Below are 331731 nucleotides of genomic sequence, written 5' to 3' on the forward strand. Positions count from 1 at the left end.
GGCCCCCAATCGCCGGCCCGGCCCTCCACGCGCGCGTGGAGGGCCGTCCGGCGTATGTGCGTCAGCGGCTCACGGCCTGAGCACGAGGGTGTCGCTCGTGCTCTTGCCGACCGCCCCCTCGGAGAAGGCCCAGGGCAGCAGTTCGCCCTTGGCCCACTTGCCCGTCTGGTCCGTGTAGTGGGCGCTGAAGGCGTGCCCGGAGGCACCGGTCAGGTTGATCCACTTGGACTTGTCGAGGTCGGCGAGGTTGACCACCATCCGCATGGACGGCACCCACACGACGTTGTAGCCGCCGGCGGCGTTCCAGCCGGAGGCGTTGACGGTGGCCTCGCCGCCGCTGAGCTTCCAGGGGCCGCGGTTGAGGACGTACTGCAGGGCCTTGGGGCCCCCGGTGCCGAGCGTCTGGTTCTTCAGGAACAGGCGGTGCAGCCGGCCCCAGCTCCAGGTGTCGATGTCCTTGCCGAGCTTGGAGGTCAGCTCCCAGCGGGCGTCGATCATGGCGCGGGCGAACAGCGAGTCACGGTCGGTCGCCGCGGGGCGCGTGCCCCGCTCGGGCGTCTTCCACCAGTCGCTGTCCGGCTTGTCCATCAGCTTGCGCACGACCTCGAACCAGCGGTCGCCGCCGTCCGGCTGCGCCTGGTCGGCGTCGCGCTCACCGCACTCGCGCACCTTGCCGTCGTCGTCGACCGGCCCGGTGCTGTCGGTCTTGTCGACCCACAGGCACTGGCCCTTGACGCGCAGCTCCTTGGGGAGCTTGTTGCCGAAGGCGAGCTTGAGGACGTTGCGCCAGACCGCGTTGAAGTAGGCGGCGGCCGCGGAGTCGGCGTCCTGGGTGTAGTCCCAGCCCTCCAGCAGCTTCTGGGCGTCACGGACGGACTTGTCGTCCAGGTTGATCTTCAGCAGCTTGGGCACCAGCAGCTTGGCGATCTCGCTGCTGTTGTCCATCTGCATCTGCCGCATGTCGTCGGTGGAGATCTTGCCGCCGTCCTTGATCTTTGACTCGATCAGGTCGGTGATGCGCTGGCTGCGGGTGCCGTAACCCCAGTCGCCGGTCAGCGTGTAGGGGTACTTGTCCTTGTCGACCACGGCCTGGTTGGCGGTGACGATGTAGCCGCGCTCGGGGTCGTACTCGTAGGGCAGCTCGTCGTCCTTGATGAACCCGGTCCAGCGGTACTTGGCGTCCCAGCCGGGCACCGGGACGGAGCCGTCGGCGGCCGAGGAGCGGGTGGGGATCTTCCCGGGCAGCGTGTAGCCGATGTGGTTCTTGGTGTCGGCGTAGACCAGGTTCTGCGAGGGCACGTCGAACAGGGCGGCCGCCGACCGGAAGTCGCTCCAGCCGGCCGCCTTGTCGAGGGCGAACACGGCGTCCATCGAGGTGCCCGGGTCGAGCGCGGTCCACCGCAGGGCGATGCCGTAGCCGTCGCCGCGGTCGGGGGCGGCGGTGTTGACGGTGGCCCGCCGGCCGACCTGGACGAGTTCGTCGTCGCGGTCGGACAGCAGGGGCATGCCGTCGGCGGTCTGGCGGACGACGATCTTCTTGGCGTCCCCGCCGGCGACCTCGATGGTCTCCTCGCGGGTCTTGAAGGGCCGCACCTTGCCGTCGTACAGGTAGCCCTCGCCGGAGAGCTTCTCCAGGTACAGGTCGCTGACGTCGACACCGGAGTTGGTCATGCCCCAGGCGATGTCCGCGTTGTGGCCGATGATCACACCGGGCATCCCGGCGAACGTGTAGCCGCTGACGTCGTACTGGCACCTGGCGGAGACGCTCCGGCAGTGCAGGCCCATCTGGTACCAGACGGACGGCAGCGACGCCGACAGGTGCGGGTCGTTGGCGAGCAGCGGCTTCTTGGTGATCGTGTACTTCCCGGAGACCACCCAGGAGTTGGAGCCGATGCCCTGGCCGTTCACGCCGACGGCGGCGGGGACGTCGTCGAGGACCTTGTAGAGGCCCGCGAGCTGGCTGGTGAGGGCCGAGCCGGTGGCGCTCCGGGTGCCGGTGCCGGTGCCCGTGCCGGTGCCGGTGCCCGTCGTGCCCTGCGAACCGGTCGTGCCCGCCGTGCCCTGCGAGCCGCTCGCGGCGCCGTTCTGCTGGAAGGTCCTGGACAGCTCGCTGTACTGCCCCTCCTGCACGATCGGCTTGTTGCGGCCGTAGGGGTACTCCGGGTAGAGGTCCGCGATCTGCTGCGGGTCCAGGCGGCTGGTCATCAGGGCGCGGTCGATCTCGTCCTGCATGTTGCCGCGCAGGTCCCAGGCCATGGCCTTCAGCCAGGAGACGGAGTCGACCGGGGTCCACTCGACGGGCTTGTAGTCGTTGGTGAAGCCCAGGGCGGCGTACTCGAGGGAGATCTCCGCGCCGTCCTTGCCCTTCAGGTAGGCGTTGACGCCCTTGGCGTAGGCCTGGAGGTACTTCTTCGTGGGGGCCGACAGCTTGGTGTCGTACTCCTGCTTCGCGATCCGGTCCCAGCCGAGCGTGCGCAGGAACTCGTCGTTCTTGACCTGGCTCTTGCCGAACATCTCCGACAGGCGCCCGGAGGTCAGGTGGCGGCGCACATCCATCTCGTAGAACCGGTCCTGCGCCTGGACGTAGCCCTGCGCCATGAACAGGTCCTCGTCTGAGGAGGCGTAGACCTGCGGGATGCCGTTGCCGTCGCGTTCGACGTCGACGGGACCCGACAGGCCGTCGAGCGTGATCGAGCCCTTGGTCTGCGGGAAGGAGGCCCGGACCGTGCTGATCGACCAGTACGACCCGTAGGCGATGCCGCCGATGATGGCCAGGACGAGCACCAGCACGAGGAGCCGGGCTTTGCGCCCCTTCTTCCTCCCGGTCGTGCTGGGCGCGACACCCGTCGTGGCGGTGTCACCCGTTGTGGCGGTGGTGTTGGGGGGCATCGCTGTCCTTGCTGTCCTAACGCGAGCGGCAGGCGGTCCTGGAGTGCTGGAGCAACCATAGGCGCAGGGCCCTGTCGCGCTTGACGCGGAGTCGGGAACCAGCACGCACGGGCGTTCGATCTTGCCTCGGCAAGCGTCAAGAAAGCGTCAAGAGTTAGGTAAGGTAACGAAGTAACCGGAGAACCAAGGGGAGGAACCGCCGCTGAACGTTCACCACCTCAACCAGCTCCTGCTCGTCTGCTCCGTCGTCCTCCTCGTCGCCGTCGCGGCCGTCCGGATCTCCTCCCGCAGCGGGCTCCCCAGCCTGCTCGTCTACCTGGGCATCGGCGTCGTCATGGGCCAGGACGGCCTCGGCCACGTGGGCTTCAACAGCGCCGCGCTGACCCAGGTCATCGGGTATGCGGCCCTGGTCGTGATCCTCGCCGAGGGCGGTCTCGGCACGAAGTGGAAGGAGATCCGGCCGGTTCTGGCGTCGGCCACCGTGCTGGCCCTGGTGGGAGTCGGGATCAGCGTCGGGGTCACGGCGGCGGGCGCGCACTACCTGGTGGGGCTGGACTGGCGGACGGCGCTGATCATCGGCGCGGTGGTGTCGTCGACGGACGCGGCGGCGGTCTTCTCGGTGCTGCGGCGCATCCCGCTGCCCACGCGCGTGACGGGCACGCTGGAGGCGGAGTCCGGCTTCAACGACGCCCCGGTGGTCATCCTGGTCGTCGCCTTCGCCGCGACCGGTCCGGTCGAGCACTGGTACGTCCTGGTGGGCGAGATCGCGCTGGAGCTTGCCATCGGCGCCGCCCTGGGCCTCGCGGTGGGCTGGTTCGGCTCCTGGGGCCTGCGGCACGTCGCGCTGCCCGCCTCCGGCCTCTACCCGATCGCCGTCATGGCCATCGCCGTCACGGCGTACGCGGCCGGGGCGCTCGCCCACGGCAGTGGCTTCCTCGCCGTCTACCTGGCCTCGATGATGCTGGGCAACGCGCGGCTTCCGCACTGGCCCGCCACCCGCGGCTTCGCCGAGGGACTCGGCTGGATCGCCCAGATCGGCATGTTCGTCCTGCTCGGCCTGCTCGTCACCCCGCACGAACTGGGCGACGACGTCTGGCCGGCGCTGATCATCGGGCTGGTGCTGACCATGGTGGCCCGGCCGCTGAGCGTGGTGCTCAGCCTGGCCCCGTTCCGGGTGCCGTGGTCGGAGCAGGCGCTGATGTCGTGGGCGGGGCTGCGCGGCGCCGTTCCCATCATCCTGGCCACCATTCCGATGGTGACGGGTGTCGGGGGCAGCCGCCGCATCTTCAACATCGTCTTCGTACTGGTCGTCGTCTACACCCTCCTCCAGGGCCCGACCCTGCCCTGGCTGGCGCGCAAGCTGCGGCTGGGCGAGCAGGGCGAGGCCTCCGACCTCGGCATCGAGTCGGCGCCCCTGGAGCGGCTGCGCGGCCATCTGCTGTCCCTCACGATCACCGAGGGCTCCCGGATGCACGGCGTCGAGGTCAACGAGCTGCGGATGCCGCCGGGCGCCGCCGTCACGCTCGTCGTCCGCGAGGGAAAATCGTTTGTCCCGCTGCCCACGACGGTGCTGCGGCACGGGGACGAGCTCCTCGTGGTCGCCACCGACCCCGTGCGCGACGCGGCGGAACGGCGCCTGCGCGCGGTCACGCAGGGCGGCAAGCTGGCGGACTGGCTGGGCACGGACGGGGCCGGGGCGGGCAGCTCCCGTTAAGTGGAGGTTTCGTACCGTTCACACCGCCCGTAATCCCAGGTGGCACCCCCTGGTGGTGCTAGTTTTCACAGGTCCGCGATGCGGTGATCCCTGTACGATGAAGGCGCACCCTGATCGAACCAACTCTGCCTGACGCAGAGCTGGCGCGACCGTATGGCGGCCGGGTCGTCCCCACTCACCGTGGGCACCGGTATCTACCGCAGTTCCGCGCAAGAGGACAGCTCTCGGCGCCCGGACCCGTACGGGGCCCGCGCTACCAGGCGGCAGAAAGGCACGGGCCGTGGGATCCACGGTCTCCACCTCCGACCCGGAGAAGACCTCGCCGGCGCCGCCCCGCCCCGGATACGGACAGCTGCTGCGCACCCGCGGCGCCTGGACGTTCCTGCTCCCCGGCTTCGCGGCGCGCCAGCCGTTCGCGATGCTCACCATCTCCATCGTGCTGCTGGTGCAGCACACCACCGGCTCGTACGGTGCCGCCGGCGCCGCCGCGGCCGCCACCGGCGTCTCCATGGCGCTGTTCGCCCCCTACAGCGGCCGCCTCGCCGACCGCTACGGGCAGCGCGCCGTCCTCGTGCCCGGTGTCCTGGTGCACGCACTGTCGGGTCTGACCCTGACGGCGCTCGCGCTGGCGCACGCGCCCCTGTGGGCGCTGTTCGTGGCGGCCGTGCCGACCGGCGCCTCGGTGCCGCAGGTCGGCCCCATGGTGCGGGCGCGCTGGGGCGTGAAGCTCCAGGGCTCGCCCCTGATGACGACCGCGGCGGCGTTCGAGTCCGTCACGGACGAGCTGACCTTCGTCTTCGGGCCGCTGCTCGCGACCGCGCTGTGCACCACCGTGACCCCGTCCGCGGGTCTGGTCACCGAGGCCGCGCTGACCCTTGTCGGCGGCCTGCTGTTCGCCGCGAGCAGGAGCACGCAGCCGGCGGTGAGCGCGGAGACCGGGCACGCGCGTGTGCGGCACGACTCCGCGCTGCGCGTCCCCGGAGTGCGCGTGCTGATCGTGACGTTCCTGGGCATCGGGGCGGTCTTCGGCGGTATGCAGGTGTCGCTGGCCGCGTTCACCGAGTCGATCGGCGAGCCCGGACTGAACGGCGTCCTGTACGGCGTCTTCGCCGCGGGCAACATGCTCTCCGGCATCGTCTGCGGCGCGATCGCCTGGAAGGTCACGCCGCAGCGCCGTCTCATCGTCGGCTACACCGGGCTCGCGCTGACCGCTTCGGCGCTGTGGACGGCGCACTCGGTGCCGCTGCTGGCCGGGCTCGGACTGCTGGTCGGCATGTGCATCGCACCGGCCCTGATCACCGGCTACACGCTGGTCGAGGGCCTGGTCCCGGCCGAGGCCCGGACCGAGGCGTTCACCTGGCTGACCGGCGCCGTCGCGCTCGGCCAGGCGGCGGCGGTCACGGTCGCCGGGCAGCTGGAGGACCGGCTGTGGGACGGTGCCGGGTTCCTGGTGCCGATGGCCGGTACGGTGCTCCCGCTGGTCACCCTGGCGGCCCTGCGTTCACGGCTCACCGTCCGGCCGCAGAGCCGCACGGTCGCACGTGGCGTCGGTCACCGCGTCCCCGTCACGGTGGACTGAACCCCGGGAATACGTCACTATGGATCGTCGTTAGCACTCATCGAGTGAGAGTGCCAGGAGGAAGACAGTGCCGACGTACCAGTACCAGTGCACCGAGTGCGGCGAGGGCCTCGAGGCGGTGCAGAAGTTCACCGACGACGCCCTGACCGAGTGCCCCGCCTGCAGTGGCCGCCTGAAGAAGGTGTTCTCCGCGGTCGGCATCGTCTTCAAGGGCTCCGGCTTCTACCGCAACGATTCCCGCGGCTCCTCGTCGAGCAGCAGCCCGGCGTCGAAGTCGTCCTCGTCGTCGGCCGGCTCCTCGTCCGACACGAAGTCGTCCTCGACCTCGTCCACGTCGTCCTCGACGACGTCGTCGTCCGGCTCCACCAGCACCTCCGCGGCCTGAACCGCCGCTCCCCGGGCCCTGCCGTCCTGCGACGGCGGGGCCTTCGGTGTACCCCGGCACCGGCTCCACCGCCGCGTTCCGGGCAGCTAATCTGCTCGTCATGGCGAACGCAGAGATCGGCGTAATCGGCGGCTCGGGCTTCTACTCGTTCCTCGAGGACGTGACCGAGGTCCGGGTGGACACCCCCTACGGGCAGCCCAGCCACTCCCTCTTCCTCGGTGAGCTGGCCGGCCGGCGGGTCGCCTTCCTGCCCCGGCACGGCCGCGGCCACCATCTGCCGCCGCACCGCATCAACTACCGCGCCAACCTCTGGGCCCTGCGCTCGGTCGGCGTCCGCCAAGTGCTCGGCCCCTGCGCGGTGGGCGGGCTGCGCCCCGAGTACGGACCGGGCACCCTGCTCGTGCCGGACCAGTTCGTCGACCGTACGAAGTCCAGGACGCAGACCTTCTTCGACGGGCTGCCGCTGCCCGACGGCACGGTGCCCAACGTGGTGCACGTGTCCATGGCCGACCCGTACTGCCCCGCCGGGCGGGCCGCCGCGCTCAAGGCGGCGCGCGGCCGGGAGTGGGAGCCGGTCGACGGTGGCACGCTGGTCGTGGTCGAGGGGCCGCGCTTCTCGACCCGCGCCGAGTCGCTGTGGCACCAGGCGCAGGGCTGGTCGGTGGTGGGCATGACCGGCCACCCCGAGGCGGCGCTCGCCCGGGAACTGGAGCTCTGCTACACGTCGCTGACGCTGGTCACCGACCTGGACGCGGGCGCCGAGAGCGGTGAGGGCGTCTCGCACGAGGAGGTGCTCGAGGTGTTCGCGGCCAACGTGGACCGGCTGCGGGACGTGCTGTTCGACGCGGTGGCGGCGCTGCCGGAGACCGGGGCGCGGGACTGCCTGTGCGTGAACGCGCTGGGCGGGATGGACCCGGGGTTCGACCTGCCGTGAGGTGAGAGGTGATCGCCGGCGGGCCGCCGCGCACACCGGCGATCACCCCTTCGAGTGGGCGAGTTGTCCACAATCCCCAGGCCGTCCACCGGCACCGACGGCGTTCGGCCCAAGGCGTCATCGTGGGACCGCAAGCCGATCCCCCTCGTCGCCGGCGGTGATTCCCATGGCTCTGGCCTCCCCCTACCCCACTTCTTCCGCGTACCCCCCTTCCTCCTCACCCTCTCCCCCGCACCCCCGATCGCCCGCCCCGCCGGCCGTCCGGCTGCCCCGCCCGCTGGGCACCGACGCCCCGGCTACCTGTGAGGTGCCGGCCTTCGCCCCGGTACGGGTGCGCGGCGGGCGGTACGGGCTGGAGCGGCTGGTGAGGCGTCGTGGGCGGGCCCTCGCGGCCGGTCTCGTCGTGACCGCGGCCGCGCTGGTGGCGGCGGGACCCCGGACCACGGACGAACCGCACCGGGGCGACCGGGCCCGCGGGCATCCGGTCACCCGTCCCGTGCGGGCCCCTCGGGTGGCGGACCTGGTGACGGCGCCGGTGCGGATCGCCGACGCCGCCACGGTGCGGCTGCTGCGGCCCGGCGACCGGGTCGACGTCATCGCCGCCGAGGACGCGTCGGCAGGCGGCGCCGCCCGGGTGCTCGTGCGCGGCGCGCGGGTGACGAGGGTGCCCGAGCCCCTGGCGGGGGCGGCGGACAGCGGGGCCCTGGTCGTGCTGTCGGTGCCGCGGGCCGCCGCGGCGGGGCTCGTCGGCGCCGGCGCCACGGCACGGCTGGCGGTGACGCTGTGCTGAACCACGCAGGCCATTACGCCTTCAGTCGCCTCTTCCCCTTAAGTCGGTTCTTCCGACGTAGGGACAAGCTGCGGAATTGGACATGGGGACCCCACCGTGCCGTAGGTTGCGGAGCGTTTCGTTCCGCGTCCTGTGCACGTGAGGAGTGCCCCCGAGGTGACCAAGAAGAAGGAACCCACCGTCTGGCAGGGCTTCAAGGCCTTCCTGATGCGCGGGAACGTCATCGACCTGGCCGTCGCGGTGGTGATCGGCGCCGCGTTCACGAACATCGTCAACTCGGTGGTGAAGGGGCTCATCAACCCACTGGTGGGGGCCATCGGCACGAAGAACCTGGATCACTACAGCGTCTGCCTGAAGGACCCCCCGTGCGTGGTGAACGCGGACGGGTCGGTGAAGAGCGGTGTGCCGATCATGTGGGGCTCGGTCGCCGGGGCCACGCTCAGCTTCGTGATCACGGCCGCGGTGGTCTACTTCCTGATGGTGCTGCCGATGGCGAAGTACCTGGCGCGGCAGGAGGCCCGGAAGAAGGCGCGCGAGGGCACGCACGAGGTCATCGAGGTGACCGAGCTGGCGGTCCTCAAGGAGATCCGCGACACGCTGGTCGCGCAGCGCACGGCGGGCCACGACGAGCGCTAGCGGTACCGAGCCGGGCCGCTCACCCGCCTGTGGGACTCCGTCCGGCGCCCCGGGCGGTGGCGCCGCTCCGCTCCGCGGATCAGATGTGGTGGGGCGGCTTCTCGTCGAGGAAGCGCCTCAGGTCGGCGGCGCTGTCGCCGTCCGGGCGCTCGCCCCACCCGCGGTCGGTGTCGTCCGAACTCTGCCTGTTCAGCGGATCGTCGAAGATCAGCGCGGCCTTGGGGTCGCGCTGCTCGGACTGGGGATCGCGCTGCTCGGGTTCGGGGGCGGTGCTCATGCCTCAAGGGTACGGCCCCGGCCCACCGCCCCGTCGGGCTCGTGAATCCGTTCACAAGATTTCGTCCTTGTTTTCTGCTGTCCTGGAAGACATGACGCCGAGTTCCGCTCCGCCGCCCGCCTCGCCGGGCGCACAGCAGTCCCCGGGGCTCCTGCGGCGGCTCACCGCGCGCGGGCGCGGCGAGGCCCACCGGGTCTCCTCACCGCTGGAGCTCTTCTTCGATCTGTGTTTCGTCGTGGCCATCGCCCAGGCGGGCGCCCAGCTCGTGCACACGGGGGCCGCGGGGCACGTGGCCGACGGGATCCTGAACTACGCGATGGTCTTCTTCGCCATCTGGTGGGCGTGGATGAACTTCTCGTGGTTCGCCTCGGCGTACGACAACGACGACGCGCTCTACCGGGTCGTCACCCTGGTGCAGATCGCCGGTGTGCTGGTCCTGGCCGCGGGCGTCGCCCCGGCGTTCGAGCGCCACGACTACCTGGTGGTCTGGCTCGGCTACGTGATCATGCGGCTGGCGATGGCCGCGCAGTGGCTCAGAGCGGCCGGATCGGCCGAGGGCGCGGAGCGCACCACGGCGCTCAGATACGCCGGCGGTGTGTCCCTGTGCCTGGTCGGCTGGCTCGGTCTCGTGCTGCTGCCCGAACCGGCCCGACCCTGGGTGTTCCTGGTGATGGCCGTGGCGGAGCTGTGCGTGCCCGTCTACGCGGAGAAGGACCACGGGACGTCCTGGCACGCGCATCACATCGCCGAGCGGTACGGCCTGTTCACCATCATCGTGCTCGGCGAGACGATCGCGGCGGCCACGGTCGCCGTGAAGTCGGCGGTGGACGAGCACGACGCGCTGGGCGAGCTGCTGCCCATCGCGGCCGGCGGCCTGCTGATCGTCTTCTCCGCCTGGTGGATCTACTTCGTGGTGCCCATCCACGGCCATCTGCGGTCCAACACCCAGGCGTTCCTGTGGGGCTACGGCCACTACCTGATCTTCGCCTCAGCCGCCGCGATCGGCGCCGGTCTGGAGGTGTCGGTGGAGCAGACGGTCGGCAAGACTCGCATCTCCACGCTGTCCGCCTCGGCGGCCGTGACCCTGCCGACCGCGCTGTACCTGCTGACCGTGTGGGCGCTGCACTCGCGGCACTTCAAGTCCGGCATCCGCCAGCAACTGGTGCTTCCGGTCACAGCACTGCTGGTGATCTGCTGCACCTTCCTGGGCGAGTGGGCGGTGCTCGCGACGGGGCTGGTGTCGGCGGCCTCGGTGGCGACCGGGGCGACCCTGACGGCGCGCCGGACCTCCCGCGCGCGGCGCTCGGGCGCGGGCGCCCCGGCCGCCTGACCTCCCGTCACCCGGGCCCCGCCGCGGCCCTCCCGTCCGGGCGGTTGGGCCACACTGGCCCGCATGACAGTCGATGCTCTGACGGATGTCGCCGGGCTGCGGGTGGGGCACGCCTCCCGCACCGGGGACGGCTGGCTCACCGGCACCACGGTCGTGCTCGCGCCCGAGGGGGGTGCCGTCGCCGCCGTGGACGTGCGCGGCGGCGGCCCCGGCACCAAGGAGACCGACGCCCTCGATCCGCGCAACGTGGTGCAGCGGGTGGACGCCGTGGTGCTGACCGGTGGCAGCGCGTACGGGCTCGACGCGGCGTCCGGGGTGATGGCCTGGCTGGAGGAGCGGGGGCGCGGCGTTCCGGTGGGGGCGGATCCGGCGCACGTGGTGCCCGTGGTCCCCGCCGCGTGCGTCTTCGACCTGGGCCGGGGCGGGAACTTCCGCGCCCGCCCGGACGCGGTGACGGGACGCGCGGCGGTGGAGGCCGCGGCGGCGAGCGCCCCGGGCGCCCGGGTGCCGGAGGGGTCCGTCGGGGCCGGTACGGGTGCGGTGGCGGGCGGCCTGAGGGGCGGGGTGGGCACGGCGAGCACGGTCCTGGACTCCGGGGTGACGGTGGCCGCGCTGGTGGTCGTGAACTCCGTGGGGTCCGTCGCGGACCCCGGAACGGGGGCGCTCTACGGTGAGTTGTTCGAGGGGCGGGTGGAGTACCCGGAGGCGCGGGTGCACGAGGCCGCGCGCCGGCGTCTGGAGGAGGTGGCGGCGCGGAACGCTCCCCCGCCGCTCAACACGACGCTCGCGGTGGTCGCGACCGACGCGGACCTCGGCAAGGCGCAGGCGCAGAAGCTGGCGGGCACGGCGCACGACGGCATCGCGCGCGCCGTGCGGCCGGTGCACCTGCTGCACGACGGCGACACGGTGTTCGCGCTGGCGACCGGCGCCCGCCCGCTCGGCGGCGGGCATCCGCTGGAGCTGAACGACGTCCTCGCGGCCGGTGCGGATCTGGTGACGCGCGCGATCGTCCGGGCCGTGCGCGCCGCCGAACCGTTCTCGGGGCCGGGTGGAGTGTGGCCGTCGTACGGGGAGTTGTACGGCGAGCGGCGGGCTCCGGGCGCGTGACGGGCGCGGCCGTACCGGCCGCGGGGCCCCGGGAGCGTGACTCCCGGATGCGGATTGTCGCGGTTCTGTCACCAGACGACGTCAACGGGCACCGGCGGGGAACCTCACCGGCGCCGGGGGCCTCTTTTCCCACGCACTGGAGCGGATCAAGCACATCACATGAACTGGGAGCAGCCCGTGACAACGCCGGACATCGCAACGCGGCGCGTACTGGGGGCCTGTGCCGCCCTGGTGGTCGGCGCCCTCACCCTGACGGCCTGCGGGGGCGACGCCAGCGCCACCGGCGAGGACGGCAAGAACGGCAAGGGCTCGGCCACCACGTCCGCGGCCGACATCGTCATCTCGGCCAAGGACGGCTCGACCGGCGCGTCCATCAACTCCACCGGCGTCAAGGTCAGCGACGGCCGGCTGACCGACGTGAAGATGACCGTGTCGGGGTCCGGCGAGGCGGTGCCGGGGGCGATCTCGGCGGACGGCCACACCTGGAAGCCGAAGCAGCAGCTCGAGCGCGGCACGAAGTACCGCCTGGCGGCTACCGCCAAGGACGGGAACGGGCGCACCGCGGCGGCCAACTCCATCTTCACCACCGTCTCCTCGGCGAACAGCTTCATCGGCACCTACACGCCGGACAACGGCACCACGGTCGGTGCGGGCATGCCGGTGTCCTTCACCTTCGACAAGTCGATCAGCGACCGAAAGGCCGTGCAGTCGCACATCACGGTCGCCTCCAGCAGCGGCCAGCAGGTCGTCGGGCACTGGTTCGGGGACCGCAGGCTGGACTTCCGGCCGCAGGAGTACTGGAAGGCCGGCTCCAAGGTCACGATGAAGATAGACCTGGACGGGGTGCGGGGCGCCGACGGCGTCTACGGCGTGCAGAAGAAGACCGTGACCTTCACCGTCGGGCGCTCGCAGGTCTCCACGGTGGACGTCGGCACCCAGACCATGACGGTGGTGCGGGACGGCCGGACGATCAAGACGCTGCCGATCTCGGCGGGCAGCCCGCAGCACACCACGTACAACGGTCAGATGGTGATCTCCGAGAAGTTCGTGCAGACCCGGATGAACGGCTCCACGGTCGGCTTCGGCGGGGAGTACGACATCTCGGACGTCCCGCACGCGATGCGGCTGACCTCGTCGGGCACGTTCATCCACGGCAACTACTGGTACAACAAGGGCAACCCGCCGTTCGGCCGGGAGGGCACCAGCCACGGCTGCGTGGGCCTCGCGGACGTGCAGGGCGCGCAGGGCGACACCACGGCCAAGTGGTTCTACGACAACTCGCTCGTCGGGGACGTCGTGATAGTGAAGAACTCCCCCGACAAGACGGTGGCGCCGGACAACGGCCTCAACGGCTGGAACCTGTCGTGGAGCGACTGGACCGCGGGAAGTGCCGGATGACCGGCGGGTTTTGACGACACGTGGGGCCGCGCGGGAACTTTTCGCGCGGCTCTCGCGTTTTCCCCATATACGTTTTCTCGGATCGGGGGACATGATGTCCGACCGAGGGGCTACGGTATGCACCCACTAGGTGACATGCAGCAACGCCGGGAGAAACCTTGAGCGTTCCGTACGAGACGGCAGCGTACGAACCAGCCGAGTCGCCCGAGTCTCCGGAGGAGCACCTCGCGCGGCTCCTCGGCCGTGCCCTGAACTCCTTCGAGCTGCCCGACGAGGTGCTCCGGCTGCTCGAGTGCGCCCTGGCGCACGACAGCTCCCTGCACTCCGCCCACCACAGCGCGGGCCTGCACCGGGAGACCTACCGGCACACCTGGCTGCTCGGCGACGGCTCGGCGGTGACCCTGTGGGAGCTGGTGCACAACACGACGCCGGGCGGTGAGGCGCAGCACGAGGTGTACGTCGACGAGGAGGAGCTGCACACCGCCACCGGCCGGCTCGCGCTGCCGCCGGACGCGCCGGACTTCGAACTCCCCGTGGTGACGCAGCTTTCCGCGATACCCGAGCCCCGGCACGTGTACGCCCCGGACGACACGGCGGATCACGCGCGCCGGCTGCTGCGCCGCGCGGAGAACGCCGACCGGCCGGGAGCGGAGGTGGCGGCCCTGCTGGCGACGGCGTCCGCGCACCAGATCACCCAGGCGTTCGGACGGCCCGGGCGGGCCGGACGGGCGGGGCTGAGTTTCGCGCTGTACGAGCACGCGTTCCTGCTGCCGGACGGCGGCGAGGTCTCCCTGTGGGAAGTGGAGCACACGGCGACCCCCGACGGGCGGCACATGTGCGAGGTCTACACGTCCCAGGACGCGGCCCGGGACGCCATGGAGCGACGGGCGGCACGACAGGTCTGAGGCCACCGGCACCGACAGGGCCCGAGGTACGCCGGCCCGACAGGCCCGAGGTCCGGCGGTCCTCGCCTCGCCTCGCCTGCGACCGTCAGCGGCCGCCGAGTTGCCGTACCAGGCCGGCGAAGGCGTCCTGTTCCTCCGGGGTCAGTTCGACGGTCTCCCGCGAGGGTCCGGCCTGCGGCTGTTCCGGAAGGGCGGAGAGAGCCGGGAGGGCCGGGAGCACGGGGAGAGCGGCTGCCCGACGCCGTTCGGCGACGGCCTCGACACGGAAGCGGCGCAGCAGGCGCATCACGATGACGGCCCAGACGACGCCCGCGGCGGTGAGGACGACCGCGCCGGTCAGCTGGAGTGTCGAGACGTGCTCAGGCATGCCCACCAGTAGACACCACGGTCCGGGACTTTGGCCCCGGACCGTGACGTATCTCGCAGGTGCCGTGAACAACTCACAGCGCATCAAAGGGACAAGAGGTGCGGCTCCCCGTCAGGCGGCGACCGCCTGCTTCGTCCCACGCGCCGCCGTGGCGGGACCGGTGGCGGGGTCGTCGGACGTGGTCCCGGGTGCCGGGCGGCGCATGCCCTTGAGGACGACGACCAGGGCCGCGGTGACCAGGACGCCGGCCGCGATGGCGATCAGGTAGAAGAACGGGTTGCCGATCAGCGGAACCACGAAGATGCCGCCGTGCGGGGCGCGCAGGGTGGCGCCGAAGGTCATCGACAGGGCGCCGGTGACTGCGCCGCCCACCATGGCGGACGGGATGACCCGCAGCGGGTCCGCCGCGGCGAACGGGATCGCGCCCTCGGAGATGAAGGAGGCGCCCAGCACCCAGGCCGCCTTGCCGTTCTCACGCTCGGTCCGGGTGAAGAGCCTGCCGCGCACGGTCGTGGCCAGGGCCATCGCCAGCGGCGGGACCATACCGGCGGCCATCACCGCGGCCATGATCTTCATGGCGGAGTCGCTCGGGTCGGCGACCGCGATGCCGGCGGTGGCGAAGGTGTAGGCCACCTTGTTCACCGGACCGCCCAGGTCGAAGCACATCATCAGGCCGAGCAGGCCGCCCAGCAGGACGGCGTTGGTGCCGGTGAGGCCGTTCAGCCAGTCGGTCATGCCCTTCTGCGCGGAGGCGATGGGCTTGCCGATCACGACGAACATCAGGAACCCGACGATCGCCGAGGAGATCAGCGGGATCACCACCACCGGCATGATGCCGCGCAACGCCGCCGGAATGCCGATCCGCTGGATCGCCATCACCACACCACCGGCGATCAGGCCGGCCGCGAGTCCGCCGAGGAAGCCGGCGTTGATCGTCAGCGCGATGGAGCCGCCCACGAAGCCGGGGACGAGACCTGGACGGTCCGCCATGCCGTACGCGATGTAGCCGGCCAGGACCGGGACGAGGAAGGCGAAGGCCACGCCGCCGATCTGGAACAGCAGGGCGCCCCAGCTGTCGGCCTGGGTCCACACGAAGTGGTCCATCACCGAGGGCGCCTTGTTGATCTTGTAGCCGCCGATCGCGAAGCCGAGGGCGATCAGCAGACCGCCCGCGGCGACGAACGGGACCATGTAGCTGACGCCGCTCATCAGCCACTTGCGGAGCTTGGTGCCGTAGCCCTCGCGCGAGTCACCGGCCCGCTCGACCGGTGTGCTCGCGGAGGCGGCCGCGGTGACCTCGCCGCGGGCGGCCTTCTCCCGTACCTCGGTGATGAGTTCGCCGGGCCGGTTGATGCCCGCCTTCACACCGACGTCGACGGTCGGCTTGCCCGCGAAGCGGCCCTTGTCCCGTACGGGGACGTCGTGCGCGAAGATCACGCCGTCCGCCGCCGCGATCACCTCCGGGTCCAGCCGGGCGAAGCCGGCCGAGCCCTGCGTCTCGACGGACACCTCGGCGCCGGCCTCGCGGCCCGCGTTCTCCAGCGACTCGGCCGCCATGTAGGTGTGGGCGATGCCGGTCGGGCAGGAGGTGACGGCGACGATGCGGAAGGGCCGCCCGTCCGGGACGGAACCGGCGTCGGCGGCGGGACCGGAGCCGGGTCCGGCGGTGGCCGCCGGGGCCGGTGCGCCCGTGTCCGACGGCTCCGTCGTACTGCCCGCCGCGGCGTCGGCGGAGGCCGCCCCCGACGCCGCGGCGGTGTCCTCGGGGGCGCCGTCGGCCGGCGGCTCCTCCCCGCGGATGAGCGCCGCCGCCGTGCCCGCGGCGCCCACGGACCGCAGCTCGTCGGTGAACTCGGCGTTCATCAGCTGCCGGGCCAGCGACGACAGGATCGTCAGATGGGCGTCGTCGGCGCCGGCCGGGGCGGCGATCAGGAAGATCAGGTCGGCGGGGCCGTCCGCCGCGCCGAAGTCGATGCCGCCGGCGCTGCGGCCGAAGGCGAGGGTCGGCTCGGTGACGTGGGTGCTGCGGCAGTGCGGGATGCCGATGCCACCGTCGAGGCCGGTGGGCATCTGCGCCTCACGGGCGGCCACGTCGGCGAGGAAGCCGTCGAGGTCGGTCACCCGGCCGAGGGCCACCATGCGCTCGGCGAGTGCGCGCGCCGCCGCTTCCTTGCTGTCGGCGGACAGGTCGAGATCGACCAGGTCCGCGGTGATCATGTCGCTCATCGCGGGCTCCAATGCACGCGTATCGCCCGGGGGACGCAGTGGGCGGGGGTGGGGACGGGGGTGGAGACGGGGGTGCGGTCTGGGCAGGCTCCGGGGTGGGTGGAACCGGGGCCGGGTGGTTCCTGCCTCCCGAAGCCGGTCGCGACGGGCGCCGGGGCGCCGCGCCGTTCGGGCTCGGGGGGTGCGGGGGTGTCCGGGCGGGTGGGCCGTGGGCTGCCGCCGAGGTGCCGCCCGCCGGGGCGGGTACCGGACGTCATGACACCGGCTCCCTGAGTTCGCGGTCGACGGGGATGTCGGCCGTGACGGTGACCGCCGCGGGGTCCAGATCGGCGGGTCCCGGCATCGCGCTGCCCGGGAGCCGCACGGCGGCGGCGCCGTGGGCGACGGCGGAGGCCAGGGCCCGGGGGCCGCTGCCGCCGGCGATCAGGAAACCGGCGAGAGAGGAGTCACCGGCTCCCACGTTGCTGCGGACGGTGCCCACCGGCGCGCTGCCGAACCAGGCACCGGTGCCGTCCACCAGTAGCTGCCCGTCGGCGCCCAGGCTCGCGAGTACGGCGCCCGCGCCCATCCCGCGCAGTTCCTCGGCGGCCTTCAGGGCGTCGCCGACGGTCGCCAGGGGGCGTGCGACGGCTTCCGCGAGCTCCTCGGCGTTGGGCTTCACCACGTCGGGCCGGGCGCGCAGCGCCTCCTGCAGCGCACGCCCCGAGGTGTCCAGTGCGATGCGGGCGCCCCCGGCGTGCGCCCGGCTGACGACATCCGCGTACCAGGAGGGCGCGAGCCCCCGCGGCAGGCTGCCGCAGCACGCGATCCAGTCGGCGTCGCGGGACTGCTCGCGGACGGTGTCCAGGAGCAGTTCCTGCTCGGCGGGCGACAGGTCCGGGCCCGGTGCGTTGATCTTCGTCAGCACCCCGTCCGCCTCCGCCAGCGCGATGTTGGAACGGGTGGCCCCTGCGACCGGGACCGGCGCGACCTCGATGCCCTGGGCGTCGAGCAGCTCGGCGACCAGCGCGCCCGGCGCACCGCCCAGGGGCAGGACGGCGACCGTGCGCCGTCCGGCGGCCGCCACGGCGCGCGAGACGTTCACACCCTTGCCGCCGGGGTCCATGCGCTCACCGGTGGCGCGGATGACCTCGCCGCGCTCCAGGGAGGGGACCTCGTAGGTGCGGTCGAGGGACGGGTTGGGGGTGACGGTGAGGATCATGCGCGCACTACTTCCGTACCGCCGCGCTCGATGACGGCGGCGTCTTCTCGGCTCAGCCCGTTGTCGGTGATCAGCAGGTCCACGTCGCTCAGGCCGCCGAAGCGGGCGAAGTGCTCCTGGCCGTGCTTGGCGGAGTCGGCGAGGAGGACCACGCGGCGCGCGGCGGCGACGGCCGCGCGCTTGACGGCGGCCTCGGCGAGGTCGGGGGTGGTCAGGCCGTGCTCGGCGGAGAAGCCGTTGGCGGCGACGAACAGGACGTCCGCGCGGATCTCGCCGTACGCGCGCAGCGCCCAGGCGTCCACGGCGGCCCGCGTACGGTGCCGTACCCGCCCGCCGATCAGGTGGAGCTGGATGCCGGGGTGGTCGGCAAGGCGGGCGGCGATGGGCAGGCTGTGCGTGACGACGGTGAGGGCGGACTCCAGCGGGATCGCCGCGGCCAGCCGTGCCACCGTCGTGCCGGCGTCGAGGATCAGCGTGCCCCCGGCGGGCAGCTCGGCGAGGGCCGCCTTGGCGATGCGGTCCTTCTCGTCGGCGGCGGTCGACTCGCGCTCGGTCAGGTCCGGCTCGAAGTCGAGGCGGCCGACGGGGATGGCTCCGCCGTGCACCCGGCGGACCAGGCCGGCCCGGTCGAGGGCCTTCAGGTCGCGGCGGATCGTCTCCGCCGTCACCTGGAACTCCTCGGCCAGCGACAGCACGTCCACCCGGCCGCCGTCGCGGGCGAGGCGGAGGATCTCCTGCTGTCGCTCCGGTGCGTACATGCCCGTTTACCTCCACCTCATGCCCGAACGTGTGGTTTCACTGCGAGGCTACGCCCGGAATTCCGGAAAGTAAACAAGTTCGGGCGTCAAGTGGGCACGAACGGACTTCCGGTTCCGTCCGGCCGCGGACGGAGGGCGGGCCGAGGGGCCGGGCACGGCAAAGGGCCCGGCACCTGCTCGGTGCCGGGCCCTCCCCTCGCCGCCCCCGCTCAGGCCACCAGCTCGGGCTCCTTCTCCGCCGCCGGGGCGTCGGCGCCGGCCCCCTCCACATGCTGCGCCGGACGCTTCGGCAGGGCGGACATCAGCAGGAAGATCGCACCCAGGATCCCGGCGACCCACCACAGGGCGTGCTCGAAGCCGTTCACGAAGGCGGGGCCCACCTGGGCGGGGGTGAGCCGGTCGCCGATCACCCCGAAGAAGACGACCGAGACCAGGCCGAGGCCGAGCGCGTTGCCCATCTGCTGCACGGTGTTGATCAGACCGGAGGCCGACCCGGCGTGCTCACGCGGCACCTCCGAGAGCACCGCGTCGGTCAGCGGGGCGACGATCAGGCCCATGCCCGCGCCCATCACGACCAGCGGCAGCGCCATCTGCCAGGAGGCGATGGAGAGGCCGTAGCGGTGCGACTCCCAGATGTAGAGGAGCACGCCCGCCGCCATGACCAGCGCGCCCGCCCGCAGCACCTTCCGGCCGAACCGCGGGACCAGCTTCTGCACCGACATCCCCGCCGCCGTGGACACCGCGAGCGAGAACGGCACCCCGGTCAGGCCCGCCCGCAGCGGGCTCCAGCCCAGGCCCCTCTGCATGTACAGCGTCCAGACCAGGAAGAAGATGCCGAGCGCGACACCGAAGACGGTCTGCACGGCGATGCCGGCGGCGAAGCTCTTCACCCGGAACAGGGACAGCTCGATCAGCGGCGAGCCGTCGCGGGCCGCCTTGCGCCGCTCGTAGGCCACCAGCGCCGCGAAGACACCGAGCGCGCCGGCCATGCACACGTAGCCCCACAGCGGCCAGCCCAGCTCACGGCCGCGGGTCAGCGGGTAGAGCAGCATCAGCAGGCCGAGCGTCACCAGGGAGACACCGACGAGGTCCAGCTTCAGCGCCTTCGGCGCCCGGGACTCGGTGATGAAGCGACGGCCCAGGAAGAGGGCGACGACGCCGACCGGCAGGTTGATCAGGAAGATCGGCCGCCACTGGAGTCCGAACAGGTTCCACTCGGTCAGCAGGGCGCCGAGCAGCGGGCCGGAGACCGCGCCGAGACCGACGATCGCGCCGAACAGGCCGAAGACCTTGCCGCGCTCATGGGCGGGGAAGGTGGCGTGCACGATCGACAGGACCTGCGGCACCATCAGGGCCGCCATGCCGCCCTGGAGGATGCGCGAGGCGACCAGCATCTCCGGGCCGGCGGCGAAGCCGCACAGGGCGGAGGCCAGGGTGAAGCCGCCGATGCCGAGCAGGAACAGCCGCCGGCGGCCGTGGATGTCACCGAGCCGGCCGCCGGTGATCAGGCCCGCCGCGAAGGCCAGCGCGTAGCCCGCCGTTATCCACTGGATCTGGCCGAGCGAGGCGCCCGCGTCCTCCTGGATCGAGGGGATCGCGATGTTGACGATCGTGACGTCGACGAGGTCCATGAAGGCCGCCGTCATCACGATCGCGAGCGCGAACCAGCGGCGGCGGTCGGCCGGTGGGGCCGTGTCCTGCCGGGCACCGAGGGTGTGTTCCGTGGAGGTCATGCGCCCAGGCTAGAACCGCAATAGGTCAGATCATGTCCTAGATCTGCGGCATCCTGATCAGCATGACGACGGACACCCCGGCCCGGCTCCTCCAGCTCCTGTCCCTCCTGCAGACACCGCGCGAGTGGCCGGGCGGCGAACTGTCCGAACGGCTCGGCGTCTCCCGCCGCACCGTGCGGCGCGACATCGACCGGCTGCGGGAGCTGGGCTATCCGGTCCAGGCCACCAAGGGCTCCGACGGCGGGTACCGGCTGGTCGCGGGTAAGGCCATGCCCCCGCTGGTGCTGGACGACGAGGAGGCGGTGGCGATCGCGGTCGGGCTGCGCGCCGGGGCCGGGCACGCGGTGGAGGGGGTGGACGAGGCCTCGGTGCGGGCGCTGGCGAAGCTGGAGCAGGTGCTGCCGGCCCGGCTGCGCCACCGGGTGGCCACGCTGCAGGCCGCGACGACGCCGCTGACCAGCGGGGACGGGGCGAGCATCGCACCCGAGACGCTGACCGTGATGGCGTCGACGGTGGCGGGGCGGGAACGGCTGCGGTTCGCCTACCGGGACAAGGAGGGCGGTGAGTCGCGGCGGCTGACGGAGCCGCACCGGCTGGTCTCGACGGGCCGGCGGTGGTACCTCGTCGCGTACGACCTGGGGCGCGAGGACTGGCGGACGTTCCGGGTGGACCGGGTGCGGGAGCCCTTCGCGACCGGAGTGCGGTTCGCTCCGCGGGAGTTGCCGGAGGGGGATGCGGCGGAGTATCTGCGGCGGTCGATCCGGCGGCGGGGGCAGGACACGTACGCGTTCGAGGTGCGGTTCGCCGGGGCGGTGGAGGAGGTGGCCCCGCGGGTGCCGGAGTGGATCGGGGTGCCGGAGGCGGATGGCGGCGGGGGGTGCGTGCTGCGGGGCACGAGCGGGGAGCCGGTGGAGTGGCTGGCTGTGCGGCTGGCGATGGTGGGGGGCGAGTTCGCGGTTCGGGGACCGGATGAACTTGCCTCGTGCGTACGGGAGTTGGGTGGCCGGTTGAGTCGGGCGGGGGCGGGGGGAGAGTAGGGGGCCTTGGGGCGGGGGGCGTTGCGCTGCCCGCGGTTGCGGGGTCCCGCGGTTGCGGGGTGCCCGCGCTTACGGACGGGATCGTCGGCCGCGGAACCGTCAGGAATCGGAGGGCGAATGGGGCGCCGGCCAGGCGTAGTTCTCCAGGGCAGTCAGGTTCTGGAGGGCCAGGGTCGCGGGGCCGTCCGGGCCGGTGGGCGGGGAGGTGGTGGTGGCCCAGGACTCGACGGCCACGCGGATCGCCGCCCCGGCCACCGCCGCCGTGAGACGGAGGTGCGGCGGGATCGCCGGCGACCGGGCGACGTCGCCCTCGGCGGAATCCGCATGATCCGCGCGATCCGCGGAATCGTCCGCACCCGCGGGACCGTCCGGATCCACCGGACCGTCCGGATCCACGGGCGACAGCCGTTCCGCCAGGGTTGCCGCGAGCGCGCCCTCGGACGTCCGGCACACCTCCGCCCACACCTTCCCGAGGGCGGGGCTCGCGTCGGCCAGGCGGATCAGGGTGCGCACCCATTCCCAGGAGGCCGCCGAGACGCCCACGCCGGGGCTGAGAGTGTGCTCGACCGCGTGCCGGAGGGCCTCCGGTACGGAGAGTCCGGGCGGCGCTTCGCGGACCGCCTGGATGCAGAGTTCCGCGCCCGCCGCGTACAGCGGCGCCACCGCCTCTTCCTTGGAGGCGAAGTAGCGGTAGAAGGTGCGCGGGGCGATCCCCGCCGCCTGGGCGATGTCCTCCGCGCGTGTGGCGCGCAGGCCCCGGCGCACGAAGAGCGCGGCCGCCGCGCGGGCGATCTCCATGCGCGTCTCGGCCTTGCGGCGTTCGGTCAGGGACATCGGGGCGGTGGCGGAAACAGGCTGGTGGGCGGTGTTGCCGGTGGTGCGGGGGGTGCTCACCTCGGCAGGCTATGCCGGTGTGGCAGAATCTGCCATTCGAGCGGGCCACCCCGGGGTTCAGGTACGGGGTGGCCCGCCGTTCCAGCATGAGGCCGGACCCCGGCGCCTGGGGGGGTAGGCGCCGGGGCCCGGCTCGGGAACGTTCCGACGCGGGGGGGGGTGGCGTCGGAACGTGGCTCACTCGGCGAGTACCTGGTCAGTGCTCGCCGTGCGACCTGTGGGGTGGGTGCTACGGCTGGGAGTGCGGCCCCGTGGTGCAAGTCCAACTCCTGGGCCCGCAATGGTTTTTCCCTCGGGCCCGGGAGTTGAAGCGACGGTACCGCGCCATGTTTGCGCCGTCTTTCGCCACCGGATGTGCGCGGTCGCACGCCGGCCGGTCAGGCCGCCGCGTCGAACCCTGTGCCACGGGCGAGCTTCTTCAGTTCGAGCAGCGCGTGCTTCTCGATCTGCCGGATGCGTTCGCGGGTCAGGCCGTGCTCCTTGCCGACCTCGGTCAGCGTGCGCTCGCGGCCGTCCTCGATGCCGTACCGCATCTTGATGATGGAGGCCGTGCGCTGGTCCAGACGGCCGATCAGGTCGTCCAGTTCCTCGCTGCGCAGGAGCGTGAGGACCGACTGCTCGGGGGAGACCGCCGAGGTGTCCTCCAGCAGGTCGCCGAACTGGGTCTCGCCCTCGTCGTCCACCGGCATGTTCAGGGAGACCGGGTCACGGGACCAGTCGAGCACGTCGGTCACACGCTCCGGCGTCGAGCCCAGCTCGGCGGCGATCTCCGCGGGCTCCGGCTCGCGCCCGTGCTCGCGGTTGAACTCGCGCTGGACACGGCGGATACGGCCCAGCTCCTCCACCAGGTGGACGGGGAGCCGGATCGTGCGGGACTGGTCGGCTATCGAGCGGGTGATGGCTTGGCGGATCCACCAGGTGGCGTACGTCGAGAACTTGAAGCCCTTGCGGTAGTCGAACTTCTCGACGGCGCGCACCAGACCGGCGTTGCCCTCCTGGATCAGGTCCAGCAGCGGCAGGCCGCTGCGCGGGTAGCGCCGGGCCACCGCCACGACCAGGCGGAGGTTGGAGCGGATGAAGACGTCCTTGGCCCGCTCACCGGCGTCGACCAGGGCCTGCAGCTCCTCGGAGGTGGCGTCCGACTTCGACTCCTCCTCGCCGTCGAGGACCTGCCGCGCGAACACACCCGCCTCGATGGTCTGGGACAGCTCGACCTCCTTGGCGGCGTCGAGCAGCGGCGTACGCGCGATCTCGTCGAGATACATGCCGACCAGGTCGCGATCGGCGATCTCGCCGGCGTGGGCGCGAACACTGCCTGCCGAGTCGGCCGTCTCGCCAGTGGCGGACTTACGACGGGCGACGGCACGGGTTGCCATGCGTGCTCCCTTGCGATGGTGGGCTGGCGGGTGGTCCTTCGAACGCTCGGCATCGAACGGGTTCGTCTCGCGGATCTGACTCCTTGGGACTCTCCTCGAGTGCCCTGCATCCGTGGGAAACAACGACTGGAATCCGGACAGAATTCCCAACCCGACCCTCGATTTTTCTGATCATGCAGTACCCTGTCGGCCACACGGGGAGGCGCAATGCCGTCGACACACACAGAGGTGCAGGTCAGGCCGGGGGTCGAGGGGGATCTCGATGCCCTCACGGAGATCTACAACCACTATGTGCGTGAGACGGCGATCACATTCGACACGGCCATCTTCAGCGCGGAAGAACGCCGCCCTTGGCTGCTCTCCCACCCGGAAGACGGCCCGTACCGCCTGATGGTTGCCACGGCGGCGGACTCACAGCGGATTCTGGGGTACGCCACATCCAGCCCTTACCGCGCGAAGCCCGCCTACTCCACCTCCGTGGAGACCACCGTGTACGTCGCCCCGGGCGCCGGCCGCCGCGGCGTCGGCGGCCTGCTCTACGGCGCCCTCTTCGAGGCGCTGGCCGGTGAGGACCTGCACCGCGCCTACGCGGGCATCGCGCAGCCGAACGAGGCCTCGCGGCGGCTGCACGCCCGTTTCGGCTTCCGGCACGTCGGCACCTACCGGGAGGTGGGCCGCAAGTTCGGCCGCTACTGGGACGTGGCCTGGTACGAGAAGGACCTCGGGCGGGCCCCCCTCGGATAGGCGCCCCTCGCCCCCGCGCTCACCCGAACTGCAGCGACCGCTTCGCCAGTCCCATCCAGAACCCGTCGATCACCGACTTCTGCGCGTCGAGTTCGCCGCCCGCCTCGGCCGCGCCCATGGTCACGAAGAGCGGGGCGAAGTGCTCGGTGCGCGGGTGGGCGTAGCGCCCGGCCGGGGCCTTCTTGAGGAAGTCCAGCAGGATGTCCCAGTCGCGGGCCTCCAGGGCCCGGCGGCCCCAGTCGTCGAACTCGGCGGACCAGGTCGGCACGCCGGTCCCGGTGTGCCGCAGGGCGGCGAGGTTGTGGGTGAAGAAGCCGGAGCCGACGATCAGCACGCCCTCGTCGCGCAGCGGGGCGAGCCTGCGGCCGATGTCCATCAGCCGGACCGGGTCGAGGGTCGGCATGGAGATCTGCAGGACGGGGATGTCGGCGTCCGGGAACATCTCGACGAGCGGCACGTAGGCGCCGTGGTCGAGGCCGCGGTCGGGCATGTCCTGGACCGGGATGCCGGGGGCGCGCAGCAGCTTGCGGACGGATTCGGCCAGCTCGGGCGCGCCGGGGGCGGCGTACCGGACCCGGTAGTAGTGCTCGGGGAAGCCCCAGAAGTCGTAGACGAGGGGGACGGTCTCGACGGCGCCGAGGGCGAGCGGGGCCTCCTCCCAGTGGGCGGAGACCATGAGGATCGCCCTGGGGCGCGGCAGCCCGGCCGACCAGGCGGCGAGCTGGCCCGGCCAGACGGGGTCGTCGGCGAGCGGCGGGGCGCCGTGGCTGAGATAGAGGGCGGGCATGCGCTCCCGCCCGGCAGTGGACGTCTCCTGCGGTGCGGCGGACATGACGGCGACTCCTGGTACTCGGTCCCTGCGAGACGCACCCTTCAAGGCGCTGAAGGTGCTTTAAGTCTCAAGCTTTCCCCTACAGCGTACGCCCGACTTGTTCAAGTTTCAAGGAGATGCCTCGTACAGTGGGACACATGAACACGGCAACCGACTCCGCCGGCCGGCACCGCTGGCTCACCGACGAGGAGCAGCGCGTCTGGCGCGCCTATCTGCACGCCACCACCCTGCTCGAGGACCACCTCGACCGGCAGCTCCAGCGTGACGCGGGCATGCCGCACATCTACTACGGCCTCCTCGTCGGCCTCGCCGAGGCACCCCGCCGCCGGCTGCGGATGACCGAGCTGGCGATGAAGTCGAAGATCACGCGCTCCCGGCTGTCCCACGCCATCGCCCGGCTGGAGAAGAACGGCTGGGTCCGCCGCGAGGACTGCCCCTCCGACAAGCGAGGTCAGTTCGCGGTGCTCACCGACGAGGGCGCCGAGGTGCTGGGCCGCACCGCGCCGGGCCATGTGGCCGCCGTACGCCAGGCGCTGTTCGAGCGGCTGACCCCGGAGCAGCAGAAGGCCCTCGGCGAGATCATGGAGATCGTCGCCGAGGGCCTCCAGCCCAACGAAGCGGGTGCGGACCTTCCCTGGCTCCGCTAGATCACCGTGCGGGGCGCCCGGTGGGTCACCGTACGGCCGGTCAGTGGGCCACCACCGGCACCGGCACCTCGTCCTCGACGCCCTCGCCGGAGGCGACCGGGGTGGAGCCCGGGCGGCCGGCGTTGACGAAGGTGAAGGCGATCAGCGCGGCGAGGGCCAGGATGCCGACGGCGAAGCCGATCGCCGTGCTGTAGCCGTGCACCATGCCCTGCAGGCCCACGAGCTGCTGCTGCGGCTTGGTGGCCGCACCGGCGATGTGGTCCTTGATGTACGAGGTCTTCGCGGACGCGGCGATGGTGTTCAGCAGAGCGGTGCCGATCGCGCCGCCCACCTGCTGCGAGGTGTTGACCATCGCGGAGGCGACACCGGCGTCCCGGGGCTCGACGCCCGAGGTGGCCAGGGACATGGCCGGCATGAACGCCGTACCCATGCCGAGGCCGAGCAGCACCATCGCGGGCAGCAGCAGCGTCGCGTACGACGAACCGATCTCCATCTGCGTCAGCAGCAGCATGCCGAACCCGGCGACCAGGAAGCCGGGGCCCATCAGCAGCCGGGCCGGGACACGGGTCATCAGCCGGGTGCCGATCTGGGTGGACCCGGTGATCATGCCCGCCACCATCGGCAGGAACGCGAAACCGGTCTTGACCGGCGAGTAGCCCTTCACGACCTGCAGGTAGTAGGTCAGGAAGAGGAACAGGCCGAACATGCCGATGATCGCGAGACCGAGGGAGAGGTAGATGCCACCGCGGTTGCGGTCGGTGACCACGCGCAGCGGCAGCAGCGGGGCCTTGACCCGCGACTCGACCAGCACGAAGGCGCCGAGCAGCACCGCGGACGCGACGAACATCGCGACGGTCACGGTGTCGCCCCAGCCGTCGGACTCGGCGCGGGTGAAGCCGTAGACGAGCGCGAACAGGCCGAGGCTGGAAAGGATCACGCCGGGGATGTCGAGCGGGGAACGGTTGCGGCCGCCCTCCGGCTCACGGATGACGAACCAGGCGCCGAGCGCGGCGACGACAGCGAACGGGACGTTCACGAAGAAGGTCCAGCGCCAGTCCAGGTACTCGGTGAGGAAGCCGCCGAGGATGAGGCCGACGGCGCCGCCGCCACCGGCGATCGCACCGTAGATGCCGAACGCCTTGGCGCGCTCCTTGGCGTCGGTGAACATCACGGCGAGCAGGGACAGCGCGGCCGGGGCGAGCAGCGCGCCGAAGACACCCTGCAGCGCGCGGGCGCCGAACATCATCGTGCCGGTGGTGGCGGCGCCGCCGAGCGCGGAGGCGGCGGCGAAGCCGCCCAGGCCCAGCACGAAGGCGCGCTTGCGGCCCCACAGGTCGGCGACACGGCCGCCGAAGAGCAGCAGACCGCCGAAGGCGAGGGCGTAGGCGGTGACGACCCACTGCCGGTTGCCGTCGGATATGCCGAGGTCGGTCTGGGCGGAGGGCAGCGCGATGTTCACGATGGTGGCGTCGAGGACGACCATCAGCTGGGCGAGCGCGATGAAGACGAGCGCTTTCCAGCGGTTGGCGTCACCGCTCGGTGCGGTGGCGCCGGGAGCCTTGAGGGCTGTTTCGGACATGGAGGTACCCACTTCGGGACTTCGTGACGGAAAAAGACGTAGGTATCTGGCGGCGCGTCGGCGGCGACGGCCGGAAGCTGGGTTTCCGGCGCGGTGCGGCCGGCGGCGCCAGGCGCTCTGGGTGGTGTAAGTGCTCTGAGTGCTCTGGGTGGTGTAAGTGCTCTGAGTGCTGTGGATCAGGACCGGCGCACGGCCCCGAACTGATCGGTCGAACTGCTCGGTCGAACTGCTCGTTCGGGCTGATCGGTCAGGCTTTGCGGAGGTCCTCCATGGTCACGGCCGTACCCGGCAGGACGGAGCGGCCCGGAGCCCGCAGACCGTCCAGGAACAGCTGAAGATGACGGTGTGCGAAGCGGTCGACGCTGCAGCAGTCCGTGCCGGCCGGCGGCCGGCTGAGCTGGGCGACGGCGACCATCAGGTCACCGACACCCACGTCGGTGCGGAGCAGCCCGGCCCCCTTGGCCCGGTCCATGAGGTCCTCCACGATGCGCTCGACGCGCTCCCGGGCGGCCTCCAGATCGGGGTGGTGCTGGTCGAACGTGCTGGTGACCATCGGGCACAGGGCGCTGATCCGCTCGTCCGCGGCGGCGTGCACGAAGCGCTCCAGCGCCTCGAACGCGTCGCCGCCCTCGGACAGCGCCTGTTCGGCCACCCGTACGGTCCGGTCGAGGACCGAGCAGACGACCTCGCGGACGAGGGCGTCGCGGTCCGGGAAGTTGCGGTACACCGTGGCATTGCCGACACCGGCCCGGCGGGCGATCTCGTCCAACGGCACGTCCGGGCCGTGCTCGACGAACATCTCCCGGGCGGCGGTGACGATCCGCTCCCGGTTGCGCAGGGCGTCGGCGCGGGGCCGGGACACCTTGCGCGGCGCGGGGAGGGAGGTCTGCACGGCGTACTCCTGGTCTGGGTGGTTCTGGCGATCCGGGGACTGGGTCCCCGTTTCGCGCGGACACAGGTCTAAACGGGGAACGCGTCCCCGGTTATTTCCCCCTCGCCAAAAACTTCCCCGTGACCTGGCTCACACCTGCGCCCACCCGGATTCCCACGATCGGCTGCCCCAGCGCGCGCCCCCCGGCCCGCCGACCCAGGGTGATCACAAGGGTGCAGTCGTCGGACCCGCCGGCTGCCGTGGAGCGGGAGGTCCATGCATGCAGCCGCCGTCGCCCCGCCGCCGCATACGCCCCCGCCGCGCGGCCGCCCTGGCCTCGGTGACCGTCCTGACCTTCGCGGTCAGCACCTCGGCCGGGACCGGGCAGCTGACGGCGTCCTCCACCGCCGGGCCGACAGGCCTGGTCCGCTCCTCCGCCCTCTCCCCCTGCATGATCCGCGGCGGCATGGACGTGCAGATGACGGAAGGCGTCCCCACCCCGGTCGGCTACTCCCGCTCCACCGGCACGGTCCGCGCCCTGACCCTGATGATCGACTTCTCCGACGCGCCCGGGCAGGGCAGCGCCCAGGACCGCTTCCACGAATTCTTCCCGCAGACCCAGGAATGGTTCCGCACGGCGTCCTACGGCCGGCTCGACTACCGCCCGGAAACCCCGATATCCGGCTGGCTGCGCATGCCGAAACCGTTCAAGGCCTACGGCATAGAGCGCGGCGCGCCCTTCGACCCCGGCTACCGCCAGCTCGTGCAGGACATGGTGGCCGCCGCCGACCCCGACGTGGACTTCCGCTCGTACGACCTGCTGAACGTGCTGGTCACCCCCAACGCCGGCCCCTCCGCCCTGGACACGGTGCTGTCCGTGACCTTCGCCGGCAACTCCGACGCCCCGGTCGCCGACGGCGTCGTCGTCGGCAACGCGTCCTTCGTCTACTCCCGGCAGGACGACGGCTCCGGTTCCTACGGCCGCACCGGCTACCGGGTACTCCCGCACGAGAACGGCCACACCTTCGGCCTGCCCGACCTCTACACCCAGGAGGGCGGCTCGGCGGTGGGCCACTGGGACATCATGAGCGAGGACTGGGGGGTCAACAACGACCTCCTCGGCTGGCACAAGTGGAAACTGGGCTGGCTGGACGGCACCCAGGTCGGCTGCGCGGCCCGCCCCGGCCGCACCGACTACACCCTGACACCGCTGTACCGGCCGGGCGGCGGAAAGCTGGTCCTCATACCGATAGACCGGCGCAGCGCCTACGCCCTGGAGCTGCGCGCGCCGGGGGGCAACGACGAGGCGGTGTGCGAGCCGGGCATCCTCATATACAAGGTGGACGCCACCGTGGACACCGGGCGCGGCCCGATCACTGTCTACGACGCCCACCGCCACAGCGGCGGCTGCACCCGCAGCCCCAACGTCCAGGCAGAACTCTCCGACGCCCCCTTCACCACCGGCGAGTCCTTCAAGGACCCGGGCCATGGGATCACGGTCGAGATGAGCGCGACGGGGAACGACGGGGAGTTCAAGGTACGGATCACTCGACGGTAGCGGGGTGGGCGCCGCGCCGGGCGGTCTACCGTAGGCGTTCCCGCAGCACACCGCCGTACCGGACCGGAGAACCGACCCGATGCCCCCGAGAACCGCCCTGGACCAGGACGCCGTGCCCGGCCCGCCGGCCGAGGCGGTCGCACCGCTGACGCGCGGGATCGCCGTGCTGCGGCAACTGACCGAGGCGGGCGGGACGCTCAGCCCGAGCGCGCTGGAACGGGCCACCGGGCTCGCCCGGTCCACGGTCGACCGGATCACCGCCACCCTGGCCCGCATGGGGTACGTCCGCCACGACGGCCGGGACGTCGTCCTCACCCCCCGGGTGATGGAGCTGGGCAACGCCTACCTGGCCGCGCTGCGCCTGCCCGCCCTGCTCGACGCACGCGCGGACGCCCTCGCCGACGAACTGGACGAGTCGGTGTCGCTCGCGGTCGCCGACCTCGACGGCGTCCGCTTCATCCACCAGGCGACCCGCCGCCGCGCGATGTCGGTGAGCTTCCGCATCGGCGACCTGCTCCCGGCCGAACGCACCGCACCAGGAGCACTGTTCGCGGCGGAGTGGGACCAAGCGGAGTGGGCGCGCTGGCAGATCCGGCTGTCCGGCGACCCGGCGAACGCCTCGTTCCCCGCAGTACCCCCTCAACCCAGCTCCTCCTCCCCCGACTTGGCCGACTTCGAGACGAGGGCGGCACAGGCCCGCCGGAACGGCTGGGCGCTGGACGACCAGTTGATCGAGCCGGGCCTGGTGGCGGTGTCCGTGCCGGTGCGGGACCCGGCGACCGGCCGGGTGGCGTGCGTGGCGAGCGTGGTCAGCCACACCAGCCGGCACACGGCGGACGCCCTGCGCACCACCCTGCTGCCCCGCCTGCGCACGGCGGTGGCGGCCATGGAGGCCGACCTGCGCCAGGCGCCCCCGCCGGAGCCCGGCCCGCCGCCCTCGGGCCTGGCGGCCTGGACCACGGCGTCCAAGCACGAACTGGGCCGCGAGTTCATCGAGTCCCTGGCCCGGGGCCTGTCCGTGCTGACCGCGTTCGGCGAGGGCCGCTCGGCGCTGCCGCTGACCGAGGTGGCCCGGGCGACCGGCCTGGCCCGGGCCACGGCCCGGCGGGCGCTGATCACCTACGAGCACCTGGGCCTGGTGACCACCGGACCCGACCCCCGCACCTTCACCCTCACCCCGCGCGTCCTGGACCTGGGCTTCCCCCCGCTGTCCCGCACGACACTCCCCCGCCTCGCCGCGCCCCACCTCAGGACCCTCGCCGACCGGCTCCACGAGCCGACCGCACTGGCGGTCCTGGCACCCGGCACGGGTACGGGTACGGAGATCCAGTACACGGCCGGCGCGGGCGCGAGCCGGGTACTGACCGTGGACATCGCGGTCGGCGCACGCCTCCCGGCCACCGGAACCTCCCTGGGCCGCGTCCTGCTCGCCGACGCCGAAGGCCCCCTGTCCCCCGCCCTCGCCGAGATCCGCGCCCAGGGCTATGCCCTGGCCGACGAGGAGCTGGAATCAGGGCTGCGCTCCATCGCCGTACCGGTACGCGACCGGACCGGCCGGGCGGTCGCCGCGGTGAACGTGGCCACGCACGCGGCCCGCCGCACCCTCCACAACTGCGTGACGGACCTGCTCCCCGCCCTCCGCGCCACCGCCGACCACATCCAGACAGACCTCCACACCGCCGCCCGCTTCACCCACGTCGCCCCGTCCTGATCCACCGCCCCGCCCTGATCCGGTACCCTGTGGACCGAGTACAGCGCCTTCGTAGCTCAGGGGATAGAGCACCGCTCTCCTAAAGCGGGTGTCGCAGGTTCGAATCCTGCCGGGGGCACCAGCGCAGAGGCCCCGGACCGATCATGGTCCGGGGCCTTTGACATCCACTTCTGACATCGACGGGGGCGGTCACCCACGCTCGGGCCGCCTCTTCCTGAGCAGCCGGTCCATGTGACTCATGGCCTCACGCTGGGTGTCCTGCACGACGTGCGTGTAGACGTCCATGGTGATGCTGATCTGGGAGTGGCCCAGGATCTCCATCACGACGCGGGGCGCGACCCCGGCGGCTGTGAGGAGGGTGGCGGTGCCGTGCCGGGCATCGTGCAGGCGGATCACGCGAAGGCCGGCGGATCGGGCGACCCGGGTGAAGGAGCGGTAGACGTTGCGCGGCTCGACCGGGCGGCCCGTCCGGGTGGTGAAGACGTAGTCCGACTCGTTCCACCCCTCCCCCGCTTTGGCGCGAGCGTCCGCCTGACGCAGGCGGTGCCACCGCAGGGGCGCGATGCAGAGGGCGGGCAGCGGGACGGCCCGGCGACGACGGCTCTTCGGGTCATCGTCATAGAGGACGCCACGGCGACGCTGGGTCTGCTGCCGGACGTACAGGACACGGTTTTCGAGGTCGAGGTCCGACCAGCGGAGCCCGATGATCTCGCCCCGTCGCAGGCCCATGGCGATGGCGAGCACGAAGGCCGCGTAGAGCGGGTCCTTCCGGGAGGCGGCCAGGAAGTCGAGCGTTTCGTCCAGGGTCCAGGGCTTGAGTTCCCGGTTTTCGGTGCGAGGCGGCTCGACGAGCTTGGCGACGTTCCGCGTGATCAGTTCCTCGCGGCAGGCGGAGGACAGCGCCGAGCGCAGCACCCGGTGAGACTCCTTGGCGGTCGCCGCGGTGGCCTCCTGCTCCAGGCGGACGATGAACCGGCGAACGTCGGCGACGCTCAGAGATTCAAGGCGCTTGGCGCCGAGCAGGGGCACCAGGTAGATCCGGACGTGTGCCTCGTACTTCTCGTAGGTGCTGAGCTTGCGCCGGGGCTTGATGACGTTGTCCAGCCAGTAGGGCAGCCACTCGGAGAGCTTGGCGGAGCGAGTGGGCACGGGCACTCCTTGGTCGACCTTGTCGAGCAGTTCACGGCGCTTGGCGTCGCACTCAGCCCACGTCTTGCCGTAGGCGAATTTGCGAGCGCGGGTGCCGTCCGGCTGGAGGACGTAGACCGCGCACTGGTAGCGCCCGTCCTTGCGCTTGGTGATGGTGCCCGCGCCGTTCGGGTTGCGCTTGCGTTGCTGGGCCATCAGGCGGCCGCCTCCAGTTCGTTGGTGATGTACTCGCGGACCGCCCGCGCCGGGATGCGACGGCACCGGCCGATGGTGATCGAGGGCAGACGGCGGGAGCGGATGAGGTCGTAGACCGTGGAGCGGCCGAGCTTCAGCCGCTCCATCACGTCGGGCACCGTCAGCAGTTCGTCGTCATGCATGAGTCGGTTCTCCTTCGGTTCCGGGTGCGGGTTCGAGAGAGGCGGCCAACCAGGCTTCGGTGTCGGACAGGCCGGTGCCGGCGAACACCCAGTGGGCGAGGACGTACGTCGTGTCCGTCGGCCGTTCGTCGGTCGTTGCCTGGGTTCGACGCCATTCGGCGCGGGCGTCGCGGAGGGCGCCGAGGGTGGTGGAGTATCGGCGGGACTTGGTGGAGAAGTGGCCGCGGAATCCGAGCATGTGAGCCCAGGCGCGCAGGCGGAGGTGTTCGAGGTCCTTGCGGGCGCCGAGGGTCCAGGCCGTTCGGATGAGGCGGCGGGCGTGGTCGCTGATGTCGAGCTGGGCGAGTTCGGCTGCGAACTTGAGCGGGCGGTCGAGAGCTCCCGTGGCGGTCTCGGCGCCCTTGGTGGCGTACTTGGCGATGTACGCCGCGACGGCCCGCTCGGTCAGCTCCTGGCCGCCGTCGAAGTCGGCCGAGCGGATGGTGCGGACGTCGAGCTGTCGGCCGAAGGCGAAGGTGTGCGCGCGGCCGTCGATGACCGGGCCGTCGACGCGGACCTTGGCGGCGGCGGCCTCGATGGCGTTCGTGAGCAGTTCGGCGGTCGCCCAGGCCGGGGGCGGAGTATCGCCGCCGCCGGGACCGTCGAGGCGGATCACGGCGTGGAAGTGGACGGCTCCGCGCTTCTGGTACTCGGCGACCTTGGCGAACGAGACGCGGGCGTGCTGGCGGAAGTGGCGCTGTGACAGGCCCGCACGCTTGGCGGCCTCTCGGCGGAGGTAGATGGAGAAGCGCCGCCAGAGCTGTCCGGCGTGCGCGTTCCAGAGCACGGCCGCTTCGTAGTCGTACGTGTCCGGGTCGAGCGGTGTGCCAAGGGCGTCGTCGTCCTGGTCGTGGTGGGAGCCGCAGCGGCAGGGACGACCGTCTGTCCGGCGGTTGTGGACCGCGCCGAAGCCGGGGGCGGTGAAGGTGGCGAAGACGCGCGGGTGGGCGGCGACGTGTTCCGGAGTGCCCTTGCCGCCGCGCAACCCGGCGGTGATCAGGTGGAAGGTGTCGCGGCGGTAGACCTCGGCGCAGGCCGGACAGCGGGTGCTGCGGCGGTTGTTGCAGCGGACGAGGAGTTGGCCGGCCGGGAGGGCGGTCGAGTCGAGATGCTGGAGGACGCGGCCGATCTCGCCGGTCGTGGTGTCGACGTCGTACTCGGTGCGGTGGCCGTCCAGCCGGATGGGGTGTGTGCAGCCGCCGAGCCCGGAGAGCTGACGGAGGATACCCGGCAGGGTGCCGTCGGCGGCGAGGTTGCTGAGTTCTGGGAGCGGTGGCGGGGTGGTGCGGGTGAAGATGGCGGTCTCCTTCTGACGGGCACTGTCGGGAGGGATGGGCCACCGGGGCGGCGGATGCTTGGCCGTGTCTCGCCGCCCCGGAGGTCTGGGCGTCTCAGCGCCGGTTGTGCTCGTGGAGCAGCGAGCGCAGGACCACGGCGGCGATGGCCACGGAAATGGCCGTGACGGCGACGGCGGCCAGGAGCGCGGTGAGGACCACGCCCACGACGACCACGGCCGCGATCGTCTTCTGATCGATGGGGATCGACTGCACGGAGCGTCGGGCGGGAGCCGGGTCGGTCGGGGCGTGCGTGTGCACCGGCGGCGGGGTCGAGTTGTCCGGGTACTTGGGCAGGAACACGGCGGGCTTCTCCTTGCCTACTCGTCTAGTCATGTGAGCCGTTTACGACACCCACGCCGGACCGCGTGCCGGACTCGATGGCGGGCGCGAGGAAGGTGTGCGAGAGCCAGAAGCCGAACAGGGCGATCAGGACGACGATCCAGGTGCGGACGCCGAGGAACTTGATCGCTCCCCAGGCGAAGAAGCCGAGGACGACGACGAGCGGCAGGCTGACGGTCACGGTGGTCCGGGTCCTTTCAGCGGGCGGGACAGCGATGAGTGCGGGCGGCCAGCTCGGCGGCGGCGCGGCTGTCGTAGTCCGCGGAGAAGCCGCAACGCGGTGCGGTGCAGGCGGCGGTGTGCTTCTCGCGGCCACGGTTGTCGTAGGCGGTGCCGACCTGGACGGGGCCGATGCGGGTGACGTTGCGGAAGCTGCGGTTGGCGGCCATGGATCTCCTCTCAAAGGTGGGCGGCGATGGCTTCGGCCATGGGCACCGGGACGCCGAGGCGAGCGCGCAGGGTCGGGGTGTCGATCGGGGCGCCGGTGCGGGCGTGGTGCTCGGCGGCGACCTTGCGGGCGTGGGCGACCAGGGCGGACGGCACGGGTATGGGCGGGGGCTGCGGCGGTTCCTCGATGGCGGGTTGGGCGGGCAGGTCGGGCGCGGTTTCGGGCTCGTCCTCCTGGTCCTCGATGACCTCCGCTACGGGGCCCGTCTTCGGCGCGGTGTGCGCGAGGAGGGTCCCGCCGAGGAAGGCAACAGCGGGCCAGCCCGCGACGAGGATGCGCAGCCAGGCCGGGACGTTGCCGAGGTCGAGGAGGCCGGCAGTGGCGACGTTGGCGCCGAGGGATGCGGTGAGTGCGACGACGAACCAGCACCAGGCCGCCGTCTTGGTCGTACCGGAGCGCAGTCGGCGCCAGGCGGCGACGAGCAGCAGGTCGACGGAGACGGGGTAGGCCCAGGCCTTCCAGCCGTCCTGTCCGGCCGCCACGGCGACGTCGTGCAGGTGGGCGAAGGACAGTGCGGCGGCGATGAGCGCCTGAACGAGCACCGCGTCGACGCGGGCCAAGCGGGCGCGCATGATGCGGCTCCTTCCGGAGTCGAGCAGAGGAGATCAGTCGGTGACCGGGCGGGGCAGGAAGACCGGGGCCGCGGTCTCGACCGGGCGCACGGGTACGTCGGGCCGGAAGGGCTTCAGCGCGGGCAGGTCTGGCACCAGGTGGGCCGACTCGCGGCAGGTCTCGGCAGCGTCCCCGAGGGAGAGGTACGGCGTGCGGATGCGGGACCAGCCGCCGGAGGTGTCGCCCGCTACGGCCAGGCCGGGCCGTTCGGGAGCGATGGAACAGGCTGCCTGGACAGCCTCCGGAGCGATGTCGCCGAGGGCCATCTTCGCGGAGGCCTCGTCGTTGACGCGGTGGCAGACGCGGCCGGTGAGCTGGGCGCGGAGCATGGTGGCGCCCTTGCCGAGTTCAGCGCCGAAGCGCTGCCCGCAGACCTCCAGGTAGATGCCGGCGGCGCGGCCGAGCTGGGCGAGCCGGATGAGCTGGGTGACCATCTCGTCGCGGCGTTCTTCGTCCTTCTTGGTCGCGACGAGGAAGAGCTCAGCGACCTCATCCACGAACAGGACGACGGGCACGGGGCGTTCGTGGTCGGGCAGGCCCCAGATGTCGGAGGTGATCTCCTCGTCCGGAGTGCCAGGGGCGATGCCCTGCCGGGCCTTGATCAGGTCGTACCGGTCCTCCATCTCGTTGACCAGCACGGGTAGCAGCTCGGCCGCCTGCTCCGGGTCGGTGGCCAGTGCGGAGAGCCGGGGTGCGAAGGGGGCCAGTTCAACACCCCGCTTGCAGTCGATGCCGACCAGGGCGACGGGCTGAGGGGCGAGTCCGGCGATCAGGTGCCGCAGGTACATGGACTTCCCGGACAGGGTGGCGCCGAGGGTGAGTTGATGAGGGATGGTGCGGTAGTCGCGGATGAAGGGTGTGGCGTCCTCTCGCAGGGCGACCGGCACTTCGAGGGGGCCGTGCGGGGTCTTACGGGGCATGCGCACCCGCCCTAAGACGTCGTAGCCGACGAGCCGCAGGTCGACGACCCCAGGCTTCACGGTGGTGACGTAGACGGCGTGGACACCCCAGGCGTGCCGCAGTCGCTCGGCGGAGGCCGCGAAGTCGGCGGGCTCCTGGCCCGGCGCCAGGCGAAGACGGATCCGCAGTCCGGTCGTGGTGGGTCGGATGATGCCCCGGCGTGGCGGTACGGGCCGCACTTCGCGCTGGGTCATGGCCTTGCCGGCGACAACCCGCAGCCGGGAGGGAGCCACGGTCAGGCCGCATGCCTCCATGACCGAGCCGTACGAGCTGAGCAGCCGGACCGTGGACACCAGGAGGCCGACCGTGGACCAGTACGCCGCCGGGTGCTTGGCCCGGGCATAGGCAGCCCCGCCGCCGAGCGCGGCGACAGGACCACCCACTTCGAGGAGCGTCGTCAGGTCGGACATCAGGCGGCGGCCCCGGAGACGGCCGGGAAGGCGGCCGGGGTCACGGCGGCGGCCCGGTAGGCGATGCCGTGGCGCTGCTGGCCGTTGAAGACGGACTCCCACGGCCGGGCGATGAGACCGGGCAGCGACACCGGCGAGCCGAGGATCAGGCCCTCGGAGACACCGCCCTCGGGAACGGTGACCTTGATGAGCGAGGACTCACCGTCCTCGATGTAGACGACCCCGATGGTCATCAGCGCCTCGCCGCTGGTCGCGTCCTTGGCGATCTCGCCGGTCTGCCGGTCACGGACCTTCGGCTCCGGAGCCTCCGTGAGAAGGATCGTCGCGGCGGAGGTCTCAACGCGGATGGTGCGCAAGGTACTGCTCCTATCTACTCGTCTATACAAGAGTCGATCTGTGAGCCCGATCTCCGGGTCACGCGGATCACCTTGACATACAACTTGCCCACTCGTCTATACGAGTAAGCGTGTCGGTGTGTACGAGTTCAGAGAAGCGTCCCCGCGCACTACCGCCGCTCCCGGGATCAGGTCGCCGGGAGCTGGTACGACAAGACGTACGCATCCGCTGCCATGACCGTGTCGCAGACCTCGACGGCACGTCCCTCGGTGTCGAACGCGGTCCGGATCAGGTGGATGACAGGCACGCCGGCCGCCAGGTGCAGGAGCTTGACCTCTGCGGGCGAGGGCATGCGGGCGCGGATCTCCTCCTCGAAGTGGTCGAGGTGGTGCCCCAGCTCTTCGAGGCGGGCGTAGATGCCGCCGGGACCCGGGTTGGGCTCGGCGATAGGAGTGCCGCGGGCGATGTCGAGCGGGAGATACGAGGTCGCGAACTCGACCGGCCGCCCGTCGAGGAGATACCGGCGCCGACGAGCGAGGACTCGCCGCACCGACCCGAGCCGGGTGGAGATGTCCTGACTGGCCTTCTCTTCCTTGACCTCAAGGCTGTCGACCGTGGGATGACTGCCTGCGGCGTCGGCCTCCACGATGAAGGCGGACTTGCCCTGCTCGCGGTGGCGCCGGGCGAACCGGTCGGAGGCGAGCCGGCGCACCGGGGGACGCGGCCGGACGAAGACACCCTTGCCGTGCTCGGCGTGCACCAGGCCCTCACCCGTGAGGACGGAGAAGGAGTTCCGGACGGTCATCCGGGAGACGCCGTAGTGCTCGACCAGCTCGGCTTCGGAGGGCAGCTTCTCGCCCTCACGGAATCGCCCACGGTCGATAGCCTCGCGCAGCTGGTCGGCGATCTGCCGGAAGACCGCACGATCGCTCGTGGGGTCGAGATCACCGAGGAGGCCCGAAGGAAGAGGGCTCACGTGAGTACTCCTTTAGGTATCTAGACGAGTGGGCGAGTTCTGTTGCTACGGTGGAGAGCCTAGCCAGCCGAGAGGGCCGAGGAACGTGAGCACTGAACGCCCGCACTCCGTGAGCGTCGCCGGGGTCGTCGTGGACGACCAGGGCCGGGCCCTCCTGATCCAGCGCCGGGACAACGGCCACTGGGAGCCGCCGGGCGGCATCCTCGAACGCGAAGAGACCATCCCGGAAGCCCTTCAGCGCGAAGTCCTCGAAGAGACCGGCATCAAGATCGCGCTTCCCGCGACTCTGACCGGCGTCTACAAGAACATGACGGGCCTGATCGTCTCGCTGGTCTTCCGCTGCGAAGCCGCCGACGGCGTGCCCACCACAGGTGACGAGACCCGCGCGCTGCGCTGGGCCACCCGCGAAGAGGTCACCGAGCTTGCTGACGAGGCGTACTCGATCCGCGTCCTTGACGCACTCGACGCGACAACCCCGCCGGCCATCCGCGCCCACGACGGCGTGAAACTCGTCTAGCCCGAACCCGCTGCACATGGCGGCCTACCAGCGTAAAGGAACTTGTATGCACGAGTATATGAGTAGGGCTCGGGTCTGGGGGCTGAGTTGCCCAGGATTCCCGGAAGAGGTGAGCCGGGCCCGCCGATGGACCCGTGACATCCTGCGCGGCTCCCCTTTAGCCGACGACGCCGAACTGATCGTGAGTGAGCTGAGCGCGAACGCAATCCTCCACACGGCGAGCGGCCGGGAGTACGGCAGATTCCACCTGGCCGTCGCGGTGTCCGCTCAGGTGGTGGCGGTCTCGGTCACGGACGACGGCGGCACAGGGGCGGCCCCGAAGATCGAGCACCAGGACCAGGACGCCGAGCACGGCCGGGGCCTCGGCATGGTCAGCGTCATCGCTCACCGGGTCGTCGTCCACGACAGCGACCAGGGCCACACGGTCACCGCGGAGCTGTACGCGGACGCTCGGCGGGTAGGTCATCCGTGCTGAGTCAGGAAACCCGCCGCGGCTTCTGGTGCGAGTGCTGGACAGAAGATCTCACCGAGCAGCGGGGGCCGGCACTCTTGGCATCCTTCGATGCCTATTCGGCACCGCAGGCCGACCGATGGGTGGCGGTGGCACTCCGCACCATCTCACCAGCCTTGGACCCGGACGCTTCCGACGAGGCGTGGGAGTGGCTGCACGACGGCCGCGCCGAGACCAGACGAGCCCTACTGCGGTCGGAGTCCTGCACGGTGTCAGTCGTACACGCCGGCACCCGCGTCACCTGGACCATCCGACCGGTGACCTACCTACCGCTAGCCCATCGGGGGACAGAGCTCCCGCCCTGCGCCTATGAGTTCAGCTCCAGAACCAAGGTGTCCCGTCTCAACTGACACTGAGGGCCCGGCCTCGTACCTGAAGCCGGGCCTCAGGCATGCTCGGGCATATGAGCGCCTACAGCAGCGACCTGGATCTGACGGTCACCGACGCCACCGGCAGCGGCGTCGAGGTGGACGTGGCAACGAACCTGCTGAACGGCACCGTGCGGCTGTCCGTGCTGTGGACCCAGGAGATCTACCTGCACCCCGACGATGCCGAACAGGTAGCCCAGTCACTGCTACGGGCTGCCGAACACGGCCGCCGCATCGCGGAAGCCCGAGACTCTGGAACTGACCAAACCACCAGCTCCAGCGTGTCTAGTCCCAGCTGATGGCTGACGTTCTGGTCCCAGGTGATGCTTGACGGTGGGCCTAGACAACATCGGAAACTTCACGGGGTTTGTTCGCTTTCACGTTGCGGACCGGGACGTCGGTGGTGCGCCGGATGACCCGGGTCTGACCGTCCAGCTCAACGGTGATCGTCGAGTCCGCGACATGGACGGTCACGGTCTGCCCGGCATAGGTCCGGCCGAGGGAGACGACCTGGCGGCAGACCATGACGGTGCCGGTCCTGCTGATCCTCCGCTGGACCCGCACGGGCTCGATGCCCGGACGCGGCGGCGGGCCGGCCGGACGCAGGCCCCGCAACCGGCGGACTTCCTCGCCGGTCAGCGGGTTGGGCCGCACCCTCAGCAGTTCCCGGGAGGACGGGTCGAAGAACGACAGCGTCTCGTCGTCGATCCGGATGCCGACCTGGCGGCCGCCCAGGATCTCCGCCGCCAGCACCTGGCGCCCGGCCAGGCCGACCAGGCCGCTGTTGTTCACGACCCGGTCCACCTCGAAGGCGGCCGCATCACCGGCAGGCAGCGGGGCCGGTCCGGCCGCGCGTCCGCCCCGGGCCGCCAGCACCGCAAGATCAGGGACGGACAGATGCGAACGCACCGTCTTGATCCGCGTCCCGGCGACCAGTAGATGGATCACCGAGGTGTCGGCCCAGAACGTCACCGTCAGCCCCGAGCGGGCCGGACCGAGCCAGAACTGCTTGCCCGCGACCTGCAGATTCCCACTCGCAGGCACCACCCGCTCGAATTCCACCGGCCCACCGGACTCCACCGGCACCACCGCCGCGACCACCTCAGGCGGCGCAGCAGGAACAGCCGGGGCTTCAGCCGGAGCCGGCTCCGGGTCCGGGTCCGCTGGAGGTGTCCGCTGCTGCGGCACCAGCGCCAGCACTCCGGGGATCTTCAGGCCCAGGACGTCCCGCTCCTGCTCAGCAACCGGGGTGAACCGGTCTCCCGGGGACTGCATGTCCAGCGCCTGATGCGGCCGCGAGGAGTTGTATTCCTCCACCCACGCATCCAGTACCGCCTGAGCCTGCTCGATACTCTCGAACGCGCCGCAGTCGTCGAGGAGTTCACGCCGCAGCGTCTGATGGAACCGCTCGACCTTGCCCGTCGTGGTCGGCGACGCCGGCTGCGTCAGCCGGTGCGCGATCCCGTTCTCCCGGCAGATCCGGTCGAACAACACCTCACCGCCCTGCCCGAACCGGGCGGTGAACTGCTTGCCGTTGTCGGTCAGCACCTCCTCCGGCACCCCGAACCTCTGCAAGGCCCGGGCGAAGGCCGCGCAGACCGCCCGCCCGGTCGCCCGCTCGACCACCGACGCGATCACGCAGTACCGGGAATGGTCATCCACACCGGTCACGATCTTCGCCTCGGTCAGCTCCCCGGTGACCGGGTTGACCAGCATCACGCCGCCGACGATGTCCATCTGCCACAGCTGCATCGGCCGGTCCCGCTGCCAGCGCTTGTAATCCGACCGCTTCCGACGCCGCACCCCCGGCTCCACCAGCCCGTGACGGACCAGGATCCGATACACGGTCATCCGCGACGGCACCGGATCCACCTGACCGGCCCGCTCCAGCACATGAGCGATCCGCCGCGGACCCCACTTCGGGTGCTTGCGCCGCAGCTCGCACACTGCAGCCTCCACCTCGGCAGAGGCCTGATGCGGACACGACGCCGGCCTGCGCGAACGATCCGCCAGCCCCGCCAGGCCGGAGGCCTCATACCGCGACTTCCACCCGCTCACCGTCTGCCGCGAGACGCCCAGTTGGGCGGCGACCTCCGTCACCGTCGCACCCGCCAGCACCGCAAGCACAGCCCGGTACCTCTGCTCGACAACCGACAACTCCACCAGCGCCAATCCCGGCCTCCCCACACACGCCGCAACGACGCGCAAAGGAGAAGAGCCGATCACGGCCACTGTCAACCATCAGCTGGGACCGAAGTGTCAAGCATCTACCGGGACCGGACACCACCAGCTCCAGCGTGTCGAGTCTCAGCTGATGGTTGACAGGTTGGCGTCGGGTGATGCTTGACGTCTTCCCTAGACGATCTTCCGGCGGTTGTGTTCGCCGGACTTGCGGACCACCACCTCCTTCCTGGTGACACGCGGGACGGTGGTGATCAGCTCCTGGCCGTGGAAGACACGGATCACGTCCTCGCTGAGGTGGGCGGTGACGATCTGGTGGGCATAGCCGCGGCCGAGCTGAACGCGTTGTCCGGCGACCGTGAAGCCGCCGACGCTGCTGACCGTCCGCTCGGCGATCTGCTCGGCGGGCGGAGGCAGCTGGGGAGGTGGCCCGGCCGGGCGAGCACCTTGCAGGCGACCGCAGGCCGAGGGCGGTAGCGGGCTGGGCAGGGTGGCCTGCAGGACACGCTGCTCGTTGAGGACCTGCAGGACTTTGCCGTCGAGCCGGAGGGTGACCCGTTGTCCGGCGAACGGCCAGCCGACCAGGACCTTGTCGCCGCCCAGGCCGACGTAGCCGACCGCGTTCACGGTGCGGTCCACCTCCACCGCCCCCTTCGTGTCCTTCGCCGGGCCGGGGTCGGCCGCCCATGGTCCGGCGGGTCGGGCTCCTCCGCCCGCCAGCAGGGCTTTGAGGTCCCGGCCGGACAGCTTCGAGGGCAGCGTCTTGTGCCGACCACCGCCGATGAGGACGTGCAGGCGGTTCACGTCGATCCGCAAGGTCACCGTGGTGCCGGCCAGGGCTGGGCCGAACCAGATCTGCTGCCCGCGCAGGCTCAGGTTGCCCGAGGCGGGAACCACCCGTTCCAGCTCGATGGCGCCGACCTCGCCCTGCGCCATCGGCCAGGCCGCCGCCACCGGCTCTGGTGCAGACACTGGAACCTCCGGACTCGGGACCGGGTCGAGGCGGGCGGGCAGGACCACCGGCAGGGCGTCCTGCTCGGAACGTGGCCGGGGGACGAACCGGCTGGCCGGGACGGCCATGTCCAGGGCCTGATGCGGCCGCGTCCGGTTGTAGTCCTCCAGCCAGGCATCCACCGCCGCCTGCGCCGCCGTCAGGTCGACGAACGGATCACGCTGGTCGAGGAGTTCACGCCGCAGGGTCTGGTGGAAGCGTTCGATCTTCCCCGTGGTCGTCGGGGACTGCGGGCGGGTGAGGCGGTGGGCGATGCCGTTCTCCCGGCAGATCCGGTCGAACATCGTCTCTCCCGGCTTGCCGGGACTGAAGCGGGCGGTGAACTGCTTGCCGTTGTCGGTCAGCACCTCCTCGGGCACTCCGAACCGCACCAGTGCCTCGCCGAAGGCCAGACACACCGCCCGGGCCGTGGCCCGCTGCACCACTTTCGCGATCACCATGAACCGGGAGTGGTCATCGATCCCGGTGACCATCTTGCACTCGCTGCCGTCCGCCAGCAGAAGGCCGCCGACGATGTCCATCTGCCACAGTTCCATCGACGTCGACCGCTCCCACCTGCGGTAATCAGACCGGCGCCGCTTGCGCACTCCCGGCTCGACCAGACCGTTGCGGACCAGGACCCGGTAGACCGTCGCCCGGGACGGCACCGGTGTGAGGCCCCTGCGTTCCAGCTCGTGCACCAGCCTGCGCGGACCCCAGCCGGGATGCCGGCGCCGTAACTCACACACCACCGCCTCCACCTCCCCGGCGATCCGGTGCGGACACGACTCCGGCCGGTGCGACCGGTCCGCCAGACCCGGCAGACCCGACTGCTCGTACTTGCGCACCCACGAGTGCACCGACTGCCTCGACACCCCATACCGGGCCGCGACTTGAGTGACCGGAACCCCCGCGGCGACCTCCATCACCGCGTGATACCGCTGCTCGACCACGCTCAACTCCACCAGCACGGCCCCGGCCCTCCCTGCACGCGGATACGACGCGCACAGCCAAGCCGAGGCAAGCGGTGTCAAGCATCAGGTGAAGCCACAACGTCAAGCATCAACCGAGACAAGACACCACCAGCTCCAGCGACTGAGTTACAACTTTCTCTACTGGTTCAAGGCGGCTCGCTCCGCTCACCGCGCGCGGCCCGGCCCCCGGCCGGGCCTGCGCTCCTGCCTCCGTCCCGCTCCAGCCCGGCCGGCGCCCGTGCCGCGCGCACAGCAATCAACAGCTTTACGCCGAGCGGTAGTGCACCCTGGCTGAGGAAGCCGACCCGACGCCAGCCTCTGCTTCCGCAGGGCACACTCAAACGCTCCATGCCTCGCGAGCGACCCATTACGGAATCACAACTCGGACCCCCGGCCCAAGAGAAGCAGCTGGGGTAACAAGTCGAACAGGCTCGCTAAAGCGAATGTCGATGTCACCGCGTCCAGCGAAGGAAGAAAGATCGACCTCTCGATTCTCGGCTCCCCGCCTTACGCGAATTCTGAGCGACTTCACAGCCTCGATCTTCGCCAACTCTGGAAGGCACGAGTCAGCAACGCTAAAAGCATTGATACGAAGGTCTCGCATACCACTGACAGTGTGTGCATTACTTAGCGATCCGACATGCAGCAGTTGAATGAGGTTGAGCCCATCGGCACCCCTCAGCTTCGAAAAGTCGACATTACCGCAGAATCTGAAAAGAAGGATCTGCAGTTTGGGAAACTGTCTGACATCGCCAAAGTTTTTCACTGATCTCGCCCCACCAGCTTGCAAGCGACGAAGATTCCCCATTTGGGGAATTGCGGCGAAATCAAGATCCAACTTACTGCCCGTATTCAGTGTAAGCGACTCCAAACCTGAAAGGTTTGCAAACCCTCGGAGATATTGCTCGTCGGGATCTACATAACCAATGGCCAGCGCTTTCAGATTAGGCAGCTTGGCAATCGCATCCAGGGCGACAGCGGACCCATTCCAGAGGGCAAGCGATCTGAGCGAGTGGCAATGATCAAGCCATTCAAAGTCCTGCACTGGACAATGACACTGAAGGTGCTGCAAATCAGAAAAGTGTCGAAGCGTAGGTAGCAATTGATCATGATCAATCACCAACTCTCTCCGTGCAACCGGCGATTTACTCATCACACGCTTCGCGTATTCGTCAACATCAAACTGAGTCCAGGCACGAGAAAGCTCTGCATAAACCGACTTCCGGCTGTCTGAACCGAACCCGCTCAGGATGTCCAGAGCAGCCTCTCCACCCACCAAGCTGGCGGTCCTGACGGTAGATGCAGCCTTTTGAGCAAGCAAACGCCGGCCAGAGCGAGGAAGCAGGGGGAGCACAGACTCACCAACTGCAGCCAGCTCCTTAGCTTCTGAGACCTTGCTCGGAGGTATCAACTTCTCCGCATGATGCCGTACAAGGTTAAAGGTCTCTCGATCTAGTTGATCTGCGTTTTCCAGGCAGGCCGCAGCTAGCAAATGCAGGCGGGTTGTATTATTCGGCTCCTCGTTGCCGCGCGCAATGAGTCCATTTAGAATTTCGCTGCACTCTTCAGGGCGTGCATGCCCAACTGCCATGGCCACAACTTCATGCCACTGGTCCAGGTGTGCGTTCTTCACCAAAGACCCAATGTCGTTCATGGAGACAATCGTCGCAGCGGCTAGATACTCTTGAAATGTTCGATGAATAAAGTCAACGCGACCTTCTACGGGCCGACGTAGTAGACCACTGCGCACCATCAGGTACTTGTACACCTTGGGCCCGCCTGCGCTTACAGCCGGCATGGACTCCAGTGCAAGACGCACCTGATCAATCGCTTGCTCCTCCGTAGTGTCGGAAAGCTGGTTGCGAAGAAGCCAGTAGGCGAAAGATCCAAGAATTCTCTGCTTTTGGTTAAGCGTCAGTGACGGCGCATCACCAGCCTTAATGCGTCTTTCCACGTCACGTCGAACTAGCAGCATCTCAAGAGCTGCCGAATACAGTTCCATACGCCCCTGCGGCAGTTGCATTCTCCTGTCCCTGCTAAGGGTGCAGAGAAGTGCGCAAAGCAATGGATTGGACGCCAATTTTCGAAGCTGGCGCTGACTACGAATAGCCTTCACCAGCTCTTTCTCATAGTTCGCCAGATCTTCAAGATCTTCTTCAGACACGTCTGATGACAGGCATGCACGTGCAGCTTCATGCCAGTGATTAACGAAGTTTTCAATGTCCAAACGGCTCATGGGTAGCATATCCACGGATGTGAAACGCTCTTGAGTAAGCCACTTTTCCTCTGCCGCAGCAGGGCGAGAGGTCACAATATATCGAGAATTCGGGTAAGCGTCGAGGAGTTCCTCAAGCCATTCCTTCGCCTCATGCCGCCGGTGCTCCGGCAACTCGTCGACGCCGTCGATCAGGATAAAAGCGTGGCCGCTCCGCAGGACACGGTTTACCCAACCGGTGGGCATTTCACCGACAATGTGTTTACCGATTTCATTCAAGAAATCATGCGCCGCGGGTAGTTCCCGATCAGCGAAGCGGCGAAGTGGCAAGAGAAATGGGATAAGGCCATTGAATTGCCGCAACTCGCCATCCAATGAGCGACGCGCAGCATTCACAGCCAGCCAATGAAGGAGCGTCGTCTTTCCCGATCCCGCGTCCCCGCGAAGCAAAATTCGATCGTAACTGGCGATAGCGCTCTCGGAACGAATCCCCCCACCCGCTTCCCCACCGATGTCTGAGACTGTCGTCGGCCAATCACTCACCTCATCTACATTGATTTCAATTAGCTCTCTGTCGATCTCACTACGTTCCGGACTACTGTGAGAAAATGATTCGGCAACAGACAAGCTGATATAGGCAGCACTAAGCGGATATGCGCGTTGTTCTGGCTGTGACAACGTGACGCCGAAAAGTTCCAGCTGATCTAGCTTCGCAACGACTACCTCGGAGTACGTCTCTTCGAAACGTACCTCCTCGGCGCTCGCGTCTTCGATCACAGCACGACGGATATTGCGCAGATCCTTTGCAAGTCCAGTCAAACGCTTCAGTTGCTCAACGTTCGAGCGAGCCAAGAAAGACGGCCAAGTGGTCACAAAATTCAGCATTTGAGCCGAAACTTCCGTCACGACTCGCACATACAAACCGTCGCCGGCTTCACTAAGACCGATTTCCGCGATCGCCTTTTGAGATTCCGCCAAAACAGCCCTGCTGTACACCTGCGGATCAAAGTCAGATGCAAAGACATCGGCGGAAGTTACCGCAAAAGACTGGCCTACCGCCTCAAGAATGGCGCCGATTTCTGACCTATCGAGATTCCGAAACTCTTGCTCAAGAATAGGTTCGATCACGCGCATTACATGCTTGGAAAACTCCTTGATGTCCTTGTCTGTAATCGCCACAGTCGGAATAAACTTATTTTTTAGGCGACCTGTGGAGCCTTGATCCACAATTAGTGCGCCCATCTTGGGCGCGACTGCAGACCGCGTTGCCGCAGAAGCCGCCGAGCGCAAGGCACTGGTGGCCACTTTGTATACCAATTGCTCCCAGCCGACCATCGCTGCCCCCAGTTGATCGCGTACACAGTTCGGACTCACTTTACGAGACCGCAACCAGGCTCGACTCGACATTGAGCGATGTGGGCACTGGGTCGAAGCGAGTATCTCGCCCGCGCCCAGAACTTAGCCAAGCCTTACCTAGCCGAGAGTTGGCGAACGGGGCTGTCTGTAGCACTCATAGCGAGAGGCCACCCGCTTGGTTGACGACGCATCGGAAGGGTGGCTCAGCTGGTCGGGGTGCGGTGCGTAGAAACTGGCGCACTGCGGCTGGCGCTGCGACCAACGGACGGGCCATCGCTGTCTGACTCTTGTAGACGCAACAAGCCAGTAGCGTGCCTGAGGCTGGTGAGGGTACAGCGAGGCACACGCGCACCTGGTCGGCCGGCGCACCCGCCGCTGTGGCTGGCTGTCATGGGCTGAGGTTCGTGCCCCTCCCGTGCCAGATGCAGGGGTCAGCCACGGTCAACACCAGTGCCCCGCGGTCGAGTAGCCGTCCGCTTCCTCGGCCGGCGAAGTCGCAGCTCAGCCCGCAGATCATCCAGCCTCTCTCCTAAAGCGGTGGTGCACGATGGCTGGTGAGACCATCTGAGAGCGACAGACACTCAACTGCCCGCGAAGTGGACCCTTCGGCGGATCCGCGACGTGTCCAGGGATCAAGGGGCTGTCGTCCTGGACACCGAACGGACGGTGAAATGGGCGGCTGGCCCCGTAGCCCACGAGGCGCTGCGCCCAGAGATCGTTCTTGGGTTCCACGGTCTGTGCCTCGTGAAGCCCGTCGATGACGAGGACTCGTACATAGGCAGCCCGTACGACGACGGCAGCATCGATTGTTGGGCCGCATACGATGAGCTGTACGAGGCACTACGCGGCCTCTAGAGCTTGCGCCACGGCCGGCGCGCGAGGCGCCCTGAGTGTCTAACTGCGTGACAACCACGACGCACAACCGCGAACAACCACGGACGTCAGCGGACCATCAGCGCAGGTGACAGGCAGGGCAGGCCCAGGACAGCGAGCGTCCCAAGTTACTTCGGGACGAAGAAGTCACCGCGCAATGTGTCGTCACCGCGGTTCCGCCGCCGCAGCTTGCTCTGACAGACGCCGATCGAGGAGCGTGGCTGATGCCGGTGGGGGCAGCGCTACACACGCGCGCCTGATCGGTTGACGCACCCGCCATCGTGGCTGACTGTCGTCGGCCGGGGCTCAGACCTGGGTCCGCCGCACGCCAGTGCACGCGATCAGCCTGCTGCCGTCATCGGTGAGGAACAGCATGAACGTCCACGAGTCATCGGCAGTCCTGATCTGCCCCACGCGAACCGGCTGCTGGTGCCGACCGAGCAACTCCACGGCGCGTTCCAAGTTCGTGGTCTCGATGCCCCGACGACGCGTGAGCCGCAACCGGCGTCCATAGACAAGGGCGAGCGACCCGGCGGACGTAGCCCCGTCCCAGACCACGTAGGAGCCGCCGCAGCGGAGCGCAACAAGAGCGGCTACAAACGCCTCATCGCTACCGTCCAGCAGCCGTTCGAGTCGTTCCCGCTCCACACCCGTCACCCCCACCCGGATCCTGCTGTACAGCAGCCGGATACAGCAACCACAGCAACCGGCCCCACCCCGCAGCGCCCTTTTGAGGCCAGAACGCGACCTGTATGGCCGTCTCCGACCCATCTCTCTAGAGCTACGGATCAGAAGGTTGCGAGGAAGGTCTATCAGTTGGCGGACTGGTCGAGATGAAACGCGGAGCCCGGAGCGGTCGGCGTCCAGCCCTCACGCAGCGCAAGCCGAACAGCCGCGGCAACATTGGACGGCCGTACAGGCTCAGCTTCGAGGCCGATCCAGTTGCCCGGATGCGGCTGGTCGGTGGTGACCACGAGCGTCATACCCGGGGAGTCCGCGTGCTCGACCGAGTACGTGCACGGCGACCAGGCCAGCCCCTGGGCGTACGTTGGCCGGCCTCGCAGCCGCCAGCGGTATGCCAAGCCGTCGACAACGATCCGTCGTGAACCCTTGCGGACTAGTGCCATGACTCCCCCTTCAATAGCGAAGATGCTATCGAGCCTGGCGCCGCCGTCCGTCTCAGTTTCCGCCTCATTCAGCGAGGTGCACCGCCGTACAGAAGGTCCATCGGCAGCGATCGCCCCGGCGCTCGTTCATCCATGAATGCAGGTGAACGCCCCCGCACACACCCCGAGCCCCCACCACCACAGTTGGAAAGCGTGTGGGCCAGGTGATGGGGGGGTCTGCGGCCTGCAACATAGTCCCGAAGTGGCTCCCGGGAACCTTTGGACGCTTCGGTTACATCACCCCACGGCCCGCTTGACCAGTCTGCTCAAGTGGTCTTGAGCCGCCTGCTGTTGGTGATAGCCACCCGAAATAGCAGCAGGAACCCACTCGGGCCCTTTCCTCACATCGAGCGTAGGAGCGAAGCCTTCAAGCTCCCCCACCCTCACTGCGACAATCCCAAGATCATCCAGATTCTCCAGGAGACGCACAGCTGCCGCAGCGGCGCTCGGGTTGCCCCTCCAAGCCGATTCACCGTATTGCTTGAGCGCCTTCCATGGACTTTCCTTTGAGCGGACCAGAGTACGAAATTCATCGGCAGTAGCCGAATCGAAAATGTCCCCCTCACGCCCCTTGAAAGCGTCATTCAAGGACTTCAAGATCACGGATATGAGAAACTTATCACGCGGTTGCCTAAATGGCTGGGTGGCCAGATCGTAATCTTTTTCAAAGTCGCCCCACTCGCCACCGTACGACTCAATGAGGCGCCGCAGAAATGTCCGGTCATTTAGTACGTCCAAATCTGGGCTAGCTACGATAGGCACACGGGCAGAGGATAGAACATCGATCAGCACAGGGAGACCTCCCTTCCCGCCGGAAGGAACGAAAAGTATTTCAGATGAGGGCACGGGTAGGTCTTCTCGAGTTGCCAAAAACTCTAGTGCGGCGCTATAAAATGTACAATCTCGGTCACCCTCGGCAAGGACCGTAAGCTTGTGGAACAAGCCTTCAAGTACGTTTGTGTGACGCAGTACGGGATCAGCCCAGATGCGACGTAGATTATCGACGCTCAATTGGTGAGCTGTCGTTATATTGGCTGGCGACCGGTCGAGCCGGACAATAGATATATCCGCTTCTGATTGCAGGAGGCCAGCTAGCAGATTCTTATCATGAGTCGCTAGCACGATTTGCATGGATTTCTCTCTCGCCAGCTCACCGAGCACTTTCCCTAGTTGTGCAGCTTGTGGCGGGTGCAGGAACGCCTCTGGTTCATCGATCAAGACGATCTGATGGGTGGCCGTAATTAGCGGTAGCATCAGACCGATAAAGCTGCGCATGCCATCGCCTTGCTGCTCAAGACGCGGCAAACTTGAGACTGCCCCTCTATATTCAGGCGTAACCTTGTCAACTGGCGGGGTCGTGACAGATGGCCCCCCTACGCGAATGTTCATCATTTTGCTTAGCACGTCAAGCGTTAGTGGGCGGCTAAAAACCCGCATAGATAGAGCGCTTAGCTCCTCAAACAGGTCGCTGCGATCTTGTAGTGTGTGAATCGGGTGACCGGGAGGGTCTTCTGACCTGTCACGCATTTCAACCGGTTGGACGAAGTTGATCCTGTTCCATGGGTCACCATAGAAAAGTACGTGCGACGTCAAGTCATGTAGACCTTGCCCCGTTCCCACACTGTCGAGCATTTGCCCCACCTGGTGCCAATGGACAAATTGAGCCATGTGCCTGTGAAAAGTTGGGTAGGTGGTGTCGTTGTTCATGCGCGAATGCATGCCAAGCCACGCCCGAGCATCATCGGCATCGCCGGATACCTCTACGCGCAGATCGTCAAACAGTTTCGGCATTCCTGGCTGAACGTACGTAGCGGGGCCTTGAGCAATCCTAAGGTGTATCTGCTTAAGGATCGTTGACTTTCCAACATTGTTAGGTCCCACGAAAACGGTGATGCCGGGTTTCGGTAGATTCAGCATTTGTCCGGCAGGTAGATATACCTCAGAAAGGTGCACCGAGAAGTTGTTGGCATTACCGATGAGTTCGCGCGCTTCCAAGGGGTAACCTCGCATCGAGTCGGCCCAACAGTCCCACTCATAATGCCCAGTCTGTCACTGTGACACTGGACTTTTGATCAAATAAGCGTCCTCGGCGGCGTCGCACAGACGCAGCGATGCTGAGGGAGTCCCGACCAACTCACAGCGTGACGTGGGCGCCCGCGACTCGCCAGCGCGGGCTCTCGCCCCGGAGGGACAACGTAGAAGACGCCAGCTCGGAAGCCAGATGGGGCGGCCGACGCAACGTGCGCACCAGGGAGACACGCCGGATGTACTGACCGCGCACGCCTGGACCCTGGTGCCGCCAGCCGTGCGCCCTCCCTTACGTCTGCACGGTCACGCACCCTGGTTGTAGACAGGAGAGCCGGACTACCGGGGGGGCGGACGGTGGGGGAATGGAAGCAAGGGAAGTGCGGTTGGCCAACGGCGGCCGGCGGTCGTTGCCAGAACAAGACAGTCAAGGGCACATCGCGCTGCTACCTCCACCAAGGGGACTGGACGAAGCGCGGTCAAGCCGAGCTGAGGAAGAGGGCGAGCAAACGCCGCAAAAAGTGAGCTGCAGCCGCGGGTGAGTGTCTAACTGCATGACAACGCCGACGAACAACGGGGGGCGAGCGCTGCCTCCAGCGCACCAGCAGCGCAGGTAGAAGCGTGCGAGCCCAAGGCAGAACCCCTACTCAAGGTGCTTCGGGACGAAGCAGTCGCTCCATTAGAGTGCGCCGCGTGACTGACGACGCTCCCGCGTGTCCCGGGTGCAGCCAGCCCATGAAGTCCTGCGGCATCGTCCTCGCCAAGCGGGAGGACGACGGCGGGCGGACGTGTCGGACGCTATGGCGGTGTACTGCTCGGCATGCCTGGTGGCGGTGGACCGATCGGCCGGATGAGCCTTTGGAGGCCTGTCCGGTGCCGGAGCTGTTCCGCTGACATCCAACGCTGACATCAACGACCGTAGATAAGAGCGACACACAACGGCCACGGACGGCGCTGACGTACGAGGCGAGGCCTGACCAGGGCGGGGTTTGATCGAACTCCTTAAAGCGGGTGTCGCAGGTTCGAGTCCTGGGGGGCGCCAGGGAGACGGCCCAGACCGATCACGGTCCGGGCCGTTTTGACGGCATCATTTGACGGCAATCGCGGCTAGTCGACTCAGCGGCCCACCTCGCTCCATGGAGATCCGGTCGGAGCCACCTCGCGCCGGGTGTCGTGCACGAGTGGGGCTACTCGATCGTCAAGAACCGGGCCGTCATCGAAGACCTGCGAACCCACGCTCGCCGAGCCGTGGCCCCGTGCCCCGCCTGGCCCTTCACATCGGCCGATGCCGCTCGTGTCCGGCACGCGCGCGCACCGTCTGTCCGGCCCTGATCCAGGGCCGGTCGTCCCTGTCGCCGGCGCTGGGGGCGCGGTGTGATGGATGCGGACCGAACCGATGGTCGGCGATCGACCGGACGGACCGAGGTACGCCATGGACGACCACCCCACCCGTGCGGCACGGATGCCCCGCCTCTCTGCGGCGCACGGCGCATCACGGCTCGAACCCGTCCTGCTGGCCGTCACCGCGGCGGCGCTGACCGCCGGTGGCCTCGCCTGGCTGGTCGGTGCGACCGGTCTCGCCGACCTCTTCTGGGCACTGGGGACCCTGTCGGCCGTCGTGCCCGCGGTGGGCTGGGTGCTCGTCGCCCTGCGGCACGGCCGCGCGGGGGTGGACCTGATCGCCGTGCTCGCGCTCGGCGGCACCCTGGCCGTCCATGAGTACCTGGCCGGCGCACTGATCGCGCTGATGCTCGCCACCGGCCGCACCCTGGAGTCCGCGGCCCAGCGGCGCGCCTCCCACGATCTGCGTGCCCTGCTGGAGCACGCGCCCCGCTTCGCCCGCCGTCGCACCGACGCCGGTGTGGCCACGGTGCCCCTGGACGAAGTCGCCGTCGGGGACCTGCTCGTCGTCGGAGCGGGCGAGGTGGTCCCGGTCGACGGCCGCGTGGAAACCGTCACCGCCGTCCTCGACGAGTCCGTCCTCACCGGCGAGCCACTGCAGGTCGAGCGCCCGCGGGGCGAGAAGGTGCGCAGCGGTGTGGTGAACGCCGGAGGCGCCTTCGAACTGCGCGCCACCGCCACCGAGCAGGACAGCACCTACGCGGGGATCGTGCGGCTGGCCAGGCAGGCCGGAGCCGAGTCGGCGCCCGTGGTACGGCTGGCCGACCGCTACGCGGCCTGGTTCCTGCCCCTGTCCCTCCTTGTGGCGGGCCTGGCCTGGCTGGTCAGCGGTTCCCCGGTACGTGCGGTCGCCGTCCTGGTGGTCGCCACCCCCTGCCCGTTGCTGCTCGCCGCACCGGTCGCCATCGTCTCCGGCCTGTCCCGGGCCTCCCGTCTCGGCGTGGTCATACGTGACGGCGGCGCACTGGAGAACCTCGGCCGCGCACGCACCCTTCTGCTGGACAAGACCGGCACTCTCACCCGCGGCCGCCCCCGTGTCCTCGACGTGATCGCCGCCCCCGACGTCAGACCCGCCGAAGTACTTCGGCAGGCGGCCTCCCTCGACCAGTACTCGCCGCATGTCCTGGCCCAGGCCATCGTGGACACCGCCCGGGAACGCAAGCTGGAGCTGTCGGTCCCCGCCGGCGTCACGGAGGAGCCCGGCCGGGGTGCGACCGGAACCGTCGACGGGCACCAGGTCTCCATCGGCCGTTTCGGCCCGACGGACGCACGGCCGTCCTGGGCCAGGGCGGTCGACAACCGCGCCCTCCTCGACGGCGCGGCCGTCGCCTGGCTCACCGTCGACGGACAGCCGGCCGGAGCCCTGCTCCTGCGTGACCCTCTGCGCCAGGACGCGCCCAGGACGTTGCGCCACCTGCGCGCTGCGGGCATCGAACGGCTGCTGATGCTCACCGGCGACCGTGCCGCTCCCGCCCACGAGGTGGCCGCCCTGCTCGAACTGGACGACGTACGCGCCGAACTGAGCCCTGCCGGCAAGGTCGCCGCCGTACGCGCCGAACGTGAACGGGCGGTCACCGTGATGGTCGGTGACGGCGTCAACGACGCCCCCGCGCTCGCCGCCGCCGACATCGGCGTCGCCATGGGCGCCCGCGGCTCCACCGCCTCCTCCGAAGCCGCCGACATCGTCCTGACCACCGACCGCGTCGACCGACTCGCCGACGCCGTCGCCATCGCCCAACGCGCCCGCCGCATCGCCGTCCAGAGCGCCCTCGGCGGCATGCTGATGTCCCTGGCCGCCATGGGCGCGGCCGCCTTCGGTCTGCTCCCGCCCGCCGCCGGCGCCCTGCTCCAGGAAGGCATCGACGTCGCCGTCATCCTCAACGCCCTGCGCGCCCTGCGGGTCGACCAGGCCGCACGGCCGGCACTGACCCCGGCCACCGAAACCCTCATCCACCGCTTCGCCGCCGAACACGACGACCTCCAGGACGTCCTCGAATCCGTACGTGACGCAGCCGACCGCCTCTCCGACAACCCCGGCCCACAGGCCCTGGCGGCCGTACGGGACACGCACCGGCTCCTCACCGAACGCCTGCTGCCCCACGAGTACGCCGAGGAGCACCAGCTCTACCCCGCCCTCGCGCCGGCGCTCGGCGGTCCGGAGGCCACCGCCACCATGAGCCGAGCCCACACCGAGATCGAACGGCTCTCCCGCCGCATCGCCACCCATCTGCAACTGGCCCACGACGGCGGCCTGGCCCCCGGACAACTCGACGACCTGCGCTCCTGCCTCTACGGCCTCAACACCGCGCTGCGCCTGCACTTCACCCAGGAAGAGGAGAACTACTTCTCCCTGGCTCCATGACGGCCGGCTCCGGCTGGAACGGGTCCAGGACCGGACAGCGCGCGTGCGCGGCCAGACGGACCGCCGTCGGACCCGGCATCAGCCCCGGAACGGCCGCTGCTCGGAGGCGACTTGGCCTTCGAGCAGCGGCCGTTCCAGAATCTCGCGCTGCGGCTTGCGGCTGCGGCCCGAGCGACTACTTGTGGGCCGCGCCCTTCGCGCCGATGTGGAAGATCCTGTGGCTGTCGCGGGTCATGTCGACGACCAGCTTGGTGGTGGTGCCGCTGCCCCAGGTGAGGGTGACGACGGCCTCCGTGCGGTTGCGGGTGGTGCCGTTGTCGGTGACCTTCCAGGCGAGCGGGACGTTCTGGGCGCGCAGGACGCCGTCGGCGTGCTCGCGGTCCTCCCAGGCCGCCAGCTTCCGCTGGAAGGCGGGAGTGAGGTAGTGGTCGCGCAGGGCCTGACCGAGGTTGCCGCGGTCCTCGTCGATCACCGCGTCGATGTAGGTGCCGTAGAAGTCGGCGATGCGAGTGATGTCGTCGGACGTCCTGCCGCTGACGCTGCGCGGGGCGCCGGCGGAGGCCTGGGCGGTGGCGCCGAGGCCGAGAGCGGCGGCGAGGACGCCTGCGGTCAGTACGGTGCGGGTCTTGCTCATCATGCGTGTTCCTCTTTTTCCGAGTCGTGCCGGATCGCGCCGAAGGGCGCCGTCGGTGGTCGATGGGCCGCCCTCCCCACCCCCGTGACGGAGGGCGGCCCTGCTCAAGTGGCCGGTGGAGCGAGGAGCGGGCCGGCTCGGGTGCGCCTGGGCATGGGTGTCCCCCGTGGATGAGTGCATGGATGTCGTGCGCCGCCCGCCGCCGTCTGGTCGGTCCGGCCCTGGTCGGTGCGACACCAGGAGCATCGGCCGTCACGGCGGCCCGGTGCAACGCTGGACGCCCATCCGGCGGCGGTGGAACCATCCCAGCCCGCCTGACGTGCAGGTATATGGGCCGCCTGGGATGCGGGGATACGCGGTGGGACGGGGGAACGGTGTCGACCGGGGACGACGTCGAGCGGTTCGCGGCGCTGCTGCGTCTGCTGAAGGACCGCACGGACCGGAGCTACGGCTCTCTGGCCCGGCGCCTCAACATGAACACCTCCACGCTGCACCGGTACTGCGCGGGCGACGCCGTCCCGCAGGACTACGCCCCGGTGGAGCGCCTGGCCGCCTTCTGCGGGGCGACACCGGAGGAACGTCTGGAGCTGCACCGCCTGTGGCTGCTCGCGGTGACGGCACGACAGCGGCCGAGGGCGGGCGGGGCCCCAGCGGAGCCGGTGGAGCCGGCGGAACCGGCGGAGGCCGACGGCGTTGGCAGTGCCAGGGGCGGCATCGACACCGACAGCGACAGCGACAGCGACCAGGGCGGCATCGACGGTGACGGGGGCGGCACAAGCGGTCCACCGCCGCCGCGACTCGGCGCGGACGCGCCCGACGCCGGGCCGACCGGTTCCGGCGCGCCCGACGCCGGACCCTCCGCCTCCAACACCCCCGGGCCGGGCAGGCCCGAGTCGGCGGCCCCGCTGGATGCGGCCCGCTCGACCGGGCGGGCCTGGTACCGCCGTCGCCGTACCGTCGTCGGCGCCGCCGCGGCGACCGTGTTGATGGTGACGCTGGGCAGTCTGTCCGCGCTCTCGGCCGACCGGTCCCACGACGACCCGGCCAAGGCCTCCGGTCAGTCCCGTACGCCGGGAACCGGTACGTCACACCGTGCCTCGGCCACCGCGGCCCGCCCCTCCCCCGGCCGTTCGTCGGCCTCGCCCTCCGCGGGAGCACGGGCTTCGGGAGGTCCCGGGGCAAAGGGCGGACCGGCGGCGGGGTCGAAGAGCGACGCCCCCGTCGTGACCGGTGTGCCGCTCGCCGTGACCACCGACTCGCTCGTCTGGGACGGCGGTTGCGGGCACGACTACGTCATCGGCAAGGAGCCGGCCCAGGTGCCGCCGCCACCGGTGCAGCAGGACGCCGGGGTGTGGGCGGCGACGCAGGGAGCGGTGCACGGGCGGCAGACGATGGTACGGATCTCGGCGCAGGGGAAGTCGTCCACGGCCGTGGTCCTGGAGGCCCTCCGGGTCCGTGTCGTCAGCCGCGGCACCCCGGTCACCGGCAACGCGTACGCCATGGGCCAGGGTTGCGGCGCCGACCTGACGCCCCGTGACTTCTCCGTGAACCTGGACGTCAACCGCCCTGTCACCCACGCGCGTTCCGGTTACGACGGCGGGAAACCCGTCCCCGCGGTGCCGCTCCCCTACCGCGTCTCCGCCGAGGAGCCGGAGGTGCTGCTGGTCACCGCGACGACCGAGGCCTACGACTGCGAGTGGTACCTGGAACTCGACTGGTCCTCCCAGGGCCGCACCGGCACGGTCCGCATCGACGACCACGGCCGTCCGTTGCGCACCAGTGGCATCAAGGGCCTGCCCCACTACTGGTACGGCACGAACGGCCAGGGTGTACGTCAGTGGGTGCCCACCGGCTCCTGACGTGCGCCACACGCTTCCGAGCCGACGGGCCACCACGATCGCCCGCGGATCACGCTCAGGCGCGGGAGCGGCCCCGGGGCACGACGCGCGTCGCGGCGGTCACGCTCCGTTCGACGAGAGGGCGCACCGCGCATCGGGTTGCGACGAAGATCGAACCGACTACCGCGAACCCGGACGCAATTGCGCGATTCTACCGCCTTCGACCACTTTTGGGGTGAGGGCGATCCCGGCATGCGAGCCGCGATCGCGTGCCCGGTGGCCAACCGTTTTCCAGGTGCGAAGAGTTGGCGGTCGCGTGGAGCGGGCGGCCGCCGGGTCCCGGGAGCACCCGTGCGGCGGCCTCCGGTCGGTCGTCACGGCTCGGGGCCCTCGGCATCCAATTCCGGGCGCCCGCGCTCGAGATGCGGTCACCGGCATCTGCTGGATACGCTCGCTGAGTGGCCGGATGACGATGGCCCGAGGCAAGGCCGTGGCGCGGCAGCCGCCCCACCCGGCCCGCGGAGACGAGGACGTCCGAAAGTCCGAGCCTCCGCAGTGCTCACGCCTCCATGGGAGGAAGGTCGCGATGAGGTCCACCCGTATGCGTAAAGCAAAGGCCGGCGCGGCGGCGTTGGTCGCCCTGCCGCTCGCGCTCGTCGTTCCGGCGTCGCAGAGTCACGCACAGGACGCGTCTCCCAGCCCGTCGGGGACGTTCGGTTCCGGCTGCTCGGCGCTCGCGCAGAAGGCCGACACGGCCAAGGACAAGGTCGTCGACGCCGCGTCCGCGTATCCACAGCTCAGCCAGCTGGTCTCGGCCGCGGTCAGGGCCAAGCTGACCGACACCCTGAACGGCAAGCCCGACGTCACCATCTTCGCCCCGAACGACCAGGCCTTCAAGAACGTCACCGCGTCGCAGCTCACCTCACTTCTCGGCGACCAGGGGCAGCTGAAGAAGGTGCTGACCTACCACGTCGTGGACAAGCAGATCACCCCGAACGAGCTTCCCAACGGCTCCTTCACCACGGTGGAGGGCGGCAAGCTGACCACGTCGGGCTCCGGTTCCGACTTCAAGGTCAACGGCAAGGCGAACATCGTCTGCGGCAACATCAAGGCCGCGAACGCCACGATCTACGTCATCGACCAGGTTCTCCAGCCCCCGTCCTGATCCCGCCCGCACGCGTGAAGGCCCTCCCGTCCGGTGGACGGCAGGGCCTTCACGCGTGAGCACGGGGTGACGGCCGGTCGAACGATCATTGCGCTTTGTATTGACGGTGCCTCAGGCCGTCCCTAGCCTTCCGTGCTTGAGAGCGCTCTCAAGGCACTGGGTTCCGGGCTCTCCGCCACAACGGCCTGCGAAGTGAAAGGCCGGCCGCGTCACTCGTTTCAACGGCCCACCGCACCTGCCGGCCCGGGCCGTCCGTACGCCCCGCCCCGCCCCGCCCCGTGCTGAAGGGTCCTCCCATGTCAAGAGACAGTGTTCAGCCGCCGAGAGCGGTGCCGTGGTCCCCGCCCTGGCGGCGGGCCGCGGTGTTCGTGGCTCTCGCCGCCCTCCTCGGGGCGGTCCTCACCGTGCTCGACTCCGCGAAGGCCGGCGCCGACCCGGTGGGGGCGGGCAGTTACACCACCACGGCGCCCGGGCCGCTGCCCTCCGGCTGCGCGGACCTGTCCACCGACCCGCGTCACTGGGTGACCGCCAACGCCCCGTCGGGCGCGGTCCCCACCAACGACTGGTGGTCGTCGATCCTCTGGAAGCGCACCAACTGCGCCTACGGCGAGCCCCTGTTCGCCCAGCCGCTCGGCTTCCGGGCCGGGTCGGAGGGGCTGGGCGTCTCCTACAGCACCAGGCCGACGGTCTCCGGCAGCGGCAAGGGCGTGGGCGAGTACCACTTCGAGTACAAGGAGGACTTCGTCGCCGGCGTCTCCGGTCTGGCCGCCCCCGAGGTGAAGGTCGACGGCTGGAGCGACTGGACCGTCAGCCCGTACCTCAGCGACGGCGCGCACACCCTGCGGGCGACGATCGGCTCCGGGCTGCCGTTCGCCTACTTCCGCGCGACGGGCGGTGACGCGCGGATCAAGGCCGCCTCCGGCGCGACGGTGGACGTGTGGTCCCACTCCGGCTCGACGCTCGGCTACTCGGTCGACGGGCACGACTACGTCGCCTTCGCCCCGGCCGGGGCCACCTGGTCGGTCAGCGGGTCCACCTTCACCTCCTCGCTCGCGGGCAAGGACTACTTCTCTGTCGCCGTGCTGCCGACCACGCCGTCCACGTCGGCCGCCGACCGCACCGCGCTCGCGGACGCGTACGCCGAGTACGCCCACGACCCGGTCACCGGAACGGCCGTGTCCTACCGGTACGACGAGGCGAAGAGCACCGTCACCACCACGTACCGCTTCACCACCGACGCGCTCGAAGGATCGGCGACCGGGACGGTGGCGGCCCTGCTGCCGCACCAGTGGCGCCATCTGTCCGACGGCAGCCCGCTGCCGCAGACCTATGTCTCCTCCCGCGGCCCGCTCAAGGTGCTCACCGGCGTCACGTCCTTCACCACGACGATGGACTTCCACGGGGTGCTGCCCGAGATACCGGCGGTCGCCGACAGTTCCGGCGCCGACGCCGCGACCCTGCGGGACTACCTGAACGCCGAGAAGGCCGACCCGACCCGTCAGGTGAGCGACGACACCTACTGGACCGGCAAGGGGCTCGGACGTGCCGCACGCCTGGCGGAGATCGCCGACCAGACCGGCGACACCGAGGTGCGCGACGCCGCTCTGTCCGCCATCAAGTCGAAGCTCACGGACTGGTTCACCGCCTCGCCGGGCAAGACGGGCCGGCTGTTCTACTACGACGGCGAGTGGGGCACGCTGATCGGCTACCCGGCCTCCTACGGGTCCGACCAGGAGCTGAACGACCACCACTTCCACTACGGCTACTACATCGCCGCCGCCGCGACCCTCGCCAGGTTCGACCCGACCTGGGCCGACGCCGATCACTACGGCGGGATGGTCGACCTGCTCATCCGGGACGCCGACAACTACGACCGGACCGACGAACGCTTCCCGTTCCTGCGTGACTTCGACATCTACGCCGGCCACGACTGGGCCTCCGGCCACGGCTCGTTCGCCGCGGGCAACAACCAGGAGTCCTCTTCCGAGGGGATGAACTTCGACAACGCCCTCATCCAGTGGGGCATCGCCACCGGGAACAAGGCCGTCCGGGACGCGGGCATCTACATGTACACCACCCAGGCCGCCGCCATCGAGGACTACTGGTTCGACGTCCACGACCAGGTCTATCCGGAGGGCTTCCAGCACAAGGGGGTCGGCATGGTGTGGAGCAACGGCGGCGCCTACTCGACCTGGTTCTCCAGCGCCCCCGAGCAGATCCAGGGCATCAACCTGCTGCCGGTGACCGGCGGACACCTCTACCTGGGCGACAACCCCGCCCACGTCAGGGCCAACTACCAGGAGATGCTCGACCAGGCCGGCAGGACCCAGCCCGGGATCTGGCCCGACATCTGGTACGAGTACCGGGCCCTGGGCGACGGTGACGCGGCCCTGGCCGACTTCCGCGCCCACAGCTCCCTCACCTCCGAGGAGGGCGAGAGCAAGGCCCACACCTTCCACTGGATCCGCAACCTCGCCGCGCTCGGCACCGTGGACACCGGGGTCGGCGCCGACTCCCCGCTGAGCGCCGTCTTCGTCAAGAGCGGCGAACGCACCTACGTCGCCGCCAACACCACGGCCACGGACAGCACGGTGCACTTCTCCGACGGCACCGCCGTGCGGGTGCCCGCCGGGAAGACGGTCACGGCCGGCGCGTACACATGGAGCGGCGGCAGCGCACCGGGCGGCACGAGCCCCACGCCCACGCCCACCCCCACGGAGACCGCGTCGCCTTCGCCGAGCCCGACGCCCTCGCCCACCGGCGGGACGGGTTCGTCGCCCACGCTCTACCCGGACGAGGACGGGACACTGACTGGCACCGCGGGCCCGGCGGGCTCCGTGACCGTGGCCTCCGCCGACGGCGTCAACCATGACGGCACCCCCTACAAGCCGACCACCTTCACCGCGACCGGACTCGACCTCGGTTACGTCGACGGCCAGACCCGGTTCGACCTCGCCGTCGACGCCCAGAACGCCGTCGCCAACGGACCCCAGGCACAGGTGTCCTACGACTGCACCGGCGACGGCACTTGGGACCGCGTGGAGACCTACCGGTACTTCGCCACCGACCCGGTCACCGGCTGGGAGCACTACACCGACCGAGCCGGAACCAGCTCCACCACCGGCACGGCGTGCGACCTGAGGAACGGGACCGTGCGGGTGAAGGTCTGGAACGCCATCGGCAGCGCGCCCACCGTCCTCGGCACCGGAGAACGGTCGGTACTGCGGCTGCCCTACAGCTGACGCACCACGCGCCGGTGGTGGTGGGGAAACCCGCCGCCACCGGCGTCGCGTCGGCCCGCATTCTTGACGGTTTCATGACGCGGGTGGCCGCACCCTTCGCCGCCGGGCCGGTGTCCTATCCGGTGTCTCTGCCTGAAGTGAGGATTGGAGTGCCATGGAAGGCACCGTCGTCGCAGTGGTCGTGGTGGCCGCTCTGCTGCTGATCGTGCTGAAGAGCGGGATGCGCGTCGTCAACCAGGTGGAGCGCGGTGTGGTGTTCAGGTGGGGCAAGGCCCTGCCGGCGCACCGGCAGCCGGGCGTCACCTTCCTCATCCCGTTCGCCGACCGGATGCGCAAGGTGAACGTGCAGGTCGCGACCATGCCGGTGCCCACCCAGGAGGGCATCACGCGGGACAACGTGTCGGTCAAGGTCGACGCCGTCGTGTACTTCCGGGTGACGGATCCGGTGCGCGCCGCCATCGAGGTGCAGGACTACGTCTTCGCCGTCGGGCAGGTCGCCCAGTCCTCCCTGCGGTCCATCATCGGCAAGAGCGATCTGGACGATCTGCTCAGTGACCGGGAGCGGTTGCACGAGGGCCTGGCGCTGATGATCGACAGCCCGGCCGCCGGGTGGGGCATCCACATCGACCGGGTCGAGATCAAGGACGTGCAGCTTCCCGAGTCGCTGAAGCGGTCCATGTCACGGCAGGCCGAGGCCGAGCGTGAGCGGCGGGCCCGGGTCATCACCGCCGACGGTGAGTTCCAGGCCGCGCAGCAGCTCGCCAACGCCTCGCGGATCATGTCCGACACCCCGGAGGCCATGCAGCTCCGTCTGCTGCAGACGGTCGTCGAGGTGGCCGCCGAGAAGAACTCCACGCTGGTCATGCCGTTCCCGGTGGAGCTGCTGCGGTACTTCGACCGGGCCGTGAAGAAGATCGACACCGAGATCGAGGAGAAGGCGCGGGGGGAAGTGAAGGGGCAGGAGCAAGGGCGGAACGTCGTGCCGGAGCAGCAGGCCCCGGCAGGGGAGCAGCGGGCGCCGGAGGGTGTGGAGCAGGGCTGAGCCTCCGGGTCGGCCGGTGGCGGAGCGGGCTAGCATCCGGGCATGACTGCTACTGAGAACAACGGTTCCGTGCTGGACATCGAGATCGGCGCCCTCCAGGGCGGCTCCGCCCGTCTGCCGGGCTACGCCGGCCAGGCCGTGCTCATCGTGAACGTGGCCTCCAAGTGCGGGCTGACCCCGCAGTACACGGGTCTTGAGCGGCTGCAGGAGCGGTACGCCGAGCAGGGCTTCACCGTGCTCGGCGTGCCCTGCAACCAGTTCCTCGGGCAGGAGCCCGGCACCGCCGAGGAGATCGCCGAGTTCTGCTCGGCCACGTACGGGGTGACCTTCCCGCTGACCGAGAAGGTCGAGGTGAACGGGGAGGGGCGGCACGCGCTGTACGAGCGCCTCGTCGGTTTCGCTGACGGTGAGGGGCACAGCGGGGACATCCGCTGGAACTTCGAGAAGTTCCTGATCGGCCGGGACGGACAGGTCGTCGCCCGGTTCTCGCCGCAGACCGAGCCGGAGGCGGCCGAGGTCGTCGCGGCCATCGAGGGGCAGCTCGGCCGGTAGTACGGGACGAAGGACTCGATGGGCGCGCCGCTCAGGTGCGTAGAGCCCTCTCGGCAAGGACGGCGACTGGTCGAGAGGGCTCTGTGAGTGACGCTTGTGCAGTTGTCGTCGAGCGACGTCTAGGCGCGAGGGGCAGAGAGAGCCCCCTAGGCCTTGACCGAGGCGACGAAGACGTTCCACGCCTGGGCGGGGAAGGCCAGGATCGGGCCGTCGGTGACCTTGGAGTCGCGTACGGCGAGTTCCACGGTGGTGGGCGACTTGACCTCGACGCAGGCGCCGTTGCCCGCGGAATAGGAAGACTTCATCCACGTCTCCGAAGCGCCCTGAACCAGTGCCATGTCCACTCCTGTTGCCAGTTGCTGTAGTGCGGTTCGCGCCAACCCTGTCGTCTGATTGGCGTGATCGACGCTACCGGGCAACTGCCGCCTGCGGAGTAGTCGTTCACTCAAGCGGATGGCATATTCCAGGTGAGCCTTCCGCTGGAGTGGACCAATGGTGTACGATCCCGCGCTTTTGCGGGACACGACTCACTCGGCGTACCCCTTGGCCACCTTCGCGATGAGTTGCCGGGACTGTTCCACATTGAGGGACTGTGCCCGCAGATGTTCGTACATCACGGCGTACTTCTGCACGTCCGGCGCCTTCTCCAGGTACAGGTCGCTGGTGACGCCCTCGAGGTAGACCACGCTCGAGTCGGCGGCGTCGGTGAACTCCAGGATCGCGTACTGGCCGTTGAGCCCCGGATGGGCGCCCACCTCGAAGGGCAGCACCTGCACGGTGACGTGCGGGAGCTGGGACATCTCGACCAGGTGCTCCAGCTGTTCACGCATCACCAGCCGGCTGCCGACGACCCGGAGCAGCGCAGCCTCGTCCAGCACCACCCACAGCCGCAGGGCGTTGCCGTCGGCGGTGATACGTTCCTGTCGCCGCATGCGGACCTGCACGCGCTTCTCGATCTCGGCCGTCGACGTCTCCGGCAACGCGCCCTGCACCAGGGCCTCCGCGTAGGCGCGGGTCTGCAACAGGCCGGTCACGAGCTGGGGTTCGTACACCCGCAGCGACTCGGCGTCGGTCTCCAGGCCGATGTACACGCTGTACGGGATGTCCCCGAACGTGTGCCACCAGCCCTGCTGGCGGGAGTCACGGGCCATCTCCATCAGCGAGTCGACGATCCGCTGGTCCTCGACCTCGTACACCCCGCACAGGTCGCGCACATCGCGCTGGCTGATGCTTCTGCGGCCGTTCTCCAGCCGGCTGATCTTCGACTGCGACACGAGCAGCCGCTCCGCCACCTCTTCGGCCGTCATGCCCTTGAGCTCGCGGAGCCTGCGCAGCTCCTGGCCCAGCCGGCGCCGCCTGACGGTGGGATTCACATTGGACGCCACGGGACGTGCACCTCCGGCTGCCTGCCTGTACTGACCACTTTGCGTATCTGCTGTTGAGCAGACTGCCACCAAGGCGCTTTCCACCGCTGGGAAACGGCGGATATGCAGCGGTTACGCGCCGATGAGGGCGTGGCCCGGCGCTCCGGACACGGCCGAGCGGGGCGATGAGACCACGCGGATCTCACCGCCCCGCTCGAACCAGCGGCTCCCGGAACGGGTTTCGGGGACTGCGTACCGGTGTCGTGGGGACCGGCGGTGCGGCTCAGTGGGTCACGGCACGTGCCATGGACCCGCGGTGCGGCTGCATCGGGACCCCGCGCGCGGGTTCCACCGCGCCCCTGGGTCCGGGCCCCGCCGGACGTCCGGCCGTGGCCGGACCACGCCGTGGCTGGGCCACCGCGCCGTTCTGCACGTCCATCACGGCATGCGCCACCAGCCCGCCCATGGGGTCGTGCCGGATCAGGTCCCGCAGCCGGGAGCGGGAGGATCGTCCCTCGTTCCCCGGATACAGGTGCTTGCCGAGCCCGACCGCGTGCGCCAGCGCGGCGAGCGCCGCGGTCCGCGGGTCCGGCGGTACGCCGGTGCGGATCGCGTTGTCCAGCCGGGCTCGGATCTCCCGGCTGATATCGGTGTCCGTCGCCTGGTAACGCGTCGTGGGCAACACCCCGCACATCTGGCCCGGTACGGCGGCGACCATGCCGCACCGCTCCAGGTGCGAAAGGTAGATCTGGCGGAGCCCCAATCGCGGCCCGCCGATCCAGTGGACGGCACGCACGGGAGCGCCACGCCTTCGCAGCAACTCCAACGCGCAGTCCAAAGTCGGATCTCCAGTCGGCCGTGGCACCACCACGGCGATACGATCCCCGTCTGGGGCTATCCGTCCGGCCAGCGCCAGCTCCACTAGCTGTGCTCCGGCCAGACCGAGGTCGAGCGACTGCGGCTGTGCAGTGGTACCCGTGGCCGGGTCCAGTGCCAGCAGCAGAAGCTCCTCCGGAATTGTTCTGCGGCTCCTGCCCATCCATGCCTCCCCGCGTGGATGAATGACAGGGTGACCCCTCTCACATTGGTCTGTCGAGGGTGCGTGACCGGTTCGTAAGGGAACCGGCAGGTATGTCGTTCTCGTCTACCGCAGGGGCCAAGTCCTCACACAGGACACTGGTACATGGTTCGGACAGGGCGCGCGAGTGTGCGTGCGGCGCATGGAGGAGGCATCGGTGGCGGGCGAGTCCCCCGACAGGTCGAAGCAGCGCGAGTCGTCGGCGGAACCGACGTCGGGGAGCGCGGGTTCGGTTCCCGAGGCACGCGATCCGCGCCTCGCGGTGTCCCGAGAAAAGGATTCCTCGGGTGCCGTCGACACGGCGACGAAGATTCTTTCGGTGCGGGACGGGAAGGCCTCCGACGCCTCGGAGGAGTCCGGGCCCCGGCCGCCCGAGGAGGACCGGGACTCCGACCTCCGCGAGGCGGTCTCGGCGTGGATCCGCTCGGCCAAGGACCCGGAGCCGGAGTCTGGCTCGGACGACACCGCGACCGCGAGCGACGCCTCGCGGGCGGACGAGGGCACGGAGACCGAGCCGAGTCCCGCCGCGGCCACGGAGGCCGGTACGGCCCCGGAAGCGGGCGTGGAGACCGAGACGGGGCCTGAGGCCGGCAAGGACGCCAACGAGGACGAGGCGCGGGCCCCGAAGAGCTCCGACGCGAAGTCCGGCAAGTCCGGCGCCGAAGCCGGCGGCGAGACCGCCACGGGCTCGGACGCGGAGACGGGCACCGACGCGCAGGCGGACGACGACGCCGGCCCGAAGGCGGACCCGGACTCGGAGACCGCCACCGACGCGAAGGCAGCCGAGGGCGCCGCCGCGAAGTCCGCCACAGGCGCGGGCACGAGCGCCGAGGCGGACGCCAACACCCGCGCGAAGACCGCCACAAGCGCCGACACCGACACGGCATCGGCGAACGCCGACGCGGACACAGAGACCGGCACCGACGCGGACCGCGACGCCGACCGGAAGGCCGGCGCGGGCACGGACGCGAAGGCGGACGCCGACGACGGCGCAAAGGCCGTCGAGGGCCCGGACACGGCTCCCACGAAGGCGGACGCCGGCACCGGGGCCAAGGCTGCCGCAGGCGCCGACGCGAAGGCGGCCAAGGTGGCCGGTGCGAAGGCCGCCGCGGCCGCCGCCCGGGCCGCGAAGGCCGCCGCGGAAACGGGTGGCACCACCGGCGCGCCGAAGGACGCCGACGGCGAGGACGCCCCGCAGAGGCCGCCCGCGGCCGACGACGAGAGCCGCACGGGCGGTGCCGGTGCGAAGACCTCGACCGCCGAGGGCGAACCCGCGGCGAAGGGCGTCGACCAGCCCACCACCGCCTTCAAGGCCGTACGCCCGAAGAAGCCCGAGGTCGACCAGCCCACCACCATGCTCAAGCTCGGCACCGCCAAGCCGAAGCCCGAGCCCAAGGCTGAGACCAAGGCCCCCGCCGGGCCCCCCGCCCCCGAAGCGGAGCGCACCAGCAAGTTCGTTCCGCTGCGCAACTCCGACCTCACCGCGCCCACGAGCACCGTCCCGCAGGTCGGCCCCGAGCGCACCACCCAGCAGCCGCTCCCGCCCAAGCCCCCGCTGGACCTGCTGGCGGAGCTGACGAACACGCCCCCGCCGCCGGAGACCCCGGTCCGCACGCTGGTCCGCCGGGTCAAGATCTGGACGCCGCTGGTCATCCTGCTGGCGATCGTCTTCGCGGTCGTACAGGCGATGCGCCCGCTCCCCCAGCCCACCCTGGACCTCACCGCGAAGGACTCCTACACCTTCGAGGGCGCCAGGACGGACATCCCGTGGCCGGCCCAGGGCCAGGCCGCGCTGGACGTCCAGGGCATCGGCACGTTCGGCTCCTCGGGCACCCAGAAGCCCGTGCCGATCGCGAGCGTCGCCAAGGTCATGACGGCGTACATCATCCTGCGCGACCACCCGTTGAAGAGCGGCGCCGACGGCCCGAAGATCAAGATCGACCAGGCGGCCCAGGACCAGTCGAAGGCGGGCCAGGAGTCCACGGTCGACGTGACGGCCGGCGACAGCATCTCCCAGCGGGAGGCCCTGGAGAGCATCCTCATCGCCTCCGCGAACAACGTGGCCCGGCTGCTCGCGCGCTGGGACGTCGGTTCGGAGAAGGAGTTCGTCGCCAAGATGAACTCCACCGCCAAGGGCCTCGGCATGAGCAACACCACGTACACCGACCCCTCGGGTCTGACGAACTCGACGGTGAGTACGGCCGTGGACCAGGTGAAGCTGGCCAAGGCCGCGATGGAGGAGCCCGCGTTCCGCGAGGTCGCGGCGATGATGTCGTACGACGACTACAAGGGCGTCAACCACTCCAACTGGAATCACCTGGTCGGCCACAACAACGTCGTCGGCATCAAGACCGGCACCACCACCTCCGCCCTCGGCAACCTGGTCTTCGCGGCCAAGCAGGAGGTCGGCGGTGAGACGCGGACCGTCGTCGGCGCCGTGGTCCGCCAGCCCGCCGGCGGCTCGGACAACACCATCCTGAGCGGGGCGCTGGACGCGGCCGACAAGCTGATCCGCTCCGCGCAGGGCGCGCTGAAGTCGGCGACGGTGCTGAAGAAGGGCGACGTCGTCGGGTACGTGGACGACGGGCTCGGCGGCCGTACGCCGGTGGTGACCACGAAGGACGTCGCCGCGGCCGGCTGGTCGGGCCTGAAGGTGAAGCTGTCCTTCGCCTCCGACGTCGTGCCGCACACCGCGAAGGCCGGTACCGAGGTCGGCACGCTCACCGTGGGTGACGGCGGTGCCGGTGCGGTGAAGGTGCCGGTGGCCCTGCAGAAGGACCTGTCCGAGCCGGGCCTCACGGACAAGCTGACCCGCATCGGCTGAGCCGGCCCCGGCCCACCTGGCACGCACCCCGTCGACGGAGCCCCTCGGCGGGGTGCGTGCTAGCGTCACGAAACGGGGCAGGTCGGCGGTCGGGGAACGGGACCGCGAACTGAACGGGAAACGGCCGGGAACACGAGGGACACGGCCGAGAACAGAAGACGGGACACGGGGAGTGCCTTCAGGTGGCCACAACCGAGCGGACACGCTCCGACGACGCCGATCCGGACCCGGGATCCGGCCCGCGAATACGTCCGTCCGCGACTGACGCGGACGGTCGTCACACCGGCCACGCGGACAGCCGTCACGAGGACCGCGCGGGCGGTCACCGCGACGACCGCGTGGCGCAGCACCACGGCGACCGCGCGGGCGGCCCTGCCCCGGCGCGGCAGAGCCTGCCGCTCATCCGTCTGCGCCTCGCCGTCGAGCCCCTCCGGCAGCGGTTCCTGCGGCACCCCGTGCTGTCCGTCACCGTCCTGTCCGGCGCCCTGCACATCATCTGGTTCTTCACGTTCGCGAACAGCGGCGGAGACCTCGCGGCCCAGGACGCCTGGGCCGAGTTCGTCGGCCGGCATCCGGACTCGGCGTACAACCTGGCCTGGTACGGCGGCATGCACCCGGTGTCGTACAGCGTGGTGTCGCCGTATCTGATGTCGCTGCTCGGCGTGCGTACCACGATGATGCTCGCCGGGACGGTCTCGGCGGGCCTGCTGACGCTGGTCCTGCTGCGCAGCCGGGTGGTGCGGAACCCGCTGTGGGCCTCGCTCGCCGGAGTCCTCGCGCTGGTCTGCAACGCGGTGTCCGGGCGGGTGACCTTCGGGCTCGGCACCATGTTCGCGCTCGGCTCGGTTGCCGCCGTCTTCTGCTGGCCGCACCGGTGGCGCTTCAAACGCTGGGCGAAGGCGCTGGTGGCCGCCCCGCTGGCCGCGCTCGCCACGATGTCCTCGCCGGTCGCGGGGCTGTTCGTGGGCCTGGTCGCGGTCGCGCTGTTCCTGCAGAAGCGGCGGCCCGGCGCGTGGGCGCTGGGGCTCGCGCCGTCGGCGGTGGTCGCCGTGTCGGCGTGGCTGTTCCCGTTCTCCGGCACCCAGCCGATGACGTTCGGCTCGGTGGTGATGCCGCTGCTGTACGGCCTGCTGTGCCTGTTCCTGGTGCCCAAGGAGTGGATCACCGTCCGGCTGACGGCGGGCGTCTACAGCCTGGGCGTGGTGCTGGTGTGGCTGATCAACTCGCAGATCGGCTCGAACATCTCCCGGCTGCCGATGCTGTTCGCGGGTGTGACGCTGGTGGCCGCGCTGCCCTACACGGTGCCCCGCTCACGCAAGTGGTACGTGACCGTGCTGGCGTTCCTGGGCTTCGCCGGCTGGATCGGCTTCAAGTCGGTCGACGACATCGTGCACACGACCCCGACCGCGTCCTGGGCCCGCGAGCTGGCCCCGCTGGTCAACCAGTTGCAGAACGTCGGCGCCGAGAAGGGCCGCGTCGAGGTGGTCCCGGCGCGCTCGCACCGGGAGGCGTCCGCGCTGGCGCCGTACGTCAACCTGGCGCGCGGCTGGAACCGGCAGGCCGACATGGAGCGCAACCCGCTCTTCTACGACGACACCCTCAACTCGGCGAACTACCACGAGTGGCTCCAGCGGTGGGCCGTGCACTTCGTGGTGCTGCCGAAGGACAACCCGGACGGCAACGGCGGCGGCGAGCGCGAGCGGACACTGCTGCGGCGCGGGATGCCGTACCTGCGGCAGATCTGGGGCGACGCCAACTGGCAGTTGTTCAAGGTGACCGACCCGGCGCCGCTCGCCGAGCCCAACGCCGTGGTGGACCGGGCCGAGCAGGGCGAGATGACCCTCCAGGTGCGCGAGCCCGGGCGGATCCTCATACGGATCCCGTACTCGCCGTGGCTGAGCGTCGTCGACGGCGAGGGCAAGAGCCTGAAGCCGCCGCAGGAGACGGACGCCTCGAAGCACCGGGACGAGGGCACGCCGAGGACGTACGAGAACGTCAACGGGTGTCTGACGGAGACGGCGGAGGACGCGAAGGGCGACCGGTGGACGGTGCTGCTCGCGCCGAAGGCCGGGACGTACCACCTGGCCGCGCCGTACCAGTTGCCGCGCGGCACTCCCTGCCCCGACGAGCTGAAGTAGGCCCCCGTGCCCCCGGCCGGGGGCCTTCCCACACATCTCGTCGTTCATGTAGGTGAACACGGATCACCACATCGAACATTTTTACCTTCTCTTGACGTTCCTCTTCCTTGCCGTGCGTGCACCTCCGAAACCAGAGTTCACATGCCTGACCCTGGCCCGTGAACTCTGGAAGGGGACACATGAACGGTCTCGACTGGGCCGTGCTGATCGGCTACTTCGGAGTGATGGTCGCGATCGGCGTCTGGTCGCACAAGCGTGTGGACAACGTCTCCGACTTCTTCACGGCCGGCGGCAAGATGCCGTGGTGGCTCTCCGGCATCTCGCACCACATGTCGGGCTACAGCGCGGTGATGTTCACCGGGTACGCGGGCATCGCCTACACCTATGGCGTCACCTCCTTCGTCACCTGGTCCTTCCCCATCGCGCTCGGCATCGCCATCGGCGCCAGGCTGTTCGCGCCGCGCATCAACCGGCTGCGGTCCCGGCTCCATGTGGCATCGCCGCTGGAGTACCTGAAGAACCGCTACAACCTCTCCACCCAGCAGGCGCTCGCCTGGTCGGGCATGCTGCTGAAGATCGTGGACGTCGGCGCCAAGTGGGCCGCGATCGCGACCCTGCTGTCGGTGTTCACGGGTGTGTCCCTGAACCAGGGCATCCTCATCACCGGCGCGATCACCGCCGTCTACTGCACGATCGGCGGCCTGTGGGCGGACGCGCTGACCGAACTCGGCCAGTTCGTCATCCAGTTGCTGGCCGGTGTGTCGATGTTCGTCGCGGTCGTGCTGAAGCTGAGCGACAAGAACATCGGTCTCCTCGACGCCTTCGACCAGCCCGCGCTGCACGGCCACGGCAAGCCGCTGGTCGGCCCGTACGGCACGGTGTTCCTGCTCGCCTTCCTGTTCATCAAGCTCTTCGAGTACAACGGCGGCATGCTCAACCAGGCCCAGCGCTACATGGCGACGGGCAGCGCGCGGGAGGCCGCGCGGTCGGCGCGGCTGTCGGCGGCGCTCTGGCTGGTGTGGCCGGTGGTGCTGTTCTTCCCGATGTGGATGTCCCCGCTGCTGGTCCACGCGCAGAAGCCGGACGGCTCCGACTCCTACGCCCTGATGACCGAGCAGCTCCTGCCGCACGGGCTGCTGGGCCTGGTCATCGTCGGCTTCTTCTCGCACACCATGGCCATGTGCTCCTCCGACGCCAACGCGATCGCGGCGGTGTTCACCCGGGACGTGGCGCCGGTGCTGTCGGCGCGGGCCCGGGCGTGGGGCGAGCGGTCGGGGCTGATCGCGGCCCGGGTGACGACCGTCGTCTTCCTCGGCCTGTCCATGGCGGTGGCGACCCAGGTCAACTCCCCCGCCTTCAAGGACATCATCACGGTCGTCATCAAGTGGGTGGCGGGTCTGATGGGACCGATCGCGATCCCGATGATGCTGGGTCTGCTCCGCCCGTTCCGCCGCTCCGGCCCGACCGCGGCGCTCACCAGCTGGGCGGCGGGTCTGCTCGCCTTCTGGCTGGTGAACTACCCGATCAACTGGAAGGTCGACGGCGGAGTCCCGCTGCAGTACCAGGTCTCCATCCCGCTCGCGGTCTCCCTGGTGCTGTACGTCCTGATCGGCTACCTGAAGCCGGAGGACACCCCCGAGCGGCTCGCGGTCATCGAGACGGTCAACACGGACGGGGACGCGGCGGTGGCCGTGCCGGTGCCCGCGAAGGCCGGGGACGACGTGGTGGGAGCACCGTAGGAGCCGCCGCCGGGACGGTTCAGGCCCGGGGGTAGCGGGCCAGCCAGCCCGGCGTGGACCCGGCGGGGCCGTGCAGGGCGGGGCCCTGGGTCATCTCCATCGCGAAGTCGTCGGCCAGTTCCAGCACGGTGGGGCGGCCCTCCAGCTCGGCCAGCCAGGCCGGCGGGAGGGCCGTGTCGCCGTGCAGGGCGCCGAGCAGGCCGCCGGTCAGGGCGCCCGCCGCGGCCGAGGGCCCGCTCTGGTTGACCGCCAGGCACAGGCCGTGGCGTACGTCCTCGCCCACCAGGGCGCAGTACACGGCGGCGGCCAGCAGCCCGTCGGCGGTGCCGTCGCCGGCCAGCTCCTCCACCCGGCCCGGGCCGGGCAGGCCCTGCCGTACCGCGCCGAGCGCGTGCTGGAGGGCGTCGGCGACGGGCTGGTGACCGGGGCGGGCGGCGAGCAGGGCGAGGGCCCGCTGCACGGCGGCGTCCAGGCTCTCGCCGCGGGCGAGGCCGTGCATGATGACGGCGTACGCGCCCGCCGACAGGTAGGCGATGGGGTGCCCGTGGGTCTGGGCCGCGCACTCCACGGCGAGCTGCGCGACGAGCTGGGGCTCCCAGCCGACGAGGAGGCCGAAGGGCGCCGAGCGGGCGACGGCCTCCGGGCCCAGCTCGCCGGGGTTCTTCGGGGTGTCCAGGGTGCCCATGGTCTCGTCGCCGAGGCCCAGGAGCAGGGCCCGGGTCGGGTCCCGGCGGGCGTACAGCCACTCCTCGCGGGCCAGCCAGCCGTCGTCCTTGCGGCGCTCGTCCGGACCCCAGTCGCGCTGGGTGGCCGCCCAGCGCAGATACGCCCGGTGCAGATCGGTCGGCGGGTGCCAGGCGCCGGTGTCGCGGCGCACCTGGGCCCGTATCAGCCCGTCCACCGTGAAGAGGGTGAGCTGGGTGTGGTGGGTGACCGTGCCGCGCCGGCCGTGCCCGAAGGCGAGGTCGAGCAGGCCCTCCCCGCCGTAGGCGGCACGGATCTCGTCCAGGTCGAGCGCGTCGGCGGGCCCGCCGAGCGCGTCGCCGACGGCCACGCCGAGCAGGGCGCCGCGCACCCGGCTGCGGAAGTCCTGTTGCTCGGCGCGGCCCCAGACGGCACCGGACGTCGCCTCCATGCAGGCCTCCTCGGCACCGTCCGTACGTACGACGCCCAGCACTGTAATCGAACGGGGACGGCCGGTTCACTGGGGCGAATCGGTCCGGCCCGGTCATTCCCGTACAGCTGTGAGCGCTTCCGCCCCGACCGGGGCGGCAGCCGGCGGGATCGCGTGGGGCTCGGGCGCACCGACCGGCCCACGGCCTGAACTCGGCCTGAACCAGGCGGGATTCTGGCGCGATGCGCAGGGGAGATCTCGTCGCGTGACGGGGAGAATCCAGCCATGACCACCACCCCCACCACAGCAGCCACCGCCACGCGCACCTCCGGTACCGGTGCCCACCTGGCCGCCGGTGTCCTCACCGGCGTCGTGGCCCTCTACATCGCACTCGTCGCGGTAGGGAACATCACCGACTTCGGGACCAACCAGCAGTTCGTACGGCATGTGCTGGCGATGGACACGACGTTCAAGGACGACAGCCTGATGTGGCGGGCGATCACCAGCACGGCACTCCAGGACACCGCCTATGTGGCGATCATCGCGTGGGAGTCGGTGGCGGCGCTGGTGCTGATAGCGGGCACGTACCTGTGGGCTCGGCGGGATCACGACCGGGCCCGGCGGTTCTCCGCCTACGGGCTGCTGATGCTCGTGCTGCTCTTCGGCGCCGGGTTCATCGCCATCGGCGGCGAGTGGTTCGCCATGTGGCAGTCGAAGACCTGGAACGGGCTGGACGCTGCCACCCGGGTGCTGGTGCTCAGCGGGGTCGCGCTGATCGTGAACCTCCTGCCGGGCGGACGGCGGGGCGACGCTAGCTGACGACGGCCACCTTGGCGCCCGTGTCCCCGAAGGACCACAGGGCGGCGCCGTCCTGCTTGCGCATGCGTATGCCGCCCAGCTTCTGGCCGCCTGCCGGCGGGGGCGAGGAGCCGTCGAGGGCGTTGGAGAAGGCTATGTTCACGCCCTCCGCCTTGGTGAAGTACATCACGTGCTCGATCTCGACGCCGTCCGAGCCCTTGAGGGACTGGGTGCGCAGGGTGACCGAGTAGCGGCCGGGCCGCGGGCTCACCGTGCCCGGCCACACCGTGAACGTACGGACCGCCTGCCCGGTCGCGTCGACCAGCCACACCCGCTTCTCGCCGACGGAGTAGACGATCCGGCGGCCCGACCCGGAGCCGTCGGGCAGGGCGGGCGGAGCCGACGGCTTCGGGTCCGCGGACACGTGCGGGCGCGGCGACGCCGACGCGCTGGGCCTGGCCGCCACGGCCGTGGGATGCGGCCCGCGCTCGGCCTGCACGCCAAGGGTGACGACGGCCGCGGTCGCCGCCACCGTCAGACCGGAGACCCAGGCCCACGAGGGCAGTCGGGCAGCCACGGGTACGCATCTCCTCCGCTATGGATCCCCTTGTCCGAACCGGGGTCGGATCATCGTACTCAGTCCGCTCTCAGTCCAGGACCGGCAGCAGGTCGGGCAGGTGGCCGTCGGAGGCCTCGGCCGCCCGCCGCCGCCCCTCGGGCACCTCGCCGTACAGGGTCGTGCGCGGCTTCGCCGGCCGGCCGGCCGCCTCCGCCACGGCGATCAGGTCGCGGACCGACTTGTACGAGCCGTAGGAGGAGCCCGCCATGCGGGAGATCGTCTCCTCCATGAGCGTGCCGCCCAGGTCGTTCGCCCCGGAGCGGAGCATCTCGGCGGCGCCCTCGGCGCCCAGTTTCACCCAGCTCGTCTGGATGTTGGGGATCCAGGGGTGCAGCAGCAGCCGCGCCATCGCGGTCACCGCCCGGTTGTCCCGGGTGGAGGGGCCGGGCCGAGCGATGCCCGCCAGGTACACGGGCGCGTTGGTGTGGATGAAGGGCAGGGTGACGAACTCGGTGAAGCCGCCCGTCTCGCGCTGGATCCCGGCCAGGGTGCGCAGGTGGCCGAGCCAGTGGCGGGGCTGGTCGACATGGCCGTACATCATCGTGGACGAGGACCGGATACCCAGCTCGTGGGCGGTCGTGATCACCTCGGTCCAGGTGGCCGTCGGCAGCTTGCCCTTGGTGAGCACCCAGCGGACCTCGTCGTCCAGGATCTCCGCCGCCGTGCCGGGGATGGAGTCCAGGCCCGCCTCCTTGGCGGCGGCCAGCCACTCGCGGATCGGCATGCCCGTCCGGGTGGCGCCGTTGACCACCTCCATCGGCGAGAACGCGTGGACGTGCATCCCGGGGACGCGCTCCTTCACCGCCCTCGCGATGTCGAAGTAGGCCGTGCCCGGCAGGTCCGGGTGGATGCCGCCCTGCATGCACACCTCGACCGCGCCCACGTCCCAGGCCTGCTGGGCCCGGTCGGCGACCTGCTCCAGGGAGAGCGTGTAGGCGTCCGCGTCGGTGCGGCGCTGGGCGAAGGCGCAGAAGCGGCAGCCGGTGTAGCAGACGTTGGTGAAGTTGATGTTGCGGGTGACGATGTACGTGACGTCGTCCCCCACCGCCGACCTGCGCACGTCGTCGGCCACCCGGCACAGCGCGTCCAGCGCCGGGCCGTCCGCGTGCAGCAGGGCCAGCGCCTCGGCGTCGGTGAGGCGGGTCGGGTCGTCGGCCGCCGTGCGCAGCGCCTGCCGTACGTCGGTGTCGATGCGCTCCGGAGCCATACCGGGCGCGGCCGCCTCGCGCAGCGCCTCCCAGTCGCCGTACACCTCGTCGAAGTCGGCGCGCCGGTCGGCGGTACGGCCCTCGGTGTCGATCGCGGTGTGCAGGTCCGTGCGGCCGGTGGCGGTGAACGCCTCCTCCGGCTCCTGCCAGGGGCGTCCCTCGACCACCGCGTCCGGCCGCGCGAGTCCGGTCCGCGGGTCGGCGAGCGCGTCCACGTGCGGGCGCAGCCGCGGGTCCAGCCAGGGTTCGCCGCGGCGGACGAACTCCGGGTAGACGCAGAGGCGTTCACGCAACTCGAAGCCGGCGGCCCGGGACCTGGCGGCGAGTTCCTCGATCTGCGGCCAGGGGCGTTCGGGGTTGACGTGGTCGATGGTCAGGGGCGACACCCCGCCCCAGTCGTCGATACCGGCGCCGATCAGCCGCTCATACTCCCTGTCGACGAGGTTGGGCGGGGCCTGCAGACAGGCCGAGGGGCCCATGATGTGCCGGGCCACGGCCACCGTGGCGACCAGGTCGTCGAGTTCGGCGTCCGGCATGCCGCGCATCGCCGTGTCCGGCTTGGCGCGGAAGTTCTGGATGATCAGTTCCTGGACGCCGTGGTAGGCGCGGGAGACCTTGCGCAGCGCGAAGAGGGACTCGGCGCGTTCCTCGTAGGTCTCGCCGATGCCGATCAGCAGGCCGGAGGTGAAGGGCACGGAGGAACGCCCCGCGTCCTCCAGCACCCTGAGCCGTACGGCCGGTTCCTTGTCCGGGGACCCGAAGTGCGGACCGCCGGGCTCGGACCAGAGCCGGGTGGCCGTCGTCTCCAGCATCATGCCCATCGACGGGGCGACGGGCTTCAGGCGCTGGAAGTCCGTCCAGGTCATGACGCCCGGGTTGAGGTGGGGCAGCAGGCCCGTCTCCTCCAGGACGCGGATGGAGACGGCCCGTACGTAGGCGATGGTGTCGTCGTAGCCGTGCGCGTCCAGCCACTCGCGCGCCTCGGGCCAGCGGTCCTCGGGCTTGTCGCCGAGGGTGATGAGGGCTTCCTTGCAGCCGAGGGCGGCGCCCTTGCGGGCGATGTCCAGCACCTCGTCGGGGGACATGAACATCCCGTGGCCCTCCCGGCGCAGCTTGCCGGGGACGGTGACGAAGGTGCAGTAGTGGCACTTGTCGCGGCACAGCCGGGTGAGGGGGATGAAGACGCTCTTCGAATAGGTGATGACGCCGGGCCGGCCGGCCGCCTCAAGGCCCGCGTCACGCACCCGGGCGGCGGACGCGGCGAGACCCGTGAGCGCCTCGCCACGGGCCTGGAGCAGCACCGCCGCCTCGGTGACGTCGAGGGCGACGCCGTCCCGGGCACGTTTGAGGGCGCGACGCATGGAGTTCTCGGTGGGGCCGGTTCCGGAGGTCGCGGAAGTCGTCATCCCTTGAGCATACGTTCGGGGTGATCAACGCACAGGGCTCGCCGGCGCTCACGGAAGTGGTCCGGGTCGTCGTCGGTGCCGTCGGGGCCGCGGACCTGACCGTATGGCCGTCCGCGGACGCGCCCATCGGGCTCCCCCGTTGCGATGCCTCATGACCGCGGGGGAGGCTGACACCCGTCAGTCACAGGGAAGTCCAGGTGTCACGGGGCCCGCACGGGGTCGGCACGGCATCCGTGCGGGGCCCTCGGGGCCGTCACAGAGCGGGAGATCCAGGGACATGCCAGAGCGTGCGGACCTCAAGCAGCGCGTCGTCACCCGGTTCCAGCGGTATCTCGCCAATCCGCTCAACCGGCGCCTGCCCTTCCAGACCCTCCTGGAGACCACCGGCCGCAAGAGCGGTGAGGCCCGGCGGACCCCGGTGGGCGGACGCCGGGCCGGGGAGTCCTTCTGGATCGTCTCGGAGTTCGGCTACAAGTCGCAGTACGTGCGCAACATCCAGGCCGACCCCCGGGTCCGCGTCCGCGTCGCCGGCCGCTGGCACCACGGCACCGCCCATCTGCTGCCCGACGACGACGCCGTGGCCCGCCTGCGCTCCCTGCCCCGCTTCAACAGCGCGGCGGTCAGGGCGTTCGGCACGGATCTGCTGACCGTACGGGTGGACCTGGCGGACTGAGCGCGACCGCCCCGGCCACGCGGTCAACCGAAGGACCGGTCCTCCATCTGGGGAGACGGTGTGCAGACCATGTGGACCCAGGTGTACCGGTCTGTGATCGGGGTCTCCCGCTGCTGACGCAACCGCCCCGAACAAGGCAAACTGACGGGGTTGTTCGGGATGACAGGTCCTAGGGGGTCGAACGCATGGACGGTGGGCCGCGAGTGCCTGAGCAGCGGCGTCCCGGCTCCGCGGCCGTCGCGGAACCGGAGGCGACGCGCTTCGGGGTGCTCGGTCCGGTGCGGGCCTGGCGCGGCACGGAGACGCTGAACACCGGCTCACCGCAGCAGCGCGCCCTGCTGGCCGCCCTGCTGCTGCGCGAGGGCCGTACGGCGACGGCGGCGGAGCTCATCGACGCGCTCTGGAGCACCGAGCCACCGTCCCAGGCGCTGGCGGCGGTGCGCACGTACGCCTCCCGGCTCCGCAAGGTCCTCGGACCCGGTGTCCTGGTCAGCGAGTCGGGCGGTTACGCGGTACGGGGCCTCGGCGAGGGCGCGCTGGACCTGGCGGTGGCGCAGGAGCTGGCCACCGAGGCGGACAAGGCGCGCGGCACCGGGGACCTGAGGAGCGCCCGGGAGGCGCTGGGCCGCGCCCTGGCCCTGTGGGACGGCGAGCCGCTGGCCGGCGTCCCCGGGCCGTACGCGGAGGCGCAGCGGGTACGCCTGGAGGAGTGGCGGCTGCAACTCCTCGAATCCCGGCTGGACATGGATCTGGAGCAGGGCTGCCACGCCGAGGCGGTCTCGGAACTGACCGCTCTGACGGCGGCGCACCCGCTGCGTGAACGCCTGCGCGAGCTGCTGATGCTGGCGCTGTACCGCAGCGGCCGCCAGGCGGAGGCCCTCGCGGTGTACGCGGACACCCGCCGGCTGCTCGACGAGGAGCTGGGCGTCGAGCCGCGCCCGGGCCTGCGGGAACTCCAGCAGCGCATCCTCCAGGCGGACCCGGCCCTGGCCGAGCCGTCCGCTCCGGTCGCCGAGCCCTCCGTGGTGGCGGTCCGCCCCGCCCAACTCCCGGCTTCGGTTCCCGACTTCACCGGCCGTGCGGCCTTCGTGGACGAGCTGAGCGAGGTACTGGCGTCCGCGTCCGAGGCGGAGGGACGGGTGATGGCCGTCTCGGCGCTGGCCGGGATCGGTGGCGTGGGCAAGACGACGCTGGCGGTGCACGTGGCGCACCGGGCGCGTTCCGCCTTCCCGGACGGCCAGTTGTACGTGGACCTGCAGGGCGCCGGTCCGCGCTCCGCCGAGCCGGAGACGGTGCTGGGCTCCTTCCTGCGGGCCCTGGGCACGGCGGACTCCGCGATCCCCGACAGCCTGGAGGAGCGGGCGGCCCTGTACCGCTCGGTGCTCGACGGCCGCCGTGTCCTGGTCCTGCTGGACAACGCCAAGGACGCGGCCCAGGTACGGCCCCTGCTGCCGGGCACGGAGGGCTGCGCGGCACTCGTCACCTCCCGGGTGCGGATGGTGGACCTGGCCGGTGCCCATCTGGTGGACCTGGACGTCATGTCCCCCGACGAGGCCCTGGCCCTCTTCACGAAGATCGTCGGCGAGGAGCGGGTGGCGGCGGAGCGGGAGGCCGCGCTGGACGTGGTCGCGGCGTGCGGCTTCCTGCCCCTGGCGATCCGCATCGCCGCGTCCCGCCTGGCGGCGCGCCGCACCTGGACGGTGTCGGTCCTCGCCGCCAAGCTGGCCGACGAGCGGCGCCGACTGGACGAGCTCCAGGCGGGCGACCTGGCGGTCAAGGCCACGTTCGAGCTGGGCTACGGCCAGCTGGAGCCTACCCAGGCCCGCGCGTTCCGCCTGCTGGGCCTCGCCGACGGTCCCGACATGTCCCTGGCGGCGGCGGCCGCGGTGCTGGACCTTCCGGTGGAGGACACCGAGGACCTGCTGGAGTCCCTGGTGGACACCTCACTGCTCGAATCGGCGGCCCCGGGACGGTACCGGTTCCACGACCTGGTCCGGCTCTACGCCCGAGCCTGCGCGGAGAGGGACGAGCAGCCGCCGAGTGAGCGGGAGGCGGCGATGTCGCGGTTGCTGGACTTCTATCTGGCTACTGCGGCGGGGGTCTACGCGCTCGAGCGGCCGGGGGATCGGACGGTTGCTCATCTTGAGGGGACCCGGTACGACGCTCAGCGGTTCTCCGATGCCTCGCAGGCAACGGACTGGTTGCACGCGGAAGCGGAGCCCCTTCTCGCGTGCGTTCAGCAGTCGCTGAAGCCCGCGACACTGCGTCGCGCCGTCGACCTGTTGCTGACCACCATAGATCTGGCGGAGTCCGGGGCCGGATCCCGGCGGTACGAGACGACAGCCATCGCAGCGTGTGATGCGGCCGCGGCCGCCGGAGACCGGCACGCCGAGACGCGGGCACGCATCACGTTGGCCCAAGTCCTGAGTCAGGCGGGCCGGTTCGAGGAAGCGGAGCAGGAGGCCAAGAGGGCGGACCTGCTCAACCAGGGCGTCAACGACCCGTGGGCCAGCAGCACAGCCCCCAACCAGCTGGGGATCATCGCCATCTGCCGGTCTCTCTACGCCGACGCGGAGGGCTATCTGCTCAGGGCGATCAGGGCCTTCCAGAACGACGAGAACAAGCCCGGCGAGGCCAGCGCGGTCTGCAACCTCTCGCGCTCACTGGCATCGATGGGCCGCGGTGCGCAGGCCATCGAGCTCGCCCAACGCGGGATCGAGATCTACGACGAGCTCGGCATGTCGGTGCGCCTCGCCAACGCGCGTTACGCCTCGGGAATCGTCTTCACGCAGGCCGGCAGGCTCTCGGACGCCCTGGAACAGCTTGGGAAGGCGCTGCACATCTTCCTGGAGAGCCGTCAGCGCCTCTGGGAGGGCACCACTCATTTCCGGATCGCGCAGGTGCACTTGGCAGCGCACCGTCCGGCTCAGGCGGCCCAGCACGCCGAGCAGGCCCTGGCGATCGGTTGCATCGGCGGCGACTGGATGCGGGCCAATGCCCTGACCATTCTGGGCAAGGCACTGGAGGCTCTCGGGCAACCGGACCGGGCGCGTGCTTGCTGGCTCGACGCTCTGAGGATCTACGAAGCGACGGCTTCGTCCGAAGCGGACGAGGTCCGGATCCTGCTCACTCCACTCGCAGCCGCCTAGGCAGCTGCCGGGAGCGTTCATCGAACGTTTATGGGCCGCTGCCACTCTCATCTAAGCGATCCGCCGTGTCGGGGGGCAGACGGATCTCCTGGGCCTCACGGCTACTCTGAGGCCTCCGGAACGCCCGTTCGGCAGCCCTCGGGGGAGTTGCCGAACGGGTGGGCCTGCCAAGAGCGTTATCTGTCTATCGGGGAGTCCCGCCATGAGCGAAGCCAAGAAGGCCGAGGAGATCACCACCCTGGACCAGCACGCTCCCGCACCGCCCAAGGCGGTCGAGGAGATCACCACGCTGGACCAGCACGCTCCCGCACCGCCCAAGGCGACCGAGGAGATCACCACCCTGGACCAGCACGCCCCGGCCCCGCCGGCCCTGGACCTGAACGGCAAGTAGACCTGACTCCCAGCGGGGGGACGGCCGCGGCGGCGCGGAGGGGGAGCCGTCGCGGCCGAGGTGTGTGCGGGCCAGGCTGAGACGCCCGGCCCCACCGTCGTGCCGCGAGCGCCGCCAACTCGCATCAGACCGTCTTGTCGGTACTCCCGTACTCCACTCCCCACCGCAACGCCACCGCGTCCACCAGAGCCAGCCCGCGCCCCTGTTCCTCATCGGCCGCCGCAGTCACGAGAACCGGCAGAACTCCCGTGTCCGGGTCGGTCACCTCGACGCGGACACGGTCACCGCTCGCCCGGGCCACCAGAACGCGGACCAGAGTGCCCGCCCCCACATGCCGGATCACGTTGCCGACAAGCTCGGTGACGCACGAGCGCGACCAGGCCCGCCGGAGGACGGTACGTCGCCGCGAAGCTCGGCAGGTCCACCCGGAGAGAGGGCAGCGTGATGCCGTGAGCGGCGAGGGCGGCACGCAGTTCTTCCACGCAGAGGGTCGAGTCGTCGACGCCGGCGCCAGCGCCGGGGGTGGAGGAGGAAGTGGGGGTGGGGGTGGGGGCTGTTGGGACACGCTCTCGTACACCTTCCCGTGCTTTACGTGATGAACCAGTCACAGAGTGGCGTTGGCCCCCGTACCGTTTGAAGGGTTTTCGACTGCGCAAGCCCCGTGCTCCTCTTCCGTCCGCTCGCCTGGGCCACGTTCCTCGGCTCCCTGAAGGGCTGAACCCACGGTTGTCCACAGGGCGAGCGGTGGGCCGGCCGAGTCTGCGATCTTGGCCGGGTGGAACGGAGGAACCTGCACGCGCTGGCGCAGAGCGGCGTCCTGCTCACCTCGCGAGCCGTCGCCGCCGGCTGGCCCCGACGGAGCCTCACACGGGCGCTGCGAGCCGAGGGCTGGACCCAACTCCGCTACGGCGCCTGGGCTGAACCGGGAAGAGAGCTCAACCTCGTCACCTGGCTGCGCGCAACGCAGCTCTGCGAACCCAGGCTCATCGTGAGCCACCGTTCAGCGGCCGCCCTATGGCGCATCGAAACGCTCACCAGTGTCTCCGGACCGCCCCTGGAATTCATCGACCCACAGCTCACCATCGGTCGCGTCAGCAAGGGCGTACGCGTTTACCGGCTGCCCCTGGACCCGACGGAAGTGGCGGAGCAGCGCGGTCTACGGGTGACCAGTGCGGTCCGTACGGTCACCGACCTGCTCCGGGTCGGCCCGCGAGACGAGGCGGTGGTCGCCGCCGAATCGGCTCTTACGTATCGCAGGGTCGGACACGTCCGCCGAGCCCCGCTCACCGACCTGGGCGCACTCGCCGCCGCGCTGGAGGTGCCCTCTCGGACATCGTCGATCCGGGCCCGGAACTGGCTGGGCCTCGCCGACCCACTTGCCGGGTCCCCTGCCGAGACCATCGCGAGATTACGCATGTACGACGCCGGACTCCGCCCCGAAAGCCAGGCGGAGGTACGCACCCCGGACGGCCGACGCCGCTACGTGGACTTCCTCTTCCGCGGGAAAGGGCTGGCGGTGGAGATCGAGGGCTACGCGTACCACGGCTCCCGAGAGGCCCATCGCGAGGACATCGCTCGCTACAACCAGCTCCTGCAGTCGACGGAGATCCGCAGCCTCCTCCGCTTCAGTGCCGAGGACGTCTTCCACCGGCCCGCCTACATGCTCAAGGAGATCCGGGCCGGGAAAGCAGAGCGACAGGAGGTTCCCCGTCTCCTTCTCACTCCCTCAGCCCACCGGTCGCGCCACCGGGTTCGCCTTGCAGTGGTGGACCTCGAGGATGAGTCCGTCGTCGGGGTCTCCGAGGCTGTTGACGAGTTTCACCTCGGCGCGGGCCGTGCCCCTGGCCGGTACGGTCACCGTCGTGGTGTTGTCGGCGACGGCCGCGCCCCGCTTGTCCTCGAACTCGACCCGCACGGTGAAGTAGCCCTCGACGGCGTTGGGGTTGGTGACCTCGACCGTCGCGTACTGGGCCTTCTCCGTCGCGCAGCGCACCAGCTTCGCCCTCGCCGCCTTCAGGGACGGCGTCGGGCTCGGAGTGCTGTAGGTACCGCCTCCGGATGTGCTTCCGCTGGTGCCGTAGTCGTCGTCCTCGTAGTCGTGATACCCGCCGGAGCCCGTCCTGCCGACGCTCGACGACGAGTCGTGGTCCTGGCTGGAGCTGCTGCAGCCGCCACCACCACCGCCCGAGTGGCTGTGGCTGTGCCCGTGCCGGCCCGTGAATCCGGTCAGGGCGAGCACCACCAGCGCCGACACCGCCGTGAGCCTGAGTGTGTGACCGCTTCGTCGCATACCGTCACCCTATCGGCCCACTGTCACGTCCCTGTCACCGCACGACGGCCGTCCTGTACCCGGCCGCACGGTGATACAGCGATACGGCAATACGACGGCAGCCGTCCGCATCCACTTCGCTCGCGCCCAGCGGCCGTCACGTGGTCCGCGCGGTGCCGGTCCCCTTCTCCGCGTCCAGCGCGTACACGCACCGGTCCTTGCTGCACGCGTACACCACCCCGTCCCTGACGACCGGGGAGCCGGTGATCTCGCCGCCGGTGGCGAGCTTCCAGCGCAGGCGGCCGTCGTCGGACTTGAGGGTGTACAGGAGGTGATCGGTGGAGCCGAAGTGGATGCGGCCCTCGGCGACCACGGGGGTGCCGACGACGTCCCCGCCGGACTGGAAACGCCACTTGGGGGTGCCGGTGACGGCGTCCAGGGTGTACAGGCCCTTGCCGCTGCCCACGTGCACATGGCCGGCCGCCACCAGGACCGGCTCGACGGAGGAGCGGGCCTCGGTCGCGATGCGCCAGCGGTCGCGGCCGTCGGTGGCGTCCAGGGCGTAGACCGTGCCGAGGTAGTCGGCGAGGTAGATGCCGCCGCCGGTGACGGAAGGGCCGGGTGCGAAGGCGGGCGGGCAGAGGAAGACCGCGGGGGCCTCGAAGTGCCAGCGCACCAGACCGCTCGCCACCTCGATCGCGAGGACCCGGGTGCCGGCGGAGACGTACACGTAGCCGTCCGGCGCCGGGGTGATGCGGACCGGTACGCCGCCGCAGGAGGCCGCGTCGCCGATCGGGTACGACCAGCGCTCCTCGCCGGTGCGGGCCTCCAGGGCGCGCAGCCGGGCGTCCTGCCAGACGTAGACGGTGCCGTCGTGGACGGCGGGGCCGGACTCGGGGGACTCGAAGTCGGTCTGGCAGCCGCTGATCTCCCACAGCTTCCGGCCGTTCGCCGCCTCCCAGGCCTGGGCGCCGCCGCCCCGGGTGCCGGTGACGACCGTGCCGTGGTCGGCCTGCAGGGAGTACACCCAGGCGTCCGTGTTCAGCCGCCACAGGTCGCCGCCCTCGCGGGCGTCCAGCGCGAACAGGGTGGGTCCGTCGGAGGCGTGGATCCGGCCGTCCGCGACCGCCATGGACCAGGCCACGTCCCGCGTCTTGAAGCGGCGGCGGCCGGTGGCCACGTCCAGCGCGTGCACCTCGAAGGAGGTGACGTAGACCAGCTCGCCGTCGACCGCCGGGGTGCCCCAGACGTCGTTGGACATGCGGAAGCGCCAGGGGCGCCAGCCGTTCGCCGTCTCCGGGGGCACGGTGGGGACGGGCGGTACGGCCGGGTCGGCGCCCGCGACGCCCTGGCGGGGCCGGGACCAGCCGGCGACGAGGCCGGCCTCCGGCGGGGGCGCCTTGACGGCGGCGGCGCGGGCGTCGGCGACGCGCGGGCCGGGGCCGATGGGCACGGCCGCGCCGGCCAGCCGGACCGGTCCGGTGTCGGGGGCGCCGGTCTGTGCGGTGGCCGGGACCGCGGGGTCGTAGGACGGCGGCGGGGGCACGGCCGCCCGGCCGCCGCTGCGCGGGCCGGGGGCGGTGGGGGCCGGCTTGGCGGCGGGGCGGCCGCCGCGGCGGGTCTCGATGAGGCCGACCGCCTTCTCGGGCAGCCAGGCGGAGGCGGTGCCGCTGTCGTCGGAGCCGGAGCCGAACAGGTGCGGGGCGAGCTGGGCCTGGAGGTCGGCGGGGTTGGGCCGGCCGGTCGCCTCCATCTGCATGCAGGACTCGATCAGCGGGCGCAGCTCGTCCGGCAGGCCGGTGAGGTCCGGGCCCTCGCGGAGCAGCATGAACACCGTCTCGACCGGGTTGGCGCCGTGGAAGGGCGGGTGGCCGGTGGCGGCGAAGACCAGCATCGAGCCGAGCGAGAAGACGTCGCTGGCGCCGGTGACGCTGCGGGAGTCCTTGGCCTGCTCGGGGGACATGTAGGCAGGGGTGCCGACGGCGACGTTCGTCATCGTCAGACGGGTGTTGGAGACACCGGAGGCGATACCGAAGTCGATCACCCGGGGGCCGTCCTCGACCACGAGGACGTTGGACGGCTTCAGGTCGCGGTGGACCAGGCCCGCGCCGTGGATGGACTGCAGGGCCTCGGCCACGCCCGCCGCCAGCCAGCGCACCGCCTGCGCCGGGAGCGGGCCGCACTCGTTCACTATCTCCTCGAGGGAGGGCGCGGGGACGTAGGCGGTCGCGAGCCAGGGCACGGCGGCACGGGGGTCGGCGTCCACCACGGCCGCCGTGTAGAAGCCGGAGACCGCGCGGGCCGCCTCCACCTCGCGGGTGAAGCGGACGCGGAAGAGCTGGTCCTCGGCCAGCTCGGTGCGGACCGTCTTGATCGCCACGCGCCGGCCGGATGCCGAGCGCGCCAGATAGACCAGCCCCATGCCGCCGGCGCCCAGCCGGCCCAGCACCTCGAACGGCCCGATCCGCCGCGGATCGTGCTGCGTCAGCTGATCCACCACTTGCCTGCCACCTCCCCGTACGAGCCGCGCCACCCACATATGTACGCGACCGAAGTGCAGCGTCTCACCACCGCACCGCCATGGCGGCACGCACCCTGATTCTTCCTGGCCGGGCGGCCGGTTGCGAACCCGGTGACGAATCAGGGTGTCTCGTGCCGAATAAGGTCATTTCATCGTCGCGACACCCTGCTTCACCGCTCCAGCAGGGCGAACGACGCCCCCTGATTGTCGGTGACGACGGCCACTCGTCCGTACGACGTGCCGAAGGGCGGCTTCTGCACCCGGCCGCCGAGCCGGCGTACGGCACCGAGGGCGTCGTCGAGGGCGGTGACACGGAAGTGGGCCAGGAAGTGCGGGGGCATCTCGGCCGGGAAGACCTCGGTGACGTCCGCGCGGCCGAAGTCGGGCTCGGTCCCGGTGCCGAACAGGGCCTCGTGGAAGAGGTCGCCGTAGAAGGTGTTGGCGGCGGCCGTGTCCCGGGTGTAGAGCTCGGCCCAGACGAACGTGTTCGGCTCGCGGCGCCGGCCGAAGCCGGGGTGGGTGCCGGGCTGCCACAGGGCGAACACCGCGCCCTCGGGGTCGGTGGCCAGGGCGGCGGTCCCGAGGTCGCCCACCGGGAACGGGGCCATCACCACCTGCCCGCCGGCCTCGATGATCCGCCGGCCGAGGGCCCGGGCGTCCGTGGTCGCGAAGGACACCGTCCACACCGTGGGCATGCGGCCGTCGGTCTTGGGGGCCAGCGAGGCGACGCGGTCGCCGTTCAGCAGGGCCCACACCGAGGAGCCGTACGACTCCTCGAAGTCCCATCCGAAGAGCTCGCCGTAGAACCGCTTGCCCGCCTCGACGTCGGGCAGCTCGGCGTCCACCCAGCAGGGGACGCCCTCGGGGTACGCCTCTTCGTTCGCGGATGCCCTGTTTTCGGCCATGCCGTCAAAGTAGCGGGGTCGCGCGCAGCCCGCAGACCAGCCACACCATGCCCATTTCCCTCGTGCACCCCATTTGCAGTCGGCCGAATCGCGCTCAGATCACCCGTCGGTAAGCTGACGACATGACAGGACAAGTGCGTACCGTCGACGGCCGCGTGGCCGGCAGACGTGGGCAGGCGACCCGGCAGAAGCTGCTCGACTGCCTCAGCGAGATGCTCAGCTCCTCCCCCTACCGGGACGTCAAGGTCATCGATGTCGCCCGGAAGGCGGGCACCTCGCCCGCGACCTTCTACCAGTACTTCCCTGACGTCGAAGGGGCCGTCCTGGAGATCGCCGAGCACATGGCGACCGAGGGCGCGGGGTTGACGGAACTGCTCGAGGGACGCTCCTGGGCCGGCAAGTCCGGCTGGCAGACCGCACAGGAACTCGTCGACGGCTTCCTGGAGTTCTGGCGGCGGAACGACGCCATCCTGCGCGTGATCGACCTCGGCGCGGCCGAGGGGGACAAACGGTTCTACAAGATCCGTATGAAGATCCTGAACTCGGTGAACGGCTCGCTCACGGAGTCGATCACCGAACTGCAGACCAAGGGCCGGGTGGACAAGGACGTGAACCCGGCGGCGATCGCGGGCTCGCTGGTCACGATGCTCGCCTCGGTGGCCGCGCACCAGAAGGGCTTCTCCTCCTGGGGCGTCAAGCAGGCCGAACTCAAGCCCAATCTCGCACTGCTGGTCCACCTCGGTGTGACCGGCAAGAAGCCGAGCAGATAGCGGCGTACCTCTATCCCGATTCCAGGTCCTGTCTGGCAGGCGGTGGCTCACCCGAGTGGGCCACCGCCTGCTTTTTCACCGGGCCGGGGCGGGCCCTTCCCCGGGGCTCCGTTCACGGGCCACCGCGCTGACCCCGTGCCGCCGGCAGCGGCCGGTCCCGGACCACGTGCTTCATCACGAGCGTCGAGGTGAGCCGCTGCACCCCGGGCAGGGTCGCCAGCCGCTCGTCGTACAGCCGCTGGAAGGCGGCGAGGTCGGCGGTGGCCACCCGGAGCAGGTAGTCGGGCTCGCCGAACAGCCGCTGGGCGTCCAGGACATGGTCCAGCTCGCCGACCGCCCGCTCGAACTCGGCGACGGTGTCGCGGTCCTCCTGCCGCATGGAGACGAAGACCAGCGCCTCGAAGTTCAGCCCGAGCGCGCCCGCGTCCACCACCGCCCGGTAGCCCTGGATGGCTCCGGAGCGTTCCAGCTCGCGCAGCCGCCGGTGGCAGGGCGAGACGCTCAGGCGCACCCGGGCGGCCAGCTCGGTCACGGTCAGCCGCCCGTCCTGCTGCAGCTCGGCAAGGATTTTCCGGTCTACGTCGTCCATGGGGAAGATTCTCCCTCTGAAACCCCTGTTCAGAGCAAACAACAGAAACACTTTCGGGCTATTCACGCCTAATGTCGCCGGTATGGAACCGGGCCTGCTCTTCTCCTTCCTCGCCGTCGACCTGCTGCTGGTGTGCGTGCCGGGCGCCGACTGGGCGTACGTGATCGCGACCGCCCTGCGCGGCGGCCGGGTACCGCGCGCGGTGGCGGGTCTGGTCTGCGGGTACGCCCTGCACACGGTCCTGGCGACGGCGGGCCTCGCGGTCCTGGTGGCGGGCTCGCCCCGGCTGCTGACGGCACTGACGGTGGTGGGCGCGGGTTATCTGCTGTGGCTGGGCTGGGGTGTGCTGCGCCGCCCGGCCGTACCGGACGCGGACGCCGGCCCGCCGGCCGACGGGAGGCTCTTCCTGCGGGGTGCCACGATCAGCGGCCTCAACCCCAAGGGCCTGCTGCTCTACCTGTCCGTACTCCCCCAGTTCCTCACCCTCACCGGCGACCGGCTGCCCGTACCCGCGCAGACGGCGGCGCTGGGCCTGCTGCACATGGCGTGCTGCGCGGCCGTCTATCTCACCGTCGGCGCGCTCGCCCGCGTACTCCTGGCCGCCCGTCCGACGGCGGCCCGCGCGGTCACCCGCACCTCGGGCGCGGCGATGCTCGGCGTCGGCGCGCTGCTGCTGGTGGAGCGGCTGGCGACGCTCTGAGAGCCGGCGGCTCCTCGGCGAGCGCGTCCCGGTGACCCGGCGGCGCCACCGGGACCGCGGAGCGTCCGGGGCGAGTACGGACGCCGACGGCGGCCATACTCGCCCCATGGCACAAAAGGATCTCCACGACATGCTTCGGTCCCTGCGGGTCTGGGCCCCCGGGGTGACCGAGCTGCGCCCCTTCGACCCGGAGACGGCTCCCCCGACGCCCCTGCCCCTGTTCACGAGCTGGTTCGCGGAGGCCGTGGAGGCCGGGCAGCCGGAGCCGCACACGATGTCGCTGGCGACGACGGACGAGGAGGGCAGGCCCGACGTGCGGATCGTCATGATGCACGGCGCCGACGCGGACGGCTGGTCCTTCGCGAGCCACTCGACGAGCCGCAAGGGCCGCGCCCTGGACGCCCACCCCTACGCGGCCCTGGCCTTCTACTGGCCGGCGCTGGGCCGCCAGGTGCGGGTGCGCGGAACGGTGGCGTCGGCCCCGTCGCACGAGAGCCTGGCGGACCTGCACGCACGCTCGACGGGCGCGCTGGCGGCGGCCCTGACCGGCCGGCAGAGCGAGGAGCTGCCCTCGCTGGAGGAGCTGCGCCAGGTGTCGGAAGCGGCCTGGGAACGGGCCCGCGAGAACCCGTCCGAGCCCTCCCCCACCTGGACCCTGTACCGACTGCGCCCGGAGGCGGTGGAGTTCTTCCAGGGCGACCCCGACCGCCGGCACGTACGCCTCGAATACCGGCGCACGGAATTCGGCTGGAGCAAGAACCTCCTGTGGCCGTGACCCGCCTCGTTCCGGGGCGTGTTCAGTGGTCAGGTGCCAGTCGTCAGGGCGCGTGCGCCCATGATCCGGCTCGGCCGTCCGGCCGGAACAGCGGTTTTCCCGGCCGCCGCGCACCGGCCGGCGAGGTGGAGACGCAGGGCTGGGCACCGCGCCTGACCACCGGGAAACGGCCCTCGGCCACCGGTCCCACTCACTTTCCCTACACGCGTGATCAATCCGCAACCAATTCCGGTCTTGACCGAGACCCATCAACCGGGTGTGTGATTACGCTCGCGCTCATGGCCGACTCCCGTCCCTCCTCCGCGCACCTCTCCGCGACGCCCGCCGACCGTCCCGTCTACGTCATAGGCGCCGGCCCCGGCGGACTGGCCGCCGCGTACGCGCTGCGGGCCCGGGGGGTACGGGCCGTGGTGCTGGAGAAGTCGGACCGGGTGGGCGCGTCCTGGCGCCGGCACTACGACCGCCTGCACCTGCACACCACCCGGCGCCTGTCCGCCCTGCCCGGCCTCGCGATGCCCCGCAGGTTCGGGCGCTGGGTGTCCCGGGACAACGTGGTCCGGTACCTGGAGCGGTACGCCGAGCACCATGAGCTGGAGATCGTCACCGGCGTGGAGGTGTTCCGCGTCGAGCGCGCCGGGGACGGTGCCGGCTGGGTGCTGCACGCCTCCGGCGGGCGGGAGCTGACCGGCAGCGCGGTGGTCGTCGCCACCGGCCACAACCACACCCCGCGGGTGCCCGGCTGGCCGGGCCTGGACGGCTACGGCGGGGAGTTCCTGCACGCCGGGCTGTACCGCGACGCCCGGCCGTACGCGGGCCGGGACGTACTCGTCGTGGGCATCGGCAACACCGGTGCCGAGATCGCCGTCGATCTGGTGGAGGGCGGCGCCTCGCGGGTGCGCCTGGCCGTGCGCACCGCCCCGCACATCGTGCGCCGCTCGACCGCCGGATGGGCCGCGCAGTACACGGGCGTGCTGGTCCGGCGGCTGCCGGTGCCGCTCGTGGACCGGCTCGCGCGGGTTCTGGGCGGGTTCATCACGCCGGACCTCTCCGCCCACGGGCTGCCGCGTCCCGACAGCGGGCTGTACAGCAGGGTGCGCGAGGGGGCCATCCCGGTGCAGGACGTCGGGATCGTCGACGCCGTGCGCCGGGGGAAGGTGGAGATCGTCGCCGCCGTCGAGGGGTTCGAGGACGGGAAGGTGGTCCTCGCCGACGGCGGCCGTGTCACGCCGGACGCCGTGATCGCGGCCACCGGGTACGAGCGGGCGCTGGACGGGCTGGTCGGCCACCTGGGCGTGCTCGACGGACGCGGCAGGCCCGTGGTGCACGGGCCCCGCACGCCGGACGGGGCCTCCGGCCTGTACTTCACCGGGTTCACCAATCCGATCAGCGGAATGTTCCGGGAGCTGGCGATCGACGCGGAGCGGATCGCCAGGGCGGTGGCCAGGACGCTCACGGCGGGCGCCCGGCGGTGACCTCACCGCGCGGACGTCCCTGACACCGGCTCAGGTCAGCCGGTCCGCTTCAGGATCCACAGCCGCCCCCCGTCCGGATCGCCGAACAGGACGTACAGCTCGGGGTCCTTCTCGGTGCCGCCGAAGGACCAGTCGGTGTCCTCGCCGCAGTCGCCGTCGAGTCTCAGCAGGATGCCGTCACGGCCCAGGTCGTCCTGGTGGTGCGGCTTCCAGGTGCCGCCGCCCGCGCATTCGACGTACTCATGGACGAGCCAGTCGTAGTCCGGGGGCTGGGCCGGCAGCCGGACCGCCGTCGCCCGCCCGTCAGGGCTCAGCCGCAGCTCCGCCCCGCCGTCGCCGTGCCAGCTACCGGCGAGTTGGGCGGTGGTCAGCTCCGGGGGCTCGTACTGCTCGACGAGGCCTGTCTCGGTGAGGAGGAACCCGCCGGCCAGAGCCGCGACGAAGAGGACCGCCGACCCGGCCGCCGCGCGCCACCAGACGCCCCACTGCCGCCAGTCACGTCTGCGCGCGCACCCGACCCAGAGGGTGGGCAGGACGCCCAGGGCCGTCAGGACCGGGACGGACGTGGTGAAGGACCACAGCGGTACGGTCGCACCGCCCCAGAGGACGGCCGGGGCCAGCGGCGCCACCAGGTACCGGAGCCAGGACGGGCCGCCGAGGTGGCGGCCGGCCAGCCGGGCGAGGACCACCGCGGGCAGGGTCAGTACGAAGGTCAGCGCCATGCCGAGCAGCGGCAGCAGCAGCGGCGCGAAGAGGAGCACGCAGAGCGCGCCGAGGGCGTCGACGGAGCCCGCTCCGTAGTCGTCCTGGGCCGTGCTGACGACGATCCACCACAGCAGCCCCGCCGCCGGAAGCTGCGCTCCGCCCATCGCGGCCGCCGCACTCAGATCGGCGGTCGACCAGTACGCGTTGCCGCCGGGTCTCCCCGGCGCCTCTCCCCACCCCATGGGCGCAGCTTACGAAGCCCCCGCGGGGCCCTCACCGGCGCCCTTGCCCTCGACGGGCCCCTAGGCCGGCTGCGCGAGGACGGGTGCCGGGACCGCCGGGCGGCGGCGGATGACCAGGGCCATCAGGGCCGCCACCGCGCACAGGGTGCCGGAGGCGTACCAGACCATGTCGTAGGAGCCGAAGACGTCACGTGCGGCACCGCCGAGGTAGGCGACCAGGGCCGCGCCGACCTGGTGCGAGGCGAGCACCCAGCCGAAGACGATGGCGCTGTCCTCGCCGTACTGCTCCCGGCACAGCGCCAGGGTGGGCGGGACGGTGGCCACCCAGTCGAGGCCGTAGAAGACGATGAAGAAGACCATCGGGGGATGCACCGACGGGCCCAGCAGCATCGGCAGGAACAGCAGTGAGACACCGCGCAGGGCGTAGTAGACGGCGAGCAGGCGGCGCGGTTCGAAGCGGTCGGTGAACCAGCCGGAGGCGATCGTGCCGGCGACGTCGAAGACGCCGATGACCGCCAGCAGCGAGGCCGCCGCCGTGACGGGCATGCCGTGGTCGTGCGCCGCGGGCACGAAGTGCGTCTGGATCAGGCCGTTGGTGGAGGCGCCGCAGATGGCGAAGGTGCCGGCCAGCAGCCAGAACGGGCCCGTCCGGGCGGCGGAGGCGAGGATGCCGAGGGTGCGGCGGGCGGCTCCGGTGACCGGGGGCGGCTTCGGTACGAACTCCTCGGCGCCGTACGGCTTCAGGCCCACGTCGGCCGGGTGGTCGCGCAGCAGTATCCAGACGAACGGGACCACGGCGAGGGCGGCCAGGGCCACGGTGACGGCCGCCGGGTGCCAGCCGTGGTTCTCCACCGTCCAGGACAGCACCGGCAGGAAGATGAGCTGGCCGGAGGCGGAGGCGGCGGTGAGGATGCCGCTGACCAGGCCGCGCCGCTCGGTGAACCAGCGGTTGGTGACGGTGGCGGCGAACGCCAGCGCCATCGATCCGCTGCCGAGGCCGACCAGCAGGCCCCAGCACAGCATGAGCTGCCAGGGCGCCGTCATCCAGACGGTCAGGCCCGCGCCGATCGCGATCACGGTGAGCGCGACGGCCACCACCCGGCGGATGCCGAAGCGGTCCATCAGCGCGGCGGCGAAGGGCGCGGTGAGCCCGTAGAGCGCCAGGTTGACCGAGACGGCCGCACCGATGGTGCCGCGCGACCAGCCGAACTCCTGGTGCAGCGGGTCGATGAGGAGACCGGGCAGGGAACGGAAGGCCGCCGCGCCGATGATCGTGACGAACGTGACGGCGGCGACGTACCAGGCGCGGTGCACCCGGCGGCGCCGGGCGGGCGGGGCCTGGAGGGGAGCGGCGGCTTCGGTTGTCTGAGTCACGTCATAGAGCGTCCTCGAACCGGCCCCGCACAACGAGTGGCCCGGAGGACAGCATTCGCTAGGATCGGGCCATGACCGTAGGCGAGGAGTTCCGCCCGCACCGCATCGTCGTCCTGGCCCTGGACGGCCTGCTCCCCTTCGAGCTCGGCATCCCGCACCGGATCTTCGGCCGCCCCAAGGACGCCGCGGGCCGGCCGCTGTACGAGGTGGTGACCTGCTCGGTCCGGCCGCCCGGCCCGGTCGACACCGACGCCGACTTCGCGGTGCACGTCGCGCACGGCCCCGAGGCGCTGGAGACGGCCGACACGGTGATCGTCCCGGCGTCGTACGAACTCGGCCCGCTCTACGACGAGGGCAGGCTGACCGACGAGCTGGCCGCCGCGCTCGCCCACATCCGCCCCGGCACCCGCCTCGCCTCCATCTGCACCGGCGTGTACGTCCTGGCCGCCGCCGGGCTCCTCGACGGCCGGCCGGCGACCACGCACTGGGCGGACGCCGAGCGGTTCCAGCGGATGTTCCCGAAGATCGACGTCGACGCGGACGTGCTGTTCGTCGACGACGGCGACGTGCTGACCTCGGCCGGGGTGGCCGCCGGGATCGACCTGTGCCTGCACATGGTGCGCCGCGACCACGGCACGGCCGTCGCCAACGAGGTGGCCCGCCGCACGGTCGTACCGCCGCACCGCGACGGCGGCCAGGCCCAGTACATCGAGCGCCCCGTGCCCGATCCGCAGCTCGCCACGACCACCGCGGCCCGCGCCTGGGCGCTCGGCCGGCTGCACGAGCCGATCCAGCTCCGCGACATGGCCGCGCAGGAGTCCATGTCGGTGCGCACCTTCACCCGCCGGTTCCGTGAGGAGGTCGGCGTCAGCCCCGGCCAGTGGCTCACCCGGCAGCGAGTGGAACGCGCCCGGCATCTGCTGGAGTCCAGTGAGCTGTCGGTCGACCAGGTGGCCCAGGACGCCGGATTCGGCACGGCCCAGTCGATGCGCCAGCACCTGCAGCAGGCGCTCGGGGTGACGCCGACGGCGTACCGGCGGACCTTCCGCACCGGGTCGGTGCGATGAGTTGTCCACAGCCTGTGGAGAAGAGTGGCGATACGGACGTCTTCCGCGCGGTGCCGTGAGCCGGGGCTGGCGGCCCCGCTCGCCGGACGGCGGCGCGCTTCCGTATCCGGCCCCGCGCCGCCGTCCGGTGCGATCCGCGCTCGGCGAGGACCCCGGTTCCCCCCCGGGCTCTCGCCGTCCCCTCACGGCGAATCGTCGCCCACCAGCGTGTTCACCTGGCGACGTACCGTCAACTGCATTCGCGAGCCCGGCCGTTCAAGCCTGGTTCGTGGTGACCGCGCACGGATGCGTCCGGGGCGCACCGGGGCGCGGGACGCCTACACCACCTCGAAGGCGAAGTCCTCGTACGCGGACAGACCGCCCCCGTACGCCAGTGCCGCGCCCTCCCGGGACTGTGAGCAGCGGTCCAGTTCGCACCAGATGCTCTTGCCGGAGCCCTCGGGGTGCCAGCCCCAGCGGTCGGCCAGGCAGTCGACGAGCGCCAGGCCCCGGCCGCCGGTGGATTCACCGCCGGCGCAGCGCGGGACGGGCGCGCGGGAGCTGGTGTCGGCCACCTCGAGCCGTACGGTGGCCGATGCGCTCGGGCCTGTCGCGCCTGCCGGGCCGGCGGCGTCCGGCATGTCGGTCCCCGTGGCCACCGTCGTGCCCGCCGCCGTGTCGGCCGCCCGGCCCGGCGCCTTCACCGGCAGGGAGAGTCTCAGCACGGCCGGCCGGCCGGTGTGCACCACCGCGTTGGTCACCAACTCGGAGACCAGCAGGACCAGCGTCTCGGTCAACGGCTCGTCGGCCCCTATCCCGAGCCCGGAGAGCCGCGAGCGGGCCCATCTCCTGGCCCGCCCCACCTCCGCGGGGTCGGGCCGGATCTCCAGCTGCACTTGAAGCACCTGCACCGCTCACACCATCCGAACCGGCGGACACATGGCCCCGCGCCGCACGAACGCCGCGACACAAACCGCGACGCGCACCACGACGAGGGCCACGATCGTAGCCATTTTCTGCATGGCCAGGACAACGGCCAGAGCAAGGGTCACAGAACGTGATTCCCTTACGAGACAGCATGGTTGACGTACAGTCACCCCAACAAGCGCTTCGGGCATATTCCAGCGCGAAGGAGTACGCGTACGGCATACTGTGCGACGCGCTTGCCGGGGAGTCGAACAGGCGGGGAAACGGCCGGACAGTCGGGCCCGTACCGCCCCGCGAGCAGCGGCGCGCACCGCGCGGTCCGGGGACGACCCGGGCGCGCCAACGGTTCGGCTCGTGCTCGCGGCCACTCGCATCCCACACAAGGTACCCGAGGGGACGCGTGACTCCGGGACGTGGCGAGTCATGTCAAGGACACAAGCCGATATCAACGCTCTGTGATGTCGGAACGCCACGATCCGCGACATCGTGGGCCAAGGATCGCCCCGAACTGGATGCGCGCCCCGGCGGGTTGCACGGCGACCGCTACTCGGGGACGGTGAAGTACCGCGCGAAGGCCGGGACGATCTCCGACTCGCCGACCCTGCCGTCGCCGTCGGCGTCGAGGGCGGTGGCGGCGGCCAGGGCGACGTCCTCCGGGACGCGCAGGACGCGCAGCACCCGGACGGTGTCGGGGACGGTGGCGCGGCCGTCCGCGTCCGAGTCCGCGACGGCCAGCGCCGCGTGCAGGAAGGGCCGGGCGATCTCGGCGAAGCGGTCGGGGTTGTCGCGCAGGCGCTTGACCGCGCCGGTGACGAACTCCTCGCGGGTGATGCGCTGGTCGCCGTCCCGGTCGGCGATGCCCGCCATGCCCTGCCAGAACGCCTCCGCTCCGGCGTAGAGCGCCTGTCCACGGTCGGAACGGGCGGGTACGGCGAACTCGGCGAGCAGGGCCTTGGCCGCCGCGCTGAAGTCCTCGCGGTCGATGTAGCCGTTGCCGTCCTGGTCGAAGCCGGCGAACCGGGCGGCGATCCTGCGCTCGTACTCGGTGCTGACCATGTCTGTTCGGGCCGCCTTCATGTCGACGTGGAGGGTGATCCGGCTGGGAGCGTACGTCGCGGGCGGCGGACAGGTGACGGGAAAACGGTGGTTGTGCCAAGACCGGGGGAATTTTGCGACAACCCTGTGGCGGCGGCCGCGTGATGTGCTCCGACCGACGGGAACGGTCCTGGTGGGGGGACTCAGGCGGACAGCGGGTCGGCCTCGTCGGTGACGGCGGACTCGACGTCGGGGCGGACGTCGAAGAGGCGGCGGACGCCGAGCGCGCCGAGGACGCGGTTGACGTGCGAGCCGTCCTCCGCGCCGCGGTCCGGCAGGATCAGGCGCAGCCGGCCCTGGCAGGAACGGATCAGCCGGCGGGCGGCGATGAGCACGCCGACGCCGCTGGAGTCGCAGAAGAAGACCTCCGAGAGGTCCAGCACCAGGCTGTGGTGGCCCTCAGCGACCACGTCGTGCACCCGCTGGCGCAGCACCGGCGAGGTCATCAGGTCCAGCTCCCCGCCGACCCGGAGCACGGCCCACCCGTCCTGTTCGACGCCGGTCACCTTGAATGTCACGGCCACGCCCCTCCGCTCGCCGGTTCGCGGAACCGCCCGGAAACGGAAGCAGTTCCTACGTTTCTATTCGCGCGGCTGCCCAGCGGCCGTTCCCTGAAACTTCGGGTCGCAAACCGCGCACGATCGACAAGGGGCTTTTTTCAGTCACTATCGATCCTGTTCGATCGCACTTGGACACTGATTGAGTGAAGGATGTGTGAAGAGGGCACTATCACCTGCGACGCCTCGGGGGGCGCACATTGACACAAAGGGGCGTGCGTTGTCGGAGGTGCCGACTACATTCGAGATGACGGTGCAGACACGATGGACCTGCCGGACGAGGTCGAGGGGAGGGGCGACATGGCGCAGAAGGACGTACCGCCCCGCTGGGACCGCAAGATGCAGCAGCGGCTCGCACGCGGCGAGGCCGCGGCCCTCGCGGAGCTGTACGACCGCTTCGCCTCCCTCGTGCACAGCCTCGCCCACCGGGTCCTCGGTGACGAGCGGGCCGCCGACGGGGTCACCCGCGAGGTCTTCGCCCACGTCTGGGAACACCCCGACTCCTACGACCCCAAGCAGGGTCCGCTGCGCTCCTGGGTGGCCCAGGTGACCCGGCGGCTGGCCGTGCAGCGGCTGCGCGCCACCGAGTCCGCCGCGCTGCCCCCGGGCGAGAGCGGCTCCCCGGAGGAACTGGAGAGCCTGGAGAGCAAGGTGCGCCGCGCCTCGGCCGCCGCCCGCGCCGACTACATCGTCCACTCCATGCCCGCCCCGCTGCGCGCCGCGCTCGAACTGGCGTACTTCCAGCGGCGCGACTACCGGCAGGCCGCCGCCGACCTCGGCGTCACCGAGGACGAGGCCCGCCGCCGGCTCCGGCTCGGCCTCCAGCTGCTGTCCACCGCCCACGACGCCGGAGCCCCGCGGGGCTACGGAGGTGCGGTGTGAACGGCCCCGGAAACTTCGCGGCGCCCGACGGGCCCGGCGACAACCGCGAGCCCCTCATCCCGCCGCCCCGCGCCTCCGTCGAGGACAGCGGGCTGCCCCTGCCCGATCTCGCCGATCCTGGGGAACCCGCTCCCGTGCCGCTCGACCTGTCGCACGACGTCCTGAAGTCACTGCTCGGCGCCTGGGCCCTGGCGGCCTGCTCGGCGGCCGAGACGGCGGCCGTGGAGGAGCACCTCGGCGACTGCGGGGCCTGCGCGGACGAGGCGCGCCGACTGCGCGAGGCGGTCGGTCTGCTGCACCAGCCGGAGAGCCTCGACCTGGACCCGGCCCTGCGCACCCGCGTCCTGGAGAGCTGCCTGAACCGCCGTCCGCCGCGCATCCCGGTGCCCGAGTGGGCGGCCCCGTACGACGCCGAGAGCGCGCGGCTGGACGCGCTGCTGCAGGACTTCGGGGACGCCGAGTGGCACGCGCCGGTGCGGCTGCGGTGGTTCGAGGCCGACGAGGCGACGAGCCGCCGTACCACGGTGGCCGGGGTGATCGCCCATCTGCTGTCGGTGGACGGGCTGGTCGCGGTGGCGCTCGGTCTGGACGATCCGCTCGCGGAGGCCGTCGGCGCCGAACAGGCCGCGGCGGGACCGGCGGCACGCACCGACGCGTACTGGCGCACCTCGCACTTCCCGCCGACCCGGTCCGTGCGGGCGCCCTGGCGGGAGCAGAGCCACCGGCTGGTGCGGACGGTGTCCTTCACGGGCGGCAGCACCGGCGGACTCGCGGTGCAATACGGCGACTTCGGGCTGCCGCTGCACGACGCGATGCTGGACCGGGCCTTCGAGTGCTGGGTGCACGCGGAGGACATCGCGGAGGCCGTGGACTACCCCTACGAGCCGCCCGCGCCGCGGCATCTGCACCGGATGATCGACCTGGCGGCCCGGATGCTGCCGGTGGCGCTGGCCGAACGTCGGCGGGCGGGGCTGTCCGCGACGGGCAGGCGGCCGCGTCTGGTCACCGCCGGGGAGCCGGGGCGCAGCCTGCGGCTGGAGATCGAGGGTGCGGCCGGCGGGGAGTGGCTGATCCCGCTGGACTCGCCGGGCGCGGTGGGCTCCGCCGAGTTCGAGGTGGCCCATGTCGCCCTGGACGGCGTGGAGTTCTGCCGCCTGGCCGCGGGCCACGTGCCCCCGGAGGAGGCCGCGGCGGGACAGGTGGGCGACCGCGAGGCGATCCGGGACGTCCTGTTCGCCGCGGCGGGGCTGAGCCGGATGTGAGCGTACGGCCCGGCCGGCAGATCCTGTCGCGAAGGCCCCGCGGTTCGTCCGGGGAGCGGGCCGGGCGGCGGGCGGCCGGGGCAGGGACTGTCCCGGCAGGCCCTACGCGAACACCACCGTCCGGCGTCCGTTGAGCAGGATCCGGCGCTCCGCGTGCCACTTCACCGCGCGCGCCAGCGCCTGGCACTCCACGTCGCGGCCGACGGCGACCAGGCCCTCGGGGGTGACGCCGTGGCCCACCCGCTCGACCTCCTGCTCGATGATCGGGCCCTCGTCGAGGTCGGCGGTGACGTAGTGGGCAGTGGCGCCGATCACCTTGACGCCCCGCGCGTGCGCCTGGTGGTACGGCTTCGCACCCTTGAAGCTCGGCAGGAACGAGTGGTGGATGTTGATGATCCGGCCGCTGAGCTGCTTGCACAGGTCGTCGGAGAGGACCTGCATGTAGCGCGCGAGGACGACCAGTTCGACGCGCTCCTCGCGCACGATCTCCAGCAGCCGTGCCTCGCTCTCGGCCTTGGTCTCCTTCGTCACCGGGACGTGGTGGAAGGGGATGTTGTAGGAGCCCACCAGCTCCTCGAAGTCCGTGTGGTTGGAGACCACGGCCGCGATCTCCACCGGCAGCGCCCCGATGCGCGCCCGGAACAGCAGGTCGTTCAGGCAGTGCCCGAACCTGCTGACCATCAGCACGATGCGCATCTTCTCGTCGGCCCGGTTGATCTGCCAGTCCATGTGGAAGGAGTCACCGATCGCCGCGAAGCTCGCCCGCAGCTTCTCCACGGTCACCGGAGCCTCGGCCGAGAAGTGGACGCGCATGAAGAACAGGCCCGTGTCGTGGTCGCCGAACTGCTGGCTGTCCTCGATGTTGCAGCCGGTCATGAACAGGTAGCTCGACACGGCGTGCACGATGCCCTTCTTGTCCGGGCAGGAAAGGGTGAGGACGTACTGGTCGGCCGGGTCGGCGGCGGCGCGGGCGGGCTGCTCGTTCATGCACCACAGGTTCCCACACCGGCCGTCCGCCATGGACGGTCGTCCCGCAGGGCGGGACGGGGCGAGAACGGTCCGCGGCACCGGAAGCGGCCTCCCGCGAAGGCCCCGCTGCCGCCTACGCGGTCCTCGTCATGATCCGCAGGACCTCCAGGCTGCGCGGGGTCGTGTCCGGATCGTCGCCGTCACTGGCCGCGAGACGCAGGTGCGCGTCCCGCGCCGCCCGCACCGCCTCCGGCCACGCGTGGTGGTCGAGATAGGCGGAGACCGGCGCGTCCGGGCCGACCTGGTGCATGATCCGCAGCACCCGCAGCACGGCCGTGTCGACCAGCGCCGCCTCCTGGGAGTCGCGGAATATCGTGCCGACGTACTTCTCCGCCGACCAGTTGTCCAGCCAGGTGTCCTCCACCAGCCGGTACACGGCGTCGGTGACGTCGCCGTATCCGTCCACGCCGGCCAGCCAGACGTCCTGCTGGAACACCGGGTCGGAGAGCATGTGCAGCGCGGAGCGCACATTGCTGCGCCAGCGCCACCACGGCATGTCGTTCAGTGGCATGCCGCCCATGGTGGAGGAGCGACGGCCGCGACGGGAAGAGTTCTCCGAACCTTGCACGGTCATCGATCGTACGTTCCCCATCACACCAGTCACACCGGCCCCCCGAATTCACCTGGGTGTCACCTTTCATTGACCGAGGGTCACTCTCGGGTTAGTGGTGTGAGGGAATCGTGCGTGTGCATGACCGGCAGGCGACGCTTCCGCAGCACCTTCCCCCTCTCCTTCTCCCGGCCCGTCAGAGCGACCCTGCTGTCCGCGGGCGCACTGGCCGCGGTCGCGTCGCTCACCACCGGATGCGGGGTCATCCCCGGGACCACGGGGGGCTCCGGGGACGACCCGATCAAGGTGATGACGTGGGCGCCGCAGAACACGGACGCCACCAACAAGCCGGGCATGCCCGCGATGGCCCGCGCCTACGGCAAGTGGATCAACAGTCACGGCGGCATCAACGGCCACAAGCTCGAGATCCTGACCTGCAACGACCACAACGACAGCGTGGGCGCGGCGAAGTGCGCCCGGCGCGCGGCCGCCGAGGACGTGGTCGCCGTCGTCGGCTCCTACAGCCAGTACGTCGACTCCTACCTCGCCCCGCTGGAGAGCGCGGGCATCCCCTACATCGGCGGCTACGGCATCAGCAGCGACGAGTTCACCGGCCAGATGTCGTATCCGGTCAACGGGGGCCAGCCCGCCCTGCTGGCCGGCCTCGGCAGGGCGCTGGCCGCGGCCTGCGGCCCGGTCTCCCTGGTGCGCCCGGACAGCATCGCCGGCGACCAGCTGCCCACCCTGCTGGACTCGGGCCTGAAGCAGGGCGGGCACGCGGCGACCGGCGACCAGCTCGCCGCCGAGAACGCCACCGAGTACGACTCCCAGGCCGAGCGGGCGCTGCGGTCGGCGACCCGGGACGTGACGAAGACGGGCTGTGTGGTGCCCGCGCTCGGGGACCGCACCGGCACCTTCATGGACTCCTTCCGGCGGGCCCGCGACGCCTTCCCCGAGGTGCGCACGGCGACCGTGATGGGCAGCGTCGACCAGAGCGTGATCAACGCGACGGGCGGTGCGTCGAGCCCGTACGAGGGGGCGTACATCACCGGCTGGTACCCGGTGACGTCCGACCCCCGGTGGGACCCGATGAAGAAGGTCATCAACGAGGAGGCCTTCGGCGACAACCGCATCGACCCCGCGGACGCCGGGGTGCAGACCACCTGGATCGCCTACACCGTGCTGAAGGCGGTGCTGGAGAGGACCGGCGGCGGCGAGGTGAGCGCCGACAGCGTGCGGCACACCCTCAACAAGGGCCTGAAGGTGTACACCGGCGGCCTCACCCCGACCCTGCACTGGCCCTACGAGGGCAAGCTCGCCGGTCTGGGCCTGCCCCGGCTGGTCAACGCCGACGTGACCCTCCAGGTGGTCCGGGACGGCAAGCTGGTCGAGGCGAAGAGGACCGCGGGCTCGGGATTCGACGGAATCACCGACATGACGAGCACGCTCCAGGAAGCGGACCTCGTCTGACCCGGCCCGCGGCCCGGCGCCCCGCCCGTCTCAGAGCTGGGTCGGCTGGCGCTGGGTCAGGCCGTACTTCTGCGCGATGGTGTTCCACAGCGCCGCCGCCCTGACCTTCTGCGCGCTGGCGGTGCCGCTCTCCCGGTTGCCGGCCTGGGTCTGGCCGGTGATCCGGGCGTGGCCCTTGTGGCAGCCCTTCCTGCCGCCGACCTGGTCGGCCCAGGCCGCGTAGTTGTTGTCGGCGGCGGCCGAGGCCTGCCAGGCCTTGGTGAGGGCGGCGGTCAGCTCGGCGTTGGCCGGCAGCTTGTCGACCGAGAGCTTGCCCAGCCGGGTGACCAGGCCGCTGCGCTGCTTGGCCGCGTTGCGCAGGTCGGCGGCGGCCTGCCCGAGGTTGTCGCACTGCTTGACGTTCGCCACCGCCTGGATCACCGAGGCCCGGCTGCTGCCGCTGTCGGCGAGCAGCTTGTCCAGGGCGATGGCCTGCTGCTCGGCCGGGTCGGCGGACTCGGCCGCCGAAGGCGAGTCCTGGGTGGCCGGGGCGGAGGCGGCGACGGTCTTGTTGTCGGTGCCCTCGTCCCCTCCTCCGCCGCTGAGCAGCGCGCCGGCGCCCACGCCGAGCACCACGATGCCGATGCCGACGGCGATCAGGGGCATCCGCGAGCCGCCCCGCCGCCCGCGGTCGTCGTCCAGGGGCGGCTCGTACGAGGGCTGCGCCGGGCCGGGGTAGGGGTTGGGCTGCTGGACGCGCGGCATCTGCTGCGTGGTCCCGGCCGGCCCGGAGCCGCCCGGTTCGCTGCGGAAGAGGTTGTCGAACTCGGCGGGCGGCTGCCGCTCACCGCCGTGCGCCTGGGCGGCGTAGGGCGGGATGTACTGCGTGGCGTCCGCGTCGGAGTGGGCGGCCGCCGCGGGGGGCTGCTGGGCCCGCCCGAGGTACCGGGTCTCCTCCCCGGCCGACTCGGGCGGCAGCGCGCCCGGCGTCACCGGCGGGATGTACTGCGTCGCGCCCTCGTCGGCGGGAGAGCTCTGGACGGGCGGTATGTACTGGGTGGCGCCCTCGTCCGCGGGCGCCGCGTGGACCGGCGGTATGTACTGGGTCGCGCCGTCGGCGGCCGGGGGCAGCGGGGCGCCCTGCGCCGGGTACGCGGGCGGCAGGGGCGCCGAAGGGGCGGGCTGCGCGGGCTGCGCCGGGTACTGCTGGTAGGCGTCGGGCGTGCCGTAGCCGGGCTGCGGGGCCGCGCCGTACGCCTGCGGGCTCTGGCCGTAGGCGGCCGGGTTGCCGTCGTACCGGGGCTGCGCGCCGTCCGAGCCGTAGCCCGGGGCCTGGCCGTACCCCTGGCCGTTGTACGACGGGGCGGGCGCACCCTCGGGGGGCAGCGGGCCGGGGCCGCCGGCGGGCTGCTGCTGCTGTTCCGGGGTGCCCCACTGCTGGGCGGCCGCGGGCGGCCAGCCCTGGTCCTGCTGGTGCTGCGGCTGCTGCCGGTCGGGGCCCCATGCTCCGCCCCAGGCCTGGCCGCCCGCGGGCGCCGCCGGGGCGGGGGTGCCCGTCATGCCCGGCAGCAGGGGCTCGCCTCCGTCGGAGGGCAGCACGATGCCTTCGTGCGCGGGCCGCGCCGAGGGCTCCTCGCCCTGTCCACTCTGCGTCACCGGGACTCCTACGAATGGGGGACCTTCGGAATCGTCGGCTCACGCTACCGGGTCCCCGCAGCCGGGTGCCACGCAGCTCAGGGCGCGATCTTCTTCCCTGTGACAGCGGTAACAAAACCGCCCCGCGGCACGCTGTATACGGCACCCATCGTGCGTCCCGGTGCCGTTCGCCGTGCGTTCACGTGACCGCGGGGCCGCTGTTCAGGCGGCGGGCTGGAGGTCGAGGCGGGCCCCGAACTCCCTGACCACCGCCTCGTCCCGGAAGGGTTCCAGCCGCTGCTGCAGGTCCTCCAGGTACTCGGCGCCCCGGTTGGAGCGGAGCGTCTCCAGCAGTTCCACCGCCTTCATTCCGGTGCCGCAGGCCTGCTCGATCTCGCGCTGCTGCACCTGGGCCGTGGCGAGCAGCACATAGCCGATGGCCCGGCGCCGGGCCCGGGTCCCGGGGTGGCCGGCCAGCGACTGCTCGGCGTACCGGGCCGCCGCCTCGGCCTGGCCGAGGTCCCGGTGGCAGTGCGCCAGCTCGTCGGCCAGATAGGCCTCGTCGAAGTGCGCGATCCACGCCGGGTCGTCCCCGGAGGCCGCGTCCGCCCGCTCCATCGAACCGACCGCCCGGCCCTCCGCCGCCTGCGCCGCCCGCACGTCACCGAGCAGTGCGTGCCCGCGCGCCTCGGCGGCGTGGAACATCGCCTCCGCGCGCGGGGTCACCCGCCCGCGCGCCCCCTCCTGTGCGGCGCGCGCGAGCTGGGAGATCTCGCGCGGGTTGCCGAGCTGCGCGGCGAGGTGGCTCATGGAGGCGGCGAGCACGTATCCGCCGTAGCCGCGGTCGCCGGCCGCCTGGGCCAGCCGCAGGGACTGGATGTAGTAGCGCTGGGCCAGGCCGGGCTGCCCGGTGTCGACCGCCATGTAGCCGGCCAGCTCGGTGAGCCGGGCCACGGTCGCGAAGAGCTCCCGCCCCACCGCCTCCCGGTACGACCCGGCGAGCAGTCCGGAGACGACGCTGTTGAGGTAGTGCACGACCACCGGGCGCACATGCCCGCTGCCGTACTGGTGGTCGAGGTCGGTGAGCGCCTGGGTCATGGACCGTACGGCCGCCACGTCGGACAGGCCCACGCGCGGGCCCGCCTGCCGGGACACCTGGGCGTCGGGCGCCGAGATCAGCCAGTCGCGGCTGGGCTCGACCAGCGCGGACGCGGCGACGGAGGAGCCGGACAGGAAGTCCCGCCGGCCCACGTCGCTGCGCCACAGCTCGCAGACCTGCTCGATGGCCCCCAGTACCGTCGGCGAGAACTGGAGACCGACCCCCGAGGCGAGGTTCTTGCCGTTGGCCATGCCGATCTCGTCGATCGTGACCGTACGGCCGAGCTTGCGCCCGAGCGCCTCGGCGATGATCGCCGGGGCCCGGCCCCGTGGCTGCTGTCCGCGCAGCCAGCGGGCCACGGACGTCTTGTCGTAGCGCAGGTCGAGACCGTGCTCGGCGCCGCACATGTTGACCCGCCGGGCCAGCCCGGCGTTGGAACACCCCGCTTCCTGGATGAGTGCCTGCAGCCGTTCGTTCGGCTGCCTCGCCACGAGAGGCCTTGCGGCCATGCGCTACCCCCTGCGAACCCCTGGAGCGTGAAGATCCGGCCGGAGGGTTCCGGCCGGGAGGATCACTGCCCAGCTGACATACCGTCAATGCGTGACATGTGCGGTTTGCCGGGGTAAAGGCAGATGCCACCCCCCTCCCTGGCTACCCAGCCCCCGCCCCGGTTCCTCCCGCGCGCCCCCACCTGTGCACCCATGCGCCCCAAATGCGAAAAGGATGCTCCTCCCCGGCGCGCGTTCCGGCCGTAACCCGAGGTGAGCGCGGGAGTTGAGTGGAGCGTGGAAGAGACGATCGCGGGCACCAAAGCCGCCCAGATTCCGCAGCAGCGCGGGCAGTCGCTGCTGGAAACCGCCGTACGCTACGCCGAGGAGCGGCACTGGGACGTGTTCCCGGGCACCTGGCTGGAACCCGTCGACGGGGCACAGCGCTGCTCGTGCAGCGATGCCTCCTGCCCCGCGCCGGGTGCGCACCCCGCGCGCCCCGACTGGGCGGCTCAGGCGACCGGCAGCGCGACCGTGGTCCGGCGGATGTGGCAGCGGCAGCCGGCGGCGTCGGTCCTGCTGCCCACGGGGCTCACCTTCGACGCGGTGTCCGTCCCGGAGAGCGCCGGGTTCCTGGCGCTGGCCCGGATGGAGCGGATGGAGCTGACCCTCGGGCCGGTGACGCTGACCCCGGACCGGCGGATGCAGTTCTTCGTGCTGCCGGGGGCGACCGCCAAGGTCCCCGGCCTGGTGCGGAAGCTGGGCTGGTCGCCGGCGTCGCTGGATCTGGTGGCGCTGGGCGAGGGGAACTACGTCGCCGCTCCACCGACCCGGTTCGGCTCCCGGGGTGCCGTGCAGTGGGCCTGCCGGCCGACCCCCGCGAACCGGTGGCTGCCGGACGCCGAGGAGCTGATCCCGCCGCTGGCCTACGCGTGCGGCCGGGACCGCTGACGCCCCGTGCGGCGGGCACGGTCCCGTCGTACCCGGGAGACCGGGAGCGCCGTAGCCTTCCTGCATGACCGAAGCTGCGGTGTGTGTGCGGGGGCTCTGGAAACGATTCGGGCAGCAGGTTGCCGTCGGGGGCATCGATCTCGACCTGCCCGCCGGGAAGTTCATCGGGCTGGTCGGGCCGAACGGCGCGGGGAAGACCACGACCCTGTCCATGGTGACCGGGCTGCTGCGCCCCGATCAGGGCTCCGTCGAGGTCGTCGGGCACGACGTGTGGCGCGACCCGGTGGCCGTCAAGGCGCGGATCGGCGTACTGCCCGAGGGGCTGCGGCTGTTCGAGCGGCTGTCGGGGCGCGAGCTGCTCGGGTACTCGGGGCGGCTGCGGGGGCTGTCCGGCGCCGAGGCCGACAAGCGGGCCGCGCAACTGCTGGACGTGCTCGATCTCGCCGGGGCGCAGCACAAGCTCGTCGTCGACTACTCGACCGGCATGCGCAAGAAGATCGGTCTCGCGGCCGCCCTCCTCCACAATCCCGAGGTCGTCTTCCTGGACGAGCCGTTCGAGGGCGTCGACCCGGTGTCCGCGCAGACGATCCGGGGCGTGCTCGAGCGGTACACGGCCTCCGGCGCCACCGTCGTGTTCTCCTCCCACGTCATGGAGCTGGTCGAGTCGCTGTGCGACTGGGTGGCCGTCATGGCCGCGGGCCGCATCCGCGCCACCGGCCCCCTGGCCGAGGTGCGCGGGGAACACCCCACGCTGCAGGCCGCCTTCCTGGAGCTGGTGGGGGCGCGCGGGCGGGACTCCGGGTCCCGGCTGGACTGGCTGGGCGGTGGGGCGGCCCGATGACGAGCACCACCTCCGTCGTCGTACGGCTGAAGCTGTCACTGCTGCGCAACGGGCTGCGCCGGTCGGCGGGCCGGCGGGCCGCGTTCGTCGCCTCGGCCGTCGTCGCGCTGCTGTTCGCCCTGCTGCAACTGCTGGGCCTGCTCGCGCTGCGCGGGCACGCGCACGCCGAGGCCGTCGCCGTGCCCGGCACCGCCGTGCTGGCGCTGGGCTGGGCCGTGATGCCACTGTTCTTCCCCGGCGGGGACGAGACCCTGGACCCCACCAGGCTGGTGATGCTGCCGCTGCGGCCGGGTCCCCTGGTTCGGGCCCTGCTGGCCGCCTCACTGGTCGGGATCGGGCCGCTGTTCACGCTGCTGGTCCTGACCGGATGCGCGCTGTCGGTGGCGCACGGGGCCGCGGGGTACGCCGCCGCGGTGATCGCCGTCGGTCTCGCGCTGCTGGTCTGCGTGGCGCTCGCCCGGGCCGTCGCCGCCGCCAACGTACGGCTGCTGACCAGCAGGAAGGGCCGCGATCTGGCCGTACTCAGCGGGCTGGTGATCGCCGTCGGCGCACAGCTCGTCAACTTCGGCGCGCAGCGCCTGGGTTCGGCCGGGCTGGGGCCGCTGCGGCCGGTCGCGGAGGTGCTGTCCTGGGTGCCGCCGGCCTCCGCGGTGGGTGCGGTGCGCTCGGCGAGCGAGGGGTCGTACGGCGTCGCGGGCGGTCAACTGCTGCTGTCGCTGGCCGCGTTGATGCTGCTGGTCGCCGTGTGGGCGCGGAGCCTGAACCGGCTGATGACCGCGCCGGACGGGTCCACCCTGCAGGACCCGGGCGCCGGGGCCGGGGACCGCGCCTCCTCGGGCGGGCTCGGCCGGCTGCTGCCCGGCGGGCGCACGGGCCCGGTCATGGAGCGCACCCTGCGCTACGTCTGGCGCGACCCGAAGACCAAGTCGGCTTGGGTGACCTCGCTGGCCATCGGGCTGATCGTGCCCGTCTTCAACGCCGTCCAGGGCACCGGCTCGATCTACTTCGCGTGCTTCGCCGCCGGGATGCTCGGCATCCAGATGTACAACCAGTTCGGCCAGGACACCTCCGCGTTCTGGATGGTGGCCATGACGATCTCCTCGCCGCGCGACGCCTACGCCGAACTGCGCGGGCGGGCACTGGCCCTGCTGGTGATCACCCTGCCGTACGCCGCGCTCGTCACCGTGCTGACCACCGCGCTGCTGGGCGCCTGGGACCGGCTGCCCGAGGTGCTGGGCCTCTCCCTGGCCCTGCTCGGGGCCATGCTGGCGACCGGCGCCTGGACCTCGGCCGGCTTCCCGTACTCCATCCCGCAGGAGGGCCACAAGAACGTGGCGCCCGGACAGGCCGGACTCGCCTGGATCTCCGTCTTCGGCGGCATGGTCGCCTCCGCCCTGCTCTGCTCCCCCGTCATCGCCGTGACGATCTGGCTGAACGTCAGCGCGGGCGGGGACGCGTGGAGCTGGGTGCTGCTGCCGCTGGGGGCGGCTTACGGGGCGGGGATCGCCCTCGGGGGCCTGAGGCTGGCCGCGCCGCGCACGGCTGCCCGTCTGCCGGAGATCCTGGCGGCGGTGAGCAAGGGGTGAGGTGAGGGGTCAGCCCGCCGTGAGGCGCTTCAGGAAGGGTTCGACGGCCGCTCGCCAGGCCACCGGCTGGTCGTAGTGGACGAGGTGGCCGGCCTCGGCGACCTCCGCGTACTCACCGAGCGGCAGCACCCGCACCATCTCCTGCGCCTCGGCCCGGCCCAGTTCCCCGTCGAGACCGCGCACGACGAGCGTGGGGCAGCGCACCTGGGCCAGTTCCTCCCAGTGGGCGTCGTACACCCAGCTCTCCCGGGTGCGGAGCATCTGGTCGGGTTCGAAGACGGGGCGCCAGCCGTCGGCGGACTCGTGCATCACCTCGGCGTAGAACTCGCCGCGCGAGGGGTTGGGCCGCTCCACCCAGGGATCGTCCTCGCCGAACCACTTGCGGACGTCGGCGAGGGTGGCGAAGGGGGCGGGCCAGGAGCGGAACCATTCGGCCCACTCCCGCTGCGAGGCCGCGCCGAGCGCGGACGCCCGCATGTCGCAGACGACCAGGCCGCGCACCAGGTCCGGGCGCCTGGCGGCGAGCTGCCAGGCGGTCAGGGCGCCCATGGCGTGGCCGATGAGGACGGCGGGGCCGAGACCGAGCTGTTCGAGGGCCGCCTCGGCGTCGTCGACGTAGGCCTCCCGGCCGTACGCGGCCTGCGGGTGCTTGTCGCTGCGGCCGTGGCCGCGCTGGTCGAGGGCGACCGCGCGGTGGCGCTCGGCGAGCCAGCGGGCGGTGGACGCCCAGTGCGAGGCGCGGCCCATCAGGCCGTGCAGTAACAGCACGCCCGGGGCGCCCGGCTCCGCCTCCGGTTTCGGAGGGTCGGCATACTCCCAGGCGGCCAGGCGCACCCCGCCCGTTCCCATCACGTCGATACGCCGTGCCATCGGCCTGGTACCCCCCAGCTCCGCCTGCCTCGTACCGGTGTACTGCCGTTCTCGCCGTCCGTCGTTCCTGCCGTCGCAGACTATCGAATGCCTTTTCGAAAATACTGCCTCTGCCAGCAACACCCCTCATTCGAGTGACATCCCCCGAGGAATGATCGCCGCCGCCGAGGGGATCTTTCTGGCGGGAGGCGGACCACTCGGGGAAAAGCGGTCCGAGGGGAATGACCCTGAGAGCTCGGGGCTCCGGGTCAGCAACAGGGGAGGACAGGCCCCGGCGTCGGAAGGCGCCGGGGCCCTCCCGTGTCAGCGCTTGGCGACGAACACGTGCGAGGCGACGTCCGCCTCCAGCTCGGCCGCCTCACCGCCGCTGCCGACGAGCACACCGCCCGCCGACTCCGTCACGCTCACCACCGAACCGGGCTGCACGCCCGCACGGCGCAGCGTGTACATGAGCTGCGCGTCCGTCTGGATCGGCTCCCCGATACGCCGGACCACGACCGTCTTGCCGTCCGTCCCCGCGTCCAGGTCGGCCAGCGACACCATGCCCTCGTCCAGGAACGGGTCGGCCCCGTCCTTCTCGCCCAGCTCCTCCAGGCCCGGGATCGGATTGCCGTACGGCGACTCGGTGGGGTGCCGCAGCAGTTCGAGCACCCGGCGCTCCACCGCCTCGCTCATCACGTGCTCCCAGCGGCACGCCTCCGCGTGCACCTGCTCCCACTCCAGGCCGATCACGTCGACCAGGAGACACTCCGCGAGCCGGTGCTTGCGCATCACGCGCGTGGCCAGCCGGCGCCCCTCGTCCGTGAGCTCCAGATGCCGGTCGCTCGCCACGGACACCAGACCGTCGCGCTCCATGCGGGCCACGGTCTGGCTCACCGTCGGCCCGCTCTGGTCCAGCCGCTCCGCGATGCGGGCGCGCATGGGGACGACGCCTTCCTCTTCGAGCTCGAGGATGGTGCGGAGATACATCTCCGTGGTGTCGATCAGTCCGGACATACGTGCCCCTCGATTACCTCTGCCGGAACCTGCCCGGCGCGTGCGCTGGCCCTGACCTCAATTCTGCCGGATACCACCGACAAGCGTGCCGCACCAACCGAAGGAACCACCCGGGGCCGGCGCCGGCACCCGTCGGACACCAGTGCCCCCACAACCCCCCGCCGTATTGACACCGCACTGGTCCAGACCGCACGGTGATCCGCGACACAGACGCTGCGAAGGGGCACCGCATGAGCGACGGCACACCCGCCGACCTGTTCTTCGACGCCGCCATCGGCCTGCTGCAACGAGTCCGCGAGGAGGAGTCCGGGGCGATCACCGCCGCGGCCACCCTGCTCGCCGACACCGTGGCGTCCGGCGGCCGCCTGTTCGCGTTCGGCGCCGGCCACTCCTCGCTGGCCGCCCAGGACGTCGTCTACCGGGCCGGCGGACTCGCGCTCATGAACCTGCTCACCGTCCCCGGAGTCGTCGGCGTCGACGTCACCCCGGCCACCCTCGGCTCCGCCCTGGAACGCGTCGACGGACTCGCGAGCGCCGTCCTGGACACGTCCCCCCTCCGCGCCGGCGACGCCCTCGTGATCATCTCCCTCTCCGGCCGCAACGCCCTGCCCGTGGAGATGGCCACGGGCGCCCGCGCCCGCGGCGTGAAGGTCGTCGGTGTCACCTCGGTCGCGTACGCCTCGGAGACGACCTCCCGGCACACCTCCGGCACCTTCCTGAAGGACCACTGCGACATCGTCCTGGACTCGAAGATCACGGTCGGCGACGCGGAACTCACCCTCGACACCATTCCGGCGCCCTTCGCCCCGGCCTCGACCGTGGTCACCACCGCCCTGATGCAGGCCGTCGTCGCCACCACCGCGGCCACCCTCGCCGACCGCGGCATCGAACCCCCGCTGCTGCGCTCCGGCAACGTCGACGGCGGCCACGACTGGAACGCCCGCGTCATGACGGAGTACGGCGACCGCATCTTCTACCGGCACTGACACCGGCGCACCGGCGCACCGGCGCACCGGCTCACGGCCAGCCCGTCGGACCGGCGCTACTCCCTCGCCCGCGGTGTCCGCACCGCGTCCGCGAGGTCCAGCGCCGCCCCGACCCGCGCCGCCACGTCCTCCGCGTAGGCCGCGTCCGGCCGCTCGAAGCGGCTCCGGGCGGCCCCGCGCAGGAAGGTGACCACGCCCAGCGTCCGGCCCCGGCTGCGCAGCACCGCGCACAGCGCGTGCACCGCGTCCTCGGGCCACTGCCGGGCCAGCGCCCAGTCCCGCGCCCGCTCGGCCGGCACCGACCCCGCGTCCGCGCGTACGGTGCCGGCCCGCTCGACGCACTGGAGCGCCGGATGCCCCTCCTCGTAGCGCAGCGGCAGCCCGGCCGCGCCCGTGACCAGGCTCGGACCGGGCGCCCCGGCGGGCGACGCGGCGAGCCGCACCAGCCGTACCGGGGCCGAGTCGTCGCACTCCGCGCGCGGAGGGCCCGCCAGACGGTCGAGCAGCGCGTGGTCGGCGAAACCGGCGAGCGCGAAGTCGAGATGGACGGTGGCCGCCTCCGCGGGGTCCTCGCACTCCGCGGCGGCCCGCGCGGCCCGGTGGAGCTGGTTGGTGCGGAAGCGCAGCAGGGACGCCTCCTGCTCGCCCTGCCTGGCCTCGGTGACGTCCAGGAAGAGCCAGCCCACGCCGAGCGGCACCGGTTCCTCCGCGAGCGGCGAGGCCAGCCGCACGAACCCGCTGCGCCAGCAGCGCCGGCGCTCGCCCTCGGGCCCGCGCACCGTCACCCACATCTCGGCGGGCGCGGGCGGCGCGCCCTCGGCCAGCACATGGGTGAGGGCGCTCTCCAGCTCCTCCACCCCCTGCGCGAGCAGCTCGCCCAGCGGCCGCCCGAGCGCCGACGTCCGCCCTATGCCCAGGGCCCGCGCCGCGTGCCCGTTGACGACGGCCGGCCGCAGATCGGCGTCCACGAGGACCACGCCCCAGGAGGCGTCCTCGAACAGCGCTTCGCTCAGCGCGATCGACCGCTCCAAATCTATCTGCGCGTGCACCTCGCTGAAGGCGCAGTACACCCCCGCCGGCTTCCCGTCCGGCCCGCGCACGGCGGCGGACTGGGTCCGCACGAGCACCCGCCCGCCGTCCTTGGTGACCAGCGCGAACTCGTGCACCTGCCGGCCGGGCGCGTGCATGGCCGACATCAGGCGTTCCTGGACCTCCTCGGCGTCCGCGCTGCGCACCGCCCAGCCGGCGAACCCGTGCCGCCCGACCGCCTCGGCCACCGTCCAGCCCAGGATGCGTTCCGCCTCGCGGTTCCAGTGCGTCACCACCCCGTCGGCGTCGAAGGCGCACAGGGCCGCGTCCATGCCGTCCAGCAGCGCGGCGAGCAGGTCGGAGCCGCCGGACTCGTCAGGGCAGTCGGTACCGTCCGACCCGTGCGGGCCGCCCCGCTCGGGCTCGTCGGGCCCCAGCTCGTCGGTGGTCCCACTCCGCCGGGAAGCACTCACCTGGACCCCCTGGACGCTGCGTCCGCGCACGCACGGCGCTCGGTTCGCTCACTGGCCTTCATTCAACTCGAACGTGACGCAGCCCACATCCTGTTCCCGCAAGATTGCCGCAATCATTGTCCGCCCGACACCATGAGCCGCAGGTCGACCCACTCGTCGTCCTCTCCGTCGAGCACGTACCGGTCGACCTCCACGAACCCGCGCCGCCCGGCGAACCGCAGCCCGTCCTCGTTCACCGCCAGCACGCACGTCTCGACGGCCTCGGCACCCAGCCCGCGCGCGTGCGCCAGCCCGTCCTCGTAGATCGCCGCGCCGAAACCGCGCCGCCGGAACCCCGGCAGCACGCGCGCGATGACGGTCGACACCGCCTCGTCCCCGGTCGGCGGCCGGACGGTGGAGCACCCGACCAGTTCCTCACCGAGATAGGCGTTCACCAGCCGATACCGCCCGATCCGCGTCCGCGCGCCCGCGAGCGACATGGCGGCGGGCGGCACCACCACGTTGTGCACGTACCGCCACTGCTCGAGCATGCCGTCGCCGTCCACGGCCCGAATCCGAAGATCACCCATGCCCGGCAAGCTAGGGGCATTCCCTCCGGCCCGTCCAGCGCGTTCGGCCCGCCGGCCGAGGCCCGCGGAAAATCCCTTGAGCATCCTCGGATCGCTTCTTAGGGTGGCTATTACTTCGGAGAGGAGGTGGTTCGGCAGATGTATGGATACCGGACGGAAGAGGTGGCTGCGGGCTAGCGGCCCGTCACCACATTCAGTGCGGTGCCGGACCAGTGTGTGCGAGAAACACGCAGCCGGCCCGAAACCAACGCAGTCACCCGGCCCGCGGGCTGCCGGTACGTCCGGCCGGCTCCTCCTTGAGGACCTCAGCTCGCGGGTCGTCTGCGTTCCCCGCCCCCGCGCGGGCTCAGGGGCTCAGGCGTTCCAGGGCCCAGGAGCCGTCGGGGCGGCAGGTGTAGCGCAGGCGGTCGTGGAGGCGGTTCTCACGGCCCTGCCAGAACTCGACCGTCTCCGGGGCGACGCGGAAGCCGCCCCAGTGCGGCGGGACCGGGATGTCCTCGTCCTCCGGGTGACGCGCGTCCAGCTCGGCGTAGGCCGCTTCCAGTTCGGCGCGGGACGCGATCACGGAGGACTGGGCGCTGGCCCAGGCGCCCAGCCGGGAGCCGCGCGGGCGGGTCCGGAAGTAGGCGTCGGTCTCCTCCTGGCCGGTGCGGCGGGCGACGCCGGTGACGATGACCTGGCGGGCGATCGGGTGCCAGGGGAAGAGCAGCGACACGTAGGGGCTGGCGGCGAGTTCGCGGGCCTTGCGGGAGTCGTAGTTCGTGTAGAAGACGAAGCCGTCGGTGTCGAACTGCTTCATCAGGACCGTGCGGGAGCTGGGGCGGCCCGCCGCGTCCGCGGTGGAGACGACCATGGCGTTGGGTTCGTAGAGCGTGCCGTGCAGGGCCGCCCGTGCGGCGTCCTCGAACCAGCCGGTGAACTGGTCCATCGGGTGCGCCGGGAGGTCCTTCTCGTCGAGGCCCGCGGCCCGGTACTGCTTGCGCATGGCGGCGGGGTCCAGCAGCGGGTCGGGGGAGGGTTCGCGGTCGGTCACGCGGTCATCCTGCCGTATCGAACGCGCGTGGCACTCAGTGTCGCGTGGGCTCCCCAACTGTGGCACTCGGGGTTATGGTGCAGGTTCCGCCGCGGTTTGGGTGACCACCGGCCGATCGGGGCATCACCGGGGTGACCGCCGCCGACATTCACGAGGAGCCGCCTGATGTCCGATTTCGTACCCGGACTCGAAGGGGTCGTCGCGTTCGAGACGGAGATCGCCGAACCCGACAAGGAAGGCGGTGCCCTGCGGTACCGGGGCGTCGACATCGAGGACCTGGTCGGGCACGTGTCCTTCGGGAACGTGTGGGGTCTGCTGGTCGACGGCGCCTTCAATCCCGGCCTGCCGCCGGCCGAGCCGTTCCCGATCCCGGTGCACTCCGGTGACATCCGGGTGGACGTGCAGTCGGCGCTCGCCATGCTGGCCCCGGTCTGGGGTCTGAAACCGCTGCTGGACATCGACGTGGCGCAGGCCCGGGCGGACCTGGCGCGGGCCGCCGTGATGGCGCTGTCGTACGTCGCGCAGTCCGCGCGCGGGCAGGGGCTGCCGATGGTGCCGCAGCGGGAGATCGACAAGGCGGGTTCGGTGGTCGAGCGGTTCATGATCCGCTGGCGGGGTGAGCCGGACCCGAAGCACGTGGCCGCCGTGGACGCCTACTGGACCTCGGCCGCCGAGCACGGCATGAACGCGTCCACCTTCACCGCCCGGGTCATCGCCTCCACGGGTGCGGACGTCGCGGCCGCGCTGTCCGGTGCGGTCGGTGCGATGTCCGGGCCGCTGCACGGCGGTGCGCCCTCGCGGGTGCTCGGGATGATCGAGGAGATCGAGCGCACCGGGGACGCGGAGGCGTACGTCAAGCAGGCCCTGGACCGCGGTGAGCGGCTGATGGGCTTCGGGCACCGGGTGTACCGGGCGGAGGACCCCCGCGCGCGGGTGCTGCGGCGTACCGCGCGGGAGCTGGGGGCGCCGAGGTTCGAGATCGCCGAGGCGCTGGAGAAGGCCGCGCTGGAGGAGCTGCACAACCGGCGGCCGGACCGGGTGCTGGCGACCAACGTGGAGTTCTGGGCGGCGATCATGCTGGACTTCGCCGAGGTACCGGCGCACATGTTCACGTCCATGTTCACGTGTGCGCGGACGGCCGGGTGGTCGGCGCACATCCTGGAGCAGAAGCGGACGGGGCGGCTGGTGCGGCCGTCGGCGAAGTACGTGGGTCCGGGGTCGCGCAGCCCGCGGGACATCGAGGGGTACGCGGACATCGTCCACTGACGGAGCCGCTGAGGGGCGCGGGCGGCCGCACGCCGGTGCGGTCGCCCGCGGTCCTCAGCGGCTCGGTTCACGCCGGGGTGAGCAGGTCCCCGTGGTGCCGCTCCGCCGCCAGCGGGTGCGCCCTGAGCTTGCCCTTGAGTTCGTTGTAGCCGTACTCGGCGTACAGCGGGTTGGCGGGGTCGGTGGTGACGCCTGGGGCGGTGGAGGCGTGCGGGAAGGGCAGCGGCTCGACCCTTGCGTCGAGGCGGGGGTTGTAGAAGAACGGGACGGAGAAGCGTTCCGTCGCTCCGGGCGGGCTCACCACGCGGTGGTTGGTGGCGAGCAGGTAGCCGTTGGTCGCGACCTCGAGGAGTTCGCCCAGGTTGACGACGAAGGCGCCCTCGATCGGCGGTACGTCGTGGAAGCGGCCGTCCGCGCGCTGGACCTGGAGGCCGCCGACGGTGTCCTGGAGGAGCAGGGTGAGGAAGCCGTAGTCCTTGTGGGCGCCGACGCCCTGGTCGGTGCCGTCGCCGGCGCTGCCGGGGTAGCGGACCAGCTTGAGGTGCGGGTGGGCGTGCTCGCCGAAGACGGGGTCGTAGAAGCCGGCGGGGGCGCCGATGGCGGTCAGCAGTTCACGCAGCAGGCGCTGGGCGACGGCGCTCAGCCGGTCGATCCAGGCGAGGGCGGCGGTGCGCAGTCCGGGGAGGGCGGCCGGCCACTGGTTGGGGCCCTGCAGCCACCAGTACGGCGGCTCGCCGGAGCCGGGGACGTGGGCGGGGCGTTCGGCGCCTATGTCGAGCTGGTCGCGCCAGTCGCGGGCGCCGGCGGTGCGTTCGTCGCCGGTGCGGGTGTAGCCGCGGAAGTGCGGGGAGCCCACGTTGTCGAGGGCGAGCCGGTCGGCCTCGGGGAGGTCGAAGAAGGCGCGCATGGCGGTGAGCAGCGCGTCGGTCTCGGCCGGGGTCACGCCGTGTCCGACGAGCTGGAAGAAGCCGACGTCGTGGGCGGCGCTGTGCAGCTGGGCGTGGAGCAGGGCGCGGGCCCGGGGGCCGCGGCCGGCGGCCGAGAGGTCGATGATGGGGAGCTGGGCGTACGACGGGTTCGTCGCGGTGTGCGTCGTCATGGGGTGCGTCCGCTGGGTGTACGGGGCACGGGCGGCCGCCGGGGGTGTGGCGGCCCCCGGGTGCCGGAAAGAGGGAGGAAGCGCAGAGGGGGCTGGGTCAGGCGGAGAAGCGCCGACAGCCCATGCTCGTGACGCGCACGTAGTCCACGTGGCGGCGTCGGACGAGCATCGGAAGCATGGGGGCAAGGGTACTGCGGTTCGCGGGATGCGCCTGTGGCCCGGATCACTCTTCGCGGGCGTGACGGGCGGGCGGGGTCAGAGCTTGCCCCGGACGTGGGCCAGCCGGTGCCCGTCCACTCTCTCCGCCAGCCGGGCGCGGAACTCGTCGGTGAACGGGGGCCAGTTCCAGAATTCGAGGCCGAGGTGGCCGAGGGCGTAGTAGTCGTCGCCCCAGGTCCAGTCGGTGATCGGCACGGTGGCGGCGCAGGCGGCGCAGCGGACGTCGGCGGTGCCGGTCGTGGCCCAGAGGTCGATGGCCGGGCCGAAGGGTTCCCATGCCTCGTCGATCCGGTCCCACTCGTCGGTGTAGAGGCGGGTGGTGGTGGCGCAGCGGGGGCAGCGGACCCACTCGGCGTCTCCCTGGCCGCCGGTGAAGACGGTGCGCCCGGTGTGCACGGCCAGGCCGTCGTACGGCTCGTCGTCCGCGTCGGCCGGCGCGACCGCCCGATGCCAGTCCGGGCCGGGCGGGTGCCCGAGCGGCTGTCCCAGGACACAGTCGGTGCGCTCGGCGCGCACGATGCCCTCGGCGACCAGCCAGTCGGTCAGCAGCCGGGCCAGTCGCGGCGCGTCCTGCGGGGTCGCGTCGAGGTCGACGACGATCTGGAAGTGGTCACCCATGGAGACGCGTAGCCTCGGCCACTGACAACGGCTCAGTCCAGGGCCGTGTCCACGAGTGCCGCCCACTGGGCGACCACACGCTCGCGGCGGGCGGTGTCGTCGGTGAGGAGGTTGGCGAGGCCTAGGCCGCGGGCCATGTCGAGCAGGCCCTGGACGGTTTCCCGGACGCCGGGGCGGGACTCGTCGGCGTCGAGGAGTTCGACGGCGATGCGGTGGGACTCGCGGCCGACGCGGGCCTCCAGTTCGGTGACGCGCGCGCGGAGCTGTTCCTCGTCGCTGGCGGCGACCCACAGGTGCAGGGCGGCGCGGAAGAGGGGGCCGGTGTAGAGGCCCACGACCGCGGAGACGACGGCGCGCCGGTCGGCGGGGCCGTCCGGGAAGAGCTCGCGCAGGGCGGTGGAGCGTTGCTCGGCGACGTACTCGACGGCGGCCGTGAACAGGTCCTCGCGGGTGGGGAAGTGGTGCTGGGCGGCGCCCCGGGACACGCCGGCGCGTTCGGCGACGACGGCGACCGTGGAGCCCGCCCAGCCGTGTTCGGCGAGGCAGGCCACGGCGGCTTCCAGGAGCCGCTGCCGGGTGGCCCGGCTGCGGTCCTGTTTGGGTACGCGGTCGCGTTCCGCCGTACTCACACCACCCATGCCGCATCCCGTCTTTCCAGGAAGGCCGTCATTCCCTCCCGGGCCTCGGGCGAGGAGAACAGCCGGGCCGAGAGCGCGGTCAGGGCGGCCGCGTCCCGGTCGAAGGTCTCCAGCACCCTAGCCGTGAGCAGCCGTTTCGTCTCGGCCAGGGCCTGGGGCGAGGAGCGGCGCAGGCCGTCCAGGACGGGGGCGAGGGCTTCGTCGACGTCGTCGGCGGTCACGGTGAGCAGGCCGAGGCGTACGGCTTCGGCCGGGTCGAAGCGTTCGCCGGTGAGGTAGTAACGGGCCAGGGCGCGCGGGTCGGCGCGTGGCATCACGGGCAGGGAGATCACCGCCGGGGCGACGCCGATGCGGACCTCGGTGAAGGCGAAGGTGGCGGCGGTGGCGGCGGCGGTGATGTCGCAGGCGGCGAGCAGGCCGAGGCCGCCGGCCCGGACGTGCCCGGTGACCCGGGCGACGACGGGTCGGGGCAGCTCCACGATCTGCCGCAGCAGGCCCACCAGGGCGTCCGGGTGCGGAGGGTCGCGCAGGTCGGCCCCGGCGCAGAAGGTGCCGCCGGTGTGGGTGAGGACCACGGCACGTACGCCGGGGTCCTCGGCGCAGTCGGTGAGCGCGCCGGAGAGGGCGTCCACGAGGGCGGCGGAGAGCGCGTTGCGGGTGCCGGTGGCGTCGAGGCTGAGGGTTTCGACGGCACGCGCGCGCGTGCGCGAGACGAGGGTGCTCAAGGCAGCTCCCGGAGCTGTCGGCGGAGGATCTTCCCGGAGGCGGCGCGGGGCACGGTGTCGATGAAGGTGACGCGGCGGACGCGCTTGTAGGGGGCGACGTGTTCGGCGACGTGCAGCATGACCTCGTTCTCGCCGAGGTCTTCGGCGGTCGGCTGGCGCACGACGAACGCGTGCGGGATCTCGTTGCCGTCGTCGTTGTGCACGCCGATGACGGCGGCGTCCGCGATGCCGGGGTGGGTGAGCAGCAGGGCCTCCAGTTCGGCCGGGGCCACCTGGAAGCCCTTGTACTTGATGAGTTCCTTCACCCGGTCGACGACGAAGAGCCAGCCGTCGTCGTCGACGTGCCCGACGTCCCCGGTGTGCAGCCAGCCGTCGGGGTCGATCATGGCGGCGGTGGCGTCCGGGCGGCCGAGGTAGCCCTTCATGACCTGCGGGCCGCGGATCAGGATCTCGCCGGGTTCGCCGGTGCCGAGGTCCTTGCCGGGGTCGTCGAGGGAGACGATGCGCATCTCGGTGCCGGCGATGAGCCGGCCGACGGTGCCTGCGGGCGCGTGGTGCAGGGCGTCGAGCGGGACGACGTGGGTGCCGGGCGACAGTTCGGTCATGCCGTAGGCCTGGCCGATCGGGGGCAGGCCCAGGCGTTCGGCGCAGGCGGCGGCGAGTCGCGCGTCGAGGGGGGCGGCGGCGCTGATGACGTGCTTGAGGGAGGAGAGGTCGTAGCGGGCGACCGCCGGGTGCTTGGCGAGGGCGAGGACGATCGGCGGGGCGACGTAGAGGCCGGTGATGCGGTGTGTCTCGATGGCGGCGAGGAAGGTCTCGAGGTCGAAGCGGGGCAGGACGACGACGGTGGCGCCCTTGCGCAGGGGGGCGTTCATCAGGGCGGTGAGGCCGTAGATGTGGAAGAACGGCAGCACGGCGAGGATGCGGTCGCCGGGCCCGGCCGGGACGGGGGCTTCGAGCTGGGCGAGGTTGGTGGCGATCTGCCGGTGGGTGAGCATCACGCCCTTGGGCACGCCGGTGGTGCCGGAGGAGTACGGCAGGGCGGCGACGTCCTCGGCCGGGTCGAAGCCGATCTCCGGCTCGGGGGCGGTGGTGGCGAGCATGTCGATGAGCGAGCGGTGCCCGGGCGCGCTGTCGCAGACGAATATCTCCCGTACGCCGCCCCCGAGTTCGGCCGCGCGGCGGGCGGTCCCCAGCAGCGGGGAGATGGTGACGATCCAGCGGGCGGCGCAGTCGGCGAGCTGTTTGGCGAACTCCTCGGCGGTGGCGAGCGGGTGCACCGTGGTGACGGACGCGCCCGCGCGCGTGGCCGCGTAGAAGGCGGTCGGGAAGGCGATCGTGTTGGGGCTGTGCAGGGCGAGGACGTCGCCCTTGCGGACGCCGGCGTCTGCGAGGGCGGCGGCGAGCCGCCGGTGGAACCGGTCCACCTGCTCGTACGTGAGGGTGGTGCCGTCCGTGCTGTCGATGAGGGCCGGGTGGTCGCCGAAGCCGGCGGCGGAGCCCAGGACGACGTCGTGGATGGGGAGTTCTACGGGCGGGACGTCTGCGTACTCGCTGCGGAACACGGTTCCTCCAAGCGGCCGCCGCTGCGGCGTGATCCAAACGAGGGGGCCTAGTACGACTTGGGCAGGCCCAGGGTCTGGTGGGAGACGTAGTTGAGAATCATCTCCCGGCTCACCGGTGCGATACGAGACACGCGCGAGGCCGTTATCAGTGAGGCGAGCCCGAACTCGCGCGTGAGGCCGTTGCCGCCGAGGGTGTGCACGGACTGGTCGACGGCCTTCACGCAGGCCTCGGCGGCCGCGTACTTGGCCATGTTGGCGGCCTCGCCCGCGCCGATGTCGTCGCCGGCGTCGTAGAGGTGGGCCGCCTTCTGCATCATGAGCCGGGCCAGTTCCAGGTCGATGTGCGCCTGGGCGAGGGGGTGCGCGATGGCCTGGTGGGCGCCGATGGGGGCCTTCCAGACGGTGCGCTCGCGGGCGTACTCGACCGCCCTGGCGAGCGCGTACCGGCCCATGCCGATCGCGAACGCGGCCGTCATGATCCGCTCGGGGTTGAGCCCGGCGAAGAGCTGGAGCAGACCGGCGTCCTCTCCCCCACTGCCGAAAGCGTGGGAGGGGCCCCCACCGACCAGCGCCTCGGCGGGCAGTCGTACGTCGTCCAGGACGAGTTCGAACTGTTTCTCGGCGGCGTTGAGTTCCATGTCGATGGGGCGCCGCTGGAAGCCCTCGGCGTCCCGCGGGACGATGAACAGGCAGGGCTTGAGGCGTCCGGTGCGGGCGTCCTCGGTGCGGCCGACGATCAGCACGGCGTCGGCCATGTCGACACCGGAGATGAAGACCTTGCGGCCGGTGAGGAGCCAGTCGGCGCCGTCCTTGCGGGCCGTGGTGGTGATGCGGTGGGAGTTGGAGCCGGCGTCGGGCTCGGTGATGCCGAAGGCCATGAGGCGGGTGCCGTCGGCGAGGCCGGGGAGCCAGGTCCGCTTCTGCTCCTCGGTGCCGAAGCGGGCGATCACCGTTCCGCAGATGGCCGGGGAGACGACGAGCATGAGGAGCGGGGAGCCGGCCGCGCCCAGCTCCTCCAGGACGATGGAGAGTTCGGTGATGCCGCCGCCTCCGCCCCCGTACTCCTCGGGGAGATTGACGCCGAGGTAGCCGAGTTTGCCGGCATCCGCCCAGAGTTCGGTGGGGTGGCGGCCCTCGGCGAGGGTCCGGGCTATGTAGTCACGGCCGTAGCGCTTGCCGAGGGCGGCCACCGCGGCGCGCAGGGCCTTGTGCTCCTCGGACTCGATCAGAGTGCTCATGGTGCCTCCTGGAGTTCGTGTACGACCGCCAGCAGCGTTCCTGGCTCCACCTGCCGGCCCGTAGTGGCGTGCAGGGCGGTGAGCGTGCCCGTGACGGGCGCCGAGATCTGGTGCTGCATCTTCATCGCCTCCAGCCAGATCAGCGGCTGGCCGGCCCGCACCGTCGCGCCCTCGGTCAGCCCGTCGGCGACGCGGACGACCGTGCCCGGCATCGGCGCGAGCAGGGAGCCCGGGGCGATCTGGGCCGCCGGGTCGGGGAAGCGGGGCAGGACGGTGAGCGCGGCGGAGTTCACGTACACCCGGTCCGTGCCGTACCGCGCCACCTCGAACCGGCGCTGGACGCCGTCCACGCCGAGCACGACCAGACGTGCGTCGGCGTGCACCACCCGGACCCCGTCGGCGGCGAGGCCCTGCCGGGTGTGCCGGTAGTGGACCTCGTGCTCCTCACCGGCCAGCTCGTACCGCTTGACCTGCGGCTGGGAGGACACGTTGCGCCAGCCGCCGAACCGGGAGCGGCCGTGGGCGTCGGCGAGGGCGGCGGCGAGCGGGGCGTACGGGTCGGGGGCCGGGGCGGTGAGGGCGGCGAGGTGGCGGTCGTAGAAGCCTGTGTCCATGCGGCCGGCGATGAACTCGGGGTGGCGCAGGGAGTTCAGCAGCAGGTCCCGGTTGGTGACCGGGCCGTGCAGCGCGGCGCGCTCCAGGGCGCCGGCGAGCCTGCGGACCGCCTCCGCGCGCGTGGGGGCGTGGGCGACGACCTTGGCGAGCATCGGGTCGTAGTGGACTCCGATGGTGTCGCCGTCGGTGTAGCCGGTGTCGAGGCGGACCCCGGCGGGTACGGCGAGGCGGTGCAGGGTGCCCGTCTGGGGGGCCCAGCCGCGGGCCGGGTCCTCCGCGTACAGGCGTACCTCGACGGCGTGCCCGCGCGCGCGTGGCGGCTCGCTCGCCAGCGGGTGGCCCTCCGCGACGCGGATCTGCTCGGCCACCAGGTCGACGCCGAACACCGCCTCGGTGACGGGGTGTTCCACCTGGAGGCGGGTGTTCATCTCCAGGAAGTGGGCGCGGCCGTCGGCGACCAGGAACTCCACGGTGCCGGCGCCGACGTAGGACACCGCGCGCGCGGCGCGTACGGCGAGCGTGTGCAGCTCCTCCTGGAGTCCCGCGGCCAGTCCGGGCGCCGGGGCCTCCTCGATCACCTTCTGGTGGCGGCGCTGGAGGGAGCAGTCGCGGGTGCCGAGCGTCCACACCGTGCCGTGGGTGTCGGCGAGGATCTGCACCTCGACGTGGCGGCCGCGTTCCAGGTAGGGCTCGGCGAAGACCTCGCCGTCGCCGAAGGCGCTCGCGGCCTCGGCGCGCGCGCCCTCCAGCGCGTCCGGCAGGTCCTCCAGGCGACGCACGATCCGCATCCCGCGCCCGCCGCCGCCCGCGGCGGCCTTCACCAGCACCGGCAGGTCGGCCTCGGTGACCTCGCCCAAGGGCGCGATGCCCATCAGTTCCTTGGCGCGCGTCTTGGACGCCATCGCCTCGATCGCCTCCGGGGGCGGGCCGATCCAGACGAGTCCGGCGTCGAGGACGGCCCGGGCGAACGCGGGGTTCTCGGAGAGGAAGCCGTAGCCGGGGTGGACGGCGTCGGCGCCGGCGGCCAGGGCGGCCTTCACGATCAGGTCGCCGCGCAGATAGGTCTCGGCGGGCGTCGCGCCCGGCAGCCGTACGGCGGTGTCGGCCACGCGCGCGTGGAGCGCGCCGGCGTCCGCGTCCGAGTGCACCGCGACGGTGCGGATGCCCAGTTCCTCGCAGGTGCGGAAGATCCGGCAGGCGATCTCGCCCCGGTTGGCGACCAGCAGAGTCAGAATCATGAGCCTCACATCCGGAAGACGCCGAAGCCGCCGCGCGCGCCCTCGTAGGGGGCGGTGTGGATGGCGGACAGGCACAGGCCGAGAACGGTGCGGGTGTCGCGCGGGTCGATGACGCCGTCGTCGTACAGCCGCCCGGACAGGAACATCGGCAGCGACTCGGACTCGATCTGCTGCTCCACCATGGCGCGCAGCGCGGCGTCCGCGTCGTCGTCGTACGGCCGCCCCTTCGCCGCCGCCGACTGCCGGGCGACGATGGAGAGCACGCCCGCGAGCTGCTGGGGGCCCATGACGGCCGACTTGGCGCTGGGCCAGGCGAACAGGAAGCGCGGGTCGTAGGCGCGGCCGCACATGCCGTAGTGCCCGGCGCCGTACGACGCGCCCATGAGGACGGACAGGTGGGGCACGCGGCTGTTGCTGACCGCGTTGATCATCATGGCGCCGTGCTTGATGATGCCGCCCTGCTCGTACTCCCGGCCGACCATGTAGCCCGTGGTGTTGTGCAGGAACAGCAGCGGGATGTCGCGCTGGTTGGCGAGCTGGATGAACTGGGCGGCCTTCTGCGACTCGGCGCTGAACAGCACGCCCTGGGCGTTGGCCAGGATGCCGACCGGGTAGCCGTGCAGCGCGGCCCAGCCGGTCGTCAGGCTCGTCCCGTACAGCGGCTTGAACTCGTCGAAGTCGGAGCCGTCGACGAGCCGGGCGATGACCTCGCGGGGGTCGAAGGGGGTCTTCAGGTCGCCGGGAACGATGCCCAGCAGCTCCTCGTTGTCGTATTTGGGTGGTTGTGCGAAGGGGGGATCCGGATGGGCCTTGCGGTGGTTGAGGCGGGCGACGACCCGGCGGGCCTGACGGAGCGCGTCCCGCTCGTCGACGGCGAAGTGGTCGGCGAGGCCCGACACGCGTGCGTGCATCTCGGCGCCGCCGAGGGACTCGTCGTCGCTCTCCTCGCCGGTCGCCATCTTGACCAGCGGGGGACCGCCGAGGAACACCTTGGCGCGTTCCTTGACCATGATCACGTGGTCGGACATGCCGGGGACGTAGGCGCCGCCGGCGGTGGAGTTGCCGAAGACGACGGCGACAGTCGGGATGCCGGCCGCCGAGAGCCTGGTGAGGTCCCGGAAGATGGCGCCTCCGGGGATGAAGATCTCCTTCTGGGACGGCAGGTCGGCCCCGCCGGACTCCACCAGGCTGATGCAGGGCAGCCGGTTGGCGAGCGCGATGTCGTTGGCGCGCAGCGCCTTCCTCAGGCTCCAGGGGTTGCTGGCGCCGCCGCGCACGGTCGGGTCGTTGGCCGTGATCAGGCACTCCACGCCCTCGACCACGCCGATGCCGGTGACCAGCGATGCGCCCACCGTGTAGTCGCTGCCCCAGGCGGCGAGCGGGGACAGTTCGAGGAACGGCGTGTCCGGGTCGAGGAGCAGTTCGATGCGCTCGCGGGCGAGCAGTTTGCCGCGCTCGCGGTGCCGCGCGACGTATTTCTCGCCGCCGCCCGCGAGCGCCTTGGTGTGCTCCGTCTCCAGGTCGGCGAGCTTGGTGAGCATGGCCTCGCGGTTGGCCAGGTAGTCGGGGCCGCCGGTGTCGAGGGCGGAGGGCAGGACGGTCACAGCAGGGCCTCCGGGATGTCCAGGTGGCGGGAGCGCAGCCATTCGCCGAGGGCCTTGGCCTGCGGGTCGAAGCGGGCCTGCGCGGCGACGCCGGCGCCGAGGATGCCGGTCACGACGAAGTTGAGGGCGCGCAGGCCGGGCAGCACGTGCCGGGTGACGGGCAGGTCCCGGCTCTCGGGGATCAGCTCCCGGAACCGGTCGGCGGTCAGTTCGTGGGCGAGCCACCGCCAGGCCTCGTCCGAGCGCGCCCACACGCCCACGTTGGCGTTCCCGCCCTTGTCGCCGCTGCGGGCTCCGGCGACCAGACCGAGGGGCGCCCGGCGGACCGGCCCGGGCGGCGGGGGTTCGGGCAGCGGCGGCTCCGGTACGGCGTCCAGTGCCGCCGTGTCCGCAGCCGGTGCCACGGCGATACGACGGCCGTCGTGGAGGACGGCCACATGGTCGACGGCGCCATGGGGCACGTACACATCCTCGAAGACGCCATAGGGCGCGCCCTTCCCCGGTGGGGCGAGCACATGGAAGCCGGGGTAGCTGCCCAGTGCCAGCTCCACGGCGGCCCCGCTCAGCGCCCGTCCCACGAGCCGCTGGTCGGGGTCCCGGACGACCAGGCGCAGCAGTGCGCTCGCGGTCTCCTCGGTGTCCGCGTCGGCGCGGTCGGTGCGCACGAGGTCCCACCGGACCTCCTGCGGCGGCGACTTGGCGAGCGCGTCCGTGAGCTGCCCGCGCACGAGGGCGGCCTTGGCCTCGATGTCGAGTCCGGTGAGGACGAAGACGACCTCGTTGCGGAAGCCGCCGAGCCGGTTGAGCCCGACCTTGAGCGTCGGCGGCGGAGCCTCCCCGCGCACCCCCTCGATCCGCACCCGGTCCGGCCCGTCCTGGCTCAGCCGTACGGTGTCCAGCCGGCTGGTGACGTCCGGCCCGGCGTACCGGCCGCCTGCCGTCTCGTACAGCAGCTGGGCGGTGACCGTGCCGACGTCGACGAGGCCGCCGGTGCCGGGATGCTTGGTGATGACGCTGCTGCCGTCGGCGTGGATCTCGGCGAGCGGGAAGCCGGGACGGCGTACGTCGCCCTCCCCGAAGAACGCGTAGTTGCCGCCGGTGGCCTGCGTCCCGCACTCCAGCACATGCCCGGCGACGACGGCACCGGCGAGCCGGTCGTACTCCCCCGGCCGCCAGCCGAAGTGGGCGGCGGCGGGCCCGGTGACCAGCGCCGCGTCCGTCACCCGCCCGGTGACGACGACGTCCGCGCCCGCCCGCAGGCACTCGGCGATCCCGAAGCCGCCCAGATAGGCGTGGGCGGCGAGGGTGCCGGGGTGGGCGGCGCCGAGGTCGTCGCCCTCGACATGGGCGACCCGCGCCGGTATGCCGAGCCGCTCGCTCAACTCCCGTATCCGCTCCGCGAGCCCGGCCGGGTTCAGGCCACCGGCGTTGGTGACGATCCGCACCCCGCGCTCGTGAGCGAGGCCGAGGCAGTCCTCCAACTGGCGCAGGAAGGTGCGGGCGTAGCCGGCGGAGGGGTCCTTCAGGCGGTCCCGGCCGAGGATGAGCATGGTGAGTTCGGCGAGGTAGTCACCGGTGAGGACGTCGACCTCGCCGCCGGTGAGCATCTCGCGCAGCGCGTCGAGGCGGTCGCCGTAGAAGCCGGAGAAGTTGCCGATGCGCAACGCGTTCACCGGGTGCCCTCCCGCGGCGGGCGGCCGGTGCCGGGCGGGCCCGCGAAGGCCTGGGCGATGCCGAGCCAGCGGTCGGCGGCCGGGCCCTCGGCGCGCAGGGCGAGGTCGGCGCGGTGGGCACGCTGGGTGACGAGCAGGCAGAAGTCCAGCGCGGGCCCGGTGACCCGCTGGGAGGCGTCTTCCGGCCCGTACGCCCACAGATCTCCGGAGGGCGCCCGGAGTTCGACCCGGAACTCCTCGGCGGGCGGGGTGAGTCCGTGGACGATGTGGGCGAAGTCGCGTGTCCGCACCCCGAGCCGTGCCACATGCCTGAGCCGGTCGGTGGGTGGGCGGTCCGCACCGAGGGCGTCGGCGATGTCCAGCCCATGGGCCCAGGTCTCCATGAGGCGGGCGGTGGCCATGGAGGCGGCCGACATGGGCGGCCCGTACCAGGGGAACCGGCTGCCGGCCGGTGCGGCACGCAGGGCGCGCCCCAGGTCGTCCCGCCCGGCACGCCATCCCGCCAGCAGCTCGGCGCACGGCAGCCGCGCGCCTTCCTCCGCGCCCTCGTCCACGAACGAGTCGGGGGCGGCCAGCGCCTTCTCGACCAGGGCCTGAAAGGCCCCGGCGTCGGTGACGGCCAGCAGGGCCGAGCGGTCGGTCCAGGCGAGGTGTGCGATCTGGTGAGCGACGGTCCAGCCGGGCGCGGGAGTGGGCCGGGCCCACTGCTCCGGTCCCAAGTCCGCGACCAGCAGGTCGAGTTCGTCGCTTTCGGCACGCAGATCGTCGATGACGGGCGTCGGGTCGGCCATGAGGGGGAGCATGGCAGTGGGCCCAGAAACAATCAAGCATGCTTGCATTAATTTCCGCAGCGGCTGTGCGCGCCGAAAAGGCCGCGCGGCGCCCGCCGCTCTCCCCCTACCGTCGGGGCATGGTCGATGAGGACGGTTACTTCGGGGAGTCCGTCGCGGCTTCGTACGACGAGTCGGCGGCGGAGATGTTCGAGGACGGGGTCGTCGGGCCCGCGGTCGGGGTGCTGGCGGAGCTGGCCGGTGACGGGCGGGCGCTGGAGCTGGGGGTCGGGACCGGGCGCGTCGCGCTGCCGCTGGCGCGGCGCGGGGTCGAGGTGCACGGCATCGACCTGTCACGGGCGATGGTGGACCGGCTGCGGGCCAAGCCGGGCGGTGACGCGGTCGGGGTCACGATCGGGGACTTCGCGACGACGCGGGTGGACGGCACCTTCCGGGTCGCCTACCTGGTCTTCAACACCATCATGAATCTGACCTCGCAGGACGCCCAGGTGGACTGCTTCCGCAATGTGGCCGGCCATCTCGAGCCCGGCGGCCGCTTCGTCATCGAGGTCGGGGTGCCGGATCTGCGCCGGCTGCCGCCCGGGCAGAGCGCGGTGCCGTTCCGTGTGGAGGAGGGGCGGCTGGGCTTCGATCTGTACGACGTGGCGACGCAGTCGATGAGCTCGCACCATGTGCGGGTCACGGACGGCCGGGCGACGTACTCCTCGATTCCGTTCCGCTATGTGTGGCCCGCGGAGCTGGACCTGATGGCCCGCCTCGCGGGACTGCGGCTGCGCTCGCGGTGGGACGGCTGGACGAGGGAGCCCTTCACGAGTGACAGCCGGCAGCACGTGTCGGTGTGGGAGAAGCCGGCCGGCTGAACTCCGGGCGCGCCCGGCGCGTGACGGTCAGGCCTCGGGGGCCGGGGCCGGGACCTTGCCCCGTCCGGCCTGGGACCGCACCGCGCCGATGGTCGCCGCGATCACCAGGGCGATGGCGGCGGCCTCCGTTACGGAGAGCGCCTGGCCGAGGATCAGGAAGCCCGCCGTGGCCGCGATGGCCGGTTCCAGGCTCATGAGGATGGCGAAGGTATGCGCGGGAAGCCTGCGCAGCGCCAGGAGTTCGAGGGTGTAGGGCAGCACCGAGGAGAGCAGCGCCACCGCCGACCCCAGGGCGACGGTGGTGGGGTTCAGCAGGCGGCTGCCGGCCTCGGCGATGCCGAGCGGGAGGAAGAGCAGGGCTGCCACCGCCATCGCCAGCGCCAGGCCGTCCGCCTGCGGGAAGCGGCGGCCCGTGCGGGCGCTGAAGAGTATGTAGGCCGCCCACATGGCGCCGGCGCCCAGGGCGAAAGCGACACCGGTGGGATCCAGGTCGCCGAAGCCTCCGCCGCCCAGGAGGAAGACCCCCGCCAGGGCGAGCGCCGCCCACAGCGCGTTGATCGCCCTGTGGGACGCCAGTACGGACAGCGCCAGCGGGCCGAGGACCTCCAGGGTGACCGCGGGACCCAGCGGAATGCGGGCGACCGCCTCGTAGAAGAGGCCGTTCATCCCGCCCATGGCGATACCGAAGGCGATCACGGTGCCCCAGTCGGTGCGCGAGTGGCCGCGCAGCCGCGGCCGGCAGACCACCAGCAGGACCACGGCCGCCGCGAGGAGCCGCAGGGTGACGACGCCGAGTGCGCCGGCCCTCGGCATCAGGGTCACCGCGACCGCCGCGCCGAACTGCACCGAGATCCCGCCGGCCAGCACCAGACCGACCGGCCCGAGCGAGCCGAACGAACCGGACCGACCCGGTGCGCCCTCCGGGGATGCCGGTACGTGCTGCGTCGAGGGGGCGGTGTGGCTGGAGGTGCTCACAGGCGGTCCTGGGGCTGGCTGGGATCAGATCATGTTCATCTCGGTGTACTACCGAGTCCAGGGTAATGGACTCGGTCAGGAGTGTGAAGCCGTTATGAGGCTGTCCCGGATGATGGACGCCGAGCACGGGACTCGACGGCGAGACGAGGGGCGAGTCGCCTCCCTCTCCATCGTGCTCCGACCGGCCGGAAAGCGCCCCCGGCGCCTGGCTCATCTTCCGTCCTTCGGCCCCCAGGCCGCCAGCACCTCCGTGTCCGTGGCCCGCGCGTGGAGGAAGTAGTCCGCCCAGCCGGCGATGTCCGGACAGGCGCACTCCCGGGTCAGGCGGGCGATCGCCGCCGGTATGTCGTACGGCGTCGCGCGCAGGTCCGTTCCCGGGCCCAGGAGGCACCAGTGGGCGCCCGGGCGGGCCGTACGGCATGCCCACGCTGCCCGGGTTGACCACCAGCCTGCCGTGGGCCAGGCGGACGTAGGGCATGTGGGTGTGGCCGCAGACGACCGTGCCGATGTCGGGGTGAAGCCCGCCGAGGACCTCCGCCCAGCGTTCGGGGGCGGAGTCGACCAGCACCATCTCCTCGTCGTCGCGCGGGGTGGCGTGGCAGAACAGGACCCTGCCGAGGCCCCGGACGCGCAGGGTGAGGTTGCTGGGCAGCGCGGCGAGGAACTCCACCTGGTCCTCGCGGAGCGCCCGCGCCGCGAACGGGCCGATGGGGTCGGGTATCTCCGTGCGTTCGCCGCGCCGGTACTCCACCAGTTCCCGGTCCGCGTTGCCGCCGACCCACAGCGCCCGGTCGCCCTGCGCGCGCAGCAGGTCCAGCACCTCGGCCGGCTGCGGGCCCGCAGCGATGTCCCCGGTCAGGACGATCCGGTCGGCCGCGGCCACCTCGGGCTCGGCGAGCACGGCCTCGAGGGCCGGGAGCACGCCGTGGATGTCGGAGAGGACCGCCACGCGGCCGTGTTCCGTCTCCGCCGTCATTCCGCGGCCTCCGTCCCGGCGTCCCGCGCGTCCAGCGCGTCCGCCAGCACCTCCGCCAGATGCCGTCCCCGCACCCCGGCCAGCTGCTCCAGTTGGGTACGGCACGAGTAGCCGTCCGCCAGGATCACCGTCCCCTCGGCCGCCGCCCGGACCGACGGCAGAAGCTGTTCCTCCGCGCAGGCCCGGGAGACCTCGAAGTGGCCCCTCTCGAAGCCGAAGTCGCCCGCGAGGCCGCAGCAGCCGCCGCTCAGCTCGCCGGTCAGGCCCGCGGACTCGCGCAGCGCGCGGTCGGCGCCGTCACCGAGGACCGCGTGCTGATGACAGTGGGTCTGCCCGGCGACCGGGCGGCCGACGGCGGGCGGGGTCCAGTCGGGGGCGTGCCGCCGCAGCGTCTCGGCGAAGGTGAGGACCGCCGACGACAGCCGGGCCGCGCGCGGGTCGTCCGGCAGGAGTTCCGGGAGGTCGGCGCGGAGGGCCGCGGCGCAGCTCGGTTCCAGGACGACGACGGGCGTGCCCCTGCGCAGCACCGGTTCCATCAGGTCCAGGGTGCGGCGCAGCACCGTGCGCGCCCAGTCGAGCTGGCCGGTGGAGACGTAGGTCAGTCCGCAGCAGACCCCGCCGGCCGGCCGGGACGGGGGCAGCACCACCCTGAGCCCGGCGGCCTCCAGCACCCGCACGGCCGCCTGTCCGACCGCGGGCGAGAGATGTTCGGTGAAGGTGTCGGGCCACAGCACGACCGGGTCTCCCGTGCTCCGCCGCTCGCGCCGCCGCCACCAGCGGCTGAACGTCCGCGGCGCCAGCCGGGGGATGTCCCGCTCCGGGGCGATCCCGGCGAGCCGCTTGCCGATCCGGGCCGGCAGCCGCAGCGAGGCCAGCCGGTTGAGCAGCCGCGCCGTGCCTGTCCGGGCCGCCCAGCGCAGCCACACCGGCAGCCGGCCCATGCTGTAGTGGGCGGCGGGGCGGCGCCGGCCCCGGTAGTGGTGGTGCAGGAACTCCGCCTTGTAGGTGGCCATGTCGACGCCGACCGGGCAGTCCGAACGGCAGCCCTTGCAGGACAGGCACAGGTCCAGCGCGTCCCGGACCTCCGTGGAGCGCCAGCCGTCGGTGACCAGTTCGCCCGCGAGCATCTCGTGCAGCAGCCGGGCCCGGCCCCGGGTGGAGTGCTGCTCCTCGCCCGTCGCCCGGAACGAGGGGCACATCACGGCGGGCCCGGACGCCGTGGTCGTACGGCACTTGGCGACGCCGACGCAGCGGCGGACGGCGGCCCGGAAGTCGCCGCCGTCGGCCGGGTAGCCGAAGGCGACGTCCACCGGGCGGCGGGGCAGCACGGAGAAGCGGAGGTTCGCGTCCAGCGGGTCCGGGCGGACCAGCATCCCCGGGTTGAGCAGGTCGTCGGGGTCCCAGACCCCCTTGGCCCGCTCGAAGAGCCGCACCGTCTCCTCGCCGTACATCCGCGGCAGCAGCTCCGCGCGGGCCTGGCCGTCGCCGTGCTCCCCGGACAGGGAGCCGCCATGGGCCACCACCAGGTCCGCGAGCTCCCCGGAGAAGCGCCGGAAGCGGCCCACGCCCGCCTCGGTGAGCAGGTCGAAGTCGACGCGGACGTGGATGCAGCCGTCACCGAAGTGGCCGTAGGGCGTGCCGCGCAGGCCGTGGGAGGACATCAGGACGCGGAAGTCCCGCAGGTAGGCGCCGAGCCGGGCGGGCGGCACCGCGCAGTCCTCCCAGCCGGGCCAGGCCTCCGTCCCGTCCGGCATCCTGGTGGCCGTCCCGCTCGCGTCCTCGCGGACGCGCCACAGGGCCCGCTGCGCCGCGGGGTCGGTGACCACGAGGGAGTCGACGACATCGGCCGCGCGCACGATCGCCTCCGCACGCGCGCGTGCCTCGGCCGCCGTCCCGCCGCCGGTCTCCACGAACAGCCAGGCGTCCCCCCTGGGCAGCCCGGCCGGCGAGGGCACCAGGTCGGCCGCCATGCCCTCCACCGTCAGCGGCCCGAACGGGAGCAGACCCGCCGCGGCCTCGGCGGCCGCGCTCTCGTCGCCGTACCCGAGCACCGCCAGCGCACGCGCGCGCGGGGCCCGCACCAGCCGTACGACCGCCTCCGTCAGGATGCCGAGGGTGCCTTCGGAGCCGCAGAAGGAGCGGGCGACGTCGGCGCCGTTCTCGGGCAGCAGGGCGTCGAGCGCGTACCCGGAGATACGGCGGGGCAGCTCGGGGAAGCCGGTGCGCAGCCGGGCCAGGTCGCCCGCCACCAGTTCGCGCAGTCCCTCCGGCGCCCCGGCCCAGTCCCGCCCGAGCCGCAGCCGCTGCCCGCGCGCGGTGATGACGGACAGTTCACGCACGCTGTCCGCCGTGGTGCCCCAGGCGACCGAGTGCGAGCCGCACGAGTTGTTGCCGATCATTCCGCCGAGCGTGCACCGGCTGTGCGTCGAGGGGTCGGGGCCGAACCGCAGGCCGTGCGGGGCGGCGGCCTCCTGGAGGCGGTCGAGGACGAGCCCCGGCTGCACCACGGCCGTGCGCGTGCCCGGGTCCAGCTCCAGCAGCCCGTTCATGTGCCGGGTGAAGTCCAGCACCACGCCCGTGCCCGTCGCCTGCCCCGCGATCGAGGTGCCCCCGCCGCGCGCCACCACCGGCACCCCGCGCGCCCGGCACACCTCCAGCACGGCCGCGACGTCGGCGGTGTCCCGCGGGGCCACCACCCCCGCCGGCACGCGCCGGTAGTTGGACGCGTCCATCGTCACGAGCGCCCGGGAGGTGACGTCGAAGCCGACCTCGCCCCGGACGGCCCGGCTCAGCTCCGCCGCGAGACCCGAGAGACCCGAGAGATCCGTCATGCGTCCAGGATGCATCCGCTCACGCACCGTCACCGAGACTTGTCCACAGCCGCACCCGTTTCGTCGTACAACCGCACAAGTCCATGACCCGGCGGACTCGTCTCATCGGACGGACACGGTTCCGTACCGTTTCGCGTAGCGGATACCCTCCGAAGCGTGGCCGACATCCAGATCCCCGCTGACATCAAGCCCGCCGACGGACGCTTCGGCGCTGGCCCCTCCAAGGTGCGGACCGAGGCGCTGGACGCCCTCGCCGCCACTGGCACGTCCCTCCTGGGTACCTCCCACCGCCAGGCGCCCGTGAAGAACCTGGTCGGCAAGGTCCGCGAAGGCATCTCCGAGCTGTTCTCCCTTCCCGAGGGCTACGAGGTGGTCCTCGGCAACGGCGGCTCCACCGCCTTCTGGGACATCGCCACCCACGGACTGATCGAGAACAAGTCCCAGCACCTCAACTTCGGCGAGTTCTCCTCGAAGTTCGCCAAGGCCGCCAAGCTCGCCCCCTGGCTGGCCGACCCCACCGTCGTCGCCGCCGACCCCGGCACCCACCCCGAGGCGCACGCCGAGGCGGGTGTCGACGTCTACGCGTTCACCCACAACGAGACCTCCACCGGTGTCGCCATGCCGATCAAGCGCGTGGCCGGCGCCGACGAGGGCGCGCTCGTCCTGGTGGACGCCACCTCCGGCGCGGGCGGTCTCCCCGTCGACATCGCCGAGACGGACGTCTACTACTTCGCCCCGCAGAAGTCCTTCGCCTCCGACGGCGGCCTGTGGATCGGCGTCTTCTCCCCGGCCGCGATCGAGCGCGCCGAGCGCGTCCACGCCTCCGGCCGGCACGTCCCGGAGTTCTTCAGCCTTCCGACGGCGATCGACAACTCCCGCAAGAACCAGACGTACAACACCCCGGCCCTCGCCACCCTCTTCCTGCTGAACGAGCAGCTCGAGTGGATCAACGGCCAGGGCGGCCTGGACTGGTCCACGGCCCGCACCAAGGACTCCTCGACCCGCCTGTACGGCTGGGCGGAGGAGTCCAAGTACGCCACCCCGTTCGTCACCGACCCGGCCAAGCGCTCGCAGGTCATCGGCACCATCGACTTCTCCGACGAGATCGACGCGGCGGCCGTCGCCAAGGTGCTGCGCGCCAACGGCATCGTGGACACCGAGCCGTACCGCAAGCTCGGCCGCAACCAGCTCCGTATCGCGATGTTCCCGGCGATCGACCCGGCGGACGTCGAGGCGCTGACGAAGTGCGTGGACTACGTGATCGAGAAGCTCTGACCCTCCGGGTACGAGCGGAAGGGCGTCCGGCGCTTGTCGCACCGGGCGCCCTTTTCTCATGCCGAAGCCGTCCGGACGGCCGCTTCGTGCCGCCGTCCGGGCGGCCGCTCTCAAACCGCCGTACGGGCCGGATCGTTCACGTCGCCGTGCACGTCAGCGACGGCACCGCCCCGCCGCCGGGCGCGCCACCGAAGCCGAAGCCCGTGGAACCGGCGACCGGCAGACTGCCGTTGTGAGCGGCGTTCACAGCCGTGACACCGGCCCCGCTCTGCGTGTAGGTGGCGTTCCACATGGACGTGACCTGCTGTGAACCGCTCCACGTCCACGTCACCTTCCAGGACTTGAGGGCGGCGGTCCCGGTGTTCGTCACCGTCACCTGGGCGTTGAAGCCGCTCCCCCAGTCGCTGCTGACGGCGTAGGAGGCGCCGCAGGCGGCCGAAGCGCCCCCACCGCCACCCCCGCCGTCGTCACCGCTCCCGCCCCCGGTGCCCGGGAACAACGGCGCCTTCACGCTCGCCAGGTACCCGTCCTTCACCGTGTCCACGGTCGACCAGTCGTCCTTCAGGATGCCGCCCGTGTCACCGGAGTCGGGGTTCCACGACCAGAAGGTCCACTGGAAGGCCTCCGCGCCGTACGTCGACGTCGGACGCAGGTAACTCACCAGCGCGGCCAGCCACTTCTGGTCCACCGCCGACTGCAGGGTGGTGCCGAACTCGCCCACCCACACCGGCGCGATGTTCTGCTTGAAGATGTAGCCCCAGTACTTGTCCCACACCCCGGGCATGTTGGCGGGGAAGGACGGATCGCTGAACCAGCTCTGCTGGGCCACGCTGGTGGCGTAGTCGTGGGCGGAGTACACGACGCGGTTCGCCACGTCGAGGCGGACCGGGTACTGCCCGACGCCCATCAGGTTGCCGCCCCACCAGCCGGAGACGCCGTTGTACGTCTGCACGCCCTCGACGAAGACCAGCAGACCGGGGTTGACGGAGAGCACCGCGTCGCCGCCGCGCTCGGCCGCGAGCCGCCAGTCGGTGGCCTGGTCGCCGCAGCCCCAGCAGGCGGGGTCGTGGGGCTCGTTGTGCAGGTCGATGCCGATGACCGTGTCCTGAGCCTTGTAACGGGCGGCCAGCGCCTTCAGGTCGGCGAGCCAGGTCGACTCGGGCACGGACGCGGTGTACCAGAGGGCCGACTGGCCGCCGGAGTCGGGCCGGTGGCGGTCGAGGATGACCTTCAGGCCGTCCTGGCCGGCGTAGGACACGATCCGGTCCATGACCTGGAGCGAGGTCAGGCCCTGCAGATCGGCGTTCTTGCCGCCGGAGAAGTCGATGCTCTCGGGCATGGTGCCGGACTTGAACACGTCGTCGCTGTAAGGCAGCCGGATGGTGTTGTAGCCCAGTGACCTCATCTGGTCGATCATGCTCCTGTAGTCGCGCGACCAGAGGCCGTGCACCACGTGGTTGCCGGTCTCGAACCCGAACCAGTTGATCCCCGCGATGCGCACCGGCTGTCCGGCCGCGTCCAGGATCTGCCGGCCGCTCGTGTGCCAGTAGCCGGCTCCGGGGGCGGCGGCCGCGTGCGCCTGGTGTGCGCCCGCCAGGGGCAGCAGGAGCGCGGCGGCGGCAGCGCACAGCGCTCTTCGCAAGCTGCGGAACATGTGCCTCGGTTCCTCTCGGGAGGCGCGGCCCCGGAACAGAATGGGAGCGCTCCCATACACCGCGCACCACCAGGAAACTGGGACGCCATGGCCACGTCAAGACGTTCGGCGGGCCGGCTCCGTCCGAGCGGCGGCGCTCAGCCGCGCCGGCGCAGCAGCCGCAGCCCGAGCAGGACGACCGCGCCCACACCGACGACGGCGGCCCCGACCTTGAGGCGCCCACCGCTGCCGCCGACCCCGCCGGACGCCGAACCACCGTTCCCCGAAGGGGACGTGGCGGAGTGGTCGCCCGGCGCGTCCTGCGCCTGGACCGAGCTGCCGGCGCCCTCGCTGCCGTACATCAGCCTGGTCCCGTCGGTGGAGTACGTCAGCGACTCGCCCTGACCCTGCAGGGGCACGTCGAGCCGGCCCTCGCGCTTGATCCGCCCGCCGTTCCAGTCGTAGTAGATCCCGCCGAAGTACCCGCGCACCGCGAGCTGCTCGCCGTCCGGGGAGAAGGCGGCGTCGGTGGCCCACAGGTCGACCGGGGCGACGGGCCGGAAGACGTTCGCCCCCGAGGTGGAGAGCGTCGCGGGCCCCTCGAACAGGTGGCCGCCGTCCTCCTTCTTGTCGATGATGTACACGCGCCCGGTCTTCGGGTGGACCAGCAGCGACTCGGCGTCGCGCGGCCCGTCGGAGTACTTCACCACGTACTGCCTGGCCGTGACCGTCTGGTCCTTGAGCACCTTCGGCTCGGGCAGCCGGTAGATCCACACGTACGGCCATCTGCCGTCGAAGTTGTCCCCGATGTCACCGACGTAGATCTCGTTGTGCGGGCCGATGGAGACGGACTCCACATCGCGCGGGGAGCCGATGCCGCGCAGGGTCACGGTCGCGACGGTGTTTCCGGTCGCGCTGTCCACGGCGTAGAGGTAGGGCCCGTCGTCGCTGTCGTTGTGCGTCCAGTAGATGCCGGGGTGCAGCCGGGAGGCGGCCAGGCCGCTGGACTCGGTGATCCTCGGGTCCTTGATGGTGAAACCCTGATCACCGTCGGCGGCGTGGGCGGGCAGCGCGCAGGCACCCGCGAGCAGGGCCCCGGCAAGCAGGGCGAACGGTCGACGCATGCCCCAAGCCTGCCATTCGCTTTGGAGGTCCGGTGGACGTGTCGGGCCTCACATCCCGTCGGCCTCGGTGATCGTCCATCATGAGCGGGTGCTCAGGTTCATGCCCGTGGGGGACTCGATGACCATCGGGAGCGCGGGCGAACACACGTGGCGTTACCGTCTGTGGCAGCACCTGCGCGATTCGTACGGCGGCCCGTTCACCCTGGTGGGCCCGCGCGAGGAGCTGTACGACAAGGTGGCCGAGGCGCCGGTGTCGTCCGCCTACGCGGAACCGGACTTCCCCCGAGCCCATCTGGCCGGCTGGGGCGAGGGCTGGCTGCACATGGCGCCGCTCATCGGTGAGGCGGTGCGCGGCCACCGGGCCGACGTGCTCCTGGTCTCCCTGGGCCTGATCGACCTCGGCTTCTACACCAACGCCGAGCAGACGGCGGAGAACGTCCGGGCGTTCGTCACCGGCGCCCGCGAGGCCCGGCCGGGCATCCGCATGGTGATCCTGCCGGTGATACCGAACATCCGCGCCGAGGCGGACGAGGCCTTCGCGACTCAGGTCGACCGGTTCAACGTGCTGCTCGCCAAGACGGTGGCCGACCTGGACGAGCCCCGCTCCCCGCTGCTGCTGGCCTCGCCGCCCGAGGCGTACGACATCCACGCGGACACCTACGACGGGACGCACCCCAACGCGAGCGGCGAGCACCGGATCGCGGAGGCGTTCGCCGCCGCGATGTGGGAGGCCTGGGGAATCGGACAGGCGTACGCGGCTGGAACAGGTTGACCTGATTCCGTCGTCTCCCCGTCACCGTGCGTATCGTTGAACCGCGCGGCTGCACCTGTCCGTGGGGCAGCCGGGGAGGAGCGCCACGATGACCGTCCTCGAAGACAGGATCGCGATGGCCGACGCCGACGCCAACACCCAGCGTTTGGACGACTGGTTCGAGCGCCTGGAGCGGATGCCCGTCCCCGAAGGATTCAGGGTCGAGATCGTCGGGGGCAACGTCTTCATGACGCCGCAGCGGGGCACTCATTGGCAGATCATCTTCCGTATCGCAGACGCGGTCGCGGAAAAGTACGGGATGGACAGGGTCTTCTCGGACGTACGCATCGACTTTCCCGGGCATGAGAACGGCTTCTGCCCGGACGTCGCCCTGCTCAAGGACTCGGCGAAGCCGGACGACACGGGCCACTGGCGGTACCAGGACGTCGAGTTCGTCGCCGAGGTCGTCTCAAGGGGCACCGCCGCCAACGACTACGGTCCCAAAAGGACCGCCTACGCGACCGCCGAAGTCCCGGTCTATGTCATCGCCGACCCCTACCAAGGACGCTGCTTCGTCCACATCGACCCCAAGGACGGCGACTACGCCGAGGCGACGAAAGTGGACTTCGGCACCGACGTCGACCTGACCGGCACGGTGGTCGACCTCGTCCTGAGGACGGACGCCTTCCCCCGCGACTAGCCGGTCGGCCGCCCTTGCTTCGAGCGCACTCCAAGCCGTTGGCTTGGACACCATGAAGTACACGCAGCTAGGACGCACGGGACTCAAGGTCAGCCGACTCGTCCTCGGCACCATGAACTTCGGCCCGCAGACCGACGAGGCCGACAGCCACGCGATCATGGACGCGGCACTGGACGCGGGCATCAACTTCTTCGACACGGCCAACGTCTACGGCTGGGGCGAGAACAAGGGCCGTACGGAATCGATCATCGGCAACTGGTTCGCCAAGGGCGGCGAGCGCCGGGACAAGGTCGTTCTCGCCACCAAGGTGTACGGCAACATGGGCGCCGACGGCGCGGCCTGGCCCAACCACGACAAGCTCTCCGCGGTCAACATCCGGCGCGCCGTGGACGCCAGCCTGAAGCGGCTGCGGACCGACCACATCGACCTCTACCAGTTCCACCACGTCGACCGGAACACTCCCTTCGAGGAGATCTGGCAGGCGATCGACGTGCTGGTCCAGCAGGGCAAGATCCTCTACGCCGGTTCCTCCAACTTCCCCGGCTACAAGATCGCCCAGGCCAACGAGATCGCCGCCCGGCGCGGTGGCGGCATCGGCCTGGTCAGCGAGCAGTGCCTGTACAACCTCGCCGAGCGCCGCGCCGAGATGGAGGTCATCCCGGCCGCGCAGGAGTACGGCCTCGGGGTCATCCCCTGGTCGCCGCTGCACGGCGGTCTGCTGGGCGGGGTCATCAAGAAGGAGGTGCAGGGCGGGCGCCGTGCCTCCGGGCGGGCCGCCGACACCCTCGCCGACCCCACCGCCCGCGCGCAGATCCAGTCCTACGAGGACCTGCTCGACAAGCACGGCCTGGAGCCCGGCGAGGCCGCGCTGGCCTGGCTGCTGACCCGGCCCGGCGTCACCGGCCCGATCGTCGGACCGCGCACCGCCGAGCAGCTGGAGTCGGCGATCAGGGCCGTGGAGCTGGAGCTGAGCGAGGAGCTGCTGACCGGCCTCGACGAGGTCTTCCCGGGCCCGGGCCCGTCGCCGGAGGCCTTCGCCTGGTGAGCGACGCCCGCCGCTGACCGCCGCCGCGGCCGCGCCCGGCCCTCACCTGCCGAGCGCGGCCGCCAGGGCGACGACGGCGAACATCAGCACGAGCACAAAGGCCATGATCCGGTTACGGGTCTTCGGGTCCACGTATCGAGGTTAACCGGCCGCGCCGAGTGCCCAGCGGGCGACCGGCTCGTAGCGGGGCTGCTCGCCGGGCACGCCGGACTTCGGCAGGTCGCTGCGGACGAGGACCAGCTCGTCCACCGTCCAGGTACGGCTGCCGAAGTCGTGCAGCGCCGTCACGTACGGCCGTACGTCCACCGTCGACCGGCTGCGGGCCACCGTCAGGTGTGCCTGGTAGCGGCGGTGCTCCCCCATCTCGATGCCGCTCCTGCGCGCCGCCGCCTCCGTGCGCCCGGCCAGCAGTCCCAGGGTGCGCAGATCGCCGTCCGCGCCCGTCCACAGCGCCTTCCCGCGCCCGAACTGGCCTCCGCCGCGCAACGCCAGCGGAAAGGGCGGCGTACGGCCCGCCGCGCGCTCCAGGCGGTCCCGCAGCTCCGGTACCAGCTCCTCGTCGACCTCGCCGTAGAAGGCGAGCGTGAAGTGCCAGCCGGGACGCCCGGTCCAGCGCAGCCCGTCGGCACCGGGCAGCTCGCGCAGCGCCGCCACCTCCCGGGCGAGCGCTTCGGCGACGTCGTCCGGGGGCAGCAGGGCGGCGAAGAGTCTCATGCCGCCAGTCTCCCGCGCACGCCCCGGCGTGTCCGGATGACCGTGCGTATCGTTGTACCGCGCGGCTGCACTCGCTCGTGGGGCAGCCGGGGAGGAGCGCCACGATGACCGTCCTCGAAGACAGGATCGCGATGGCCGAGAGCGACAACACGACCACGCTCGACGAGATGTTCGAGCGGCTCGAGAAGATGCCCGTCCCCGAGGGATACAAGGTCGAGATCGTCGAGGGGACCGTCTTCATGTCGCCGCAGCGGGACACCCACTGGGAGATCATCCTGGACTTCGTCGAACAATTGCGCACCAAGTACCCGCGCAAGCGCGTGAAGTCCGATGTGCGCATCGACTACCCGGGGCATCTCAACGGGTTCGCGACCGACGTGACGGTGATGGCGGAGGGCGCCGCGAGGACCGAGGACGGCCGCTGGGACTGCGGGGACGTCGCGTTCGTCGCCGAAATCATCTCCCGGGGCACCGCCGCCAACGACTACGGGCCCAAAAAGGCCGCCTATGCCGAGGCGGGGGTTCCCGTCTACGTCATCGCCGACCCCTACCGAGGTGAGTGCCACGTCCTCACCCACCCCAGGGACGGCAAGTACGCCCTGGAGGTGAAGGCCGACTTCGGGGAGGAGCTGGACCTCACGGGCACCCCCATCGGTCTCGTCCTCAAGACCGACGAGTTTCCCCGCGAGTGACTCCCGCTCCTCCCGCCCGTCAGGCCGCCGGGGCCAGCTGCTCCCTGGGGACGAAGCGGACCTGCGGGTGGCCGCGGTGCCAGCCGACCGAGAGGCGCAGGCCGCCTATGCGGGCCAGGATCAGGCCGATCGTGGCGGCGGCCACGGCCGAGATCACACCGCCCAGGGCGAAGCCGACCCGGGCGCCGTAGGTGTCCGTGATCCAGCCGACGACCGGTGCGCCCAGCGGGGTGCCGCCCATGAAGACCATCATGAACAGGGCCATCACCCGCCCGCGCATGGCCGGGTCGGTGGCCATCTGGACCGCCGTGTTCGCGGTGACGTTGACCGTCAGGCCGAAGACCCCGATCGGGACCATGAGCAGCGCGAACAGCCAGTAGGACGGGGCCAGCGCGGCCACCGTCTCCAGCGTGCCGAAGGCCAGCGCGGCGGCGATCAGCAGCCGCAGCCGGGCCGTGCCGCGGCGGGCGGCCAGCAGGGCGCCGCCGAGGGAGCCCACGGCCATCAGGGTGTTGAAGAGGCTGTAGGCGCCGGCGCCGGAGTGGAAGACGTCGTCGGCGTAGGCCGACAGCCACACCGGGAAGTTGAAGCCGAAGGTGCCGATGAAACCGACGAGGACGATCGGCCAGATCAGCTCAGGGCGCCCGGCGACGTACCGCAGACCCTCGCGGAGCTGGCCCTTGCCGCGTGGCGCGCGCTCGACGACGTGCAGCTCGCGGGAGCGCATCAGCAGCAGACCGGCGATGGGCGCGGCGAAGGACAGGCCATTGGCGAGGAACGCCCAGCCGGTGCCTACGCCGGTGATCATCAGGCCGGCGACGGCGGGGCCGACGAGCCGGGCGGACTGGAAGTTCGCGGAGTTCAGGCTGACCGCGTTCTGGAGCTGGCCGGGGCCGACCATCTCGGAGACGAAGGACTGCCGGGCCGGGTTGTCGACCACCGTGGCGAGTCCGACGGCGAAGGCGGCGACGTAGACGTGCCAGACCTGGACGTGCCCGGAGAGGGTCAGGAAGGCGAGCGCGAGGCCGGTCATGGCCATGGCCGTCTGGGTGACCAGGAGGGCGGGCCGCTTGGGCAGCCGGTCGACCAGGACGCCGCCGTACAGGCCGAACAGCAGCATCGGCAGGAACTGAAGGGCCGTGGTGATGCCGACGGCCGCGGAGGAACCGGTGAGGCTGAGGACCAGCCAGTCCTGGGCGATGCGCTGCATCCAGGTGCCCGTGTTGGAGACGACCTGGCCGGCGAAGAACAGGCGGTAGTTCCGGATCTTCAGCGAGCTGAACATCGAGGACTTGCGGGCGGCGGGGGTAGTAGTGATCGGTGCGGGGGCGGAAGCTGCTCCGGATCCCGTACTCAAACGAGTTCGCCTCCTTGCGATGGCTGCTGCGGCTGCTTCACGGACGCGCGGGCTACAGATGGGCGAGCTTCTCCAGCACCGGGGCGGCGGCGCGGAGCTTGGCCCACTCGTCCTCGTCGAGGGCGTCGACCAGGCCGGCCAGGAACGCGTTGCGCTTGCGGCGGCTCTCCTCGAGCATCGCCTCGGCCTGCTCGGTCCTGGTGACGACCTTCTGGCGACGGTCCTCGGGGTGCGGTTCGAGCCGGACCAGCCCCTTGGCCTCCAGCAGCGCGACGATGCGGGTCATGGACGGCGGCTGCACGTGCTCCTTGCGGGCGAGTTCGCCCGGGGTGGCGGTGCCGCAGCGGGAGAGGGTGCCCAGCACCGACATCTCGGTGGGGCTCAGCGACTCGTCGACCCGCTGGTGCTTGAGCCGACGGGACAGCCGCATCACGGCGGAGCGCAGGGAGTTCACGGCGGCGGCGTCGTCGCCATGGTTGAGGTCCGGCATGGTCATTAGCGTAACTCATTACCCTGGCTAAGGACCACCGGAGAGGGGACGCGGGTCCGTGACGCCCGCCACTCACTCCATTGATCACCCATAAGAGTGAGACGTTTCCGGAATGTGACCCATGGAACGGCCGGATGTGGCGACCCTCGTACTCATGGGGACCACAGTGCTGAGCCTGCGGATAGACGGGGAGCTGCTCGAACGGCTCCGGCACCACGCGGCGAGAAGAGGAATGAGCGTGCAGGACTATGTGGTCCGCACGCTCATTCGGGACGACTTCGACGAGCGGTTCCAGACCGCCGTCGAGGAGACGGAGAAGTTCTACGGCGTCACGTGACGCCCGCGCCTCAGGTGAGACCCAGGGCCGGCATCAGGTAGTAGAAGGCGAACACCGAGGCGACGACGTACATGGCGACCGGCACCTCGCGGGACCGGCCGGCGGCCAGGCGCAGCACCACGAAGGTGATGAAGCCCATGCCGATGCCGTTGGTGATCGAGTAGGTGAACGGCATCATCATCATGGTCACGAAGGCCGGGATGGCGATGGTGTAGTCCGCCCAGTCGATCTCCTTGACGGAGTTCGAGAGGATCAGGAAGCCCACCGCGACCAGGGCCGGCGTGGCCGCCTGGGACGGGACCATGGTGGCGACCGGGGTGAGGAAGAGGGCCACCGCGAAGAGGGCGCCCGTGACCACGTTCGCGAAACCGGTGCGCGCGCCCTCGCCGACACCCGCCGTGGACTCCACGAACGCGGTGGTGGCCGAGGAGGAGCTGGCGCCGCCCGCCGCGACCGCGATGCCGTCGACGAAGAGGACCTTGTTGATGCCCGGCATGTAGCCCTGGGCGTCGGTCAGCTTCGCCTCGTCGCCGATGCCCATGATCGTGCCCATCGCGTCGAAGAAGCACGACAGCAGGACCGTGAAGACGAAGAGGATGCCGGTCAGCACGCCGACCTTGGAGAAGCCGCCGAAGAGGCTGAACTGGCCGACCAGGCCGAAGTCCGGCGTGGCCACCGGGTTGCCGGGCCACTTCGGGACCGTCAGGCCCCAGGTGGAGACATGGGCGACCGAGTTGATGATCAGCGCGAGGACGGTCATCCCGACGATGGAGATCAGGATCGCGCCCGGCACCTTGCGGACGATCAGCGCGAAGGTGAGCAGCGCGCCCAGGACGAAGATCAGCACCGGCCAGCCGTTGAGGTGACCGCCGACGCCGAGCTGGAGCGGGACGGTGGTCTGCGCGGCGTCCGGCATACGGGTGACGAAGCCGGAGTCGACCAGACCGATCAGCATGATGAACAGGCCGATACCGATCGAGATCGCCTTGCGCAGGCCGAACGGCACGGCGTTCATCACGCGCTCGCGCAGTCCGGTGGCGACCAGCAGCATGACCACGAGGCCGGCCAGCACGACCATGCCCATGGCGTCCGGCCAGGACATCCGGGGCGCGAGCTGGAGCGCGACGACGGAGTTCACACCGAGACCGGCGGCGAGCGCGATCGGCACGTTGCCGATGACACCCATCAGCAGCGTGGTGAACGCGGCCGTCAGCGCGGTCGCGGTCACCAGCTGGCCGTTGTCCAGGTGGTGCCCGTACATGTCCTTCGCGCTGCCCAGGATGATCGGGTTCAGCACGATGATGTACGCCATCGCGAAGAAGGTGGCGAGACCGCCCCTGATCTCGCGGCCGAGCGTGCTGCCGCGCTCGGAGATGCGGAAGTAGCGGTCGAGAGCGCCGTAGGCGGGAGTACCGCCCGGCTGCTCGGGGGCGGGGACCTTGGCAGGTGCCGAGGTGGACATGAGGACCTCATCACCAGCGGGGTTCCCCCGAGCCCCGTTGGAGTTTCATACGAACAGAAGCGGCCAAAGACAAACGGTTTCAGTATGAACGTATGAGCGGTAAATCGCCATCTCCGCGCGTAGACCTGATCGCCTCGTAAGCTGTCCCCATGACGAAGTGGACCCCGAAGCACGAGGCGCCGGAGCCCCTGGAGGGGCCCGTGGTCGCCACCATCACCGGCGGCACGATCGTGTGGTTCGTCCTCTTCCTGGTCCAGCTCCCCTTCTACGGCTGGTTCGAGGACCACGGTCACCTGTGGTGGCTGTGGACCTGCCTGGCCGGCGGCGGGCTCGGCCTGATCGGCGTCTGGTACGTCCGCAGGCGGGACGCGGCGATCAAGCGGGACGCGGCGCTGAAGGCGGCCACCGCGGGCAGGTAGCGGCCGGTTTCTCCAACCGGCGCAGGACGTCTCTCCTCCCCAGGTCGGATCTTCCGCCCACTCGGCAGGTGAAGCCGCGGGTCCGCACGTACCGTCGAATGCATGACGCACATCGACGCGGGGGCCGAACTCGACCCGGTGCACCCGGTGGCTCTGCCAGGGGTGCGGTCGGCGGGCCTGACCCGGGCCGAGGTCGCCGAGCGCGTCGCGCGGGGCGACGTCAACGACGTCCCGGTGCGCAGCAGCCGCTCGATGGGCGAGATCGTCCGCGCGAACGTCTTCACCCGCTTCAACGCGATCATCGGTGTGCTGTGGCTGCTCATGCTGTTCGTCGCGCCGATCCAGGACAGCCTCTTCGGCTTCGTGATCCTCGCCAACACCGGTATCGGGATCGTGCAGGAGTGGCGGGCCAAGCAGACCCTGGACTCGCTCGCCGTGATCGGCGAGGCCCGGCCCACCGTCCGCCGCGACGGGGCCGCCGTCGAAGTGGCCACGAACGAGATCGTCCTCGACGACCTCGTGGAGACGGGCCCCGGCGACAAGATCGTCGTGGACGGGGTGTGCGCGGAGGCCGACGGCCTGGAGATCGACGAGTCGCTGCTCACCGGCGAGGCGGACCCGGTGCTCAAACGGCCCGGCGACCAGGTCATGTCCGGCAGCTTCGTCGTGGCCGGCGGTGGCGCGTTCCGGGCGACCAAGGTGGGCCGGGAGGCGTATGCCGCACAGCTCGCCGAGGAGGCGTCCCGGTTCACACTCGTCCACTCCGAGCTGCGCACCGGCATCTCCACGGTCCTGAAGTACGTGACCTGGATGATGGTCCCCGCCGCGATCGGCCTGGTCATCACCCAGTTGGTGGTGAAGAACGACAACCTCAAGGACGCGGTCGCCCGCACGGTCGGCGGCATCGTCCCGATGGTCCCGGAGGGGCTGGTGCTGCTCACCTCCGTGGCCTTCGCCATCGGGGTCATACGGCTCGGGCGCAAGCAGTGCCTGGTGCAGGAGCTGCCCGCCATCGAGGGCCTGGCCCGCGTGGACACCGTCTGCCTGGACAAGACCGGCACGCTGACCGAGGGCGGCATGGACGTCACCGAGCTGCGGGCGCTGAACGGGGCCGACGAACCGTATGTGCGCAAGGTGCTCGGCGCCCTCGGCGAGTCCGACCCGCACCCCAACGCCTCCCTCCAGGCGATCATCGATGCCTGTCCCGACAGCGAGGAGTGGCGCTGCGTCGAGTCGCTGCCCTTCTCCTCCGCCCGCAAGTACAGCGGCGCCGCGTTCAGCGAGGGCGACGGCGAGGCCAGCACCTGGCTGCTGGGCGCCCCCGACGTACTGCTCCCCCAGGACGACCCCGCCCTGGCCGAGACCGAGCGCCTGAACGAACAGGGCCTGCGAGTCCTGCTGCTGGCCCGCACCACCCGCGACCTCGACGACCCCGAACCGGCCCACGGCGCCCACCCCACCGCGCTGGTCGTGCTGGAGCAGCGGCTGCGCCCCGACGCCGGCTACACCCTGCGCTACTTCGCCGACCAGCGGGTCCACGCGAAGGTCATCTCCGGTGACAACGCGGTGTCCGTCGGCGCGGTCGCGGCCAAGCTGGGCCTGTCCGGTACGGCGGTGGACGCGCGCCGGCTGCCGGCCGACCCGCGGGACATGGCGAAGGCACTGGACGAGGGGACCGTCTTCGGCCGGGTCACCCCGCAGCAGAAGCGGGACATGGTCGGCGCGCTCCAGTCGGGCGGGCACACGGTCGCGATGACCGGGGACGGCGTGAACGACGTGCTGGCCCTGAAGGACGCGGACATCGGCGTCTCCATGGGCTCGGGCTCGGAGGCCACCCGGGCGGTGGCTCAGATCGTGCTGCTGAACAACAGCTTCGCCACGCTGCCGTCGGTGGTCGCCGAGGGCCGCCGGGTGATCGGCAACATCACGCGCGTGGCGACGCTGTTCCTGGTCAAGACGGTGTACTCGGTGCTGCTGGCGCTGCTGGTGGTGTGCTGGCAGGTGGAGTACCCGTTCCTGCCGCGTCACCTGACCCTGCTGTCCACCCTCACCATCGGCGTCCCGGCCTTCTTCCTGGCCCTGGCCCCCAACAAGGAGCGGGCCCACCCCCACTTCGTCCGCAGGGTGATGCGGTACGCGGTGCCCGGCGGGGTGGTGGCGGGGGCGGCGACCTTCGCGACGTACCTGCTGGCCCGGCACTACTACACGGGCCCCGGTTCCCTGGAGGCGGAGACCAGCGCGGCCACCCTCACGCTGTTCCTGATCTCCATGTGGGTCCTGGCGATCATCGCCCGCCCGTACACCTGGTGGCGGATCGCCCTGGTGGCCGCGATGGGCGCGGCCTTCCTGCTGATCCTCGTCGTACCGGCGCTGCAGGACTTCTTCGCCCTCAAGCTGGTGGGCGTCACCATGCCGTGGACGGCGGTGGCCATCGCGGCGGTGGCGGCGGCCGCCCTGGAATTCCTGTGGAAATGGGTCGGCCGCCGCTTTCCGGCGTGAGGCCTACTTCACGTCGACGTAGTCACCCGTGGCGCTGACCGCCGGGGTGGTCGAGGTGCCCGCGAAGCTGAAGCGCCAGTAGCCGTCGTAGGAGGCCGTGGTGGTGGTCTTCAGGCTGCCCGTCGAGTCGGAGTAGACCGTCTTGACGGTGGTGTACGTGCTCGTGCCCGCCTTGCGGAACTGGAGCTTGACCGGCTGGCCGGTGTAGCCGTGGTACAGGTGGTCCTCCCAGTTGGCGCGGGAGAGCTTGCCGGTGACCGTGAGGGTCTTGCCCTTGTAGACCGGCTCCGGTGAGGCGTTCACGGTGAGCTTGGAGTAGCGCTGGACCAGGGTGGCGCCGAGGCCGTCCTGGTCCTTGTAACCGACCTTGCTCATGTCCGGGCTGTCCGGGTCCTGCCCGTTGAAGGCGACGGCCTCGGCGGCCACGGTCCAGGTGCCGGCGCCCGCGTTCGTCAGGTCGCCGTCGGCCGGGTGGATGTCGATCGTGCCGGTGCAGGTGGCGGTGGTCGCCGAGGTGGCGGTGCAGGTCGCCCCGTTGTCGCCGTACAGCTCGGCGCTCGGGTCGTCGAAGGAGCCGCGGTAGAGGAACGCGTCGGTGTAGAAGTCCTTCGCGGTGATGTCGACGTCGGCGCCGTGGGTCAGCGTGTAGGTGTACTTGGTGCTGACCGCGTTGGTGGTGCCGACCTTGATCGCCTTGGCGATCGTGACGCTGGAGAAGCTCGCGTCGAGGGTGTACGGCGTGCCGCTCGGCGTGGCCGCGTGCGCGGCCGGAACGACGAGGGCGGAGAGGGCCAGGGCGCCGGAGACGGCGGCCACGGTGGCACGTATGCGCATGTGCGGTTCCCTTGGAGGGAGAAGTGATCACGGAGTCGGCTGACTCACGCGATCAGATCCGCGACACGGGGCGCTGGTTGTAGGGCGAAAGCGCCTTCCGGCCAGTTTTTGGGCTCCGATTACCGTCCCGTTACCCAGGTGGGGCGACTCCTTGGCGCAAGTGAGAGGAAAGCTTCCGGCCCCGGAAACGGCGGGTTTCCGGGGCCGGAGCGGTGAGCGGTGCTGTTTACCGCACGTCGACGTAGTCGCCCGCGGCGTTGACCGCCGGGGTGGTCGAGGTGCCGGCGAACGAGAAGCGGTAGTAACCGTCGGCCGTGGCCGTGGTGGTGGTCTTCAGGTTGCCGGTGGAGTTGGTGGTGATGGTCTTCAGCGTGGTGTAGGTGCTGGAGCTCTTCTTGCGGTACTGGAGCTTCACCGACTGACCGGTGTAGCCGTGGTACAGGTGGTCCTCCCAGTTGGCCCGGGAGAGCTTGCCGGTGACCGTGATGGTCTTGCCCTTGGTGACCGGCTCCGGGGAGGCGTTCACGGTGAGCTTGGAGTAGCGCTGCAGCTTGGTGGTGCCGAGGCCGTCCTGGGCCACGAAGCCGACCTTGCTGGGGTCGAAGTCGTCGGCGCTCGGGTCCTGGCCGTTGAAGGCGTAGGCGTAGCCCTCGGCCTTCCAGGTGGTGGCGTCGGCGTTGATCAGCCCGAAGTCGGGGTCGCGCGGGTAGATGTCGATGGTCCCCTTGCAGGAGGCCACGGTCGCCGACGTGTCGGTGCAGGTCGGCCAGTCGTCGCCGACCTGGAAGCGGGCGTTCGGGTCGTCGAACGATCCGCGGTAGATGTCCACGTCCATGAAGAAGTCAGGGGCGTAGATGTCGACGTCCGCGCCGTGGGTGACCTTGTAGGTGACCGGCACGGAGACGCGGTTGGTGGTGCCGACGACGATCGGCTTGCCGTTGTTGATCTTCACGCCGGAGAAGCTGAGGTCCAGCGTGTAGGGCTCGTCGGTGGCCGCGGCGGAGGAGCTGAACGCCGACTTGCCGGAGGAGGCGTGGAGCGCGCGGGCGTCCTTCACCAGGTCGGCGGGGCTGTAAGAGGAGCCGTCGGCGGCCTGCGCGGCCGGCACGACGAAGGCGGAGAGGGCCAGGGCGCCGGTGACGGCGGCCACGGTGGCACGTATGCGCATGCGTTCCCCTGTGTGGAGAGGGTGGGCACGGAAGTGCCCAAAAGGATCGTGGAGTCAGACGACTCGTTGATCAGACCCGCCACCCAGGGGAACGGTTGTAGGAAAGTTGAAGGTTTTGCGAGTGACTTACGAAATCGGCGGCGAACCTCAGTCGAACCAGCGGTCCCGCGCCAACTCCCCCGTCCTGGACGGGTCCTCCAGCAGGGCCGCCACCTCGAAGCGGCGGGGCCACTGGCGGGCCGCCCAGGCGAGGCCCGCGGCGACGCCCTCCAGGGTGGCCGCGTGCAGCGTGCCGTCGTCGGTGAGGCGCCAGTCGATCTCGACGCCGTCCACGACCAGTTCCTCGTGCTCCACATAGGTGCCGGGCGTGCGCGGCCCGAGCAGCACCCGCACCGCGTCCGGTACGTCGTGCTCGGCGCCGTCGGATTCGACCGACCCGGTGACGGACTCGCTCAGCCGCCGCACCTGGAACAGCTCGGCCAGTTCGGCGGCCCGGGCCGGGCGGACCGGCAGCAGCGGGACGCCGGAGGTGAAGGGGAGCAGGTCCGGGGAGTCCACGACCACCGCGTCGGCCGCGTCCACCACCTCGACCCGGCCGTCCACGACGGCCCGCAGCTCGTCCGGCAGGGTCACCCGCTCCGGGTCCAGCTCGGCCAGCGCGCCGTAGAGGCCGTGCAGCTGGGCCGGGCTCACGGGCCGCTCGGGGTCGGACAGGCGGTCCAGCAGTTCGGCGGCGCCGCCGGGCTCGTCGAGCAGGGCGGCGACGGAGGTCCGTACGCCCAGCGCGCGCAGCACCTGCTCGTCGTCGAAGCCGGTCGCGTCGGCCTCGTCGTACAGGCCGTGCAGGAGCGGGTCGCCGCCGGCCGCGAGCAGGCCCGCCGGGCGGCGGCCGTCGAGCACCGGGTGCCCGCGCAGCCACCACGCGGTGTAGGGCCGTACGACCTCGTGGGTGCCGTCGGGCAGCAGGACGCGCACCGGCTGGGTGAGGGCGTCGCGCAGCGGCGGCTGGGCGAGCAGCGCGAGTGCCTGCGGCCACTTGCCGTCGTCCACCAGGTCGAGGTCGCGGACGGCGACCAGCTCGGTGGCGACCGGCGGCACGGGTGTGTCCGGGAAGCGGTCGAGGACGTCCTCGCTCCACACGTCCACGGCGTCCAGCAGGCCCGCGTCGTCCGGCTCGGCGAAGTCCCCTTCCCGGGGCTCCAGTTCGTCCGGGTCGAGGACGACGTCCGTGGCGCGGACGAGCGCGAAGTTCGCGAGCACCCCGCAGGCGGTGAGCGGCTGCTCGCCCCACTTGTCGGCCAGGTCGCGATCGACCGCCGCCAGTTCGTCCTCGCGGATCACACGCGCGAACGGGCTGCCGGGCAGGACCAGTTCGCCGGCCGGGGCGAGTTCGCCGTCCTCGTCGGGCAGCGCGAGCGCGCCCAGCCAGGGTTCGTCACCGGGTTCGAGGGCGGCGTCGCGGACGAGCGCGAGGACGGTGTCGGCCAGTTCCTCCGCGCCCGGCGCGTCCTCCTCCCACAGCGCCCCGCCCTCGTCGTCCAGCGAGGCCGCCACCGCGGCCCGCACCTGCGGCGTGGTCAGCACCGCGCGCGGGGTCGCGGGCAGCGCGCCCAGCTTCTCCAGCAGCGGGTGGACGGCGTCCTCGTGGGCGACCTTCAGCCCGAGCCGGCCGAGCACGTCGGGGTCCAGGGCGGCGGCGTCGGGGCTGGGCAGCAGCACCTGCCGGGGCCCGATGGTGGTGCGGCCGTCGGCCAAGGGAACCGGCAGCCCGGAGAGGCGGTCGGGGTCGACGCCGGCGAGGCTGTCGTAGAGCCGCCACCACCAGTCGGGGTCCTTCTCCAGACCGGCGAGCCGGTCGACGGCGTCGGCGAGGGGGAGCCGGGCGACCCCGAGGGTGCGCAGCTCCACCCGGCGTTCGAGACCGGCGGGCAGCAGGGTGGGCAGCACCTCGGCGAGGACCCGCACGGTGTCCGCCCCGGCGCCCTCCACGATCTCGGCGTCCCTCGGCCGCAGCGCCTCGGGGAGGTCGTCGTCCTCCTTGTGGTCGGCGGCCGGGGGCAGGAAGGCGGTACGCGGCAGCCGCTCCAGGATCGCCTGGCGCAGCGCGCCGTCCAGCTCGCCCTTGCCCAGCGGTCCGGGCACCAGGTCGATGACCCCGTCGGTCACCGGGCGCCACTCGGCGAGCAGTTCGGCGTACGCGTCCGCCGCCCGCCGCACCAGGAAGTCGGTCAGCGGGCCGGGTGCCGCGTGCCGGCGGGTGGTGTCCAGCGGGAAGGACGCGATGAGCAGCGCGGGGACGCCGAGGGCTTCGTCGCTCGGGGTGGGGGCGTGCACGACCGCCGCCGTGCGCGGCCGGGCCGGTCGGCCCTGGTCGTCCGCCGGTACGGCCCAGGTCACCGACCAGTGCGGGCGCAGGCGCTCCTCCACCGGCCGGTCGGCGAGCAGCTCGGCGGTGAGCGGTCCGTGCGAGGCGGCGGTGCGCCAGCGGGTCACGCCGTCCCGGGAGTCCTCCACGACGGTGACGGCGTCCTCGGTGCGGCGGCGCAGGGTGCGCGGGGCGTCGCCGTCGACCTCGACCACGACCTCCTCGAGCCCGGGCAGGGCGAGGAGCAGGGCGTCGTCCACGGCGTCGAGGAGGCGTTCGGCGAGATCGGCGGCGGCAGCGTCGCGCAGGGGCAGGATGACGGCGGTGTCGTACGGGTCCGGGGCGGAGCCCTCGGCGGCGAACGGGAGCCGCAGCAGCGGCACGTGCCCGTCCCGGCGCCGGACCTCGTCCCCGAGTCCGGGGCTGTGCCGGGCGGTGTCGGCGGCCAGCTCCCGCGCCTCGGCCAGCGACCAGCGGACCCCGCCGTGCCGGCCGACGATCGCCGGTTCGTCGGTGACGGACAGTACGGCGGCGAAGCCCACGCCGAACCGGCCGACGGCGCCGTGGGTGTCGTCGGTGTCCCGCTTGGCGGACGCGCGCAGGGTGGACAGCGACTCGACACCGGTCGCGTCCAGGTTGGCGCCGGTGTTCGCGGCGACCAGGACACCGTCGCGGAGAGTGAGACGCAGCCGCCCCGGCACCCTCGCCCGGGCGGCGGCGTCGGCGGCGTTCTGGGCCAGCTCGATGACGAGCCGGTCCCGGTAGCCGCCGAGGACCAGGTCCTCCTCGGCGTTGGCGTCCTCGCGGAACCGGGCGGGGCTGGTGGCCCAGGCGTCGAGGACACCGCGGCGAAGACGGGCGGTGCCGAAGGGGTCGGCGCCCTCGGTCGCCGGCCGCACGTACTTGCTCACGTTCACTCTCCTCGTCTGCGTGAGGACGAAGGTACAGCCCCGTGAGCGGGTGGCCGTCCGGCCCCGGCGTCAGCGGTGGGAGGCGTAGGCGACGAAGGTCGCCCAGGTGGCGGGGGTGACGGTCAGCAAGGGGCCGGCGTCCTGTTTGGAGTCGCGTATGTGGATGGTGGAGGGCGTGGGAGCCACTTCGAGGCAGGAGTCGCCCTCGCTGCTGCTGCTGTAGCTGCTCTTGAACCAGTCGAGGGCCACTTCGACGCAGGAGTCACCTTCGGGACCGTCGCTGTGGCTGCTCTTGAACCAGACCAACTCGCGGATCATGTCTCTCCCAGCAGTTGCTCGATGAAGGCCACCGACTCTCGTGGGGAGAGAGCCTGCGCCCGAATGGTGCTGTACCGCAGCTCAAGGATGCGGAGCTGTTTCGAGTCGGAGGTCGGGCGGCCGTTGTACGCCCCTTCGGAGCGTCCCAGTGCCGTACCGTCTCCGAACTTCAGCACCTCGATCTTGCCACTCAACCCCGGGTGGGCCCCCGAGTCAGTCGGCATCACCTGCAACGTGACGTTACGGAGCTGAGCGACACCCAGCAGGTGTTCGAGCTGCTGACGCCACACCATTGTGCCTCCCACCTTTCGGCGTAGCGTCACTTCCTCCTGGACGAAGCTGAGCGCCGGCGCCGGGGAGCGCTCGAAGATCGATTTACGTGCCATGCGAGCGGATACCAGGCTTTCCAACTGCTCTTCCGCATAGGCGGACTGAGACACCTCGAACAGCGCCCGCGCATGTTCCGGGATCTGCAACAACCCGTGGACGCTCAGCCCGACGTACACCCCGTACTCGACGGCCTTGGCCTCCATGTCAGCCAAGTCCCGCACCCGCTTCGGATACCGGACCTTGCCCACGTCCTCCTTCATCGCGGCGAGCAGCCCGCCCGCGCTCAGCACCTCGTCCGCCTTGTCCAGGAACTCCGGGCGCGGGATCCTCTTGCCGCTCTCGACCTTGTAGACCATGTCCTCGCCGTAGCCCACGACCCTGCCGAACTCGGCCGCGCGCATGCCCACCGCCTCGCGGCGCAGCCTGAGCTGCCGTCCCACGGTGGTGATGACGGCGACTCCCCAGTCGTCGTCCGGGTCGACCTCCCAGCCCGGTTCCTCTTCCTCGCCCATGGCGCGCCCCCTTCCCGTCCCCGCTGTCCCGACAGACCGGACACCACCGGACAAGCCCCGGACAGTGACTCTACGTACCGACATCGTCACTGTTCACGGTAGGCATACGCCGCCACGCTGAGTGACGTGAATCAGCAAATCTCCACCCGTATCCCGAACTTCAGCGTGCGGCTCTCCCCCACGCCGCGCGGCGCCCGGCTGGCCCGGCTGCTCGCCACGGAGCAACTCAGCTCCTGGGAGCTGCCGGTGGATCCGGCGGCGCTGATCGTGGCCGAGCTGGCGGCGAACGCGGCCACGCACGGGCGGGTGACGGGCCGCGACTTCCGGCTCACGCTCTACGCCGTCGCGGACGTCCTGCGGATCGAGGTGACCGACACCCGCGGCGACCGGCTCCCCCGCATCGGGAACGCGGACCCGGACGGCGAGTCGGGGCGCGGGTTACTGCTGGTCGACGCGCTGGCCGACCGCTGGGGCGTCACGCCGGGCCTCACGCCGCGCAAGACGGTGTGGGCGGAGATCGCTCTGCCACCGCGACCCGGGAATTCGTGCTCCGGTCCGAGTGGCGCTCTTTCCCAAAGGACCACGAGGGAGAAAGAACCCCGCCAAGCCCCACCCCTCCCGCCCGCCACGGCGCACGCTCACTCTCCAGGGTGAACATCGCCAACGCGGCTGGCGTGGCGCCCCGTTGATCGCTCTACGCTCGGCGCAGCAAGCAGGGCAAATTGGCAAACCGGCAAAAAAAACGGCCCCCGGCCGGGAGTAGCGATCCCGATCGAGGGCCTGACCACCTAGGAACAGCACCTTCCCGATGGATACCCAGAACCGTAGCGCGCCCGTGCGCGCCCAGTCCCGAGTTGTCGCCAAGAACCACCCGAACCGGCGGTCCGCGGCCGGCGGGCTGATCCACGACAACACCCGCCACTCCGCCCGCTTCACGGTGGTCGGCAACCACCTGGCCCAGCATCCGGAGCTGTCCGGGCTCGCGATCGGGCTCGGGGTGCACATCCAGTCGCTGCCCGCGGGGTCCCGCGTCGACATCCGGACCCTGACCGCCCGCTTCCCCGAGGGCGCGGTCCGGATCGCTGCCGCGCTGCGGGAGTTGGAGGCCCACGGCTACCTGCGGCGCGAGCGCAAACGCGGCGCCGACGGCCGTATCGTCACGCGTACGGTCTCCTGCAACCAGCCGGGAGGCGGCGGGGACGTCGCCGCGGCGCCGCCGCCCCGGAAGAAGAAGACCGCGAGCAGGGCGCTGCCGGCCGTACCCCGTCCGGCCCGGCCCGCTCCCGCCCTGGTCCAGCAGGCCACGGATCTCCTGGCGGACCTCCGCCGCCACGACTCCCGCCTGCTGCTGTCGGCCCGGGACACCGCCCATCTGGCGCCGGGAGTCGTCGCCTGGCTGGAACGGGATGCGACCCCCTCGGCCGTACGGCACGCGCTGACCACGGGCCTGCCGGACGAGCCCCTGTGCCGCCCGGCGGCCCTGCTGGCCCACCGCCTGGCGGCCCAGTTGCCACCACCGCCCCCGTTCCGCGCCCCGGCATCCCCGCCGGCGGCCCGGCACCCGCTCCAGAACTGCGAGGGCTGCGACCGCGCCTTCCGCTCCCCGGAACCAGGACGCTGCTCCAGCTGCAGCCCCGAGCCCCCGGAGGCCGCCTAGCATGAAAGCGACGATCCTTGCCCCTGGGCACAGACGACGAGGAGCGAGCGCCATGACCATCGCACCGGACAGCGAGCGACGGGGTGCCGACCACGTCTACCGGGCCATGCGGGACCTCATCGAGTCGATGGACGACACGATTCCCGGCAAGTTCGAGATCACCAAGGAAGGGATCGTCCACGACATGATGGCGCCCGTCAGGCCGCACGAACTCACCGTGCTGCGTCTTCGGAAACGCCTGGAGAAGGTGATGCCCGAGGAGATCGTGGCCCACACCGGTGAACCGGATGTGGAGGACGAGCCGGAAGGCGTCATGCGGCGCCCCGACGTCATGGTCATCGCCGAGGCGGACATGGAGGGAGGCGGGTCGTTCGACCCGCGCACGCTGATCGCCGCCATCGAGATCGCATCGCGTTCCAACCCGGACAACGACTGGGTCGGCAAGATGCGCGACTACCCGCTCCTCGGCATCCCCGTCTACGCGATCTTCGACCCCCGCACCGGCACCGGCACCGTCCTCACCGACATCCACTCCACCCCCGACGGGCCGCGCTACGCGACCCGCAAGGACTTCGTCTACGGTGAGGACGTCACCATCGGCGACTGGACCATCTCGTCGGAGAACCTGCCGCTCTACGGCGACTGATCCCCGCGGGCCCGCGGCGGGAACTCAGCGGGAGCGGCGCCGTGTCACCAGGGCGACGGTCGTGCCGACACCCGTGATCACCAGGCCGATGCCGCCGAAGATCAGCGGCAGCAGCCACAGCGAGGCGAAGCCCTTGACCCGCGCGTCGTCCGGGGAGTCGGCGTCGTAGAGGACCTCGACGTGCTCGCCCTTCTCGTAGGACGGCGGGTTGGAGCCGAAGGAGCTCCGGAACGTCCGCCGCTCGCCGTCCGCCGAGGTGAACGCGACCACCGGGTACGCCACGGGGCCGTCGTGCGCCCGCTTCCTGCGGGAGCCGCTGTGGTCCTCGCGCCACTCCAGCGCCACCACCGTGCCCCGGGCGTGCTTCGCGCCGGACAGGAACGAGACCGACACGCCCGTGAGGATCAGCCCGACGATCAGGAACAGCGAACCGAACGCGATCGCCCCGAACGTGATCCACCGGACGGCACGCCCGCGTACCCCCACCCGCACGACGCCCGTCCTCAGGAGTGGCCGAGTTCCGCGGTCTCCGCGTCGCCCGTCTCCGGGACCGAGCCCGAGTCGCGGGCCGGGCGGAGCGGGAAGACGTCGATCCGGGTCTCGTCGACGACCGGCGGGGGCGGCTGCGGGGTCTTCGGCATGACGGCCGCCTCGGAGTGGGCGCCGCAGCCGTAGGACAGGGAGACCACCCGGCCGTCGGCCGGGGAGAACTCGTTCGCGCAGACGCCGAAGGCCTGGCCGAGCAAGCCGCCGATCGGGGTGAGGAACCCGCAGGTCGCGCAGGTGGCGGGGGCCGCCTGGGCCATCGGGGTCTGGGGGCCGAACGACTCCTCCCAGCGGTCGGCCGCCATGTGCAGGCCGTACCGGGAGAGCACCCGCGCGCGCCGCATGCCCAGCTCCTCCGCCACCGAGGCGATCGACCCGCGGACGGGCGTCGTGGGCTGGACGGCCGGGGTGCCGGGAGAGACCTCCGCGTCCTCCGCGTCCGCCAGTTCCGCCATCTGCCCGGAGACGACCGAGTTCGGCGGGGGCTCCTCCTCGCCGGTGTAGCCGGGCTCCAGGCGCAGGTCCTCCTGGTCGGTGGGGAGCAGGTCGCCGGGGCCGAGGTCGCCGGGGCGCAGGCGCTCGCTCCACGGCACCCACTCGGGGGCCAGGAGGGCGTCGGACCCGGGAAGCAGGACCACCTCGTCCAAGGTCACGATTTTGGCACGGGAGGCGCGGGCGACCGTCGCGGCCCAGCGCCAGCCCCGGTAGCCCATCTCCTTGCACTCGAAGAAGTGGGTGACAACACGGTCGCCCTCCGACACCAGCCCGACGTGCTCGCCCACCACTCCGGGTGCGGCGGCCTCCTCCGCGGCGGCGCGGGCGAGGTCGACGGCCTCGGCGCACAGACGGTCGGGGGTGCGGCTTCGCGTTGTCGCTGCGCTCACAGGTATCGCTTCTCTCCTACGCCGTCTGCAATGAGTGCGGCTGCCTCCGGCGGTTGGGGGGACGGAGCGGACCTGGGGGCCGCATCGACGTCCGCATCCGATCGCGCTCGGGCGCACCTCTGCCATCCATTCTGCGTTATGGCTGAGATACGCACGCTACCCGGTCGCCGGTGGTCGGGGACAGTCCGCCGCTGCCCGGCGATGTTTCCCGACCGGCCACACGTGCCGGTTGGCCGAGAACCGGCCCCGGCGAGCGGTCCGGTTGGCCGAAAAACGACCGGTCCGGGAGCCGGTGTCCGTCATGGGGTGATCGGGTGGCGAGCCGGCCGGCCCCGGGCCGTCACCAAGGGGCCGGCCGACTCGCTTGAATTCAAACCGCACTATCGGGCGGGGTCTCGGGGCACTATGAACGACGTGGCAGCCACGGACAGGGGCAGCGGCGTTCGGGGTGGCGGTTCGGGCCGGGTCGGCGGTGCCGTCCGCGCGGTCGGCCGTGCCCTGCACCTCCCCGTGACCGGCACCGCGCGCGGCATCCGCAAGGTCACGCACGCGCACGGCGCGGGCGAGTCGGGTCTCGGCAAGCTGATCGAGCTGCACGCGGTGAACGGCGCCGGGGACGTCATGATCACGGTCGCGCTCGCGTCGACCGTGTTCTTCTCGGTGCCGACCGACGAGGCCCGTGGGCGTGTCGCGCTCTACCTGGCCATCACCATGGCCCCGTTCACCGTGCTGGCGCCCGTCATCGGGCCCTTGCTGGACCGGCTGCCGCACGGGCGGCGGGCCGCGATGGCCGGGGCGATGCTGGCCCGGGCGCTGCTGGCGCTGATCATCTCGGGGGCCGTGGCGAGCGGAAGCCTGGAGCTGTATCCCGCGGCACTGGGCGTGCTCGTGGCGTCCAAGGCCTACGGAGTGGTCCGCAGCGCGGTCGTGCCCCGGCTGCTGCCACCCGCCTTCTCCCTGGTGAAGGCGAACTCCCGGGTCACCCTGGCCGGACTGCTGGCCACCGGGGTGGCCGCGCCGATCGGGGCGGGCCTGCACGCCCTCGGCAACCCCTGGCCGCTGTACGGGGCGTTCGTGATCTTCGTCGCAGGGACGTTTCTGTCGTTCTCGCTGCCGCCCAAGGTCGACTCCGCCAAGGGCGAGGACGTGGCGCTGCTCGCGGCCGACGAACAGCATCTGCACGGGCCTCGGCGCAAGCAGCAGGCCAAACGGCCCGGGCTGCGGACCGTCGGGCCCGCCGTCACGCACGCCCTGGCCGCCAACGCCGCGCTGCGCTGTCTGTCCGGCTTCCTGATCTTCTTCCTCGCCTTCCTGCTGCGCGAGCACCCGCTGACCGGCGAGAGCGCGGCGGTCTCGCTGGGGATAGTCGGGGTCTCGGCCGGGGCGGGCAACGCGCTCGGTACGGCGGTGGGCGCCTGGCTGAAGTCGAAGGCGCCCGAGATCATCATCGTGACGGTCGTCGCGGTGGCGCTCGGCACGGCCGTCGTGGCCGCCCTGTTCTTCGGGGCGTTCCTCGTGGCCTGCCTGGCCGCCGTGGCCGGGTTCGCACAGGCGCTGGCCAAGCTGTCGCTGGACGCGCTGATCCAGCGGGACGTGCCGGAGCAGGTGCGCACCTCGGCGTTCGCCCGGTCCGAGACACTGCTGCAGATGGCGTGGGTGTTCGGCGGCGCGGTCGGCATCGTGATGCCGCTCAACGGCACCCTGGGTCTCGCCGTGGCCGCCGCGTTCGTGGCCGTCGGCTGGCTGAGCACGCTGCGCGGGCTGCTCGCCTCGGCCCGGCACGGCGGCCGGACCAGGGCGCGAGTGGCGTAACGAACCGGGCACGCCGTACCCCACGTGGGCGGACGGCCATGGGCGCCCGATAGCCTTCGGCCATGACCACGCTGCCCCGCGGCGAAGCCGCTGATGTAACACGTGCTGTGCGACGCCGCCGCGCCGTCGCCGCCGCCGGCGCCGTTACCGCCGGACTGCTCGTCCTGTCGGCCTGCGACAAGCCGACGCCCGTCGCGACCGTCACCGTTGGCCAGGACTCGGTCAACTCGGAGGCGCTCTGCTACAACGACGGCAAGGCGCTGGACGCCAAGTCGCTGGCGAAGTGCTCCAAGAAGGCGAAGGACATCAAGTCCATCAAGGTGGGTCAGGACCAGACGGTCCGCTTCGGCGTCGACCCGAAGATCGCGGACGCCGGCTGGACGATTCTGGTGAACGGCAACCCGTTCTCCGAGTCCAGCAAGCTGACCACCCGCACCCTCCCGTACAACGCGTTCTTCAACCAGCAGTACGGCACCCAGGGCGACACCAACACCGTGTCGATCCAGATGGGCAGCAACCCGCCCAAGGGCCTGTGGTCCTTCAAGGTGAAGAAGGCGGGCTGACCACGCCTTCCGCACGCGTCCTCGTCGCCACCGCCGTCCCGGCCGAACGGGACGCGGTGGCGGGCGCGTTCCCCGGCGAGACGGTCGCGGTACGGCTGCCGGGCGCCGGACTCGTCCGGGTCCCGGGCGGCCCCGACCTGCTGGCCGCCGGTGTCGGACCGGCCCTCGCCGCCGCCTCCACCGCCACCGCGCTGACCGCGGCGGCACTCGCCGGGGCGCCCTACGACCTCGTGATGTCCGCCGGGATCGGCGGGGGCTTCCCGCCCCGGGCGCCGCTCGGCTCGCTCGTCGTCGCCGACGCGATCACGGTGGCCGATCTGGGCGCCCAGACCGGCGACGGCTTCCTCCCGGTCACCGAACTCGGCTTCGGAACCGTCACCCACCGGCCGCCGGAATCACTCGTACGAGAAATTTCGCAGGCCACCGGCGCGCGTGTCGGCACCGTCCTCACCGTCTCCACCGTGACCGGCACCGCCGACCGCGCCGCCGAGCTGCGCGCCCGTCACCCCCGGGCCCTCGCCGAGGGCATGGAGGGGTTCGGCGTGGCCGAGGCGGCCGCCGCGCACGGCGTGCCCGTGCTGGAGATCCGCGCGGTGTCCAACCCGGTCGGCCCGCGCGACCGCGCCGCCTGGCGCATCGGCGAAGCCCTCGCCGCCCTCACCGAGGGCTTCGGGAAGCTCACGCCCGTACTGGAGAGTTGGAACCCGCATGACCGCTGAGCACCTGCAGATCGCGTACTCGCCCTGCCCGAACGACACCTTCGTCTTCGACGCCCTCGCGCACGGCCGCGTCCCCGGCGCACCCGCGCTGGACGTGACCTTCGCCGACATCGACATCACCAACGGCATGGCCGAGCGCGGCGAGTTCGACGTGCTGAAGGTGTCGTACGCGGTGCTGCCGTACGTACTGGAGGAGTACGCGCTGCTGCCCTGCGGCGGGGCGCTGGGCCGGGGCTGCGGTCCGCTGGTGCTGACCCGCGAGGAGGGTGCGGACCTGACGGGCCGTACGGTCGCGGTGCCCAGCGAGAAGTCCACCGCCTACCTGCTGTTCCGGCTGTGGGCCGCGGACACCCTGTCCGGCGGTGTCGGCGAGATCGTCGTCATGCCGTTCCACGAGATCATGCCGGCCGTGCGGGACGGCAAGGTCGACGCGGGGCTCGTCATCCACGAGGCGCGCTTCACCTACCAGAACTACGGGCTGCACAAGCTCGCCGACATGGGTGAGCACTGGGAGCGCACGACCGGGCTGCCGATCCCGCTGGGCGCGATCATCGCCAAGCGGTCGCTGGGCGCGGACACGCTGGACCGGCTCGCCGAGTCCGTGCGCGCCTCCGTGCAGGCCGCCTGGGACGACCCGCAGGCGTCCAGGCCGTACGTGATGGAGCACGCCCAGGAGATGGACCCGGCCGTCGCGGACCAGCACATCGGGCTGTACGTGAACGAGTTCACCGCCGCTCTCGGCGAGGACGGCTACGCCGCGATCCGCGGGCTCCTCACCCGTGCGGCCGCCGAGGGGCTGGTACCGCCCCTCGGTCCGGACGCACTCGCCTTCCCCTGAGGCCTCTCCCGCGTCTCCCGCGGGACCAGGGTCTGTTCGGCGGGCCCTGGTCCGCCGGTCAGACGTCGAGCTGGTCGGCGACCGCGCGCAGCAGGCCGGCGATCTTCTTGCCGGAGGTCTTCTCCGGGTAGCGGCCGCGCTCCAGGCCCGGCGTGATGTTCTCCAGGAGGGTCGTCAGGTCCTGCACGATCGAGGCCAGCTCGTCGGGCTTCTTCCGCTGGGCCGCCGCGACCGAGGGCGCCGGGTCGAGCACGGTCACCGAGAGCGCCTGGTCGCCGCGCTGACCGGCGACGACACCGAACTCCACGCGCTGTCCCGGCTTGAGCACATCCACTCCGGCGGGAAGAACCGAGGAATGCACGAAGACGTCACCGCCGTCGTCGCGGGAGAGAAAGCCGAAGCCCTTCTCACTGTTGAACCACTTGACTTTGCCGGTGGGCACGTCTGTCCTCGTCCTCGTACTCGTCGGGAAACTGCTCGGAAATGGTTTCTGACAGCAGAGAGCGGGTCGACCATGACCCGCCGCGACCAAGGCTAGTGGTCTACGGGCGGGTGACAAGACGTCCCCCGGTTGTTCTCTCGCGCTGGGAACTACCCTGGTCGGGTGCGTGACAAAACCCAACCGAATTCCGCCGGACCCGGTGACCGACTGATCCGCGCCGGTGTCATCGTGTTCTTCGTCGGGGCACTGGCCACTCTGGTCACCGTGGCCCCACTGCTCCTCGGTACCGATCCCTTCCCGACGTTCATGTTCGGCTTGAGCATGCTCATGGCCGTCGGATTCGTGATCGCCGGCGCGGGGATACTGCGCTCCGTCGCCGCCGGGCGGCGTCAGGCCGGGGAGACGGCGCCGGGCGCCTCGCGGTAGCCGGCCAGCCACGCCGGGAACGCGGCGAGGTCGTCGAGCACGACGTCCGCCCCGGCGGCGCGCAGTTCGTCCCCGTCGCAGGGGCCGGTGGCCACGGCCACGGACAGCGCGCCCGCCGTACGGGCGCCGCGGACATCACCCACGTGGTCGCCGACGTACACGCGCGCGCCGTGCTCACGCAGGGCGCGCGCCTTCTGCTCGGCCCACAGGTCGCCGACCACCACGTCCGGTTCCAGGCCCAGGTGGGCGAGGTGCAGATTGGCGTTCGGCTCGTACTTCGCCGTGACCACCATCGTCCGGCCCCCGGCCGCCCGCACCGCCTCCATCGCCTGCCGGGCACCGGCCATGGCGGGGGTCGTGCTGATCGCGGTCGTCGGGTACATCTCCCGGTACAGGTCGGCCATCGCGGCGACGTGCTCCGCCGGGAACCAGTTGATCAGCTCCTCCGCGAGGGGCGGGCCCAGCCGGGTCACCGCGAGATCGGCGTCGATGTACGTGCCCGTCCGCTCCGACAGCGCGAGGTAGCAGGCGCGGATGCCGGGGCGGGAGTCGATGAGGGTCATGTCCAGGTCGAAGCCGACGGTGAGAGTCATGGGCTCATTTTGCCTGGGGGTGCGGGGCCTCTTTGGCGCGGGTGGTTGTGCGGGTTTCGTCGTCGGGTGCGGGTGGCCCTTGCGGGGGCCTTCGCCGTCGGCGGGTGCGGGGCGTTCCATGGGGCGTGGGTGCGTGGTTCCTGGTTCAGCGGGAGCGCTGGGAGCGCCAGACCAGGTACAGGGCCGAGGCCACTGCCGCGCCCCGGACCACCCAGGGCCAGGTCTGGGTGAGGGCGTCGTTCATGTGGCCCTGGGCGATCGGGTCGCCCCAGCGGCCGGTGTTCCTGCCCCAGAGCCAGACCAGGCCCGCGACCGCCGCCGAGCCCGGCAGGACCAGTACCGCCCACTTCGTCTCGGCCGGGGTCAGGCGCCGGGAGCCGTAGGCGATGAGCCAGCCGAGGAGCAGCGCGAACCAGTTGCCGAGCACGGCGCCCGCGACCAGTGCGGCGGCGGCCAGCAGCAGGAGCGGGTTGGTCCAGCCGGCGGCCGGGCGGGGAAGCGGGAGGAGGAGGCGGCGGCGCGCGGGGGCCGGGGCCTCGTCGATCGCCTCTTTCGCCTCCTCCGGCTCCTTCAGGGCGGGTCGTTCCGTCCCTTCGGGGTCCTTCGGGGGGCGTTTGAGCAGGTCGGGGATCTCCACACCGCCGACGAACCCCGGGACGGAGTCACCGGCCGCGGTGCCGAACGGGCTGTCGTCCACCCGCCACCAGTCGGGCCGGGCCGCGCTGTCCCCGAGCTCGTGCGCGGCGGCCAGGTGCGGCGGTGAGGCGCCCGTGCGCGGGGCGGGCGGCTCCGGTTCGGCGGGGCGCGGGCGCGGTACGACCCGGCGCAGCCCCTTGGGCCGCTCCTCCGGCTCCGGCTCGCGCTGCACGGGCACGACGGTGACGGGCGGCTGCGGGGCCGCCGCGGTGCCGCCCGCGGCCTCGACCACCTCGTCCGGCGTGCCGAGCCGGTCCAGGATGCGGCGCACGGCGGCCGGGCTGTCCACCGCCGTCCTGGCGCGGTGCCGGTCGATCTCGTCGCGCAGGTGCGACACCAGCCGCATCCGGGTGGACGACGGCAGCTGCCGTTGCTGAGCGACGTCCCCGACGCGGCTCAGATACTCGTAGACGACCTGATCGCTCTCGATCCCCACGGAACCCCTCCGGGGCGACGCCGATGAAACCCCTTGCCGATGAAACCCGTTGAGGAAGGTAGCGCAGACCGGCATCGAACAGCCCACCCGGCGTTCGGCACGGCACCCGCTAACGTGGGTCAGATGAGCCCCGAGGCCAACCCAGCCCCCCGTTCCCTCGCCGAATCGCTCCGCATGAGGGACGACGCCTCGCTGGCCGCGCTGCTGCGCAGCCGCCCCGATCTCATCACCCCCGTCCCCACCGACCTCACCCAGCTCGCCACCCGCGCCGGCACCCGCGCCTCGGTGCTGCGGGCGCTGGAACGGCTGGACCGGTTCACCCTCCAGACGGCGGAGGCGCTGGCCGTGGCCCCGGACCCGGCGTCGCACGGGACGCTGCTCGGCCTGATGGCGGGGGACGCGGGCGACGCGGCCGTGGCCGCCGCGCTGCCCCGCGCCGTCGCCGTCCTGCGCGAACAGGCGCTGGTGTGGGGCGACGACGACCGGCTGCGGCTGGTGCGCACCGCGCAGGAGGTGCTCGCGCCCTCCGCGCAGCACCCCTCCCCCACCGGTCTCGGCCCGAGCGTGCAGGAGGCCACCTCGGGCATGTCGCCGGGGCGGATCCAGGAGATCGTCGCCTGCGCCGGGCTGCCCTCCACGCACGACTCGGTCTCCGCGGTCACCGCGCTGACCGCCCTGTTCGCCGACCGCCGGAAGATGGCCAAGCTGCTCGCCCAGGCGCCGGAGGCCTCCCGGGAGGTGCTGTCCCGGCTGGTGTGGGGGCCGCCGTACGGGCAGGTCACCCCGGAACCGGCGGCGCATCTGCGCTGGCTGCTGGACCGCGGCCTGCTGCTGCCGACCGCGCCCGGCACCGTGGTGCTGCCCCGCGAGGTGGCGCTGCACCTGCGCGAGGGCCGCGCCCACCGCGCGCCCGAGCCGCGGCCGCCCGCCGTGGAGCCCGCCGCCACGCACGGGGCGCAGGTGGTGGACGCCACCGCGGCCGGGCAGGCGTACACCGCGCTGGCCACCGTCGAGGAGCTGCTGAAGGACTGGGACGAGGGCGGCCCCGCCGTGCTGCGGGCCGGCGGTCTGAGCGTGCGGGACCTGAAGCGGACCGCCGTCGCCCTCGACGTGTCCGAGCCGGTCGCCGCGTTCTGGATCGAGCTGGCCTACGCGGCCGGGCTGCTCGCCTCCGACGGCGAGGCCGACGAGCGGTACGCGGCCACGCCCGCCCACGACGAGTGGCTGGAACAGCCCCCCGCCGAACGCTGGGCCCGGCTGGCCCAGACCTGGCTGACCGCCACCCGGACGCCGGGCCTGATCGGCGGACGGGACGCCAAGGACCGCACGTTGTCCGCGCTGGGCCCGGGACTCGACCGGTCCGCCGCGCCCGAGGTACGGCACCGGGTGCTGGCCCTGCTGGCCGGGCTCCCGGCGGGTGCGGCGCCGGCGGCCGAGGCGATCCTGGCCCGGCTGCGCTGGGAGCGGCCGCTGCGCGGTCCCCGGCCGGACGGCGAGGAGGACCTGCGCTCCCGGCTCGCCCGCTGGACCCTGGCGGAGGCGGAACTGCTCGGTATCACCGGGCGCGGCGCGCTGTCCGCGCACGGCCGGGCAATGCTGGGCGCGGCCACGGCCGAGCAGGCGGCGGCCGGGGCGGAGTCCTCCGGTCCCGGTGACAAGCTGCCCGTCCACCACCGCCCGGCCGCCCCGGCCGAGCCGCTGACCGCGGCCGAGCAGGTTGTCGCCACCGGCGCCGCCGCCCGGCTCCTCGCGCCGCTGCTGCCCGAGCCCCTGGACCACGTGCTGCTCCAGGCCGACCTGACGGCGGTGGCCCCGGGCCCGCTGCGGCGTCCGCTCGCCGACACGCTCGGGGTCCTCGCGGACGTCGAGTCCAAGGGCGGGGCGACCGTCTACCGCTTCACCCCGGCCTCGGTCCGCCGCGCGCTCGACGCCGGGCGGACCGCCGCCGACCTGCACGCCTTCCTCACCGCGCACTCCCGTACGCCGGTCCCGCAGCCGCTGGCCTACCTCATCGACGACGTGGCCCGCAGGCACGGCCATCTGCGGGTGGGCGCGGCCTCCGCGTACGTGCGCTGCGACGACGACGCGCTGCTGAACGAGATCCTCGCCGACAAGCGGTCGGCCGCCCTGCGGCTGCGCCGGCTGGCGCCGACCGTCCTCGCCACCCAGGCGGACCCGGCCGCGCTGCTGGAGGGGCTGCGCGCGATGGGATACGCGCCGGCGGCGGAATCAGCCGAGGGCGACGTGCTCATCGCCCGCGCCCATGCCCACCGCACCCCGCAGCGCACCGCGCCCGAGCCGGTGCCGGACGGCCCGCCGCCGCCCGACGCCACGCTGCTCTCGGCGGCGATCCGGGCGATCCGGGCGGGCGACCTCGCCGCCACCGCGCCGCGCAAGACCACCGGTGCCGCTCCCGCGCGGGGCGATCTGCCCCGCACCGGCTCCGCCGAGACCCTGGCCACCGTGCAGGCCGCCGTACTGACCGGCGAGGCCCTGTGGATCGGCTACGTCAACGCCGAGGGCAGCGCCAGCCAGCGGGTGATCGCCCCGATCCGGGTCGAGGGCGGCTTCGTCACGGCGTACGACCACACGGCCGACGAGGTACGCACGTACCCGCTGCACCGCATCACGGGAGTCGCCGAACTGGAGGAGTAGCCGGCAGACCGCGCGGCAGCCCTGAGAAGAAGCCGCCCGTGGGCAGGCCGAAGTGGTCGCGGGCAGCGGCCTCCGGGACGCCGGACGGCACCGGGTCACCGGAGTGGGTGTCGGCGCCGGGTCGCGGGTCGGTCCACGGGTCGGTCAGCGGGGCAGCCGAGTGGTCGCGGGCGGCCGTCTGCGGGAGGCCGGACGGCACCGGGCCGCCGGGACCGGTGCCCGCGCCGGAACCGACGCCGGGTCGCATCGGCCCGCGAGCGGGCCAGAGCGGCAGCCGAAGTGGTCGCGGGCGGCCGTCTGCGGGACGCCGGGCGCCACCAGGTCACCGGAACCGGTGTCGCACCGGGCCGCGCGTCGGTCCGCCGTGGACCGGTCGGCAACCCCGCACCGGAGCGTTCGCGGGCAGGCCGAAGTGGTCGCGGGGGGGCCGCCTCCGGGACGCCGGACGGCACCGGGTCACCGGAACCGGTGCTCGCACCGGAACCGACGCCGAGTCACGCGTCGGCCCGCGGACCGGTCAGCAACCCCGCACGGGAGCGTTCGTGGGCAGGCCGAAGTGGTCGCGGGCGGCGGCCCGCAGGGCGCCGGACGGCATGGAGTCGCCGGTGTCCGCGTCCGCCTGGTGGGCGAAGTGGGCGTCCACCCACTGCCCGTATCCAGCGCCGTCCGGCGGGCGCTGCGCCGACACCACGCGGTAGCCGCCGGGCGCGCCCTCGTCCCGCCGCAGCCGCAGCACCTGGGGGCCCTGGGCGCCGCCGCACTCCAGCAACGCGCCCGCCCGCACCCCGTACTCCAGACACAGCGTGCTCACGCCCGCCCGCACCTGGCCGCCCTGCTCCTCGAGGTCCTGTGCCTGCGCCCGGCAGAACCACCGCGCCCGCAGCCCGGGCACCGCCTCCCCGTATCCGCCGCCCCGGGAATCGGCGACCAGCCGGGCCTCGATCACCGGCCGCACCTCGCTCCACAGGTGCGCGTCGACGTCCGCCCGCCCGTGAGCGCCGTCGGTGCCCGGTCCCATCGCCCACACCCCGGTCGCCACCAGCACTCCGGTGGCCGCCAGACCGGTCCCCCACCTGCCCACGGTCATAGCCCCGCCCTCCTCACCGGGCCGCGCCCCCGCGCCGCACCCGCACGTGAAGACCCGCGGCGGACGCCAGGGGTTGCAGGCGACCCGCCGCGATCATCCGCCGGTAGGGCACACTGGACGTTTGGCCGTGCCGAAGGGAAGTACGTAGGTGAACGGACCGCTTATCGTCCAGTCGGACAAAACCCTGCTCCTGGAAGTCGACCACGAGCGGGCCGACGAGTGCCGTCGGGCCATCGCGCCCTTCGCCGAGCTGGAGCGGGCCCCCGAGCACATCCACACCTACCGGGTCACCCCGCTCGGCCTGTGGAACGCGCGGGCCGCGGGGCACGACGCCGAGCAGGTCGTGGACGCGCTGGTGCAGTACAGCCGCTACCCGGTGCCGCACGCGCTGCTCGTGGACATCGCCGAGACGATGGACCGGTACGGCCGCCTCACCCTCTCCAAGCACCCCGCGCACGGACTCGTGCTCACCACCACCGACCGGCCGGTGCTGGAGGAGGTGCTGAAGTCCAAGCGGATCGCCCCGCTCGTCGGCGCCCGCATCGACCCGGACAGCGTCATCGTGCACCCCTCCGAGCGCGGGCAGATCAAGCAGACGCTGCTGAAGCTGGGCTGGCCGGCCGAGGACCTCGCCGGGTACGTGGACGGCGAGGCGCACCCGATCGAGCTGCTGGAGGACACCTGGGCGCTGCGCCCGTACCAGAAGCAGGCCGTGGAGAACTTCTGGCACGGCGGCAGCGGTGTGGTCGTGCTGCCCTGCGGCGCCGGGAAGACCCTGGTCGGCGCCGGGTCGATGGCGCAGGCGAAGTCCACCACCCTGATCCTGGTCACCAACACCGTCTCGGCCCGGCAGTGGAAGCACGAGCTGGTGAAGCGGACCTCGCTGACCGAGGACGAGATCGGTGAGTACAGCGGGACCAGGAAGGAGATCCGCCCGGTCACCATCGCCACCTACCAGGTGCTGACGACCCGGCGGAAGGGCGTCTACCCGCACCTGGAGCTCTTCGACTCCCGGGACTGGGGACTCATCGTCTACGACGAGGTGCACCTGCTGCCCGCCCCCGTCTTCAAGTTCACCGCCGATCTCCAGGCGCGGCGGCGGCTGGGGCTCACCGCGACCCTGGTGCGCGAGGACGGCCGCGAGTCGGACGTCTTCTCGCTCATCGGGCCCAAGCGGTTCGACGCGCCCTGGAAGGAGATCGAGGCGCAGGGCTACATCGCGCCGGCCGACTGCGTCGAGGTCCGCGTCAACCTGACCGACTCCGAGCGGCTGGCGTACGCGACCGCCGAGACGGAGGAGAAGTACCGCTTCTGCGCCACCACCGCGACCAAGCGGAAGGTCACGGAGGCCATCGTGCGCCGGTTCGCCGGGCAGCAGATCCTCGTCATCGGCCAGTACATCGACCAGCTCGACGAGCTGGGCGAGCATCTGGACGCCCCGGTCATCAAGGGCGAGACCTCCAACGCCCAGCGCGAGAAGCTCTTCGACGCCTTCCGTGAGGGCGAGATCAGCGTGCTGGTCGTCTCCAAGGTCGCCAACTTCTCCATCGACCTGCCCGAGGCCACGGTCGCCATCCAGGTGTCCGGCACCTTCGGCTCCCGCCAGGAGGAGGCCCAGCGCCTCGGCCGCGTCCTGCGTCCCAAGGCCGACGGCCACCAGGCCCACTTCTACTCGGTCGTCGCCCGCGACACCATCGACCAGGACTTCGCCGCCCACCGCCAGCGGTTCCTGGCGGAGCAGGGCTACTCCTACCGGATCGTGGACGCCGACGAGATCCTGGCCGAGGGCACCGGCTGAGCGACGGTGAGCGCCGCGCCCGCCAGTAGCGCGAGCGTCAGCAGTGGGTACGGCGAGGCCAGTGGCTGCTGCCACCAGGGCAGGCGCAGGTCGCCGTATCCCTGGTGGGGGACCAGCCAGAGCGTGCGGGCGGTGAAGACGGCCGCCGTCGCGGCCGCGAGCCGCGGGCGGCCGTCGGCCAGCAGCACCGCCAGCAGCGGCACGCACCACACCCAGTGGTGGGACCAGCTGATCGGGGAGACCAGCAGGGCCGTGAACGCGGTCAGCAGGATGCCGTGGCGGTCCTGCGAGGCACGGGCCGCCAGGTAGAGGCCGGCCACGCCCACGGCCGCCGCCGTGAGGATCCAGCAGATCCCCGGCGCCGGGTCGTGCAGCGCGCGGGCGGTCAGCCCCTGCAGGGACTGGTTGTCCACGATCCACACCTTGCCCACCCGGCCGGTCTCGTACAGCCGCCGTGTCCAATACTCGGCGCTCGCGGCGGGGAGCAGCAGGGTGCCGAGCAGGACGGTGGCGGCGAAGGCCGCCGTCGCCGTGGCCGCCTCACGGGTGCGGCCCCTCAGCAGCAGGTAGGCGATGAAGATCGCCGGGGTGAGTTTGACGCCGGTCGCCAGGCCGAGGGCCAGGCCCTTTCCCCGGGCGCCCGGGGGGCGGGTCAGGTCCCACAGGACCAGGCAGGTGACGGCGAGGTTGATCTGGCCGAAGAGGAGTGTCTGGAAGACCGGTTCGAGCCAGAGGGCCAGGGCGGTGGCCGTGCACAGGAGGGGCGGGGGCAGGGGCGGCCGGTGCGGAGGGGCCGGCGTCAGGGGGCCGGGCGGAGGCAGGGGCGGGCGTGGTGGCGGGGAACGGTGTGGTGGCGGGGAACGGTGTGGTGGCGGGGGTGGAGGGTGTGCCGCGAGCCGGGCGGAGAGGGAGACGAGCCCGGCGAGCAGGAGCGCGTTGCCCGCGAGGAACGCCGCCTTCAGGACCGGTACCGGAATCCAGCTCGCCGGGATGAGCAGGACCGCCGCGAAGGGCGGATAGGTCGCCGGCAGCCGCCAGGGGGTGGCCGTCAAGCCGTACAGGTCGCCGCCGTGGAGGGCGGCGGCACCCTCGGCCCGGTAGACCAGCAGATCGGCCATCGGGGCGTGTCGCAGCAGGCACAGGGTGGCGAAGGAGCAGAGGGAGACCGCCAGGAGGAGCGGGGGCAGCAACGAGGGGAGACGAGGTGGCAGGGCAGGGAGGAGGGGCTTCACCGTCCGTTTCCGCACGAAGGTGACCCTATGTCGTCATTTGCGGCGAACGCCCGCCTCCTCGCCGTACTCGCCGAGGATCACGACCCCGAACGCGGCCTCCACGAACACCTTGACGGCACGCAGGGCGTTGCCGAGGGGGTGGTGATGGGGGCCGTCCATGGCCGTGGCACCGGAGGGGGGCCGGACAGGGGCTGGAGAAATGGTCGCTGCGCTCATGTCTCCATGGTGGAACTTCGAGCGCGTGTCCGGAATCGGTCTCCGGGTCCAATTCCCGGGGAGCGCGCATAGCCCTCCGGGTGGAGCGCTCCCCTACACAGGACGGACCCCGTCCCCTAGGGCCTGCCCGGCCCAGAATGCGCGGGAGACAAAATCCATTGGCCCCGTCGCCCCACTCTCACTTAAAATCTCCGCTCTTGCCCGCCTCCCTCTCGGAGTGCCGCCGCCCGGCCGGAAACCGGACGGCACCGTCGCCGGCCCGAAACCGACGGCATTCGTCGTAGCCACGCAGCAGGCCCATCCGGAGGCACCCCCTTGTCCACGCCCGCCCACGAAAAGCTCGACGGCCCATTCGACGGCTCACCCGGCGACCCGCTGGCCCGAGAGCGCTCCCACCTGGCCTCGTCCCGGTCGGCCCTGCGCGCCATGCGCGAGGACGTCGAGGCGCTGGACATCAGCGACGTCAGCGCGAACTGGGTCAACGCCGCGGTGCTCGCCCGCCAGATCGACGAGCGCATCAAGGCGCTGGCCGACCTCAGCGGCACCCCCCTGTTCTTCGGCCGGCTCGACTATCTGCACGCCCCGGGGGCCGCACGGGCGGAGGGCGCGGAGGGCGAGCAGTTCTACATCGGGCGGCGGCATGTGCACGACGCCGACGGTGATCCGATGGTCATCGACTGGCGTGCCCCGGTCTCGCAGCCGTTCTACCGCGCGTCCAAGAAGGCCCCGATGGACATCGCGCTGCGCCGCCGCTTCGGCTACACCGGCGGCGACCTCACGGCGTACGAGGACGAGCACCTGTCCGACCCGGGCGAGGCGGCCACCACCAGCAAACTGCTCCAGCAGGAGATCGAGCGGCCGCGCGTCGGCCCGATGCGCGACATCGTGGCCACCATCCAGCCCGAGCAGGACGAGATCGTCCGCAGCGGGCTCGGCGGGACCGTCTGCGTGCAGGGCGGCCCCGGCACCGGGAAGACGGCCGTCGGCCTGCACCGGGTCGCCTATCTCCTCTACGCGCACCGGGAGCGGCTCGCACGCACCGGCACGCTGGTCATCGGACCGAACCGGTCCTTCCTGCACTACATCGAGCAGGTCCTGCCGGCGCTCGGCGAGCTGACCGTGCAGCAGGCGACGGTCGACGACCTGGTCGCGCAGGTGGAGGTGCGCGGCACGGACGACGCGGCCGCCGCCGTGGTCAAGGGCGACGCCCGGCTGGCCGAGGTGCTGCGCCGGGCCCTGTACTCCCATGTGAGCATGCCCACCGAGCCGGTCATGGTGGTGCGCGGCTCGCGGCGCTGGCGGGTCCCGGCGTACGAACTGGAGGAGCTGGTCCGCGAGTTGCTGGACCGGGACATCCGCTACGGCGCCGCACGCGAGGCCCTGCCGCAGCGGATCGCGCACGCGGTGCTGGTGCAGATGGAGCGGGCCGGGGAGGCGCCGGACGACCGGGTGCAGGACGCGGTCGCCCGCAACAGCGCGGTCAAAGCCGCCGTGAAGGCGGCCTGGCCGGCCGTGGAGCCGGCGAAGCTCGTCCTGCGGCTGCTGAGCGACGCCGATTTCCTCGCCGAGCACGCCGAGGGGATCCTCGACGAGGACGAGCAGAAGACGATCCTGTGGGCCAAGCCGGTGCGCAGCGTGAAGTCGGCGAAGTGGTCGGCGGCGGACGCGGTGCTGATCGACGAGGCGACCGACCTGATCCAGCGCACGCACTCGCTGGGCCATGTCGTCCTGGACGAGGCGCAGGACCTGTCCCCCATGCAGTACCGGGCCGTCGGGCGCCGCTGCACCACGGGCAGCGCGACCGTCCTCGGCGACCTGGCGCAGGGCACCACTGCGTGGGCGACCCGGAGCTGGGACGAGGCGCTGGCCCATCTCGGCAAGCGTGAGGGGGTCATCGAGGAGCTGACGGCCGGTTTCCGTGTCCCCACGGACGTCATCACGTACGCCTCCCGGCTGCTCCCGCACATCGCTCCGGGTCTGACCCCGGTCGCCTCGGTCCGGGAGAACCCGGGCTTCTTCGAGGTCCGCACCGTTGCCGAACCGGCCGAAGTGGTCAGCGCCTGCGAGGAGTTGCTGCGGCACGAGGGCTCGACGGGCCTGATCGCCGCGGACGCCCGCATCCCGGTCCTCGCCGAGGCGCTGGCCGCGGCCGGGATCGCCCATCTCGCCCCGGGTGAGGAGACCACCCGCGAGACCCGGCTCACCCTGGTACCGGCCTCGCTCGCCAAGGGCCTGGAGTACGACTACGTCGTCCTCGACGAACCGCAGGCGGTGGTGGACGGCGAACCGGACGAGCGGACCGGCCTGCGCCGGCTGTACGTGGCCCTGACCCGTGCGGTGTCCGGCCTGACCGTGACCCACACCGCCCCGCTGCCCGGGCAGCTCGCCGACTAGGCTCCTGTGACGTCCCGCTCCGTCACGTCCCCCCGGAAGGCGCCCAGTTGAGCACCCCACCGCCGTCGCACCCCGCCCACCAGCAGGCACCGGGGCCCTACGCGCCGGGGCCGGGGCCGTACGCGCCGGGGCCGGGGCCGTACGGGCAGCCTTCCGGGCCGTATCAGCAGGCACCCGGGCCGTACGCGCAGCCTCAGCCGGCGGCGCCCGGGCCGTACCCCCCGGCGCCCGGTCCGTACCCGGGCGCCGGGCCGGCGGGCGGGCCGGTGGCGGGGTGCCAGATGTGCGGGGCGGCTCCCGCGGCGCCGGTGACGGTCCGCGGCCACCAGGGCATGCTGGTGATCATGCGGTTCCTGCGCCGCCAGGGCGTGTTCTGCCACACCTGCGCGCTGGCCGTCTTCCGGGACATGCAGGCGGACACCCTGGTCATGGGCTGGTGGGGCCCGCTGTCGGTGTTCATCACGCCGTTCACGCTGCTGGCCAACCTCGGCGCCCTGTCCGGCATCCGGCGGATCCCGGCACCGGTCACTCCCGGTTGGCGGCCACCGCTGGACCCGGGCCGGCCGGTGTTCCGGCGCCCGGCCGGCATCCTCGCCCTCGTCCCGCTCGCCGTGCTGGGCCTGCTGGTCCTCGCCGTCACGGCCCTCGTCGTCATCGGCCTCGTGGCAGGGCCGGGCGACAGCGGCAGCGACGACGGCACGGGCACCGGGAGCGCCGGCGTGACCCTGAAGGCCGATTCGTGCGCGCGCAACGACGCCTCCTGGCCGGCGCAGGAACTGAAGCCCGTGGACTGCGGCTCACCGGACGCCCAGTACCGCGTCATCGACCCGAAGAGCGGCTCCTGCGCGTCCGGGGACTACGCCGCCTACGCGCGGTACAGCGACGACGGCACGTCCTTCTGTCTGCGCCCCCTGAAGGGCCGGGCTTCTTAGGGCCTGTCCGAGCGGGCCAGGGCCACGTCCTCGTCGAGCACGGACCGCCACTGCTCGACCGCCGCCGCCGAGACGGGTCCGAGCCAGCCGCCGGGGCGGGCCGCCCCGCCGATGTGGAACGCCTCGATGCCGGCGGCGCGGAGCCGCGGCACATGGTCGAGACGCAGACCGCCGCCCACCATGATCTGCTGCTCGTAGCCGGGCTTGCCGCCGAGCGCCGCCTCGGACACCAGCGTCGGCAGCCCCGCGTCCACGCCGGCCGCGGCTCCGGCCGTCAGATACGTGTCCAGGCCGGGCAGACCGGCGATCCGGCGGCGCAGGGTGTCGCGGTCGGCGGTGCGGTCGATCGCCCGGTGGAAGGTCCAGCGGCAGCCGTCCAGCGCGGACACCAGCCGCTCCACGGCGGCCAGGTCCACCCCGGCCGCCGCGTCGAGGAATCCGAGCACGAACTGGTCGGCGCCCGCGTCCCGCATCTCGTGCGCGACCCGGACCAGCCGGTCCACGTCACCGGCCGCGAAGCCGTCCGCCAGCCGCAGCATCACGCGCAGGTCGATGTCGACGGCGGCCCGGATCCCGGCGACGGTGGCGGCCGGCGGGGTGAGTCCGTCGGCCGCCATCTCGGTGACCAGTTCCAGGCGGTCCGCGCCTCCGGCCTGGGCGGCGACCGCGTCCTCGATGTCGAGGGCGATCACCTCCAGGACTGCACGCTTGCTCATGGCACCCCATTCATCGGCGGTATGCGTCGGCGGTTCATCGACGGCTACAGGTCTAGTCCAATCCAAGACTACGCCGATCCGGGTACGCCCTTCAGCCGAAGATGTTCAGCTCCCCCTCCCGCGCCCCCGCCAGCTCGTACGCCGTGCCGGACACCGGCCGCCCGGAGTACAGCCGTACGAGGGTGGGCGCGTCGCCGATGTACCGGGCGGGCGGGGCGTCCCCGGCCACGGCGCCCAGCCGCAGCGGCTCGTCCAGGTCGTCGAGGTCGGCGTGCAGCGACAGGTGCTCCTTCTCACGCGTGACGTGGGCCAGCAGCGCCAGCGCGTCCGGCAGCCCCGCGCCCGCGTACGCCCCGGGCTCGCCCAGGACCTCCCGTACGTCCCCGGCGTGCACCCACTCCCCGAGCGCGAGCACGTCCAGCGCCCCGCCGGCCTTGGCGATCACCGGGCCCGCCTCGGTCATCCCGCGCTCCAGCTCGTCCACGACCTGGGCGTTCGTCCACCGGGCGCGTTCGGCGATGTCCCGGTCGTTGGACTCGGGCGAGAACACGCCCTTCTCGAACCGGCTCTCCACCACCCGCGTCAACGCGGCGGAACAGTGCGCCAGCACGTCCCGCACCGTCCATCCCGGACAGGCGAGGGTCGGCAACGCGAAGTCCGCGTCCGTCCGCGCCCGCAACAGCGGTACCAGCACGTCCCTCTCGGCGCTCAGCAGCCGGCCGGGCAGCTCGGGGTCCCGTACGTCTTGCACATCCGCAGGAGTCGTCATACACGTCACGCTAGGGGGCCGGCCGGCGCACGTCACGGAACAATGGGGGTATGGCCGACCTCGACGCCCTGCGTGCCCGATTCGCCCGCGCCCTGGAAGGGGCCCGCGGCCCCGGCGGCGGCCCCGATCCCGCCCCGTACGCCGACAACCTCCTGGGCCGCTGGCAGGAGCCGCAGCGCCACTACCACACGCTGACCCACCTCACGGCGGTCCTGGACCACATCGACACGCTCGAGAAGCACGCGGCCGACCCGGACGCGGTGCGCCTGGCCGCCTGGTTCCACGACGCGGTCTACCTGCCCGACCGCTCCGAGAACGAGGAACGCTCCGCGGCACTGGCGGAACGCGCGCTGCCCGAGGCGGGGGTGCCGGCACCGAGGACGGCCGAGGTCGCCCGCCTGGTCCGCCTCACCGTCACCCACGACCCCGCGGACGACGACCCCGACGGCCAGGTCCTCTGCGACGCGGACCTGGCGATCCTCGCCTCGTCCCCTTCGGCGTACGCCCACTACACGGCCGAGGTCCGCGAGGAGTACCACTTCATCCCCAACGAGGCCTTCCGCGAGGGCCGCGCCGCCATCCTGCGCCAACTCCTGGATCTGCCCCGCCTGTTCCACACCCCGCACGGCCAGGAGCACTGGGAACGCACGGCTCGGTACAACCTCACGGGCGAACTGGAACTGCTGTCGGGCTGAGGGGCTTCGCCGAGCATCCGGAAATACCGTCGCCCCCAGCAGAGCACCCCCCTAGGGTTCGCCCCATGCGACCTATAAACGGGGACGACGTGATGAAGGCCGTCGAGGGGTGTCTGGCGGTGCTGGGGCCCGTGGCGGGGCGGGACTGGGAGGGGGTGCGGGCGGCCGGGCTGGAGTGGAGCTGCCGGGAGACCGTGGAGCACGTCGCGAGTGATCTGATCGCCTACGCCGGGCAGTTGGCCGGACGGCCGCGGGACGCCTATGTCCCGTTCGACATCAGGCTCGACGAGGGCACCGACAACGACGGGCTGCTGGAGGTCGTGCGGACGACCGGTGTGCTGCTCGCCGCCGCCGTGCGGACCACCCCGGCGCACGTCCGCGCCTTCCACCCCTACCCGTTCCGCAGCGCCGACCGTGAGGGCTTCGCCGCGATGGGTGTCGCCGAGGTGGTGCTGCACACGCATGACGTCACCCGGGCACTCGGCGTCGAGTACACGCCGCAGGAGGGTCTCGCCGAGGCCGTGCTCGGCTGGCTCTTCCCGCATGTGCAGCCCGGCACCGCGGCCTGGCCGACCCTGCTCTGGGCGACCGGCCGGGGTGAACTGCCGGGGCGGGCGCCGGTCACCGAGTGGCGCTGGCGCAACAATCTCGTCGTCCCCACCGAGCGGCTCGATCTGGTCGGGCTGCGGCCGGCCGTCGCACGGGACCTCCGGCTGGGCGGCGACGGCGGCCTGGACTGGATCGAGGGCGGGCCCTACGAGGGCACGCGGGAGGCCGCCGGCTTCCTGGTGAAGGCGTACGAAGGCGGCGTGCACCGGCCGGAGTTCGGGGTCTTCGCCCTCGTGCGGAAGGAGGACGGCCGCGCGGTCGGCGGCATCGGCTTCCACAGCGCGCCGGACGATGACGGCCGGGTGGAGATCGGCTACGACCTTGCGGAGGGTGCCCGCGGGCAGGGCTACGCCACCGAGGCGGTGCGCGCGCTGGCGGACTGGGCGCTGGCCCGGGACGACGTCGGTTCCCTGTTCGCGACCGTCGAGCGGGAGAACACCGCCTCCCAGGCCGTACTGGCCCGGGCCGGCTTCACCCGGGTGAGCGAGGAGGACGGCAGCGGCGCGGAGCTGGCCTACGAGCTGCGGCGCTGAGCGAGCCCCTTGGGCCGGCGCAGTCCGGAGGCACGCAGCAGCCGCACCACCTCGCGGCTGCTGACCTGCACCGCCCCGGCGGCCACCGCGTCCGTGTACCGGTGCGACGGAAGGTCGTAGTGGTCACGCTCGAAGGCCCGCCGGGGCACGCCCAACCCGGCCGCGAACACGTGCAGTTCGTCGTAGGAGACGTCACTGACCAGGTGCGACCACATGCGGCCGTGACCGGGCCAGGCAGGCGGGTCGATGTAGACGGTCACGGGCGCCTCACGAGGACGGCGTCCCGCCCATGGCCCGTCCCAGCGACCCCACCGATGCGACCTGGACGCCCGCCTTGTGGCACACCCAGTGCGGGTCGGCGCCCAGTTCCGGCTCCACGTCCAGGGCGTGCGGGTCGCCCGAGCCGCACACCGGGCACAACGGCCAGCGGCCGTAGCGCTCCAGCAGCGCGTCCTGGACGTCCTGCGCGACCAGCCCGGGCAGGAAGGGCACGCCGTCCGGCCACTGCTCGACCCACCAGCGCCGTTCGGCGACGGAGTCCTCCACCAGTGAGACCACGTCGGCCTCGGCGACCCGGCCCGCGACCAGGTCGGCCAGGACCAGCGCGCGGGCCGCGTGCAGCGCCTGCTCGAGCGGTGTGAATGACTCCATGGTCCCATTGTGCGCACTCTTGACCGCGGGACGGAACCGAAAATATCTTTCATTGGTGACCCAGGACGTGAAGGAAATTTTCGGCAGTCCGGGCGGCTCCCTCGCCGCGAAGGTGCGCACCCTCGCCCCCTCCATGACCCGTTCCATGCACCGCGTCGCCGAGGCCGTCGCGGGCGACCCGGCCGGCTGCGCCGCCCTCACGGTCACCGGCCTCGCCGAACTGACCGGCACCAGCGAGGCGACGGTCGTGCGCACCGCCCGCCTGCTCGGCTATCCCGGCTACCGCGATCTGCGCCTCGCCCTCGCCGGCCTGGCCGCTCAGCAGCAGTCGGGCCGCGCGCCCGCGATCACGACGGACATCGCCGTGGACGACCCCATCGCGGACGTCGTGACCAAGCTCGCCTACGAGGAGCAGCAGACCCTCGCCGACACCGCCGCGGGACTGGACACCGCGCAGCTCGGCGCGGCCGTCGCCGCGCTCGCGGGCGCCCGCCGCACCGATGTGTACGGCATCGGTGCCTCCGGTCTGGTCGCCCAGGACCTCACCCAGAAGCTGCTGCGGATAGGGCTCATAGCCCACGCGCACAGCGATCCGCATCTCGCCGTGACCAACGCGGTGCAGCTGCGTTCGGGTGATGTGGCGATCGCCATCACCCACTCGGGTTCCACCGGCGACGTCATCGAGCCGCTCCGGGTCGCGTTCGACCGCGGGGCGACGACCGTCGCCATCACCGGCAGGCCCGACTCGCCGGTGACGCAGTACGCCGACCACGTGCTGACGACGTCCACGTCACGGGAGACGGAGCTGCGGCCCGCCGCGATGTCCTCCCGGACGAGTCAGCTGCTGGTGGTGGACTGCCTGTTCGTCGGGGTGGCACAGCGGACGTACGAGAGTGCGGCGCCCGCGCTGGCCGCGTCCTACGAGGCGCTGGCGCACCGGCACCGCTCCACCCCCAGGTGAGTGCAAGCACGCGAATCGGAGAGAGCCACCCCCCATGACCTCCCATGACCTGCGCAACGAGCTGGAGTCCCTCACCACCGAAGCCTTCCGGCCGGAACTCGCGGAGATCGACCGGCTGCCCACCCTCGACATCGCCCGCCTCATGAACGGCGAGGACGCGGGCGTGCCCGCCGCCGTCGCCGCGCGGCTGCCGCATATCGCCGCCGCCATCGACGCCGTGGCCGAGCGCATGGCCCGCGGCGGGCGCCTGGTCTACGCCGGCGCCGGCACCGCCGGGCGGCTCGGCGTCCTCGACGCCTCCGAGTGCCCGCCCACCTTCAACACCGAGCCCGGTCAGGTCGCCGGCCTGATCGCGGGCGGCCCCGAGGCGATGGTCACCTCGGTCGAGGGCGCCGAGGACTCCGCGGAACTGGCCCGCGCGGACCTGGACGCGCTGAAGATCCGGCCCGAGGACACGGTGGTCGGCATCTCCGCCTCCGGCCGCACCCCGTACGCCGTGGGCGCCGTCGAGCACGCCCGCGCGGTCGGCGCCCTGACGGTCGGCCTGTCCTGCAACGAGCACAGCGCGCTCGCGGCCGCGGCCGAGCACGGCATCGAAGTCGTCGTGGGGCCCGAACTGCTCACCGGTTCCACCCGGTTGAAGGCCGGCACGGCGCAGAAGCTGGTGCTCAACATGCTGTCGACGATCACGATGATCCGGCTGGGGAAGACGTACGGGAACCTGATGGTCGACGTCCGCGCCTCCAACGCCAAGCTGCGGGCCCGTTCCCGCCGCATCGTGTCCCTGGCCACCGGGGCCCCCGACGAGGAGATCGAGCGGGCGCTGACCGAGGCGGGGGGCGAGGTGAAGAACGCGATCCTGATCGTCCTCGCCGGCGTCGACGGCCGCACGGCCGCCCGCCTGCTGGAGGAGTCCGGCGGCCACCTGCGTTCCGCACTATCCGTCACGGCCGACTGAGGGTCGCGCCACGCGTCCGCAACGCGCTCCCCCGCGCCGGAGCCCGCCGTGCCGGAGCCCGCGGTGCCTGCGCCCACCTCGGTGGGCCGTCGCGGGGGAGGCGGGCCGGTCTCGTCGACCGCTCGCCCGGAGCCCGGCCTCGCGACCCCGACTCCCGGGCTCCGGGACCTCTTCGCGGTCCCGGAGCCACCCGTGGCGCGCTACCGTCGAACCGCCGGCCCGGCCGGCATCGACCCTGGCCCCGGAGAAGCCGAAGGACTGCGCGGACCGATATGAACCACGCCCAGCTCACCGCCCTCGGGCGTGCCCTCAGGGTGCTCGGGGAGCACGGGGACGCCCTCTCCGCCGACACCCCGGACGCCCGGCTGCACGAGGTCAAGGCCGATCTGCGGCGCGCCCTCGACCTGCTGGACGAGACCGTGGGGGCGGGTGCGCCCAGCACCCGGTGTCCCGAGCATCCGCACGGGCCCGTCGACAAGAGCGCGCCCGATCTGTGCCTGCTCTGCGAGACCCGCAGAAGGGCCGCCCGGCGCTCGGAGTACCAGAGCGGGGGCCGGACCCAGGCCGGGGAGGCGCCCGCCGGCGCGCCCTCGCGCTACGGCGTCCGCGCCGACCGTCCCCAGCCCCAGCAGCGGTGGCTGCCGGAGGCGTGGAACGGGCGGGAGTGGCAGCTGTGCGGGACGCCCCGGCGGGACCGGCGGGAGGCCGAGGCGTATCTCGCCGCCCAGCGGCGCGGGTCCCGGCCGGCGATGGCGTACCGGCTGGTGCACGAGTTCACCGACTACGAGGTGCTGCGGGTGTGGGGGACGCCCGTCCAGGTCGACATCGAGCCGATGGGCAACCTCTAGGCCCCCCCGGCCCACCTCAGCTGAGGGTCTGCAGCGCCGCCGCGTCGTACGGCTTCAGCTCGTCGAAGCGGTCGCCGAGCACCTTGGCCGCCCACTCGGGGTCCTGGAGCAGGGCGCGGCCGACGGCGACCATGTCGAACTCCTCGGCCTCCAGGCGGTCCAGCAGGTTGTCGATGCTCTTGACCGGGGAGCCCTCGCCCTGGAACGCGTTGATGAAGTCGCCGTCGAGGCCGACCGAGCCGACGCTGATGACCGGCTTGCCGGTGAGCTTCTTCGTCCAGCCGGCGAGGTTCAGGTCGGAGCCCTCGAACTCGGGGAGCCAGTAGCGGCGGGTGGAGGCGTGGAAGACGTCGACACCGGCGGCGGCCAGCGGGGCGAGGATCGCCTCCAGCTCCTCGGGGGTCTCGGCGAGGCGGGCGTCGTAGGCCTCCTGCTTCCACTGCGAGAAGCGGAAGATGACCGGGAAGTCCGGGGAGACCGCGGCGCGGACGGCCGCCACGATCTGCGCGGCGAAGGTGGTGCGGGCGACCGGGTCGCCGCCGTAGGCGTCGGTGCGGCGGTTGGTGCCCTCCCACAGGAACTGGTCGAGCAGGTAGCCGTGGGCGCCGTGCAGCTCCACACCGTCGAAGCCGATGCGCTCGGCGTCGGCCGCGCCCTGGGCGAAGGCGCCGATGACGGCGTCGATGTCGTCCTGGGTCATGGGGGTGGCGTCCTCGGTGCCGTCCACGCGCAGCCCGGAGGGGCCGTGGGAGGGGGCGTCCGGGTGCGGGTTCTGGCCCTGCTTGCGGACCGTGCCGATGTGCCAGAGCTGGGGCACGATGGTGCCGCCGGCCTGGTGCACCGCCTCGACGACCTTCGCCCAGCCGGCCAGCTGCTCCTCGCCGTGGAACCGGGGCACGCGGCTGCTGCCGCCGGCCGACTCGTGGCCGACGTAGGTGCCCTCGGTGACGATGAGGCCGACACCGGCGGCGGCGCGCCGGGCGTAGTAGGACACCACGTCATCGCCGGGGATGCCGCCCGGGGAGAACATCCGGGTCATCGGCGCCATCACGATGCGGTTGGGGACGGTGAGGCCGCCCAGGGTGATCGGGCGGGAGAGGATCTGGGCCGCGCGGGAGGCGGGGGGCGGCGTGACGGTCACGTGGGGGCTCCTCGGGGACGACTCGGTAGACCGATTGGTATGTGCGCACGCATTGTTGCAGCTCCTTAAGCAACCTCCCAGGGGCTGTCGCGCATTCCACACACGGCCGGGGGCCACTGTGATCCCGGACACGCCCGAGGGCGGCATCCCCTGCCATGACAGGGGATGCCGCCCTCGGAAAGGACAGGCCGATCCGCGCGGGATCAGAAGTCCATGTCACCGCCCGGCATGCCGCCCGGAGCGGCCGCGGCGGCCTTCTCCGGCTTGTCGGCGATGACGGCCTCGGTGGTGAGGAACAGCGCGGCGATGGAGGCGGCGTTCTGCAGCGCGGAACGGGTCACCTTCGCCGGGTCGATGATGCCCTCGGCGATCATGTCGACGTACTCACCGGTCGCGGCGTTCAGGCCGTGGCCGACGGTCAGGTTGCGGACCTTCTCCACGACGACGCCACCCTCGAGACCACCGTTGACGGCGATCTGCTTGAGCGGAGCCTCCAGGGCGAGCTTCACGGCGTTGGCGCCGGTCGCCTCGTCACCCTCGAGTTCCAGCTTCTCGAACACCTGGGAGGCCTGCAGCAGGGCCACGCCACCACCGGCGACGATGCCCTCCTCGACGGCGGCCTTCGCGTTGCGGACGGCGTCCTCGATGCGGTGCTTGCGCTCCTTGAGCTCCACCTCGGTGGCGGCACCGGCCTTGATGACCGCGACACCGCCGGCGAGCTTCGCCAGGCGCTCCTGCAGCTTCTCGCGGTCGTAGTCCGAGTCGCTGTTCTCGATCTCGGCGCGGATCTGGTTCACGCGGCCCTGCACCTGCTCCGAGGAGCCGGCACCGTCCACGATGGTGGTCTCGTCCTTGGTGACGACGACCTTGCGGGCGCGGCCCAGGAGGTCCAGGGTCGCGTTCTCCAGCTTGAGGCCGACCTCCTCGGAGATGACCTCGCCGCCCGTGAGGATGGCGATGTCGCCGAGCATGGCCTTGCGGCGGTCGCCGAAGCCCGGGGCCTTGACGGCGACGGACTTGAAGGTGCCGCGGATCTTGTTGACCACCAGGGTCGACAGGGCCTCGCCCTCGACGTCCTCGGCGATGATCAGCAGCGGCTTGCCCGACTGCATGACCTTCTCCAGCAGCGGGAGCAGGTCCTTGACGGAGGCGATCTTGGAGTTGGCGATGAGGATGTACGGGTCCTCGAGCGACGCCTCCATGCGCTCCATGTCGGTCGCGAAGTAGGCGGAGATGTAGCCCTTGTCGAAGCGCATGCCCTCGGTGAGCTCGAGCTCGAGACCGAAGGTGTTGCTCTCCTCGACGGTGATGACGCCTTCCTTGCCGACCTTGTCCATGGCCTCGGCGATCAGCTCGCCGATCTGGGTGTCGGCGGCGGAGATGGACGCGGTGGAGGCGATCTGCTCCTTGGTCTCGACGTCCTTCGCCTGCTCCAGCAGGGCGGCGGAGACGGCCTCGACGGCCTTCTCGATACCGCGCTTCAGGGCCATCGGGTTGGCACCGGCGGCGACGTTGCGCAGGCCTTCCTTGACCAGGGCCTGGGCGAGCACGGTCGCGGTGGTCGTACCGTCACCGGCGACGTCGTCCGTCTTCTTGGCGACTTCCTTGACCAGCTCGGCGCCGATCTTCTCGTACGGGTCCTCGAGCTCGATCTCCTTGGCGATGGAGACACCATCGTTGGTGATCGTGGGGGCGCCCCACTTCTTCTCGAGGACGACGTTGCGGCCCTTGGGGCCGAGCGTCACCTTGACGGCGTCCGCGAGCTGGTTCATGCCGCGCTCGAGGCCGCGCCGCGCCTCCTCGTCGAACGCGATGATCTTGGCCATGTGAAGTGGTCCCTCCAGGACTGGGGGTGATTCCTTCGGACCGCGCCCGCGCCCGCGACGGACGGCTCGCCGGCCGCGTGGTTCCTTCCCCCACTTGGCCTGCGGGCCTCACCGACCCGGTCCTCGTTGTCACTCTCACCTTCAGAGTGCTAACGCAATGATTAGCACTCGGCATGCCCGAGTGCAAGCGCCTCCCGGGGTACGGGCGGCCCCGTCAGCCGCCCGCGAACACAGGGGCCCGGGCACGGCGAAGGGCCCGCACCCTGTGCGAGGTGCGGGCCCTTCGTGCAAGAAACGTTCAGGCGCTGAGGCGAACCATGTCGGCCTGCGGGCCCTTCTGGCCCTGCGAGATCTCGAACTCCACCCGCTGGCCCTCTTCCAGGGTGCGGTAGCCGTCCATCTGAATGGCGCTGTAGTGGACGAATACGTCCGCACCACCGTCGACCGCGATGAAGCCGTACCCCTTCTCCGCGTTGAACCACTTGACGGTGCCCTGAGCCATGCCTAACTCCCCTATTACTGGCCCTTGCACAGATCCACACTTCGCGGACCCGGGTCAGACCTCACCCCCCATTGGCCGGGGGCGTGCGCCGGAACGCGTCGACCGCCGCTGAATGTATCTGCCCAACTGCCGTCTGCAACAGGTCAATCGGACGAGAAATATGGACGCGGGCGGTCCGGAATGTAGCGTGAATTCGCCCGAATTCAGGGCAAGTCGGGCTCCATAAAATGCACAAAAGCCGCAGAAAGCACCCACAGTTTGGCTACTTCTTGTCGGGTGCATCGCGGTGAATCCAGGGCTCCTGACCCATGGTCCGGGAGCGGGTTCCCCAACTCTACCGCGCTCAATCACACAGAATGGCCCCCTCCGTTTCTCGCACGGGGGAGGCCATTCAATGAACAATCGGTAACCGGCGTTACCGAAGGTAATGATCGGTCATTCTGTCAGCCGCCGGCGACGGCCGGAATGATGGAGACACCGGCGCCGTCCGGGGTCGCGGTCTGCAGTCCCTGCTCGAATCGGACATCGTCGTCGTTGACGTACACGTTGACGAAGCGGCGCAGCTTGCCCTGGTCGTCCAGCACCCGCGCGGCGATCCCGGTGTGGTTCTTCTCCAGGTTCTCGATGACCTCGGCGAGGTTCGCGCCGTCGGCGGCGACCTCGGCCAGCCCGCCGGTGTAGGTGCGCAGGATGGTGGGGATGCGAACGGTCACGCTCATGCGAGGCCAGCCTCTCGGAAGGAGTCCAGGTTCGGGCGGATGGTGGCGGTGAGGCCGGTGCCGGCCACCGCGTCGAGGGTCTTGAGGCCGTCGCCGGTGTTGAGGACGACCGTGGTCTTCGCCGGGTCCAGCACGCCCTCCTTGAGCAGCTTGCGGGTGACGCCGACGGTCACTCCGCCCGCCGTCTCCGCGAAGATGCCCTCGGTCCGGGCCAGCAGCTTGATCGCGTCCACGACCTCCTCGTCCGTCACGTCCTCCACCGCTCCGCCGGTGCGGCGCGCGATGTCCAGGACGTACGGCCCGTCGGCCGGGTTGCCGATGGCGAGGGACTTGGCGATGGTGTTCGGCTTCTGCGGCCGTACGACGTCGTGGCCCGCCTTGTACGCGGTCGACACCGGCGAGCAGCCCTCGGCCTGGGCACCGAAGATCTTGTACGGCCGGTCCTCGACCAGACCGAGTTCGATCAGCTCCCGCAGACCCTTGTCGATCTTCGTGAGCTGGGAGCCGGAGGCGATCGGGACCACGATCTGGTCCGGCAGCCGCCAGCCGAGCTGCTCACAGATCTCGTACGCCAGCGTCTTGGAGCCCTCGGCGTAGTACGGCCGCAGGTTGACGTTGACGAAGCCCCAGCCCTCGCCGGCCGGGTCGCCGATCAGCTCGGAGCAGAAACGGTTCACGTCGTCGTAGTTGCCCTCGATGCCGACGAGTTCGCCGCCGTAGATCGCGGCCATGACGACCTTGCCCTGCTCCAGGTCGTGCGGGATGAACACGCAGGAGCGCAGGCCGGCCCGGGCGGCGGCGGCGCCGACGGCACCGGCGAGGTTGCCGGTGGAGGAGCAGGACAGGGTGGTGAAGCCGAAGGCGCGCGCGGCCTCCAGGGCCTGGGCGACGACGCGGTCCTTGAAGGAGTGCGTCGGGTTGCCGGAGTCGTCCTTCACGTACAGCCCGCCGGTGACGCCCAGCTCGTGGGCCAGGTTGTCGGCCTTGACGAGCTTGGTCCAGCCGGGGTTGAGGTTCGGCTTCCGGTCCACGTCGGCGGGAACGGGCAGCAGGGGCGCGTAGCGCCAGATGTTCGCGGGACCCGCCTCGATGCGCCGGCGCAGCTCTTCGGTGTCGTAGGCGGAGAAGTCGTAGGCGATCTCCAGCGGGCCGAAACACTCCTCGCACGCGAAGACCGGTCCGAGGGGTACCCGGTGTCCGCATTCGCGACAGCTCAGGGCAGCGGCGGGGCCGAGATCGACGGCGGGATCACTGGTGCTTGCAACTGTCTGCACAGCCATGGAGGCGAGGCCCTTTCTCCTCATCTTCCTCACGACGCATCTCGCCGTGAGACGGATTTGGCACCTTCCCTGGCCGGGAGCCTCGCGCGAAAAAACGAGTGCGGCTCAGGGGGGTTGCCGGGGCTTCATCGGGCCGTGTCCCTCTGCCCCTCTGGATGAGCGGTATTCGGTTGTGAACGCCGGGCGACCCCCGACATGCGATGGTCATCGGCGTTGTTCAAGACTGTAACCGACGGCCGGGACAGTTGAGATAGTCGTCCGAACCGCGAGATGCATCACCCTCCCCCAACAGGTGTGATCACGACAGTGAGGAGCCGCAGACCGTGCTGGAAGAAGTCGAGCGCTGGCTGGCCACCCGCTCCTGGTCCGTGGCCGACCGCCCGCTGCACGGAGTCCTGGCCGCCAAGCAGCGCACCGGGCAGTCCGTCTCCGTCGTCCTGCCCGCGCTCAACGAGGAGGAGACGGTCGGCGACATCGTCGCCGTCATCCGTCACGACCTCATGCGGCAGGCTCCGCTGGTCGACGAGATCGTCGTCGTCGACTCCGGCTCCACCGACCGCACCTCGGAGGTCGCCGCCGCGGCCGGCGCCCGGGTGGTGCACCGCGACAGCGTCCTGCCGCGCATACCGGCCGTCCCCGGCAAGGGCGAGGTGCTGTGGCGCTCGCTGCTGGCGACGAGCGGGGACATCGTCTGCTTCATCGACGCAGACCTGAGGGAGTTCTCCTCCGACTTCGTCCTCGGCATCGTCGGCCCGCTGCTCACCGAGCCGGACGTCGACCTGGTCAAGGCGATGTACGACCGCCCGCTCACCGTGCCCGACGGGCGCGCCTCCGGCACGGCCGCCGCCGGACAGGGCGGCCGGGTCACCGAGCTGATGGCCCGCCCACTGCTGAACATGCACTGGCCGCAGCTCGCCGGCTTCGTGCAGCCACTGGGCGGGGAATACGCGGCCCGCCGCTCGCTGCTGGAACAGCTCCCGTTCCCGGTGGGCTACGGCGTGGAGCTGGGCATGCTGGTGGACGCGCTGCACCTGGTGGGCCTGGACGCGCTGGCCCAGGTGGACGTGGGGGTGCGCAGGCACCGGCACCAGGACGGCCAGGCACTCGGCCGGATGGCCGCGGCGATCTACCGCACCGCTCAGCTCCGGCTGGCCCGCGGCCACCTCGTACGGCCCTCGCTCACCCAGTTCGAACGGGGCGAGGACGGGTTCGAGCCGCGCACCTACTCGGTGGACACCGAGGAGCGGCCGCCGATGGTGGAGATCGCCGAGTACGCGCACCGCAAGGTGGCCTGAGCGGCCCGGTGGGCGGCCCGGCCGCGGTGCGGTGGACGCGGAAGAACGGCCGTATACAGCCCCCTTCCGGGGCGGAGCGTACGTTTGAGCGTTTCCGGGCCGGGCTAGGTTGAGAATCATGGCTGCCACGCAGGGTGCTGAGGTGCTGGTCGCGTCCAACCGCGGCCCGGTTTCGTACGAGGTGCTCGAGGACGGCTCGCTGAGCGCCAGACGGGGCGGGGGCGGGCTGGTCTCGGGTCTTTCGGCCATCGGGCCGGACCACAACGCGGTCTGGGTCTGCGCCGCGCTCGGCGACGGCGACCGGGAGGCGGTACGGCGGGCGGGCGGGGGTCTGCTGCCGGCCGAGGACACCGGCGAGCAGCGGGTGCGGATGCTCGACATCGACGCGACCGTGTTCGCCGACGCCTACAACGGCATCGCCAACTCGGTGCTCTGGTTCGTCCACCACATGCTGTACCAGACCCCGCTGGAGCCGGTCCTCGACGCGGAGTTCCGCCGCCAGTGGGCCTCGTACCAGGCGTACAACCGGGCGTTCGCCGAGGCGCTGGCGCAGGAGGCGGCCGAGGGTGCCGCGGTGCTCATCCAGGACTACCACCTGGCCCTCGCCCCGCGGATGCTCCGGCAGCTCCGTCCCGACCTGCGCATCGGCCACTTCTCGCACACCCCGTGGGCCCCGCCGGACTACTTCCGGCTGCTGCCCGACGACATCGCCGCCGAGCTGCTGACCGGCATCCTCGGCGCGGACCGGGCGGCGTTCCTGACCAGGCGCTGGGCGGACGCGTTCACGGACTGCTGCCACGCGGTGCTCGGCCCCGGCATCCCGTCCGGGACCCGGATCGGGGTGCACGGGCTCGGCGCGGACGCGGACTTCCTGCGCGAGCGGGCGCACCGGCCGGACGTGGACGAGCGGATGACGGCCCTGCGCGCGGAGATCGGCGAGGGGCGCCGGACCATCGTCCGGGTGGACCGCACCGAGCTGTCCAAGAACATCGTGCGCGGACTGCTGGCGTACCGGCAGCTCCTGGAGGGCCACCCGGAGTGGCGCGAGCGGGTGGTGCACATCGCCTTCGCCTACCCCTCGCGGCAGGACCTCGCGGTCTACCGCGACTACACGGCCGAGGTGCAACGGGTCGCGGACGAGATCAACTCCCGTTACGGGACGCCCGGCTGGACGCCGGTGGTGCTGCACGTGAAGGACGACTTCGCCCGCTCCCTGGCCGCCTACCGGCTCGCGGACGTGGCCCTGGTCAACCCGATCCGGGACGGCATGAACCTGGTCGCCAAGGAGGTGCCGGTCGTCTCCGACGAGGGGTGCGCGCTGGTGCTGTCGCGCGAGGCCGGGGCGTACGAGGAGCTGGGCGAGGACGCGATCGTGGTCAACCCGTACGACGTCGTGGGGACGGCGGACGCGCTGCACACCGCGCTGGGCCTGCCCCAGGGCGAGCGGGCGGAGCGGTCCAAGCGGCTGGCCGCCGCCGCCACCGCGCTGCCGCCGGCGCAGTGGTTCCTGGACCAGCTCGGCGCGCTGACCGGCTGAGGGTCCGGCGGGCCTGCGTCAGCCGAGCCTGGCCGCCAGGGCGCGCAGGAGCGCGACGACCCCCTCCGGGCCGTCGACCACCAGGTCCGCCCGTTCGGCCAGTTCCGTGACCTCGGTGCTGCCGCTGCAGACCAGCAGGCCGGGGACGCCCTCGGCGCGGAGTTCCCCGACGGCCGCGAAGGCGGGCAGGTCGCCCAGGTCGTCGCCCGCGTAGAGGACGGACCCGGCGGCGGTGCGGCGGACGTGGTCGAGGAGGGCGACGCCCTTGTCCATGCCGGGCGGGCGCAGTTCCAGGACCAGCCGGCCGGGTTCGACGATCAGGCCGTGCCGGGCGGCGAGTTCGGTGAGGGGCCCGCGCAGGGCCTCGAAGGCGGCCTGGGGGTCGTCGGCGCGGCGGGTGTGCACGGCGACGGCCCGGCCCTTGTCCTCGGTCCAGGTGCCGTGCCCGGCGCCGGCGCGCTCCAGCAGCCCGGGCAGTTCGGCGCGGACCGCGGCCACACCCGGGTGCGGCGGGGGCGCGGTGATCTCGCCGGTCGCGGCGTCCCAGCGCTCGGCGCCGTAGTGGCCGAGGACGGTGAGGTGTTCCAGGCCGGGCACGTCCGCGAAGCCGCCGTACCGCACGGCGACCTCGGCGGGCCGGCCGGTGACCACGGCGACGGAGGCCACCTCGGGGGCGAGCGCGGCGAGCGCGGGAACGGCGTCCGGGTGGGCGCGGGCCTGCTCGGGGTCGGCGACGATCGGGGCGAGGGTGCCGTCGAAGTCGAGGCCGATCACCGCCGCGCGGGGCTTGGCCAGCAGCGTGTGCAGTCCGTCGCGGCCCGCCTGGGTCGCCGGGGTCGGCAGGAGGTCCATACAGGGACAGTATCCGGCGCGGGCCCGGGTCACTCCTGGAGCGTTCCCCCCGGTCCGGGCCGGCGGTTCAGCGCTCCTCGCGGCGGGCCTCCCGCACCCGGCGCAGGCGGTTCACCGTGACCGGGTCCGCGGCGAGCGCCCGGGCGTCGTCCAGGAGGGCGTTGAGGAGCTGGTAGTAGCGCACCGGGGCGAGGCCCAGTTCCTCGCGGACGGCCCGTTCCTTCGCGCCGGGGCCGGCGAAGCCCCGGCGCTCCAGCGCGAGGATGGCCTGTTCGCGGCTGCCCAGTTCCTCCATGCGGCCAACCGTAGCGCCGGGCACCGACAGCCGGTCAGTTGACGTCGGCGCTGTCCGCGGCCGACGCCGTCGACTGGAGCCGGGACAGCACGTCGGCGGGGCTGCCGCCGGGCGTGACCGCCTGGCCGATGTTCTTCTTCACGGCCGCGCTGACCGAGGCCCACGAGGTCTTGCCGACCGGGTAGAGCTGGGAGAGCGGGAGTTCGTCGAGGAAGGGACGCAGGACCTTGTCACCGGCCGCGTCCGAGCCGGACATGGCGCGGGACGCGGAGTCGGTCACCGGCAGCAGCCCGTACTCGCGGGAGAAGGCGAGCACGTTCTTCTTCTCGTAGACGAAGTCGAGGAAGTCACCGATCTCGCGGGCGTGCCCGTTCTGCCGGAAGCCCATCATCCAGTCGGCGACGCCCATGGAGGCCTTGGTCCGGCCGGTGCGGCCCGGCATCGGGACCGTGCCGAACTTCACGCCCTTCTTGACGGCCTGCCGGATCAGCGTGGGGTGGCCGTTGAGCATGCCGACCTGGCCGTTCGTGAAGGCGGTGAAGGCGTCCGCGCGGTTCAGCCTGCCGGGTGCGACCGGGCCGGTCAGGCCCTTGCCGACCAGGTCGTCCTTGAGCCAGGTGAAGGTCTCCACGTTCTTCGCGGAGTCGATGCTGTAGGCGCCGATGTCGTCGGTGTAGCCGTCGCCGCCGCCCAGCAGCCACTGCATGGTCTCGGCCTGGGCCTCCTCGGGGCCGAGCGGCAGCGCGTAGGGGTACTTCACGCCCTTGTCCTTGAGCGCGCGGGCGTCGGCCGCCAGCTCGTCCCAGGTGGTGGGCGGGGTGATGCCGGCCTGGCTGAACAGGGTCTTGTTGTAGAAGAGCACCCGGGTGGAGGCCGCGAAGGGGATGCCGTACTGCACGTGCTTCCACTGGCCGGCGTCGGAGAGCGCGGCGGGGAAGTCGGCCTGGGTGCGTATGGAGAGCAGGTCGGAGGCCTGGTACAGCTTGCCTGCGGCCGCGTAGTCGGCGTAGGCGCCGATCTGGGCCAGGTCGGGGGCGTGCCCGGCGTCGACCATCTCCTTGACCTTGCGGTCGACGTCGTTCCAGGAGTAGACGCTGACCTCGACCTTCACCCCGTGCTCGGCCTCGTACTCCTTGGCCAGCTCGTCCCAGTACTTCTTGGAGCCGTTCGCCGCCGAGTCGCCGTAGTCGGCGGCGACGAGTCTGAGGGTCACGTCGGAGGAGTCCGTGCTCCCGCAGCCGCCGAGGACCGCCGTCATGCCCAGTGCGGACACCACCGCGATCGTTCCTGCCGTACGCCGACGCACCCTCAAAGCCCCAACCCTGCTGTCTGACCGTTCAATATGTGGACACATAAGGTCTACACCACGTGAGTGGACTAGACCTCTTGTGGGTCAGGGGGCCACACTGTCCCCCGTGAGACATGTCATCGCCCTGGACGTGGGCGGTACCGGGATGAAGGCCGCCCTCGTCGGAGACGACGGCGAGCTGCTGCACCGCGCCCGCCGGGCGACGGGACGCGAGCGCGGGCCGGACGCGGTGGTCGGGACGATCCTCGGCTTCGCCGCCGAACTGCGCGCGTACGGCGTCGAGACCTACGGCGAGCCGGCCGCGGCGGCCGGCATCGCGGTCCCCGGCATCGTCGACGACGAGCACGGGATCGCCGTGTACGCCGCCAACCTCGGCTGGCGTGACGTACCCCTGCGCGCCCTGCTCGCCGAGCGGCTCGGCGTCCCGGTGGCGCTCGGCCACGACGTGCGCACCGGCGGACTCGCCGAGGGACGGATCGGCGCGGGCAAGGGCGCCGACCGGTTCCTGTTCGTACCGCTGGGCACCGGGATCGCCGGCGCCATCGGCGTGGACGGCCGGGTGGAGGCGGGCGCGCACGGCTTCGCCGGCGAGATCGGGCACATCGTCGTACGGCCCGGGGGCACCCCGTGCCCCTGCGCCCAGCACGGCTGCCTGGAGCGGTACGCCTCCGCGTCCGCCGTCAGCGAGGCATGGGCCGCGGCCTGCGGGGACCCGGAGGCCGACGCGGCCGACTGCGCCAAGGCCGTCGCGTCCGGTGACCCGAACGCCGTCCGGGTGTGGCAGGAGGCGGTGGACGCGCTGGCCGACGGGCTGGTCACCGCGCTCACCCTGCTGGACCCGCGCACGCTGATCATCGGTGGCGGTCTGGCCGAGGCGGGGGAAGTGTTGTTCCAGCCGCTGCGGGACGCCGTCCGGCGCCGGGTCACCTTCCAGAAACTGCCGTCCATCGTCCCCGCCGCCCTCGGCGACACCGCCGGCTGCCTGGGCGCGGGACTTCTCGCCCGGGATCTCCTCGACTCCACCGGCCCCACGACCGACCCCTCGGAGGTAACCGCCTGATGGCTCCCAGCTTGGTTCTCGCAGGTGCTCGGGTGGTGCTGCCCACCGGGGTGGTGGACGACGGACGCGTGACCGTGGAGGGCACGAGGATCACCGCGGCCGGCGCGCCGGACACCGGGGGCGCCGCGGCCCCGTCCGGTGCCGAGGTGATCGACGTGAGCGGTCACTGGCTGGTCCCGGGCTTCGTGGACATCCACAACCACGGCGGCGGCGGGGCGTCCTTCTCCGGCACGGCCGAGGAGATCCTCACCGCCGTCCGCACCCACCGGCGGCACGGCACCACCACGCTGGTCGCCTCCACCGTCACCGACGAGATGGACCTGCTGGTCCGGCAGGCCGGGCTGCTGAGCGAGCTGGCCGAGCAGGGGGACATCGCGGGCATCCACTTCGAGGGACCGTTCATCTCGCCGTGCCGCAAGGGCGCGCACTCCGAGGAACTGCTGCGCGACCCGGAGCCGGCCGAGGTGCGCAAGCTGATCGACGCCGGGCGCGGCCGGGCGAGGATGGTCACGCTCGCCACGGAACTGCCGGGCGGCATCGAGTCGGTGCGGCTGCTCGCCGAGCACGGGGTGATCGCGGCCGTCGGGCACACGGACGCCACCTACGAGCAGACCGTCGCGGCCATCGACGCGGGCGCCACGGTCGCCACCCACCTCTTCAACGCCATGCCCACCCTGGGCCACCGCTCCCCCGGCCCCATCGCCGCCCTGCTCCAGGACGAGCGGGTCACCGTCGAGCTGATCAACGACGGCACCCATCTGCATCCCGCCGCGCTGGAGCTGGCGTTCCGTCACGCGGGCGCGGACCGGGTCGCGTTCATCACCGACGCGATGGACGCGGCCGGCATCGGCGACGGCCGCTACATGCTCGGCCCGCTGGAGGTCGAGGTCAGCGAGGGCGTGGCCCGGCTGGTGCACGGCGGTTCGATCGCCGGCTCCACGCTGACCCTGGACCGCGCGTTCAAGCGGGCGGTGACGGTCGACGGGCTGCCGGTGCCGGACGCCGTCACCGCCCTGTCCGTGAACCCGGCCCGCCTGCTGGGCCTGTCCGACCGCATCGGCTCCCTGGAGGCCGGCAAGGACGCCGACCTGGTGCTGCTGGACGCGGACTTCGACCTCAAGGGCGTGCTGCGCCAGGGGGAATGGGTCGCCGCGCCCCAACTGCCCTGATCCGTTCCGGCGTCGAGAGACGGTGACCGACCCTCGCACTGGGCCGGCCGCCGTCTCTTTGGCATGATCGGGTCCCCGCAAACCGATGGCACGACGGACTTCGAGGGAGGTCGGACCTGGTGATCCTCACGGTCACACTGAACACCGCTCTCGACATCACCTACCGCGTACGGTCGCTGCGGCCGCACACCTCGCACCGGGTCTCCCAGGTCCTCGAACGGCCGGGCGGCAAGGGCGTGAACGTGGCCCGGGTCCTGGCCGCCCTCGGCCACGAGGTGACGGCCACCGGCTTCGCGGGCGGCGCCACCGGCCGGGTCCTGCGCGAACACCTCGCGGACACGCCCCGGGTGACGGACGCGCTGGTGCCCATCGGCGGGGCCACCCGGCGCACGGTCGCCGTCGTGGACGAGCGGACCGGCGACACCACCCAGCTCAACGAGCCGGGCCCGCAGATAGCCCCGGCCGAATGGGCGGCCTTCCAGGACCGGTACGCGGAACTGCTCGGCCGTGCCTCGGCGGTGGCCCTGTCCGGCAGCCTCCCGCCGGGCGTGCCGGTGGGCGCGTACGCGGGGCTGATACGCGCGGCCCGCGCCCACGGCGTCCCCGTGCTGCTGGACGCCGGCGGGGAGCCGCTGCGCCGCGGGGTGGCGGCCCGGCCCGACATCATCAAGCCCAACTCCGAGGAACTGGCCGAACTCACCGGCTCCCACGAGCCGTTGCGCGCCACCCAGGACGCCCGCCGACGCGGCGCCCACGCGGTGGTCGCCTCCCTCGGCCCGGAAGGCCTGCTCGCGGCCACCCCCGAGGGCCGCTGGCGCGCCGCCCCGCCCGCCCGCGTCCACGGCAACCCGACGGGCGCGGGCGACTCGGCGGTGGCGGCCCTGCTGTCGGGGCTCGTGGAGCGACTGCCCTGGCCGGAGCGGCTGGCCCGGGCGGCGGCGCTGTCGGCGGCGACGGTACGGGCGCCCGGCGCGGGCGAGTTCGACCCCGGCACCTACGAGGAGCTGCTGGAGCGGGTCGCGGTGACCGGAGTGGTCAGCGCGGCGTGAGGGTCCGGACCCCGAGGGGCCCGGACCCCGCTCCCTGGTCCGGCCTGATCCGGCCTGATCCGGCCAAGAGACCCTAGCTCTTGACCTGGCCCTTCTTGATCCAGAGCTGGTCCAGCAGAGCGTCGCACTTGTCGCCGGGCTGGCAGGAGATGGCAACCGTGTTGTGGCCCTTCTCGAGGGTGGGCCACACGAACGTCGTGGTCCAGCCCTTGGAGAAGTCACCGTCGCTGGTGTGCGTGTAGTTCTTCAGCGGCAGCTTGCTGCCGAACGGCTTGCCGTTGACGGTGACCGTCATCGCCTGGTCCTCGCCGACCACGCTGAAGTGCGCGAAGAGGGTGTAGGCCCCCTGCTCGGGAACGTTGTCGAACGTCCAGGTGACCGAGGACCCGACGCTGTTCAGGCCGCCCACATAGGTGCCGCCCGCCGCCTGGGCACCCTTGACGTCGGAGGCCTTGGCGGCGTTGCCGGCGAGCTGGAGGCCGGCGGCGTCCGTCTTCGGCAGTTCGCCGGCCGGTGCCGAGGCGCTGTTCGACGGGCTGGGCCTGCTGCTCTGAGACTGGGTCGGGGAGGCGTCCGCCTGGTTGCCCGACTTGTCGTCGTCCGTGTTGCCGTTGATCATCGCCACACCGATGCCGATGACGACCGCGGCGACCACGGCGATCGCGCCGATCAGCAGGCCCTTGGTGTTCGGGCCGCGGCGCCCGCCGCCACCGCCGGCGGGCGGCATGGACTGCCTGCTCGTCGGTGCACCGCCGGGCAGCGTCTCCGGGGCCTGGTAGTGGGCGCTCGGCTGGCCGTAGGCACCCTGCTGCGGGACCGTGGGCTGCTGCTGGCCGTACGGGGCGGCCTGCGGGGCGTACTGGCGCTCGCCGACCGCGCGCACTCTGCTGACCGAGTTCGGATAGCCGTAGCCACCCGACGGCGGCTGGGCTCCTCGGGCCTGGCCGTCGGCGTAGAGGTAGCCGAACGGGTCGTCGTCCTCGGGCGTGCTCGCGCCGTTGTCGCCGGGCGTCATCCCTTGGTACTCCTCAACAGGTGCGGGTGGATGCGATACGGGTGTGGAATGGCGAGCCTACCCGCTCCGACTGAGCCAAACGGGTGACCCGTATCGCATCAGCTCACTGACCTGCGATTCATCCGGCACGCCGGTGCTGTTTGGGACGAGATCGTTTCTCTACGTACATCCGTTCGTCGGCGGACTTCAGCACTTCGTCCGCGGTCATGCCGCAGTGGGCCCAGCCGATGCCGAAACTCGCGCCCACCCGGACGGCCCGGTCCTCGGCGCGGATGGGCTGGATGATCTCGTTGCGCAGACGTACGGCGAGGTCCTGGGCGTCGGCCTTGCCGAGGCCGTCGGCGAGGATCACGAACTCGTCGCCGCCGAGCCGGGCGACCGTGTCGCCGTCGCGCACCCCGCGGGTCAGCCGCCGGGCGACCTCGATGAGCACCGCGTCGCCCGCGTTGTGGCCGAACCTGTCGTTGATCGACTTGAAGCCGTCCAGGTCGCAGAAGAGGACCGCGAGGCCCTTGGTGCCGTCGTCGTGGCCGTCCTCGGGCGCGACGGTGTGGACGTGGTGGTCGTAGCCGTCGAACGCCTCCACATTCTGCGCGAAGTCGAACCCGTGCCCGGGCGGGGCGTCGAAGGCGGGGTGGCCGTAGGCCGCGTCCAGGGACTCCAGGGCTCCGGCGTGGGACGGGCGGTGGCACAGGCGCGCGGAGAGCCGCGAGCGCAGCTCGGCGGAGTTCGGCAGGCCGGTGAGGGAGTCGTGGGAGGCGCGGTGGGCGAGCTGGAGCTCGCGGCGCTTGCGGTCCTCGATGTCCTCGACGTGGGTCAGCAGGAAGCGGGGCCCGTCGGCGGCGTCGGCGACGACGCTGTTGCGCAGGCTCACCCAGACGTAGCTGCCGTCGCGGCGGCCCAGGCGCAGCTCGGCCCGGCCGCCCTCGGCGGACGTCCGGAGCAGCGTGCCGATGTCCTCGGGGTGGACCAGGTCCGAGAAGGAGTAGCGGCGCATCGCGGAGGCGGGACGGCCGAGCAGCCGGCACAGGGCGTCGTTGGTGCGCAGGATCCGGCCGTGCTGGTCACCGCCCATCTCGGCGATGGCCATGCCGGAGGGCGCGTACTCGAAGGCCTGCCGGAAGCTCTCCTCGCTGGCCCTGAGTGCCTGCTGCTCGCGCTCGAGGCGGACCAGGGCCCGCTGCATGTTGGAACGCAGACGCGCGTTGCTGATCGCGATGGCGGCCTGGAAGGCGTACATCTGCAGGGCCTCGCGGCCCCAGGCGCCGGGGTGACGGCCGTTGCGCGGCCGGTCGACGGATATGACGCCGAGCAACTCGCCCGAGGAGCCGCCGCCCTGTGGCCCGGGCGTGTACATCGGGGCGAAGAGGCGGTCGGAGGGGTGCCACTCGTCCTCGAAGCGCGGGGCGGGACCGTCGGTGTACCACTGCGGGACGTCGTCGTCGTCCAGCACCCAGCCCTCGGTGTGGGGTATGAACACGAGGTCGCCCCACTGTTCGCCCATGCCCAGCCGCCGGTCCCAGGAGTCGCGGGAGCCGACCCGGCCGGTGATCAGGGCCTCGGCGGCGGAGTTGCCGGAGAAGGCGGCGATGACGAGGTCCCCGTCGGGGCGCACGAGGTTGACGCACGCCAGCTCGTACCCGAGAGCGCTGACCGCGCCGTCGGCGACCGTCTGCAGTGTGTCCGCCAGGCTGCGTGCCGTGTTCATGTCGGCCATGACCTGGTGCAGCTGCCGCAGGGACGCAAGGCGGACATACGGCTCCGACTCGGTCTCCATGCTCGCCCTCCCCCCGAGACCTCGCAGCGAATCAAGGGTTGTCTTCGGCGCTTCCTTACGTGCGTCCCGTCGTCTCTCAGTGGTCTTCAGCCACTGAATCACAGCGCGCTGCTCACTCGGTACACAGAGTCAACAATATCTGTCCCTTGTGACTCAAGTCACAGGGGAACGTGAACAATTGAGTGGAGTTTCTGCGTTTTCCCTGTGCGTTTACTGAACGCAAGCTTTGTCGTTGTGTGCACAAGATGCACGAACCGTCACCTCGTGGTCCTCCGGTCCTAGGACCCGGCTAGGGCCGGGGCCCGATGCGGCCCGTCCGGGGCGGAGATTAGCGTTCATGGCGTGCTGAACACCTCCTCCCCCACCGCCGCAGCAGTCACCGGGCATGCTGAGGGGGTGAGCAACGACGAGTTCCGGGCCGCCATGTCCCGGCTGGCCGCGGGCGTGGTCCTGGTGACCGCTCAGGAACCGCCGCTGGACCCCGACGACCCGGACGCGCCCGGTGGCGAGGACGTCGGCATGACCGCGACGGCCTTCATGTCCGTCTCGCTGGACCCGCCGCTGGTGATGGTCAGCCTGCGCACGGGCTCGCGCATGGACGACCTGCTCGACGAACAGCCGCTGTGGGCGGTCTCGGTGCTCGCCGAGGGGCAGCGCCACATCGCCGGGCGCTTCGCCATGAAGGGCCGCATCAGCGACCGGCTGCTCTTCCAGGACCTGCCGCGGGTGCGCGGCGAGATCACCGGCGCACCGCTGGTGGACGGCGCGCTGGCCGCCCTGGAGTGCCGCACCGAGCAGCGGGTGACGGCCGGCGACCACACCCTCGTCATCGGCCGGGTACTGACCGCGCGCGCACCGGGCGCGGAGGGCGGCCCGCTGATGTACTACCGCGGGCGCTACCGGCACTTGGGCTGACGGCCTATCCAGAGCAACACACCTCGGGACGGTCCGCGCCCGCCTAACCTCGACCTAAAAGACAGGTAAATCTTCACAACTCCTCCACAGCGACGCTCATTTGTGGAATTGTTCTCACAGGCCGTCAGAAACGCGACGGTCCCGGGGGGGGAGACACGTTGACGATGGCGGACCTGAGTACCAGCCAACTGATCGTCATAGGCATCATCGTGGTCGTTGTGCTCGCGCTGATCGTTCTCGGTCTACGGCGCGGATCGCTGAAGAGCGCGAATTTCCAGGGGCTGGGCGTACGCGCCGGCGTGGAAGGAGGCGAGGAGGCCGCGCCGCTCACGGACCAGACCATGCAGACGGACGGCTTCAAGTCCAAGCGATCCGTGATGCGGATCGTGAAGAGCGCCAGAACGTCCTTCAAGAGAACCCGGTTCACGGACACAACCCTGGAGATCCTCCCGGACGACGGCACGGCCGCACCCACCCGTACGGGCACCGAGCCCCCCTCCCCTGGCCAGAACACGCCATGACGGCGGCGTGACCCTGAGGACGTGAGGGTTCGGCGGAACGAATCGGACAGAGCGGCGGGGAGAACGGGTGCCCGAACCGGCGGAGGATCACCGGCACATCGATCGTGCCGATCAGTTGGCACAAGCGGCGCGCCTCACGGCTCGGGACGCACAGCGGGACGAGGAACGCCAGGCACTGTTCTTCGAGGGACCGGAGGACATCGGCAAGTCGTCCCTGCTGTTCGAAATCTACGAGCGGCACAGGGCGGACGGCGTCTACTTCGTCGATCTGTCACGTATGACCACGGAGCATGAGGTGCTCGAGGCACTGGCGATGCAGGCGCGAGGCCAGCGGGTCGACGTGCCCAGCTATCGCACCACCCGTGACCGATTCGCGGAGCAGTCGGCGTCCACGCAGGTCAGCTTCACCAACGTACGGGTCCGGAACTCGGCGATACAGCTGCTCGCGCAGGCCGAGGATCGAAGCCTGCGGACCGACGCGCTGAGCGATGCCCTGCTGGACAACCTGATCGGCGACACCCGCAGGCCGGTGATCTGCCTCGACGCGTTCGAGGCGTGCGCCCAGCCGATGCGGGACTGGCTGGGGCGCAGGCTGCTACCCAACCTGCTGACCCGGCGCGAGGTGAGCGTCTTCGTCGCCGGACGAGAGACCCCTCGCCTGTCCCGACCGTACTCCGGAGCCGTGCACACGCTTGTGCTGCCACCGTTCGACGTGGACGCTGTGCACGACTGGATCGAAGCGCTCGGGTTCGCCAGCCTCCGGGACAAGGCCGTGGCCATCCAGCGGACGCACGGTGGCGTGCCGGGACTGCTGGCCGAGTTCTTCGCCTACCACATGGAGCCGGAGGAGCCCGTCCCCGCGCGCCCGGACGGCAATCGGCCCAGCGGCGGGACCGACGATCACGACGGCAGGGACGGCTGAGGCCATGACACAGGAATCCGTCGTCCGGCAGGCACTGGCCCGCTTCGACGAACTGCCCTCGGACCAGGCCACACTGTTGCAGGCGCTCGCCGTGCACCAGTGGTTCACCGCGGGTCTCACCGCTCACACAGCCGCCGACCTCGGCGTCGGGGTGACACCGGAGCAGGTGACCGCGTCTCCTTTCGTGGTGAAGGACCGGGTTCCGCTTCTGGGGTCCGCGGGCGGGGAGCAGTACGGCATTCGCTCCGTCCTGCGGGCCGCCCTGTACGACCGCATGCGAACCGAGAGGCCGGCGCTGTACCGGCAGGCCCACCGGATCGCGGTCGCCTATTACCACCAGCCCTTGGAGCCGCTGCGCACAGACAGGCTCACCTGGTACGTGCACGAGATCCGGCACCTGGCAGCCTTCCGCCCGGCTCTGGCGACCGAGCGGCTCGCGGCGTTCTCACACGGCGCACTCGTGGCCGGGTGCGCCGAGGCCGCCGGCCGGGCTGCGGCCGAGGTGGCCACCGCTTCCGACGCGACCGGCGACCAAGAGCTGGCCGGCATCATCAAGGCGGTCGCACAGATCCTGAACGCCCCGGCCCACGTCGACCACGCCACGGTGGTCCTGCTGAACGACCTCCTGACCCGGTACGGCACGCCCGCGAACCCGGCGGCCACTCGGCTCGTGCTACTCGCCCGCGACCTGGTCGTCCACTACACGGAACGACCGACCCCGGTCACACCGCTGACGGCGCTGGTCGCCCCTGATGCCACCGCCGCGGTCGATCCGCGCGGAGTACCGGTTCTGGGCGGTGAACTGCGTCTCCTGGAGGACTTGGCCCACCCGTCGAGAACCATCAGGACCCGTGTCCAGCGCGTCGAACTGGCCTCGAGCAAGGTGGCGGTCCACCACGTGACCACCAGGCTGGCAACCGAGGACCGGACCGGCCGGAGCCTGGTTCTTGCCGATGTTCTGCCGAGGAACCAATGGGAGCAGCTCGACAATCTCCGCCTCAGCGAGCGCGGCACCCGGCCGGTCGACGTGCTACGGGCACACGAAGCCGCACGCACTCTGGCCCAGGGCCTCGGCCGCCTCGTGGACGCTGGTGAGCAGGCTTCCGGCGCTTCGGGGCGCGCCGAGCTGTCCCGACGGCTGAGTTCCATCGGTTGGTATGGCGGGAACGACGAACTGACCGACCTGCTGCAGCGCACCCGGCAGTCGGACGACGTGGAGGAGATCCTTAGGGACCGCGTCGCGGACGTGATGCGCTATACGCCCGTCGTCGCTCTGCTGGACGTCTATCCGGGGCTGCCCTCCGAGGTGACCTACGACTACGAGGAGGACTGCGCCACACGACGGGACGGCCTGGGCCGGGTGGTCGTCTCGGTCTCTCTCACGCTTCCCCTGCAGGTGCGAAACCGACTGCAATTCGTCGCCCCGGATGGTCTGGTTCCCGCCTTCGCCCCGGATGCGGAAGGAGTCCATCTGGTACCCGTGCAGACCGGCCTGTCCAACTCCGCTCTGCAGCAATTCGACGTCGAGGTCGAGCGCCCCGAGGAAGAGACCGCGGCCCGCATCAAAGTCGATCTCGGCTACCGTCTGCCAGACCGCGACTTCAAAGACGCGACGCGCACGGCTCAGCTCTGCATGGTGCTGTCGGCACTGGCCCTGCTGCTCCTGGTCGCAGGCACGACCCTGGTGCTCGTCCTCGGCACCGTCATCGCCTCCGTCGTGGCCACGGTGGACGTCACCAGGGACGGCAACCACCACGACAGAGCCGAGCCGCTGCATGTCTACGCGGGCAAGCACCTACGTGGCATCCGCCGGACCAACGCGGTCGCGGCCATTGCCGCGGCGGCCGCGCCCAATGCAAACTCGATCGCGGCGAGCCTGATCACTTCCGGTGCGGCCGTCCTGTACTGCCTGGGCACGTTGATGGTCGTGCTGAGCGCAAGGAAGAGCGCCGAGCGCCCTCTGTCCGGATCGGTCCGCTCACCGCGCCGCACGTTGATCGGTTGAGAGGCACTTCCTCACGTCCAGTCCCGCCCGGAGCGGCCGCGCTTGCGGTCCGAGCGCTGCTTCTTCTCGCGCAGCCGGCGCTCGTTGATGCCGCGGGGGATGCGGGTGGGGCGACGGGGCTTGGGCGGGGGCGCGGTGGCCTCGGCGAGGAGGGCGGCGAGGCGTACGGCGGCGGCCTCGCGGTTGCGCCACTGGGAGCGGTGCTCGGAGGACCGTACGACGACCACCCCGTCCACCAGCCGCCCGGCCAGCCGGCCCAGCGCCCGCTCCTTCCACACCGGCGGCAGCGCCTCGGTGCGCGCCAGGTCGAAGCGCAGCTCGACCTGGGAGTCGCTGGTGTTGACGTGCTGGCCGCCCGGCCCGGAGGACCTCGAGAAACGCCACATCAGCTCGGCCTCGGGCAGCGAGACCGAACCGCGGATGACATGGGGACCGGACATGCCTCCCATGTTCCCGGCTCGACCCGTCCCACGTCACGCGGTTTTCGCCGGTGACGGCCACATGGGTAAAAAAGGTAAAGGGACCCGGAACCACCGGTACCCCCCTCGACGTTCTCCCCGGTGACGGTAGCTTCGTCGGCACAGATGCGCACGAATAACTAGGGAAGGGACTCCCAATCATGGCTGTAAGCCTGTCCAAGGGTGGCAACGTCTCGCTCACCAAGGAGGCTCCGGGCCTGACCGCCGTCACCGTGGGCCTCGGCTGGGACGTCCGCACCACCACCGGCACGGACTTCGACCTGGACGCCTCCGCCATCGCGGTCAACACGCAGGGCAAGGTCTACTCGGACGCCCACTTCGTCTTCTTCAACAACAAGCAGACGCCGGACAACTCCATCGTCCACACGGGTGACAACCGCACCGGCGAGGGCGCCGGCGACGACGAGGCGATCAACGTCAACCTGGCCGCGCTCCCGGCCGACGTCGACAAGATCGTCTTCCCGGTCTCCATCTACGACGCCGAGAACCGCGGCCAGAACTTCGGCCAGGTCCGCAACGCCTACATCCGCATCGTCAACCAGGCCGGCGGCGCGGAGATCGCCCGCTACGACCTCTCCGAGGACGCCGCCACCGAGACGGCCATGGTCTTCGGCGAGCTGTACCGCAACGGCGCGGAGTGGAAGTTCCGCGCGGTGGGCCAGGGGTACGCCTCGGGCCTGGTGGGCATCGCCCAGGACTTCGGTGTGAACGTCTGACGCACCGCTCGTGGAGCGGGAGCCCCCGGCCCGTCGGCCGGGGCCCTCCCGCCCCCGCACGCGGGCACCCGGAAATCCGGCGAAGGCGCCGCCACCCCGCGCGATACGTTGCCCGGGTGATCCTCGAACCCCTCGCCCTCACCGCCGATCATGACCTCCCGGCCCCGCTGCTCACCGAACTGACGGCGCTCTACGCCTCCAACCGCGCGTTTCACGCGCTCAGCGGCGACTTCCCCGACCCGGACGACATCCGGGGCGAGCAGGTGGCGGCGGCGCTGGCCGACGAGCTGGCCCAGCCGGACGCCGAGGTGCTGCTGGCCCGGTCCGAGGGGCGTCTGGTCGCCGTCGTGATCACACTGGCCCACCACCCCGACCCGGCCGATCCCGATCCGTGGATCGGGCTGCTGATGGTGGACTCGGCCGAACAGGGCAGGGGCCACGGCCGCCGGGTCGCCACGGCTGTGGAGGAGCGCTTCCGGGCCGCCGGCCGCCGGGCCGTGCGCCTCGCCGTCCTCGACAACAACCCCGGGGCGCTGGCCTTCTGGACCGCCCTCGGCTACGAGGTCGTCGACCACCGCCCCGACCACGCCCTCGGCCGCCCCTGCGCCGTGCTGCGCAAGGTGCTGCGGACACCCCGGCAGGCCGCCCGGGTCGCCGTCGTGGACCCCGACGGCGCGGTGCTGCTCTTCCGGTACGACAACGTCGAGGTCGGCGTCCACTGGGCGCTGCCCGGCGGCGGGCTGGAGCCGGGCGAGACCCCGCGCGAGGGCGCCCTGCGGGAACTGGCCGAGGAGACCGGCTGGACCGACCTGCTGCCGGGCCCGCTGCTGTGCACCTGGGAACACGACTTCACACACACCCGCGTCCCCGTGCACCAGCACGAGCACGTCTACGTCACCCACGGCCCGCACCGCGAGCCGTCCGGCCCCGATCTGGCCGCCGCGCACGCCGCCGACGGAATCCTCACCTGGCGCTGGTGGAGCAGGCGGGAACTGGCCGAGGAGCCGGAGCCGGTCTGGCCGCCCGGCCTTGCCCGCATGCTGGACATGTGGGAGGCCGAGGGCGCGGTGGACCGCCCGGACCGCGAGGTGTGACGCGGAAGGCCTCAAATCCGCTTGATGGATGATGAGTTGAGCGCTCGACGTCCGTCCGGATAACGGTTCCCGGGGCACGGCATTCGGATAACAACACGTAAAGTTTTGTCGGCGCTCTGTCAAACAGAGCCTCGCCGGTGTCACTCTCTCCGCACCCGCCGCAGCTTGTACGTCCCCTGTGCCCCAACTGTGTCTCCGGCCCCACCGGAGGCCAGCCATAAGGAGAACGAGTGACTCAGCACCCCCGCGCCTCCCGCAGGACCGCGATGCGCGCCGCCGCGCTGGCCGGCTCCGCGGCGATGGTCGTCCTCGCGCTGCAGAACGGTTCCGCCACCGCCGCCCCCACGCACACCCCCGGCGCCACGGCCGTCCCGTTCAGCGCTCCGGCCCGCGCCGCCGCCATCGAGGCGGCTCAGCGGCACGCCGGTGCCGCGGCTCACGAACTCGGGCTGGGCGCCAAGGAGAAGCTGGTCGTCCGGGACGTGGTCAAGGACGCGAACGGCACCGTCCACACCCGTTACGAGCGCACGTACGCGGGTCTTCCCGTGCTCGGCGGCGACCTGGTCACCCACGTGGCGAAGAACGGCACGCTCAAGGGCGTGAGCAAGGCGGCCAAGGCCCGCATATCCGTGCCGACCACCACGGCCGCCGTCTCCGCCACGAGCGCGAAGAAGACCGCCGTCAAGGCCGCGGACACCGCGAAGGCCACCGCCTCGTCCTCCCGCAAGGTGGTCTGGGCGGCCGGTGCCAAGCCGGTCCTCGCCTACGAGTCCGTCGTCAAGGGCGTCCAGCACGACGGCACCCCGAGCGCACTGCACGTCATCACCGACGCGCGGACCGGCAAGAAGATCTACTCCTACGAGGCGGTCGACACCGGCACGGGCACCAGCCAGTACAGCGGCACGGTCACCATCGGCACCACCGCTTCCGCCTCCGGCGGCTACGACCTGACCGACGGCGGCCGCGGCGGTCACAAGACCTACGACCTGAACGGCGGCACCAGCGGCACCGGTGCCCTCTTCCACGACGCCGACGACGCCTGGGGCAACGGCACCGTCTCCAACCGCCAGACCGCCGCCGTGGACGCCGCCTACGGCGCCGCCGTCACCTGGGACTTCTACAAGTCCGCGTTCAACCGCAACGGCATCGCGGGCGACGGCAGGGCCGCCTACTCCCGCGTCCACTACGGCAACGCCTACGTCAACGCCTTCTGGGACGACAGCTGCTTCTGCATGACGTACGGCGACGGCACCAACAACGCCGACCCGCTGACCTCGCTCGACGTGGCCGGCCACGAGATGAGCCACGGTCTGACCGCGGCCACGGCGAAGCTCAACTACCGGGGCGAGTCCGGCGGCCTGAACGAGGCCACCAGCGACATCTTCGGCACCGCGGTGGAGTTCTTCGCGAACAACTCCTCCGACCCCGGTGACTACCTCATCGGCGAGAAGATCGACATCAACGGCAACGGCACCCCGCTGCGCTACATGGACAAGCCCAGCAAGGACGGCGGCTCCGCCGACTACTGGTCGAAGTCCGTCGGCCGCCTGGACGTGCACTACTCGTCCGGTGTCGCCAACCACTTCTTCTACCTGCTGTCGGAGGGCAGCGGCGCGAAGACGGTCAACGGGGTGTCCTACAACTCCCCGACGTACGACGGCTCCACGGTCACCGGGATCGGCCGGGACAAGGCGATCCAGATCTGGTACAAGGCCCTGAGCACGTACTTCACCTCGACCACCAACTACGCGGGCGCCCGCAGCGGCACCCTGCAGGCGGCGGCCGCCCTGTACGGCTCGGGCAGCGCGGAGTACAACGCGGTGGCGGCGGCCTGGAAGGCCGTCAACGTCAACTAGTCCCGCGCAGCGGGTCTTCGGCAGCCGGGCCGTCCGTCACGGGCGGTCCGGCTTGCCGTCTCCGTAGAGCCAGTCCTTCCAGATCCCGCCGAAGTCCTCGTCCGGGGCCTTCCTCTCCACGAACGCGGTGAACTGGGCGGTGTCGGCGGTGCCGTGGCGGTGGGCGGCGGCCCAGCCCTCGAGGATGTCGTGGAAGGTGTCGTCGCCGACCTTCCGGCGGATCTTCTGCAGCACCATGGCGCCGCGCTCGTAGACGGGGCTGCCGGAGATGTGCGCGGCGCCGGCCGGCCTGGCCGGCGGGAAGTCCCAGACGGCGTCGTCGTCGCCGTCGTACAGGTCGGTGAAGGTCTGCTGGGCGCTCCTGCCGCCGTGGTCCTCCTGGTACAGCCACTCCGCGTACGTCGCGAAGCCCTCGTTGAGCCACATGTCCCGCCAGCTCCTCGGGGTGACCGAGTCGCCGTACCACTGGTGGGCGAGTTCGTGGACGAGCGTGCCGGTGTCGGGGGCGCCGGGGAAGACGGGACGGGTCTGCGTCTCCAGCGCGTACTGGGCGTCCCCCGGGCGGTCGACGACCGCTCCGGCGGAGGAGAAGGGGTACGGCCCGAAGTTCTTCTCCTCCCAGTCGAGGATCTCCGGGATCTTCGCCAGGACGTCCTTGCTCGCCTTGGCCTGCGCGGGGTCGACGGCGGTGAGCACGGGCAGCCCGTGCGGCCCGGTGCCGCGGCCGATGTCGTAGTGGCCGACGGCGACGGTGGCCACGTAGCTCGCCATGGGCTCGGCGGTGTGCCAGGAGTACGTCGTCCGGCCGCCCTTGCTGGTCCGGCCGGCCGGCTCCCCGTTGGAGACGGCCTGCAGGCCCTCGGGGACGGTGACCTTGATGTCGTAGGCGGCCTTGTCCGAGGGATGGTGATTGCCGGGGAACCAGGCCATCGAACCGACCGGCTCGCCGAGGCCGAGCGCGCCGTCGGCGGTGGGCAGCCAGCCCTCCTCGGAGCCGTCGGGGTCGGTGAGGGTCCGCGGGGTGCCGGAGTAGCGGACGGTGGCGGTGAAGGTCTCGCCGTCGCGGAGGTCGTCGTGGGGGCGGACGGTGAGTTCCTGGCCGGCGCGGTTCCAGCGGGCGTCCCTGCCGTCGACGGTGACCGAGCCGACGTCCAGCCCGTCGAGATCGAGGTCGAAGGCGGTCAGGTCCTGGGTGGCGCGGGCGGTGATCACGGCCCGTCCGGTGAGCCGGCGGGTGTCAGGGGTGTAGTCGAGGGCCAGGGCGTAGTGGGTGACGTCGTAGCCGCCGTTGCCCGCCTTCGGGAAGTACGGGTCGTGCACGCCCGAGCCGCCCGGGGTGCCGTGGACGCCGCCGTCGCACGCGGTGCCGGTGAGGGCGAGCGCGAGGAGGCCGGCGACGGCCGGGACAAGGCGTGCGGATCTGGACATGTCAGCGATCGTACGGCGGCGGCGCGCACCGGAGCGGGGGCGCGTTGGCCGGGCGTGACACCATCTCCTGCGTGCTCGACATCGGCTACGCCCTCTCCAACCGCTTCCCTGACCCGCCGCAGACCGACTACCGCCGCGCGGACGTCCACGCGCTGCGGCACGACCTGTTCTGCGGGGACGTCTATCTCGCGGACACGAAATCGGACCGCGAGCTGTCCACAGCCTGGGGATGGGTGCCGGTGCTGGACTTCGCCTGGGCGCTGTGCGACATCGTGGAGCGGCTGGACCGGGACCCGATGGGCTCGCGTGCCTCCCGGCCGCAGCAGGCGGAGCTGGACTTCACCGAGTCCACCGACCGGATGCTCTTCGAGCGCCGTTTCGGCTGGGTGGACATCGAGGCCGACTGGATGCCGGCCGAGGAGGCTCCGCTGTCCTTCTCCCACGCCGAACTGCGCCGGGAGTCCCGCGACTTCCTGCACGACCTGATCGCCGACCTGAGCGATCTGCACGAGGACCTGTCGGAGAACCCGGCGATCTGGACGCTGCAGGCCCGCTTCCCCCGCGTGGCCTGAGCCCTCAGTCCTCCACCCTGATCCCCAGCTCGCCCGCCAGCACCGGAGCCAGGTCCAGCAGCTGCCCCGTGCTGATCACCGCCCCCGCCAGCCGGTCCAGGCCCCGGGTGATCTCCAGCGGGGCCGCCCCGCGCAGGTCGACGTCCTTGAGGGTCGCGCCGCCGAAGTCGGCCTCCTTCAGGGCGCAGCCGGTGAACTCCACCCGCTCCAGGCGGGCCCCGGCGAAGTCCGGCTCGACCAGGACGCAGGAGTCGAAGACGACGTCCCGCAGCCGGGCCTCGCGCAGGTTGATGAAGTCGATCTTGCCGCCGCGGATCACGACCCGCTCCAGCACGGCCCCGTGCAGCTGGGTGCCGCCGAGCCGGGGGTCGATCAGCTCCACGTCCCGGAACGTGGCCTCGGCGAGGTCGGCGCCGACGCCCCGCAGGCCGCGCAGGACCGAGTCCAGCACGCGCGCGCGGCGCAGCACCGCTTCGTCCACCGCGCAGTCCGTCAGCGCGCAGTCCATGAAGCGGGCGCCGGCACCGTCCTGCCCGGCCAGGTCCGCCGCCCGGAACTCGAGACCGTCGTAGTCGCCGTCCGGCTCCAGTGCGCCGCCGTTCCAGGGCTCCAGGGGCGGCAGCCGCACCTCCGGCCGCCGCGCGCCCTTCACCCGTGTGCCGTCCGCGGCCGCCGCTCTCCTCGCCATGCCCCCATGCTGCACCGTGCCACTGACAACAGGGCCGGCCCGCGGGAACCGGCCCCGTGCGACGACCCCGGGACACGCGGATGCGATACCCACCGATTCATGGTGTTCTGACCAGATGGATATCGGCCGAAAGGGTGAGGCCCCGCCGGCGTCCGCAGGCGCCGGCGGGGCCGATCCCCACCGGTGGTGGGGCCTGGTCGTCATCGCCCTCGCCCAGCTGATGGTGGTCCTGGACGCGACCATCGTGAACATCGCGCTGCCCTCCGCCCAGCACGACCTGCACATGTCCGACGCCGACCGGCAGTGGGTGATCACCGCCTACACGCTGGCCTTCGGCGGACTCCTGCTGCTGGGCGGCCGGGTCGCCGACCTCGTGGGCCGAAAACGCACCTTCGTCATCGGGCTCATCGGCTTCGCGGCCGCCTCCGCGCTCGGCGGCGCGGCCACCAGCTCCGGCATGCTGTTCGGCGCCCGCGCCCTCCAGGGCGCCTTCGCCGCCCTGCTCGCGCCCTCCGCGCTGAGCCTGCTGACCACGACGTTCACCGACCCGCACGAGCGCGGCAAGGCCTTCGGCATCTACGGCGCCCTGGCCGGCAGCGGCTCGGCCATCGGGTTCATCGTCGGCGGCCTGCTCACCGAGTACCTGAACTGGCGCTGGTGCCTGTACGTCAACGTGCCCATCGCCGCCGTCGCGGTGCTCGGCGCCTTCGCCCTGCTGCACGACCGCCCGGGCCAGCGCGAGGCCCGGCTCGACGTACCCGGCGTGCTGCTCGGCTGCGGCGGACTCGTCGCGATCGTCTACGGCTTCGCCGAGGCCGAGCCGCGCGGCTGGAGCGACCCGCTGGTCATCGCCCTGTTCGCGTCCGGCGCGGTGCTGCTCGCCGCGTTCGTCCGGTGGCAGACCCGCGCGCCGAGCCCGCTGCTGCCGCTGCACATCATCCGGGACCGCAACCGCGCGGGCTGCTTCCTGACCATGATGCTCGCGGTGATCGGCATGTTCGGGCTGTTCCTGTTCATGACCTACTACCTGCAGGTCATCCTCGGCTACTCGCCGGTCCGGGCGGGCCTGGCCTTCCTGCCGCTGACCGCCGCGATCATCATCGGCTCCACCCAGATATCGGCCCGGCTACTGCAGCGGGTGGCCCCGCGCCTGCTCATGGTGCCCGGCATGCTGCTGGCCGCCTCGGGGCTGCTGCTCCTGACCCGGATGACCGTCGGCTCCGCCTACACCGGCGAGATCCTGCCCGCGCTGATCCTGATGGGCCTCGGCATGGGCCTGACCTTCATGCCGGTGTTCGCCACCGCCACCGCCGGTGTGGCCCCGCGCGACGCCGGCGTCACCTCGGCGACCGTCAACACCTCCCAGCAGGTGGGCGGCTCGATCGGCACGGCCCTGCTCAACACCGTCGCCACCACCAGCAGCGCCGCCTACATCACCGCCCACCTGCGCGGCCCGGCCTCCAAGGCCGCGGTCGTCCCGGCGGGCGTGGTGCACGGGTACACGGTCGCGATCTGGTGGGCGGCGGGCGTGATGCTGCTGGCCGGCCTGGTGGCGGGCCTGATGGTGACCGCCCGGGCCCCGGGCCACGGGGCACCGGCCGAGACACCGGTGCCCGAGTCAGTCGGCTGAGCGGCCCAGCTCGGCCAGCGCCCCGTCGGTGAGCCGGTACACCGTCCACTCGTCCTGCGGGCGCGCGCCGAGGGCCTCGTAGAAGCCGATCGCGGGGCGGTTCCAGTCGAGCACCGACCACTCCAGGCGCTCGTAGCCGCTCCGGACGCAGATGCGTGCCAGCTCGGTCAGCAGCGCCCGGCCGTGCCCGCCGCCCCTGGCGGACGGGCGGACGTACAGGTCCTCCAGGTAGATGCCGTGCACACCGCGCCAGGTGGAGAAGTTCAGGAACCACAGCGCGAAGCCGACGCACTCCCCGCTGCCCTCGTCCACGGCCATGTGCGCGAACGCCGCCGGGCGCTCCCCGAACAGCGCCTCACGGAGCTGCTCCTCGGTCGCCCGCGCCTCGTGCGGGGCTTTCTCGTACTCGGCCAGTTCACGGACCAGGGCGTGGATGACGGGGACGTCGGCGGGGGTGGCGGAGCGAATCATGGGGGTGAGGCTAACCGGATGTGCGGCCGGCCCGGTCACCCCGGTCAGCTCCGGCCCGCCACCCGGTCGGCCACCCGTGCCAGCCGGGAGGAACCGCTGCCCGGGCGGAGCAGTTCGCGCCGGTCGGCGGCGCGGTAGGTGGCGTACATGCCGTGCACGCCGAGCCAGCGGAAGGGTTCCGGCTCCCACTTGCGGACCTTGTGGTTCACCCAGGGCAGGTCCGTCAGCCCGGTGCGGCCGGCCTGGCCCGAGTCCTGCCGCACTAGGTCGCGCAGGGTGCGGGCGGCCAGATTGGCGGTGGCGACGCCCGAGCCGACGTAGCCGCCCGCCCAGCCGAGCCCGGTGGACCGGTCGAGGGTGACCGTGGCGCACCAGTCGCGCGGGACGCCGAGCACACCGGACCAGGCGTGCTCGACCCGCACGCCCGCGAGGGCCGGGAAGAAGCGGGTCAGGATCTCCCGCAGGGCCTCGACCGTCCCGTCCTGGGTGCGGCCGTCGTTGTCGGTGCGCGAGCCGAAGCGGTACGGCACTCCGCGTCCGCCCAGCGCGATCCGGCCGTCGGCGGTGCGCTGCGCGTACATGTAGGCGTGGGCCATGTCGCCCAGCGTCTCCCGGCCGTCCCAGCCGATCGCCGCCCACTGCTCGTCGGTGAGCGGCTCGGTGGCGATCATCGAGGAGTTCATCGGCAGCCAGGTCCGCCGCTGGCCGCTGAGCGAGGCGGTGAAGCCCTCCGTGCAGCGCAGCACGTAGGGCGCGCGGACCGTGCCGTACGGGGTCACGGCGTGCTTGGGCCGGATCTCGGTGACCGGGGTCGACTCGTGGATGACCACCCCCAGCGCCTCCACGGCCGCCGCGAGCCCCTTGACCAGCTTCACCGGGTGCAGCCGGGCGCCGTGCGGGGTCCAGCTCGAACCCACCGCGCCGGCCACCCTGATCCGCTCCGCGGTCTGCCGGGCACCGTACAGCTCGCGGTCCTTCTCGCCGAACGACAGCTCGTGCTCGTGGAAGGCCCGCAGCCGCGCCAACTGGGCCGGGGTGGTCGCCACTTCCAGTACCCCGCCCCGGTGCACACCGGCGTCGATGCCCTCCGCCTCGGTGACGGCGACCACCTCGGCCACGGTGTCGTTCATCGCCCGCTGCAGGCGTACGGCGGCCTCGTGGCCGTGCAGCTTCGCGTACCGGTCGCGGCCCGCGATCCCGTTGTAGAGCCAGCCGCCGTTGCGGCCGGAGGCGCCGTACCCGCAGAACTTCTGCTCCAGGACGGTGATCCGCAGGAAGGGGGCGGCCTTCTTCAGGTAGTACGCGGTCCACAGTCCCGTGTAGCCGCCGCCGACGACGACGACGTCGGCCGAGGCGTCCCCGGACAGCGGTTCGCGCACCGCGGGGAGGCCGTCGTCCGCGTACCAGAAGGAGATCCCACCGTTGACGACACTGGTTGCCGAGCTGCTCATGGCCGGGACGTTAACCCCTGGGAGCGGCCAGTGTCTCCTTCGGATTCCATGCTTTTCCGCGGCCCCTGACCAGCGGACGGCACGCGAGACCCACCAGGACGGCCAGGAAGTGCCCGAAGTCGGTGAAGGTACGGCTCGCGGCCAGCGGCACGGCGTAGAAGGCGAGCAGGGACGCGAGGTACAGGTACCGCCAGGGTGCCGCGATCCGGTAGGTGAGCACCGCCATCACCCCGGCCAGCGCGTAACTCACGCCGATGTCCAGGGTGTTGACGGCGGAGGGCGGGGCGTGGCCGTCGTGGATCGCCTGGAGCAGGGCCAGCTCGCTGACCAGCGTGGCGAGCACGTGCGCGGCAACGCACACCGCGAGCCAGCGCAAGGATCCGAGCCAGCGCTCCGCCTGGGCGTGGAAGACGGTGTACAGCACGGCGTACGGCAGCCAGTGCCCGCTGTCGATCCACATCGCGCTGGTGATCAGCACCCGCAGCGGGTTCCGCGACAGCTCGTGGATGTTGGTCGAACGCTGCCTCAGGAAGTCCTGCTCGAACGCCGGTGACATGTGGTGCAGGGCGACGGTGGTGACGAACAGGATGGTCAGCCACACGTAGGTGCCCGGGGCGCTGCGCACATAGGCCGCGGCCGCCCGGAGACCTCGCCGTGCGCGGATGACCCGGTTCACAACCGACAGTATGGTCGCCACGGGGTTCGGGGCGCCTGGCGAGTCCGGCCACCGGCCCTCCGCCGGGCCCGGCGGGCGACCGTCCCCGCCACTTCGCGGGATGCGCCGTCCGGGTGGCATCGCGGGGGCGGTGCCCGGCGGGGCCGAACGGGTCACCACCGGCCCGGGAACAGCGGCCGGCGCTCCCGGTCCCGGTCCGCCGCCCGCGCCGTTCCTGACACGCCGCCGGATGGCCTATCCGGCCATATAAGGATAAACCAGCCATACCGTACGCGATATGAAGAGATGCCACATCGCATATCTCGCGTGCTCCGCCGCCCTCCTCGGCACCGGCCTCAGCGCGGCCCCCGCGGTGGCCGCCCACTCGACCCTGGTGGTCCGCCCCGGCGAGTCGATCCAGAAGGCGGTCGACGCCGCCGAGGCCGGCGACACGGTTCTGGTGCTCGCCGGCACCTACCACGAGAGCGTGACGATCCGCACCCCCCACGTGACCCTGCGGGGCGTGGGTTCCGGGACGGTCATCGAGCCCGCCGCCAAGAAGCCCGCCAAGAAGCCCGCCAAGGCGAACGCCAAGAAGGCCGCGAAGAAGGCCACGAAGAAGGCCACGAAGAAGGCCACGAAGGCTGCGAAGAAGTCCTCCAAGAAGCCTGCCAAGAAGATCGCGAAGAGCTGCGCCGAGGGCGGCAACGGCATCTGTGTGCTGGGCACCAAGACGAAGGACGTCAAGGGCGTCACCGTCGCCGACCTGAAGGTGACCAAGTTCAGCCGCACCGGGGTGTTCGGCATGGCGACCGACGGCCTGACCGTGCGCGGGGTGAACGCCGCGGACAACGGCGTGTGGGGCATCGCCGAGGAGCGGTCGGTGCGCAGCCTGCTGCGGGACAACTACGCGCACGGCAACGGTGACGCGGGCGTGTTCCTCGCCAACACCATCCAGGAGGAGGCCGGCGCCTACGACGCCAAGCAGACCCTGGTGTCGCACAACCGTCTTGAGGGCAACCGGATCGGCGTCACCGTACGCCGGCTGCGGAACCTGACCGTCGCCCGGAACTACGTCTCCGGCAACTGCGCCGGGGTCTTCGTGGTCGGTGACGAGAACAAGCCCAAGGCCGGCCACCTGGACGTCACCGCCAACCAGGTCGTCGCGAACAACAGGTCCTGCCCGAAGACCGAGCGGCTGCCCGCCCTGAAGGGCTCCGGCATCGTCCTGACCGGCACCGAGCAGGCCCGGGTCTCCCGGAACTGGGTCACCGGCAACTCCGGCAAGTCCCCGCTGTCCGGCGGCATCGTGCTGTTCAAGAGCTTCGTGGGCGTGGCCGGCACCGACAACCGCGTCGACGGCAACGTCCTCTCGGAGAACTCCCCCGCCGACCTGGTGAGCACCGAGACCGGCAAGACCAACTCCTTCGAGCGCAACTCCTGCCGGGCTTCCAAGCCCGCGGGCCTGTGCTGACCGCACGGGCGCTGCCACTGCTGGACCGACGAAGGCCAAGGAAAGAGAGAGGGCGGCAGATGACGTCCGCTGAAACAGCACCACCGCCTCCCATGCGGCTGCGCGAACTCGTGTTCGGCGCGGCCGTGTCCGCCGCCGTCCGGGCCGCCGCCCGGCTGGGCGTCGCCGACGCCCTCGACGACACCCCGATGACCGCCGAGGACCTCGCCGCCGCGGTCAAGACCGAACCCAAGCCCCTGCGCCGGCTGCTGCGGGCACTGTCCTGCTACGACGTCTTCGCCGAGCGGCCGGACGGCACCTTCGCGCACACCGGCATGTCCCGGCTGCTGCGCGAGGACGACCCCAACAGCCTGCGTGCCATCGCCCTGTGGTGCACCGAACCGTGGACCTGGGACGCCTGGCCCAAGCTGGACGAGGCCGTGCGCACCGGCGACAACGTCGTCGAGGGCCTGTACGGCAAGGAGTTCTTCACCTACCTCAACGAGGACGCCCCGGAGTCCGCGGACGTCTTCAACCGCGCCATGACCCGCTCCAGCGAGCAGTCCGCGCGCGAGGTCGCGGCCCTGCTCGACCTGTCCGGGGCCAAGTCGGTCGCGGACATCGGCGGCGGCCAGGGGCATGTGGTGGCCTGCCTGCTGGACAAGTACCCGTCGATGCGCGGCAGCCTGCTCGACCTGCCCCGGGTGGTCGAGAACGCTCTGCCGCGGCTGCGTCAGGGCGGCGACCTCGCCGACCGCGCGCGGATCGTGCCCGGCGACGTCCGGGACGCGATCCCGGTCCAGGCCGACGTCTACATCATCAAGAACATCCTGGAGTGGGACGACGAGAGCACGTCCCGCACGCTGCGCAACGTCGTGGAGGCGGGCGGCCCGGGCACCCGGGTCGTCGTCATCGAGAACCTGGTGGACGACACCCCCTCGATGCGTTTCAGCACCGCCATGGACCTGCTGCTGCTCCTCAACGTCGGCGGGGCCAAGCACACCACCGACTCCATGGTGAGCAGGCTGACCTCGGCGGGCCTGAAGGTGGGCGACATCAGTCCGGTCAACCCGTACCTGCACGCGTTCGACTGCCACGTGCCCGCCTGACACGGACGTGACGGCACAGGCCACCGGCCGCCGGGCCCGCGACGCTGCGGGCCCGGCGGCCGGTGGCCGTCCGGGGGTGCCGTACGGCTCAGTCGCGCTCCCAGACGTAGAAGCGCTGTGCCATCGCGTCCTTGGGAGACCGCCAGGTCTCCGGGTCGTACGCGCTGACGTACGCCGTCAGACGCTCGCTGATGTCACGGAACTCGGGGTGCCCGGTCACCTTGGCGATGGCGGGCCCGGGGTCGCGCTCGGACTCGACGAGGTGCATGTACACATCGCCGAACTGGAAGAGGCTGCGCCGCACCACACCGACGAGGTGGGGCAGCTCTCCCCGGTCGGACTCCTCGAACACCTTGGCGATGTCCGGGGCGGAGCCCGGGGCCATGCGCGCGACGATCAGTGCCTGGTGCATGGTCTCGGTCCTTCCTCCGGCTAGTCGGCCAGGGCGGGCGCGGGACGCCGTCCGGCGGCCGCCTTCTCGATCTTCTCCCGGATGAGGGCCATCTGGACCTTGGAGTTCCTGTTGATGTTGTCGGTCATCCAGTCGTCGTCGACCGGGGCGTCCGGCTTCATCGCGAAGTCCTGCGTCCAGACCATCCGGGTGCCGGCCGCGACCTCCTCGTACTCCCAGAGGATGTCCATGTGGGCGAACGGGCCGGTCTCGACCCGGCGGGCCTTCACGGTGCGGGCCTTGCGGTCGGGCTCGCGCTCGGAGACCCAGCTCCAGACCGTGCCGTTCTCGTCCGGGTGCATGGTCAGCCGGAACGTCGTCTTCTTCCCCTCCCGGGAGAGGATCTCGACGGACGCGTACTCGCTGAACAGCTGCGGCCACTTCTCCAGGTCGTTGGTCATGTCCCAGACCAGGTCGAGCGGCGCGGCGATGGTGATCTCGTTCTGCGTGTGTCCTGCCATCTCAGGCTCCTGCCATCAAGGTGCTGTTGACGAGGTTGAGGAACTGCTGGGGTGTCTTGCAGCGCTCCGCGTCGATCGGCATCGGGGTGCCGTGCGTGTTCTCCAGCTCGCCGACGATGCCGAGCAGGCCGAGCGAGTCGATGCCGAGGACGTCGAATCCGGTGTCCGGCATGTCCTGGAGCTGCTGCGGGCTGACGGTGACCCCGGCAGCCTTCTTCATCAGCGCGGCGAGTTCTTCCACGGTGATCTGCGGCATTGCTCTCCTCCTTTGCTGTCCTCACTTCACGGCGCCGTGCCGGAGCACGAGCGCCGAGTTCGACCCCATGAGTCCACGGCTGAGCACCAGCGCCGTACGCAGCTCGGCGACGCGGGCGCGGCCCGTCACGAGGTCGAGGTCGTGGCAGACGTCGGCGACGTTGGGGGTGGGCGGGATCAGGCCGTGCTCCATCGCGAGCACCGCCGCCGCGGTGTCCAGCACCGGAGCCGCGCAGTAGCCCCGGCCGATACCGGTCTTCGGCGCGGTGACCGGTACCCGGGTGCCGCGCGCGCCGAGGACGTCGGCGAGCGCGAGGGCCTCGGCCCGGTCCGCCTCCGGCACCCCGAGAGCGTCGGCGAAGACGACGTCGACCTCCTCGGGAGCACAGCCGGCCTCGTCCAGCGCCTGCCTGATGGCCTGCGCCAGCCCGTCCCGGGACCGGTCCCAGCGGGAGGCACCGGTGAAGGTCGCCGCGTGGCCCGCGACGTAGGCCCGCACGTCCGCGCCGCGCTCACGCGCCGAGGTCTCCGCCTCCACCACGAGCATCGCGCCGCCCTCGGCCGGTACGAAACCGCACGCGGTGTCCGTGAACGGGCGGTAGGCGCGGGACGGATCGGTGACCGTGCTCAGCTCCTCGTAGCCGAGCTGGCAGACCACCGAGTACGGCGCCAGCGGCGCCTCGGTGGAACCGGCCACCATCACATCGGTGCCGCGCCGCACCGCCCGGGCGGCGTGCGCGAGGGCGTCCAGACCGCCGGCCTCGTCGGAGGCGACGACCGAGCAGGGGCCCTTGAACTTACGGCGGATGGAGATCTGGCCGGTGCTCGCGGCGTAGAACCAGGCGATGGACTGGTACGGGCCGACGAACCGGCTGCCCTTGCCCCAGAGCTGCTGGAGCTCGCGCTGGCCGAACTCACCGCCGCCGGAACCGGCCGCGGTGACCACCCCGATGGAGTACGGCTCCCCGGAGGTGTCGGCCTGCCCCAGCCGGGCGTCCTCCAGCGCGAAGTCCGCGGCGGCCAGGGCGAAGTGCGTGAACCGGTCGGTCTGGACGAGGAACCGCTCGTCGATGGTCGCCGCCGGTTCAAAGCCGCGGACCTCGCCGGCCACCTTCAGCGGAAGGTGCTCACAGCCCTCCCGGGTGACCCGGTCGAGGACACTGAGGCCTTCCTGGGTGGCCTTCCAGAACGTGTCGGTGCTGGTTCCGTTGGGCGCGACCACCCCGATGCCGGTGACGGCCGCGCGCCGTTCATGCGGAGCACTCATCGTGTCCTCACTCCCTGGAACGGGTCAGGACCACCGCGGACTGGAAGCCGCCGAACCCGCTGCCCACGGACAGGACGCTGCTCAGCTTCCGGTCGCGGGCGACACGCGGGACGTAGTCCAGGTCGCACTCGGGGTCGGGGATCTCGTAGTTCGCGGTCGGGGGTACGACCTGCTTGGCGAGGGCCAGCACGCACGCGACCACCTCGATCGCCCCGATCGCCCCGAGGGAGTGCCCCACCATCGACTTGATGGAGCTCATGGGGGTGTCGTAGGCATGGTGGCCGAGCGCCCGCTTCACGGCCGCCGTCTCGTGGCGGTCGTTCTGCCGGGTGCCGGAGCCATGGGCGTTGACGTAGTCGATCGCCGTGGGGTCCAGCCGGGCGTGGCCGAGGGCCATGTCGATCGCCCGGGCCATCTCCAGACCCTCGCTGGTCAGGCCGGTCATGTGGTAGGCGTTGCCGAAGGTGGCGTAGCCGCCGAGCTCGCAGTAGACGTGCGCGCCGCGGGCCCGGGCGTGCTCCAGCTCCTCCAGGACGAGCACCGCGCCGCCCTCGCCCATGACGAACCCGTCACGGTTGTTGTCGAAGGGCCGGGAGGCGTGCGCCGGATCGTCGTTGTTCGGGGACGTGGCCTTGATCGCGTCGAAGCAGGCCATGGTGATCGGGGAGATCGGCGAGTCCGACGCCCCGGCTATGCAGATGTCGGCCCGGCCCTCCTCGACCGTATGGAAGGCGTAACCGACGGCGTCCAGGCCCGAGGTGCAGCCGGTCGAGACGGTCTGCACCGGACCCTGCGCGCCGAAACGCTCCGCCACCGCGGAGGCGACCGTGCTCGGCGAGAACGCCCGGTGCAGCTGCGGCTCCGCCTCCCGATGGTCGACGTCCCAGCGCTCACCACGGTGGCTGACCAGGACGTAGTCGTTCTCCAGCCGGGTCGTACCACCCACCGCGGTGCCCACCGAGACACCCACGCGCCACGGGTCCTCCGCCGACAGGTCGATCCCTGAGTCCCGGACCGCCTCCTCCCCGGCGACCAGGGCGAACTGGATGTACCGGTCCGCCCGCACGACCTGCTCCTCGTCCAGGCCGTGCGCCGCCGGATCGAAGTCGCACTCCGCCGCTATCCGCGACCGCAGCCCCGAGGGATCGAAGAAGGTGATGCCCCGCGTCGCGGTCCGGCCGTTGGCAAGCAGATCCCAGAAAGCCGGTACGCCGATACCACCCGGAGCCACGATGCCTATGCCAGTGACCGCCACGCGCCGGGTCATGACCGGACCTGACCTCGGTCGCGGGCGGCACCCGCCGCGGCCGGCTCCGTGACCACCGCGGCGGCCCCGATGATCTCCGTCTCCTCGGTGTCGACATGACCGAGCTGCGGACGCGGCGCCAGCGGACCCAGGTGGAAGACGATCCGCGCCTCCACGTTCCCGACGTTGCGGAACCGGTGCCGCATGTGCGCCGGGATCATCAGACCCTGCTCGGGCCGCAGCGAGTGCGGCTCGTCGTCCAGGTCCACCTCGAGCTGGCCGCAGACGACGTAGACGAACTCCTCCGAGTACGGGTGGTAGTGCTCACCGATGCGGTCACCGGGCTGCACGATGGCCACGCCCATGAAGCCGCTGGTGGAACCGACCGTGGCAGGGGTGAGCATGGCGCGCAGGTCGCCACCTCGCCGGACGTTGGGCTCGACCTCACTGAGGTCCACGATTTTCGGACGGGGTTTGATGGACAACGTTTCCTCCGGTGTCTGTGCCGCGTACGGCGCTGGGTGCTGGAAGGAGCCGCCGAGCCGGATCAGGCTTCGGGCGAACGGCGGTCGGTGATCAGGTCCATACGCGCGGCCTCGGCGTCCAGCAGTTCACGCACCTCGGCAGCCACCCGCGCCGGCAGCGGCACCGCCTCGGCACCCTGCTCGGAACGGACGTCGACCAGCCGCACCACGACGTCGTCACGCTGGAACACCGTGCTGCGCAGCACCGGGCTGGCCGGGTCGTCCGCGGACTCCGAGTCGGCCCGCGCCAGCAGCTCCGCCAGCCGCATTCCCCGGCCCGGCCGGGCCGCGTAGTACAGGGCCTGGCGCAGCCCCTCCTGGTGGTCACCCGCGCTCACGTGGTGCACGGCCGGCAGCGCCGCACGGGTGAAGAACATCCGGGCCGACTCCTGGTCGTCGAGGTCCCGCTCCTGCTCCAGATACGGGTTGATCGCCTCCTCCACGGCCCGCACCTCGGGCTGCCGGGCCACGTGCCGCAGCGCCGCGAGCAGGTCGCCCCGCACCTCGATGGCCCGCACCACGCGGTTGCCGTGCATGAACAGCGAGGTCCGGCACAGCCGCGTGGTGTCGTCCACCCGGGCCTCGGGCGAGGCGTAGTCCGAGAGGATCTCCGCGACCTTCTTCTCACTGCCGGGCTTGACGGTGAAGGTCAGCGCGTGCCGGATCACACCGTCGCCGATGCGCGGGTGAGCCTGCAGCCGGCGCTGCCCCGGCTCGGCCTGCGGCGCGGCGCCACCGGTCTCACGCACCACGTGGAACCGCAGCGACCGGGTGTCCCGGACGCAGCTGTGCAGCGGCTCCACCATCCGCACGTGCTCCTCGCTGTTCACCCAGGTGAGGAACGGCGGCGCACTCTCCCACTCGCTCGTGATGAGCCACTGGGACGGGTTCTCGATGGACTGGCAGAGCTGGTCGCTCACATGGCCCGGCACCGACGCGACCTGGTTGCACAGCTGCTCGTATGCCTCCAGGAACTGCTGCTGCGCACCGTCGTGGACATCGACCAGCAGCACCACCCGGAGCCGCGAGCCGTCGAAGACGGACTGCGAGACACGCTTCGACACCTCACGGGCCGGCTTGGCTGAAGGACGTTCAGACGTCGTGGTCATCCTGTACACATCTCCTTCGCGGGGCAGAGTCGATGCCGCGCGACTGACGCGACGGCAGCGTTCCTTGATCCTGTGCCGGACCCCTCACGCCCGCGACTCGTATGAACCACGTGGGTGATTGGGCACGCGGAGCCATCGCCACCGGGCAAGAACACACACAGGCCCTCCCACCCGCGCCCCCCTTGCCTCTGGAGGCTTCGATGCATCAGAAAGCCGACCACCGGGTCCCCGTCCTCATCGTGGGCGGCTCCCTGGTGGGCCTGTCCACGTCCGTCTTCCTGGGCCGTCTCGGTGTCCGGCACATGCTCGTCGAGCGGCACTCCGGCACCTCCATCCACCCACGCGGACGCGGCAACAACGTCCGCACGATGGAGCTCCTCCGGGTGGCCGGCATCGAACCGGACATCAAGGCGGCGGCCTCACTCCTCGCCGACAACCACGGCATCCTGCAGACGCCCACCCTCGTGGGTGACGCCGGCGAATGGCTCTTCAAGCACATCGACCCCGGCGGCGGACTCGCCAGGTTCAGCCCCACCGGCTGGTGCCTGTGCAGCCAGAACGACCTCGAGCCAGTCCTCGTCGACAGCGCCCGCGAACTCGGCGGCGACCTGCGCTACTTCCACCAGATGGAGTCCTTCGAACAGGACGCCGACGGAGTGACGGCCGTGATCCTCGACCGCGGCACCGAGGAGCGCTACACCGTCCGGGCGGACTACCTCGTCGCCGCCGACGGCCCCCGCAGCCCCGTCCGGGGCGCCCTCGGCATCGGACAGAGCGGCCCCGGCGACCTCTTCGCCAACGTCAGCGTCACCTTCCGCTCCACCCGGCTGGCCGACACCGTCGGCGACCGCCGCTTCATCTGCTGCTACCTCACCGACCCCGAGGCCGACGGCGCCCTGCTTCCCGTCGACAACAAGGAGCACTGGGTCTTCCACGCCCCCTGGCACCCCGAGCGCGGCGAGACCCTCGAGGAGTTCACCGAGGAACGGCTCCAGCGCCACATCCGCCGAGCCGTCGGCGTCCCCGGCCTCGACGTCGAAATCACCGGAAAGGCGTCCTGGCGCGCCGCCGAACGAGTGGCCGACCGCTACTCCCGCGGCCGCGTCTTCCTCGCCGGCGACTCCGCCCACGAGATGTCACCCACCGGCGCCTTCGGCTCCAACACCGGCATCCAGGACGCCCACAACCTCGCCTGGAAACTCGCCGCCGTCCTCGACGGCTGGGCGGACCCCGCCCTCCTCGCCACCTACGACACCGAGCGCCGCCCGGTCGCCATCGCCACCAGCGCCCGCGCCTCCGCCCGCTCCGTCGAGCACAGCCACCCCGGCTTCGCCCCCGCCCCCGGCGTCGGCGGAAGCAAGCGCGGCGGCATCCTCAACGTGGTCCTCGGCTACCACTACCCCCACGGCGCCGTCCTCGGCGCCGACCCCGACCGGCCGATCGTCCCCGACGCCCTCGACCTCACCGGCCGCCCCGGCACCCGCGCCCCGCACCTGTGGCTGCGCCGCGCCAACCGCCGGCTGTCCACCCTGGACCTCTACGAGCGCTCCCTCGTCCTCCTCAGCGACGCCCCGGACGACGCGGGCTGGTACACGGCGGCCCGCGGGATCGCCGCGGCGGACGGCGTACGCCTGGACGCCTACCGCGTCGGCCCGGGCGCGGACGCGGACCTGACCTACGAGGACGACTCCGCCGACTGGGCCGAGCTGCACGGCGTCACCGCCGACGGCGCGGTCCTCGTCCGCCCGGACGGCTTCGTGGCCTGGCGCGCGACGGGCGCCGTACCCGACCCGGAGGGCGTGCTGCGCGAGGTGCTCGGAACCCTGCTGCGAACCGGCTGACCCGAGACGGCACGAAAAGGGCCACCCGCACCGGTGAGTGCGGGTGGCCCTGTCGTGTGGAGCCCCCTGTCGGATTCGAACCGACGACCTCGATCTTACAAGGATCTTGCTCTGGCCAGCTGAGCTAAGGAGGCACCGCGCACTACGACGCCGTACGCGGAGGCGGATCCACTGTACACAGAGCCCCATTCTCCAGGCACGGAGTTTGTCGCGCTCGGCAGGTTCCGGGACCGCGCGTAACCATCCGTGCACCCGTTCGTTGATCGATCTGACGTGCTCTTCCGAAGAGCGAGCGGATCACCGGGAGGGGTTCATGGGGGACGTGGCGGAGAAGCCGGAAGCCGTGAGGGGCGGCACAGCGCGAAGCATCAAGCGTGAGGATCTCGGCATCGGCGACCGCAGCAAGCACCCCGCGCGCAAGGCGACTCCGCTGAAGGGGCACGTCAAGGGGACGGACACCCGCCATTTTGCGGTACGGACCGACGGGCCGTCGGCCGGAATGCCTGTGGAGTCCCTGTGAGACCGGCCAGGCGCAGCCCGCCAGGGTTGTGTGTGGCAGGCGGTGGGCGTTGAAGCAGGAAGCGAAGCAGGTCAAAAGAGTGGCGCTCTGCCTCCGTGGGCAATTTCCGCGAAGTTCACAGGGCTGCGGGTACTGACAGACCGCGTGGCGCCAGGTAGCGTCCTGAGCCGGTTCACTTCGGTGGACTACACCAACCACCTTCCTACAACGGATCGTCCGGCACGTTCCTGCCGGTAGAAGGGGGCCCATTCACCATGGCCACTGTCACGTTCGACAAGGCGACCCGGATCTACCCGGGTTCCACCAAGCCCGCCGTCGACGGTCTCGAGATCGCGATCGAGGACGGCGAGTTCCTCGTCCTGGTCGGCCCGTCGGGCTGCGGAAAGTCCACCTCCCTGCGCATGCTCGCGGGCCTGGAGGACGTCAACGGCGGCGCGATCCGCATCGGTGACCGCGACGTCACGCACCTGCCGCCCAAGGACCGGGACATCGCCATGGTGTTCCAGAACTACGCCCTGTACCCGCACATGACGGTCGCCGACAACATGGGCTTCGCGCTCAAGATCGCCGGCGTCAACAAGGCGGAGATCCGGCAGAAGGTCGAAGAGGCCGCGAAGATCCTCGACCTCACGGAGTACCTGGACCGCAAGCCGAAGGCGCTCTCCGGCGGTCAGCGCCAGCGTGTCGCCATGGGCCGCGCCATCGTGCGTGAGCCGCAGGTCTTCCTCATGGACGAGCCGCTGTCCAACCTGGACGCCAAGCTCCGCGTGTCCACCCGTACGCAGATCGCCTCGCTGCAGCGCCGCCTCGGCATCACCACCGTCTACGTCACCCACGACCAGGTCGAGGCCATGACGATGGGCGACCGGGTGGCCGTGCTCAAGGACGGTCTGCTCCAGCAGGTCGACTCCCCGCGCAACATGTACGACAAGCCCGCGAACCTCTTCGTCGCCGGCTTCATCGGCTCCCCGGCCATGAACCTGGTCGAGGTCCCGATCACCGACGGCGGTGTGAAGTTCGGCAACAGCGTGGTGCCGGTGAACCGGGACGCGCTGAAGGCCGCCGCCGACAAGGGCGACCGCACGGTCACCGTCGGTGTCAGGCCCGAGCACTTCGACGTGGTCGAGCTGGGCGGCGGTGCCGCCGCCACCACGCTGTCCAAGGACTCCGAGGACGCTCCGGCCGGTCTCGCCGTCTCCGTGAACGTCGTCGAGGAGCTGGGCGCCGACGGCTACGTCTACGGCACCGCCGAGGTCGGCGGCGAGGTCAAGGACCTGGTGGTCCGGGTCAACGGCCGCCAGGTGCCGGACAAGGGCGCCACGCTGCACGTCGTGCCGCGTCCGGGCGAGACCCACGTGTTCTCGACCTCCACGGGCGAGCGGCTCACCGACTGAGCCGCGCTCCGGCCGCGAAACCCCGGGTGAATCCGGGATGAACCGGTCACGTTGACGCCAGAGGCCCCGCGAACTGCCGCGGGGCCTCTTCCGTTGCGGAGATATACCCCGGCAGAGCGATCATTTCGGGCGGTCGGCGTCAACCCCTTACCCAGAAAGTAGCGGCACTTCATCGCCCATAAGGGTGACTAAATGTCGCCAAATCATTACCGGGCGCTACCCTCACACGCGTGAAGCACTCCACCATCCCTCAGACGCGACACGGCCATCGGGGCGGCCCTGCCCGCCGTATCGGCCGCACGCTCGCCCTCGTCCTGCCCGTCGTCCTGGTGCTCTCCGGAACCCTCGCGGTCACCCGGGTCAACTGGACGGGGAGTTCATCCAGCTCGGTGCTCATGGCCTCGGACGTCTCCTCGGCGTCCGTCTCCTCCAAGGCCGTCTCCCGCGCCCCGCAGGACGTGCTCCGTGACCAGCTGATGACCGAGCTGCAGGACAAGGACCCGGGCGTGGTCCTGACCCACCTCCAGCAGGCGGTCAACGGACACCCGTCACTGGCCAGGCACTGCGGCTCCATCGCCCGCGCCCTGGGCAAGGCCGCCGTGCGCATCTACGGCCCCTCGCGCGCCCAGTCGTACGCCCGCCCGGTCTGTGACACGTCCTTCGCCTCCGGTGTGCTGACCGCGCACAGCTGAGCGGCGACCGGGAAGCGGGCACCGGCTCCACCCCGAGCCGGTGCCCCCGTGCGCGGGCGCTGCCGGTGCGCCGGTCGCGGTCCGAACCCCGGCCGGGGGGCCACGTACAGTTCGGGGCATGACCCATCCGAACGCGGCGTCGCGCCCCACTCAAGCCGTCGTCCTGGCCGGTGGCCAGGGCTCACGGCTGCGCCCCTACACCGACGACCGGCCCAAGCCGATGGTCGAGATCCCGGGCACGGGTACTCCGATCATCGGCCATCAGCTGGCCTGGCTCGCCGAGGAGGGCGTGACGGACGTGGTGGTCTCCTGCGGCCACCTCGCCGAGGTCCTGGAGAAGTGGCTGGACTCGGCCGATCTCCCGGTGTCCGTCACCACCGTCGTCGAGACGGAGCCCCTCGGCCGCGGTGGCGGCCTGAAGTACGCCGCCGCGCGTCTGCCCCACCCCGACCGGCCCTGGTACGCCACCAACGGCGACATCTGGACCCGTTTCTCCCTGCGGGACATGGCCGACTTCCACACCGAGCGGGACGCCGTCGCCACGCTGGCGCTGGCCAGGCCGCGGATCCCCTGGGGCGCGGTGCGGACCGACGGCTTCGGGCACATCACGGACTTCATCGAGTCCCCGCCGTCGACGTTCGAGATCAACGCGGGTGTCTACGTGTTCTCGCCCGAGTTCGCCGGCCTGCTGCCCGAGCGGGGCGACCACGAGCGGACGACCTTCCCGAGGCTGGCCCGCGAGCGTCAGCTGGCGGGCTTCCCGATCCCGCAGGGCGCCTACTGGCGGGCCATCGACACCGCGAAGGACCTCGCCGAGGCGGCCAAGGAACTCGCGGCTCTGGGACGGTAGCCCGGCCGTACGCCGAACACGCCGAAGGGCCCGTACCGCGGTGGTACGGGCCCTTCGCCGTCGGTACGGCGGGGGTACGGCGGGCTAGCCGAGCAGGCCGCCCACCAGGCCGGGCTGGCCGGAGGAGGTGCTGCCGCCCGATCCGGTGCCGCCGGTCGAGTCGCTGCCGCCCGTCGAGCCGCCACCGGTGCTGGTCGGTCCCGCCGTGGTGCTCGGGGCGCCGCCGGCCGGGGAGCTCGGGCGGGGCGGGACCCGGCCCGTGGTGCCCTGGGTCTGGCTGGGCGTCGTCGTGGTGGCGCCGGAGCTGCCGCGGCTCGCACCGGGCGTCGTCGCCGCTCCGGACGGGCTGGTGGTGGCGCCGCCGCTGGGTGCCCTGGAGGCTGGCGGGGACGTCCGCCGGCCCTGGCCGGGCTTCTTCGGGAGCGGGGAGCCGGGCGCGTTGTTGCGGGGGGCCTCGCCCGGGCCGGGGACGACGACCCGGCTGGAGTCGCGCACCGCGCCGCCCAGCAGGGAGCCGACGAGCAGGGTGAGGCCGACGGTGACCGCGGTGACGAGGGCGCCGCGGCGCAGGACGTAGCGGCGCAGCTCCCAGATGTCGGAGCGGGGCCCGAGCCGGCGCCAGGCGCTGCCGGCGAGTCGGCCGTCGACCGAGTAGACCGGGGCGCCGGCGATGATCAGCGGGGACCAGGCGGCCAGGTAGATGATGTCGGGCGCGTCGTAGGCCGGGACCGTCTTCCAGCTCACGGTGACGATCAGTGCGGCGGAGAGCAGGGCGCCCACGACGGCCGCGACCCGCTGCCAGCAGCCGGCGATGGTCAGGACACCGACGACCACCTGGAGGAAGGCGATGACCAGCCCGGAGCCGATGGGGTGGTGCAGGGCGAACTGGCGCAGCGGCTCGGCCACTTCCCACGGGTGCAGGGTGTTGAGCCAGGTGACCATGGAGCCGCGCTTGCCGCCGTCGAAGTAGACGGGGTCGCACAGCTTGCCCATGCCGGCGTAGATGGAGATGAAGCCGAGGAAGACGCGCAGCGGGAGCAGGACGACACCGAGGTTCATCCGGCGGCCCGGATAGTAGGCGTGCCGGGCCGGGTCGTCGCTGTGCCGCCTGCCGCGGCGGGGGCGGTCGCCGGCCGCCTCGGCGGAGTCCTCGTAGTCGTCGAACTCGTCGTCGCCGTAGGCCGGTTCTTCGTACCCGGAGTCGCTGTAGGCCGACTCGGCGTAGCCCGGTTCGTCGTAGGCGCTGCCGCCGCCGCGCAGGGGCGGCAGCAGCCGGGTGCCGTCGTCCGGGGAGGTGCGCTGGTGACCGACGACGGGGGTCTGCGCGGTCTCGTCGAGGCCGTCGTAGGCGCCGGGGTACCCGCCGCCTACGCGGGGGATGACCTGGGTGGCGCCGGCTTCGCGGCCGGTCTCCTCGGAGTGGCGGACGCTGCTGCCCCGCACTGCCTGGAGCAGCCGGTGGGCGCCGGTGTCGTCGGGGGCGGACCTGCCGCTCCACACGACGGGCCGGCGGCGGCCGGCCGCCCCGGCCCGGCCCGCCGCGCCCATGGACGGCATGTGGGCGGCGTCCTGGGCGGCACTCAGGTGCCGGGCGATCCGCGGGGATTGGCTGCGCCTCGACGACGCGCCCAGCTGCACGCGGAAGCTGGCGTGGGTGACGATGACCTGCGCCGGATCGCTCGGCACCTTCACCATGCTCAGCGCGGGAGCGTCGTCGTACCCCGACGAGCGGTCCCCCGTGGGTGTGCGGGGTGTTCTGGTGTCCACACTCATCTAACCGAGTGACGTGGAGTTAGGACACTGCCGTGACGGGGCGGATGTGTCCGGACCCCGTCAAAGGTGTCCGGAACACCCCATGAACACCGGAATTCCCCCGTGCGGGTGAAGTTGCGGACGGGCGTTCAGTCCCGTCCGCGTGACGTCACGTCAGCTTCGGCGGCGCGCCGCCTCGTACAGCACGATGCCCGCCGCCACACCGGCGTTCAGCGACTCCGCGCCACCCGGCATCGGGATGCGGACCCGGTAGTCGCAGGTCTCGCCGACCAGGCGGGACAGGCCCTTGCCCTCGGAGCCGACCACGATGACCACCGGGCCACCCAGCGCCTCCAGGTCACCGAGCTCCACCTCGCCGTCGGCGGCGAGGCCGACGACCGTGATGCCGGCCTTCTTGCAGGCCTCCAGGGTGCGGGTGAGGTTGGTGGCGCGGGCGACCGGGGTACGGGCGGCCGTACCGGCGGAGGTCTTCCACGCGCCGGCGGTCATCCCGGCCGAGCGGCGCTCGGGGACGACCACGCCGTGCCCGCCGAAGGCGGAGACGGAACGGACGACCGCGCCGAGGTTGCGCGGGTCGGTGACGCCGTCGAGGGCGACGATCAGCGGGTCCTCGCCCTCGTCGTAGGCCGCCGCGGTGAGGTCCTCGGGGTGCGCGTACTCGTACGGCGGGACCTGCAGGACCAGACCCTGGTGGTTCAGGCCGTTGGTCATCCGGTCGAGCTCCGGGCGCGGGGCCTCCATGAGGTTGATCCCGCCGCGCTCGGCGGCGAGCTGGAGGGCCTCGCGGACGCGCTCGTCGTTGTCGATGAACTGCTGCACGTACAGCGTGGACGCGGGCACGCCCTCGCGCAACGCCTCGACGACCGGGTTGCGGCCGACGACCAGCTCGGAGGCGGACTTGCCGCCGCGGCCCCGGGCCACGGGGCGGCGCACGGCCTGCTTCGCCTTGGCGTTGGCGACGCGGTTCTTCTTGTGGCCCTTGCGCATCTCGGCGGGCGGGGTCGGGCCCCTGCCTTCAAGGCCCTTGCGCCGCTGGCCGCCACTGCCGACCTGCGCGCCCTTCTTGCCGGACATGCGGCGGTTGTTCGCGGCCATGACCTACCTGTTCTCTGACGGAAGTGTTCGTACGTCTATGCAGTGTGCCGCCCGGAGGGCCGGACGGCACAATCGATCACCGGATCGTCCGCGGGTTCAGCGCTGGCCGAGGCTCCAGCGCGGGCCCTGCGGGCTGTCCTCGATGACCAGTCCGGACTGGTTGAGCTGGTCGCGGATGGCGTCGGCGGTGGCCCAGTCCTTGCGCCCGCGAGCGGACTCGCGCTGCTCGAGGACGAGGCGTACGAGGCTGTCGACGACGCCGTGGAGGTCCTCGCCCCGGTCGCTCTCGCCGGCCCACTGCGGGGCGAGCGGGTCGAGGCCGAGGACACCGAGCATGGCCCGCACCTCGGCGAGCCGCGCGACGGCGGCCTCCTTGTCGTCGGCGGCCAGCGCGCTGTTGCCCTGCCGGACGGTGGTGTGCACCACGGCGAGGGCCTGCGGGACGCCCAGGTCGTCGTCCATGGCGTCGGCGAACGCGGGCGGGACCTCGGCGGCCGGTTCGACCACTCCCCCGGCCAGTTCGACCACGCGCTGCACGAAGCCCTCGATGCGAGCGAACGCCGACTCGGCGTCGCGCAGCGCATCCTCGCTGTACTCGATCATCGACCGGTAGTGCGGGGTGCCGAGGTAGTAGCGCAGGACGACGGGGCGCCACTGCCTGACCATCTCGGAGACCAGGACGCTGTTGCCGAGCGACTTGGACATCTTGTCGCCGGCCATGGTGACCCAGGCGTTGTGCACCCAGTACTGGGCGAAGTCGTCGCCGTAGGCCTTGGCCTGGGCGATCTCGTTCTCGTGGTGCGGGAAGATCAGGTCCAGGCCGCCGCCGTGGATGTCGAAGGCGCTGCCCAGGTACTTGTGGGCCATGGCGGAGCACTCCAGGTGCCAGCCGGGCCGGCCGGGGCCCCACGGGGTGGGCCAGGTGGGCTCGCCCGGCTTGGCCGCCTTCCACATGGCGAAGTCGCGCGGGTCCCGCTTGCCGGTCTCGCCCTCGCCGGACGGCTGGAGCAGGTTGTCCAGCTCCTGCCGCGACAGCTCCAGGTAGCGCGGGAAGGACCGTACGTCGAAGTAGACGTTGCCGTCGGCCGCGTAGGCGTGCCCGCGCTCGATGAGGCCCTGCATCATCTCGACCATCTCGGTGACGTGGCCGGTGGCGCGGGGCTCGTAGGTGGGCGGCAGGCAGCCGAGGGCGGTGTAGCCGTCGTTGAAGGCGCGCTCGTTCTCGTAGCCGATCGACCACCAGGGCCGGTTCTGCTCCTTGGCCTTGGCGATGATCTTGTCGTCGATGTCGGTGACGTTGCGGACGAACGTCACCTCGTAGCCGCGGTACTCGAACCAGCGGCGCATGATGTCGAAGTTCAGGCCCGAGCGGATGTGCCCGATGTGCGGGGCCGCCTGCACCGTGGCGCCACAGAGGTAGATCGAGACACAACCCGGCTTGAGCGGGGCGAAGTCACGGATCTGCCGGGCGCTGGTGTCGTACAGGCGAATAGTCACCTCTCCAGGGTAGTGGGCCCGGAGAGGTGCCTAGCGCCGGTTGGCTAGAACATGCCCACGACCTTCTTGGGCGTGATCCGGACGACCACCCGATCGGCGTCGTCGGCCGAGGCGGGGTTGAACTCGGCGTACTTCTTGCCGGTGTATTTCAGCGACAGCTCGTCGATGAGGCCGTCGGCCCCGTCGGTGGTGATCTCCGCGGTGCCCCGGATCTCGCCGTAGACGTAGGGCATCTCGGGGTCCTGGACCACCACGCTCACCCGGGGGTCGCGGTCGATGTTCTTCTTCTTGCGGCGGTCGACGGTCGTGGAGAACAGGATCTGGTCGCCGTCCCGCTTCACCCACACCGGGGACAGTTGCGGGCTGCCGTCGGGCTGGATCGTGCCGACCACGACGAAGACGGGTCGGTCGAGCAGGGACTTGAGCCGGTCGGACAGGGCGGCGGGCATGGGTACCTCCACTACCTCGAGTCTGCGGTGACTCTGCAGGTACCCTCGCACGCCGTCAGCGCACCCGCACCACGAGCGCGGTGGCGACCGCCATCAGGCCCTCCTCGCGTCCGGGGAAGCCGAGCCCGTCCGTCGTCGCGCCGGACACCGACACCGGCGCGCCGGCCGCCTTGGAGAGGATCTTCTGCGCCTCGTCCCGCCGCTTGCCGATCTTCGGGCGGGGCCCGACGACCTGGACGGCGACGTTGCCGATGGTGAATCCGGCCTCGCGGACGATCCGGGCGGCCTCGGTGAGCAGGGTGACCCCGGAGGCGCCGGACCACTCGGGGCGGCCGGTGCCGAAGTGCTGTCCGAGGTCGCCGAGTCCGGCCGCGGAGAAGAGCGCGTTGCAGGCGGCGTGGGCGACGACGTCCGCGTCGGAGTGCCCGGCCAGACCCGGTCCCTCGCCCTCCCACTTCAGGCCGGCGCACCACAGCTCGCGGCCGTCCTCGAAGGCGTGGATGTCGGTGCCGATGCCGACCTGGGGCAGCACGGGAGCGTCAGAAGCCATCGTTGAGCCTCCTGCGGGCCAGGACCGCCTCGGCGAGGACGAGGTCGAGCGGGCGGGTGACCTTGAAGGCCTCCTCGTGGCCGGGGACGGTGACGACCCGCTGGCCGAGCCGCTCGACCATGCTCGCGTCGTCCGTGACGTCCTCGGTGACCGTCTCGTGGGCGCGGACCAGGGTCTCCCGGTCGAAGCCCTGGGGAGTCTGCACGGCACGCAGCCGGGACCGCTCGGGCGTGGCCACGACCGGTTCGGGGTCGCCGGGGACGGCCGCGGGCCCGACCTCCTTGACGGTGTCGGCCAGCGGCAGCGCGGGAACGACGGCGGGCGCTCCGTCGCGCACGGCCTCGATGACCGCGTCCACGGTGTCGACCGGCACCAGCGGGCGGGCCGCGTCGTGGACGAGGACGACGCCGTACTCGGGCGGCAGGGCGTCGAGGCCGAGCCGGACCGACTCCTGGCGGCTGTCCCCGCCGGGCACGACGAGGAAGTCGGTCCGGTCGGGGAGGGCGTGCGCGTCGAGCAGCGACTTGACCTCGGCGGCTCCGTCGGGCGGCGCGACGACGATCACCAGGGAGACATGGCGGGACGCGGCGAGGGCGCGCACCGCGTGGATCAGCATGGGCGTGCCGTTCAGCGTGCGGAGCGCCTTGGGGGCGCCCGGGCCGAGGCGTACGCCGCGGCCGGCGGCGGGAATCACGGCGGCGACGGGGATCTGCGCGGGTGCGGGGCGCGAATCGTCAGACATCGGTTCCTGTCAGGTTTGTGTGCTCGACCTAGGTGGGTATGGCCTGGAGAGTGCCGGGCACGACCGCTCGACCGGACCCTTCCGTGACCCTGGTCGAGCCATCTGCCCGGGCCCGGCACGACAAGTATCGGGGGCTCTCCCCCGAGATGAACGGCAGGCACTCGCGGCGGCCCGGCTCGGTGGCCGGTATGTCCGGGGACGAACATGCCGCAGCGCCCGGCGACAGGGTGAGTGTCATCGGGCACCGCGGCATTTTCACTGTGCTGAGCGTGCTGACGGCAGTGGTCGCCGCCTGCCGCGCGTCAGGAGGCGAGCACCTCGTCGAGCAGGGCCTCGGCCTTGTCCTCGTTGGTGTTCTCCGCGAGGGCGAGTTCGCTCACCAGGATCTGGCGGGCCTTGGCGAGCATGCGCTTCTCGCCGGCGGAGAGTCCGCGTTCGCGCTCGCGACGCCACAGGTCACGCACGACTTCCGCGACCTTGATGACATCGCCGGAGGCGAGCTTCTCCAGGTTTGCCTTGTAGCGACGGGACCAGTTCGTGGGCTCCTCTGCGTACGGCGCGCGCAGTACCTCGAAGACCCGGTCCAGCCCGTCCTGACCGACCACATCACGCACGCCGACGAACTCCGCATTGTCCGCTGGCACACGCACCGTGAGGTCACCCTGGGCGACCTTCAGCACCAAGTAGGTCTTGTCCACGCCTTTGATCTGACGAGTTTCGATAGCCTCGATCAGCGCGGCCCCGTGATGGGGATAGACCACGGTGTCGCCAACCTTGAACGTCATGTGACAGGTACCCCTTCCGTGGCTATCCAGGGTAACACGGATACGGCGTGTTCTGAATGGCGTTTTCGCAGGTCAGGGCATATCTCGGGGCTTGACAACAGCAACAGGAACGTGCTGCGAGGGAGTCGTCCGAGCCGGAAGGCGGCGGGAATTCGCAGGTCGGAGGGGCTCTCCGGGCGAGGCGAAACACGAACGCCACACACGCCCCGAGCCGCCTCCAGAAGGTTGAACGTCCCGATATGTCCGCTCCCAAGCGTACGACTTCCGCTACTCCGTTCGGCGGCGGAGGTCGGGTCCGAGACGAATCCGGAATTGATCACAAGACCCCGGAAGGGCGGCGGATGATCAATATCCGAGGTGGTCGCGCATTCCTTCACGGAAATTTCGCGCAGCGTGTTGCCGGGATGCGGACCTCGGTGTCGCGGGGGCGTTATACGAATGCGGACGACCGCTCCGGCAATGTGACCGGTGAGTCACCTGCGGCCCCCGGGGTACCCCCACCCGGAGGGAAGCGGGGCGCTTGGGGGAGGGTCGGGTGCGGTCGCGCGGGAACGGCTCGGTAACCTGAGGCCGCTGACAGACACTTAGGGCGGCTTTATACGGGAGCCGCCCCTGCGTTCAAGGAGATGCCGCCGCCGTGAGCAGCAGCCTTCGACGCGGCGCCCTCGGCGCCGCCGCCATCGCCTTCTCGGTCGCCTCGCTCGCCGCGTGCGGCTCCGGCAACGACGCCCAGACCCTGCAGATCAAGCCGGACAACGCGGCGACCAGCGTCGGAAGCATCAAGGTCCAGAACGCCACGGTCATCACGCAGCCCGACCTGACGTCGACCGGGCCGGCCGTCGTGTCCGCGACCATCTTCAACACCGGCAAGACCGCGCAGACCCTGCAGTCGATCGCCGTCCCGGGCACCGGCAAGACCGCCACGCTGCACCCCGCCAAGGGCCAGAGCCTGACCATTCCGCCGCAGGGCTCGCTCATCCTCGGCGGCAAGGACAACGCCTCCGCGGTGCTGGAGAGCAGCCGCGAGGCGGTCCGGGACGGCAACGCCCAGAAGGTGACCTTCACCTTCGACAAGACCGGTGACGTGAGCCTGCGCGCCTTCGTGGTGCCGGCCACCAGCTACTTCAGCGGCTGGGGCCCGAGCGAGGTCCCGTCCGCCTCGGCCTCCGCGGCCCCGGGCGCGACCGCCTCCGGCAAGGGCAAGCCGGGCAAGGCGAGCGCCTCCGCGAGCGCCTCGGACGCCGCGACCGTCTCGGGCGGGGACGCCTCCGGCGGCGACGCCACCGGCGCCACCCCGAGCGACTCCGCGTCGCAGTCGGCCGCCGGCAACTGAGCAGCCGTGCACGACGAAGGGCGGCACCCCGTGCGGGGTGCCGCCCTTCGTCGTGCGCTGCCCGCCGTCGGGCCTACGGCTCGAACTTGTAGCCCAGGCCGCGCACCGTCACCAGGTAGCGCGGCGCGCCCGGGTCGGGTTCGATCTTGGCGCGCAGGCGCTTGACGTGGACGTCCAGGGTTTTGGTGTCGCCCACGTAGTCGGCGCCCCAGACCCGGTCGATGAGCTGCATGCGGGTCAGGACGCGGCCCGCGTTGCGCAGCAGCATCTCCAGCAGGTCGAACTCCTTCAGCGGGAGGTCGACCTTGGAGCCGGAGACCGTCACCACGTGCCGGTCGACGTCCATGCGGACCGGGCCCGCCTCCAGGGCGGCCGGGGTGACCTCCTCCGGCTCGCCGCGGCGGCGCAGCACCGCGCGGATACGGGCGACCAGCTCGCGGGAGGAGAAGGGCTTGGTGACGTAGTCGTCGGCTCCTATCTCGAGCCCCACGACCTTGTCGATCTCGCTGTCCTTCGCGGTCACCATGATCACGGGGACGTTGGAGCGGCCGCGCAGCTGACGGCACACCTCCGTACCGGGCAGACCCGGCAGCATCAGGTCGAGGAGAACGAGGTCGGCGCCGTTGCGCTCGAACTCGTCGAGTCCGTCGGGGCCGGTGGCCGCGACGGCGACCTCGAAGCCCTCCTTGCGGAGCATGTACGACAGGGCGTCGGAGAAGGACTCCTCGTCCTCGACGACGAGCACTCGGGTCACGGAAGGACCTCCGGGGCGGGAAGCGGTTCGTAAGGAGATGAGTCGGGGGCGCCGCCGGCCTCGTCATCGAGGTCGGGGTGCTGCTGTGCGCGGTCGCGGGCCGCGCCCGCCTCCGGCAGTCTGAGGGTGAACGTGGAGCCCTGGTTCTCGGCGCTCCACACCGTGACCTCCCCGCCGTGCGAGGCGACCACGTGCTTGACGATCGCGAGACCCAGACCGGTGCCTCCGGTGGCCCGGGAGCGGGCCGGGTCGACGCGGTAGAAGCGCTCGAAGATGCGCTCCTTGTCCTTGTCGGAGATGCCGATGCCCTGGTCGGTGACGGCCAGCTCGATCAGGTCGCCGCCCGGGGCGCTGATCCTGCGGGCGGCGATGCCGACGCGGGTGCGGGCCGGGGAGTAGTTCACGGCGTTCTCGACCAGGTTGCCGAGGGCGGCGGCGAGCTGGCCGCGGTTGCCCCAGACGTGCAGGTCGGCGGTTCCCCCGGCGGCCATGATGATCTGCTTGGTGCCCGCCTGGTGGCGGCAGCGGTCGACGGCCTCGGCGACCAGTTCGTCCACCCGGACCGGTTCGGCGTCCTCGAGGGGGTCGTCGTTCTGGACCCGCGACAGGTCGATGAGCTCCTGGACCAGGTTGGTCAGCCGGGTCGCCTCGATCTGCATGCGGCCGGCGAAGCGCTGGACGGCCTCGGGCTCGTCGGAGGCGTCCATGACGGCCTCGGAGAGCAGGGAGAGCGCGCCGACGGGCGTCTTCAGCTCATGGCTGACGTTGGCCACGAAGTCGCGCCGTACGGCTTCGATCTTGCGGGCCTCGGTGAGGTCCTCGACCAGCAGCAGGACCAGCCGGGAGCCGAGCGGGGCCACGCGCGCGGAGACGGCGAGCGCCTCGCCGCGTCCGGTGCCGCGCCGCGGCAGGTCCAGTTCGACCTGGCGTATCTCGCCGTCGCGTCTGGTGTCCCGCGCCATCTGCAGCATCGGCTCGACCGAGAGCTTGCCGCCGCGGACCAGCCCGAGGGCGTAGGCGGCGGAGCTGGCCTTGACGACGGCGTCGGCCTCGTCGAGGACGACGGCCGAGGAGCGGAGCACGGACAGTACGGTGTCCACGCCGGGCGGGAGTACGGCATCGGTGTGCAAGGAAGTCCTGGTGGGTCGCTTCTGGTCGCGTTCGCTCCAGCGGAACGCCAGCATGGCGATGACACCGGTGAGCACCCCGGCGATCGCTGCCGCTGCGGCGACCGCCGCGTTCACGTCCATGCCACAAGGTTAGGCACGGCGTGCGACATGACCACAGCCGTCGAGGTGCGACCTCGAACACTCGTCGCCCAGAGTTCACCTTGGAGCCAGGACCGGTTCATTTGGGGTGGCGGAAACGGACGCGTACGGGGCAGAACGTGGGAGCGTGGGGTTCACACCGCCGGTCACGCCACGGGGCGCCTGGTGTCACGGCCCCCGGGAACCCCGAAGGAAGAACGTACGAGAGGGAATCTCTGATGCGGGACGCGTACCACGAGGAACTTGACTCGATCGGCGACAGCCTGGTGGAGATGGCCCGGCTGGTCGGGTCGGCGATCGGGCGCGCCACGACCGCCATCCTCGACACCGACCTGAAGCTGGCCGAGAACGTGATCGTCGCCGACAAGAAGGTCGACGAGCTCCAGCACGACCTGGAGGCCCGGGCGATAGCCCTGCTCGCCCGCCAGCAGCCGGTGGCGACCGATCTGCGGATCGTGGTCACCTCACTGCGCATGTCGGCCGACCTGGAGCGCTCCGGTGACCTCGCCCAGCACGTGGCGAAGCTGGCCCGGCTGCGCTTCCCCGAGCGCGCGGTCCCGCACGACCTGCACGCCACGATCCTGGAGATGGGCCAGCTCGCCCAGCGCCTGATGGCGAAGGCGGCCGAGGTGCTGGTCACCAAGGACGTCGACCTCGCGATGCAGCTCGAGCAGGACGACGACGAGATGGACCTGCTGCACCGCACCCTCTTCCAGCACCTGATCGACGACCGCTGGAAGCACGGCATCGAGACCGCCGTCGACGTCACCCTGCTGGGCCGGTACTACGAGCGGTACGCCGACCACGCGGTGGCCGTCGCCAAGCGGGTCGTCTACCTGGTGACCGGCGAGCACGCGGACGACCTGCAGCAGGACATCAAGCCGGTGACCAAGGTCGAGGGGGCGTAGAGCCGCCCGTCCGGGCACGAGCCGCCGCTCCCGGCCGGCTCGTGCCCGGCTCGCGGGAGGCCGGGCGGGGCGGGCGGACGCCTCGATGCGCCGTTGATGCGCCCGGCGGAACGGGCATGGAATGGGCGAAGGCACTTCGCCGAGCCTCTGAGGAGGGGACCCATGGCCGAATCCCCCGGCACCACGCCCGACCCCGCGCAGACGCGCGAGTCGGACCAGCCCACCGAGAGCAGGCACCTCCCGCTCGTCGCCGCGTGCGGCTGCGGGTCGGGCTGTGGCTGCGGGTGCCAGTCGGGCGCGCCCTGCCAGTGCGGCTGACCCGTAACGATCCCGGAGGGCCGGTGTGAACCCGTTTCACACCGGCCCTCCGGTGTGCTCGGTCCCCGCGCGCCGCGTTCAGGTCCCCTGTGCTCTGCGGTGCAGGTCCTCCAGCGCGTCCAGCACCGTGTTCGTCCGGTACCAGTCCAGCCAGGCCCCCGCCTCCCGGGCGACGGTGTCCAGGGCGACGAACTGGGCACCGGTGAAGTCGTGGCCCGGCTGGGCGTGATGGGTGGAGAACATGCCCTGCGCACGGCCGGCGGGGCCGGGGATGGGCGTGCACTGCACCGAGCGGCTGTGCGCGGCGAGCGCCGCGGCGCGTGAGGGCTCGTCGAAGTAAGGGGCGCTGGCCACGTCGTCCACCACGACCCGTTCGCTCTTGCGGGCCGCGTGGCCGCACGGGGTCGTGGTGCCGTCGACCACCGCGAAGAAGTGCACGAAGTCGGCGGGGAAGCCGCAGTGGGACTCCAGCCACAGTGTGTTGTCACTGGGGTCCAGGAGCTGCACGTTGGCCATGTCGGTGTGCGTGATCGCGCAGACGGTGTCGCGGAGCGCGTCCAGGAACACCGACAGCGGCAGCGCCTGGCCGACGGGCAGGGGCAGGAAACCGACGGCGGGCTCGGCGGGGTGCCCGCGGCCGGTGAACCAGGGCTCGCCGGGCCGTGGCGCCCCGGCCTGCGCCAGGGCCCCGGCCAGCCGGGCCGTCCGCATCCCGTGCCGCCGGGCCACCGTACGCAGCAGCGTGCCGGCGGCACCCGGGCCGGGAAGGCCGTAGCGCTCCATGAGCAGGCCCTGCGCCCGGGCGACCAGGGCGTGGGCGAGCAGGCGGTGCCGCAGTTCCACCGCGTCGGTGCGCGCGAACGACGGTCCGGGCGCCGGCTCCGGTGCCGCCGCGGCCGCCGCGATCACCGCGGCGAGCGCTTCGGACACCGTCGCGTACAGCTCGGGCCCGGCCCGGCCGGCCGGCTCGCGGGCCGCCCCGGTCCGGGCGAGCACGGCGGCCGTCTGGGCGGTGCAGCCGGTCAGGCGCAGCGGGCGGCCGCGAGCGGCGGACTCCTCGGCGAACCGGTACAGGGTCTCGGCGCCCGCTGACTCCAGCCGGTACAGGCCGGTCAGGTCGACGACGAGCTGGGCGGAGCCCGGCGCGGCGAGGGCGGCGGCGAGACCCGTACTGGTCGAGGCGTCGGCGACGCCGTGCACGGCGAGTACCGTCAGCCTGCCGGTGGCCAGTCCGGGGACCGTCAGGTCGGCCACGGTCTCGCAGGAGAACTTCTGCATGGCCGCTCCCTGCGCTGGGGGGCCACGGGACCTGCGGGCCTCGCTGCCGGGCACTTCCCGGCAGTTATCAGCCTAGTCGCGTGCGGGCGGGACGGCAGATCGGTGCCTCGTACCGGGTCGGGCGCCGGCTCCGGGGGGCGCGCGAGGGCATCAACTCCGCGCGTGGGACGCCGACTTCGGGGGCGCGGGTGCGGGGCGCCGACTCCGCGCCGGGCGTCACCTCCGGGCCGCGATCACCGCGTCCGCGGTGAGGGCGCGGCGGATCAGGGCGTGCGCGGTGTCGACGAGGCGCTGGTGCCGGTCCCGGGAGTAGGCGCGCAGCAGGCCGTGGGCCTCGGCCAGGGGGAGGCGTGCCGTCTCGGCGATCATCCCGGTGGCCATGCTCACCGCCGCGCGGCCGGCCAGCGCGGCCTGGACGCTGCTGGCGACGTCGGTGGGCCGCAGCGGGTCCGGGGTCCAGTTGACGAGCGCGACGGCCGACACGTCCGCGAGCGCCTGGGCCAGGTCCAGTTCGAGCGGGGCCAGCCCGCCCGGCTCGTGCAGCAGCAGGTTGACGGCGCCGATGGTCTGCCCGTGGACGCGCAACGGCAGCGCGTGCGCCGCGCGGAAGCCGCTGCGCAGGGCGAACGGGACGACCTGGGGCCAGCGGTCGGTGTCGGCGGCGAGGTTCCGGGCGTCGACACGGTGACCCTCGCGAAAACAGTCCAGGCAGGGTCCCTCGTCCGTCTGCAGCTCGAACAGCTCCAGGAAACCGGCCTGGTCGTCGGTGACCGCGAGCGTCCGCAGGTCGCCGCGGGCGGTGACGGCCATGATGCCGACCGCGTCGGCGCCGCTGATCTCCACACAGTGCTGTGCCAGCCGGTCCACGAGCACGACGGGGTCGATGTCGTCGGCGAAGGAGTCGGCCAGTCCGACGAGCGCCTCGGCGAGCTGCTGTTCCCGGCTCATGACCGGTCACCGTCCCTTCCCTGCTCGTCGTCGCGGCTGTCCGGCTCCGGCTGGAAGCGGAGTCGGCGGGCCAGGACGTCCCGGGCCACCTGGCTGACCGTAAGGCCTTCGGCGAAGGCGCGGGCGCGCATCCGGTCCAGGGCCTGCTCGGGGTCCACCTCGATCTGCACCATCACCATGCCGACCGCCTGGTAGACCTCGGTGTGGTCGGCCTCCGAGGCCTCCACCCAGGACGCTACCCCTTCTTCCACCGCATCATCGGTGTCGTCGTAGGCGGGCTGCACGCTCATCAGGGCGTACGTGACCGCCTCGCGCACCCACAGCGCCGTGCGCAGGTCGGGTTCGGACAGCCCGCCCGCCTCGTCGCAGTACAGATCGAGGGTGCCGACAGCGGCGCCGCTGACCCCCAGGGGCAGCGAGAACACCGCGAGCACACCGAGCCCGGTCGCCTCGTGCGCGAAGACCGGCCAGCGCCGGACGTCACGCCCCTCGGTCAGATCGGCGGCGATCACGGGCGCGCCCTGCTCCAGGGCGGTCTGGCAGGGCCCGTCGCCCAGGGTGTACTGCAGTTCGGCGAGCCGCGCCGCGACCCGGTCACTGGCGCACCAGGTCATCTGGATCCCGCGGCCGCCGGAGATCGACACGGAGGCACCGGTCACCGGCAGCAGCCGCACACACGCCGCGCACAGCGCCTCCGGCATCCGCTGCGGGTCGTGCCGCACCTCGCGAGCGGCGGCGGCCAGCGCGTCACTGACGTGCATTCGACCCCTCACATCGGGCGGCATACCACCACCGTCCGGCTGCTCGGGCTGCTCGGGCGGCATGGTCATCACCCCCGTCGGGCCAAGCGGTCAGCAGACATGATCCCTCAGTATCCCGTCCCCGGGTCGCTGTCCGGGTTCGCTACACGGGCCGAGTTCCCAGCCTGCGGGAAGTAGCACGGGAAATCGGGACGGCCGCTTCCCGCGGCCCGAAGGCCGCCCACCGGGGGATCACCGGTCCGCGGACGCCGCCACGACTCCGTAGGTGACCAGGCCGTAGGCGAGGTGCGGGACCACGTCCGAGGCCCAGTCCGCCGCGGACCACGTCCGTGGATCACTGACACCCAGGCCGGCGATCGGAGCGTCCGCCGCCGCCATCGCCAGGACCCCGGTGAGCGGCCCGCCCAGCCACACCGGTACGCGCGCACCCGCCCGGTGAGCGAGTGCCACGGCCACGCCGGCCGCGACCCCCACGGCGATGCCCGACAGCGCCCCCAGGCCGGTCAGCCGGTTCTCCCGCCCCTCCGACTCCGGGACCGGATGCCCCAGGCCCGAGCTGACCTTGTCCACCACCGTCTCCGGGGTCCCGCTGGAAGGCCGCCCCCGCAGCGCCATGTCGGCGTACGTCACGGCGTTCAGGGCGGTGGTACCGGCAGCCCCCGCGGCACATCCCCACACGATGCTTCGGAACATGCAGCTACAGGTTTCCAGAACCTCCGCGGCCGAATCGCCGCCGGGCTCACGGTCACCGAAGCGGGTCAAGCGCCGGGCGCCAGGCGTCCGGTCGGGAGCGCGGGCCCCGGGTCAGTGTGCGGAATCCTTCGCGGGGGCGTCCGCGATCGTCCGTACCGGGGCGGATGTCACCAACAGTGCGGCGAAGACGAGTGGCGCCACCGTCTGGTATCCCACCCACACCTCTCCCCCGGCGCCGCTGCCCCGCCATGCCAGCAGAAGGCCGGCGAGCGCCGTCAGCGTCCAGCAGCTGTCGTAGCCGATCATGAGCCGCGTGTACGTGCGCGGCGAGCGGCTGCGCACGAACCTGATCTCGATCCCGCCGCCGATGAGCAGGACCACGCCGGAGGTGATCATCAGCCAGGTTGCCACGCCGAGCAGATCACCGAGCCGGGTCGCGCCGATGACGAAGGCCGCGCCGATCAGCACCTTGAAGATGCCGTCGGCGACGATCCCCACCATCCGGTAGGTCGCCGCCGTCGCGGTGGCCTGGGTCTGGGCCTGGGTCACGAGCGTTCCCTTCTGCTGCCTGGTCCTGCCTCGGAATGCGTAACTCGATTACTAGAATAATGAGGTTATGAGAATGACGAGAGCGGAAACGAAGGACCGCAACCGCCGCGCCCTGCTGGAGGCCGCGTTCGAGGCCGTCTCCCGAGACGGGCACCGCGCCCGGCTCGAGGACATCGCCGCTCGGGCCGGCCTGACCACCGGCGCCGTCTACTCCCTCTTCGGCAGCAAGAACGGCCTGGTGGTCGCCCTGGTCACCGACCATCTGCGGCCGCACTACGAAGAGATCGAGCAGGCCGTTCCCGCAGGGCTGGACCTCCTGGAAGCGGTCGACGCCCTCGCCCGGCACTTCCGGCGCACCTGTGACGCCTCCGAAGCGTCGGCCGCCCTGTCACTGCAGATCACCCTGCTGGACATGGCCCTGCACGACCCGGAGCTCGGATCCAGGCTCGCAACCTCCGTCCAGGCGCAGGAGAGCCATCTGGTCGCGCTGTTCGCCGGGAGGCCGCACAGGGGAAGCCTCGTGACGCCGGATCAGGCGCGGCGCCTGGCCGTGGCCCTCCGGGCACTGTTCACCGGCCTCACCCAGGGCGTCACCCTCGGCCTCACCCCCGGCGCCGACGAACAGTACTTCGCCGACGCCGCCCGGGCCCTGGCATCCGGGATGGCCTGCGCCGGCGAGGATGCCGACGCGTCCGAGGCGTGCGCTTCGAAGTGACCGCCCACAGTGCGCCCGCTCGCCGCCGGGCCGGACACACCTGACGGGTTGACAGTGCCGGGGCGTGACGCCAGAGTCCCGGCTGATGGAGACAAACGATCTCTCACCGGTCGAACTGAGGGTGTGGCAGGCCTTCGCCGCGGGTGTGGCGGTGGACCTCCGTACCGCCGAGGACGAGGACACGGCGCAGGGAGCGGACTGGGGCCCCGACCGAACCGTCCGCGCATCCGTACTGCGGGCCCTGCTCCTCAACGGACCCCTGGAGCAAGGGGAGATACCGGCCCTCAGACTGGGCGGCGCGCGCATCACCGGCGTCCTCGACCTGTCGCACGGCGCGATCGAGCATCCGATACGGCTGAGCGACTGCTTCTTCGAGGACGTGCCCCAGCTGTACGCCTCCAGGCTCCGCCACCTCAACCTCAGCGGCTCCGTACTGCCCGGCTTCGCCGCCGCCACCATGCAGGTGGACGGCATCCTGCACCTCACGGGCTGCCGGTTCCTCGGACAGGTCCGGCTCGGCGGGACGCACATCGCCGGGACCGTGTTCCTGGACCGGGCCGAGATCACGGCGCCGGACACCGCGCAGCGCGCGCTCCTGCTCAGCCATGCGACCATCGGCGACGACCTGTGGGCACCCGGACTGCGGACACGCGGAGCGGTGGACCTCAACAGCACCTCGATCGCCGGATCCGCCAGCCTCGACGACGCACGGCTGAGCCACCCCGGCAGCTTCGCCCTCGACGCCCAGACCCTCCTGGTGGACGGCGACCTGCACATGCGGCGCACCCACGTACGAGGCTGGATCGGCCTGCGGGGCGCCCGCATCACCGGCCGGCTCGACCTGTCGTACGCGTCCCTGTCGAACCCCGGCGACGCGGCGCTGCGCGCGAGCAGTTGCACCATCGGGGAACTCTGGCTGCGCAAGAGCCCGCCCATGGAAGGCACGCTGAATCTGCGCCGTGCCCAGATCGAGGTCCTGGTCCTGGAAGTGGAGGCGGTGCCGGAGGAGGTGCTCCTCAACGGCCTCGTCTACACCGACCTCGCCCCGCACGAACCCGCCGAACGCCGCCTGCCCATGCTGGACCGCGACGCGGACGGCTATGTCCCCCAGACCTACGAGCAGTTGACCGCCGCCTACCGCCGTGTCGGCGACGACCACGCCGCCCGACTCGTCCAACTCGCCAAGCAGCGCCGCCTGCGCGGCACGCGGGCCTGGTACGGACGCCTGTGGGGCTACGCCCAGGACGCGACCGTCGGCTACGGCTTCCGTCCACTGCGCGCCTGCGCCTGGCTGGTGTCCCTGCTGGCCGTCGGCTCGGTGGCGTACGCCCTGCACCACCCCCGCGCCCTCAAGACGGCCGAGGCCCCTCACTTCAACCCGGTCTTCTACACCCTCGACCTGCTGCTGCCCGTGATCTCCTTCGGCCAGGAGGACGCCTTCGCGCCGGACGGCTGGTACCAGGCGCTGTCCTACACCCTCATCATCACCGGCTGGATCCTGGCCACGACCGTCATCACCGGCGTGACCAGAAACGTCAGCCGTCAGTGAGCCGGCTCGCCGCGTGCCGCCGGGCCGGGCGATCACCGCGGCACGGAGGCCGGCGCGCGGCCGGATGCCGAACCGCCGGCCGGTATGCGTGGAGCTGTGTGCGGAGCTAAGCCGCCTTGCGCCGCGCCGGACGTACGGCCGGGTCCGGCTCCTGCACGTCCTCGAACAGCAAGGTTTCGTCATCCCCGAAGTCGGGGGCCTGGAAGGGGTTGGTCGCCGGAGGCGGCGATACCGCGGCGGAGCGACTGGGTTGCCCTTCCAGGGCGGAGAACAGCGACGTCATGTCGATCGGAGAACTCTCTCTCGGTGCAGGCCCCTACTGGAACCTGGTTGTGCCGTGACCGGGCACAGCGGTACTACAGCTTGGTCATCTTGGCGTACGGGCTCAAGATCCGCATCTGCGACGAGCCGAAGTCGACGAGCACCGCGACTCCGTCCTCGATGCCGACGACTCGGCCGAGGCCATACATGTCGTGCGTGACCTGATCGCCCACGGCGAAGTACTTGGGGGCCGGTGCGACCGGGGCCTTGAACGGGCTCGTGGGCAGATGGCGCTTCGGCGCAGCAGGCTTGGTCATGGCTCAGTATGCGCCTTCGTTCGACCTGTTTGCTGTGGTCGTCGGCACAGATCCACAAGGAAACGCCCGCTTCACACCGCTGACCTGCGATTTCGATACCTGCCGAGCCAAAACTGGACCGCGGCTTTCCTTCGCCGTCTCCGGCTGACTCCTCACGTCCCACCATTCGAAGCGAAACTTTGGACATTTGCTGGGCTGCCGCTCTCCACTCGTTGGACGGGCTCTCGACATGGGCTTCCTAGGGTCGTTCCCGTCCCCCGGTGGTCCGGTTTCCGGATCATCGATCCCCGGAGTCTGGAGACAGCTCATGCGTGCCTTGCCCCGTCGTGCCCTCCTCGCCGCACCCGCCGCCGCGCTGATGTTCGCCCTCACCGCCTGTGGTGGTGGCTCCGACGACAGCTCCGGCAGTTCGAAGTCGGACACTCAGCAGGCCGCCAAGAGCACGGGAGGTGCCGATGCGGCGGGAGAGGCCGCCGGGGACACCGACGACAAGAAGGAACCGCCGCTGACGGGCGATGTGAAGCAGAAGGCGGAGGCGGCGGCCGTCGCCGCGTACCCGGGCACGGTGCTGAAGTCCGAGGAGGACGCGGAGAAGCCCGGCATGTACGCGGTGGAGGTGAAGAAGGAGGACGGCACCTCGGTCGAGGTGTACCTGGACAAGTCCTTCAAGGTCACCGACACCAAGCAGGAAGGCACCGAGGAGACGGAGAACGACGGCTGAGAGGCGCGGTTCCACCGGCCGGAAGGGAGACAGCAGGTGCCGGACAAGCGGTGACGAGCACGAGGAGCACGGGGAGGAGGAGCGGGGACGCGAGGACGACGACCACGCCGACGACCGACTCCCCACGGCCGGCGATCGTCATCGCCTCGCTCCCGCCGCCCGGCCGGTCCCACATCCCGTGCCGATCGGCCGGGCGGAAACACCCAGGCCCTCACCATCCTGCACGCCTCCCCGGTCCCAGGCGGCTTCTCGTGAACACCTCAACTCCGCTGGCACAGCTGTGCGAGCCTGGCGCCATGCGGCTCCTGCTCATCGAAGACGACGACCGAATCGCCGGCCCGCTCACCGAAGGGCTGGGGCGGTACGGCTTCACCGTGGACCACGTCCGCACCGGTGCCGCCGGACTCGTCGGCACCGAGGATTCACCCGACCTGGTCCTGCTCGACCTCGGTCTGCCCGACATGGACGGCCTGGACGTCTGCCGCAGCCTGCGCGCCCGCTCCGCCGTTCCGATCATCATGATCACCGCGCGGGGAGAGGAAGCCGACCGCGTCGTCGGCCTGGAACTGGGCGCCGACGACTACCTGGCCAAGCCCTTCGGCGTACGGGAGCTGGTGGCCCGCATCCGGGCGGTCACCCGTCGCACCAAGGGCGCGCCGCCCCTCCTCGCGCCGGCCCACCAGGCAGCGCCCGAGGCTCCCGGACCGCAGCTGCTCGGCTCCCTGGAGCTCAACCGCCGCACCCGCCAGGTCCGCCTGGACGGAGCGGCGATCGCGCTCACGCCGCGCGAGTTCGACCTGCTCGCCTACCTCGCCGAGGACCCCGGAACGGTCTGCTCGCGGCAGCAGATCATGGACACGGTGTGGGACCCCCATTTCTTCGGCCCCACCAAGACCCTCGACGCGCACGTCGCCGCGCTGCGCCGCAAGCTCGGCGACCCGGCCTGGATCACCACGCTCGCGGTGTCGGCTTCCGTCTCACCGTCCCCGGCACCGATGGGGAACCCGGGGCGGCCGGATGACCCGGCGTCTGCTGCTCAGCTACCTCGGTCTGGCGATTCTCGTCCTGGCCGGGCTGGAGCTCCCGCTCGGCTGGATCTACGCGCGCGCGGAGGTCTCCCACGCCTCCCAGAGCGTGGAGCGCGACGCCTCGATGCTCGCCGAGGTCACCGAGGAGAACATCGAGGAGGGCAACCTGGACGCCTTGCCCGATGTCGTGGGCGACTACGCCACCCGCACCGGCGGCCGCGTCGTCGTCACCGACCGGCAGGGCGTCGTCCTGGCCGACTCCGACCCGTCCGGCCGAAGATCATCGACCGGGGCCCCGGCATGGCCGAGGCCGATCGGGCCCGCGCCTTCGACCGCTTCTGGCGAGCCGCCGGCTCCCACCACGACGGAACCGGCCTCGGCCTGCCCATCGTCCGCCACCTCGTCCAGGCTTCCGGCGGCGACATCACCCTGCACTCGGCTCCAGGCACCGGCCTGGACGCCGCCGTACGACTGCGCCCGGTGGCGGACGGCCTTTCACGCCACTCGAGCGGCCACCCTCGATCCAGACCAGCCTCGGTGACAGCGCCTTGATCGCGGCCTCGGTCAACTGGAGTGGGTGGACGGTGGCGAAGACGACGGTCTCCGGCGTCACCAGGCCGACGGGGTGACCAGGGCCCGGTGACGGCCCAAGGGCAACGAAAAGCCCCCTCCCGGCGGCGAACCAGGCTGAAACCAGATGGAACGTGAGACGGGCGCGGCGGTCGTCGTCATCACAGCCTCGTACTGGGCCGTACTCGGCTGTTTGGCCGACGAAGCGAGATGCCGTGCCGAGCGTCGCGGGCGTCAGAGGTCTTCGACCTGTGATCATGGAGCGTTCATTGAAAGTGATCGACGAGGAGCTCCAGGTCCCGGGGGCCGGTGTGTCGCCGCCGTGGGGTGCTCGTGGAAACGCGTTGTGGGTGATGCGGTGAACTGGTTGACCTCGCTGCCGGCGGTGGTGCTGGTCGTGGGCGGACTCGTGCTCGCCTTCCTGGTCGCAGCCGTGGCGCGCATCGCCGTCCGGGCGCTCGTACCGGTCGGGGAACGGGACCGGGTGCCGCAGATCGCCACGCCCCTGATGCCGACACTCGGCGCCGCCTTCGCGATCTTCGCGGCACTCTCGCTGGCCAGCGAGGCCGGCTACCTGCGCGCAGCGGACGGGTTGGTGAGCGACGAGGCGGCCGCGGCCTCCCGCCTGGCGTGGGCGGCGACAAGTCCGCGAGTCCAGCCGGAGCCGATCCATGCGGCACTGGTGGACTACTTGCGGACCACGCGTGCCAGGGAATGGCAGGGTGCGGCAGCGGCGTCCGGTAACGACCCGGCCACCGCCCGCGCGATCGCACGGCTGGAGCGAAGCGTGCGCGACGAGGCGGCCCGGCCCGAACTGGGAACCCCGACCGGCACGGAGCTGGTGGCTTCCCTGGACGCTGTCATCAGCAATCGTCGCGCCCGCGTCGCGGCCGCCTCGCGCAGCATTCCCGCGCTCTACGTCGTCACGCTCGCGGTCAGCGGACTGGCCTTGATCGTGAACGCCGGTGCACTGGTCTTCCGCAGCAGCCTGCGGACGTCACTGCTCATCGCGGGTGTTGCGAGCGTGGTCGGGCTGAGCCTGGCGTTGCTCTTCGCACTCACCGCACCCTGGAGTGGACCGCTCATCGTCAGTGGACACTCACTCGACGTCGTCATCAGGGACCTGAACTCCGGCTTCTTCCACGGCGGGTCGTAGGCGGCGGGCGTGAGAGGGCCCAGGCCGTGAAAATGCCCCTGAGCCACGCCGTCCGCGCAGCTCAGGGGCATGATCGCGAAGACTACTTCTTCTTGCCCTGGTTCTTGACCGCCTCGATGGCCGCTGCCGCTGCCTCCGGGTCGAGGTACTTGCCGCCGGGGGTGACCGGGTGGAAGTCGGCGTCGAGCTCGTAGTACAGGGGGATGCCCGTCGGGATGTTGAGGCCCGCGATGTCGGCGTCCGAGATGCCGTCGAGGTGCTTGACCAGGGCGCGCAGGGAGTTGCCGTGGGCGGCCACGAGGACCGTGCGGCCGGTCAGGAGGTCGGGGACGATGCCGTCGTACCAGTACGGGAGCATGCGGAGCACGACGTCCTTGAGGCACTCCGTGCGCGGGCGCAGCTCCGGCGGGATGGTGGCGTAGCGGGCGTCGTTCGCCTGGGAGAACTCTGAGTCGTCCGGGAGCGGGGGCGGCGGGGTGTCGTAGGAGCGGCGCCAGAGCATGAACTGCTCCTCGCCGAACTCGGCCAGCGTCGCCGCCTTGTCCTTGCCCTGCAGGGCGCCGTAGTGGCGCTCGTTCAGGCGCCAGCTGCGGTGGACCGGGATCCAGTGGCGGTCCGCGGCCTCGAGGGCCAGCTGGGCCGTGCGGATCGCGCGCTTCTGGAGGGACGTGTGGACCACGTCGGGGAGGAGGTCGGCGTCCTTCAGGAGCTCGCCACCGCGGACTGCCTCCTTCTCGCCCTTCTCGTTCAGGTTGACGTCCACCCAGCCGGTGAACAGGTTCTTCGCGTTCCACTCGCTCTCGCCGTGGCGGAGGAGGATCAGCTTGTACGGTGCGTCGGCCATGCCTCAGAGCGTAATCCACGTGTTCGGGCCGCCGCCCCGTCCGCTCGGTGGGCGGACGGGCGGCGGACGATGTGCGGACGTGGCGCGGGTGGCCCAGGAGTTTCACGGCGGCCGCCGTTAATCGAGTGGCCGCCGTCCGCCCGGTACAGGTAAGTTGCGCATACCGCGTTAGCCGCTTACATCTCCGTACCCGTGGGGGGTCCCGTCCATGTCTGCCGCGTCCGTCGCGTCCGTCGCCCGTCTCAGACGTGCCGCCCGGGAGACCGTCTCCGGACTGCCCCGCGAGTTCTGGTGGCTGTGGACGAGCACCCTGGTCAACCGGCTCGGCGCGTTCGTCGCCACGTTCATGGCGCTGTACCTCACGCTCGACCGGGGCTACTCGGCCTCGTACGCCGGTCTCGTCGCCTCGTTGCACGGGCTCGGCGGGGTCGTCTCCTCGCTCGGGGGCGGGGTGATGGCCGACCGGCTCGGCAGGCGGCCCACGCTGCTGATCGCCCAGACCGCCACCGCCGTGTCCGTCGCGGTGCTCGGGTTCATGCAGGACCCGGTCACCATCGCCGGCGTCGCCTTCCTGGTCGGCATGGCCTCCAACGCCTCGCGGCCCGCCGTGCAGGCGATGATGGCCGACATCGTCCGGCCGGAGGACCGGGTGCGGGCGTTCTCGCTGAACTACTGGGCGATCAACCTCGGCTTCGCCGTCTCCTCCATGGCGGCCGGGTTCATCGCCGAGTTCAGCTATCTCGCCGGGTTCCTGATCGAGGCCGGGATGACCCTGGCGTGCGCGGTGGTCGTCTTCCTCAAGCTGCCCGAGTCACGGCCCGTGGCCACGGCCAAGCGGGCCGAGGGTGACGTCGGCCTGGGCACGGTGCTGCGCGACGGGCGGTACATGGCCGTCGTCGGGCTGTCCTTCCTCGTCGCCCTCGTCTTCCAGCAGGGGTCCGTCGGACTGCCGGTGGCCATGGGCCGGGCCGGGTTCACGGCCGCCGACTACGGCTTCGCGGTCGCCGTCAACGGCGTCCTCATCGTCGCGCTGCAGATCCCCGTCACCCGCTTCATCGAGCACCGCGACCCGCGCACGCTCCTCGTCGTCTCCTCGCTGCTCGCCGGGTACGGCTTCGGGCTCACCGCCTTCGCCGGGTCGGTCGGTGTCTTCGCGCTCACCGTGTGCGTGTGGACGCTCGCCGAGATCGTCAACGCCCCGACCCAGACCGGTCTGGTGGTACGGCTGTCGCCGGTGCACGGCCGCGGGCGGTACCAGGGGGTGTACACCCTGTCGTGGTCCCTGGCCGCGCTGGTGGCGCCGCTCATGTCCGGCGCGGTCATCGACCGGTTCGGCGCGCAGTGGCTGTGGGCCATGTGCGCCGGCGTGGGGACCCTGGCCGGCATCGGGTACGGGGTGCTCATGCGGCGGACGCCCGCCGAACGCCGGCCGGCCGGGGCCGCCCCGGCGGACGCGGACGCCGAGGCCGAGCTCAGCGCGGCCTGAGCGGCGGACGGGACGAAAGGGGCGAGCCCCCTGCGCGCGGTGCCCCGCGGGCAGGGGGCTCGTCGCCGTGGACGCCGGAGGGGGCCGGCGCACGGGCGATCAGAAGGAGGCGTAGACGCCGACCCGGTTGAACTGGGCGGCGGCGCCCTGGAGCTGGCCGACGGCGCCCTGGACCGTGTCCGTGACGGTGCCGAGCTGGGCCAGCAGGTCCGTGCTGTTGAGCGCGGCGGGACCGGCGACGATGCCGGCCTGCGGGTTGAGGCCGCCGGAGACGCCGTCCAGCTCGGCGTCGGAGATCTCGGCGGTCTGGACCTGGGGAGCGGAGGTCATGGCGAAACTGCCCTTCGTTGGAGGTTCCACAAGGGGGGAGCGGCCCCGCTGGGGACAGACGGCTGGCCGCGACCGCGGGCGTGGGGCATCCGTTTCCGGACGCCCTGGCTTGAACCCGGCGGCGCGATGGATCAAATCACGGAGCGTGTCCGGCATCCAGTCGACCGGCCTGCGCCACAGGGCAGTTGAGTGCACCGGCTCCTCATCCGTGCACACCTGGTCATCGGTTGAGGGCAGCTTCTCCACATGCGGTCCGGGGCACAGGGGCCGTAGCCCTTGCCAGGGCGGAGCCGATCTGGACAACTCCGCACCAACCGCGTTCGCGCGGGCGGACTTGCGCATGCGCTGTGCAGATTCGGTCACCGATGCATCCGGGCACCCTTCAGCACCTTGTCGACCCCGTTCCGCGGGCCGTACACGGCGAGCCCGACCAGGTCCAGGCCGGCGGTCCCCACCGCCCGCACCGCCGCGCGGTTGTCGCGGTCGTTGCCGGTGGCGAACAGGTCTGAGGTGAACACCGACCGGGGCAGGGCGCGGGACAGGGCCCGGGCGTGGGCCGCCGTGAGCGTCTCCTTGGTGCCCTCGAAGACCAGCACCGGCTGGCGGAACATCGGCAGGTAGGACACGCCGTCGGCGTCCTCGTACGGCTCCCCGATCACCTCGGGGACCTGGCTGCCCAGTCCGCTGACCAGGAACGCCGTCACGTTCAGGCGCTGCCAGGGCGCCAGGTCCTCGCGGAGCAGTACGGCGATCTTGGTGTCGAAGCGGACGGGGGCGGCGGCCGGATCGGCGTGCGGTTCGGTGTTCATGGAGTGAGACTGCCGACCGCGGCGCGCCCCGGTCTTGTACGTTTTTTGCGTGGCCGCCGACCAGTCCGACGTCTCCGCCTGGCGCCCGCGCGTCCCGGGTGTCGTGGAGGTCTTCCACGCCCACTTCACCGAGTACGCGTACCCGATGCACGTCCACGACGCCTGGACGCTGCTGATCGTCGACGACGGCGCCGTGCGGTACGACCTCGACCGGCACGAGCACGGCACCCCGCACGACACCGTCTCGCTGCTGCCGCCGCACGTGCCGCACAACGGCTCCCCGGCCACCCCGCACGGTTTCCGCAAGCGGGTGCTGTACCTCGACGGCAGCCACCTCGGCGACGAGCTGATCGGCCCGGCCGTGGACGGCCCCGATCTGCGGGACCCCGTACTGCGGCTGCGGGTCGGGCAGTTGCACTCCGTCCTGGGCCGGCCCGGCGACGAGCTGGAGGCGGAGAGCCGGCTGGCGCTGGTCGGCGAGCGGCTGCGGGAGCATCTGCGGCGCCGGGACGCCGGCGCCCGCCGTCCCGGCCGCGGCCCGGGTCTCGCCCGGTCGCTGCGCGAGCTGCTCGACGAGCACGTCGCCGAGGGGCTGGTGCTCGCCGAGGCGGCGCGGCTGCTGCACGCCCATCCGGCCCACCTGGTGCGGTCGTTCAGCGCCGCCTACGGCATCCCGCCGCACCAGTACCTGACGTCACGCCGGGTCGGCCGGGCCCGGCGGCTGCTGCTGGACGGGCTGCCGCCGGGTGAGGTGGCGGTCGCGACCGGATTCTGCGACCAGGCCCATCTCACCCGGCACTTCAAGAAGCTGGTGGGCGTGCCGCCGGGGCGTTACCGGCTCAGTGCCCGGTGAGGGCGCGTCGGGTCACCTGACGTCGACGTAGTCGCCGGCGGCCGTGGCACCGCCGGTCGTGGACGTCTCGCTGCAGGTCCAGCGCCAGTAGCCGTCCGTGGCCGCGGTGACCGCGGTCTTCAGGTAGCCCGCGGAGTCGGCCTGCACGATCTTGACGGTGGAATAGGTGCTGGTGCCCGCCTTGCGGAACTGCAGCTTGGCCGACTTGCCGCCGAAGCCGGTGTAGGAGTGCTTCACCCAGTCCGCGCGGGTGAGCCGGCCGGTCACGGTGAGCTTGCCGCCCTTGGCGACGGGCTCGGGCGAGGCGTTGACGGTGGCCTTCCCGGCGCGCTTGACCTGCACGGAGCTGAAGCCGGTCAGGTACTCCTCGCCCTTGAACTTCTCGTTCGAGTCCCACAGGCGCACCCAGACGGCCGTCTTCCAGGTCGTCGCGTCGTTGTTGGAGTCGAGCCGCGAGCGGGGATCGATGTACAGCTCGCCCGTACAGTCGGCAGCGCGCGGGCCGGCCGCGTCACAGCTCGTGAAGCCCGTGTAGATGCCGCCGGAATCGACGCCCTTGGCGGCCGTGGTGTCGTGGTACACGTACGGGAACGGGGTCACGTCGTCGGCACCGACGCCGGACGGCAGGGACATGTGGAAGGTGAAACCGGGCCGCACCTCCGCGGTGGTGCCCACGACGATGGGCTTGCCCTTGTTCACCACCAGGTTCGACACCGTGACGCCGGTGTCCGCCGCCGCCGCGGACGGTGCGGCGTACGCCCCCAGGGCGAGCGCTCCCGCGAGCGCGAACGCGGAGCCGGATCTGCCTGCGCGCATGCACAACCTCTTGCTGGTGAAAGACCGGTAAGGGTCCGGTAAGGACCCGGGTCGCCGCAGGTTAACAGCACGCGCGCGGAAGCCGGTTGGAGCCCCCGGGCTCCGGTCCCGTCAGTCGGCCGGGCGCTCGATCAGGCGGCTGAACGCGTCCAGGTTCCGGGTCGACTCGCCGCGTGACACCCGCCAGGCGTACTCCTTGCGGATCGCGGAGGCGAAGCCCAGTTCCAGCAGGGTGTTGAAGGCGCCGTCGGCGGCCTCCAGGACCTGGCCGAGGAGGCGGTCGGTCTCCTCGGGCGTGACGGCGGCCAGCGGCAGACGGGCGGTGACGTAGATGTCGCCGAGCCGGTCCACGGCGTAACTCACGCCGAACAGCTTGAGGTTGCGCTCCAGCAGCCAGCGGTGGACGCCCGCCTCGTTCTCGTCGGGCTGCCGGATGACGAAGGCGTTGAGGGAGAGGGTGTGGCGGCCGACGATGAGGCTGACCGTGGTGGAGAGCTTCCGGGTGCCGGGGAGCTTGACGACGTACGTCCCGGACTCGGGGCTCTCCCACTCCAGCTCCGCGTCCTTCAGGACGTCCTCGACGACCCGCGTGGCCTTCTCGACATCACCCATGCTGGGAGCGTACGCGACGGCGGTGGGACTGGGTCGCGGCCGTGTAGACGTCGGCGGTGGCGGCGGCCGCGGTGTCCCAGCCGAAGCCGAGCGCGTGCCGGGCGGCGGCCGCGCCCATGCTGTCCGTCAGCGAGGGGTGGTCGGCGAAGCGGGCCAGTACGCGCGCGTACTCGGCCGGACGGTGGCCCTGCACGAGGAAGCCGGTGGCGCCGTCGCGCACGGCCACCGGCAGACCGCCGACCGAGGCGGCGAGCACCGGGGTCCCGGCCGCCTGCGCCTCTATGGCGACCAGCCCGAAGGACTCGCTGTAGGAGGGCATGACCAGGACGGAGGCCGCCCGGAACCAGTCCGCGAGCTGCTCCTGGCCGACCGGCGGGCGGAACTGCACGACATCGGCGATACCGAGGCGCGCGGCGAGCTTCTGCAGGCCCTCGGGCCTGGCGAGCCCGCTGCCACTGGGGCCGCCGACGACCGGTACGACGATCCGGGAGCGCAGCTCTGGGCGCTCGTCCAGCAGGGCGGCGACCGCCCGGAGCAGCACGTCCGGTGCCTTCAGGGGCTGTATGCGGCCGGCGAAGAGGGGGATCAGGGCGTCCTGCGGGAGGCCGAGGCGGGCGCGGGCGGCGGCGCGGCCGTCGGCGGGGCGGAAACGGTCCAGGTTCACGCCGGGGTGGACGACGGCGACCTTGGCGGGGTCGGCCGCGTAGTGCCGGACCAGTTCGCCGGCCTCCTCGTCGGTGTTGGCGATGAGGCGGTCGGCGGCGGCGACGATCTGGGTCTCGCCGATGACGCGGGCGGCGGGCTCGGGGGTGTCGCCGTCGGCCAGGTTGGCGTTCTTGACCTTGGCCATGGTGTGCATGGCGTGCACCAGCGGCACGCCCCAGCGCTGGGCGGCGAGCCAGCCGACGTGGCCGGAGAGCCAGTAGTGGGAGTGGACGAGGTCGTAGTGGCCCGGGCGGTGGCCGGCCCATGCCTGCATCACGCCGTGCGTGAAGGCGCAGAGCTGGGCGGGCAGGTCCTCCTTGGCGAGGCCCTCGTAGGGACCGGCGTCGATGTGCCGGACGAGGACGCCGGGGGCGAGGTCGACGCGGGGCGGGAGGCCGCCCTCGGTGGCCCGGGTGAAGATCTCGACCTCTATGTTGATCGCGGCCAGCCGCTGGGCCAGCTCGACGATGTAGACGTTCATGCCGCCGGCGTCACCGGTTCCGGGCTGGTGCAGCGGCGAGGTGTGCACGGAGAGCATGGCGACGCGGCGGGGCCTGCGGTGCAGCCTGAGCCGCGCGGGCGCCGTCGGGGAGCGACGCCCGAGCCTGCTGACGTACTGGCTCACGTGGCGTTCCTCCTCGGTGCGGGCATGCCTGCCGGAGGACCGACCGCGCCCTCCAGGGGGTGCAACAGCCGACGAGTGCCCCGCCATTTCCCGATCAGACGCCTTTACCGAATCATGACCTAGCTTCGCTCAACCGTTCGACAGCGGGGTGCGTGGGTGGCCGCCCGGCGACGGGCGCGGAGGCGACGGCACGGCCCCGCTTACCCTCGTAGGCATGACCGCCCGCGCCACGCCCCTCCCCCACGCTCGGCTCCGCTCGAGCGGGAGGACCCCCGTCGTGGGGAACGTGACGCGCGGGACCACCAATCCCAACCGGCTGCGCCGCATGGACCGCTGGATCGCCGCCACGCACGGTGCCGCGCTGCGCCGGGCGGCCGATCCGGTGGCGATCGACCTCGGGTACGGGGCCGCGCCCTGGACCGCGGTGGAACTGCTCGGCCGGCTGCGCACCGTCGCACCCCGCGCGCGCGTGGTCGGCGTCGAGATCGAACCGGAGCGGGTCGCGGCCGCCAGGCCGTACGAGCGGGACGGGCTGGCCTTCCGGCACGGCGGCTTCGAGATCCCCGTGCCCGGGCGCCCGGTGCTGGTGCGGGCCGCCAACGTGCTGCGGCAGTACGACGAGGACCAGGTGGCCACCGTGTGGCAGCGGCTGTGCGCGCGGCTCGCGCCGGCGGACGGCGGCTCGCCCGGAGGCCTGCTGGTGGAGGGGACCTGCGACGAGATCGGCCGGCGGCACGTCTGGGTGGCGCTGGGCCCGCAGGGCCCGCGGACGGTGACCTTCGCGACCCGGCTCGGTTCGCTGCAGCGGCCCTCCGACCTCGCCGAGCGGCTGCCGAAGGCGCTGATCCACCGGAACGTCCCCGGTGAGCCGGTGCACGCCTTCCTCCGCGACTTCGACCGCGCCTGGGCCGCCGCCGCGCCCTACGCCTCGTACGGCGCCCGCCAGCGCTGGATCCGCGCGGTGCGGGACCTCACCGCCGACTGGCCCGTGACGGACTCGGCCGCCCGCTGGCGGCAGGGAGAAGTGACCGTCGCCTGGAGCGCGTTGGCGCCGCGCGCCCACTGAATCCGCGTGAACCGGCGTGAAGCGGGCGCCGGGAACGATCTCGGTGCGTCGTTCGTCACACCGTCGAGAAGATCGTCGTACCCGACGCCGGCCTGGGGAGACGCACGGAGGGGCGATGGGTGACCGAGGCGTGCGCGAGGGCTCGGAGGGCGGACGGAAACCCGACTTCCCATGACCTCTGTCGTTTTGCGCGCCGCCATGGCACGATCCATCGGACGACCACAAGTTACTGACGGTTAACCAGCTTGGGGGACTGTATGGGGACGGGCAAGCGCGGCCTGCTCATGGCCGCCGTGACCGTGGTCTGCGCGGTGACCGTGCTGTCGGCGCCCGGTACGGCGTTCGCCGCTCCGACGCCCACACCGAGCGGCAGCGCGACACCCGGTACGTCCCCGAGCCCGGCACCTCCGCCGAACAAGGACCTGGAGAAGGTCCGCGCGCGACTCGACCGGCTCTACCACGACGCGGCCGTGGCCACCGACGCCTACAACGCGGCCGAGGAGAAGACGAATAAGCAGTCCGCCCGGATCGCCGCCCTGACCAAGAAGATCACCGAGGGCCAGGAGAAGCTGGAGCGGCTCAGGAACCAGGCCGGCGCGTCGGCCCGGGCCCAGTACCGCACCGGCGGACTGCCGCCCACCGCCCAGTTCCTGCTCAGCGACGACCCGCAGCGGTTCATCGACGGCGCCGGGACCGTGCTGAACGGCCAGCGGGCCACCAACAAGCTGCTCGGTGAAATGACCCGCACCCAGGCGGAGTTGCGGGACTACGCCGACGACGCCTCCGCCCAGTGGAAGAAGCTCGAGGTCAACCGCAAGGCCAAGGCCGCGGCCAAGAAGCGGATCAAGCGGCAGATCTCGGAGGCCGAGCGGCTCGAGGACCGGCTCGAGGAGAAGGAGAAGGAGCGGCTGGCCCAGTTGGAGGCGGAGGCCGCCGACAAGGCGCAGACGGAGTGGCTGGACACCGGCGTCCTGGACGACATCAGGACGAAGGCGTCCAAGCAGGGCCGCGAAGCGGTGGAGTTCGCCACCGCCCAGCTCGGCAAGCCGTACGTGTGGGGTGCCGAGGGCCCCGACTCCTTCGACTGCTCGGGCCTGACCTCCCAGGCCTGGGCCGACGCCGGCCGGCCCATCCCGCGCACCTCGCAGGAGCAGTGGAAGCAGCTCGAGCACGTCGACATCGAGGACATGCGCCCCGGCGACCTCATCATCTACTTCGACGACGCCAGCCACGTCGCGATGTACGCCGGGGACGGCCGGATCATCCACGCCCCCCGGCCGGGGCGGACGGTGACCGTCACGGGCGCGGGCACCATGCCGATCCTGGGCGTCGTACGGCCGGACGCGTGACGCAGGTCATGTGACGGCCCGCACGCCGGGCGCCCCGCGGCCGCCCAGGGGCCCCCTCGGCGCCCGCCGCCTCGCGGCCGTGTGACCCACCGCACGGCCAACCCCCCGCGCAAACCGGGGCGATACGTGAGCTTCGTCATCCCCGCCGCGCGGGCGGCCTGTCCAACTGCGTTACCAATCGCGGCATATGACAGCGGCCTGCGCGTGAGCGACGCGGCTCACACCATTCCATCGAGGTGGGCAGTGCCGCTATGGTCACCCGTCGGTGGGTCGAGGTCCCTCGCCCCACCTGCCCTCGGGGGGAGGGAAGGAACCAGACGATGCCCGTACCCGTACCGCGGCAGAGAGCGATCCCGGCCGTGGAGAGTGGTCAGGCGCAGGCCGTCGCCCAAGGCGGCCCCCTCAAGGAAGAGGCTCACCGCAACGCCACGGCCGGCGCCAACAGCGCCACTCTCACCCTGCTGCTGATCGAGGACGATCCGGCAGGCCTGCCGATCGTGCCCGACATGCTGGACCCCTCCGGCAGGCCGGTCCGTGTCCGCACCGCCCGCAACCTCACCGAGGCCGAGCGACTGCTCACCGACGACGTCCACTGCATCCTGCTGGACCTCGCGCTCCCGGCACCCGGCCGGCCGCACGGCGAGGACGCCGACGAGCTGGCCGTGCTCCGGCACGTGCTGCAGCTCGCGCCCCGGCACGCCGTGCTCGCGCTGACCGCCTCCGGCGACGCCGAGCGCGGCGCCGAAGCCGTGCGCGTCGGCGCCCAGGACTATCTGTTCCGGGACGAGCTGGACGGCCGGCTGCTCAGCCGTGCCATCCGCTACGCGGTGGAGCGCAAGCGCTCCGACACCGCCGAGCGGCGGCTCGCCGAGGGCAGGCTGCGCGCCCAGGAGAACCGCCGGCTGGAGCGGGGCCTGCTGCCCACGCCCCTGCTGGAGGGCTCCTCGCTGCGCTTCGCCGCCCGCTACCGGCCGGGCCGCTCCCGTGCCCTGCTCGGTGGCGACTTCTACGACGCCGTACGCACCCCCGACGGCACCGTGCACGCCATGATCGGTGACGTCTGCGGCCACGGCCCGGACGAGGCCGCGCTCGGCGTGGAGCTGCGCATCGCCTGGCGCGCGCTGACGCTGGCCGGGCTGTGCGGGGACGAGCTGCTGGGCACTCTTCAGGAGGTGCTGGAGCACGAGCGCGCGGACGAGGAGATCTTCGCGACGCTGTGCACGGTGGACATCGCCCCGGACGGCCGCCGGGCGGGCCTGTGCCTGGCCGGCCACCCGTCGCCGCTGATCGCCCGTCCCGGCCGGGCGCCGAAGCTGCTGCCGTACGAGAACAACGGCCCCGCCCTGGGCCTGCTGCCCGGTGCCCGCTGGCCCCGGATGCAGGTGGAGCTGGGCGCCGAGTGGAGCCTGATGCTCTACACCGACGGCCTGATCGAGGGCCGCGTCGGCACGGACGGGGAGCGGCTCGGCCAGGACGGCATGGTGGACATGATCCGCCGCCAGCTGGCCGAGGGGCTGCGCGGCGAGAATCTGCTGCGGGCCGCCGTGAGCGAGGTCCGTGACCTCAACGGCGGCGAGCTGACCGACGACGTCGCGGTGGTCCTGCTGGACCGCACGGCGTGATCACCCGGCGGTATGCCGTTCAGCGGCCGCCGTTGTACGGACCGTAGGGGCCGTCGCTGCTGCTTCCGCCGCGGCGGCGGCCCCAGCCGCTGCCGCCGCCGGAGACCTGCTTGAGCGCGGGACGCACGTCGACGATGTAGATGATGCTCGCGATCACACCGGCGATCGGCAGGATGGACAGGAGCGAGAACAGGTAGCTGACCACGAGCGCGATGCCGAGGATGATCAGCCAGAAGACCTTGTTCTGCTTGTCGGCCGCGCGGAAGGCGTCCTCGCGCCGGAAGGCGGCGTCGAACAGCCCGAACGCGGCGAGGGCCATCATGACGATCTTCAAGATCCCCATGAACCCCGCGAAGCCCAACATCAGCATGCTGTCCACCGCCCGTTGTCTGCCGATCCGTACGCGGCCACCGTACCCGTAGAACGGGCCGGGCACCCCAGAGGTGCCCGGCCCGTTCAGGTCCTGCCGGACGTGTTCACTTGGCCGGCGGGGTCGTCTTCTTGGCGGTCGGGGTGACCTTGCGCGGCGCCGGGGCCTTCTTCGCGGCGGAGTCCTTGGCCGCGGGCTCCTTTACGGCGGACTCCTTCACCGCGGGCTTCTTCGGCGTGACGGGCTCGGTCCTGACCACGGCCGGCTTCGGCTCGGTCCGGACCTCGCCCGGCTCGGGCTTGCCCTCGACGGCGATGGCCAGGTCCTCGATCTCCTCGGCGGCCTCACCGCGCCAGTTCCGCACGGTCTGCTCACCGTGCTCGGCGACCTTCTCGTAGGCCTCGCGCGCCTTGACGGCGTACTCGGCGGCGACGCCGACCCCGCGCAGGGCGAGGTCCTGGGCGTTCTCGCCGAGCTTCTTCAGGTCGACGTCGAGGGTGCCGATGAACTCGTTGACCTTGGTCTGCAGGGTCGTCTGGGCCTCCTTGGCCCGGCTGGCGGCCCGCTCCTGCACGGCCTTCGGGTCGGTGTTGCGCACCGCGTCGATACGGGCCGGCGCCTCGGCGCGCAGCTGCTCGACCAGGGCGGGCACCTTCTTGGCCTGCTGGAGCGCGAGGTCGGCGGTGCCGGCGGCGAAGTAGAGCGGCTTCGGGTCGCTGAGGGTCTTGCGCAGGTCGTCGGTGATGGCCATGGTGATGGTCCTCCCGGATTCGCGTTCGGCTGAGGTTGGTGTGTCCGCGGTCTGGGCGGCCGGGCCCTGGTCCGGCTATCCGGCCGTCCGCCGCGGACCGGCATCACTGCCGCCGGCCGTGCGGGTGCCGCGTTCGGCGGTGTCGCCCGGGACATCGGTGCCGTCGGTCCGCTCCGCCGCCTCCCCGTCCTCCGCCGCCGGCTCGCCGACCCCGAATCCGTTCTCCTTGCGGAAGGACTCGTAGATCTGGAGCAGCACCTGCTTCTGCCGCTCGTTGAGCGAGGGATCGGCGAGGATGACGGCGCGCGTCTCCACCTCGTCCCGGTCCCGTTCGGCGTCGAGGATGCCGGCGCGGACGTACAGCGTCTCGGCGGAGATGCGCAGCGCCTTGGCGACCTGCTGGAGCACCTCCGCGCTGGGCTTGCGCAGCCCGCGCTCGATCTGGCTCAGGTACGGATTGGACACCCCGGCGGCATCGGCGAGCTGCCGCAGCGAGAGCTGGGCGTTTCGCCGCTGCTCGCGCAGGTACTCACCGAGATTGCCGACGTTGAGCGATGCCATGCCTCCACCATGCCGCACTTCCGCTAACAATTGCAAGCATCCGCTTGCAAGAGTGCGCCACGCCACCCGGGGACTTCACCCGCTCGTCGCAGTGCGCCCCGGCTCGGGGACGCGTCACCGCGGAAACTCGGTGGCGTCCCGCTCCCCCGGCCGTGAGACTGCCGCGGTGACGCTTCACGAGGACGAGATCCCGGTCGACGAGACGCTCATCCGGTCACTGCTGCGGGCACAGCGCCCGGAGTGGGCCGGCCTGCCGTTGGCGCCAGCGGGCGCCGGCTCGGACAACACCATGTACCGGCTGGGCGACGACCTGCTCGTACGGCTCCCGCGGACCCCCGACGGGCGGTCCGTGCGCAAGGAGCAGGAGTGGCTCCCCCGCCTGGCACCACTGCTGCCCTGCCCGATCCCCGAGCCCGTGCACGCCGGGACGCCCACCGACGCCTTCCCCGTCGCCTGGTCGGTGCACCGCTGGATCGACGGCGCCGAGGCCGGCCCGGACACCGTGCGGGACTGGGCGGCCTTCGGCGCCGACCTGGCGGCGGTGGTGCGGGAGCTGCACGGCATCGACCTCATGGGGGCGACACGCGCCGGGGACCTGAGCTGGTACCGCGGCGGCCTTCTCGGGCCCTGCGACGAGTGGGTCAAGGCCGCCTTCGAGGACTGCCGGGCCGCCGCGGGCGCGGAGCTCGACGTCGACACCCTGGAACGGATGTGGCGGGCGGCGCTCGCCCTGCCCGACCCCGCCGGCCCCCATGTGTGGCTCCACGGCGACCTCAAGCCGACCAACCTGCTGGTCCGGGACGGGGAACTGCACGCGGTCATCGACTTCGGAGCGCTCTCGGTCGGCTTCCCCGACGCCGAGCACGCTCCCGTGTGGGACCTGCCGCCGCGAGCGCGCCAGGCCTACCGGGACGCCCTGGACCTCGACGACACGACCTGGGCGCGCGCCCGCGCCTGGGCGATCGCGGTGGGGGTCAGCGGGATCTCCTACTACTGGCACACCTGGCCCGCCTTCGTCGCCGAGTGCCGGGCCCGGCTCCAGGCGATCCTCACCGACGCCGCGACCGGCCGAGCGGCCGGGCCGACAGCCGCAGCCAGTCCGCCACGGCGGTGAAGTCGGCACCGGTCAGGCCGTACCGGTGGTCGACCCGGTGGAGAAGGGCGGGCGCGGGATGGTGGACGGCGACCCAGGCGCGGTCGGCCTCGGTCAGCTCGTCGTCGATCCAGACGAACGGGCGGCCCGCCGCCCAGGCGACCAGCGGGCGGGTCTTCCAGTGCAGCAGACCGGGCGGCTCGTCCTCGTCCGGCCACCGCACGACCGGCAGCGCGGGCAGCCCCAGCCAGGGCGCCAGGCACGCGTTGGCGTCGTCCATCCAGGTCGTCGCCCACACCAGTTCACAGCCGAGACCGCCGAGCCGCGCGCCGAGCGCCGGGTCGACGCGGTTCAGCAGCGGATGGCCGCCCGCGTCCGGCGGCCCGGCGCGGCCGCGGTCGTACACCGGATAGGCCCGGTCCGCCGCCCCGAACGGGATCAGCGGCCCGTCGACGTCGAGGAAGAGCAGCATCACCGTTCAGGATGCCCGCATCCGCCGGCTCCCGCGCCCGCCCGGGGACGAAGCCGGGTTCGCCGGGGCGATGGCCCCCTCACGCCAGAGCGCGGGCCAGATAGGGGTTCACGATCGGGCGGCGGGTCGGCAGGCCGAGGGAGGCGGTCGCGGCGGCCAGGGTCATGGCGTACGAGTCCACGGCCCGGCGGACGTTGGGGGCGTCCAGGCTCGCGCCGGTCACCAGGCGGTCGAGGTCCACGTAGGCCGACCGCACGATCTCGATCCAGCGGTAGACCCGCCAGTCCTGCTGCCAGTCGACGGTGTGCCCGGGGCGCAGCAGCTTCTGCCAGCGCTGGAACATGCGGTCCCGGATCTCCGAGCGGGTCGGGGTGAGGTGCATGTGCCTGACCAGGTCGTAGAGCGGGTCGCCGACCACCGCCATCTCCCAGTCGATGATCGTCAGCGCCAGGTCGTCCGCGCGGCGCACGAGGTTCCACGGGTTCAGGTCGCCGTGCAGCAGGGCCGGCTCCCGGCGGCTCACGGTGTGCCGGGCCAGGATCTGCCGGAGCCGGCCGGCGTCGGGCAGCCCGAACAGCCGCGCCAGTTGCTGGGACTCCTTCGGCAGCTCCTCCACCAGCAGGACGAGCTGCTCGCTCAGCCAGCCGTAGAAGTCACCCTCGCCGGCCGCCGGGTCGAGCTCCTTGTAGCTCACCCGCGTCAGGGCGTGGAGCTGGTCCACCAGCCGGTCCGCCTCGTGCGGCAGCAGGCCGTGGACGGGGTGGTCGGGCGGATGCTCGCCGTCCCGCGGCCCCTCGTAGGTGTGGATGGCGAACTGTTCCCCCTGGTAGCTGGTTCCCAGGGCCAGGAACCTGGGGGCCGCCACGCCCACGCCGGCGAGTTCGATGGCCCGGAGCACGGCGTGCTCGCTCAGGAAGCCGCGCTCGCGGCGGCAGACGTTGGCCACCTTGCGCCGGACCACGACGGCGAAGTCGGTGTCGGGGACCCGCACCACCGAGTTGAGGTGGCCGGTGCCCTTGAAGACCCGGCTGGCGGGCGTGGCGCCCTCCGCGAACAGGGCCTGGCGCACCGCGGAGTGCGGGAAGTCGGGGTGCTCGGGGACGCGTTGGTCCTGGTGCCAGTCCCTGATCTTGGCGGACAGGCCGAGGCCCCCGTTCCGCGCGGCGCGCCAGCGGAAGAGGATCCGCTCGATCTCGCGTGCGTCCGGCAGGTTGCCGAGTCCGAGCGGACCGGCCGCCGTCTCCAGGGCGCGCCGCACCGCCGCGGTCGCGTCGTCCAGGCTCTTCTGGTCCGGCGACGCGTGCAGCGAGTCGGCCGCCCGCATCACGTCCGGGTAGACCGACTGCGCCCGCTCGAAGGCGATGTAGTGGCGCAGGTCCTTGGCCAGCCCGTTGACGGCCGCGGGACGGATCAGCCGCATGGCGTCCGCCCAGGCGTCGATCACCTCGTTCCACTGGTGCGGCGGGTACTGCATGCGGACCAGGTGGGTCGCCAGGTCGTGCAGGGGGTCGCCGTAGGTCGCCAGCTCGAAGTCGACGCAGATCAGGGGCGGGTCACCGCCGTAGGACATGATCACGTTGTCGCGGTGCAGATCGGTGTGGAGCAGGCTGTAGGGCCGCCGGGCCATGGCCGGGACCCGCTCGGCGAACCGTGTCAGGGCGTCCTCGGGGATGCCGAGCGCGGCGAACAGTCCGCCGAAGCCCGGCCAGTTCGCCCGCCTGATCTGGCGGTCCGCCAGGTGGGCGAGCGTCTGCAGGAAGCCCTGGCTGTCCTTGTCGTTGCGCGGCCAGGCGGCCGGCAGGGGCGGCAGCGCCTCCCTGCGCACCTGGGCCATCCGGGCGAGCAGACCGGCCAGGGCTTTGACGAGCAGGGCGTCGACCGGCTTGCCGTCCTCGCACACGCTGGACAGTGGCACACCCTCGACGTAGCTGTGGATCGCGTAGCCGTCGCCCCTGGCCAGGCACTGCGGGACGTGCGGCAGGATGCCCCTGATGGCGTCCAGGATCGCCGGCTCGTCCTGCCACGTCCTGATCACGACCGGCAGCGCGTCGCCCCGGCGGACCCGCACCGTCACGGAGGTGCCGGTGTCACACCCCAGCAGGCGCCGCACGTCCTCGGTGACCGGCAGCACGTAGTTCCGGTTGTGGTGCCCGCTGCTCGCCACGCCCCGTTCGGCGGCTCTGCGTACGAATGCGCTGATGGCGCCGGGCCAGGCGCCTTCCCCGGGGTGCCGACGGGGAAGAGAGGGTGCGCCCACTGGCCGCTCCGGGTGATTCGCGCGAGAGAGACGGAAGGTATGCCAAACATTAGGTGCAGGTGATTCGAGGCACGACCAGAATCGGCCTCGAATGGTCACAACGGGTGGTCTGCCGGGCTTCGAGGCCGGTCGCCGGGCGTGTTGGTTCGCCGTCTCCATGCGCGGGGAACAGACCGACCGGTTCAGCGGTGCGGGAATGCTAGCGCACGGGGGCCGCCCTCCGGGGCGCCCGGCGCTATTCGGCGAGGCGGTCCCAGACCGAGTCGAACCACGTCTGCGTGCTGTCGTCGGAGCGGTTGCCGAACTCTCCCTGGGCGCGCGGGCGCAGACCAGGCTCGGCGCTGTCGGTGTGCTGCTCCTGACCGCCGTGGCGGTGGGCATACGGGCGCGCCGGGCCGGCCTCGCCGTCGGGGCCGCCGTGGTCCTCACCCCGCTGATGACTCAGGCCTGAGCCCGCACCTGCCTCAGCACCGACCGCAGCGAACGCACGGTGCGCGTGGCGCCGGCCTCCCGCAGCAGCTTCTCCTTGCGCTCGTTGCGCGCGTAACCGAGGAAGGGAACCCCGGCGCGGTTCGCGGCGAGCAGGTCCGAGGGCGTGTCGCCGATCATCAGGGCGGCCCCGGGGGCCGCGCCCATCGCGTTCAGGGCACGGTTGAGACAGTGCGGGTCGGGCTTGAGGTGATGGAGGTCCTGGCTGCGACCGTAGATGTGCGGGGTGAAGCAGTCCACGAGGCCCCGGCCCGCCAGGTATTCGCGCACCACGCGCGGTGAGTTGTTGGTGGTGATGGCGAGCCGCGAGCCGACCGCCGTCCAGGTGCGGATCAGCGGATCGGCGTACGCGGTGGGCATCGCCGACCCGGTGGCCCGCAGCTCCTCCTGGGTGAGACGTTCCTCGAGCTCAGCGACCAGGTCGCTGCCGGGGTGCCTGCGGTCCACGGCGCGCAGGACGACGTGCGGGTCCAGGGAATCCCGCTCCTCCCGCGTGAGCAGGCCGTGCAGGCCCCGGCTCTCCAGCCACCGGGCCAGGTCGGTCGCCACGCGCTCCGCCGAGTGCCCGGCGAAGAGCCGGCAGATCGGCCCGTCGAAGTCCCACAGCACGACACGTGCGCGTCTGATCAGATTCCGCAGTTCCTCGGTCTCGTCCTCGGTCTCTTCCGTCACCGGTTCGGTCCGCGTCGCATCAGAAGTCACTAGGAGAGTGTCAGGTCCGTCGTGATGGTTTCCCAGAGGGCGTCGAACCACTTCTGCGATTGCTCCACGAATGCCGCGTCCCGCTGACCGGCCCGCTTCTCGAAGGAGAAGAGCAGGGACTCGGAGCCGAGCGTGTCGTACATCTCCAGCGTGCCGGAGTCGGTGGGCTCCTCGCGGCGGGTGACCATGTAGTGCGCGAAAAGCGCCTCGCTCCCGTTGAGCAGGTACAGCTTGACCGGCGGGGTGAACGGCAGGGCCCGGAAGGTGACCTGGACGTCGATGTCGTGCGTGGAGCGCAGGGCCCGCAGGTTGTACCGCAGCACCTGGCCCTGGGCGTTGCGCATCTCCAGCCAGCGCCGGTGCACGGGGTCGTCGTCGCCGTGCGCGTCCACCGAGACCGGGAAGGCGAGGTTGATGTCCCGGGACGGCAGCAGGATGCGCACGTCGATCCGGCCGGGGCGGATGCGGCCCTCGTGGATCAGCCGGAGCGGTTCACCGAGGGCCGGGATCAGGCTCTGCGCGGTCAGGCACACGGCGTCGATGCGGACGTGCGGGGCCGCGAACGCCTCGGTCAGCCGGGGAGCGAGGCCCACCATCGTCGGCTGGGGCCCGTCATGGGCGGGGGCGGGCTCGGCGACGCGCGGGGGGCTGCCCTTGCTGACGCCGCTGAGCAGACCGTCGTCCGCGAGCATCCGCAGGGCCTGGCGTACGGCGCCCCGCTCCACGCCGAACTCCACCGCCAGCTCGGCCTGGGTGGGCAGGCGCGCCCCCGCCTTCAGGGCGCCGGTGCGGATACGTTCCCGCAGGACTTCGGCGATCTCCCGGGACGTGAGCCGTCTGCTGCCGTTCACTGCCACGTTCTCCTGAGCCACAACCAAACGCTACAACCCTGATCCATCTGACGGGAGTTGTCGCCAAGTTGTTTATGAGTATGAGCCAAGTGGGGACAACTTAAACACAGTTGGTTGCCAACTTGGTCGAGTTGGCACACCGAGAGGGGGAACGTCCATGCCTGTCCTCGCGCTCCTCTGCGCCGTCCTCGTCGTCGGCTTCGAACAGCTCGTCGAATGGAGGTACGGCGCCACCGGTCTGGTCGGCCTGCTGCTGCTCTCCGTGGGCATCAGGGCCAAGAGCCCGGCGGTCAGCTCCGCCGGGGCCGTGCTGCTCGCCCTTCTCCTCGCCGGCCCGGCCCTGTGACCGGTGCCGCGGACCTCAGGACGTGAGCAGCAGATCCGAACTGATCGTCTCCCACAGTGCGTTGAACCACAGGTGGGACTGTTCCACGAACGTGGTGTCGCGCGGGTCCGCACCCTGCGCGAAGGGAAACAGCATCGACCGCGTGCCCTCGGCGTCGTAGAGCTGCAGGTGCTCGTGGTCGATCTCCCGCTCGCGGCGGACGAGCGTGTAGTAGGCGAACAGCGCCTCGCTCCCGTTGAGCAGGTACAGCTTGACCGGCGGGGTGAAGGGCAGGGCCCGGAAGGACACGCGCACGTCGATGCCGTGCGTGGTGCGCAGGGCGAGCAGGTTGTCGCGCAGCACCTGGCCCTGGGCGTTGCGCATCTCCAGCCAGCGCCGGTGCACGGGGTCGCCGCCGCCGTGCGCGTCCACCGAGACCGGGAAGGCGAGGTCGATGTCCCGGGACGGCAGCAGGACCCGCACGTCGATCTTGGCCGGTTTCAGCTGTCCGGCGTGGATCTGCCGGAGCGGCTCCCCGATCGCCAGCGTGAGCGAGACGGACGTCAGGCACAGGGCGTCGATCTCGACGTGCGGGGCGGCGAAGGACGCCGCGATGCGCGGTGCGAGGCCCACCATGGTGGGCTGCGGCCCGGCCGCGGCGCCGGCCACGGGCCCGGCCTGCTGGGCGAGGGCGGCCACGATGGCGGGGGCACCCTTGGAGACGCCGGTGAGCAGATGCTCCGACTGCAGGATGCGCAGGGCCTGGCGCACGGCTCCGCGCTCCACCCCGAACTCGTCGGCCAGCTTGGCCTGGGTGGGCATGCGCTGGCCCGGCCGCAGTTCCCCGGACCTGATCCGGGCGCGCAGTTCGTCGGCCACCTCGCGGTGTGACGTGCGTGACCGCTGTGGCCTCTTCCGCCCATTGGCGGGGGCGTGTTCCGGGTCCACGAACGAACACTACAACTTCGCGCCAAGTTGCGGCAGTTCGCGGAAAGGTGGTTATGAGACGCTTCCAAACGGAGATAAGTACAGTGAAGTTGGTCGCCAACTTGAGCGACATGGTCAAGCTTCTCAGTGGTTGGCCGACCGGGCTCCCTTCCGGAGGGGAGCCGGGAGCCCGGGCAGGGGACGGCCACCGGAGCGCACAGTCACAACTGAACGGCCCGTACGGCCCGCACAGCCACAACTGAACACGGCATCGCACAGCCACAACCGAACACGGTGACAACTGAACAGCACGCTACGGATGAACAGCACGCGTCGCCGGCAGAAGGGACTGTCAGAAGATGTCCGGGCACCACGGTCGCCCGGGCGTGCGCAGCAGGGCGTCGGCCTCCCGGGCGGCGCCCTCTCGCTCTTCCTGGACCCGCCCGAGGGCCGCGAGCCGCACCAATGACTCGTCCCCCAGCCAGACCGTTCCCAACTCCGCCGCCGGCAGGGTGAGATCCGCGCTCGCCCCACCGGCCGGGGCGCAGGAAGCGCCCTGCGGCGAGGCCTCCAGCCGGAACCGCCCGCCGGCCAGGCCGTCCGCGTCCACGACCTCCAGCACCAGCGAGCCCGTCCCGTCGTACGTGCGCGCCTCCATGGCCCGTACGACGTCCAGGACCCGCACCCACAGCCAGTCCGCGTGCGCCGTCACCCGGGCCGCGCGGGGGTCGGGCAGGAAGAACGGCAGCAGGTCGTCCGGGCCGCGCCAGCCGCTCTTGACCTTGGTGATCCAGTCGATCGAGCACAGGAACCGCCACAGCGCCCGCTCGGCCGCCGGGGTGGCGGCGAGCAGCCAGTTGACGTCGGCGGTGTTGTGCGGCTGCTTGTCGCGCCAGTGGTCGTCGGACTCGTACGACACCAGACCCTCGACCTCGCCGGAGGCCGCCCGGTAGACGGCGTAGAACGGCTCGGTCCAGCCGCTGTCGCGGCCGAGGACACCGGTGTTCACCTGCCACCACAGCTCGTTCCTGCTGACCGCCCCGGGCTGGGCGCGGCGGACCCGCTCGTGCAGCTCGGGACCGAGCTTGCGGACGTCCTCGCCGTCCACGAGATCGATCCGGCCGCCGTCCTCCGGGCCCGACCAGCGCGGATCGAGGCCGCTGCGGGGCACCTCGACGGTCCACTCGGTGGTCCAGGTCGCCGGGCCGAAGCCGTAGCGGCCGTAGATCGGGTACTCGGCGGCGATCAGCGTGGCGACGACGTCACCGCGCTCCTTGGCCGCCGCCAGGTCCCGCGCCATCATGCGGCTCAGCAGGCCCCGTCGGCGGTGGGTGGGGGTGACGGTGACGTTGGTGATGGCGTCCGCGGGGACGGCGGCACCGCCGACCGCGGTGATCTCCTGATCGAAGGAGCGGAAGGTCGCCACACAGCGGCCGTCGTCGAAGGCGCCGAGCGGCCGGCTGCCGACGAAGTGCCGGCGACGCCCCTCGAGCTGCTCGGGCTTGAGCACCGGCTGCTGGAGGAACCCGATGTTCCGCGCGAGCTGCCAGTCCTCGAAGTCGGCCTCGGTCGCCGTGCGGATGTCGATCGTCATGGGGTCACGCTAGGTGGGCGTGCCGGACCCTGTCGCGCGGTTTTCGTCCCGCCCGGCCGGCCCCCGTGCGGAGGTCAGGTCAGCAGGTCGTCGACCTGTGCCTCGCCCACCCGGTAGCGGCGGGCGATCTCCCCGCTGCAGTCGTCCGTGATGCGCTGGAGCCGCTGGCGGCGCCGGGACACCTCCTGCTCGTAGCCGACGAGGCGGCCCATGGCGCAGGTCAGCTCCCGGTCGGTACGGGCGCCGAGGTCCGACAGCTCGACCTCGCCGAGCATCTCGGCGGCCAGCAGCCGGTACTCCTCGTTGAGCGGGGTGCCGAGCGTGACATGGCGGGCCGAGGAGCGCTGGCGGGCCGGGGCGTCGGTGAGGATCTCCGGGAGCCGCTCCACCACCGAGGCGTCCGCGGGTGCCGGCACGGACGCCCGGCCGCGGCGGGCGAGTTCGGCGCGCAGGATGTCGATCCGGCCCTGCAGCAGCCGCCGCACATAGCTGAGGTCCGCCTCGTCGCGCTGGGCGTCGCGGCGCAGGGTGCGCAGCTCGGGAAGGCTCGGCCGGGTCAGGTCGTACTCGGCGGGTTCCGCGGGCAGCGACGGGCCGGGCCGCTCCTCGCCGCGCTGCGCGGGCGGCCGGTGCGTCTCCAGCCACCCGGTACTCGGTGTGCTCATGTGGTGTGACCGTCCCCTCGACCGGCGTGTGGAAGCATCGTGCCACCCCAAGTCGCCGCTATGTGACCGAGTGCCCCCGAACGGCCCCACATGGGGGCGTAAGGATCAATAATGGGCCGACCGTGTCCAGGGACCGGCCACCCGGCATGATGGTCGGCATGCGTGCGGTGGTGCAGAGGGTGGACGGCGCGAGCGTCGTCGTGGACGGCGAGACGGTGGGCGCGATCGAGGGCGAGGGCCTGTGCGTCCTGGTCGGCGTCACCCATGACGACACCAAGGAGAAGGCGGCCCAGCTGGCCCGCAAGCTCTGGTCGATCCGGATGCTCGAGGACGAGCGGTCGTGCAGCGACATCGACGCCCCGCTGCTCGTCGTCAGCCAGTTCACCCTCTACGGCGACGCCCGCAAGGGGCGCCGCCCCACCTGGAACGCGGCAGCGCCCGGCGATGTCGCCGAGCCGCTGGTGGACGAGGTGGTCGCCCAGCTGCGGGCGCTGGGCGCGACGGTGGCCACGGGACGGTTCGGGGCGCGGATGCGGGTGTCCCTGACGAACGACGGGCCGTTCACCGTGCTGCTCGAGATGTAGGGCCCGTCCGCCGGATTCCCGTCGCCCCGCGAAGGCCCTACGGCTCGACGATCACTTCCTGGGCGGCGGCCGTCTCCCCGGCCACCAGCCGGGCGTCGAGCGGTACGTTGCGCTTGACCAGGGCGAGGGCCACCGGGCCCAGTTCGTGGTGGCGCACCGACGTGGTCACGAAGCCGATCCTGCGGCCGTCGGGACCCTCGTCCGCGAGGCGGATGTCGGTGCCGTGGGCGGGCAGGTGCACGTCGCTGCCGTCGAGGTGCAGGAAGACCAGCCGCCGGGGCGGCTTGCCCAGGTTCTGCACCCGGGCCACCGTCTCCTGGCCGCGGTAGCAGCCCTTCTGGAGGTGGACGGCGGTGCCGATCCAGCCCAGCTCGTGCGGGATGGTGCGGTGGTCGGTCTCGAAGCCGAGGCGGGGGCGGTGGTGCTCCACGCGCAGCGCCTCGTGGGCGAGCAGACCGGCGGCGGGGCCGGACTTCGCGGCGAACGCCTCCAGCTCGGCGCGCGGCAGGAAGAGATCACGGCCGTACGCCGTCTCGCGCACGGCGGCGCCCTCGGGCACCTCGGCGATGGAGCCGGCGGGCAGGTGGACCACCGCCACGTCGGCGGTGCGGTCGGCGACCTCGACCCGGTAGAAGAACTTCATCGACTCCAGGTAGGCGATCAGCGCCTCCTCGGTGCCGGGCTCCACATGGGCCCAGACCCTGGTGCCGTCGTCCACCAGGTACAGCGCGTGCTCGATGTGACCGTTCGCCGAGAGGATCAGGGCCTCGGTGGCCTCGCCCGCCGGCAGGTCGCTGACGTGCTGGGTGAGCAGCAGGTGCAGCCAGCTCAGCCGGTCCTCGCCGGTGACGGTGACCACCCCACGGTGGGAGAGGTCGACGAAACCGGTGCCGTCGGCGAGGGCGCGCTGCTCGCGGAACAGCTCGCCGTAGTGGGCGGCGACGCCTTCGTCCACGCCCTCGCCGGGGACGGCGCCGGGCAGGGACAGCAGAGGGCTCTTCATACGGGCAAGCCTACGTCGTGGTAGTTGAACCCTTCAGGGCGCAGTCCTTGCAGCGGCCGAAGATCGCGAAGTGCTTCATGTCGGTGTCGAAGCCGAACTGCTCGCGGAGCTTGGCCGTGAAGTCCGCGGCCACGTCCACGTCCGCCTCGATGACGTTCTCGCAGTCGCGGCACACCAGGTGCAGATGGTGGTGGCGGTCGGCGAGGTGGTAGGTGGGCGCACCGTGACCGAGGTGGGCGTGGCTGACCAGACCGAGTTCCTCGAGCAGCTCCAGCGTGCGGTAGACGGTGGAGATGTTGACCCCCGAGGCGGTCCTGCGCACCTCGCCGAGGATGGCGTCGGGGGTCGCGTGCTCCAGGGCGTCCACGGCTTCGAGCACGAGTTGCCGCTGCGGCGTGAGCCGGTAGCCGCGCTGCCTGAGGTCGCTCTTCCAGTCGGTGCTCACCACACGGGAAAGTCTAGGGCCACCGGCCGTCGGGGCTCACGCGCCGACAGGCCCGCCCGCCGGACGGGGCCGCCGCGAGGCGGGCCTGCCGGCGAACGGGCCTGTCGAGAGCGGGCCTGTGGAGAGCGGACGGACCTGTGGAAAGACCGGCCGACCGGAGAACGGGCCGGCCGCGGAACGGGCCGGCCGGCGGGGCCTACTTGAAGAACGCGATGCCGTCGTCCGGCATGTCGTCGGGCAGGGCCTTGGCCCAGCGCTCGACGTCCTCCGGGGTGACGACCTTCTTCAGGTGGGCCGACATGTAGGGGCGCAGCTCGACCTCGGGGGTCTGCTTCTCGCCGACCCACATCAGGTCGCTCTTGACGTAGCCGTACAGCCGCTTGCCGCCGCTGTAGGGCGGGGCGTCGGGGGTGCGGGCGACGGTGTCGGAGACGAGGTCGATCTGCGGCTTCTTGGCGGCCATCTCGCCGTACCAGATCTCGATGACGCCGTCGTCGCGGGTCATCGTCACCTCGACCCGGCGCTCGGCGTCGATCCGCCAGAAGCCGGACTCCGACTCCAGCGGGCGGACCTTGTTGCCGTCGTTGTCCAGCACCCAGGTGCGGGAGCGGTACTCCAGGAAGTCCCGGCCGTCGTGGCCGAAGGTGACCTCCTGACCGAAGTTGCACTTCTCCGAGCCGGGGAAGTCGTGCACGCCGGCGCCGGCCCAGTCGCCGAGCAGGAAGGCGAGCGGGACGAGGTCCTTGTGCAGGTCGGACGGGATCTCGATCATGATCGGCAGAGTTCCTGGGTGGGAGTGGTCAGCGCTGGCCCTGGTACAGCTTCTTCACGGTCAGACCGGCGAAGGCGAGAACGCCGACGCAGACCAGGACCAGCAGCAATTCGAAGAAGATCTCCACAGGTGCTCCTTGAGCGAGGGTGGGCGTACAACAGAGCCGGGGCCCAGCTTACGCGGCCGGGACCCGGCCCTCCTTCCGAGGTGGTTCGTCGGGGTTCCTCAGGGTGGTCAGCCGAGCAGCTGGCTCTGCAGCACCACCGTCTGCTGGAACGGGATCGCTGGGGCGGAGCCCTTCCGGGACTGAAGGATCACGGCGTAGACGTCCCCCGCGGCGACGTAGGCCTGACGGACCTGTTCGGCGCCGTAGGGCCTGGTCTCGACGTACGCGGTGCGCTCGGTCCCGGACACCGCGGCCGCGTCGGGGAAGCGCTCGTCGTAGCCGGCCTCGCCGACACCGCGCACCTGACGGGCGGGAACGCTGTACGCGACGTTGTCGCTGGCGAACTCGTTCTCCACGACGTTCGCCGTGCCGAACTGCAGCAGGTAGATCCGGGTCCGGGTGCCGTCCGGCATGGTCCAGCCGCGGGCCGCGATGTGCCGCAGGCCGGTGTCGACGAGCTTCTGCCGCAGCTCGTCCCGCTCCTCCTCGCGCGGGTACTCCGCCAGGTAGGTGCCGGTGGCAAGCCAGCCGTCCCGGCCGCGCAGCGCCTTGTCCTGCGTGGCGCCCTCCGGCGCGGGGAGCAGCAGGGCACGCAGGTCGGCGTAGTGCGAGCCGGCCCGGTTCGACTCCGCGAACGGGGCGGGGCTGCCTGCGGGCAGCGGGGGCCTGGTCAGCTCCGGGTAGTCCCAGCGGCCGTCCGACTCGGTGGCGAGTCCGGGTACGTCCGTCCGCTCCATCCGGGTGATCCCGTACGCCGTACCCGCCCCGACCGCCGCGAACGCCGCGACGGCCGCGGTCCAGCGCAGCACGGCCCGCAGGACGCGGCGGTCCCTGCCGGGGGCGGGCGGCGGGGACTGGGGGGCGGGCGGCACGGCGGGCTGCGCGGCGGCCGGCTGCGTCATCGGGTCTTCGCTCATACGGCCGCTCCCGGCTCGGCGATACGGTCGAGCTGAGTGCCCAGCAGCTCCGCGACTCCCGCACCGTCGAGGGTCTTCGCGCCGGACGCGGTGGTGGTGACCAGGACGTCACCGACGAACGCCGAGCAGAACATCTCGTTCACGTCCTCGCCGGAGCCCTTGGGCGAGCGGAAGCACTTGGCGTCCTCGTGGCCCTTGACGGCCGGGCCCGCCCGCAGGGCGCCCAGTTCCTGGATGAGCTTGTTGGTGGACGTGGAGATCCGGCGGGCCGCGGACTTGTCCCCCATCCGGGACAGCGTGATGCTCACCGAGTAGACCTCCTCGTTCCACAGGTAGGGCTGGGACTGCGAGCTGAAGTAGCTGCGCATGGCCATGCCGGTGATGTGCTGGCGGTCGATCTGGAGCTCCAGCTGCTTGCGCGTGGTCCGGGGCAGGGCGCGCACCGACTGCTTGCGAAGGGCCGTGGCCTGGGCGCCGTTCAGCTCGGCGTCGGCACCGAACTCCCCGATGTCGGGACCGCGGACCCAGGTGCCGGTCCCGTACGGCACCAGCATCCCGGCGAGCCCCTGCCGCGGCGCCTCCTTGTGCTTGCCGGCCGCGGCACCGGGGAACCGCCAGACCGGCGCGCCCGCGTCGCGGTCGGCCGCGCGCACGGTGACGGCGGTGAAGCCCACCCCGGCGACGAGGGCTCCGGCCAGCACTACGGAACCGGCGACGACGAGTACACGGCTCCGGCGGCGGGGCGCGGGATCGCCGCCGTCAGCGGGGTCCGGGGCGGGCTGCCCGGCGGGGTGGACGGCTTCGGCGAGGGGCTGCTCGGCCGGCTCGACGGGCGCGGTGGGCTCGACGGATGCGGGGCGGGCCGGCTCGACGGGCGCGATCGGCTCGACTGGCTCGTTCTGCTTCTCGGTCACAGCCGCTCCATCTGCCGCCGGGCCAGGTCCCTGATCTCCTTCTTGGCGATCGGCCCGCTGCTGTAGATCCAGATCTCCATCGCCACATCACCGCGCCAGGCGTAGGCCTCCGCCAGGTACAGCGGCCGCCCGCCGCCGAAGTCGGCGACCGGCCGCGGGTGGACGTATGCCATGCCGTCCCCGGTCCCCGGGATGCTCCAACTGGCGGTGCCGGGGCCGGATTCCACGGCTTCCTCCACGTTGTGGGTGGCGTCGGCCGCCGCCATGGAGTCCTCCTGCCGGTACTGGATCAGCCGGATGTCGACGGTGGACGAGGTACCGGCCTTCCAGCCGGTGACGGCCGCCCGGCGGAACTGGTCCGTGGCGAGCGAACTGAACTTCTCACCGGGGTGGCCGAAGTAGTCGGCGTAGTCGCCCAGTTCCAGCCAGCCGTCCTGGGGCACCCAGGACCCCGTCCGCGCGCCGCGCGGCTTGGCCAGCAGCAGCTTGCGCAGGTCTCCGTCGGTCCTGACCTTGCGGTCCTGGGCGGCGGAGAGCGGCTCGGCCTCGCCCTTGGCCTGCTTGATCACCGGCTGCGAGAGCGGGGGCAGCTTCGTGGGCTCGCGGTCGGCCTGGACCAGGTACCCGGCGCAGACGCCTGCCAGCAGGCCCAGCAGGACACCGGCACCGATCAGCCGGGCCGCACGGCCGCGCCGGCGGGGCCGGGGTGCGACTGGTGCTCCGGGTGTGCCGGAGGAGTCCGCCGCGACGCTGTCGTCCCGCGCGACCGGATCATTCGCCACAGCCGGAACATCCGGCGCGACCGGTCTGTCTTCCGGCTCTTCTGGTTCTTCCAAGACGTCCCCCCACAGAACGGGAAGCGTGAACTCCGCATTCACGCCTCACAGCAGACTCATGGCCAGGTCCGGGAGTTGCGGCGGCGTTGATTACGATTCGGGCATGGCGAAGAAGCTCGTGATCAAGGTGACTGCCGGGGCCGACGCCCCCGAGCGCTGCTCGCAGGCGTTCACGGTGGCGGCGGTGGCCGTCGCCAGCGGGGTGGAGGTCTCGCTGTGGCTGACCGGGGAGTCGTCCTGGTTCGCGCTGCCGGGGCGGGCCGCCGAGTTCGAACTGCCGCACGCGGCGCCGCTGCCGGACCTGATCGACTCGGTCCTCGCCGCGGGCCGCGTCACCCTGTGCACCCAGTGCGCGGCCCGGCGCGAGATCACCGAGAAGGACGTCATCGAGGGCGTACGGATCGCGGGCGCTCAGGTCTTCGTGCAGGAGGCGCTGGCCGACGGGACCCAGGCGCTCGTCTACTGAGACGGCGGCCCCGGAACCGCGACGGCCGTTCCGGCCGGCTCACTCACCCTGCCGGGTCCACAGGCAGAAGGGGTGGCCCGCGGGATCCAGCAGCACCCGGACGTCGGACTGCGGCTGGTGCGCGGCGAGCGTCGCGCCCTCGGCGAGCGCGCGTGCGGTCTCGCTCTCCAGGTCGTCGACCTCGATGTCGAGGTGCAGCATCATCCGCTGGTCGCCGGGACGGCTGCCGGGCCAGACGGGCGGGACGTAGTCGGGCTCCGTCTGGAACGACAGCGCGGTGCCGCCGCCCGCCGGCCCGATGAGGACCCAGTCGAGTTCCTCGGCGCGTACGACGTAGCCGAGCAGGCGCAAGTAGAAGCCGGCCAGCGCGTGCGCGTCCCGCGCGTCGAGCACCACCGTGGACAGCCGTGCGGACGACATACGGGCCCCCTCCTACTGACGGCGTTTCTTGCCGTCCAGTTCGTCCCACCACTCGTCGGACTTCGGGTCTCCGGACGGGTCGTCCCACCAGCGGTCGTCCGGTCCCCGCCGGTTCGCGATCATCGCGGCGACCGGCGGGATGACCATGGCCACCACACACATGCCCACGGCCGCAGGGACCGACCACAGGCGCACCACTCCCCACGCCAGGACGAAAAGACCGATACAGGTCCCCATCATGGCGAAGTAGACGTGCCGTCGGCGGGCGAGCATGGTTCAAGCGTAGGCCGCGGGGCCCGGCCCCGCCGCTGTCACAACTGATCGACAAACTTCCGCATGCCGCGCCCCGCACGGTTACCGTGGCGTATCCAGACCGTCGCCGACCCGGGGGAACACCACATGCGCGCCTTGCGAATACTGCTGATCCTCCTCGTGGTCCTCGGTCTGCTGTTCGTGGTCGTGGACCGGGTGGCGGTGCACTTCGCGGAGGGCGAGGTGGCCGACCGGCTGAAGACCACCGAGAACCTGGCGAGCACCCCCGACGTGTCCATCAAGGGCTTCCCGTTCCTCACGCAGATGGCGAGCGGCGAACTGGACGACGTGGAGGTCGGCGTCAAGGACTACGAGGCGGCCACCGGCAAGGGCTCGCAGACGATCCGCATCGACGACCTCAGGGCCGACATGCGGGACGTGACCTTCTCCGGCGACTACAGCTCCGCCACCGCCGCCGACGCCACGGGCACGGCGACCATCGCCTACGACGAGCTGCTGAAGGCCGCGAAGTCGGAGCCCACCCCGCTCGGCCTGGGACTCACGGCGCAGGTGGTCGGCCTGTCGGACGGCGGGAACGGCAAGATCAAGATGGCCGTGAAGGTCTCCGGGCTGGGCACGATCCACCTGCTGAGCTCGGTCACCGTCCGGGACAACAAGGTGCGGGTCAAGGCCGACGGCGTGCCCAGGTTCGGCGGCCTCGATCTCGCGGAGGGCCTGATCCGCTCGGTCACCGACTTCCAGCAGGCCGTCGACCGGCTGCCCGGCGGCATCGAGCTGGCCGAGGTACGGGCCGCGGAGAACGGCGTGGAGATCACCGTGAAGGGTTCGGACGTCAAGCTGGCGGGGTAGTACGACAGCCGGCGGAGACGGCGGGTGTCCGGCAGTCGAGACACCTGTGTCCGTACCGCAGATGCCAGAGCGTGGACGAGCGCCCGGGGACCGTACGGCGACGGCCCGGGCGCTCTCTCGTTCCCATCATTCGGACGATCGCGTCTCAGAATGCGACATGCCGGTGACACGTCCGCCCAGACATCCCTACGATCGAACCCATGAGGCGACAGGCGGATCTCACGAAGCGGCGGGCAGTGGACCTGTGCCGCGTTGCCGCCATGCTCTGTCGCCCTTTCTGAAGCGGTAGCGGCCGCCCCCGGCCCTCCGCGTTCCCCAGCGCCCTGTTTCGAAGGGCACCCGTGCGCCGCTCGCAGCCGAGCGCCCGCACCCACGCACTCGTACGCCCCGCCGTAACTGCCCCGGAGGAGAAAGAGCATGAGCCGCAGCGACGTCCTCGTAGACGCGGACTGGGTCCAGGAGCACCTGGACGACCCGAACGTCGCCGTCGTCGAGGTGGACGAGGACACGTCCGCCTACGAGAAGAACCACATCAAGAACGCGATCCGCATCGACTGGACCAAGGACCTGCAGGACCCGGTCCGTCGTGACTTCGTCGACCAGGAGGGCTTCGAGAAGCTCCTGTCGAAGAAGGGCATCGCCAACGACACGCTGGTGATCCTCTACGGCGGCAACAACAACTGGTTCGCGTCCTACGCCTACTGGTACTTCAAGCTGTACGGCCACGAGAACGTCAAGCTCCTCGACGGCGGCCGCAAGAAGTGGGAGCTGGACGCCCGCGAGCTGGTGGCCGGCGACGACGTGCCCGAGCGCGCCGCCACCGAGTACAAGGCCAAGCCGCAGGACGCCTCGATCCGCGCCTTCCGCGACGACGTCGTGGCCGCGATCGGCGCGCAGAACCTGGTCGACGTCCGCTCCCCCGACGAGTTCTCCGGCAAGCTGCTCGCCCCGGCCCACCTGCCGCAGGAGCAGTCCCAGCGCCCGGGCCACGTCCCGACCGCCGCGAACATCCCGTGGTCGAAGAACGCCAACGACGACGGCACCTTCAAGTCGGACGACGAGCTGCGCGAGCTCTACGCCCAGGAGGACGTGGACCTCGCCAGGGACACCATCGCCTACTGCCGCATCGGTGAGCGCTCGGCCCTGACCTGGTTCGTGCTGCACGAGCTGCTCGGTGTGCAGAACGTCAAGAACTACGACGGCTCCTGGACCGAGTACGGCTCCCTGGTCGGCGTGCCGATCGAGCTCGGCTCCGGCAAGTAACCCACCCACCCAACCAACCCTTCCCGACCGACCTTCCGGTCAGACCCCTTACGGAGAGACACATGTGTGGAGCGAAGGCCGGTGGCCCGGACGCCTCGACGATCAAGCCCGGTGAGACCACGATCCAGGGTCAGGTGACCCGCGACGGCGAGCCGGTGACGGGTTACGTCCGGCTGCTGGACTCGACCGGCGAGTTCACCGCGGAGGTGCCCACCTCCGCCACGGGCCAGTTCCGCTTCTACGCGGCGGAGGGCACCTGGACCCTCCGCGCGCTGGTGCCCGGTGGCACGGCGGACCGCACGGTCGTCGCCCAGCAGGGCGGGCTGGCCGAGGTCGCCATCGCGGTCTGAGCGGGCTGAGCGGGCCGGACGGGCTCGGTGACGGCGAAGGGCCGCATCCCTGGGTTGGACGCCAGGGGGATGCGGCCCTTCGGCATGTCCGCGTGCCCCGAACGAGGGGCGCGGGAGGGAGCGGCCGGCTAGCCGAGCGCCCGTCCCAGCACCCACACCACCGGCGCCGCCGCCGACAGGGGCAGCGCCACCCCGGCCGTGAAGTGCACGAAGCGGGACGGGTAGTCGTAAGCGGCGACCCGGTGCCCGATCAGCGCGCAGACACCGGCCGCCGCGCCCAGCGCGGCGCCCTTCGCACCGAAGCCGGTCATGCCGCCCACCGCGATGCCCACGCCGGCCGCCGCCAGCACGGCGACCACCACCGAGGCCGGGGTCGGCAGCGGCAGGGCGCGGGCCACGACGGCCACCGCGACCGCCGCCGCGCCCACCGACACCGCGTGCGGGTCGGCGCCCAGGTAGCCGGTGGCCAGGACCGACAGGGCCGTCGAGGCCACCGTCGCCATCAGGCCGTACATCCGCTCGTCGGGCGAGGCGTGCGAGCGGAGCTGGAGGACGAGGGACAGCAGGACCCAGACGCCGAGCGGGCCGAGGATCGCGGCGGGCGCGTGGTCGCGGCCCGTGACCAGTACCGCGACGTCCGCGGCGAGCGCTCCCGCGAAGGCCAGCGCGATGCCCTGCCGGGCGGGCCACATGCCGTTCAGCCGGAACCAGCCCGCGGCCGTCACGGCCTGGAGCAGCACCAGCGGTACGACGAGGGCGTACGAGGCGACGGGCGCCGTCACCGCCAGCAGCAGGCCCAGCAGGGCGGTGAGCAGGGCCGGCTGCATGCCGGGCTCGATGATCGGGGAGCGGCCCTCGAGGCGGGCCCGCTGGGCGTCGGTGACGCGGCTGTTGCCGGCGAGCGTGGCGGGGCCGTATCCGGGGTCCGTTCCGGCACCGGTGGCGTCCCCCGCAACCGGTGCCGGCGCGTGCGGCTGCGTGTGCGTCTCCGGCTGCGGCTGCGGCTGCGGCTGCGGTGCCTGATGCTGCGGCTGAACCAGCGGCGCGTACGGTTCGGCGGCCCGCGGGTGGTGCTGGGCCGCGTGCCGCGGCTGCTGGTACGCCTGCTGCTCCGGCGGCAGCGGGTGGGCGGCCTCGGCCGGCTGGACCGGTGCGTGGGTCTGCGTCTCCCACGTCTGCCCCTGCCACTGCTGCGTGAGCTGGGGGTCGTGGCCGGGCTGTGCGTACTCGTCGTAGCCGGACCACGACTGCTGCCCCTGATGGGCCTGCTGGTGCTCCTGCGGCTGGTGCTCGTTCTGTTGCTGCTGGTACGGCTGCTGCCGGTACGGGTCGTACCCCTCGTACGGCCCGCCCTGGTACGGCTGGTCGCTCATCGCCTCATCCTCCTGCGAACGGCGGGAGCACCTCGACCGTGCCGCCCTCGGCCAGCCGTACCGTCTCATGCGCACGGGTCCCGACGGGGTCACCGTCGACGAGGAAGGAGCAACGCAGCAGGACGCGCGTGAGTTCACCGGGGTGTCGCTCACGCACGGTGGCGAGCGCCTCGGCGAGTGTGGCCGCGTCGTACGGCTCCTCGCCGACCCCGGCCGCGGCCTTGGCGGCGGCCCAGTAGCGGACCGTGACCTTGGGCATCTGGTTCCTCTATCGACGGCGGAAAACAGGGAAGTCTGGTGTCAGGCTAGCCCGCCCGGCCGAGGGCCCATTCGCCGATCCGGCCCAGCAGGGCGTCACCGGCCGCGTTCTCGGCGTGGCCCATGCCCCGCTCCACCCAGAGCTCGCCGTGCTCACCGGCCGCCTCGGCCAGCATCCGGGGATGGTCGAGCGGGAAGTAGCCGTCGCGGTCGCCGTGCACGATCAGCAGCGGGGTCGGCGCGATCCGGGGCACCGCCTGCACCGGGGAGAGCGGCACCGGGTCCCACTGCCGGTGGTGGATGCGGGTGCGCAGGCCGTAGCGGCCGACCAGGCGGCCCGCGGGGCGGGTGACCAGCCAGTGCAGGCGGCGCATGGGGGCCGTGCCCCGGTAGTACCAGCGGGCGGGCGCGCTGACCGCGACCACCGCGTCGACCGTGCCGGGCCGCAGGGCCGCGTGCCGCAGGACCACCGAGCCGCCCATGGAGAAGCCGACGGTCACCACGCGCGTGTGCCCGAAGCCACGCGCCCACTCCACCGCCGCGGCGAGGTCCAGCACCTCCTTGTCGCCGACCGTGGACCGGCCGCCCGAGGCGCCGTGGCCGCGGAAGGAGAAGGTGACGACCGCGCCGTACCGGGCGAGCACACCCGCCGCCCTGCGCACGTGCGGGCGGTCCACGTCCCCGGTGAAACCGTGGGCGATCACGAACACCGGGCCGCCGGAGGGCGACGTGGCGGTGTACGGGGACGCTTCGTATACGACCGGGCCCGGATCGTATACGGAATCGACCGCAATTCCGTCGGATGTGCGCAGGAACGTCCGGATAGGGCCCCTTGTGGCCGTCTCGTGATACGGACGAACGGTGGAACGCGCCACATGACCTGACGGACGGTTGCTCATGTGGGCTATTCTGCTTGGCAGAGGACTCGGGCAGCGCAGCCCCCGGGTCCTTTTGTGCTTTCGGAAGCGTTGTATACGAAGCGGGAGACCGCGGGTGTACGGGGCCTTTCGGGATCGCAGAGCAGTTCCGTACCGCACATGTCCTCGCAGGGACCGAGGAGGAACCGACGTATGAGTTCTCTGCTGCTCCTGACCAACGCCCTCCAGCCGTCGACGGAGGTGCTCCCCGCGCTGGGCCTGCTGCTGCACAACGTGCGGGTGGCCCCCGCCGAGGGCCCCGCCCTCGTCGACACCCCGGGCGCCGACGTCATCCTCATCGACGGGCGCCGCGACCTGCCGCAGGTGCGCAGCCTGTGCCAGCTCCTGCGCTCCACCGGTCCCGGCTGTCCCCTGCTCCTCGTCGTCACCGAGGGCGGCCTCGCGGCCGTCACCGCCGACTGGGGCGTCGACGACGTACTGCTCGACACCGCAGGCCCGGCCGAGGTCGAGGCCCGTCTCCGGCTCGCCATGGGCCGGCAGCAGATCGTCAACGACGACTCCCCCATGGAGATCCGCAACGGCGACCTCTCCGTGGACGAGGCGACCTACTCCGCCAAGCTCAAGGGCCGGGTCCTGGACCTGACCTTCAAGGAGTTCGAGCTGCTCAAGTACCTCGCGCAGCACCCCGGCCGGGTCTTCACCCGCGCCCAGCTGCTGCAGGAGGTGTGGGGCTACGACTACTTCGGCGGCACCCGCACGGTCGACGTGCACGTACGGCGGCTGCGCGCCAAGCTCGGCCCGGAGCACGAGTCGCTGATCGGAACCGTCCGCAACGTCGGCTACCGCTTCGTCACCCCCGAGAAGGGCGACCGCTCGGCCGACGACAACAAGGCCAAGACCGGCCGGGCGAAAGCGGACGATGCGGACACCTCGGCCGCGCTCGACGCCGCCGAGATCCACGCGGACGCGTAGCGCGGGCGCGGCCGGGTCCGGGCGGCGCGCGACCGGCCCGCGGCCGGGATGTGATACGCCCTGCCCAGAGCGGGTCAATCCGCGTAGACTCCGCGCGTGGCGAAGGTGACTCGCGATGATGTGGCACGGCTGGCTGGGACCTCCACCGCCGTCGTCAGTTACGTCATCAACAACGGACCCCGGCCGGTCGCCCCGGCCACGCGCGAGCGTGTCCTCGCGGCGATCAAGGAACTGGGGTACCGGCCCGACCGGGTCGCCCAGGCGATGGCCTCGCGCCGGACGGACCTGATAGGCCTGATCATCCCGGACGCCCGCCAGCCCTTCTTCGGGGAGATGGCGCACGCGGTCGAACAGGCCGCCTCCGAGCGCGGGAAGATGGTCCTCGTCGGCAACACCGACTACATCGCCGAGCGCGAGGTCCACTATCTGCGGGCGTTCCTCGGCATGCGGGTCTCCGGCCTCATCCTGGTCTCGCACGCCCTGAACGACCTGGCCGCCGCCGAGATCGACGCCTGGGACGCCCGGGTGGTGCTGCTGCACGAGCGCCCGGAGGCGATCGACGACGTCGCCGTCGTCACCGACGACCTGGGCGGCGCCCAGCTCGCCGTGCGCCACCTGCTGGAACACGGCTACGAGTACGTGGCCTGTATGGGCGGTACGGCACAGACGCCGGCCGTCGGCGACCCGGTCTCGGACCACGTCGAGGGCTGGAAGCGGGCGATGGCCGAGGCGGGCATCCCCACAGAGGGCCGTCTCTACGAGGCTCCGTACAACCGCTACGACGCCTACCGGGTGGCCCTCGACGTGCTCTCCCGCCCGGACCGTCCGCCCGCCTTCTTCTGCTCCACCGACGACCAGGCGATCGGCCTGCTGCGGGCCGCGCGCGAGCTGCGCATCGACGTGCCGGGCGAGCTGGCGGTGGCCGGGTTCGACGACATCAAGGAGGCGGCGCTCGCCGACCCGCCGCTGACCACGGTCGCCTCGGACCGCTCGGCGATGGCCCGGTCGGCGGTGGACCTGGTCCTGGACGACGGACTGCGGGTGGCCGGGTCCCGGCGCGAGCGGCTGAAGACGTTCCCGTCGCGACTGGTGGTGCGCACGTCCTGCGGCTGCTCGCACTGAGGGCTCCGGCGCGGTCTCCGAGAGGCGGGTGAGAGCCCGCTCCAGGCGACGAGAAGCGTCTTCATATCGGGCGAACGAGGTTCTGCCGGGCTTCTCAGGGAGCACTCAGGCGGCTCTCATGGTCGCGGGACATGCTCATTGTCATGACCGAGAGCATCCGCCGCAGCGGCGAGTACGAGTACCAGGGACACGAGGGCGCATACGCCCAGCAGCACGTCCACTCCGCTCCCGTGAACCCCGAGTGGCCTCCCCCGCCGCCGTACGAGCCCGCGGCGGCCACGGTCACGGCGCCGGGCACCGGGCCGGCCGCCGGTCCGGCCGAGCGGCGCACCCGGGGACCGATAGCGCTGCTCGCCGCCGTGGCCATCGTCGCGGCCGCGGTCGGCGGCGGCACCGCCTACGCCTTCCAGGAACTGACCGGCAAGGACACGGTCGCCTCGGCCGGCACCACGACCACCGTGGTCCCCTCGAGCAAGAAGGGCGACGTCGCCGCGATCGCCTCGGCCGTGAGCCCGAGCGTCGTCGAGATCCAGGCGACCCTCAGCAGCGGCTCGTCCACCGGCTCCGGTGTGATCATCACGTCCGGCGGCGAGATCGTCACCAACAACCACGTCGTCTCCGGCGCCTCCTCGATCAAGGTGCGCACCAGCGACGGCAAGAGCCACACCGCCGACGTCGTCGGCACCGACAGCTCCAAGGACCTCGCGCTGATCAAGCTGCGGGGGGGCTCCGGGCTGACGGCCGCCGCGCTGGGCGACTCCTCCGACGTCCAGGTCGGCGACTCGGTCGTCGCGATCGGCTCCCCCGAGGGCCTGACCGGCACCGTCACCAGCGGCATCGTCTCCGCGCTCGACCGGGACGTGACCGTCTCCACCGACGAGAGCCAGGGCCAGAACCAGGGCCAGGGTGACGACGGCCAGTGGCCGTTCCAGTTCGGCGGCCGCCAGTTCAACGGCGACACCGGCTCGTCCACGACGACCTACAAGGCGCTCCAGACCGACGCCTCGCTGAACCCCGGCAACTCCGGCGGCGCGCTGATCGACGCGAGCGGCCATGTCATCGGCATCAACTCCGCGATGTACTCGTCGAGTTCGCAGGCCTCCTCGTCCTCGGACGCGGGCAGCGTCGGGCTCGGCTTCGCGATCCCCGTCAACACCGTCAAGTCCGACCTCGCCAAGCTGCGGGCCGGCTCGACCAGCTGAACGACCCACCCGGCACAGTAGGGAGCACGTCATGATCACTCAGGTCTCGCACAGTGACGTCACCGCCACCGGCCCGGCCGCCCTCACCCTCCCCCTGGCGGTGGCGCACAAGCTGCACGCGTCCGCCGCCCGCCACCGCGTCCCGGAGGTCGCCGTGCCGGCCCCGGAGCTGATGGGCCTGCACACCTCCGCCGCCCGTCCGCACCGCCGCAAGGTGCCGCTGCGCCGGCTGAACGCGGTGCACCAGCTGAGCGCGGCACGCGGCCTGAGCGTGCTGGGCTCCTGAGCCCGGCGTGCGTGCCCCACGGCCCCCGGGCGTGCGACGCTGAGAGGCACCCCGTCCACCCGACCCACCGCACCCTGAGGAACCGCGAGCGATGAGCCCCGCCGAAGGCGACCGTGACCCCCAGCGCATCCTGATCGTCGACGACGAGCCCGCCGTGCGCGAGGCACTGCAGCGCAGCCTCGCCTTCGAGGGCTACGGCACCGAGGTCGCGGTCGACGGCGCGGACGCCCTGGAGAAGGCCGCCGCGTACCGGCCGGACCTGGTGGTGCTGGACATCCAGATGCCCCGCATGGACGGCCTGACCGCGGCCCGCCGGATCCGCGGTGCCGGGGACACCACCCCGATCCTCATGCTCACGGCCCGCGACACGGTGGGCGACCGGGTGACGGGGCTGGACGCCGGGGCCGACGACTACCTGGTCAAGCCTTTCGAGCTGGACGAGCTGTTCGCCCGTATCCGCGCGCTGCTGCGGCGCAGCTCGTACGCGGCCGACGTGTCTGCCGAGGCCCAGGCGGACGAGGCGCTGACCTTCGGCGACCTGCGCATGGACCTCGCCACCCGGGAGGTCACCCGGGGCGGCCGGCAGGTGGAACTGACCCGCACGGAGTTCACGCTCCTGGAGATGTTCATGGCCCATCCGCGCCAGGTCCTCACCCGCGAGCAGATCCTGAAGGCCGTCTGGGGCTTCGACTTCGAGCCCTCCTCCAACTCGCTGGACGTCTACGTCATGTACCTGCGCCGCAAGACCGAGGCGGGCGGCGAGCCGCGGCTGGTGCACACCGTCCGGGGCGTGGGGTACGTACTGCGGCAGGGCGGCGCGGAGTGAGCCGGCTGGCGCGCCGCTACCGGGCGCTGCCGATCCGGGCCCGGCTGGCGATGCTGGTCGCGGCGGCGGTGGCGTTCGCGGTGGCGGCGGTCTCGGTGACCTGCTGGTTCATCGTGGAACGCAAGCTGTACGACCAGGTCGACGCCGATCTGCAGAAGGTCGCGGAGCCGCAGCGGCTGGTGAACGTCGTCTCCACGCTGGAGTCGTGCCCGCAGACGCCCGTCGACGCCGGACTCGGCGACTTCCACGCCCACGGCAACTACTACTACATCCAGCTCGTGAAGCAGAACGGCACCGCCTGTGTGTCCTCCAACTCCGCGGGCCGGGTGAAGACCACCTCCGCCGACACCGACGTCATCGCCAAGGCGGACAACCACGACGGGCTGCTGCACGACGGCATCCTGCGCGACGGCACCGACTCCGAGGGCAACGCGGTGCGGGTGCTGACCCAGCCGCTCACGTTCAGCCCGGGCCCCGGGACACAGCCCCAGATGTACCCCAACACGGCCCTGATGGTCGCCATACCGCTGAAGAACACCCAGGACACGCTGAAGGACCTCGCCCTGATCCTGCTCCTCGTCTCCGGCATCGGGGTCATCGGGGCCGGCGCCGCGGGACTCGCGGTGGCCCGGGCGGGGCTGCGCCCGGTCGACAAGCTCACGGAGGCCGTCGAGCACGTGGCCCGGACCGAGGACCTGGGCATCCGCATCCCCGTCGACGACGACAGCGACGACGAGGTGGCGCGGCTGTCGCGCTCCTTCAACTCGATGACCACCGCGCTGGCCGGCTCCCGCGACCTCCAGCAGCAGCTCATCGCGGACGCCGGCCACGAGCTGCGCACCCCGCTCACCTCGCTGCGCACGAACATCGAGCTGCTCACCCGCAGCGAGGAGACGGGCCGCCCGCTGCCCCCGGAGGACCGCAAGGCGCTGCTCGCCTCCGTGAAGGCGCAGATGACGGAACTGGCCGCGCTGATCGGCGACCTGCAGGAGCTGTCCCGTTCGGAGGGCCAGCGGGGTGAGCGCGTCCAGGTGGTGTCCTTCCAGGACACGGTCGAGGCGGCGCTGCGCCGGGCCCGCCTGCGCGGCCCCGAACTGACCATCACGGCGGACCTGGAGCCCTGGTGGGTCCGCGTGGAGCCCTCGGCGCTGGAGCGTGCGGTGGTCAACGTCCTCGACAACGCGGTGAAGTTCAGCCCGGAGGGCGGCACCGTCGAGGTGCGGCTGACCGAGGGCGTCCTGACGGTCCGTGACCACGGCCCCGGCATCCCCGCCGACGAACTCCCGCACGTCTTCGACCGCTTCTGGCGCTCGCCCAGCGCCCGTGCCCTGCCGGGCTCCGGCCTCGGCCTGTCCATCGTGGCCCGCACGGTCCGGCAGGCGGGCGGCGAGGTCTCCCTGACCCGGGCGGAGGGCGGCGGCACGACCGCCACGATCCGCCTGCCGGGCGCGGCCACGGCTCCCCCGGAGACGGTGTAGGCCTTCGGTACCCGGGCATGCCGGGCGAGGGGGCAACCTTTCCCGGTCGGGCGGCGACTTGAGGACACTCACACCTCCTACGGGACCGGAGTCGTCCATGAGCCCCCACACTCCCCGTCACCGCCGGCGCCGCAGGGCCGTAGCCGCCGGACTGCCGCTGGAGGGCGCCCACCAGGACATCGCCCAGCAGGCCGTCGCCCTGCGCACCGCCGCCGACAAGGCCGTCCTGGACGGGGTCATCGTCAGCGGCGACCAGGACACGCTGCTGCTCGACACCGCCGCGAAGGACAAGCCGGGCCGGGTCTACATGACCGACTCCTACGTCGTCGGCAACGTCGACTTCATCTTCGGGCGGGCCACCGCCGTGCTCCACAAGTCCGTGATCACGCTGAAGAAGCGCTGCAACGGGACCTCCGCCGGGTACGTCACCGCGCCCAGCACCGCCGCGGGCCGCAAGGGCATCCTGATCGCGAACTCCACGGTGAGCGGCGACGTCTCCGACCGCAGCTTCTACCTCGGGCGGCCCTGGCACGCCGGCGGCGACGCCACCCTCGACCCGCAGACCACCGTCCGCGACAGCACGCTGAGCGCCGCCGTGAAGTCCGCGCCCTGGACGGACATGAGCGGCGACGCCCAGGCCGCCGGCCAGGAGATCGCCGACTGGCTGGGCGGCTGGACGCCCGCCTCTTCCTGACGGCGGGGGCCCGCTACCGCCTGAGGATCAGTGTGTCGTCGGCCGTGCCCGCCGGCGTGTCCGGTCCGGCCGCGGTTTCGGGCAGGGGGCCGGCGAGCCGGGCGTAGACGCCGCCGTACGCCAGCAGTTCCGTGTGCGTCCCCACCTCGACCAGGCGGCCGTGGTCGAGGACCAGGACGCGGTCCGCGTCGGGGGCGAGGCTCAGGTCGTGGGTGATCATGATGGTGGTGCGCCCCGCCATCAGCCGGCGCAGCGGACGCACCACCTGGCGGGCGGCCACCGCGTCCAGGCCCGCCGTGGGCTCGTCCAGGACGAGCACCGGGGCGGCACGGAGCATCGCGCGGGCGATGGCGATGCGCTGGAGCTGGCCGCCGGACAGGGCGGAGGTGGCGGGGGCGAGGCGGGTGTCGTAGCCGTCGGGCAGCGCGGTGATGAAGTCGTGCGCCGCCGCGTCCCGGGCCGCCCGCTCGATCTCGGTGTCACTCGCGCCGGGCCGGCCGCAGCCGATGTTCTCGCGGACGGTGCCGCTGAGGATCAGCGTCTGCTGCGGCAGCAGGGCGATCTGCTCGCGCAGGAAGTTCAGGGGCACGTCGGTGAGCGGGACGCCGTCCAGCCGGACGACACCGGCCGAGGGGTCGTGGAAGCGGGTGAGCAGCCCCGCGAGGGTGGACTTCCCGGCGCCGCTCGGGCCGGTGACGAGGACCAGTTCGCCCGGTCCGGCGGTGCAGCTGATGTCCCGCAGGGCGGGGCGGGAGGCGTCCGGGTGGCGGAAGGAGACGCCGTCGAAGCCGATCCGGCCGCGCACCGGCCAGGCGGCCACCGGGCGGTCGGGGTCGGTGACGGCCGGCTCGGCGTCCAGGATCTCCCCGATGCGCCGCGCGCCCGCGGTGGCCGCGGTCACCGTCAGACCGAGCCCGCCCAGACTGCGGACCGGCGGATACAGATAGCCGAGGAAGGCGGCGAAGGCCAGGAGCTGACCGAGGCTCATCCGGCCCGCCGAGATCTCCCACGCCCCGAGCCCGATCACCGCCAGCACGCACAGCGTCTCGACGACCTCCACGAACTGCTCGTACAGCTCGCTCAGCCGGGCCCCGCGCACACTGGCCCGCAGCCAGGCGCGGGCCTCGTGGTCGAGCCGCCGTGCCTCGTCCCGCTGCCGGTTGTAGGCCTGGGTGAGCACGATGTTGCCCAGTGACTCCGCCACCACGGCGGTGATGGCGCCGTCGGCGGTCCGCTCGTCCCGGGACGCCTGCTGGATCCGGCCGGAGAAGCGGCGGGCGGCGAGCAGGAACAGGGGCGCGAGGACGAAGGTGGCCAGCGCCAGGTCCCAGCGCAGCCACAGGGCGGCACAGGCGTAGAAGACGGCGGAGAAACCGGCCGAGACGGCGCCCACGATCCCGGAGACCACGAGCTGCTCGATGGACTCGACGTCTCCGGTGAGCCGTTCGACGAGGTCGCCCTGCCGGTGCCGCTGGAAGAAGTGCGGGGGCAGGTCCTGCACGTGCCGGAAGACGGCCGCGCGCAGCCGCAGTACGAATCTCTCGGCGGTCCAGGTGGCCAGCGAGTTGCCGAGGTAACCGGCGAGCGCGGCGAGCACGGCCACGCCCAGCCAGGCGCCGGCCGGCCCCCAGAAGGCGGCGAGCGAGCCGGCCTTCAGGGCGTGGTCCGTCAGCCGGGCGAACAGCAGGATCGCGGCTGTCTCGGCGAGCGCGGCGACGACCACGCAGACCACGATCAGCGCCAGCCACCCGCGGTCGCCGCGGGTCAGCGGCCAGAACCGGTGGAAGGCCTCGCGGGCTTCCCTCGACATCGTCGACTCCCTCTTCCAGAACCGCGTCCGGGCACGGCCGAGGCGGGGCCACCGTCCGACCACGCGGTTTTCGGTGGCCCCGCCTCAACGGGTTCCTGTGTACTGAACCCAGCTTTTTCACCGGCTGGACTCAGCTTGCTTTTACCGCCGGATCACACCGGCATTCACAAGGCCCTTACTTGTGGCCGACCGGGCGCTTCAAAGCGGGCTTCTTCGGGCCCTTCTTCTGGTGCACCGACTGCGGGGCGGGCTTGCGGGTCTTCTTCACCGGGGCGATCTTGTGGAAGCTCATGTGCTTCACCTTTCCTGTCGGTTCGGTGTCTCGAGCGCCGTTCGCTTTCGACATGGAAAACATTACGGCAGCCGAAAGCGCGGAAATACCAAATTCGCTGAGACCTCAATGAAATGACCCTGAGATAAATTCTCAGGGTCATTCCGGAACCGATGCAGCATTCACACAGAAATTACGGGACGACAGGCGTCCCGGCGCACGGCGGCTACTGCGTGATCGTGACGCGGTCCGCCTTCGGCGGCGCGATCGGGCCCGTGGCCGAGGAGTTGGCCGTCAGGTACTGCGCCAGCGCGGCCAGGTCGTCGCTGCCGACCAGGTCGTTCGTGCCCTGCCCGAGGGTGGGGAAGCCGTCGCCGCCGCCCGCCAGGAAGCTGTTGGTGGCGACGCGGTAGGTGGCCGCCGGGTCGATGGCGGCGCCGTTCAGCCGGATGGAGTCGGTGACCACGCGGTCCGCCCCGGACTTGGTCATGTCGAGCGTGTAGGTGAGTCCGGCCGACGGCTGGAGGATCTTCGGGGCCGCCGCGTTGGGGCCGCTCACCTGCTCCTTCAGCACCTGGATCAGCTGGGCGCCGGTGAAGTCCTGGAGGTTCACGGTGTTGGCGAAGGGCTGGACGGTGAAGCCCTCGGCGTAGGTGACGACCCCGTCGCCCTCGGCGCCCTTGGCCGCGTAGGTCAGGCCCGCTCGCACGCCGCCCGGGTTCATCAGGGCGAGGCTGGTCTTCGGGTCCAGCTGCTTGCCGTGGGCGAGTTGCGCGTCGGCGATGAGGTCGCCCATGGGGGACTCGGTGCCGGTGTTGTTGATGTCACCGGAGATGTAGCCGATGGGCCGGTTGCCGATCGGGGCGGCCAGGGTGTTCCACTTCGAGATCAGACCGGTCATGTCCGCCGCCTTGGGGACGTCCCGGGAGACCACGTGGTTCGCGGACTTCACGGCCGTGCGCACGATGTCGCCGGTGCGGTGGTCGTAGGTGAGCGTGGTGTCCGTGTACAGACGGCCGAAGGAGGACGCCGAGGTGACCATGCGGGGCCGGCCCGACGGGTCGGGGATCGTGCAGACGTAGGCGTTGTGGGTGTGGCCGGTGACGAGCGCGTCGACGGCCGGCGTGACGTTCTTGGCGATGTCCACGATCGGGCCGGAGATGCCCGAGCCCGCGCCCGCGGAGTCGCAGTCGTAGTTGTAGGAGCCGGAGGCCGGGAAGCCGCCCTCGTGGATCAGGGCCACGATCGACTGGACACCCTGGCGCTGGAGCACCTTGGCGTACTTGTTGATCGTCTCGGTCTCGTCCTTGAACTTCAGGCCCTTGACGCCGTCGGCGGAGACGATGTCCGGGGTCCCCTCCAGCGTGACGCCGATGAAGCCGATCTTGACGTCCTTCTTCTTCCAGACCCAGTAGGGCTTGAGGAGCGGACGGTCCGTCCGGTCGTCCAGGACGTTGGCGGTGAGGTACGGGAAGTCGGCGCCCTCGAACTTCTCGCCGCCGTAGCAGCCGTCCGTGGGGTGGCAGCCGCCGTTCTGCAGGCGGGCCAGTTCCCTCGCGCCCTCGTCGAACTCGTGGTTGCCGACCGAGGTGACGTCCAGCTCGAGCTTGTTGAGCGCCTCGATGGTCGGCTCGTCGTGGAAGAGCCCGGACAGCAGCGGGGAGGCGCCGACCATGTCGCCGCCGGCCGCGGTGATGGAGTACGGGTGGCCCTGACGGGCCTGGCGCAGATGGGTGGCGAGGTACTCGGCGCCGCCCGCGTCGATCGTCTTCGTCGTGCCGTCCGGCTGGAGTTCGGTGACCCGGCCGGAGGAGCCGGACGGGGGCTCCAGGTTGCCGTGCAGGTCGTTGAAGGACAGGAGCTGGACATCCTGGTAGCGGCTGGAACGGCCGTGCTCGTGGCCGTCCTTGCCGGTGTGCGCCTGCGCGGGCAGGGCCGCGGCCAGGCCGGCGGCCGTGGCGAGCGCGGCGGTGGTGGCGAGGAGGCCGTAGGTCCTGCGTCTGGTGCGCCGGGGTGCGGCTGACATGAAACCCCCCTGTGGGTCGGCTGGGGCGCGTGGCCCCCGTTCGCCGCGCAGCCTAAGGTCAACGCGCGTAGCGCGACAGGGGGTTCGTGGTTACGTCCTGGTTTCCCTTTGCCGTCCTTCTCCCCTCGCTCCACCGGGACTTCGGTTCTCCGCGGCAGCGGGACCTCGCCCCTCCGCGGTACCGGGACTTCTCCCCTCCGCGGTGCCGGGACTTCTCCCCTCCGCGGTGCCGGGACTTCGCTCCGGCGGCCCCGTACCCTCGTACGCATGAGCAGCGACGACTCCGTACGGCCGGTCCCCTCCCGTTCCCTCGAGACCCGCTCCGCGCTCGACCCGGACCAGGCCGAGGCCGTGCTCGGACTGCTCGCCGAGGCCGCCCGCGTCGACGGGCAGCAGCCGGTGTCCGAGCAGGGCCGGCTGCAGCTCAGCGGGGGCCCGCGCGAGGGCGTCTCGCACCTGCTGCTGACCGCCGGGGGCGAACTGGTCGGGTACGGCCAGCTGGAGGACACCGACCCGGTGGAGGCGCCGGCCGCCGAACTGGTCGTGCACCCGGCGCACCGCGGGCACGGGCACGGCCGGGCGCTGGGCTCGGCGACGCTCGCCGCCTCGGGCAAGCGGCTGCGGGTGTGGGCGCACGGCGGCCACTCCGCCGCCCGTCATCTCGCCCAGGTGCTCGGCCTGACCCTGTTCCGCGAACTGCGCCAGATGCGGCGGCCGTTGACCGACCCGGAGCTGTCCGAGCCGGTGCTGCCGGAGGGCGTGAGCGTGCGGGCCTTCGTGCCCGGCAAGGACGACGCGGCCTGGCTCGCGGTCAACGCGGCCGCCTTCGCGCACCACCCCGAGCAGGGCTCGCTGACCCAGCGCGACCTGGATGACCGCAAGGCCCTGCCGTGGTTCGACCCGGCCGGGTTCTTCCTGGCCGAGCGGCGCGGGGAGCTGGTGGGCTTCCACTGGACCAAGGTGCACGCCGAGGAGGGGCTCGGCGAGGTGTACGTGCTGGGGGTTCGGCCGGGCGAGCAGGGCGGCGGGCTCGGCAAGGCCCTGACCCTGACCGGCCTGCGGCACCTGGCGGCGCAGGGGCTGCCGACGGCCATGCTGTACGTCGACGCCGACAACAAGGCGGCGGTCGCGGTGTACGAGCGGCTGGGCTTCACGACGTACGAGACCGACCTGATGTACCGCACGGAAACCTGACATACCGGGGCGCACGAAGACGCCCGCGCGGACCCCGGGGGTGGCCGGCTTGACGGCCACCCCTCTCTTACACCACCCTTTCACTACTCAATTAGTGAAAGGGTGGTTCAACGCGTGGTCGAATACCGCATCGACCGGCACAGCGGGGTCGCCACCTACGTCCAGATCGTCCAGCAGACCAAACAGGCCCTCCGGCTGGGCCTGCTGCGCCCGGGGGACCGGCTGCCGACGGCCCGCGAGGTCGTCGAGGCCACCGCCATCAACCCCAACACCGTCCTCAAGGCCTACCGCGAGCTGGAGCGGGAGGGCCTGGTCGAGGCGCGGCGCGGACTCGGCACCTTCGTACGGCGCTCACTGGGCGCCGCCCCGGCCGACTCCCCCCTGCGGGCGGAGCTGGAGCAGTGGACGGCGAGGGCCGCCGAGGCGGGCCTGGACCGGGACGACGTGGCGGCCCTCTTCACCGCCGTACTCGACAAGCACTTCCAGGGAGAACGTTCATGAGCGACACGGCTCTGGAGGCCACCGGCCTCGGCAAGCGCTTCGGGCGCAGGGGAGGCTGGGCCCTGCGCGACTGCGGCTTCCGGCTGCCCACCGGGCGGGTGTGCGCCGTCGTCGGGCCCAACGGCGCCGGCAAGTCGACGCTGCTCGCCCTCGCCGCGGGACTGCTCCCTCCCACCGAGGGCCGGCTGACGGTGCTCGGCACCACGCCCGCCGCCGCCCGCGCCCGGGTGGGCTACGTCGCCCAGGACAAGCCGCTGTACCCGCAGCTCACGGTCGCCGAGACGCTGCGCATGGGCGCCGACCTCAACCCCGAGCACTGGGACGCGGAGACCGCCGGCCGGATCGTGGCCGCCGGCCCGCTCGACCCCAAGGCCCGCATACGGTCGCTGTCCGGCGGCCAGCGCACCCGGGTCGCGCTCGCCCTGGCCCTCGGCAAGCGCCCCGAACTGCTGCTCCTGGACGAGCCGATGGCCGACCTCGACCCGCTCGCCCGGCACGAGCTGATGGGCACCCTGATGGCCGAGGCCGCCCAGCACGGCACCACGATCGTGATGTCCTCACACGTGGTGGCCGAGCTGGAGGACTCCTGCGACCACCTGCTGCTGGTCGGCGACGGCCGGGTCCGGCTGGCCGGCGAGATCGACGACCTGCTCGCCGCCCACCTGCGGGTCAGCGGGCCCGCCGGGAAGGCGGGCCTGGACACGCACACCGTGGTCGAGGACCGGGTCACCGGCCGCCAGCGGACCGCGCTGATCCGCCCGGCCGGCCCGCTCGGCGGCGACTGGCACGCCTCGGCGCCCACCCTGGAGGAACTGGTCCTCGCCCACCTGCGCAACCCGCAGGCCCCCGCCCTGACCACCGCACCGGCCGCGACCGAGGAGAGTGCCGCATGACCGCCGCGATCGCCCCGGCCACCGTCCGGGCCCCCGCGGCGCGGCCCCGGACGGCCCGCTGGCTGCTGCGCCTGCACCGCCCCGCGCTCGTCGTCTGGACCGCTCTGGTGGTCCTCGGCGCCGCCCTGCTGCTGTGGCTCGCCGGACCGCTCACCGACGCGGCCGCGGAGGGCTGGCGGCAGTACAACGCCTGCAAGTGGTCCGAGAAGTGCCCCTACGGCCAGGACGCGATCCTGCGCTACAAGGACGTCTACAACTACCTCACGCTGTCCCTCGCCACGCTGCCGTTCCTCGTGGCCGCCTGGGCCGGCGCCGCCCTCACCGGCCGCGAACTGGAGTCCGGCACCGCCCGCCTCGCCTGGACCCAGGGCATCACCCCCGTCCGCTGGCTGGTGACCAGGCTGGCCCTGCCCGCCGCCGCGGTCACCGTGGGCACGAGCCTGCTGGTGTTCCTGCACCACCGGGCCTGGTCGGCCGCCGACGGCCGCGTCGACACCGCCAAGAGCTGGTACGACTTCTGGACCTTCCACACCAACGGCCCCACCACCGTCGCCCTCGCCCTGGCCGCCCTCGCCACCGGCGCCCTCACCGGCCTGGCCCTGGGCCGTGCCCTGCCCGCGCTCGCCGTCTCCGTCGTCCTCACCGCCGGAGTCTGGGGTCTGGCGCAGTGGCTCATGCCACGCCTGTGGCCGGCCGTCACCCGCGTGACCGGCCTCGAAGACGGCTACGCCGCCCCCTACTCCGGCGTGGAGGTCGCCAAGGGCCTGGTCACCCGCGGCGGCGGGCACATCCCCGAACCCGAGTGCTACGCGGCCACCACGGAAGGATGCGCGCGGGAGTTCCGTGAGCACGGCGCCGTCGGCTGGTTCCACACCTACCACCCCGCCTCCCACTACTGGCCGCTCCAGCTCACCACCGGCGCCTTCGTGCTGGCCCTGGCCGCCCTGGCCACCCTGGCCGCGTTCGGCGTGCTCAGGCGCCTGTCCGGGTCGCCGGGGGCCGGACGGGGGGCCGCCGCGTGAGCGCCGCCCTCCAGGGCCTGCCCCGCACCGTGCTGCGGCTGCACCGCACCGCCCTGCTCGTGTGGACCGCCACCGTCACCGCCCTGACCGGCTGGCTGGTGTGGCTGAACGAGGTCACCGCCCGCTCCGTCATGGACTCCCTGGCCCGGTGCCGCGGCACCGATCTGTGCCGTGACGTCTTCGCCGGCTTCGGCTACAGCGAACCGACCGGCTGGATCGGCACCCTCGTCTGCCACAGCTTCCTCGCCGTGGCCGCGTTCGCGGGCGGCGCCCTGATCGGCCGGGAACTGGAGTCCGGCACCGCCCGCCTCGCCTGGACCCAGGGCGTCACGCCCACCCGCTGGCTGACCGCCAAGCTCGCCCTGCCGGCCCTGGCCGTCACGGCCGGCGGCACCGTCCTGACGCTGATGTACCGCTGGGGCTGGGGCGCCCACCGCCCGCTCATGGACGACCACTGGTCCACCGGCGACGTCTTCGTCGCCCGCGGCCCGCTCACCGTCGCGTACGGCCTGTGCGCACTGGCCGTCGGCACCCTCGCGGCGCTGCTGCTGCGCCGGGCCCTGGCCGCGCTGGGCGCCGCCGTCGGCACGATGTGGCTGGTCAACCTGCTGCTCACCCAGTGCCGCGCGGACCTGTGGCCGGCGCTCACCCGCACCTCCCCGAAACCGGTCACGCTGCCGGCCGGCGCCTGGCAGGTGACCCGGGGACGGAACGCCGGCGGCGATTTCGCCGTCTACCACCCCGCGTCCCACTTCTGGCCCCTGCACCTGGTGGAGACGGGCGTCGTGCTGGCCCTGACCATGCTGGTGACGACGGCCGCCTTCCTGGTGCTGCGCCGCCGGGCCGCCTGAGCCGACACCCGGGTGTGCGTCCCTTCCACGGGGGGAGGGACGCACACCCGGGGGCCGCCCCTCGATATCCGGGACGTCATGTCTCCGTAACCATCGATTCAGACTGGCTTGCGACGCTCGGCCAATGAAGCCCGCCGTGCCAGAGCCTTCGCCGCCCCCCGAGGGCCCCGCGGGGAACGGGGCCGTGACGCTCCCGCCCGCACGTTCCGACGCGCCTGTCTCGCGCGTGGCGCGGAAGAATGGTGTCATGAGTCAGCAAGACACCCAGGCAGAGGCCCAGCACACGCAGCCCTCCGTGGGCTCCATCGCCGCGCACCGGCCCCATACCGTCGCCGCGACCGTTTCCGACCTGGAACCCGACCTCGACGCCGACCTCGACGCCTACGAAGAGGCGCAGGGCGACGGGGCTCCGCTGCCCCAGGGTCGTTTCCTCGACCGGGAGCGCAGCTGGCTCGCCTTCAACGAGCGCGTCCTGGAACTGGCCGAGGACCCGGACACGCCCCTGCTGGAGCGCGCCAACTTCCTGGCGATCTTCGCCAGCAACCTGGACGAGTTCTTCATGGTCCGGGTGGCCGGCCTGAAGCGCCGCATCGCCACCGGCGTCGCCACCCGCTCCGCGTCCGGCCTCCAGCCGCGCGAGGTGCTGGAGATGATCTGGGCCCGCTCGCGCGAGCTGATGGCCCGGCACGCCGCCTGCTACCACGAGGACGTGGCCCCCGCGCTCGCCGACGAGGGCATCCACCTGGTCCGCTGGAACGAACTGGCCGAGAAGGAGCAGGCACGCCTCTTCACGCTCTTCCGGCACCAGATCTTCCCCGTGCTGACCCCGCTGGCCGTCGACCCGGCGCACCCGTTCCCGTACATCTCCGGCCTGTCCCTGAACCTGGCCGTCGTCGTGCGCAACCCGGTCAGCGGCCACAAGCACTTCGCGCGCGTGAAGGTGCCGCCGCTGCTGTCCCGCTTCCTGGAGGCCGCGCCGGGCCGCTACGTCCCGCTCGAGGACGTCATCGCCGCGCACCTGGAGGAGCTGTTCCCGGGCATGGAGGTGCTGGAGCACCACGCCTTCCGGCTCACCCGCAACGAGGACCTCGAGGTCGAGGAGGACGACGCCGAGAACCTGCTCCAGGCGCTGGAGAAGGAGCTCATGCGGCGCCGCTTCGGACCGCCGGTGCGCCTCGAGGTCGAGGAGTCCATCGACCGCGAGGTGCTGGACCTGCTGGTCCGCGAGCTGAAGATCTCCGAGGCCGAGGTGTACCCGCTGCCCGGCCCGCTGGACCTCACCGGTCTCTTCCGCATCGCCTCCCTGGACCGGCTCGAACTCAAGTACCCGAAGTTCGTGGCCGGCACCAACCGTGACCTCGCCGAGGTGGAGTCGGCGTCAGCGCCGGACATCTTCGCCGCCCTGCGCACCCGTGACGTGCTGCTGCACCACCCGTACGACTCCTTCTCCACCTCCGTGCAGGCCTTCCTGGAGCAGGCGGCCGGCGACCCGGACGTGCTGGCGATCAAGCAGACCCTGTACCGCACCTCCGGCGACTCCCCGATAGTCGACGCGCTCATCGACGCCGCCGAGTCCGGCAAGCAGGTCCTCGTGCTGGTCGAGATCAAGGCCCGCTTCGACGAGCACGCCAACATCAAGTGGGCACGCAAGCTGGAGGAGGCCGGCTGCCACGTGGTGTACGGCCTGGTCGGCCTGAAGACGCACTGCAAGCTGTCCCTGGTGGTCCGTCAGGAGGGCGACACCCTCCGCCGCTACAGCCACGTCGGCACCGGCAACTACCACCCGAAGACGGCCCGGCTGTACGAGGACCTCGGCCTGCTCACCGCCGACCCGCAGGTCGGCGCGGACCTCTCCGACCTCTTCAACCGGCTGTCCGGCTACTCCCGCCGGGAGACCTACCGCCGCCTCCTCGTCGCCCCCAAGTCGCTGCGCGACGGTTTGATAGCGCGCATCGACAAGGAGGTCCAGCACCACCGGGCCGGCCGCCCCGCCTTCGTACGCATCAAGGTCAACTCGATGGTCGACGAGGCGGTCGTCGACGCGCTCTACCGCGCCTCCCAGGCCGGCGTGCCGGTGGACGTGTGGGTCCGCGGCATCTGCGCCGTCCGCCCCGGCGTCGCGGGCCTGTCGGAGAACATCCGGGTCCGCTCCATCCTCGGCCGCTTCCTCGAGCACTCCCGGGTGTTCGCCTTCGGCAACGGCGGCGAACCCGAGGTGTGGATCGGCAGCGCCGACATGATGCACCGCAACCTCGACCGCCGGATCGAGGCCCTGGTCCGGGTCACCGACCCCGGCCACCGGGCGGCCCTGAACAGGCTGCTCGACACCGGCATGTCCGACACCACCGCCTCCTGGCACCTCGGCCCCGACGGCGAGTGGACCCGGCACGCGACCGACGCGGACGGACAGCCACTGCGCAACGTCCAGGAGATGCTCATAGACGCCCGGAGGCGCCGGCGTGGCACAGCGACACCTTGACCCGACGGACCCCACGGCCCAGGCGGTGACCGGGGAGGCCCTCGCGGGCTACCTCCGCGCCCGGGCCACGGAGTTCCTCCGCGCGCTGCGCACGCACCGGGAGACCGGCGGTGTCACCGCGGGCGGCGCGGAGGAGTCCGTCGACGCGGCGCTGCTGCTGCGCCGCTCGGCCCGCCGCATCAGCGCCAGCCTGCACACCTTCCGCCCGCTGCTCGACCCGGACTGGTCCGAGGAGCTGCGCCCGGAACTGGCCTGGCTGTCGGGCACCCTGAAACTGGAGCACGCCTACGAGGCCCGGCTGGAACGGCTGCTGCAGGCCCTGAACCGGCTCTCGGGCACCGCGGCGCTGCCGGCCCAGCCCGTGGCCGCGGTGGCCGCCGGCGCCCTGCCCGACGGGGCCGGCGCGGCCGCGGGCGGTCGCGGCGCCGGGACGGCACCCGTCCCGCTGAACGCGCCGCCCCACACCGGCGGCCCCGCCCGGCAGGCACCCGCCCCGGAACGCGGCAACCTGACGGTCGGCGCGGCCAAGGCGGGGGCCCTGCTGGAGCGCCAGCTCACCCTCGCCCGGACCCGGGCCCACTCCACGGCCCTGCAGGCCCTCGGCTCCTCCCGCTTCCACGCGGTCGCCGACAAAGTGGCCTTACTGGCGAGCGAGGTCCCGCTCACCCCCGACGCGCCCGGCACCGCGCTGCACCCCCTCGCCGCCGCGGCCGGGGAACGCCTCACCCAGGCCGTCGCCGCGCTCCCGCTGCTCACCGCCGGCCACCCCTACAACGCGGAGGCCCTGGTCCACGGCCTGTCCCCGGACCCGTCCCCGCACCCCCAGGACGGCCCCTGGCACCAGGTCCGCCTGCTCCTGCGCCTGCACCGCTACGCCCGCGAGGTGCTGCACGGCGCCAACTCCCCCGCCGACGCGAGGCTGCTGACGGCCGGCCAGTCGCTGAACCGGCACCGGGACGCCTCGGAGGCGGCGGCCGCGGCGGCCCAGGCGGCCCGCACCCCCCGCATCACCCCGGCGACGGCGTACGCCCTCGGCGTGCTCCACGCCGACCAGCGGCACGAGGTGGAGGCGGCCAGGTTCGCCTTCCAGCAGGCCTGGCAGAGGCAGCCGGTCGGCGCGTCCTGAACCCCCGCGAGGAGGCGGTGTGAACGACACCACGGTCCAGGCGGCCGGCTGCGTCCTGTGGCGCCGCTCGCCGGCGGCCGGCGGTCTGGAACTCTGCCTGGTCCACCGGCCCAAGTACGACGACTGGTCCCACCCGAAGGGCAAGCTGAAGCGGGGCGAGGACGCGCTCACGGGCGCCCTGCGCGAGGTCGCGGAGGAGACCGGGTACACGGCCGAGCCCGGGTCCGAGCTGCCGACCCTGAGCTATCTGGCCAACGGCCGTCCCAAAAGAGTGCGTTACTGGGCGGCCGAGGCCACCGCGGGAGCCTTCGCGCCGAACGACGAGGTGGACCGGATCCTGTGGCTCTCCCCCGCACAGGCCCGCCACCGGCTGACCCAGCCCCGCGACCGCGACCTCGTCGACGCCCTCACCCGGCGCTTCGAGCACCGCTGACGGGGCAGGCCGGGAGGGGACGGCCGAGAAGGCCGGGACCGCCGGGACGGCCGCTTCACTCCGCCTCCGCGTGTGCCTGGGCGTCCGCTCTGGCGAGGCTGCGGGCCCGGCGGGCCGGGCCGCGCCAGCCGCAGCTGCAGCGGGCCACGCAGAAGCGGCCCTGCTCGGTCGTCGTCGTGAGGTGTTCCTGCCCCTGCCGGGCTCGCCCCGGCCCGTCCTGCTGCACCACGGTGACAACGGTACGGCAGCGCGTGACGGTGCTCCCTACCGGTCGTTAACCGGGAAGACAGGGGGCCCGTGACGGACCTACCGGCTGGGGGTTTCACGCGATGGATCGGCGGCAGTACAGGCGAGCGGGAAGGACCGCCCTCGCGGTCGGAGTCATGCTCGGACTAGGGGCGGCCGCCACCGGGTGCACCGGTGACCGGGCCGCCGCCGAGGGTGCGCACGGCGCCGGCGGTGACCCGGTGGCCGTGCTGCGGCGGGCCGCCGACACCCTGCGCGACACGGGCAGCTCCAAGGCCACCACGTCCATGGAGATGGCGACCGGCGGCACCCGGGTCACCATCCGCGGCCGGGGCGGCTACGACTTCCGGCGCCGGCTCGGAGAGCTGACCGTGGTGCTCCCGGAGGACCCGGCGGGCACCTCCGAGCACCGGCCCATCACCGAGCTCCTCGCACCCGGTGCCCTGTTCATGAAGAACCGGGGCGCGGGCGTGCCCGCCGACAAGTGGGTACGGGTGGAGACCGCGGGCCTGTCCGACGGCAACCTCGTCACCGGCGGCGCCACCGACCCGTACGCGGCGGCGGAGGTGCTGCGCGGGACGCGCACGGCGACGTACGAGGGGAAGACCGAGCTGGACGGGACCCCGGTGCGGCACTACCGGGGCACGGCCGACCTGTCCCGCGCGTCGGCGAACGCCTCGGCGGACAACCGGGCGTCCCTGGCCGCGGCCGCGAAGGGGTTCGCCACGGCGGAGGTGCCGTTCGACGTCTACCTGGACGACCAGGGTCGCATCCGCAAGCTGCGCCAGCGCTTCAGCTTCGTCAACGGCCTCGAGAAGACGCCGGTGGCGGTCGCCTCGACCACGCTGCTGTTCGGGTTCGGCACCCCCGTCGACGTGCGGCTGCCCAGCCCGGCGGACATCTACGCGGGCCGTATCGCCGAGAGCGGGGCCGGCGGGAGCGCGGGCGCCGGGGGCGAGATCCAGTCAGGGCACTAGTCAGTGACGCACCTGCCGAACTAGCCCGTCCGTGCCATGCGCGGTGTGTGGAGCGCTGCCTACTCTAGGAAGTCGGTGACGGCAGAGACGAGGTGACGCACGTGGCTCCGCTCGGCGGTACGGCAGTTCAGGACCACGTGGCCCTCGACGAGATCGAACTGTGCGGAGAGCTGATCATCGCCGCCTCGGCCGCCGAGGACCGGCTGAGCCTGGAGAGCATCGACGCGGTGCTGCGGGTGGCCGAGGAGCGGAAACCCGCCGATCGCCACCGGAGCCGGGACCGGCTCTGAGACCTGCGGCGGGCCCGGCTCAGGTGCGCAGCAGCCGGCCGATCGCCTTCGTCGCCTCGTCCACCTTGGCCTCGATCTCGTCGCCGCCCTTGACGGCCGCGTCCGCCACACAGTGCCGCAGGTGCTCCTCCAGCAGTTGCAGGGCGAAGGACTGCAGGGCCTTGGTGGAGGCGGACACCTGGGTGAGTATGTCGATGCAGTACGTGTCCTCGTCGACCATGCGCTGCAGGCCGCGGATCTGGCCCTCGATGCGGCGCAGCCGCTTGAGGTGCTCGTCCTTCTGCTTGTGGTAGCCGTGCGTGGCGCCGGCCTCGGTCGTCGTCATCACGGGCCTCCATGTCGGGACGTGCTGCGGATACATACCCCTACTGGGTATATGGTAACGAATTTCGCGGGGTAGAGGGCCCTTGGTACGCCCCCGTGCTGATCGATCCGAACGATGGGCGACACTGGGAGACGGCCCGATAGCCGTGGCCGGATGTTGCGCCTAGCATCAGCCTGACCGAAACCGAAGCACCTAGAGGACCCCAAGTGCGCTTTCGTCTGACCCCCAGGGAGACGAGCTTCTACGACATGTTCGCCGCGTCCGCGGACAACATCGTCACCGGCTCGAAGCTCCTGATGGAACTGCTCGGGGCGGACGCTTCCGCCCGGGCCGAGATCGCAGAGCGTATGCGGGCCGCGGAACACGCAGGTGACGACGCCACGCACGCGATCTTCCACCAGCTGAACTCCTCGTTCATCACGCCCTTCGACCGTGAGGACATCTACACCCTCGCCGGGTCCCTGGACGACATCATGGACTTCATGGAGGAGGCCGTCGACCTGGTCGTCCTCTACAACGTCGAGGAACTGCCGAAGGGCGTCGAGCAGCAGATCGAGGTGCTGGCCAGGGCGGCCGAGCTGACCGCGGAGGCGATGCCGAACCTCCGCACGATGGACAACCTCACCGAGTACTGGATCGAGGTCAACCGGCTCGAGAACCAGGCCGACCAGATCCACCGCAAGCTGCTGGCCCACCTCTTCAACGGCAAGTACGACGCCATCGAGGTGCTGAAGCTGAAGCAGATCGTGGATGTGCTCGAGGAGGCGGCGGACGCGTTCGAGCACGTGGCGAACACGGTGGAGACCATCGCCGTCAAGGAGTCCTGAGGCGTCGATGGACACCTTCGCCCTGATCGTGACCGTCGCGGTCGCGCTCTTCTTCACGTACACGAACGGCTTCCACGACTCCGCGAACGCGATCGCGACCTCGGTCTCGACGCGCGCGCTGACCCCGCGGGCGGCGCTCGCCATGGCCGCGGTGATGAACCTCGCCGGTGCCTTCCTCGGCTCCGGGGTCGCCAAGACCGTCAGCGAGGGCCTGATCGAGACACCGCAGGGCTCCAAGGGGATGGCCATCCTCTTCGCGGCCCTGGTCGGCGCCATCGTCTGGAACCTGCTGACCTGGTACTTCGGCCTGCCCTCGTCGTCCTCGCACGCCCTCTTCGGCGGCATGGTGGGCGCGGCCCTCGCGGGCGGCACCGAGGTGCTCTGGAACGGCGTCCTGGACAAGGTCGTCATCCCGATGTTCCTCTCGCCGGTCGTCGGCCTGATCGTCGGCTACCTGGTGATGACGGCCATCCTGTGGCTGTTCCGCCGGTCCAACCCGCACAAGGCCAAGCGGGGCTTCCGTATAGCGCAGACGGTGTCGGCGGCCGCGATGGCACTCGGGCACGGTCTGCAGGACGCCCAGAAGACCATGGGTGTCGTGGTGCTGGCCCTGGTCATCTCGGGCCACGAGACCTTCGGCGACCCGATCCCGGTCTGGGTCAAGATCGTCTGCGCCGTGATGCTGTCCCTGGGCACGTACGCCGGCGGCTGGCGGATCATGCGCACGCTCGGCCGCAAGATCATCGAGCTCGACCCGCCGCAGGGGTTCGCGGCCGAGGCGACGGGCGCGTCGATCATGTTCACCACGGCGTTCCTCTTCAAGGCGCCGATCTCCACCACCCATGTCATCACCTCGGCGATCATGGGCGTGGGCGCGACGAAGCGGGTGAACGCGGTGCGCTGGGGCGTGGCCAAGAACATCGTCCTGGGCTGGTTCATCACCATGCCGGCGGCGGCCCTGGTCGCCGCGGCGGCCTTCGGGATCGTGAACCTGACCGTCCTCTAGCGGGCCGGACAGCCCTGCGGACGCGACTGGGCCCGCCCCCGGGATTCCGGGGGCGGGCCCTTTTGCGTCCTCGCGGTGGCACCGCCATGCAGCACCGCGAGGGGATCTGGATTACCCGAAGCGCCCGGAGATGTAGTCCTCCGTGGCCTGTACCGACGGGTTGGAGAAGATCCGCTCGGTGTCGTCGATCTCGATCAGCCGTCCGGGCTGGCCGACCGCCGCCAGGTTGAAGAACGCCGTACGGTCCGACACCCGGGCCGCCTGCTGCATGTTGTGCGTCACGATGACGATCGTGAAGCGCTCCTTCAGCTCACCGATCAGGTCCTCGATGGCGAGCGTGGAGATCGGGTCCAGGGCCGAGCACGGCTCGTCCATCAGCAGCACCTTCGGCTCCACGGCGATCGCCCGCGCGATGCAGAGCCGCTGCTGCTGGCCGCCGGACAGGCCGGAGCCGGGCTTGTTCAGCCGGTCCTTGACCTCGTTCCAGAGGTTCGCGCCCTTCAGCGACTTCTCCACGATGTCGCCGAGCTCGGACTTCCTGTAGCTGCCGTTCAGCCGCAGCCCCGCCGCCACGTTGTCGAAGATCGACATCGTCGGGAACGGATTCGGCCGCTGGAACACCATGCCGACCTCGCGCCGCACCGACACCGGGTCGATCCCGGCGCCGTACAGGTCCTCGTCGTCCAGCAGCACCTTGCCCTCGACACGGCCGCCGGACGTCACCTCGTGCATCCGGTTCAGCGTGCGCAGGAACGTCGACTTGCCGCAGCCGGACGGCCCGATGAACGCCGTCACCGAGCGCGGCTCGACCGTCATCGAGATGTCCTCGATCGCCTTGTGGGAGCCGTAGTAAGCGGTGAGTCCGCTCACGTCGATTCGCTTGGCCATAACTACTTCACTTCCAGTAGGTCGCTGAGGGGGTCGCCGCGCGGCGGTAGCCGCAAATCGATGCCTTAGCGACCGGTCTTCGGGGCCTTCCAGCGGGCGATGCCCCGGGCCACCATGTTGAGGATCATCACGAAGGCGATCAGCGTGAGCGAGGCCGCCCACGCGCGGTCGTGCGCCGCGTCGTTGCCCGCGCCGTACTGCTGGTAGATGTACAGCGGCAGCGACGACTGCGCGCCCTCGAAGGGGTTGTTGTTGATGAACGGGTTGCCGAACACCAGCAGCAGCACCGGCGCGGTCTCGCCCGCGATACGGGCGACGGCGAGCATGACGCCGGTGGTGATGCCGCCGATCGAGGTCGGCAGGACCACCTTCAGGATGGTGCGCCACTTGGGCACGCCCAGCGCCAGCGACGCCTCGCGCAGCTCGTTCGGGACGAGCTTGAGCATCTCCTCGGTGGAACGGACCACGACCGGCATCATCAGGATGGCCAGGGCCAGCGAGCCGGCGAAGCCGAAGGGCTGCATCTCGAAGATCAGCATCAGGCTGAGGATGAACAGGCCCGCGACGATCGAGGGGATGCCGGTCATCACGTCGACGAAGAAGGTGACGGACTTGGCGAGCCTGCCGCGCCCGTACTCCACCAGGTAGATCGCGGTGAGGATGCCGATCGGCGCGCCGATCACGGTGGCGAGACCGACCTGCTCCAGGCTGCCGATGATGGCGGCGTAGATGCCGCCGCCCGGCTCGGAATCGGCGACGACCCCCATGGAGTGGGTCAGGAAGTAGAGGTCGAGGACCTTCACACCGCGCACCACGGTCACCCAGATCAGGGAGACCAGCGGGACGACGGCGAGCAGGAAGGCGACCCAGACGAGCGAGGTCGCGACGCGGTCCTTCGCCTGGCGGCGGCCCTCGACGCGGGCGGCGATGCCGAACGTGCCGAGGATGAACAGGATCGCGGCGATCAGGCCCCACTGGACCTTGCTGTCCAGGCCGGCGGCGAGGCCGATGCCCACCGCGACCACGAGGGACCCGGCGGCGATGGCCCAGGGGGACCACTTCGGCAGGCTCGCGCCGCGCAGCGAACTGGCGCGCTTGTCGGCGAGGCTGGCGGTGCTCATGCGTTGGCCCCCGAGTACTCCTTGCGGCGGGCGATGATCGCGCGGGCCGCACCGTTGACCAGCAGGGTGATGACGAACAGGACCAGACCGGAGGCGATCAGCGCGTCACGGCCGTCCTGCGTCGCCTCGCTGAACTTGCTGGCGATGTTCTGGGCGAAGGTGCCGCCGCCCGGGTCGAGCAGGCTGGCCTGGATGTCGAAGGTCGGGGAGAGCACGGTGGCGACGGCCATGGTCTCGCCGAGGGCGCGGCCGAGGCCGAGCATCGAGGCGGAGATCACGCCGGAGCGGCCGAAGGGCAGCACCGACATGCGGATGACCTCCCAGCGCGTGGCGCCGAGGGCCAGCGCGGCCTCCTCGTGCATCTGCGGGACCTGCCGGAAGACCTCACGGCTCACGTTGGTGATGATCGGCAGGATCATGATCGCGAGCAGCAGGCCGACGGTGAACATCGAGCGCGGTGCGCCGCCCTGCCAGTCGAAGACGCCGGTCCAGCCCAGGTACTTGTCCAGCCAGCCGTAGAGGCCGGTCATGTGCGGTACGAGGACCAGCGCGCCCCACAGGCCGTACACGATGGACGGCACGGCGGCGAGCAGGTCGATCACGTACGCGACCGGGCCGGCCAGCCTGCGCGGCGCGTAGTGCGTGATGAACAGCGCGATGGCGACCGAGACCGGGACCGCGATGACCATGGCGACGATCGAGGAGACGACCGTACCGAAGGCCAGCACCGCGATGCCGAACACCGGCGGGGTGAGGTTGGTGTTCCACTCGAAGGTGGTCAGGAAGTTGCCGTGGTCCTTGCTGATCGCGAGCGAGGCGCGGTAGGTGAGGAAGACCGCGATCGCGGCCATGATCACCAGCAGCAGGATGCCCGAGCCACGGGACAGGCCGAGGAAGACGCGGTCACCGGGGCGGGTCGCGCCACGGGCGCTGCGCGCCTGCTCGGTCAGGGTCGGCTCGGGACTTGGGGGAAGTGCGTCGGTTGTGTGCGTCGATATGTCCATCGGGTTCTCCGGTCTGCGGAGCCGCCCCGACGGGCGGCTCGGTGGAGCCGTACGCCCGTCGGGGGGCGGTGCGGCTCCGGGCGGCGGTGCACCGGACGGTGCGGTCCGGCCCCGCGGGGGCCGGACCGCACTCGGGTCAGCTCAGGCCCTCGATGGTGGTGCGGACCTTGGCGATGATCTCGTCGGGGACGGGCGCGTAGTCGATGCCCGAGAGGACCTTCTGGCCGTCCTCGCTGGCGATGTAGCGCAGGAAGGCCTTGGTGGCGGGCAGGCTGTCCGCCTTGTTGCCCTTGTCGCAGACGATCTCGTACGTGACCAGGGTGATCGGGTACGCGCCCTCGGCCTTGGTCTTGTAGTCGAGCTGCAGCGACAGGTCCTTGCCGGTGCCGACGACCTTGGCGGCCGCGATGTCGGCGGTGGCGGACTCGGTGGACGGGGCGACCGGCTTGCTGGCGCCCGTGTCGATGGAGACGGCCTTGATGCCGTCCGAGACGTAGGACAGCTCGAAGTAGCCGATGGCGCCGGAGGTCTGCTTGACCTGCTGGGCCACACCCGCGGACTGCGGAGCGGACTGGCCGCCCTTGGCCTGCCAGGCCTTGCCGCCGGAGTACTTCCAGTTGTCCGGGGTGGTGGCGATCAGGTACTTGGTGAAGTTGTCCGTGGTGCCGGACTCGTCCGAGCGGTGGAACGGCTGGATCTTGAGGTCGGGAAGCTTCGCCGACGGGTTCAGCTTCTTGATCGCCGCGTCGTTCCAGTTGGTGATCTTGCTGTCGAAGATCTTGGCGAGGGTCGGCGCGTCCAGGACCAGGTTGTCCACACCGGGGACGTTGAAGCCGACGGCGATCGGGCCGCCGACCATCGGCAGGTCGATGCCCTGGCCGCCGGAGCAGACCTTCTTGGAGGCGGTGACCTCTTCCGGCTTCAGCGCGGAGTCGGAGCCGGCGAAGGCGACCTGGCCCTGCGTGAACGCGGTGACACCGGCGCCGGAGCCGCCGCCCTTGTAGTTGATCTGCACGCCGCAGGCCTGCGAGAAGCTCTTCACCCAGGCGTCGATCGCGTTCTTCTGCGCGGAGGAGCCGTCGGCGAGGAGCTGGCCCTTGGCGCCGTCGCACTTGATCGAGCTGGCGCTGGTCGACGACGAAGAGCCGTCCGTCGTCTTCTTGCCCGTGTCGTCGGAGCCGCACGCCGTCAGGGCCAGGGCGCCGGAGACGGCGACAGCACCGAGGGAGAGGGCGCGCAGCCGGTTCTTGCGCTGAAGCTTCACTTTCGGGAGTTCCTTCCAGGAGCCGCCGCAGTCGGCGGCGTGCGAAGACATCGAAGGTGCGTGAGCCGCGTTCATGGCCGCCTCGAGCACCGCGTAAGGCCGAAATTAGGCAGAACAGGTGAAGCCGCCGATGGCCGGAAGTGAACGAGGGGTGAACCCCTGCCGTCGGCCCGGTGAGGTCACGGAATGCTCACGGGGAGAGCACGTGGAGGTTCCGACATCCCACTCCCGCGGACACTCCCTCGATGTTCTTCCTCGTGCGACGGGAACCCGTGTGCGCATGGCGTCGTCTCGTTCCAGGAGAGCCGAGGAAGGGCGACGGACATGGAACGGCGTACGTTCATCACGGGTGGCACGGCCGCGCTGGCCACCACCGCGCTGGCCGGCTGCAGTTCCGGCACGGACCCCTCCGCGCGGTCCTCGGCGCGGTCCTCGGCGCGGTCCTTCTCATCGTCCGGTACGGCACTGAAGACCACCAGCCAGGCCGCCGCCGCGAACTGGGCGGCCCTCGCCCGCGACCTGGACGGCCCCCTGGTGCGCCCCGGGGACGCGAGCTGGACGACGGCCCACCAGCTCTACAACACCCGCTTCGACGGCCTGAAACCCGCCGCCGTGGCCTACGTCGCCCACACCGACGACATCCGTACCACGCTGGCGTACGCCAGGGCGCACGGCATACGCGTGTCGATACGCAACGGCGGCCACTCCTACGCGGGCTACTCCTCCGGCGACAACCGTCTCGTCCTCGACGTCTCCCGGCTGAACCGGATCCGGGTGAGCGGCGGGCAGGCGGTGGTAGGCGCCGGCTCCAAACTGATCGACGTGTACCGCGGGCTGGCCGCGAAGGGCGTGACCATACCCGCCGGTTCCTGCCCCACCGTCGGCGTCTCCGGCCTGGTCCTCGGCGGCGGCCACGGAGTCGCCTCCCGCGCCTACGGCCTGACCTGCGACAGCCTCACCCGGGCGACGCTCGTCACCGCCGACGGCACCCAGGTCACGGCCGACGCGCACAACCACTCCGACCTGTTCTGGGCGCTGCGCGGCGCGGGCAACGGCAACTTCGGCGTCGTCACCGAGCTGCACTTCAAGACCCATCCGGCGCCGCAGGCGGTGACGGCGTACATGACGTGGCCCTGGTCCAAGGCGGCCGCGGTCGTCAAGGCCTGGCAGGAGTGGGGCCCCTCCCAGCCGGACGAGATCTGGTCCTCCCTGCACCTGGCCTGCTCACCGGGCCGCACCCCCACCGTCTCGGTGGCCTGCTTCTCCCTCGGCACCTACGGCGAGCTGCAGAACGCCGTGGACCGCCTGGCCCACAAGGCCGGCGCGAACGCCTCCTCCGTCTCGCTGCGCCGCCGGGGCTACGAGGAGGCCATGGAGATCTACGCCGGCTGCTCCTCCTTCTCCTCCGACGCCCAGTGCCACCTGCCCGGCTCCACCCCGGGCCGCTCCTCCCAGGGCAGGCTGGGCCGCGAGACCTACGCGGCCCGCTCCGACTTCTTCGACCGCTCGCTGTCCGCCGCGGGCATCCAGACCCTGCTCAGGCAGATCGGCTCCGTCCGCGGCGGCGCGGGCAGCATCGCGTTCACCGCGCTCGGCGGCGCGGTCAACCGGGTCTCCCCCACGGCGACGGCCTTCGTCCACCGCCGCTCCCGGATGCTGGCGCAGTACATCGCCTCCTGGAGCGCGGGCGCCTCCGGCGGCACGGCGCAGTCGTGGCTGACGTCGGCTCACACGGCCATGGCGCCCCACGCCTCCGGCGCGGCCTACCAGAACTACACGGACCCCACCTTGAAGAACTGGCGCAAGGCCTACTACGGGGACGCGGCGACACGGCTGAGCACCGTGAAGAAGCAGTACGACCCGGACCGCTTCTTCTCCTACGCGCAGGGGCTGTAAAGGACCGCGTACCGTCGCCGGCCGCGTGGAAGCATCCCGACGGGAAGACTGTGCGGGACGGCCGGCTCGGGACCGGCGGCCTGGGAGGGGATCGTGGAGAAGGTCTTCGACAGCGAGGACTTTCCCGCGCGGGACGCTCTTGCCGCGTGGGCCGAGGTCACTCGCCACGCGGTGATGCCCACGGCCTTCCGGCTGGTGGACATCGACACCTTCGACGGCTGGTTCAAGACGATGCCGCTGGGCCCGGCGCAGGTCTCGGCCATGTCGTACTCGTCGTTCTGCACCCTGCGGACACCACACCTGATCCGCGCGTCCGACCCGGAGTGCCTGCAGATCGCGCTTCCCCGCTCCGGCTCCCACGTGCTCGAACAGAACCGGTGCCAGGTCCCGGCCGGACCGGGACAGTTACTGGTCTTCGACAGCTCGCGCCCCTTCCAGGGCTACGCCGACGGCGAGGCCCTGCTCATCCAGCTCCCCCGCGCGCTGCTTCCCCTGCCTGCCCACCGCGTCGAGCGGCTCATGACCCGGGCCCTCCCCGGCGACGAGGGGATCGGACGGCTGCTGGCGACGTTCCTGACCCACCTGGCGGAGGGCGACACCGGCTGCACCCCCAGGACGCCGCACGGCTCGGGACCGTCGGCCTCGACCTGGTCACCGTCGTCCTCGCCCATCACCTGGACCGCGAGAGCGATGTCCCGGCCGACACCCGGCAGCGGGCCCTGTTCCTGCGCGTCACCTCGTTCGTCCAGCGTCACCTGGGCGACCCCGCGCTCAGCACGGACGGCATCGCCGCGGCCCACCACATGTCGGTCCGCTCGCTGCACCGGCTGTTCCAGCGGCACGGCGTGAGCGTCCGGTCCTGGATACGCGCCCAGCGCTTGGAGCGCTGCCGCCGGGACCTGGCCGATCCGATGAAGTGTCACCTGTCCATCGCCGCCGTCGCGAACCGGTGGGGATTCCCCCGCCCCGCCGACTTCACCCGCGCCTTCCGCACCCTGCACGGCATCACGCCCAGCGACTACCGCGACCGGGCGCACTCCCGCCGGCCGGACAGCGGCCCGCCCGGGCGGCCGGGGGCCGGGACGACGACGCCCCGGCCCCCGGACCACCACGGTTGAGGAAGCCTGCTCCGCCGCTCAGGACCGCTTCCAGAGCTGGGTGCTTCCCGTAGTCGAATTGCAGGTGCCCTGGACGACCGGGGTCCCCTTCGCCGTCGAGTTGCCGCGTGTCCCGACGCACTTCCGCGACTTGGCGTTGACGATCAGATAGATGCTCCCGCGGATGTAGTGCACCCGCCACAGCTGCGAGTGGTCCCTCGTGCTCGTGCACCCGCCCCAGGCCAGCGCAGCACCGCCGGCGGTGGACGAACCCGCGACACCCAGGCACTTGCCGTTGAGGGGGCTCCTCAACTTCACGTACTTCACGCCGCCGACGTTGGTCGCCGCGTACGACTTCCAGTAGGTGCGCGCGCCGCAGTCCATCAGGTTGACGGTGCTCTGGCTGGAGTGCATGCCCAGGCAGTAGCCGGAGCGGTAGTTCTTGTGCCGAAACGCGGAGGCGGCCTCGGCCTGACTGGTCGACGTCAGCGTCAGGACCGCCGCCGTCAGGGCGGCCGCTACGGGCAGGGCGTGCCGTTTGCTCATCTGGTTCCCCCAGGTTCGTCCGCTGGTGCTGTTCCGGCAACCGATCGTCGCCGGGCGCACCACGGAACGCCTTAGCAGAGAGTGCCAGGGCCTACGCCCGGAGTGCCGGCTGGCGACCGGCGACGCGCGGTACCGGTCACGCCGCGAGATCCCGCTCCTGGGACTTCAGCGAGTCACGGGAACCGGGAAGCAGGGCATTGCGCTGCTCCTCCGCGGACCGGCTCCGTACGATCCAACCCGCCCGCGGCGACCGCTCGACCGCCTTCATCAGCGGCGTCAGCAGCGCCATGGCCAGGGGTGACAGCAGCAGCGCGACCGCCGTGCCCAGCGCGAATCCGCCGACGACGTCCGTCGGGTAGTGCACGCCCATGTAGACCCGGCAGAACCCCTCCAGCAGCGCCAACCCGATGCCGGCCAGGCCGAAGCGGCGGTTGGCCACGAACAGCCCGACCCCGAGCGCCATGGTGATCGTCGCGTGGTCGCTGACGAAGGAGAAGTCCGTCTTCCCGGAGACGAGGACGTCCAGCCCCCGATGGTCCACGAAGGGCCGCGGCCGCTCGACGAACCCCCGTATCGGCACGTTCACCAGAACCGCGATGCCGGCCGCCAACGGGGCCCACACCAGCGCCGAGACGGAGGAGGCCGCCTCCTCGCCGCCCCGCCGCCGCACGGACCACCAGCACCACAGCACGAGCAGCACCATGGCCACCAGCAGCCCGTACTCACCCACGAACTCCATGACCCGGTCGAACCAGTGCGGCGCGTCCTTGGCCAGGCCATTGATGTCGTACAGCAGGTCGACGTCGGGGTTCGATCCGGATTCGGCGAGTACAGCCATGGTGCTGTGGCCCCTTCGTCGTAGTCCCGGACGCACCTCGTGTGCGTCGCTCCGGCTCCCCGTGGTTCATAGATCCGCATCCGCCGCACTGCCGTACTGACGTCCGCTCGGCTACGTCAACAGGAACGCACGGCCCCCATCAGAACGTTCCACTCTCCACCGAATGATCACGCAGACGTTATCGAAGAGAGACTCATCTCCGCAGCTCAGGGGGCAGGTTCACGCTCGGTTCAGACGTTGGTGGGGAGTGCTTTTGCGCCATCTTCGGTCACCCGGGTGGCGCCGAAATAGTCGGGGGTGTCGATCGGGTCGAACCGGATCACGGCCCCCGTCCTCGGCGCGTCGATCATGTAGCCGCCGCCGACGTAGACACCCACGTGCCGGATGGCCCGCGAGTCGGTGAGGTCGTCGGAGAAGAAGACCAGGTCGCCCGGCATCAGCTCGTCCCGCGAGGGGTGCGGACCGGCGTTGTACTGGTCGTTGGCGACCCGGGGCAGGGTGATGCCGACCTTCTCGTACGCGGCCTTGGTCAGACCCGAGCAGTCGAAGCGTCCTCCCTGGTCGGCGGTGCCGGTGCCGCCCCAGAGATAGGGCGTGCCGAGCTTGCTCTGGGCGAAGGCGATGGCACCCGCGGCCTGCCGGCTCGGGTCGAGCCGGGCGACCGGCGCGGCGAAGCTCTCCTCCAGGCTGCGGATCCGCTTGACGTAGTTCTGCGTCTCGCTGATGGCCGGTACCCCGCCCGACCTTATGACGCGGTAGGCGCCCGCGTTGTAGGCGGCGAGCATGTTGTCGGAGACGTTCCCGGGAACGTCCTTGACGTACTTGGCGAGTTCGCAGTCGTACGAAGCGGCCGACGGAATCGCGTCATTCGGGTCCCAGATGTCGCGCTTGCCGTCGCCGTTGCCGTCGATGCCGTGGGTCGCCCAGGTGCTCGGGATGAACTGGGCGATGCCGCGCGCGTCCGCCGGGCTGACGACGGTCGGGTTCCAGCCGCTCTCCTGGTAGAGCTGGGCGGCCAGCAGCGCGGGGCTCAGCGCGGGGCACAGGTTGCCCCACTGCTGCACGAGCTGCTTGTAGGCGGCCGGTACGGCGCCCTTGGCGAGTCCGCGGCTGCCCGTGGCGACGTTGTTGACGAGGTTTCCGGCGACCACGTACACCCCGACGACGAGCAGCATGACGAAGCCCATGCCGAGCCCGACCGCCGCACCACCGAGCACCCATACCTTACGCACGGTGCAACTCTCCCCCATGTCGGACCGGTTCCAGTCATCATCGGCCCGAAGTGGCGCCATTTCACAGGGGAACGGCGGGAACGACGAAAGTGCGCGGGGGCTGACGCGTCCTCAGAACGCCTGCGTCGCCTCGCGGTACAGCTCCGCGGCCTGCCCGCGCAGCACGACGCTGTACGAGACGTCGGCCGTGCTCCCACCCTTCTCGTACCCGCCGAGCACCCCGACGACCTGACCGTCGCCGTCGGTCCACGGGCTGCCGCTGGTGCCGCCCGCGAAGTCGGGGCAGTCGATGCGCTGCTGGGTACGGCTCTGCCGGCCCGGCCTGTTGGTGCAGCTGACGGGCGCCTCGCGGGAGTCGGGATAGCCGGTCAGCGTCACGGCGGTGGCACCGGTGGCCACCCCGGCCCGGAACCGGCCGGCCCCGACCACCTCCTCGATCCGCCTGCCGCCGAGCGCGTCCAGGCGCACCAGGGCCACGTCGCTGTCCTCCTCCTGCCCCTTCGCCCATCCGTCCGGGACGAACCGCTTCCTCACCCTCCACACCCCGTACGGCGCCTTCCCGTCCCGGTACCCCGGCACGAACACCAGGTCGCCGTCGGCGCCGTCCACGCAGTGGGCCGCGGTGACGATCAGATCGCGCTGCGGGCTGTGCACGACCGAGGCGGTGCAGAAGTGCCCGCCGGCCGGTGCGCCGGTCCGGTCGGCCCCGAAGAGCGCGCCCACCCGAGCGGTCCGCGCCGTCCAGGCGGCCTCGGCCGTGACCCCGAGCGGCCCCGGCCCGTCGTCGGCGGCCGCGACGGAGGCGGAGGTCAGCGCGAGCAGCACCACGGCACCGAGGAGCGCGGGCCGCGAGGTGAACCGGGCACGGGCGGTGCGAGAGCTGCGCTTCATCAGGCCCCCACTCTCCGCCACGAGCTGAGAAAGCCGTCCCGACCACACCGAAACTCTTCCCGCGGGACCTCCCGGAGAGGCCACACGACCGCGTCCACCGTACTGTCCCGCCGCCACTCCCGCCTCCCGAGCCGTCACACCAGGTGACCACTCCCCCCCACCCGCGGCAGAACCCGGCCGCGGCAAACCCTGGCGCGCACTCGCCCGTATACAGCCATGGACGGATGGACGGCCTTTCACCCGGAAGGGGATGAGCCGGATGACACCCACGGCACACAGGTCCCTCACGCCACTCGGCGCCACGGCGGCGGCGTGCGCGGCCGCGCTCCTCCTCGCCGCCTGCTCCGGCGGGGCCGGCGGCCGGGCGAGCGGCCCTACGGCGAGCCACTCCGCGACCGGGGCCGCCCCGGGGACCCGGGTGACGGTCACCGAGACCGAGTACGCGCTGAAGCTGTCCCGGTCGTCGTTCGCACCGGGCACCTACACCTTCGTCTCCGACAACCACGGCAGGATCACGCACGCCCTGTCGATCGACGGCCCCGGCGTGGAGGACGCCAGGACCGGAAACCTCCGCAGCGGCCAGGAGGGCACGCTGACGGTGCACCTCAAGAAGGGCACGTACGACCTGTACTGCCCGGTCGACGGCCACAAGCAGCTCGGGATGGACCAGCACATCGAGGTCGGCTGATCCGGCGTGAGAACATCGTGTCGACGCCTCACCCGACCAGCCGTCAGGAACCGTGCGGAGTCGTAGAAGGGGTCAACGACGGAACCACACGACAGGTTCCGCTCCGGCGTCGTTGCCCGGCGTGACCTGCCGTGATACACAGAGTGACCATACGGCTCATTCGTACGAAACCCTCCAGCCAATGACGTCAAGTCGACATACGACCGCGGCGTTGTCGGCGAGAATGGACCTGACCTCTGCACACCGCAGGGGGCTTGCGGAACTACCCACCAGGGGCGGTGACTTACATGCTCTTTGCGGCCGACAAGGGAGACATCAACACCATCATCGGCGGGATCGCTCCGGACTGGGGCCCGTTCGGCAGCCTGGGCAACGAGGCCAAGGTGATGATCGAGGTGGTCATGGCCGTGGCCATTCTGCTCTGCCTGGGCATCGCGGTCTGGGGAGCGGCCAAACAGCGGATCGGCGCGACAGCCCTGCGGGACACCTTCAGCGCGGAACAGGGCAAGGGCCTCATCATCGCGGGCCTCACCGGGGTGTTCATCATCGGCTCGCTCGGCACACTGTTCACGATCGTGTACGGCATGGCGGTCTGACACCCCCTCCACCGCCGGGCCGGCCCGGCCGTCCCCTCCACCCCACCCACCCGTCGTGCCCACCGGCTGAGGTTGCGTTTCCCTGATGTCGAGTCACCACACCGCGCCCGCGCGGGAACCAGCACGGCTACCGTCGTATGTCTACGACGTGGAGGGGGCCTACCCGGCATGAGTCCCGGAGACGAGCAGGGTTACACCGAGACGGGCCAGACCCGTACCCGCCTGCCCGGCGGCGACCCCTACGGCGGCGCGCCCCGCAGAACGGGCCGCTCCTCCTCCCGGGGCCTGATCACGGTCGTCGGCGTGGTTGTCCTCCTCATCGCGGCGATCGCCTTCGCGAACCGGGGAGACGGTTCCTCGACGGACGGCTCCGCCGACAAGGGAGACCGTCCGAAGGCCGCGTCCACGGCGGCGAGCGGCACCAAGCCGGTCGACACCAAGTCCGCCGGCATCGCCTCGGGCTTCGCCCACACGGAGCAGGGGGCGCAGAGCGCTGCCGCCAACTACGCGGTGGCGCTGGGGTCGGCGGAGATGTTCAACTCCGGGTGGCGGCACCAGATCGTCAGCCTGGTCTACGCCCCGGACGTGGCGGCGGCCAAGCAGTCCGACATGGACAGTGCCTACAGCAGCGAGAAGTTCCTCGCCAACATCGGCCTGGCCAAGGACGGCTCCGCTCCCAAGGGCCAGACGTTCGTCTCACGGGTCATCCCCGTCGGCACCAAGGTCACGTCGTCGGGCACTGACACCATGGCGGTCGAGGTCTGGTACACCTCGCTGTTCGGCCTCTCCGGCGAAGGCTCGACCAACCCGGTGACCGAGAGTTGGTACACCACGACGTACGAGCTGAAGTGGATGAACAACGACTGGAAGGTCACCGACTTCCAGCAGAAGGACGGACCCGTTCCCGTGGGCCGCGATCAGACGGCTTCCACCGCCGACGACATGACGAAGGCCGTCGAGGAGTACGGAGGGTTCACGTATGCGCGCTAACCACCGCGTCCTCAGGATCACGGCGGTTCTCGGAGCCGTGCAGACGGCCACGGTGCTGCTGGCTTCCCGCGCCGTCGCCGCGCCCACGCCTAAGCCCTCGAAGAGCGACGATGCCTGCGACCTGATCCGTGGCGCCGCCAAACAGTTCTGCGAGAAGGACAGGGGCAGCTCCAAAAAGGGCCTCACCACCCCCGACAACCCCCTCACCTCCACCCTCGACCCCCTCTCCTCCCTCGGTAAGGGCTGTGCGGACGCCGCGTCGTGGACCATCGGCAAGCTCAGTGACGCCGTGAAGGAGACCGCGAACGTCGACTTCACGAACACCAAGTTCCTGCAGCAGTACGCCGTGGTCTTCGCGGCCTCCACGATCCTCACGCTGCTGCTGTGGCTGCTGGCCGTCGCCAAGCGGGCCGTGCGCGGCGTGCCGCTGACCACCGCCATCTCGGAGGCCGTCGGCTTCCTGTGGCTGACGGTGCTGGCCTCCGCCTTCACCCCGCTGATCCTTTACACCGTCGTCTCCGCGGCCGACGGCGTCACGGACGTCCTCGCCAAGGCGACCGGCGACCAGACCGACACGTTCTTCGGCACCTTCTCCGGCGCCCTCGACAAGGGCGACGACATCGGCGGCGGACCGATCATGCTGATCGTCGTCTCCCTGGTCAGCATCCTCGCCGCCGGCATCCTCTGGCTCGAGCTGGTCATCCGCGCCGCCCTGCTCTACGTCGGCGCCCTGCTCGGCACCGTCGTCTATGCCGGCCTGGTCGACAAGAACCTGTGGGGGCACGTGCGACGCTGGGCCGGGATCATGATCGCCGTCATCCTGGTCAAGCCCGTCATCGTCATCGTGCTCGGCCTGGCCGGCGCACTGGCCGGCGACAACGGCCCCGACGCCTTCTCCGCCGTCGTCTCCGGCCTCGCCATCATCCTGCTCGCCATCTTCGCCAGCGCGATGATCTACCGCTTCGTCCCCGGCTTCGGCGACGAGATCGCCGGCTCCCGCAGCAACCGCATCATGCAGGGCGCGGAGGGCAAGGCCGCCGCGGTGATCAGCTCCCCGGCCACCATGGTCGCCCAGGGCATCAAGACACACAGCGCCCGCGCCGACAACAACGGCTCGGGCAGCGGATCCGGCGGGGCCCGACCCGCCAACCCCGTCTCCGGCGGCGTCGCCGCCCACAGCACCCGTACCGCGCAGGGCGGCGGCGGAGCAGTCCCCTCCGCCGCGCCCGCACCGCGCGCGCCCAGCCCGGTCAACACCCCGCACGCCGGCAACACACGCAACAGCAGCAGCAACCGCTCAGGAGGTGACGGGCGTTGACGACCGAGTCCCACATGTCCCATCCGGTCACGCCCCGCCGTACGTATCTGATCGGCCGCGCCCGGCCGAACGCGATCATCGGCCGGAACCGCGAGTCCGGCGAGATCGCGCTGATCGTCGCCGGCGCGTTCCTCGGCATGATGTGCGGCCTCCTCGTCCCCGTCCTGTCCCTGCGGATCGTGCTGCTGACGGGCTTCCCGCTGCTCGCGCTCGCCGCGGTCTACGTGCCGTACAAGCGCCGCACGTTCTACAAGTGGTTCGAGATCAACCGCTCGTACAAGCGCACCGTCAAGCGCGGCACCACCTACCGCTCCGGTGTGGTCGAGGCGGGCACCCGGCTGGACGGGCGGGAGGTCGAGGTCGGGCCGCCGCCCGGCATCGGGCGGATCACCTGGCTCGCCGCGCCGTTCGGACCCGACGAGATCGCCGTGCTGCTGCACGCCGACCGCAAGACCGTCACCGCCGCGATCGAGATCGAGGGCCCCGGCGTCGGCCTGCGCGACTCCGAGGACCAGGAGGCCCTCGTCGACCGCTTCGGCACGCTGCTCAAGCACGTCGCCAACGGCGACGGCTTCGTCACCCGGCTGCAGATGCTCGCCCGCACCCTGCCCGCCGACCCCGACGCCCACGCCAAGGACGTCACGCTGCGCGGCGACGACAAGGCACCCGACTGGCTGTCCGGGTCCTACGACCAGCTCCAGTCCATGGTGTCCACCAGCAGCGAGCAGCACCGCGCCTACCTCGTCGCCTGCATGCACTACGGCCGCGAACTGGCCGCCGAGGCGCACGCCATGGCCCGGGCCGCCCGCGCGCACGGCGGCAAGGTCGACCGGGACGCCGGGCTCGCCGTGGTCATGGCCCGCGAACTGACCGACATCTGCTCCCGGCTGCAGGAGGCCGACATCCGTGTCCGCCAGCCCCTCGGGCAGGGCAGACTCGCCTCCCTCATCCACTCCATGTACGACCCGGACCACCCCATCGACCACATCCAGGCGATGACCCAGCGCAACGCCTGGCCGGCCGAACTCGACGCCATGGAGCCCACCTACCTCCAGGCCAAGACCCGCGAGTCCGCCACCCGCGCCCCCTGGTGCCACGCCACCGCCTGGGTGAAGGAGTGGCCGATGACCCCCGTCGGCGTCAACTTCCTCGCGCCCCTGCTCGTCCACACCCCGGACGTCATCCGGACGGTCGCCGTGACGATGGACCTCGAGCCCACCGAGGTGGCCATCGAACGCATGCTGACCGAGAAGACCAACGACGAGGCCGAGGCCTCCCGCGCCGCCAAGATGAACCGCACCGTCGACCCGCGCGACATCGCCGCCCACAACCGCCTGGACCAGCGAGGAGAAGACCTCGCCAGCGGCGCGGCCGGAGTCAACCTGGTCGGCTACATCACCGTCTCCGCCCGGTCCCCCGAGGCCCTCAACCGCGACAAACGGACCATAAGGGCCTCCGCGGGAAAGTCGTACCTGAAGCTGGAGTGGTGCGACCGCGAGCACCACCGGGCCTTCGTGAACACACTTCCCTTCGCCACCGGCATTCGAAGGTAGGGGCTGATGCGCTGATGCGGGACCCGCTGTCCGTCCTCACGGAAGCCTTCACGTCCTTCCTGTTCGGAAAGGTCGAGACGACCCGGCTGCCGGTGCGCACCTCCACGGGCCAGGCCCAGGCGGTCTACCTGCCCACCGCCGCGCCCGGCCTCGGCGATTCGGGCGTCATCATCGGCCGCGAGGTGTACTCCGGGAAGGGCTACATCTACGACCCCTTCCAGCTCTACGGCCAGCAGCTGCCGGCCCCCCACTGGCTGGTGCTCGGCGAGTCCGGCAACGGCAAGTCGGCCCTGGAGAAGACGTACGTCCTCAGGCAGCTCCGCTTCAAGGACCGCCAGGTCGTCGTCCTGGACGCCCAGGGCGAGGACGGCGTCGGCGAATGGAACCTGATCGCGGAGGAGCTGGGCATAACTCCCATCCGCCTGGACCCGACCGCCGCCCTGAACCACGGCATCCGGCTGAACCCCCTGGACCCCTCGATCACCACGACGGGCCAGCTCGCGCTGCTGCGCACCATCATCGAGGTCGCGATGGGGCACGGCCTGGACGAGCGCTCCGGCTTCGCCCTCAAGGTCGCCCACTCCTACGTCAACGAGTCCATCGTCGACCGCCAGCCGGTCCTCACCGACATCGTGGAGCAACTGCGGCACCCGGAGCCGGAGTCCGCGGAGGCGATGAACGTCGCCATAGACGACGTACGGGCGTGGGGCCTGGACGTCGCCCTGGTCCTGGACCGGCTGGTCGACGGTGACCTGCGCGGCATGTTCGACGGCCCGACCACGGTCGGCATCGACCTGGACGCCCCGCTGATCGTGTTCGACCTGTCCCACATCGACCGCAACTCCATCGCCATGCCGATCCTGATGGCGATCGTCGGCGTGTGGCTGGAGCACACCTGGATCCGCCCCGACCGCAAGAAGCGCATCTTCCTCGTGGAAGAGGCCTGGCACATCATCAACAGCCCGTTCGTCGCGCAGCTCTTCCAGCGGCTGCTGAAGTTCGGGCGCCGGCTCGGCCTGTCCTTCGTGGCGGTCGTCCACCACCTGTCCGACGTGGTGGACGGCGCGGCGGCGAAGGAGGCGGCGGCGATCCTGAAGATGGCGTCGACCAGGACCATCTACGCCCAGAAGGCCGACGAGGCGAGAGCGACGGGCCGGGTCCTCGGCCTGCCGCGCTGGGCGGTCGAGATCATCCCCTCCCTCACCCCGGGCATCGCCGTCTGGGACGTCAACGGCAACGTCCAGGTGGTCAAACACCTCGTCACGGAGACCGAACGCCCGCTGGTCTTCACCGACCGCGCGATGACCGAGTCCTCCAGCGACCGGGCGGCCGACGACGCCCTGCGCGCCGCCGAACTGGAGGCCGAGCAGCGCGCGGCGGCCTTCGTGGAGCAGCACCTGGGCGACTCGGAATCGACGGTGGCGTAGGGGGAGGCAAGGAGTGAGACCGGACGATCGCCGTGACACCCGCCGCGAGGGTCAGGGCGGAATCCCCGACGGGCTGCTGATCGGCATACTCGCCTTCCTCCTCGGCATGACCGTGCTGGTGTGGACGGCCACCGGTCTGGCGGCCCTGTTCGCCCACGGCGCCTGGCCGGACGGCGTGACGTTCCCCCGCACGGCCCTCGCCATGCGCCATCTGATCGGCGAGCCGCACGACCTGCCCGGCGCCTGGCCGGACACCCCCGCCGCTCAGCTCTCCGGCTGGGGCCTGTTCTGGGGCCTGTTCATCGGGCAGCTCATGATCCTGCTCGTCCTCACCCTGTTCGTGATGGGCACGGTGGCGAGATGGCGGGCGGAGAAGGCACGGCGCGCCTCCGAGCGGGGCACGGCGGCCCGGGGCCCGGCGGAGGCCACGGCACCCGCTCCCGCCCCGACGACCGTTCCCGCCGTTCCCGCCCCGACGACCGTTCCCGCCGTTCCCGCCGTCGTTCCCGTGCCCGAGGCGGTGCCGGAGCAGCGGCACGAGGTGGTCCCGGTGCCCCACACGGAGCCGGCTCCACAGCCTGTGGAGCACCTCACGGGCGGCGGTGCTCCGACGGCAGGCCCGGAGGCGCCCGGAACCGCGGGCGGGGTGCGCTACGGCACGCCGGCGACCCGGCACACCAACGCCGTCCAGGCCGTGGCCGACGCCCCGGGCCCGGCCCTGGTGGTCAGCTCGAACCCCGCCCTCTGGGCGGAGACCAAGGACGCCAGGACCAAACTGGGCCCCGTCCACCTCTACGACCCCGCCCACCTCTGCGACACCCCGGCCCGCCTCCACTGGTCCCCCACCAGCGGCTGCGAGGACAAGGAAACGGCGCTGAACAGGGCCAAGGGCCTCCTCGCCCCCGTCCGGCCCACCGCCAGACTCGACCAGGCCGTGGCCGATACCGCCACCACGCTGCTGCGCAGCTATCTGCACGCCGCCGCCCTTGAGTCCCGCACCGTCCGCCATGTCCACCGCTGGGCCCAGGGCACCCAGGTCCAGGACGCCGTGCGCACCCTCCGCACCCACACCAAGGCCGCCCCCGGCGCCGCGGGCGAGCTCGAGGCCGCCCTCACCGCGCATCCCGAACGCCGCGACGTGGCACAGGAGTTGATCAGCAGGGCGCTGTCCGCCCTCTCCACCGTCAACATCCGCGAAGCCTGCACCCCGAACCGAACCGATGCCCTCGCCTTGGATTCCTTCGTCCACGAAGGGGGCACGCTCTATGTGGTCGGTGAATCCATCGAGGACCCCAGGACCCAGCCGGGTGCGATGCCCCTCCTGACGGCCCTCGTCTCGAGCGTGGTCGAGCGCGGCCGGCGCATGGCCGAACGGTCATCCTCCGGTCGGCTCGACCCACCACTGACCCTGGTCCTCGACGACATCGCGGCCGTGGCCCCCCTCCCCCAGCTCCCCGATCTGCTCGCCACCGGAGCCCCCCAGGGCATGCCCACCCTCGCCCTGCTCCGCTCCCGCGAACAGGCCAGGGCCCGCTGGCCGCACCAGGAGCTGCCGGCCTGACCGTCCCAGGACGGGCTTCGGAGCGCCGTCTCCCGGCGGCTGTGGGATATGCCACCCGATCAGAGGGGGGTGCCCCGAAAGTTTTCTGGCGAGTAGGGTCGGAAGCCGTGTGATTTACCGGTCGCCGCACCCTCAAGTCTCCTGACTCCCCCACGAGTTGGTGGCAGGTGCGCGTACCGGTGCCTCATGCGGTGCACCACAGCGGACCCCCGGGTCCGTCCCCCCACCACAACAGCCGCGTCCGCGTGGCGACAGATCAGGAGCAACCCGTGCAGGGCACCCCCCACATAGCCGGCACATCGAACGACGGGCGCCCGGCGCCCCCGGCGCCTGCCGACGACGGACGCCCACGCGTCCGCAGCGGCAAGGCGCGCTCATGAGGCGGCCGCCGTACTCGACTGCGCCGACGATCAAAGTCCGGACGACTCCGGGCTGGCAGTACCACCACGCATCCGGCACCCACCCCGCGCAGCGTCCCGAGGCACAGCCGCCCGAGACCCGCAGGCGCCCCGTGTTCATCGACCAGTCCGGGCGGCGCCGCAGGCTGATGCAACTCGTGTCCCTGAGCGTGGGACTGGCCTGCTCCGGCTATCTGCTGTTCGTCGGCACGCTGGTCGGCGGCCTCATGGAACCGATGGGCTCGGCACCGCCCCGTACCCACGTACCCGGACCCGGCGGCCACGGCACCCCCGGACCCACCGACGGCCCGGCCCGCGCGCACCGTCCGTCCCCCGCGCCGGACCCCGGCCACCACGACGTCGCACAGAGACGTGCGCCCCGGCTCCGGGCGGAGGGCGGAGGCATCCCCCGGTGAGCCCGCACGCCGACGTACGACGTCCACCACGCGGACACTGGCTGCTGCTCCTGCTCTCCCTGACGGTCGTCGCCGTCACCCTCGTCTGCGAGGGCTGGACCACCCACCAGGTCGACTCCGCACGAGCCAAACAGCCCTGCACGCGGCCCATACCGCGCGCGGCCGACGACGGGAAACCGGTGCTCCGCTTCGGCCCGTCCGGCGTCGAGACCTCCGGCATGCCGCCCGGCACCGCCGCCCTCACCTTCGAGGGCGGCCCCGACCCGGTGTGGACGCCACGCCTGCTCGATCTGCTGAGCAGACACCACGCACGGGCGACCTTCTTCGTCCACGGCAACGACGCCGTCCGCCACCCCGCCCTCCTGCGGCGGATCGTCCGTGAGGGCCACGAGGTCGGCTCGTACACGTACACCGGCGGCGACCTCGGAACCGCCTCGCCGTTCCGCGCCCGCGCCGAACTGGCCCTCACCCAGACCGCGCTCGCCGGTGCCGCCGGCATCCACACCAGCCTGCTGCGGCTGCCGCACACGACCGCCGCGGACACCCTCTGCGGCCCCGAGTGGCGGGCGGCGCGGCGCGCGGAGGCCCAGGGCTACCTCGTGGTCGCCTCCGACCACCCGGCCCGCAAGCCGTGGCAAGGGGTGATCACCCGGTACAGCCACACCGACCTCGGCTACCACGAGGCGCGGGCGCTGCTGCGGGACCACAGGATCACGAGGTTCACCACCGTCAGCGGCGGACTCGGACGCCCCTCCTTCGTGTCCCGGGTCCCCGCGGCCCAGCGCGTCAAGGGCGAGGGCCTCATCTGGTCGGTGCGGATCGGGCACGTCTTCACCACCGTGATGGCATGGACCCTCGCCGTCGCCGGCTCGCTCGGTGTCCTCAGGCTGCTGCTGCTCAGCGTCTTCGCCCGCGTCCACAAGCGCCGCGTGCACACCTTCCGCTCCGGCACCCCCCGCCTGCGCCCGGTCGCCGCCCCGGTGACGGTCCTGGTGCCCGCCTACAACGAGGAGGCGGGCATCGCCTCCACCGTCTACTCCCTGCTCGCCTCCACCCATCCCCAGGTGGAGATCATCGTGGTCGACGACGGCTCGACGGACTCCACCGCCCGCATCGCCGAGGCCATCGCCGACCCCCGGGTACGAGTGGTCCGGCAGCCGAACAGCGGCAAGCCGCAGGCGCTCAACACCGGCCTGGCCCACGCCCGCCACGACATCGTCGTGATGGTGGACGCCGACACCATCTTCGAACCGGAGTCACTGTCCCGGCTGGTCCAGCCGCTCGCCCACCCGTCCGTCGGGGCGGTCAGCGGCAACACCAAGGTCGGCAATCGGCGTCACCTGCTGGGCAAGTTCCAGCACCTGGAGTACGTCAACGGCTTCAACCTCGACCGGCGCACCTTCGACGTCCTCGAGTGCATGGCGACCGTCCCCGGCGCGATCGGCGCCTTCCGCAGGGACGCGCTCATGGGCATCGGCGGCGTCAGCGACGAGACCCTGGCCGAGGACACCGACCTCACGATGGCGCTCTGGCGGGCCGGCTGGCGCGTCGTCTACGAGGAGTCGGCGGTCGCCTGGACCGAAGTTCCCTGCACCCTGCGGCAGTTGTGGCGGCAGCGCTACCGCTGGTGCTACGGCACCCTGCAGTCGATGTGGAAGCACCGCCACTCGCTCACCGAGATCGGCCCCGCCGGCCGCTTCAGCCGCCGCGCCCTGTCGTACCTCATGGTGTTCCAGATCCTCGCCCCGCTGTGCGCACCGGTGATGGACCTCTACGCGCTGTACGGGGTCCTCTTCCGCGGGCTCGTCCAGTCCGTCGCGATCTGGCTCGGCTTCCTCGCCGTCCAGATGGTCACCGCCGCGTACGCGCTGCGACTGGACCGGGAGCGGCTGCGCACCCTCTGGGTGCTGCCGCTCCAGCTCTTCGTCTACCGGCAGCTGATGTACCTGGTGGTCGTCCAGTCCGTGATCACGGCGCTCCTCGGCACCCGCCTGAAGTGGCACAGCATGCACCGCTCCGGCACCGCGGACCCGCTCCTCCAGGAACCGGCCGCGGGACGGCCCCGGCCGGAGGGGGTGGCGTCGGCATGACGGCGAACACCGGGAAGCCCGCCGGGCCGGAACAAGGGAGTCCGAGCATGACGACCCCACCGGCCCGGCAGGGCGGGCACGGCACCGACACGATCACCCGGTTCTCCGGGCGGCCGAGCTCCCGCTACGCCCCACGGCGCGCCCACGCCCGTCAGGCGAAGAGGAAACGGCGCAAACTCCGGCGCTGTCTGCTGGCCCTGCTCGTCATCGTCGTCACGGCGGTCGGCGGCACCTACGGGTGGACGGAGGCCGAACTGAACCGTGACGTCGACCTGAACGCCTACGGGCACCGCCCGCCGCCGGGCCGGGGCACCAACTACCTCGTCGTGGGATCCGACAACCGTGACGGGCTGTCGTCCGAGGAGGTGGAGAACCTGCACGCCGGCGGTGGCGGCGGCCGGCGGACGGACTCGATGATGATCCTGCACACCGGCGCGCACGGCGCGACCATGGTGAGCCTGCCCCGCGACTCGTGGGTCGCGCTGCCCGGCCGGCTGGACCCCTCGACCGGAAAGACCCTGCGCACGGCACGCGACAAGCTGAACGCCGCCTTCTCCTACGGCGGCCCCGAGCTGCTCGTGAGCACCATCGAACGCAACACGGGCCTGCGCATCGACCACTACGCGGAGATCGGCTTCGGCGGGTTCGTGCACATCGTCGACGCCGTCGGAGGCGTCCCGATGTGCCTGGACCGCGACATCAAGGACGAGAAGTCCGGAGCCGACCTCCACAAGGGCTGCCAGACGCTCTCCGGCAGACAGTCACTGGCCTTCGTGCGCGAGCGTCACCAGGAGGCCAGGGGCGACCTGGACCGCACACAGAACCAGCAGAGATTCCTCTCGGCGCTCGCCCACCGGGCGGCGCGCCGCGACACGCTGCTGGACCCCACCGCCATGTATCCGGCGGCCCGGGCGGGGCTCGACAGCCTCGTCGTCGACGACGGCATGCACCTGCCCGCACTGGCCCGGCTGTTCCGGGCGATGCGAAGCGTGTCCGGCGGCCGGATCGAGCACATGAACGTCCCGGTCGCCGGCATCGGCGTCCCCACCTCCAAGGGGAACGTGGTGACCTGGGACAGGAAGAAGTCGCGCCGGCTCTTCGCCGAGCTGCGCGACGACCGCGCGGTCACCGGAACGGGATCCAAGTAGGCCGCGGCGGGCCGGTCACCGCTCCAGCACGAACTCCAGCTCGTTCTCGGCCTCGTCCTTCGAGAACGACACGACCAGCCCGCTCGGCCCGAACCCCGCCTTGCGGTAGGCGCCCTGGGCCCGCGCGTTGTCCGCGTGCACGAACAGCCGTACCCGCTCGGCACTCTGCTGCCAGGCCCAGGAGACACCGGCGTCGAACAGCGTCTTGATCAGCCCGTTGCCCCGGTGCTCCGGCCGGACGAACACGCCGACCACATGGCCCTGCCGCCGCTCGACCGGATGCCCGGCCCAGTCCGTCGTCCCGGCCCGCTCGATCAGCACGGTGACGGTGCCGGCCCAGCTCCCGTCGGGCGCCTCGGCGATGAACTGCCGCGCCGTGTCGGACCCTTCACCGGAACGGGTCGCGCGTTCCTGGTAGAAGGAGTCCGGCCGGGCCAGGGCGTCGTCGAAGGTCTCGAGGAAGGCGATGTGCGCGACCGGGTCCCGCAGCGCGTCCAGACGCAGCTGCTTCACGGCCGCCCACTCCTCGGGGCGTATGGCACGGACGACGTAGTCATCGCTGGTCGGGGTACTCATGGGGCCACGGTAGCTTCGCCCGTCACCGCCCTCACCCGATATACGGGCGCCCGCTGTCGGTGCCGGGCTCTACGGTGGCTCCATGACCACGCTTCCCGAACGACCCAACACCGCACTGCTCGTCATCGACGTCCAGAACGGCGTGGTGGCGGATGCCCACGACCGCGACGGCGTCATCGCCAACATCGACGCCCTGATCGGCAGGGCCCGCGCGGCGGACGTGCCGGTCATCTGGGTGCAGCACTCCGACGAACAGTTGCAGGAGGGCAGCGAGAGCTGGGCCTACGTCCCCGAGCTGGTCCGCCGGGACACCGAGCCCCTGGTCCCCAAGACCTACGCGGACTCCTTCGAGGAAACCCGTCTGGAGGAAGTACTGGCGGAGCGGAAGGTGGGCCGGCTGCTCGTCATGGGCGCTCAGACGGACGCGTGCATCCGCTCCACCCTGCACGGCGCGATCGTCCGCGGCTACGACGCGACGCTGGTCGCCGATGCCCACACCACGGAGGACCTCACCAAGTACGGCGCTCCCGCCCCGGAGCAGGTGATCGCCCACACCAACCTCTACTGGGCGTATCACAGGGCGCCCGGCCGCCAGGGCGGCACGGTGAAGACGGCCGAGGTGGCCTTCTAGAGAATCCTCCGGAAGGACCCGGAACGCAGAAAACCCCCGCATCTTTCGATGCGGGGGTTTTCCCAAAGATTGTTCGGCGGCGTCCTACTCTCCCACAGGGTCCCCCCTGCAGTACC

General features: G+C 71.6%; 316 protein-coding genes, 2 tRNA genes, 3 pseudogenes and 1 riboswitch. Of the genes and pseudogenes, 148 read left to right on the top strand and 173 right to left on the bottom strand.

What is annotated here, in order from left to right:
• Nucleotides 1-69 precede the first annotated feature (69 nt).
• Entirely contained in the window at nt 70-2889 is a 2820-nt protein-coding gene (locus ABZ478_RS13300; RefSeq protein WP_359548374.1) for a penicillin acylase family protein, read from the bottom strand.
• Between the two features lie 202 nt (nt 2890-3091).
• On the opposite strand from ABZ478_RS13300, the gene ABZ478_RS13305 reads away from it, so the two are divergent.
• From ABZ478_RS13305 to mscL, 6 genes are all read left to right on the top strand, one after another.
• Nucleotides 3092-4603 carry a potassium/proton antiporter gene (locus ABZ478_RS13305; protein ID WP_359548967.1) on the top strand — a complete coding sequence of 504 codons (1512 nt, stop codon included), beginning with the start codon at nt 3092-3094 and terminating at the stop codon, nt 4601-4603.
• A gap of 280 nt (nt 4604-4883) precedes the next feature.
• Nucleotides 4884-6182 (top strand): MFS transporter, encoded by a 1299-nt coding sequence (locus tag ABZ478_RS13310; RefSeq protein ID WP_359548376.1) that lies wholly within the window; start codon nt 4884-4886, stop codon nt 6180-6182.
• A 67-nt stretch (nt 6183-6249) separates the two neighbouring features.
• Nucleotides 6250-6567, top strand: coding sequence for an FmdB family zinc ribbon protein (locus ABZ478_RS13315; RefSeq protein WP_359548379.1), 318 nt, complete (start codon nt 6250-6252; stop codon nt 6565-6567).
• A gap of 100 nt (nt 6568-6667) precedes the next feature.
• On the top strand, nt 6668-7501 hold the full coding sequence (locus tag ABZ478_RS13320; RefSeq protein ID WP_359548381.1) for an S-methyl-5'-thioadenosine phosphorylase: 834 nt from the start codon (nt 6668-6670) through the stop codon (nt 7499-7501).
• Between the two features lie 166 nt (nt 7502-7667).
• Nucleotides 7668-8291 (top strand): hypothetical protein, encoded by a 624-nt coding sequence (locus ABZ478_RS13325; protein ID WP_359548384.1) that lies wholly within the window; start codon nt 7668-7670, stop codon nt 8289-8291.
• A 156-nt stretch (nt 8292-8447) separates the two neighbouring features.
• The gene (gene mscL, locus ABZ478_RS13330) at nt 8448-8927 is read left to right on the top strand and encodes a large conductance mechanosensitive channel protein MscL (protein ID WP_359548386.1); all 480 of its coding nucleotides are present in this window, start codon (nt 8448-8450) and stop codon (nt 8925-8927) included.
• Nucleotides 8928-9006: 79 nt separating this feature from the next.
• Here the strand turns inward: mscL and ABZ478_RS13335 are convergent, their stop codons facing one another.
• A complete protein-coding gene (locus ABZ478_RS13335) occupies nt 9007-9204 on the bottom strand; it encodes a hypothetical protein (protein WP_359548389.1) in 198 nt (65 codons plus the stop codon).
• A gap of 91 nt (nt 9205-9295) precedes the next feature.
• Between ABZ478_RS13335 and ABZ478_RS13340 the strand changes: the two genes are divergently transcribed.
• The 4 genes from ABZ478_RS13340 (at nt 9296) to ABZ478_RS13355 (ending at nt 13944) form a co-directional block, all read left to right on the top strand.
• Nucleotides 9296-10534, top strand: coding sequence for a low temperature requirement protein A (locus ABZ478_RS13340; RefSeq protein WP_359548392.1), 1239 nt, complete (start codon nt 9296-9298; stop codon nt 10532-10534).
• 63 nt (nt 10535-10597) lie between these two features.
• Nucleotides 10598-11641, top strand: coding sequence for a P1 family peptidase (locus ABZ478_RS13345; protein WP_359548395.1), 1044 nt, complete (start codon nt 10598-10600; stop codon nt 11639-11641).
• A gap of 177 nt (nt 11642-11818) precedes the next feature.
• Complete coding sequence (locus tag ABZ478_RS13350) at nt 11819-13039, top strand: Ig-like domain-containing protein (protein WP_359548398.1); 1221 nt, start codon at nt 11819-11821, stop codon at nt 13037-13039.
• A 158-nt stretch (nt 13040-13197) separates the two neighbouring features.
• A complete protein-coding gene (locus ABZ478_RS13355; RefSeq protein WP_359548400.1) occupies nt 13198-13944 on the top strand; it encodes a DUF6227 family protein in 747 nt (248 codons plus the stop codon).
• Between the two features lie 85 nt (nt 13945-14029).
• Here the strand turns inward: ABZ478_RS13355 and ABZ478_RS13360 are convergent, their stop codons facing one another.
• From ABZ478_RS13360 to ABZ478_RS13380, 5 genes are all read right to left on the bottom strand, one after another.
• Nucleotides 14030-14311: a hypothetical protein gene (locus tag ABZ478_RS13360; RefSeq protein WP_359548402.1), complete on the bottom strand. Its 282-nt coding sequence runs from the start codon at nt 14309-14311 to the stop codon at nt 14030-14032.
• A 111-nt stretch (nt 14312-14422) separates the two neighbouring features.
• Nucleotides 14423-16537, bottom strand: coding sequence for a fructose-specific PTS transporter subunit EIIC (locus ABZ478_RS13365; RefSeq protein WP_359548405.1), 2115 nt, complete (start codon nt 16535-16537; stop codon nt 14423-14425).
• Nucleotides 16538-16790: 253 nt separating this feature from the next.
• Nucleotides 16791-17738 carry a 1-phosphofructokinase gene (gene pfkB / locus ABZ478_RS13370; protein ID WP_359548406.1) on the bottom strand — a complete coding sequence of 316 codons (948 nt, stop codon included), beginning with the start codon at nt 17736-17738 and terminating at the stop codon, nt 16791-16793.
• Nucleotides 17735-18496, bottom strand: a complete 762-nt coding sequence (locus ABZ478_RS13375; protein WP_359548409.1) for a DeoR/GlpR family DNA-binding transcription regulator — start codon at nt 18494-18496, stop codon at nt 17735-17737. Before ABZ478_RS13375 ends, pfkB begins: the two co-directional genes overlap by 4 nt.
• Before the next feature lie 209 nt (nt 18497-18705).
• Nucleotides 18706-20229 carry an MFS transporter gene (locus tag ABZ478_RS13380; protein ID WP_359548412.1) on the bottom strand — a complete coding sequence of 508 codons (1524 nt, stop codon included), beginning with the start codon at nt 20227-20229 and terminating at the stop codon, nt 18706-18708.
• Nucleotides 20230-20291: 62 nt separating this feature from the next.
• On the opposite strand from ABZ478_RS13380, the gene ABZ478_RS13385 reads away from it, so the two are divergent.
• Nucleotides 20292-21266, top strand: a complete 975-nt coding sequence (locus tag ABZ478_RS13385) for a YafY family protein (protein WP_359548414.1) — start codon at nt 20292-20294, stop codon at nt 21264-21266.
• Nucleotides 21267-21365: 99 nt separating this feature from the next.
• Here the strand turns inward: ABZ478_RS13385 and ABZ478_RS13390 are convergent, their stop codons facing one another.
• Entirely contained in the window at nt 21366-22064 is a 699-nt protein-coding gene (locus ABZ478_RS13390) for a TetR family transcriptional regulator (RefSeq protein WP_359548969.1), read from the bottom strand.
• A 473-nt stretch (nt 22065-22537) separates the two neighbouring features.
• Nucleotides 22538-23536, bottom strand: coding sequence for a sigma-70 family RNA polymerase sigma factor (locus tag ABZ478_RS13395; RefSeq protein WP_358928627.1), 999 nt, complete (start codon nt 23534-23536; stop codon nt 22538-22540).
• A gap of 207 nt (nt 23537-23743) precedes the next feature.
• Here ABZ478_RS13395 and ABZ478_RS13400 point away from each other — a divergent pair, with 207 nt between their 5' ends.
• A complete protein-coding gene (locus ABZ478_RS13400; RefSeq protein WP_359548416.1) occupies nt 23744-24280 on the top strand; it encodes an N-acetyltransferase family protein in 537 nt (178 codons plus the stop codon).
• Between the two features lie 19 nt (nt 24281-24299).
• Here ABZ478_RS13400 and ABZ478_RS13405 read toward each other — a convergent pair whose 3' ends face one another.
• The gene (locus ABZ478_RS13405; protein ID WP_359548418.1) at nt 24300-25112 is read right to left on the bottom strand and encodes a class III extradiol ring-cleavage dioxygenase; all 813 of its coding nucleotides are present in this window, start codon (nt 25110-25112) and stop codon (nt 24300-24302) included.
• Between the two features lie 137 nt (nt 25113-25249).
• Between ABZ478_RS13405 and ABZ478_RS13410 the strand changes: the two genes are divergently transcribed.
• Nucleotides 25250-25759: a MarR family transcriptional regulator gene (locus tag ABZ478_RS13410; protein ID WP_359548420.1), complete on the top strand. Its 510-nt coding sequence runs from the start codon at nt 25250-25252 to the stop codon at nt 25757-25759.
• A gap of 40 nt (nt 25760-25799) precedes the next feature.
• Here ABZ478_RS13410 and ABZ478_RS13415 read toward each other — a convergent pair whose 3' ends face one another.
• Both ABZ478_RS13415 and ABZ478_RS13420 read right to left on the bottom strand, forming a co-directional pair.
• Complete coding sequence (locus ABZ478_RS13415; RefSeq protein WP_359548422.1) at nt 25800-27338, bottom strand: MFS transporter; 1539 nt, start codon at nt 27336-27338, stop codon at nt 25800-25802.
• Nucleotides 27339-27585: 247 nt separating this feature from the next.
• Nucleotides 27586-28230 (bottom strand): TetR/AcrR family transcriptional regulator, encoded by a 645-nt coding sequence (locus ABZ478_RS13420; RefSeq protein ID WP_359548423.1) that lies wholly within the window; start codon nt 28228-28230, stop codon nt 27586-27588.
• Nucleotides 28231-28489: 259 nt separating this feature from the next.
• Between ABZ478_RS13420 and ABZ478_RS13425 the strand changes: the two genes are divergently transcribed.
• The 3 genes from ABZ478_RS13425 (at nt 28490) to ABZ478_RS13435 (ending at nt 31599) form a co-directional block, all read left to right on the top strand.
• On the top strand, nt 28490-29767 hold the full coding sequence (locus tag ABZ478_RS13425; RefSeq protein ID WP_359548426.1) for a M6 family metalloprotease domain-containing protein: 1278 nt from the start codon (nt 28490-28492) through the stop codon (nt 29765-29767).
• 79 nt (nt 29768-29846) lie between these two features.
• Entirely contained in the window at nt 29847-31478 is a 1632-nt protein-coding gene (locus ABZ478_RS13430; RefSeq protein WP_359548428.1) for an IclR family transcriptional regulator C-terminal domain-containing protein, read from the top strand.
• Between the two features lie 45 nt (nt 31479-31523).
• Nucleotides 31524-31599 (top strand) — tRNA-Arg (locus ABZ478_RS13435).
• Nucleotides 31600-31667: 68 nt separating this feature from the next.
• Here ABZ478_RS13435 and ABZ478_RS13440 read toward each other — a convergent pair.
• The 10 genes from ABZ478_RS13440 to ABZ478_RS13485 form a co-directional block, all read right to left on the bottom strand.
• Nucleotides 31668-32822, bottom strand: coding sequence for a site-specific integrase (locus tag ABZ478_RS13440; protein WP_359548430.1), 1155 nt, complete (start codon nt 32820-32822; stop codon nt 31668-31670).
• Nucleotides 32822-33004, bottom strand: a complete 183-nt coding sequence (locus ABZ478_RS13445; protein WP_086602848.1) for a helix-turn-helix domain-containing protein — start codon at nt 33002-33004, stop codon at nt 32822-32824. Before ABZ478_RS13445 ends, ABZ478_RS13440 begins: the two co-directional genes overlap by 1 nt.
• The gene (locus tag ABZ478_RS13450) at nt 32997-34277 is read right to left on the bottom strand and encodes a replication initiator (protein WP_359548972.1); all 1281 of its coding nucleotides are present in this window, start codon (nt 34275-34277) and stop codon (nt 32997-32999) included. The genes ABZ478_RS13445 and ABZ478_RS13450 overlap by 8 nt, the downstream gene beginning before the upstream one ends.
• Before the next feature lie 157 nt (nt 34278-34434).
• Entirely contained in the window at nt 34435-34680 is a 246-nt protein-coding gene (locus tag ABZ478_RS13455; protein ID WP_359548973.1) for a SpdD protein, read from the bottom strand.
• 25 nt (nt 34681-34705) lie between these two features.
• A complete protein-coding gene (locus tag ABZ478_RS13460) occupies nt 34706-34900 on the bottom strand; it encodes a hypothetical protein (protein WP_020940615.1) in 195 nt (64 codons plus the stop codon).
• Nucleotides 34901-34916: 16 nt separating this feature from the next.
• Nucleotides 34917-35108, bottom strand: a complete 192-nt coding sequence (locus tag ABZ478_RS13465) for a mobile element transfer protein (protein ID WP_101417899.1) — start codon at nt 35106-35108, stop codon at nt 34917-34919.
• Nucleotides 35109-35118: 10 nt separating this feature from the next.
• Nucleotides 35119-35739, bottom strand: a complete 621-nt coding sequence (locus tag ABZ478_RS13470) for a DUF2637 domain-containing protein (RefSeq protein ID WP_359548433.1) — start codon at nt 35737-35739, stop codon at nt 35119-35121.
• A gap of 33 nt (nt 35740-35772) precedes the next feature.
• Nucleotides 35773-37149 carry an FtsK/SpoIIIE domain-containing protein gene (locus tag ABZ478_RS13475; RefSeq protein ID WP_359548435.1) on the bottom strand — a complete coding sequence of 459 codons (1377 nt, stop codon included), beginning with the start codon at nt 37147-37149 and terminating at the stop codon, nt 35773-35775.
• Nucleotides 37149-37505 carry a hypothetical protein gene (locus ABZ478_RS13480; RefSeq protein WP_020940619.1) on the bottom strand — a complete coding sequence of 119 codons (357 nt, stop codon included), beginning with the start codon at nt 37503-37505 and terminating at the stop codon, nt 37149-37151. The genes ABZ478_RS13475 and ABZ478_RS13480 overlap by 1 nt, the downstream gene beginning before the upstream one ends.
• A 167-nt stretch (nt 37506-37672) precedes the next feature.
• On the bottom strand, nt 37673-38461 hold the full coding sequence (locus tag ABZ478_RS13485) for a GntR family transcriptional regulator (protein WP_053710568.1): 789 nt from the start codon (nt 38459-38461) through the stop codon (nt 37673-37675).
• A 109-nt stretch (nt 38462-38570) separates the two neighbouring features.
• Between ABZ478_RS13485 and ABZ478_RS13490 the strand changes: the two genes are divergently transcribed.
• From ABZ478_RS13490 to ABZ478_RS13505, 4 genes are read left to right on the top strand one after another with little or no spacing between them, the layout of a single operon-like run.
• Entirely contained in the window at nt 38571-38978 is a 408-nt protein-coding gene (locus ABZ478_RS13490; protein WP_263280133.1) for an NUDIX domain-containing protein, read from the top strand.
• Nucleotides 38979-39024: 46 nt separating this feature from the next.
• Complete coding sequence (locus ABZ478_RS13495; RefSeq protein WP_359548439.1) at nt 39025-39453, top strand: ATP-binding protein; 429 nt, start codon at nt 39025-39027, stop codon at nt 39451-39453.
• Nucleotides 39447-39839: a hypothetical protein gene (locus ABZ478_RS13500; RefSeq protein ID WP_359548442.1), complete on the top strand. Its 393-nt coding sequence runs from the start codon at nt 39447-39449 to the stop codon at nt 39837-39839. The genes ABZ478_RS13495 and ABZ478_RS13500 overlap by 7 nt, the downstream gene beginning before the upstream one ends.
• A 53-nt stretch (nt 39840-39892) precedes the next feature.
• A complete protein-coding gene (locus ABZ478_RS13505; protein ID WP_359548445.1) occupies nt 39893-40156 on the top strand; it encodes a hypothetical protein in 264 nt (87 codons plus the stop codon).
• A gap of 40 nt (nt 40157-40196) precedes the next feature.
• On the opposite strand, the gene ABZ478_RS13510 is transcribed toward ABZ478_RS13505, so the two are convergent.
• From ABZ478_RS13510 to ABZ478_RS13535, 6 genes are all read right to left on the bottom strand, one after another.
• Nucleotides 40197-42029 (bottom strand): IS481 family transposase, encoded by a 1833-nt coding sequence (locus ABZ478_RS13510; protein ID WP_359548976.1) that lies wholly within the window; start codon nt 42027-42029, stop codon nt 40197-40199.
• Nucleotides 42030-42212: 183 nt separating this feature from the next.
• Nucleotides 42213-43988: an IS481 family transposase gene (locus ABZ478_RS13515; protein ID WP_359548978.1), complete on the bottom strand. Its 1776-nt coding sequence runs from the start codon at nt 43986-43988 to the stop codon at nt 42213-42215.
• Nucleotides 43989-44370: 382 nt separating this feature from the next.
• A complete protein-coding gene (locus ABZ478_RS13520; RefSeq protein ID WP_359548447.1) occupies nt 44371-47553 on the bottom strand; it encodes an NACHT domain-containing protein in 3183 nt (1060 codons plus the stop codon).
• Between the two features lie 1200 nt (nt 47554-48753).
• A complete protein-coding gene (locus ABZ478_RS13525) occupies nt 48754-49104 on the bottom strand; it encodes a hypothetical protein (RefSeq protein WP_359548449.1) in 351 nt (116 codons plus the stop codon).
• A 155-nt stretch (nt 49105-49259) separates the two neighbouring features.
• The gene (locus tag ABZ478_RS13530; protein ID WP_359548451.1) at nt 49260-49574 is read right to left on the bottom strand and encodes a hypothetical protein; all 315 of its coding nucleotides are present in this window, start codon (nt 49572-49574) and stop codon (nt 49260-49262) included.
• Between the two features lie 276 nt (nt 49575-49850).
• Nucleotides 49851-51608, bottom strand: a complete 1758-nt coding sequence (locus ABZ478_RS13535; RefSeq protein ID WP_359548454.1) for an AAA family ATPase — start codon at nt 51606-51608, stop codon at nt 49851-49853.
• 1492 nt (nt 51609-53100) lie between these two features.
• Here ABZ478_RS13535 and ABZ478_RS13540 point away from each other — a divergent pair.
• Complete coding sequence (locus ABZ478_RS13540) at nt 53101-55401, top strand: heavy metal translocating P-type ATPase (RefSeq protein WP_359548980.1); 2301 nt, start codon at nt 53101-53103, stop codon at nt 55399-55401.
• A gap of 175 nt (nt 55402-55576) precedes the next feature.
• Here the strand turns inward: ABZ478_RS13540 and ABZ478_RS13545 are convergent, their stop codons facing one another.
• Nucleotides 55577-56038, bottom strand: coding sequence for a hypothetical protein (locus ABZ478_RS13545; RefSeq protein ID WP_359548456.1), 462 nt, complete (start codon nt 56036-56038; stop codon nt 55577-55579).
• Nucleotides 56039-56364: 326 nt separating this feature from the next.
• Here ABZ478_RS13545 and ABZ478_RS13550 point away from each other — a divergent pair, with 326 nt between their 5' ends.
• The 5 genes from ABZ478_RS13550 (at nt 56365) to ABZ478_RS13570 (ending at nt 63874) form a co-directional block, all read left to right on the top strand.
• A complete protein-coding gene (locus tag ABZ478_RS13550) occupies nt 56365-57894 on the top strand; it encodes a helix-turn-helix domain-containing protein (protein ID WP_359548458.1) in 1530 nt (509 codons plus the stop codon).
• Between the two features lie 580 nt (nt 57895-58474).
• The gene (locus ABZ478_RS13555; protein ID WP_359548460.1) at nt 58475-59038 is read left to right on the top strand and encodes a fasciclin domain-containing protein; all 564 of its coding nucleotides are present in this window, start codon (nt 58475-58477) and stop codon (nt 59036-59038) included.
• 296 nt (nt 59039-59334) lie between these two features.
• Complete coding sequence (locus ABZ478_RS13560) at nt 59335-62280, top strand: glycosyl hydrolase (RefSeq protein WP_359548462.1); 2946 nt, start codon at nt 59335-59337, stop codon at nt 62278-62280.
• Between the two features lie 154 nt (nt 62281-62434).
• Nucleotides 62435-63322, top strand: coding sequence for a slipin family protein (locus ABZ478_RS13565; RefSeq protein ID WP_359548464.1), 888 nt, complete (start codon nt 62435-62437; stop codon nt 63320-63322).
• A gap of 42 nt (nt 63323-63364) precedes the next feature.
• Nucleotides 63365-63874, top strand: coding sequence for a glutathione peroxidase (locus ABZ478_RS13570; RefSeq protein WP_359548466.1), 510 nt, complete (start codon nt 63365-63367; stop codon nt 63872-63874).
• 146 nt (nt 63875-64020) lie between these two features.
• Here ABZ478_RS13570 and ABZ478_RS13575 read toward each other — a convergent pair whose 3' ends face one another.
• The 3 genes from ABZ478_RS13575 to ABZ478_RS13585 form a co-directional block, all read right to left on the bottom strand.
• On the bottom strand, nt 64021-64212 hold the full coding sequence (locus tag ABZ478_RS13575; protein ID WP_359548469.1) for a DUF397 domain-containing protein: 192 nt from the start codon (nt 64210-64212) through the stop codon (nt 64021-64023).
• A gap of 189 nt (nt 64213-64401) precedes the next feature.
• Nucleotides 64402-65259: a helix-turn-helix transcriptional regulator gene (locus tag ABZ478_RS13580; RefSeq protein ID WP_359548472.1), complete on the bottom strand. Its 858-nt coding sequence runs from the start codon at nt 65257-65259 to the stop codon at nt 64402-64404.
• Nucleotides 65260-65521: 262 nt separating this feature from the next.
• Nucleotides 65522-66277, bottom strand: a complete 756-nt coding sequence (locus ABZ478_RS13585) for a GPP34 family phosphoprotein (RefSeq protein ID WP_359548475.1) — start codon at nt 66275-66277, stop codon at nt 65522-65524.
• A 196-nt stretch (nt 66278-66473) separates the two neighbouring features.
• Here ABZ478_RS13585 and ABZ478_RS13590 point away from each other — a divergent pair, with 196 nt between their 5' ends.
• The 3 genes from ABZ478_RS13590 (at nt 66474) to ABZ478_RS13600 (ending at nt 73017) form a co-directional block, all read left to right on the top strand.
• Nucleotides 66474-69140, top strand: a complete 2667-nt coding sequence (locus ABZ478_RS13590; protein ID WP_359548477.1) for a D-alanyl-D-alanine carboxypeptidase — start codon at nt 66474-66476, stop codon at nt 69138-69140.
• Nucleotides 69141-69322: 182 nt separating this feature from the next.
• Nucleotides 69323-71278 carry an MFS transporter gene (locus ABZ478_RS13595; RefSeq protein ID WP_359548480.1) on the top strand — a complete coding sequence of 652 codons (1956 nt, stop codon included), beginning with the start codon at nt 69323-69325 and terminating at the stop codon, nt 71276-71278.
• 179 nt (nt 71279-71457) lie between these two features.
• Complete coding sequence (locus ABZ478_RS13600; RefSeq protein WP_359548482.1) at nt 71458-73017, top strand: sodium:solute symporter family protein; 1560 nt, start codon at nt 71458-71460, stop codon at nt 73015-73017.
• Nucleotides 73018-73036: 19 nt separating this feature from the next.
• Here the strand turns inward: ABZ478_RS13600 and ABZ478_RS13605 are convergent, their stop codons facing one another.
• Nucleotides 73037-74152, bottom strand: coding sequence for an ADP-ribosylglycohydrolase family protein (locus ABZ478_RS13605; protein WP_359548485.1), 1116 nt, complete (start codon nt 74150-74152; stop codon nt 73037-73039).
• A 264-nt stretch (nt 74153-74416) separates the two neighbouring features.
• On the opposite strand from ABZ478_RS13605, the gene ABZ478_RS13610 reads away from it, so the two are divergent.
• Entirely contained in the window at nt 74417-74950 is a 534-nt protein-coding gene (locus ABZ478_RS13610; protein ID WP_358930912.1) for a DUF2165 domain-containing protein, read from the top strand.
• On the opposite strand, the gene ABZ478_RS13615 is transcribed toward ABZ478_RS13610, so the two are convergent.
• Nucleotides 74943-75506, bottom strand: coding sequence for a hypothetical protein (locus ABZ478_RS13615; RefSeq protein ID WP_359548488.1), 564 nt, complete (start codon nt 75504-75506; stop codon nt 74943-74945). The two genes, ABZ478_RS13610 and ABZ478_RS13615, sit on opposite strands and share 8 nt — an antisense overlap.
• A 70-nt stretch (nt 75507-75576) precedes the next feature.
• Nucleotides 75577-78162, bottom strand: coding sequence for a bifunctional FO biosynthesis protein CofGH (locus tag ABZ478_RS13620; RefSeq protein WP_359548491.1), 2586 nt, complete (start codon nt 78160-78162; stop codon nt 75577-75579).
• Nucleotides 78163-78439: 277 nt separating this feature from the next.
• Between ABZ478_RS13620 and ABZ478_RS13625 the strand changes: the two genes are divergently transcribed.
• The 3 genes from ABZ478_RS13625 (at nt 78440) to ABZ478_RS13635 (ending at nt 82375) form a co-directional block, all read left to right on the top strand.
• Entirely contained in the window at nt 78440-78835 is a 396-nt protein-coding gene (locus tag ABZ478_RS13625) for a nitroreductase/quinone reductase family protein (protein WP_358930906.1), read from the top strand.
• 185 nt (nt 78836-79020) lie between these two features.
• A complete protein-coding gene (locus tag ABZ478_RS13630) occupies nt 79021-81984 on the top strand; it encodes a BTAD domain-containing putative transcriptional regulator (protein WP_359548493.1) in 2964 nt (987 codons plus the stop codon).
• Between the two features lie 202 nt (nt 81985-82186).
• Nucleotides 82187-82375, top strand: a complete 189-nt coding sequence (locus tag ABZ478_RS13635) for a sigma-like protein (RefSeq protein ID WP_359548494.1) — start codon at nt 82187-82189, stop codon at nt 82373-82375.
• A 124-nt stretch (nt 82376-82499) separates the two neighbouring features.
• Here the strand turns inward: ABZ478_RS13635 and ABZ478_RS13640 are convergent, their stop codons facing one another.
• The 6 genes from ABZ478_RS13640 to ABZ478_RS13665 all read right to left on the bottom strand — a co-directional run bounded on the left by ABZ478_RS13640 (nt 82500) and on the right by ABZ478_RS13665 (nt 88070).
• Nucleotides 82500-82706, bottom strand: a complete 207-nt coding sequence (locus ABZ478_RS13640; protein ID WP_359549003.1) for a hypothetical protein — start codon at nt 82704-82706, stop codon at nt 82500-82502.
• Entirely contained in the window at nt 82657-82857 is a 201-nt protein-coding gene (locus tag ABZ478_RS13645) for a hypothetical protein (RefSeq protein ID WP_359548497.1), read from the bottom strand. Before ABZ478_RS13645 ends, ABZ478_RS13640 begins: the two co-directional genes overlap by 50 nt.
• 926 nt (nt 82858-83783) lie before the next feature.
• A complete protein-coding gene (locus ABZ478_RS13650) occupies nt 83784-84023 on the bottom strand; it encodes a hypothetical protein (protein ID WP_359548499.1) in 240 nt (79 codons plus the stop codon).
• 78 nt (nt 84024-84101) lie between these two features.
• A complete protein-coding gene (locus ABZ478_RS13655) occupies nt 84102-84665 on the bottom strand; it encodes a hypothetical protein (RefSeq protein WP_359548502.1) in 564 nt (187 codons plus the stop codon).
• A gap of 136 nt (nt 84666-84801) precedes the next feature.
• Nucleotides 84802-87144, bottom strand: coding sequence for a PQQ-binding-like beta-propeller repeat protein (locus ABZ478_RS13660; RefSeq protein WP_358930898.1), 2343 nt, complete (start codon nt 87142-87144; stop codon nt 84802-84804).
• A 191-nt stretch (nt 87145-87335) separates the two neighbouring features.
• Nucleotides 87336-88070, bottom strand: coding sequence for a VOC family protein (locus ABZ478_RS13665; RefSeq protein WP_359548504.1), 735 nt, complete (start codon nt 88068-88070; stop codon nt 87336-87338).
• 134 nt (nt 88071-88204) lie between these two features.
• Between ABZ478_RS13665 and ABZ478_RS13670 the strand changes: the two genes are divergently transcribed.
• A complete protein-coding gene (locus ABZ478_RS13670) occupies nt 88205-88840 on the top strand; it encodes a TetR family transcriptional regulator (protein WP_359548982.1) in 636 nt (211 codons plus the stop codon).
• 112 nt (nt 88841-88952) lie between these two features.
• On the opposite strand, the gene ABZ478_RS13675 is transcribed toward ABZ478_RS13670, so the two are convergent.
• On the bottom strand, nt 88953-89429 hold the full coding sequence (locus tag ABZ478_RS13675) for an Lrp/AsnC family transcriptional regulator (RefSeq protein ID WP_359548507.1): 477 nt from the start codon (nt 89427-89429) through the stop codon (nt 88953-88955).
• Nucleotides 89430-89511: 82 nt separating this feature from the next.
• Between ABZ478_RS13675 and ABZ478_RS13680 the strand changes: the two genes are divergently transcribed.
• The 3 genes from ABZ478_RS13680 to ABZ478_RS13690 all read left to right on the top strand — a co-directional run bounded on the left by ABZ478_RS13680 (nt 89512) and on the right by ABZ478_RS13690 (nt 92376).
• A complete protein-coding gene (locus tag ABZ478_RS13680; RefSeq protein ID WP_358930892.1) occupies nt 89512-90129 on the top strand; it encodes a LysE family translocator in 618 nt (205 codons plus the stop codon).
• Between the two features lie 106 nt (nt 90130-90235).
• Entirely contained in the window at nt 90236-90904 is a 669-nt protein-coding gene (locus ABZ478_RS13685) for a pyridoxal 5'-phosphate synthase (protein ID WP_359548509.1), read from the top strand.
• Between the two features lie 278 nt (nt 90905-91182).
• On the top strand, nt 91183-92376 hold the full coding sequence (locus ABZ478_RS13690) for an NAD(P)/FAD-dependent oxidoreductase (RefSeq protein ID WP_359548511.1): 1194 nt from the start codon (nt 91183-91185) through the stop codon (nt 92374-92376).
• Nucleotides 92377-92411: 35 nt separating this feature from the next.
• Here the strand turns inward: ABZ478_RS13690 and ABZ478_RS13695 are convergent, their stop codons facing one another.
• Together ABZ478_RS13695 and ABZ478_RS13700 are read right to left on the bottom strand one after the other, a co-directional pair.
• A complete protein-coding gene (locus ABZ478_RS13695) occupies nt 92412-93323 on the bottom strand; it encodes a hypothetical protein (protein WP_359548513.1) in 912 nt (303 codons plus the stop codon).
• A 60-nt stretch (nt 93324-93383) separates the two neighbouring features.
• The gene (locus ABZ478_RS13700; RefSeq protein WP_359548515.1) at nt 93384-94697 is read right to left on the bottom strand and encodes an MFS transporter; all 1314 of its coding nucleotides are present in this window, start codon (nt 94695-94697) and stop codon (nt 93384-93386) included.
• 71 nt (nt 94698-94768) lie between these two features.
• On the opposite strand from ABZ478_RS13700, the gene ABZ478_RS13705 reads away from it, so the two are divergent.
• Complete coding sequence (locus ABZ478_RS13705) at nt 94769-95764, top strand: helix-turn-helix domain-containing protein (RefSeq protein WP_359548517.1); 996 nt, start codon at nt 94769-94771, stop codon at nt 95762-95764.
• Between the two features lie 317 nt (nt 95765-96081).
• Here the strand turns inward: ABZ478_RS13705 and ABZ478_RS13710 are convergent, their stop codons facing one another.
• From ABZ478_RS13710 to ABZ478_RS13720, 3 genes are all read right to left on the bottom strand, one after another.
• Nucleotides 96082-96639 carry an ATP-binding protein gene (locus tag ABZ478_RS13710; RefSeq protein ID WP_359548984.1) on the bottom strand — a complete coding sequence of 186 codons (558 nt, stop codon included), beginning with the start codon at nt 96637-96639 and terminating at the stop codon, nt 96082-96084.
• A 574-nt stretch (nt 96640-97213) separates the two neighbouring features.
• Nucleotides 97214-97726, bottom strand: a complete 513-nt coding sequence (locus ABZ478_RS13715; protein WP_359548519.1) for an EF-hand domain-containing protein — start codon at nt 97724-97726, stop codon at nt 97214-97216.
• Nucleotides 97727-97908: 182 nt separating this feature from the next.
• Entirely contained in the window at nt 97909-98289 is a 381-nt protein-coding gene (locus ABZ478_RS13720) for an STAS domain-containing protein (protein WP_359548521.1), read from the bottom strand.
• Between the two features lie 333 nt (nt 98290-98622).
• On the opposite strand from ABZ478_RS13720, the gene ABZ478_RS13725 reads away from it, so the two are divergent.
• Together ABZ478_RS13725 and ABZ478_RS13730 are read left to right on the top strand one after the other, a co-directional pair.
• Nucleotides 98623-99204 carry a sigma-70 family RNA polymerase sigma factor gene (locus ABZ478_RS13725; protein WP_359548524.1) on the top strand — a complete coding sequence of 194 codons (582 nt, stop codon included), beginning with the start codon at nt 98623-98625 and terminating at the stop codon, nt 99202-99204.
• A complete protein-coding gene (locus ABZ478_RS13730) occupies nt 99201-100466 on the top strand; it encodes a zf-HC2 domain-containing protein (RefSeq protein ID WP_359548526.1) in 1266 nt (421 codons plus the stop codon). Before ABZ478_RS13725 ends, ABZ478_RS13730 begins: the two co-directional genes overlap by 4 nt.
• A gap of 102 nt (nt 100467-100568) precedes the next feature.
• Here the strand turns inward: ABZ478_RS13730 and purU are convergent, their stop codons facing one another.
• Both purU and ABZ478_RS13740 read right to left on the bottom strand, forming a co-directional pair.
• Nucleotides 100569-101453 (bottom strand): formyltetrahydrofolate deformylase, encoded by an 885-nt coding sequence (purU, locus tag ABZ478_RS13735; protein WP_359548527.1) that lies wholly within the window; start codon nt 101451-101453, stop codon nt 100569-100571.
• A gap of 115 nt (nt 101454-101568) precedes the next feature.
• Entirely contained in the window at nt 101569-102069 is a 501-nt protein-coding gene (locus tag ABZ478_RS13740; RefSeq protein WP_199210956.1) for a hypothetical protein, read from the bottom strand.
• Nucleotides 102070-102186: 117 nt separating this feature from the next.
• On the opposite strand from ABZ478_RS13740, the gene ABZ478_RS13745 reads away from it, so the two are divergent.
• Nucleotides 102187-103515: an ABC transporter substrate-binding protein gene (locus tag ABZ478_RS13745; protein ID WP_359548529.1), complete on the top strand. Its 1329-nt coding sequence runs from the start codon at nt 102187-102189 to the stop codon at nt 103513-103515.
• A gap of 30 nt (nt 103516-103545) precedes the next feature.
• Here ABZ478_RS13745 and ABZ478_RS13750 read toward each other — a convergent pair whose 3' ends face one another.
• Both ABZ478_RS13750 and ABZ478_RS13755 read right to left on the bottom strand, forming a co-directional pair.
• Nucleotides 103546-105150, bottom strand: coding sequence for a hypothetical protein (locus ABZ478_RS13750; RefSeq protein WP_359548531.1), 1605 nt, complete (start codon nt 105148-105150; stop codon nt 103546-103548).
• 201 nt (nt 105151-105351) lie between these two features.
• Nucleotides 105352-106737, bottom strand: a complete 1386-nt coding sequence (locus ABZ478_RS13755) for a transcriptional regulator (RefSeq protein ID WP_359548533.1) — start codon at nt 106735-106737, stop codon at nt 105352-105354.
• A 276-nt stretch (nt 106738-107013) separates the two neighbouring features.
• Between ABZ478_RS13755 and ABZ478_RS13760 the strand changes: the two genes are divergently transcribed.
• The 3 genes from ABZ478_RS13760 (at nt 107014) to ABZ478_RS13770 (ending at nt 110094) form a co-directional block, all read left to right on the top strand.
• Entirely contained in the window at nt 107014-107667 is a 654-nt protein-coding gene (locus ABZ478_RS13760) for a bifunctional DNA primase/polymerase (protein WP_359548535.1), read from the top strand.
• 64 nt (nt 107668-107731) lie between these two features.
• Nucleotides 107732-108508 carry an ABC transporter ATP-binding protein gene (locus tag ABZ478_RS13765; protein ID WP_359548536.1) on the top strand — a complete coding sequence of 259 codons (777 nt, stop codon included), beginning with the start codon at nt 107732-107734 and terminating at the stop codon, nt 108506-108508.
• Nucleotides 108505-110094: a transporter gene (locus tag ABZ478_RS13770; protein WP_359548538.1), complete on the top strand. Its 1590-nt coding sequence runs from the start codon at nt 108505-108507 to the stop codon at nt 110092-110094. The genes ABZ478_RS13765 and ABZ478_RS13770 overlap by 4 nt, the downstream gene beginning before the upstream one ends.
• Before the next feature lie 9 nt (nt 110095-110103).
• Here the strand turns inward: ABZ478_RS13770 and ABZ478_RS13775 are convergent, their stop codons facing one another.
• A complete protein-coding gene (locus ABZ478_RS13775; RefSeq protein WP_359548539.1) occupies nt 110104-110964 on the bottom strand; it encodes an alpha/beta hydrolase in 861 nt (286 codons plus the stop codon).
• A 303-nt stretch (nt 110965-111267) separates the two neighbouring features.
• Complete coding sequence (locus ABZ478_RS13780; protein ID WP_020940714.1) at nt 111268-111960, bottom strand: metal-dependent transcriptional regulator; 693 nt, start codon at nt 111958-111960, stop codon at nt 111268-111270.
• Between the two features lie 230 nt (nt 111961-112190).
• Here ABZ478_RS13780 and ABZ478_RS13785 point away from each other — a divergent pair, with 230 nt between their 5' ends.
• A complete protein-coding gene (locus ABZ478_RS13785) occupies nt 112191-112946 on the top strand; it encodes an SIS domain-containing protein (RefSeq protein WP_359548541.1) in 756 nt (251 codons plus the stop codon).
• 56 nt (nt 112947-113002) lie between these two features.
• Here the strand turns inward: ABZ478_RS13785 and ABZ478_RS13790 are convergent, their stop codons facing one another.
• The 3 genes from ABZ478_RS13790 to pdxH form a co-directional block, all read right to left on the bottom strand.
• Nucleotides 113003-114448, bottom strand: a complete 1446-nt coding sequence (locus ABZ478_RS13790; RefSeq protein WP_359548543.1) for a PAS domain-containing protein — start codon at nt 114446-114448, stop codon at nt 113003-113005.
• A 113-nt stretch (nt 114449-114561) separates the two neighbouring features.
• The gene (locus tag ABZ478_RS13795) at nt 114562-115017 is read right to left on the bottom strand and encodes a GNAT family N-acetyltransferase (RefSeq protein ID WP_359548546.1); all 456 of its coding nucleotides are present in this window, start codon (nt 115015-115017) and stop codon (nt 114562-114564) included.
• Nucleotides 115018-115363: 346 nt separating this feature from the next.
• Nucleotides 115364-116050, bottom strand: a complete 687-nt coding sequence (gene pdxH, locus ABZ478_RS13800) for a pyridoxamine 5'-phosphate oxidase (protein WP_359548549.1) — start codon at nt 116048-116050, stop codon at nt 115364-115366.
• 165 nt (nt 116051-116215) lie between these two features.
• Between pdxH and ABZ478_RS13805 the strand changes: the two genes are divergently transcribed.
• Nucleotides 116216-117316, top strand: coding sequence for a citrate synthase 2 (locus ABZ478_RS13805; protein ID WP_359548550.1), 1101 nt, complete (start codon nt 116216-116218; stop codon nt 117314-117316).
• Between the two features lie 67 nt (nt 117317-117383).
• On the opposite strand, the gene ABZ478_RS13810 is transcribed toward ABZ478_RS13805, so the two are convergent.
• The 10 genes from ABZ478_RS13810 to ABZ478_RS13855 form a co-directional block, all read right to left on the bottom strand.
• Nucleotides 117384-118415: a 2-oxoglutarate and iron-dependent oxygenase domain-containing protein gene (locus ABZ478_RS13810; protein ID WP_359548552.1), complete on the bottom strand. Its 1032-nt coding sequence runs from the start codon at nt 118413-118415 to the stop codon at nt 117384-117386.
• Between the two features lie 255 nt (nt 118416-118670).
• Entirely contained in the window at nt 118671-119252 is a 582-nt protein-coding gene (locus ABZ478_RS13815; RefSeq protein ID WP_359548554.1) for a hypothetical protein, read from the bottom strand.
• Nucleotides 119253-119284: 32 nt separating this feature from the next.
• Nucleotides 119285-119890 (bottom strand): TetR/AcrR family transcriptional regulator, encoded by a 606-nt coding sequence (locus ABZ478_RS13820; protein ID WP_358930841.1) that lies wholly within the window; start codon nt 119888-119890, stop codon nt 119285-119287.
• Nucleotides 119878-120615: an enoyl-CoA hydratase family protein gene (locus ABZ478_RS13825; protein WP_359548556.1), complete on the bottom strand. Its 738-nt coding sequence runs from the start codon at nt 120613-120615 to the stop codon at nt 119878-119880. The genes ABZ478_RS13820 and ABZ478_RS13825 overlap by 13 nt, the downstream gene beginning before the upstream one ends.
• The gene (locus ABZ478_RS13830; RefSeq protein WP_359548558.1) at nt 120612-122180 is read right to left on the bottom strand and encodes a 4-coumarate--CoA ligase family protein; all 1569 of its coding nucleotides are present in this window, start codon (nt 122178-122180) and stop codon (nt 120612-120614) included. The genes ABZ478_RS13825 and ABZ478_RS13830 overlap by 4 nt, the downstream gene beginning before the upstream one ends.
• 47 nt (nt 122181-122227) lie before the next feature.
• Complete coding sequence (locus ABZ478_RS13835; protein WP_359548561.1) at nt 122228-123418, bottom strand: acyl-CoA dehydrogenase family protein; 1191 nt, start codon at nt 123416-123418, stop codon at nt 122228-122230.
• Nucleotides 123415-125271 (bottom strand): biotin carboxylase N-terminal domain-containing protein, encoded by a 1857-nt coding sequence (locus tag ABZ478_RS13840; protein ID WP_359548563.1) that lies wholly within the window; start codon nt 125269-125271, stop codon nt 123415-123417. Before ABZ478_RS13840 ends, ABZ478_RS13835 begins: the two co-directional genes overlap by 4 nt.
• Before the next feature lie 5 nt (nt 125272-125276).
• On the bottom strand, nt 125277-126875 hold the full coding sequence (locus ABZ478_RS13845; RefSeq protein WP_359548564.1) for a carboxyl transferase domain-containing protein: 1599 nt from the start codon (nt 126873-126875) through the stop codon (nt 125277-125279).
• A complete protein-coding gene (locus ABZ478_RS13850) occupies nt 126872-128548 on the bottom strand; it encodes an acyclic terpene utilization AtuA family protein (protein WP_359548566.1) in 1677 nt (558 codons plus the stop codon). The genes ABZ478_RS13845 and ABZ478_RS13850 overlap by 4 nt, the downstream gene beginning before the upstream one ends.
• Nucleotides 128545-129339, bottom strand: coding sequence for a TIGR03084 family metal-binding protein (locus ABZ478_RS13855; RefSeq protein WP_359548568.1), 795 nt, complete (start codon nt 129337-129339; stop codon nt 128545-128547). Before ABZ478_RS13855 ends, ABZ478_RS13850 begins: the two co-directional genes overlap by 4 nt.
• Before the next feature lie 119 nt (nt 129340-129458).
• Here ABZ478_RS13855 and ABZ478_RS13860 point away from each other — a divergent pair, with 119 nt between their 5' ends.
• Entirely contained in the window at nt 129459-130199 is a 741-nt protein-coding gene (locus ABZ478_RS13860; RefSeq protein WP_359548571.1) for a class I SAM-dependent methyltransferase, read from the top strand.
• A 27-nt stretch (nt 130200-130226) separates the two neighbouring features.
• On the opposite strand, the gene ABZ478_RS13865 is transcribed toward ABZ478_RS13860, so the two are convergent.
• The 3 genes and pseudogenes from ABZ478_RS13865 to ABZ478_RS13875 all read right to left on the bottom strand — a co-directional run bounded on the left by ABZ478_RS13865 (nt 130227) and on the right by ABZ478_RS13875 (nt 134981).
• A complete protein-coding gene (locus ABZ478_RS13865) occupies nt 130227-131174 on the bottom strand; it encodes an EamA family transporter (protein WP_359548573.1) in 948 nt (315 codons plus the stop codon).
• A gap of 210 nt (nt 131175-131384) precedes the next feature.
• Nucleotides 131385-132150: pseudogene (locus ABZ478_RS13870) on the bottom strand (metallophosphoesterase family protein).
• Nucleotides 132147-134981 carry an FAD-binding and (Fe-S)-binding domain-containing protein gene (locus ABZ478_RS13875; RefSeq protein WP_359548575.1) on the bottom strand — a complete coding sequence of 945 codons (2835 nt, stop codon included), beginning with the start codon at nt 134979-134981 and terminating at the stop codon, nt 132147-132149. The pseudogene ABZ478_RS13870 and the gene ABZ478_RS13875 overlap by 4 nt, the downstream one beginning before the upstream one ends.
• Nucleotides 134982-135137: 156 nt before the next feature.
• Between ABZ478_RS13875 and serC the strand changes: the two genes are divergently transcribed.
• Nucleotides 135138-136256 carry a phosphoserine transaminase gene (serC, locus tag ABZ478_RS13880; protein ID WP_359548577.1) on the top strand — a complete coding sequence of 373 codons (1119 nt, stop codon included), beginning with the start codon at nt 135138-135140 and terminating at the stop codon, nt 136254-136256.
• Nucleotides 136257-136392: 136 nt separating this feature from the next.
• Here the strand turns inward: serC and ABZ478_RS13885 are convergent, their stop codons facing one another.
• Both ABZ478_RS13885 and ABZ478_RS13890 read right to left on the bottom strand, forming a co-directional pair.
• Nucleotides 136393-137910, bottom strand: a complete 1518-nt coding sequence (locus tag ABZ478_RS13885; protein ID WP_359548580.1) for a cellulase family glycosylhydrolase — start codon at nt 137908-137910, stop codon at nt 136393-136395.
• A gap of 137 nt (nt 137911-138047) precedes the next feature.
• Nucleotides 138048-139013: a WD40 repeat domain-containing protein gene (locus ABZ478_RS13890; RefSeq protein WP_359548582.1), complete on the bottom strand. Its 966-nt coding sequence runs from the start codon at nt 139011-139013 to the stop codon at nt 138048-138050.
• Between the two features lie 88 nt (nt 139014-139101).
• Between ABZ478_RS13890 and ABZ478_RS13895 the strand changes: the two genes are divergently transcribed.
• From ABZ478_RS13895 to ABZ478_RS13905, 3 genes are all read left to right on the top strand, one after another.
• The gene (locus ABZ478_RS13895) at nt 139102-139785 is read left to right on the top strand and encodes a GDSL-type esterase/lipase family protein (protein WP_359548585.1); all 684 of its coding nucleotides are present in this window, start codon (nt 139102-139104) and stop codon (nt 139783-139785) included.
• An 88-nt stretch (nt 139786-139873) separates the two neighbouring features.
• On the top strand, nt 139874-140464 hold the full coding sequence (locus tag ABZ478_RS13900; protein ID WP_359548587.1) for a Uma2 family endonuclease: 591 nt from the start codon (nt 139874-139876) through the stop codon (nt 140462-140464).
• A gap of 52 nt (nt 140465-140516) precedes the next feature.
• Nucleotides 140517-141509: an aldo/keto reductase gene (locus ABZ478_RS13905; RefSeq protein ID WP_359548589.1), complete on the top strand. Its 993-nt coding sequence runs from the start codon at nt 140517-140519 to the stop codon at nt 141507-141509.
• Nucleotides 141510-141650: 141 nt separating this feature from the next.
• On the opposite strand, the gene thpR is transcribed toward ABZ478_RS13905, so the two are convergent.
• Complete coding sequence (gene thpR / locus ABZ478_RS13910) at nt 141651-142223, bottom strand: RNA 2',3'-cyclic phosphodiesterase (RefSeq protein ID WP_359548590.1); 573 nt, start codon at nt 142221-142223, stop codon at nt 141651-141653.
• A 104-nt stretch (nt 142224-142327) separates the two neighbouring features.
• Between thpR and ABZ478_RS13915 the strand changes: the two genes are divergently transcribed.
• Entirely contained in the window at nt 142328-142915 is a 588-nt protein-coding gene (locus ABZ478_RS13915) for a Uma2 family endonuclease (protein ID WP_359548591.1), read from the top strand.
• 19 nt (nt 142916-142934) lie between these two features.
• On the opposite strand, the gene ABZ478_RS13920 is transcribed toward ABZ478_RS13915, so the two are convergent.
• Together ABZ478_RS13920 and ABZ478_RS13925 are read right to left on the bottom strand one after the other, a co-directional pair.
• Nucleotides 142935-144272, bottom strand: coding sequence for an MFS transporter (locus ABZ478_RS13920; RefSeq protein ID WP_359548593.1), 1338 nt, complete (start codon nt 144270-144272; stop codon nt 142935-142937).
• A 52-nt stretch (nt 144273-144324) separates the two neighbouring features.
• On the bottom strand, nt 144325-144762 hold the full coding sequence (locus ABZ478_RS13925) for a MarR family transcriptional regulator (protein WP_359548596.1): 438 nt from the start codon (nt 144760-144762) through the stop codon (nt 144325-144327).
• Nucleotides 144763-144916: 154 nt separating this feature from the next.
• On the opposite strand from ABZ478_RS13925, the gene ABZ478_RS13930 reads away from it, so the two are divergent.
• Nucleotides 144917-145099: a ribbon-helix-helix protein, CopG family gene (locus ABZ478_RS13930; protein WP_199210976.1), complete on the top strand. Its 183-nt coding sequence runs from the start codon at nt 144917-144919 to the stop codon at nt 145097-145099.
• Between the two features lie 10 nt (nt 145100-145109).
• Here ABZ478_RS13930 and ABZ478_RS13935 read toward each other — a convergent pair whose 3' ends face one another.
• Nucleotides 145110-146561, bottom strand: coding sequence for an NCS2 family permease (locus ABZ478_RS13935; RefSeq protein WP_359548598.1), 1452 nt, complete (start codon nt 146559-146561; stop codon nt 145110-145112).
• A 149-nt stretch (nt 146562-146710) separates the two neighbouring features.
• Here ABZ478_RS13935 and ABZ478_RS13940 point away from each other — a divergent pair, with 149 nt between their 5' ends.
• Both ABZ478_RS13940 and ABZ478_RS13945 read left to right on the top strand, forming a co-directional pair.
• Nucleotides 146711-146980: a DUF2530 domain-containing protein gene (locus ABZ478_RS13940; RefSeq protein WP_359548601.1), complete on the top strand. Its 270-nt coding sequence runs from the start codon at nt 146711-146713 to the stop codon at nt 146978-146980.
• Nucleotides 146981-147082: 102 nt separating this feature from the next.
• The gene (locus ABZ478_RS13945) at nt 147083-149479 is read left to right on the top strand and encodes an HAD-IC family P-type ATPase (RefSeq protein WP_359548603.1); all 2397 of its coding nucleotides are present in this window, start codon (nt 147083-147085) and stop codon (nt 149477-149479) included.
• Between the two features lie 3 nt (nt 149480-149482).
• On the opposite strand, the gene ABZ478_RS13950 is transcribed toward ABZ478_RS13945, so the two are convergent.
• The 5 genes from ABZ478_RS13950 to ABZ478_RS13970 form a co-directional block, all read right to left on the bottom strand.
• On the bottom strand, nt 149483-150313 hold the full coding sequence (locus ABZ478_RS13950; RefSeq protein WP_359548605.1) for a hypothetical protein: 831 nt from the start codon (nt 150311-150313) through the stop codon (nt 149483-149485).
• Nucleotides 150314-150539: 226 nt separating this feature from the next.
• Nucleotides 150540-151481 (bottom strand): hypothetical protein, encoded by a 942-nt coding sequence (locus ABZ478_RS13955; protein WP_359548607.1) that lies wholly within the window; start codon nt 151479-151481, stop codon nt 150540-150542.
• Nucleotides 151482-151628: 147 nt separating this feature from the next.
• Entirely contained in the window at nt 151629-154757 is a 3129-nt protein-coding gene (locus tag ABZ478_RS13960) for a molecular chaperone Hsp90 (protein WP_359548610.1), read from the bottom strand.
• Nucleotides 154758-154826: 69 nt separating this feature from the next.
• On the bottom strand, nt 154827-155075 hold the full coding sequence (locus ABZ478_RS13965; protein WP_359548613.1) for a DUF397 domain-containing protein: 249 nt from the start codon (nt 155073-155075) through the stop codon (nt 154827-154829).
• Nucleotides 155072-155917: a helix-turn-helix transcriptional regulator gene (locus ABZ478_RS13970; protein ID WP_359548616.1), complete on the bottom strand. Its 846-nt coding sequence runs from the start codon at nt 155915-155917 to the stop codon at nt 155072-155074. Before ABZ478_RS13970 ends, ABZ478_RS13965 begins: the two co-directional genes overlap by 4 nt.
• Before the next feature lie 126 nt (nt 155918-156043).
• Here ABZ478_RS13970 and ABZ478_RS13975 point away from each other — a divergent pair, with 126 nt between their 5' ends.
• From ABZ478_RS13975 to ABZ478_RS13985, 3 genes are all read left to right on the top strand, one after another.
• Nucleotides 156044-156571, top strand: coding sequence for an ATP-binding protein (locus ABZ478_RS13975; protein ID WP_359548617.1), 528 nt, complete (start codon nt 156044-156046; stop codon nt 156569-156571).
• Between the two features lie 154 nt (nt 156572-156725).
• Entirely contained in the window at nt 156726-157574 is an 849-nt protein-coding gene (locus ABZ478_RS13980; protein ID WP_359548619.1) for a helix-turn-helix domain-containing protein, read from the top strand.
• A gap of 52 nt (nt 157575-157626) precedes the next feature.
• Complete coding sequence (locus ABZ478_RS13985; RefSeq protein WP_359548621.1) at nt 157627-158220, top strand: Uma2 family endonuclease; 594 nt, start codon at nt 157627-157629, stop codon at nt 158218-158220.
• Between the two features lie 24 nt (nt 158221-158244).
• On the opposite strand, the gene ABZ478_RS13990 is transcribed toward ABZ478_RS13985, so the two are convergent.
• Entirely contained in the window at nt 158245-158712 is a 468-nt protein-coding gene (locus ABZ478_RS13990) for a DUF3592 domain-containing protein (protein ID WP_359548623.1), read from the bottom strand.
• Nucleotides 158713-158723: 11 nt separating this feature from the next.
• Nucleotides 158724-159650: a DUF3027 domain-containing protein gene (locus tag ABZ478_RS13995; RefSeq protein WP_359548626.1), complete on the bottom strand. Its 927-nt coding sequence runs from the start codon at nt 159648-159650 to the stop codon at nt 158724-158726.
• A gap of 405 nt (nt 159651-160055) precedes the next feature.
• On the opposite strand from ABZ478_RS13995, the gene ABZ478_RS14000 reads away from it, so the two are divergent.
• The 4 genes from ABZ478_RS14000 to ABZ478_RS14015 all read left to right on the top strand — a co-directional run bounded on the left by ABZ478_RS14000 (nt 160056) and on the right by ABZ478_RS14015 (nt 163582).
• Nucleotides 160056-161462 carry an MFS transporter gene (locus tag ABZ478_RS14000; RefSeq protein WP_359548628.1) on the top strand — a complete coding sequence of 469 codons (1407 nt, stop codon included), beginning with the start codon at nt 160056-160058 and terminating at the stop codon, nt 161460-161462.
• A 62-nt stretch (nt 161463-161524) separates the two neighbouring features.
• Nucleotides 161525-162025 (top strand): DUF2771 domain-containing protein, encoded by a 501-nt coding sequence (locus ABZ478_RS14005; protein ID WP_358930767.1) that lies wholly within the window; start codon nt 161525-161527, stop codon nt 162023-162025.
• A complete protein-coding gene (locus ABZ478_RS14010; protein ID WP_359548630.1) occupies nt 161995-162744 on the top strand; it encodes a futalosine hydrolase in 750 nt (249 codons plus the stop codon). The genes ABZ478_RS14005 and ABZ478_RS14010 overlap by 31 nt, the downstream gene beginning before the upstream one ends.
• Entirely contained in the window at nt 162734-163582 is an 849-nt protein-coding gene (locus ABZ478_RS14015) for a 1,4-dihydroxy-6-naphthoate synthase (RefSeq protein ID WP_359548633.1), read from the top strand. Before ABZ478_RS14010 ends, ABZ478_RS14015 begins: the two co-directional genes overlap by 11 nt.
• A 58-nt stretch (nt 163583-163640) precedes the next feature.
• On the opposite strand, the gene ABZ478_RS14020 is transcribed toward ABZ478_RS14015, so the two are convergent.
• A complete protein-coding gene (locus tag ABZ478_RS14020; RefSeq protein ID WP_284505005.1) occupies nt 163641-164024 on the bottom strand; it encodes a cold-shock protein in 384 nt (127 codons plus the stop codon).
• 162 nt (nt 164025-164186) lie between these two features.
• On the opposite strand from ABZ478_RS14020, the gene ABZ478_RS14025 reads away from it, so the two are divergent.
• Complete coding sequence (locus ABZ478_RS14025; RefSeq protein WP_359548635.1) at nt 164187-164450, top strand: hypothetical protein; 264 nt, start codon at nt 164187-164189, stop codon at nt 164448-164450.
• Here ABZ478_RS14025 and ABZ478_RS14030 read toward each other — a convergent pair.
• Both ABZ478_RS14030 and ABZ478_RS14035 read right to left on the bottom strand, forming a co-directional pair.
• Entirely contained in the window at nt 164414-165043 is a 630-nt protein-coding gene (locus ABZ478_RS14030) for an HAD family hydrolase (protein ID WP_359548637.1), read from the bottom strand. The genes ABZ478_RS14025 and ABZ478_RS14030 overlap by 37 nt on opposite strands.
• 145 nt (nt 165044-165188) lie before the next feature.
• Nucleotides 165189-166175 carry a hypothetical protein gene (locus tag ABZ478_RS14035; RefSeq protein ID WP_359548638.1) on the bottom strand — a complete coding sequence of 329 codons (987 nt, stop codon included), beginning with the start codon at nt 166173-166175 and terminating at the stop codon, nt 165189-165191.
• 123 nt (nt 166176-166298) lie between these two features.
• On the opposite strand from ABZ478_RS14035, the gene ABZ478_RS14040 reads away from it, so the two are divergent.
• The gene (locus tag ABZ478_RS14040; protein WP_359548641.1) at nt 166299-168830 is read left to right on the top strand and encodes a helicase C-terminal domain-containing protein; all 2532 of its coding nucleotides are present in this window, start codon (nt 166299-166301) and stop codon (nt 168828-168830) included.
• A 517-nt stretch (nt 168831-169347) separates the two neighbouring features.
• Here ABZ478_RS14040 and ABZ478_RS14045 read toward each other — a convergent pair.
• A complete protein-coding gene (locus tag ABZ478_RS14045; RefSeq protein WP_359548644.1) occupies nt 169348-169917 on the bottom strand; it encodes a hypothetical protein in 570 nt (189 codons plus the stop codon).
• A 148-nt stretch (nt 169918-170065) separates the two neighbouring features.
• Between ABZ478_RS14045 and ABZ478_RS14050 the strand changes: the two genes are divergently transcribed.
• Nucleotides 170066-171715 carry a DNA repair helicase XPB gene (locus ABZ478_RS14050; protein ID WP_359548646.1) on the top strand — a complete coding sequence of 550 codons (1650 nt, stop codon included), beginning with the start codon at nt 170066-170068 and terminating at the stop codon, nt 171713-171715.
• Here the strand turns inward: ABZ478_RS14050 and ABZ478_RS14055 are convergent.
• Both ABZ478_RS14055 and ABZ478_RS14060 read right to left on the bottom strand, forming a co-directional pair.
• Nucleotides 171667-172926, bottom strand: coding sequence for a glycosyltransferase 87 family protein (locus tag ABZ478_RS14055; RefSeq protein ID WP_359548986.1), 1260 nt, complete (start codon nt 172924-172926; stop codon nt 171667-171669). The two genes, ABZ478_RS14050 and ABZ478_RS14055, sit on opposite strands and share 49 nt — an antisense overlap.
• Before the next feature lie 54 nt (nt 172927-172980).
• On the bottom strand, nt 172981-173163 hold the full coding sequence (locus tag ABZ478_RS14060; RefSeq protein ID WP_359548648.1) for a hypothetical protein: 183 nt from the start codon (nt 173161-173163) through the stop codon (nt 172981-172983).
• Nucleotides 173164-173478: 315 nt separating this feature from the next.
• Between ABZ478_RS14060 and ABZ478_RS14065 the strand changes: the two genes are divergently transcribed.
• Nucleotides 173479-175557 carry a UvrD-helicase domain-containing protein gene (locus ABZ478_RS14065; RefSeq protein ID WP_359548650.1) on the top strand — a complete coding sequence of 693 codons (2079 nt, stop codon included), beginning with the start codon at nt 173479-173481 and terminating at the stop codon, nt 175555-175557.
• Nucleotides 175558-175750: 193 nt separating this feature from the next.
• On the opposite strand, the gene ABZ478_RS14070 is transcribed toward ABZ478_RS14065, so the two are convergent.
• Nucleotides 175751-175903, bottom strand: coding sequence for a hypothetical protein (locus tag ABZ478_RS14070; protein ID WP_359548652.1), 153 nt, complete (start codon nt 175901-175903; stop codon nt 175751-175753).
• On the opposite strand from ABZ478_RS14070, the gene ABZ478_RS14075 reads away from it, so the two are divergent.
• Nucleotides 175902-176489 (top strand): hypothetical protein, encoded by a 588-nt coding sequence (locus ABZ478_RS14075; RefSeq protein WP_359548654.1) that lies wholly within the window; start codon nt 175902-175904, stop codon nt 176487-176489. The two genes, ABZ478_RS14070 and ABZ478_RS14075, sit on opposite strands and share 2 nt — an antisense overlap.
• On the opposite strand, the gene ABZ478_RS14080 is transcribed toward ABZ478_RS14075, so the two are convergent.
• Nucleotides 176486-177205 (bottom strand): copper homeostasis protein CutC, encoded by a 720-nt coding sequence (locus ABZ478_RS14080; protein WP_359548656.1) that lies wholly within the window; start codon nt 177203-177205, stop codon nt 176486-176488. The genes ABZ478_RS14075 and ABZ478_RS14080 overlap by 4 nt on opposite strands.
• A 91-nt stretch (nt 177206-177296) precedes the next feature.
• The gene (locus ABZ478_RS14085; protein WP_359548658.1) at nt 177297-177974 is read right to left on the bottom strand and encodes a maleylpyruvate isomerase family mycothiol-dependent enzyme; all 678 of its coding nucleotides are present in this window, start codon (nt 177972-177974) and stop codon (nt 177297-177299) included.
• A 50-nt stretch (nt 177975-178024) separates the two neighbouring features.
• Here ABZ478_RS14085 and ABZ478_RS14090 point away from each other — a divergent pair, with 50 nt between their 5' ends.
• Together ABZ478_RS14090 and ABZ478_RS14095 are read left to right on the top strand one after the other, a co-directional pair.
• Nucleotides 178025-178669: a hypothetical protein gene (locus tag ABZ478_RS14090; protein ID WP_359548661.1), complete on the top strand. Its 645-nt coding sequence runs from the start codon at nt 178025-178027 to the stop codon at nt 178667-178669.
• Nucleotides 178670-178734: 65 nt separating this feature from the next.
• Nucleotides 178735-179811, top strand: coding sequence for a GNAT family N-acetyltransferase (locus tag ABZ478_RS14095; RefSeq protein WP_359548664.1), 1077 nt, complete (start codon nt 178735-178737; stop codon nt 179809-179811).
• On the opposite strand, the gene ABZ478_RS14100 is transcribed toward ABZ478_RS14095, so the two are convergent.
• Both ABZ478_RS14100 and ABZ478_RS14105 read right to left on the bottom strand, forming a co-directional pair.
• Nucleotides 179793-180071 (bottom strand): DUF4031 domain-containing protein, encoded by a 279-nt coding sequence (locus ABZ478_RS14100; RefSeq protein ID WP_359548666.1) that lies wholly within the window; start codon nt 180069-180071, stop codon nt 179793-179795. The genes ABZ478_RS14095 and ABZ478_RS14100 overlap by 19 nt on opposite strands.
• Nucleotides 180072-180078: 7 nt before the next feature.
• Nucleotides 180079-180462, bottom strand: coding sequence for a hypothetical protein (locus ABZ478_RS14105; protein ID WP_359548669.1), 384 nt, complete (start codon nt 180460-180462; stop codon nt 180079-180081).
• A gap of 55 nt (nt 180463-180517) precedes the next feature.
• Here ABZ478_RS14105 and ABZ478_RS14110 point away from each other — a divergent pair, with 55 nt between their 5' ends.
• From ABZ478_RS14110 to ABZ478_RS14120, 3 genes are all read left to right on the top strand, one after another.
• Entirely contained in the window at nt 180518-181423 is a 906-nt protein-coding gene (locus ABZ478_RS14110) for a MurR/RpiR family transcriptional regulator (protein ID WP_359548670.1), read from the top strand.
• Between the two features lie 34 nt (nt 181424-181457).
• On the top strand, nt 181458-182381 hold the full coding sequence (gene murQ, locus ABZ478_RS14115) for an N-acetylmuramic acid 6-phosphate etherase (RefSeq protein ID WP_359548672.1): 924 nt from the start codon (nt 181458-181460) through the stop codon (nt 182379-182381).
• Nucleotides 182382-182653: 272 nt separating this feature from the next.
• On the top strand, nt 182654-183229 hold the full coding sequence (locus tag ABZ478_RS14120; protein ID WP_359548674.1) for a hypothetical protein: 576 nt from the start codon (nt 182654-182656) through the stop codon (nt 183227-183229).
• Nucleotides 183230-183245: 16 nt separating this feature from the next.
• On the opposite strand, the gene ABZ478_RS14125 is transcribed toward ABZ478_RS14120, so the two are convergent.
• The 5 genes from ABZ478_RS14125 to thrC form a co-directional block, all read right to left on the bottom strand.
• Nucleotides 183246-184370 (bottom strand): NADH:flavin oxidoreductase, encoded by a 1125-nt coding sequence (locus ABZ478_RS14125; RefSeq protein ID WP_359548677.1) that lies wholly within the window; start codon nt 184368-184370, stop codon nt 183246-183248.
• 203 nt (nt 184371-184573) lie between these two features.
• Nucleotides 184574-186196, bottom strand: a complete 1623-nt coding sequence (gene groL / locus ABZ478_RS14130) for a chaperonin GroEL (RefSeq protein WP_359548679.1) — start codon at nt 186194-186196, stop codon at nt 184574-184576.
• 298 nt (nt 186197-186494) lie between these two features.
• Nucleotides 186495-186698 (bottom strand): cold-shock protein, encoded by a 204-nt coding sequence (locus ABZ478_RS14135; RefSeq protein WP_004929928.1) that lies wholly within the window; start codon nt 186696-186698, stop codon nt 186495-186497.
• 443 nt (nt 186699-187141) lie between these two features.
• Nucleotides 187142-187417: a MoaD/ThiS family protein gene (locus ABZ478_RS14140; RefSeq protein ID WP_359548681.1), complete on the bottom strand. Its 276-nt coding sequence runs from the start codon at nt 187415-187417 to the stop codon at nt 187142-187144.
• Nucleotides 187414-188697 carry a threonine synthase gene (gene thrC / locus ABZ478_RS14145; protein ID WP_359548684.1) on the bottom strand — a complete coding sequence of 428 codons (1284 nt, stop codon included), beginning with the start codon at nt 188695-188697 and terminating at the stop codon, nt 187414-187416. Before thrC ends, ABZ478_RS14140 begins: the two co-directional genes overlap by 4 nt.
• 17 nt (nt 188698-188714) lie before the next feature.
• A riboswitch (SAM riboswitch) is annotated at nt 188715-188859 on the bottom strand.
• Nucleotides 188860-189020: 161 nt separating this feature from the next.
• Between thrC and ABZ478_RS14150 the strand changes: the two genes are divergently transcribed.
• Both ABZ478_RS14150 and ABZ478_RS14155 read left to right on the top strand, forming a co-directional pair.
• A complete protein-coding gene (locus ABZ478_RS14150) occupies nt 189021-189992 on the top strand; it encodes a glucosyl-3-phosphoglycerate synthase (protein ID WP_359548685.1) in 972 nt (323 codons plus the stop codon).
• A 118-nt stretch (nt 189993-190110) separates the two neighbouring features.
• The gene (locus tag ABZ478_RS14155; RefSeq protein WP_359548687.1) at nt 190111-191529 is read left to right on the top strand and encodes a trehalose-6-phosphate synthase; all 1419 of its coding nucleotides are present in this window, start codon (nt 190111-190113) and stop codon (nt 191527-191529) included.
• Between the two features lie 18 nt (nt 191530-191547).
• Here ABZ478_RS14155 and otsB read toward each other — a convergent pair whose 3' ends face one another.
• The 3 genes from otsB to ABZ478_RS14170 form a co-directional block, all read right to left on the bottom strand.
• Nucleotides 191548-192381 carry a trehalose-phosphatase gene (gene otsB / locus ABZ478_RS14160; protein ID WP_359548690.1) on the bottom strand — a complete coding sequence of 278 codons (834 nt, stop codon included), beginning with the start codon at nt 192379-192381 and terminating at the stop codon, nt 191548-191550.
• Between the two features lie 67 nt (nt 192382-192448).
• Complete coding sequence (locus ABZ478_RS14165; protein WP_359548693.1) at nt 192449-192676, bottom strand: DUF3263 domain-containing protein; 228 nt, start codon at nt 192674-192676, stop codon at nt 192449-192451.
• A 34-nt stretch (nt 192677-192710) separates the two neighbouring features.
• Nucleotides 192711-193952, bottom strand: a complete 1242-nt coding sequence (locus ABZ478_RS14170) for an extracellular solute-binding protein (protein ID WP_359548696.1) — start codon at nt 193950-193952, stop codon at nt 192711-192713.
• 139 nt (nt 193953-194091) lie between these two features.
• On the opposite strand from ABZ478_RS14170, the gene ABZ478_RS14175 reads away from it, so the two are divergent.
• The 3 genes from ABZ478_RS14175 to ABZ478_RS14185 all read left to right on the top strand — a co-directional run bounded on the left by ABZ478_RS14175 (nt 194092) and on the right by ABZ478_RS14185 (nt 197263).
• Nucleotides 194092-195045 (top strand): ROK family protein, encoded by a 954-nt coding sequence (locus ABZ478_RS14175; RefSeq protein WP_359548698.1) that lies wholly within the window; start codon nt 194092-194094, stop codon nt 195043-195045.
• Nucleotides 195045-196214: an N-acetylglucosamine-6-phosphate deacetylase gene (nagA, locus tag ABZ478_RS14180; protein WP_359548700.1), complete on the top strand. Its 1170-nt coding sequence runs from the start codon at nt 195045-195047 to the stop codon at nt 196212-196214. Before ABZ478_RS14175 ends, nagA begins: the two co-directional genes overlap by 1 nt.
• Before the next feature lie 119 nt (nt 196215-196333).
• On the top strand, nt 196334-197263 hold the full coding sequence (locus tag ABZ478_RS14185; protein ID WP_359548702.1) for a 1-phosphofructokinase family hexose kinase: 930 nt from the start codon (nt 196334-196336) through the stop codon (nt 197261-197263).
• Between the two features lie 73 nt (nt 197264-197336).
• On the opposite strand, the gene ABZ478_RS14190 is transcribed toward ABZ478_RS14185, so the two are convergent.
• Together ABZ478_RS14190 and cdgB are read right to left on the bottom strand one after the other, a co-directional pair.
• Entirely contained in the window at nt 197337-198278 is a 942-nt protein-coding gene (locus ABZ478_RS14190; protein WP_359548704.1) for a carbohydrate-binding protein, read from the bottom strand.
• Nucleotides 198279-198396: 118 nt separating this feature from the next.
• On the bottom strand, nt 198397-200055 hold the full coding sequence (cdgB, locus tag ABZ478_RS14195; RefSeq protein WP_359548707.1) for a diguanylate cyclase CdgB: 1659 nt from the start codon (nt 200053-200055) through the stop codon (nt 198397-198399).
• Nucleotides 200056-200400: 345 nt separating this feature from the next.
• On the opposite strand from cdgB, the gene ABZ478_RS14200 reads away from it, so the two are divergent.
• The 4 genes from ABZ478_RS14200 (at nt 200401) to ABZ478_RS14215 (ending at nt 204418) form a co-directional block, all read left to right on the top strand.
• Entirely contained in the window at nt 200401-200970 is a 570-nt protein-coding gene (locus tag ABZ478_RS14200; protein WP_359548989.1) for a flavin reductase family protein, read from the top strand.
• Between the two features lie 164 nt (nt 200971-201134).
• Nucleotides 201135-201491 carry a hypothetical protein gene (locus ABZ478_RS14205; RefSeq protein WP_359548709.1) on the top strand — a complete coding sequence of 119 codons (357 nt, stop codon included), beginning with the start codon at nt 201135-201137 and terminating at the stop codon, nt 201489-201491.
• A 67-nt stretch (nt 201492-201558) separates the two neighbouring features.
• Nucleotides 201559-202413 (top strand): hypothetical protein, encoded by an 855-nt coding sequence (locus ABZ478_RS14210; protein ID WP_359548711.1) that lies wholly within the window; start codon nt 201559-201561, stop codon nt 202411-202413.
• A gap of 4 nt (nt 202414-202417) precedes the next feature.
• Nucleotides 202418-204418, top strand: a complete 2001-nt coding sequence (locus ABZ478_RS14215; protein WP_359548713.1) for a hypothetical protein — start codon at nt 202418-202420, stop codon at nt 204416-204418.
• 11 nt (nt 204419-204429) lie between these two features.
• Here ABZ478_RS14215 and arfB read toward each other — a convergent pair whose 3' ends face one another.
• Nucleotides 204430-204867 carry an alternative ribosome rescue aminoacyl-tRNA hydrolase ArfB gene (gene arfB / locus ABZ478_RS14220; protein ID WP_359548716.1) on the bottom strand — a complete coding sequence of 146 codons (438 nt, stop codon included), beginning with the start codon at nt 204865-204867 and terminating at the stop codon, nt 204430-204432.
• Between the two features lie 170 nt (nt 204868-205037).
• On the opposite strand from arfB, the gene ABZ478_RS14225 reads away from it, so the two are divergent.
• The 3 genes from ABZ478_RS14225 (at nt 205038) to ABZ478_RS14235 (ending at nt 208563) form a co-directional block, all read left to right on the top strand.
• Nucleotides 205038-205613 (top strand): TerD family protein, encoded by a 576-nt coding sequence (locus ABZ478_RS14225; RefSeq protein WP_061918604.1) that lies wholly within the window; start codon nt 205038-205040, stop codon nt 205611-205613.
• A 116-nt stretch (nt 205614-205729) separates the two neighbouring features.
• Nucleotides 205730-206707 carry a bifunctional GNAT family N-acetyltransferase/NUDIX hydrolase gene (locus tag ABZ478_RS14230; protein ID WP_359548719.1) on the top strand — a complete coding sequence of 326 codons (978 nt, stop codon included), beginning with the start codon at nt 205730-205732 and terminating at the stop codon, nt 206705-206707.
• A gap of 266 nt (nt 206708-206973) precedes the next feature.
• A complete protein-coding gene (locus ABZ478_RS14235; protein WP_359548992.1) occupies nt 206974-208563 on the top strand; it encodes a M4 family metallopeptidase in 1590 nt (529 codons plus the stop codon).
• A gap of 36 nt (nt 208564-208599) precedes the next feature.
• Here the strand turns inward: ABZ478_RS14235 and ABZ478_RS14240 are convergent, their stop codons facing one another.
• Nucleotides 208600-209991, bottom strand: a complete 1392-nt coding sequence (locus ABZ478_RS14240; protein ID WP_359548722.1) for a M1 family metallopeptidase — start codon at nt 209989-209991, stop codon at nt 208600-208602.
• Between the two features lie 71 nt (nt 209992-210062).
• On the opposite strand from ABZ478_RS14240, the gene ABZ478_RS14245 reads away from it, so the two are divergent.
• Complete coding sequence (locus ABZ478_RS14245) at nt 210063-210563, top strand: hypothetical protein (RefSeq protein ID WP_358930938.1); 501 nt, start codon at nt 210063-210065, stop codon at nt 210561-210563.
• Between the two features lie 4 nt (nt 210564-210567).
• Here ABZ478_RS14245 and ABZ478_RS14250 read toward each other — a convergent pair whose 3' ends face one another.
• A complete protein-coding gene (locus ABZ478_RS14250; RefSeq protein ID WP_359548725.1) occupies nt 210568-211251 on the bottom strand; it encodes a pentapeptide repeat-containing protein in 684 nt (227 codons plus the stop codon).
• A 115-nt stretch (nt 211252-211366) separates the two neighbouring features.
• Between ABZ478_RS14250 and ABZ478_RS14255 the strand changes: the two genes are divergently transcribed.
• Nucleotides 211367-212881, top strand: coding sequence for a DHA2 family efflux MFS transporter permease subunit (locus tag ABZ478_RS14255; RefSeq protein ID WP_359548727.1), 1515 nt, complete (start codon nt 211367-211369; stop codon nt 212879-212881).
• On the opposite strand, the gene ABZ478_RS14260 is transcribed toward ABZ478_RS14255, so the two are convergent.
• Genes ABZ478_RS14260 through ABZ478_RS14270 form a run of 3 tightly spaced genes read right to left on the bottom strand, consistent with a single transcriptional unit; the run spans nt 212870 to nt 215479 of the window.
• Nucleotides 212870-213352, bottom strand: coding sequence for a GNAT family N-acetyltransferase (locus ABZ478_RS14260; RefSeq protein ID WP_359548729.1), 483 nt, complete (start codon nt 213350-213352; stop codon nt 212870-212872). The genes ABZ478_RS14255 and ABZ478_RS14260 overlap by 12 nt on opposite strands.
• A gap of 44 nt (nt 213353-213396) precedes the next feature.
• A complete protein-coding gene (locus ABZ478_RS14265) occupies nt 213397-214803 on the bottom strand; it encodes an FAD-dependent oxidoreductase (protein ID WP_359548732.1) in 1407 nt (468 codons plus the stop codon).
• Nucleotides 214804-214813: 10 nt separating this feature from the next.
• Nucleotides 214814-215479 (bottom strand): rhomboid-like protein, encoded by a 666-nt coding sequence (locus tag ABZ478_RS14270; RefSeq protein WP_359548735.1) that lies wholly within the window; start codon nt 215477-215479, stop codon nt 214814-214816.
• A 277-nt stretch (nt 215480-215756) separates the two neighbouring features.
• Between ABZ478_RS14270 and ABZ478_RS14275 the strand changes: the two genes are divergently transcribed.
• On the top strand, nt 215757-216932 hold the full coding sequence (locus ABZ478_RS14275) for a right-handed parallel beta-helix repeat-containing protein (RefSeq protein WP_359548736.1): 1176 nt from the start codon (nt 215757-215759) through the stop codon (nt 216930-216932).
• A 59-nt stretch (nt 216933-216991) separates the two neighbouring features.
• A complete protein-coding gene (locus ABZ478_RS14280) occupies nt 216992-218020 on the top strand; it encodes a methyltransferase (protein WP_359548738.1) in 1029 nt (342 codons plus the stop codon).
• Nucleotides 218021-218108: 88 nt separating this feature from the next.
• Here ABZ478_RS14280 and ABZ478_RS14285 read toward each other — a convergent pair whose 3' ends face one another.
• The 7 genes from ABZ478_RS14285 to ABZ478_RS14315 form a co-directional block, all read right to left on the bottom strand.
• Nucleotides 218109-218432, bottom strand: coding sequence for a TcmI family type II polyketide cyclase (locus tag ABZ478_RS14285; protein ID WP_199211023.1), 324 nt, complete (start codon nt 218430-218432; stop codon nt 218109-218111).
• Nucleotides 218433-218452: 20 nt separating this feature from the next.
• Nucleotides 218453-218932, bottom strand: coding sequence for an SRPBCC family protein (locus ABZ478_RS14290; RefSeq protein ID WP_358930663.1), 480 nt, complete (start codon nt 218930-218932; stop codon nt 218453-218455).
• 1 nt (nt 218933) lies between these two features.
• Complete coding sequence (locus tag ABZ478_RS14295) at nt 218934-219188, bottom strand: acyl carrier protein (protein ID WP_359548740.1); 255 nt, start codon at nt 219186-219188, stop codon at nt 218934-218936.
• 21 nt (nt 219189-219209) lie between these two features.
• On the bottom strand, nt 219210-220454 hold the full coding sequence (locus tag ABZ478_RS14300; RefSeq protein ID WP_359548742.1) for a ketosynthase chain-length factor: 1245 nt from the start codon (nt 220452-220454) through the stop codon (nt 219210-219212).
• Nucleotides 220455-220461: 7 nt separating this feature from the next.
• Nucleotides 220462-221721 carry a beta-ketoacyl-[acyl-carrier-protein] synthase family protein gene (locus ABZ478_RS14305; RefSeq protein WP_359548745.1) on the bottom strand — a complete coding sequence of 420 codons (1260 nt, stop codon included), beginning with the start codon at nt 221719-221721 and terminating at the stop codon, nt 220462-220464.
• Nucleotides 221718-222158 (bottom strand): cupin domain-containing protein, encoded by a 441-nt coding sequence (locus tag ABZ478_RS14310; RefSeq protein ID WP_359548994.1) that lies wholly within the window; start codon nt 222156-222158, stop codon nt 221718-221720. Before ABZ478_RS14310 ends, ABZ478_RS14305 begins: the two co-directional genes overlap by 4 nt.
• Before the next feature lie 89 nt (nt 222159-222247).
• Complete coding sequence (locus ABZ478_RS14315; protein WP_359548747.1) at nt 222248-223333, bottom strand: SchA/CurD-like domain-containing protein; 1086 nt, start codon at nt 223331-223333, stop codon at nt 222248-222250.
• A gap of 200 nt (nt 223334-223533) precedes the next feature.
• Between ABZ478_RS14315 and ABZ478_RS14320 the strand changes: the two genes are divergently transcribed.
• On the top strand, nt 223534-225174 hold the full coding sequence (locus ABZ478_RS14320) for an FAD-dependent monooxygenase (RefSeq protein WP_359548749.1): 1641 nt from the start codon (nt 223534-223536) through the stop codon (nt 225172-225174).
• Nucleotides 225175-225231: 57 nt separating this feature from the next.
• Here the strand turns inward: ABZ478_RS14320 and ABZ478_RS14325 are convergent.
• Nucleotides 225232-225308, bottom strand: a tRNA-Thr gene (locus ABZ478_RS14325).
• 179 nt (nt 225309-225487) lie between these two features.
• Here ABZ478_RS14325 and ABZ478_RS14330 point away from each other — a divergent pair.
• The 4 genes from ABZ478_RS14330 to ABZ478_RS14345 all read left to right on the top strand — a co-directional run bounded on the left by ABZ478_RS14330 (nt 225488) and on the right by ABZ478_RS14345 (nt 228630).
• Nucleotides 225488-225694, top strand: coding sequence for a hypothetical protein (locus tag ABZ478_RS14330; RefSeq protein ID WP_359548751.1), 207 nt, complete (start codon nt 225488-225490; stop codon nt 225692-225694).
• Between the two features lie 254 nt (nt 225695-225948).
• A complete protein-coding gene (gene msiK / locus ABZ478_RS14335) occupies nt 225949-227088 on the top strand; it encodes a diacetylchitobiose ABC transporter ATP-binding protein MsiK (RefSeq protein ID WP_359548753.1) in 1140 nt (379 codons plus the stop codon).
• A 230-nt stretch (nt 227089-227318) separates the two neighbouring features.
• A complete protein-coding gene (locus tag ABZ478_RS14340) occupies nt 227319-227780 on the top strand; it encodes a hypothetical protein (RefSeq protein WP_359548754.1) in 462 nt (153 codons plus the stop codon).
• Between the two features lie 118 nt (nt 227781-227898).
• Nucleotides 227899-228630 (top strand): nucleotidyltransferase family protein, encoded by a 732-nt coding sequence (locus ABZ478_RS14345; protein WP_359548757.1) that lies wholly within the window; start codon nt 227899-227901, stop codon nt 228628-228630.
• An 84-nt stretch (nt 228631-228714) separates the two neighbouring features.
• Here ABZ478_RS14345 and ABZ478_RS14350 read toward each other — a convergent pair whose 3' ends face one another.
• The 7 genes from ABZ478_RS14350 to ABZ478_RS14380 all read right to left on the bottom strand — a co-directional run bounded on the left by ABZ478_RS14350 (nt 228715) and on the right by ABZ478_RS14380 (nt 235521).
• Nucleotides 228715-230403: a DoxX family membrane protein gene (locus ABZ478_RS14350; protein WP_359548759.1), complete on the bottom strand. Its 1689-nt coding sequence runs from the start codon at nt 230401-230403 to the stop codon at nt 228715-228717.
• Between the two features lie 153 nt (nt 230404-230556).
• Entirely contained in the window at nt 230557-231498 is a 942-nt protein-coding gene (gene rlmB, locus ABZ478_RS14355; RefSeq protein WP_359548761.1) for a 23S rRNA (guanosine(2251)-2'-O)-methyltransferase RlmB, read from the bottom strand.
• A 96-nt stretch (nt 231499-231594) separates the two neighbouring features.
• On the bottom strand, nt 231595-232995 hold the full coding sequence (cysS, locus tag ABZ478_RS14360) for a cysteine--tRNA ligase (protein ID WP_359548764.1): 1401 nt from the start codon (nt 232993-232995) through the stop codon (nt 231595-231597).
• 44 nt (nt 232996-233039) lie between these two features.
• Nucleotides 233040-233444, bottom strand: a complete 405-nt coding sequence (locus ABZ478_RS14365; RefSeq protein ID WP_359548766.1) for a PPOX class F420-dependent oxidoreductase — start codon at nt 233442-233444, stop codon at nt 233040-233042.
• Between the two features lie 55 nt (nt 233445-233499).
• Nucleotides 233500-233994 carry a 2-C-methyl-D-erythritol 2,4-cyclodiphosphate synthase gene (ispF, locus tag ABZ478_RS14370; RefSeq protein WP_359548768.1) on the bottom strand — a complete coding sequence of 165 codons (495 nt, stop codon included), beginning with the start codon at nt 233992-233994 and terminating at the stop codon, nt 233500-233502.
• A complete protein-coding gene (ispD, locus tag ABZ478_RS14375) occupies nt 233984-234736 on the bottom strand; it encodes a 2-C-methyl-D-erythritol 4-phosphate cytidylyltransferase (protein ID WP_359548769.1) in 753 nt (250 codons plus the stop codon). Before ispD ends, ispF begins: the two co-directional genes overlap by 11 nt.
• Before the next feature lie 302 nt (nt 234737-235038).
• Nucleotides 235039-235521 carry a CarD family transcriptional regulator gene (locus tag ABZ478_RS14380; protein WP_003953493.1) on the bottom strand — a complete coding sequence of 161 codons (483 nt, stop codon included), beginning with the start codon at nt 235519-235521 and terminating at the stop codon, nt 235039-235041.
• Between the two features lie 637 nt (nt 235522-236158).
• On the opposite strand from ABZ478_RS14380, the gene ABZ478_RS14385 reads away from it, so the two are divergent.
• A complete protein-coding gene (locus tag ABZ478_RS14385; protein ID WP_359548772.1) occupies nt 236159-236854 on the top strand; it encodes a DUF461 domain-containing protein in 696 nt (231 codons plus the stop codon).
• A gap of 73 nt (nt 236855-236927) precedes the next feature.
• Here ABZ478_RS14385 and ABZ478_RS14390 read toward each other — a convergent pair whose 3' ends face one another.
• Nucleotides 236928-237608: a response regulator transcription factor gene (locus ABZ478_RS14390; RefSeq protein WP_010358452.1), complete on the bottom strand. Its 681-nt coding sequence runs from the start codon at nt 237606-237608 to the stop codon at nt 236928-236930.
• The gene (locus ABZ478_RS14395) at nt 237605-238858 is read right to left on the bottom strand and encodes an ATP-binding protein (protein ID WP_359548775.1); all 1254 of its coding nucleotides are present in this window, start codon (nt 238856-238858) and stop codon (nt 237605-237607) included. Before ABZ478_RS14395 ends, ABZ478_RS14390 begins: the two co-directional genes overlap by 4 nt.
• Before the next feature lie 236 nt (nt 238859-239094).
• Between ABZ478_RS14395 and phoU the strand changes: the two genes are divergently transcribed.
• Both phoU and ABZ478_RS14405 read left to right on the top strand, forming a co-directional pair.
• Nucleotides 239095-239784, top strand: coding sequence for a phosphate signaling complex protein PhoU (gene phoU, locus ABZ478_RS14400; RefSeq protein ID WP_359548777.1), 690 nt, complete (start codon nt 239095-239097; stop codon nt 239782-239784).
• 162 nt (nt 239785-239946) lie between these two features.
• Entirely contained in the window at nt 239947-240102 is a 156-nt protein-coding gene (locus tag ABZ478_RS14405; RefSeq protein ID WP_359548780.1) for a hypothetical protein, read from the top strand.
• 78 nt (nt 240103-240180) lie between these two features.
• Here the strand turns inward: ABZ478_RS14405 and ABZ478_RS14410 are convergent, their stop codons facing one another.
• The 5 genes from ABZ478_RS14410 to ABZ478_RS14430 all read right to left on the bottom strand — a co-directional run bounded on the left by ABZ478_RS14410 (nt 240181) and on the right by ABZ478_RS14430 (nt 244283).
• Complete coding sequence (locus tag ABZ478_RS14410) at nt 240181-241380, bottom strand: ANTAR domain-containing protein (RefSeq protein WP_359548783.1); 1200 nt, start codon at nt 241378-241380, stop codon at nt 240181-240183.
• Nucleotides 241381-241596: 216 nt separating this feature from the next.
• Nucleotides 241597-242328 (bottom strand): GAF and ANTAR domain-containing protein, encoded by a 732-nt coding sequence (locus ABZ478_RS14415; protein ID WP_359548786.1) that lies wholly within the window; start codon nt 242326-242328, stop codon nt 241597-241599.
• Nucleotides 242325-243089 carry a GAF and ANTAR domain-containing protein gene (locus tag ABZ478_RS14420; protein WP_359548788.1) on the bottom strand — a complete coding sequence of 255 codons (765 nt, stop codon included), beginning with the start codon at nt 243087-243089 and terminating at the stop codon, nt 242325-242327. The genes ABZ478_RS14415 and ABZ478_RS14420 overlap by 4 nt, the downstream gene beginning before the upstream one ends.
• Nucleotides 243090-243320: 231 nt before the next feature.
• Nucleotides 243321-243782, bottom strand: a complete 462-nt coding sequence (locus ABZ478_RS14425) for a hypothetical protein (RefSeq protein ID WP_359548791.1) — start codon at nt 243780-243782, stop codon at nt 243321-243323.
• Between the two features lie 111 nt (nt 243783-243893).
• Entirely contained in the window at nt 243894-244283 is a 390-nt protein-coding gene (locus ABZ478_RS14430) for a hypothetical protein (protein WP_359548995.1), read from the bottom strand.
• A 121-nt stretch (nt 244284-244404) separates the two neighbouring features.
• Between ABZ478_RS14430 and ABZ478_RS14435 the strand changes: the two genes are divergently transcribed.
• Complete coding sequence (locus ABZ478_RS14435; RefSeq protein WP_359548793.1) at nt 244405-245046, top strand: TetR/AcrR family transcriptional regulator; 642 nt, start codon at nt 244405-244407, stop codon at nt 245044-245046.
• 85 nt (nt 245047-245131) lie between these two features.
• The gene (locus ABZ478_RS14440; protein WP_359548795.1) at nt 245132-246595 is read left to right on the top strand and encodes a membrane-associated oxidoreductase; all 1464 of its coding nucleotides are present in this window, start codon (nt 245132-245134) and stop codon (nt 246593-246595) included.
• Between the two features lie 106 nt (nt 246596-246701).
• Here ABZ478_RS14440 and ABZ478_RS14445 read toward each other — a convergent pair whose 3' ends face one another.
• Both ABZ478_RS14445 and ABZ478_RS14450 read right to left on the bottom strand, forming a co-directional pair.
• A complete protein-coding gene (locus ABZ478_RS14445) occupies nt 246702-246878 on the bottom strand; it encodes a hypothetical protein (RefSeq protein WP_359548797.1) in 177 nt (58 codons plus the stop codon).
• 73 nt (nt 246879-246951) lie between these two features.
• Nucleotides 246952-247173, bottom strand: coding sequence for a CarD family transcriptional regulator (locus tag ABZ478_RS14450; protein ID WP_351666061.1), 222 nt, complete (start codon nt 247171-247173; stop codon nt 246952-246954).
• 307 nt (nt 247174-247480) lie between these two features.
• Between ABZ478_RS14450 and ABZ478_RS14455 the strand changes: the two genes are divergently transcribed.
• The 4 genes and pseudogenes from ABZ478_RS14455 to ABZ478_RS14470 all read left to right on the top strand — a co-directional run bounded on the left by ABZ478_RS14455 (nt 247481) and on the right by ABZ478_RS14470 (nt 250648).
• Nucleotides 247481-247894, top strand: a complete 414-nt coding sequence (locus ABZ478_RS14455; protein ID WP_359548799.1) for a peptidase — start codon at nt 247481-247483, stop codon at nt 247892-247894.
• A 296-nt stretch (nt 247895-248190) separates the two neighbouring features.
• Nucleotides 248191-248915 (top strand): annotated as a pseudogene (locus ABZ478_RS14460) (response regulator transcription factor).
• Nucleotides 248890-249474 carry a HAMP domain-containing sensor histidine kinase gene (locus ABZ478_RS14465; protein ID WP_359548802.1) on the top strand — a complete coding sequence of 195 codons (585 nt, stop codon included), beginning with the start codon at nt 248890-248892 and terminating at the stop codon, nt 249472-249474. Before ABZ478_RS14460 ends, ABZ478_RS14465 begins: the two are co-directional and overlap by 26 nt.
• A gap of 376 nt (nt 249475-249850) precedes the next feature.
• Nucleotides 249851-250648: a hypothetical protein gene (locus ABZ478_RS14470; protein ID WP_359548803.1), complete on the top strand. Its 798-nt coding sequence runs from the start codon at nt 249851-249853 to the stop codon at nt 250646-250648.
• Between the two features lie 82 nt (nt 250649-250730).
• On the opposite strand, the gene ABZ478_RS14475 is transcribed toward ABZ478_RS14470, so the two are convergent.
• On the bottom strand, nt 250731-251492 hold the full coding sequence (locus ABZ478_RS14475; protein WP_359548806.1) for a phosphoglyceromutase: 762 nt from the start codon (nt 251490-251492) through the stop codon (nt 250731-250733).
• Nucleotides 251493-251700: 208 nt separating this feature from the next.
• Here ABZ478_RS14475 and ABZ478_RS14480 point away from each other — a divergent pair, with 208 nt between their 5' ends.
• A complete protein-coding gene (locus ABZ478_RS14480) occupies nt 251701-252978 on the top strand; it encodes an MFS transporter (protein WP_359548808.1) in 1278 nt (425 codons plus the stop codon).
• A gap of 99 nt (nt 252979-253077) precedes the next feature.
• On the opposite strand, the gene ABZ478_RS14485 is transcribed toward ABZ478_RS14480, so the two are convergent.
• Nucleotides 253078-253308 (bottom strand): hypothetical protein, encoded by a 231-nt coding sequence (locus tag ABZ478_RS14485; protein WP_359548810.1) that lies wholly within the window; start codon nt 253306-253308, stop codon nt 253078-253080.
• Nucleotides 253309-253667: 359 nt separating this feature from the next.
• The gene (locus tag ABZ478_RS14490) at nt 253668-254117 is read right to left on the bottom strand and encodes a DUF2000 domain-containing protein (RefSeq protein ID WP_359548812.1); all 450 of its coding nucleotides are present in this window, start codon (nt 254115-254117) and stop codon (nt 253668-253670) included.
• A gap of 49 nt (nt 254118-254166) precedes the next feature.
• Between ABZ478_RS14490 and ABZ478_RS14495 the strand changes: the two genes are divergently transcribed.
• Entirely contained in the window at nt 254167-254970 is an 804-nt protein-coding gene (locus ABZ478_RS14495) for an AraC family transcriptional regulator (protein WP_359548815.1), read from the top strand.
• Between the two features lie 12 nt (nt 254971-254982).
• Here the strand turns inward: ABZ478_RS14495 and ABZ478_RS14500 are convergent, their stop codons facing one another.
• The 3 genes from ABZ478_RS14500 to mshA all read right to left on the bottom strand — a co-directional run bounded on the left by ABZ478_RS14500 (nt 254983) and on the right by mshA (nt 257728).
• Complete coding sequence (locus tag ABZ478_RS14500) at nt 254983-255786, bottom strand: hypothetical protein (protein WP_359548817.1); 804 nt, start codon at nt 255784-255786, stop codon at nt 254983-254985.
• A gap of 111 nt (nt 255787-255897) precedes the next feature.
• Nucleotides 255898-256398: a YbjN domain-containing protein gene (locus tag ABZ478_RS14505; protein WP_359548818.1), complete on the bottom strand. Its 501-nt coding sequence runs from the start codon at nt 256396-256398 to the stop codon at nt 255898-255900.
• Nucleotides 256391-257728 (bottom strand): D-inositol-3-phosphate glycosyltransferase, encoded by a 1338-nt coding sequence (gene mshA, locus ABZ478_RS14510; protein ID WP_359548820.1) that lies wholly within the window; start codon nt 257726-257728, stop codon nt 256391-256393. Before mshA ends, ABZ478_RS14505 begins: the two co-directional genes overlap by 8 nt.
• Nucleotides 257729-258053: 325 nt before the next feature.
• Here mshA and ABZ478_RS14515 point away from each other — a divergent pair, with 325 nt between their 5' ends.
• From ABZ478_RS14515 to ABZ478_RS14525, 3 genes are all read left to right on the top strand, one after another.
• Nucleotides 258054-258794, top strand: a complete 741-nt coding sequence (locus ABZ478_RS14515; protein WP_359548998.1) for a class I SAM-dependent methyltransferase — start codon at nt 258054-258056, stop codon at nt 258792-258794.
• A gap of 257 nt (nt 258795-259051) precedes the next feature.
• The gene (locus ABZ478_RS14520; protein WP_359548822.1) at nt 259052-260143 is read left to right on the top strand and encodes an NlpC/P60 family protein; all 1092 of its coding nucleotides are present in this window, start codon (nt 259052-259054) and stop codon (nt 260141-260143) included.
• Between the two features lie 320 nt (nt 260144-260463).
• Nucleotides 260464-261765 carry a fused response regulator/phosphatase gene (locus tag ABZ478_RS14525; RefSeq protein ID WP_359548825.1) on the top strand — a complete coding sequence of 434 codons (1302 nt, stop codon included), beginning with the start codon at nt 260464-260466 and terminating at the stop codon, nt 261763-261765.
• Between the two features lie 19 nt (nt 261766-261784).
• On the opposite strand, the gene ABZ478_RS14530 is transcribed toward ABZ478_RS14525, so the two are convergent.
• From ABZ478_RS14530 to ABZ478_RS14540, 3 genes are all read right to left on the bottom strand, one after another.
• Complete coding sequence (locus ABZ478_RS14530; RefSeq protein WP_359548828.1) at nt 261785-262135, bottom strand: DUF2516 family protein; 351 nt, start codon at nt 262133-262135, stop codon at nt 261785-261787.
• A 106-nt stretch (nt 262136-262241) separates the two neighbouring features.
• On the bottom strand, nt 262242-262886 hold the full coding sequence (locus tag ABZ478_RS14535) for a hypothetical protein (protein WP_359548829.1): 645 nt from the start codon (nt 262884-262886) through the stop codon (nt 262242-262244).
• A 75-nt stretch (nt 262887-262961) separates the two neighbouring features.
• A complete protein-coding gene (locus ABZ478_RS14540) occupies nt 262962-263447 on the bottom strand; it encodes a helix-turn-helix transcriptional regulator (protein ID WP_358937083.1) in 486 nt (161 codons plus the stop codon).
• A gap of 166 nt (nt 263448-263613) precedes the next feature.
• Between ABZ478_RS14540 and ABZ478_RS14545 the strand changes: the two genes are divergently transcribed.
• The gene (locus ABZ478_RS14545) at nt 263614-264561 is read left to right on the top strand and encodes an aminoglycoside phosphotransferase family protein (protein ID WP_359548831.1); all 948 of its coding nucleotides are present in this window, start codon (nt 263614-263616) and stop codon (nt 264559-264561) included.
• On the opposite strand, the gene ABZ478_RS14550 is transcribed toward ABZ478_RS14545, so the two are convergent.
• The 4 genes from ABZ478_RS14550 to ABZ478_RS14565 form a co-directional block, all read right to left on the bottom strand.
• Entirely contained in the window at nt 264497-265012 is a 516-nt protein-coding gene (locus ABZ478_RS14550; RefSeq protein WP_359548833.1) for an HAD domain-containing protein, read from the bottom strand. The two genes, ABZ478_RS14545 and ABZ478_RS14550, sit on opposite strands and share 65 nt — an antisense overlap.
• A 79-nt stretch (nt 265013-265091) precedes the next feature.
• On the bottom strand, nt 265092-267176 hold the full coding sequence (locus tag ABZ478_RS14555; RefSeq protein WP_359548835.1) for an aminoglycoside phosphotransferase family protein: 2085 nt from the start codon (nt 267174-267176) through the stop codon (nt 265092-265094).
• Nucleotides 267177-267710: 534 nt separating this feature from the next.
• Nucleotides 267711-268460, bottom strand: coding sequence for an HAD-IA family hydrolase (locus ABZ478_RS14560; RefSeq protein WP_359548837.1), 750 nt, complete (start codon nt 268458-268460; stop codon nt 267711-267713).
• On the bottom strand, nt 268460-269311 hold the full coding sequence (locus ABZ478_RS14565) for a GntR family transcriptional regulator (protein ID WP_359548839.1): 852 nt from the start codon (nt 269309-269311) through the stop codon (nt 268460-268462). The genes ABZ478_RS14560 and ABZ478_RS14565 overlap by 1 nt, the downstream gene beginning before the upstream one ends.
• A 157-nt stretch (nt 269312-269468) precedes the next feature.
• Here ABZ478_RS14565 and ABZ478_RS14570 point away from each other — a divergent pair, with 157 nt between their 5' ends.
• On the top strand, nt 269469-269657 hold the full coding sequence (locus ABZ478_RS14570; protein WP_359548842.1) for a hypothetical protein: 189 nt from the start codon (nt 269469-269471) through the stop codon (nt 269655-269657).
• Between the two features lie 15 nt (nt 269658-269672).
• Here the strand turns inward: ABZ478_RS14570 and ABZ478_RS14575 are convergent, their stop codons facing one another.
• From ABZ478_RS14575 to ABZ478_RS14585, 3 genes are all read right to left on the bottom strand, one after another.
• Complete coding sequence (locus ABZ478_RS14575; protein WP_359548845.1) at nt 269673-270584, bottom strand: winged helix-turn-helix domain-containing protein; 912 nt, start codon at nt 270582-270584, stop codon at nt 269673-269675.
• Between the two features lie 331 nt (nt 270585-270915).
• On the bottom strand, nt 270916-272157 hold the full coding sequence (locus tag ABZ478_RS14580; RefSeq protein WP_359548847.1) for a GNAT family N-acetyltransferase: 1242 nt from the start codon (nt 272155-272157) through the stop codon (nt 270916-270918).
• A 74-nt stretch (nt 272158-272231) separates the two neighbouring features.
• A complete protein-coding gene (locus ABZ478_RS14585) occupies nt 272232-272822 on the bottom strand; it encodes an aerial mycelium formation protein (protein WP_359548849.1) in 591 nt (196 codons plus the stop codon).
• 158 nt (nt 272823-272980) lie between these two features.
• Between ABZ478_RS14585 and dtd the strand changes: the two genes are divergently transcribed.
• Nucleotides 272981-273406, top strand: a complete 426-nt coding sequence (dtd, locus tag ABZ478_RS14590; protein WP_359548851.1) for a D-aminoacyl-tRNA deacylase — start codon at nt 272981-272983, stop codon at nt 273404-273406.
• A gap of 37 nt (nt 273407-273443) precedes the next feature.
• Here dtd and ABZ478_RS14595 read toward each other — a convergent pair whose 3' ends face one another.
• From ABZ478_RS14595 to ABZ478_RS14620, 6 genes are all read right to left on the bottom strand, one after another.
• Nucleotides 273444-274409 carry a folate-binding protein gene (locus ABZ478_RS14595; RefSeq protein WP_359548853.1) on the bottom strand — a complete coding sequence of 322 codons (966 nt, stop codon included), beginning with the start codon at nt 274407-274409 and terminating at the stop codon, nt 273444-273446.
• A 10-nt stretch (nt 274410-274419) separates the two neighbouring features.
• Nucleotides 274420-274857, bottom strand: a complete 438-nt coding sequence (locus tag ABZ478_RS14600) for a transcriptional repressor (protein WP_358937110.1) — start codon at nt 274855-274857, stop codon at nt 274420-274422.
• Nucleotides 274858-275050: 193 nt separating this feature from the next.
• Nucleotides 275051-275626 carry an FABP family protein gene (locus ABZ478_RS14605; protein ID WP_359548856.1) on the bottom strand — a complete coding sequence of 192 codons (576 nt, stop codon included), beginning with the start codon at nt 275624-275626 and terminating at the stop codon, nt 275051-275053.
• 234 nt (nt 275627-275860) lie between these two features.
• Complete coding sequence (locus ABZ478_RS14610; RefSeq protein WP_359548858.1) at nt 275861-276709, bottom strand: hypothetical protein; 849 nt, start codon at nt 276707-276709, stop codon at nt 275861-275863.
• A complete protein-coding gene (locus ABZ478_RS14615; RefSeq protein WP_359548861.1) occupies nt 276706-277623 on the bottom strand; it encodes a hypothetical protein in 918 nt (305 codons plus the stop codon). The genes ABZ478_RS14610 and ABZ478_RS14615 overlap by 4 nt, the downstream gene beginning before the upstream one ends.
• Nucleotides 277620-278405: a hypothetical protein gene (locus ABZ478_RS14620; RefSeq protein WP_359548862.1), complete on the bottom strand. Its 786-nt coding sequence runs from the start codon at nt 278403-278405 to the stop codon at nt 277620-277622. The genes ABZ478_RS14615 and ABZ478_RS14620 overlap by 4 nt, the downstream gene beginning before the upstream one ends.
• Nucleotides 278406-278562: 157 nt before the next feature.
• On the opposite strand from ABZ478_RS14620, the gene ABZ478_RS14625 reads away from it, so the two are divergent.
• Entirely contained in the window at nt 278563-278925 is a 363-nt protein-coding gene (locus tag ABZ478_RS14625; protein ID WP_358937120.1) for a DsrE family protein, read from the top strand.
• Nucleotides 278926-278964: 39 nt separating this feature from the next.
• Here the strand turns inward: ABZ478_RS14625 and ABZ478_RS14630 are convergent, their stop codons facing one another.
• A complete protein-coding gene (locus tag ABZ478_RS14630; RefSeq protein WP_359548865.1) occupies nt 278965-279345 on the bottom strand; it encodes a VOC family protein in 381 nt (126 codons plus the stop codon).
• Nucleotides 279346-279357: 12 nt separating this feature from the next.
• Nucleotides 279358-279618 (bottom strand): DUF3099 domain-containing protein, encoded by a 261-nt coding sequence (locus ABZ478_RS14635; RefSeq protein ID WP_358937124.1) that lies wholly within the window; start codon nt 279616-279618, stop codon nt 279358-279360.
• 126 nt (nt 279619-279744) lie between these two features.
• Between ABZ478_RS14635 and ABZ478_RS14640 the strand changes: the two genes are divergently transcribed.
• The 4 genes from ABZ478_RS14640 (at nt 279745) to ABZ478_RS14655 (ending at nt 282080) form a co-directional block, all read left to right on the top strand.
• Entirely contained in the window at nt 279745-280467 is a 723-nt protein-coding gene (locus ABZ478_RS14640) for a DUF2993 domain-containing protein (protein WP_359548868.1), read from the top strand.
• A 200-nt stretch (nt 280468-280667) separates the two neighbouring features.
• Nucleotides 280668-280748 (top strand): Ms5788A family Cys-rich leader peptide, encoded by an 81-nt coding sequence (locus ABZ478_RS14645; RefSeq protein ID WP_351055874.1) that lies wholly within the window; start codon nt 280668-280670, stop codon nt 280746-280748.
• 136 nt (nt 280749-280884) lie between these two features.
• Nucleotides 280885-281730, top strand: coding sequence for a sulfurtransferase (locus ABZ478_RS14650; RefSeq protein ID WP_359548871.1), 846 nt, complete (start codon nt 280885-280887; stop codon nt 281728-281730).
• A 62-nt stretch (nt 281731-281792) separates the two neighbouring features.
• A complete protein-coding gene (locus ABZ478_RS14655; protein ID WP_006348354.1) occupies nt 281793-282080 on the top strand; it encodes a DUF1416 domain-containing protein in 288 nt (95 codons plus the stop codon).
• Nucleotides 282081-282208: 128 nt separating this feature from the next.
• On the opposite strand, the gene ABZ478_RS14660 is transcribed toward ABZ478_RS14655, so the two are convergent.
• From ABZ478_RS14660 to ABZ478_RS14670, 3 genes are read right to left on the bottom strand one after another with little or no spacing between them, the layout of a single operon-like run.
• A complete protein-coding gene (locus ABZ478_RS14660; RefSeq protein WP_359548874.1) occupies nt 282209-283453 on the bottom strand; it encodes a hypothetical protein in 1245 nt (414 codons plus the stop codon).
• 4 nt (nt 283454-283457) lie between these two features.
• Nucleotides 283458-283712, bottom strand: coding sequence for a MoaD/ThiS family protein (locus ABZ478_RS14665; RefSeq protein WP_359548876.1), 255 nt, complete (start codon nt 283710-283712; stop codon nt 283458-283460).
• A 46-nt stretch (nt 283713-283758) separates the two neighbouring features.
• Nucleotides 283759-284610, bottom strand: a complete 852-nt coding sequence (locus ABZ478_RS14670; protein WP_359548878.1) for an alpha/beta fold hydrolase — start codon at nt 284608-284610, stop codon at nt 283759-283761.
• A 171-nt stretch (nt 284611-284781) separates the two neighbouring features.
• On the opposite strand from ABZ478_RS14670, the gene ABZ478_RS14675 reads away from it, so the two are divergent.
• From ABZ478_RS14675 to ABZ478_RS14705, 7 genes and pseudogenes are all read left to right on the top strand, one after another.
• Entirely contained in the window at nt 284782-285561 is a 780-nt protein-coding gene (locus ABZ478_RS14675; RefSeq protein WP_359548880.1) for a response regulator transcription factor, read from the top strand.
• A gap of 96 nt (nt 285562-285657) precedes the next feature.
• Nucleotides 285658-286683 carry a LacI family DNA-binding transcriptional regulator gene (locus ABZ478_RS14680; protein WP_359548883.1) on the top strand — a complete coding sequence of 342 codons (1026 nt, stop codon included), beginning with the start codon at nt 285658-285660 and terminating at the stop codon, nt 286681-286683.
• Between the two features lie 143 nt (nt 286684-286826).
• Complete coding sequence (locus tag ABZ478_RS14685; protein WP_359548885.1) at nt 286827-287885, top strand: trypsin-like peptidase domain-containing protein; 1059 nt, start codon at nt 286827-286829, stop codon at nt 287883-287885.
• 31 nt (nt 287886-287916) lie between these two features.
• Nucleotides 287917-288171 carry a hypothetical protein gene (locus tag ABZ478_RS14690; RefSeq protein WP_359548887.1) on the top strand — a complete coding sequence of 85 codons (255 nt, stop codon included), beginning with the start codon at nt 287917-287919 and terminating at the stop codon, nt 288169-288171.
• Between the two features lie 91 nt (nt 288172-288262).
• Nucleotides 288263-288997: a response regulator transcription factor gene (locus tag ABZ478_RS14695; protein ID WP_358937143.1), complete on the top strand. Its 735-nt coding sequence runs from the start codon at nt 288263-288265 to the stop codon at nt 288995-288997.
• Complete coding sequence (locus ABZ478_RS14700) at nt 288994-290475, top strand: HAMP domain-containing sensor histidine kinase (RefSeq protein WP_359548889.1); 1482 nt, start codon at nt 288994-288996, stop codon at nt 290473-290475. The genes ABZ478_RS14695 and ABZ478_RS14700 overlap by 4 nt, the downstream gene beginning before the upstream one ends.
• 166 nt (nt 290476-290641) lie before the next feature.
• Nucleotides 290642-291169, top strand: a pseudogene (locus ABZ478_RS14705) (pectinesterase family protein); the annotation flags it as partial.
• Between the two features lie 13 nt (nt 291170-291182).
• Here ABZ478_RS14705 and ABZ478_RS14710 read toward each other — a convergent pair.
• Together ABZ478_RS14710 and ABZ478_RS14715 are read right to left on the bottom strand one after the other, a co-directional pair.
• Nucleotides 291183-292979 carry an ABC transporter ATP-binding protein gene (locus ABZ478_RS14710; RefSeq protein WP_359548893.1) on the bottom strand — a complete coding sequence of 599 codons (1797 nt, stop codon included), beginning with the start codon at nt 292977-292979 and terminating at the stop codon, nt 291183-291185.
• Between the two features lie 497 nt (nt 292980-293476).
• The gene (locus tag ABZ478_RS14715) at nt 293477-295276 is read right to left on the bottom strand and encodes a bifunctional metallophosphatase/5'-nucleotidase (RefSeq protein ID WP_359548894.1); all 1800 of its coding nucleotides are present in this window, start codon (nt 295274-295276) and stop codon (nt 293477-293479) included.
• Nucleotides 295277-295543: 267 nt separating this feature from the next.
• Between ABZ478_RS14715 and mshD the strand changes: the two genes are divergently transcribed.
• From mshD to ABZ478_RS14755, 8 genes are all read left to right on the top strand, one after another.
• Nucleotides 295544-296470 (top strand): mycothiol synthase, encoded by a 927-nt coding sequence (mshD, locus tag ABZ478_RS14720; protein WP_359548897.1) that lies wholly within the window; start codon nt 295544-295546, stop codon nt 296468-296470.
• Nucleotides 296471-296584: 114 nt separating this feature from the next.
• Complete coding sequence (locus ABZ478_RS14725) at nt 296585-296971, top strand: GntR family transcriptional regulator (RefSeq protein WP_351666146.1); 387 nt, start codon at nt 296585-296587, stop codon at nt 296969-296971.
• On the top strand, nt 296968-297864 hold the full coding sequence (locus ABZ478_RS14730; protein WP_359548899.1) for an ABC transporter ATP-binding protein: 897 nt from the start codon (nt 296968-296970) through the stop codon (nt 297862-297864). The genes ABZ478_RS14725 and ABZ478_RS14730 overlap by 4 nt, the downstream gene beginning before the upstream one ends.
• Complete coding sequence (locus tag ABZ478_RS14735) at nt 297861-298886, top strand: ABC transporter permease (RefSeq protein ID WP_359548900.1); 1026 nt, start codon at nt 297861-297863, stop codon at nt 298884-298886. Before ABZ478_RS14730 ends, ABZ478_RS14735 begins: the two co-directional genes overlap by 4 nt.
• Nucleotides 298883-299737, top strand: coding sequence for a hypothetical protein (locus ABZ478_RS14740; protein WP_359548902.1), 855 nt, complete (start codon nt 298883-298885; stop codon nt 299735-299737). Before ABZ478_RS14735 ends, ABZ478_RS14740 begins: the two co-directional genes overlap by 4 nt.
• A 247-nt stretch (nt 299738-299984) precedes the next feature.
• Nucleotides 299985-302216, top strand: coding sequence for an RNA degradosome polyphosphate kinase (locus ABZ478_RS14745; RefSeq protein ID WP_359548904.1), 2232 nt, complete (start codon nt 299985-299987; stop codon nt 302214-302216).
• Entirely contained in the window at nt 302197-303342 is a 1146-nt protein-coding gene (locus ABZ478_RS14750) for a CHAD domain-containing protein (RefSeq protein ID WP_359548907.1), read from the top strand. Before ABZ478_RS14745 ends, ABZ478_RS14750 begins: the two co-directional genes overlap by 20 nt.
• 19 nt (nt 303343-303361) lie before the next feature.
• Nucleotides 303362-303775 (top strand): NUDIX hydrolase, encoded by a 414-nt coding sequence (locus ABZ478_RS14755; protein WP_359548909.1) that lies wholly within the window; start codon nt 303362-303364, stop codon nt 303773-303775.
• A 55-nt stretch (nt 303776-303830) separates the two neighbouring features.
• On the opposite strand, the gene ABZ478_RS14760 is transcribed toward ABZ478_RS14755, so the two are convergent.
• Nucleotides 303831-304004 (bottom strand): hypothetical protein, encoded by a 174-nt coding sequence (locus ABZ478_RS14760; RefSeq protein ID WP_359548911.1) that lies wholly within the window; start codon nt 304002-304004, stop codon nt 303831-303833.
• A gap of 100 nt (nt 304005-304104) precedes the next feature.
• Here ABZ478_RS14760 and ABZ478_RS14765 point away from each other — a divergent pair, with 100 nt between their 5' ends.
• The gene (locus ABZ478_RS14765) at nt 304105-304998 is read left to right on the top strand and encodes a hypothetical protein (RefSeq protein ID WP_359548912.1); all 894 of its coding nucleotides are present in this window, start codon (nt 304105-304107) and stop codon (nt 304996-304998) included.
• Between the two features lie 92 nt (nt 304999-305090).
• Nucleotides 305091-305288, top strand: a complete 198-nt coding sequence (locus ABZ478_RS14770; protein WP_359548914.1) for a hypothetical protein — start codon at nt 305091-305093, stop codon at nt 305286-305288.
• A 19-nt stretch (nt 305289-305307) separates the two neighbouring features.
• On the opposite strand, the gene ABZ478_RS14775 is transcribed toward ABZ478_RS14770, so the two are convergent.
• On the bottom strand, nt 305308-305613 hold the full coding sequence (locus ABZ478_RS14775; RefSeq protein ID WP_358937174.1) for a metal-sensitive transcriptional regulator: 306 nt from the start codon (nt 305611-305613) through the stop codon (nt 305308-305310).
• A 206-nt stretch (nt 305614-305819) separates the two neighbouring features.
• Between ABZ478_RS14775 and ABZ478_RS14780 the strand changes: the two genes are divergently transcribed.
• A complete protein-coding gene (locus tag ABZ478_RS14780) occupies nt 305820-306440 on the top strand; it encodes a DUF47 family protein (protein ID WP_351666163.1) in 621 nt (206 codons plus the stop codon).
• A gap of 7 nt (nt 306441-306447) precedes the next feature.
• Entirely contained in the window at nt 306448-307446 is a 999-nt protein-coding gene (locus tag ABZ478_RS14785; RefSeq protein ID WP_358937177.1) for an inorganic phosphate transporter, read from the top strand.
• Nucleotides 307447-307557: 111 nt separating this feature from the next.
• Here ABZ478_RS14785 and pstB read toward each other — a convergent pair whose 3' ends face one another.
• The 4 genes from pstB to pstS form a co-directional block, all read right to left on the bottom strand.
• The gene (pstB, locus tag ABZ478_RS14790) at nt 307558-308334 is read right to left on the bottom strand and encodes a phosphate ABC transporter ATP-binding protein PstB (protein ID WP_351666167.1); all 777 of its coding nucleotides are present in this window, start codon (nt 308332-308334) and stop codon (nt 307558-307560) included.
• 65 nt (nt 308335-308399) lie between these two features.
• Nucleotides 308400-309455 (bottom strand): phosphate ABC transporter permease PstA, encoded by a 1056-nt coding sequence (gene pstA, locus ABZ478_RS14795; RefSeq protein WP_359548918.1) that lies wholly within the window; start codon nt 309453-309455, stop codon nt 308400-308402.
• Entirely contained in the window at nt 309452-310459 is a 1008-nt protein-coding gene (pstC, locus tag ABZ478_RS14800; RefSeq protein WP_359548920.1) for a phosphate ABC transporter permease subunit PstC, read from the bottom strand. Before pstC ends, pstA begins: the two co-directional genes overlap by 4 nt.
• 136 nt (nt 310460-310595) lie before the next feature.
• Nucleotides 310596-311723, bottom strand: a complete 1128-nt coding sequence (gene pstS / locus ABZ478_RS14805; protein ID WP_359549000.1) for a phosphate ABC transporter substrate-binding protein PstS — start codon at nt 311721-311723, stop codon at nt 310596-310598.
• Between the two features lie 324 nt (nt 311724-312047).
• On the opposite strand from pstS, the gene ABZ478_RS14810 reads away from it, so the two are divergent.
• From ABZ478_RS14810 to ABZ478_RS14820, 3 genes are all read left to right on the top strand, one after another.
• Entirely contained in the window at nt 312048-313619 is a 1572-nt protein-coding gene (locus tag ABZ478_RS14810) for an FAD-binding oxidoreductase (protein ID WP_359548923.1), read from the top strand.
• 93 nt (nt 313620-313712) lie between these two features.
• Nucleotides 313713-314468: a hypothetical protein gene (locus ABZ478_RS14815; protein ID WP_359548925.1), complete on the top strand. Its 756-nt coding sequence runs from the start codon at nt 313713-313715 to the stop codon at nt 314466-314468.
• Nucleotides 314465-314737 (top strand): helix-turn-helix transcriptional regulator, encoded by a 273-nt coding sequence (locus ABZ478_RS14820; protein ID WP_359548928.1) that lies wholly within the window; start codon nt 314465-314467, stop codon nt 314735-314737. The genes ABZ478_RS14815 and ABZ478_RS14820 overlap by 4 nt, the downstream gene beginning before the upstream one ends.
• A gap of 18 nt (nt 314738-314755) precedes the next feature.
• Here the strand turns inward: ABZ478_RS14820 and ABZ478_RS14825 are convergent, their stop codons facing one another.
• The 4 genes from ABZ478_RS14825 to ABZ478_RS14840 all read right to left on the bottom strand — a co-directional run bounded on the left by ABZ478_RS14825 (nt 314756) and on the right by ABZ478_RS14840 (nt 318223).
• On the bottom strand, nt 314756-315262 hold the full coding sequence (locus ABZ478_RS14825; RefSeq protein ID WP_359548930.1) for an RICIN domain-containing protein: 507 nt from the start codon (nt 315260-315262) through the stop codon (nt 314756-314758).
• A gap of 136 nt (nt 315263-315398) precedes the next feature.
• Nucleotides 315399-316100: a phosphatase PAP2 family protein gene (locus ABZ478_RS14830; RefSeq protein WP_359548931.1), complete on the bottom strand. Its 702-nt coding sequence runs from the start codon at nt 316098-316100 to the stop codon at nt 315399-315401.
• A 230-nt stretch (nt 316101-316330) separates the two neighbouring features.
• Entirely contained in the window at nt 316331-317350 is a 1020-nt protein-coding gene (locus ABZ478_RS14835; protein WP_359548934.1) for a bifunctional lytic transglycosylase/C40 family peptidase, read from the bottom strand.
• Between the two features lie 93 nt (nt 317351-317443).
• Nucleotides 317444-318223 (bottom strand): trypsin-like peptidase domain-containing protein, encoded by a 780-nt coding sequence (locus ABZ478_RS14840; RefSeq protein ID WP_359548937.1) that lies wholly within the window; start codon nt 318221-318223, stop codon nt 317444-317446.
• Between the two features lie 259 nt (nt 318224-318482).
• Between ABZ478_RS14840 and ABZ478_RS14845 the strand changes: the two genes are divergently transcribed.
• From ABZ478_RS14845 to ABZ478_RS14890, 10 genes are all read left to right on the top strand, one after another.
• The gene (locus tag ABZ478_RS14845) at nt 318483-318911 is read left to right on the top strand and encodes a copper-binding protein (protein WP_359548940.1); all 429 of its coding nucleotides are present in this window, start codon (nt 318483-318485) and stop codon (nt 318909-318911) included.
• Nucleotides 318912-319198: 287 nt separating this feature from the next.
• On the top strand, nt 319199-319507 hold the full coding sequence (locus ABZ478_RS14850; RefSeq protein WP_014673544.1) for a hypothetical protein: 309 nt from the start codon (nt 319199-319201) through the stop codon (nt 319505-319507).
• A 168-nt stretch (nt 319508-319675) separates the two neighbouring features.
• Nucleotides 319676-320497: a hypothetical protein gene (locus ABZ478_RS14855; protein ID WP_359548942.1), complete on the top strand. Its 822-nt coding sequence runs from the start codon at nt 319676-319678 to the stop codon at nt 320495-320497.
• Nucleotides 320487-321815 (top strand): hypothetical protein, encoded by a 1329-nt coding sequence (locus ABZ478_RS14860; protein ID WP_359548944.1) that lies wholly within the window; start codon nt 320487-320489, stop codon nt 321813-321815. The genes ABZ478_RS14855 and ABZ478_RS14860 overlap by 11 nt, the downstream gene beginning before the upstream one ends.
• Nucleotides 321812-323368: an SCO6880 family protein gene (locus ABZ478_RS14865; protein WP_359548947.1), complete on the top strand. Its 1557-nt coding sequence runs from the start codon at nt 321812-321814 to the stop codon at nt 323366-323368. Before ABZ478_RS14860 ends, ABZ478_RS14865 begins: the two co-directional genes overlap by 4 nt.
• Before the next feature lie 14 nt (nt 323369-323382).
• On the top strand, nt 323383-324795 hold the full coding sequence (locus tag ABZ478_RS14870) for an ATP-binding protein (RefSeq protein ID WP_359548950.1): 1413 nt from the start codon (nt 323383-323385) through the stop codon (nt 324793-324795).
• A gap of 13 nt (nt 324796-324808) precedes the next feature.
• Nucleotides 324809-326356, top strand: coding sequence for a type IV secretory system conjugative DNA transfer family protein (locus ABZ478_RS14875; protein WP_359548952.1), 1548 nt, complete (start codon nt 324809-324811; stop codon nt 326354-326356).
• Between the two features lie 376 nt (nt 326357-326732).
• Nucleotides 326733-327170 carry a hypothetical protein gene (locus ABZ478_RS14880; protein WP_359548953.1) on the top strand — a complete coding sequence of 146 codons (438 nt, stop codon included), beginning with the start codon at nt 326733-326735 and terminating at the stop codon, nt 327168-327170.
• Nucleotides 327167-329260 (top strand): bifunctional polysaccharide deacetylase/glycosyltransferase family 2 protein, encoded by a 2094-nt coding sequence (locus ABZ478_RS14885; RefSeq protein WP_359548956.1) that lies wholly within the window; start codon nt 327167-327169, stop codon nt 329258-329260. The genes ABZ478_RS14880 and ABZ478_RS14885 overlap by 4 nt, the downstream gene beginning before the upstream one ends.
• A 47-nt stretch (nt 329261-329307) precedes the next feature.
• On the top strand, nt 329308-330408 hold the full coding sequence (locus tag ABZ478_RS14890) for an LCP family protein (protein ID WP_359548959.1): 1101 nt from the start codon (nt 329308-329310) through the stop codon (nt 330406-330408).
• Between the two features lie 15 nt (nt 330409-330423).
• Here the strand turns inward: ABZ478_RS14890 and ABZ478_RS14895 are convergent, their stop codons facing one another.
• Entirely contained in the window at nt 330424-330984 is a 561-nt protein-coding gene (locus ABZ478_RS14895) for a GNAT family N-acetyltransferase (RefSeq protein WP_359548962.1), read from the bottom strand.
• Between the two features lie 82 nt (nt 330985-331066).
• Between ABZ478_RS14895 and ABZ478_RS14900 the strand changes: the two genes are divergently transcribed.
• Entirely contained in the window at nt 331067-331615 is a 549-nt protein-coding gene (locus ABZ478_RS14900; RefSeq protein WP_359548964.1) for a cysteine hydrolase family protein, read from the top strand.
• The last annotated feature ends 116 nt before the right edge of the window (nt 331616-331731 follow it).

Source organism: Streptomyces sp. NPDC005706 (genome assembly GCF_040631045.1).
GTDB lineage: Bacteria > Actinomycetota > Actinomycetes > Streptomycetales > Streptomycetaceae > Streptomyces.

Coding starts and splice junctions, on each gene's coding strand:
- ABZ478_RS13300 (WP_359548374.1), bottom strand. CDS start 2,889: ATGCCCCCCAACACCACCGCCACAACGGGTGACACCGCCACGACGGGT.
- ABZ478_RS13320 (WP_359548381.1), top strand. CDS start 6,668: ATGGCGAACGCAGAGATCGGCGTAATCGGCGGCTCGGGCTTCTACTCG.
- ABZ478_RS13325 (WP_359548384.1), top strand. CDS start 7,668: ATGGCTCTGGCCTCCCCCTACCCCACTTCTTCCGCGTACCCCCCTTCC.
- ABZ478_RS13335 (WP_359548389.1), bottom strand. CDS start 9,204: ATGAGCACCGCCCCCGAACCCGAGCAGCGCGATCCCCAGTCCGAGCAG.
- ABZ478_RS13340 (WP_359548392.1), top strand. CDS start 9,296: ATGACGCCGAGTTCCGCTCCGCCGCCCGCCTCGCCGGGCGCACAGCAG.
- ABZ478_RS13345 (WP_359548395.1), top strand. CDS start 10,598: ATGACAGTCGATGCTCTGACGGATGTCGCCGGGCTGCGGGTGGGGCAC.
- ABZ478_RS13360 (WP_359548402.1), bottom strand. CDS start 14,311: ATGCCTGAGCACGTCTCGACACTCCAGCTGACCGGCGCGGTCGTCCTC.
- ABZ478_RS13365 (WP_359548405.1), bottom strand. CDS start 16,537: ATGAGCGACATGATCACCGCGGACCTGGTCGATCTCGACCTGTCCGCC.
- pfkB (WP_359548406.1), bottom strand. CDS start 17,738: ATGATCCTCACCGTCACCCCCAACCCGTCCCTCGACCGCACCTACGAG.
- ABZ478_RS13375 (WP_359548409.1), bottom strand. CDS start 18,496: ATGTACGCACCGGAGCGACAGCAGGAGATCCTCCGCCTCGCCCGCGAC.
- ABZ478_RS13380 (WP_359548412.1), bottom strand. CDS start 20,229: ATGACCTCCACGGAACACACCCTCGGTGCCCGGCAGGACACGGCCCCA.
- ABZ478_RS13385 (WP_359548414.1), top strand. CDS start 20,292: ATGACGACGGACACCCCGGCCCGGCTCCTCCAGCTCCTGTCCCTCCTG.
- ABZ478_RS13390 (WP_359548969.1), bottom strand. CDS start 22,064: ATGGAGATCGCCCGCGCGGCGGCCGCGCTCTTCGTGCGCCGGGGCCTG.
- ABZ478_RS13395 (WP_358928627.1), bottom strand. CDS start 23,536: ATGGCAACCCGTGCCGTCGCCCGTCGTAAGTCCGCCACTGGCGAGACG.
- ABZ478_RS13400 (WP_359548416.1), top strand. CDS start 23,744: ATGCCGTCGACACACACAGAGGTGCAGGTCAGGCCGGGGGTCGAGGGG.
- ABZ478_RS13405 (WP_359548418.1), bottom strand. CDS start 25,112: ATGTCCGCCGCACCGCAGGAGACGTCCACTGCCGGGCGGGAGCGCATG.
- ABZ478_RS13410 (WP_359548420.1), top strand. CDS start 25,250: ATGAACACGGCAACCGACTCCGCCGGCCGGCACCGCTGGCTCACCGAC.
- ABZ478_RS13415 (WP_359548422.1), bottom strand. CDS start 27,338: ATGTCCGAAACAGCCCTCAAGGCTCCCGGCGCCACCGCACCGAGCGGT.
- ABZ478_RS13425 (WP_359548426.1), top strand. CDS start 28,490: ATGCAGCCGCCGTCGCCCCGCCGCCGCATACGCCCCCGCCGCGCGGCC.
- ABZ478_RS13430 (WP_359548428.1), top strand. CDS start 29,847: ATGCCCCCGAGAACCGCCCTGGACCAGGACGCCGTGCCCGGCCCGCCG.
- ABZ478_RS13440 (WP_359548430.1), bottom strand. CDS start 32,822: ATGGCCCAGCAACGCAAGCGCAACCCGAACGGCGCGGGCACCATCACC.
- ABZ478_RS13445 (WP_086602848.1), bottom strand. CDS start 33,004: ATGCATGACGACGAACTGCTGACGGTGCCCGACGTGATGGAGCGGCTG.
- ABZ478_RS13465 (WP_101417899.1), bottom strand. CDS start 35,108: ATGGCCGCCAACCGCAGCTTCCGCAACGTCACCCGCATCGGCCCCGTC.
- ABZ478_RS13470 (WP_359548433.1), bottom strand. CDS start 35,739: ATGCGCGCCCGCTTGGCCCGCGTCGACGCGGTGCTCGTTCAGGCGCTC.
- ABZ478_RS13475 (WP_359548435.1), bottom strand. CDS start 37,149: ATGTCCGACCTGACGACGCTCCTCGAAGTGGGTGGTCCTGTCGCCGCG.
- ABZ478_RS13495 (WP_359548439.1), top strand. CDS start 39,025: ATGCACGAGTATATGAGTAGGGCTCGGGTCTGGGGGCTGAGTTGCCCA.
- ABZ478_RS13505 (WP_359548445.1), top strand. CDS start 39,893: ATGAGCGCCTACAGCAGCGACCTGGATCTGACGGTCACCGACGCCACC.
- ABZ478_RS13520 (WP_359548447.1), bottom strand. CDS start 47,553: ATGGTCGGCTGGGAGCAATTGGTATACAAAGTGGCCACCAGTGCCTTG.
- ABZ478_RS13530 (WP_359548451.1), bottom strand. CDS start 49,574: ATGGCACTAGTCCGCAAGGGTTCACGACGGATCGTTGTCGACGGCTTG.
- ABZ478_RS13540 (WP_359548980.1), top strand. CDS start 53,101: ATGCCCCGCCTCTCTGCGGCGCACGGCGCATCACGGCTCGAACCCGTC.
- ABZ478_RS13545 (WP_359548456.1), bottom strand. CDS start 56,038: ATGATGAGCAAGACCCGCACCGTACTGACCGCAGGCGTCCTCGCCGCC.
- ABZ478_RS13550 (WP_359548458.1), top strand. CDS start 56,365: ATGGGCCGCCTGGGATGCGGGGATACGCGGTGGGACGGGGGAACGGTG.
- ABZ478_RS13555 (WP_359548460.1), top strand. CDS start 58,475: ATGCGTAAAGCAAAGGCCGGCGCGGCGGCGTTGGTCGCCCTGCCGCTC.
- ABZ478_RS13560 (WP_359548462.1), top strand. CDS start 59,335: ATGTCAAGAGACAGTGTTCAGCCGCCGAGAGCGGTGCCGTGGTCCCCG.
- ABZ478_RS13565 (WP_359548464.1), top strand. CDS start 62,435: ATGGAAGGCACCGTCGTCGCAGTGGTCGTGGTGGCCGCTCTGCTGCTG.
- ABZ478_RS13570 (WP_359548466.1), top strand. CDS start 63,365: ATGACTGCTACTGAGAACAACGGTTCCGTGCTGGACATCGAGATCGGC.
- ABZ478_RS13575 (WP_359548469.1), bottom strand. CDS start 64,212: ATGGCACTGGTTCAGGGCGCTTCGGAGACGTGGATGAAGTCTTCCTAT.
- ABZ478_RS13585 (WP_359548475.1), bottom strand. CDS start 66,277: ATGGGCAGGAGCCGCAGAACAATTCCGGAGGAGCTTCTGCTGCTGGCA.
- ABZ478_RS13600 (WP_359548482.1), top strand. CDS start 71,458: ATGAACGGTCTCGACTGGGCCGTGCTGATCGGCTACTTCGGAGTGATG.
- ABZ478_RS13605 (WP_359548485.1), bottom strand. CDS start 74,152: ATGGAGGCGACGTCCGGTGCCGTCTGGGGCCGCGCCGAGCAACAGGAC.
- ABZ478_RS13610 (WP_358930912.1), top strand. CDS start 74,417: ATGACCACCACCCCCACCACAGCAGCCACCGCCACGCGCACCTCCGGT.
- ABZ478_RS13620 (WP_359548491.1), bottom strand. CDS start 78,162: ATGACGACTTCCGCGACCTCCGGAACCGGCCCCACCGAGAACTCCATG.
- ABZ478_RS13625 (WP_358930906.1), top strand. CDS start 78,440: ATGCCAGAGCGTGCGGACCTCAAGCAGCGCGTCGTCACCCGGTTCCAG.
- ABZ478_RS13630 (WP_359548493.1), top strand. CDS start 79,021: ATGGACGGTGGGCCGCGAGTGCCTGAGCAGCGGCGTCCCGGCTCCGCG.
- ABZ478_RS13635 (WP_359548494.1), top strand. CDS start 82,187: ATGAGCGAAGCCAAGAAGGCCGAGGAGATCACCACCCTGGACCAGCAC.
- ABZ478_RS13655 (WP_359548502.1), bottom strand. CDS start 84,665: ATGCGACGAAGCGGTCACACACTCAGGCTCACGGCGGTGTCGGCGCTG.
- ABZ478_RS13665 (WP_359548504.1), bottom strand. CDS start 88,070: ATGGCCGAAAACAGGGCATCCGCGAACGAAGAGGCGTACCCCGAGGGC.
- ABZ478_RS13675 (WP_359548507.1), bottom strand. CDS start 89,429: ATGGACGACGTAGACCGGAAAATCCTTGCCGAGCTGCAGCAGGACGGG.
- ABZ478_RS13680 (WP_358930892.1), top strand. CDS start 89,512: ATGGAACCGGGCCTGCTCTTCTCCTTCCTCGCCGTCGACCTGCTGCTG.
- ABZ478_RS13685 (WP_359548509.1), top strand. CDS start 90,236: ATGGCACAAAAGGATCTCCACGACATGCTTCGGTCCCTGCGGGTCTGG.
- ABZ478_RS13690 (WP_359548511.1), top strand. CDS start 91,183: ATGGCCGACTCCCGTCCCTCCTCCGCGCACCTCTCCGCGACGCCCGCC.
- ABZ478_RS13695 (WP_359548513.1), bottom strand. CDS start 93,323: ATGGGGTGGGGAGAGGCGCCGGGGAGACCCGGCGGCAACGCGTACTGG.
- ABZ478_RS13705 (WP_359548517.1), top strand. CDS start 94,769: ATGACCGTAGGCGAGGAGTTCCGCCCGCACCGCATCGTCGTCCTGGCC.
- ABZ478_RS13715 (WP_359548519.1), bottom strand. CDS start 97,726: ATGGTCAGCACCGAGTACGAGCGCAGGATCGCCGCCCGGTTCGCCGGC.
- ABZ478_RS13725 (WP_359548524.1), top strand. CDS start 98,623: ATGGCGCAGAAGGACGTACCGCCCCGCTGGGACCGCAAGATGCAGCAG.
- purU (WP_359548527.1), bottom strand. CDS start 101,453: ATGAACGAGCAGCCCGCCCGCGCCGCCGCCGACCCGGCCGACCAGTAC.
- ABZ478_RS13740 (WP_199210956.1), bottom strand. CDS start 102,069: ATGACCGTGCAAGGTTCGGAGAACTCTTCCCGTCGCGGCCGTCGCTCC.
- ABZ478_RS13745 (WP_359548529.1), top strand. CDS start 102,187: ATGACCGGCAGGCGACGCTTCCGCAGCACCTTCCCCCTCTCCTTCTCC.
- ABZ478_RS13755 (WP_359548533.1), bottom strand. CDS start 106,737: ATGGCCGCAAGGCCTCTCGTGGCGAGGCAGCCGAACGAACGGCTGCAG.
- ABZ478_RS13765 (WP_359548536.1), top strand. CDS start 107,732: ATGACCGAAGCTGCGGTGTGTGTGCGGGGGCTCTGGAAACGATTCGGG.
- ABZ478_RS13770 (WP_359548538.1), top strand. CDS start 108,505: ATGACGAGCACCACCTCCGTCGTCGTACGGCTGAAGCTGTCACTGCTG.
- ABZ478_RS13775 (WP_359548539.1), bottom strand. CDS start 110,964: ATGGCACGGCGTATCGACGTGATGGGAACGGGCGGGGTGCGCCTGGCC.
- ABZ478_RS13780 (WP_020940714.1), bottom strand. CDS start 111,960: ATGTCCGGACTGATCGACACCACGGAGATGTATCTCCGCACCATCCTC.
- ABZ478_RS13785 (WP_359548541.1), top strand. CDS start 112,191: ATGAGCGACGGCACACCCGCCGACCTGTTCTTCGACGCCGCCATCGGC.
- ABZ478_RS13795 (WP_359548546.1), bottom strand. CDS start 115,017: ATGGGTGATCTTCGGATTCGGGCCGTGGACGGCGACGGCATGCTCGAG.
- ABZ478_RS13805 (WP_359548550.1), top strand. CDS start 116,216: ATGTCCGATTTCGTACCCGGACTCGAAGGGGTCGTCGCGTTCGAGACG.
- ABZ478_RS13810 (WP_359548552.1), bottom strand. CDS start 118,415: ATGACGACGCACACCGCGACGAACCCGTCGTACGCCCAGCTCCCCATC.
- ABZ478_RS13815 (WP_359548554.1), bottom strand. CDS start 119,252: ATGGGTGACCACTTCCAGATCGTCGTCGACCTCGACGCGACCCCGCAG.
- ABZ478_RS13820 (WP_358930841.1), bottom strand. CDS start 119,890: ATGGGTGGTGTGAGTACGGCGGAACGCGACCGCGTACCCAAACAGGAC.
- ABZ478_RS13835 (WP_359548561.1), bottom strand. CDS start 123,418: ATGAGCACTCTGATCGAGTCCGAGGAGCACAAGGCCCTGCGCGCCGCG.
- ABZ478_RS13840 (WP_359548563.1), bottom strand. CDS start 125,271: ATGATTCTGACTCTGCTGGTCGCCAACCGGGGCGAGATCGCCTGCCGG.
- ABZ478_RS13855 (WP_359548568.1), bottom strand. CDS start 129,339: ATGGCCGACCCGACGCCCGTCATCGACGATCTGCGTGCCGAAAGCGAC.
- ABZ478_RS13860 (WP_359548571.1), top strand. CDS start 129,459: ATGGTCGATGAGGACGGTTACTTCGGGGAGTCCGTCGCGGCTTCGTAC.
- ABZ478_RS13875 (WP_359548575.1), bottom strand. CDS start 134,981: ATGACGGATCTCTCGGGTCTCTCGGGTCTCGCGGCGGAGCTGAGCCGG.
- ABZ478_RS13885 (WP_359548580.1), bottom strand. CDS start 137,910: ATGTTCCGCAGCTTGCGAAGAGCGCTGTGCGCTGCCGCCGCCGCGCTC.
- ABZ478_RS13890 (WP_359548582.1), bottom strand. CDS start 139,013: ATGCGTCGACCGTTCGCCCTGCTTGCCGGGGCCCTGCTCGCGGGTGCC.
- ABZ478_RS13900 (WP_359548587.1), top strand. CDS start 139,874: ATGACCGTCCTCGAAGACAGGATCGCGATGGCCGACGCCGACGCCAAC.
- ABZ478_RS13905 (WP_359548589.1), top strand. CDS start 140,517: ATGAAGTACACGCAGCTAGGACGCACGGGACTCAAGGTCAGCCGACTC.
- thpR (WP_359548590.1), bottom strand. CDS start 142,223: ATGAGACTCTTCGCCGCCCTGCTGCCCCCGGACGACGTCGCCGAAGCG.
- ABZ478_RS13915 (WP_359548591.1), top strand. CDS start 142,328: ATGACCGTCCTCGAAGACAGGATCGCGATGGCCGAGAGCGACAACACG.
- ABZ478_RS13925 (WP_359548596.1), bottom strand. CDS start 144,762: ATGCCGGACCTCAACCATGGCGACGACGCCGCCGCCGTGAACTCCCTG.
- ABZ478_RS13930 (WP_199210976.1), top strand. CDS start 144,917: ATGGGGACCACAGTGCTGAGCCTGCGGATAGACGGGGAGCTGCTCGAA.
- ABZ478_RS13935 (WP_359548598.1), bottom strand. CDS start 146,561: ATGTCCACCTCGGCACCTGCCAAGGTCCCCGCCCCCGAGCAGCCGGGC.
- ABZ478_RS13940 (WP_359548601.1), top strand. CDS start 146,711: ATGACGAAGTGGACCCCGAAGCACGAGGCGCCGGAGCCCCTGGAGGGG.
- ABZ478_RS13945 (WP_359548603.1), top strand. CDS start 147,083: ATGACGCACATCGACGCGGGGGCCGAACTCGACCCGGTGCACCCGGTG.
- ABZ478_RS13950 (WP_359548605.1), bottom strand. CDS start 150,313: ATGCGCATACGTGCCACCGTGGCCGCCGTCTCCGGCGCCCTGGCCCTC.
- ABZ478_RS13955 (WP_359548607.1), bottom strand. CDS start 151,481: ATGCGCATACGTGCCACCGTGGCCGCCGTCACCGGCGCCCTGGCCCTC.
- ABZ478_RS13965 (WP_359548613.1), bottom strand. CDS start 155,075: ATGATCCGCGAGTTGGTCTGGTTCAAGAGCAGCCACAGCGACGGTCCC.
- ABZ478_RS13970 (WP_359548616.1), bottom strand. CDS start 155,917: ATGGGCGAGGAAGAGGAACCGGGCTGGGAGGTCGACCCGGACGACGAC.
- ABZ478_RS13980 (WP_359548619.1), top strand. CDS start 156,726: ATGGATACCCAGAACCGTAGCGCGCCCGTGCGCGCCCAGTCCCGAGTT.
- ABZ478_RS13985 (WP_359548621.1), top strand. CDS start 157,627: ATGACCATCGCACCGGACAGCGAGCGACGGGGTGCCGACCACGTCTAC.
- ABZ478_RS14000 (WP_359548628.1), top strand. CDS start 160,056: ATGAACGACGTGGCAGCCACGGACAGGGGCAGCGGCGTTCGGGGTGGC.
- ABZ478_RS14005 (WP_358930767.1), top strand. CDS start 161,525: ATGACCACGCTGCCCCGCGGCGAAGCCGCTGATGTAACACGTGCTGTG.
- ABZ478_RS14015 (WP_359548633.1), top strand. CDS start 162,734: ATGACCGCTGAGCACCTGCAGATCGCGTACTCGCCCTGCCCGAACGAC.
- ABZ478_RS14030 (WP_359548637.1), bottom strand. CDS start 165,043: ATGACTCTCACCGTCGGCTTCGACCTGGACATGACCCTCATCGACTCC.
- ABZ478_RS14040 (WP_359548641.1), top strand. CDS start 166,299: ATGAGCCCCGAGGCCAACCCAGCCCCCCGTTCCCTCGCCGAATCGCTC.
- ABZ478_RS14045 (WP_359548644.1), bottom strand. CDS start 169,917: ATGACCGTGGGCAGGTGGGGGACCGGTCTGGCGGCCACCGGAGTGCTG.
- ABZ478_RS14060 (WP_359548648.1), bottom strand. CDS start 173,163: ATGAGCGCAGCGACCATTTCTCCAGCCCCTGTCCGGCCCCCCTCCGGT.
- ABZ478_RS14075 (WP_359548654.1), top strand. CDS start 175,902: ATGCGGTTCCTGCGCCGCCAGGGCGTGTTCTGCCACACCTGCGCGCTG.
- ABZ478_RS14070 (WP_359548652.1), bottom strand. CDS start 175,903: ATGATCACCAGCATGCCCTGGTGGCCGCGGACCGTCACCGGCGCCGCG.
- ABZ478_RS14080 (WP_359548656.1), bottom strand. CDS start 177,205: ATGAGCAAGCGTGCAGTCCTGGAGGTGATCGCCCTCGACATCGAGGAC.
- ABZ478_RS14085 (WP_359548658.1), bottom strand. CDS start 177,974: ATGACGACTCCTGCGGATGTGCAAGACGTACGGGACCCCGAGCTGCCC.
- ABZ478_RS14090 (WP_359548661.1), top strand. CDS start 178,025: ATGGCCGACCTCGACGCCCTGCGTGCCCGATTCGCCCGCGCCCTGGAA.
- ABZ478_RS14095 (WP_359548664.1), top strand. CDS start 178,735: ATGCGACCTATAAACGGGGACGACGTGATGAAGGCCGTCGAGGGGTGT.
- ABZ478_RS14105 (WP_359548669.1), bottom strand. CDS start 180,462: ATGGAGTCATTCACACCGCTCGAGCAGGCGCTGCACGCGGCCCGCGCG.
- murQ (WP_359548672.1), top strand. CDS start 181,458: ATGACCTCCCATGACCTGCGCAACGAGCTGGAGTCCCTCACCACCGAA.
- ABZ478_RS14120 (WP_359548674.1), top strand. CDS start 182,654: ATGAACCACGCCCAGCTCACCGCCCTCGGGCGTGCCCTCAGGGTGCTC.
- groL (WP_359548679.1), bottom strand. CDS start 186,196: ATGGCCAAGATCATCGCGTTCGACGAGGAGGCGCGGCGCGGCCTCGAG.
- ABZ478_RS14135 (WP_004929928.1), bottom strand. CDS start 186,698: ATGGCTCAGGGCACCGTCAAGTGGTTCAACGCGGAGAAGGGGTACGGC.
- ABZ478_RS14140 (WP_359548681.1), bottom strand. CDS start 187,417: ATGAGCGTGACCGTTCGCATCCCCACCATCCTGCGCACCTACACCGGC.
- thrC (WP_359548684.1), bottom strand. CDS start 188,697: ATGGCTGTGCAGACAGTTGCAAGCACCAGTGATCCCGCCGTCGATCTC.
- ABZ478_RS14155 (WP_359548687.1), top strand. CDS start 190,111: ATGGCTGCCACGCAGGGTGCTGAGGTGCTGGTCGCGTCCAACCGCGGC.
- otsB (WP_359548690.1), bottom strand. CDS start 192,381: ATGGACCTCCTGCCGACCCCGGCGACCCAGGCGGGCCGCGACGGACTG.
- ABZ478_RS14165 (WP_359548693.1), bottom strand. CDS start 192,676: ATGGAGGAACTGGGCAGCCGCGAACAGGCCATCCTCGCGCTGGAGCGC.
- nagA (WP_359548700.1), top strand. CDS start 195,045: ATGGCTCCCAGCTTGGTTCTCGCAGGTGCTCGGGTGGTGCTGCCCACC.
- ABZ478_RS14190 (WP_359548704.1), bottom strand. CDS start 198,278: ATGACGCCCGGCGACAACGGCGCGAGCACGCCCGAGGACGACGACCCG.
- cdgB (WP_359548707.1), bottom strand. CDS start 200,055: ATGGAGACCGAGTCGGAGCCGTATGTCCGCCTTGCGTCCCTGCGGCAG.
- ABZ478_RS14205 (WP_359548709.1), top strand. CDS start 201,135: ATGGCGGACCTGAGTACCAGCCAACTGATCGTCATAGGCATCATCGTG.
- ABZ478_RS14215 (WP_359548713.1), top strand. CDS start 202,418: ATGACACAGGAATCCGTCGTCCGGCAGGCACTGGCCCGCTTCGACGAA.
- arfB (WP_359548716.1), bottom strand. CDS start 204,867: ATGGGAGGCATGTCCGGTCCCCATGTCATCCGCGGTTCGGTCTCGCTG.
- ABZ478_RS14225 (WP_061918604.1), top strand. CDS start 205,038: ATGGCTGTAAGCCTGTCCAAGGGTGGCAACGTCTCGCTCACCAAGGAG.
- ABZ478_RS14235 (WP_359548992.1), top strand. CDS start 206,974: ATGCGCGCCGCCGCGCTGGCCGGCTCCGCGGCGATGGTCGTCCTCGCG.
- ABZ478_RS14240 (WP_359548722.1), bottom strand. CDS start 209,991: ATGTCCAGATCCGCACGCCTTGTCCCGGCCGTCGCCGGCCTCCTCGCG.
- ABZ478_RS14250 (WP_359548725.1), bottom strand. CDS start 211,251: ATGGCGAGGAGAGCGGCGGCCGCGGACGGCACACGGGTGAAGGGCGCG.
- ABZ478_RS14255 (WP_359548727.1), top strand. CDS start 211,367: ATGGATATCGGCCGAAAGGGTGAGGCCCCGCCGGCGTCCGCAGGCGCC.
- ABZ478_RS14260 (WP_359548729.1), bottom strand. CDS start 213,352: ATGATTCGCTCCGCCACCCCCGCCGACGTCCCCGTCATCCACGCCCTG.
- ABZ478_RS14265 (WP_359548732.1), bottom strand. CDS start 214,803: ATGAGCAGCTCGGCAACCAGTGTCGTCAACGGTGGGATCTCCTTCTGG.
- ABZ478_RS14275 (WP_359548736.1), top strand. CDS start 215,757: ATGAAGAGATGCCACATCGCATATCTCGCGTGCTCCGCCGCCCTCCTC.
- ABZ478_RS14280 (WP_359548738.1), top strand. CDS start 216,992: ATGACGTCCGCTGAAACAGCACCACCGCCTCCCATGCGGCTGCGCGAA.
- ABZ478_RS14285 (WP_199211023.1), bottom strand. CDS start 218,432: ATGCACCAGGCACTGATCGTCGCGCGCATGGCCCCGGGCTCCGCCCCG.
- ABZ478_RS14290 (WP_358930663.1), bottom strand. CDS start 218,932: ATGGCAGGACACACGCAGAACGAGATCACCATCGCCGCGCCGCTCGAC.
- ABZ478_RS14295 (WP_359548740.1), bottom strand. CDS start 219,188: ATGCCGCAGATCACCGTGGAAGAACTCGCCGCGCTGATGAAGAAGGCT.
- ABZ478_RS14300 (WP_359548742.1), bottom strand. CDS start 220,454: ATGAGTGCTCCGCATGAACGGCGCGCGGCCGTCACCGGCATCGGGGTG.
- ABZ478_RS14305 (WP_359548745.1), bottom strand. CDS start 221,721: ATGACCCGGCGCGTGGCGGTCACTGGCATAGGCATCGTGGCTCCGGGT.
- ABZ478_RS14315 (WP_359548747.1), bottom strand. CDS start 223,333: ATGACCACGACGTCTGAACGTCCTTCAGCCAAGCCGGCCCGTGAGGTG.
- ABZ478_RS14320 (WP_359548749.1), top strand. CDS start 223,534: ATGCATCAGAAAGCCGACCACCGGGTCCCCGTCCTCATCGTGGGCGGC.
- ABZ478_RS14330 (WP_359548751.1), top strand. CDS start 225,488: ATGGGGGACGTGGCGGAGAAGCCGGAAGCCGTGAGGGGCGGCACAGCG.
- msiK (WP_359548753.1), top strand. CDS start 225,949: ATGGCCACTGTCACGTTCGACAAGGCGACCCGGATCTACCCGGGTTCC.
- ABZ478_RS14345 (WP_359548757.1), top strand. CDS start 227,899: ATGACCCATCCGAACGCGGCGTCGCGCCCCACTCAAGCCGTCGTCCTG.
- ABZ478_RS14350 (WP_359548759.1), bottom strand. CDS start 230,403: ATGAGTGTGGACACCAGAACACCCCGCACACCCACGGGGGACCGCTCG.
- rlmB (WP_359548761.1), bottom strand. CDS start 231,498: ATGGCCGCGAACAACCGCCGCATGTCCGGCAAGAAGGGCGCGCAGGTC.
- ABZ478_RS14365 (WP_359548766.1), bottom strand. CDS start 233,444: ATGCCCGCCGCCCTGTCCGACCGGCTCAAGTCCCTGCTCGACCGACCC.
- ispF (WP_359548768.1), bottom strand. CDS start 233,994: ATGGCTTCTGACGCTCCCGTGCTGCCCCAGGTCGGCATCGGCACCGAC.
- ispD (WP_359548769.1), bottom strand. CDS start 234,736: ATGTCTGACGATTCGCGCCCCGCACCCGCGCAGATCCCCGTCGCCGCC.
- ABZ478_RS14380 (WP_003953493.1), bottom strand. CDS start 235,521: ATGACGTTCAAGGTTGGCGACACCGTGGTCTATCCCCATCACGGGGCC.
- ABZ478_RS14395 (WP_359548775.1), bottom strand. CDS start 238,858: ATGGACGTGAACGCGGCGGTCGCCGCAGCGGCAGCGATCGCCGGGGTG.
- phoU (WP_359548777.1), top strand. CDS start 239,095: ATGCGGGACGCGTACCACGAGGAACTTGACTCGATCGGCGACAGCCTG.
- ABZ478_RS14405 (WP_359548780.1), top strand. CDS start 239,947: ATGGCCGAATCCCCCGGCACCACGCCCGACCCCGCGCAGACGCGCGAG.
- ABZ478_RS14410 (WP_359548783.1), bottom strand. CDS start 241,380: ATGCAGAAGTTCTCCTGCGAGACCGTGGCCGACCTGACGGTCCCCGGA.
- ABZ478_RS14415 (WP_359548786.1), bottom strand. CDS start 242,328: ATGAGCCGGGAACAGCAGCTCGCCGAGGCGCTCGTCGGACTGGCCGAC.
- ABZ478_RS14420 (WP_359548788.1), bottom strand. CDS start 243,089: ATGCACGTCAGTGACGCGCTGGCCGCCGCCGCTCGCGAGGTGCGGCAC.
- ABZ478_RS14425 (WP_359548791.1), bottom strand. CDS start 243,782: ATGTTCCGAAGCATCGTGTGGGGATGTGCCGCGGGGGCTGCCGGTACC.
- ABZ478_RS14430 (WP_359548995.1), bottom strand. CDS start 244,283: ATGGTGGGGATCGTCGCCGACGGCATCTTCAAGGTGCTGATCGGCGCG.
- ABZ478_RS14435 (WP_359548793.1), top strand. CDS start 244,405: ATGACGAGAGCGGAAACGAAGGACCGCAACCGCCGCGCCCTGCTGGAG.
- ABZ478_RS14440 (WP_359548795.1), top strand. CDS start 245,132: ATGGAGACAAACGATCTCTCACCGGTCGAACTGAGGGTGTGGCAGGCC.
- ABZ478_RS14445 (WP_359548797.1), bottom strand. CDS start 246,878: ATGACGTCGCTGTTCTCCGCCCTGGAAGGGCAACCCAGTCGCTCCGCC.
- ABZ478_RS14450 (WP_351666061.1), bottom strand. CDS start 247,173: ATGACCAAGCCTGCTGCGCCGAAGCGCCATCTGCCCACGAGCCCGTTC.
- ABZ478_RS14455 (WP_359548799.1), top strand. CDS start 247,481: ATGCGTGCCTTGCCCCGTCGTGCCCTCCTCGCCGCACCCGCCGCCGCG.
- ABZ478_RS14465 (WP_359548802.1), top strand. CDS start 248,890: ATGGGGAACCCGGGGCGGCCGGATGACCCGGCGTCTGCTGCTCAGCTA.
- ABZ478_RS14475 (WP_359548806.1), bottom strand. CDS start 251,492: ATGGCCGACGCACCGTACAAGCTGATCCTCCTCCGCCACGGCGAGAGC.
- ABZ478_RS14480 (WP_359548808.1), top strand. CDS start 251,701: ATGTCTGCCGCGTCCGTCGCGTCCGTCGCCCGTCTCAGACGTGCCGCC.
- ABZ478_RS14485 (WP_359548810.1), bottom strand. CDS start 253,308: ATGACCTCCGCTCCCCAGGTCCAGACCGCCGAGATCTCCGACGCCGAG.
- ABZ478_RS14490 (WP_359548812.1), bottom strand. CDS start 254,117: ATGAACACCGAACCGCACGCCGATCCGGCCGCCGCCCCCGTCCGCTTC.
- ABZ478_RS14500 (WP_359548817.1), bottom strand. CDS start 255,786: ATGCGCGCAGGCAGATCCGGCTCCGCGTTCGCGCTCGCGGGAGCGCTC.
- ABZ478_RS14505 (WP_359548818.1), bottom strand. CDS start 256,398: ATGGGTGATGTCGAGAAGGCCACGCGGGTCGTCGAGGACGTCCTGAAG.
- ABZ478_RS14515 (WP_359548998.1), top strand. CDS start 258,054: ATGGACCGCTGGATCGCCGCCACGCACGGTGCCGCGCTGCGCCGGGCG.
- ABZ478_RS14520 (WP_359548822.1), top strand. CDS start 259,052: ATGGGGACGGGCAAGCGCGGCCTGCTCATGGCCGCCGTGACCGTGGTC.
- ABZ478_RS14525 (WP_359548825.1), top strand. CDS start 260,464: ATGCCCGTACCCGTACCGCGGCAGAGAGCGATCCCGGCCGTGGAGAGT.
- ABZ478_RS14530 (WP_359548828.1), bottom strand. CDS start 262,135: ATGCTGATGTTGGGCTTCGCGGGGTTCATGGGGATCTTGAAGATCGTC.
- ABZ478_RS14535 (WP_359548829.1), bottom strand. CDS start 262,886: ATGGCCATCACCGACGACCTGCGCAAGACCCTCAGCGACCCGAAGCCG.
- ABZ478_RS14540 (WP_358937083.1), bottom strand. CDS start 263,447: ATGGCATCGCTCAACGTCGGCAATCTCGGTGAGTACCTGCGCGAGCAG.
- ABZ478_RS14550 (WP_359548833.1), bottom strand. CDS start 265,012: ATGCTGCTCTTCCTCGACGTCGACGGGCCGCTGATCCCGTTCGGGGCG.
- ABZ478_RS14570 (WP_359548842.1), top strand. CDS start 269,469: ATGCCTGTCCTCGCGCTCCTCTGCGCCGTCCTCGTCGTCGGCTTCGAA.
- ABZ478_RS14580 (WP_359548847.1), bottom strand. CDS start 272,157: ATGACGATCGACATCCGCACGGCGACCGAGGCCGACTTCGAGGACTGG.
- ABZ478_RS14585 (WP_359548849.1), bottom strand. CDS start 272,822: ATGAGCACACCGAGTACCGGGTGGCTGGAGACGCACCGGCCGCCCGCG.
- dtd (WP_359548851.1), top strand. CDS start 272,981: ATGCGTGCGGTGGTGCAGAGGGTGGACGGCGCGAGCGTCGTCGTGGAC.
- ABZ478_RS14595 (WP_359548853.1), bottom strand. CDS start 274,409: ATGAAGAGCCCTCTGCTGTCCCTGCCCGGCGCCGTCCCCGGCGAGGGC.
- ABZ478_RS14605 (WP_359548856.1), bottom strand. CDS start 275,626: ATGATCGAGATCCCGTCCGACCTGCACAAGGACCTCGTCCCGCTCGCC.
- ABZ478_RS14610 (WP_359548858.1), bottom strand. CDS start 276,709: ATGAGCGAAGACCCGATGACGCAGCCGGCCGCCGCGCAGCCCGCCGTG.
- ABZ478_RS14625 (WP_358937120.1), top strand. CDS start 278,563: ATGGCGAAGAAGCTCGTGATCAAGGTGACTGCCGGGGCCGACGCCCCC.
- ABZ478_RS14630 (WP_359548865.1), bottom strand. CDS start 279,345: ATGTCGTCCGCACGGCTGTCCACGGTGGTGCTCGACGCGCGGGACGCG.
- ABZ478_RS14635 (WP_358937124.1), bottom strand. CDS start 279,618: ATGCTCGCCCGCCGACGGCACGTCTACTTCGCCATGATGGGGACCTGT.
- ABZ478_RS14640 (WP_359548868.1), top strand. CDS start 279,745: ATGCGCGCCTTGCGAATACTGCTGATCCTCCTCGTGGTCCTCGGTCTG.
- ABZ478_RS14645 (WP_351055874.1), top strand. CDS start 280,668: ATGAGGCGACAGGCGGATCTCACGAAGCGGCGGGCAGTGGACCTGTGC.
- ABZ478_RS14650 (WP_359548871.1), top strand. CDS start 280,885: ATGAGCCGCAGCGACGTCCTCGTAGACGCGGACTGGGTCCAGGAGCAC.
- ABZ478_RS14655 (WP_006348354.1), top strand. CDS start 281,793: ATGTGTGGAGCGAAGGCCGGTGGCCCGGACGCCTCGACGATCAAGCCC.
- ABZ478_RS14660 (WP_359548874.1), bottom strand. CDS start 283,453: ATGAGCGACCAGCCGTACCAGGGCGGGCCGTACGAGGGGTACGACCCG.
- ABZ478_RS14665 (WP_359548876.1), bottom strand. CDS start 283,712: ATGCCCAAGGTCACGGTCCGCTACTGGGCCGCCGCCAAGGCCGCGGCC.
- ABZ478_RS14670 (WP_359548878.1), bottom strand. CDS start 284,610: ATGAGCAACCGTCCGTCAGGTCATGTGGCGCGTTCCACCGTTCGTCCG.
- ABZ478_RS14675 (WP_359548880.1), top strand. CDS start 284,782: ATGAGTTCTCTGCTGCTCCTGACCAACGCCCTCCAGCCGTCGACGGAG.
- ABZ478_RS14685 (WP_359548885.1), top strand. CDS start 286,827: ATGACCGAGAGCATCCGCCGCAGCGGCGAGTACGAGTACCAGGGACAC.
- ABZ478_RS14690 (WP_359548887.1), top strand. CDS start 287,917: ATGATCACTCAGGTCTCGCACAGTGACGTCACCGCCACCGGCCCGGCC.
- ABZ478_RS14695 (WP_358937143.1), top strand. CDS start 288,263: ATGAGCCCCGCCGAAGGCGACCGTGACCCCCAGCGCATCCTGATCGTC.
- ABZ478_RS14710 (WP_359548893.1), bottom strand. CDS start 292,979: ATGTCGAGGGAAGCCCGCGAGGCCTTCCACCGGTTCTGGCCGCTGACC.
- ABZ478_RS14715 (WP_359548894.1), bottom strand. CDS start 295,276: ATGTCAGCCGCACCCCGGCGCACCAGACGCAGGACCTACGGCCTCCTC.
- mshD (WP_359548897.1), top strand. CDS start 295,544: ATGAGCAGCGACGACTCCGTACGGCCGGTCCCCTCCCGTTCCCTCGAG.
- ABZ478_RS14730 (WP_359548899.1), top strand. CDS start 296,968: ATGAGCGACACGGCTCTGGAGGCCACCGGCCTCGGCAAGCGCTTCGGG.
- ABZ478_RS14735 (WP_359548900.1), top strand. CDS start 297,861: ATGACCGCCGCGATCGCCCCGGCCACCGTCCGGGCCCCCGCGGCGCGG.
- ABZ478_RS14745 (WP_359548904.1), top strand. CDS start 299,985: ATGAGTCAGCAAGACACCCAGGCAGAGGCCCAGCACACGCAGCCCTCC.
- ABZ478_RS14765 (WP_359548912.1), top strand. CDS start 304,105: ATGGATCGGCGGCAGTACAGGCGAGCGGGAAGGACCGCCCTCGCGGTC.
- ABZ478_RS14775 (WP_358937174.1), bottom strand. CDS start 305,613: ATGACGACGACCGAGGCCGGCGCCACGCACGGCTACCACAAGCAGAAG.
- ABZ478_RS14785 (WP_358937177.1), top strand. CDS start 306,448: ATGGACACCTTCGCCCTGATCGTGACCGTCGCGGTCGCGCTCTTCTTC.
- pstB (WP_351666167.1), bottom strand. CDS start 308,334: ATGGCCAAGCGAATCGACGTGAGCGGACTCACCGCTTACTACGGCTCC.
- pstA (WP_359548918.1), bottom strand. CDS start 309,455: ATGAGCACCGCCAGCCTCGCCGACAAGCGCGCCAGTTCGCTGCGCGGC.
- pstC (WP_359548920.1), bottom strand. CDS start 310,459: ATGGACATATCGACGCACACAACCGACGCACTTCCCCCAAGTCCCGAG.
- ABZ478_RS14810 (WP_359548923.1), top strand. CDS start 312,048: ATGGAACGGCGTACGTTCATCACGGGTGGCACGGCCGCGCTGGCCACC.
- ABZ478_RS14825 (WP_359548930.1), bottom strand. CDS start 315,262: ATGAGCAAACGGCACGCCCTGCCCGTAGCGGCCGCCCTGACGGCGGCG.
- ABZ478_RS14830 (WP_359548931.1), bottom strand. CDS start 316,100: ATGGCTGTACTCGCCGAATCCGGATCGAACCCCGACGTCGACCTGCTG.
- ABZ478_RS14835 (WP_359548934.1), bottom strand. CDS start 317,350: ATGGGGGAGAGTTGCACCGTGCGTAAGGTATGGGTGCTCGGTGGTGCG.
- ABZ478_RS14840 (WP_359548937.1), bottom strand. CDS start 318,223: ATGAAGCGCAGCTCTCGCACCGCCCGTGCCCGGTTCACCTCGCGGCCC.
- ABZ478_RS14845 (WP_359548940.1), top strand. CDS start 318,483: ATGACACCCACGGCACACAGGTCCCTCACGCCACTCGGCGCCACGGCG.
- ABZ478_RS14850 (WP_014673544.1), top strand. CDS start 319,199: ATGCTCTTTGCGGCCGACAAGGGAGACATCAACACCATCATCGGCGGG.
- ABZ478_RS14855 (WP_359548942.1), top strand. CDS start 319,676: ATGAGTCCCGGAGACGAGCAGGGTTACACCGAGACGGGCCAGACCCGT.
- ABZ478_RS14860 (WP_359548944.1), top strand. CDS start 320,487: ATGCGCGCTAACCACCGCGTCCTCAGGATCACGGCGGTTCTCGGAGCC.
- ABZ478_RS14870 (WP_359548950.1), top strand. CDS start 323,383: ATGCGGGACCCGCTGTCCGTCCTCACGGAAGCCTTCACGTCCTTCCTG.
- ABZ478_RS14880 (WP_359548953.1), top strand. CDS start 326,733: ATGAGGCGGCCGCCGTACTCGACTGCGCCGACGATCAAAGTCCGGACG.
- ABZ478_RS14890 (WP_359548959.1), top strand. CDS start 329,308: ATGACGACCCCACCGGCCCGGCAGGGCGGGCACGGCACCGACACGATC.
- ABZ478_RS14895 (WP_359548962.1), bottom strand. CDS start 330,984: ATGAGTACCCCGACCAGCGATGACTACGTCGTCCGTGCCATACGCCCC.
- ABZ478_RS14900 (WP_359548964.1), top strand. CDS start 331,067: ATGACCACGCTTCCCGAACGACCCAACACCGCACTGCTCGTCATCGAC.